The organism is Hymenobacter bucti, from assembly GCF_042681145.1.
Lineage (GTDB): Bacteria > Bacteroidota > Bacteroidia > Cytophagales > Hymenobacteraceae > Hymenobacter > Hymenobacter bucti.
In genome coordinates, this window is record NZ_JBHUFD010000005.1 from 340482 (window position 1) to 801854 (window position 461373).

Here is a 461373-nt window from a genome sequence, read left to right on the forward strand (position 1 = left end):
GGGCAAGGAAATCTTACCCAGGCTGAGCGCCGGATTACCGGCCAGCGTTTCGTTGGCCAGCACGGCGAAGAGAATGGCTTCCTTGGCATCGGGGGGCACGCTGGCTTTGGCAGTGCTGAGCAGGCGGGCGGTGGGCAGGTGCCGGGCCAGCGCCGCGAGCAGCGTGGCATTGTGCGCCCCGCCGCCGCTAATGAGGATTTCGGCCGCGGGCTGCGGCCCCAGGTAGTGTTGCGCGGCCTGGGCCACGGCGGCGGCCGTGAGCTCCACGAGCGTGGCCAGTAGGTCGGGTGCGGGTAGGCTGGTAGTGGATGTTTTGGCCTGGCTGGACTTTAGGTACGTGGGTGAAAACAGCTCGGGGCCGGTAGTTTTTGGGAAGCCTTGGGCAAAAAACGGGTGGCTGAGCAGCGCCGCCAGCAGGCCCGCGTGCACGTGGCCCTGGGCCGCTAAGTAGCCGCCCGCGTCGTAGCTTTTATCGGGGTAGTGCTGGCGCACCACGTGGTCGAGCAGCGTGTTAGCGGGGCCGGTATCGGTGGCCTGGGCGGGGCCACCATCGGCGGGCAAGAAGGTGAAATTGGCAATGCCGCCTAGGTTGAGCAGCAGCCGATTAATACCCGGCTGGCGAAACAGCAACTCGTCGGCAAACGGGGCCAGCGGGGCGCCTTCGCCCCCGTCGGCCACGTGCTTCTGCCGGAAATCGGAGAGCGTAACGATGCCCGTGAGGTGGGCCAGGTGGTCACCATCGCCGATTTGCAGGGTGGCGTGGTGCCCAAACTCAGCCCGCCGGTGCTGGTGGCGCGGCGCGTGCCAGATGGTTTGGCCGTGGCTGGCCAGCACGTCCACCTCGGCGGGCGCTACGCCCCACTGCGCCAGACAGGCCAGCACCGTGGCAGCATTGCGGCGGGCTACTTCGGCGTGCAGCAGCACCACCTCTTGCAGCTGCACGGTGGGCTGACTGATGGCCCGCAGCCGCTGCTGAAACTCGGCCTCGTAGGGCACGGTGGCAAAGTGCTCAAGCACCACATCGAGGGTGGCGCCGTGGCCCGTGCAGCGGCACAGCGCCACGTCGAGGCCATCGAGCGAGGTGCCCGACATCAGGCCGACGATGCGGCGGCTGGGCTGCTCGGCCAGCGCGAATAGCTTGCGAAGGGCAGGGTTCATTGGTCGGAGGCGGTGGGGCCGCCCGTTAGCTTGGGGTTGTCGCGGTGGCGGGTGGCGTCGCGCTGGGTTTTCTTGGCGAGGTTACGGGCCACGGCTTCGGTGAGGTTCACGCCGGTTTGATTGGCCAGGCAAATGACGACGAAGAGCACGTCGGCCAGTTCGTCGCCCAGCTCGCGGCCCTTGTCCGACTCCTTAAACGACTGCTCGCCGTACTGCCGGGCAATGAGGCGGGCTACCTCCCCCACTTCCTCAGTGAGGATGGCCATGTTGGTGAGCTCGCTAAAATAGCGCACGCCGGTGGTCGTAATCCACTCATCTACGGTGGCTTGGGCTTGGTCGAGGGTCATGAGGAAGCGGTTGGGGAATCTAGGATAATCGTGACGGGGCCTTCGTTGAGCAGGCGCACTTGCATATCGGCCCCAAAAATGCCGGTGGGCACGGGCTGGCCCAGCTCCTGCGCCACCAGCGACACGAAGCGTTGGTAGAGCGGCTCGGCCACGGCGGGCGGCGCGGCGCCCACGTAGCTGGGTCGGTTGCCCTTGCGGGCATCGGCCAGCAGCGTAAACTGGCTCACTACCAGCACTTGGCCGCCCACGTCGCGCACGCTACGGTTCATCTGGCCGTTTTCGTCATTGAAGATGCGTAGATTGAGCAGCTTGCGCACCATCCAGTTGAGCACTGCTTCGTCGTCGGTGGGCGCGCAGCCGGCCAGCACCAGCAAGCCGGGCCCGATTTGGCCGGTGATGGTGCCCTCGACGGTAACGGAGGCTTCGCGCACGCGTTGAATAACAAGACGCATTATTTCAATTAGCAATGAGCAATTAGCAATGAACAGCCTTGTTGTCCTTGCGAGGGAAAACGACGAAGCAATCGCACCTACGCGGCTCGTCCTGATGCGATTGCTTCGTCGTTCCTCCTCGCAAGGACAATATTATTAGGGCGATTCTCATTCCATCACTTGCTTATTTAAGCACTTTCAAACTATCCAGCCGGTGCTGGTAGCGGCGGGCGTTAAGCTTGTGCTGCGCGAAGGTTTCGGCGAAGTCGGAGTAGCCGCTGCCATCGGGGCGGGCGCAGAAAAACACGTACTTGTGCTGGGCGGGGCGCAATACGGCGTCGAGCGCCTGCGGGAAGGGCGTGGTGATGGGGCCGGGCGGCAAGCCCTTGTGGCGGTAGGTGTTGTAGGGCGAATCGACTTTCTTATCCACGTTGAGCACGCGCTTGCGGGTGCCCAGGCCGTGTAGGGGCCACAGCAGCGTGGGGTCGGCTTGCAAGGGCTGGCCCTGGCGCAGGCGGTTGAGGTACACCCCCGCAATCAGGGGTTTGTCGGTGGGCTGGGCCGTTTCGCGCTGCACGATGCTGGCCAGCACAGCCACTTGCACGGGACTCATTTTCAAGAAATTAGCCTGCCGCCGGCGAGCCACCGTCCAGAAGCGGCGGTGGCGGGCGGCTACCGAATCAAGGAACGCCGCCGCGGGCGTAGGCCAAAACAAGCGCAGCTTGCCCGGAATAAAGAGCGTGCGCACGGTGGCCGTGTCGAGGCCGTAGCGACCGACTAAGTAGGCATTATCAGCCAGTAACTTATGCAGCTGCGTAGTGTCGAGGTAGAGCTGGCGGCCGGCCTGGCGCGGCAGCTGCGGCAGGTAGTGAAAGGGCTTGAGCGTGAACGCGACCGTATCCTGGCGGCCGCTTTCGAGCAGGCGCAGCAGGTCGAGGTTGCCCAGGCCCGCGGGCAGCGTGTAGCGGCCGGGGTGCGTCGGATTGTCCTTGGCACCAAGGTCTCGCAGGTGGGCCAGCACCCCAAACTCGACCGGGCGCGCCAGCAGCCCCGGCTGGCGCAGCGAGTCGAACACCTCATCCAGGTCGGCCCCCGGCCGGATGTAGAGGTAGGCGGGCCCGTCCACGGCGGCCGTTATATTGGGCTGGTACAGGAGGCGGTAGACCGCAGTGCCGGCCAGCGCCAGCAGCGCCATCATCACCCAAAACGCCACCTGCCGCCAAAACGCCCAGCCCGATACCGGCTCGCGGGGCGGCTCAGGCGCGGCAGATGGCAGCAAAGGTTCGGTCATGAGGAATATGCAACCCAGCGTAGAGCACTGGGCGCAGTCAAAATTAACGCCTTAGGTGGGTTTGGCCCGGCGCTACTTCCCGAGGCGATACAGCAGGCCCACGCTCAGCCACCACCGGCCCAGCTGCCAGGGCGCCGCGGTGGCGGGCTGGCCGCCCACGGTCAGCTGCACTTCGCTGGCGGGCAGATTGAGGGCGCTTTCGTTATCGGAATGAAAAAAACCACCTTGCTCCGTAGCCAGCAGCTGCGTGCGGGTGCGCAGCGGCCACAGGTAGCCTAGGTCGGCCACGGCCTGCCACTGGCGGCTGAGCTCCACGCCCAGGCCGATTTTGGGTTGCAGGCCTTCCGTCACGCGTTGTAGGTTGAGGGCCAAGCGGTCGGTGGCCAGGCTGGTGCCGGCCAGGCGCAGGCTTTCATCGGGATTGTCGAAGGTACCTAGGGCGCGGCCCAGGCTTTGGCGCAGGTAGGCCAGCCCCAGGCGGCCCAGCACGGGACGGCCGCGGGGATTTAGGTTGTGCTCCCAGCCCAGGCCCGCTTCCCAGCCATAACCCGCCAACTGGCCCAGCCCCGACCGCGTGAGGCCGTAAATGGCCAAGTGACGCGGCAAGTCGACCTGCACGCCCAGCTGATAGCTGGCGGCCACGCGCCGCCGCCCCACCGCCGTAGCCGCCACCGCCCGAAACGTAGAGCCCGGCGGCGCCACCTCAGCGCCTAGGGTAGCGCCGGCCGCCGCCACGGGCAGCAGCCCCAGGCCGTAGCTGTAGCGCAGCCGGCCCTGCCACCAGCGCCGGGCGGACGCGGGCGAGGTCGTCGCTTCAACCGCGCTTTGCGCGGGTGGCGCGGGCGTGGCAAGCAATTGCTCGGCGCGCTGCTGACGCTCTTGGTCGAGCAAATCGAGGCGCAGCTGGCCGGCGGGCAGCAGGGTGGTGTAGTTTTTCCAGAAAGCCGAATCGTAGGGCGTGGGCGCTCGCAGAAAAATATCGTTGTACTGCGCCCGCGCGGGGTATGGGATGGGCGCGGCCCGCGCCGTGTCGATGGCCGTGGTCAGAAACTCGGCCAGGTGCCGACGCGGGTGCCCGGCCACGGGCGCCCCTAGGGTATTGTACCAGATGCTTTTGAGGTGCCAGCGCCCGGCGTAGCGCTGGTAGGCCACGCGGTAGGCGCGCTCGGTGGCCTCAAAGCTCAGCACGTGCTCGCGCCGGATGCCGCTGGGCGTGCGGTGCCACGCGGCCCCCAGGAAGGCGTAGCTCTGCTCATCAATGTACAGCTCGCCGGCAAAGTTGGCGCGGTCGGTGCCCGGCCGCGGGCCGAAGGCAATCACGTACACCGGCCGACCCTCAAACGTGGTTTGGGGCGTGAGGCGATACTGGTAGTTTTTGAACTGCGAGGGCCGGATAAACTCAGCCCGATTGTGCACAAAATCAAACCGATGCGGAACAAACGGGCCCGCTGACCACTCTATATTAAGTAAGCTTGGCGTAGCGTGCAGCGTGTCACGTAGGTCCACCTTGCGGGCTTCCAAAATCTGCACCTGCCCATCGTCGTTCGGGTACTGATACGAGGCTTTATCGACCAGCAACACGCCCTCACTCAAGTAGTAATAGTCGCGCCCCGCCCCATCATCGTCCGACTCGCGGAAGAAGCCCGTGAGGCGCGTGGCCCGCGCGGGGTAGTTGCGCGGAATGCGCACCACGGCCTCCCGAATGATACCCGTGACCGACGACGACACAGCCACCGTACCTAGGGCAGCCGGACTGCGCGCCAGCTCGATGCGCAGCTCAGGCGCGGGCAACGGCGGCAGGGGCCGGGTGTAGCGCCGGTAGCCCAGCAGCGCCACCTCCAGCTCGGTGGTGGTGTAGGCGGCCGGCACCCGCAGCGCGAAGCGGCCTTCCTGGTTGGTGCTGGTGCCCAGCTTATTACCCGCGATGCCGACCTGCGCAAAAGGCAGCGGCTGGTGCGTTTCAGCATCCAGCACTAGGCCGCGCAGCACCTGCGCCTCCTGCGCCAGGGCCGGGCTGGCTAGTAGCCACAGCAGCAGGTAGAGCAGCTTCATTGGGCCTAAGTTGGGCGAAAAAGTAGCTTGGACTCTGCGAGTCCGAGCGCGAGCGCGAGCGCAACTCGCATCTTGCGCCTAGGTACGCTAACATAGGCTGTACTGACGTGGATGCGAGCTGCGCTCGCGCTCGGACTCGCAGAGTCCAAGATATTACTAGCCCAGCGGCTCGTCGAGGTCAGCCATTGGCAGGCCGTGCTGGCTGGCGGTTTCGCCCAGCAGCTGGCGCTGCCAGGGGCGCAGGGCGGCCAAGCTACCCTGCTCCACCACGTCGCCGATGAGGCGGTTGCTGAGCACGGTGTTGGCCAGCACGGGGCTGTAGTCGGCGGCCAGATGGTTTTTGAGCGTTTGGAGCAGGGTTTCGCGAGCTTCTGCGCGGGCGGCCACGGGGCCGTTGAAGCGGCGGCGGAAGGGCTGCGGCCGGCGCTGGTCGGCGGGCAGCGGCCCGTCGGGAGCCAGGTCGGCGCTGGCCAGGGCCACCAGCTCATCGGCGTAGGGCGCGCGCTTGAGGTCGGGGTGCAGGCCGCCGGCCCCGCGGAGCGCGCCGTGCGAGGCAATGGGCAGGCGCGTGAGCTCGGCCAGGCGGTCGTTGCTGAGCACCATGTAGCTGGGGCGGTCGAGCTGGCGCGCCACGCGGTCGCGCAGGGCAAAGAGCTCCCGAAACAGCGGCAGCTCGCCGGGTGCAATGCGGTACTTGCCGGCCAGGCGCAGGTGGGGGCGCAGTTCGTCGCGGCCGTAGCGCACGGCTTCCAGGGCGTGGTTTTCTTCCTGGGCCCACTGGGCGCGGCCCTGCTCCTGCAGGCGCACGGCGAGGCGGTCGGTGAGCTCGAAGAGGTAGAGCACGTCGTTGGCGGCGTACTCTTTTTGGGCTTCGGTAAGCGGGCGCTTGAGCCAGTTCGACTTCTGCTCGCCCTTGTCCACCTCCAGGCCCAACTCGCTCTGAATGAGCCGACCTAGGGAAATATTATTATCCTCCAACGCCAGCAGCGTGAACTGCACGCTGGTGTCCACGATGTTGCGGCAATGCACGCCAAACAGCTCGTCGAGAAGCAGGATATCCGACTTGCAGGAGTGAAATACCTTGGCCACGGCGGGGTCGCGGCACACGGCAAACAGTGGTTCGAGGCCGGCGGCCATCTCGGGCTCCAGGGGCAGCGGGTCGATGAGGTACACCGTTTCGCCATCGAACACCTGAATCAGGGCCAGGTGGCGGCCGTAGCGATAGCGGTTGTCATCAAACTCGAGGTCGATGCCGATGCGCGGCAGCGTAGCTAGGTGGGAGGCTACGTCGGCCACCTGGGCGGCCGTAGTGAGGTACTGAATGGTAGGCTTCATGCGTGCGCGCAAAGGTAGGGCTTGGGCTGCTGCCAGCGTGCGCACCACTCAGCAGGTTTTGACGAGGAATAAACGGCGTGCATGTAAATGCATGCTTCTCGGTTGGCACTTATATTTTTAGCACTTAAAACCCGAAAATATAAAAAGTAAGCTGGCTCCTACCCTCACTATTTAGGTCAAAAATCACATTTATACTAATAATAGCCTTATTACCCCTTTTATTTGCAGCCTGTGCTTTTTGTTTAACGATAGCTACGCATTCTCTTAACACCTTTCCCCCATCTACTCTATGAGAAAGTTTATTACCCCTTTATTAGTCGTGGCTGCCCTGCCAGCGCTGGCCCAGAGCCAGGCGCTGAGCGGCCGCATCATGGGCACCGACGGCGGCCCGGTACCGGGCGTAACGGTAGTAGAGCGCGGCACTACCAACGGGGTCAGCAGCGATGCCGACGGCGTGTTTCGGCTGGCAGTGCAGCCCAACTCTACGCTGGTTATCAGCGCAGTAGGCTACACCACGCAGACCGTGGCGATCGGCGGCCGCAGCTCGCTGAGCGTGACGCTGGCCACTACTACAACTGACCTCAACGAGGCTGTAGTAGTAGGCTACGGCACCCAGACCAAGGCCGACCTTACGGGCTCGGTGACCCAGCTCACGAACAAGGACGTGGGCAACCAGCCGGTACAGTCGTTTGAGCAGTCGATTCAGGGCAAGGCGGCGGGCGTGTTTATCGAAACGGGCAGCGGCAAGCTGGGGCAGGGCATCCGGGTGCGGGTGCGCGGGGTGTCGAGCATCAGCGGGGGCACGCAGCCGCTGTACGTAGTGGATGGGGTGCCAGTAGTAGCCGATAACCTCTCCTCGACCACGGCCGCCACCAATCCCATCGCCGACATCAACCCGACCGATATTGAGAGTATTACCATTCTAAAAGATGCTTCCGCGTCGGCCATCTACGGCTCGCGGGCTACCAATGGCGTGGTGCTCATTACTACCAAGCGCGGCAAGGCCGGGGCTACGCGCTTCAATGTGGGCGTACAGGCCGGCTGGAGCGAGCCGACGCACAAGCGCGAGTTTTTGAACAGCCAGGAGTACGTGACGCTCATCACGGAAGCGCTGAAAAACAATCCGAACCCGCTCATTAACTCCGACGCGGCTATCGCTACGCGCCTTAGGGGCTACGCGGGCGGCGTAGACCCACTGACCTACGACACCAACTGGCAGGACCAAGTACTGCAAAAGGCGGGCTTTCAGCAGTATGACCTGAATGCCAGCGGCGGCAACGATAAAACGCGCTTCTACCTTTCGGGGCAGTACAGCAACCAGAAGGGCATCATTGTCAGCAACCAGTACGAGCGCATGGCGGCGCGCTTCAACCTCGACCACCAGGCTACCGAGCGGCTCTCGTTTGGCATCAACCTGACGGCCACGCGCTCGGTCAACGACCGGGTGCCGAACGACAACGCCTTCAGCACGCCCATGCAGATTGTGGCGCTGTCGCCCATTACCCCGCTCATCGACCCGCGCTCGAACCAGGTGAGTGGCGCCCTCGACCCCGCCACGGGCCTGCCCAATACGGGCTTTCCGTTTTACTACAACCCGCTACTCAGCATTCAGGGCGGCTCCTACGTGGCGACGGTGTACCGCCTACTGGGTAACGTGTACGCACAGTTGAACCTAGGGAAGGGCCTGCTGTTTCGCTCTGAGCTGGGCACCGACGTGCTCAACCAAAACGAGGAGCAGTACCTGAGCCGCGTCACGTCGCGCAACACGGGCAACACCAACGGCTTTGGCCAGAACACCAACCAGACCAACGCCAAGGTAGTCGTCAACAACTACTTGTCTTATAAGAATGTCTTCGCCGACAACCACTCGCTGGAGCTAACCCTAGGCACGAGCTACGAAAACGCCCGCATCAGCGGCAATAGCGTCACGGGCACGCAGTTCCCGTCCGATTCGTACCGCACACTCGACGCGTCGGCCCAAATCACGGCCGGCTCGTCGTTCACGACCAGCAATGCGCTCGTCTCGTATTTTGCTCGTGGGTCCTATGCTTTTGCCGGCAAGTACCTAGTGGGCGCCAGTGCCCGCCTCGATGGCTCGTCGCGCTTCGGCGCTGGGCGGCGCTACGGTATTTTTCCGGCCGGCTCGGTGGGATGGCTCCTTTCGGAGGAAGACTTCTTGAAAGGCAACAAGACCCTGAGCCTGCTAAAAATACGCGCCAGCGTGGGCAAAACGGGCAACCAGAACTTCGGCAACTTTGCCTCGCGCAGCCTCTTTGCGGGCACCGGCTACGTGGGCACGCCGGGCCAGCGCCCTTCGCAGCTCGGCAACGAGCAGCTCAGCTGGGAATCGACGGTGCAGTACGATGCGGGCCTGGAATACGGCTTGTTTGATAACCGCGTCAGCGGCGAAGTGGACATCTACCGCAAAAACACCACCGGCCTGCTGCTGTCGCAGCCGGTGCCGGGCCTCTCGGGCTTCTCCACGTACAATAACAACGTGGGCAGCCTGCGCAACCAGGGTATTGAGCTGACGCTGACCACGCGCAATTTCGTGGGCGATTTTACCTGGACGACCAGCGTGAACGCCTCGGTGAACCGCAACAAGATACTAGACCTGGCAGGCCCCGACATTCTGGGTAGCTACCTCAACCGGGCGCAGGCCGGCCAGCCGCTGGGCACGTTTATCGGTCCCGAGTATGCGGGCGTGGACCCTGCCAACGGCAACGCACTCTACTACCTGAACCGCACTAACACTGACGGCACCCTCGACCGCGGCACCACGACCAACATCAACCAGGCGACCAATGTGCCCATTGGCAACCCCAACCCCACCTGGACGGGCGGTATCACCAACACCTTTTCGTACAAAGGCTTTGACCTGAACGCCACCCTCGTAGGCGTGTTTGGCAACCAGATTTACGACGGCGGCGCGCCCTTCTTCTCCGTGGGCTTCAACAACGGCTTCGACAACCAGACCCGCGACCAGCTCAACCGCTGGCAGCGGCCCGGCGACATCACCAACGTGCCCAAAGCCATCTATAACGGGGGCAACGGCACGGGCGCCTCATCGCGCTTTGTGCAGAACGGTGACTACGGCCGCCTGCGCTCGGTAGTGTTGGGCTACAACCTACCCAGTAGCCTGGCCAAGCGCGGCCACCTACAGTCGGCCCGCATCTTTGTTCAGGGCTATAACCTGCTGACCTTCACTAAGTACACTGGCTGGGACCCCGAGGTAAGCACGGACTTTGTGACTGGCACTGCTAATGCTTCGGCCAACAACATCAGCCAGGGCATCAGCTTCTACACCGCGCCGCAGGCCCGCACTTATACCCTAGGTATCAACCTAGGCTTTTAAGCGCCGCCGGCCACCGCCCCTCACGTCTAGCCTTTTATTTTATGAAGAAAATAGTACTCGGGCTGCTCACGGCAGTCCTGCTCCTAGGTAGCCTGGAGAGCTGCAATAACAAGCTCAACGTCCAGCCCGTCAGCTCCATCGATGCAGCCACGGCCTTTGCCAATTCCAGCGACGTGCTCGCGGGCCTCGTGGGCTGCTACGCGGGCCTGCAAAGCACCAACCTCTACGGCGGCTACGTTCAGTTCCTGACCGATATATTGGCCGACAATGGCGACGAGAGCTTTGTGGGCACCTTCACCCAGCCCCAGGAGGCCCAGCGCAAAACCCTGCTCATCACCAACACCCAGGTGAGCGCCACCTGGCTGAGCGCCTACGACGTTATCAACCGCACCAACAACGTGCTGGCCAACCTGGGCAAGCTCGACACGCCGGCCCAGCAGGCCAGCGCCGAGGGCGAGGCCAAGTTCATTCGCTCGCTGGTGTATTTTGACCTAGTGCGCGCCCACGGCCGGGCCTGGAACGATGGCACGCCCGCCAGCAACCTAGGGGTGCCCCTGGTACTGACGCCTACCCTGACGGTGGCCGACGCCCAACCGGTGCCCCGCAATACCGTGGCCGAAGTCTACGCCCAGGTTATCACCGACCTCACCACGGCCGAAGCCCGATTGACCACCGGCGGCCCTCTTACCGCCTTTTCGGCTACGCGCTACGCTTGCGCCGGGCTACTGGCCCGCGTGTACTTGCAGCAAGGAAATTTTACGGCCGCCGCTGCGGCCGCCAACCGGGCACTCGGTTTGCCGGCTTCTGGCCTGAATGCGTTTTACGGGACAAACTTCGGCTACAGCACGGGCAACGTAGCTACCGCCACCATTCCGATAGCAACCAGCGCGAACACCATCGAGGATATTTTTACTATCCAAATCACGGCGCAAAGCGGTACCAACCAGCTGAATACATTTTACGCCCGCAACCGTCGGGCCGACGTTAACGTGCTGCCGCAGTTCACGGGGCTACTCGAAACCGGCGACTCGCGCGCGGCGCTCCTCACTACGCCCACCGCTACCGCGCCGGCGGTGTACACCCGCAAGTACGATGCGCAGTACGGCAACATCAAGCTCATGCGCGTGAGCGAAATGCTGCTGACCCGCGCCGAGGCCAATTTCCGGGCAGGCACTACCACGGGCGCCACTCCACTGGCCGATGTCAACGCCATCCGCACGCGGGCCGGGCTCCCGGCGCTCACCAGCGTCACGCTAGCCCAGATTCTGAAGGAGCGCCGCATCGAGTTGGCCTTCGAAGGCTTCCGCCTTGGCGACCTCAAGCGCAACCAAGAATCGACGGCGGACCCGCTCAGCGGCGCTGTCATTCCCTGGAATTCGCCCCGGCTGGTGCTCCCCATTCCTTTCCGCGAGCTCAACGTTAACCCGAACCTAGTGCAGAACGCCGGATATTAAGGCACTCCCTACTCACCACCAAAAAAGGGCCCGCAACCATTGTTGCGGGCCCTTTTTTGGTTATTTGCATTTGGCAACAAGCGCCGAGCGCCAGACCACCTAGGTCAATCTATTTCACTCCGTTAGCAGCAGCTCCATTTGAATATTACAGCGCTCGTAGGGCGAGGGCTGGCCGGCCACCGTTTTGCGAAAACCCAGCTTGTGGTACAGGCTAAGGGCGGGCTTGAGCTTGGTATTGCTTTCGAGGTAGAGGCGGCGCGCCCCCAGCGCCCGGGCCTGGGCAATGGCCGCCTGCCCCAGCTGAAAGCCAATACCCAGGCCCTGCGCCGTGGGCGACACAGCCATTTTGGCCAGTTCGTACGAAGCCTCGTCCATCTTTAGGAGCGCGCAGGCGCCCACCACCTGGCCCCGGTACTGAGCCAATAGAATATGGCCGCCGCGCTGCAAAATGTACTCGTCGGGATGGTCGAGGGCCTTTAGGTCGGCGGCTTCTACCCGGAAGTAGCGCTCTATCCACTCCACGTTAAGGCGCTTAAAATCTGACTGATAGGCCGGCGCGTAGTCGAGTAAATGCACCTCGTCGGTCACGCGCTCGTCGCGCAAGGCCTTCACCCGGCTCCCTAGGCTCTGGCGCGACAGCGCATATTCCATCTCGCCGATGGCCAGCCAGAGATTATGGCGGGTTTCGGCCAGCAGGGCTTCGGTGGCCTGCCGCACATCGGCGGTTTGCTGCTGCAAGGCCGGCCACAGGGCAGCCCCCTTCTCACTGAGGGTTAACACGCTGCGCCGCAGGTCGGCTTCGCCGCGCTGTACTACTACCAGGTCGTGCTTAGCTAGGTCCTTCACCACCTGGCTAACAGCGGCGTGCGTTTGACCAATACGCTCGGCAATGTCGCCGATGTGGCGGCCGGGCTCCAGCGCCACGGTGCAGAAAACCGGAAACCAGCGGGGCTCAAACGGCAGATGGTAGAGGTCGTACACCTCGGCCGCCTGGCTGGTCATGGTGTCGGTGAGGCGCCGCAAGCGGCTACCTAGGGCCGCGGGTCCTACTTCATCAAAGAAATCCATTCGGCAAATATAAACCACTTATGTAAGTACTTACAAATATGTGTCGGGCTACGGTCTATGCTCACTTGCCCATGTCTTATTCATTTTTCTTTCAATCTCAGCCAGCCTACTGGCTCGTAGTGTGGCGCTACAACAAGCCTATTTCGGCCGGCGCTGCGTACTTTGTTAACCTGGGCGACGGCTGAATCGTCGGCTGCATATTTAGCGCACGCTTTGCCTTTACCTCTATCTGTTTCTCCTCTTTTTTTGTCGCGCACTAGCAAGCTGATAGGTTGCTGGCTACTGGCCGCGCTGCCGCTACGGGCCCCGGCCCAGGTAGCGGCAGCCAAGCTGGCGCCCGGCGTAGCCGCCGCCGCTCGGCGCCCGGCATCTGCGGCGGCCGTGCGCGTGCAAGTGCGCGATGCGGCCGCTTTCCGCAGCTGGGCCGCGCAGCAAACGCCCGCCCTGCGCGTGCGGCCAGCTACCGCGGCCAGCCGAATACTTACCCTAGAGCACCTATCGGCGCCGCAGATAGTCGCCCTGGCTGCCTCGCCGCTGGTCGAGTTTATAGACGTGCCCGACCGCCGTGCCCACGACGAGCGCTTGCTCAATGGCGCCGACCTGACCGTGAACAGCCTCGTGGCCGCGCAGCAGCGCTACCCCACCCTAGGGGGCCAGGGCCTGACTGTTTCCATTAAGGAAAATACGCTCGACCCGACTGACCTCGACTTTCGGGGCCGGCTCCTGAACACACCGGCTGGCACCGTTATTCAGTCGGCCCACGCGAGTATTATGGCCACGCTCATTGCGGGCGGCGGCAACTCGGGGCCCGCGGGCCGCGGGGCCGCACCGCAGGCGCGGATAGCCTCATCCTCCTACGACAACCTGCTGCCCGATGCCAATATTGAGCTGACGAGGCTGGGCGTGAGCGTGCAAAACCACTCCTACGGCACGGGCATCGAGAATTACTACGGCCTCGAAGCCCTGGGCTACGACCAGCAGGCGCGGCAGCTGCCCACGCTGCTACACGTGTTTTCGGCCGGTAACTCGGGCACGGGCACTAGCCCCGATGGGCCTTACAAAGGCCTGGCGGGCGTGGCCAACCTCACCGGCCAGTTTAAAATGAGCAAGAACTCGCTGAGCGTGGGCGCCGCCGATGCCCTGGGGCAAGTGGCGCCGCTCAGCTCGCGCGGGCCCGCCTACGACGGCCGCGTGAAGCCCGAACTGGTGGCTTTTGGCGACGCTGGCTCGTCGGATGCGGCGGCGCTGGTGTCGGGTGCGGCGCTGCTGGTGCAGCAGGCCTACCGTGACCAGGGCGGCGCGGGCAGCCTGCCACCGTCGGCCCTGGTGCGAGCCGCCCTGCTCAACAGCGCCACCGATGTGGGCCGGCCCGAGGTTGATTTCGTGTCCGGTTTCGGCCAGCTCGATGCCCTAGGCGCGGTGCGCACCGTGCGCGAGGGCCACTACCAGCAAGGCAGCGTAGGGCCGGGCGGCGAGCAGATTTTTCAGCTCACGGTGCCGCCCGGCGCGCCTCGGCTGAAGGTAACCTTGGCCTGGACTGACCCCGAAGCTGCCGCCAACGCCGCCCAGGCGCTGGTCAACGACCTCGACCTAGCCGTGCTAGGGCCGGGCGGCGCCGGGCCGTGGCTGCCGTGGACGCTCAGCCCCCACCCCGACTCGCTAACCCAACCCGCCCGCCGCCGCGCCGACCACCTCAACTCCGTGGAGCAAGTGACGCTGGCGCTGCCCGCCGCCGGCACCTACCAGCTGCGGGTGCGCGGCTACCGCGTGCCGAGCGCCCCCCAGGCTTTCAGCTTGGCTTATGAAGTGGCGCCGCCGGGCCTGGAGTGGCTCACGCCCAGCACGGTGCGCAACGTGCGGCCCGCCCAAACCACGCTGCTGCGCTGGGCTTGGGCCGGGCCGGCCACCCTAGGGCGCCTCGAATATCGCCCGGTGGGCCGGGCGGCTTGGCGCACGGTGGCCGCGCAAGTAGACCTAAGCCAGCGCACCTACGCCTGGAACGCGCCCGATACCACCACCCTGGCCCAGCTGCGCTACGTGGTGGGCAGCCAGGCTTACACCTCCGACACTTTCGCGCTGGCCCGGCCGCTGGCCGTGCGCGTGGGCTACGTGTGCCCCGACGAAACCCTACTGAGCTGGCCCGCCGCGCCCGGCGCCACCCAGTACCAGGTGTATCGCCTCGGCGCCACGGCCCCAGAGCCCTTCCGACTCACGGCCGATACGCTGTTGCTGCTGGCAGCTAGCCAGCAGGCGGGGCCCTATTTTGCGGTAGCGCCGGTGCTACGCGGCCGCGAGGCCGAACGCGGCCCCACCATCAACCTAGCCGAGGCGGGCGTGGGCTGCTACATTCAGTCGTTTTTGCCGCAGCAGCCGGTGGCCGATACGGCGCGGCTGGTGCTGGCCCTGGGTAGCCTCTCCGGCCTGCGGGCCGTGCAGCTCCAGCGCCTGGGGCCAGGCGGGTTTGTTACGATTCAGACTATCAGCCCCGTCACGCAGGCGCGCCTCGTTTTTACCGACCTAGGGGCCGCACCGGGCCTCAACCAATACCGCGTGCTGGGCCAGGACGCGGCCGGCCGCACCTTCTACAGCGCCACGGAGGCCGTGCAAGTGGTGCGCCGCAACGAGCTATTGGTGTTTCCGGTGCCCGCCACCAGCGGCCAGGACCTGCAAGTGGCCGGCGAGCCCGGCGTGCCGCTGCGCCTGCGCCTTTACGATACCCTAGGGCGCTTGCTCCGCGAAACCGAGGCCAATGGCGCGCTTAATCTCTTCCCCACCAGTGGCTTGCGCCCCGGCGTGTACCTGCTGCGCGCCACCCCAGAAGCTGGCAGCGGCGCTATTCTCACCCGCCGCATCGTGCTGGCCGAGTAGCGCTGGCCCTAGGGCAGCGTGGGAAACAGGAGCGAGTTGGCGCTGGCCCCCGCCTCCGCGAGGCCGCCCAACAACGGGCGGGAGCATGCCCCTACCACAACGCTACGTACGTCACAGAACCGACAAGCGGGTGTTCCCACAGTTTATCAGAAGGTTATCCTAAGCCAAGCGCTGCGAAACCCGGCGCAAAAGAACCTCTAGCGCATTAGCCCCAAGCACACAAAAAACCCCCGGCCTAGATGCAGACCGGGGGTTTTTAGCTTCTAAGCCGTGCTAGCAGACCTAGTAGAGGTAGTTGAGGGCCGTTACGTCGTTGGTGTTGAATGGGCGGTTTACGCCGTTGCCCACGCAAGCCAGCATCCAGGAGTTGGGGTCGGCGGCCGATGGCGTGCCTGGAATCAGGACGGCGCCCACGGTGCTGGCGCCTTCGTTGGACGTGCTGCCGCCGCAGCTATACGCGCGGTTGTAGTAGTCGGTGTGGCGGAAGCCGATGCAGTGGCCCATCTCGTGGGCCATGATGGTGGCGATGTAGTTGGTATTCGAGCTGTTAATTACGTTGGGAACCAGCGTGAAGCCGGGCGCCGGGTTGCCGCCGCTGGGGAAGCCGCCCGACTGGCCCAGCACGCCCGAGCCCAGGTTAGAAGAATACTTCACGGGCAGGTCGGCGGTGCCCGACGTGATGCGGCGGAAGGTCAACCGCAGGCCAGCCGCGTTATAGCGGCGGATGGCCTCGTCGATGGCCGTGACGTAGGCGGCCGAAAACTGGCTGGAGATGCTAACGGTGAGCACGCGCGGCAGGCCGGTCACCAGGTTGGTGGTGCGGTACTGCTCCTCGGCACCCACGCGCAGCGTTGAGGGGCCGGTTTGGCTGGCCAGCAGCTCGGGCGTGAGCAAAATGTCGCCTTCTACCCGGTAGCCGCCTTCCACGGCCTGTATGTCTTGGGTACCGAAGCCTAGGGCTTTAACCTGCGCCTTCACATCGCTCGAAATAGCGGTGGGCTGCGCAACTTCTTCGGCGGTTTTCTGGCAGCCCGTTAGGGCCAGGGCTGCACTGGTGCCAAGCGCCAGCAAGAGGGAAAACTTAGACATACTAGAAATTGGTTTGGAAAAGGAAAAGAGTGAGGTTCAAGGAGTAACTACTGCCCGGTGGCCGCATCTGGCAGCCGGTAGCAGCTCTTTCTTATCCTCAAAGCACGGGCCTTTTCCAACCTGTCAAAAGGACAAACCACGCAATTTTGCGACATGCCGATTTACCTATCTTTGCCCACTTTACAAAACTTATTTCCTGGATAAGTGCAACATTTTCAACAACTCAGCCCATGACTTTCCTATGAGTTTTTGATTAACAATACGTTAATTAAAAGCCATCAATTACTCAACAGCACCGTTTTGAGACGATGAACTTCCTAAAGCTCGTCATTTAGCGACCCAAATCAGCCATCGAAAGCGCCCGTAGCGTACCACTGCCAACGAGCGATACCAGCCTTAGTCACTGACTATCCGACTACTATCGCCATTTTTGGGCAATACTGATGGCCGTTTCCAGCATGTAGGGCTCCCACTGCTCTACCTGCCAGGCCGAGTGGGCCAGCGCCGAGGCACCGAGCCGCTGCTGCGCCTCCGGGAGCGAAACCGCCGTTTCCAGAATGTGCGAGAGCTGCCGCTGCTGCTCGTGCAGCAGCTCATCTTGCGCGGCCGGCCCCAGCGGCAACAGCGGCGGCGGCAAAAACTGCTCGGCCGCCCGCCTAGGTGGGCCGCCGGGCTGCTGCACCAGCGCGGCCATCTGGGCAAAGTCGCGGCGAAACTGCGCGCGGCTGGGCTCCGTCTTGAGGCTGTTGCCGAGCTGCTCCAGCACCACATACTTTAGGTTGGGGCAGCGCGGCAGGGTGCGCGCCAGCAGCGCAAACACTTCGGCGGGCACGGCCTCGTCGTGGGTGTCGCGCCGGATTTTGCGGGTCGGCAGCAGCTGCGAGTCTTCCCAGCTGCCGCCCGAGAGGTGGATTTCGCGCACCCGGTCCAGGTCGTAGAGCTTCAGCAGGTCTTCGTAGTCAATGGCAAAGTTGTGGAGCTGGCAGTACAGGTTGTGCAGGTCCAGTATCAGGAAGCCGTTGACCGGCGCCAGCAGCTGGCTTAGAAACTCGCCCTGGCGCTTCACCTCGTCGAGCGAGTAAGCGAAGGCCAGGTTTTCCAGCCCCACCGGGCACCGGCCCGCTTCCGCCAGGCGGGCCAGCCGGTCGTGCCCGATGCGCAGCGCCACCGCCGAATACGGCACCGAGAGCGGCGCGCCCGCGTGAAAGTTCTGGCCCGTAAACGCGCCAAAGTGCTCGGTGATGTGCGCAAAGGAATACCGCTGCGCCAGCTCGCGCAGCTGGCGCAGCCACTGCTGCTGCTCGCTCGTCCAGCGGCCCGATAGCAGCGAGAAGTATACGCCGTGCCCCAGCAGCCGCTGCTGGCTGCCATAGCTGTGCAGCAGCTCGGTGAACCACTCGGGCACTTCGGTGGCCCAGTATAAGGTATCAAACGACCACTCTAGTGCCTCTACCTGCCCGGCTTCCAGCAGCGGGAGGGCCGCCCCTAGGATGTCGGCGTCTAGGTTGCAGGCGAGGGCGGCCAGTACGGCCGGGGGGGCGGGTGCGGCGGGCATTTGCATGGCTTAGCCCATGCCGCAGGCCGGGCAGTTGGCGAGCTCTTTCGGCGGGGTGGTTTGCGTTACGCCTTCTTTGGGGGCGGGCGCGTCTTTTTTGCCGCAGCTGGTGGTGGCTTGGGCGGCCACGCCGACCAGGATGGCGCTGAGTAAAGCTTTCGAGAGTTTCATAGTAGCCGGGCTGGTTTTGGGTTGGTATAAGTGGCAGAGCCTCCGGCGGCGCCAATGGTTGCACCTAGCGGCCACGCGCCCCTTATAAAAAGCTCTTACCCCGCCGTGGGCACCCGCCCCGCAGCAGCAAGCTACCGGGCCGCCTAGGTAGCAAAAGCACTGCTGCCTTACCGATAACCTCCATCGTAAGTCCTACTCGGCACTGAGCTAAGTCAGCAGAACGAGTTTTTACTCATTCTGCTACCGCTACCTAAATAAGGTTAGCACCAGTAAGATTTTCGTATCATTCTCAGCCATTATGCCCAATGCATTCACCTGGCAGCGGCAATTTTCATCTATTTTTTAGATGATGCTGCTTTTCTTTGTAATCGGCCCTTTACTTTTTTTTATCATTCCCCAGCAACTGGCCTTCTTCCAACTGTCTCATTTTTACTCCTCATTCTCTTCTTTATGAGAAACCTGTTCACCCCGCTGTTGGTGGTGGCTGCTCTGCCCGCGTTTGCCCAATCGTCGGCAATCAGCGGGCGCGTTGTAGGCTCGGATAGCGGCCCGCTACCGGGGGTTACGATTCTGGAGCAAGGCACTACCAACGGCACCGCTACCTCGGCCGATGGCACGTTTAACCTGAGCATAAATCCCAGCGCTACGCTGGTTATCAGCTCCATTGGCTACGCAACCCAAACGGTGGCCGTGGGCAACCGGACCACGCTCAACGTAACGCTGCAAGCCGCCGCCAGCACCCTCGATGAGGCCGTGGTAGTGGGCTACGGCACCCAAAGCAAGGCCGACCTCACGGGCGCCGTAACGCAGCTTTCGGGCAGCGTAATCGAAAACCAGCCGGTTACGAGCTTCGAGCAGGCCATTCAGGGCCGCACGCCGGGCGTGGTCATCAACCAGGGCAGCGGCAAGCTGGGCCAGGGCATCAACATTCAGGTGCGCGGCACATCGTCGGTCACGGCTTCCAACCGGCCGCTTTATGTCATTGATGGCGTGCCGATTACCTTCCAGGACCAGTCGCAGGCCGGCGACGAGCCCCTGAACCCGCTGGCTGACCTCAACCCCAACGACATTGAGAGCATCAGCATCCTGAAAGATGCCTCGGCGTCGGCCATCTACGGCTCGCGGGCCTCCAATGGCGTGGTGCTCATCAATACCAAGAAGGGCCGCCAGGGCCAGACGAAGGTCAGCGTAGGCTACTACTACGGCACCAGCGCGCCCACGCGCTTCCGGCAGTTCCTAAATGCCGAGCAGTACAAAACCCTGCTGTCGGAGTCGTTTGTTAATTCTGGCTTTATTGACCCCAACGACCCCACCGCCTACCCCGACCTAGCCGCGGGTTTTGATGGGGAAGGCGCGATTGACTACAATTCGGCGGCCGATACCAGGTGGGACCGGCTGGCCTTCCGCAACAATGGCAAGTACAAGCTCTTCGGAGGCGGTGCCAACCTGGCGCAGTACGACTTCAGCGCGGCCGGCGGCGACGCCAAGACGCGCTTTTACCTAAGCGGCACGTTCAACGACCAGAAGGGCATCATCATCGGCAACCGGTTTCGGCGGGGCAGTCTGCGCCTGAACCTCGACCACAGCATTTTCGAGAACCTGAAGGTGGGCCTGAACGTGTCGCTGGCGCGCACCGTCAACGACCGGGTATCGGGCGACAACGCCTTCTCGAACCCGCTGCAATTGAACGCCTTGTCGCCGATGCAGTACGCCTACGACCCCATTACGGGGGTGCTGAATGCGAACACGATTTACTACAACAACCTGATTGACCAGGCGCTGGGCTCGAATCGGGCGGGCACGTACCGCTCATTCAGCACGGCCTACCTCAACTGGACCATCGTGAAGGGCCTAGTGCTGCGCACCGAAATCGGAGGCGACTTCCTGAACCTAAACGAGGACCTGGTGCGCGGGGCGGGCACCCAGGACGGCGGCGCCACCGGCTACGCCTACAACGCGCAGACCCAAACCGTTAACTACACCAATACCAACACCCTAACCTACAACTTCAACCTCGGCGAAGACCACCACTTCGATGTGCTACTGGGCGAGTCGTACCAGCGGGCTGACCAAAAGGTAACGGCCGCCGAGGGCAGGGGCTTCCCCACGCCCGAGTTTACGCGGGTGGCCAGCGCAGCCGTTAAAACGGGCGGCAACACGTCGTTTGGCACGGGCTACGCCTTTCTATCCTACTTTGCCCGCGCCAACTACAATTTTCGCGGCAAGTACTTGCTGAGCGGTAGCGTGCGCCGCGATGGCTCGTCGCGCTTCGGCGCCAACAACCGCTACGGCACCTTCGGGGCGGGCTCGGTGGGCTATTTGCTCAGCGAGGAAAGCTTCTTGAAGGGCAACGAAGTGGTTAGCTTCCTGAAGGTGCGCGCCAGCTACGGCATCACCGGCAACGGCGAAATCGGCAACTTCAGCTCGCGCCGCTTGGTTTCGGCCCTACCCTACGCCGACCAGTCGGGCATTGCCCCCGATGCTGCCCTCGGCAACCCTAACCTGAGCTGGGAAACCACCAAGCAAGTGGACCTAGGGCTCGAATTCGGCTTCCTCGACAACCGCATTACCGGCGAGGTGGACCTGTACCAGAAGAACACGACCGGGCTGCTGCTCAACCGCCAGCTGCAGCTGGTGAGCGGCTACACCACCATCACCGAAAACGTGGGCGCGCTGCGCAACCGCGGCCTGGAGCTTTCGCTGAACGGGCGCATCCTCGACGGCGACTTCAAGTGGAGCGTGGGCGGCAACATGTCGTTCAACCGCAACCTGATTACCAACCTACCGACGCCCATCATCCCGACCGGCAACACCCTGAGCCGCGTGCAGCAGGGCGAGCCGCTGGGCGTGTTCTACGGCCGGCAGTACGCGGGCGTGGACCCGGCCAACGGCGACGCGCTGTACACGCAGGCCGACGGCACCTCGTCGAACAGCTACGCCTCCGCGCCCATCGTGAAGCTCGGCAACCCGAACCCCAAGTTTACGGGCGGCGTCACGACCAATGCCAGCTTCAAAGGCTTTGATTTGAGCGCCCTAGGTCAGTTTACCTACGGCAACGACATTTACAACGCGGCGGGCGTGTACCAGTCGGCCAACGCGGTGTACCTCGACAACCAAACCGTGGACCAGCTCAACCGCTGGCAGAAGCCGGGCGATATCACGGATGTGCCCCAGGCCCGCCTCTACGGCAACAACGGCGGCGGCGGCCAAACGGCTACCTCGCGCTGGATTCAGGACGGCTCGTTCTTCCGCATCAAAAACGTGACCCTGGGCTACAACCTGCCCGCCGACATAGTGAAGCGTGGCCACATCCAGACGGTGCGCGTGTATATCACGGGCCAAAACCTGGCCACGTTCACCAAGTACACCGGCTACGACCCCGAGGTGAACACCTACGGCCTGGGCACGGCCAGCTACTTGCTGGGCCACGACTTCTACACGCCGCCGCTGGCCAAGACGTATTTGCTGGGCGTGAACATTGGCTTTTAATTGATTAGCTCCTTCTTCTATATGAAAAATATACTTAGCTGGTCAGCCGTGGCTTTGGGCCTGAGCCTGGGCCTAGGTGGCTGCAAGGACGCGCTCAACATTGAGCCGCAGCAGAGCATCGACGCGAGTGCGTCGTACAACACATCGCAGAAAGTAGCCGCCGCCGTAGTGGGCGCCTACGCCCGCCTCGACGACGCGAGCCTGTACGGCACCGACCTGATACTGGTGCCCGAACTACTGGGCTCTAACAGCCCCCGCAATACGTACCTGAGCTGGAACGGCTCGTTTCAGAACTACGGCCAGCTGGTGAGCCACACCCAAACGGCGACGCTCACCAACGCCCAAAACATCTGGACGGCCGCCTACGCGGCTATCAACCAGTGCAACCTGGTGCTGGACAACCTGGCCGTCGTCACCGACGCGGGCCAGAGCGCGCAGTACGAAGGCGAAGTACGCTTCATTCGGGGCCTGATGTATTTTGAGCTGGTGCGGCTATATGCCCAGCAGTACCAGGCCGGCGGCGCCAACGCGCAGCCGGGGGTGCCGCTCAACCTCACGCCCGTGACCACCGCCGAGCAGGCCGACGTTAAGCTCAGCCGCGCCACCGTGGCTCAGGTGTATACGCAGGTAATCAGCGACCTGCAGGCCGCCGCCCAGAAGCTGCCGGCCCAGAACGTAGCCCGCGCCTCAAAGTACTCGGCCGAAGCTATGCTGGCCCGCGTGTACTTGCAGCAGGGCAACTACACGGCGGCGGCAGCCCAGGCCAACGACGTGATTCGCAACAGCGGCGCCGCCCTCACGGGCTCGGTAGGCGCCGTGTTTGGCAACCGCAACTCGGCCGAGAGCCTGTTTGAGATTCAGCAAAACGACCAGAACAACGCCGGCACCAGCAACGCGGGCCTAGCCACTTTCTACGCCGGCTACAGCCCCACCGGCGCGCAAGACGTGGTGTACGGCCGCGCCGACATTAGCATCGCGGCCACTTTCGTGGGCTTGTACGAAGCCAGCGACGTGCGCGGCACCGATGGCCAGCCGGCCATCAAAACCAAAACCCTCATCTACGTGGGCGATGGCAACGTGCGCCCCGACCGCTACCGCACCCTGAAGTGGCGCACCTACGGCCAGAATATTCCGGTAGCCCGCCTGGCCGAGATGTACCTCATCCGGGCCGAAGCCGCCGTGCGCGCCGGCCAAACAGCTGCCGCCACGGCCGACGTTAACCTACTGCGGGCCCGCTCGGGCGCCAGCACCAAGGCGGCCGTCACGCTCAGCGACGTGCTGCTGGAGCGCCGGCTGGAGCTCGCCTTCGAGGGCTTCCGGCTCTACGACCAGAAGCGGAATGGGGAAGTAATCCGGCCCTTCATCGCGGCCACCGCGACCTCGCCTGCTTACCCCATCATCAACGCCAACGACGCTAACACGATTCTGCCCATCCCGCAGCGCGAAATCAACAACAACTCGCTGCTCACACAGAACGCTGGCTACTAAGGCCCGCGCGTACCCTAGGTAGCAAAAAAGGGCCGCTCCGATACTCGGAGCGGCCCTTTTTTTAGGCCCTTCTGGTTCTACTCGTCTTCATTCCTCGCTTCAAAGTCCAGCTCGCGGGCCAAGTCTACGGCTTCGTCGTTCACCTGGGCCAGTAGGTCGGGCGCGTCGGCGTCGAGGGTACGGGCAAAGAGGTCGAGCAGCGCCTCGCCCTCGTCGTTGACGTAGAGGTTGGTATAAATCTGGTCGAAGAGCTTGCTTTCCTTGTGAATCTGCTTGTCGATGTCCTCGGGCGAGCGGGCGGTGCTCAGGGCGTGGTGCAGCACCTCGGCGGCGCGGCGGGCCTCCTCGTGGTCGCCTAGGTCGGCCAGCAGGCGCAGCAGGCTGGTAGCCACTCCTAGGCGCCACTGCTCAAAGCGGAAGCTTTGCTCACGCGGGGTGGCTTGCTCGAAGCCCGCGCGGGCGCCCAGCACGGCGGGCGTCAGGTATTTTTCTTGGTCGGCGGGCTCACGGAAAGCGAGGCGCAGCAGGATTTCGTAGGAAGTCATCGCAGATTTAACAGATTTAACGGATTGCGCGGATACGCCTGCCTGTGGCAGGCTGACTAGCTGGGCGCACTGGCGCGTACTGGCTCTAGATAGTGGGGCTCGGGCAGTGGGCTGAATTGCTGGCCCGAGCTAACTAAATACTTGCCAGACTAGTAGCGAGGCGGCGTAGGCCAGGCCGGTCATGTACACGAGCTGCCCTAGGGGCCAGCGCCAGCTTTTGGTTTCGCGGTACGTGACGGCCAGCGTGCTCATGCACTGCATGGCAAATACGTAGAACACCAGCAGCGAAAGCGCCCGCACCGGCGTGAAAAACGGCTGGCCGTTCAGGTCTTTCTCGTTGGCCAGCTTCTGCTGCACGGTACCTAGGTCGGCGTCCTGGCCCACGCTGTAGATAGTGCTCATGGTGCCCACAAATACCTCGCGCGCCGCAAACGATGTGAGCAGCGCAATGCCCACCTTCCAGTCGAAGCCCAGCGGCCGAATGACGGGCTCGATGACATGGCCGAAAGTGCCGGCGTAGGAAGTTTCGAGGCGGGCGGAGGCTACCTGGCGCTCGGTTTCGGCGGCAGGCCAGCGCTGGGCGGCGGCCTGCTGCTGCACTTGCTTCTCAGCCTCATCCTGGCGGTTGCCAGGCCCGTAGCTGGCCAGCACCCACAGCAGCACCGAGATGGCTACGATGACCTTACCAGCCTGGAAGATAAAGGCTTTGACCTTCTCTATAATGGTGAGGCCTACGTTTTTCCAGCGCGGCCAGCGGTACACCGGAAACTCCATAATGAAGTAGCTGCGCTCGCGGGCCTTCAGGATTTTCTTCAAGGCAAAGGCCGAAACCAACGCCGAAACCAGCCCTAGGAGGTACAAACCCATCAGTACCAGCCCACGCATGTTGAAGATGCCCAGCCACGCCTCGTCGGGCACCACCAGCGCCACCAGCACCGTGTACACCGGTATGCGCGCCGAGCACGACATGAGCGGGGTCACGAAAATGGTCAGCATTCGGTCCTTCCAGCTCTCGATGGTGCGCGCGCCCATGATGGCCGGCACGGCGCAGGCCAACCCCGAAATAAGCGGCACCACGCTCTTACCGCTCAGTCCGAAGGGCCGCATCAGCTTGTCCATGAGGAAGGTAACGCGGGCCATGTAGCCGGTTTCTTCCAGCACAGCCAGAAAGGCGAAGAGCAGCGCAATCTGGGGAATAAAAATCAGCACGCCCCCCAGGCCGGCTATCACGCCCTCGGTGAGCAGCCGCACCAGCGGCCCGCTGAAGTTGCGCTGCAACAGCTCGTTGAGGCTGGCAATGCCCTGGTCGATGAGGTCCATCGGGTACTGGGCCCAGGCGAAGATGGCCTGAAACAGCAAAAACAGGATACCTAGGAAAATTAGGTAGCCAAACACGCGGTGCGTCAGCACCTTATCAATTCTATTAGAGGCCGGCTCGCGCTGCTCGGTGCGCGTCACGGTCACTACTTCCAGCAGCAGCTCGTTGATGCGGGCGTAGCGGGCGATGGTTTCTTCAGCCTGCCGCGCCGTCGACTGAAAGCCCTGCTGCTCGGTTAGTTGCTGCAAGTAAGCGCGGTCGGCTTCACTTAGGAAGTGCAGCTGCCGAAACTGGTGCGCGTAGTGCAGCGCCAGGTAGTCACTGTGAAGGTCGAAGTGGGTCCGAATCGCGCGCACCAGCGTCAGCACCTCGCCCTGGGGCTCCCAGAAGCGCAGGGCGGGCGGCGCGGCCAAGCGCTCGGCCATCACGATGCGCAGCGCGGCCACGCCCACGCCCTTGCGGGCGTTCATGGGCACCACGGGCACGCCCAGCTCGCGCTCCAGGGCGGGCAGGTCGATTTGGATGCCGCGCTCGGCCGCCACGTCGGTCATGTTCAGGGCCAGGATGGCGGGCAGCCCTAGGTCGGCCAACTGGCTGAAGAGCAGCAGGCTGCGGCGCAGGTTGCTGGCGTCCACCGTCACCACCACGAAGTCGGGGTAGTCGGCCGAGTCGGGGTTGTAGAGCAGGTCGGCGATTACCTGCTCATCGAGGCTCTTGGGGTAGAGCGAGTAGGTGCCGGGCAGGTCAATAATCTCGGCCCGGCGCTGGCCGCCGAGCTGGGCAATGCCCGTTTTGCGGTCGACGGTGACGCCCGGAAAATTGCCCACCTTCTGGTTGAGGCCCGTGAGCTGGTTGAAGAGCGAGGTTTTGCCCGAGTTGGGGTTGCCGATGAGGGCTAGGCGGGGGAGGTGCGGGTCGGCAGCCGGCCGGTTGGAAGGCGGCAGCGTAGTCGGCCGGGGCGCAGTTGGAGTTTCCTGCATCGGCGGGTAAGGTCAGAAGAGAGTTAAGCTTTCAGTTGGATGGTCGTGGCTTCGCTCACGCGCAGCGACAGCGTGTATTCCTCATCGCCCAGCACCAGCATTAGCGGGTCGCCGAGGGGCGCGCGGCCAGCTAGGCGCACCTGCGTGCCGGGGATGCAGCCCATTTCGAGTAGCTTGAGGGCCATTTCGGGGTCTTTGAGGCAGCACACGGTGGCCGTTTCGCCCACGCGCAAGTCATTGGCAGTGCGGCGCGTCGAGGTAGAAACAGGCGCAACGGTACGGGGAGAGCGACGAAGAAAGGCCAAGGTGACTGCTGCTATTTAGACGGGATTTAAACAAAGATACGCTCGTTTGGCGCTCGAAGGTTCCGGCCCGGCCCAGAGAAACCGGGCCGCCCTAGGTTGGCCTCGCCTTGGTACTGGCCAATGGGTGCGCAACAGCTAGGCGCCGACTTTTCTTACCCGGCGACCAGTATTTTTTAGGTCCTTAGTGAAGGGCTAATCCACATTGGTTTATAGATTTGCACTACCGCAATCCAAAACCTATTATATATGTACAGAAGCCTACTTTATTTTGCATTATTCCTTTTTTGCCTGCCAAATCTAGCTCAGGCCCAAACCGCAGCACCCGTGCTGCTCGGGGGTAAGATTATTGATAAAGACACAAAAGAGCCGCTGCCCTTTACTTCGGTGAGCCTGCGCGACGAGCAAACCGGCGCCCTCAGCAACGAGTTTGGAATGTTTCAGCTGCCCGCGCCTTCCAAAAATGAGCAAGACTCGCTGATAGTAATGGCCCTCGGCTACAAGCATATGGCCGTACTCGTGAAGCGTGGCCAGGCGCAGGGCTCGATGGTGATTGAGGTGCCGCGCATGGCCATTGCCTTGGCCAACGTGGTGGTGAAGGGTGGCAAGGTCAAAAACCTGGGCCTGGGTGCTACCTCCAACCGGCCCGGCGAGGGCTTGCTGCAAGGCCAGCCCGGCAGCCAGTGCGCCTTTTTTATTAAGAATGAAAAAAATCATCGCTTAGGTAGCATTCGCTCGGTGTCGTTCTACATCGGCGAAAATGGCTTTCCGCGCGAGCCGTTTCGGGTGCGCATATATAAGGCCGATGGCAACTACAACGCGCCCAATACCGACATTCTGACCCAGAACGTGGTGGTGTCGTCGCCGGCCGGTGGCCAGTGGTACACCGTGGACCTGACGACCTACAACATCACGGCCCCGGAGGAAGGCTTTTTTGTGGCGATGGAGTGGATTGTGAGCGGCGATAAGTTCTTCAAAACCGACTTCATGGACGAGAACTACACGCCGTTTGGCCAGATTATGCGCCCCACGTTCGAGTTTAAGGAAAGCCGCACCTGGAACTACACCATCGCCCGCGGCTGGAACCAGCTCACGCTGGCCAACGGCCAGGGCCAGCGCTACAACGCCATGATTAAGGCCGAAGTAGATATGATTAAGTAAGAATGGGTAATTTGAGTAATGGGAGTAATGCTGTTCAGTATTACTCCCATTACCCATTACCCATTACTCAAATTACCCATTTACTTTGCCGGCTCATCTGCTGCTGGCGCTTTGTTTATTTCTACTACCTGGTACCGGCTGCTGGGCGTGCGCCCCGAAGAGGCGCGAACGGTCTGGCTGTTTTTTCTGCACAATTTCTTGCTCGGCATCGGCACCATTCTGGTGTACGTGGCGGCCAACGTGATTCTGCTCGAAAACAACCCCGAGCGCAACCTGCCCCTGGCCTACGGCACCGCCGCGCTCGCCATGATGGCGGCCGGCCGGGTGTACACGCACTTCGAGCACCACATGCTGCTGCAAAAGCTGGCCGGGCGCGTGCTGCTGGCGGTGGTGGCGCTGGCGGGCGTGCTGGGCGTGCTGGTGCTGGTGGGCCACTCGGTGGCGGCGGCCGTGGCCATCATGGCGGGCTACCGGGTTATCTACCTGCTTACTAATCTGGAGTTTTGGGGCGTGTCGGCGGTGGTGTTCGATGTGCGGCAGAGCAAGCGGCTGTTTGGCCTCATTAGCGCGGGCGACATGCCGGCCAAGGCCCTAGGGGCCGGCTTGGCCATCATCATTCACGCGCACACCGACCTGCTGTACTTGCTGCTCACCGCTTTTGCGGCCTACGGCGCGGCGCTGCTGGTGGTGCGAGCCACGCTGCGCTCGCACACGGTGGAGGCGCGGCCGGTGGGCCGGCGGCAGCGGGTGGCGGGCACCAGCGTGTGGCAGCGCTGGTTTGGCAACAACCAGCTGGTACTGAGTATCTGCCTGAGTATGACAGCCATTGCGGCCGTGACAACGGGCGTGGAGTACTCGTTTTTCGTCAACGTCAAGCACAAGTTCCACGACCAGGCCCTGGTGATGCAGTACGTGGGCGGCGTGCTGGCCCTCACGTACTTGCTGGCGATGCTCTTCAAGGTGGGGCTGGCGCAAGTGACCCTCGACCGCCTGGGCATCCGGCGGATGCTGCTGGCGCTGCCGGGCGTGGTACTGGTGGGGCTGCTACTATTTGGCGGGCTGAGCTGGGCGGGGGCGGGCGAATCAACGCTGCTCATCTATTTCTGCGGGCTGTACCTAGGGCTGGAAGTGCTGCGCCGGGCCGTGTTTGACCCCGTTTTTCTGGTGCTGTTTCAGCCCTTGGCCCCGCCCGAGCGCTTGCAGGCCCACACCCTGGCCAAGGGATATTACGAGCCCCTAGGGATGGGCTTGGCCGGCCTGCTGCTCTACGCGGCGGCCAGCCACGAGGCCATCGCCAACTGGCTGCCCTTCGTGTGGATGACTCTGTTTATGGCCGGCGCGCTGTTCTTTTTGGCGCGCACCTACGGGCACTACCTCGCCGAGCTACAGCACGCCCTGAGCCAGCGCTTTTCGCTGGCCGATGAGCTGCGCACCGAGCTCCCCACCGAGCCCACGGACGCCGCGCCAACGCCCGCCGCTGCGGCCACCGACCTGGCCGAAGCGCAGCAGCTCACGGCACTGCTCACCGACAAGAAGCAGCGCCCCGCGGCCACGGCTCGCCTTTTGAACCTAGGGCCCGCGGCGGTGCCCGCTCTGGCGGCGGCCCTGCGGCCGGGTACCAGTGAGGCGCTGGCCCGGCGCGCGGCCTCCGTAGCGGGGCAGCTGCGGCTGCCCGAAAGCCGCCGGGCCCTGGTGGCGCTGGCCCAGCAGCCGCACCCCGCCCGGCGCGAAGTAGCGTTGCGCGCGCTGCGCGGCTTTGCCCCGGTAGCGGCCGATGCCCCCGTTTTTCAGGGGTTGGTAGAAGAAGAGCTGCGGCTAGCCCAGCGGCTGGTCAACGGCTTGGTGCACCTCAGCGCGACCAGCGAGCTGGGCCGGGCCCTAGGGTATGAGCTGGCCCGCATCGAGCAGCGCATCTTTAGCTTGTTGCAGCAACTCTACCCGCCCCAGCTGATAGTGGATGCGCAGCGCGGCGTGGCCCACGCCGCCCGCGAGCGCCAGGCCAACGCCCTGGAGATTCTCGACAACCTCATTCCGCGCCCCTGGTACCAGGGCCTGCAAGCGCTGCTCGACCTCAGCCCGGCCGCCGACAAAGCCCAGGTATTTGGGCAGCTGTTCGGTCCGCCCGCCACTACGGTGGCGCTGCCCGCCTACATCATTCAGCAGGGCGAAACTACGTTTAACGACTGGACGGTGGCCGTGGCCCTGCGCCAGCACGTGCCCACCCTCGGGCAGCTGCCCGACTGGCTGCCGTATTTCAACAGCCCCAACGCGCTGCTGCAAGAGGGCGCCCTCACGGCCATCAACCACCTGGCTACCAGCCAACACATCATTTACGACGAGGCGCTGCGGCTGCTGCCGGCCCTCCCCCACTTGCTTATGAGCCACCACGCCGCCGCTGCCCACTTACCGGCTCAGGCCCGCGTGGGCCTGCTTCGCCACACCGCGCTGTTTGCCGAAACGCCCGAAAACGTGCTCAGCAGCATCGTGCCCATCATGCAGGAAGTGACCTTCCCGGCGGGGCACCAAATCTTTGCCAAAGGCGACCTAGGCGCCTCGCTCTACATCGTGTACGAGGGCGAGGTTGGCATCTTCAACGGCCCGCAGCTGCTGACCACCTTCCGGCAGGGCGACTTTTTTGGCGAGTTGGCCTTGCTCGATGCCGAGCCGCGCTCGGCCACGGCCGTGGCCCAGAGCGCCGTGCGCGCTTTCCGCCTGGACCAGGACGATTTCTACGACGTGATGGAGGAACGCGGCGAGGTGCTGCGCAACATCCTGCGCGTACTCTGCCAGCGCCTGCGGCGTCAGAATGAGAGTAATGGGAGTAATAAGTAATGGGTAATAAAAGGCTCGTCTCAGCAAATCAGACAAGTCTTTTATTACCCATTACCTATTACTCCCATTACCCATAACCTAGGCTAACACCTCATACGTCATCACGGGCTGCTCCTTGTTCTTAAGCTTCATCTCACCCACCGGCTGGCACTGAAATGACTCTTTTATGCGCTGGTAAGCGGCGGCGCTCACGATAATCTGGCCGGGCTTGGCGCTGCCTTGCAGGCGCTGGCTCACGTTCACGGTGTCGCCGATTACGGTGTAATCCAGGCGCTTGAGCGAGGCCGAGCCGATGTTGCCCGATACCATTTCGCCGGTGTTGATGCCGATGCTGACGGCGGGGCGGTACTCGGTGCCGGGGATAGTTTGGTCGGCCTCGGCCAGGAGGCGGGCGCGCACGGCCAGGGCTGCGTCCACGGCCCTATCGAGGTGATATTCACCCCGGAAAACAGCCATCACGGCGTCGCCCATAAACTTATCGACGTAGCCGCCCTGCGCGATTACCTCCTTCACCATCAAGTCGAAGTAGCGGTTGAGCAGGTTCACGACCGTGGCGGCGGGCAGCTTTTCGGAGAGCGACGTGAAGCCACAAATATCGATGAACACCACCGTGCCCTCGATGGTCTCGGAGGCCAGCAGCTGGCTCTCAAAATCGGGCCGCGACATAAAGTTGATGACCGTCTCATCGACGTACATCTTCAGAATGTTGTTTTCCTGCAGGGCGCGCAGCGTGTCGCGCAGCTGCTGCACCTGCACGATAGTTTTCTCGATGGTGACTTCTAGGTCGGTAAAATCGACCGGCTTGCACACGAAGTCAAAGGCGCCGCGGTTCATGGCGGCGCGCAGGTTGGCCATGTCGCCGTAGGCCGAGACGATGACGGTTTTAATAATCGGGTTCGTCTCGTGCAGCTCCGTGAGCAGCGTCAGGCCGTCCATCACGGGCATGTTGATGTCGGAGAGCACGATGGCCGTGTCGGGGTGCTCGGCCACGCGCACCAGGGCTTCCTGGCCGTTGGCGGCGAACACAAACTCGTACTCGCCTTCCCGGATTTTGCGGCGAAACTTCTGCTTCACAAGCAGTTCCAGGTCGGCTTCATCGTCTACAACCAGTATTTTTGTTTTCATGCGGAGGGTAGGGCAAGGAGCTTTTCTTTGAGGGCGGCGAAGTCGACGGGCTTGGTCAGGAAGTCGTCGGCGCCGAGGGCCAGGGCTTGGTTGCGGCTGGTTTCGTCGCCGTAGGCGGTTATCATCATCACGCGGGGCGGGGGCGGCGGGGCGGGCTCGGTGCGCACGCGGCGCAGCAGTTCCAGCCCGCTCATACCGGGCATGTTAATGTCGGAGAGGATGAGCACGACCTCCGAATGGTGGTCGTGCAGGTAGCCCAGCGCTTCCTCGCCCGAGTAGGCAAAGGAAAAAGCCAGCGCCCCGCTGCGAATCTCGCGCCGAAAGCGCTGCTCGAATAGCGTCCGCACATCGGGCTCGTCGTCAACAACCAGGATTTTCATCATAGTAAAGGTAGGAATAGTGCAGCGCCCTAGGTAGCATCAGACGGGCAAGCGCAGCGTAAACGTAGTGCCCGCGCCGGGTTGCGAAGCTACTTCCAGGGTGCCGCCGTGGCCCTTGGTCACGATGTCGTGGCTCAATGACAGCCCCAAACCGGTGCCCTCGCCCGCGGGCTTAGTGGTGAAAAAAGGCTGGAAAATCTGCTGCTGCACCTCGGCCGCGATGCCCGTGCCGTTATCCTGCACCTGCACCATTACCTCGTCGCCCGCGTGCTTGGTGCGCACGCGCACGGTGGGCGCGTAGCCCGGCTCGCCGGCTTGCTGGCGCTGGCGCACGGCGTAGAACGCATTGGTGAACAGGTTGAGCAGCACCCGCCCTAGGTCCTGGCTCACGGCCTCTACCAAGGGCAGCTCGGGGGCCAGGTCAGTGTTTAGCGTGGCGTTAAAAGTCTTGTCTTTGGCGCGCAGGCCGTGGTAGGCCAGGCGCAGGTACTCGTCGCAGAGCGCGTTGAGGTCGGTGAGTGTGCGCTCGCCCGTGCTCTGGCGGCTGTGCTCGAGCATGCCCCGCACGATGCTGGCCGCCCGCTGCCCGTGGTGCGTTATCTTCTGGATGTTCTGCTGCAAATCGGCCAGTAGTTCCGCTTCCAGCCCTAGGTCGCGGGTGGGGCGGGCGCGCTCCTCAGCCAGCTCTTCGAGCAGCTCGGTGCTGACCTCGGCAAAGTTGTTGACGAAGTTGAGCGGGTTTTGAATCTCGTGGGCCACGCCCGCCGTCAGCTCGCCCAGGCTCGCCATCTTCTCGGCCTGTATCAACTGGCTCTGCGTGGTTTGCAGCTCCTGCAAGGTGGTGCGCAACGCGTTAGTTTGCTGGGCCAGGGCAGCGGTGCGCTGGTTTACCTCGTATTCGAGGGTGTGGTTCTGGCTTTCAATGCGGCGCTGCTCTTGCTCGGCGGTGAGGCGGCGCTGGGCTTCGGCGGCCAGGGTTTTGTGTTGGCTGCGGGCCAGGAAAAATAAGCTGCCCGTCCAGAAAACCAGCACGCCTTCAAGGTTGCCGCCCCCGTCAAAATCGCGCACGGGATTGCTGCCCGTCAGCCGTAGCAGCACCCCCAGCAGCATGTAGGCGGCGTAGGGCGCCAGGGCCACACCTACCCAAAAGGCCGGCCGGTAGGCGCGCAGCTGCCAGCCCACGGCCGCCCCCACGGCCAGCACGGCCGCCATAAACAGGTCATCGAACCAGCCTACTACCGGCCCGCCCACCACGATGCCCAGCACGATGATAACGGCCGCGGGCTGCCACGCCCGCACCAGCCAGCGGTCCCAGGTGGGTAGCCGGGTGGGCAGGTCCAGGGCCTTGCGCCCCCAGTACACTAGTCCCAGGCCCAGCACCGTGTCCATAAATTCATTGCCGCTGGCCATTACGCTTGGTGCTTAGTTGGTAGTGCCTAGTGCTTAGTTATTAGCTGATAATAGTTAGCAGATTAAACTGAGCACTACCAACTAAGCACTGATAACTAATAATTAAATAAGGGTAGCCGCATCACAAATTCAGTGTGGTTGCCTTCCTGGCTTTCAACTTCCAGGGTGCCGTCGTGGCCCTGCACCACGATATCGTAGCTCAATGATAGGCCCAGGCCGGTGCCCTCGCCCGCGGGCTTGGTGGTGAAAAAAGGCTGGAAAATTTTCTGCTGCACCGCCTCCGCGATGCCCGTGCCATTGTCGCGCACGCACACCACTACTTCGTCACCCTCGCGCTTGGTGCACACACGCACGGTGGGCGCGTAGCCCGGCTCGCCGGCTTGCTGGCGCTGGCGCACGGCGTAGAACGCATTGGTGAACAAGTTCAGCAGCACCCGCCCTAGGTCTTGGCTCACGGCTTCCACCAAGGGCAGCACCGGCGCAAAATCGGTTTGCAGGGTAGCGTTGAAGGTCTTGTCTTTGGCGCGCAGGCCGTGGTAGGCCAGGCGCAGGTACTCGTCGCAGAGCGCGTTGAGGTCGGTGAGCGTGCGCTCGCCCGTGCTCTGGCGGCTGTGCTCGAGCATGCCCCGCACGATGCTGGCCGCCCGCTGCCCGTGGTGCGTTATCTTCTGGATGTTCTGCTGCAAATCGGCCAGCAGCTCCGCTTCCAGCCCTAGGTCAGGGGCCGGCTTCGTTTGCTCGCTGGCCAGCTCATCGAGCAGCTCAGTGCTGACCTCGGCGAAGTTGTTGACGAAGTTGAGCGGGTTCTGAATCTCGTGGGCCACGCCCGCCGTCAACTCGCCCAGGCTCGCCATCTTTTCGGCCTGTATCAGCTGGCTTTGCGTAGTCTGGAGGTCGTCCAGGGCCTTGCGCAGCTCTTCCGACTGCTGGGTGAGGGCGGCGGTGCGCTCGGCTACCAGGCGCTCTAGCTCGGCATTTTGGGCGGCCACGAGCGCCCGGGCCTGGGCTTCTTCCTCGCGCTGCTTTTGCTCTTTCAGCAGAGTCTTCTTCTGCGCGCGGGCGGTCACGAGCAGCCCTATTACCAGCAGGGTCGTGAGCTGGCTCCCCGTGTTATAATAGCTGGCGTAGGGTGGCAGCAGCCGGTAGCTGCCCAATAGCAGCCCCACTTTAATCACCCATTTCAGCCAGACTAGCGCCACCCCAACCAGCAGCGTGCGGGCCGGGCGGTAGCTACGCAGCCGCAGCAGCGTACCGAGTATTACCGTGAAAACGAACAGCATGTACGCCTCGCCCAGCGCGCTGTTGTGGCGCAGGTACACCACCGAGTAGGCAAAGGCCAGCAGGGCCGGTAGCCACAGCCACGACAGCCAGCGGTTCCAGCGGGGCAGGCGCTCGGGCAGGTCGAATAGCCGCCGCAGCACCAGCACCAGCAGCATGGCGGCCGGCCCCAATACCAGTAAATCGGTGTCGTACTTAAAATTCATGCGCGCCTAGCTTGTCGTCTGAATAGCCGGTAGCCACCGGGCCAAAGCGGGCCGCCGCCCCTCGGCGCTACCCCGCCCGGCCAGCGGCCGACAATAATAGCGCGGGCGCGGGCTTCTACCTCAGCAGTCTGGCCGGCCGGCACTCATTTGCGGCAAAATTATTTCTTGGCCTGGGTGGTCAGCCACTGCTTCAGCGCCTCCAGCAGCGCGGGCGCCACGATGGGCCGGGGCTCGCCATCGAGCACTATCCACTGGGTGGGCGGGGGCTGCAGCAGGTGGTTGACGCCCGCCAGCCGCTGGCTGGTGATGGCGCGGTTGCCGTTGGCGTGCAGCTCCTTTTCCAGGGCCGCCAGATGCTCGGCGGGCGGGGCTTGCTCGTCGGCCAGGCCGCTCAGCAACAACACGGGCACTTGCACTGCTTCCAGGCCGGCCAGCGGGTCGAAGGCTAAAAAGGCCCGGCGCCAGGGCGTGAGCTGCGCGGCGGCGCGCTGCTGCGCGGCTTCGGGCAGCAGGCCAGGCTCGTCCTGGCTGAGGAGGTTGGCCACCATGGCCTGCGTCTGGCCTAGGTTAGTAGAGTAGCGCACCAGCTCGGCCAGCGCCGCCTGGCGGCGCAGGCGGAGGTCGAGCTCGGCGGGCGGCAGCTTTTGGGCGCGCAGGGCCGCGGCCTGCTGCGCCAGCAGCGTGGCCAGCCCCGGCTGCCCGTAGCCCGCCAGGCTCACCACAAAGGCCGGGGGCAACGGCTGAGCCGCGGCCAGCAGCGCCACGTTGGCACCCTCGCCGTGCCCCACGAGACCTAGGTGCAGCAAATCGACTTCGGGCCGCGTGCGCAGGTAGTTGAGCGCCGCCTGGGCATCGCCCACGCGCTGCGCGGTAGTGGTGGCGGCCGTGCTGCCCTCCGACTGGTCCACGCCCCGGTCGTCGAAGCGCAGCACGGCAAGGCCGTGGCGGGTGAGGTAGTCGGCCAGTAAACTCAGCAGCGGGTAGGTGCTCGGGCGCGGCCCGGCGCCGGGCTGCTCGGCCGGACGGCCATCGCGGTCCTGGGCGCCTAGGTCCGACAGCAGCACCACCGCTGGGAAAGGCCCCGGGCCGGCCGGCACCGTGAGCGAGCCTCCCAGCCGCAGCCGTGCGGTGAAGTTAGAAAATGTCACTTTTTCTTCCCGGTACGGCCGGCTCAGCGACGCTACGGCGCTGGTGGCGGCGGGCAGCGGAGCGCGGCGCAGCACCAGCGGCGCGCGCAAGCCCGGCTGCGTCCAGGTGCCGCGCAGCAGCAGCCCGCCCGAGTCGGGCCGGGCCAGCAACCGGCTGCCCAGCTGCGGCAGCAGCAGCAGCACCGAATCGGTGCCGGGCACTAGCTGTAGCTCGGCCGGCACCCGGCTCAGCTTCTGCATGGGCACGTCGAGCGCCGCAAAGTACTGCCCACCGGTCAGGGCTATTATACTTACTGTCATCTCTATGCGGCCGCCTGGCAGCGCTAGTGGGCCGCGCCATAGCCCCTCGAGAGGAGCCGCGTTTTTTGCTGCCGGCAGGGCCGCAAGCGGCACCGGTGCGGCTGGTACTACGGCCGGGCTTTGGGCCTGGCTGCCGGGTACTATGCCGCACCACCATAAGAGGATGGTAAATAGACAGCTATTTTTCACTTAGCGTAGATATTCGACTCTTCTGCAATTCATCCGAAAGGTACTTGTTTTTTGCATATTAGCAGGCCGAACAAATGATTTTCGTCATTTTTGAATTTATCAATAGCATTATCCTGAGTTCAAAGATAAATAATTTTACTCACTTGGGCCCTTTACGGTTATTTTTATTCGAAGTCGAGGAACTTCACAATACCTGATGCTAAATTTGTGGACTAAGCCTTTTTTTTAGCTTTTACCAATATGCTAAAGCGACTACTATTTATACTATCCGTTATCGGGCTATCGCCATTTATCAGCCGCGCCCAGGAGGGCCGCATTACGGGCCGCGTGGTCGATGCCGCCACCCAAAGCCCCATTCCCTTTGCTTCGATTAACCTGCGCGAAGAGCAAACCGGCGCGCTCACCAACGAATATGGCTATTTCCAGATGGCCATGCCCACTAAGGTGACCGAAGATTCCATCATCGTGATGGCGCTGGGCTACAAGCGCACGGCGCTCTTTGTGAAGCGCGGCACCAACATGGAGGAGGTTATTTTGCAGATTCCGAAGCAGCCCATTCAGCTAGCCAACATCGTGGTGGAAGCCAGCAAGGTGCGGCCGCTGATGCTGGGGGCACACAACAGCTCGCCCGGCGCGGGCATGATACAGGGGATGCCCGGCAGCCAGTACGCCTTTTTGTGCAAGAATGAGAAGGCCAAAAAGCTGGGCTTTATCCGCTCGGTGGCCTTTTACATCGGCGAAAACGGCTTTCCGCGCGAGCCGTTTCGGGTGCGCCTCTACAAGGCTGATGGCAACTACAACGCGCCCAACTCGGACATGCTCGGCGAGAGCGTTATCGTGTCGGCAGCCCGCGGCGGCGAGTGGTTTACGGTCGACCTGACGAGCTACAACATCCCGGCGCCCGAGGAGGGCTTTTACGTGGCCATGGAGTGGATTGTGAGCGGTGACAAGTTCTACACCACCAACTTCATGGACAACTACACGCCCTACGGCCAGATTCTGCGCCCCACCTTCGAGTTTAAAGACAGCCGCACCTGGAGCTACGCCATCGGCCGCGGCTGGAACCTGGTGACGCTCGCCAACGGCGGCTCGCGCTTCAACGCCATGATGCGCGCGGAAGTAGACGAATATAAATAAATCGCAGATTCAACTAATTTAACGGATTGCGCAGATACGCCCGCCTGCGGCGGGCTGACGATGCGAACGCAGGAGTGGCTTCGCCAGCTCTTTTTACAAGCTAGCCGAAGGCTACTCTGCGTTCGCATCGTCAGCCCGCCGCAGGCGGGCGTATCTGCGCAATCCGTTAAATCAGTTGAATCTGCGATTTATTTGACCTTCACAGCGATTTCTACGCGGCGGTTTTCCTTGCGGCCAGCGGCGGTGGCGTTGCTGGCTGCGGGCTGCTCCTCACCAAAGGCTTCGGTGCTAACGCGGTCGGCGGGCATTTTATCGGTGGTTACCAAGAAGTTTTTCACGGCCTCGGCGCGCTGCTTGCTTAGGTCGCGGTTGTAGCTCTTGTCGCCGCGCGAGTCGGCAAAGCCCAGAACGCGCACGTCTTTACCCGCGTAGCGCTGATTGATGGAGGCCGTAATCTGCTTCAGCGCCTCAGCGGCGGTCGGCTTCACTGTCGCCTTATCGGTATCGAAAAGCACTTTCTCATCGACGCCGTACACCTGGTAATCGTCGTTGCCCCGCACGGTGATGCCCGTCAGGTTCACCTCCGGAAATTTAACATCGGCCAGCTTGGCCTTGGTAAGGTCAAACGCATTGCCGATGGCCGAGCCGGCCTTGCTGGCGGCGCTGTCCACAGCATCAGCAGCGTTAGTGGCTACGTCGGCGGCGGTCTGGCCGGTGCGAGCCACTACGGCCGTGTCCTGGGTGGCGTCAGAAAGCGTGCTTTTATCGTCGGTTTTCTTGAGGTCGTTGCAGCTGGTGGCCAAGGAGAGGGAGGCAGCAGCCAGCAGCGTAAGGGTGAGCTTATTCATTGAAATGTCAGTAAACTGTGAAAGAATGAGAAGATACTTACGCGCAGATGCGCCCCAGCGTTGGACACCAAGCCCCGGCCGGCCCTAGGTAGCTACTGGCCGAGGCAGCGTTAAGCACCAGCGTTCGCTACCCCTTACTCACTCACAAACACGCGCTTCACGCGCTCGCTCACGTTGGTGAGTATTTCGTAGGGAATTGTGCCGATACGCTCGGCCAGCTCATTGATAGTCAAGCCTTCGCCAAAAATAATAGCCACATCACCGGGCTGCGTTTCGGGAATGTCGGTGACATCGACCATTACCATGTCCATGCACACCGAGCCCACCACGGGCGCGCGGCGGCCGTGCAGCAGCACCAGCCCCGCCCCGGCGCTGAAACGTCGGTCGTAGCCGTCGGCGTAGCCAATGGCCAAGGTGGCCAGGCGGCGCTCGTGGGCCGTGGCCGCGCCGCGGCGGCCATAGCCCACGGTGGTGTCGGCGGGCAGGGTCTTGACCTGCGACACGGTGGTGCGCAGCGTGCTCACGGGCAGCAGGTTATGGCTACCCTCGTCACCCGCCTCCACGCCGTACAGCCCCACGCCGAGGCGCACCATATCAAACTGCGCCTCGGGAAAGCGCCGGATGCCGGCCGAGTTGAGCGCGTGCTTCAGCACCGGGCGCCCCAGCACGGCCTCAACGGCGGCGGCCATGCGCTGGAACGTGCTGAGCTGCTGCCGGGTAAAGTCGTCATGCGCGGGGTCGTCGGCGGCGGCGAGGTGCGTCATGAGGCTGGCCACGGGCAGCTGGGCGCGGTGCGCAGCTAGTAATTCGAGCAATGCCCCTAGGTCGTTTTCATCGAAGCCCAGGCGGCGCATGCCGGTATCGAGTTTGAGGTGCAGCGGTGGCAGCGGCGCGGTGCCGGTGGGGGCTTCCTGGGCGGCTTGCAGGTAGTCGTGTAGGCGCTCTAGGGAGTAGATTTCGGGCTCCAGGCGGTAGCGGCGCAGCTGCTCGAAGCTATCGGGCCCGGGGTTTAGCACCATGATGGGCAGGCTGATGCCGTTTTCGCGCAGCTGCTGGCCCTCGTCGGGGTAGGCCACGGCCAGGTAGTCGGCCCGCTGAAACTGGAGCAGGCTGGCCACTTCATACGAGCCGCTACCGTAGGCAAATGCCTTCACCATCACCATGAGCTTGGTGCCGGGGCGCAGCCGCTGGCGGTAGTACTGCAGGTTGTGGGTCAGCGCGTCGAGGTTGACTTCCAGCACCGTGCCGTGCTGCAGCTGCTGCAAGGCCGCCACCACGCGCTCAAACCCAAACCGCCGCGCACCCTTAATAAGGATGGTTTCGTTCTGAAAATCAGTGGGCCGTAAGTCGGCCAACAGCGCCTCGGTGGTGGGGTATGTTTGAGTTAAGAGTTGACTTTGCTGGTCTTTGGCAGTTTCACTGACTCCAATTCGTAACTCTTCACTCTTAACTCTCAACTCATAACTCAACTCTTCCCCCACCCCAATCAGCCGCGTGATGCCGTGGGCCCGCACCAGGGCCAGCACGCGGGCGTACAGGGCGGGGCCGCTGAGGCCCGACTCCAGCACGTCGCTGAGAATGAGGGTGCGACCGCCGGGCCGGGCCTGCCGGCTCAGGGCGTCGAGGGCCAGCGCGAGGCCAGCTAGGTCGTTGTTATAGGTATCGTCGAGCAGGTAGCAGCCGTGGCGGCCCTGCTTCCTTTCGAGGCGCATGGCCACGGGCTGCAGGCGCAGCAGCCGGCGCTGAATTTCGGCCGGCGCGAGGGCCGTGGCGGGGTCGAGCTGGCGCCACAACAGCACGGCCAGGCAGTGCAACGCGTTCTCCACGGAGGGCTCGTCGGCAAACGGCAGCGTGAAGCGCGTGGCCGCTAGCAGCGCCGGCTGGCCCGCGGGCAGCGACTGCGCCAGGCCGGCCTCACCCAGCCGCACGCGCACCGTGGTGCCCGCGCCGGTGGGCTTAAGGCGGAAGCGCAACGCCGCGCCGGGCACCGCGTGGCGCGTCCAGGCCAGGGCGGGCAGGGCGCGGGCCTGCACGGCGGCGTGCACAGCGGGCTGGTCGGCGCAGTACACCAGCAGCTCGAAGCCGGGCCGCTCAAACAGCGTCAGCTTTTCGGCCAGCTTCTCGCCTTCGGAGGCAAAACCGGCGTCGTGGGCCGTGCCTAGGGTCGTGAAAATGCCATGCGTGGGCGCAATGATGCGCGCCAATCGGGCCATCTCGCCCCGTTCCGAAATACCGGCTTCGAAGATGCCCAGGGTGTGCCGGCCGGGTGCTAACTCCCACACGCTCAGCGGTACGCCTATTTGCGAGTTGTAGCTCTTGGGCGAGCGGCAGATGTCTTCGTCGGGGGCCAGCAGCTGGGCCAGCCACTCCTTCACGATGGTCTTGCCATTGGAGCCCGTGATGGCCCACACCGGCCGCTGAAAAGTGCCTCGGTGCGCGGCGGCCAGCGTTTGCAGCGCCGCCAGCGCCGCGGGCACCAGCACAAAGCCCGCCCCGGCAAACGGCTCCAGGCTGGCCAGCGCGTGGCTCACCACAAACAGCCGCACGCCCTTGGCATACAGCGCGGCCAGGTGGTGGTGGCCATCGTGGTGGGGCCCGCGCAGGGCAAAGAACAAGGCGCCCTCGGTGAGGCCCACGCGGCGGCTATCGAGCAGCAGCGTGGCAATGGTAGCGTCAGTGGCGGGGGCTTGGAGCAGGGTACCGCCGAGCAACGCGGGCAGGTTAGAAAAGCGGATGGGCATAACGGCCGCAAAGGTCGGGCGCCCGCTTGGTACGGGCGTGGCACCTAGGGCCGACCTAGGGGCACTCGGGCAGGCTGGCTATAACTTGCCCCGGAATAGGGGGCCGCTTTTGCCGGCGACCCACCCCACAAAAACCATTTTATGCGTTTGATAATCTGCTTATTGCTAAGCTGCCTTGGTTTCGCCCAAGTAGCCGCTGGCAAGGCCCCAGTGCCGCTCCGCATTGCCACCTACAACCTGCGCTACAACAACCCCGGCGATGGGACCGACGCCTGGCCCAATCGTAAAGAAATGGTAAAGAACCTGGTTCGCTACCACGATTTTGACGTTTTCGGGACGCAGGAGGGCTTCCGCGAGCAGCTTAAAGGCGTGGCCGAACTGCCTGGCTACACTTTCGTGGGCCGCGGGCGCGACGATGGCAAGGAAGCCGGCGAGCACTCGGCCATTTTCTACAAGAAGGCTCGCTTGCAGCTCCTCCAAACCGGCGACTTCTGGCTGAGCCAGACGCCCGACCGCCCCGGCAAGGGCTGGGATGCCACCTGCTGCAACCGCATCTGCACCTGGGCGCAGTTCAAGGACGTGCAGACCGGGCAGGTATTCTACTTTTTTAGCGTGCACTTCGACCACGAGGGCGTGGAAGCGCGCCGCCAATCGGGCCACCTGATGGTGCAGAAAATCAAGGAAATCGCTAAAAACGCGCCCGTAATCTGCGTGGGCGACCTCAACTCGACACCCGACACCGAGCAGGTCAAAACCCTGCAAATGCTGCTCGGCGACGCTCACGAGCTCACGCAGCAGCCCGCCTACGGTCCCGTCGGCACCTTCCAAGGCTTTAAGCTCGACGCACCGCTGGCTGACCGCATCGACTACATCTTTGTGAGCCGCGGCAGCATCGTGCTCAGCTACGCAGTGCTCACGGATTCCATGCGCGGCCATTACCCTTCCGACCACTTCCCGGTGCTGGCCGAGGTGCTGCTGAAGTAGAGCTGAGCAATTACCAGTTCGCGCAGTGTTTCGCAGTGTCCTAATAAAAAGAGTACTGTGAAACCCTGCGCTTTAACACCCCGAAACACTGCGCGAACTATAAGAATCGATGCTAAAAATCTGTCGGCTCGCCTAGGTAGGCGAAGTCGTCGAGTTCCTTGAGGGTGTCTTGCAGCTTTTGGCGCACTAGCTGGTAGGCGAAGGCGCCGAGCAGCAGGTGCTGCGGCGGATTGGGCAGGCGCACCAGTTGGTACATGGCCTCGGCGGCCTTGGCGGGGTCGCCTTTTTGATTGCCATCGCGGCCCAGCGAAGCTTTGAGACCCTCGCCCACCGTGAGGGCGTAGTCGGCAATTTTTGCCTTGGTATAGGTAGCCGATTCGCCCGCCCACTTGGTACGGAACGGCCCCGGCTCCACGTTGGTGACGTGGATGCCGAGCGGCTTGAGTTGCGCGACCAGCGACTCGCCCAAGCCTTCCAGCGCGAACTTGGAGCCGTTGTAAATGCCCGCGTGCGCCATCCCTATCATGCCGCCCACCGAAGTAATATTGAGAATATTACCCGACTTGCGCTCGCGCAGGTGCGGCAGCGCCGCCCGCACCACGCGCAGCGGCCCAAACACGTTTACGTCGAACTGCCGCTGGGTTTCTTCCTCCGAGATTTCCTCGATGCTGCCCAGCGAGCCGTAGCCCGCGTTGTTCACCACCACATCGAGGTGGCCAAAGGTGCTGATGGCGTGCTGCACGGCACCTTGTATCTGCTCGGCATCAGTCACATCGACCAACACACCTAGGCTGTGACCGGGCTTTCTTTTCGTGAATTCTTCGACCTGCCCAGACTTGCGGAAGGTGGCGGCCACCTTCTCGCCTTTGTCAAGCAGCAGGGTAGCCAGGGCCTCGCCGAGGCCGGTGGAGGCGCCGGTGATAAACCAGTTTTTTGGGGTTTCAGGCATGAGACAGCTAGTAAAGGGGAGCTGCTAAGACGCCCAAAGAGGATACATTGTTCAGCTACAGGCTTCCTGCTGCTACGCGGGCGCCTCCCCCGCAAACTCTTGGTCGCGTTCTCACGTTTGCCTAGTACATTTGCTACACCACAAAATAAGGGGCCAAGCGCCCGGCCCAGCCCCTTATTCTAGTTACTCAAGCAGATGAGTAAGTAGCAAGAAGCCAATGGCTTTTGCCGCTCCGCTCACCAGGCCTAGCAAAATTGCTTTGCCGACTGCTTGTAGCAACTGTAGCGCACGTTCCCTTTTCATTGGTTAAGATGGGGGTGTTGCATCACCCACTTCTTGAACCCTCGGTTGTCTCACCAGCCGGGGGTTCGCCGTTTATAGGCGACCGTATTGGTGGGGTGTTTACCGTACGTTGGGCTGAAGGCAGATTAGTGATTGATAAGAAAGGAAGACAGCTAATATTACTAGTATGAGAGTCTCAGCAGCTTTATAGCTGACCAGCAATATCTTAAAATCAAAGCAAGTAAGTTGTCCACAGGTTTGGTAACCGCCGAATGTGGAAAACTTTTGATTTTAACCGATTTAGCATCATCGCACAAAATAGCTCTTCACTTTTACAACTTCGGCGGACCGCACCACCCCTTCCCCGCCCCGGCGCTACCTTCGGGCCTCATTTGCCCCATTGCTAAAAGCCGCCCGATGGCCGTTTCTCCTTCGTATTCTCCTACGCCTGCGCCGCTGTGGCAGCGGGCTTGGCCGCACGTGCTGGCCGTGTTATTCTTCGTGGTGCTGGCCGTGGCCTACTTCGCGCCCATCGTATTTAACCACCAAACGCTGGCGCAGCACGACATCACCCAGTTTCAGGGCGGGGCGCACGAGACGCAGCAGTGGGCTGCCGAGCACGGCCACGAGCCGCTGTGGACCAATTCCATGTTCAGCGGGATGCCGACGTACCTAATTTCGGTGCACTTCCCCGGCGACCTGTTCGTGTACGTGCAGAAGGCCGTGGCCCTGGGGCTGCCGGGGGTAGTCAGCAACCTATTTGTGGCTTTGCTGTGCGGCTACGTGCTGCTGGTGGCTCTGGGGGTACGCCCGCTGGTGGCGGTGGCCGGTGCGGTGGCGCTGGGCTTTTCGAGTTACAACCTCGCCATTCTGGCCGCCGGACACAATACCAAGTCGTGGGCGCTAGCCTACGCGCCGCTGGTGTTGGGCGGGCTGATGCTGGCCTTTCGGCAGAATAAGTGGCTGGGCGCGGCACTGTTCACGCTGGGCCTCACCCTGAATGTGCGCGCCAACCACCCGCAGATTACCTACTACCTCGGGCTGCTGGTCATCATTTACGGCATTATTGAGTTGGTGGCAGCCGTGCGGGCCGGGCGCCTGAGCGACTACCTAGGGCGCACCGTGCTGCTGGGCATCGGCGCTGCGCTGGCCATTGGCGTGAGCTTCGGCCGCCTCTACACCACCTACGAATACAGCAAATACAGCAACCGCTCGCCTTCCGAGCTCAAAGCCCTGCCGCCCGCACCCGGCCAGCCCGCCGCGCCCAGCGCCCGGCAGCAGGACCGCGACTACGCCTTTGCCTACAGCTACGGCATCGGCGAAACCATGACGCTGCTGGTGCCCAATTTCTACGGCGGCAGCAGCGCCATGCCCCTGGGCAACGACTCGAACATGGCCCGCGAGCTCAACACCATGGGCGCCGGCGCCGACGCCCTGGCCAGCATGCCCACCTACTGGGGCGACCAGAGCTACGTGGCCGGCCCCGTGTACGTGGGCGTGGTGGTGTGCTTTCTGTTTGTGCTGGGCTTGTTTGTGGTGGATAAGCGCACGCGCTATTGGCTGCTGGCGGGCACCCTAGTCTCGTTTGTGCTGGCCTGGGGCAAGAACTTCGAAACGATTAACAACTTGATATTCGACTACCTGCCGGGCTACCGCAGCTTCCGCGCCGTGAGCATGGGCCTGGTAATCGCGCAGCTGGCCATGCCACTGCTGGCCGCGCTGGCGCTCTCGCGCATCCTGCGCCCCCGCGAAGCCGCTGAGCCCCTAGGTGCCGCCCCCGCACCTACCGAGCCCCTGCACCCGGCCCTGGCCAAGGCCGCCCGCGCGGCGGCTGGCGCCCCCACGGTAGTGGTCGATTCAGCTGATAACCAGTACCGCACCCGACAGCTGCTCTACGCGGGCGCTATCACGGCGGGCTTCTTGCTGCTGACTTGGCTGGTGAGCTTCAGCTTCGATTTTGCCTCGCCGCAAGATGCCAACCTCACGCAGGCCGGCTTCACGCCGCAGCTGCTGAGCGCCTTGCGCGCCGACCGGGCCGACTTGCTGCGCGGCGACGTGTGGCGCGGGCTGCTCTTCGTGGGCCTCACCCTGGGTGCCCTTTATTTCTATTTGAAGGGTAAAATTCAGGCCGGCGTGGCCGCGGGCTTGGTAGTGGCGCTGGTGCTGCTCGACCTCTGGACGGTGGATAAACGCTACCTAGGCGAGAAAAACTACCAGACCGAAACTATCGTGGAGAGCTTCCAGCCCTCGCCTGCCGACCAGCAGATTCTCCAGGATAAAGACCTGAGCTACCGCGTACTCAACGTGGGCAACCCTTTCAACGAGGCCCGCACCTCATACTTCCACAAGAGCATCGGCGGCTACCACGGCGCCAAGCTGCGCCGCTACCAGGACCTGGTGGAGCGCCAGATTTCGACCAACAACACCGGCGTGCTCAACATGCTGAACACGCGCTACGTCATCGTGCCCGGCCAGCAGCAGGGCCAGCCCGAACAGGTGCAGCGCAACCCCAGCGCCAACGGCAACGCCTGGTTTGTGCGCGAGCTGCGCGCCGTCCAAAATCCCGACCAGGAGATGGCCGCCCTCACCAGCCTCGATACCAAGCACGTAGCCGTGGTAGACGTCTCGAAGTTTCCAAGCGTGAAGCCGACCACCTACGCCGATTCGTCGGGCACCATCGCCCTCACCAACTACGCCCCCGACGCCCTCACCTACCGCTACACGGCGGCCCAGCCCAGCACGGTCGTGTTCTCCGAAATCTACTACGCCGACGGCTGGCAGGCCTTTCTCGATGGCAAGGAGGTGCCGCACTTCCGCGCCGACTTCGTGCTGCGCGCCCTGCAAGTGCCGGCCGGCTCGCACGAAATCAAGTTCGTGTTTGAGCCCAAGGAATACAAAATTGGCAACACCGTATCGTTGGTTTCGAGCCTAGGCGTGTTGCTGGCCGTGGTAGCGGCCAGTGTATTCGGCACGCGCCGCCGCAAAGAGCCACTAGCCTAGCTTCTCTCCTACTATCTGTCATCCTGAGCTTGCGAAGGACTTTTTATACCTAGTTAAGCTCTAGGCATAAAAGGTCCTTCGCAAGCTCAGGATGACATTTTTAGTTTAAATGGTAATGCCTGACCAGCTTCTTCAACTCATCCCGCACCCCCTCGCCGCCAGCTACGGCGTGCGCCTGCTGCTCTGGCGCGACGACCTGCTGAACCCCGACCTGCCCGGCAACAAGGCCCGCAAGCTCAAATACAACCTACTGGCGGCGCGCACGCAAGGCCACACCCACCTACTCACCTTCGGCGGCGCCTATTCCAACCATCTGGCCGCCGTGGCTACGGCGGGCCGGCTCTATGGCTTCGATACCATTGGCCTAGTGCGGGGCGAAGAGCACACGCCGCTCAACCCGACCCTGGCCCGCTGCGTGACCGATGGCATGCAGCTGCACTACCTCGACCGCACTACTTACCGGCGGCGCACTGAGCCGGAGTTTCTGGCAGACTTACAAAAAACCTACGGTCCCGCCTACCTGCTACCAGAAGGCGGCACCAACGCCCTAGCCCTGCGCGGCGTGGCCGAACTCATCGGCGAGCTGCGCCAGCAAACCGATTTCGACGCCGTGGCCGTGGCTGCCGGCACGGGTGGCACGCTAGCAGGCCTGGCGCTGGGTCTGGCCGAAGCGCACTACCCTGCCCGCGTCCTAGGATTAGTGGCACTGAAAGGTGCTGGCTTCTTGCGAGATGAAGTAGACGCGCTGACCCAAGCCGCCACCGGCCAGCCGCTCACCAACTATGAGCTGCACCTCAACTATCACTTCGGTGGCTACGCCAAACTGCCGCCTGAGCTGCGCGCTTTCATTGAGCACTTCGAGGCCGATTTTGGCGTGCTGCTCGACCCGATTTATACTGGCAAGCTGTTATCTGGCGTGTTAGACCTCATCAGCCGCAGGCATTTTGCGCGGGGTAGCACGGTGGTGGCGGTGCACACGGGCGGCCTGCAGGCTTGGGCGGGGTTTGGCCAGTAGCGCAACTTACAAGTGCTAAGGCCGCGCTTACCCCAACGGCTAGCGCCGAGAGCCGTATTCAGGGGTCTATGCCGCTCACCCGTTTGCTTCGTCGCCTGCTTCCACTGGTTTTGCTCGTTGCCCTAGGGGTATTTTTGTGGCGCAAAATAGGCTCGACGCTCGCCAGCCTCAACCCGCTGGCCGCCCGCGAGCCGCAGGTGACGGTGACCCACAACACGGTGCTGACCCAAGTGGAGGCTCTAGGTCGGCTGGAGCTAGTGCGCTACCGCTTCAAGGACGTGGTGGAGTACAAGAAATCATCGAAATACCCTTTCCTGCCCGATGCCAAAGCCGCCCTCATCGTGGGTGGCGAGGCCGTGGGCTGCCTCGACCTGCGCAAAATCAAGCCGCAGGACGTTTCCTTCGAGGGCGACTCGGTGGTGCGCGTGCTGCTGCCTGCGCCCGAGCTGTGCTCCTTCCAAGTCAACCACGACCAAAGCCGCGTTTTCAGCACTGAGAATGGCTTTTTCCAGGATGCCGCGCTCGTTGATGAGGCCTACCGCTACGCCGAGGCGCAGGTGCGGCGCTCGGCCCTGCAATCGGGCATTCTGGCCGAAACCCAGCGCAACGCCGAGCAAATACTGGTGCCCATGCTACGCACGCTCACGGGACGGCGCGTCATCATTGGGCAGCGACTGGTAGTGCCCACGCCAGCCCGTAAAATGTAGCAACTCGTGCCAACAGAAAAGGCAGCCCCTAGGTAGGGGCTGCCTTTTCTGTTAATTATTCATTTTACTTACGCGGCGCGGAAGCCCGTGGCCTGGCGCACGCTGCGCTCATTGCCGCTGGCAGGGTCGGTATAGCTGTGGTCGCTTACTTCTACCGACAGGTGCTTGCCGATTAGCTCCTTGGTGTCGAGGTCTTTGCCATCGTGCGGCTTGATGCCCACGGCCGAGTACAGCGACAGGATAATGGGATGACCAGCCGGCGAGTTATAAAATCGCTGCGTCACGAAGCCATCTTCGCTTTCCATGCGAGCCGCAAAAAACGGCACGTTCTGGTGCTCGCTGGTGCCTTCCTCAATGCTAGTGATGGTGACGGTGTGGCGGCCATCGGGCAGGAAGCCTTTTTCCTCGCCCTTTTCAACGGAAATTTTCATAATCTCAGAAAGTTACTGCTAGTATAGTTAGTACTAACGTATTTGACAGCCCTAGGTTGCCCGCGCTGCCAAATTGCTTGTCGATTCTACGCAAGTACTCCGTTATTCTTCCGCCGCTAACTCGCCCAGCGCCTCCTGAATCAGGTCCGATTCGTAGCCCTTTTGAATGAGGTAGGCCGTGAGCTTGAGCTTGCGCTTCATGGGGTGGCTTTCCTTTTCGCGGGCGTCGCGCTGCTCCAGCAGCTGCTTGAGCTTGGCGTAGTATTCGTCGCCGTCAAGCTCCTTCAGGCCGCTCTTGATGCAGTACTCGCTCAGGCCTTTGGCCTTCATTTCCATTTTGATGCGGCGGCGGCCCCAGCCGTTGCTACGGTGCTTGCCGCGGGCGTAGGCCTGGGCATAGCGCTCCTCATCGAGTAGCTTTTCGCGGCTCAAGCGAATAATGATTTCGCCGGCTTCGTCTTCGTCGAGGCCGTAGCTTTTCAGCTTTTCGGCCACTTCTTTCTGAGTGCGCTCCTGGTAGGCGCAGAAGGCAGCTATTTTGGGTAGGGCCTCCAGGGGCGTGTAGCTTTTGGGGGCTTTGTCGGGGTTCTTAAACATAAGCAGGGAGAGGAGCGGCCACGAAGTACGGGAACGAAGCGGGGCCGGGGCCGTTGTAGGGGCAAGCCACAAGTTATTCTGCTTTAATAACGGCTGGCGGGGGCCAAATGTGCCACTGCGCGGGGAATCCTCCCGTCTTTGTGCCCTATGCGCGTTTCGCCCGGAATTTTTTACATGCTGGCCTCCACGGCGCTGCTGGCCTGCGTCAACGTGGCCGTGAAGAAGCTGCCGGATATCCCCACCGCCGAAATTATCTTCGCCCGCTGCCTTATCTCGCTCAGCCTCACGGTTTGGCAGTTGCGCCGCACCAACGTGTCGGTGTGGGGCCCGCCCGAAGCTCGGCGCAACCTGCTGGGGCGCGGCGTGTTTGGGGCGGGCTCACTCATCTTGGGCTTCTTGGCTCTCAAAGTGCTGCCCCTAGGTACCGCCGCCACCCTCAGCTACCTGGCGCCGGTGGTGACGGCGGTGGCCGCCATCTGGCTGATTGGTGAGCCGCTCAAACCCTGGCAATGGCTGTTTTACGCGCTGGCGGTGGCCGGCGTGTTGGTGGCCAAGGGCACGGTGGGGCTGCTGTCGGCGGGCGTGCTGCTGGGCGTGGGGGCGGCGGTGTCATCGGGCGTGAGCAGCGTATTCTTGCGCCGAGCGGGCGACAAAATCGCGCCGCTGGTACCGGTTTTTTATTTCAATATGGTGCCCCTGGCCATTGCCAGCGTGTGGATGCTTTTTGACCTGAAGCTGCCGCACGGCACAGATTGGGCGTGGCTGCTGCTGGCGGGCCTGTTTACGCACGTGGCGCTGTGGTGCGTCACGCACGCCTTCCAGAAGCAGCAGGCCAACTTCGTGGCGGCGCTCGACTACCTAGGGCTGCTCTACGCTATTGCGCTGGGCTACTTCGTGTTTGGCGATGAGGTTAAGTTCAGCGTGTACCCCGGCATTGCGCTGCTCCTGCTGGGGGTCGGGCTCAATGCCTGGTACACCTCGCGGCCAACTCAAAGGGCTGAGGAATAAGCTTTATTAGGCTTTACGGCCGCCTATTGGGCAGCCTCGCTGGGTATATATTTGTGAAACTCTTATTCACAATCTTACCATATACCAGGCTTTTATGGCTTTTCATTTACTGAGTAGCACTATTGAGGAAAATACTGTTAGTGGGCCTTCCCGGCGCTCTTTTCTTCGCTATACCGGCGCCAGTGCGGTAGCCGGCAGCTTGTGGCTCGCTAGCTGCACCAAGAAGGACGACCCTGCCGTAGTAACCCCGCCGCCTACCATCGCCAGCTTCACGCCCGCCAGTGGCATGCCGGGCGCTACCGTCACGGTCACGGGCACCAACCTAGGCGGCACTACTAGCCTCCTGCTGGGCACCGTTGCCACCACGTTCACGGTGGTCAATGCTACTACCGTCACGTTCACGGTACCCGCCGCGGCCCAAACGGGCGCGCTGGTGCTGACTGCGCCGGGCGGCACCGCCACGTCGGGCGGCTCGTTTACCGTACTGCCTGCGGCTTCTACGGCTCCGGCCATCACTGGCTTTTCGCCCACCAGCGCGCTGCCTGAGGCTTCGGTCACCCTCACCGGCACTAACCTGGCCAGCGTTACCTCCTTAACGGTGAATGGCATCGCCACTACAACCCTTATTAAGCTGACCGTTAACGGGGTTACTACCATCAGCTTCACGGTGCCGCCTGCGGCTACGGCCGGCGCGGCTACCGTCGTCGTAACCGGGCCGGGCGGCACGGGCACCAGCATGGGCCTCACGGTGCTGCCCAGCACGGTGAGCGTGGGCACCGGCGACGCCGGCGTGCTCAACTACGCCTACGCCCTGGAGCAGCTCGAAGCCGCTTTCTACACGCAGCTGCGCACCGGCTCATACTACACCGGCCTGGGCAGCAATAGCGCCGAGAAGCTGGCGCTCAATGACCTCTACTACCACGAGGTCATTCACCGCGACTTCCTCAAAGCCGCCATCGCGGCGGCGGGGGCGACTCCACTCAAAGACCTGACGGTAGATTTCACCAGTATCGATTTTTCGTCGCGGTCGTCGGTACTCGGCGCCGCCAGGGCGTTTGAGGACCTAGGCGTAGCCGCCTACGCCGGGGCGGGGCAGTTCATCAGCTCGCCGGCCTACCTACTCATCGCGGGCAAAATAGCGTCGGTAGAAGCCCGCCACGCCGCCCTCATCCGCGATATGCTGACTGAAAACAGCTTTGTGGGTAGCGACATCGTGGATAGCAACAGCCTCGAAATGGCCAAGGTGCCTTCGGTGGTAGTGGCCGTGGCCAACACCTTCCTGGCCATTGGCTCGAAACTCGATGTTTCGGGCTTGGTATAACGGGTTATCTTACTGATTCTTCACGTATTCAATTCGCTATATACATGGATTTTTTTACTATCCTTTCCCAGCTAGAAGAGGTTGACCCTGAGGTATACGGCCGCCTCGATTCGCGCCGCGCGGTGTTTAAGCACCTGGGCGGCCTGGGCCAAAAGCTAACGGCCGCGGCCCTACCGCTGGCCGTGGGCGCGGTATTCAACAAAGCCTACGCCCAAACGCCAGTCGGCGCTTCCGTGGCCGACGTGCTCAACTTTGCCCTCAAGCTGGAGTACCTGGAAATGTACTTTTACCAGCAGCGCACTTCGGTGGCGGCCACCGCCTACAACCAACTGAGTGCCACCAACCGCGCCGCCCTCGACCTGATTGCGACGGATGAAGCCAACCACGTCAGGTTTTTGCGCTCCACGATAGCCGCCTTGGGCGCTACGGCCATCCCTGACCCCACCGCTCTCACGTTCGATTTCAGTGCCGGCAAAGGCAGCGCGACTGGGCCGCTGGCCGATTACCGCACCAACCCCGCCACGTACCTGGCGCTGGCCCAGTCGTTTGAGGACCTAGGCGTGCGGGCCTACAAGGGCGCCGCGCCGCTCGTCGCCACCAACCGCGCGGTGCTCACGGCCGCGCTCAGCATCCACGCCGTGGAGGCCCGCCACTCCTCGCACCTGCGGGCCATGCGCCGGGCCTACGGCACCAATGCTACCCCCGCGCAGGGTATTCCGGTAGCCCCCTACTCGGCGGCACCCAAGAGCTGGGTTTCGGGCACCGATGGCGGCGGGCCTATCCCGGCCGGCGGGGCTGGCATCAGCACCCTACCCATTTACTCGGGCGGCAACAATAATAACGCCCCTAGCAACATCACCTTCCCCGCCGAAGACAACGTGACGCAGGGCGGCATTTCGCTCTCGACCTCCACCAGCCCCAATTTCAGCGGCTTCCCGGCTTCGGCATTTAGCGAGGCGTTCGACGAAGGGCTGGACGTAGGTACCGTATCGACCATTGCCCGGCTGTTTGTGATAACTAACAGCACGTTGTTTAGCTAGCCAGCCACGCGCTAGCTATTCCCAAAGGGCGGCCTGTTTTGGCCGCCCTTTTTGCTGTTTGTCAAGTAAGGCCGCCTCGGAGACAGTACCGGCTCTAACTTGCCAGCTGTTTAGGAGTCTATTTCAAGTATTATGGGTTTTTATAGAATGGGGCAATGGGTATGGCTGCTGCTGCTGGGCCTGCTAGCTGCTACCGAGGTCCAGGCGGGCGTCATCAAAGGCAAGGTGAGCGGGGCGGGCGGCGAGGGCTTGGCCTTTGCCAACGTGGCGGTGCGCGGCTCGGCCGCCAGCACCGGCTCCAACGACCAGGGCCAGTACCAGCTGCGGCTGGAGGCGGGCAGCTACCAGCTTGTCTTTCAATACGTAGGCTACCGCCCCCGCACCGAAACCGTGCGCGTGCCGGCCGGCGACTCCACGGTGGTGCTCAACGTGGCACTGGCCCCTGAGTCGTACAACCTGGCCGAGGTGGCGGTGCGCGGCTCCGACCGCGACCCCGCCTACGCCATCATTCAGCAGGCGCAGCAGTGGCGCGGCTACCACCAGCGCGAGGTGGCCACGTTTCAGGCGCGGCTCTATATCAAGAGCTTAATTCGACTCAGCGAGACGCCTAGCAAGGTGTTCGGCTTGTTTAAAATGGGGCCCGACATCAAGCCTGGCATTCTGTATCTATCAGAAAGCCTATCCGATATCCGCTTCACGCAGCCCAATACCATTAAGGAGCGCATGATTTCGAGCCGGGTGAGCGGCGATTCGCGCGGCATCAGCTTCAACCGAGCGCAGGGCGGGCTCAATTTTTATGACAACGTATTGAAGCCCAGCTTTTCGCAGCGCGGCTTCGTGTCGCCCATTGCCGGCAATTCGTTTCTGTTTTACCAGTACGAGCTGGTGGGCACCACGCAGCAGGGCGGCGAGCTGGTGCACAAGATTAAGCTCATTCCGCGCCGCCGCACCGACCCCGTTTTCACCGGCTTCATCTATATCGTGGATGGCTCGTGGCGCATTCATTCCGTCGATTTGCGGCTGACCAAAGACGCCCAGCTCGACTACGTCGATGACCTGCGCATCGAGCAGTTGTTTGCGCCCGCGCCGGGCGTGCCGCACGTGTGGGCGCTGCAATCACAGAAGTTAAGCGTCACGTTCTCGGCCTTTGGCTTCAAAGGCTCGGGCTATGCCACGGCCGTTTTCTCGAACTACAATCACGTAGTCGCCACCTACCCCGCCCCGCCCGAGGTCAAGAAAACGCCGGCTACGGCGGGTGCGCCCGCGGTGGCCGCCGCGCCGCCCGTAGTGGCGCCCGTCACGACCAAGGAGCTGACCCGCCAGCTCAAGCGCCAGAAGCCCGACCTCTCGGGCTTGGGTAAGCAGGTGCGCCGCCAGGTGAAGCAGGCGCAGCGCGACTCCATTCGTAACGACCCGTTTGCCCCCATGAAATCGGGCGAAGTGATGCTGGTAGAAAAGGGGGTGAACGAGCGCGACAGCTCGTACTGGAGCCAGCTGCGGCCGGTGCCGCTCACCGACGAGGAGAAGCTCGACTACCACAAAAAGGACAGTTCGGAAGTTATCCGCAACTCGCGGCCCTACCAGGATTCGCTTGACCGCAAGCGCAATGAGTTTACGCCGGCCAAGCTGCTGCTCAGCGGCTACACCTACCGCAATACGTTTGCCAAGCGCAGCATCGCGGTGCAGCCCATCTTTAACGAGCTGCAATACAACACGGTAGAGGGATACGTGCTGAACGCCGAGGCCACCTACACCCGCCGCACCGACGACCGCCGCTTCGTGACCCTGACGCCGACCCTGCGCTACGGCTTCAGCAACCACCAGCTGCAACCCAGCCTCACCATCAACTGGCAGCTCGACCCGGTGAAGCTGCGCCAGGTGGGCCTGATTGCGGGCCGCACCATCGAGAATTTTGACCGCAACTCGCAGCTTACGCCCTTCATCAACTCGGTGTATTCACTGCTCGCCAACCGCAACTACGCCAAGCTCTACCGCCGCGACGGCGCCGAGCTCAGCTACCTCTGGGAGCCCGTGAACGGCCTCACCGTGCGCGGCGCGGCCAGCTACTTCGACCGCCGCGAGCTCGAAAACACCAGCACCTACCTCTGGCACGATGTGGCAGGCCGCGCCTTTACCCCCAACCAGCCCGTGGCCGAGGAGGCGCCCGAAGGCACCGGCTTCGGCCGCAGTAAGGCGGCCACGCTCACCCTGAGCGTGAGCTACCGGCCGGGCACCACCTACATCACCCGGCCCGACGGCAAGTACAACCTAGGGTCGAAATATCCGCTCTTCAACGCCCAGCTGCGGCAGGGCGTGGGCGGCGTGCTCGGGGCCAACGTACGCTACACGCTGCTGCAAGGTTCAGTGCGCCAGACTATTGCGCTAGGACTGTTCGGCACCTCGGCCTACGAGGCCGTCATAGGTGGCTTCGTGGGCAGCCAGGCCAACCTGACGTTTGCCGATTTCCGCCACTTCTCAGGCAACCGCACGCTGCTAACGGGCAATTTCAGCCAGTTTCAGCTGCTCGATTACTACCAGTACAGCACGCGCAACAGCTATTTCGAAGGCCATTTCAACCACCATTTCAACGGGTTTATCTTCAATAAAATCCCGCTACTCAAAGCCTTGAAGTGGCAGGAAGTGCTTTCACTCAACTACCTGCAAACGTCGCAATCGGGCCCCTATCTGGAACTGGGCGCGGGCATTGAGCACATTTTCAAGCTGGGGCGCGTCGACTTCTTCACTTCGTTGCAACGAGGTCAGCACGTGGGTTCGGGTATTCGCCTGGGGCTCGGTATTTAAGTCCGCTGTTCGAGCTACCGAAAAGCGTTTGTCCTTGCGAGCGCAGTGAAGCAATCTTTCCTGCACGCATTGCTGACGTTTGCTTACGCAAAAGGAAAGATTGCTTCGCTGCGCTCGCAAGGACAAACGCTTTTTATGGCTTCTCAAGCCCCCTAGGTCAATACGTGAACACCTTACCGCCCACCATTACCTCCTGCGTTTTCTCATCAAACGTGGCCTTGAGGCCCGTGTGGGCGGCGGCCGTGGTCATGATATTGGCAATGGAGTGGCTGTAGCCGGCCTCCACGGGGGCGTGGGGCTGCTGGCGGCTGCGCACGCACTCCATCCAGTTTCGGACGTGGTTGGAGGTGAGTAGGTCGCCGCCGGTGTTGGCCGAGGCGGCCACGGCGGCCGTTTGGGCCAGGCTGAACTCGGGCAATAGGTTGGGCGGCAGGTGCATGGCGTCGGCCGACTGCTTGGTAAGGCCGCCGGTGGGCGATACCCGGTTGGTAATCAGGTTGAGCTCACCGCCGTTGGAGTAGTAGATTTCGGCGGGGCGCTCGTCGCCGTTGTGCATCCGCGAGGCAAACGTGACCTGAAAACCGGACCCCAGGTCGTTGGCGGGGCCGTAGTCGAAGGCCGCTGTGATGGTGTCCCAGTTGCGGCGGCCGTCCTTCCACATGTAGATGCCGCCGTTGGCCACCACGCTGCGCGGGTGCGCCAGGCCCGTAAACCAGTGCACGGTATCAATCTGGTGGCTCATCCACTGACCCGGCAGGCCTGAAGAATAGGGCCAGAACAAGCGGTATTCGAGGTACTTGCGCGGGTCGTAGGCTTCGGCGGGGCGGTTCATTAGGTAGCGTTTCCAGTCTACGTCGGCTTCGCGCAGCTGCGCCACCAGCTCGGGGCGGCGCCAGCGGCCAGGCTGGTTCACGTTCCAGCTTAGCTCCACCATCGTGATGGGGCCGAATTTACCGGACTTAATGAACTGCTCGGCGGCCATGTAATTGGCCCCGCTGCGGCGCTGCGAGCCAATCTGCACGATTTGCTTCGACGCTTTCACGGCCTTGAGGGCAGCCCGGTTGTCGGCCATCGTCTCGGCAAAGGGTTTCTCCACGTAAGCATCGCAGCCGGCCTGCACGGCCTCAATGGCGTGCAGCGCGTGCTGAAAATCAGCAGTGCCGATGAACACCGCATCCACGCTTTTGCTGGCGTACAGCTCGTCGTTGTTGCGGTAGGCGGCCACCGAGTGGCCTAGCTTCTCCTTCCACAAGGCCGCGCCTTCTTCCCGGCGCCGGCTCCAGATGTCGGATACGCCCACCACATCAAAGTTCAGCTCCTTATAATGATTTAAGAAACTCGGCATGTGCGAGTTGCGGTGGCGGTCCGAGAACCCAATCACGCCCACGCGCACCCGGTCATTGGCCCCAATGATACGCTTATAACTACTGGCCGACCACGTGACGCGGGGCAGCAGGGCCGCGGCGCCCCCTAGGGCCATTTGCTGAAGAAAAAGACGACGCGGCTGCGACATAACTGAGAGGGTTGGGGTGGGAAAAGGGTATAGCGCGGACTTTCAGTCCGCGTGTGAATTGCTTATTAGGCGGTTGGCTCGCGGACTGAAAGTCCGCGTTACTTCAGCTCTTTTAACTTGATGCTGCGGAACGATACGCGGTTACCGTGGTCTTGGAGCAGCAAATGGCCAATCGGCGCCTCGCCGAAATTGGGCCAGATGTGATACTTGCTCTGGGCCACCAGCTCGCGGAAAGCGGGCGAACCACGCTCATATTCCAGCACTTTGGCGCCGTTGAGATAGTGCTCGACGTGGTTGTTGGGGTACACGACCACGCGGCCCACGTTCCACTCGCCGATAGGGTGCACGAAGCGCACGGGCTTGTCAGCCGTTTTCAGGTCGTAGAGCGAGGCGAGCGTGCGGTTGCCGTCGCGGCCGAGCTTGGCGTCGGGGTGCAGGGCATCGTCGAGCACCTGGTACTCGAGGCCGATGGCCGACATATCCGTTTTTTCGGCCAGCGTTACGAAGTATTTCACGCCGCTGTTAGCGCCCGGCGTCAGCTTAAACTCAAACGATAGGTCGAAAGCGCGGTACTCGGCGTTAGTCACGATATCGCCCCCATTGGCCGCTTCCTTGCCTTCAGAGGGCAGCACGGTCATGGTGCCGTCGGTCACCTGCCAGCCTTGCGCCGGAAAGGCGGGCGCTTTGGCGCTGCGCCAGCCTTGGCTGGTTTTGCCATCGAAGAGCAGCTTCCAGCCATGCTGCTTCTCGTAAGCAGTCAGGTAGTTGGGCACAAAGTTGACCACGTAAATGTCCGCCGGAAAGGCGCTGGGCTTCAGGTCCGTCGTCTTGATGCGGATATTCTTGAAATACACTTTCTGGCCGGCCTGCGACGCTTCGGCCACGCTGTGCACCTGCAAGCCGATGAAGCCCCTAGGGTCCACGGGGTCCACCACGTAGGCCACGGGCACGTTGTTGACCCATGTCTTCATTTCGTTACCTAGGCACTCTACTTTGAGGTGATTGTACTCGCCTACTTTGAAGGCGGTTTTGGCCTGCGGGTGCAGGTCGAGGGGGTAAAGCCACTGGCGGCGGGCCTCGTCGTAGATGCCGCCCGACCAGCTCCGCGCCGAGGGGTCAATCTCGACCTGCCGGCCGAATACCTTGCCCGGCTGCTCGGCCGAGTCGAAGTGGCTGCGCGTTTGCACGCCCGAGTTGCTGAGCGGGCTATCAATCTTAATGTCCAGCTCCAGCACGTAGTCGCCGTATTCCTTTTCGGTGACCAGGAAGGTGTTGCCCGAATTTGGGACGCTCGTGCCCACGATGGCGCCGTTTTCGACCCGGTAGTCGGCGGTACCGGCGAGGCGCTTCCAGCCGGTGAGCGTTTTGCCGTCGAACAGATTTTGCCAGGCGTCGGCCCTAGGTGCCTGCGGGCGGGGGCGAGAAGACGTTGTGGTGAGCAGCGTGGCGGCCGCGCAGGCGGCCAGCACCAGCGTTTGGCGGAGGATAGTCATGGGTGGGGAAAGTAAGCAGCTCGCTAGTGAAGTCGGGGCTTTAAAAGTAGTAGCCAGGCAGCTAGCAAGAAAATAATTGCACCTTTGGGCCATCGCGGCAACCCGGCCAGAGGGGCCGCGGTCTCTTGTCACCTCACCCTTCCCACCCGCCCCGATGCCTAGGTTGCTACTCGCCGCTGTTGCGCTGCTCATGCTGTTAATTGGCCGCCTGGCCAACGCCCAAACCCCGCCTCCCCTGCGGGTGGGCGTGGCCGGCCTCACGCACACCCACGTGCACGGGCTGCTGGGCCGCTCCAAGCGCGGCGACCTCGTAATTGTGGGCATCGCGGAGCCCAACCGCGAGCTGGCGCGGCGCTACGTGCAGCAGTACGGCCTGAGCATGGACCTGGTGTATCCATCACTGGCTGAGATGCTTGCCAAGACCAAGCCGCAGGCGGTCACGGCGTTTGGCTCCATCTACGAGCACCTAGGGGTGGTGCAGGCCTGCGCGCCCAAGGGCATCCACGTGATGGTGGAAAAGCCGCTAGCCGTGAACATGGACCACGCCCGCCAAATGGCGGCCCTGGCCCAAAAGCACCACATCCACCTGCTCACCAACTACGAAACCACCTGGTACGGCTCGAACCGCCAGGCCTACCAACTGGTGCAAGACAAGGCCCTAGGTGACATTCGGCGTATGGTGGCCCACGACGGCCACCAGGGCCCCAAGGAAATCGGGGTGAACAAGGAGTTTCTGGACTGGCTCACCGACCCGGTGCAGAACGGCGGCGGGGCGCTGATTGACTTTGGCTGCTACGGCGCCGACCTCATGACGTGGCTCATGCACGGCGAGCGCCCGCTGTCGGTGACGGCCAGCGCCTTGCACATCAAGCCCGATGTGTATCCCAAAGTAGAGGACGACGTGACCATCCTGGTCAATTATGCCAAGGCGCAGGGCGTTATCCAGGCGTCGTGGAACTGGCCCTACGCCCGCAAAGACCTGGAAGTGTACGGCCAGACCGGCTCGGTCGTGGCCCTCGACCGCGACCATGTGCGCGTACGCCGCAGCGAAAAAGACGCGCCCCAGGACCAAACCGTGCCTGCCCCGCCCGCGCCCTACGATGAGCCCTTTGCCTACCTAGCAGCCGTGGTGCGCGGCACCGCCCCCGAAGACGTGCTCTCGTCGCTGGCCACTAATATGCTGGTGGTTGAAATACTGGACGCGGCCCGGCAGTCAATTAAGGAGAACAAAACGGTGTATTTGCCGCGGCAGTAGGCTGCGCTGCAGCCGGCTGCTTTTTGCGTCACGGCCAACCAAAGCGGCGTTTTAGGCTAGCCGTCGGCTCTATTTGCTTTTTCCAGACTACTGATTAACTGATTATTTAGTAGTGCGCTTTGTGGGTGGGGCAAACACCAACCGCAAAGCCTGGAGGGCGGCTGGATGGTAGATAGTGGCGTGCGTTTCCTGCGGCATGGCGTTGTAGTACCAGCGTAAGCTGGGCGGGGCCGCCGCCTTCAGTGCGGGCTCCAGGCGGCGCGACTCCGGAATTTTGAGGTCATCGCTGCTCGAAGCCACATACAGGGTTTTGGCCGGGCCGTTGTAGGCTCGCAGCCGCGTTGCGGCCTGGCCCACCAGCCCGCCGTTGTTCCACCACAGGCTGGGGTCAAAGGCCACGTAGGTATCGAACAGGTCGGGCTCTTGCAAGAAGGTTTCCAGCACAAATAGGCCGGCCAGCGACTCGCCCATGATGGCGGTTTCGGTGCTGGTATGGTAGCGCTGCCGCACGAGGGGCATGAGCTCGGTGCGCAGAAACTGGCGAAAGGCCGCCGAGCCGCCTACCTGCGGGGCAATTTTCTGGTCCGCCGCGCTGGTGGTGGGGCCAGTGAGGTCGCGGCGGCGCGCGGTGTTTTCGATGCCCACCAGGATAAACGGGCGCATGGTGCCATTGCTCGTGAGCACTTGTACGAGGCCCGCTACGTGTAGAAAATCCTCGCCTAGGCCGCCATCGGGCATGTACAGCACGGGCAGCCGTACCGCGGCCGAATCGACGTAGCCCGGCGGCACATACACGTTGATGCGGCGGGTTTCGCGCAGCGCCCCCGATGGCAGCGTGAACGTTTGCCCAATAGCCAGGGGCACCGGCGCGGTTTGGGCCAAGGCAGGCAAGTGGTATATAATACTGAAAATCAGAACTATATTGCTAAAAAATGAAGAAGTCGAAGCCAAATGCAGAAGTATAACAAGGCCGATTAAAGCTGGAGAAATGTGCGGCGAAGGTAGCCCGGCTCAGCTCCTAGGTGGCCCCCTGGCCGGAGCTGCTGGGGGGCCTGGGTAGCCTGCCACCACCAAGACCCGGCGGCGCGAATTACCGGAACGAGACTTTACGCACCACGCAACTTGCGGCATAAAGTTTGGTTCGGCTTAGCCCCCACCTTTTCTCACCAATATGAAAACTACCCTCGCCGCCCTCCTGCTTTCCGCCGCCGCGCTCAGTGCCAATGCCCAGAAGGTTGCCGTCAAAAAGGACCTCATCACCGTGGATGGGCAGCCCTACGCGCGCTTCGAAAAGGGCGAAACCGAGGAATACTACGTCAGCTCACCCCAGAACGAGCGGCTCTTTGTTGTGCGGCAGTTGGTACTGCAAGACCCTCCCGGTTGGGCATCCTACCTGCAATTCGTTTTTACTGATTCCCACAAAGTGGTGGAAATGCCGCGGCCGAACACGACGTTTGGCAACCTGCCACCTAGCAAGCTGGCCCTTTTGCTATACAGCGCACGGCTGCTCAAAAACGGGGCCCTCGACCCCAAGGCCGTGGCAGATTTTGAGATTAATTACGGCACGCCGTATTCGGCCCGCCGGCTGGCCCTCAACCAGCCCTTGGTGCAGCCCCCGCTGGTGGTACCAGTGGTGCAGCCGGCCGCCCACTAGACCCCACGGCTACTTCACTTCTTCGTAGTCCACGTATTCCCCGCCCCGAAATTCGTGCTTGCGCTCGGTGCCAGCGGCTTGGGGTGGCACGTAGTCTACGCGCACCTGGCCGGGCGTGGCGGCGGGCGGCGGGGCCTGAAACCCGCCGTTGGACGCGTAAAAACCTCCTTGCTGGGCCTTGTGCACCTGCTGCCGCACGAAGCCACCGAGCGCGGCCCGTAGTACCACGGGCAAGATGTAGCGTACAACCAGGAAAAATAGCAGGAGTGAAATCCAGAAGCTCATGGATGGGAAGCAAAGACAGAGCCGGGTGTACGGCCGATTAGGGTTCAAGTTTAACAACCGCGGGGCGCTTTTTGTGCTACTAAGCCTGCTCGGCAGCGCTGGGGCCGCAGCCCAGACGCCGGAGCAGCGCCCCGATTTTGCGCGCTTCTACCAGCCCAGCACCAGCCGGCTACTGGTCGAAACCCGCCGCGAGGGCGATAGCCTGCGGCTACTGCTCAACCGCCCCGCCGGCCCGGCTGGGCAGCCGTTGCCCACCCTGCGCCTCACGGTGTGGCCGAGCTACGATACTCAGCGGCCGCTGTGGCAGGCCACCCAACGCCTGCGCCTGTACCCCGGCGCCGACCCAGCCAGCGCAGTGCTGGTACTCACGGTGGCGCTGCCAGCGGCGCAGGCCCCGGCCGGGGCGGTGCTGCAAGTGCGCCTCGACCAGCCAGTACTGAATAATCAGCTCACCGGCTCCGACCAAAATCCGGCTACCGCCGCCTGGCTGCGCCTCACGCCCGAGCGCCTAGCCCGGCCCTTTGTGCTGCTCGACTCGATGGGCCTTGTGCTCACGCGGCCCTACGTGCGCAGCGGCGAGGCGGTGGCCATCGCGGGCTTTGGGCTGGGGCAGCCGGTGCGGTGGCGCCGCTACGCCACAAGCGCGGCGGCCCTGCCCCCCTTTGCCGACCCGCGCCGCCAGCCCGCCGCGCCGCGCACCCTAGGGGTGCTCGACTCGTCGGCCGCGGCGCTGCCAGCTGGCCAGTTGCTGCGCCTGCCGCAGCAGGGCTTGTACGCGCTGCGCGTAGGCGGCGCGGGCGGCGAGCCCGTGCGCACGGTGCCGCTACTGGTGGTGGAAACCAGCTTTCCGGGCCAAAGCACGGCGCCCGAGCTCATCGAGCCGCTGCTGTACCTGACCACTGCCGCCGAGCGCCAGCAGCTACGCCAAGCCGCCGACCCCAAGCGGGCGGTCGACCAGTTTTGGCTGGCCTCGGCAGGGGGCGACCAAGCGCGGGGCCGCGACTACATTCGGCGCTACTATGGCTTGGTAACGCTAGCTAACGAGCTGTTTACGGGCCACAAAGCCGGCTGGCTCACCGACCGGGGCCTGCTATACGTGGTGCTGGGTGCGCCAGCCAGCGTGCGGCGCCTAGGTACGGGTGAAGAACGCTGGACGTATGATGCCTTGGACCGCACCGGGCGCGCGACTATCTTCACCTTCCGGCCGCGCCCTAGTACCTTAGCACCTGATAACTACGAACTGGTGCGCCGCCCCGAGTACCAAACGCTCTGGTATGCCGCCGTAGAACGATGGAGAAAGACACTGACCGCCCGGTAAACGGCGGATTCGAAGACGATTATGTGCCGCGCCGCTTCCGCGAAGGCGCCGGCGACAGCCGGCCCGAGCGCCGCCCCGCCCGCGACGCGCCCCGCAACGACCGCCCCGGCGGCAGCGATGCGGGCGCCAATCGTGCGCGCCCCCAGCGCCCGTTTTACGACGAGCAGGGCCGCCAGGTGCAGCGTAGTAAGCCCGCCGATGCGCCCCATAAACAGCACAATACCCGCCCGGCGGCCGACCGCAGCATCGACATGCTGTTTGGCCTGCGCCCTATTCTGGAAGCGCTGAACGCGGGCCGCACGCTGGACAAGATTTTCCTGCTGCGCGGCACCAAAAACAGCATGACCCAGGACATTTCGGACCTAGCCCGCGCGGCCAACGTGCCGGTGTCGATGGTACCGCTGGAGAAACTGGAGGGCATGACCCGCAAAAATCACCAAGGCGCGGTGGCCTACGTGTCGCCCATCGACTTTGCCCCGCTCGATACGCTGCTGGCTGGCTTGTTTGAGAATGGCAAAGTGCCCTTTCTGCTGCTGCTCGACCGCGTAACCGACGTGCGCAACTTCGGCGCCATCGCCCGCACCGCCGAGTGCATGGGCGTGCAGGCGCTGGTAGTGCCCGCACGCGGCGCCGCCCAAATCAACGGCGACGCCGTGAAAACCTCGGCCGGCGCCCTCAACCTGCTGCCCGTGTGCCGCGAGCCCGACCTGCACCAGACCATCCAGTTCCTCAAAAACAGCGGCCTCACCGTGGTAGCCTGTACCGAGAAGGCTGATGCCGACCTAGGGCACACCGCGCCCGCCAGCCTCAGCGGCCCCATCGCCGTAGTCATGGGCTCGGAAGAGGACGGCATTTCGCCCGACCTACTGCGCCTCTGCGACCAGCGCCTGCGCATCCCGATGAGCGGCCAGATTCAAAGCTTGAACGTAGGCGTGGCGGCCGGTATTATGCTGTTTGAAGTAGCGAAAGCCAGAGAATAATGCTGCGTAAGTAGTAGAACTGGTTGTAAAACATCCTAAATTAAAAGGGGGCGCGACAAGTGTAGTTGTCACGCCCCCTTTTAATTTAGGCTTGGGCACCTGTTTAAAGTACTGTAAATAGCTTACTTATGTCTTTTCGCCCAGCTGACCGCTTAGCTTCGTTGCTAGCTGAAATTATCACCGTTTTAGACCGTCACACTATTCAACTTCAGCGGCTCAATACCATCATTAGTGAGTTGGTAATTAGTGAAACACAAAAGCTTATTCGCCTCAACGAGTTACACCAGCAATGCGCTAGATATGCTTCTACAAGCAGACGGGTAGCACAACCAGGAACTGAGTTGTTCGAACGACAACAGGCGCAGGATAAGATAAAACAGCGGCTTGAATTACTTCTGCGGCAGCTCTCATAACTGACGCAGAAGCAATTCTTCTAATGGAAGCCGTTGCCCTTTTTAGCTTTCACATCGGCTACGAACTCTTTCACGCGCTGCTCTTCCGTACGCTGGCAGATGAGTAGTACGTTGTCGTACTCGGCCACGATGTAGCCTTCAAGACCCTGCACTACCACCAAGCGCTCCGAAGGCGTCTTGATGATGCAGTCCTGGGTATCGTAGAGCATCACGTCGCCGTCGATAACGTTGTTTTGGGGGTCGCGCTGGCCCACGCGGTAGAGCGAATCCCAGGTGCCTAGGTCGCTCCAGCCAATGTCGGCGGGCAGGACGTACACGTTGTCCGCCTTTTCCATGATGCCGTAGTCGATGCTGATGTTGCGGCAGCGGGCGTAGGCCTCGTCGATAAAGGCAGCTTCATCGGGGGTACCTAGCTGGGCCGCGCCCTCGTCAAATACTTCCGAGATGTCGCTGAGCAGGTGGCGGAAGGCCTGCAGAATGGCGCTAGCCTGCCAGATGAAGAGGCCCGCATTCCAAAGAAAGTCGCCGCTCTCCAGGAAGGCCCGCGCCAGCTCGCCGTTGGGTTTCTCGGTGAAGGTCTTAACTTTGTGCAAGTCGTTACCTTCCAGGCGGTTCTCGGGGCCATCCATGTACTGAATGTAGCCGTAGCCGGTGTCGGGGCGCGAGGGCTGAATGCCAAGCGTGATGAGCACGTCGTGCTGGCGCGCCGCCGTTACGGCCTCGCGGATGAGGCGGCGAAACTCTTCTTCGCGCAGCACGGCATGGTCGGCGGGCGATACAATGATGGTCGCATTGGGGTCGCGCTGCGCAATGCGGTAGCTGGCGTAGGCAATGCAGGGCGCCGTGTTACGGCCGATGGGCTCGCCCAGAATCTGGTCGACTGGCAGGTCGGGCAAGTGGCTCTGCACCAAGCTTACATAGTCGCGGTTGGTTACGACAAATACGTTTTCGGGCGGGCAAATGCCGCGGAAGCGGTCCACGGTGAGTTGCAGCATCGAGCGGCCTACGCCGAGCACGTCGTGAAACTGCTTAGGGTGCTGGGTACGGCTAAAGGGCCAAAAACGGCTGCCAATGCCGCCCGCCATCACAACGAGATAGGTATTATTCATTCTAATATAAGCTAGTGTAATTACAAATGTAGGTACCTGGGCGGCTACTCTGGCATTACTATATAGATACGCCTGGTATAGCTGCCTGACTGGCAGCCAGCTGGCGGGTGCGGGCCAGGGCGGCGGCGTAGCAGCCGCGCCGGCTATACTGGCGCAGGGCCCACAGCTCCCGAAACCCGTGCAAGCCACTGAGCATGCCTACTTTACTACCCGCCGCATCGTTCCAGCGCACGGGTTGCTCGCGCAGGCGCAGGCCGGCCTGGTGGGCCAGAAAGAGCAGCTCTACGTCGAAGCCGAAGCGGTCGAGGAGCGCGCTCTCGACCAGCGGCGTGCACACGTCGAGCCGAAAGGCCTTGAAGCCGCACTGCGTGTCGGCGTAGGGCAGGTCGGTGGCCAGGCGCACCATACGGTTGAAAAACCGGCCGCTCTGCTCGCGCAGCCAGGGCTGGTGCTGCCCAATGAGCTGGTCATCAAGGGCCCGCGAGCCAAATATCACGTCGCACTCGCCCGCCAGGATGGGCTCCAGCAGGGCGGGCACCTCGGCGATGGGTGTTGAGAGGTCGGCGTCGGAGAAGAGGGCCACGGTGCCGCGGGCAGCCAGCAGGCCCTGCCGCACGGCGTAGCCCTTGCCCCGGTTGGGGGTATAGCCCAGCACGCGGGTAGCCACGCGCCCGGTGTGCGAGGCAAAGTACTCCTCGGCTACCGCCACGGTGTCGTCGGTCGAGCCATCGTCCACCACAATCAGCTCGCTGGCGTAGGGCTGGGCGTGCAGGTAGGCCAGCACCTGGCCCAGCGTAGCACCCAGCCGAGCTGCCTCATTATAGGCCGGAATCAAAAGCGAAAGAACCGGAGCGGACAAAGCAGCGAGCAGCGACGTAGGTAATTAGGGACGGGTGAAGTTAGCGGGTTTTATTTATACCAATCCTTCGCGCAGCACATCGTGCAGGTGAATAAAGCCCGCAAACCGCCCGTTATCCAGCACAATGAGCTGGGTAATATTGCGCTCTTGCATGCGGCGCAGCGCCTCGGCCGCAAAGTCCTCCTGCCCGATGGTGGCGGGCTGCGGCGTCAGAATATCCTGAGCCGTCAGCGACTCTAGGTCGGCCAGATGGCCGCGGCCCAGCATGCGGCGCAGGTCGCCGTCGGTGATAATGCCGGCCAGCTGGCCCGCCGCATCAAGCACGGCCGTGGCCCCAAGGCGCTTGCCCGATATCTCAAGCAGCACTTCGCGCAGCGAGGCGCCCAGGCCCACCTGCGGGCGCTGGTTTTGGCGGCTGAGGTCGCCCACGGTCAGGTATAATTTCTTACCTAGGGTGCCGCCGGGGTGCAGGCGGGCAAAATCCTGGGCCGAGAACTGCCTGCACTCAAGCAGGCACACGGCCAGGGCATCGCCCAGGGCCATGGCGGCGGTGGTGCTGGTGGTGGGGGCCAGGTCGTGGGGGCAGGCCTCGCGGCGCACGGGGGCGTGCAGCACGTAGGCGGCCTGCTGGGCCAGGTACGAGTCGGCGTTGCTGACCAGCGCGGCCAGCGGCACGCCCTTGCGGCGCAGCAGCGGCACCAGCACTTTTATTTCGGGTGTGTCGCCGCTCTTGCTGATGGCAATCACGAAGTCCTCCGCCTGAATCATGCCTAGGTCGCCGTGGATGGCATCGGCGGCGTGCATAAACAGGGCGGGCGTGCCGGTGCTGTTAAAGGTGGCCACCAGCTTGCCCGCAATGTGGGCGCTTTTGCCCACGCCCGTGACCACCACGCGGCCCCGCAGGGCGAGCAGCGCGGCCACGCAACGCGCAAAATCGGGAGTGGCGGCCACGGCCTGGGCCACGTCGCGCAGGGCGTCGGCTTCTTCCAGCAGCACTTGGCGGGCCACGGCCAGCACATCGACGGGGGCCGGCAACACGGGGAATTCGGAATTCGGATGCACGGCCAAAACTACGGCCGGGCGGCTAAGCACTGATTACTTCGCTACATTAGAAGAGCATAATGTATTGATATAAAAGCCACCAGCCCCGTTCGAAAAAAGTTGCGCTTAAACGCTAATAATTCGCAAAAAATTCACTTTGTGCTTATCTTCGTTTGGCACCTTCACACTTCTTTAACACCTCGCTACTACTCTATGCCTTTGCTTGCTACTGCGGAGCCACTCGCGCCGACCGCCCATTTAAAGACCAAACTCAAGGAAGTGTTCGGTTTTGGGCAATTCAGGGGAACGCAAGAGGCTGTTATTCAGAATATTCTAGCCGGTCATAATACCTTCGTTATCATGCCCACGGGCGCGGGCAAAAGCCTGTGCTACCAGCTGCCGGCGCTGGTGCTGCCGGGCACGGCCATTGTTATTTCGCCGCTCATCGCGCTCATGAAAAACCAGGTCGACCAGCTGTCGGCCTTCGGGGTGAACGCGCAGGTGTACAATTCGACGCTGACCAAGACGGAGATGAACCGCGTCAAAAAAGACGTAATAGCGGGCGAGGTGCGGCTTTTGTACGTGGCACCCGAGAGCCTGACCAAAGAGGACACTATTGCCTTTCTCCAAAAAGCCAACATTTCGTTTGTGGCCATCGACGAGGCCCACTGCATTTCGGAGTGGGGCCACGACTTCCGGCCCGAGTACCGCAAGATTCGCGGCATTATCGACAACCTAGGGGGCAAGATTCCGCTCATCGCACTCACGGCCACGGCCACGCCCAAGGTGCAGCTCGACATCCAGAAAAACCTGCACATGGACGATGCGAGTGTCTTCAAGACCTCGTTTAACCGCACTAATCTCTACTACGAGGTGCGCGCCAAGCGCAACACTAAGAAGCAGCTCATTCAGTACGTGCAGTCGCACAAGGGCAAGGCGGGCATTATTTACTGCCTGAGCCGCAAGAAAGTGGAGGAAGTGGCCGAGCTGCTGCGCGTGAACGACGTGCGCGCCCTACCCTACCACGCCGGGCTGGACCCGCACACGCGGATGAATAACCAGGATGCGTTTCTGAGCGAGGACTGCGACGTGATTGTGGCCACCATCGCCTTCGGCATGGGCATTGACAAGCCCGACGTGCGCTTCGTCATTCACTACGACGCGCCGAAGAGCATCGAAGGCTACTACCAGGAAACCGGCCGCGGCGGCCGCGATGGCCTGGAGGGTAACTGCCTGATGTTTTACAGCTACGACGACATTCTGAAGCTCGAAAAATTCAGCAAGGACAAGCCCGTAACCGAGCGCGACAACGCCCGGCAGCTCCTGCTGGAAATGACGAACTACTCGGAGTCATCGGTGTGCCGCCGCCGGCAGCTGCTACACTACTTCGGCGAGCACCTGGATACGGACTGCGGCTTTTGCGACAACTGCCGCCACCCCAAGGAGAAATTTGACGGTACCGAGCACGTAGGGCTAGCTCTGCGGGCGGTGGTGCAGACCGAGGCGCGCTTCGGCCTCGACCACATTGCGCAGGTGCTCCTAGGGCTGCGCAACCCGCACATCGACAGCTATGGCCACGACGGGCTGCCCGTGTACGGCCAGGGCAAGGCCCTGAGTGGCGACATGCAAGTGTGGCTGTCAGTGCTGCGCCAGTGCTTACTCAATGGCCTGCTGGAGAAGGACATCGACTCGATTGGCCTCATCCACATCACCGACAAGGGTATCGATTTTATCGAGAACCCGCAGCGCATGACGCTGACCAAGGACCACGACTTTGAGGCCGAAAAGCAGGAGGAAGAAGACGGCGAGAAGATTCAGCAGGCGGCCGGCCACGACGAGGCGCTGTTTACCCAGCTCAAGGAGCTGCGCAAGCAGGTAGCCAAGCAGAAAAACCTGCCGCCCTACGTGCTCTTCCAGGACCCCAGCCTGAAGGAGATGGCCACCACCTACCCCCAGACCCTGCACGAGCTAACGCACATCTCGGGCGTGGGCCAGGGCAAGGCCCAGAAATTCGGGGCGCCCTTCGTGGCGGCGATTAAGAAGCACGTGGAGGACAATGAGATTGAGACGGCGGCCGACGTGATTATCAAGTCGACGGTGAACCGCTCGAAGCTCAAAATCTACATCATCCAGCAGATTGACAAGAAGATGGACCTGGTCGGCATTGCCCGGAGCCAGGGCATCACGATGGCCGATTTGATTGAGGAAATCGAGCACATCTGCTTCTCGGGCACCAAGCTGAACCTGAACTACTACCTCCGCGACGCAGTGGACGAGGACAAGCAGGAGGAGATTTACGACTACTTCATGACGGCCGCCACCGACAACATCGACGTGGCCATGCAGGAGCTCGGCGTTGATGACTTCACGGAGGAGGAAGTGCGGCTGGTGCGCGTCAAGTTCCTGAGCGAAGTGGCCAACTAAGCATCGCCACGTTTTATTTAATTGCTAAAAGGCACCGCACGCTCGTGCGGGGCCTTTTTGTGCTATCCCGCGGCTGGTTGGGGCTGCCACCCCACTGCTCCGAATGCGCTTGGTACTTTGCGCGGGCCAAGCAGCGCGCTCCCAAAATGAGACTTAAAAAATAAATAACTAGCCTTTTCGAAGCCATTGATAATGTACTATATTCGTCCGATTATCCAAACCTCCTTTCCGTGAGAAGTTCCGCACCTGGCTCTTCTTCGCTCTTCGGCTATGAACCTACCCTTACGCGGACTATTGGCGGCTGCGCTGCTCCTAGGGAGCCTGCGCCCCGCCCTGGCTCAGTCGGCCCCCGATAGCCTGGCCCAGGCAGCCAGCTCTGACACCCTGCGCCTGGCCCAGCGGCTGACGGAAGACGAGGAGGAGCCCGCCACCGCCAGTACCCTGCCAGTCGCTCCCGCCCCCATGCCCGTGGCCGTCACGGAAGTAACGCTGCACGGCACCGTGCTGGACGTGGCCAGCGGCAAGCCCGTGCCCGCCAGCATCGAGGTGCTTGATAACGAAACGGGCGCGCTCGTTACTACCCTGCGCTGCACGCCGGAGGGCAGCTATTCCATCAACCTGCCGGCGGGCACCAACTACGGCTTGGTGCTGCACAGCGGCGCCTACCCCTTCCACTCCGAAAACGTGAACCTGGCCGCGCGGATGGGCTTTCCGGAAACGGTGCGCAACTTCCGGCTGCAAAAGCTGGAGCCCGGCACTAACATCTTGCTCAATAATGTATTCTTCGAGTCGGGCACGGCGAAGCTGAGCCCCGCCAGTACGGCCGAGCTCGAGCGCCTGGTAAAGCTGCTGGCCGACAAGCCCAAGCTGAAGCTCAAAATCAGCAGCCACACCGATGGCACCGACGATTACGAAGCCGGCGTGGTCCTGACCAAGCAACGGGCCCAGGTAATTGCCGCCTACCTCACCGAGCACAAAATAAAGACTGACCGGTTGACCATAATGGGCTACGGGGCCAGCATTCCGCTACGCGCCAGTGCCCTCAATGGCGACCTACAGCGCAACCAGCGCATCGAGTTTAGGGTGATGGCCAACTAGCTTTTGTTAGGCCCTGGTAAAAACCAGCCCCAAGTAGTAAGCACGAAAAAGGGCCGCCAAATTGGCGGCCCTTTTTACGTTGCAGTGCCCCGCGCCCACCTAGGGCACGGAGGCGTAGCCAACTAGCAGTACTCTTCAAAAGCGCCTTGCAGGTTGTTGACAATGCGCATCATGTCGGAGCCTTCGATGTGGTAGCGCTCAATCATGTGCACCAGCTCGCCGTCCTTGAACAGGCCGATGCAGGGCGAGGAGGGCGGGTAGGGCAGCATGTGCTCGCGCATCTTGGCCACAGCGTCGGTTTCCATGCCGGCAAAAACGGTCACCAGCTTGGTGGGCTTTTTATCGGCGCTGGCCAGGGCCAGTTTGAGGGCCGGGCGGGCCTTACCGGCCGCACAGCCGCACACCGAGTTCACGGCTACCAGCACGGTGCCTGCGGTGGGGGCCAGGGCCGCGTCTACTTCCTGCGGCGACATCAGTTGTTCGAAGCCCGCCTCCACCAGGTCCTGGCGGATGGGAGCGACCATGTATTCGGGATAAACAGCCATAATGAGGTAATTTAATGGGCTCGGCCGGCGGGTAAAGCGCCGGCGCCTTCGCAAAAGTACGGCGCGCGTTGCGCCGCCCTCCATAAGCAGGCAGACCCTCAAAAGGTTCGGCCGCAATAGGCTCATCTATTACCTACCGTTTTTCGTGTACATTGCTAGTAAATGCCTGCGGCACCGGCTAAGTCGCCTTATTCGACCTCCTCACTTACCTTTTTACCGTTTTGATTATCAAAAACTTTACGCACTCTAGGCGCCTGCTGCTGGGCCTGGTAGCCTGGGCTGGCCTAGGGTACCAGGCCAGCGCCCAATCGCGGCCGGGCACCATCCAACCCGGTCCCACCCGCCCTTCGGCCGAGCTGCTGCGCGCCCGCGCCCGGCCTACCCCGGCCGCCAGCCAGCGCACCTTTCTGGCCAACCCCAATCCGCACCTAGATGCTGACTTGCAGCGCCTTTACCAGGAGAGCGTAGCGCTGAAAAGCGGCGGCGCGGCCGCGCAGCAAAGCTTGCGCACCACCCACCCAGAGCTCACGTTTGGCAAGGGCGCGGCGCCCACGGTGCTGGTGCGCATTACGGCGCAGGATGTGAACGCGCTGCTACCCAGCTTGCAGCAGCGGGGCTTCGTGGTGTCGGCGTCGTATCCCAAGCTGCACTTCGTGGAGGGCCTGCTGCCCGTGAGCCAGCTCAGCGGCAATGGCCAGGGCGTGGAGGCCCTAGCTACCCAGGGGCTGCTGGGGGTAGTGAGCGCGTACCAGCCCGAGCACAACGCCGGCGCGGTCAACAGCCAGGCCGACTACGTGCTGGAGGCGGCCCGCACCCGCAACTCCCGCCCCCGAAACGTGGCTGGCAGCGGCGTCAAAATCGGGGTACTGAGCGATTCGTTTAACTTCCTAGGGGGCGCGGCCACCGACGTGGCCTCGGGCGACCTGCCCGCCGCGGGGGTGCAGGTGCTCAACGAAGGCAGCAGCACCGACGAAGGCCGGGCCATGTGCCAGCTCATCTATGACCTAGCCCCAGGCTCGGCCCTGGCTTTTAGCACGGCCAATGGCGGCGAGGGCGTTTTTGCGCAGCATATCAAGGACCTCGCCGACCCTACCAAAGGCAACTGCCAGGTGATAGTGGACGATGTGCGCTACCTGACCGAGCCCTTCTTCCAGGACGGGCCAGTAGCGCAGGCCGTCAACCAGGTAGTGGCGCAAAACGGCGTCAGCTACTTCTCCTCGGCCGGCAATTACGCCGATGCCAGCTACGAGAACAACGCGCCGCAGTTTGTGACGCCCACGGGCGGCACCAAGCGGCTGCTCAATTTTGACGGCTCTGCTGCCACTACCGACGTTACGCAGCGTGTTACTCTGACCGCCACGGGCTCTTTCCGGCCTTTTTTGCAGTGGTCGGACCCTTTTTATACCACGGCCGGGGTCAGAACCAACCTCGACATGTACCTGATTGCCGTGAGCAGCACCGGCGTGGCGGGCGATACCGTGGCGCGCGGCAGCAACAACAACATTGCCCTGCAATACCCGGTCGAAACCTTCAACTTTACGAATAGCGCCGCCACGGGCACCACCACCTTCGACCTGATAATAGTGGTGCGGGGTGGCGTGGCGCCGACCCGCGTAAAGTACATCGACTACGGCTCGGGCGCGACCCTCACTGAGTGGCGCACGGGCAGCAGCACCATCTCGGGGCACGCGGCGGCCGCTTCGGCCTTTGCCGTGGCGGCCGTGCCGTACTTCGACCAGCAAACGCCAGAAACCTTTACCTCGAAGGGGGGCGCGCTACCCTTCTTGTTTAGCCCCACGGGCACGGCCCTCACGGCGGTAGAAACCCGCCAGAAGCCCAACATCACTTCGGTAGATGGCACGGATAACACGTTCTTCGGGTCGGACCGCGAAGGCAACGGCTTGCCCAATTTCTCGGGCACTTCGGCCGCGGCGCCCCACGCAGCGGCGGTGGCGGCGCTGTTGCGCTCCTCCGAACCAACCCTGACGCCCACCCAGGTGTACGCTCGCCTCACGGCCTCGGCGCGGCTGCTGGGCACCACGGCCACCGACCCGCTCACGGGCCCCGGCCTACTCAATGCCTACACAGCCGTGTATGGGCCCGCGGTGGCCACCCCGACGCCCTACAGCGAGGACCTAGAGAAAACGGCTCTGCCTCTCAATTGGGTTCTGAATACCTACCGCGCCGGCCGCGCGCAGGTAGTGAATGGCTTCGACCCGGCCTCCGGCCGGTACCAGCTGCTGCTAGATGCGGCCGTGACCTTCAACGCCGCCACGGCCGTGCAGAGCACAAACGAAGCCATCTGCTACATCGCCCCGGCGGCGGGCGCCGACGTGCAGCTCTCATTCCGGCACCGCCGGAACACGGCCGAAACCAACGAGGTAATGCCGGTTTCGTACGTGGGCAACGGCACCAGCCGCACCGATGGCGTGGCGCTGAGCGTGGACGGCGGCACCACTTGGTACCGCATCTACGACCTGGCCACCAACTCTACCACCACCTACCAGACCAGCGTGGTCAACCTCACGCAGTTTGCGGCGGCCAACAGCCTGACCCTAGGTACCGATGTGCGCATCAAGTTTCAGCAGTACGGCGGCGGCGCGGGCACGGGCGCTACCGTGGCCACGCGGCGCGGGCGCTCGTTCGATGATATTGCCGTGACATCCAGCACCCCCAGCCTGGTAGCGCTCTTCAATTCCAACCAGCCCACCACCGGCTGCCCCGGCCTGCAGGTGCAGTACGCCGATACGTCGCTGTTTAAAACGGCGGCCACGGCCTACGCCTGGACGTTCCCGGGCGGCACGCCGGCCACCTCTACCCTGCGCAACCCGCTGGTGACCTACAGCACGCCGGGCCACTACGGCGTGACGCTGAGCGTGAGCAACGCCACCAGCACGGCCGCCCGCACCGACACGGGCTACGTCTTCATTTATGGCCGGGCCCCGCAGGTGCGGGCTACGGCTACGTCTACCAGCGTGTGCCGCGGCGGCACCGTCACGTTTAGCAGCACGGCGCAGTACTGCCCCACCGCCTACGCCTGGAGCTTTCCGGGCGGCACGCCGGCCACCTCTACCGACCCCAATCCGGGGGCCGTTACCTACGCCACCCCCGGCACCTACACAGCCACCCTCACCGTCACCAACCCCTACGGCACGGCCACCAGCAGCTTCGTGGTGGATGTGGATGGCCGCGCCCTCCCCTTCGCCGAAAACTTCGACAGTTCGCCGACCTTGCCGCGCGGCTGGACGCTGGTGCGACCCAGCACCTACGCCTGGGCCCTGGTCGATGGCATCATTGGGCGCTCGGGCGTGGCCAGTCGCGCCATCCGGGCCCCGTTTGCCGACGACCGGACCAAGGGTGAGCGACCGGCCGTGTACACGCCGGCCATTAACCTCACCGGCGTAGCCAGCCCCACACTACTGTTTGACTTGGCCTACGGGCCCTTCGCCGACCCAGCGGGCAGTACGCCCACCGACATCGACTCGCTGCGCATTCAGGTGGTCGATGCCTGCTCGGGCGCGGTGCTGGGCAACCCCTATAGCAAGGGCGCCCTCAACGGCCTCCCCACCAGCGCCAGCACCCCCAACTACTTTATCCCGGCCTCGGGCGCCGACTGGCGCCAGGAAACGGTAGACCTGACGCCCTACGCGGGCAAAGTCGTTATCATTCGCTTCATCGGGTACAACGACTTTGGCAATCACCTATACCTGGACAACATTCAGGTTGGCAACGCCTTGCTGAGCCTGACTTCGGCGGCCAGCGCCGTGGGGCTTGAGGTGTGGCCCGTGCCCACTCCGCGCGGCACCGGCCTCAACCTGCGCCTGCCCGCCCGCTCGGGCAGCGTCGACCTGCGCCTGGTCGATAACCTAGGGCGCGTGGTGTGGCAGCAGCAGCTTACCCAGAACGGCGCGGCCCTCGAGCGCACGCTCGCGCTGCCGTTTGCCCCGGGCCTGTACAATCTCTTGTACAGCCCGGCGGGCGGCACGCCCGCTGCCCGCCGCGTAGTGCTGGAATAAACCAGCACCACCTAGGTTCCTTCCTTTTAAAATGGCCAGGCAAGAAATTGTCTGGCCATTTTGCATTTTTTATGCTTTATCTTTAGGCTGACTATGAGCTACTACGTTATTTAAATCTTCTTATTATCCTAAAAATTAAAAAAGCAAACTTAGCTGCGTAAGCCTGAGCGGCGCCGCTACCAAGCGGCAGCAACCGCGAGAATCGGGCTCCGCTACCTGGTTTGCTTACTTTTTCCTGATGCATTCTATGGCTTGGCTAACTCGCTCTATCATCTTATCCTGTGGGCTTTTAGGATTTACTATCACGCTAGCGCAGGCGCAAAGCATTCTCTTTACCAAAGAGCAGTTTACCATTGACAAGGACGGGCTCAAACTGGCGCAGCACGAGCTAGAGCTCGGCGACCACGAATTTGGCGCCGACCCGGCGCGGTTTGGAGCGGCGCTGCCGCACTACCTGCGGGCGCAAAAATTCAATCCAAAGAACGCCCTACTCAATGCGAAAATAGGGGAGTGCTACTTGCACTCTGCCACGAAACAAGAAGCCCTAGGGTACTTGCAGCGGGCCCAGCAGCTCGATGCCAAGGCCGAGCCCCGCATGCACTACCTGCTGGCCCGCGCCTTGCACCTCAACGGGCAGTGGGAAGCCGCCATCAAGGAGTATGAGCAGGCCCGGCCGGTATCGGCCGAGGCCACCAGCGACGACGTGGCCGTGACCACCGACGACCTGGCGCGCTGCGTGCGCGAGTGCCACCGCGGCCTGCAAATGCAGGCCCACCCGGTGCGCGTGAAGCTGGAAAACGCCGGCCCCGCCGTCAATTCGGCTATGTCGGACTACGCCCCGCTCATCTCGGCCGATGAGTCGGTGCTGCTGCTGACCTCGCGCCGGGCGGGCTCGACGGGCGGCCAGCTCGATACTGAAGGCGACGGCATGCTGGAAGACATTTACCAAAGCGACTGGACGGGCTCGGCCTGGGGCCCCGCCCGCAACCTAGGGGCGCCCGTGAACACGGCTCGCCACGATGCCACCGTGGGCCTTTCGGCCGATGGCCAGCACCTGCTGGTGTACATGGAGGATAATGAGGGCGATATCTACGAATCGGACCTAGTGGGCAACGCCTGGAGCAAGCCCCGCAACCTGGGCGCCCGCCTCAACACCCGGTTTCACGAGTCGGCGGCCTGCTACTCGCCCGATGGCAAGTACCTCTACTTTGTGAGCGACCGGCCCGAGGGCAACCGCGGAGGCCGCGACATTTACCGCCTGGAGCTGGATGCCCGCACGCCAGCCGAAAACCTGGGCCCGGTCGTCAACTCGCCCTACGATGAGGAGGGCGTGTTCATGCACCCCGATGGCAAGACGCTCTATTTCTCGTCCAAGGGCCACGACTCGATGGGCGGCTACGACATCTTCAAGTCGACCCTGAGCGCGCAGGGCCAGTGGAGCGAACCTGAAAACCTGGGCTGGCCCATTAATACGCCCGACGACGACGTGTACTTTGTGCTCTCGGCCTCGGGCCAGCACGGCTATTACTCCTCCGACCAGCCGGGCGGCCTGGGCGGCAAGGACATCTACCGCGTCACGTTCCTAGGTCCCGAGCCGGCCTCGGTAGCGGCAGCCAGCAAGGCTAAGCCCACGGGCTCCGCCGCGGCTGCCAAAAGCGCTTCGCCCGCCGCCAAGCCCGCCGCAACGGCCGCCGCGCTGGCGCACGTCACCATTCTGAAAGGCAGCATCACGGACGCCGCGAGCAAGAAGCCTTTGGCGGCTACTATTGAAGTTATTGACAACCAGAAAGGTGAAGTAGTGGCCACCTACCAGTCGAATGCCGCCACGGGGCGCTACCTGCTCAGCCTGCCATCGGGCCGCAACTACGGGATAGCGGTGCGCCAGCCCGGCTATCTGCTGTATTCGCACAACGTAGACCTGCCGGCCGGCGCGCCCTACGCCGAGCAGCAGCAGGACGTGGCGCTGAGCCGGCCCGCCCCCGGCGCCATCGTGGAGCTGCGCAATATTTTCTTCGACCCGGCCCAGGCCGAGCTGCGCCCCGAAAGCGCCGCCGAGCTGGCTCGCCTTCAGCAACTCCTCACCGAGCAGCCCGCCCTGCGCCTGGAGCTCTGCGGCCAGAGCGATGCCGCCAGCGCCAGCCTGCGCCAGCAGCGGGCCGAAGTAATTCTGGCTTATCTCATCGGCCACGGCATTGCCAGCAGCCGCCTCAGCACGGCGGCCACCGAGCAGCCGGTTGCCTCGCTGGCGAGCACGCCCCAGCCCACCAGCGGCCCCACCACCTTCCGGGTAGTAGCCGCGGGCCACTAGCTCTCGGCGAGCTCTTTCCCCGCGAATAAGCCCGGCTGAGCGGGCAAACCAGCCCACGCGGCTGGCCCGCCCGTCCGCACCCAAACCCCTTGCTAACTTGCGGGCCAAATACACTATAACTGGTAATAAGCCAGCGCTTATTTCGTGCGCTCTTTATCTTTATTCACAGTATTTAGCATCCATCTTCGTTGGTTGGCAGCGGGGCTTTGCCTGCTCCTGGCTGGCGGGGCAGGGCGCGCCGCCCCCCTGCCAGCGCCGCGCGCCTTTGTGCGCCAGTTTGGGCCGGCCGATGGGCTGAGCCAGCCCTTTATTTATTGCCTGCTCCAAGACCAGCAGGGCTACCTGTGGCTAGGCACCGCCGAGGGCCTGGTGCGCTACGATGGCGCCCGCTTCGTCACGCTCACCACCCAGGATGGCCTGGCCGAAAACTTCGTAACCGGCCTGTGGGAAGAGCCCGGCACCGGCCGCCTATGGGTGGCCCACTACCAGGGCGGGCGCTCGGTGCGGCCCGCCCTAGGTACCGCTTTTCGGGCCGTGGCCGCCGTGCCCAAGGGCTGGCGGGCGCCCGCCCCCGGCCCCCCGGCCCCCGATACGGCTCGCCTGCGGGCCTACCTGCGGCACCACCCCCTACCCCTACCCGCCGATGTGGCGCCCAGCTGCCTGCTTGAAGACCGAGATGGCAATGCCTGGTTGGGCACCGCCGGCCAGGGCCTGTGGCAGCACAGCGACCGTTTTGCTACCCTGGTGCCCCTGCCCGCCCGCTACGCGGCCAACGGGGTTGCCCTAGGGGCCGCCCCGGCCGGGGCGGCTACGGCCATCTGGGGGGCGGCGGGCGCTCGTTCTTTTTGGGTTGACAACCTGGTGCACGCGCTGGCTAGCGCCGGCAGCAGTAGCACATTGGCGGCGCCAGCGCGCACGCTTTTGCCCCGGCCCGCGGCCCTGGGGGGCGGCACCTGGCAGGGCGGGCGCGGCGGCGTGTGGGTGGCAGCGGCCCCCGGCGCCCCGGCCACTCGCGTGCCGGGCTTGCCGCCGGGGCTCGATGTAGCCGCCCTGGCTTACTCGCCGGCATCGGGGCTGTGGGTGGGCACGGTGGCCGATGGCGTGTACCATCTGCCGCGGCCGGCGACTGGCACGGCCGCGCGGCCGGCCGTGCATTTCACTACGGCCAATGGCTTGCTGCACAATCAGATTTACAGCTTGCTGGCCGACCACACCGGCCGCATTTGGGTAGGCATGCACGGCACCGGGCTCTCGGCCTGGGAGCCGGCTGGCCGGCGTTTTCGCCACTATCGGGTGCACCCGAGCGGCCTGGCTACCAACGCGCTGGCCGAAGATGCGCAGGGCACCATCTGGGTGGGCACCGAGGGCCAGGGGCTGTATTACCTAGCAGCCGGCGCGCGCCAATACCAGCCCCTGGCGGCGGGGCCGGCCGGCTTGCCCGACGACTACACGCTGGCCCTGGTGCCCCTAGGTAAGCAGCTGCTGCTGGTGCACCCGCAGGCGCTTTCGCTGCTCGATACCCGGCGGCACGTAGCGCGGCCCATCCGCCTGCTGGCGCGCAATTTTTTGCCGGCCGCGGCGGCCCTAGGGGGCGCGCACCCCACCGCCTGGGTGGCCACGCAGGCCGGCCTGCTTCGCCTCGATATTTCCGCGCTCCTAACCTGGGCGGTGCGGGCCGCAGCCTCGCCCAGCCTGGCCCTAACGGGCGCCGAAGTAGACGGCGAAAGCCATTTGCCAGCGGCCATCGGAGAGCTTTCGGCGCAGCAGCACCGCGTCAGCTTCGCTTTTCAGGGCCTGAGCCTGGCGGCCGGCGATGCGCCGCTGCTCTACCAGTACCGGCTGCATGGCCTCTCCAAAGAATGGAGCCGGCCTAGCCCGGCGGGCGAGGCGCAGTTTGTGGGGCTGAGCGCGGGCCACTATACCCTCGATGTGCGGACTCGCTACGCGGGGTCGGCCGCGGCCACCTGGAGCCCAGTGGCGAGCACCCGTTTCAGCATTGCCGCGCCTTGGTGGCAGCGAGGCTGGGTGCTAGCCCTAGGTGCTCTAGCTTTGGTAAGCAGCATTGTACTGGTAGTGCGGGGCCGCGAGCGCCTGCTGCGTCACCAGCGCGCGCAGCTAGAGCGCACGGTGCGCCAGCGCACCAGCGAGCTGCGCCAGAAGAATACCCACATCGAGCAAATGAACGGGGAGCTGCTCGTGGCCCGCGATGCGGCAGAAGCCTCGCGCCGGGCCAAGGCGCAGTTTCTGGCCAACATGAGTCACGAAATTCGCACCCCGATGAACGCCGTCATCGGCCTCACCAACCTGCTCCAGCACACGCAGCCTACCCGCGAGCAGGCCGAGTACCTCACGGCCATCGGCTCGTCGTCGCAGAATTTGCTGGTCATCCTAAACGACATCCTGGACTCCTCCAAGATGGAGGCGGGCAAGCTGACGCTTGAGCAGATTCCCTTCCGCCTGCCCGATGCCGTGCGCCGGCTCAGCACCCTGTTCCGCTACGCCGCCGATAGCAAAGGCTTGCAGCTACGGGTGGAGGTAGCGCCGGCCGTGCCCGCCGCCGTGCTCGGCGACCCCACCCGCTTGCAGCAGGTGCTGGTGAACCTAGTGAGCAATGCGCTGAAATTTACGCGCCAGGGCAGCGTCACGGTCCGCGTGGACTTGGCCGCGCCGCCGGCCCCCGATGCCTTGCACGTGGCGCTGCGCTTCGCGGTGCAGGACACGGGCATCGGCATTGCCGCCAATAAGCTCAGTGCCATTTTCGAGGATTTTTCGCAGGCCAACGCCAGCACGACCCGGGAGTTTGGGGGCACCGGCCTGGGGCTGAGCATTGCCCGCAACCTGGTGCAGCTGCACGGCGGCCAGCTCGGCGTGCGCAGCGAAGAGGGGCTAGGCTCGGAGTTCTTTTTTGAGCTGACTTTTCCCGTGGCCGACCCTACCCTGGCGCAGCCCGAGGTGTACGCGGGGCCACTGCCCGCCTTCGAACCGGCCCTGCGGGTGCTGGTGGCCGAAGACAACGAGCTCAACCAGTTAGTAGCCCGCAAAACACTGGAGAACTGGAATGTACGCGTCGTCATTGCCGCCAATGGCCGCCTAGCCTTGGAGCAGGCTACCCAAGCCGCCGAGCCCTTCGACGCGGTGCTGATGGATGTGCAGATGCCCGAGCTGGACGGCTACGCCGCCACCCGGGCCCTGCGCGAGTTCTTCCCCGACGCGCGGCAGCTGCCCATCATCGGCCTCACGGCTTCGGTGCTGCCCGAAGACCGCGGCCTGGCCCTGGCGGCGGGCATGAACGATACCCTAGCCAAGCCCTTCGACCCCGCCCTACTTCACGCTCGCTTATCCTATTTCACTGGTCGTCAGCCGACTATCCCTACCACGGCCTCTGCGCTGCCAGCCACCCCAAGCGAACTCCCGGCGACGCCCGCCACTACCGTGCGCCCCGATTGGCAGCTCCTCGAAGGCCTCGCCTGCGGTAATGAGGCCTTCATCAAGCAGATTATCAACACCTTCTTGAGCGAAGCACCGGCGCTGGAAGAGGTACTAAGTGCCGCCTTCCCCCACGATGCCGACAAGCTGGCCCAAGTGGCGCACAAGCTTAAAGGTCAGGTAGCTTACTTTGGGGTGCCCGTGCTGCATACCCAGCTAGATGAGCTGGAGCGCAGCGCCCGCCGCCGCGACTGCCAGCACTGTGAGCCCTTGCTACTCGCCATCCGGCAGCAGCTGGGGCAGCTCTACCCCCACTTGGAAGCCCGCACTTAACAAAGCAGCTTCGCGCGGCAGCTTACCATACGTTCATTTTGTACATCAGAAAGCTCTTTTCCTTACCTGTAAGATTTCGCTACGTTGATTTATTTACGGCGAGCCGCATTAATTTTATACAATTTATCAAGCTTGGATAATAGCCCTTCTTCATTCTCTTTTTTCCCATGACTACTACCCTGCCAGACGCCGCTGCTACCCTCCCGCCCTTGCGCTGCTTAGTAGTAGACGATGACCCACTATCGGTACAGATAGTGCTGAATTGCATTGCCAACACGCCTTTTTTGCAGGCCGTTGGCTCGTGCGCCAGCGGGATGGAGGCCACTGAGGTCCTGCGCACCCAAACGCAGCCCTTGGATGTGCTGTTTCTGGACATAGAAATGCCCCTGATGTCGGGGCTCGATTTGCTGCGCCTGCAAGTAGAATTGCCCCAAGTAGTGCTCATTACGAGCAGCGAGCACTACGCCGTGCAGGCGTTTGAGTTCGCCGTTTCTGACTACCTACTCAAGCCATTATCCTATCCGCGCTTTTTGCAGGCGGCCCAAAAAGTGCTCGAGAACATTACGGCCGAGCGGGCAGCCGAGGTCGATGCCGTCGGCCCCGCGCCTGCCCTGGCCACGGAGCCGGACTTCACCTTCGTGAAGATGGATACCAAGTTGGTGCGGGTCGATTTTCGGGAAGTGCAGTACGTGGAAGCCCTTGGCGACTACGTGCACATCGTTACGAGCCACAGCAAGCTGATAGTGTACAGCACGATGCGCGCCATCGAAGAGAAGTTCCCGCCTTCGCAGTTCGTGCGGGTGCACCGCTCCTTCATTGCCAATATCAACTGCATTCAGGCCCTGGAAGACAACTCACTGCTAATCAAGGATAAATACATTCCGGTGGGCCAAACTTATCTGCGCAACGTGCTGCAGCGGCTCAATCGGCTGTAGCGGTGCTTGTTTCTATGGTTTTATTTCATTATCCGTCGGCCTAGGGGGCTGCCTGGCGGGCCAACTCTTTTTAATTTAGGTATGCAGTGGTTTCGTATTTTGGTAGGGGCGCTGGCTTTGGTGGGGGGCGCGTGGCATACTGCCCAGGCCCAGTCGGCGGCGGCCGACTGTGGCCCCCCGCTGCTGCCACAACTGTGCGTCGATTTTGACGCGCACCGCTCGGTCGATGCCGCCGCCGGCGACCTGGTGTACCGCTGGCGCATGGGCGACAGCACCACGCTCACGGGCCTCACCATCAGCCACTGCTATAAGCGCCGGGCCCGCTACCAGGTGGTGCTGGATGTGCTGGTACCCGCCACCGGAGAAATCCGCCAAGCCGAGAAAACCTTTGAGGTAGACCTGGTTACGCAGCCCGTTATCAACTTCAGCTTTCCTACTACTACAGTTCACGTGGGCCAGGCCGTGGCCTTCGATGCCCTAGACTCGGGCCTTCCAACGTGCCAGAATATTGCCTATATCTGGGATTTTCGCGATGGCACCACTCAGCAAGGGCACCGCATCGAGCACACGTTTCGCCGGGCCGGCCGCTACGCGGTGCGCCTGAGCCTGCGCGGCTACGGGCCAGGCGATTGCGCCGCCAGCCACTGCGCCACCCAGGAGGTAGTAGTAGTACCCTAGGGCTACTCGGGCGCGCCATTACGCAAAATATCCAGCACAAGCGTCCAGACCTGCTCATACGGAATTATTTCGATTTCGGCATCTGCTTCGCCCACCATGGGGGCCTGACTGAGTTGCGCCAACAGATTCTGGCCCCGTTTAGCCAGCGCCGTTGCATTAAACTCGCCTTCTGGCAGTAGCAGCAGCAAGCGTAGCAGCAGCCGGCTGCGCAATGTGGCGACATCGCGCAAGTGGCGCTGCTGGTACTTGCGGAGGCGCTCGAGACGCGACAGCACTGGTTCTAGCGACCGCTGCCGCAGGTAGTGCAGCAACTGAAAAACCAGAATAGCCACGTTGTAGCCCTGCTTGTCGCGCGTGTACTCGGGCACCGTTAGCGCGGCAAATATGGCCAGTTGGTTACGGCGGCGCAGGGGTATTCTATCGGCTGGCTGCACGAACTCTACGTAGGCTTGTAGCAAGCCCCACCGCTCCTGCGCAGCCGGCCGCTGCTTCGAGAGGGACGGATTTTTTTGCACCGTGTGAAACAAGAGCAACGCTTTGTCATATTCACCGGCGTGCAGGGCAAGCAGAATATAGTGTTCGTAGTAGTAGAACCAGTTGTTTGAGGTAGGATGCAGATTAGCAGCATATTCCTCGGCCAGCTTTAGCCCCGCCGCGTACTGGCGCCCACGCAAGTGCGCATAAACGCTCATAAACTGGTTGAAGCGCTGGTCGAAGCGGCGCTCATTCAGTTTGCCTTTGCGCAGCAGCTGCGTAGCAGCCGTAGTAGAGCGGATGATTTCCTTGTAGTCACCAACCAGGCCCGCTTGAATTAATTGTAGCCGGTAGAGCGCCAAAAAAGTGGTGAAAGTTTTAGCTTTTTGGTGCAATTGCTGCGCTCTTTCCAAATGAGCTGCCATTTTGGGCAGCAGCACCTGCCGCACGGCCACCGTCCGCCGCATTGTCAAGCTGACTTGCATGGCCAGTTCCTCCGACTCGTGCTCATAAGCCAAAATCTGACGCAGCTTATGAAGCTTCTTAGTGGCTTCTGAGTACTTGTGCTGCTGCCGCTGCCCAGCGTACAGCGTGCACAGGCGGTGGCAGGCCTGCTCGGCGTAGTTGGTAAATTCTCCTTTTTCGGCTGCCCGCAAGCAGCGCCTCAGCAGTCGCTCGCTGAGCACGTATTCGCCTTCTAGGTACAGAATCGTTACTTTATGCAGCAGGTCCAGGCATTCTAGCTCGTAGCGGCGCGCTACGAATAGGCGCGTATCGGAATGGTCAAGAAAGAAAAGATGGTTGAGCAGTTTATCTTGTACCCTGACGCGTAGTCGCAAAAAAGCGGTTTGGTTCGCGCTCGTGTGCTTGCCATACAGTTGCTTCACGACCCCTAGGGCCGTTACATTTACATCTGCCGCTAACAACGTGGCCAGTTGTACTTCTTTGCCTGGCTGCCGGTCATTCAAATCGAGCAAAGGCTCATTTTTGAGGCGGCGCAATGTCACAATTCGGGCCAGATTTGCGATTTCCTTCATCGGAAAAGCGTATTAGTAGGCTAAGAACGCCTTGTTGCGTGCTTGACAGCCTTAAAAGTAGCACGTAAAAAAAGAAGTAAAATGTCCTTGCCCTGCTTGGGCGTAAACAGGAATTTTGTAACATGGCATGGTCTTTTTTCTTTGACCAAGCGATGTCACAATTTTCGCTTTTTCTTGCAAAAAATCAATCTTATGGTAGCGCTTTTATAGCTGTGTAGCACATACATTTGTGGCACTTCCTATAATGAATTATAAAAAATCTTATTAAAAACATTGTCTTATTTTCAATAAGACTGTCCTTTAATAAGGCTTATGGGTAGCGGAACTTTGTCCCAGTTAATCATCAAAGCAAATCCAAAACCCTCTCAGCGCCTTTACCATGCTTGACCTCTTCATCATCGCCCTGCTTCAGTTCACCACTTTGACGGGTGACGCATCTGCTAACAAAATCGGTGCTGCCGGCTGGGAAAACGACTATGCTCCGACTACCAACAAAATCGGTGCTGCCGGCTGGGAAAACGACTATGCTCCGACTACCAACAAAATCGGTGCTGCCGGCTGGGAAAACGACTAAGCTAGCAACTGCTTGATAGTTGCCTAACTTGCTGGTGTTGCTATCTCACCTCGCAGTTGAATGAAATATTTTTGGTTTGGATGTTTGTTAGCCATCAGCGTAAGCGGATGCTCTCCACAGCCTGAGCAGCAAGCAAATACTATTGTACATATTCGCTGGAATCGCGACCCAGAGAGTTTGTCCCCGCTAGTACTGCCCAACCAATATGCAGTTGATGCAGCCACTCTGCTTCAGTGCAGTCTACTACAAATTGACTCTTCCACAGGAGCCTATTCCCCGGCTTTGGCCAGCTCGCTTCCGCAGACGCGGCTCCTGGGTGATTCGCTTATGCACCTGGGGTACCAGTTGCGCCGCGCCGCGGCTTGGGATAGTGGCCAACCGATACTAGCTACCGATGTTGCTTTCACGTTGAAGCTCATTTTTTGCCCGGGTTTGCCCAACGAGAAAGTACGGACATCGCTTCAGTTTATTCGGGATATCAAGCTCGATTCGGCTAATCCTCGCCGCTTCACCTTTGTGTGCCGTGGGCAAGCTCCTGAGTTTAGCTACGAGTCAGGAGACTTTCCGATACTATCGGAAGACGCGCTGGACCCAACGCATAGCTTGCGCCAGCTTTCATTAGTAAGCATAGCCAATGCTACCGACGCTACGTCTACTCCAGCATTAGCAGCCTTGGCAAAACGCTACCAGGAGGCTGACCTAGGGCAACACCCCGAGCGCCTGCCCGGCTGCGGCCCCTACCAGCTGGAAGAGTGGAAGACTAAACAGTCGCTGACTTTTAAACGCAAGGCGCACTGGTGGGCCGACAGCTTGCGGCCGGCACCGTTAGTGCTGCAGGCCAAGCCGCTTAAGCTTCGCTTTAGTATTATTCCGGATGATGCGGCGGCGGCCATGGCGCTGCGGCGCCATGAGATAGACGTGCTGCCCCAGGTGAGCGCGCGCACGTTCAAGCGCCTTCAAGAGTCTGCGGACGCGCAGAAAAACTTCGCGTTTTATTCTACCCTCTCCTATGAGGTAGTGACGGCGGGCTTTAATACGCGCCGTCCCATGCTGCACGATTCGCTGACGCGCCAGGCGCTGAGCAAATTATTTGACCCCGTCCGCCTACTACAGGCTACCCAATTGGGCCAGGGCGAGCGCACGGTGGGCCTAGTGCACCCGCACGACCGCCGCTACTACGACAGCAGCCTGCCGCTGCCCGCGTATGACTTGCCCCGGGCCCAAGCCCTCCTGCAACGAGCAGGCTGGCGCCGCCAAGCCACCGGCTGGGCGCGCCCAGCCGGTAGCCAGCCCCAGCGGCTAGCCCTGCTGCTACGCTACCGAAGTGAAGACCCCACTTTCAAACTGATTGCCCTCCAGTTTAAGGCCGCGGCGGCTTTGCTTAACATCCCCGTAGTGCTGCGGCCCACCGAAGGCTCGACGATGACAACTGCCCTCCATGAGGGTGACTTTGACATGTATATACGCACGCAGAAAGGCAATCCTTTTGCCTTTGACTACACGTCTATGCTGCACTCGCGCACGGTTAACGAAGGCAACTTCACCAAGTTTGGCACGCCGGCTTCCGACCGCCTCATTGAGGCCGTGGCTACGGCCAAGACACCCGAGCAGAAACGCCAGCTGCTCCACCGCTTTCAGGTAATGCTACAAAACCAGGCCCCGATGGTGCCGCTGTTCTTTTTATCTTATCGCCTGGCAACCGACCGGCGCATTCAGAACTTGTATCCGTCGGCCATCAAACCTGGCTACAGCGCTCCTACCATCACTTGGGCGAGCAACGCCTTGTTAGGGCTGGCGCAGCAATGACACCCCTAGGGCGCTGGCTGCTGGGCCAGGTAGGCCGCGCGGGCTTGGCAGCCTGGGCCATTGCTTCGCTGGTGTTCTTGTTTAGCCGGCTGGATGCGACGCGGGCCATCGACCTGTTGCTGGACGAGCCCGATAGCTTGCACAGCATCGCGCAGGCTACTGATGCAATGGCCGCGCCAGGCCGGGCTCGCCAAGCCATCGAGCAGCGCTTAGGGTTAGCGGAGCCCCTCTTTTACGTCACGCGCACCCGGCAAGACGGGGCGGTGAACTGGCAGTGGCACGGCCTGCACAATCAGTATCACCACTGGCTCGCGGGGCTACTAAGCGGTCAGCTAGGTCTTTCCTTTCGTGATGGCCAGCCCATTGGGCCGCGCTTGCGGGCCGCGCTGGCTTGCACGCTACCCCTAACGGCGCTGGCTACCCTGGGGGCGATTGTGGGGTCTCTACTTTTGGGCTTGGCGCTGGCGGGTGGGCCGCAGCCTACCTCACCTAGCGGCTGGCGGGCGGGCCTGCATCTGCTGCTGACGGGGCTGCAGGGCTTGCCATTGTTCGCCTTAGCCCTAGGGCTGCTTTTTGCTTTCGCCAACCCCGACGCGCTCAACATCTTACCGGCCTACGGCAATGCCAGCACTGCCGATGAGCCGTGGCCGCAACAAGCGCTACGCCTGGTATTGCCGGTGCTGGCGCTGGTGCTGGCCGTTTTGCCCGAGCTGGCGCTTTTGCTGGCGAATGCCCTCAGCTACGAGCTAGGGGCTGACTACGCTACCACCGCTCGCGCGAAAGGCCTGACCAACAGGCAGCTACTCATTCGGCACGCCTTACCTAACTCGCTTTTACCGCTGTTCACTGCTTTTGCGAGCTTGCTACCAACCCTGGTGGCGGGGGCGGTAGTAGTCGAAACTATTTTTACCCTCCCTGGTATGGGCCGCCTGCTGACCGAGGCCGTGACCATGCACGACTACCCCGTAGTAGTGGCCGGCGTGCTTCTCACCGCATTAGCCCGGCTGCTGGCCCTGGCAATAGCCGACGCACTCTACGCATGGGCCGACCCCCGCATTCGCCTAGTGTCATGAGCCAGCCTGCCCGCCGTACTGCCACTACTGGTCGCTGGCTCGGGGTGGGCTGGCTGCTGCTGATACTGAGTAGCGGCCTGCTGGCGCCGTGGTTACCGCTCCCATTTCCACCGGCGGTGCCCGACCTGGCCCACGTGGCCGAAGCCCCCGCGTGGGCGGCCAGCCCCGCGCACTGGCTGGGCACCGACCCCCAGGGCCGCGATGTATTGACGGAGCTCGTGTACGGTGCTCAGCAAATCATCAGCATAAGCTTGCCCGCCGCTGCCCTGGCCACGCTGGTGGGGGCGCTGGCCGGGGGGGCAGCAGGTTTTTGGGGTAATACCGGCTTGCGCCTCCCATGGGCAGGCTGGCTCGGGGGCGCGGCGGCCGCGTGGTGGGGGCTGGCCCTACCTGGCCGATGGGCCGTGTCGGCGAGCCTTGTAGGGCTGGCGGGGTTAGCCTGGTGGGTGGGCCGGCGCTCGCCGGGCGCCCGGCCGCGCGGGTGGGCCGTGCCGCTCGATAGTCTCTTTCAGAGTACCCTCACGCTGCTGGGCGCCGTGCCCCGGCTGGTGTTGGTTCTCTTTTTTGCGGCCGGCCCGGCGCTGGCGGCACCGCAGGTAGTGGCGCTGCTGGTGCTGGTGGCCTGGCCTGAGCCCGCCCGCCAAGTGCGGGCCCAGATGCTGCGCGTGCGCGAATTACCATTCGTGGATGCGGCGCGGGCGGCGGGCATTCCACCGGCGCGGGTGTGGTACCGGCACGCTCTGCCCCACGCCTGCCGGCCGCTGCTAGCTACCGCGCCCCTTAGCTTGGCGGGGCTTATCGGCTTAGAAAGCACGCTGGCTTTTCTGGGCGTTGGCCGCCCGCCCGATGTGCCTAGCTGGGGCAATTTGCTCGGCGCCCTGCAGCAGGAACCGGGTGCGTGGTGGATACTCGCCAGCGCCGGCGGCGCGCTGATGCTGACGCTAGTTGCCTTGCAGCAGCTGGCGCGGCAAGTAGCCAAACGCGATTAAGCCGTCTTTTTGTATGCCCTGGCAAGGACAAAAGACCTGCTAGCCGAGCTATCAGATGTCGTGTTTCGATACTTTTTTACGCAAAGCTACCTACCCTCAATTAGTGACAAAGCCTTTACAGCGTGCTACCAAATGGCTCATATACTTATCTTTATTTAAGCTGACTAATGCAACGGCTAACAATATTTTGGTCTTTTTTATAATTTTCACCCCCATAAATCAGGCATCTTCGATGTCGTAGAAAAAGCTAGTTTGTCCTTTAAGCAGCGTGCACAACGCTTTAAAATTGTAGTAGAATTTGAGTCCCTACCTACGGGCTACCTACAGCTACTACCTTATTTCTGCCACTGCCATGAGCACCTCTTTCTGTTTCAACCAAGCATTATCGCCGGCCGGCGGACTAGTAGAAGATTTTTCTTACCTATCGGCTGAGCGCGATTTCATGACGCCCGACGGCCGATTGGTACCCCGCGAACTTGGCGAGGCGGCCCTGCGCCAGCGCACGGCGCTGCTGGTAGGCGGCCTGCTCGTCGGCTTTTGGCCCTCACAAATCTAGATTATCAAGGCGCCGTTCTAGCTAGTATAGCGCGGTGCCCATTACAGTGGTGTATTCTTACGTCCAGTATAGCGTGTCCTTTTATTAAAAAGCGGAAGGTTTATAGCTGAAAAACCCGTTAGCGCTGCTAACGGGTTTTTTTCGTACCTAGGTAGGGTTAGCTACTTTGCTGGGCCAGCAGCGCAATGCCCTCCACAAAAGAGCGAGGCTGATACCCCAGCTCGCGTTGGGCCTTTTCGATGAGAAATCCCGTGCGGGGCGGGCGCTTGGCCGGCTGCGTAAACGTCGACGCATCGACTTGCTCCAGCAGGGTGGCGTCCAGCTCAAAAAACGCCGCCACTTGCTGCGCCATCTGGTAGGGCGTCAGCAGTTCGCGCCCGCTGAGGTGATAGATGCCCTGGGCACTGTGCTGGGCTATTAGCCAGCAACCTAGAGCGAGGTCTTCGGCCAGGGTAGGGGTGCGCCACTGGTCAGATACTACTTTGATTTGCTGACCTTTGCGCAGCGAATCGCGCACCCAAAGCACAATATTACTGCGCCCGCCGCCGTGCACGGTGCCGTAGACCAGCACCGTGCGCGCAATGGCCCAGCGCAGGCCGGGCGTGGCTTGCACTAGGCGCTCGGCCGCCAGCTTGCTCGCGCCGTAGTGGCTGATGGGGTCAGGTACGGCGTCCTCGGCCAGTGGCCCGGCCTGACCATTGAAAATAAAATCGGTACTCAGGTGGGTAAGGTGAATGCCTAGGTCGGCGCAAGTACCCGCCAGGTACTCCACGGCCGTCACGTTCTGGGTCCAGCAGGCGGCTTGGTTGAGCTCGCACTCGTCCACTTGGGTCATGGCGGCCGTGTGGATGAGGTGCGTGGGCTGCTCCGCGGCCAGTACCTGGCGCACTTGCGCAGCATCAGTCACGTCAAGGGGCACAAAGCGTAGGTCCGGGTAGAGGTCGGCCAGCCGGTTAGTACCGCGCGCCGTGGCTACTAGGGCCACTTCGGGCTGCTGGCGCAGCAGGGCCACCAGCTTTTGGCCCAGCAAGCCGTTGGAGCCGGTTAGGAGGATTTTCATATCGGAACGGCTGGTTTTGGGGCGCTAGTAGGCGTAGCCGTACAGCTGCGTGATTTTCTTTTTCCGGAGTCGCTCTATTTTCAGCGTCATTCTCAGGTCGGTGAGGGGGCGGTCGCGGCCATCTTTGGGCAGGGCCGCAATTTTATCGATAATCTCTTGCCCCTGAATAACCTGGCCGAACACCGTGTACTGGCCATCCAGAAAATGAGTACCCTGGTGGTTTTCAACCAAATAGAACTGGCTGCTGCTGCTGGCACGCTGCGGGTTCACGAAGTCGCCCTGGCGGGCGGCGGCCACGGCGCCGTAATCGTGCTTGTGGCCCGCCGCCAGCTCGGCCGGAATGGTGGGCTCGTTGGCCGGGCCCTGGCCGTCGTTGTTGGGGTCGTTGTCTTTCGAGTTGGGGTCGCCGCCCTGCACCATAAACTGCGGAATGACCCGGTGAAACGTGGTGCCGTTGTAAAAACCAGCTTTGGCTTTGCGCAGAAAATTGGCCCGGTGCAGAGGCGTATCGCTGAATAAAATCAGCCGGATAGCCCCTAGGCTGGTCGTAATGGTCACTACCTCGTCTCGCTTGCTTTTAGCCGCAGGCTTGGCGGCCCAGGTAGGCAGGCTGAGCAGCCAACAGACCGCGAGTACGAAACGGAACGAGTAGACATTCATAGTTGAACCGGATGAGCTTAACCTTTCATAAAGCTAACCCAGGGGTTTACAAATCGCCCCGCTGCTCGCGGATGCTGGCCAGGATGGCCGTGCCGCCGTGCCCCAGCACCCGCTCGGCCACGGCCATGCCGAGGCCCTCGGCCTGCGCGCTGGGCGCGGTCTGGATAAAGTCGATGTATTCTTCTCCGCTCAGGCTGATGAGGCCGCCGTGCAGGGTGATGTCGCCCGCCTCACTAAGCGTAGCCAAGGCGAAGGAAGGAATGCTACAGCCGCCCTCCATGGTGCGCAAAAAGGCGCGCTCGGCCAGCAAGCAGCGGTGCGTAGCGGTATGGTCGAGCGCTTGTCTTACTCTTTCTTTCAAGCTATTATCCAGGAAGCGGGAGCTTTCGACCGCGATGCTGCCCTGGCCCACGGGCGGCACAAACTGGTCGGTGGGCAGCACGTGCCGGATGAGGTCGTCGTAGCCCATGCGGTGCACCCCAGCGTAGGCGAGCACGAGGGCGTCATACTGACCTTCTTCAAGCTTGCGGAGGCGGGTTTGGAGGTTGCCGCGGGCTTCGGCGGTGCTGGCCAGCGGGTAGAAGCGGCGCAGCAGCGCCCGCCGTCGCGTGCTGCTGGTACCTAGGACGATGCCGGGCTTCGTAATATCAAATTTTTCTTGAAAGCTGACCACCACGTCGTTGACTTGCTCGCGCTCCAGAAAAGCCAGCAACTCCAGGTCGGGGGGAATGGTGCTTTGCACATCCTTGGCCGAGTGGATGGCCAGGTGCGTATCGCCGCGGCGCAGGCTTTCTTCCAGCTCTTCGGTGAAGACGCCCTTGGCCCCGATTTTAGCGAGCGAACGGTCGAGTACCTGGTCGCCGGTGGTTTGCATGGGCACGATTTCGGTGGCCAGGCCGGCTTGGTTGAGCAGGCTGGCCACGTGCTCGGTTTGCCAGAGGGCGAGGCGGGAAGCGCGGGTGGCGAGGCGGATGGGAGTTTCGGACATTATTCTTTAACGCAAAGTTTTGCAGAGTTAGCAGAGTTTAACAAGGTTTTCTCGCCTAAAGCTTTGCAAAACTCTGCGGAACTCTGCCAACCCTGCGCTCAGTCTTTAGGCAATAACAAGGAGTGAACGCGCAGCCCGTGCACCGGATTATATTCCAGCGACGGCGCGGGGATTTTGAAGAATTGGCCGGCGCTTACCAGTGGCTGGGCGCCGCTGCTGCGAATGCCCGGCAGCTGCGCCAGCGTGATATCGGGCGCGAGGTAAAACTGCCGGTAGCGCTTGAATTTCACCTCTTTGCCGGTCGCGTCGAAATAAGGCGGGTTGGCGTGGCCGCCGGTCATGCCGCTGGCGCTGTAGCCGAGGTCCAGGTTGAGCCAGCGCGGAAACGACGGCCCCACCGGCAGCACCGAAGCCACATTGAACGACAGCCAATACTGCTGGCCGTTGTAGTCTTTCAGCATCTGGTTGCCGGCGCTGTGGCCCAGCAGGTTGGGCCGGTAGGCGGGGTAGATGCTCTGGCGCCAGCCGTAGCGCAGGCTGGCTTTTTGCTCGCCAAAGCCATACTGCTGGCCCATGAAGAGCGCCACGCCGGTAAGGTTGGCCGCCATGTCGCCCTTCGAAAAGCCCCAACCTTCGGAGCGCCCGTCAAACACCTCAATAGTAGTCTGATAGAGCAGTGCGATAAGCCCGCCCGTGAGCACCGAGGCCCGCTCGTTGACCCCGCTCCAGCGAAACAGCTCGTACTCACCGCGGCTGATGGCGTAGGACGTAGTGGCGTGGCCCACCTTGTCCATTTGCAGCCACTCGCCATTGTCGTTGAAGCTGTGAAACGGCACGCGCTTAGTATACCACGTCTTACCTAAGAATATGGTAGTCAGGGCATAAACTATCGCGGTGCCCGCCACCACGCCAATAAAGCGGCCTTGGTGAATACCCGTATCGGTGGGCAACCTAGGGTCGGGCGGGCCAACTACCTGCGCCCGCACAGTGCCTAGGGTCAGGCTGGCGGCTAGCAGAAGGCAAAGGGGGAGGCGCATGGTGCAAAAGTACCGTGGACTCTGCGAGTCCGCACGTGGGTAGCTTAACCCGCTAGCCTCGACCTAGGCGTGTAAAAGAAGTTGTCCACGCGCAGACCCGCAGGGTCCACGGTACCGTTATGCCCGGCGCAGCTGCTGGCCCATGCGCAGCGAGGCATCCACGAACACCATGCGCGGGTTGGCATTGCGCTCGATGTGGTAGTGGGCCGTGTTCAGCTCCTCGGTGAGCTGGTCGGCGTTGCGCGGCGTCACAAACTTGCTGAAGCCTTGCACAAACTGCTGCTCGCCGCTGGCTAGGTGGGGCACCAGCTGCGGGTCGAGGCCAAAGAGCAGCACCCGGCGCAGCAGCCCCAGCGAGAAGCTAAGCTGCTCTTTCTGGTTTTCGCGGCCCATCTTTTGAAACTCATCGGCCAGGGCCATCACGTCCGTCATTTTCAGGCCGTAGCACTTGCGCATCCACTTGATGAAAAAGTCGGCGTAGTCGTGGTCGGCGCTTTTCTCGCGGCTCGCAATGGCGGCCCCTAGGTTGCCTTCGGCGAGCTGGGCCACCTGGCGGGCTTTCACCTCGGGCACGTGGTAGTGCGCGGCTACGTAGGCCGCGATATCATCTTCCGAAAACGGGCGCACTACCACCGGCTGCACCCGGCTCAGGATGGTGGGCAGCAGCCGCTCGGGCTCGTGGCTAACGAGCAGGAAGATGGTGGCGGGCGGCGGCTCTTCCAGCAGCTTGAGCACGGCGTTGGCCGCGGCGGGGTGCATCAGCTCGGGCAGCCAGATGATGACGATTTTAAACTTAGCCTCGAAGGCTTTGAGCGAGACTAGCTTGAGTAACGAGCCCGCCTCTTCCTTCGAAATGCTGCCCTGCTTGTTCTCAGCCCCGATGTGCTGCATCCAGTCGTTGAAGCCCTGAAAAGGGTTCTCGCCCAAAAAGGTGCGCCATTCGGCCGCGAACTTGGCACTCGTGGCATCCTTGGGTACTGACTTGGTAGTGGTGGTAGGCAGGATGAAGTTCAGGTCGGGGTGCGCGAGCTTGCCCATTTTCAGGCAGGCCGGGCAGTGGCCGCAGCTATCGACCGCGTCGGCGGCGCGGTCCTCACAGTTGAGGTACTGCGCGTAGGCCAAGGCCAGGGCCAGCGCCGCCGAGCCTTCGCTGCCGCGAAATAGCTGGGCGTGCGCCACGTGCCCGCGCTGCACCGACTGGCGCAGGACTTCCTTGAGGGCGAGCTGATTGGGGATATCGTGAAACTGCATCTTGTCTGAACCGCGGATTCGTCGGATTTTTCGGATTACCCGGATTTTGAGGCCGACTATTTTTTGTTTTTTGCCGGGTACGGCGGTTGGCTGAACAACTTATAGGGTAACTATGGGCCCTGAGTATTAGCAGCTTTGGCTACGCTGGTTTTACTCCTGAGAGCGCTGGCTTTTGATGAAGCGCTTGAAACGCAGACTACGCTCCCCAAAGTTTATCAGTAAGCCTACTTCCAGGTGATAGGCTTCTAGGTAATTAATGATTTGTGAGAAATGCGTCGGGGTAAGTTCATGCAATGCTTTTAATTCTACCAGCACCGCCTCCCCAACCAAAAAATCGACGCGGCGGGAGCCAACGTCTACTCCTTTATAGAACAGCGGCATCTCAATTTCGCGCCCGAAAACAAGCCCGGCCTTTTCCATTTCCACCGCCAAGCTACGCTGATAAATAACCTCTTGAAAACCGGACCCTAGCGTCCGGTGCACTTCCATTGCGCAGCCAATGATACTTCGCGTCAACGCACTGTGGCGATTATCTAATAGCATACATCTTCAAGCATAGAATAGGATAAAAAGCAATCGTCTTCAAAATCCGACCCATCCGAAAAATCCGACGAATCCGCGGTTCAGACTTTTCTGTCCCACACCCGGTCCACTTCCGTTTGCTTAAACACTTCCGTCATTACTGCCTCCTCCACCGCATCGTAGCCTAGGCCGCGGCGCGAAAGTACCCGCTCAGCTACCTCCCCAAACTTGGGCAGGCGGAAAGTTTCGAAGCCCGACGCGCCGCCCCAGCTAAAGGATGGAATGAACTGGCGCGGAAAGCCCGCCCCAAAAATATTAGCCCCCACGCCCACCACCGTGCCGGTGTTGAACATGGTGTTGATGCCGGCCTTGCTGTGGTCGCCCATCATCAGGCCGCAGAAGGTTTGGCCGGTGTCCACGAAGCGGTGGGCGGTGTGGCTCCACACCTTCACGGGGGCGTAGTTGTTTTTGAGGTTGCTGGTGTTAGTGTCGGCGCCTAGGTTGCACCACTCGCCGATGACCGAGTTGCCGAGGTAGCCTTCGTGGCCCTTGTTGCTGAAGCCCATCAGGATGCTGTTGCTGACTTCGCCGCCCACTTTGCAGAACGGGCCTATTGTGTTGTCGCCGCGCAGCTTAGCGCCCACGTTCACGTGGCTGCCTTCGCCCACGGCCAGCGGGCCCTTCAGGATGGCGCCTTCGTGTACCTGCGCGTTTTTGCCGAGGTATATCGGGCCGTTTTCGGCGTTGAGGATGGCCGCGCGAATCTTCACGCCTTCCTCGATGAAGATATTCTCGGGGGCGTATACGATGGTGTGCGCGTCGCCGACCGGCTGCGAGGTACGTCCTTGCGTGAGGAGCACAAAATCGCGCCGAATCTCGGCCCCGTTGCGCAGGAACAAATGCCAGGGCCGGCTGATAACCGTCACGGGCTCGGCTACTTGCTTGTGCTCGTGCAGGCCGTCCTGGATGAGCTCGGCTATCTGGCTGGCGTCGGCCAGGTGCGCGGCTACCAGCACTTCATCGCAATACAGGCCCTGGCCGGGACCTAGGGCCCGCACCTGCCGCACCAGCAAATCGTCGGGACACACGGCGCCGTTGATGACCAGCGCGGGACCGGCCACTTCGCCGGCCGGAAACTTGGCCTGTAAGTAGGGCTGGGTGAGATAGCCCACGGCCGGCACCCCTAGGCGCAGCTGCCACTTTTCGGCCAGCGTGAGGATGCCGCAGCGCAGCGCTGCCACGGGCCGCGTAAAAGTAAAGGGTAATAGATGCGGCCGAATGGCCGGGTCGTCGAATAACAGAACGTGCATATTTTTAAGCTATTAGCTTTTGGTTGCTAGCTAGTGGCTCTTTCGGAGGCGCGAAAGTACAACTCGGCCAGCGGGGTCAAATACCAAGGGCTCCTTTCAGCTAAACCGAAAGGAGCCCTTGGCAAAAACTAACAGCTACTAGCCAGCAGCTAACAGCCCGAGAATAAGCTATTCTTTGTTGGCGCTGCTCTGCGACTTGTTCGCGTAGCGGCTGCGGAATTTCTCCACGCGGCCGGCGGTGTCAATGAACATGTTCTTGCCGGTGTAGAAGGGGTGCGAAGCACTGCTCACTTCGATTTTAATCACCGGGTAGGTGTTGCCGTCTTCCCACTGAATCGTCTCGGCCGAGTTCATCGTGGAGCGGGTGATAAACTTGAAGTCCGACGAGGTGTCTTGGAAAACTACCTGGCGGTACTCGGGGTGCGTGTCCTTTTTCATATCGGGAAGGCCTATTTACCTGTTAAACCCTGCCGGTTTTGCGGAAGGGACTGCAAAAGTACGCATTAACCATCGAATAGCCAACGCTTCCCGCCGCTTTGGCCGTCTTTGGCCCAGGTGCCCGCGTAGCAACTGGCTACCAGTGCCCCGCGGGCGGCCAGCGGCCCCGCGGGCCGACTTATATTTGATTATCGGCCGTTCCAGCGGTTGGTCCTCCCTGTGCACTATTACTATGTACTTCGTAGGCTGGCGGGCTGGCGGTTTGGGCCCCGGCGCAAGGGGCCGCTCGCCCTAGGTAGCGCCGGGGTCCTGCTGACCACCTCGCTGCTCTGGAGCACGACTACCCTTAGTGGCCCGGCCCGGCACCTAGCCGGACATATCCCTACGGCTGACCACCCGGTTCCTAGGCATCCGGCAGTACTTAAGAAGGAAATCAGAGCCTCCGCCCGCTTTCATACCGATGCATCTAAGCCTGGCCTTATAACCAAGCATGCCACTTATGCTGAGCTATCTACTTCCTTAGCCAGCGGCTTAGCTCCTCAGCGTAAGCCCCCGCTAAGCCAAGGTGATTCAACTGCGTGGGGCGAATTAAAAAATGGCTTGGCTCGCTGTTGGCGCCTGGTTAAGCTCAGCTTTCGCTAACTGGCAGCTCGCCAAAACGGCCAGACTTTCTCTTGTTTCGTAGCACTTTTGTTTTGTGACCGCGCCAGGCTAGCGCGGTTTTTACTTTTGCGCCCCTCGCCTACTCTTTTACTTTATGCGCCTTTGCTTCGCGTCCAACAACTCCCACAAGCTCGATGAGATTCGCCTGCTGCTGCCCGCCTCGGTGCAGCTGCTGAGCCTGGCCGATATCGGCTGCCACGAAGAGCTGCCCGAAACCCAGCCCACCCTGGAGGGCAACGCGCGCCAAAAGGCGCAGTACGTATTTGATAACTACGGTGTGGCGTGCTTTGCCGACGACACGGGCCTCGAAGTAGCGGCCCTAGGTGGCGCGCCGGGCGTGTACTCGGCCCGCTACGCCGGCCCCGAGCGCGAGGCCGCCGCCAACGTGGCCAAGCTGCTGCGCGAGCTGGCCACCCAGCCCGACCGCCGGGCCTGCTTCCGCACGGTCATTGCGCTGGTGCAGGCCGACGGCCGCGTGCACGAGTTCAGCGGGGCCGTTGATGGGGTGATTGCGACCCTCCCGATGGGGCAAAGCGGCTTCGGCTACGACCCGGTTTTTGTACCCACGGAGGGCGATGGCCGCACCTTCGCCGAGGTGACGCTGGCCGAGAAAAACCTGCTCAGCCACCGGGCGCGGGCCACCGAGGGCCTGGTGCGCTTTCTGCAAGCAGCGGCTATCGAGTAACCTAGGCGTATTACTAAAAAAAAGCCCGGCGCATGCGCCGGGCTTTTTTGCGTTTTGCACTACCTAGGGGCTACTTCGACTGGTTGAGCAGCTGGCTGAGGGTGGTTTGCAGCTTCTCGCCGCGCAGGTTCACGGCCACGATTTTACCGCTCGGGTCGAGCAGGAAATTCTGCGGGATGGACTGCACGCCGTACTCCTTGGCCACGTCGTTTTGCCAGAACTTCAGGTCCGATACCTGGTGCCAAGCCAAGCCGTCTTTCTCGATGGCTTTGAGCCAGGCTTCGCGGCCGGTTTCGCGGTCGAGCGACACGCCGAGCACGGTAAAGCCCTTGTCCTTGTAGGCCGTGTAAGCCTTTACCACGTTGGGGTTTTCCTGGCGGCAGGGGCCGCACCAGCTCGCCCAAAAATCAATGAGCACATACTGCCCGCGCAGCGACGACAGCGTGAGCGGCTTGCCGTCGGGCGTGTTCTGCGTGAAATTGGGCGCCGTGGCCCCGACCGCCACGCGCTCCAACTGCTTGATTTTATCGGCAATGCGCTGGCCCTGCGGCGTAGCCCGCAGCCGGGGCGAGAGCGTGGCAAAGCGTGCGGCGTAGTTCTTCGCATCGGGCACGTAACCCACGGCCTGCGGCAGCAGGAACAAGCTGTACGGGTCGTCGGGGTGGGCGCCTAGGTAGGCGTATTTGATTTCGCGCTGCGCCTCCTCATTGGCATCGGCGCGGGCTTCTATCTTGTCCATCGCGGCCACGTCGAGCTTGGCATTGCGGCCGGCCATGTACTCGCGCATCAAGGCCTTGTATTCTTTATCCAGCGGCTTGAGCTGCGCTTGCAGCTGCGCAGCCGAGGTATTGAGGGCCGACCCTTTAATGGTGGCTTTGCTGGCCGAGTCGGGTGTCGTGAGCTTGAGCGTGCCCGGCTCCAGGTACAGGGGCGCCATGTCGCGCGACTTGTCCAGCGGCGCCCCGCCGTGGCTCAGCGTGAGGTAGGCGGCCACTGGCGTGGCCAGCGAGCCCTGAAACTGAAAGGCACCGCGCTTCACCACGGCCGAGTCGACCACCCGGCGCTCATCAAGGGTGTAGCGCAAATACGCCTTGGTCACCGTGGGGCTGGCCACTTTTCCTTGCAGCACAAATTTTCCGGCCGGGGCCTGCGCCTGCGCCAGCAGCGGCAGCACTGCTAAAGCCGTAAAGAGTAGGTTTTTCATGGAGAGGGGATTACTTACTATGCAAGTATAGAGATTAGCAGCTTAGCTACCGCTTGGGGCCAACTGGTTGCGCTATATGAACTCGGCATTACTCGGCGCCCGTACCTTTGGCTCCCGTTATGCAACATCCCTTCCTCGTCGGCATCACGGGCGGCAGCGCCTCCGGCAAAACTACGTTTCTACGGCGCCTGCTGGCCGCGTTTCCCGAGCGCGACATCTGCCTGATTTCGCAAGACAACTACTACCACCCGCGCGAGCAGCAGCTGCGCGATGCCCAGGGCATCGAAAATTTCGACCTGCCTGGCAGCATCGACTCGGCCGCCTACGCCGCCGACGTGCGCCAGCTGCGCAACGGCCAGGAGGTACGCCGCCAGGAATACACCTTCAACAACTCCAACGTGGTGCCCGCGGAGCTGGTGTTCCGGCCCGCGCCCATTGTGGTAGTCGAAGGCATTTTTGTGTTCTATTTCGAGGAAATCGCGAAGCTGCTCGACCTCAAGGTGTACATCGATGCCCAGGAACACGTGAAGCTGCACCGCCGCATCGTGCGCGACCGCGACGAGCGCGGCTACGGCCTCGACGACGTGCTGTACCGCTACACCCACCACGTGGCCCCGACCTACGAGAAGTACATCCAACCCTTTAAGGATGATGCCGATATCATCATTCCTAACAACCGGCATTTCGAGAATGGGCTGGCCGTACTCACGGGCTTTTTGAAGCATAAGGTGGCCGAGCAGGCCTAGGCAGCGGCGGCGGGCAGCCGTACCCTAACCGGTAACTTTAGCAGTTGATGACTATACCAGGAGCTGAGCGGCAAGCCGGTGCTGCCGGGCTTCCGCTTCGACTTGCGCCCCCTGCGGCGGGCGGCGTAATGGGCTGTAGCGCGCCGTAGCGCGAACTTTGCAGTGCGCGTTTTTACGCCGTTCGAATCAGTAAAAACGCGCATTACAAAGTTCGCGCTACTATTATATGTACAGCAAAGCTGAAACCGCCCAGCTCCGCCAGGCCTTCTGGACCACCTTTGGGCAGTACATGGCCCCGGTGCCCTCGGCCGATGGCTGGCCCACCAACTGGATTAACTACAAAACCGGCCTCAAGCACGTGTATTTTCGGATGCAGGCCGACAACCGCCGCGCCAGCATCGGCATCGAGCTTACGCACTCCGATGCCGGCGTGCGCGAGCTCTTCTTCGAGCAATTTCAGGAATTGAAAACCCTGCTGCACGAGACCCTCGGCGAGCCCTGGCGCTGGGAGCTGCACGCCACCGACGCCAACGACCTGCCCCTGAGCCGCATCTACACCGAGATGCAGCCCATTAACCTCTTCAATCGGGACGACTGGCCCGCGCTGATTTCGTTTTTTAAGCCGCGCCTGGTGGCACTCGATGAGTTTTGGAGCGGCGCGCAGTACGCGTTTGAAGGGCTGCGCGATAGCTAGGCGCCCCGCTGCTTGGCAAGTGCCACTTGAAATAAGTATATTTGTAGCCCCGTCCTGGCTATGTACAATTCAATTTATCCCTTCAAGCACATTCTGCGAGTAGCCCTGGTGGCACTGCCGCTACTGCTGCTGCTGGGCCTGAATGGCCGGACGGTGAGCCTGTTGCGCCCCGTGAACACCCCCGCGCAGTCGCGGCTGAGTGCCGCGCCCCGCGCTACGGTTATCCGGCAGAAAGTGGTGCTTGAAGCGGCCTCGCCGCTGGGCGCTTACATGGCGCCCGCCCTGGCCCTAGGGTGGCTGCCGGGCACGCTACCCACAACTTGGCTGCCGCGCCTGGTACGCCGGGCGGTAGCCGCCGCGCCACTTGCGGAGGCGGGGGCTTTCGTGGCTTTGCTATGCCGCCAGCGGCTACTGAGCGCGGCGTTGTCACCGCAGGCACCCTAGAAGAGAGTTATGAGTTATAAAGTAGAAGTTTTGAGTTGGCGGCTAGGTGTACTTTACTCATAGCCCAGCTCCTACTCCTGGCTTATAACTCGCTCGCCTCCAGTCAACTCATAATTTTTACTTCATAACTCATACTTCTACGCAATGCGTAATAAAGGAATAATTATCGCGCTCACCGTTGTAGTTTCGGTGCTCTGCGCGTACTTCCTGTTTTTCACCTACGTCTCGCGCGGGGTGCAGCAGAAAGCGGTGGCCTACGCCACGCAAGGCGGCCAGCTCAACGAAATCAAGCGCCAGCACTACCTCGACTCGGTGTGGCGCGCCCCGGTATTCAGCTTTCTGGGCGCCGATTACACCTACCGCGACGTGCGCCAAAACGAGCTGGGCCTGGGCCTCGACTTGAAAGGCGGCATGCACGTGACCCTGGAGGTTTCGCCCGTAGAGATTGTGCGCGCCATGGCGGCCAACTCGAAGGAGCCTGGCTTCAACAAAGCCCTGGCCCTGGCGCAGGAGCGCCAGAAAACTAACTCGGGCACGCCCTTCACCAGCCTGTTTTACCAGGCTTACCAAGAAGTAGCGCCCGGCAAGCAGTTGGCGCCGCTATTTGCCAACTCGGTAAACAAGGACCGCAAAATCGACCGCTCGACTTCCGATGCCAAGGTACTGGCCGCCATCAACAAGGAAGAGGAAGAAGCCATCGACCGCTCGTTCGACATTCTGCGCAAGCGCGTCGATAAGTTCGGCGTGAACCAGCCCAACATCCAGCGCGTGAAGGGCACCGGCCGCATTCAGGTAGAGCTGCCCGGCGTGGACAACCCCGACCGCGTGCGCAAGCTGCTGCAAGGCCAGGCCAAGCTGGAGTTCTACGAAGTATGGAGCCCGCAGGAATTCTTTCCGTACGTAGGCCAGCTCGATAAAATCCTTACTGATAAGGAGAAAGCAGCTGCAACTACTGCTACCACTACGCCGGCTACCGCGGCCACTGCCGCCGCGGGCGACTCTTCTTCGCTGGCCGCTCAGCTAGCCAAGAAGCCCGCCGTGGGCTCCAAAACCGACTCGGCCAAGGCTCCGCAGGGTGGTGCCCTCACCCGCCTACTGACCCAGCTGCCCGGTGGCGCGCTCGGCGTGAACCTGCGCGATACGGCCCGCCTCAACCAGCTGCTGCGCTCGGACGAGGCCCGCGCTACCCTGCCCCCCAACCTGGCGCTGCTCTACGACGCCAAGCCTAAGGACCTAGGTAACCAGTCCATCATTCAGCTGGTGGCCGTGAAGAAAGACCGCACCGGCGCCACCCCCGCGCCCCTCACCGGTGAGGTAGTGAGCGATGCCCGCATGGACTACGACCAGACCGGCCGCCCCGAAGTGAGCATGAGCATGAACCCCAGCGGCTCCAAGAAGTGGCAGCGCATGACGGCCGCCAACATCGGCAAGCAGGTGGCCGTGGTGCTCGACGACGTGGTGTACTCCGACCCCGTGGTGCAGAGCGAAATCTCGGGCGGCAACACCCAGATTTCGGGTAGCTTCACCATCGAAGAAGCCCAGGACCTAGCCCAGACGCTGAAGGCCGGCAAGCTGCCCGCCCCCACGCGCATCGTAGAAGAAGCCGTAGTTGGCCCATCGCTCGGCCAGGAAGCCATCAACCAGGGCCTGTACTCGTCGCTGGCTGGCTTGCTGATTATCATGGTCTTCATGACCGTGTACTACGGCCGCGCCGGCCTTGTGGCCGATGCCGCGCTGCTCTTCAACATGTTCCTGATTCTGGGTGTGCTGGCGCAGTTTGGCACCGCCCTCACGCTGCCCGGCATCGCCGGCCTGATTCTGGTAATCGCCTCGTCGGTGGATGCGAACGTGTTGATTTTCGAGCGGATTCGGGAAGAACTGGACCACGGCTTGTCGCTGCACGATGCCGTGAACGCGGGCTACAACCGGGCATTTTCGGCCATCTTCGACTCGAACGTGACCACGATGCTCATTGCCATCATCCTGGGCTTCTTCGGCACGGGCCCCGTGCAAAGCTTCGCCGTGACCCTAGGTATCGGCGTGCTCACCTCGTTCCTGTCGGCGGTGTACGTGTCGCGCCTCATCATTGAGGCCCTCATCAAGGGCAAGACCACGAGCAGCATCAGCTTCTCGACCTTCCTCTCGCGCAACCTGTTCCAGAATGTCAACTTTGACATCGTGGGTAAGCGCAAAATCGCCTACGCCGCTTCAACGGCTATTATCGTGGTGGGCTTCGTGCTGATGTACCTGCAAGGCGGCCCCAACCTAGGAGTGGACTTCAAAGGCGGCCGCGCCTACGTAGTCGATTTCAACAAGCCGATGGTTTCTTCGGAAGTGGCCGACCAGCTGCGCCCGGCTTTTAAAGGTGCTGGCCTGGAAGTAAAGCAATATGGTAACCCCAACCGCCTGCGCATCACCACCGGCTACCTGGCCGAAGATGAGAGCGCAACGGCTGACAAGCAGGTACGCCAGGCGCTCGATGCCGGCTTGCAGAAATTTGCCTCGGCCAACCCCAAGGTACCGTCGGCTTCCAAAGTGGGCGCCACTATCGCCGACGATATTAAGCGTACGTCGGTGCTGAGCCTGGCGCTCACGCTGCTCGGCATCTTCGTCTACGTGCTGTTCCGCTTTGAAAAGTGGCAGTATTCGATGGCCGCCGTTATCGCGCTTTTCCACGATGCGCTGCTGGTTATTGCTGCCTACCCCATCGCCCGCGCCTTCGGCCTGAACTACGAGATGGACCAGATTTTCGTGGCCGCCGTGCTCAGTATCATTGGCTTCTCGATGAACGACACGGTCGTTATCTACGACCGTATCCGCGAGTACCTGCGCAACGACCCCAAGCTGACCTTCGCTCAGGTGGTGAACCCGGCCCTGAACTCGACCTTCTCGCGCACCATGATTACGTTCACCACGGTATTCTTGGTGGTGCTGGTGCTCTACATCTTCGGTGGCGAAACGTTGCGCTCGTTCTCGTTTGCCATGATGATTGGTATCATCTTCGGCACGTACTCGTCGCTGTTCATTGCCACGCCCATCATCCTGGACACCTACGGCAAGAAAGAGGAGCGTGAGCGCCTCGCCGCCGGTGAAAACATCACGGCTGCCCCCGGCGATGCGCCCCGCCTGCGCCCGACTACGGTGTAATAGTCCAGAAGGTATTTTTAGAAAGCCCGGCCACTTGGCCGGGCTTTTTTTGTGGCCGGCCGACTCGGCCAAGCCTGCCCTAGGTAGGGCTACGGGCTATGGCTTACTGCCAGCCAGCTTTGCTGATGACCTCGCTCAGTGAGCTAGGCGCATCAGCAAAAAGCAGAAATTTTAGGTTGGACTAATCCTGATTCTGATGCGCTACGTAGCTTGGCGACTTCTTACAAACAAGCTGAACATTTGTTACCTAAAATACTATTTTACGCGTCGTAGCACGTTCTAATATAAATATGATGAATCAATAGTAAATTTAAGAAAAAATACACTTTTATTCGCTATTTTTGTGTTTTAAAGGTCTTTATAAATTCTCTAAAATTGTCTTATTAGACGAATTTCTTTTCTCTATAAATTATCTCTGTTATCTAACTTCTTGCTTTTGTGAAATTACTTACTATTTCCTGGCTCCGCCGGAGCGGGGCCGTTTTAGCGGCTGTGGCGCTCAGCAGTTGCTTCTCGGCTTGCTCCTACACCAACAGTGCCGATAACCCTACCCCCTGCAACTTGCCCACCACGGTAAGCTACCAGGTCGACGTGCTGCCCATTCTCAAGCAGCAGTGCTACCGCTGCCACAGCGCCGACAAGTACAAAGTACTGACCTCCAGCACGCTGAACATGGAGGATTTTGGGAGCTTGAAGTACTACGCCACGCCGGCCAACGGGCGCAACAACGTCAGCTACCTGGTCGGCAACATTCGCCATGATGAGGGCTTCATTCCGATGCCCTACGATGGCGGCAAGCTATCGGCCTGTGAGATTGCCACCATCAAAGCCTGGGTAGATGCAGGCGCGCTTAGCAACTAAGTGGCTCAGCACCCAGCCACTCGCTTTTCTCCCCTCTTTTCTGCTCCATGACTGGTTTTCTACGAAGCGCCGGCCGGCGGCAGCTGTGGCTGCTCGGGCTTTTGCTGTGGCTGGGGGGCCTGGCCGGGCCGCTGGCGGCGCGCGGCCAGACTAGGTACCTGACCAAAACGGGCGTAATCTCGTTTTTCTCGGCTTCCATTATGGAAGACATTGAGGCGCGTAACAACAAAGTGGCCGCCGTAGTCGACCTCACTACTGGCCAACTGGCTTTTGCGGTGCCCGTGCGGGAGTTTCAGTTCAAGCGCACCCTTATGCAGGAGCACTTCAACGAGAACTACATGGAATCGGAGAAGTACCCTAAAGCCACCTTCACGGGCCAGATAGTGAACGCCGCGCAGGTAGCCAAGCTGCTGCCCACGGCTGTGCAAAACGTGGAAGTAGAAGGCCAAATGACCATGCACGGCGTGTCACGCAAGGTAGCCGTGTCGGGCACGCTGCAGCAGCGCGATGGCCAGCTGGTGGTGTTCGCCTACTTCAATATCGCGCCGGCCGACTACGCCATCGACATTCCGCTGCTCGTGCGCGAGCACATCGCCAAGTCGGTGAGCGTGCGCGTGAACCTGACTTGCGACGCCGTGGCTCCCGCCGCCGTCGCTCAACCCTAGGCACTTTATTTTTTATTATCTATGAATCAATTAGCTACGTTTATCAGCCGGACCGCGGCCCTAGGTCTACTATTGGCGGGGTTGACCGCGCCCGCCGCCCACGCCCAGGCCGACCTCCTAGGTCAGCTGGAAACCGAAACCAAGAAGGACGCGCCGGCCACCGAGCTGGTCGATGCCACCTTCAAGAGCACGCGCCTCATCAACGGCCACACCGTGGAAACGCCCGGCGAGGGCACGCTGGTTTTTCTATTCTCGCACAACTTCGGCACCATCAACGAAGGCTTTTCTTCGCTCTTCGGGTTCGATAACGCCTCCGTGCGCATCGCGCTCGAGTACGGCCTGACCGACCGCCTGGAGGTGGGCCTAGGGCGCTCGTCGCTGGATAAAACGGTGGATGGCTTTCTGAAGTACCGGGCCCTACGCCAGAGCACCGGGCTGCACGCCATGCCGGTGTCGGTCACGTTGTTTACCTCAGCCGCCGTGGTTACGCAGTCTTATTTTGATAGTTTTGACCGCACGCTGGGTTTGCGCACGGCCTACACCTACCAGGCGCTGATAGCCCGCAAGTTCAGCCCCGAGCTATCGCTGCAACTCATGCCCACGTTGATTCATCGCAACCTGGTGCAGCGTGCCGGCGAGAACAACGACGTGTATGCCCTAGGGGCCGGGGGCCGCTACAAATTCACCAAGCGGTTTTCGGTCAATGCCGAATACCACTACCTGCTGAGCCGGTTCACGGCCGACCACCAGTCCAACTCGGCCGGGTTGGGGGTAGATATCGAGACCGGCGGCCACATTTTTCAGCTCCACGTCAGCAACTCGCCGGGCATGATAGAGAAGCAGTTTATTGCCGAAACCGACAAGACGTTCTTCAGCGGCAACCTGTACTACGGCTTCATCGTGAGCCGCAACTTCACGGTGAAGCAGCGGCACCGCAAGTAGTATTACGGGCACGCTCCAAGCCAAAGGGCCGGTTACTCAGAGGAGTAACCGGCCCTTTTCTTATAAGCTGTTGGGGTTAAATTAAAGCAGTGCAAGAACGGTTGTCATTGCAAGCGCGCACCCACACAGCACTAGTACGACGGCAATACTTGCTCCCTAGGTATGTCATCGCCCGCCTCAGGACCAGGCAGGGGCACGGGGGGCAGCGTGCGCTGCATCCACCAGGCAACGCTACCGAGCGTCGCGGCGGCCACCACCAGCAAGCCCACGTAGTAGCCTGGGCTGAAAAAATCGAGCATGTCTTGCGAGCCGGCGAGCTTAGGATGGCGCATACTACTGAAGGCAAGCAAATTATTGAGCATGTGCAGCCCGATGCACAGCCCCACCGAGCGCGTGCGGTAGTATAGCCAGCCCAATACGATACCCATCAGGGCAGTGGCGATGCTTTGCGCGGGGCTCATGTGCATCACACCAAAGAGCAGCGCCGACTGCCCAATGGCTACCGCCGGCCGGTAGTTGCGCAGCAGGCCTTTCAGGAGAATACCCCGAAAAAATAACTCCTCCAGCACCGGCGCGGCAAAGCAGCCAAACCCCAGCAGCAGGGCGGGGTATCGCGCGATTTCATGGTAAATTTTATCGTTGGGGCTTGGCAAGTGCAGCAGCGCCACCACCGATAGCAGGGTGGCCTGCGCCAGCACTATGGCGGGCAGCAGGGCGTATAGCTGCCACCGCTCCTGCGGCCCCCACAGGGCAAGACCCGACCAGCGCCGGGGCCCGGCCCGCCGCCGCACCCACCAGATAGTCACCACAATGCTAAGCTCGCTCGCCAGGGTTAACCCCGCTAATCGGCCTAGGCCATACGTACCAGTTCGCCAGCCGACCAGCGCCAGTGCTACTAAGCCGAGCAGCAGCGAAATGAGCAGCAGCCAGCCCAGGGCGCCCCAGCTTTCTTTCAGGGTGGGGTAAGCGACGGAGGCCGCCAAGGGCTTGGCGGGCAAAAGTATAGGTTCTTCCAAAGGAGGGGGAGGGCTTACTGGCCAGTAAATAAAGACCAAAAAAAGGCCGGGCAATGCCCGGCCTTCTTATCGCGTGGTGCACGCTGGCATTACACCAGAATGCCTTCGGCAACTACCTCTTTTACTTCGGGTACCATGCGCTTGAGCAGGTTTTCGATGCCCGATTTCAGCGTGACGGTGGCCGAGGGGCAACCCGAGCACGAACCCTGTAGGTTCACGGTCACGATGCCATCGTGGAAGCTTTTGAAGGTGATGTTGCCACCATCTTGCTCCACAGCGGGGCGCACGTAATTGTCGAGCAGGTCGATGATTTTCTGGCTCGTGAAGCCGTCTTGCTGCGTGGGGTCGCCGGCGCTGGCGGCCTGGGCAGCCTTTTGCTCAGCGGCGGGGTCCACGGTGAACAGCGTGCCGCCGGCCTCTACGTAGCTCTTAATGAACTGGCGCAGCTCGGGGATGATGCTCGTCCAGCCCAGCTCGGGCTGGGTTTTGGTGATGGTCACGAAGTTTTGGGCGATGAACACCCGGCCCACGTAGTCGAAGCCGAACAACTCCTGCGCGATGGGCGAGTTGGCTGCCGTCTCCAGCGTGGGGTAGTCCACGCTCACGCCATCGGGCAGCAAGGTGGAGTTGAGCACGAATTTCATGCTCTCGGGGTTGGGCGACGCCTCGGCGTATATGGAAATAGCAGACATGATTTCTAGGTATTTAAGGCTGAAAAAGGCGTCGGCGAGCTGGTAAAACCAGCTGCGCCCGCCTAGCGGTCAAGCAATTTAAACAGTAACAAGGACTAGCCGCGATAGGTTGCGCACAATCGGAATGGCCACCTAGGCGGCCTGCTTGCCTACAGCTGATTGGCCCGCGCGCGCAGCAGCAAGTCGGCCAGCACGAGCTGGGTCATGGCCTCCACGATGGGCACGGCGCGGGGCAGCACGCAGGCATCGTGGCGGCCACGGCCCACCAGCTCGATGCTTTCGCCCTGGTCATTAATGGTATTCTGGCGCTGCAAGAGCGTAGCCACCGGCTTGAACGCGACCCGGAAGTACACGTCCTGGCCGTTGCTGATGCCGCCCTGGCTGCCGCCGCTGTGGTTGGTGCGAGTGCGCACGCGGCCCGCCTCGTCGGTGTAAAACTCGTCGTTGTGCTCCGAGCCGGGCAGCTTGGTGCCCTCGAAGCCCGAGCCGAACTCGAAGCCCTTCACGGCATTAATGCTCAGCAACGCATGACCTAGGACGGCCGGCAGCTTGTCGAACACGGGCTCGCCCAGGCCGGGCGGCAGGCTGGTGGCCACGCCGGTTATCACGCCGCCCACGGTGTCGTGGGCGGCCTGCGCGGCCCGGATGCGCTCCTCCATAAGCGCGGCAGCGGTGGGCTCGGGGCAGCGCACGGCGTTGCTGTCGATGAGGCTGAGGTCGAGGTTCTCGTAGCTTTCGATGAGCTCGACCTCGCCCACGGCCGACACGTAGGCCTTGACCTCGACGCCAAAGTGCGCGAGCAGCCGGGCGGCCACGGCGCCGGCGGCCACGCGGGCGGCCGTTTCGCGGGCCGAGCTGCGGCCGCCGCCGCGGTAGTCGCGGCGGCCGTATTTCACGTCGTAGGTGTAGTCGGCGTGGCTGGGACGGTAGGCGTGCGCAATGTGCGAGTAGTCGTCCGAGCGCTGGTCGGCATTGGCAATAAACAGGCTGATGGGCGTGCCCGTGGTGTAGCCCTCAAACGTGCCCGACTGCACCAGCACGGTATCGGCCTCCTTGCGCGGGGTCGTCAAGTCCGACTGCCCCGGCCGGCGCCTATCCAGCGCGGCCTGAATCTCGGCCACGTCGAGGGGCACGCCCGCCGGGCAGCCATCAATGATTACCCCAATGCCCACCCCGTGCGACTCGCCGAAAGTGGTTATGCGAAAAAGCGTTCCGAAAGAATTCATTTTAAGTAATGAGCGATGAACAATGAGCAATGAACAGCTAGGGGCAATGAGCAGTTGACAATGAGCAATGAACAGGCTAGCTATTCGCTCTGCTCATTGCTCATTGTTAATTGCTCATTGACCTAGCTGCTGCGCCACCAGCCCACGGCGGCCACTACCAGCAGCGCGCCTACCAGCCAGCCGGCGTAGCGGCGCACATCCTGGTACACGTCCAGGGGTTGGAGGCGGCTGTCTGCGCGGGCCAGGGCAGGGCCATAAAACGGGTCTTCGGCGGGGTTGGCGGCCGCGATGGGGCGGGCCACGCCGCGCACCTCGGGCCGCAACTCGGGGCGCAAGGTATCGTAGCGGGCGGTAATGGGGTCGAAAAACGCCAGATGAAACAAGCTATCGAGGGGCAGCACGCCGGGCTGGTGGGGCACCAGCCGGTACCGGAAATTCTTGCGCGGCGTGCCGTCGGGCAGCTTCTCCTCCCGGATGTCGGGGCCGTACACCTCCAGCTGGTCGGTCGAGCGGGGCGTGGGCAGCACCAGGGCCGAGGCGTTGCCGGCGCCATCCACGGCGAAGGTGTACACGAAAGCCTCGCCCGTGCGAAACCGCAGGCCGCTCACGCCCTCGTGCAGCGCGTAGTGGCCCACGGGCACGGCCCCGGCCGGGGCACCGGGCCGGGCCGGCAGCGGGCGCACCGCCACCCGCACGGCCGGCGCGGTGTAGGTTTTGTAGATGGCCAGCTTTTCCTCATCGCCCGGCTGCGGCTTTTTCAGCAGCTTAAACTTGGTCATGATGAGCGCCAGCGGCGGAAAGCGCAGCTCCTGCGCCGTGAGCGGGTAGTAGGTGTTTTCGGCCAGCCGAAAGCGCAGGTACACGGCGCCGCCCCGGCGCACGGTATCGGGCACGATGGCGGCTTCGGCGGCGGGCACCTCCCAGGCGGTGGGCTGCCGCAGCTGCTGCACCAGCTCGGGCAGCTGCTCGGCAAAGTTGTAGAAGTTGAGTACCGCCTGGTCGGCGGGCTGCAAGTACAGGTAGAGCGCTACCCGCACGCCTTCGCCCACGAAAACCTTGGTCTGGTTGGCTTCCAGAGATAGGGAGGCGTGGTCGGGCGGCTCATAGAAATACTTGGGCTTAGGCTTACCTAGGAGCTGGTCGAGCGAGCCAATGGCCTGCCCGGTGCCCACGGTGGCATCGGTGAGCGGCGCCGTGGCGGGCGCGGCGGCCACCCGCACCCGGCCGCCGGGGCTATGCAGCACCTGGCCATTAACGGTAAGGTCAAAAGCCGGAATCTGGTACGTGCCCTCAGCGTAGGGCGCGTAGCGCTGGGTCAGCGTGAGCTCGGCCACGCTGCCGCGGCCCGCCACCAGCCGGGTAGCGGTGGTTTTGGTGAGGCCCGCCTTGCGAAACCCCTCGAGCTCCGGAAACTCGGAGTGGCTGCTGAGGGCCGTCCCGCGCACGCGCACCCCCAGCGAGTAGGTAGCCGTGAGAGGCACCACGGCGGGGCCCGGCACCAGCTCTACCTCGGGAACCGGGGCAGGCTGCTGGGCCCGCGCGGGCCGCCCGCTGCCGCACAGCAGCAGCAGGCTCAGTAGCCAGCCTAGGCCCCGCGGGCCAAAAAGAGCGCACCTAGTCAAGAGTTTCGAGCACCAAAATCGATGGGGAAGTGCAAAGTTCGACAGTTTGGGCGGCCGGTACCAGCCATGGCCGCTTTTGCGGCCGGTTTTTTCTGCCGGGCCCCTGGGTAATAGACTACTACGGGGCCGCTTCCGGGCGGGGTTTACGGATGGCCAAAGCCGCTGAAAATCTACGTAGTTAGCCCTAGCGAAATACTTATTTTTTACCTGCGCCCGGCCGGTGCCCGCCGGGCTTTCAAGGCTGCCTACCTCTTCCGTAGGTATTCCTAGGTTTCACGCCCTGAGTTTTTTGGTCTAACTAAAACATTCTTTTTATATATCCAACTCATTGTTTAACAAAGTATTGCTGAGGCATCCCACTTCCCAGGCCCCCGTAGAAACACCACTACGCTGCACACTACCTAGGGCTTTGCTCAGGGAGTTGCGCCCGGCTAGCCCTCACTCATTTTTTCCTTGTCCCATGTCCCACAACGTTTCCCCTGGCCCGCAGCCACCCGAACCTGGCCTCGACCGGCCGCTGTACTCGCCCATCAAGCGGCGCTCGTTCTTTATGTATGCCGGGGCCACGGCCGGGGCTACGGCGCTGGTGCTGGCCGGCTGCAAAGACGATGAAAATACTGACCCCTCCGTTATCGACGTAGGGTCGGGCGATGCGGGTATTCTCAACTACGCCTATGCCCTAGAGCAGCTCGAAGCGGCTTTCTACACGCAAGTCCGCTCGACCCCCAGTGGCTACTACACCACGGCCAACGCCGTGGAAAAGCAGATTTTTGACGACCTAGCGGGCCACGAAGCCATCCACCGCGACTTCCTGAAGACGGCCATCACAGCCAACGGGTTTACCCCGCTGCAAAACCTGACGCCCGACTTTTCGAGCATCACCTTCACCGACCGTAGCAGCGTGCTCGCCGCCGCCCAAACGTTTGAGGACACCGGCGTGGCCGCCTACAACGGCGCGGGCCGTTTTATCACCAATAATACCTTCCTGGGCCTGGCCGGCAAAATCGTGTCGGTGGAGGCACGCCACGCGGCCCTCATCCGCGACCTGGTAAAGTATAACAGCTTCGTGGACAATACGGTAGTTAATCTCTTTACCCAAACGGCAGGGGCCGCCCCCGGCACAGGCACCGCCAGCTCTACCCAAAACACGCAGGGCAACGGCAACCCCGGCCCCGGCCAGGAGCGCTCGAAGCGCCCGCCCCAAATTCTGCAGGCGGTCAATACGTTTCTGGCGGCCGGCTCCAAGCTGTCGGCCAACAGCTTTGCTTAGTCGGCCCGGTTGTTTTTCATCCTCTAGAGTTAGCATCGCATTATGGATTTCTTCCAACTTCTCTCCGAACTCGACAAAGCCGACCCGGAGTTTATGGACCGCCTTAACCCGCGCCGCCGGGTATTTCAGTACCTAGGTAGCACGGGCAAGAAACTAACCGCCGCGGCGGCCCCGGCCATCCTGGCCTCGTTTTTCAACCGCGCCTACGGCCAAACCACCACGCTGCCCCAGGCCGTGGTAGACGTGCTGAACCTGGCCCTGGGCCTAGAGTACCTCGAATATTACTTCTACGACACGGCCCTAGGTATCAGCGGCCTCGTGCCGGCAGCCGAAACGGCGGCCATCCAGGTCATTCGCAACGATGAGGCGGGGCACATCAACACGCTCCGGGCCGCCCTAGGTGCCTCGGCCATCGCTGACCCTACCCGGGCCGCGTTCGACTACTCGGGGGGCAGCGGCTCCATGGCGGGCCCCATGGCCGCCGCCCTCGTGCCCGGCGGCGTCAACGCCAACGGGGCCATATTCTTCGGGGCCGCCCAGGCCTTTTCCGATACCGGCCAGCGCGCCTACAAAGGCGGCGCGCCCGTGCTGAACACAGCAGCTACGAAAGACATTCTGGAAGCGGCGCTCAACATCCACTCGGTAGAGGCGCGCCACAACTCGCACTTTCGCACGGTGCGCCGCGCCATTGCGGCCAACGCCCTAGGCTCGGCCACGGCTGTGGCAGTTTCGCCCTTCGATGCGGCGCCCAAGAGCTGGATTTCGGGCATTGACAACAACGGCCCCACGGCGCCCAATGGCAGCAAGCCCGCCGCGGCCGTGTATGGCGTCGGCGCTGACCCCACCGCCTACCCCATCGAGAGCAACACCACGCAGGCGGGGGTAAACCTGCTCACCGGCATCGGCACCACGGTGTATACCGCGGCGCAGGCTTCGGAAGCGTTTGACGAGCCCCTCGACCCGGCTACCGTGAAGATCATCGCGCGCATGTTTGTCACGCCGGCCGCCATCACCAACGGCCTGTTTAGGTAGGCGCCCGGCGCTGGTTTGCACCTAGTATTTCGTTGCGCAGAGCCGCTTCCTTCCCGGGAAGCGGCTCTTTTTTTATGCCTTGTGGGGTGCGCAGCCCACTGCCTGCCAAGGCCAGCGGCGCAGCAAAAGCCCAAATCTGCCAGAATAATCCTATGCCCTAAAATCCGACTGGCTTCCAGGCTACGTAGGTCGCTCACAAGCCCGGCACTGTGGTGGCCCGCAAGCTTAGCCAGCCGCGCTGCTTTTGAATTAGTTTTTTCTACTCTAAGCCGCTGACCACTAAGCTCAACATCATTAATTACCGCGCTATTCTACCTGAAGTGTATCTGCCTTTAGTCACTTAGCGTACAAAGCGCTGCCTACGGTTCACACGTAATTCATAGAGTAGCTAACGCCCGTTTTCAGTTTCCTCTTCTTTACCTTTTTCTTTTTCCCATGTCTGATAAAATCCTTTCTGGTCCTCAAGCTCCCGAGGCCAACCTGGACCAGCCGCTGTACTCGCCCATCAAGCGGCGCTCGTTCTTCATGTATGCTGGCGCCACGGCTGGTGCCACGGCACTGGTGTTAGCCGGATGCAAAGACGACAACAACAACAGCCCCGGCATGGTGAATGTGGGCTCGGGAGACGCGGGCGTGCTGAACTACGCATATGCGCTGGAGCAGCTCGAAGCTGACTTCTACACGCAGGTGCGCACCGGCTCATACTACACCGGCTCGACCATTACGGCAGCCGAAAAATCTATCCTGGACGACCTATACTACCACGAGGTTATTCACCGCGACTTTCTGCGCGCCGCCATCACCGGGGCCAACGCTACGCCTATCAAGCCGCTGACCACCGTTTACCCAGCTGGCACTTTCAGCAGCCGGGCTTCGGTACTGGGCACGGCCAAGGCTTTTGAGGACCTAGGCGTAGCTGCTTACAACGGCGCTGGCCAGTACATCACCACGCCGCTGTACCTCTACATCGCTGGCAAAATTGTATCGGTTGAAGCCCGCCACGCCGCCATCATCCGCGACTTGGTTTCGGAAGGCACTTTCGTAGGTAACGACGTTATCACCCTCACCTCGGCAAACAAGGCTACCGGCGACACCAACTACGCCCCGGCCAATTCGAGCCTGGAGCGTTCGATGACGCCCTCGGAAGTAGTAGCCATCGCGAATACTTTCCTGGCCGACGGTTCCAAGCTTGACGTTTCGGGCCTTCGCTAATCTAGCCTATCTCGGCTTTTCCTAACTTCTTATTTGCCAGTATCATGAATTTCTTTCAAATTATCTCCGAGATAGAGAAGGTTGACCCCGAGGTGTATGACCGCCTCGATTCGCGTCGCTCTATCTTCAAAAATATGGCTGGCCTAGGCCAGAAGCTAACCGCCGCGGCCATTCCGCTGGCTGTCGGCGCCATCTTCAACAAAGCATACGCCCAAACGCCCGTTGGCGCTGGTGTAAACGACGTCCTGAACTTCGCCCTGAAGCTTGAGTACCTGGAGTCGTACTTCTACAACGCTCGCACGGCCGTAACCGGCCTGAGCGCAGCTAATAGGTCGGCCTTGGACCTGATTGCTACTGACGAAGCTAACCACGTTACCTTCCTGCGGGCGGTACTGGGTTCGGCCGCCATCGCGGCGCCCGCTACTACCGGCGTGTTTGACTTTACTGGCGGCGGCCGCTTCAATCCTACTGACCCAACTACCTATCTTGCTCTAGCCCAGTCGCTGGAAGATACAGGCGTGCGTGCTTACAAAGGCGCTGCTCCTTTGATAATGGCTAATAAAACGGTGCTCACGGCAGCCCTCAACATTCACTCGGTAGAAGCTCGCCACGCTTCGCAGTTGCGGGCTATGCGCCGGGCTGGTATCAACAGCAGCACACCTTCGCAGGGTGTCGCTGTGTCACCATATAGCGGCCTCACGGGCGCTCCCAAAAGCTGGATTTCGGGCACTGATGGCGGCGGCGTAATACCCACTGCGAATGCTATTCGGGGCTTCTCTACGGCCGCTATCTATGGTGCTGGCAACAATACAAACGCCCTCGCCACCATCACTTATGCAGCCGAAGATAACGTTAGCCAAGGTGGCGTAACATTGTCGGCTACCACGCTCACGGCCACGGCTGGCTTCCCCGCTACTGCTTACTCGGAAGCCTTCGACGAAGGTTTGGATGTGGGCACGGTAGCTGCCATCGCCAACAACTTCTCGGTTAGCGGCACCTACTTCAACTAGGTTCCCAGATGTAACTGCGCTAGCCCCGAAAGCTAGTGCTACTCAAAGGCCGGCTTCTAAGAAGCCGGCCTTTTTTGGCTTCGCTACGGTCGAGTTTACGAGGTGAGTTGCCTGAAAAATTATTTACCTCCTTTTTAGCAGATTACAAATCCCTTAAGAAGTAGGCTTTAACTAATTTTCTTCACTGCCACTCCCCGCCCTACGCGATAAAGCCATTCAATTTGAAGCAATTACTTAATGGAGCAAGTGGGTCAAACAAAAAATTTCTTGAATATATTTGAGTAGCAATTAGCCATTGTTAGCGGCCTAAATGTGCAAAAAAAGCGGCCTAGCTTGCTTTTTGCGCGTATAAAGTAGCCGCAGTTAGCATCCGCCATATTCTCTCTCATTCCTCTCTCCCACCCGCTATGTTAGACTACGTGAAAACAATCTTGCTCAAGGTTAGCTTCAGCAAAATCCTGTTTGAAAAAGAGCTGCGCAAAGCACTCCGCCACGTGTTACCCGCCGAGCTACCCGACTTTCGCACGTGGTGCTACGAGCAGTTTTCCCGCCTCTACTGGGCGGTCATGAATCGCATTTTTGCTCAGCACACTATCGCTGGCACTCCCTTAGTTTCCTAGGTCTGGCTGGCTTTGGCCAGTCACAAACTTGATATTTCGCTTCAGGCCCTCATAGCCCGTGCGCTTGAGGGCCGACTGCCGAAACAGCGCCTGAAATACTTCGTGGGTAATGTCCTGCCAGTCGCTGGCCGACAGGTTTTTCAGGTCCGGGTGCGGCGCAAATTGCGGCTCCTGTGTAGGCTTCGAAAAACGGTTCCAAGGACATACATCCTGGCAGATATCGCAGCCAAATACCCAGTTGCCGAACTGCCCGGCCACATCCTGCGGAATAAACTGGTCTTTGAGCTCAATGGTGAAGTAGCTGATGCATTTGCTGCCATCGACCACGTATGGCTCGGTAATAGCCTGCGTGGGGCACGCATCGACGCACTTGGTACAGGTGCCGCAGTAGTCCCGGATGGCCCCATCGTACTCCAGCTCCACATCCACAATCAGCTCGGCAATGAAGTAGAACGAGCCCGCGCCCGGCGTAATGAGGTTGGAATTCTTACCAACCCACCCTAGGCCGCCTTTTTTGGCCCACGCCTTATCCAGCACCGGCGCCGAGTCCACAAAGCAGCGCCCGCCTACCTCTCCAATATTAGCCTGCATGTCGGCCAGCAGGGTTTTAAGCTTGTCCTTGATGACAAAGTGGTAATCGCGCCCGTAGGCATACTTACTGATTTTCAGCGTGTCGTCGGGCTGCTGGTCTTCGGCGGGCGGGTAGTAGTTGAGCAGCAGCGAAATGACGGACTTGGCCCCATCCACGAGCAGGCGCGGGTCGAGGCGCTTGTCGAAGTGGTTTTCCATGTAGGCCATCTTGCCATTCATGCCGCGCTTGAGCCAGTTTTCGAGCCTAGGGGCCTCTTCTTCCAGAAACTCGGCCTTGGAAATACCGCAGGCCATAAACCCTAGCTCCGCCGCGCGGCGCTTGATGTAGGGCGTCCATTCGGCGTGCAGGAGCATTAGGTAGTAGTCAATTGAACCTCAAAGAAACGAAGAACGCGCCGCTGGGGGCGGCGCGTTCCGTTGGATGTACCGTGGACTCTGTGAGTCCGCGTGTGGGTGTGGTAACGCGCAGACTAAAAGTCCGCGCTACAGCCTACGACGTAATCTCGCCAAACAAGTCGCCGTTATTACCGCGCAAGTGGTTGGGCAGCAAGCGTCCTAGGTGCTGGTAAGCCGCCTCGGTGGCCTCGCGGCCGCGGGCCGTGCGCTTGATGTAGCCTTCCTGAATGAGAAAGGGCTCGTACACTTCCTCGATGGTTTCGCCTTCCTCACCGCAAGCCGTGGCGATGGTGCTGATACCCACCGGGCCACCTTTGAACTTGTCGATGATGGTGGTGAGAATGCGCTTGTCCATGTCGTCGAGGCCGCGGGCGTCTACGTCGAGCGCGTTTAGGGCAAACTGCGCGATTTCGACCGTGATGGTACCGTTGCCTTTGATTTGGGCAAAGTCGCGGGTGCGGCGCAGCAGGTTGTTAGCAATGCGGGGCGTGCCGCGCGAGCGGCGGGCAATCTCAAACGCCGCGTCTTCGTGGATGGGCGTTTGCAGAATCTCGGCCGAACGCAGCACGATAGTGGTCAGCAGCTTGGAGTCATAATACTCTAAGCGGGCCGCGATGCCGAAGCGGGCGCGCAGCGGCGCCGTGAGCATGCCCGAGCGCGTAGTAGCCCCGATGAGCGTGAAGGGCGAGAGCGAAATCTGCACCGAGCGGGCATTGGGGCCCGAGTCGAGCATGATGTCGATGCGGTAGTCCTCCATCGCCGAGTACAAGTACTCTTCCACTACCGGGTTGAGGCGGTGAATCTCGTCAATAAAAAGCACGTCGTGCGGCTCGAGGTTGGTGAGCAGGCCGGCGAGGTCGCTGGGCTTATCGAGCACCGGGCCGCTGGTCATCTTGATACCCGCGCCCAGCTCGTTGGCAATGATGTGCGAGAGCGTGGTTTTGCCCAGGCCGGGGGGGCCGTGCAGCAGCACGTGGTCGAGGGCATCGCCGCGCTGCTTAGCCGCCGCTACGAATACCTTCAGGTTTTCCAGGATTTTATCCTGGCCCGTGAAGTCATCGAAACTGAGCGGGCGCAGGGCCTTGTCGATGTCCTTGTCGGTGGCGTCGAAACTTTCGTTGCCGCCGGTGAGATAGGCTTCGCGCATGGTTGGTAGTGATTAGTTGCTCGTGGTAAATTGGCCGTTGGGAACGGACTATTGGCTAACCAAATTAGTTAGCAAAAAGCTCCCTAGGTAGCCGCAAAACCAATCTTATTCGCGCGGTAGCAACACTTCGATTTCGAGGTGCAGCCAGTCGTCTTCCCAGGCCTTGTGCGCTAGGCGAGCGGCCAGCGGATAGCCGGCATCGAGCAGGCGCGCCACCGTCTCGTTGCGGGTTTCGGGCAGGTAGCCGAGCCAATAGCTAGCCTTGTCGCCGGCCGCACCCGAGTGCACTTTCACGGCCCAGTCGTCGTACTTGCTATCGGCCTCGCGCTCGAGGCGCAGCGCCTGGCCTACTTTGAGCTTCTTTTCCTGCGCGGGTAGTTCGGGGCGGTGGGAAGTGCCCGCAACAAGGCATTCCAGCAAAACGAGGGGGGAAGAATCAGCCATAGCGTGAGAAAGAATAAGCGGCGCCGACCCTTTCGCAAACGGCCGGCAGCCCAGGCACGGGCTAAAAGTAAGGCTTTTTTACGCTAGTAGCCCATTTTATAAGCCGTTAGCCCTTGGCTGCTAGCCACTAGCCTCCCACCGAAGAGGGAGCTAACGGCTAACAGCCAAGGGCTAATGGCTCAGAAATAGGAAGTTAGTCTTTCAAATCGCCGCCATCCACGTTGTGCTGGTCGAGGCGGTCGGGGGCTTTGTTACTGTTTTGCTCGGTGTCGTGGCCGCGCTTGCTGGCGCCCTGGCCGCTGCTGCCGATGTGGGCCGCCACGCCATCGCTGGTCTGGTCATCGGCTGGCACGTTGGGGTCAAAGTTGCCATCGCCCGATCGGGTGCGCAAGCGGTGGGCTAGGTCAGGGTCGGGGCCACCCTGGCGCATGTCATCGGCTTGCTCCAGGTAAGCTTCTTTGTCGTGCTCGCGGCGCTCCTGGCGGCGGGTTTCGGCATTCTCGTGGGGCTGATATTCTTCTTTTTCAGTAGACATAAGGAACAGCAGGAATGAGCGTGTTTTTAATTATACGACGGGTAATCGCAAGGTGTTGACCGGGTGATTTTTAAAGAAAGCTGGGGTATCCACCCTACTCTGCTACGCGTGAGTACCTTTCCCATTCCATCTTCATTTTTATTTCATGAAAAAGATTTTGCTTCTCGTGGTGCTTGGGTTAACTGCGGCTGGCTCGTGGGCCTTCTACCCCAAGGCCGCCGCGCCCACCGGCTACCTCATGGTGGTGGGCAGCGGCCGGCCGGGCACTACCTCATCGGTCCCCGAAATCACGACCATCCAGCCCGATGGCACGCGCCAAGTGCAGCGGCTACCCGAAATCAAAATTGGTACGGAGCGCAACAGCACTGCCGCCGCCGTGGAGATGCACCGGGTAGAACTACTGAAAATCAATGCGCTAGTGGCGCAGGGCTGGCGCGTGGCGCACGTTACGCAGAGCACGGTGGGCGTGGGCGCCACCACCGAAACGGTGTACCTGCTGGAGCGACCCTAGGGATGCCGCCGGCCGTATATTAGCCTTATGCTACGCACCGACCTCATCACCATCGACCCGGAAATTACGGGCGGCACGCCGGTTTTTACGGGCACCCGGGTGCCTATCAGCCGCTTGTTTAGCTACCTGCGCGCTGGGCATCCGCTGGCGGAGTTTCTACTAGATTACCCAACAGTGGAGCAAGAGCAAGCCCAACGTGTACTCGATGCGGCAGTAGCGGCCCTGTTACCAGCGCACCTACGAGTCGAGCCGGCTCAAATTGATTTCTCCTATACGGAGCAGCCCCATGAAACTGCTGCTTGATGAAGACCTACCGAGCAAGCTCCGCTACCGCCTCCGGCCCGAGCACGATGCTGTATCGGTGCAGGATATGGGCTGGCACGGCAAGAAAAATGGCGAACTGCTGCGCCTGATGGAAACCGTCGGGATTCAGGCCCTACTTACCGGCGACAAGCAGATGCAGCAGCAGCAGAACTGGCGCAGTTATCCATTACCAGTGCTGGTATTTGATACTGTCGGCGACCAGTACGACGATTACAATGCGTTGATTCCGCAGGTGAAGGAGTTGTTAGCCCGGCCGGGGCTAGCGGGCGGCGTGCACGTGGTGCAAGCCTGAGCTTACTCACTTAGTCGATTCCCAAATCATACACAAAGCGACTGTCGGGCTTAATCTCGCTTACTTCTACCCCACTGGAGTCGCTTGTTATGCCAATAATGGCCTGCAACACCTCGTATTGATTTTGCCAGGGCTTGGTTAGCAAAAACTCATAATTACACGCTAGTGTCCAATCGATTAAGTCCGCAAAGTAGCAAGAATTTGGGTCCGGTGGCGTGATGGCCGTCGCCCACTTGAATAACTGATTAAGCCAGCCGCGCGCTCGTGGCGGCCGCAACCAGCCGATTTCTGGCAACTGCCAGCTTATCTGGTCAGCTAACCACTGAGCGTACCGCGCCCAAACTTTACCACTGGGCAGCAAGTCGGCCAACTTAGTGTTCGCAACTGGCGCATGTTCAGCGAACAGCGTTTGTAATTGTCGCTCAACAACCTCTCGGCTAGGTGAAATAGCCTCTACGGGAACGCTCAAATATTGACTTACCCAAGCGGCAACGTCAACTGGGGTAGACAATGTTTCTGCTACCGCATCGGGCACTTCTACTTCGAAATATTTTTCGAAGCGCACCAATAGTTCTACCGAATCGAGCCCCATAAATAAGCCAACCAACATAAAAACGGCCATTTCCGGAAAGAAACAGCCGTTTTTATGTTAGGATAAAACTCTACTTAAACGCCTGAATACCCGTGATATCAGCGCCCGTAATGAGCAAGTGAATATCGTGCGTGCCCTCGTAAGTCACCACCGATTCCAGGTTCATCATGTGGCGCATGATGGGGTACTCGCCCGTGATGCCCATGCCGCCGTGAATCTGGCGCGCCTCGCGGGCTACGTGCAAGGCCATTTCAACCGAGTTGCGCTTGGCCATCGAGATTTGGGCGCTCGTGGCTTTGCCCTCGTTTTTGAGCACACCTAGGCGCCAGGCCAGCAGCTGGGCCTTGGTGATTTCAGTAATCATTTCGGCTAGCTTCTTTTGCTGGAGCTGGAAGCTAGCGATGGGCTTGCCGAACTGCTCGCGCTGCAACGAGTATTTCAGGGCCGACTCGTAGCAGTCGATGGCCGCGCCGATGGCGCCCCAGGCGATGCCGAAGCGGGCCGAATCGAGGCAGCTCAGCGGGCCTTTTAGACCTTCCACGTTGGGCAGGATATTCTCCCTAGGTATGCGCACGTTGTCGAATACCAGCTCGCCGGTGATGCTGGCGCGCAGGCTCCATTTGTTGTGGATTTCGGGGGTAGTGAAGCCTTCCATGCCGCGCTCCACAATGACGCCCTTAATGCGGCCCTGCTCGTTTTTGGCCCACACCACGGCCACCTGGCACTCGGGCGAGTTCGATATCCAGAGCTTGGCACCGTTCAGGATAAAGTCATCGCCGTCGGCTTTGATGTTGGTGGTCATGCCGCCGGGGTTCGAGCCGTGGTCGGGCTCGGTGAGGCCAAAGCAGCCCAGCCACTCGCCGCTGGCTAGCTTAGGCAAGAACTTGCGGCGCTGCGCTTCCGAGCCGTATTGGTAGATGGGAAACATCACCAGCGAGCCCTGCACCGAGGCCGTGGAGCGCATGCCCGAGTCGCCGCGCTCAATCTCCTGCATGATAAGGCCGTAGCTGATGTAATCCATACCGCCGCCGCCGTACTCCTGCGGGATGGTGGGCCCAAAGGCGCCCACATTGCCAAACTTGCGCACGATTTCCGAAGGGAAGTGCGCCTGCTGCGCCCACTGCTCGATGCTGGGCGAAATCTCCTTTTTGACGAAGTCGCGGATACTCTGGCGCACCAGGATATTTTCCTCGGTAAGCAGGCCATCGAGGTCAAAATAATCGGTGAAGCCGTTGGAATTGGTGCTGCCTTTTTGGGCAGTGTGGGCTTTGGCTTCGGGCGAGAGTATGTCGGCGATGGAGGACATGGGCGGGGCGGGCTAAGGTTGAGGCAAATGTAGCGCGGCTAGATGTACCGTGGACCCTGCGGGTCCGCGTGCGAGTGGCTACTTGGTGGGCTACCTACTCGCGGACCCGCAGGGTCCACGGTACACCTAGCCGCGCTATTGGTAAACCACCGTCAGCGCAATTTCCTCCCCTACCCCGGCGGTGCCGCTTACTTCGACCTCGGCGCCGCCCGGCAATTGCACCCGCAGCCGCCCGACGGGCAGCACGGCCAGCACCCGGCCCACCACCGTAGCCGGCGCGGCCACGGCCGCGGGCGGCCCCACGCGCAGCACCTGGCCCAGGTCCAGCTCCACCACGCGAGTGGCGAGGCGGGCTATCTCGGCGGGGTCGTGGCTGATGAGCACAGTGGTGAGCCCAAACTGCCGGTGCACCTCGCCCAGGGCGGCTTGCAGGCGCAGGCGGGTGGGCAGGTCGAGGGCCGACAGCGGCTCGTCGAGCAGCAGCAGGCGCGGGCGGCGGGCCAGGGCGCGGGCCAGCGCCACGCGCTGCTGCTGGCCGCCCGAGAGCGCCGCCGGCCGGCGCGTGGCTAATTCCGTAAGCTCCAGCAGTTCCAACAGCTCGCTCACAATCTGCCTGGCAGCGGGCTGGCCACTGGCGGCAAAGGCCAGGTTTTCGCGCACCGTCATGTTGGGAAATAGGGCGTAGTCCTGAAACACGAACCCTAGGGGGCGGCGCTGCGGCGGCAGCCACTGGCGGCTGGCTTGATCGTACCACGGCTGGCCTTCGACGCGCAAAAAGCCGCCGTCGGGCCGGGTGAGGCCGGCCAGCATCCGCAGCAGCGTGGTTTTGCCGGCGCCCGAGGGGCCGCTGAGGGCCAGCAGCTCGCCGGGCGCCAGCGTGAGGGCCACGTCGAGGGTGCGCGGGCCGGCGGCGGTGTGCAGGGCTTTGGTGAGGTGAAACTCAATCACGGGGTAAGGTTCGCTTTCGTCTGGTTCGGCCGGCTGCCTGCTTACAAACGCGAACTACAACTGAAAGTCAGCGTAGCTAAAGTTCGCGCTACGGCACCGCCGACGCTAGGAGAGATGGGCGGCGTTTTTCTTAGAAAACCAGTACAGCGCCACCAAAATACTGAAGGCCACGGCCAGCAGCGTGCCCGCGTAGGCATTGGCCTGGTCGTATTGCAGGCTCTGCACCTCGTCGTAGATGGCAATGGACGCCACCCGCGTGCGGCCGGGCAGGTTGCCGCCTATCATCAGCACCACCCCAAACTCGCCCAGGGTGTGGGCGAAGGTGAGCACGGCGCCATTGAGCAGCGCGGGCTTCATATTGGGCAGCAGCACCCGCCAGAGCGTGGTAAGCCGCGACTTGCCCAGCGTGTACGCCGCCTCGGTGAGCGAGCGCGGCAGCTGCCGAAACCCCGCCTGCAACGGCTGCATCATAAACGGCAGGCTGTACACCAACGACCCCACCAGGATGCCGGGGAAGGTAAAATTCAGACTCAACCCCAGTTTCTCAATCAGGAAGCGCCCTAGGGCAGTGCTGTCGCTGAAGGCCAGCAGCAGGTAAAAGCCAATCACGGTGGGCGGCAGCACCAGCGGCAGGCTCACGACGGCCTCGGCCAGCGGGCGCAGGCGGCTGCGGCTGTGCGCCAGCGCATAGGCCAGCGGCAGGCACAGCACCAGCAGCAGCACGGCAGTGCACAGCGCCAGGGCCAAGGTTAGGCGCAGGGTTTGCCAGTAATCAGGAGGCATTAATTAGAAGTAGTTGTCATGCAGAGCGCAGCGAAGCATCTCGCGTGGTGCAGTAAATAATTGCGTTGAGATTACTGCGCCACGCGAGATGCTTCGCTGCGCTCTGCATGACGACTATTTTGCTATAGGTTGAACCCATACTTTTTCAGTGCCTGCCGGGCCGTCGGGCTGGCCATGAAGGCGGCGAAGGTGGTGGCCGTAGCGTTGCCGCTGGCGCGCTTCAGCACTACGTAGCTCTGCTGCAATGGCGTGTGGGCCGTGGCCGGAATGAGGTAGAACTTACCCGCCCGGCGCAGCGCGGGGCTGAGCGCCAGCGAGTAGGCCACCAGGCCCGCATCGGCCGCACCGGTGGCGGCGTACTGGGCGGTTTGGCCGATGTTTTCGCCCAGCACCAGCTTGGGTTTTACCTGGTCATAAAGCTTGTAGTAGCGCAACGTTTCCTCGGCCCGCTTGCCGTAGGGGGCGTGGGCGGGGTTGGCAATGGCCACGCGCTTCACCTGAGGGTCGAGCAGCGTATTTAGTCCCTTTGCATTGGGGTCCAGCTTCTTACTCCAGAGCACCAGGCGCCCCAGGGCGTAGGGCTGCGGCGCGCCAGCCGTGAGGCCCGCCTGCTGCAACCGCCGCGGGTAGTCGCTATCGGCCGAGAAAAATAAATCGAACGGGGCGCCGTGGCTGAGCTGCTCGTAGAACCGGCCCGACGAGCCGTAAACCACCGTGGCCCGCGCCTGCGGGTGCTGGCTATTATAAATCGTGACCAGCGAATCAAGCACGTACTTCAAATCGGCGGCGGCGGCAATGGTGATGGGCGCGGCCTTCGGCTGCGCCGCAGCGGGCCAGCCAACACCTAGGGCCACCAAAACCAGTAGAAACAAGCGGAACATAAGAGCGGGGAAGAGCCGCGGCGCCCTTGAGCCACCGCTATATACCCGAAGATACAGCCCTACCCCGCCCCAGGTTTCGGTTAGTGAAAAGCCCGGACGCCAAACCCCACCCCCGACCCCTCCCCTCCGGGAGAGGGGAGCCGACCGCAAGCTTACGCCATTCAGTCGTCAGGCTACCCTCTCCCGGAGGGGAGGGGCCGGGGGTGGGGTTTGGCGCCCAGAGACTTAAAACCGCAGATTCACCGAACCTAGGAAGTTGCGCGTAGCCTGCGGGAAGTACCAGTTGAATGTTTCCTGGTTGCCGCTGGCGCCCACGTAGCCGTAGGTGTAGCCGTTGGCCACGTACTCGCGGTTGAGCAGGTTATTGACGAGCAGCGCCAGCTCGATTTCCTTCATAAACGAGGGGTGCAGGGTGTAGCGCACCCGCAGGTCGAGCACCTGGTAGGCGGCGATGCTGCGGCCGTCGCTGGCCGAGTTATCGAGGTACTGGCGGCTCACCGTTTTGTAGAGCAATGCCAGGCGCAGGCCGGGCAGCGGCTGGCCCTCCAGGGTGTGGGCCGACACGGCCGCCGGCGAATACGAGATGGTAGTGGTGCGGCCCTCGGCCGAAATCACGGGGCTGAAATTCGCGTCGTACGTGATGTCGCGGTAGTCCTGAATGCGGTTCTGGCTGAGGGTGAGCGTACTGCTGAGGCTGATTTTGTCATTGGCCGACACGAAGCCCGTGAGCTCGACGCCGCGGCGGTAGCTGCGGGCCACGTTGGTGCGCAGCGCGGTGCCCACGTCGTTGAGCTGGCCGGTGTTCACGAGCTGGTTGCGGTAGTTCATGTAAAAGCCGTTGGCCTCGACGCGCGCGGCCGTGTTTGGGCCCAGGAAGCTGAGGTCGGCGCGAGTGAAGCGGTAGCCGCCTTCCCAGTCGTTCATGCGCTCGGCCTGAGCGGGCGCGTAGCCGGCCTGACGGTCGGTAAAGTCGGCGCGCACCGGCTCACGTTGCCCTACCGCGAAGCTGGCGTAGAGCTGCTGCCCGTGCCCTAGGTTGGCCGTGAGGCCGGCCTTGGGATTGAAGAAGGTGTAGTTGGCGCGGGTGGTCACGTCATTTTGCTCGTCCTCCACGCCATCAATTTTATAGACGATGCGGCGCACCTGCGCGTCGCCGTACACACCCAGCCAGGGCAGCGCCTGGTAGGTAGCGCGGGCGTAGGCGTTGAAGTCGGTTTTGCGGGCCGTGTTGTCGTAGTAGCGCTGGCCCGGAAAGCTAGTGCTAGCGTACTGCGCCCAGATTATCTCGCCGTAGTGGTCGTTGTCGAACTGGTTCCAGCCGCCGCCTAGGGTGGCTTGCAGCTTCTCGTTGTTCTTGGGCTGGTAATTCAGGGCGAAGGTGCCGCCGTAGAAGTAGTTATCGAGCCACTTGCGGTCGATGAGGTTGGTGCGCATGAGCGTGTCGCCGCCCAGCACCACGTTTTGCAGGCCGTAGTCGGTAAAGCGGCGGTTAGCGCGGTAGCTTTCGTAGTAGCCAAAGCCGCGCGTGAGGTGCAGCGCGGCGCCTAGGTTCCAGTCCGAGCCCAGGCCCTGCGAGAGGTGCAGCTGGTAGTGGTTTTGCTGGTAGTTGTCGGTCTGGTTATCGTAGGTATAGTAGCTGTAGCGGCGGCCCTCCTGGCGCACGCGGGCGGCGTCGGCGGGGCTTAGCTCGCCGTTGTCCACGTAGGTTTGGAGCAGCGCCTGGTTGCCAGTGAGGGCCGGCTCGGGCACGCCATTCCAAGCCTGATAAGTTTTTTCGCGGCCTGAAAAGGTGATGAATTTGAGCAGCGTATTCTTCCGCTGATAACCGGCCGCAAAGTAATACGACTTCAAATCCGACGCCGCCCGGTTCATGTAGCCGTCGCTCTTGATGCGCGACAAGCGCGCGTCAAACGTGAAGTACTTGCCCACCAGCCCAGTGCCAAACGACACGTTGTTCTTCCAGGTGTTGAAGGAGCCGTAGCTGTTCTGCGTCTCGGCGTAGGCCTCGCGGCGCACATCAAGGGTCGAGATATTAAGGCTGGCGCCGAAGGCCGCGCTGCCGTTTTGGCTCGTGCCCACGCCCCGCTGCACCTGAATGCTGTTGATGGACGACGCCAAATCGGGCAGATTCACCAGGAACGAGCCGTGGCTCTCGGGGTCGTTCAGCGGCACGCCATTCACGGTGGTGTTGATGCCCGTGCTGCTCGTGCCCCGGATGCGGATGTCGGTATAGCCCACGCCGCCCCCGGCGTCGGAGGTCACGACCACCGAGGGCGTTTGGTCGAGCAGGTAGGGCAAGTCTTGGCCGAAGTTGCGCTTGTTGAGGTCCTGCTTGCTCAGGTTGGTGTAGACCGTGGCGGTGCGGTCGCTGGCGCGCGAGGCCGTCACGAGCGCCTCGCCCGTGAGCACGCCGCCCGGCTGGAGCTGCGCGCTGAGCTGCTGCGCCTCGGCGCGGCCCTGCACCACCCGCACCAGCGGCTCGTACCCCAGGAACGTGATGCGCAACTCGTGCGCCCCAGCCGGCACCGCCGCCAGGCTAAAAGCTCCGGCTGGATTGGTGGTGCCGATGGCCGCGCCATCGAGCAAAATGGTGGCGCCGGGCAGCGCCTCGCCCGTGCGGGCATCGGTGATGGTGCCCGCCACGGGGCCTTGCGCCCAGGCTGGCGCCGAAGCCAACCCGAGGAGGGCGGCACCGGCCAGTAGTACAGTTTTTGGCAACTTAAACTAAGAAAAGCAACACGCACCCGCGCCCCAGGGGTCGGCGCACAGGCAGAAACGTTCGCGGATTGGTTGTTCCCGACGCCGGCATTACCCGGTTCCGGTTCAATGGGTGTAATCTCAGCCGACCGGGTTATTCCCGGCTAGCACCCCTAAACACAGCGCAAAGGTACGTCACCGCACCGCCCAAGCCCGAATTTTTTAGTCCTAGGTAGCCCGTTGGGGTGGCCTTTTGCTTTTCCGTTTGCTGAGCATCAGTTAATTTAGCTTGTAGCTAAGAGGCGGGGCAACGCGGGCCGGCGCGTTTACGTTGCCAAAGTCGGCTCCGCTCGTTCCTGGCCCCTCGTTTCTACCGCTTGTTGGTTCTTCTACCGTTCCGCTTTATGCATCAGCTACTCTTCGCCTTGGTTATGCTCGCGGTATTTACCCTGTTTATGGTACTACCGCGGCGGCGGCGGGTGCCGCCGCCCCCCCCGCCTTCCGACGGCGACGATGGCGGCGGCGAGCCCCACGAGCCCGGCCTGCCCGACCTCGACCTGCCGCCCGGCATCTCGCGCCCCATCAACGACTGGGAGCCTGACTACAACCGCCGGCGCCCGGTGGAGGTGTAGCAGGTGAAGAAGTAAATACGCTTGTCATTGCGAGGAGGAACGACGAAGCAATCGCACCTAGGCAGAACCCGAACGGCTCGTCCTGATGCGATTGCTTCGTCGTTCCTCCTCGCAATGACAAATTTCTTTTATATAGTTAGCTCAGCCAATCTCAATCGTGTAGCTGCAATCAAACATCTGGCTTGGCGCCAGGGTCATGATACCTTCTTTGTCGCTCAGTTCTTGCGGCGGGCCCACAGGGCTAGCCACACCCTGCCAGGGCTCGATGCACACGAAGTTGGCGCCGGGCCCCTTGGTCCACAGCCCTAGGTAGGGAAAGCCGTCGAACTGCATCCGCACGAAGGGGCCGGTTTTATTGGCTCTCTGCAGCGTGATGCGGGTAAAATCGAAGTGGTCGAACACCAGCGCATCGTCGGCAAACAGCTCGTAGCTGAGCGGCAGGGTAGCTTGTTGGTCGAGCACCGGGGCCATTTCACCGTTGCGCAGGCCGCTGCGTAGCAGGTGGCGTTGCAAGGTCACGGGGTGGTCGAAGTGAAAGGCGTAGTCGGCAAACTGGCCCGCCTCAGGCCCTAGGGGGCAATTGAACGCTGGGTGCGCCCCGATGCTGAACAGCAAGTCCTGCTCGGCCGCGGCGGGGTTGCGCACGTGCCAGCCCACCGTGAGCGCCGAGCCGCGCAGCGTGTAGCTCACCCGCAGCTCAAACTCAAACGGATACAACGCCTTGGTGGCCTCGCTGTGCATCAGCTGAAAGGTCAGGTTGCCCGCCTCTTCGTGGATGAGCTGAAACTCCTGGTCGCGGGCAAAGCCGTGCTGCGAGAGGTTATACGCTTGGCCATTATGCAGATACGTATCCTCGGGCAGCTTGCCCACGATGGGGAACAGTAGCGGCGAGTGGCGCGCCCACTGCGCGGGGTCGGCGGGCCACACGTAGTCGAGGCCGGTGGCCAGGTTCACGAAGCTGGTAAGCTCGGCGCCGTGCGCGGCTATGTGCACGCGGGCAGTGGCAGAGGAGAGAGTAGGCATCGGTGAAAAGCAAAAAGGGGTTAAAACAAACCGTCGATGGCCGCCCGGGCCAGCGCGATGCGCTGGGCGGGCGCGCCGCTGATTTCGGCAAAAGGCCACCCTCGGCTTACTAGCTCGGCGCGGTATAGGTTGTAAAAATGCCAGCGCTGGGCCGGGTCGGGGTGCTCGCGCAGCGGGTCGGGCGACCACGGTAAGTCGGGCGCCAGCAGCAGCGTAAGCGCGTAGCGCGGGTGCGCCAGCTCGGCCTCGACCCACGCCGGGCAGGTGCCAAAGGCATTCTCCGCCCAGATTTTAATAACCAATAAATCGGTGTCGCAGAAGAGCAGCTTAGTGGCTTGCTGCGCCGCCGCATCCTCGGCCGCGAGCTGACCGCGGGCAATGGCTTCGAGGTCGGCGGGCGCGTACCCAGGGCCGTGGGCTTCGAGGTAGGTGCGGGCGTATTCGGGCACGAACACCGTGCCGTAGTGCGCCGCCAGCTCGGCGGCCAGGGTGGACTTGCCCGCCGACTCGGGCCCGGTGATGGAGATGCGAATTGGAGGAGAACCCATTGCTTACACACTAACCTTACTTGTCCGTGCTTCGCGCAGCCATTGCCAGTAGCCGTAGGCGGCTAGGCCTAAGTACACGGCGTACAGCAGGCTAGTAAGAGCCAGCCCGCGGTGCCAATAGATGCCTACGTACACGACATCAACGCCTATCCAGAGCAGCCAGTTTTCGATTTTGCGGCGCGAGAGCTGGTACTGCGCCACGAGGCTGATGGCCGTAGTGGCGCTGTCGTAGTAGGGCAGCGCGGCGTCGGTGTGCGTGGCGAAGAGGTAGCCGGCCCCTAGGGCATACGCCGCCCCGGCGCTCAGCAGCAGCGCCCACAGTCCGGCCGCGGTGCGCGTGATGGGCAGCGCCACCGCCGTGGCCTCGGGGTGCGGGCCGGGCGGGCTGCCCTGGCGCTGCCGCCGCAGCCAGGCCCACCAGCCGTAAATCGCCAGCCCGATGAAGGCCAGTTGCAACCCAGCATCGGAGTACAGCCGGGCCCGCGTGAACACGAACAGATAAAACCCGCAGCTGACGATGGCCACCGGGAAGTTCCAGATGTGGCTGCGGGCCGCCAGCCACACGCAGACGATGCCGGTGACCACGCCGGCTACTTCGAGCGGGTCGGTGCCGCGCACGGCGGCCAGGATGTCGGCGGGTAGCGTAGTAAAGTCAACGAGCAGCATGGCGGGGCGGGCAGAAAAGCCGCGCAAGGTAGCCCGGCAGGGTACTTTTGCGCCATGCTACCCGACCTTACTCCCGCCGCCCTGCATGCCCGCCTGGCGGCCGGCGAAGACATTCAGCTCGTGGACGTGCGCGAGGAAATGGAATTCGACTACTGCCGCATCGCGGGCAGCGTGCTCATTCCGCTGGGCGAGGTGCCGCGCCGGGCCGCCGAAATCCGCCCCGATGGGCCGGTAGTGCTCATCTGCCACCACGGCGTGCGCTCGGCGCAGGCGCTGGGCTACTTGCAGCACCGCCTAGGTCGCCAAAACCTGCTTAACTTGAAGGGTGGCATCGACGCCTGGAGCCGCGACGTGGACCCAACGGTGGCGATGTATTAATAGTAAGGCAGTGTACTACTGGTAAACTGCTGCGTAGTAGAATCAGTTGTCAGTGCGAGGAGGAACGACGAAGCAACCTTTCCTTCCCGCTGGCTCCGTAAAGCGCTCGTAAAAGGAAAGGTTGCTTCGTCGTTCCTCCTCGCACTGACCACCGGCTCCTAGCTACTATGCCCCACTCGCCTCTCTCCCCCACCCTCCCCGACCGCCTGGCTCAGCGCGAGCGCCCCGCCAGCCGGCCCCTCATGTACCAGGAATGGGGCGATTTGCTATTCATGCACTGGCCGGTGCCGGCCGAAGTTATTCAGCCCCACCTACCGCCGCGCCTGCAGGTCGATACCCACGACGGCATGGCGTGGCTGGCCATCGTGCCGTTTCGGATGTGGGACGTGCGCAGCCGCGTGACGCCCCCCGTGCCCGGCGTGCGCGAGTTTCTGGAGCTGAACGTGCGCACCTACGTGCACCTCGACGGCGTGCCCGGCGTGTGGTTTTTCTCGCTCGATGCCACCAACGCGCTGGCTGTGTGGGCGGCGCGCACGTTCTTCCACCTGCCCTACTTTCGGGCACAGCTAGCCCTGGAGCGGCCGGCGCCGGAACAGCTGCGCTACACCGGCCACCGCGTGCACAATGGCGCACCGCACGCGCACTTCAGCGCTACCTGGCAGCTCGGCGACGCGCTGCCGCCCGCCGAGCCGGGCTCGCTAGCTTTTTTTCTCACCGAGCGCTACTGCCTCTACGCCGCCTGCGAGCAGGGCCAGCGGCTGTACCGCGGGCGCATCTCGCACGACCCGTGGCCGCTGCGCAGCGTCGAGCTGCTGAGCTTCGACTCTACTTTGATAGAAGGCCACGGCCTGCCGCCAGTGGCAGGCCCGCCCGTGTTGCACGCGGGCGGGCCGTTGCACGTCAGCCTCTGGGCTTTGCAGCGGGTGTAAGCTGCTGTTTTAAAATGTAATTGGAATTAAGGCAAAACGGTTGTCGTGCTTCGGCTTCGCTCAGCACGACAACCGTTTTAGATGCGCCGCCCTAGGTAGTGGCCGTGGGCGCGGGCACCGCAAAAGTGTTGAGCAACCCGCTGATGGTCATGTACTGGCCGGCCAGCACTATCAGGTCCACGACGCCCTTATCGCCGAAGGTCACCACGGCCTGCTCGTATAGCGAGGCATCTATTTGGTGCGTAGTGGTTAGGCGGTGCGTAAAGTCGTAGGCCACGGCTTCATCGGCCGAGAGCGTGGCGGGCTTTTGGCCGGCTACCAGCTGCTGAAGCGTAGTATCGTCGAAGCCCGCTTGGCGGCCCACGATGGTGTGAGCGTACAGCTCGTACGCGGCCTGCCAGGCGGCGCCCACGGTCAGGATAACGACCTGCCGCACTTTCTCATTGAGGGAAGTATGCTCGCCCTCGGCGGCCGTCACGCCCATCAGGGCTTTAGCGATGAGCGGGCTGCGCAGCATGGCGTTGAACGGGCCCACCAGGCGGTCGTCGAAGGTCGTGGCCTGGAAGCCCGACTTCTTGGCCCAGGGCACCATGGTGTCTTGCAGCTGGTTGTAGAGCTTTTTTTGGTCCGATTTCAGGTCGTCGGGGTTGAGCAGGGCCAGCCGCCCGCCTAGGTTGTCTTCAAAGGTTGCCATCGCTTGAGGGTGCGCGGAGCGCGGAAATAGTTGGGCTACGCATACGGGTAACGGCTCGCCGCGGCTACCTCGGGGCCCGGCGGCTGGCCCCGCCACGGGCGCCGGCACGGCCTCGGGCCAGCGCTTCGGCCGCTTACCGCAAGCGGCACTTCCCGCTAGGCTGGTACTTTCGCTGCTGCCTCTTACCTAGTTTAGTCCATTATGCTCGTTTCGCATCCTACCCGGTTAGCCAGTTTAGTGGCCGCTAGCCTACTAGCTAGCCTGCCCGCACTAGCTCAGCAGCCCGCCCAGCGCCTAGGTCTCATTCCGCTGCCCCGCGAGGTGAGCACCTCAGCCGGCACCTACGCGCTGCCCCAGAAAATCAGCATCTACGCCCCCGGCAAAGACGCCCAGAACGTGGCTGGCCTGCTCCAGGAAATGCTGGCCCCGCTGGGCAAAACGGTGACCATTACCAGCAGTGCGGCCACCGCCCAAATTAAGCTCCTCACGGCCAGTACTGTGCCCAGCGCCGAGGGCTACCGGCTGGTAGTCGATAAGGCGGGCGTGGTGCTCACGGCGGCCAGCGGGCCGGGGCTCTTTTACGCCAGCCAGACGCTGCTGCAACTGTTGCCGCCGCGGCCCAATGCTACCGCCAGCCTGCCCTACGTGCGCATCGCCGACGAGCCGGCTTTCCAATGGCGCGGCCTGCACCTCGACGTGAGCCGGCACTTCTTCTCGGTCGATTTTGTGAAGAAATATATCGACTTTCTGGCCAGCTACAAACTCAATACCTTTCACTGGCACCTCACCGATGACCAGGGCTGGCGCATCGAAATCAAGAAGTACCCCAAGCTGACCCAGGCCGGTGCCGTCCGCAAGGAAACGCTGATTGGCGCGCAGCAAACGTTTAAGAAACCGACTGACTTCAAGTACGACGGCCAGGCCTACGGCGGCTTCTATACTCAAGACCAGATTCGGGACGTAGTGGCCTACGCCCAGCGCCGCTACGTCACCATCGTGCCCGAAATCGAGATGCCGGGCCACTCGGTATCGGTACTGGCCGCCTACCCCGAGCTGGCCTGCCGGCCCGGCACCTACACCCCCTGGACGATGTGGGGCGTGAACGAGGACATCGTGTGCCCCACCGAGCCCACGTTTCGCTTCTTCGAAGACGTGCTGACCGAGGTTGCGGCTCTGTTTCCGGGCAAGTACGTGCACATTGGCGGCGACGAAGCGCCCAAAACCCGCTGGAAGGAAAGCGCCGCCGTGCAGGAAATCATGAAGCGCGAGGGCTTCACCGACGTCGAGCAGGTGCAGGGCTGGTTCAACCGCCGCATCGAGAAATTCTTGGCCACGAAGGGCAAAAAGCTCATCGGCTGGGACGAGATTTTGGAAGGTGGCATCGACGCCAGCGCCACCGTCATGAGCTGGCGCGGCGAAAAAGCGGGCATCGAAGCCGCCAAGCACGGCAACGACGTGGTAATGTCGCCGGCCGGCTACCTCTACATCGACGCCGGCCAAAACCCCGTGCCCCACAGCCCCAACGAGCCGCTGCATATTTCGGGCTACCTGCCGCTGGATAAGATTTACAACTACAACCCGCTGCCCGCCGAGCTCACGCCCGCGCAGCAAAAGCACATCCTGGGCCCGCAGGCCAACCTCTGGACCGAGTACGTCACGACCCCCAACAAGGTGGAGTACATGCTGTTCCCGCGCCTGCTAGCCGTATCGGAAGTGGCCTGGACGCCGGCGGCCCGCAAGAGCTACCCCGAGTTTGTGCCGCGCATGAGCCAGCACTTCGCCCGCCTCGACGCTAAGAAAATCAATTACCGCGTGCCCGAGCCCCTGGGCCTCGACAGCCTGAGCCTAGTGAAGCAAGGCGACAAAGCCGTATTCACGCTGCGCTCGCTGGTGCCCGGCGCCCAAATCCGCTACACTCTCGACGGCCTCATACCCGACGAAACCACCGCGCTCTACACCAAACCCTTGTCTGTACCACTGGGCCGGCAGCTGCTGGTGCGGGCCGTCACCATCGCGCCCAACGGCCGCAAAAGTCCGCCCGCCGAGCTGTTGGTGAAGTAGCAGTTCGTGCAGTGTACAACCTCTGCGTAAAAGCCTCCTGTCATGCTGAGCGAAGTCGAAGCATCTCTACCGCACCGTTGGACGGTGCGGTAGAGATGCTTCGACTTCGCTCAGCATGACAGTTTAAACAAGTAGTAAGGTCGTTAAAAACGCACTAATTCTTAATACCCCGCAGCATCCCGACCAGCGCCGGCGCCGAATACACCTTGCCTCGCGATACCACGGCGGCGATTTTGCGGGCGTTGGCTACGTTAGTCAATGGGTTAGCCGTCAGCAGCAATAAGTCGGCGTCCTTGCCCACGGCAATGGTGCCCGTGCGGTCGGCCACGCCCATAAACCGGGCGCCGTTGAGGGTGGCGGCCCGCAGGGCCTGGGCGGGCGTGAGGCCGGCCAGGACCAGCTCGCGCAGCTCGTCGTGCAGCGAGGCGCCGGGGTAGGTGTAGGAGTTGAACGCCCCGCTGTCGGAGCCCGCCAGGATGGTGACGTCCGCGGCCTGCATCTGCGGCACCAGGGTCATAAACTTGGCTTCCAGCTTCTGCGTGAAGGCGCGCGCGGTGGCCGACTGCTGCCGGGCGCCGGCCTGCCGGCGGGCGTAGGTACGCTGAATTTTGGGGTCGATATAGGCCAGCAGCGTATCGTGGGCGTGGTCGGTGGTGCCGAGCTCGGCCAGCGTTTTGCCGATGGCCAGCGTGGGCACGGCGGCCGTGTGGTGCGCGGCCATGAGCCGGAAAATGCGGGCCGCGGCGGCCGGGCTATACGTGTCGTACACGGCGGGCAGCATGGCAAACAGACCCAGGGGCTTGGGCGTGGCCATGCTGGCGCGCACCAGCGCGGTGAGGCTGTCCTCCTTGCCCGAGCAGGCTTTGAAGACGTAGTACAGGTGCTCGGTAGCGTCGAGGCCACGGTTCACGGCCTCGCCTAGGGTCACCGAATAGGGCATGTGGCCGGTGGTTTTCATACCCCGCGCCTCGGCCTGGGCGATGGTGCTGAGGTAGGCCTCGCCCGAAATCTTGCTGTCGTAAATTTTAACGTAATCGACCTTGAGCCGTTGCAGCGAGTCGAGCGCCCGGCCGACTTGGGCGGGCGTGGTCACCTCCAGCGAGCCGGGCCAGGTGGCGCCCGGCCCGTCAATCTTGGGGCCCGAGGTGAAGAGGCGCGGGCCGGCCAGGGTACCCGCCGCTTCTTCGCGCCGCCACTGGAAGATGCTGGGCGTGAGGTCGCCGCCCGCGTCGCGCACCGTCGTGATGCCGTGGGCCAGGTACAGCGTCAGGCTCTTTTTATTAGCGGCCACCAGGCTGTCGCCGCCCCGGAAATGCACGTGCATATCCCACAAGCCCGGCATGAGGTAGCGGCCGGTGCCATCGAGCTGCTGACGGGCGGCGTAGCTGGCCTTGCCAGCCGGCTCGACGCGCACGATTTTGCCCTGCGCCACGGCCACCAGTTGGTTGGGGCGCAGGCGGCCGGTTTCCACATCTACCACCGTTACATGGTTGATAACCAAGTCGTAGGCTTGGGGCGGCGCAGCGCGGCGCTTGGAGGCAGTAAGCAGCGCGGCAGTGCTCAAGCCCAGGAGTAAGTAAGACAGCTTCATAGGCAGCGAGCGAAAACCAAGTGCGGCAAATGTAGGCGGCATGATGGCGCCGAACTACGCCACCGATAGCCAGCTAGTCGAACAGGTACTGGTCGCGGCGCGCCAGGGTGGGCGGCAGGGGCTCGCCGGCCATTTCCAGCAAGGTCGATTCTATCATGTGGCTCATGGTGTTCAAGGCCAGGTCATTGGCACCTAGGCCAAAAGGCTCCTCGATGTCGCGCATGATGGCATCGAGCGCCATAAAGGTGTAGCCCACGAAGGCCACAATCAGCGGCGTAGCCCAGCCCGTGCTATCCACCAGCCCAAACGGCAGTAGGAAGCAATACATGTACACCGTGCGGTGCAGCACCACGCTGTAGGTAAACGGAATGGGCGTGCCCGCCAGCCGCTCGCAGCCGCCCACAATGTCGGCGAGCTGGTTGAGGTTGTGGTCGAAGGCCAGCTGCGCGCCCAGGCCGGCCGCCGAGCCACCGTGGCGCTGCTGCACCCAGCGGCCCAACTCGAGCAGCAGCAACATGGGCTTGAAGGTGGCTTGCTGCACGGTGTGGGCCAGCGGAGCGGGCAGCAGGCGACCTAGGTCGGGCGCGGCATCGGTGCGGCGCAACTGGTGCTTGAGGGCGTGCACAAAGGCGATGAGCAGCCGCACAAAATGCGCCGCTTCGGGTGTGCCGCCTGGGCTGGGCTCCAGGGTGAGCGCCTGCCGCGTGAGCGAGCGGGTGGTGTTCAGCAGGGCGCCCCACAGCTTGCGACCTTCCCAAAAACGGTCGTAGCTGGCATTGTTGTAAAAGCCCAGAAAAATGGCCAGCGTGACCCCAAACAAGGTAAACGGCGCCGCCGTGAGGGGAATTTTGTAGGCAAACAGCCGGCCGTGCGCCAGCACCACGGCCACCGATAGCGCCAGCAGCACCCCCAGCCGCGGCAGTATCTGCGGTAGCACCGAGCCGCGCCACACGAAGAGTAGCCGCAGCCAATTGTCTTTGGGCCGAATAATCATCGTTGCCTTCCCAACGACCGAAGCCCCCGGCGGGTTTTCGGAGCCAGCTGCTGACCGCGAAAATCCGCCGGGGGCTTCTCAAACTCTCGCCGCCGCTGCCAAGGCAGTGGCGGCGGCGGAAGCAGGAGCAGTCTGGCTTTGCAGAAGCCCTAGGTACCAGCACCTAGGGCCGCCGCTTAGCGGCTCCCTACTTGAGGTCGTCGTAGCCGCCGCCGTTCACCACGTGGCGGAAGCCTTGCTGATACATGATGTCGGCCGCCTTGCTACTGCGCTTGCCCGAGCGGCAGTACAGCACATAGCTTTTGCTGGTGTCGAGCTTGGCCACTTGCTGGGCGAAGTCGTCGTCCTTCACGTTCAGGTTGCGCGCCTGGGCTAGGTGGCCCGTCGTGAACTCGGCGGGCGTGCGCACATCAAGCACCTCGGTGGTGGGCTTAGTCAGCAGCTGCTTGGCCGCGGGCGTGTTGATGGCGGCCGTGGGGGCGGTAGCTGCCGGGGTGGTGGCTGCCGGGGCAGCCGCGGGGGCAGTGGTAGCGGTTGGTTGCGAGGGCTGCTGGTTGCAGGCGGCGGCCAGCCCGGCCAGTAGCAGCAAAGAAATACGTTTCATGAGTGTGGAAGGGGCAAGATGAGCTTACCAGGGTAAGAACACTGCGTAAAGCTACTCGGTGCGACCACGCCTTGGGATTATCCCGGTGGCCGCTAGTGGGCTACCCTAGGTCCCTATTTGCTAGGTAGCGCGGTCAGTACCGGTGTTCTTTTACTTTAAGACTTACGCAAAACCGCCTGTCACTGTGAACCTAGGCTCGCAGTGACAGGCGGTTTTAACAGTTGCTTCCAGGTGGCGCTTACCCTAGGTAGGCCATGTCCTCGGCGCTCAACTCAATGTCGGCGGCGGCCAGGTTTTCGCGCAGATGGGCTACCGACGTGGTGCCGGGGATGGGCAGCAGCAGCGGCGACTTGTGCAGCAGCCAGGCAATGTTGAGCTGGGCTTCGGTCACGCCTTTTTGCTTGGCCAGCTCGGCCAGCTTATTGCCAGCGTTGGACAGGCCGTGCACCAGCGAGAAGAAGGGCACCAGCGGAATACCGTGCTGCTCGCACAGCGGCAGTACTTCGCCGCCGCGGGTTTCGCCGTGGCCATCATTCATGGTGGTGCGCTGGGCGTAGCTGTACATGTTTTCCACGCTGGCTACCTGGCCCAGGGCCAGGGCGGCGGTTAGCTCCTCGGGGGTAACATTGCTCACGCCCACGTGCTGGATTTTGCCTTCGCGCTGCATATCGTACATGGCACCCATCGACTCCTCAAACGGCACCTCGGCGCCCGGCATCACCCGGAAGTGCACCAGTTGCACGGCCTCTTGCTTCAGGGTGCGCAGGTTGCGCTCGATGCTGGTGCGCAGCTGCTCGGGCCGGTTGAAGGGCGGCCAGCTTTTATCGGCGGGGTTGCGGGTGGCGCCCACCTTGGTGCAGATTACCAAGTCTTTGGCGTAGGGATAGAGCGCCTCGGCAATCAGCCGGTTGGTGATGTCGTCGCCGTAGTAGTCGGCAGTATCAATGAAGTTGACGCCGTTGGCCACGGCCGTTTTCAACACTTCGAGGGCCTGCGGCCGGTCGGCGGGCTCGCCCCAAATGCCGGGGCCGGTGAGGCGCATGGTGCCGTAGCCGATGCGGTTGACGGTGAGCGGCTGGGCCGAATTAGGAGCGATGATGAGAGTACTGGACATAAACGAAAATTTACTTTGGGGAAGGCCCCGCTGGTGGTAGCGGGTGGCGATGGCGTGGTAGCGCCTAGGCTACGCAAAGGTCCGCCACGCCATCGCCAGATAACTGGTGAATATTTCACTTTTTGCCGGCACGCCGCCGGCTGGCTACCAGGGGCTGATACCGGTTTCGGGCGCGTTATCGTCGCTGAAAAACTGGCTGGTGGGGCCGTCGGGGCCCAGCACGGCGGCTTTTACCACGCGGGCGGCGGCGTCTTGCACGGTGCCGGGGCCGCTGTGGTGGTTGAAGTCGGTGGCGGTGTAGCCGGGGTCTACGGCGTTTACTTTGAACGGCGTATCGCGCAGCTCGTAGGCTAGCATGATGGTGTAGGCGTTCAGGGCCGCTTTGGAGGGCTGGTAGGCGGCGCCTTTCACTGGGTAATACTTCCAGCTAGGGTCGTTGTGCAGCGTGAGCGAGCCCAGGCCCGAGGTGACGTTGACGATGCGCGGCGCGGGCGACTGCCGCAGCAGGTCGATAAAAGCCTGCGTGACTTCGATAACGCCGAACACGTTGGTGTCGAACACCTCCTTAATCATGCCGATGCTGCTGGTAAGCGCGGGCTGCGACATGCTGCCCAGGATGCCGGCGTTGTTGATGAGCACGTCGAGCACGTCGGTTTTCTGACCTAGGGCCGCGCGGGCGGCGGCGATGGAGGCGCTGTCCGTGACGTCGATAACGAGCGGCTCGACTTGGGTGAGGCCTTCGGCTTTTAGTTGGTCCACGGCCTGCTGGCCTTTGTGGGCGTCGCGGCTACCTAGGTACACGTAGTAGCCTTGCTGGAGGAGCTGGCGGGCAGCTTCGAAGCCAATGCTTTTGTTGGCACCGGTGATGAGGGCAGTTTTCATGGGGACTGTTAGTCAGTGGAATTAACAGCACAAAATTACCGGGCCTCATGGGTGCGCCTGGCACCCATTTCGCGGTACTACTGGTACATTTTACGGATGCTGGCGCGGTACTCGGCCGGGGTCACGCCGGTTTCGCGCTTGAAGAAGCGGTTGAAGTACGAAGCATCTGAAAATCCTAGGTCGAAGGCCATTTCTTTGAGCGACTGCGGGGTGTAGCAGAGCAGGCGCTTGGCTTCCAGCACCAGGCGCTCGTGCAGGTGCTTGATGGCCGAGCGGCCGCTCTGGGCTTTCACCACTTCGCTCAGGTGCCCCGCCGAAATGTGCAGCAGCTCGGCGTACGCGCCCACCTCGTGCCGCTCGCGGAAGTGCTCCTCGATGCTGGCCCGGTAGGTGCGCAGCAGGCGCTGGTCGGCCGAGGGCTCGCCACCCGGAAACTGCTCGGTATAGAGCCGGCTGAGGTAGGTGAGCAGCACCGTGAGGTAGGCGCTCAGCAGGGGGTGCTGCCACTCGCCGGGGCGGTGGTGCTCGGCCTCGAGCTGGGCCAGCAGGTCGTCTACCACGGCTTCGTCGGCCGGCGCGAGGGCCAGCTCGTGGCCGTTTTGCGGGTTTTGAATGAGCGGCAGGTGGCGCAACGCCGCGTTTTGCTGCAAGGCCAGAAACTCGTTGGTAAACATGATGCGGGCGCCCCAAAAGGGCGTAGGCTCCTCCTTCACCAGCAGCTGGCTGGGGCTCGAAAAGTAGAGTGCGTGGTTTTGGCGCACGTAGGGCACGGCATCGACCCAGTGGCGGCCGGTGGCCTGCTTCGTAAAAACCAGCATGTAGTACGCCTTGCGGTGCGGCAGCAGCACGTCGGGCTCGTAGGGCAGCTCGCCCGCCGAGCGCACGATGGAGAACGAGCTGCCCCCGGTCATTTCGTCTCGCTCTAATGGGTATATCGGTATCGGCGGCCGGGTGGTGAGCGTGTGCATATTCCAAATTTACGACCGGGGCGGGGCAGCTGCCTGCCCTACTAACACGGCCGCCGCTACCGGCACGGCGAATACCGGTCGCTACCGGCCTTGGCTAGCCAGCGTGGGCGCAACTACTGGCCCCCGGCGCAACGTACCTAGCCCGTGGCCGCCCGTGGCCCACAAATTTTTTGCTTTCATGGCTCTTCTTGCTACTGCGTTGCTGCGCCGGCCCCAGGTTATTTTCTTCGACGTCAACGAAACGCTGCTGGATATGACGCCGCTGAAGCTGGCGGTTAACACGGCTTTCGGCAACCAGGCCGCGTTCAGCCAGTGGTTTGGCTTGCTGCTGCAACACTCGCTCGTGGCTACCGTCACAGACCAGTACTTCGCCTTCGCCACCATCGCCGATGCGGCCCTCGACATGGCGGCCCACATGCTGCAAGCAAAACCGCTGTCTCACGCCGAAAAGCACGCGCTTACGGCCCTGCTCACCCAACTGCCACCCCACCCCGATGTGCCCGCTGGCCTACGCCAGCTGCGCGCCGCGGGCTACCGCCTCATGGCCTTCACCAACTCTGCAGTTCCCGCCCTAGCCGAGCAGTTGCGCTACGCCGAGCTCACCGACTACTTTGAGCAGCAATTGAGCGTTGACGCGGTGCAGCGCTACAAGCCTCACCTCGCCACCTACCGCTACGCTACTGAGCAAGCCGGCGTAGCGCCTGCCCACGCGCTGCTGGTGGCCGCCCACGGCTGGGACGTAGCCGGCGCCCTAGCCGCGGGCCTCGACGCGGCGTTCATCGCCCGCCCCGGCCAAACGCTGTACCCGCTCGCCCCGCCGCCCACCTACCAAGCCCCTACCCTTCTCGCCCTGGCCGAGCAGCTAGCGTAAGGGCGGTGGCCCCGCGCAACGGCCGCCTCACTACCTCCTAAAAAGCACTCCAGCCGCTACCTAGGCGGCTGGGGTGTTTGGTATCTCGGCCATCTTCACTACCTCACTGCCTGCGGTCAAAGCGGCCATCAGTTACCCTGACCGTTTTAGTAGGGTCCAGATTACTCACTGCGGTGAACTCGAATGTACCGGCGGCCACGGTCGGCCGGCTAACCCGGCTCATGGTTATGCGGCCAGTGTGCTTGGCATCAGTGCTGTATAGCTCGCCATTGCTAGTTTGAAAGCTCAGGGTTGCGTGGTCAAAAACCACACTATCCGCCGCTGTTGGCGGGAAGTTGACAGCACGATTAAGCACGAACTCTCCCACCGCCGGATTGCGCAAAAACAACGTGACCGTAACGTGCCGCTTTGCCTGCTCACTGTTGATGCGCAATTCATATTCGGGCTTTATTGGGTACCCAGGAATACTAAAGGCATAGCCTCCTCCTAGCGCACTAGTGGACCCCCACGTACTGAGAAAAGGGCCCGACCAACCGGTAGCTGGGTAAGCTACCCCATCAGCCAGGAAGCCCCCCGTATCTAACCCTTCCTGGCTGATACGAGGCAAACTGGCCTGTGGCGCGTCTTTTTTGCAAGCCCCCACGAGCAGGCAAACACTCAAAAGCACTAAATAAAAATTACGCATGGCGCCGGACCGAATAGTGGGTTTGCATTAGCACCAAACTTACCTGTTCATAGCACGAGCAGAAAATGAAATGTCTTGGCTTCGAGACTTCATTTATCCCAACGCACACGCATTATTGCAAACTATCTAGCTGATTTTTAGCTGCGTCCTGCGCACTTAATCAGACTTTACATCTTTGCCCTAGAAGCTATACCGAGGCCTTTTCCACTGGCACAGAGTAAAGCCCTGTGCCATCAGCTTTGCCAGCCCCTCAGCTATCCGATGTGCCCCGCCAACTCCAAAAACACGCCAGCAGCTACCTAGGCGGCAGCGGCTGGCGGCAATAAGTATGTCCCTAGGTAGTGTTAGCACACGGCCGTAGCTTCCACCTCCACTTTCAGGCCCTCGAAGGCCAAAAAATTCACTTCGACCATCGTGGCGGCGGCCTGGATGCCGTGCCGGGTTACCCAGTCGGTAAACACGTCGAAGCAGCCGCCTTCGCCGAATAGCGCGGCCGTGTCGGTGGTGTACAGGCGCAGGTGCACGATGTCGCGGCACTGGTAGCCGGCGGTGGTCACGACCTGCTCCACATTGCCGAGCACTTGCCCAAGCTGGGCGCGCATATCGGCGGTACTGGGGTTGCCGTCGGCGTCGATGGCGGCCTGCCCGGCGCAGTAGAGCGTGGCTGAGGGCTGGGTTACTTCTACGGCCTGCTGGTAGGCACTGGGCGCTTGCCACTGCCAGGGGTTGATTGCGCGCTTTTCCATTGCTAAGTTGGGTTGAGTGCGCCGGCCACCTAGGGCGGCGCGGGGTGAGGTTGCGGGGGCAAAGGTCCCGGCTGGCCCTGCCCGCCACCTGTGACCTAGCGCACTATTTTCGGGGGCCGCTCTTGGTCGGCGAGCCGGCTCAGGGTCTCGCGCGATACGCCTAGGTAGGCCGCCAGCAGCGTTTTAGACACCCGCTGCGGCAGCGTGGGATACTGGCGCAGCAGCTGCTCGTAGCGCTCGCGGGCGGGCAGGGCCAGCAGCGACAAGATGCGTTGCTGCGCAGCTACCCCGCCCCGCGCAAACTTGACCAGGAAGAAGCGCGCCATTGGGGGCAGGTGCTGGCAGAGGTACTCGTAGCCGGCCAGCGGCAGGCACCACACAGTGGTGTCTTCCAGGCATTGTAGCGAGAGCGTGGCCGGCGTCTGGGCCAGGTAGGCCGCGAAGTCGCCTTCCCACCAGTCTTCCATGGCCAGCGACACGATGTGGGCCTTGCCGGCCGCATCGGTGTGCACCAGCTTCAGCAGGCCCTGCACCACGAAGTACAGCTCGCGCACCCGCTCGCCTTCCCGAATCAAAAACTCGTGCTTGCGAACCTGCCGGCTCGTGAACTGCGCCAGCACCAGCGCAAACTCCTCGTTGGTCAGCGCCACTATGCGCTCTAGGTGCTCTCGTAACTGCTGCTGCATAGCCCCTACCTACGCAGCCGCTACTAGCCAGAGTTGTCGGGGTGCGCTAGTGCCCTAGGCGCACCCGCAGGTATTGCTGAAGCCAAATGGGATACAGGTTGTACCCCACATTGAGCAGCGCTAGACCAAGCGCCCATCCTAGCTGCCCCGCTGCCCCGACATAGAGGCTTATCGCCAGAAAGAACACCAACCCAGCCCAGTGGAATCGCTCTTGCTGGTAGGTAGTGCTCAGCAAGCGGGCCACGGCCCGCCGCCCCACCAGCGCCCGGTAGCCAGGGTAGCGCCGCCGCAACAGCTTGTTTACCAACGCACCTTGCTGCGTCACGTAGCCGACTCTAGGCACTCCGAGCCGTTGATACACCTGCACCCTGCGGGCCAACTGTAAGCGCCGCAGCCAAGCCGCCGGCCACGCATACGCTGATAAGCTCAGCGCCACCAACCCCCACTCTACGTAGCGGTAGCAGCACACCACCAGCGGCCCCAGCGCTAGCCCCGACCACAGCACGCTGGGCACTGCGTTGTAGCAGGCTACCACCGCCGCCGAAGGCACCCCGCGCTTGAAATTGGAAGCTGGCATCAAGCGTTAAAAATAAACGCTCGCCCGCTAGCCCCCAAAAACACGGCAGCCGCTACCGGGGGCGGCAGCGGCTGGGGCTAGTAGCTTACCTTAGCACTATGGAAGCGCTCCTGTCTCGCATCACCACCAACCCGCGCCAGTGCGGCGGCCGGCCCTGCATTCGGGGCATGCGTATCCGCGTGGCCGATGTGCTGCAACTCTTCGCCGCGGGGCTGTCGGCCGAACAGGTGCTAGCCGAAATGCCTGACCTAGAAGCGGCCGACCTGCAAGCCGCCCTACAGTACGCCGCCCGCCAAATCGACTACCCCCGGCTGGCCGCATGACCATCTGGCTCGATGCCCAATTATCGCCCTTACTAGCTGCTTGGCTCAATTGGAAGTTCGACGTGCAGGCTATCCCCGTCCGCGACCTAGGCCTGCGCGATGCCGATGACGAGGAAATCTTTCAGGCCGCCAAGCAGGCTGGCGTAGTAGTCCTGACCAAAGACGCCGACTTTCCGCGCCTGCTCGACCGCTTCGGCCCACCGCCGCAAGTGCTCTGGCTCACGTCGGGCAATACTACCAACGAGCGCCTGCAACAAGTGCTGCTGCCGGTGCTACCCGCCGCGCTAGAGCTACTGGCAGCCGGTGAGCCGCTGGTAGAAATCGGGAATACGCTGACCTAGGCGGCAGCCGCGTAGGCCTGGCAGGCGCGCAGGTCTTCGGCTTCCAGGTCTTCATAGTCGGCCAATATTTCGGCCTCTGTCATACCCGAGGCCAGGTATTCGAGCACATTTTGCACCGGGTAGCGCAGGCCGCGCACCGTAGGCTGCCCGTGGCAGATGTTGGGGTCAAGGGTGATGCGCGGGTGCGCCGCCGAAGCCGGAGTTTCCATGCGGCTAAGGTACAAAGTGCGCCCCGCCCGCTAGCCCCTAAAATACGTCAGCCGCTACCGGGGGCGGCAGCGGCTGGGGAAACAGTAGAAGTCACTTTTTACTTGATTACTAATATATCTTTTATGGAAGTCTCCCATCGCTCTATTACAACAGGATTACTTGCAGGATGACGCGTGAAGGAATATACTAGCTTATCAAATTCGTCTTTGCCAAGACATTTAGCTATGTAAGCCTCATGAACAAAATTTAGATAGCCAACTATAGCCTGCATACAGGCATGAAACTCAACAAAATCAATTTCGGCGTCAATAAACGTTTGAATATCCTGGTAATTGGCTTTCAATCTCATGCGGTATAGAAAATGAAATAGTGTTGTTGCCTCACTTGGCTTCATTACTTGAGCCCACTGGGCATCGGTAAATTTTTGACACGGCTTTCCACTTCTATTTAGAATGGCGTTTTTGCTACTCTGCCTCTCAATTTTAGCATGCTTTGCAACACCCTCGCGAGTTGATTTGAGGAGCATTCCTATTTGAGAATGAGCGTCTGCTAATGGATTCACCCTAGCCAATGGCTCCTTAGTACTCTTATGGGGTAAACCATACAAACTAAGAGAGCTATAATCACCTTCGCAATAGAAACTAATGCACTCGGGATATTTACGGGTTTTTATTCCTTCCGCAAACTTTTTGATAGCACCGTTGTGCGAGGTGGATACAGCCCCAATAGTTAAAAAGAACGCATGCATAGCTAGATAAGCGCTATAATATGCTTGAGGAATAGCCCAATGCATAGCAAACCCTAAAAAGTCGCTGCTATCTTGGTTCCCTGTCAACCGTAAAGCATACTCTGTACTCCATGCGTTAAACAATACCTTTCTCAACTCCTCTTCCCTACACTTTGCAGATTTAGGCTTCTGCTGTTGGAAATACAGGATACGATTTAGGTCTTTCGCCTCAGCATCATTTTCTATCTGAAAACGTAACGCAGAAACGTGGCGCAGAAAGACCTGTGCTGGTATAGAACGTTTACCCTTCTCTTCCGCCTCTGCAATTCTTGCAGATAAATCGGCGAACGACATCAATCCAGTTGGAAGTAATAGTGCCATGACGGTAAAAAGTAGTGGTAATAAAAAAGGGGGCTAATGCCCCCTTTTCTTTATTTTTAATTACGACCCGCAGGCCTCACAGGCGTCCGGGTTATCGAGCGAGCAACTCATGTCGCTTTGGTTCTGGGCGTACATGGGCTCTAGGGTTTCGGCGGCTTGCTTTTCCACCGTGAACTTGATGGCGTCGGCGGCGGCTTTGGTGCGCAGGTAGTACATGCCGGTTTTGAGGCCGCGCTTCCAGCTGTGGAAGTGCATGCTGGTGAGCTTGCCGAAGTTGGGGTTCTGCACGTGCAGGTTCAGGCTCTGGCTCTGGCAGATGTAGGCGCCCCGGTCGGCGGCCATGTCGATGATGGTGCGCTGCGAAATCTCCCACACCGTCTTGTACAGGTCCTTGATGTGCTGCGGCACGCGGGCAATGCCCTGCACCGAGCCATTGGCCGCGATGATGTCCTGCTTCATCTGCTCGTTCCAGAGGCCCAGCTTCACCAGGTCCTTCAGCAGGTGCTTGTTCACCACCATAAACTCGCCGCTGAGCACGCGCCGCACATAAATGTTGCTCGTGTAGGGCTCAAACGACTCGTTGTTGCCCAGAATCTGGGCGGTGCTGGCGGTGGGCATGGGGGCCACCAACAGCGAATTGCGCACGCCGTGCTCAATTACCTCGCCGCGCAGCGTGTCCCAATCCCAGCGGCCCGACTGCGGCGTCACGCCCCAGAGGTCAAACTGAAACTTGCCCTCGCTCAGGGGTGAGCCGGGGAAGGTTTCGTAGGCACCTTCCTTGATGGCGAGGTCCTTCGAAGCCGTCATGGCGGCGAAGTAAATCGTCTCGAAAATGTCGGTATTCAGGCCCTTGGCCTCGTCGCTCTCGAAAGGCATCCGCAGCGCGATAAACGTATCGGCTAGTCCCTGCACGCCCAACCCGATAGGGCGGTGGCGGAAGTTAGAACGCTCGGTTTCGGGCACCGGGTAGTAGTTCACGTCGATTACCTTGTTGAGGTTCAAGGTAGTCTGGTACGTCATGTCGTACAGCGTCTGATGGTCGAAGGTCAGGTTGCCCTGGGCGTCTTCCACGAGGTAGCGGGGCAGCGCCAGCGAGGCGAGGTTGCACACCGCAATCTCGTCCTTGTCGGTGTACTCCATAATCTCGGTGCAGAGGTTGCTGCTCTTGATGGTGCCGAGGTTCTGCTGGTTGCTCTTGCCGTTGGCGGCGTCCTTGAAGAGCATGTAGGGCGTGCCCGTCTCGGTCTGGCTTTCCAGGATGTGGAACCACAGCTCCTGCGCCTTGATGGTCTTGCGGCCGCGGCCCTCGCGCTCGTACTTGGTGTAGAGCTTCTCAAACTCGGGGCCCCAGGTAGTGTCGAGGCCGGGGCACTCGTGGGGGCACATCAGCGTCCAGTCGCCGTTGGCTTCCACGCGCTTCATAAACAAGTCGGGTGTCCAGAGGGCGTAAAACAAGTCGCGGGCGCGCATTTCTTCCTTGCCGTGGTTCTTCTTCAGGTCCAGGAATTCGAAAATATCGGCGTGCCAGGGCTCCAGGTAAATGGCGAACGCACCCTTGCGCTTGCCGCCGCCCTGGTCCACGTAGCGGGCCGTGTCGTTGAATACCTTCAGCATCGGCACCAAGCCGTTCGAGTTGCCGTTGGTGCCCTTGATGTAGGAGCCCGTGGCGCGCACGTTGTGCACGGCCAGCCCGATGCCGCCCGCGCTCTGCGAAATCAGCGCGCAGTCCTTCAGCGTCTCGTAAATACCCTCAATCGAGTCGTCCTTCACCGTCAGCAGGAAGCACGACGACATCTGCGGCTTGGGCGTGCCGGCGTTGAACAAGGTCGGCGTGGCGTGGGTCATCCAGCGCTCGCTCATCATGTTGTAGGTCTTGATGGCCGAGTCGATGTCCTCCTTGTGGATGCCCACCGACACGCGCATCAGCATGTGCTGGGGCCGCTCCACCACCTTGCCATCGAGGCGCAGCAAGTATGAGCGCTCCAGAGTCTTAAAGCCGAAGAAGTCGTAGTTGTAGTCGCGGTCATAAATAATGGCCGAGTCCAGGGTGTGCGCGTGCTTGTGAATCACCTCCCACACGTCCTTGGCGAGCAGCGAAGCATTATCGCCATTCTTGGGGTCCTCGTAGGTGTAGAGCCGCTTCATGGTGCTCGAAAACGACTTCGAGGTCACCTTATGCAGGTTGCTCACCGCGATGCGCGCCGCCAGAATAGCGTAGTCCGGGTGCCGCGTCGTGAGCGAGGCCGCCGTCTCGGCCGCCAGGTTGTCGAGTTCCACGGTGGTCACGCCATCGTAGATGCCATCGATGACCTTTTTGGCCACTTCGATAGGCGACACAAAATTTTGGTTAAGCCCGTAGCAAAGTTTTTCGATGCGGGCGGTGACTTTGTCAAATTTGACCGACTCACGGCGGCCATCACGTTTGATTACAAGCATGTTATAAGGAGAGCTAGGGTTAGCGGGGATACTAATCTGACTGGCTTCGCAAGTGAAGCCGCGGTGCTTTAAAGTCGGAAATTAGTTCCCTTGTTCGGGAGTGCCAAAGGAAATATTTAGAATCTATCCGCATAGCCTGAAAATGAGGCCGCAGGGCCTGTTTTTAGTAAAAACTCCCGGCGTGTTCCCTCGCTATATCACTTTTATTGCCTACATTCTTACGGCCGCTCCGGCTCCGGCCGCTTAGCTAGCCGCCGCGCGGGAGCTTGGCTATTGGAGCTCGTGGCTGGTGCGACAGCCTGCTCCGAAGGCTCCTGAGTAGACGGCAGGCAGTGAGCCACATAAAATATTTCGGTGTCTCTCTTTCAGCGCGTTAATTGTGTTTTGCCCAGCTGTGCAGCACTAGGTTAGGCTAAGCCGTGCCCGGTGCTATCTGCCTTATCTGCGGCAGTTATCGTAAAATAATAAGCTGGCCCTTAATATTTTATGTAATACTGTACTCTTATGCTAGCGCTTAGTTACCTAGCGCTGGGCTTAGTATGGTTTTTTCAGTATTTAATATGATTTTTTAAATTCAGACTTCGACCTTAGAGTGAGCATTTCGCTTTCCTCTCACTTCGCAGTCTGTGTATGCGCATCTTATTCATAGGTTACTGGGGCTTCGCCGACCCGCTGACGGTGGCCACCATCATGCCCAATTTAGAGCTGCTGCACCAGCTCGACCACGTCGAGCATATCACGCTGGCCACCATTGAGCGCGAGCCCACTGCGGATGATAGTAGCTGGGAAGCCACGTTTCCCGCGCCTAGGCTCAGCTTGCGGCCGCTGTACTCGCGGGAGGGCGCCTCGCTGCTGCTCACCAAAGCCGACGACTTCTGGCGCTTTCCGCGCGAGCTGGCGGCCATCATGGAGGCCGAGCAGCTCGATACCATTATCGGCCACGGCGCGCCGGGGGCGGCCCTGGCCTACCTCGTGTCGCGGCGCACGGGCCACCCCTTCTACGCCACCATGTACGAGCCCCACGCCAATTACATGCTCGATGCCAAAATCTGGCGGCGGTTCGACCCTCGCTACCTCGTGCAGCGCCTGCTCGAAACCCAGGTGAAGCGCTGGGCGGCCGGCATCATCCCGGCGGCCGATGCTTATAACGAACAGCTTACGCAGGAAGGCGTGCCGGCCGAGCGCCTGCGCACGGGACCGTGCATGGTCAGCCTGCGCACCTTTGGCTTCAATGCCGAGGCGCGGCGCCAGACCCGGCAGCGCCTGGGGTTTGGCGCCACGGCGCCCGTGGGCGTGTACCTAGGCAAGTTTGGGGGCCTGTACTACGATGAGGAGGCGTTTGACGTATTCAAAGAAGCCGCCGACCAGTTCGGCCCCGATTTCTGCCTCATCATCCTCACGCCGGGCGGCGTGGAGGAGGCGCAGGCCCGGCTGCTGGCCATCGGCATTCCGGCCGCGCGCAGCTACGTGGCCAAGGTAGCCCACCACGAGGTGCCCGCCTTTCTATCGGCCGCCGATTTCGCCTTTGCTACCGTCAAGTTTGCCCCCAGCAACCGCTACCGCTCGCTGGTGAAGGTTGCTGAGTACTGGGCAAGCGGCCTGCCGGTGCTGCTCACCGAAGGGGTGGGCGACGAAAGCGCCATCCTGGCGCACGAAGAAGGCGGCGCCACCTTCAACCTGGCCCGGCCGGCAAGCATCGGCCACGCCCTGCGGCGCATTCAGGCCCAGCTGCTGGTGCCCGGCTACCGGGGGCGCATCCGCCAGCTGGCCGAACATTACCGTTCGCCCGCGCGCAACTTACTGGCATTTGAGCAGTTGCTTTTCCCATCGGTGGCGGCCATCGCGTAGGCAAGCGCTGGGTTTTGGGCGGCTCGACCACCTAGGCGGCCCACCTCAGTGAGGCTCATATTATATCGGTAAGCAGGGGCCGCCAAACCTAGAGAAGCCGCTGGCTGTAGCTACGGCATTCCGCCACTGCTTTACCTGCCTTCGAATGCCCGACGCGCGCCCGCCCCTACCCCCGTTCACCTTTGAAACCGCCACCCAAAAGGCCCGTCTCGCCGAAGACGCCTGGAACTCGCGCGACCCCGCTCGCGTGGCCCTGGCCTACACCGAAGCCAGCCAGTGGCGCAACCGCAGCGAGTTCTTTAGCGGCCGCGCCGCCATCGCTGCCTTTCTCACCCGCAAGTGGGAGCACGAGCACGAGTACCGCCTCATAAAGGAGCTCTGGGGCTTCCACGAGAACCGCATCGCCGTGCGCTTCCAGTACGAATACCACGACGCCGCCGGCCAGTGGTACCGCGCCTACGGCAACGAGCAGTGGGAATTCGACGCCCTAGGTCTCATGCAGCGCCGCGAAGCCAGCATCAACGACGTAGCTATCGCCGAGGCGGAGCGCAAGTTTCACTGGCCGCTAGGGTCACGCCCGGCCGACCACCCGGGCCTGACGGAGTTGGGTATGTAGCCCGGCTAGCCTTACTTCATATCAGCAAAAAGCCCTGCCTTTCGTTTGAAAGGCAGGGCTTTTTTTAGGTTCAACAACCTAGCAATGCTTAGAAGTCCTCATCGAGCGAGAAAGCGTTGTCAGCGCGCTCGGTCATGACGCCGGCTTTCTGATACTCGGCCACGCGCTTCTCGAAGAAGTTTGTTTTGCCCTGCACCGAAATCATTTCCATGAAGTCGAAGGGGTTAGTCGAGTTGTAAATCTTGCCGCAGCCGAGCGACACCAGCAGGCGGTCGGCCACAAACTCGATGTACTGGCTCATGGTGCGCGAGTTCATACCAATGAGGCTCACCGGCAGCGCCTCGGTCACAAACTCTTGCTCGATAGTCACCGCGTCGCGGATGATGTCCTGCACGCGGCTTTCGGGCAGCTTGTTTTCGAGGTAGCTGTAAAGCAGGCACGCGAAGTCACAGTGCAGCCCTTCATCGCGCGAAATCAGCTCGTTCGAGAACGTCAGGCCGGGCATCAGACCGCGCTTTTTGAGCCAGAAAATTGAGCAGAACGAGCCCGAGAAGAAAATGCCTTCCACGGCGGCGAAGGCGATGAGGCGCTCAGCGAAGTTCTCCGAGTTAATCCACGTCAGGGCCCACTGGCCCTTGCGCTGCACGGCAGGCACCGTTTCGAGGGCGTTGAAGAGATAGTCTTTCTCCTTCACGTCCTTGATATAGGTATCAATCAGCAGCGAATACGTTTCGCTGTGAATGTTTTCCATCATAATCTGGAAGCCGTAGAAGCAGCGCGCCTCGGGCATCTGCACTTCCTGCATGAAGTTGATGGCCAGGTTCTCATTCACGATGCCATCGCTGGCCGCGAAGAAAGCCAGCACGTGCTTGATGAAGTGGCGCTCGTTGTCGTTCAGGCCATTCCAGTCTTTCTGGTCCTGCGAAAGGTCGATTTCTTCGGCCGTCCAGAAAGAAGCTTCCGCTTTCTTATAAAACTCCCACACCTCGGGGTTTTGGATAGGGAAAAGCACAAACCGGTTGGGGTTTTCGGCGAGTAAGGGCTCCATAGACTGAAAAATTAGTAGGATTCGCGAAGGCGAAATGAATGCGAAACTGGCCCGGCGATACCAGCAAGGGGGTTGCTGAAGCGCTCAGTATTTCAAAGATAGGCCAGCAATTCGGTAGCTAAGCAGCAATTTTCTCACTTGCTATTGTACCCAGGAAATAGCCAGTAGCCAGAGTATTGCGTGAAGTGAAGCCAGCAAAATGGCCGATTTTTAACGACTTATCCACAATTTATCTGTGGATAAAGTGAGTTTTCCACAAACCAGAATAGTAGTAAGCGAGCAATTAGTGCTCAGTAACTTAGCAAATAGGCAAAAAAAAGCGCGCAAAGACAGGCATTTGCCCAGCGACCAAATGATGATTAACCACTTAGGTTTGGTTTTACCGAAAAGCTGCCGTACTTTTGCGTTCCCTTTTGAGAAACCTCCAGCGGAAATAAAATGTACGCCATTGTTAACATCGCCGGCCAACAGACTAAGGTTGAGGCTAATAGATTTGTATACGCCCAACGTCTAGCCGGCAATGTCGGTGATTCGGTAGAACTGGGCAACGCCCTGATGACCGATGACAACGGCACCCTCAGCATCGGTACCCCCGAGCTGAACATCGCCGTAAAAGGCACCATTATCGCCCACGTTCAGGGTGATAAAGTATTGGTGTTCAAGAAAAAGCGTCGTAAAGGTTACAAGAAACTGAATGGCCACCGCCAGCAGTTTACCAAAGTAATGATTGACAGCATCGGTTAGTTAGTTGAGAGTTAAAAGGTGAGAGGTAAGAGTTGGCTTCGGTCATTCTTACTCCAGCTTTGCAACTCCTGAACTTATAACTTTTAACTCTTAACTTCAGAAATGGCACACAAAAAAGGCGTAGGCTCGTCAAACAACGGCCGTGAATCGCATTCGAAGCGCCTCGGCGTGAAAATCTTCGGTGGTCAGGCGCTTATCGCCGGCAACATCATCGTGCGTCAGCGCGGCACCAAGCACCACGCTGGTACCAACGTGGGCATGGGCAAAGACCACACGCTGTTTGCGTTGGTTGATGGCACCGTGCAGTTCCGCAAGGGCCGCGACGAGCGCTCGTTCGTGTCGGTAGTACCGGGCGAGGTAGTAGCCACCGCTTAGCTTTACCCCGGCTACTCAGCCTAGGTTATAAAAGGGCTGCTCTTTATAGAGCAGCCCTTTTGGCGTTTAAGCTCATTTAGCGCGCGTAGAAACCGTGGCTCCAGTACAGGCGCAAATTTACTTGCGCAGCTAGGTTGTAGTGAGCCGGGGCTATGCTTTCAAAGTTGTAGTAGGTGGGCGCTTGCAGCCCCAGGCCCGCGCTCACATCGTAGAGCAGCGCGCGGCGCAGCCGGTGCTGCGTGCCCCAATAGGCGTACAGGCCCGGGGTGAGGCCGGCGGCCGTTTGGCGGCGCGACTGGGTCACGAATCTACCCACCACGGCATTGCGCTCGAGGTTGCCTTCCAGCGCTAGGTAGCTGCCGTAGAGGTTGGCATTGCGCAGCGGCTCGCCGCGCCGGGGCTGGTTGTAGTAGTAGCGCAGCCCTACCCCTAGGGCGGCGCTGGGCACGGCCACCGCCTGCGGGCTACGCCGCCGGGCCGCCGTGGCCGTGCGGCTGGTTTGCAGGTCGGCTTCGAGCTGGCCGTAGAAGCCGAAGCGCGGCGCCAGCCGGTACTCGGCCCCAAGTGAGAGGGGCACGACGAGGCTCCAGGCCTGGCCACTGCCCGAGTAGCTGACGTGCGTGGCGCGCAGCCCCACTTTGAGCAGCACGGCGGGCGGCACGGGCCCGCGCACCGAGTCGGGGGCGGGGTAGGTGGATTGCGCCTGCGCCGTTAGCGCCGCGGCCAGCGCGAGCGCGGTACCTAGCAAGCCACGTTTGAGAGGGTAGAGATGAACCAAGGGCTAGTAGCAGTATAGGTGAAATTTGCTACTAATATACTGATTACTACCTAAAGTATAACTTTGAGAACTTTGATGCTCAAGTACTAGTTGGGCGGGCCAGCTCGCCCAGCAGGCGGCTCAACGTGGCAGCGTGGCTCACTATCATAAAGTGGCCGGCGCCGGGCAAGGCGTAGTCGATGGGGCTGCGGCCGGGCGGTAGCAGCCGGTCGTGGGTGCCGTGCAGGCGCACGGCACGGGGCACGCCGGTGCTGTCCCAGTGCAGCAGCTGGCGGGTGGCCCAGCGGGCAAATACCGGGTCAGTGTCGCGCAGGATGCGGGCAAGCAGCCGATACTCGCGACCATTGCGCGCGCCAAAAAACCACTGCGCCAACCTAGGTAGCCGCGGCAATAGCCCGAACGGCACTAAGCGGTAGAGCTGGGTGGCGCGGCCCATCTTTAGCAACGGGGGCAGTTGGTTGGCATCGGCCAAGCTGGAAATCAGTACCACGCGCGCCAGAGACCTCAGGCGGCCGACTTCCAGCGCCAGCAACCCGCCAAACGACACGCCCACGAGCCAGCAGGCCTGGTCTAGGGGCACTGCCTCGGCCAAGCGGGCAGCATATTGCCGCAGGGGCTCGGTGGGCGACTGGGGCGCTAGCCAGTGCAATACCACGGCTGGGCCTGGTAGGCTTAGGCCCCGAAACACGCGCTCATCGGCTCCCAGGCCCGGAATGAGGTACCAGGTAGCTAGCATGCGGCGTGCCCTAAGTAGTTAACCATGCACCGGCCAGAACGCCGCTTTCGACAGCCCGCGGGGCGAATACCTAGTCATTCAGCCGGGCGTAAATTCCTTCCAGGTAGAAAATATTGTGCGGCTGCGGGTCGTCGTCTTCCTGCTCCTCGTCGATGGGGAAGGTGACGGCGAGTTTGAGGGCCACGCCGGGCAGCGGGATAGGCGGCGCGTCATCCGAAGTGTACTCGAGCAGGCAGGGCCACTGCTCGGTGGTGGCCAGGGCATCGGCTACTTCTTCAGCCAGCGCTTCGGCGCGGTCGCCGGCCATGCGCAGCAGCGTGTCGAGGTCGTGAAAAGGCAAGCCTAAGTGAAAAAAGTGCGCCTCCTCGTACCGAAACGTTGTGGCCCAAACCGTTACGTCATCGGTATTGTCGAAGACGATGGCTGTGAGGTGGACTTGCTCCACAAAAAAATCGTCGTTATTGACCAGGGCATCACTCAGTAGCTTCACGGGCCGAAAGGGGGTAAAGTTTACCGCAAATTGGTAAAAACGGGAGGAATGAACGGGGGCGCCAGCCGGCACCCGGGCGCAAGCTACGCGCTAACCGCAGTTGGCCCGTCGGCAAATAGCTCCAGCGTAATGTGGTCGGCCAGCAGCTTGCCGGCATCGGTCAGGCGCAGGGTATCGTCGTCGAGCGTGGCCATGCCCTGCGCCAGCAGGCTACCTAGGTACGCGGCGCGGTCGGCTAAGAGATTGAGGCCAAGCGCGTCGCGCAGGTAGCGCAGGTCGCAGCCGCGGCTGGTGCGCAGGGTCGTGAGCAGGTACTCGTTGGCCTGGTCGAGCGGGCTGAGGTGCTCGGTAGTGGTGGGCACCTCGCCGCGCTCGAGCACGGCGGCCACGTACTGCGGGTTGTTGGCCACGGCGTATTGGCGGCTGCGCCCGTCGAAGGAATGGGCGCTCGGGCCCAGCCCTAGGTAGGGCACGCCGCGCCAATAGTTGGCGTTGTGGCGGCTCTCGCGGCCGGGCTGGCAGAAATTGCTGATTTCGTACTGCTCGTAGCCGTGGGCCCGCAGCTGCGCCAGCAATATCTCAAACTGCTGGGCCACAAACTCTTCGGGCGGCGCCACAAAGGTGCCTTTCTTCAGGCGCCGCCCGAAGGCCGTATCGGGCTCGATGGTGAGCGCGTAGGCTGACACGTGCGGCACGTGCAACTCAAACAGGCGGGCCAGGTCCTCTTCCCAAATAGCGTGGCCAGCGGCGGGCACCCCGTAGATTAAATCGACGGAGATATTTTCGAAGCCCGCCGCCTGGGCCCGGCGCACGGCCTCGCCCGACTCCTGGGCCGAGTGGGCACGGTTCATCATCCGCAAATGCGGCTCGTGGAAGCTTTGCAGCCCGATGCTGAGGCGGTTGACGGGCGAGGCGGCCAGCATCGCCAGCTTCTCGGCGGTGAGGTCGTCGGGGTTGGCTTCGAGGGTGATTTCGGCCCGGGGCGCTACTTGAAAATTGGCCCGAATGGCATCGAAAATCCGACTTAGCTCTTCTCCCGTCAGCAGCGAGGGCGTGCCGCCGCCGAAGTAAATGGTTTCGAGCGGCGCGGCGGGGTCGGGCAGGTAGGCCCGGCGCAAAGCCATTTCCTGCACCAGCGCCTCCACAAATTGCTCCTTCAGACCCATTGAGGTGCTGAAGTGAAAATCGCAGTAGTGGCAGGCTTGCTTGCAGAACGGAATATGGAGGTACAGACCAGGCATAACTGTAAATTACGGCAGCAAGTAGCGCGAACTTTGTAATCCGCGTTGGATTCGGATGCCCGCCGACAGACGCGAACGACAAAAGTCTCGCTACTTGCCGCGTCGGCTGGGCTCGACGGTTTAACTGTTCTGCCAGGGCAGAAGCCTAAAAAACAGCAGCGTCGAAATTAAAAATCCCCTTTTGCGTTTGCCACCCCGAATGTCCGTCCGTCTACTCGTCTTGTGGGGCTACTGGCTGGGGCTGCTAGGTGGCCTGGCCCGGCCGGCGAGCGCCCAGGTACCCGATGCCGGGCCGGGCGTGGCCGTGCCCACGGCGCCGGGGCTGGCCTCGCCGCCGCTGCCGCCCGCGGCGGCCCGCACCAGTCCCCAAGTAGCCACGGCCAAGCGCGTAGTGCATAGCCGGGTGCTGCTGGTAGAGGCCGACCCCGCGGGCCGGGCGCGGGTGCGCCGCTACCACCTGCCGGCCACGGTGGCCGACTCGCTCACGGCGCTGCGCACGGTGCGCGACCTGGTGCTGGCTTTGCAGGCCGATGCCTACTTGCTGGCCTCGGCCGACCGCCTGCGCTGGGGCCGCGACACGGTGCGGGCGCAGCTCTACGTGGGCGAGCAGTTTCACTGGGCCTACCTGCGCAATGGCAACCTAGGCGATGGCCTGCTGACGCGGGCCGGCTACCGCGAAAAGTTCTTCCGGCACGCCGCCTGGCGCCCGGCCGATTGGGCGGCCTTGCAGGAGCGCATTCTCACGGAGGCCGAAAACCAGGGCTACCCGTTCGCCACGGTGGGCCTCGACTCGGTGCGGCTCGCGGGCCAGGACATTGCGGGCCGGGTGGTGCTGAAGCGCGGCCCGGCCATCATCTTCGACTCCATCCAGATTATCGGCTCCAGCAAGACCAAAAAGCGCTTTCTGACCAAGTACTTACAGATTTTTCCGGGTACTCCCTACAATCAGCAGCGCGTCGATGCGGCGGCCGTGCTGCTGCGCCAGCTGCCCTACGTGCGCCTGCGGGCCGAGCCCGAGGTACGCTTTGCCCGGGGCCGGGCGCGGGTGTACCTGCTGCTCGACGAGCGCTCCTCCAACCAGTTCGACGCCATTGTGGGCCTGCTGCCCAACACGGGCACCACGGGCGGCTTGCAGTTTACGGGCGATGTCAACATCAACCTGCGCAACCTGCGCGGCGGCGGCAAGCAAATCGGCTTGCAGTGGCGTAAGGTTGATGCCCTAACGCAGTCGCTGGATGGCAACTACCTGCATCCCAACTTTTTCGGGTCGCCGCTGGAGGTGGGCGCCACTTTCAACCTCTACCGGCAAACGGGCGCTTTCCTCACCATCCGGCCCCGCGTGCAGGTCACCTACCCCATGGCGCGGGCGGGGCGGCTCACGTTTTTTGCCGAGCAGCGCAGTTCGCGGCTACTGCTCGATAGCATGGGCTACGTGGGCATAAAGGACCAGAACGCCCTGCCGCCCTACCTCGACTCGGAGGCCAACTCCTACGGGCTGGCCTACGCCCGCACCAACCTCGACGACTTGTACTTTCCGCACCGTGGCAGCTTCGTGACGGTGCAGGGCGGCGCCGGCACCAAAACCATCCGCCAGAACGCCAACATCGGGGAGGCGCTGTACGGCGGGGTGGCGCTGCGCACCACGCAGTACACGTTTAGTGCGCGCGCCGAGCGCTACTGGGCCCTCGGGCGCCAGAGCGTGGTACTGGCCCGGCTGCGCGGCGAGGGCTTGTTCAACCAGCAGCTTTTCCTGAATGACTTGTTTCGGCTGGGCGGGCTGAACTCGCTGCGGGGCTTCAGCGAAAACCAATTCTACACCAATGCCTACGGCGTGGGCACGGTTGAATTTCGGCAGTTTACGGGGTCCGAAGGGTACGTTTTTGTGTTTGCCGACCAGGCGGTGCTCCAAGCCTACCAGAGCAATCTGGCCCTAGGTCGCTCCCTGGACCAGCCTACCGGCCTGGGCGCGGGCATCAGCTTTCGCACGGCGGCGGGGCTGTTTCAGTTTGTGTATTCGGTGGGCCGGTCGTCGTTTGCCGGGCAGCAGTTGGGGCTAAGCTCGTCCAAGATTCACTTCGGTCTGACGAGCCGGTTTTAGGAATTACGAGTTAAAACCTGCCACATCGGCGGCTATTCCGCCAAGCTGTCATTTAGTCGGCATGCCGACTAAATGACAAAAGACATTTTGTCGCTTAATTAATTGAATGAGCGTTAGTTATAAATTGGTACGGGGTTTGATTTACAACATGCGAAGCCAGCTAAAACGGCTCTATATCATGAAATTTATTAGCCGCGAATTTATCCGTTCTATTGCTCCTCAGCTTGATTTGCTGAACACTATCGGCGGCGGCGTAGCGCAGCCCACCCTGCACGTAAACCAGCGCCCCCAGGGCGTGGTGCTGCACGTGGCCATGCCCAGCGTATCGGCCGACCACTTCCACGTAGTGCTCAATAACAACGACCTGACCGTGTACGGCGAGTATCGACACGAGCCCGATGCCCAGCTAGCCGCCCCGCTGTTCGTGCAGAAAATGAACCTGCCCGGCAACCTCGACCTGGCCAGCATCAATGCTAGCCACGAGAATGGCGAGCTGCGCGTAGCTATTCCGTTTAAAGACGCCGCTGACATCCTGCCTAACTAAGCGCTGGGCCCAGCAATACGGCCGGGACCGACCGGCCACCTAGTTACCTACGATATGGCCGGGACCGACCGGCCGCCTGGTTTCACCCTCTTGAAAGCCACCGTGATGAACGGTGGCTTTGTTATTTTCGGGCCCCTAGACTACGAAAAAAGCGGTATCAGCAGGATGAAGCTCATGAGCAGGCTGCAATAGAACCAGCCCATCAGCTGCCCGCGGTAGCGGCGCGGCAGGCGGTTGCTGAGCATGAGCACCGCCCCAATTACCAGCGCCAAATGCAGGACCAGGAAGGCCATCGTCTTGACCCAGTTGCTGACGATGGTGGTGTGGTCGGTTTGGAGCTGGTCGCTCTCGCCCAGGCCCGAGGTAAGGTAGCGCAGCACGTAGTACACCACCACCTCAAACGCCACAAACCCTGCGAAGCCGGCTAGCAAGGCTAATGGGCCCGATTTTTCACGAATATCTGCCATCGGCCAGCGTAGGTTAGGGCACGAATATAGGGCGCTGGGGCCACCTAGGGCCGGGGGCGGCCGAGGATTTCGGCCGTGCGCAGGCGCACGTACATGTCCTCGACTTTGGCCCGCGCCCAGGGCGTGCGGCGCAGAAAGGTGAGGCTGGATTTCACGCTCGGATTTACGGCAAAGCAATTGAGCTTCAGCCGTTCATCGAGGCCGGCAAAGCTGTAGTGCGCGACGAGGTACTCCAGGATACTGGCCAGCGTCACGCCGTGCAGCTCACGGATGAGGTGGCCAGATTCGTCGCGGGCATCGGTGGGCATGGTAGCGAATGGTAATGCGGGAGAAAGAACAAAATAACGACCTAGGCGCGTTGCCAGGTGCCGCGGCGGCATACACTACCGCCGCGGCGTGCGTTATTTTTGGCCGCCTCCCCCGCCTATGCCCCCCGTTATCGTGCCGCCGCCTTCGTCTGCCCCGCCGCCGCGCCCGCGGCGGCCGTGGCAGCGCTGGGTGCTGGCGGGGCTGCTGCTGGCGCTGCTGGGGGCAGGCACCACGTACTACCGCCACCAGCGCCAGCTCAACCGCTACGTGCGCCACACCTGGGCCACCCTCACCAGCCGCTACCTCACGGGCCGCGAAAAAACCCCACTGCTGGCCGGCTACTCGGTGCACGGCATCGATGTATCGGCCTACCAAGGCAGCATCGACTGGCGCGAGGTGGCGCGCCACCGGGTGCGCTTTGCCTTCATCAAGGCCAGCGAAGGCGCCACGCTGCGCGACGCCCGTTTTGCCCGCAACTGGCAGCAGGCCCGGGCCGCGGGCATCCTCAGCGGCGCCTACCACTACTTCCAGCCCAACCGCGACGGGGCCGTGCAGGCGGCCTTGTTTATCAAGCTGGTGCCGCTGGCCACCGGCGACTTGCCGCCCGTACTCGACGTGGAGGCTACCCGCTTTCACGACGTGGCCGAGCTACGCCGCGAGGTGCGGCAATGGCTCGAGTTGGTGCAGGCCCACTACGGCGTGCGCCCCATTCTGTATTCCAACTACGGATTTTACCGCCACTACCTGGCTGGCCACTTCGATGACTTTCCGCTGTGGCTGGCCCACTACGAGGTGGCCCGCCCCGCCCTGCCCGCCACCCGCTGGATAATCTGGCAGCACTCCGACGAATCGTACGTGCCGGGCATTAAGGGCACCGTCGATTTCAACGTTTTTCAGGGTAGCTACGAGGCTTTGCAGGCGCTGCGGGTGGGCCCGCGGCCCCGCGCGCCGCGCCCTACCCCTCAGCCCACGCCCGCGCCACGCCCCAAAAAAACCGCCCGGCCCGGCAGCTCACGCAAGCCATCGGTCCGGGCGGTTGAGATGGCTTAGGGACCAAAAGACTATGTTTTAAACTCCATCTTGTCGCGTGAGGTAAAGGCTTCGGCAGCTAGGTGCGCTTTTATTCTGTTAAGGCCCATGAAAACCAGTGAATAACCAACTTATGCATTTTAGCTTCACGCGTTTCAAGCTTAGCATCTTCGTAAGCAGCTTCTTAGCCCTAGGGCTTGCGGCTTGCGGCACCGGCAAGTCGGCTTTCACCCAAACCGGCCAAGGCTCCTACTACGCCGATAAGTTTCGGGGCCGGCCCACGGCCAGCGGCACGCCCTACCGCCCCAGCAAGCTCACGGCGGCGCACAACACGCTGCCCTTCGGCACCAAAATCCGGGTTACCAACACCCGCACCGGCCGCTCGGTCAAGGTCACCGTCAACGACCGCGGCCCGCACGTAAAAGGCCGCATCGTGGACCTCTCGAAGCGCGCCGCCCGCAAAATCGGCCTCGTCGATGCTGGCGTAGCGCCGGTGCAGCTCAAAGTGGTGCGCGCCGCGGGCCGCTGACAGCCTGCCCTCGCTTTTCACCCACCTTTTCTTTCTACTTAAGTAATGGCCAAGCAGTTAAATATCCGTAAAAAGCTCATTTGGTCGGCCCCGGCGGGCGGGCGCTTCGTGGCGCTAGACAGCTTCGTAAAAGCCGCCGAAGACCAGGACTGGAGCGACGACGAAATTCAGTTTGTGATGGACGAAGTAGTAGAGGCCGCCGACGATGCCGAGGGCCTCGCCATTTTGGCCGACTACACCGTCCGCTAACGAAAAAGCCCGCCATAAGCTACCCTAAGGCGGCTTACGGCGGGCTTCTCGCTGAAGAAGTGCAGCGGGGGCTACTTATTTTTTGGCGGCTTTGGCCTTGGCTTTCTCCTTTTCCTTGTCGGCCTTCTCCTTGGCCTTTTCGGCTTTTTCGCGGGCTTTTTCCATCTCCTTGCGCTTGCCGGGGTGCTTCAAGTCGTAGGCTTGCAGCTTCTGGATGCTGTCCTGCGCGGCCATTTCGGCCCGGGTTTCTACGCGGCCACTCAGCGACACGTAATCGCCTTCGCGCAGTTGGGTAGTGGTGCCGTCTTTGCCGGTTACCGCGCCGCTGGTGGTGATGGTGGTACCGTTGAGCAGCTTTTTATCGGCCGTAACGGGGTTGGTCATGCCCATTTCGGTGGCTACCAGTTTGCCATCCTTCATCATCACGCCGTCTTTTACCATGCCGGCGCCGGCTTTGGCGCGGGCTTTGGGAGCTACGGGGCGACGCGGCGCGGGCCGCGACTGGGCTTGCACGCCCTGCACCATCAGCAACATGCTAACAGACAGCAGGATACGAGTTATATTTTTCATCAGATAATAAACGAGTTAGGGTAGGGTAAAATAACTAAATAAAAAATCGTGCCAAGCAAATTATATCGATGGGGGTAATCTTGCCGCAGTGCAAATCTACTAATAAGCTCGGGAGTTGCCGCAGCCAACGTTTACCCACGCTTGTGCGTTCAATTAATTCTACGTTTTTCACCACCTTTTATTGTCTTTCTATGAGCACTGCCCACGCCTCCTCCGATATTCAGGCCGACTTTAAGCGCGACGTTAATATGACGGCTAGTGAGCTGGAACGCTGGCTAAAAACCGACGAATCGAAGTCAGTGGGCCAGGACAGTGGCAGCGGTGAGAGCATTGGCCACCAGTCGGGCAAACACATTATCCGCATCCTAGGCAAGAAAAAGGCCGATATCACCCCCGACGACGAGGCCCACATGCACAAGGTGCACGCCTATGTGAGCCGCCACTCGGCCCAGCGGCCCCACGGCGATGTGGAACATTCGCGCTGGCGCTACTCGCTCCTGAACTGGGGCCACGACCCACTGAAGTAATTATGGATTAAAGATTATGAATTAGGAATCACTCATTCTTGACCCTCCTTTTCAATTCCTAATTTCTAGCTCATAATTCCTAATTAACTGCCATGGACTACAAGGATTATTACAAAATACTCGGCATCGAGAAAACGGCCACTACCGAGCAAATCAAGAAGGCGTATCGCAAGCTGGCCCGGCAGTATCACCCCGATGTGAACCCGAATGATGCGACATCCGAGCAAAAATTTAAGGAGATAAACGAGGCCAACGAGGTGCTGTCGGACCCGGATAAGCGCCAGAAATACGACCAGTTTGGGGCCGACTACCAGCGCTACGAGCAGACGGGCGCCGGCGGCGCGGGCCGGGGCCCCGGCGGTTTCGACTGGAGCCAGTACGCCCAGGGGGGTGGGCAGGGCGGCTTTGGCGGGGGCGGCAGCCCGTTTGGGGGCGAAGGCAGCGACGACTTTTCAGACTTTTTCAGCTCTATGTTTGGCGGCATGGGCGGCGGTGCGGGCGGCCGCAGCACGCGCCCTGGCGCCGGCCAGGACTACCAGGCCGATCTAGAGCTGACGCTCGAGGAAGCCTACCACGGCGGCCCGCGCACCATTACGGTACAGGGCAAAAACCTGCGCCTCACCATTCAGCCGGGCGTGGCTGATGGCCAGACCATCCGGCTGCGCGACCAGGGTGGCCCCGGCCGCAACGGCGGCCCCAGTGGCTCGCTGCTCATCACGTTGCGCATTTTGCCCGATGCACGCTACGTACGCACGGGCGACGACCTCACCCAGGATGTGCCCGTGAGCCTCTACCGCGCGCTGCTCGGCGGCTCGCAAACTGTGGAAACCCTGAGCGGCAGCGTCAAAATCACCATCAAGCCCGAAAGCGTCAATGGCACCCGGCTGCGGCTACGCGGCAAGGGCTTCCCGGTGTACCGCCAGGAAGGCAAGTTTGGTGACCTCTACCTGCGCCTGAATGTGCAGCTGCCGCAGCACCTAACCGACCAGGAGAAAGACCTTATCAAGCAGCTGGCCCAGCTCCGGGGCGAAGAAATCTAATTCATAGTGTTTAGTGGGTAGCGCTTAGTGCTTAACGCTTTCTCATTAAGCTTTAAGCACTAACCGTTAACTGCTAAACACTAACAGCTAATCACTATTATCTATGGAAACTCACGTATTAGTGCTCACTTTCCAAGAGGTTGATACTCGCTACGGCCTGGGCCGGGCCGAGCTGCGCCAATTTCTCGAGCTCGGGCTGTTGCGGCCCGCGCCCACGCCCGATGCCATCGAGGTGGAAGAGCCCGACGAGCTGCTGCCGCGCCTGGCGCGCCTGCACCACGGCCTAGGGCTGGCCCCGGAGGCTGTTGACGTGGTGATGTTTATGCGGCAGCGTCTGCTGAGCTTGCAAGCCGCCCTGGCCCGCGAAACGGCCCGGTCGCGGCAGCTAGAGCGGTTTTTGCTAGGCGGCGGGCCGCTGCTCGACGAATAGCAAACCTCGCCCTTCGCGACTTGCCGGCCGCCCTAGCGCAGCAGCTAAGGCTGCGGTTTTTTTGATACGTACAGGACGCCGTTTTGCTCGCCGCAGAAGGCGAAATTCTCGCGTTTGCCGCACAGCGCAGCGGAGGCGGTCACGTAAAGCCGCGACTGTTTGTCGAAGGTAATACTCGTGATGGTGTGGTCGAGCGGTAACAGCAGGCGCGCACCCACCGCGTTCTTCACCCCGATTGTCTCCACATAGTTGGTGCTAGAGCCGGGCTGCGTGGGGGTCAGGCGAAACTCCATTTCGTAGCCAATGCCGGCTGGAGAAGCCGTTCGATTGAGCGCGGTTTTTGGCTCCTGATTATACCGCCCGCGCCAGGTATACTTCTGCCACGTTGCCCCTTGGTTGAGGCTGAAATAGGTAGGGCTGATAGCGTAAGCGATACTGGTAGGCGTTGCGGCGCCGGTTGTTGCTGTCATGGCCAGCAGTGTATCAGCGCGTTGCAAAAATCCTTCTACCCCGAGCCTGTCCTTGTAATCAGACGTCAGCCAGGTTCTGCCCCGGTCTTTGGTTTGATAAATAGCAAAGCGGGTCGAAATAACCAGCGTGCTGTCGATGTTGCCGGCAACCGCCTGAATGGCCCGGCCCTCCGGCGCCCGCAGCGCGTACCAGTCGGCATAGTCGGGTTGGCTTGGCTCTGCCTGGTCTTTGCGGCAGGCACCTAGGGAGAGCACTCCCATTCCGAACAGGAGGATAGACTTCGTAGCTGACGGGCGCATGGGGCCAAATGAAGAGGAAAAGATAGCCGAAGATAGAGACCGCGCCGCCACTTCAGCCGCAACCAGACCCACGCCTAGCTTCCCACCCCCAGCGCCAGCAGCAGCCCCCCTAGGGTGGCCCCCAGCTTGGGCCAGTTGAGGCGGTGCTCGGGGCTGGTTTCGAAGAGGATAGTCGTAGAAACGTGCAGAAACGTGCCAGCCACGAAGCCCAGCAGCGCCGCGTAGGCATCGGTGCTCAGCAGCTGTTGCAGCACCACGTAGTTGCTGAAGAGCAGCCCCGCCGGCGAGGCCAGCGCGAACAGCAGCAGCCACGGCCACACCCGCCCGAACGAGCCCAGCCGCAGGCGCAGCAGCGTAACCAGCGCCACGGCCGCAGGAATGTGGTGCAGCGCCACGCCCAGCACCACGGCGTAGAAGTTGCGGCCAACCTCGCTACTGCCGCCGCTTTTTACCAGGATGCTGCCCTCGAGCAGCGAGTGCACCAGCAGCGCACCTAGGAGCAGCAGCGGCACACGGCCCCGCTCCTGGGCGTCGGGCGCGTGCACGTGGCCGTGTTCAATGCCTTCGGAGAACACCTCCAGTAGCAGCTGCCCAAAGAACCCGGCCAGCACCCAGTAGCCCACCCGGTGCGGGTGCGCCGGCAGCAGCGCAAGCGCCTCGGGCAACAAATGCGTGATGGTAAGCGCAAACAAATAAGCCCCGCTAAAGGCCAACATTGGCTTGAGCCACTGCGTAGTACGAGCAGCGGGCACTACACCTACCAGTGCGCCCGCCCCCAGCACCGTAGCGGCCAAGAGTAATATAGCAACCCACATAACTAGCTGAACACACAGAAGTGCAACAATGTTGTGAATACTTTTTCAACATTGTTGCACTTCCAATAAAGGCTTTTCGGCCGTGGCCTACCGGCGTAGCCAGTGGATTGCCGATGGCTCGGGCTAGGCTACTCGCCGTGCTTAACGTTGCTCTCGGTCTGCGACGATGTGCCGCTCTTCACGCTCTTTTCGGCGTTTTCGGGCTTAGTGTCAGCGCTCATTACGGCGCCGGCGGTGGGAGCTGCGCGGCGCGTCAGATTGCCTTGCAGCACTTTGCTGGCGGGCTCGCCGATGGCGTCGTGCTTGTCGCCGGGTGCGGCGTCGTCAGTTTTGTCAAAATTTTCGCTGATGCGGGTGCCGGGGGGTACCGTGTCGAGCGATACCTTTTGCTCGGGGCGCCAGTCGGAGGGCTCGCTGCTGCAAGAAGCGAAGAAAAGCAAGGCGGCGGGGGCCAGCAGGAGAAGCGGCTTTTTCATAAAGCAGGAAGTAAACTTGAAAATCTAATCTAGGTCGGGAAATACACTACGCAGCCGGCGCGCCGTCGACCAACAGGCTTTTGCGGCGCAGCAGGGCATCGAACAGCTTGCGGTCGTTGTCGTTGTTGAACAAGCGCAGGGGCAAATGTAAAAACACGGGCACATCGAACGTGCGCGCCAGCCACTGCCGCCAGGGCGCCATGTCGGCGGGCGGCACGCCGGGCTTGAGGTACAGCAGGTAGGCATCGGGCTCGCGGCGCACCCGCGCTATCTGGTCCCAGGGCAGGGCCATGGCGCGCTGCTCGGTCTGGCGCATGATGAGCTGGCGCTGGTCCATCTCGTAGTTCATCCGCTCAAACAGGGGCTTGCTCTGCTCCATCTGCGTCACGCCCGTAATTTGGGCCGAGCGCAGCAGCACGTATGCTACCGTGAGCACCACGCTCAGGGCCAGCCACCACCACGAGTGCCAAATAATGGCCGGCAGCAGCCCCACGGCAAACGGAATGGTAGCGTACCACCACTCCTTGCGCCACACCTCGGCCATCGCGATGCGGGTGTAGGTGTTGGTGTCGAACTGGTATTTCTTGGTTTTGATGGTGCCGGGCGCCGATTGCTGCGCCTGCTGCTGGCGGTAGCCGCCGCCACCGCCGCGTTGGTTGGGTTGGTTCATTTTTTATAGTTATTAATTATCAGTTGTGAGTTGTTGGTCGAGCTGACAGTAAAAAGTGCGGTAACTGAGCACTAACAACTGATAACTAGCAACTAACAGCTACTTAATACGCTTTCAAACTTAAATCGAGGCTGCCGGCCGAGTGCGTGAGCGCCCCTACCGAAATAAAATCGACGCCCGTGGCGGCCACGTCGGCAATGGTTTGCTCGGTAATGCCGCCGCTGGCTTCGAGGGGCAGGCGGCCGGCCACCAGGGCCACGGCTTCGCGCAGCTGCTCGGGGCTCATATTATCAAGCATAATGCGGTCGATGCCGCCCGCGTCGAGGGCCTGCTGCACTTCAGCTAGGGTGCGGGTTTCGACTTCGATGGGCAGCTGGCGGCCCGTGGCTTTTAGATAATCGTGCGTGGCTTGCACGGCCTGGGCGATGCCGCCCGCGTAGTCGACGTGGTTATCCTTGAGGATAATCATGTCGAAAAGTCCGTAGCGGTGGTTGACGCCGCCGCCGATGAGCACGGCCCATTTTTCGCAGATGCGAAAGTTGGGCGTCGTTTTGCGGGTGTCGAGCAGGCGGGCTCTGGTGCCGGCCAGCAGGCCCGCGAGGTGGGCTGTGTAGGTGGCGATGCCGCTCATGCGCTGCATGCAGTTGAGCACCAAGCGCTCGGCCGTGAGAATGCTGCGGGCAGGGCCTTCTACAGTAAGGGCTACGTCGCCGTGGCGCACGCGGGCCCCGTCTTCGAGTAAGACACTGACTTGCAGAGCCGCGTCTACTTCATTGAAAATCAGCTGCGCCAGGGCTACGCCGGCCAGCACGCCTTCATCCTTCACGAGGAGGTGCGCCCGGTTGTGGGCAGTGGCCGGAATGGCAGCTAGGGCCGAATGGTCGCCATCGCCCACATCTTCGGCCAGCGCCGTGCGAATGAAGGTGGTGAGCGCCTCGGGCGTGAGATACGGAGCGGAAAAGAGCGTTTGCACGCCGCAAAGGTACGCCGGCCCTGGGGTGCAATACGCTACGCAGCCCGGCGTCTTTGAGCGGCGGCTAAAGCCCCCGGGCCAACGGGCGGCGACCTAGGGAATCCAGGCTATTCCTTCGTGAAATCTATCTTGTCGATAGTGGGGGTGCTCTTATTGGCCTTGAGGCCGATGAACACCCGGTAGGTGCCGTTGCGGCCCGCGAAGCGGCCTACGGCGTAGGGCGTGCCGTCGGGGCCGGCGCCCTGGTGCACAATATCAAACTTGCCGGGCGCGTTTTTGGCGAAGAAATTTTTCAGGACCAGCTCGGTCTGGGTGGTATTCATATTTTGGCTGTCGCCATCAAAACCCACCTCCACCGAAGGAGCCAGATACTGGGCTAGGTCGTGCGAAGAACCGCTGGCAATGGCCGAGCGCACGGCCGTAAGTTGGTCGCCGCCCTGCGCCTGGATAGTTGCCGTACTAGCTAGTAAAAGCCAGCCACACACCAATAATTTCGTAAAAGTTAATCTCATAGTAACAAGCTCTGCTAAGGGGGACAAACGCTTGCATCTTGGCTCAAAGCCAAAACTATGCCAGCAAGCGGGTTTCTGTAGCATTTCTGAATAGAGCTGGGGCCTCGTACGTAGCGTAGGGGCTTCGGGGTGCGCCGCGTACTTTTGCGCCATGAACAAGCAGGTCTTATTAGTTATTCTAGACGGGTGGGGCATCGCCCCGAATACCAAGGCTTCGGCCGTTGACCAGGCGCAGACTCCTTACTACCACGGGCTCCTACAGCGCTTTCCGCACAGCACCCTACAAGCCTCGGGCGAGGCCGTGGGGCTGCCCGAAGGCCAGATGGGCAACTCGGAGGTGGGCCACATGAACATCGGGGCCGGCCGGGTGGTGTACCAGGAGCTGGTGCGCATTGGCAAAACCATCCAGGAGCGCAAGCTGGGCCAGATTCCGGCCCTGAAAAATGCCCTGGACTACGCCCGCGAAAACAATAAGCCCTTCCACCTCATTGGCCTGCTCTCGGATGGCGGGGTGCACTCGCACATCGAGCACGTGAAGGCCCTGTGCACCATCGCCCACGAGGCGGGCGTGCACAAGACCTTCGTGCACGCCTTCACCGATGGCCGCGACACCGACCCCAAGGGCGGCGTACACTACGTGAATGAGCTGGAGCAGCACGCCGAGCGCACGGGCGCCAAAATTGCCTCCATCGTGGGCCGCTACTACGCCATGGACCGCGACCAGCGCTGGGAGCGCGTGAAAGTGGCCTATGACCTGCTGGTAAACGGCGTGGGCTCGCCCTCGCAAAACCTGATTCAAAGCATTCAGGAGCAGTATAAAGAAGGTGTTACTGACGAGTTTTTAAAGCCCATTGTGAAGACTGGGGCCGACGGCCTGCCGCTGGCTACCATCCAAGACGGCGACGTGGTGCTATGCTTCAACTTCCGCACCGACCGGGGCCGCGAAATCACAGAGGCGCTCACGCAGCAGGACTTTAATGCCTACCAGATGCACCGCCTCAACCTGCGCTACCTCACCATGACGACGTATGACGCGACGTTTCAGGGCGTAACGCCGATTTTTGAGAAAGACAACCTGGATAACACCCTAGGGCAGGTGCTGGCCGCGCACGGCAAGACGCAGATTCGGATGGCCGAAACCGAGAAGTATCCGCACGTCACGTTCTTCTTTTCGGGCGGGCGCGAGCTGGAGTTTGAGGGTGAAAAGCGCATCATGCGGGCCTCGCCCAAAGTGGCGACCTACGACCTCGCCCCCGAGATGAGCGCCTACGAGCTGCGCGACGCGCTGGTGCCAGAATTAAAAAATAATGCGGCCGATTTCGTGGTAGTCAACTTCGCTAACCCCGACATGGTAGGCCACACCGGCGTGTTTGAGGCGGTAATAAAGGCCGTGGAAACCACCGACGCTTGCGCCCGCGACGTGGTCGAGACGGGCCTGGCCGCCGGCTACGCCTGCATCGTTATTGCCGACCACGGCAATGCCGAATATATGCGCAATGAAGACGGCTCGCCCAATACGGCGCACACTACTAACCTGGTACCCTGCATCTTGGCTGCCGATGGCTACATCGGCACGCTGGCCAACGGCAAGCTCGGCGACATTGCCCCCACGGTATTGCAGCTGATGGGCGTGCCCCAGCCCGCCGACATGACCGGCCAGAGCCTACTGCGCCCTACCAACGCCTAGGCCGAACAAAAAGCCCCTTGTTTTTCTTTTCTCGTAGGGCCCCGCCGGGCAGCAGCGCAGTGGCCGACGACCGTCGGCCCGCGGCTCGCCCGGCGGGGCTCTTCTTTACTCATGAGCTGTAGTAGTTATTTTTTCCTAGGTGGAGCGCTGCTGGCGCTCGGCGGCTGCGACGGCGGCAGCCGGCCGGCCGACCCATCCGCGCCCGGCATCTCAGCCCCCACCGGCCCTTATTACGATGTACGCCGCTTTTTGGATGGTCAGGTTGGGTTGCTCAACGCGCGCCACATGGGGGCAACCAAGCAAACTAGCTTGCGCGATAATGCCTATGAGCAAGCGACTGTGCCCGAGATAAAATGGGCCGACGAATTACAAATTTTTTATCAGGCTGACATTAATAAAGCGGCCCTACGCGGAGCTTACATCCTTGATTCACTCGTAGTGCCCGGCCAGGGGCTGCGCCGCACTTATACCCTGCGCCCCGGCTTTCCACACGCTTCAGTGCTGCGCTTGGCCGTGAGCGGGCCCCTCGTCGGCTTCCCACAACGTATTGAGGCCCAGATACGCCAGAATAATACCCTGTTTTATTCAGCTAAAAGCTTGGACATGCACTTTGAGGGCGGGCAACTCCGGACCTACCAGGTGCGAGGCGTGCAAAAGCTGGTGCTGTTCGACTCGCTCCGATTTAACATGTCGGCGCGGGTGCTCTGAAAAGCGGCTGGCGCTCTTACGGGTTGACCAGCAACCCGCCTAGGTAGTTAAAAGCACTATTCCCCCATCAAAGTAGCCACCACCCAGCGGCGGCCGCCGTGGCGGCGGTGCTCGCCCAGGCACAGGCCCTGCCAGGTACCTAGGAGCAGGCGGCCGTTGGCAATGGGCACCGTCACGGAGTTGCCGAGCAGGGCCGCTTTGAGGTGGGCCGTCATGTCATCGGGGCCTTCCAGGGTATGCTGAAAGTAGGGCGCATTGTCGGGCGCCAGGCGGCGGAAATACTCCTGAAAATCGCGCCGCACGGTGGGGTCCGCGTTTTCGGTGATGAAGAGGCTGGCCGAAGTGTGCTGGATGAAGAAATTGGCCGTACCCGTGCGCAGGCTTTCCAGTTCGGGCAGTTCGGCCAGCAGCAGGTCAGTGATGAGGTGAAAGCCCTCGGTCACGGCGGGCAAACGCAGGCGTTTTTGGATGTAGCGCATGTTATTAATGGGTAATGGGGTAATTAGCGTAATGGGTAATGAGCTTAGCCAATGAAATACTAAGCTCATTACCCATTACGCTAATTACCCCATTACCCATTACTTAGTGGTGTGGTAGGCCCCCAGGGCCGGGCGGTTGGCGTCGCGGGGCAGGTTCAGCAAGTCGCGTAGCAGCAGCGGTGCTGCTTTCTGCGTGGCTCGGTCGAGGCCGGGCGAGTCCGCCTTCAAGCGGTAGTCGCTACTCGGGCCGGTACTGATGCTTTTGAATGATGGGTAGTTGTAGCTATACGTGCCAATGAGGTTATTGAGGCTCGGTTGCGCCAGGCCGGGCGTGCCGGGCGCGTTGGCCGTAGCGGCGTAGCGCTCGGTAGCGAGCATCGTGTTTTGGATGCTGACCCCGGCGCTGTAGTCGTCGTAATTATCAAGGAACAGTTCGTCGCGAATAGAACCCCAGACGATGGAGTTTTTCAGACTCAGCGTCAGCCCAGCGTTCTTGGTCTTGCCATCGGCGGCCACGTTGGTAAAGGTCAGCGAGGCCGTGCTGCGCACGCTGGTGGTGGCGGGGTAGTTGGCAATGGTGCAGTAATTGAGCGCGTACTCGCCGCCCCCGATACCCAGCACCGCGTACTCGTAGCAGTCGCTGAACAGCGTATTCTCCATCGTGGCTTTGCCGGCCACGCTCAGCACGCCGGCCCCTAGGTCAAGGGTACTCTTAGAACCGGCGAAGCTCACGGCATAGCCCGAGATGTAGCGGATAACTGCGTTTTGCAGCAGCACATCGGGCCGCGGACTCAGGTTATCGGGGTTATAAAGCAGCACGCCCACCGTGGCATTCTGAATCTGGGCGTAGCGAATAATATTGCCGCGGCTGCTCGCATGCAGCACGATACCCGTCCACTGCCCCGGCGCGGTGGCGTACTGCGCCTCGCCGCTGCGGTCGCCGCTAAAGCGCACGATGTCGGTGTTGGTCGCCTTCACCGTATCGGTGGCCGCCGTGCCGGGCGCGTAGTCGGCGGGGCTGTTTACCAACAAAGTACCCCGCACGATGAGCGCCGCCCCGGCGTGGGCGTACACGCGGGTACCGGGCTTAATCCGCAATGTGCAGCCCACCGGCACCACTACCGAGTTGTAGAGCACATGCGGCCGGTCATTGGTCCACACCGCGTTGCAGGCCAATGGCACGTCATCATGCAGGTAAATATTCTGCCCAAACGAGCGCAGCAGCACGTGCTGGTCCTGGCCATTGGTGCGGAAGTTTAGCTTTTCCTCCAGCACGTAGTCCTTGGGCGCGCCATTCTGGCCGTTGTCGGGTAGCTTGGCCCGCACCAGCACCAGCAGACTGTCCTCGCCCCGAATAAACAAGTTGGTCGCCGTCTGCTTCAGGTCGCCGTTGATGAGCAGCGTGTAGGCCGAGGTGGCGGGCCGGTCAAGGCCGATGAGGTCGACATTGACGCCCCTAGGGTTGCGGTTGTACACCCACAGTCGCTTCGTAACGGTGCGCAGGTTCGTGAAAACCGTGTCGAACTTCACCGTGTCGGCCGAAAACGCCAGCGCGCCGCTCGTTTGCAATTCCTCCTCCCGCGGCTTACAACCGGGCAGAAAGAGGCTGAAACCAGCGCTCAGCAGCAGAACAACGGGAAACAGTAACTTCCTAAACATAAAATAAGCTCAAACACAGCCCATCAAACGACCACTATTACCTACTAGTATGCCTATAAAAATGTCATGCTGGACTTACGAAGCGCCTTGCTCACCAGTTCTCTAAAGCAATGGTAACAAGGCGTTTCGCAAGCCCAGCATGACAATCATCACAAGGCAGTTCTCAGGACAGCCAGCCGCGCCAGCGGCGTATCCGCGCAATCAGTTAAATCCGTTAAATCTGCGGTCTATTCAGTGCCTACTTTCAGGCGGTCGGCGCTCTCAACCAAGCGCAGCTGCTCCACAAAGTCGTCGATGTTGCCATCCATCACGCTGGGCAGGTTGTACACGGTGTAGCCGATGCGGTGGTCGGTCACGCGGCCCTGCGGGTAGTTGTAAGTCCGGATTTTATCGGAGCGGTCGCCGCCGCCAATCATGCCCTTGCGGATGGCGCCTTCGGCCTCGTTCTTCTTGGCCAACTCAATCTCAAAAATGCGCGAGCGCAACACGCCCAGCGCCTTATCAAAGTTCTTGAGTTGCGACTTCTGGTCCTGGCACTGGGCCACGATGCCGGTCGGGATGTGGGTGAGACGCACGGCCGAGTAGGTCGTGTTTACCGACTGCCCGCCGGGGCCGGAGGACATAAACAAGTCCTTACGGATATCATTCATGTCCAGGTCGATATCAAACTCCTCCGCTTCGGGCATCACTACGATAGAAGCCACCGAGGTGTGGATGCGGCCCTGAGTTTCGGTGGCCGGCACGCGCTGCACGCGGTGTACGCCGCTCTCAAACTTGAGCTTGCCATACACGTCCTCGCCTTTCACAGAAACCACGATTTCTTTGTAGCCGCCGGCGGTGCCGTCCATAGCGTCCACGAGCTCCATTTTCCAGCCCTGCTTTTCGGCGAAACGCAGGTACATACGTTGCAAGTCACCAGCAAATAGCGAAGCTTCGTCGCCGCCCGCGCCGGCCCGAATTTCCATAATCACGTCCTTGGAGTCGTTCGGGTCTTTCGGAATTAATAATTCTTTGATGGCCACTTCCATGCGGTCGGCTTCGGGCACCAGCTCGTCGAGCTCGGCCTTGGCCATCTCGCGGAAGTCCTCGTCTTTTTCGGTCGAAACGACCTGGCGCGCGCCCTCTATATTACTGAGCACCTGCTGATAAGCGCGGTAGGCAGTTACGATTCTACCCAGCTCCTTAAATTCTTTATTCAGGCTCTTGAAGCGCTTCATGTCGCCCATCACCTCGGGCTGCATGAGCTCGTGGTTCACGTTGTCGTAGCGCTCGCGGATGGCTTCGAGTTTATCCAGCATTTTGTAGTCGGAAAAAATAGTCAGTAGTTTGCAAAGATACGGCTTGGTAACAACGTCCTTTGCGGTCGGCGTTCCGCGCCAATTGTTTACGCTGGTTTGGCCTCGTGCTGAGCCTCTAGTGCGCGACGGGCTACGGCCAATCGGGCGTTCGATTTTATGCAAGTTCTGAAGTTCGGCGGCACGTCGGTTGCCTCGGCCGAGAATATCGAAAAGGTAATCGCCATCGTGACGCGCGCGCTGGCCCAGGGGCCAGTAGCACTGGTCGTATCGGCCCTGGGGGGCACCACCGACGCGCTCATTAACGCGGGCCGCGCCGCCGCCAGCCACGACGAAAGCTTCCGCCAAGCCCTGCGCCAGCTCGAAGCGCGCCACTTCACCGCCGCCGAGCACCTGCTGCCCTCCTTCGAGGCGCAGGCCGAAATTCAACCCTGGCTCACGGCCCAGTTTACGGAGCTAGTGCTACTGGCCGACGGCATTTTTGCCCTAGGCGAGCTCTCGCCCCGCACCTTGGACCGGCTGATGAGCTACGGCGAACTGCTGTCATCGCGCTTAGTAGTGGCGGCGCTGCAAGCCCGCGGCGTGGCCGCCGCCTGGGCCGACAGCCGGCTGCTCATCCGCACCAACTCGCGCTTTGGCACGGCCCAGGTCGATGAGACCGCCACCGAGCAGCTAGTAGCTGATTTCCAAGCCAAAACCACCGAAAACCTGTGGGTGGCGCCCGGCTTCATTGCCGCCGATGCCGAGGGACATACGACTACCCTAGGGCGGGGCGGCTCCGACTACACGGCCGCCATCTTGGCGGCGGCCCTAGGTGCCGAAAAGCTTGAAATCTGGACTGATGTGAGCGGTATGCTCACCGCCGACCCGCGCCTGGTGCGCTCGGCGCGGCCCATCGCGCGCATCAGCTACGAGGAGGCCATGGAGCTTTCGCACTTTGGGGCCAAAGTGCTGTACGCGCCCACGGTGCAACCGGTGCGCCAGCGCGGCATCCCGATGTGGATTAAAAATACCTTCGCGCCCGCCGACTACGGCACGCTGGTAGAGGTGGCCCCGCCGCCGAGCATCGGCGTGGTGCGCGGCCTATCGAGCATCGGCAACTTGGCGTTGCTGAACCTAGAGGGCAGCGGCATGGTGGGCGTGCCGGGCTTCTCAGCGCGGCTATTCGCGGCGCTGGCGCGGGCTCGTATCAACGTGGTGCTTATCACCCAAAGCTCGTCGGAGCACTCCATTTGCGTGGGCGTGAACGAGGCCGATGTGCCCGCCGCCCAGTCGGTAGTAAACGAAGAATTTGCCGCTGAAATCGCGGCCGGCCGACTAGAGCCGCTGCGGCCCGAAACCGGCCTGGCCATCGTGGCGCTGGTGGGCGATATGATGCGCAACCACCCCGGCATCAGCGGGCGCCTGTTTAGCGCCCTAGGGCACAATGGCGTGAACATCCGGGCCATTGCGCAGGGCGCGAGCGAGCGCAACATCTCGACCGTCATTCGGGCCGCCGACGTGCGCAAGGCCATCAACGTACTGCACGAGGAGTTCTTCGAGGCCACGTATAAACAGGTCAACCTTTTCATCCTGGGTCCCGGCAACGTAGGCGGCAAGCTGCTGAGCCAGTTGGCCCAGCAGCAGGAGTACCTGCGCGACAAGCTGGCGCTCGACCTGCGCGTGGTGGCCATCGCCAACAGCCGCCACTGCCTAGTGAGCGACGAGGCGGGCCTCGACCTCGCCACCTGGCCCGAGGCGCTGGACAAAGCCCCGGCCCTGTCGCTGCCCGATTTTACGCAGCTCATCATCGATAAGAATCTGCGCAACAGCGTGTTCGTGGACGTGACGGCCAACCCGGCCTCCGCCGACCAGTACGCGCCGCTGCTGGCCAAGAGCATCGCCGTGGTGGCCTGTAATAAGGTAGCGGCCTCGGCGGCCTACGCCTCGTACCGGCAGCTCAAGCAGCTGGCCCTCGATTTCAACACCAAGTACCTGTTCGAAACCAACGTGGGCGCCGGGCTGCCGGTTATCGGCACGCTGGCCGACCTCACGCGCAGCGGCGACGTGGTGCGCCGCATGCAGGCGGTGCTCTCGGGCACGCTTAACTTCGTGTTTAATAACTACGACGGCTCGCGGCCCTTTGCCGAGGTGGTGGCCCAGGCCCAGGCCGAAGGCTATACCGAACCCGACCCGCGCCTCGACCTCAACGGCTCGGACGTGGCCCGCAAAATCCTCATTCTGGCCCGCGAAGCCGGCCAGCAGCTGGAAATGAGCGACGTAGCCAACGAAAGCTTCCTGCCCGCCTCCTGCCTCGACGGCGACGTAGCCGCCTTTTACAAAGAACTGGCCGTGCATGAGTCGCACTTCCGGGCGCTCTACGAGGCAGCCGCGACAGAGGGCAAGCGCCTCAAGTTCGTGGCCCAGTACGCCGATGGTCAGGCCTCGGTGGGCTTGCAGCAGATAGCGCCCGGCCACGACCTCTACGAGCTGCGCGGCAAAGACAACGTGGTGCTCTTTTACACCGACCGCTACCCCGAGCAGCCGCTGGTGGTGAAGGGCGCCGGCGCGGGCGCCGAGGTCACGGCCAGTGGCGTGTTTGCCGACATCATCCGGGCCGCTAGGTTGTAGTTTAATTATGAATTAAAAATTATGAATTATGAATGACTGAAGGTTGAGTTTAGGACGGTGCAAAACCGCTTTTCCTGCATTCATAATTCATAATTTTTAATTCATAATTCAATGACATGCCCCTCCCCTCTTCCGTCACGGTGCACGCGCCCGCTACGATTGCTAATGTCGGCTGCGGCTTCGACGTGCTCGGGCTGTGCCTGACCGCGCCATACGACACGGTGCGCCTCACGCGGCGCGACCAGCCGGGCCTCATCATCCGGCACCTCGACGATTACGACCTACCTACCGACCCCAACCGCAACGTGGCCGGCGCCGCTCTGCTGGCGCTGTTGCGCGAGGTAGACGAGCCCCTGGGGTTTGAGGTGGAGATTACGAAGGGCATTCGGCCGGGCAGCGGCATTGGCAGCAGCGCGGCCAGCGCAGCGGGCGCCGTGGTGGCGGCTAACGCGCTCCTAGGTAATCCGTTCGATAACAAAAAGCTGGTGGACCTGGCCATGTATGGCGAGGCCGTAGCCTCGGGCGTGCGCCACGCCGACAATATCGCGCCCGCTATTTGCGGCGGCTTCACGCTGGTACGGGCGGTGCTGCCGGTACTCGACGTGGTGGCCCTGCCCGCCCCGCCGCTGTGGGTGGCCGTGGTGCACCCGCAGTTTGAAGTGAAGACCCGCGAGGCCCGTGCTGTGCTACCGACCCAGGTGCCGCTAGCGCTGGCCGTGCGCCAGTGGGCCAACGTGGGCGGCCTGGTCGCCGGCTTCTTAACCCATGACAACGAGCTTATTAGCCGCGCCCTGGAAGACTACATTGTGGAGCCGGCGCGGGCGGCCCTCCTCCCCGGCCTGGGCGATGCGCGGAAGCGGGCGCTGGCGGCCGGTGCCCTAGGCGGCGGTATTTCGGGCTCGGGCCCATCGATTTTTATGCTGAACCACGACGAAGCAACGGCCCACGCCGCCGCCGAGGCCATGGGCAGCGTGTACCGCAAGATGGGCATTGCTTTTCACCTGCACGTGGGGCCGATTGCAAGCGAAGGCGCGCGAGTGGTAGCCACGGAATAACACGTATCAATGGTCGTCATGCAGAGCGCAGCAAAGCATCTCGCGTGGCGCAGTAATCAACGCAAAAAGGTTAGTCGTCCACGCGAGATGCTTCGCTGCGCTCTGCATGACGACCGTATTCAGCATCATACTATGCAGTACTACAGTCTCAATCGCCAGTCGCCGCCCGTTGATTTTCGGGCCGCCACCATTGCCGGGCAGGCGCCGGATGGCGGCTTGTACTTCCCCGCAAGCATCCCACAGTTCTCGGCTGATTTTCTGAAGAACCTGCCCAATCTCTCGCAGGCCGACATTGCTTACACCGTGATGCAGCCCTACGTGGGCGACACTATTCCGGAGGCCGACTTGCGCCGCATCTGCGCGGAGACGGTCGATTTCCCGTTTCCGCTGGTGCCGGTGACCGAGCACATCGGGTCGCTGGAGCTGTTTCACGGGCCCACGCTGGCGTTTAAGGACGTGGGCGCCCGGTTTATGAGCCGCTGCCTAGGGTACTTTTCGCGGGGCGAAACCGCCCCGGTGACGGTGCTGGTAGCGACCTCCGGCGATACCGGCGGGGCAGTGGCGCACGGCTTTTTGGGCGTACCAGGCGTGGAGGTCGTCATCCTCTACCCCACCGGCAAGGTGAGCCCGCTGCAAGAGTTGCAGCTCACGACCCTAGGGCAAAATATCACGGCGCTGGAGGTTGAAGGCAACTTTGACGACTGCCAGCGGCTGGTGAAGCAAGCATTTCTGGACGAAGGCCTAACCAGCCGCCGTACGCTCACCTCGGCCAACTCCATCAACGTAGCGCGCTGGCTACCGCAGCAGCTCTACTACCTGTTTGCCCTGCAACAATGGGCGCCGGCCGCGCCGCCGGTAGTGGCTGTGCCGAGCGGCAACTTCGGCAACCTGTGCGCCGGGCTGCTGGCCCACGTGTCGGGGCTGCCGGTGGGCCACTTCATCGCCGCCTGCAACGCCAATGACGCGGGCGCTGAGTACCTGCGCACGGCCATTTTCGCGCCCAAAACGGCCGTAGCTACCATTTCTAACGCCATGGACGTGGGCCACCCCAGCAACTTCGTCCGCATCCTGGAGCTGTTCAAGCACGAGCACACCACCATCAGCCAGCTGCTGAGCGGCTACACCGTGACCGACGCCGACACTGGCGCTACCATTCGGCGCGTGCAGGCCGAGCACGATTACCTGCTCGACCCGCACGGCGCGGTGGCGTTTTTTGCCCTCGAAGACTACCTGAAAAAGTACCCCGCCGCCGCGGGTTTCGTGCTGGCCACGGCCCACCCGGTGAAGTTTCCGGAGGTGGTCGAGCCGCTCATCGGCCGCAAAATTGAGCTGCCCGCCGCGCTGCATTACCTCCTGGCCAAGCCCAAGCATAGCGTGCCGCTGGCCCCGAGCTACGAGGCGCTGCGCGAGTGGCTGCTACAATAGGTGAAGTAGCTCGAACTCTGCGAATCTGAGCGCGAGCGCAGCTCGCATCTGCGTAAGCGAACGTTTACTAACCGCGGACGCGAGCTGCGCTCGCGCTCGGACTCACAGAGTCCAAGCTACATTCTATTACCTCGCAACCTTCGGGCGGCCTAAGCGGTTGGCAGCAGTATGATTTTAGCAAAAATCAAGTCTACGCATGCCCTAGGGCTGCTGCTGGCGCTGGCTGCTTGCCGGCCCGACCAAGTAAAGCACTTGCCTGGCACCAAACAGATAGCCGAAGAAACCGCCAACTGGGAAGTCAAGCGCATCATGCCTAATGACTTGCTGCACGCCACCCGCTGGGCCGGCGACTCGATTACGGCCTACGCCGACACGCTGCTGCGCCGCACCCTGGCCCGCGAGCTGGCGGCGGGCGGCGTGGCCCGGGCCGCGGCTTTTTGCCGGCCCCAGGCCTACCACGCCGTCGACTCGATGGCCCGCAAGTGGCACGCCCGCCCGCGCCGCGTGGAGTGGCAGCCCACCGCTGCCAATGCCACCCCGGCCGCCGTAGCGGCGGCGGGCTTGCTGCCCGATACCCTGCGCCTCATTGGCCGGCCGGCGGCCGATACGTTCTACTATCAGCGGCCCATTGTGCTGCGCAGCAACCTGTGCCTGCGCTGCCACGGCCAGCCGGGCCACGACCTCAGCGCCGCCGAGGCCAAGCTGCTCCAAACCCAACACCCCGGCCTGCGCGCCGTGGGCCGGCAGCGGGGCCAGGTGCTGGGCGCGTGGCAGCTCACGCTGGAGCGCGACGGCGTGGCCGAGTTCTACACCATGAAAACGCGCAAGAAGTGGAAGGAGCACAAGATGCCGAAGCTCTTCTAAGGTTAGCTCAGTTGCCCCCAGTAAGCGCCGGCGCCAGTTGCCCGCGGGCAAGGCGGCAAGCTGGCCGGGCTAGGTGCCGCACTTTGTGCCCTAGGCAAATAACCTGAGCTTTACCACAAGGCGTTTTGGCTTAATCATTCTTTCACCCCAACCAGCGCTTTTTGCGTAAGCGGGCCATCGGCACCCGCGGCCGGCCGCCAACCGGTGAAGGTAATTGTTGGCGAAGCTCCTTAAGGTAATGACTGAAGAATACCCTGTTATCATCATTGGCGCCGGAATGGCGGGCTTGGCCTGCGCCAACTGGCTGCACCGCGCCGGCCGCCCGGTGGTGGTGCTCGAAGCCGCCGATGCCGTGGGCGGACGCGTGCGCACCGACGTAACGCCGGACGGCTTTCGGCTCGACCGAGGCTTCCAGATTCTGCTGACTGACTACCCCGAGGCGCGGCGCATCTTCGACTACGGCGCGCTGGAGCTGAAAACCTACCAGTCGGGCGCAGTAGTGCGGCTGGCCAACGGCGAGGAAACGACCATCGAGAACCCTTTGCAAGTGCCACTGGCGGCTTTTGCCGCCCTGGCTTCACCCATTGGTACGTTTACCGACAAGCTGCTCATTGCCAAGTTTGTGGCCGAGCTGCAGGGCCGCTCGCCCGAGCAGCTGCTGGCCCGCCCCACCGAAACTACGCTGAGCTTTTTGCGGCGCTACGGCTGGAGCGAGCAGATTATCAACAATTTCTTCCGGCCCTTCTTCGGCGGGGTGTATCTCGACCGGGAGTTGGGCACGGCCAGCAATTTCTTCGCCTTTGTGTTCCAGCAGTTTGTGCGGGGCAATGCGGCCATGCCGGCCCTAGGTATGCAGCAGCTGCCCGAGCAGCTGGCCGCCCGCCTGCCGGCGGGCACCGTGCGCCTGCTCACGCCCGTGGCAGCGGTGCTGGATGCCGGTCGCACCGTGCGCTTGGCCAGCGGCGAAACCCTGCAAGCAGCCACCACCGTCCTAGCTACCGATGGGCCGGCCGCGGCGCGGCTACTCGCCACCGACCAGCCCGCGCTGGCCTTGCCCGCGGCGCGGCCCACCACCTGCACCTATTTCACCACGGCCGGCGCCACGCCGGGCTACGGCCGCTTGCTGCATCTCAACGCTGCCCCGCAGGCACTGGTACACAACGTGGCCTTCCCAACCGCGATTAGCACGGCCGTAGCGCCCAGCGGCCAAGGGTTGGTATCGGTAAGCACGCACGGCGAGCACGGCCTCAGCGACGAAGACCTGACCGCTCGGCTGCGCACCGAGCTGGCCGCGTGGTTTGGGCCCACCGCCGCGCTGTGGCAGCACTTGCGCACGTATCGTATTCCGCAGGCGCTGCCCGTGTATGGGCCGGGCCAACCGGTGCAGCAGCAGCTGCGCCTCACCGACACGCTGCTGCGCTGTGGCGACTGGGTTTCCTACCCCTCGCTCAATGCCGCGCTAGGCACGGGCCGGCAAGCCGCCGAAATGCTGTTAAATTAGGCATAGGTACACAGCCCAATTCCCGATGCTGGTGGACACCGGGAAGTAGGCTGCGTATTTGAGCCTGGGTTTAGGTTACCTAGGTTGGCACGGCTACTCCGCTTTTTTACGGGCTTTTTTGGCGGCGGCCGTGTTGGCTACCACGTGCTCGCCCACTTTGGTGCCGGCTTTTTTCTTGTCATTCGTTGCCTTTTTTTCCGCATCACTTAGTTCATCCCAGGCTTTTTTGGGTAGGTAGCGGGTGGTGGTGCCCGCGCGGCGGGCGGGCTTGCCGTCGGCCGTTTTCCATTCCTGCTTGGTCCACTCCTTCAGGTCTTTCTGCTTGGAATTGGGGTGGCGGTTTATGTAGCCGCCACCAGTTTTTTGGTAAGCCAAGGTAAGGAGCTGCGACTTGCGCGCGCTCCACGTGCCGGGCTCGCCGCCCTTGGCGGCGGCGCGGATTTCATCCTTCAAACGCTCGCGCAGGGCGGGGTCAGAATAGGTATTTTCGAGGGTACGCCGGCGGGCTGCGGGTCGAGTTTTGGTACGTTTGCGGGCCGGAGTGCTACTGGCGTCATCGGCAGGGGCTGGAGTCTTCATCAGGGAGGCCATTATAGTAGAACGTCTAAGGAACGCAGCTTTAGTTGAGGGGTTGCTTCAAAAAAATACTTTTAATTCAGTGTTGAACTCTCGCTGTCAATTTATTAAACAAATACTTGCTCTATCAACCACCAATGGTCGAGGCAGCCGGCAACGCCTCTCTGGGCGCTAGCTTCGGGCGCCAAAGACCCTAAACCATTTACTATTCAATATATGTTAAAATTAATACGCTTTATTACTTTAGTATTTATATTAATCCTGCACGGCGCGCCCCAGCTTCGGGCGCAGCGGGTGGGGCTGGTACTGAGCGGTGGCGGCGCTAAGGGGCTCGCGCACATCGGCGTGCTCAAGCAGCTCGAGGCGAACGGCATTCCCATCGACTACATCATCGGCACGAGCATGGGGGCGGTGGTGGGGGCCATGTATTCGGCCGGCTACTCGCCGCGCGAGATAGAGCAGATTGTGCTTTCGCCCGAGTTTCAGTACTGGGTATCGGGCAAGCAGCTTCAGGATAAAACCTTCAATTACCTCACCGCCGAGCCCGACCCGTCGGCCCTGCGCCTGGGCGTGGCGCTCGACTCGGCGCTGCGCGCCCGTGTGGTGCCCAATCTGGTCAATGACCTCAATCTTAACCTAGCCCTGGCCAAACTGCTGGCGCCGGCCGGAGCCACCAGCGGCTACGATTTCGACCGGCTCTTCGTGCCCTACCGCTGCCTGGCGGCCGAGATTTTTACCCGCACCCAGGTAGTGCAGAAGTCGGGCAACCTAGCCGATGCCGTGCGCAACTCGATGGCCGTGCCGCTGGCCTTCCGGCCCATCCGCAACCCCGACGGGCGCTACCTCTTCGACGGCGGCATCTACAACAACTTCCCCACCGACGTGATGCGGCGCGAGTTTCAGCCCGACATCATTATTGGGGTGAACGTGGGCGATGTCTCGTTTAAGAAATACCCCTTTCAGCAGGATGACAAGCTGCTGACCAATGCGTTGGTGTTCCTGGGGGCCAACGTGGCTGACACCACCAGCGTGGGCAAGAACGGCATTTTCATCCAGCCGGCGCTGGAGGACATTGGCTCCACTGAATTCGACCGCGTGCGCACCCTCATTGGGCGGGGCGACACGGCCACCCAGCGCAAGCTAGCCCTGATTCGCCAGCGCATCGGCCGCCGCGTCGATACGGTGGAGCTGCAGCGCCGCCGCCTGGCTTTTCAGCAGGCGGCGCCCGCGCCGCGCTTTGTGCAGGTGCGGGTGCAGGGCCTGCGGCCCGACCAGAACAGCTACGCCGAAAAGTTTTTTCGGCGCCAGGGCTCGCGGTATAGCCTCGATGACCTGGAAGAGGGCTACTACCGCCTGGCGGCCGACGACTACTTCCGCAACATTTATCCGCGCATTCGCTACGACCCGGCGCAGCAGGGCTACGTGTTTTCGGTCGATGCCCAGCAGAACAACAACGTGGCGGCCGAGGTGGGCTTTGCGCTCAGCACGCGGCCCATTGATAATCTATACTTTGGGATAGAATTTAAGTACCTGCGCAGCCTACTCTATTCGGTGGGCGCCAACGTGAGCCTAGGGCGCTTTTACAACGGGGCGCAGGGCAATTTCCGCGTCAACGTGCCGGGGCGGGTGCCCTTCTTCGTGCAGCCCCAAATTACCTACAATCAGTGGGATTACCAGAACACGGGCGGCCTGCTGGGGCGCGATGCGCTGAGCACCCCCGTGCGGCAGCAAGACACCAAAGTAGGTGGCCAAATCGGGATTTCGCCCCGCTACCGCGCCCGCGTGGTGCTCGACCTAGGGGCCTTCTACAACGTGGACAACTACTCGAACACCACCGATGTCAGCTCGACCGACGTACTGGCGCGCACCTCGCTCCGGGGCGGCACGGCGGCCATCCGCTTTGCCCGCAACTCGCTCAATCGCAAGCAGTACGCCGTGGCGGGCCGGCGCTACGTGGTGACCCTGCGCGGCGTCACGGGCACCGAGTCCTTCACGCCCGGCACTGCCTCACTGCTGCAAACCGAGGCCAGCCGCCGCCACGACTGGCTACAGCTGCGCGCCACCTACGAGCGCTACGTATCGCTGCGGGGTGAGAAGCAGGCCTGGGGCTACTTTGGCGAGCTGATGGCCAGCAGCCAGGGCCGTTTTCTCAACTACCGCTCGTCCTTGACCAACGCGCCGGTGTTTGCGCCGCTGGTCGATTCGCGCACGCTGTTTCTGGATAACTACCGCTCGGCGCACTACGCGGCCGCGGGTTTGCGCTACAACCAACCGGTGTTCGGCAGCCTCGAATGGCGCTCCGAGCTGTACGCCCACGTCAACTTTAACCAGCTAACGGAGGTAAACCAGTTGGCCGAGCTGCGCCGCGGCTTCAGCCGCCCCCACCTCACGGGCTCGACGGGCCTGCTCTTCACCACGCCCGTGGGCCCGCTGGCCGTGCACGCCGTGTACTACGACGACCCCAACCACCGCTTCGCCGTGTACGGGCACCTAGGGTACATTTTGTTCCGCAGCCGCTCGCTGGAGTAGTTCATGGGTAATTGGCGTAATGGGTAATGAGCGTAATAGCTGCTCATTATCCACTACGCCAATTACCCATTACTCAAATTACCCCTGCACAACAGGCCAGCCGTCTTCGGTGTAGTCAACTTTGCTCAGCAGCATAACGCGGCGCGAGTAGCCTTGCTCATCGTTGAGGGCGTCGAAGGTAGGCTGCTGGCGGTCGATGGCGTGGTAGAGCAGCCAGTCCTGGCCGTGGTCGTCGGTGATGAGCGAGTTGTGGCCAGGTGCCTGCCAGCGAGCGTTTTCAGTGAGGATGGTGCCGGCCGTGCCCGTGGCCTGGGTTTGGTAGGGGCCGGTGGCGTGGCGGGCGCGGGCCACCAGCACGGCGTAGCGAGCATCGGGGCCGCAGCAGTTGTCGCCCGAGTAAAAGAGGTAGTACCAGCCGGCGCGGTAGTGCACCCAACTGCCCTCGATGAGGTGGCCGTAGGGCGTGGGGTCGTCGGGGGCGCGGGTTTCGACTAACACCTCGGCCACCGAGCCTGCGGCAAAGCCTAGGCCATCGGCGGCCAGCTCACGCACCCGCAGTGGCCCAAAGCCCGAGCCCCAAAACAGCCACTGCCGCCCGTCAGCCGGGTCCACGAAGCGCATGGGGTCGATGTTCTCGAAGCCCGCGCCGCCCGCCAGCAGCGGCTGGCCGCTGTCGATAAAAGGGCCCTCGGGCCGCTCGGCCACGGCGATACCCAGGCAGTGGCCGGCGCTAGGGTCGTTGGGCTGCGCCGAATAATACATGAGGTAGCGGCCATCGGGGTGGCGGCTCACGTCGGGCGCCCAGAAGCGCTGGCTGGTGGCGGCCCAGGCGGGCTTGGTGGGCAGCGCCTCGCCTAGGTGCTCCCAGGTGGCGAGGTCGAGCGAGCGCGCCACCTGGAAGTTCAGCACCTGGCCAGCGCGCTTAGTTTGGGTGGCATAGGCATAGTAGTAGCCATCGGGCGCCCGCAGCACGCTGGGGTCGGGGAAGTCGGCGTCGAATACCGGATTTTGGTAGGTCATTGCGCAGCAAGCTTTTGCAACGCTTTCCACACATCCTCTGGTGCCTCTAGCGGCAGCAAGTGGCCAGCCTCCGGCACCACTACTAGCGGCGTGCCGACGGGCAGCAGCGGCAGCGTTTGCTGCTGCTGCGCGGCGAGCGGAATGGCGTGGTCCGCATCACCGACCAGCAAACTACACGGCACTTGAACAGCGGGCATCAGAGCCGAAATATCTTCCTTCGAGCCGTGCTCCAGCCAGGCATCCCAGGCGGCTTGGCTGGTGCGCAGGTTGTCAGCAATTACTTGCGCGCGCACTTCCTTAGCCACCGGACGAATAACGATTTTGGTCGCCGTCTTTTCGGCTTCCAGGTGCTGGCCGTAGGCCGCCAGGCTGGCCGCCCGGTCTTCGTCGCCGATGGGCTCGGGCGTGGGCGGCGAGGGCGACAGCAGGAGCAGGCCGCGCAGCCCCGCGGGCTGGCGGGCGGCCAAGGCCAGCGCAATTTTGCCGCCCATGCTGTGGCCGATTAGCACGTACTCCGCCAGCTTTTGCGCCGCCGCGTACTCCGCCACCCAATCGGCATAGGCCCCTACCGAGTAGTCGAAGCCCGCGGGCGCGGGCTGCGCGCCAAAGCCCGGTAAATCGGGCGCCAGCAAGGAAGTGCCCGCCGGCAGCAGGCCCCGCAAGTGGTTGTATTCGTGGCCGGCACCGGCCCAGTAATGAAGCGCGAGATAAGTAAGCACAGCTAGCTAGGCTCCTAGGGCCCCGCACTGCCGGGGCCGTGGGCCGCGGCGTATACGCGCGGCTCAGCGGCGTGGCCACTAAGCCAGACATTGGATGGTAGAATTAGCGGCCGAATGCTTATCTTGCACTAGCTCTGCCCGGCTACCTAGGTAATGTTTTAGCCTTACAGCTACCTTTTACCTGGCAAACTGGCGAGGCGTAGCCGCTCCTAGGTCGATTGAACTCCGGTTTTAACCGATGATTGGGGTAGCTTCGCCGCCACTGCGGGTTTTAGAAAGAATATTTTTTGCTTATCTGATAGCGTCCTTGCATTACTCGCAACGGGGCCGCTACATTTGGCCCGATTATCGCGGGCTTCATCTGCTGCTCACTCTTACCTTTTCTACTCTTAGCTGCACTCTATCGACTAAAGCACTACATTCTCCTAATTAGTAGTCCTTTATGGAACCCCTGCAGCCGAGCGATTCTGCGCTCATCGCCCTTTACCTGGCTGGCCACGAGTCGGCCTTTGCCCAGCTGCTCCAGCGCCACCAGGCGCGGGTCTTCACGACTATCCACCTCGTGGTGCGTGACCCCGATGTGGCCGACGACCTCACCCAGGATACCTTCATAAAGGCCATCCACACCCTTAAGAGCGGGCGCTACCAGGACGAAGGCAAATTTGCCTCGTGGCTGTGCCGCATTGCCCACAATTTGGCCATCGACGCGTTTCGGCGCGCAAAAAGAGCGCCCCAAACGAGCCTCGATGACAACATCGGGCTTGCTAACTCGTTACACCTTTCGGAAGAACCGACCGACGAAGTACTCGGCCGTGAAGAGAGCCACGCGCAACTGCGTCAGCTTATTCAGGAGCTGCCAGCGGCGCAAAAGGAAGTACTGCTCATGCGCCATTACGGCGATATGAGCTTTCAGGAAATTGCCGACGCAACCGGTGTCAGCATCAATACGGCCCTGGGCCGGATGCGCTATGCGCTTATCAATTTGCGGAAGAAAATGGCCGCGCACGCCCTTCTATATGATACAAACCTTACCCCATCCAACGCTGCTTCGCTACGTCTACAACGAATTGCCAGCTGATGAGCAGCATGAGGTCGAAGACGCCCTCCTGCACGACCCCGAACTAGCCGCCGCCTGTGCCGACCTGCTGCTCGCGCAGCGGGCGCTCAGCAGCCTGGCCAGCGAACCAAAATTATCTACCACCGCTAACATCCTACGCTATTCGCAAACATTTCTACGCTAGTTAACTTACGGGAAGTGCGCTGATTACGGCTTCGCAACGACGAGGGCCTACCTGCTTGGCAGCGTAGGTGCCGCACCTTTGCGTTTGCGTAGTTCGCGCACTTTTTGCATTGCCTAGGTTATGACCCGCCCCGAACGGTTTCGCCGGTTTCTCGATTACTTCACCACGCACTATCCCGAGCCGCGCACCGAGCTGGCCTACGGCAGCCCCTACGAGCTCATCGTGGCCGTGGTGCTGAGTGCGCAGTGCACTGACAAGCGCGTGAACCAGGTGATGCCCGCGCTGCTGGAGCAGTTTCCGACCGCCGCCGAGCTGGGCGCGGCCTCGGCCGAGGATATTTTCCCCTTTATCCGCAGCGTATCGTACCCCAACAACAAGGCCAAGCACCTGGCCGGCCTAGGTCGGCTGCTGATGGCGGAGTTTGGGGGCGAGGTGCCGAGCACCATTGAGGAGCTGCAGCGCCTGCCGGGCGTGGGCCGCAAAACGGCCAACGTGGTGGTATCGGTTATCTACAACCAGCCCGCGATGGCCGTGGACACGCACGTATTCCGAGTATCGCACCGGCTGGGGCTGGTGCCCAAAACGGCCACCACGCCGCTCGCTGTGGAGAAAGGTCTGGTGAAATACATTCCGCAGGAAGTGATTCCGAAGGCCCACCACTGGCTGATTTTGCACGGCCGCTACGTGTGCGTGGCGCGCACGCCCAAGTGCAGCGTGTGCCCGCTCACCGATTTTTGCGCTTATTATCAGAAGCTTGCCAAGGCGCAAGCCACGTAGCACGGCCCGATTAAAGCTAAAGCTTGCAACCCGGCACCCGATGATTATCAAGACAATCATCAACCAAATTTTTGCAAAGGCGCTCCTTGTGGGCTACCGTGGTTGGCGCGGGCACCTAGGGTCGACCGAAGGCTAGGCACTGGCTATAAGCTTTCTATAAATATATTGCGCAGTCAGTTTTAGGAGGCCGCCCCTAGTTAGGCAAAGCTAAAGCGTGGCAACCCCGCCTTTTTCGCTTTTGCATGATGCACCGATTACTGTACGCGGGCGCTTGCTGCCTGGCTTTGGCCATGCCTTACCGCGCGTGCGCGCAAGCCCCTGCAGCCGACTCGGTGGCCCTGGCCGCCGCCGTAGAGGCCGCTACCCAGCACTACACCAGGGTTACCCAGACCGAGTCGGTCTTGTTCAGCGGCCCCGAATACGTAGACCACACCCTGCCGGGCACCATTGGCCACCAGTTCCTTATGAGCGCGGAGCCGCAGCTGGGCACAGTCACGTATCGCAATGCCTACTTTCAGCAGGTGCCGCTGCGCTACGACCTAGCCCTCGACCGGGTGGTGCTGACTTACCCCAACCAGGTTGCCAATATTGTGCTGGTGCCGGAAGCGCTCACTGATTTTTCGCTGCAAAACCGCCACTTCATCCACGTGCTGGGCGACACCTCGGCCAGTGCCCAGCTCCCCGCGGGCTTCTACGAGCTGCTGCAAGCGGGGCCGGTGAGCCTGCTGGCCCGCCACAGCAAGTTTCTGCTGCAAACGACTGTGCACCAGAGTCTGGTGTTTAAGTTCAAGCAAGTTGACAAGCTCTTTGCCCGCTCGGGTAGCACCGTAGCAGAGGTCGGCCGCCTCAAAGACCTGTTGGCGCTGCTACCGGCCCACAAATCTGAGGTGCAGCGCTATGCCCGCCAGCAAAAGCTACGCTTTTCGCCAGCGCGGCGCGAAGCGTCTGCCACGAAAGCCCTGCGCTACTACTATACGCTGCCGCAGTAGCCGGCACCTGGCCCGCCTAGGTTTGGGCCACGGCCAGGTGCTGGCTACTGCGGCGTACTGTCCTTCCTAGCTATTTGCTATGCCCCGTTTCTACCTTATTATATTGCTGGCTGGGCTACTGGCTGGCGGCTACCCCACCTTCGCTCAGCAAGCTTCGCCACCCATCAGCGGCGATTTTCGCAACCTGCGCTTCGAGCAGTTTGCGCAGCGCGTGGAGGCCCAGACGCCCTATCGCTTTTACTTTGACCCGGCGGTGCTGGATAGCGTAACGGTGCAGGTGCAGCCCAACGGCTTGCCGCTGGTGGCCGTGCTGCGGCAGATTTTTGAGCACTCTTCGCTGCGCTTCGCCATCGACGAAGCTACCAACCGGGTGTTCATCACCCCCGATTACCCACTGCAAACGCGCTTGCCGGACGATTTTTTTCCGGCGGCCCCGGCCAGTGGCAGCCCGCCAGCCATTGCTAATACGGCGCCCGCCCCGGCGCGCACCAGCCGGCCCGCGGAGGTGGGCACCTCCGAGTTCAAAGTGTATGAGATTGGGCCGCGCCAGGCCGCGCCCCCCAGCGGGCGGGCGACGCTGACAGGTGTGGTGCGCACCAGCAAAGAGCCCGTGCCAGGCATAGCCGTGTTCGTGGATGCGCCCAATATCGGCACAGCTACCGACAAGCTGGGCGCGTATTCGCTCACGCTGCCGGTGGGCCGCTATAACCTCAATATTCGCGGCCTAGGCATTCGGCCCACGCGGCGGCAAATTTGGGTGCACGCCAACGGTCGCCTCGATTTGGAGGTGCTGTCCGATGCGACGTCGCTGCGCGAAGTGGTGGTGCGGGGCCAGAAAGAGGGCAACGTGCGCGGCATGCAAATGGGCGTGCAGAAGCTTGACATCAAGATTATCAGGCAGGTGCCCACGGTGTTTGGGGAGGCCGATATCCTGCGGGTAATAACGGCGCTGCCCGGCGTAAAAACCATTGGAGAAGGCAGCACGGGCTTTAGCGTGCGCGGCGGCGGCACCGACCAAAATCTGGTGCTCTTCAATGGCGCCACCATCTACAACCCGGCCCACTTGTTCGGCTTCTTTTCGGCCTTTAACCCCGACGCGGTGCAGTCGGCCGAGCTCTACAAAAGTGCCATTCCGGTGCGCTACGGCGGGCGGCTGGCCTCGGTGCTGGAGATTGAGGGGCGCGAGGGCAACCGCAAGAAGCTGGGCGGGGCGGGCGGCATCGGGCTGCTCACCAGCCGCCTGGAGCTGGAAGGCCCCATTGGCCCAGACAGCTTGGTGGGCACGGAGGCCAAAGGCTCTTTCCTGGTGAGTGGGCGCACCTCGTATTCCGACTGGCTGCTGCACCAGGTGCCCAGCCCTACCCTAAAAAATAGCGCGGCGTCGTTCTATGACCTAAGCGCCTACCTAACCTACGACCTGGACGACAAAAACACAGTTTCGGCCACTGGCTATTTCAGCCACGACCAGTTTCGGCTGGCCAGCGATACTATTTATGAGTACCGCAACACGGCGGCCGCGCTCAAGTGGAAGCACACCTTCAGCCCGCAACTGGCCGGCACGCTCACGGGCACCTACAGCCGCTACGGCTTCAACCTGAAGACGACGCGCAACGAATACGCGGCGTCTACCTTCGATTACAACATCAACCAGGCCGCGGTGCAGGCCGATGCCAGCTACCTGTGGCACGCCAAGCACACCCTGGACTTCGGGGCCAGCACGCTGCTCTACAACACGGCCCCTGGCAATCAGCAGCCGCTGGGCGAGCAGTCGCTGCTGCTGCCCACCGTCATTCAGCACGAGCGGGCCCTGGAAAGTGCCGTGTACGCCGCCGACCGCTTCGAGATTAGCCCCCGCTTTGCGGTGGTGCTGGGGCTGCGCTACTCGTTTTTTCAGGCCCTAGGTCCGCGCCAGGTGCGCGAATACGTGCCGGGCCTTTCGCGCGGCGAAAGCACCGTGACCGGCACCACCGACTACAGCGGCGGCCAGGTGCTGGCCAACTACGGCGGCCCCGAGTGGCGGTTCTCGGCCAAGTACGAGCTCACGGCCAACTCGTCGGTGAAGGCCAGCTACAACCGCACCCGCCAGTACATTCACCAGCTCACCAACACCACCGTGGTCTCGCCCACCGATAGCTGGAAGTTGAGCGACGGCTACATCCGGCCGCAGGTGGGCGACCAGGTGGCCCTAGGGTACTACCACAACTTCAAGCGCAACACCGTCGAGTTTTCGGTGGAGGGCTACTACAAGCACATCCAGGATTTTCTGGACTACAAGAGCGGCGCCGTGCTGCTGTTGAACCCCCACCTCGAAACCGACGTGGTGAACGCCAACGGCCGCGCCTACGGCGTGGAGGTGCTGCTGCGCAAAAACGTGGGCAAGATAAATGGCTGGCTTAGCTACACCTACGCCCGCTCTTTGGTGCAGGTGAGCACGCCAACCGACGTGGTGAACAACGGCAACTGGTACCCGAGCAACTACGACAAGCCGCACGATGTGACGCTGGTGGGCAATTACCGCTTTTCGCGGCGCTTCAACACCTCGCTCAATTTCAACTACAGCACGGGGCGGCCCATTACGCTACCGCTGGCCAAGTACTACATTGACAACGCCTACCGGGTGTACTACTCGGACCGCAACGCCTACCGGGTGCCCGACTACTACCGCGTCGATTTTGCCGTCAACTTCGAGGGCAACCACCGCATCAAGAAGCTGGCGCACAGCTCCTGGACCGTTTCCATCTACAACCTGACGGGCCGGCGCAACCCGTACTCGGTCTACTTCCAGTCCACGGGCGGCCAGATTAAGGGCTACCAGCTCTCCATTTTTGGGCAACCCATCCCCACGCTCACTTATAACTTCCGCTTCTGATGCGTACTGCGCCCACCCTCACGCCCCTCGCCTGCTGTGGCCTGCTCGCGCTAGCCCTAGGTGGCTGCGTCGATGCCTACACGCCCGATGTCATCAGCGCGCCCGCCAGCTACTTGGTGGTCGATGGCTTCATCAATGGCAACGGGGCCACCCGCATCAAGCTCTCGCGCACCCAGAATATTGCCTCGGCCGCCGCCCCCACGCCCGAAGCCCGGGCCACGGTCTACGTGCAGAGCGCGGCGGGCGCCCGCTACTCGCTGCGCGAGCGCAGCCCCGGCTTTTATCAGTCTGATAGCTTGATGCTTAGTCCGGGCCAGTATCAGGTGCGCATCAGCACGGCCGGCGCTAGCCCGGCCACCTACGAGTCGGCCCTGGTGCCCCTCAAGGCCACGCCGCCCATCGACAAGCTAGGCTGGCAGCGCGAGGGCAACGAGCTGCGGGTGGTGCTGAGCACGCACGACGCCACCCAGCAGACCCGCTACTACCGCTGGAAGGTGCTCGAAACCTGGGAGTTTAATGCCGCCTACCGGTCTTCGCTGGAATACTACCCCAACCTCAAACAAGTGGGGGGCCGCATCACGCCCATCTACACGTGCTGGCGCACCGAGCAGCTCACTACCATCAGGCAAGCCACCTCGGTGCAGCTTAGCCAGGATGCGCTGGTCAACCACATTTTGCTCAGCTTCTCGGACCGGGCCGAGCGCATTAAAATTCGCTACAGCGCGCTGGTTACGCAGTACGCCGAGACCGCCGAGGAATTTGCCTACTACGAGCAGCTGCGCAAGAACACCGAGGCCATCGGCACCGTCAACGACCCCTTACCGGTACAGCTCACCGGCAACGTGCACCGCACCGGCACCGCTACCACCGAGCCCGTGTTAGGATACGTGGGCGCCCACACCGTGCAGCAACAGCGGCTTTTTGTTAATCGGGCCGAACTGCCTTTGCCCAGCGACTGGGCGTTCGACTCGCCCTACTCCGGCTGCAAGCTCGAACCGGAAATTCTGAGCAATTACAGGCCGCCTCTTTCGTATCCGCAGACCTTGACTTTTGCTAGTCCCGACTACGTTCCTCTTTATCCTTATGCCAACCCAGACACGGGAAAGCTTGATGGGTACTACGGCTCTACGCGCGAGTGCGTAGACTGCCGCGCGCGCGGCAGCATCACGAAGCCGAGCTTTTGGTAATCACTCGCCTAGGCTGGCTGCTTCCTCCACCTTCTTTCCTTGCGAACTCGTGCGCTTTCCTTCTACCTCGCGATTATGCAGCGTGGGCAGCCTAGCCCTGGGGCTGCACCTGGCAGCTAGCACGCTCGGCCACGCCCAGCTCGCCGACCCGCTAACGACCCTAAGCCAGAGCCTCGAGCAGTACAGCCGGCAAACCCTGACCGAGCAGCTGTTTCTGCACCTCGACCGCCCCGCCTACGTGGCCGGCGAAACGCTGTGGTTTAAGGCCTACGCCGTGGATGGCACCTACCACCGGCCGCTGGCCCTGAGCAAGGTAGCCTACGTGGAAGTACTGGATGCCGCTCAGCGCCCCGTGCTGCAAGCCAAAATCGGGCTGGTGCGGGCCATGGGCCAGGGCGCGCTGGAGCTGCCGGCCGAGCTGGCCACGGGGCGCTACGTAGTGCGCGCCTACACCAGCTGGATGAAGAACGCCGGGCCCGACTTTTACTTTCAGTGCCCCATCACGGTCGTGAATACCCAGGAAGCACGGCCGGTGGCCGCACCCACGGCGGGCCCGGCCTACGACGTGCAGTTCTTCCCCGAGGGCGGGCAGCTGGTGCAGGACTTGCAGGGGCGGGTGGCGTTCAAAATCACCGACCGGCAGGGCCACAGCGTGGCGGCTACCGGCACCGTAGCCGCGGCCAACGGGGCCACGGCCGCCACTTTTCAAACGCTGCGCAACGGCCTAGGTAGCTTTTTGCTCACACCCACCGCCGCGGGCGGAGCCTACACGGCCACGGTGCGCCTGCCGGGCGGGGCCACCCTCACCAGCAAGCTGCCGGCCGTGGCCGAGCAGGGCTACGCGCTGCGCGTGACCGATGCAAGCCCCACCGAGCTGACCGTGGCGGTGCAGGCCCGGCTAGCGCGGCCCGCCGAGCCGCTGCGGCTGCTGGCCCACACGGGCCAGCAGGTAGTAACGGCCGCCGAAGCGACTTTGCTGAATGGCCGAACGAGCTTTAAAATCGACAAGCGGCTGCTGCGGCCGGGCATCACGCACCTCACGTTGTTCAGCGGGTCGCGGCCGGTAGCCGAGCGGCTGTATTTCCGGCGGCCCACGCCGGCCCAACTGCTGGCGGTGCGGGGCAGCGCCACCGCCCAGACCGTGGGCTTGCGCAGCCAGGTGCAGCTGCAAGTGGGCACCGCTCGGCCCGCCGCGCTCTCGCTGGCCGTTTACCGGCTCGATTCTCTAGCCACCAGCGCCCCCGCCGACATCAGCAGCTACCTGCTGCTGGCGGCTGACCTCAGAGGATATATCGAAGATGCCGGCTACTACCTGCGCGATTCGAGCGCCGTGGCCGCCCAAGCAGCCGATAATTTGATGCTTACGCAGGGCTGGCGGCGCTTTCGCTGGGACGATGTGCTGGCCGGCAAGCCCCCCACCCCAGCCTACCCGCCCGAGGTAAACGGGTACTTGCTGCAAGGGCGGGTGCGCCAGCGCACGGGTGCCCCTGCGCCGGGGGTGCTCGCTTACCTCTCGCTGCCCGGCCAGTCGTTTTGGTTTGGCAGCTCTACCAGCCACGCCGATGGGCTGGTGCAGTTCGAGGTACCCCAAACTTATGGGCTGCGCAAGCTGGTGCTGCAAACCAATACTACCCTCGACAGCATCGTTCGCGTCGAGCTGCTGAGCCCCTTCACCGCGGGCGGTGGCCCGGCCGCACCCGGCCTGCCGCCACTCGCGCGCCGCTGGGCCAGCACCTTCAGCGAGCGGCTTGTGCAGGCGCAAGTGCAGCAGGCTTTTCCGGCGCGGCCGCGCTACTCGGCCACTCCCCTGGATACCGTGGCCTTTTACGGCCGCGCCACCGAACACTACCGCCTCGACGACTACACTCGCTTTCCTACCCTTGAGGATGTCATGCGCGAGTACGTGCCGGGGGTGCTGGTGCGCAAGCGCAAAGACGGCTTCCACTTCCTTGTAACGGACCGCATGCGCCACGCCATCCTTCAGGAAAACCCGCTGACGCTGCTCGACGGCCTACCGGTTTTCGACCTCAACCAGCTACTGGCCTTTGACCCGCTAAAATTAAAAACCCTCGACGTAGTGGATAGCCGCTACCTCAGCGGGCAGCAGATGTACGAGGGCGTGGTTAGCTTCCAAACGTATAAAGGCGACCTGGCCGGCTACCCGCTCAACCCGCACGCGCTGCTCGAAGAGTATGAGCTGCTGCAAGTGCCCCGCGAATTTTACGCCCCGCGCTACGACAGCGAGGCGCAGCAGCGCAGCCGCCCACCCGATTTGCGCAACCTGCTCTACTGGAACCCCACCATCGACCTCGCGGCCAACAAGCCGCAAATGCTGAATTTCTTCACCTCCGACCAAGCCGGCCGCTACCTGGTGGTCGTGCAAGGCCTCACGCCCGATGGCCACCTAGGTAGCACCAGCTTCTCGTTCGAGGTAAAGCCCGCTTTATAGGCCGACTATTGACGCAGCAAAACGGCAGCCCCTAGGGTAGGCCTGAGTGTTTATTAGCCCTCAGGCCTACTCTAGGGGCCGCCGTTTTTGACTTTCTTCAAGCAGCCGCCAGCACCTCCGCATCATTGTGCGCGGGCGAGTTTACGCGCGTAGTGATGGCATATTCTTTCATCAGCGCCGTATCGTAGGGCATTAGTAGCTGCTGATGTTGCGCGGCACTCAGGTCGTCGGCCAGCCAGGCGCGCTCGGCGTCGGGGCCGGGTAAGATGACGGGCATCCGGTTGTGGAGCTTGGCCATCAGCTCGTTGGGCTCGGTCGTGATGATGGTAAACGTGGGGTGCACCTCGCCCGAGGCACGGTCAACCCACTCATCCCAGAGCCCGGCAAAGGCAAATGGCTCCTCGCTTTGCAGCAAAATGCGGTGCGGAATCTTGCCTCGCTCCGTAGCCTGCCACTCGTAAAAGGAATCGGCCAGCACCAGGCAGCGCCGCCGCGCCAGCAGCTGCCGGAAGCTGGGCTTCTCGCCTAGGGTCTCGGCGCGGGCATTGATGGGCTTAGGACCAGCGGCCGGGTCACGGCTCCACGAAGGCACTAGGCCCCAGCTCACGAGCTGAATTTGGCCGGGCGCGGCATTGGTGACAATGGGCAGCGCCTGCGAGGGCGCGGCGTTAAAGTTAGGCGCGGGAGCCGCGGCTTCCTTGGCATTGAAGCGCTTGGCAAGAGCCGGCGCAGGAGAAATCACAGTATATCGACCACACATATCGCAGATTTAACTGATTTAACGGATTGCGCAGATACGCCTGCTACCGCAGGCTGACTAAGCTAGTGCCAGCTTTTGAGATACTGTGCGAAAGCTGCTATACGAGAAAAAGCCGCCTGTAGGCGGCTTTTTCAAGACAGGATACCTAGGCACTAGCTTAGTCAGCCCGCCGCAGGCGGGCGTATCTGCGCAATCCGTTAAATCAGTTAAATCAGTTAAATCTGCGATTATTACTTGTACAGCTGCTCGTAATACTCTTTGGCCATGCGGCCGCTCTCGAACGCGGGCTCCACGTCCTTCATGGCCGCTTTGCGGATTTTGGTGAATTGCTCAGGCTTATCGTAGTATAGGCTCACGGCTTTTTCGAGCACGTGGTAAAGCGTATTGGCCTCGATGGTGTCCTTCTCGTGGTCGGGCAGTTTCTCGTCGGCGTGCTCGATGATAAAGCAGTTTTCGCCGTCCTTGGCAAATTCGGGAATCCAGCCGTCGGCGATGCTCACGCTCACGCAGGCGTTCATGGCGGCGGTCATGCCGCTGGTGCCGCTGGCCTCGCGGGGGTAGCGCGGGGTGTTCAGCCACAGGTCGGAGCCTTTTTTGAGCTCGGCGCTCAGCGCCAGTTCGTAGCCCACCAGCACGGCGCAGCGTTTGAGGTCCTTGGTGGCTTTGATGATGTTGTTGAACGTATCAATCGCACCAAAATCCTTGGGGTAGGGCTTGCCGGCCCAGATGATTTGCACGGGGCGCTGGTCGTTGGTCACGAGCCGCTCAAACTTCTCCCAATCGCGCAGGATGAGGTCAGCGCGCTTGTAGCTGGCGAAGCGGCGGGCCCACACGATGGTCAGCACCTCGGGGTCGAGCACGGTGCCGGTCTGGTCGGCCACGGTTTTGAACAGCTCCTTTTTCAGCTCCTTTTTGCGGGCCAGCAGGGCCGCGTCGTCCTTGCCTTTGGCGGCAGCGGCTAATTGCGGGTCGCGCCAGTAGGTGCCGTTTTGGGCGTTGGTGATGGAGATGATGGGGCAAATGCCTTCGTAGTGGCCCCACATTTCGCGGGCTACCCCGCCGTGCACCTTGCTCACGCCGTTGGCTTTTTTAGCAAAGCGCAGGGCGGTTAGGGTGTAGTTGAGCGAGTCGCCGGCCACGCGGGCGGCCTCGCGAACTTCCTGCTCGGGCACGCCACAGAAGAACGACATCTTCTGGAGCAGCGCCATCGGGTGCTCCTCGTTGCCGGCCAGCTCGGGCGTGTGGGTCGTGAAAACCAGTCGCTTCTGCACCTCGGCCAGGTTGCGGCCGTGCTTCTCGAAGAGGTAGAAGGCCAGCGGCAGGCCGTGGCCCTCGTTGAGGTGGTAGAGGTCGGTTTGGCGACCCAGCACGTCGAGCAGCTTGCCGCCACCGATGCCCAGCAGCATGCTTTGGGCTACGCGGGCAGCCGTGTCTGGGTCGTATAGGTGGTGCGAAATGGTGCGCGAAATGAAGTCATTCTCCTCAATATCCGTGGTGAGGAAGAACATGGGCGCGGTGCCAAACGTCTCGGGCGCCAGGTAAAAGGCCTTCACGTGCACCTCCGAATCGTGGATGATGATGGGGAACACGATGCCCGTGTCTTGCAGAAACGAGTAGTTCTTCTCGATGAAAGCCGGTTTCATGCTCTGGTCGGCGTCGCGCACTTGGTCGTAGTAGCCGTAGCTCCACAAAATGCCGATGCCGATGAGGTTTTGCTTGAGCTCGTAGGCCGAGCGCATGTGCGAGCCGGCCAAAAAGCCCAGGCCGCCCGAGTACGATTTGAGGGCCTGGTCGAGGGCAAACTCCATCGAGAAGTAGGCCACGGGGGTCTTGTATTTGGCGGCGGGGGTGGGTGCTTTGAATTGGAATGCCATGTGAAGAAAAAAGCCAAGTAGCTACTTGCCGCTAAGGTAGTTTGGAAGTGCAAAGGAAGAACCTAGGCCCCGCACCGAAAACGATTTCGGAACAGCGCTTCGTACCTTGCTACGCGGCTGGTTACCGGCCGGTTTTCTTCTCTCCTCTTCTATTCCCCACTCTTATGCGTTTTTCTTACGCACTGCGTGCCGCCACGGTAGCCGCCTGCCTGCTACCCGCTCTAGCCCAGGCTAGCGCGCCGCTCGGCGGCCCCCGCGCGGCGGCCCGGCCCGCCGCCAAAACCGCCCCCATCACCCGCATCGACCCCACCAATTGGTTTGTGGGCATGAAAAACCCCAAATTGCAGCTGCTGGTAAATGCGCCCGGCATCGCCGGTAGCCAGGTGAGTTTGGCCGCCTACCCCGGCGTCACGCTCGATGGGTTTCAGAAGCTCGAAAGCCCCAATTACCTGCTGGTGAACCTCACCATCAGCCCGCAGGCGCAGCCTGGGCAGCTCAAGCTTCAGTTTAAGGGTAACAAAAGCTTTACCTACAACTACGAGCTGCGCCCGCGCAACCAGGACCCGGCGCGTGTGCAGGGCCTCACACAAGCCGATTTTATCTACTTCCTGATGCCTGACCGTTTCTCGAACGGCGACCCCAAAAACGACGTGGTGAAGGGCACCCGCGCCCCGCGCATGAGCCGCGACTCGATGTACGCCCGCCACGGCGGCGACCTCAAGGGCATCGAAAACCACTTTGCGTATCTCAAGCAGCTAGGCGTCACGGCCATCTGGCCCACGCCCATCGTGGAAAACGATATGCCCAAGGCCAGCTACCACGGCTACGCCGTGACCGACTGCTACAAGGTGGACCCGCGCTATGGCACAAATGCCGAGTACGTGCAGTTTGTGAAAAACTCACATAAACAGGGCTTTAAGGTAATCCAGGACATCGTGCTCAATCACTGGGGCAGCTACCACCACTTGTTCCTGGACAAGCCGGCGGCCGACTGGTTCCACGCCTTCCCCACCTTCACGCGGAGCAACTACAACGCCTTCCCCCTCAACGACCCCTACGGCTCGCAGCGCGACCGGATGCTCGAAAACGACGGCTGGTTTGACACCTCCATGCCCGACGTAAACCAGAGTAACCCCGCGGTTTCGACGTACCTGATTCAGAATTTTTTGTGGTGGGTCGAGACGACCGGCCTCGATGGCTACCGCATCGACACCTACCCCTATTCGGAGCCTAAGTTCTTGATGGACTGGGGCAAGGCCATCGAAGACGAGTACCCCAAGCTGGCGCTTTTTGGCGAGGCCTGGGAGGGCACGGAGGCCGAACAGGCGTTTTTTGCCCAGAACATTTTCCCACCCGTCAACGGCTTCAAGTCGAACCTGCCGGGCGTGCTCGATTTCCAAATCTGCTTCGGCATCAGCGACGTGCTGAAGGGCGACGGCGGCGATTTGAATAAATTGTACCGCGCCTTGCAGGGCGACTGGATGTACACCGACGCCACGCGCAACGTGCCGTTTTTGGACAACCACGACATGAGCCGCTTCTACTCGGTCATCGGTGAGGACTTTGCTAAGTTCAAGATGGGCATTGCCTGGCTACTAACCCTGCGCGGCACGCCGCAGCTCTACTACGGTACCGAGGTGCTGATGAAGAACTTTTCGGACCCCGATGGTAAGGTGCGCGAGGACTTCCCCGGCGGGTTTGCGGGCGATAAAAAGAACTACTTCGTGTCGCGGCCGGGCCAGGCGGGCGAGGCGTTCGACTACGTAAGCAAGCTGGGCACTTACCGCAAATCGCACCCCGTGCTGAGTTCGGGCAAGCTCATGCAATTCATCCCGCAGGATGGCGTGTACACCTATTTCCGGTACAACGACGGCGAGTGCGTGATGGTAATTGCCAACAATACCAAGGACGAAAAAACCGTGGACGGCACGCGCTACGCGGAGCGGACCAACGGATTTTCGACTGGCACTGAGGTAGTGAGCGGGGCTGTTATTTCAGATTTGAAGACCTTGAAAGTGCCGGCGCACACGGCTTGGGTGGTAGAATTGCGTAAGTAGACCCTACTTATGAAACTTTTCACCCTAGCGGCCAGCCTCCTACTCGCCGCCCTAGCCTCTCCCCTCGTGGCCCAAACCCCCAACGACCCGAACACCACCGACGAAACCCCGGCAGATAACAAACTCATTATCTACCAAATGCTCCCGCGCCTGTTCGGCAACAAGGTAGCCCTGAACAAAACCTACGGCACCATCCAGGAAAACGGCTGCGGCAAGTTCAACGATATCAACGACTTGGCCCTGACCAAACTCAAGGACCTAGGCATCTCGCACGTGTGGTACACCGGCGTGCTTGAGCACGCCACCATGACGCCCTACCCCGGCCTGCCCGCCGACGATGCCGACGTAGTAAAAGGCCGCGCCGGCTCGCCCTACGCCATCCGCGATTACTACAACGTGGACCCCGACCTAGCCACCACGCCCCAAACCCGCCTCGCCGAGTTTGAGGCCCTCGTGAAGCGCACCCACGCCCACGGCCTGAAGGTCATTATCGACTTCATCCCCAACCACGTAGCGCGCTCCTACAAGTCCACTTCCAAGCCCGCCGGCGTGGTAGACCTAGGCGCCAAAGACGACCAAACCAAGGCTTTCGCGCCCAACAACAACTACTACTACGTACCCGGCAAGCGCTTCGTAGTACCGGCCGGCTACAACCCGCTCGGCCCGCTGCAAGGCCCCCGCGAGGACGACAAGTACAACGAGTTTCCGGCCAGAGCCACTGGCAACGACGTGTTTTCGGAAGCGCCCAGCGTCGATGACTGGTTCGAAACTATCAAGCTCAACTACGGCGTCGATTACCAGAATGGCCACAAAACCTACTTCGAGCCCACACCGGATACCTGGCTGAAGATGCGGGATATCCTGATTTTCTGGGCTAAGAAAAACGTCGATGGCTTCCGCTGCGACATGGCCGAGATGGTGCCCGTCGAGTTTTGGGCCTGGGTTATTCCGCAGATAAAGCAGGTGAAGCCCGGCATCGTTTTCATCGGCGAGGCCTACAACCCCAAGGAATACGGCACCTATTTCACCAAGGGCCACTTCGATTTCTTGTATGACAAAGTAGGCCTCTACGACGGCCTGCGCCGCCTGATGCGCCAGGAGGGTACCACCGACGACATCACCCACGTCTGGAAAACCGAGAGCCGCGGCTACGGCTCGCACATGCTGCGATTTCTGGAAAACCATGACGAGCAGCGCATTGCCTCCAAGGAATTTGCTACCGACCCGCGCCGCGCCATCCCGGCCATGACCGTGTCGGCCACCCTAGGCTCAGGCCCGGTCATGCTCTACATGGGCCAGGACGTGGCCGAGCCTGCCCACGGCGTGGCCGGCTTCAACACCGGCGACGGCCGCACCACGCTCTTCGACTACTGGAGCATGCCCGAGCACCAGAAATGGATGAACCAGGGCAAGTTCGACGGCGCCAAGCTCAGCCCCGCCCAAAAGCAGCTGCACGACTTCTACAAGCGCCTGCTCACGCTAACCGGCAGCAGCGAGGCCATCCGTAAAGGCCAGTTCTACGAGTTGCAGGATGCCAACAACCTCAGCAAAGAGTACGACCAGCACAAGCTCTATGCCTTTGTGCGCTACACAGCGGGCCAAAAAGTGCTGGTAGTCGTCAATTTCAGCGACACCCAGACCTACCACCCCACCCTGCTCCTACCCGACGAGGTGCAGAAGCGCATGGGCCTCGACCCACAACGCCCGCACACCTACCGCGACCTATTGAACGGCGGCGAGGCCAAAACTGACCTTAAGCTAACGCTGGCCCCGCTAGCAGCGCTGGTGCTGGAAATCAAGTAGTAGCGCGAAGCTTCTGCTTCACGCACAAGCACAGCGAGTATCCACGTTCGCTTTCGGCCAGACGTGATTTACCCGCTGCGCAAGTGCGCGAAACAGAGGCTTCGCATTACTTCCTGAATCGATTTCGGTGCTTACCTTTCTAGACTAAACATCCCACCCCACTCCCCCGTTTTCTTCCAATGGCAGGCTCCGGCATCACCATCGATAACCCCAATATGCGGGCCAAGCCGCGCCTCAGCTTCTGGCAAATCTGGAACATGAGCTTCGGCTTCCTAGGTATCCAGTTTGGCTTCGCGCTGCAAAACGGCAACATGAGCCGCATTTTCGAAACGATGGGTGCCCAAGAAGATAAGCTGGCGTTTCTCTGGATTGCGGCCCCCACCACCGGTCTGCTGGTGCAGCCCATCATTGGCTACCTTTCCGACCGCACCTGGAGCCCGCGCTGGGGCCGGCGCCGGCCATTTTTCCTGATTGGGGCCATTTTCGCCTCGCTGGCGCTCATGGCGATGCCCCACGTATCGGCCCTCTGGATGGCGGCCGGCATGCTCTGGATTATGGACTCCAGCATCAACATTTCGATGGAGCCTTTCCGGGCACTAGTGGGCGATTTATTACCTAGTAATCAGCGCACGGCGGGCTTTGGCTTCCAAACGTTTTTCATCGGTATCGGGGCCGTGGTGGGGTCGTTGCTACCCTACATCTACACCAATTATTTCCACTTCTCCAACGTAGCCCCGGCCGGCCAAATCGCGCCTTCGCTGAAGTATGCTTTTTACACGGGCGGCATCGTGTACTTCATCGCCGTGGCCTGGACGGTCTTTACCACTAAGGAATACCCGCCGGTAGACCTAGCCGAATTTGAAGCCGAAAAGCGCCGCACCTCCGGCTTCTGGAACGGCGTAAAAGAGTCGTTCGCGGGCATCGCCGACATGCCGCGCACCATGCGCCAACTCGCTTTGGTGCAGTTCTTCAGCTGGCTAGCGCTGTTCTCGATGTGGATTTATGCCACGCCCGCCATCACCAGCCACATCTACCACACTAGCGACACGACTTCAAAGCTTTATAACGAGGGCGCCGACTGGGTAAACGTTTGCTTCTCGGTCTACAATGGCGTATCGGCGCTAGCCGCTCTGGCGCTGCCCGTGGTGGCCCGCGCCACCAGCCGCCGCATCACGCACCTGCTTTGCCTCACGGCGGGCGGCCTGGGGTTGATTTCCATCTACTTCATCCAGAACCCGCAGCTGCTGCTCGTCTCGATGATTGGCGTAGGCATTGCCTGGGCGTCCATTCTCTCGATTCCCTACGCCATGCTGGCCGGCGCGTTGCCCTCCAACAAGATGGGCTACTACATGGGCGTATTCAACTTCTTCATCGTGCTGCCCCAAATGCTGGCTAGCGTGACCTTGGGCTTCTTTACCAAGCACGTTTTCGGCGGCGATTCAGCCCTCACGCTGGTGTTTGGTGGCTGCGCCATGATACTCTCGGGCCTGCTTACCCTGCGCGTGCACGACGCCGACGACATCCGCTTGCCCAACAATCTAACGCCCGCCGAGAACCTCGCCTACGAAGCTTCGCTAGCCGACGCCAACCCGAACGTGTAGTTGCAAAACGGAGTGGCACTCCGTTTTACAGCATAGCAAAACTGAAAGCGCCGGCCTACCAGCCGGTGCTTTTTTATTCATCATGCCCCGGTATAGCGACCGCTGGCGCAGCCGCCGCAGCTTTGCGCTCTTGGTCTATCGCCAGTTGCTCCGCCTCCGAGGGTTGCTGCTCCATCTCCGTCAGGTCGGGCTGGCCGGCATCGACCCAGCACGTGTACCAGAAGGCGCCGATGAGCCGCGCTGCGTAGCGCAACTGCCGCTCGACCTGGCCATTGAGCCGCTGATGATATGCCTGGCTGAACTCGCGCGAATAGGTGCGAATGGTCTGCCGGCCGCGCTGCTCGTAGCCGTACTTACGGTCTTCGGTAAGCTCGGCCGTGAGTTGGCGCTCGATAGTAAATACTGAATCGAGGGCGGCGTGGGCCCGCTCCACGGCCAGCCAGGCGGCTTCGGTGGGGTTGTCGAGGTAGGGCGCCTGGCCAGTCAGCAGGTCGTAGTTTATACCATTCAGCTCCGGCAACCGCGACTCCCAGAGTGCGTGGATGCCGCGCTGATTGGTGAGCTGGCCGTTGTAGTTGCGGGTGGTGTGCAGCGGCACGCAGGCATCGGCCACATAGTGCCCTAGGTCGGCCGCGAGGTGCAAAATCTGGTCAGTATCACGCTCCTTGAAGGCGGCCGTGAGCTGGCCTTTCATACGGGCTACCTGCCAGGGCACGATGCCGTGGCGCAGCAGCGAGTCTTCGCCACCCACCAGCGCCACCGCGTCGGCATAGGCGCGGGGCAGGCCCCGGCCGTGGCGCGTGAGGGCGCTGTCGCCGTAGGCATCCACGTCGAGGAAATGGCGCGGGGCCTCGGTGGGCACCACTGTGCGCCGCGAGTCGGGCCGCGTAGCGTTGGTGGTAAGGTAATCGATATTGGCCTTGAAAAACGGCAGCATCTCGGGCGGCAGCGTGTACACGGCCAGCCGATTCAGCAGCCGGTGGCCGTAGAAACCCCAGGCGCGGGCCGAGTTAATCGAGCCCAAAAGCAACGGCAGTAATAGCAGCCAACGGTAGCGGTTTTTCACATTGGCAAATTACGCGCAGCGCGCAGGCCCCCAAGCGTTTCCAAGATTTTATTCCCGGTAGCCTCGCAGGAGCTAAGGCTTGATAGGCCAATAGAACGCAAAAAAACTGGCATATCCCGTGGGATATGCCAGTTTTGCTGTCCTATCGATTTGCAAGCGCCTACCGCCGCCCGCTGGCCGGGAATTTCATACGGTAGTCGTGCTTCACGTCGCCCTTGCTGATGCGCGAAAGCTTACCCTTCAGCAACTGCTTTTTGAAGGCGGAGAGCTTGTCGGTGAATAAGATACCCTCCAGGTGGTCGTACTCGTGCTGGATAATACGGGCCGCCATGCCGCTGAATGCCTCCTCGTGCACCTGGCGGTTTTCGTCTTCGTAGCGCAGCACGATATTGGGGCAGCGCAGCACGTTTTCGCGGATGCCGGGGATGCTAAGGCAGCCTTCCTCGAAGCCCCACTGCTCACCGGTTTCGCTCAGCATTTGGGGGTTGATGAAGGCGCGCTTGATGGGCAGCTCGGCCGGGCCGGCCTGGGTGGCAGCGTCGAGCGGCTCGGTGGTTTCTTCGTCGTCTTCGTCGGGCTCCACCATGGGGCCCGAGTCCATCACGAACAGGCGGATGCCCTTGCCAATCTGGGGGGCGGCCAGGCCCACGCCGTGGGCCGAGTACATAGTTTCCAGCATGTCCTGCACCAGCTGGCTCAGCTCGGCGGCGGGCAGGTCGGGGGCAATTTCTTTGGCGCGACTCTTTAATACTTGGTCGCCAACGGCAACAATCGGATAAATCATTAGCTAAAAGGTGATTCTAAGAAGGACTGCAAAATAAGGGTGGCGCTTACCTTATCGACGGTGGCCTTGTCTTGGCGGGCTTTGCGCCCGAGGCCACCCGCCAGCATGGCCTGCTTGGCGATGCGCGAGGTAAAGCGCTCGTCGATTTCGTGCACTGGCACGTCGGGCAGTTCGCGGCGCAGGCGGCGCAGCAGGCCCACCACGGCACTGGTCGAGTCGGTGGGCTCGTTGAGCAGCGTGCGCGGCATGCCCACCACAATGGCCTTGAGCTGCTCGCGCTGGTGGTAGGCCAGCACAAACGCTACGAGGTCTTTGCTGTGAATGGTATCGAGCGGCGTGGCAATGATGCCGAGCGGGTCCGTGACGGCAAGGCCCACGCGCTTGTTACCGTAGTCGATGGCGAGGGTGCGGGCCATGCCGAAAGAGCAATAATGAAAAGTAATGGCTACTGCTAGCCTCCCACAAAGATACGGCCGCCGGCTGCCCTAGGTACCAGCCGGCGGCGGTATACTACCGCTAACGGGCACTGCTAATAGCTGCTCTACCTGGTAGAAAAACGGCGGCTTTATCGGCTCGCCACTGGCTTTCTGTTGTCAATTTCTTATAATTTAAATTATATCTCATTGACTACTAAAAGTCGTTTTTCACGCGAATAACAATTGAATTTTACTTAAAAATAACAACTTTAATTGCCATTAACTTAGAAAACCGTATCACTAATTTTATAAACATATCTACTAGCAAATACTCCTATAGCAGCGCCCCAAAAATTGCATTAGCTTTGATAGTAAGCTTGTTCCTTACCCTTGCGCTAACGCTACTTTTTTACCTTTTCTTATGGCTGCTTTGCCGCCAGTTTTGCCTTCTTCTCAGCACTCGGCGACCGCGCCACGCCCGCGCCCTTTTGGCGCGCGCTGGCGCTGGTCCTTGCTGCTGGTGCTGGCATTTGGCAGCGGCCTGCTGGTAGCCAGCAACCCGTTTCGGCCGTCGTCGGAGAACCCAGCGGGCACGGCCCGGGCTTACCTGCGCTTCAAGGAAATCCTGAGCTACGTGGACCGCGACTACGTGGACTCGACCGATACGGAGGGCCTGACGGACTACGCCGTGGCGCGCATGCTCGAAAAGCTCGACCCGCACTCGGTGTACCTGCCCGCCAACGAGCGGGAGAAGGCCGACGCTTTTTTACGCAGCAGCTTCGAGGGCGTGGGCCTGGACTTTTACTTTTTTCGGGATACGGCCACCGTTTCGGTGACGCTGCGCGGCGGCCCAGCCGAGGAGGCGGGCGTGCGCCTAGGTGACCAATTGTTGCGCGTGGGCCCCAAAGCGGTGGCGGGCGCGCACCTCACCAACAGCCAGCTTACGGCGCTGCTGCGCGGCGCCCGCAGCAGCGCCGTGGTGCTCACGGTGAGCCGCCCCGGCCAGCCCGAGCCGCTGAGCTTCACGGTAATGCGCCGCCGCCTGCCCAACCCTTCGGTGGAGCCGGGCGCCGTGCTGGCCGACCAGCAAACGGGCTACTTGAAAATCAACCGGTTTGCGAGCAGCACCTACGACGAGTTTAAGGCCGAGCTGGATGGGCTGCGCCGCCAGGGCATGACGCGCCTGGTACTGGACCTGCGCGGCAACCCCGGCGGCTACCTCGACCGGGCCACGCGCATGGCCGACGAGTTCGTTGCTGGCTCGCGCAAGCTGGTGTATACTGATGGCAAAGGCGAGCAGTATGACACCCAAACCTACGCCCACGTGCCCGGCGACTGGGAGCAGGGCCCGCTGGTAGTGCTGGTAGATGAAAACAGCGCCTCGGCCGCCGAGGTACTGGCCGGCGCGCTGCAAGACCACGACCGCGCCCTATTAGTGGGCCGCCGCACCTTCGGCAAGGGCCTGGTGCAGCAGCCCATTGCGCTGCAGGACGGTGGCGAGCTGCGCCTCACCATCGCCCGCTACTACACGCCGGCGGGCCGCTGCATCCAGAAGCCCTACGGTGCCGATGCCGCTTCGTACCAGCACGAACTGGCCGAGCGCCAGCGGCGCGGCGAGCTCTCGTCGGCCGATAGCATGCCGGTGGCCAAGGACCTGCGGTTTCTCACTGACCACGGCCGGGCGGTGTACGGCGGCGGCGGCATCGTGCCCGACGTGTTCGTGGCCCGCGACACGGTGCTGAACTCGTCTTACTTTACACACCTCTGCCGCCGCAGCGTACTGCGCGCCTACGCCCTAGCTTACTACCAGCACCACAAGGCCACCTTGGCCGCCCTGGCCCCCGAGCAGTATCAAGCCACGTTTCGGCTCTCCGACGCTGAGCTGGTAGCCGTGGGGCGCCTGGGGCAGCTGGCGGGCTTGCCGCCGGGCTCGACCGCCCTGCGCCGCTGCGCGCCGCTGGTGCAGCACTACATTAAGGTATATATCGCCCAGAGTGCCTACGGCCCGGAAGCCGCCCGCCTCGTGCTGCGCGAAGACGATGCCGAGTTGCAGCAAGCTATGCAAGCCGTGAAGGACAACACGGCGCTGGTCGCCTTGCTCCACCAGTCCTAGGGTTGTCGACTCAGGCCCGAAATGCGAACTACAAGGTTCGCGCTATTGCCTTCACAATTGTCCTAGGTCGCTTGTTACTCCTGCACCACCGCAATGCGGTTGTAGTAGTCGAGCAGCCGAGCCACGTCGTCTGTTTGCTCAAAATGCAGGTTGTAGAGCATGGCGTACGCCTGCACCTGCCGGGCGCGCTCGCCGCACAGGCGCAGCACGGCTACCTGGGTCAGCTCGAGCGGGCGGAGCGGCACGATTTGGTCGTAGCCGGGGCCGGCCAGCACCTGGGCCGGAGTAGTGGCCGTGGCGGGCAGTCGCGCCAGCACCAGCGGGCCGGCATCGGTGCAGGTCAGGCTTTCCACCGCCTCGCGGCTGGTGCTCCAGCGGCCGGTACGCACTAGGCGCGTGCGGAAGCGGCGTTTGCCCAGCGGGGCGGCGGGCCGGCGCAGCGTCAGGGCCAGGTCGGCGGGCAAGGCAGCCGTTTCGGGGTACAGCTCCCGGATTTCGACTATCGAAGCCGCCTTGGCACTATCCAGCTCTGCCAGGCGCTGCGTATCTATTGCGTCCTGGTCAGGTTGGTCACCCTGGTTTTGCACGGCTAGCTTGTAGTCTCCTACCAAGCGCAAGCTACCCATCTCCACTACGCGCAGCGTGATGGCTGCCTGCGGCTTGCTAGCCGGCGCTTTGGCCCGGCGAGCGGGCACTGCACCATTTTTCTTAGCACTACGGGCAGCCTTGGCTTGGGCCGGATGCTCACTGTGGGCTTCCGCCCGCAGGCCTACCCCTAGGGTCAGCAAACAAGCAAGTAGAAATCGAAACATCAGGCCAGTAAGGTGAAGCACAGCGTAGTAGGGTGCTTCAAAATTAGGCGCTTAATAGTAGTTTTTTACGATAATAAATAAAGATTACCATAGAATCATATCCCAGGCCAACTGCATCAAAGCCAGCACACCAGCTTAATACCTTGATTGACCAGCTATTGGCCCTAGGCAGCAAGAGAAGCCCGCCGCTATTTAATAGCAGATTAATACTATGTACTATTCTTTGCCGGCGCATAACGAATTGGCGCTGACTGAACCTCGCTACCCAAGCGGCCCTGGGTACCGGCCTAGCGGTTGCGCCCGTACTGCTCGTGGCTGCTCACCCAGTCGCTGCTCGAAATGGCGGACCCTAGGCTGAGCTCGCCGGCCAGCACCACGCCGGCCACTATTTCGGCGAACTTGTTTACCGTGCCCGGGCCCACGCAGCCCAGCATGCGCAGGCACTCGTTTTGGGTGGCCAGGCCCGTGCCGCCGCCGTAGGTGGCCACGATGAGCGACGGAATGGTGATGTTCAGGTACAGGTCGCCCTCCTGGGTCACTTCCGAATACAGCACCCCGGCCGACGACTCGCTGACGTTGGCCACGTCTTGGCCCGTGGCAATGAATAGCGCGGTGATGCCATTGGCCGAATGTGCCCCGTTGTTGTTAGCCCCTGACAGAAAGGCGCCTACGTTGCTCACCTGCCCGTGGTAAGCCAGCTGCTCGGGCGTCACGCGCAGGCGCTGCTGCAAGATGTCGCGCTTCACCACGGCCTCGGCCACCACGCGCTTGCCGCGGGTGCGCATCACGTTTATTTGCGAGGCTTTTTTATCGGTCGCGAAGTTCGATTCGAGGTAAAAGTGCCGGATGGGCGCGCCCTTGTAGTTTTCCAAAATCCAGGAGCAGGCGGCGAAGGTGGCGCGCCCCACCATGTTTTGGCCCGCCGCATCGCCGGTCGAGAAGTTGAAGCGCAGGTAAGCAAACTTGGTGCTCAGGTACGTATCTATATACTGTAGCTTGGCAATGCGCGACGTGCTTTCGGCCTCGGGCCGGATTTGCTCGAGGCTCTCGGCCACCCAGCGCCCAAAGTCACGCGCCCCGCGGGCATCGTCGAACACGAACACGGGCGCCCGCTGCATGGCATCGCCAATGACGGTGCACTTCACGCCGCCGCACAGGTTCAGGGTTTGGATGCCGCGGTTGTAGCTCGCCACCAGTGTGCCCTCGGTGGTGGCCAGCGGAATCAGGAACTCGCCCTGCGCGTGCTCGCCGTTTACCAGCAGCGGGCCGGCCAGGCCCACCGGCACCTGGGCCACGCCCACGAAGCTCTCGCAGTTGCCCCGCAGCTCGTGCGGGTCAAACGAATACTGCTTTAAGTGCTTGTATTCCTGCTTCGTAAAGTCCTCGGCAAACTGCTGCCGGGCCTGAATAGCGGCCACGGCGTAGTCGTCGTCTTCGGCCCGCGGAATGCGCACGCGGCCGTCGCGGCTCGCAATGGCGTCTTCTACTTCCACGCTCAGCTCACCCAGCGTATCGGTGCCGAACTGCACGCGCAGCCGGTGCATACCCGCCGCCAAGGGAGGCGTATCGAGCAAAAACGTGAACGCCTGCCCAACGGGCAGGTCGAGGCCACCGTCGGCCCCTAGGGTGGCGGCCGGGCGCACGTCGCCGCCGCCTAGGTCAAGCCGAATGCTGGTGGGGGGCACCACCACCTCGTCCAGCTGCACCTGCTGCACGCTCAGTAGGCGCACGGTATCGAGGCGATTTTTGATGCTGAAGGCCACGCCGGCCCCCTCGGGCTGGTTGTGCAGGCTGCCGCGGGTATACAGCAGCTTAAGGAGCATGGGGCTAGGCGTGAACAGCATGGGCACTGGAAAGCGAGTGAGACACCGCAAAGAAACGGGCGAAATACCCCCCTAGGGGCCGGACCTACCTAGCGGGGGTGGTCAACTACGCATTTTTGGGCCCTACAGACCAGGTAAAACTGGATAACCATTAAAAGAAAGCAGTTTTTACTCGAAATAAGGCCTCATTGACGTAACTCTGGGGGCACCTACCGGTTATAGGCATCTTATCATAGCACTTCACGGCATCTGCTTCACCAGCTACCCATCGCTCGGGCTGTATCTTTGCTTTTTCAATTGACTTTTTCGGCGGCGAATTACTCGCTGGCGGCTTGTCCCAATATGGCGTCCTTATCCGATTATCCCCGCTTTACCCTTGGTGCCGAATTAACGCAGGAGCAACGGGCTTTTTTTGCTAAACACGGGTTTTTACACTTTCGCCCGTTTGCTTCACCCGACCAGGTGCAGGCATATTTGAAAGCTACTCAAGAAGTACAGCACGACTGGCTGACTAACAAGGTAGAGAAGGTAAATGGCGTGCCCATCAAATACGGTAAAGACGTGGATGGCACCCCCATTGTGCAGCGCTTTGCCTTCGCCTCGCAGCACAGCCCTATACTGCACGACCTGCTGCAAGACAAGCGATTCGAAGCCCTGTTTCCGCTGCTCGAAACCCCCGGCGGCCGGGTGGGTGAAAATGAGCGCGACGGGCTGGTAGTCAACCACTACGTAAACGTCGAAGGCTCCGAGTTTTCGCAGATGGGCTGGCACACCGACTCGCTACGCGACGTGTTTTATGGCAAGCGCATTCAGCCCATGCTCAACGTGGGCCTGCACCTTGATGGCACCAAAGCCACCAACGGGGGCCTGCGCGTGATTCCGGGCACGCACCGCCAAGGCATCGGCAAGATGCTTTTCCGCAAGAAGTACTACAAGGACGTGTACTACGACCCCAACGAGGTGGCCGTGGAAACCGAGCCCGGCGACCTCACCGTGCACGATGGCCGCATGTGGCACCGCGTGGCCCAGTCACCGCTGGTTGGGGCCGAATCGCGCCGCCGCGTTATGTACGTGCCCATCATCGGGGGCAAGTACCAGCCCAAAAGCGAGGAAAGCCCCACGCCGTTCTACCTGCGTTTCCTGCACCTTGTTAAATAGGTAATTGGCGTAATAGGTAATGGGAGTAATGAGTTTACCGCTGTAGCGTGTTAGGCTTATTACTCCCATTACCTATTACACCAATTACCAATTACCCCCATTACCCTATGCCTACTGCCCTCATCACTGGCGCATCGCGTGGCATTGGCCGGGCGCTGGCCCTAGGCCTGGCCCAGCGCGGCTACGACTTATTAGTAGTAGCGCGCTCCGAAAGCCAGCTGCAAGCCCTCGCCCAGGAGGTGCAGGCCACCCACCAGCGGCAAGCCCACGTGCTGGCCCTCGACCTCACCCGGCCCGATGCTGCGAGCCAGGTAGCTACCTGGGTCGGCCAGCACGCGCCCGCCGGGCTAGCGGTGCTGGTAAATAATGCCGGCTACGGCCTGTGGGGCCGCTTCGAGCAGCTAGATTTGGGCGAGCAGCTCAACATGCTGCAACTCAACCTCACGCTGCCGGTGCAGCTTACCTACGCGCTGCTGCCGCAGCTGCGGCAGGCACCTAGGGCGTACGTCCTCAACGTGGCCAGCACGGCGGCCTACCAGTCGGTGCCGTCGCTCACGGTGTACGCGGCCAGCAAGGCGTTCGTGCTCAGCTTCAGCCGGGGCCTGCGCTACGAGCTGAAGGACACTAGTATTTCCGTAACGTGCCTCAGCCCGGGCGCCACCACTACTGATTTTACGAGCCGCGCCGGCATGGGCTCCGAGCTGCAAGCCGTGGCCAACAAAGTATCGATGACGCCGGCCGCCGTGGCCGCGGCCGGGCTGCAAGCCCTCTTCGCGGGTGAGGCCGAGCTGATTCCGGGCGTCCTCAACAAGGTATCAGCGGGCCTGACCAGCGTAGTGCCGAAAAGCATTGTGGAGAAGATAGCGGCGGGCATCTACGAAAAGTATTTGTAATCGTCCGGTCACTAATACCAAAGCCCGGCGTGCTATTTATAGAATAGCGCGCCGGGCTTTGGTGTAGCATTATCTTTCTTTTGGAATATGCCAAAATTTTATACGTGAAATTTATGCATTGATTTACAAGTGTTTATAATCAAAATTGATTAGTGAGTATCCACTTACTAAAAAATAGTAAGCTAACACTTACTCAGACTCGATTTTCTGTCGTAATATTGTCCCACTCAAACGGCACAGGTCTCCCACCCAGCTAGCCGTTACGTTCTCTGCACACTCTTCTGTACTGACTATCTGGTCGTTGCTCCCACCCCGCCCAGATGAACATCCTCTGCCTTGGCGCGCTCTATCGCGCAGCCGCCGCGGACACTGAAAGTTGCTCAACCGGCCGATTTGGTTTTTCCAAATCGGCCGGTTTCCGTTTAAGCCTAGGCCATTCGTTATGCTGCGTGCAGCCCATTTGGGCGCATCTACGTATTCTTGCCGAACTTGCACCCGAATTACTAAGCTTTGGGGGTTGCTGCTTTGCTAGCCCCTTTCTACCATCATCTCCATGATTACCCGCCGCCAACATATTGCCAACGTGGCGTTGCAACTATTTGGGGAGAAGGGTTTTGACAATACCTCGACCCAGGCCGTTGCAAAAGCAGCCGGCGTATCGGAAGCCCTGATTTTCAAACATTTCGGCTCCAAAGACCAGCTCCTCGACTTCATCATCAAAAGCGGCTACCAGCGCATTATCGAGCACAACCGGGGTGGAATGCTCGAAGCTGACCCGCTCGCGTTCATCCACAGCGTCATCGACCTGCCCTACAAAATGGTGCAGGAAGAACCCTACTTCTGGAAGCTTCAGTACCGCCTGGCCGACTACGAAACGGCCCGCCAGCAGCACGAGCGCTTCATGCGGCCCGTGCCGGCTCGCCTGCAGCAGGCCTTCGAGCAACTCGGCTACCCCGAGGCGGAAAACGAAACGCAACTGCTACTACTGCTGATTGAGGCCCTCTGGAAGATTGAAGCCAACAAAACGGACGAGCACGTGCGCGACATGCTGGAGTTTATCAAGCGCAAGTACCAGACCCAGGGCCCCGCTAACAAGTAGCCCCCGGGCTGCGACCCGCCTACCTAGGCGGACCGATTTTTTACCGACTGGCTGCTTATGGCCCATCTGCTCCTTATTCAGTGCCCCGACGAGCGCGGGCTGATATATAAGATTACGGGCGTGCTTTATACGCACGGGCTCAACATCCTGCGCAACAGCGAGTTTGTGGAGCGCGACGGTAACGTGTTCTTCATGCGCACCGAGTTTGAGCTGCCCGCCGAGGCGGCGGCCACAGCGCTGCTGACCGAGTTGCAAGCGGCGCTACCGGCCGCGGCCGACATCCGGCTGACTGACAACCGCCGCAAGAACATTGTGCTGCTCGTGACCAAGGAGCACCATTGCCTGAGCGAGCTGCTGGTGCGCCACGCCTTTGGCGAGCTCAACGCGAACATCCTAGGGGTCATTAGCAACCACGAGGTGCTGGGCGAGCTTACGCGCAAGTTTGATTTGCCCTTCCACTACCTGCCGCACGAAGGGCGCAGCCGTGAGGCGCACGAGGCCGAAGTGCTGGCCCTGCTGGCCAGCTACGCCCCCGACTACGTGGTGCTGGCCAAGTACATGCGCATCTTGTCGCCCGCGTTCGTGGCACCGTACGCCAACCGGCTCATCAATATTCATCACTCGTTTTTGCCGGCTTTTGTGGGGGCCAGCCCTTATGCGCAGGCCTACGCGCGGGGCGTTAAAATTATCGGGGCAACGGCGCATTTCGTGAATGAGCAGCTCGACCAGGGGCCCATTATTGCCCAGAGCGTGATACCGATTGACCACACGCAGAGCGCCCGCGAGCTAACCCAGGCGGGCCGCGACGTCGAAAAAATTGTGCTCGCCCGTGCGCTTAAGCTGGTGCTTGATGAGCAAGTGTTTGTGCACCGCAACAAGACGGTAATTTTTGACTAGCCGCCGGCGCAAATTGACTTTAACTTAGCTTTTTGGTGGATTATAGCGTAGACCATAGGATTCACCATCCTAGCTTGGCCTATGCCCCGCACGCTAATTGTCTCCAACCGCCTCCCCACCAAAGTTCAGCGCACCGATGACGGGCTCACGTTTCAGCCCAGCGAAGGCGGGCTGGCCACGGGCCTGGGCTCCATCTACCGCCAGGGCGACAACCTGTGGATAGGCTGGCCGGGACTCTTCGTGCACGACGAGCCCGAGGAGGAGCACATCCGCACTCAGTTGAAGGCCGACAACATGGCCCCGGTCTTCCTGACCGAAAACGAAATTCGGGACTACTACGAGGGCTTCAGCAACTCGACGCTGTGGCCTACCTTCCACTATTTCAGCGAGCTAGCCACCTACGAGCAGAGCCACTGGGAAGCCTACGTGGCCGTAAATGAGAAATTTTGCGCGGCCGTACTGGCCCAGGCCGGGCCCGAAGACACCATTTGGGTGCACGACTACCAGTTGCTGCTGCTGCCCGAAATGCTGCGCAAGGCGCGGCCCGAGGCGGCCATCGGCTTCTTTCTGCACATCCCGTTTCCATCGCAGGAATTGATACGGGTGCTGCCCTGGCGCAACGAGCTGCTGCGCGGCATGCTGGGGGCCGACCTTATTGGTTTTCATACCTTTGGCTACCTGCGGCACTTCCTCAGCGCGGTGTCGCACCTCCTAGGTTTATCGGCCCAGAACGGGCAGATTGATACGCCCACCCGCTCGGTGCGCGTCGATGCGTTCCCGATGGGTATCGACTACGAGCGCTACGCCCAGGCGGCGGCCTCAGCGGCGACCCGCGCGCACATGGACGAGTACAAAGAAGCGTTGCGCGACACGCGCATTATCCTGTCCATTGACCGGCTCGACTACACCAAGGGTATTGCGCAGCGGCTGCGGGCGTTTGATTCGCTATTGCAACGCTACCCCGAGTGGCGCGGTCAGGTGAGCCTCGTGATGCTGGTAGTGCCCTCGCGCGACCAGGTAGCGCAGTACGCCACGCTGAAAGAGGAAATCGACAACCTAGTGGGCCGCATCAATTCGCAGTACCGCACCATTGGCTGGAACCCGATTCTGTACTTCTACCGCTCCTTGCCGCTGGAAGAGCTGGCGGCCCTGTATCGGCTGGCCGAGGTGGCCCTGGTGACGCCCATGCGTGATGGCATGAACTTGGTAGCCAAGGAGTTTATTGCTAGCAAGCTCGACCAACGCGGGGTTCTCATCCTGAGTGAGCGGGCCGGCGCCGCCCGCGAGTTGTCGGATGCCCTCCTCATCAATCCTACCGACATCAACCAGTTGGTAGAGGCCATGCACGAGGCGTTGGTGATGCCGGAGGACGAGCAGATAGCCCGCATGACCGCTATGCAGGCCCTGGTGAAGCGCTACAACGTATTCTCCTGGACTAAGCTCTTTATGAACCAGTTGGCTTACACCAAGATAAAGCAACACACCCTCGCCACCGAAATGCTGACGCCCGACGCCACCACCCAATTGCTGGTCGATTTTAAGGCCGCCGAGGGCCAGCCGCGGCTGCTGCTGCTCGACTACGATGGCACGCTCGTGCCCTTCCACCCCAACCCGCAAATGGCTCGCCCCGGCGAGGAGCTACGCCTGCTGCTGCGCGCACTCAGCGAGCTACCCAACACGCGGGTGGTCATCATCAGCGGGCGTGACCGCACCACGCTGCAAAACTGGCTGGGCGACCTGCCGCTCGACTTTATCGCCGAGCACGGCGTGTGGCTGCGGGCGGCTGGCGAAGACTGGCAGCTCTTTCAGCCCCTGCGCAATGAATGGAAGCGCGAGATGCGCCCCATTCTGGAGCTGTACGTGGCTCGCACGGCCGGCTCGTTCGTGGAGGAAAAGGACTACTCGCTGGTCTGGCACTACCGCCGCGCCGACACCGACCTAGGCGAGGTGCGCGCCCGCGAAATGCTGAGCCACCTCTCCTTTATGACGGCCAATACCGACCTGCAAGTGCTGGAAGGCAATAAAGTAGTTGAAATCAAGAACGCCGGCCTCAACAAGGGCACGGCCGCCGCCCGCTGGCTCGAGCGCTACCAGCCCGCCTTCGCCCTAGCCCTCGGCGACGACCGCACCGACGAGGACACCTTCCGGGCCATGCCCGAATCGGCTTACACTATCCGCGTGGGCACCGGCGCCCGCTCGCTGGCCCGCTACAACCTGGCCTCGCCCATTGAGGTGCGGCAGCTGCTGCGCAAGCTGCTGGGGTAGCGACAACTAAAAGCGGAAGGTGCACGTTATATTTGCTCAACAAACAAGGGGCTGACCCTTCCGGACCAGCCCCTTGCCAACCTTACAAGTAGTGCACGGCCGCCGAAAGGGCGCCGCCACTAATTGCCAGCCCAACGAGCCACTTCAGTAGCTCATTGGACATTCGGAGCTTGAATATCAATTCAAATTCCGTTTTCGCACGTTCGTTTCTCATTTCGAGTCGAGATGTAGGTGCTTAATCACCTGCTTCTCTGAAACCCTGGCTGTTCCACGAGCCGGGGTTTCGTCTTTTTAGGGACAACCCGTGTGGTGAGGCGAAGTAACCGTGCGATGGGAGTAAAGATACAAGCGTGATTTTCACTGCAGAAGGCGCAGAAGGTTTCGCAGAAGAAACGCAGAAGTTGTTCCTCTGCGTTTCTTCTGCGCCTTCTGCGGTGAAAACACCGTTAGCTACGACACAAAGTTTGGCTTATCTAGCTTCTTAGCGATGCGGTAGGCGGCGTTTACGAGGCCCACGTGGCTGTAGGCCTGTGGGAAGTTGCCCCACTGCGAGCCGGTTTTGGCGTCCACATCTTCGCTCAGCAGTCCTAGGTGGTTGGTGTAGGTGATGAGCTGCTCAAACTCGGCGATGGCCTCGTCAAGGCGGCCGACGCAGGCCAGGGCCTCCACGTACCAGAAGGAGCAGATGAGGAAGGTGGTTTCGGGCGTGCCGAAGTCGTCTTCGTGGCGGTAGCGGTAGAAGAGGCCTTCGGGGGTTTTCAGCTCCTTTTCTAGCTCCACGAGGTGGTGCTTGGTGCGCTCGGAGTTGGGGTCGAGGTAGCCCATCGTGATGAGCTGAATGGTGCTCGCGTCCAGGTCCTTCGAGCCAATGGCGTTGGAATACGAGCCGCGCTCGGCGTCGAAACACTGCTCGATGTGGTCTTCCGACACCTTCAATAGACGCCGGGCCTTGGCTTCCAGCTCCTGGTTGCCTAGGGACTTGGCGACCTGGATGGCGGCGTGGCTGCCGGCCCAGTGAAACAGGTAGGTGTAGCAGTGGCGCTGGGCAATGTGCCGGAACTCCCACAGGCCCGCGTCGGGCTGGTCCATGGTCTGCTCTATCAGGCGCAGGCACTCCTCTACCAGCGTAAGCGGGGTGGCGCGCTTGTTGTCGCGGAAGCGGCTGTCGACGTAGAGCGGCAGCAGGGCCACCAGCACCTGGCCGTACACGTCGTTTTGGATGTGGGTGTAGGCGTCGTTGCCGATGCGCACGGGCTGGTTGCCGAGGTAGCCGGCCAGCGGCAGCTCAGTTTCGGTCAGGTCCGACTGCCCGCCGATGCCGTAGAGCGGCTGGAATTTCTCCTTCACCTTGCCCGAGATGTTGGCAATGAAGTTGAAATACTGCTCCAGCTCCTCGGAGTGGCCGATGTTATTGAAGGCCGTGAGGATGTAGTACGTGTCGCGCATCCAGCAGAAGCGGTAGTCCCAGTTGCGGGTGCTGCCGGGCGCCTCGGGCAGGCTGGTGGTGCTGGCCGCGATGATGGCGCCCGTGTCCTCGTACTGGTGGATTTTGAGGGCCAGCGCCGAGCGAATCACCTGCTCCTGGTAGAAGTTGCCGATGCTGGTGCTCTTCACCCACTGCCGCCAGTAGGCCACGGTGGCGGTGAGAAAGCGCTCGGCGGTGCTCTCTAGGGCCGCTTCCAGGGGCGCGCCGTATGTGAGCACGAGGTACTTGGTTTCGTTAAGCACGAAGTCCTCCTCATCGAGCACGTAGGTGAGCGGGATGTTGGTGGTGAGGCGAATTTCCTCTTCCAGGCCCAGAAACGCGATGTGGTTCGAGCTGCGGCGGCGCGTCAGGCTTTGCTCGCCGTACTGGCCCACCGGGCGGCAGGCCACCCGCACGCGGGGCGCGCCGCTCAGCACTTCCACCTTGCGGATGAACATCAGCGGCTTGTAGTACCGCTCGTACTGCATAAAGCGCGGCGCAAAGTCCGTGACGCGGTAGCTACCCTCGGGCGTGGTTATCTCGGTGCACAGCACGTTGGTGTTGGGCACGTAGTACTGGTGCGAGGTAAACTCGCCCGCCGGCCGGATGCTGTACTCGCCGCCCTTCTGCTCGTCGAGCAGGGGGCCGAATACGAAGCTGCTGTCGAAGCGCGGCCAGCAGAGCCAGCGCACGGCCGTATCGGTGCCGATGAGGGCCAGGAAGGCGCAGTTGCCGACCACGCCCATGTCATAAGTGTGCTTTATCATAAGAGAAGAACACCGGCCGGGGCCGGGTTGGTACTAGCAGGGTGTACCTTATTCGGGCGGCTGGGGTTATGCGCAGGGGGGCGGCACCTCGCCGGTGGTAGCCGCCGCCACCACCGGCGAAAGGCTGTGCCAGGCACTCAGCTGGTCGATGATGGGCAGCAGGGCCAGCCCGTAGTGGGTCAGCGAATACTCGACCCTAGGCGGCAGCTCGGCAAAGGCTTCGCGGCGCACGATACCGTCTTCCTCCAGCTCGCGCAGCTGCTCGGTGAGCACCTTGCGCGAAATGAGCGACAGGCGCTGCGCCAACTGCCCAAAGCGGCGCGGCTGGGTCAGATACGAGATAATGATGAGCTTCCACTTACCGCCCAGCACGCCCATCGTGCGGGTTACGGTGCAGGAGGAGGTGCAAAAAGCGGCGTCGCGCATGGGGAGGGGGATAGGAAGTTAGGAGAGGATAACGGTCAGGCAGCGCGGCACGTCCGTCATGCTTCGACATCGCTGCGCTGCGCTTAGCATGACGGACGTGGCGCGCTGCCTGACAATCTTGGCCGTTAGTTACGAGCAGGTAACCAGTTTGTGAAGCGAAATGATTGACATTAGTAACCTGAGGTGACTATTGATAGTTCCTTGCCGAAACCAACCCAATTCTCTTCAAGCAACATCATGGAAACCTCGCAAAAACTTGCCGGTAAAGTAGCCCTCATCACCGGCGGCAACTCGGGCATCGGCCTGGCCACGGCCCAGCGCTTCGTGGCTGAAGGCGCGTATGTATTCATCACCGGGCGGCGGCAGGCCGAGCTCGATGCCGCCTTGCAAACACTGGGCGGCCAGGCTTTCGCCATTCAGGGCGACGTGAGCAACCTAGGCGACCTCGACCGGGTCATCGCCACCATTAGGGAGCAAAAGGGCACGCTCGACGTGCTGTTTGCCAATGCCGGCATCGCCGAGTTTGCACCTCTAGAGGGCGTGACGGAGGCGCAGTACGACCGGCAGTTTGACATCAACGTGAAGGGCACCTTTTTCACGGTGCAAAAGGCGCTGCCGCTGCTGCCCGACGGCGCGGCCATCGTGCTGATGGCGTCCATTGTAGGCTCGAAGGGCTACGAGGCCAACAGCGTGTACAGCGCCACCAAGGCCGCCATTCGCTCGCTGGCCCGCACGTTCACCACCGACCTCAAGGCCCGCCGCATCCGGGTCAATACCATCAGCCCCGGCCCCATCGAAACGCCGGCCTTCAACGCCGTGCTCGACACGCCCGAGAAGATGGCGGCGTTCAAAGCCCAGATGGTGAGCGGGGTGCCCCTAGGGCGCATGGGCGACGCCGACGAGATTGCCAAAGCCGTGGTCTTCCTGGCCTCGGACGACAGTAGCTACGTCGCTGGCGTCGAGCTGTTCGTGGACGGCGGCACGGCCCAGGTGTAGCACCGCCGGCCCCACAACGCAAAAAGACGCCGCTCCGGGTTCGGGGCGGCGTCTTTTTGCGTAGCGAAGGCACCTAGTTCCTAGGTCAGACCTTCGGCCATGGTGCGCATTTGAATCTCGATGATGCGCGAGCCCGGCGACTGCGTGCAGGCCAGCAGCACGGCGCCGGCCACGTCTTCGGGCTCCAGCATGTCCGACTCGGCCACGCTAGCTTCGGTGCGGCCGCGGCCCAGGGCAAACTCCGTCTTGACGCCGCCGGGGCAAATGGCACCCACCTTGATGCCGTGCGGGCGCAGCTCCTTATCGAGGGCTTGGGCAAAGCCGACCTGGGCAAACTTGGTGGCGCAGTACACGGCCTCGCCCGCGAAGCCGTAGATGCCGGCCATGGACGAGAGCAGCAGGATGGTGCCCGAACCCTGCTTGATGAGCACCGGCACGGCGTGGCGGGTGAATAGAAACGTCGAGCGCATGTTGGTGTCCATCATGTCGTCGTAGTCTTCGGCGCTGGTGTCTACCAGGTTCTTGTAGTTGCCGGTGCCGGCGTTGTTGAGCAGGATGTCGAGGCGGCCGGGGCCATCTAGGGCGGCCTGCACGGCCTGCTGGGCAGTGGCTTCGTCGCGGGCGTCGCCCACCACGATGATAGGCCTAGGGGCGTGCGCGGCCAGCTCGTCGGCCAGGGCCTCGAGCCGCTCGGCGCGCCGGGCGGTAAGGATAAGCTGCGCGCCTTCGGCGGCCAGGGCGCGGGCGCACGCCTGGCCGATGCCGGCGCTGGCGCCGGTGATGAGGGCTACTTTGCCCGTGAGTTTGCCTGCCATAAAGAAGAGGGGGAGAGAAGAGCGAGCCAGGTCGCCTAGGTTTAGGTAGGGGTATACGTAAGGTAGCGCCACGTGCCTGCCTCCGGCCGCGGGCGGCGGGCTTTTAGGGGCGGCGGGCGGGGCCGACGGCCCCCCGCTTGTCCAGGCACCGGCGCTTTTTCGTAGGGGGAGCCGGGCGGGCCGCTGGGCCTGCCATTGGCTTACCATTGCTTATGCCCCCTACCCCCGCCGCCCGCCCCAACCTTACCCAAGGTCCCATCCTGCAATCCCTGCTCAAGCTGGCCTGGCCCATCGTGTTTGGCAACGTGTTGCAGACGGGCTACCAGCTGGTCGATGCCTTTTGGGTGGGGCGGCTGGGCGCGAAAGCCGTGGCGGCGGTGGCCGTGAGCTTCCCGGTAAACTTCCTGCTCATTGCCCTGGGCTCGGGGTTTTCGGTGGCGGGTTCGGTGCTGGTGGCCCAGAACTTTGGGGCGCGGCACCAGAAGATGGTCAACCACGTGGCCAGCCAGGCGCTGGTACTCGAAACCGTGCTGGCGCTGCTGCTCACGGTGGGCGCGCACTTCGCCTCGCCCTACATTCTGCACCTGATGGGCGCCGGGCCCGACATCTTCGAGCCGGCCAACCAGTTTCAGCGGGTGCTGTTCTGGGGGCTCACATTCAATTTCGGCTTCCTCATGTTTCAGGCCCTCATGCGGGGCGTGGGCGAGGTCAAAATTCCGCTGTACATCAACCTCGTGACCCTAGGGCTCAACTTCGTGCTCGACCCGCTCTTCATCTACGGGTGGGGGCCGGTGCCGGGGCTGGGCGTGGCGGGCTCGGCCATGGCCACCATCATCACGCAGGCGCTGAGCGTGGTGGCGGGACTGGCGGTACTGCTGCGGGGCCGGTCGGGCATTCAGCTCAGCTTCGCGGGCTTCCGGCCCGACTGGGCACTCATGGGGCGCGTGTTTCGGCTGGGGGCACCCTCGTCGGTCGATTTGTCGGCGCGGGCGCTGGGGCTGTCGGTACTCACGACGCTAGCGGCGGGCTTCGGCACGTCGGTGCTGGCTACCTATGGCATTGGGTCGCGCATCATTGCGCTGGCGATTATCCCGGCCCTGGGTATCTCGCTGGCCTGCTCTACGCTGGTGGCCCAGAATGTGGGCGCCCGCAACCTACCTAGGGCGTTGCAAACGGCCAACTACGCGCTGGGCGTGAGCTTTACCACGCTGCTGGTGCTGAGCGGTATTATCTGGCTGGCGGCCCGGCCGCTGGTGGGCTTCTTCCTCAAGGGCGACCCGCTGGTGAGCGAGCAGTCGGTGGAGTTTGTGCGCATTGCCTCGCTGAGTTTGTGCTTCACGGGAGTGCAGCAAACGGTGTCGGGCGCGTTTCGAGGGGTGGGCAATACGCTCTCGGCCATGGTGCTCACCATCACCGGCATCTGGGTGTTTCAGTTTCCGGTGGCCTGGTACTTGTCGCACCACACCGACCTGGGTTTCCGGGGCATCTGGTGGTCGTTTGTGGTGGCCAACGTGGGCATCTCGCTCATTGCGGGCCTCTGGTACTGGAAGGGCAACTGGCACGGCCAGCACCAGGCCGACCCCCTAGGGCCGCAGGTGGCCGCCGCCGCGCCCCAGGAGGAAAAAGCCGCCTAGCCGTTGCGCGGACCTGTGGCCCGCAAGTCGGACGCCCCGCCCGGCCCCTAGGTGTACCGTGGACCCTGTGGGTCCGCACGTAGGTAAGTAACCCCTTGTACAACCGTCTTCACACGCGGACCCGCAGGGTCCACGGTACATCTTGCACCTCTGAGTAGCTACACTTCTACCTGGCCCAACTCGCTCTCAGCCGTGGTGGACCAAATAAAGCCCGCCGCCCAGTACGCCAACCACGCAAACAGCGGCGCGGCCAGCACATCGTAGGTGTAGTGCACGCGCTGCACCAGCACCAGCACCCCAATGGCCGTGGCCGCCACGGCCAGCGTGCCCTGCCACCAGCGCCCGCGCACGGCCAGCGCCAGCAACGCCACCGTGGAGGTGTGCCCCGAAAAGAACAAGTCCTTGGTAATGGCCTGGCTGGCATCGGTGTGGAAGAGCAGCGCCAAAAATGGGTCGGGCATGTCCACAATGTCGAGCGGCGGCACCAGCGGCACCAGCCAGATGGCAGCCAGCCGCAGCGCCACCAGGATAAAGTAGCCCCACAGGCCCCGCAGAAAGAGGTGGGGCCAGCGCGTGAGCCAGCCCACCGCCGCCACCACGCTGCCATACATGAGCCCGAAGATGGGCCACGCCACCTCGTGGCGGGGCAACAGCTGCAGCAAGGGGTCGAAGGCCACCGCCCCCGGCCGCTGCTGAATGTAGTGGAAGTAGCCCGGCACCACCGGCACTAGCACCCCAAACAGCAAGGCCAGCAGCAGCGCCCAGCGCCAGCAAAACGCAGGCTGGGCCAGCGCCCGCGCCCAGGCTTCGGCCCCGGCGGCCGGGACAGCGGCCACAGGCCGCGCCAGCGAGCGGGAAGAAACGGGCGGAAGAACGCGCATGATGCCTTTGGACTAAAAAACCAACTTCTACGAGCCTGCAAAAGTAATGCCCGCCTAGGTCTCGGCGATAACCTAGGCGTAACAAACGGGCCGCCAGGCAACATTCCGGGCGGGTAGTGCCTGGGGAACGGCAGCGGGCGCCGCCACCTGGGCGCCCGCCGCCGGCACCGCTGGCGCGGGGCGGCCCTAGGCCGCCGGCCGTACCTTGGGGGCCATGAAACACGCGCTACCTACCTTACTGGCCGGCCTGGGGCTGACCCTAGGCGCCCCCGCCGCCCGCGCCCAGGCGCCGGCCGCCCTGCACGCCCGCATTGCGCAGCTCGCCACGGCCGGGCAAGCCAAAGTGGTGGCCTGCCGCCGCGACCTGCACGCCCACCCCGAGCTCGGCAACGAAGAAACCCGCACCGCCCAAATCATCGCCACTCAGCTAAAGGCCCTAGGTATCGAGGTGCAAACGGGCGTGGGCCGCACCGGCGTGGTGGGCATTCTGAAGGGCGGCAAGCCCGGCCCGGTGGTGGCCCTGCGCGCCGACATGGACGGCCTGCCCATCACCGAGAGCACCGACCTGCCCTTCGCCAGCACCGTGAAAAGCACCTACCTAGGCCAGCCCGTGGGCGTGATGCACGCCTGCGGCCACGACACCCACGTGGCTATGCTGCTGGGCGCCGCCGAGGTCTTGAGCAAGCTGCAGAAAGACCTGCCCGGCACGGTCAAGTTCATCTTCCAGCCCGCCGAAGAAGGCTCGCTGCCCGGCACCGTGGGCGGCGCCAAGCTGATGGTGCAGGAAGGCGTCTTGGAAAACCCTAAGGTGGACGCCATCTTCGGGCTGCACATCTGGGCGTCGGCGCCGGTGGGGCAGCTCCAGTATAGACCTAGGGGCGAGATGGCGAGCTCCGACCGCTTCACGGTAAAGGTCATTGGCAAGGGCAGCCACGGGGCCAAGCCCTGGAGCAGCATCGACCCGGTGGTGACGATGGCCGAGATTATTACCGCGTTGCAAACCATCGTGAGCCGGCAGGTGGACCTGACCCAGGACGCGGCCGTGGTAACCGTGGGCACCGTGCAGGCCGGCGTGCGCTACAACATCATTCCGCCCGATGCCACGCTCAGCGGCACCATCCGGGCCTTTAGCCCCGACACGCAAAAGCGCATCTGGGCCGCCATCAAGCGCACCGCCGAGGGTATCGCGGCCGCCAACGGCGCCACCGCTGAGGTCGGCATCGAGCCCTACGTGCCCGTTACCTTCAACGACCCCGCCCTCACCGCCCGCATGCTGCCCACCATGCAAGCCGTGGCCGGCCCCAAGAACGTGGTGGAGATAAAAGCCGTAACCGGCGCCGAGGACTTCGCCTGCTACCAGGAGAAGATTCCGGGCCTGTTCGTATTCCTAGGGGGCACCGCGCCCGGCACCGACCCCTCGACCGTAGCCGACCACCACACCGCCGGCTTCCAGGTCGACGAGAGCGCCTTCCCGCTAGGTGTGAAGACGTTGGCCACGCTGGCCGTGGACTATTTGAGTAAATGAGCAATTAACAATGAGCAATGAGCAGCCTGATTTACGCAGACTGCTCATTGCTCATTGTTAATTGCTCACTACTAATCGAAATGCACCAGCGGCTTGGCGCTCTTCTTGTAAAACGCGTACTCGATTTTGAGTGTCGCGGTCATGAAACTATCGTTCGATTTGGGGTTGCCGCGCTGGCTGATGCCGTCGAGCAAATCGGTGCTGGTGAAGTAGTACAGGCCCTCCAGGGTGAAGTAGAGCGAGCGGCTGGCGCGCAGCGTAACGCCAGCGCCCACGGGCAGCACCGCCGCCACGCCCGAGAAAGAGGCCGTGTTGTTGCCCTCGGCGGGCAGCAGCACATTGCCAAAAGGCGTGGCCTGGGCCACGGATGGGTTGTACACCATTCCTCCTACTCCGGCCTGCAAAAACGGCTGCCAGGTGGTAGGGCGGTTGTTGAGCCCAATGTACATACTCTTGTCGGCCAAGATATTGTAGCGCAGGTAAGTCGTCAGCACCGCATCGGTGCCCCCAAAGCGGTAGGCGCGGTCGGGAAACTGGTCCACGGCCCTCAGGCGCACAAAGCCTAGGTCGGCCCCGAAGGTGAGGTGCGGGCTAAGCGTGCGCACCAGCCCGAGGCTGAGCCCGAGGCGCAGAGTATTATCGCGCAGCCGGCCGGTGAGGTCGCCGTTGTAGCTGGCCAGGTTGAAGCCCAGCGCCAGGCGCGTGGGCAGGCGGCGGTAGGGCTGGTGACCGGGCGTGTAGAAGTGGCGGGGCGGGTGGTAGTCGGCGGGGGCGGCCAGCGTGGGGGCCGACAGGCCGGCGGCCAGGCTGCCGCTCAGCAGCGCGGTAAGTACAAAGCGCATTATGTCAAAAAATAAGAGAATAGACCTCGCAGCCAGCGACTACGTAGGCGACTTGCTGCCCCATACGGTGCGCCCGCTCTAGTAGTTGGGCCGCGGGCCGGGGCAGTATCTTGCGCTCCTTATCCTGGTTTGCCCTAATGACTGTTCATTTCTCTCTCCCCTACCGCACTGCCTACGGCCAGCGCCTGGTATTGTGCGGCTCGCTACCTACGCTGGGCCACTGGCAGTTGGCCGAGGCCCTGCCCCTGCACTACGACGAAGCCACTACCCGCTGGAGCGCCCAGGTAGAGGTGCCCGCCGCTGCGGCCGCGGCGCCCATTACGTATAAGTACGTGCTGCTATTTGAGGGCGGCGGCGCGGTGTGGGAGTGGGGCGACAACCGCACCCTGGCCCTGCCTCCCGCGGGCTACGAGCACCTGGAGGTGCGCGACTACTGGCGCGCCCCGGCCCAGGACGACAACGAGTTGTTTACGGCCGCGTTTACCGAGGCGCTGTTTCGGCGCCCCGCCCCGGCCGCTGCCCCCGCCGCCAAAGTGGCCACGGCCAAGGTAGCCAAGGGCAAAAAGAAAGCCGACGCCGCCCCGGCCGCCGACACCCCTGCCGCCCCGGCCCCTACCCTACGCCTGCGCCTGGCCGCCCCCCGCGTGGCCACCGGGCACCAAGTGTGCGTGCTAGGCTCCGACCCCGCCCTAGGGGCCTGGGACCAGGGTCCCGCCGTGGTGCTCTCCGATGCCGACTATCCCTACTGGCAGGCCGACATCACGCTGGCTAATCCCGAGGCCGAGCTGCACTACAAGTATGGCCTCTGGGACGCCGCCACCCACACCGTGGTGCAGCTCGAAACCGGCGACAACCGCGTGCTGCCCGGCGCCGCCCTAGGTACCCTGCGCGTGGCCGACGACGAGGGCTTCCGCTATGCGGCTGGGCCGTGGCGCGGGGCCGGCGTGGCGCTGCCCGTGTTCTCGCTGCGCAGCGAAAACGGCCTGGGCGTGGGCGAGTTCAACGACCTGAAGCTGCTCATGGACTGGGCCGCCAAAACCGGCTTGAGCGTGGTGCAGGTGCTGCCCATCAACGACACCACGGCCACCCACACCTGGGTCGACTCGTACCCCTACGCCGCCATTTCGGTGTTTGCGCTGCACCCGCAGTATCTCAACCTAGAGAGCATTGCCAAGCTCAAGGACAAAAAAGCGGCCGCTGAGCTGGCCAGCTTGCGCGAGGAGTTCAACGCCAAGGACTTTGTGGACTACGAGCCGGTAATGAACGCCAAGTGGAAGTTTTTGAAGCTGCTCTATCAGCAGGAGAAAGCCAAGTTTTTGGCCGACCCGGCCTTTCATCAGTTCAAAGCTGAGCAGGGCGCGTGGCTCATCCCCTACGCCGCCTTTTCGGCCCTGCGCGACCGGTTTGGCACCGCCGACTTCCACGAGTGGCCCAAGGAGTTTCGGGCGCCCCACGGGCTGGCCGAATTGGTAGACGAGCACGGCGCCGACTTCGACGAGTTTGGGCTGCACTTCTTCACCCAGTTTCACCTCGACAAGCAGCTGACCGCCGCCGTCAATTACGGCCGCGAGCGCCACGTGGTGCTCAAGGGCGACCTGCCCATTGGCATCTACCGCCACTCGGTGGACGCCTGGACCCAGCCCGAGCTCTACCACATGGACCAGCAGGCGGGCGCCCCGCCCGACGACTTCTCCACCACCGGCCAGAACTGGCGCTTCCCCACCTACAACTGGGAGCGCATGGCCGAGGACAACTACGCTTGGTGGAAGCAGCGCCTAGGTCACCTTTCGCGCTATTTCGACATGCTTCGCATCGACCACATCCTGGGTTTTTTCCGCATCTGGGAAATGCCCGGCAACTCGGTGGAGGGCTTGCTGGGGCACTTTTCGCCCGCGCTGCCCCTGCACCGCGACGAGATACAGCGCCGCCTAGGGTGGTTCAACTATGGCCGTTTGTGCGCGCCCTACATCCGCTGGCACCTGCTGGAGCGCACCTTCGGCGCCGATGCCCAGGCCGTGTTCGATGAGTTTATGGTGGCCGATGAGTACGGCGCCATTCAGCTGCGGCCGCCCGTGGCCAACCAGCGCCAGATTGAGGCCTACACCAACCAGGAAATCGAGCAGCACCCCGAGCGTGCCGAGTTCTTGTTGCGGGTGCGGCCGGGCCTCTACCACTTTGTGAGCGAGGTGCTATTCTTGCCCGCTGGCAACGACTTCTACCACCCCCGCATCACGCTCAACAAGTCGGACAGCTTTAAGGAACTAGATGGCGACGACACCAAGCGCCGCCTCTACGACGACATCTACGTTGATTATTTCTTCCGCCGCCACGAGGAGTTTTGGCGCGAGCAGGGGCTAGTGAAGCTGCCGCCCGTGCGCTACGCCACCAACATGCTCATCGCGGGCGAGGACCTCGGCATGGTGCCCGCCTCGGTGCCCGGCGTAATGAAGCAGCTCGGCATGCTGAGCCTGCACATTCAGCGCATGCCCAGCAACCCCGCCACCGAGTTTGGCAACCCCGCCACCGCGCCCTACCTCTCGGTGGTAAGCCCCGGCAGCCACGACATGAGCACGCTGCGCGGCTGGTGGGAGGAGGACCACGTGCGCACCCAGCGCTTCTTCGAAACGGCCCTCGGGCACTGGCGCCAGCTGGCACCCTACTACGCCGAGCCCTGGGTGATTCGCGAAATGATTTTGCAGCACCTGGCCTCGCCAGCCATGTGGGCCATCTTCCCGCTGCAAGATTTGCTAGCCATAGACACTCACTTGCGCCGCGCAAACCCCCACGACGAGCAAATCAACGTGCCCAGCAACCCGCAGAACTTCTGGAAATACCGCCTGCACGTGCCGCTCGAAGAGCTCAACGACGCCGCCGGCCTCAACGAGCCCCTGCGGGCGCTGGTGGCGGAGAGCGGCCGGGACCGCGTGTATTAGCCCGCCCAGTTACCCATTGCAAGTTCAGAAAGGCTACCCTAGCGGGTAGCCTTTTTTTTGGCCCTTTCGGCAGCCCGGCGCCCGGCGCCTGCTGGCACCTGGCTAGGCCCGGACCGACCAAGGCTGGCGACGAGTAGCAGCCTCCTCAACTTTTGGGCCCGAAACTACCCGCTTTGCGTTCGCAGCCGGCGTGGCAATTACCTAGGGCCGCTGCAAACTCAACCAGTGGCATTTTCACTTAAAAAGCAGCGAAAAGAATAGAGTTTTTTATTCTTAAAATACAATTTATGACTAGGCTAGCATTTCCTATAAATTTATATATTTAGACCACATTTTTCTTATTATTTATTTAACTATTCTAATAAAATAGCTTACGCCATAGAATGACACTCTAAAAAATAGACTCGAAAGTGTAATATTATTTGTTATCTGTTTTTCAGATATTTATGATTATTATATTCGTCTATTTTTTTGATGAATTTTGCATTCAGCTAATAAACGGCGCTCATTTCAGGACTCTTTTTTTGTGTTGTTTTGAGATACATCTTGTTAATTTTGTCGTACATAATTCGCTGTAACAGCTGAGTTTTCAGAAAGACATCAATTTATTTTATCCTTTTTTTCCTTCTCTAGTTTACTCTATGCGACCATCCTTACGACTAGGCATGCTGTTGCTAGGCTGGGCAGCCTTCCGGCCGCCCACGGTCCAAGCCCAAGTATGTGCTACTGCACCGGTCAATTTGGACTATCGGGTGTCCAACACTACTAACCCCTACGTGGCGGGCGACTGGCGGAACCGGGCGAGCGCACCCGCGCCCGATGCCAGTTCCTTCACGCAGGTGGGCACCACCTACACCTCGGCTGATGCGAACAGCACGCTGGCTACAGGGACGCTGAATGGCCAGACGCTGAGCTGGAGCGCTACCTATTCCTCGAAAACTAATGCGACTACCGGCTCGACGGTAACCTATACTTTTTCGCGGCCCGTGAGCAACCTCGCCGTGCGCGTACAGGACATCGACGCGATTTTTAATGCGGGGGGCTTACTCACAGCCAGCAGCGGCTTCACCGACGAGGTAACGTTCTCGGGGTCGCTTACTACAACGGGGCCAACCCCTACGACGAGCCCCGTAACGCCAACGTTAGCCAAGGCCAATGCGAGCACTCGCTACGTGACTATTGTGGGTACCACCGCCACGGGTGTTGTGGCTGATGGTAACAACGCCACCACCGACGATGCTACGGTAATTGCTACTTATCCCAGCGCGGTTACGTCCATCACGCTGCGGTATCGCAACTTAACGACGGCCACCACCGTCGCCAATCAGTCCGTTGGCATTGACAACATCAGCTGGTGCCGCATTGCGCCCACCGCCACCGCCGTTACTACGACTCCGGTGGCTAGCTCGGCTACGCAAGCTGGCATCCGGAGTCTGAGCGGCACGGCCGACGGTATTCTGAGCTACACGGTGACCTCGCTGCCCGGCAACGGCACGCTGCTCTACAACACTACGGGCACCACCTACGCCCCCGTGGCCCTGAACCAGAGCCTGACGGCGGCGCAGGCGGCTTCGCTGCGCTACACGCCCAACGCTGGCTTTACGGGCACCAGCACCACTTTCAACTACCGGGCTAAGGATGATAGCGGCCTGACCTCGGGCACGGTTGCGTACACCATTCCGCTGCAATACGTGGTGGCCTGCGGCACCACAACCACTACCCTAGACTTCGCCCCCCGCCCCGCGGGCGAAGACTGGAAAACCCACGCCGCGCTGGCCGTGCCCACCGGCGCTACCACCACCATCAGCTCGGGCAACTACACCACCAGCACCGCCACTACCTCGGTGCTGCAAATTGGTACGGCCAACTCTAACACGCTGCTCTGGAACAACGACTTTTCAGGCGCGGGCCGCACCTCGTCGGTGACCTTTACGTTCTCGCGCCCGGTGTCCAACTTCACCACCCAGGTGCAGGACATCGACGGAGCCGCGGGCAACTTCATCGATGTGGTAACCTTCGGTGGCGCCAACGCCGGCACCGCCGTGACGCCCTTTCTGACCGTGGCCAACCCCAACGCGGGCGTGGTGACCGTGAGCGGCGCCACCGCCACCGGCCAGACTGCTACCACCAGCCCCGTTGATGGCACTGTGACGGCTTACTTCCCGAGCCCCATCACGACGCTGACCATCACCTACGCCAACGGCGTACCCGTCGCCACCTTGGCAGACCCGGGTAATCAGCTTATCGGCATCGATAACATGAGCTGGTGCCGCCTGGCCCCGGTGGCCAACAACGTGACCACCGCCCCGCTGCCGAGCACCGCCACCCAGGCCAGTATCAGCAGCCTCAGCGGCTCGAACCCGGACGGCGGCACCATTGCCTCGTACCTCATCACGAGCCTGCCGGCCAACGGCACCGGCACGCTGCTCTATAGCACGGCGGGCGGCACCTACGCCCCCGTAGCCCTTAACCAGAGCCTGACGCCGGCCCAGGCTTCTTCGCTGCGCTACACGGCCAATCCAGCCTACGCAGGCGCCAACACCACTTTCACCTACCAGGTAGTTGACGAGGTAGGGGCTACGTCGACCAGCCCGGCCACGTACACCATTCCGCTGCAATACGTGGTGCCCTGCGGCACAGCCACCAACACGTTTGCCTTCGGCTCGCGCCCGGCCAACGAAGACTGGAAAGCCCGCCCCGCGCTGGCCGTGCCCGCCGGCTCCACCACCACCATTAGCTCGGGCGGCTACTCCGCCAGCCCAACTAACCCAGCCGCAACGCTCCGGATTGGTACGGTGAATACCGTTGCTAGCCTAGGGTGGACCAACGACTACTCGGGCGCGGGCCGCACCTCGTCCATCACCTTCACTTTCTCGCGCGCCATTTCCAACTTCACCACGCGCGTGGTGGATATTGACGGAGCCGCGGGCAGCTTCATCGACGTGGTGACCTTTGCCGGTGCCAACGCCGGCACCGCTGTTACGCCCCTGCTGACGGCGGCCAACCCCAACGCGGGCGTGGTAACCGTGAGCGGCGCCACGGCCACCGGCCAAATCGCCACCGACAGCCCCATCGACGGCACCGTGACGGCTTCGTTTCCGAGCCCCATTACGACGCTGACCATCACCTACGCCAACGGCGTGCCCGCCGCCACTTTAGCGGACCCGGCCACCCAGACTATCGGCATCGATAACATGAGCTGGTGCCGCCTGGCCCCGGTGGCCAACAACGTGACCACCGCCGACATCTCGAATGCCTCGGGCCAGGTGCCCATCAGCAGCCTGAGCGGCACGGCCCCCGACGGCACCGTGAAGTCGTACACCATCGCGGCGCTGCCCCCGTCCAGCCAGGGCGTACTATACCTGAACGGCATGGTGCTGAACAAGCTGACGCTGACGCCGGCGGAGGCAGCCCAGCTCGCGTTTGCCCCGAACAGCGGCTACGCTGGCCCCGTCGTCTTCAACTACTTGACTACTGACGATGCCAACGTGACGTCTAACACGGCTACGTACACCATTCCGGTGGTGGCTACTGCCCCTCCTCTGGCCTGCGTTAACCCCAGCAAAGACGGCTCGCCTACCACGCTATCGACCAACCCGAACACCTACTTCCCAGCCACGGCTTCGGCCGCCAAGGGGGCTACCAGCATCACAATAGGCATGGGCATCCAAGGTGGGACGGCGGCAGCCAACACCATCTCGCAGGGCGACCTGCTACTGGTTATCCAGATGCAGGGCGCGGACATCGACTACACAAACACAGCCAGCTACGGCGATGGCGTGAGCGGCGGCGGAGCCAACGGCAATTCGGCAGCCAACTTTCAGGCTGGCACCTATGAGTACGTGGTGGCGGCTAACACTACGCCCCTTGGCCTAGGGGGCGGCAGCCTAGCCATTTCGCCCCTGGCAAACAGCTACGTAAGTTCGGCAGCTTCGGCCACGGCCGGCCCACGCCGCTTTCAGGTAGTGCGCATTCCGCAATACGGCAACGTAACGCTAACCGGCACGCTCAAGGCAACCGCCTGGAATGGCAGCATCGGCGGCATTATAGCCCTCGATGTGGCCGGCCAAATTAACCTCAACGGCAACTCCATCGACGCTTCGGGCCGCGGCTTCCGCGGCGGCGGGGGCCGCACGCAGGCTACGGCGGCAGGCAACAACAACGACTATGTGAACCTAACGACCGCCAACGCCAACGCGCAGAAGGGCGAAGGCACCGCCGGCACCCCACGCTACGTAACCGTGCCAACCTCTGCTGATGATGTAACTACTAATGCCATCAGCGACACGGGCATCGACGGCTACGCGGGTGGCACTAGCGGCCGCGGCGCCCCCGGCAATGCCGGCGGTGGTGGTAACAACAACATCAATAACAGCGGCGGCGGCGGCGGCGCCAATGGTGGCACCGGCGGCCGCGGAGGCGATAACTTTGGCGACAAATTAGCCATCGGCGGCGAGCCGGGCGCTAGCTTCAGCGCGGTCACAAGCTCGCGCCTGGTACTGGGCGGCGGCGGCGGCGCCGGCACCACCAACAACTCGACCGGCACGCCCGGCAATGGCCTGGCTAGCAGCGGGGCAACGGGCGGCGGTATTGTGCTGCTGCGCACGGGCACCATCACGGGTGCGGGCGCCATCCTGGCCAATGGCGGCAACGCCAACAACAGCACGGTCGACGACGGCGCGGGCGGAGGCGGCGCCGGTGGGGCCATCCTCATCACGGCCCGCAGCACCAGCGCCCTAACACTAAATGCTAATGGCGGCACGGGCGGCAATACCAACCCGGCCACCAACTCGGGCCCCCACGGACCGGGCGGCGGCGGCGGCGGCGGTGTCGTTTTCACCACCAGCGGCGTAACAGCCACGATAAGCGCTGCCGGCGGAGTCAATGGCACCACGGTAGAAACGAACGGCAGCCGGGTGGCCTTTGGCGCGGCTACTGGCCTAGGCGGCGTAACTAACACGGGCATCAATAACAGCATTGCGGGCAGCACGGCGGGCGCCAACTGCGTGGCCGACGTAGCCACGACCATCACGGGCCCAGCGTCGATAAGCGCTGGCCAGCCCACCGACAACTTCACGGTTACGTTCTCCAACGTGGGCACGGGCACCGCCACGGCCGTGGCGCAGCAGGTAATGCTGCCCGCGGGGTCGGGCCTGACGCCGGCCCAGCGCGCCGCCATCGTGGCGGCGTACCCGGGCACCACGTTTACCCCCGCCGCCACCGGCACCAGCGCGCCCATCACCATCGACTTTGGCACGCTGGCCCAACTGCCGAGCGGCGCCTCGTTCTCCTACGCCTTTGCCTACACGGCGCCCACGGTCCTAGGTACGGTAGCCACGAAAAGCACCACCACCACGAGCACCCCAGAGCTGGGCCTGGTGGCCAACAACATGGCCTCCTTCAGCTCGACGGTGACCGCCGCCGCCGACGTAACCGTGGCCCTGAGCGGCCCCACCACGCTCAACGCGGGCCAGCCCACCGGCATCTTCACGGCCACCTTCACCAATGAAGGCCCCAGTGCCGCCGCTAACGTGAGCCGCATCGTGACGCTGCCCAGCGGCGCCACGGTTTCGATGCAGCAGCAGGACGCCATCCGGGCAATTTATCCAGATGCTTCGTTCGCCACCGCCGGCACCATCGACTTCGGCCCCGTTGCCTCCCTGGCCAGCGATGCCCGCAGCGTAGTGATGTTCAGCTTTACGGCGCCGCTTGCCACAGGCGCCTCTACGCTCACGGGTACTACCAGCACGACCTCGGCCGAGGGCAGCAACGCCGCCCCGAACACGAGCCCACTAGCCCTGAACACGGTAGCCACGGCCGATGTGGTAGTCACCATCACGGCGAGCGCAACGCCCACAACCGGCACCTTCACCGTGACGTTCGACAACAAAGGCCCGCAAACGGCCAATGGCGTGATGGGCAACGTGCAGCTGCCCGCCGGCCTCACGGGCTCGGCTACGCCCAGCACCAACCCCGATGGCAGCAGCGACAACGGCGTGACCGTAACCAACGGCTACTACAATGCCACGACCGGCCTGGTGACTTACAATAATATGTCGCCCGCGAGCCTTGCCCCCAACAGCCCGTTCACCTCGACCATCAGCTACAACCTCACCAGCAGCCAGACGCCCGTAGCGGCTACGGCCAGCATGAGCACCACGACCAACGAGGCCGGCCTGACGGCCAACAACACGGCGACGGCCGTAACGCCCGCCCAGTTTGACCTGGCCACGACCCTCACGGGCCCGGCCACGACCATTGCGGGCTCGCCCATGGTGCTGTACGTGACCACGACCAACAACGGCCCCAACGGTGCGCCGGTGGCTTCGCAGACGGTTATCATTCCGTCTGATTTGCCCCTGACCAACGTGTACATCACCAACGGCGGCATCTACGTGTACAACGCAAACATGAAAACGGGCACGGTTACCTTCCCGGCGCTGGCCAACCTGCCCAGCGGCGAAACGGTGACCAACAGCGTCAGCTTCAGTGCGCCCGCTACCGCCTTCGCCCCCTCGGCCGTGGTAGCCCCCACGAGCGGCGACACGAACGCGGCCAACAATACGGCTTACCTCAACGGCAGCCCGACCAGCACGCAAGTAGCCATCACGAACGCCACGCTGGCCAAAACCAACGAGGCCACGACCATCACGGCCGATGCCACGATAGTGAGCGCGGGCTCGGTGGTTACCTACACGGTGCAGTCGTTCAACAACGGCTTCCTGAACACCACCTCGGTCAACAACGTGGTCGAGCGCGTGCAACTGCTGCCGGGCCTCACGTCCTCCGCCATCAACCCGGGCAGCTCAACGCTGACCGTGGGCGGGGTGAGCGGCACCCAGACGGGGACCATCATCTCGTTCGTAACGGCGGCGGGCACCACTACCTATGATACGGTAACGGGCTTGCTCACCTACCCGACCCTCCTTTCGCAGGCCAGCGGCAGCTCGTTTACCTACGACAAGCTGGCGGTAACGGTGCCGGCCAACGTCGGCAACAACGGCCAGTTGCTGGCCACGGCCTCGGTCAGCACCGACAACAGCGACCCCGTACCGGCCGACAACACGTCGTCGGTAGCGGTGAAAGTGGTTACGCCCGTCGACTTAACGGCACGCCTCACCGGCCCCAGCGCGGCCGCGGCCGGCCAGACGGTGAGCTACACGGCCACCTTCACCAACCAGGGCACCGGCTCGGCTACCTCGGTGGTCGAAACGGCCCAGCTGCCCGCCGGCCTCGCCAGCGTGCTCGTGCAGGATGCCACTGGCAACGTTATCACCAACGCGTATAACCCCGCCACTGGCCTGGTTTCGTTCCCCGCCGTGGCCAACGCCCCGGCCGGTAGCAGCCAGGTGTACAGCCTCTCGTTTGCCGCCCCGGCCCAAAGCTTCGCGGCGAGCAGCTTCGTCAGCAGCGGCACTACCGATGTGGCCACGACCAACAACACGTCGGCCCTGCGCACCACGGTGAGCCCCGCCGCCGACGTAGCCGTGTACCTGAGTGGCCCGGCCACCGCCGTAGCCGGCAACGCCGTGACCTACGCCGTAACCACGGCCAACAACGGACCTAGCACCGCCAGCGCCGTGCAAGCCACGCTGCAATTGCCGGCCGGCCTCACCGGCACGAGCGCAGTAGTAACCAATGCCGATGGCAGCAGCAACAATGGCGTGACCCTCACCGGCGGCGGCACCTACAATGCCACCACGGGCCTGGTTACTTTCCCGAGCCTCACGCTGGCTACCGGCGACAGCCGCGTGGGCCTGGTCACCTTCACTATGCCCAGCAGCTCGGCCAATGGCCAGCTCAGCGGCACGGCCACGGTTTCGACTACCAGCACCGACCTAGTGGCCGGCAACAACACCTCCGGCATCACGACGGCGGTGGCCCCGGCTACCCCCGACGTGGCTGACCTGGTCACGAGCATCACGACGCCGCCCTCGCCCGCAGTAGCTGGCGTCACGGTTGAGTACACCCTGAACTTCCGCAACACCAGCGGCACCACGGCGGCCATCAAGGTGATGCCCACTGCCTACCTGCCCGCCGGGCTAACCAACGTGGTGGTGCGCGACGCTGGCGGCGTGGTAGTACCCAATGCTTACAACAGCGTTACCGGCCAAATCACGCTGCCTACCATCGACAGCCAGGGCCCTGGCAACCTGACTAGGTATACCGTCAGCCTCACGGCTCCCGCCAATGCGGTCGCCATCTCGGCTTCGTCGGTGTCGTCCAACACGTCGGACCCCAACCCGGCCAACAACGTAGCGGGCAGCCAGCTCAACATCACGCCGGCTTACGATGTGGTGACCAGCCTGGCCGGCCCGGCCTCGGCCCAGCCCGGCAGCGTGAACACCTACTCAGTAACCACGACCAACAACGGCCCCTCAACCTCGTCGGCCACCGCCAACAGCACCACCCAGATGGTGACCGTACCAGCCGGCTCGACCGTGGGCGGCCTGCCCACGGGAGCTTCCTACGATAGCGGCACGGGCTTGATTACCTTCCCGGCCATCAGTGGCCAGGCGGCCGGTGCCAGCGGCGCTGTCACCAACTCGTTCACCGTTGTCATGCCTGCTACGGGCAGCCTGCCCCTCACGGCCACGGTAACCGCTACCGGCGAGAGCAACCCCGATAACAACGGCGCTACCCTGACCACTGCCCAGGCCAACCAGGCCCCGGTGGCGCAGAACCTGTGGAACACGCTGCAAAACGCCCGTGGCAACACAGCCAACCAGCAAGCGCCCACTGGCCTGCTCATCTCGCCGCTCAACGCGACCGATGCCGACGGCACCGTCAGCAAGTACGCCCTGGTGAGCCTGCCCGACCCCACGCAGGGCATCCTGTACCTCAGCAACGGCACCCGGGCCTCCGTGGGCGACGTGCCAGCGGCGGGCCTGTACTTTGCGCCTACCCTCGGCTACGTGGGCAACGCCACCTTCACGTTCCAGGCCATCGACAATGGGCTGACCGTGAGCAACACGGCGCTGTACACCATTCCGGTGGCGCAGGACCAGAACTCGGCCTACACCACGTACAACTCGGGCAAGAGCATCTACGCGACCAACGAGGTACTGGCCCAGGCTGTTGACCCCAACGCGGCCATCTACAACAGCACCGGCACCATCTACAACCCCGATGGTGCGCTGCAAGGCGGCGCCAGCAATGGCCTGGCCAACGCCGTGCTTGCCTCGGGCACGCTGCCCACTGGCGTAAGCCTCGACCCAGCCACCGGCCGCATCTACGTGAGCGACGCCAGCCTGCTGCCCAAGCTGACGCAGACGACCAGCTACTCGCTGCAGGTAACCACGACCGACGCCAACGGCGGCACCAGCACCGTACCCGTTACGTTTGCCCTCGGGGCTACCCCACTGCCGGTGGTACTGGTTGAGTTCACGGCCCAGGCCGTGGCCAACCGCGACGCCCTGCTCAACTGGCGCACCGCCTCGGAGAAGAACAACGACTACTTCGAAGTCGAGCGCAGCTTCGACGGCACCAGCTTCACGGCCATTGCCAAAGTAGCCGGCCACGGCACCACCGCCGCCGCCTCGACCTACACGCTCACCGATGCCGGCGTAGCGGCCAAGGCCACCGGCCTCGTCTACTACCGCCTGCGCCAAGTGGACCGCGACGGCACCAGCTCCTACTCGCCCCAGCGCACCCTCAGCTTCCCCAAAGTGGCGGCCGTGAGCCTGGGCCTGTACCCTAACCCCGTGGCCACCACCACCAGCCTCGACCTGAGCCAGCTGCCCGCCGCCCGCACCTACCAGGTGCTGCTGCTCGACGCCACCGGCCGCCAGGTGCGCACCTGGACCCTGGCCGGCGGCCGGCCCCAGCCCCTGGAGCTGACCGGCCTGGCCAGCGGCTCCTACGTGCTCGTCGTGGCGGGCCAGCAGCCCGACGGCTCGCCCCTGCGCCAGGCCCTGCGCCTGACCAAGGAATAAGCCAACCGGCCCCCTAGGCACCAAAAAGGCCCTTCCCATTCGGGAAGGGCCTTTTTTTTGGCCCCCGCGCTGGCTCGGGCTGGCAAGCCCTAGGCCACCGCCAAAGTGGCACCGGTGCGCCCGGTTGATGGGCTGGCAAGCCGGGCGAAACCCAGGCCGCCGTGCCCCAGGAAGGGGACGAACAGACGAGTTAAATTTATTCTCGCTTTAATACCAATTTATAAAATGAATACAAAATAAATTATTGTAAGTTTTTATTCATAAAGTACAATATACAAAAACCTTCAATATGTCTAAAATATGATTTCAAAGAGAAAAAAGCTCATTTTACGCCATTTTTATAGCTATTCGAAGAAACTTCGTTTTTCGAACTACAATTCCAACGCTACATTTGCATAAGTGACAAGAGTTAGTTTCTATCTTTTTAATACAATTTTGCTTTATGCCAATAGCTTTACAAGGCCGACGCTGGGCACTCTGGCTACTAGCCACAGCATGGGGCACGCCCGCTACGGGGTGGGCTCAACAGTACATCGGGGGTAACCTGGTGACAAACGGAACTTTCAGCTCGCAGCCCGGTGGCACCAACATCGCGGCGGGCAACGACCTAGGGGGCTGGCGGAGCAACCACGTGTACGCGGGCTCGGGCGTGTACCCCACCGAAGGGCTACTGGCCGGCCAAACGGGCACGGAGACGCGAGCCGCCCAGAACATTTCGCAGGTTCCCTTTCCGGGCGACCCTAGCCAGGGCGTGGCGGGCAGCAACACGTGGCTGCACTACAACGGCCAGTCCACCAACCAGTTTTTGTGGATTCAGACTATCAACCTGGTCAACGGGGCCACTTACGCCTTCAGCACCTACGCGTCCAACGCCCTGGCCCCTACGGCTACCGCGGCCAACAAGCCGGTTTTGGGGTTTGCGGTGTCGTATAACAACGGCACTAGCTACGCCGGCATAGGGGCCACCAGCATGGTGGAAGAAGACGTGCTGGCAACCGGGCACAACGGGCAAGACCTGTGGGACCGGTACCAGCGCCCGCTTACGGTGCCGGGCACCTCGGGCACGACCAGTACGATACTCGTGCTCTACGATGGCAGCGGCAACAGCAATGCGCCGGGGGGCGAGCTCGCCCTCACGGCGATTGCGGTGCGCCGCATCAACCAGCTGCCCCGCGGCCAGCAAACGGCCCCCACGGTGTTTGGCCGCCAGGGCATTGTGGCGCTGCCTACCCTGCGCGCCGACGACCCCGACCCCGACGGCTCGGTGGTAGCCTACAAAATCAAGGTCTTGCCCCCGGCTTCGCAAGGGGTGCTGCTGCTGAATGGCTCGCCGGTGCGCGCCAACCAGGTGCTGACGACCACGGAGGCGGCCGCGCTGAGCTTCAACCCCAACCAGAATTTCTCGGGCAACGCGCTGTTTACGTACACCGCTACCGACAACGTGGGCGACGAGAGCCTCGACCTGAACTACGGCATTCCGATGGATGCCAACTCCTGCAACACGCAGTCGGTATTCAGCTTTGCCAGCCGCGCGCTAATCGAAGACTGGACCACGGCGCGCACCGCCACAATTGATGGCATCACCATCACCAGCGCTTACACGGCCCCGACCCTCACGACCTCCACGGCCTCGCTGCTCGTATCAGACGAAACCGGCAACGACCCGGGTACCGCCCAGCCCGGCAAAGGCTTGGTGTGGACGGCCGACTACGGCCTGGACGCAACCCAGGCGGCGGCCAACCGCCAATCGAGCATCCGGTTCAGCTTTACCGATGCGGCGAGCGGCGCAACGCGCTTGCTCAACAACTTTACGCTCGTGGTGGGCGACATTGACCGGGGCTCGGCACCCGGCGCCACGCCGACTAATTTCATCGACCGCGTGACCTTTACGGGCACTCAGGCTAACGGTACTACCGTGACCCTGACAGCGGCCGACGTGGCCCTGGCCCCCACCAACTCGTTTGCCAACAATGCCGTGACGGGTACCAGCCTCTCGGGCAGCCCGGCCGGCAACGTGGTGCTGGCCTTCCCGGTGCCGGTGCGCGACGTGACGGCCACCTACAGCTCGGCGCAAGCCGTGAATGACCCGGACGAGCAGAAGGTGACCATCCTGAACCTGTCGTGGTGCGGCGAGGCCGACCTGGCCACCACCATCAGCGGCCCGGCTACGGCCGCCGCCGGCCAAACGGTGTTTTACTACGCCACTACTACCAACACCGGCCCGCGCACGACCAGCAGCGCCAGCACCACCATTACGCTGCCCGGCAAGCCGGCCGCTAACACGGTGAACGTGCCCAACGGCACCTACGACGCCAGCACCGGCATCGTCACCTTCAACACCACGACCCTGGCCCCTGGCAACGCGTCGGTCAACTACGTGAGCTTCGTGATGCCCGCGGGCGCTACGTCCTTCACGGGCCAGGCCAAGAGCAGCGCCCTCGAAATCGACAACACGGCCGCCAACAACAACGGCACGGCCACGGCGGCCAACGTAACGACCACTGTGGGCGCCACCGGCGCGGCGGGCACGGTGCTCAGTTGCCCACCTACACCAGGCAAAGACGGCACGGTAGCCTCGCTCACGGCTGCCCCCAACACGTACTTCCTGCCCGCGGCCAATGCCGCCGCCGGCCAGCGCGCCATCAGCCTCAGCGCTACTGCCCTCAGCGGCACGGGCGCGGCCAATGCCGGCACGGCGCTGGCCCCCGGCGACCTCGTGCTCATCGTGCAGATGCAGGGCGCGGCCATCACCACGGCCAACGATGATACGTACGGCGACGGCGTGGCCGGCCCTTCGGCCAACGGTAACCTGACGACCAGCTTCACGGCGGGCCGCTACGAGTACGGCGTGGTAGCCACTACCAGCGCTACCATCACGCCCGGCGCGGCCGGCACGCTTACCCTGCGCGACAACCTGACCTACGCCTACACCCAGGCCAACGCCTCGGGTACCCAAGGGCAGCAGCGCTACCAGGTCATCCGCATTCCGCAGTACACGGCCCTCACCCTAGGTGGCACCATTGCGCCCCCGGCCTGGAACGGTCAGCTGGGCGGCGTGCTGGCCCTCGACGTGGCGGGTCCTCTCAACTTCAACGGCCAGCGCCTCGACGCCTCGGGCGCGGGCTTCCGGGGCGGCGCGGGCCGCACACTAGCCGGCACCGCTGGCTTTAACAACACTGATTACCGCACCGCCAACACCTCGAACGGGGGCAAGGGCGAAGGCACGGCTGGCACGCCTCAGTTTGTGGCCACCTACCCGGCCAGCGGCACGGCCGGCACGCTCGTGAACACGGGCAGCAGCTACCCGGCCGGCGACAACGGCCGCGGCGCACCCGGCACGGCCGGCGGCGGCGGCACCGATGCCGCCACCGACAACTCGCAGAACACCGGCGGTGGCGGCGGCGCCAACGGCGGCCGCGGCGGCCGCGGCGGCAACTCCTGGGCTACTAACCTGGCCGTGGGCGGCGAGCCCGGCGCGGCGTTTCCGCTGGCGAGCAGTTCGCGCCTGGTACTGGGCGGCGGCGGCGGCGCGGGCGTTACCAACAACGGCAGCGGCAACGACGGCACGGGCAACGCGTTTGCTGGCCTGGCCAGCAGCGGCGCCCCCGGCGGCGGCATCGTGCTGGTGCGCACCGGCTCGGTAACGGGCGCGGGCAGCATCGTAGCCAACGGCTACAACGCCGACAACAGCGTCGACAACGACGGCAGCGGCGGCGGCGGCGCGGGCGGCAGCATCTTGCTGACGGCCCAAAACCCGAACACCCTAGGTAGCATCGGCCTGGCCGCCACGGGCGGCACGGGCGGCACCAATACCGGCGGCGGCGTAGCCCACGGCCCCGGCGGCGGCGGCGGCGGCGGCTTCATCGTTAGCAATGGCCCCACGGCCAGCGCTAACGCCACGGCCGGCACCAGCGGCCTCACGGTAGGCGGCGTAGCCTTCGGCGCTGAGGCCGGCACGCTGGGCGTGGGCAACCCCGCCATCAGCAACAGCATCGCCGCCTCGGCGGCCAACGCTAGCTGCGTGGCCGATTTGGTTAGCGTAATCACTGGCCCCGCTGCCACTACAGCGGGCGGCACGGTTAACCTAGTGGTTAATTTCTCGAACTACGGTGCCCTTCCAGCTGCGGGCCTTTCGGCACGGGTATCGTTACCAGCCTCCCTGCTACTAGCCAATATCTCCGCGCCGGGCGCTACCATTACGGGTGGGGTCACGCAGCCCTACATTCTTACTTACTCCTCCGCGTCGTTCAGCTCGCTGGCGGCGGGCGCTAGTCAGTCGTTCAGCCTTTCGTACACGGCCCCCCTTACGGGCACGGCCAACGTGCGGGCTGATGCGGCCATCTCAACCACGACGGCTGAGCCTTACACCGTCAATAACCCATCTTTTATCATCACCAACATCGGTAACTATGCCGATGTGACAACAACCATCACGGGGCCGGCCTCGGTAAACCCTGGCCTGCCCACGGGCGACTTCACGGTGAACTTCACCAACAACGGCCCGGCCACGGCCCTAGGTATCACGCAGTCGGTAACGCTGCCCACGGGCGCCAGCATTTCGCCGGCCCAGCTGGCGGCGCTACAGGCTAAGTACCCTGCTTCGACCGTGACGATAGCTTACAACACGAACACGCGGGTGCTCTCGTTTACGCCCACCACGGGCAACAACACCCTGCCTTCGGGCATTAGCAACACGTACAGCTTCCCCATCACGGCCTCGGCTACGCCGGGCAGTGTGGTTCTCACGAGCAACATTGGTACTTCTTCAACAGAGAACGCCAGCGGCGGCGCCGGGACCGGAGTGCAGCCTAATACTGCTACCACCAACTTAACGGTGGCTCCGCTGGCCGACCTGGTGGCCAGCATCACGAACAACAATGTGGCGACGGTAGCCGCCGGCGGCACGGGCAACTTCGTGGCCACCTTCACCAACAACGGCCCGAGCGCCGCCGACAACGTGACCCCGACCGTGCAGCTGCCCACCGGCCTCACGAACGTGACGTTCCTCAACGGCCTCGTTGGCACCTACAACGCTACGACCGGCCTGGTAACCTTCCCGGCCACCGCTACCCTGGCCTCGGGCGGCAGCCTGAGCTCGACCATTCGCTTTACCATGCCAAGCAGCCAGGTAGTGGCCGCCGCTTCGGTGAACACTACTACCAACGAAGGCGCCAACACGGCCAACAACACGGCCATCGCCACGATTGCCAACTCGTCGAACTTCGACGTGACGACTACCATCACCGGGCCTCCTTTTGCCGCGCCCGGCACGTCGGTAACGCTGAGCGTGCTGACGCAGAACCTAGGGCCCGGCGTGGCGCCCAGCACCACCCAGACGGTGCTGATACCGGGCGTGTACACGAGCCTTTACGTGAGCAACGGCGGCACGTTCTCGAACAACGGCACCAACACGACCGTGACCTTCCCGGCCGTGCTGGGCCTGGCCAGCGGCGCCAACGTGAACAACACCATCACGCTGACCATGCCAGCCGTGCCTGTCAATGACATTACCGCGACCGTGGTGGCCGCAGGCGAAACCAACAACATCACGAACAGCAACGCGGCGAGCATCGGCTCGACGGCCGGCACGGCGGGCAACGTAAACCTGTACGCCACCATCTCGGCGGCTAACTACGAAACGCCTACCACGCCCCTGACCGGGCCAGTAGTGCCGGGCACCACGCTGCAACTCAACATCACGACCGGCAACTACGGCCCGACCGCGGCGGCCAACTCGGTGACGCGGGTAGACCTGCCCGCCGGCCTGAGCGGCGTAGTACTCAGCAACGATGGCACGTACAACGCCACTACGGGCGTTGCCACGTTCCCGGCCGTATCCAGCCGGGCGCAGGGCACTTCGCTGAACTACACCATCGTACTACCCGCGCCTACCACTGGCCCACTGGTGCCGGTCGTGAGCATCACGTCGGCCTCGGCCGAAACTGTGGTAGCCGACAACGTGGCTTCGACCAAGGTTGACATCCTGACTCTGACCGACGTGACGACTTCGCTCAGCGGCCCCACCGCCCCCACGGTGGGCCAGCCAGCCACCTACGCCGTAACGACCACCAACAACGGCCCGGCGCCAGCCGCCGGCGTGGTGCAAACGGTGCAGCTGCCCGCCGGCCTCGCCTCGGTAGCCCTGGCTAATGCCAACGGCACGGCCATCGCGCTGCCCGCCGGCGCCTACAATGCGGCTACCGGGCTGCTCACGCTGCCTACGGCCGCCGTGGCTGCTACTCAGGTGGCGGGGGCTTCGGTACTCAACTACGTGACCTTCACGGTGCCCGCCAGCACGGGCTACCCGGTAACGGCCGCCGTGGCCACTACCTCGCAGGAAACGAACGCGACCAATAACACGGCTACCCTCACCACTACCCCGGCCCCCACGGCCGACGTAAGCGTGACCCTGAGCGGCCCCGGCACCGTGGCGCAGGGCAGCCTAGTAACCTACATCGTAGCCACTACCAACGCCGGCCCTTCGGTGAACCCCAGCTCGGCCACGACCGTGCAGCTGCCCACCGGCCTGAACAACGTGCAGGTGAGCGGCGGCGGCTCGTACAACAGCAGCACGGGCCTAGTAACCTTCCCGGCGCTCAGCGACCAGGCGCCCGGCGCGGCGGGCGCGGTAGGCAACACCATCTCGTTTGTGGCGCCTACCACTACGCCCCTCACCGTGACGGCCCAGGTGGCCGTGACCCCGGCCGGCAACGACCCGAACCTGAACAACAACTCGGCCACCGTGAACACCACCGTGACCCCGTCGAACACCAACCTGCTGGATGAGTCGACGACTATCGCGGCCACCGTGGGCGGCGCGGCCGTGAGCACCACCAACCCCGTGGTAGCCGGTGGCTCGGTCACCTACAACCTGACGGCGACTAATACGAACCTACCAAACGCCAATCCAAGCGTTGCGGCCAGCAACGTAGTGCTGCGCCTGCAACTGCCCGCCGGCCTCAACGCAGCCGACGTAGTGCTCAGCAGCGGCAGCTACGACCCGGCCACCGGGGTGGCCACGTTCAGCACCCTAGGTACCCAAAACTCGGGCGTGAGCAACAACTTCTCGGCCACCATCAACAACGTGCCGGGTGGCACTACCTCGCTGCTGGCCACGGCCTACGTGAGCACTACCAACAGCGACTCGAACCCGAACAACAACGTGGCCCCGCTGACGCTGCCCCTGGCGCCGCGGGCCGATGTTACCACGACCATCAGCGGCCCCAGCACTATCGCGCCCAACTCGTCGGCCACGTACTTCGTGACCACCCGCAACGTGGGCCCCTCAGCCGCCTCGGCCGTGAACACCACCGTGCAGCTGCCCACCGGCCTAGGTGGCGTGGTAGTGAGCGGCGGCGGCAGCTACGATGCCAACTCCGGCCTCGTCACCTTCCCCACCGTGGCTACCCTGCCCGGCTACTCGGGCACCGCGGCGGCCAACACCGCCGCCCCGGCCCTGGAATACACCATCACGCTCACGGCCCCGAGCACCATCACGACCTCGGCGGGCTACACCCTCACGAGCACCGTGAGCACCACCACCACCGAGCTCGCTACCCAGGCCCCCAACACGGCCAGCCTCACTACCACGGCCGCCAACCAGCCGCCGGTGGCCAGCAACGTAGTGAACTCGCTGCAAGCGCCCCAGGGCAACACCGGCCAGCAGCTGCCCCTCTCGCCGCTACTGGCTACCGACCCCGATGGCAGCGTGAACAGCTATACGCTCAGCACGCTACCCACCACCGGCACGCTGTTTTACAACAACGGCGGCACCTACACGGCCATTACCAGCGCTAACCTGCTGGGCGCGGCCTCGCCGCTGAACCTGACGCCGACCCAGGCCCAAACGCTGCGCTACACGCCGGCCACGGGCTTTGCGGGCAATGCCTTCTTCAGCTACGTGGCTACCGACAACGCCAGCCCGGCCCTGACCAGTGCTTCGGCCCTCTACACCATTCCGGTGGGTGCCGACAACGCCTCGACGTATGCCAATACGCCGGTGAAGGCTTCGGCCGCCGCCTACGTTGCCAACGATGTCATCGCCTTCGTGACCGACAACAACGGCGCCGTGTACAACACCAGCGCGCTCGTGTACAATGCCACCAGCGGCACCCTGCAAAGCGGGGCCGCCAACGGGGTAGCCGTGGCTACTTCGACGGGCACTTTCACCAGCTCGCAGTATGGCAACGTCACCAACCTGTCGCAGCTGGGTCTGGTGCTCAACGCCGCCACCGGCCAGATTCAGGTGCAAACGCCCGGTAGCCTGCGCGCCGGCACGTACACGCTCAACATCACGACCACCGACCAGTACGGCGGCATCACCACGCAGCCGGTTACGTTCGTCATCGGCGGCACCCCGCTGCCAGTAGTGCTGGTTGAGTTCACGGCCCAGGCCGTGGCCAACCGCGACGCCCTACTCAACTGGGCCACCGCCTCGGAGAAGAACAACGACTACTTCGAGGTCGAGCGCAGCTTCGACGGCACTAGCTTCACGGCCATTGCCAAAGTAGCCGGCCACGGCACCACCGCCGCCGCCTCGGCCTACACGCTCACCGATGCCGGCGTAGCGGCCAAGGCCACCGGCCTCGTCTACTACCGCCTGCGCCAAGTGGACCGCGACGGCACCAGCTCCTACTCGCCCCAGCGCACTCTCAGCTTCCCCAAAGTGGCGGCCGTGAGCCTGGGCTTGTACCCTAACCCCGTGGCCACCACCACCAGCCTCGACCTGAGCCAGCTGCCCGCCGCCCGCACCTACCAGGTGCTGCTGCTCGACGCTACCGGCCGTCAGGTGCGCGCCTGGACCCTGGCCGGCGGCCAGCCCCAGCCCCTGGAGCTGACCGGCCTGGCCAGCGGCTCCTATGTGCTCGTGGTGGCGGGCCAGCAGCCCGACGGCTCGCCCCTGCGCCAGGCCCTGCGCCTGACCAAGGAATAAGCCAACCGGCCCCCTAGGTACCGAAAAGGCCCTTCCCATTCGGGAAGGGCCTTTTTTAATGGGCATTGCCGAAGCTCAGCGGCTGGCTACTCCGCCTCATCGAGGCGCTGCGCTACCATCTCCGAATTGCGGCGCTGGCGTTGCTTGCCTTTGGCCAGGTTGTCGGAGGCGGCGGGCAGCAGGGCCATGCTCTGCAAGTACGCCTGGGCCTGGGGCGTTTGCGCCAGCTTGCGGAAGTCGCGCAGCTGGGCCGGCGACAGCAGCTTCGCCAGCACCTGGTCGAGCTGCTGGGCTTCGGTGGCGGTCAGGCTGGGCGTATCGGCCGCGATACCGTTCACGGCCAATACGTTCAGGTAATTCACCTCCTGGTCGAGGTAGGTATGCAGCGACGTGGCTTGCTCGGGGGCGAGCTTCAGCTTGGCCTGGCACAGCTCCGCAAAATGGCCGGCGCTGGCTTGCGCGTTGGGGGCCGGCACCGCCCCCCGGCCAGCCTGCGCCAGGGCCGGGGTAGCCCACGCCGACGCACTTACTACCAAAGCCGCCAGCAACCGGCGGCACAGAACACTGCTCATATCTTTTAGGATTTTAGAGTGGGAATTAGGCTTGAACTAGCCGTGCGCGCAATAAGTTGCCCGCGCCCCACCCCTCCTCCAATAAGTACTACCGCAGCCCTTTCCACCGGGTAAAGCGGCCCGGCTACCGCTGGCGGGCCAGCACGCTGATACCGGGCTGCCAGCGGTTTTTTTAACCCACCCTGTAACCTCTGATTAGTGGTTTCCTGTTTAACGGGTCAACTACCTGTTTAGCCCGAATATTTATACCGCTCATTATGACTACCGAGTACGACGTGCTCATCATCGGCGCCGGCAGTGCCGGGCTGAGCGCGGCCCTTATCCTGGGGCGCTGCTGCCGCCGCGTGCTGCTGGCCGATGGCGGCCCCACCCGCAATGCCCCGTCGGGGGCCGTGCACAGTTTTTTCTCCCGCGATGGCATTCGGCCGGCCGCCCTGCTGCACCTAGGGCGCGAGCAGTTGGCCCCCTACCCCAGTGTGGAGGTGAAGGAGCTCAAGATAACGGCCCTTACCAAGCTAGCGCACGGCTTCCAGGCCACTGGCCAAACTGGCCAGGGCCACCCCGCCACCATCGTGGCGCGGCGGGTGCTGCTGGCCACGGGCGTCACCGACATCTTGCCGCCCTTGCCGGGCTTTCGCGAGCTGTGGGGTAGCAGCGTGCTGCACTGCCCCTACTGCCACGGCTACGAAGTGCGCGACCAGCCGCTGGCCGTGTACGGCCAGGGCAAGCCCGTGGTGGGCCTGGCCTTACTCATGAGCCGCTGGAGCGCCGACGTAGTCGTCGTTACCGATGGCCCCGGCCACCTCACCGATTACGCCCGGCAGCGGCTGCGCCGCCAGGGCATCGCGGTGCACGAAAACCCCATTGCGCGGCTGGTGGGCACGGTGCGCGGCGGCCTGCGCTGCGTCGAGTTTGCGGATGGCACCTACCTCGAGCGCAAGGCCCTGTTTCTGCACCCGCCGCAAGAGCAGCGCAGCTCCTTTGCCGCCGACCTAGGGGCGCACCTCACCAGCAAGGGCGCCGTGTGGGTCGATAAGCAGGGCCAAACCACGGTGCCCGGCCTCTACGCCGCCGGCGATATGGTGCCCGGTCAGCAGCAGGCGCTGCTGGCCGCAGCCAGCGGCAGCAAAGCCGCCATCTGCCTCAACGAAGCCTTAACCCGCACCGAAGTAACCTAGGCCGCGCGCCTAGTCGCGCACCAGCTTTTCGGTCATCACGAAGTTCTCGCCCTTCACCAGCACTAGGTACAGGCCTTTGGGCAGCTGGCTGATATCGAGGCGGCTAACCGACGTGTGCGCCGTAGTTTTCAGCGCCACGCGGCCACTCACGTCCTGGATGCACACGTCGTAGGTAGCGGCGTTGGCCTCAATCACCAGGTAGTTGGTAGCCGGGTTGGGGTAGAGCCGCACGGCGGGGCCGGCCTTGCCCGGCGTAGCGCTCAGCACGGTGCAGCGCTGGCTGAAAGCCCCGTCGAGGTAGGCGAGCCGCTTGGTGAGCCAGTTGCTCACGTAGGTCAGTTGCGTATTGTCGTAGCTGAAGCTGGGCCAAACGGCCTGCTCGCGCTGGTAGGCGCTGTTGGCTTGCAGGTACGCATTATTGGCCACGAACTTGGCCATGATGTGGTCGGGCGTGAGCAGGGTGGTCCGCAATTCGGCCCACCGACGCGCTAGCACGCCGCGAAAGCCCGCGGCCGAGCAGTCCTGGTTCAGGCGCTTATAAAAGCCGTTCGTCACGATGTCATCGGTCGTGTTGTCGTTCCGGCCCATCCAGTCGTTGCCAAATACGCCGTCCAAATCCCACGGCACGTAGAAGTACGGCTCACCCGCGTTGTACTTGGCAATGTACAAATTTTTACCATAATTATCAGTTGCCCGCAGCACATTCATAAAAATGTAGTAGTCAACGGCATTCTTCAAATTGAACTTGCTCGGGTACTGCTTCAAGAATTCAGCATCGGAGCTGGTTTCAACGAAGCTGACAAAGTCATATAAATTCGTCCAGTCCGTATATTCTTCCGGATGCTTGTATTCAAAACCGCCCCAAATCAGGCTCGTATTATCGATGGGTGGCAATGCCGTAAAAGTCACCGCCCCACCCCAATCGCTACCCTTATATAATTCTCCCTTAATTGAAGTAGTATACTTTTTTAATTTCAGTTGCTTTTTATCAATTCGTTCAGTCAAGGAATAAATTCCCTTGTATTCTTTATTCACGAACAGCTCTACATAAGACATGGCTATGCCATTCTTAGCATCCGGCTCCTTGTCTTTGTAGTACAGCTGGCTCATTTCCTGCCATAGCTCATTGGCTACTTTACTATTGGCCCGCAACGGCTCGTTATATAAAGCTTGCAGGTTCCACTTATTGTCATTGCGCATCCCTAGCAGCTTGACATCGCGGTTGCTGGCCCCGAGCGTATCGGCCCAGAAACTCAGTTCGTACGATTTCTTCGGGTAGTTCTGCGAATTGCCGCCCCGCACCTCGATACCTAGGTTAGCGGTAATAGTAGCCCCATTCGTTTCAGACATGGTGAACGTTGCATAAACGCTCGGGGCATCCACAATCGCGTGCTTCGTATTGATATGGATAATGGGTAGCTTCGAAAAATATACCGTATAAGTAGTATTCGCGTGCGCTACCGTACACGATTGCGCGGTACCTAGCGCCGGGCTACCCTCTACAAAGCTGTATTCTTTATCCAAGACAATTGCATTGGCATTTTTATCGCTGGCCGCCGCAATTTCCGCTACCGATTTATTGATTATTATTAAGTGATGCTGCTCATCTACGTGGTAGAAATTAGCAGCAATTACTAATGGGTTACCAGTATATGCATTGGCTAATTTTGCTACGGCATCAAGCTTGGGCCCGAGTAGAAAAAACAGGGAAACTATAGTACATTTGACAGTAAACAGGTGTTTCATATGTAGTAGTAGAAGTAATGAAGTACTGAGTATCGAAGGACTTTTATAAATTGGATAATTATTAAAACAAATGGCACTCTTAAACATTTAAAGAATACTGCAGTATCTTACACGACTTCAAAATTCGGTTCTAGGCAGGACTCTTACTAATGTATTTTACTGACATTGCTTAGTTTTCCGCATTTCATACACAAAGCGTAATGCATTATAGCTTTTATCCTATTTTAAGACAATTATTTTTAGCGCTTTGCCTAGTTGTATTGGCCGCGCCGAGCTACGGGCAGCGCTTCGCGGCCATTGGCGACTATGGCTTGGCGGGGCCGGCCGAGCGCGACGTGGCCGACCTGGTGAAGAGCTGGAACCCGGAGTTTATTATCACGCTGGGCGACAACAACTATGACTTTGGCGACTCGACCACCATCGACCGCAACATTGGCCAGTACTACCACGCCTACATCCACAAGTACCGGGGCCGCTACGGGCCAAGCGCCTCCACCAACCGCTTCTTTCCGTCGCTCGGCAACCACGACTACTACACGCGCAACGGCGAGGCCTACCGCGACTACTTTACGCTGCCCGGCAATGGGCGCTACTACGACTTTGTGCGGGGCGACGTGCACTTTTTTGCCCTCGACAGCGACCCCAACGAGCCCGATGGCATCAGCGCTGCATCAGTGCAGGCGAAGTGGCTGCGCACCGAGCTAGCCGCCTCCACCGCGCGCTGGAAAGTGGTGTATTTTCACCACGCGCCCTACTCGTCGGGGCCGCACGGCAGCACGGTGGCGTTGCAGTGGCCGTTCCGCGCCTGGGGCGCCTCGGTGGTGCTCACGGGCCACGACCACATCTACGAGCGTCTGCTGGTCGATGGCTTTCCGTACCTTATTAATGGCCTAGGGGGCCGCAGCATTCACCAGCGCAACCCCAAACTGCTGCCCGAAAGCCAGAAGCTGTTCAATGGCGACTACGGCGCCATGCTGCTCACGGCCACGGCCGATAGCCTGGCCATGCAGTTTTTTACCCGCAAGCAGGTGCTCGTCGATACCTACGTGCTGCACCGCACGCTCGACGCCGCGCCAAAGCTTTACCCCGCCAGCCCCAACCCGTTTCTGGACGTTACCACGCTGGAGTACTCGCTGCCCCGCCCCGCCGCGGTGCAGCTGCGGGTGCTCAATACCCTAGGGCAGGAAGTGGTGCGCTTGCAGCAGGGCCCCATGCCGGCGGGCTGGCACCGGCTGGCGTGGCAGCGCAATGGGCTGGCACCGGGCCTGTACTATGTGCAGCTGCTGGGGCCCGATTTTTCGCAGGTGACGCGGGTAGTAGCGTTGTAAAGCCCGACCGCCGCCACCCTAGGTAGCCAAAGGGCGCTAGCTGGCCAACCACTCGTAGGCGGCGGCCTCGTCCATAAAAGTGGCCAGCTGGCAATCGGCGTCGGCGGCCGAGACCATGGCCGCAACGGGCTGCTGCGCCCGCAGCGGCGACACCAAAAAGGCGAGGCGCGCCGCCCGCTCGTAGCGCCCGCGCAGCGCGGGCGCAAACTCGCGGCCGAACCAGGTATTCACCGCGGGCTCGATAACATCTTCGCGGCGGCGCAGGTCAAGCAGCCACTGGCCGCAGCGGGCCTCGTCGGCCGCGGCCCGGATGGCGAGGTAGCCGCTTTGCAGCTCGGCGGGCGTGACTTCGCGCTGCCAGCGGGCAATGACCAGCCCTAGGTCGGGGCGATACGCGAGGGTGAGGCCAGGAGCAAACATAGGCTGAACAATGGCGGGCAACGCGGCGCCTAGCTCGCAAGATAAGTCGCTGGCCGGCTTGGCAGGTCCTTACTTTTGCCTAGGTAGGCGGTTTATATTTTTTGCCTTCTGCTTTGTTGCCCATGAGCCCGACCACGCCGGACCCTACCCCGCACGACCCTTACGCGGCCCTGCGCATCCCCGATTTTCGCCGTTACATCACCGCCCGCGCCCTATTTTCGGTGGCCACCCAGATTCAGGGCGTCGTCGTGAGCTGGCAGATTTTTAAGCTCACCAACGACCCGTTGGCCCTCGGGCTCATTGGGTTAGCCGAAGCCATCCCGAGCATTACCGTCTCGCTCTACGCCGGGCACGTGGCCGACTCGGTGCGGCGCAAGCGCATAGTGGTGCCGGCGGTAATGGTGCTCTTTTTGTGCGCCGTCACGCTGTGGTGGCTCGCCCACCCGGCCCTGGCGGGTGTGCTGGCGGGCGGCCGCCTGCACCTCGATGCCCTGCACGCCACGGTGGTGTGGCCGCTGTACCTGGTCATTTTTGTGAGCGGCATTGCGCGGGGCTTCATGGGGCCGGCGCTGTTTTCGTTTATGCCGCAGCTGTTGCCCAACCGCGGCGTTTTGCCCAATGCCGTGACCTGGAGCTCGACCACCTGGCAGGCGTCGGCGGTGCTGGGGCCGGCCATCGGGGGGCTGCTGCTGCACCGCAGCGTCGAGTTTGCCTACGGCGTGGATATGGTAATGGAGGGCCTGGCGCTGCTGTTTTTTATCAGTATTGCCAGCCGCGAGCTGCCGCCCATCGAGGGCGAGCGCCTCACCCTGAGTGAGAGTATTCTGAGCGGTATCAAGTTCATTTTCAGCAATCAGCTGGTGCTAGCGGCGCTGTCGCTGGATATGTTTGCGGTGCTCTTTGGCGGCGCGGTGGCGCTGCTGCCCTTCTTCGCCGAGAACATCCTGCACGGCGGCCCCGACGCCTTTGGCTACCTGCGCGCCGCGCCGGCCGTGGGCTCGGTGCTGATGGCGGTGTTCCTCACCTTCTCGCCCCTCAAAAAAGGCGCGGGCCGCAAGATGCTGTGGGCCGTGGCGGGCTTCGGCGCCGCCACCGTGGCCTTCGCGCTCTCCACCAACTTTTACCTCTCGATGTTCCTGCTGTTCTTGACCGGCGTATTTGATTCCGTGTCCGTTATCGTGCGCCAAACGCTGGTGCACACCTACACGCCCGAGTACATGAAGGGCCGCGTGTCGGCCGTGAACAGCATCTTCATCGGCTCCAGCAACGAAATTGGGGCCTTCGAGAGCGGCACGGCGGCCAAGCTTATCGGCACGGTGCCGAGCGTCGTATTCGGCGGCCTCATGACCATGCTGGTCGTGGCCATCACGAGCTGGAAAGCCGACCAGCTACGCAAATTAGAAATGGGCGCGGGCAAGAAGTAGATTTTCAATGAGCAATTAACAAGTAGTAATGAGCAGCCCGAACAACTGGGCTGCTCATTACTACTTGTTAATTGCTCATTCTTTTCGACGACTCGCGCACCAGCAGCTTGGGCTTGAGCACCACGCTGCTGGCGGTGGCCGGGCGCCTAGGTTCGCGCTGAATCATTTGGAGCAGCAGGCGCACGGCGGTTTGGCCCATTTGGCCGCAGCACTGGTCCACGGTACTGAGTTGGGGCTCGGTGAGCTCGGTAAAAGCCTCGTTGCTAAAGCCCACCAGAGCCACGTCTTCGGGCACGCGGCGCTTGTGCTTTTTCAGCACTTGCAGGGCGCCCACCACGGCCAGGTCATTAGAGGAAAAAATGGCGTCGAAGGGCACGCCTAGCTTGAGGAGCTGGCGCGTGGCCTGGGTGCCGCCGCGCTGGTTCATATCGCAAAATACCGTCAGGGCCTCGTCGGGCACCAGGCCGTGTGCTTGCAGGGCGTCGAGGTAGCCCTGGTGGCGGTTCTTGTGGATGCCTAGGTGCTGCGGGCCGGCCAGGTGCGCGATGCGGCGGCAGCCCTGCGCCACGAGGTGCGTCACGGCCTGGTAGGCGCCCTGGTAGTCGTCGAGCACTACGGCCCGCACCTGCTCACCTTCGAAGCCCTCCACGGCCCGGTCGAAAAACACCAGCGGCACCTGCTGCGCCCGCACCTGCTCGAAGTGGCCAAAGTCTTGGGTAGTAGAGGCCACCGACACCAGCATACCTTCGACCTGCGCATTCATGAAGAGGTCGAGGTGCTGGCGCTCTTGGGCCACGTCTTCGTTCGACTGGCAGATGAGCACCTGGTAGCCCGCCTTGCTGGCCGCCACCGTGATGCCGTGCACCACCTCCGGAAAAAAATGCCCCTGGATGTGCGGCACCAGCACGCCCAGCATTTTGCTGCGGCCCCGGCGCAGCGCAGCGGCCAGCTGGTTGGGCTGGTAGTGCAGCTCGGCCGCCAGGGCGCGCACGCGCTCTTTGGTGGCTTCGCTTACGTCTTTATGGTTGGATAGTGCCCGCGAAATAGTAGATGGCGACAGCTGCAGCGTAGCCGCTAAGTCGGTGATAGATGCCCGGCGGTTAGCCATAAGATAGTAATAATAAGCAGAACAGCCACGTGCTCAGTCGATAATAAAGGGGGCGCCCGGGCCCGCCCGGGCCCGCCCGGGCCCGGCTGGCTAGCTATACGCAAGCTACTGGCAAGGATGGCAACTTGGCGCCCACGGCCGGCGCGCCAGCGTTTTTTTGGCGACCGGGTCAGTACCTTTCGAGTACTTTTTGGTTAAGAAAAGTAGTCTTCCTGGTATTTCCAAACCCCTCTGGTGGAACTAGCGCGCGATTTTGCTGAGTCAGACTATCTGCGCCGTCTCAAGCAAGACGACGAGCGGGCGTTTGACGCGCTTTTCCGGCACTACAGCGCCCTGGTTTACCGCTTTGCCTATAGCTACCTCAAGTCGCGCCCCGCGGCCGAAGAGATTGTGCAGGAGTGCTTTATCAAAATCTGGGAAAAGCGCGCTCAGCTCCGCGACGACGTGCCCTTGAAAGGCTACCTCTTCACCACCGCCCACCACGCCGTGCTGAATGAGCTGCGCCGCGACCAGCACCACCTGCGCCTGCATGGCCAAGTGGCCGCGGCCGCTGGCACGGCCAGCGTGGCCAACGAGGTCGAGTATCAGGAGATGGAGGCCCTCTACCAGGCCGCCCTCGAACATCTGCCGCCCAAGCAGCGCGAGGCCTTTTTACTGAGCCGGCAGCAGGGCCTCTCCTACCCCGAAATAGCCGAGCGCCAGGGCGTATCGGTCAAGACCGTGGAAGCCCACATGATGCAAGCGCTCAAAACGATGCGCTCGTATTTCCGGCTGCACGGCGGCGGTATCCTGGGCGTGCTGCTAACGCTCGCCGTGGGCAGCCGCTAGCATTCAGCGTAGCTTGGGCGCTGTGTGTCCGAGCTACTTTACCTGCCGAGCATTTTACTTCCTTATGACACGGAAACTTCTGCTGCTCCTTTCGCTAGCCCTAGGTGCCCAAACCGGCCGCGCCCAGACGCCAGCCCCAGCCACCACACTAGCGCCCAGTGACTTGAAGATAGTGTACTTCGGCTCGTCGGTGCCGTTTGGGCAGGGCGCCACCGGCAAGTATGGCTATACTGCCCGCTACAGCGCGCTGCTAACCCAGCGGGCCGCCGCGGGCCGCGGCGCGCCCTGGACCACGGCCAATATCAGCATTCCCGGCGACAACACGCTCAAAGTGCTGGAACGCTGGGAGCGCGACCTGCCGCCGCAGCAAGGCCGCTACGTGGTGTACGCCCTGGCCCTCGGCAACGAGGGCATCCACGGCGGCGGCCAGCCCAAGTTCGACCAGTTTAAGGCCAATATGCAGGTGCTTATCGAGAAAGCACGGGCGGCGGGGCTGGTGCCAGTGGTCACGAACAGCTACACCCGCAACGACTACACGGCCGAGGACTACGCCTTCATTCAGCAGATGAATCTGCTGCTGCACAGCTGGGCCGTGCCCACCGTAAACCTGCTCGGGGCCGTGGACGATGGCCACGGCCGCTGGGCCGCCGGCTACTTCGACGATGCGCTGCACCCCAACGACCGTGGCCACGCCGAACTCTTTCACGCCTGGGTGCCCTCACTCTTCGACGCCCTGCGGGCCGGCAAACCGCTACCACGGCATCAGGCCACGGCCGGCGTGCCGCTGCCGGGGGCCGCGCTGCGCTTCGTGCCCGAGGCGCTAGTGCACCCGTTCACGCAGGTCATCAGCTTCCGCGCCAAGGCCGCGGGCACCTTGCTGACCCTGCAAGACAGCACCAGCACGGGCCAGCTCAGCCTAGGTGCCCAGGGCCAACTCACCTACACCTCGGCCAAAACGGGACAGCTCACCAGCCCCGCCCGCGTGGCCGACAACCAGTGGCACCAGGCGACCCTAACCCACTACTTTGCCCGAGCCGAAACCCTGCTCTACCTCGATGGCAAGCTGGTGGGCAGCCTTCCCGAGCAGCTGCGCACGCGCCAACTCACCCTAGGGGGCCGCCAAGCCCCGGCCGGCGCGCAGTACCGCAACTGGCTCTTTTACCGCGCGGGCATGACCGCCGCCGAGGTGCGCGCCCTGGCCGCCGATTCGCTACTCAAGTCGAGCCTGGAGCTATACGCTCCCCTTGATGGCCGCCAAGTTGCCCCTAATATGTTTGCCAACCTGGCTCAGAGCACCAACGTGCTTTTGCGAATACCTAGCCCGGCCTTTGGCCCAGCACGCCGCACCGGGGCCCAGCGCTTGGCACCAGCCAAGGCTAGCAAATAGCGGAGACCGGGACTACGACGCAAATAAGACGAATTTTCAATTCGCTGTTGCTAAAACGATTAAGAAATTTTTAACTTTTTTCTGGGTTCCGACTAAGGGTGCGGGGCAGGTGGCAGTGTAGTACTGCAAACGATTGTGGTGCTAGGGCGCGGCCCTAGGTGAGCAAAAGGTCTGGCTGCATCGTGCAGCGCTACTTACTAGCTCACTCACTGCTTCATCGACCTGCCTATGAGCCCAGCTATTACCCAAGAGTTATTCACGGCCTATGTGCAGGGCACGGCTTCGGCCGCGGAGGCGGCTACCGTGCGCGCCTGGCTGGCCCAGCCCGCCAACCAGCTGCTGGCGCAGTACTGGATGGGCCTGCACTGGGAAGAGCTAGCGGCCCAGCCCGCCGCCCCTAGTGCCGACGCCCCCGACTACGAAGCCCTGCTAACCCGCCTGCACCGGCAGCTGGACCTAGGCCAGGCACCCCGCCTGCCTGTGGCCACGGCGGCCCCGACCTGGCGGCGCTGGGCCGCCGCCGCCGCGGTGGCCGGCACCGTGCTGGGCGGCGGTAGCTGGTGGCTATACAGCCAGCGCCCGGCTCCGGCCCAGCAAGTGGCCACGGCCTACGGCCAAACCCGCACCGTGCAGCTGCCCGACGGCTCCAGCGTGATGCTGAATGGCCACTCGACGCTACGCTACCCGGCGGCCTGGGCCACGGGCAAGCCCCGCGAGGTGTGGCTCGATGGCGAAGGCTATTTCTCGGTGCAGCACCAAGCCGACAACCAGCGCTTTGTAGTGCACACTACGGCGGGCTTCAACGTGGAAGTCCTGGGTACCAAATTCACCGTGTCGCGCCGCCGCGACCAGGGGCGGGTGGTGCTGCTCTCGGGCAAGGTGCGGGTAAGCTTTGACGACCGCCAGCACCCCGACGTGCTGCTGAAGCCCGGCGAGCTGGTCGAAACTCGCGAAATCAAGCCCGCCCAGCCCGTCGTGACGGCCTACCGCACGGTGCACACGGCCCCCTACGCCAGCTGGAAAGATGCCCAGCTGGTACTCGACGAAACGACCATCGCGGAGCTAGCCGCTCGCCTGCAAGACACCTACGGCCTCGAAGTAGTAGTGGCCACGCCCGAGCTGAACCGGCGCCGCGTGACGGGCACCGTGCCCGTGCGCGACCTCGCCGTGCTGCTGCAATCCTTAGAAGAAACCTTCCACCTGCAAGCGCTCAGGCAAGGCAACCGCCTGACCCTGACCGAGCAGCCTACTAAATAATTCTCTTTTACCCACCCTCTTATGAACAAACCCCTTACCTACCTGGGGTGGCCAGTGGCGCGCCCCGCGTGCCTGGCTGCTAGCGTAGCGGTGCTTCAGCTGCTGAACACCCCCGCCCACGCCCAATTTATGGCCGTGAACTCGGTGCGCCAGAGCGAGCCCAGCGCCCTACCCGCCGACGCGAAGTCGGTGCCCCTCAAGTCGCTGCTCAAGCAGTGGGAGAGCGAGTACAACGCCACTATTTTCTACGAAAGCAACGTAGTGGACAACAAGCGCGTGGTGCCGCAACCCAGCGCCGGCTCGCTAGCCGAGAAGCTGGCCGCCGTGCTGCCGCAGGTATCGCTCCAGTTTAAGGAGCTGCGCGACAACTACTTCGTGGTAACCAGCCGGCCCGAAACGGCCCCTAGGGCCGCCACCCAGGCCCCGCAAAACGTGCCCGTGTCGGGCCGCGTGACCGACCCCAAGGGCGAGCCCCTGCCCGGCGTGACGGTGCTGGTGAAAGGCACCACCAACGGCACCTCGACCGGCGCCGATGGCAGCTTCTCGCTGAGCGTGCCGGAGAACAGTACACTGACCTTTAGTTCGGTAGGTTTTAAAACCCAGGAATTGGCCGTAACGGGCGAAACGAGCACCATCGTTATCCGCCTCAGCGACGACCAGCAGGCGCTGAACGAGGTGGTGGTAGTGGGCTACGGCACCCAGACCCGTCAGGACCTGTCGACTTCGGTGGCCTCGGTGGGCAGCCAGGCGCTGGCGCGGCAGCCGGTGTCGGGCTTCGACCAGGCTTTGCAGGGCCAGGCGGCCGGCGTGCAGGTGACGCCGCCCTCGGGCGCGCCGGGCGCGGGCATCGAGATTCGGGTGCGCGGCGCGGCCACGCTTAGCCTCAACGCCTCGCCGCTGTACGTGGTGGACGGCGTGCCGATTATTCCGGAGTACCAGCAGGAGCTGACCAACAACAACCAGCGTCTCAACCCACTCAACTCTATCAACCCCAACGACATCGAGAGCATCGACGTGCTCAAGGACGGGGCCGCCGCCGCCATCTACGGCGTGCGCGCCGCCAACGGGGTGGTGGTGATTACGACCAAGCACGGTAAGGCGGGCCAGGCCCAAATTGGCCTCACTGCCTACGTGGGTCGCCAGTACTTGCGCAAGAAGCTCGACGTGCTCAACGCCAGCCAGTTTGCGCAGCAGTACAACGACGTGCTGGCGGGCGGGGGCCTAGCTCCGGCCTTCGGCGATGTTGCTAATCCTGTCAACGTTAACCCGAACTACCCCAACGACCGCGGCCCTTACAACACCGACTGGCAGGACGAGCTGTACCGCCCGGCCACCTTGCAGAACTATCAGCTCAATGCCAGCGGCGGCACCGATAAAACCCGCTACTACGTGGGCGGCGGCTACTTCAAGCAGGATGGCATCAGCCTGAACTCGGGCTTCGACCGCTACAACTTCAAGATTAACCTCGACCAAACCATCAGCCAGCGGCTGCGGGTGGGCCTGAACCTAAACCTGAGCCGCACCCACACCAACGGCAGCACGCGCTCAGAGTCGGGCATCGGCAACTCGGGCACGGTGCTGGGGGCGCTCACCCAGATTCCGACCATTCCGGTGCGCTTTGCCGATGGTTCGTACGGCACCAACCCGTTCCAGAACTATGACAACCCGATTGGTAACATCCTGGAAAGCACCAACCAAGCGGTAGTGTACCAGACGGTGGGCAACGTGTACGCCGAGTTTGATATTCTGAAAAACCTGAAGCTGCGCTCGTCCCTAGGTATCGATTTCCGCAGCCAGAACGAGAACCAGTTCACCAGCCGCAACTACCCCGGCACCGGCACTTCTGACCCCACTACGCGCGGCAGCGCCCGGTCGGCCAGCAACTTCCAGGTTATCTGGCTCAATGAAAACACGCTGACCTGGAACCCCACCCTCAGCGACAAGCACCACCTGACGGTGCTGGCCGGCGAGTCGCAGCAGGCCAGCAACCGCAATACCAACGGGGCCGAAGTGCGCGGCTTCCCGACCAACGCCGTGCCCTACCTGAGCGCGGGCACCTCGGTGGTCGGCATTCCGTTTAGCTACGCCGATTCGTGGGCGCTGATGAGCTTCTTTGGGCGGGCCAACTACGATTACGACGGCCGCTACCTGCTGCAAGTGAGCTTGCGGGCCGACGGCACCAGCCGCTTTATCGATAAGTATCAGTTTGGTTACTTCCCGGCCGTGAGCGCGGCGTGGCGCGTGTCGAAGGAAAGCTTCTTTCCGCAGACCGGCGTCATCTCGGACCTGAAAGTTCGTGCCAGCTTCGGCGCCAACGGCAACCAGGAGATTTACACCTACCAGCGCTTTTCGCAGTACGGCGTGGGCTCGAACTACCAGGGCACCGGCAACTCCATTTCGGGCGGCATCACGCAGACCCAGATTGGCAACAACGACCTGCGCTGGGAACGCACCTACCAGTACAACGGGGGCCTGGATTTGAGCTTGCTCAACAACCGCCTCAACTTCACGTTTGACATTTACAGCAAGCAAACCCGCGACCTGCTGTTGAGCGTGCCGCTGCCCACCAGCGCGGGCATCGACGCGCTGAACGTGACGCAAAACGTGGGCAGCATCGAGAACCGAGGCATTGAAATCGGCTTGACCACGACCAACGTGGTGGCCAAGGACAATGGCTTTGGCTGGTCGACGAACTTCAACATCTCGGGCAACCGCAACAAGATTCTGGACCTAGGCCAGCAAGTGGGCAACGGGGGTGAGAGCGAGTCGCGCTTTATCATCAACGGCAGCAGCATTTCGCAGGTGGGCTCGCCGCTGGGCGCGTTCTACGGCTGGGTGTATCAAGGCATTGTGCAGAGCGATGCCATTGGGGCCACCCTGCCCAAGCAAAACGGCCAAACCGTGCGGGGCGGCGATGTGCAGTTTGCGGATATCAGTGGCCCTAACGGGTTGCCCGATGGCGTTATCAACGACAACGACCGCCGGGTAATCGGCAACCCCAACCCCAAAGCCTTTGCGGGCGTGACCAACAACTTCTCGTACAAAGGCCTGGACCTGAGTGTGTTCTTCCAGGGCGTATTTGGCAACCAGATTTACAACGGCACCCGCCAGGCGCTGGAGTCGCAGTCGGACCCGCTGAACCAGAGCGTGAGCGTGCTCAACCACTGGACGCCCACCAACACTGACACCAACATCCCGCGCCCGGTGCGCTTCGACCCCACCGGCAACAACCGCTTCTCGGCCCGCTGGCTCGAAGATGGCTCCTACGTGCGCCTCAAAAACGTGACGCTGGCCTACAACTTCCCCACCACCCTGAGCAAGCGCGCTGCCATCCAAACCCTGCGCCTCTACGTGACGGCCCAGAACCTGATAACCTGGACCGACTACAAGGGCTACGACCCCGATGTGAGCGCCAACTTCAACTCGACCACTGGCCTCGGCAACGACTTTGGCGTGTATCCGCAAACCCGCACCTACACGGTCGGCATCAACGCTACTTTCTAGTAACCAGCTAGTTCTTGAATTCCCATGAAAAAGATACTTATCCCGGCGCTCGGTGCGCTGACGCTGCTGGCTGGTTGCAAAGACTTCCTGGACCGCCAGCCCCTAGGTACCATTGCGCCCGCCAACTTCTTCCAAAGCGCCGATGATGCCGAGGCCAGCCTCACTTCGTGCTACGACGCCCTACAGGGCAGCGGCGCCTACGGCCAGGACCTGATAACGATGGGCGAGATGCCCAGCGACAACTGCACCACGGCCAACGGCGACGTGAACGCGCTCGAAAAAATCATCTGGACGCCCAACACCAGCCAGGTCTACAACGTGTACCGCCAGGCCTACACCGGCGTAAACCGGGCCAACGTAGTGCTGAAATACGTGCCCACCATTACGATGGACACGGTCCGCCGCAGCCAGATTTTGGGTGAAGCCCGCTTCGTGCGTGCCCTCAACTATTTTAACCTAGTGCGGGCCTACGGCGGCGTGCCGCTGCGCCTGCAACCCAGCGAAAGCGGCGCCTCGGCCGACATCAACCTGGCCCGCGCCACGGCCGACCAGATATACGACCAAGTAATAGCCGACTTGCAGAGCGCGACCCAGCGGATGCCCGCCAGCAACACCAACCGGGCCGGCCGCAACGCCGCCTACGCCCTGCTGGCCCGCGTGCAGCTCACGCGCCGCAACTGGGCCGCGGCCCAAGCGGCCGCCCAAGCCGTGACGGGTGCCGCGCTGAGCGCTTCTTTCAAAGGGCTGTATCCGGCCGAGAATAAGGGTAGCGAGTCGCTGTTCGAGATTCAATTTGCCGGCAACCCCGACGGGGGCAACGGTATTCCGGACCTGATTTTGCCCTCGCCGCCGGCTTCCTATTCGTTTCCGAAGTACAACATTCCGACGGCCGAGCTTATCAGCTACGCCGACACCGTGAACGACCGACGCTGGGCCTACATCGGCCGCACCAACGCGGGCCGCGACCACGCTAGCTACGTCGATGGCGGCCGCGGCAACGGCAACGACCGCGGGCCGTTCGTGTACAAGTGGACCAGCAGCGGCAACTTCTTCAACTCGGTAGATAACACCTACGTGCTGCGCTACGCCGAGGTGCTGCTGACCCAGGCCGAAGCCATTAATGAGCAAACCGGCCCCAGCGCCACCGCCCTGGCCCCGCTGAACCTGGTGCGCCAGCGCGCCGGCCTAGCGGCCCTCACCCTAGCCTCGACCCAGGCCCTGACCAAGCAGGCCCTGCGCAACGAAATTGACCGCCAGCGCCGCCTAGAGTTGGCCTTCGAAGGCGAGCGCTGGTTTGACTTGCTGCGCTACGCCCGCCACACCCAGGCCGATGCCTCGGCTACGCACAGCGTGACGGCCCTGACCCTCATTCAGCAAATGACGGGGGCGGCCAATACCAACTACCTTATTTTCCCGATTCCGCAGGGCGAGCTTAACACCAACCCGCTGGCTACGCAAAACCCGGGTTACTAGGAATTAGCGGTTAACCGCTGCTGAAAAAAGCTATCGTTTCGGGGTCCGGGTTGGGGAAAAGTGGATAAAGAACTATCCGGCCCCGGAGCGACTTGCTTAGTAACTCAAAATCAATACGCTTGTCCTTGCGAGGAGGCACGACGAAGCAATCGCACCCGAACGGCGTACCTAGGGCTCGTCCTGATGCGATTACTTCCTCACCCTTTCTCGCACTGGCAAGCGTTCTTTTTACTCTCTCCTCTACTTCCACCCTACCTGTATGCTATCTGTTTCTGTTTGCCGCTGGGGCCTAGGGGCCGTACTCGCCCTCACGCTGGTGCCGGGCTACGGCCAGCGCGCCAAAACCAACGCCCAGGCGGGCGTGGCCGTCTGGCTCACCACCCCTGACCAAGCCCAGCGCTTGCAGCCGCAGGCCGCGCGCCTGGCTTTCGGCAAAGCCGCAGCTACGGGCGCGGTGATTGAAATTGATGATAGCCAGCGCTTTCAGACGATGGATGGCTTTGGCTACTGCCTCACCGGGGGCAGCGCCGAGCTGCTGCACGCCATGAGCGCCCCGGCGCGGGCCAAGCTGCTGCGCGAGTTGTTCGGCACCGCTGGTAATGAGATTGGCGTGAGCTACTTGCGCCTGAGCATCGGGGCCTCGGACCTCGATGCCCAGGTATTTAGCTACGACGACCGGCCGGCGGGCGAAACCGACCCCACGCTAGCACACTTCACCCTAGCGCCCGACGAGAAGTACCTCATTCCGGTGCTGAAGGAAATCCTCGCCATCAACCCTAGCATCAAACTCATGGGCTCGCCCTGGAGCCCACCGACCTGGATGAAAACCAACGGCGAGAGCAAAGGCGGCTCGCTCAAGCCGGAGTTTTATGGCGCCTATGCGCAGTATTTCGTGAAGTACCTCCTAGGTATGCAGAAGCACGGCATTCGCCTCGACGCCATTACGGTGCAAAACGAGCCGCTGCACCCCGGCAACAACCCCAGCCTGCTGATGACCGCCGAGCCACAGGCCGAGTTCATTGGCCAGCACCTAGGGCCGGCCTTTAAGGTGGCGGGGCTCAAGACCAAAATCATCTGCTACGACCACAACGCCGACCGCCCCGACTACCCCCTGACGGTGCTCGGCAATGCCACGGCCAACCCCTACGTCGATGGCTCGGCGTTTCACCTCTACGCCGGTCCCATTGAGGCGCTGAGCAAGGTGCACGATGCCTTTCCGACCAAAAACCTGTACTTCACCGAGCAGTGGACGGGCTCGAACACCACTTTCGAGAGCAACCTAGGGTGGCACGTGAAGAACCTCGAAATCGGGGCGCCGCGCAACTGGGCCCGCACTGTACTCGAGTGGAACCTAGCCGCCGACCCGCAGCAGAACCCGCACACGCCGGGCGGCTGCACCGAGTGCCTGGGCGCCATCACGCTCGCCCCCGGCGACGCCGTGACCCGCAACGTGGCCTATTACACCGTGGCCCACGCCAGCAAATTCGTGCGGCCCGGCTCGACGCGCATCGGCTCGACCACCGCGGCCGGGCTGCCCAACGTGGCCTACCGCACGCCCACCGGCGGCCACGTGCTGCTGGTGGTGAACGACCAGGCCACGGCCCAAACCTTTAGCCTGCGCTACCTAGGGCAGGCCGCGCAAGCCACGCTGCCCGCGGGCGCCGTGGCCACCTACGTGTGGTAACGATGTGAAACGGAGTAGCACTCCGTTTCCGCGTTCGCCCGTGCCCTGGCGCCAAACGGAATACCACTCCGTTCTACAAGCCGCGTTACGGCGCTTTCCTCCCCATTCTACTCATTCTCCATATGACTTTTCCCACCCATTTTCGTCAGTCGGCCGGCTTGCTGCTGGCGGCCACTTTGCTACTCGGCGGCTGCACCAAAGACGACTCGTCCAGCACGCCTACGCCGACACCTACCCCATTGCCTACTCCTGCTCCAACCTCCCCGGCGCAGGTGGCCGTGTGGCTGACCATGCCTGACAAATCAGCGCTATTCTACAACCAGCCCGCGGGACTGAATTTTAACGCAGCCGCCAACTCGAACGCAACCATCGCGGTCGATACGACCCAGACCTACCAGACGATGGATGGCTTCGGCTACACCCTCACCGGGGGCAGCGCCTACGTGCTGAGCCAGATGACGGCCGCCAACCGGGCCGCACTGCTCCAAGAGCTGTTTGCTACGGATGCGAACAATATCGGCGTCAGCTACCTGCGCGTGAGCATCGGGGCCTCGGACCTTGATGCCCAGGTATTCACTTACGACGACGGCAGCCCCGACCCCACGCTGGCCAATTTCAGCCTGGCGCCCGACCAGCGCTACCTGATTCCGGTGCTGAAGGAAATCGTGGCGATTAACCCCAGCATCAAAATCCTGGGCTCGCCCTGGACGGCCCCGACTTGGATGAAGAACGGCCCGACCTCGGCCACCAACCCCAACCCCAGCCCGGTGGGCGGCTCGCTCAAGCCCGAGTACTACGACGCCTACGCCCGCTACTTCGTGAAGTACATCCAGGGGATGCAGGCCCTAGGTGTCCCGATTGATGCGGTGACGCTGCAAAACGAGCCGCTGAACCCCGACAATAATCCGAGCATGAAAATGACGGGCGCCGAGCATGCTGCCTTTATCAAGAACAACGTGGGGCCGGCCTTTCGAGCGGCTAATCTCACAACCAAGATTATTGCCTACGACCACAACCCCGATGCCGAGGGGCTGGCCTTTGTAAATACCGTGCTCCGCGACGTGGGTGCCAGCGCCTACCTCGATGGCTCGGCCTTCCACCTCTACGCTGGGCAAATGAGCGCCTTGACTCAAATCCACGACGCCTACCCCGCTAAGAACGTGTACTTCACGGAACAGTGGACACAGGCGCCCGGCAACTTTACCGCTGACCTCACCTGGCACGCCAACAACTTGATGGTGGCCGCACCCCGCAACTGGAGCCGCAACGTGCTGGAGTGGAACCTCGCCAACGATGCCACCTACGGCCCGCACACGCCCGGCGGCTGCACCGAGTGCCTAGGTGCTCTCACCATCAGCGGCAACACTGTGACCCGCAACTCGGCCTACTACACGGTGGCCCACGCCGCCAAGTTCGTGCGGCCCGGCTCAGTGCGCGTGGCCACCAACGCCCCCGACGGCCTGGCCAACGTGGCCTATAAAACGCCCGCTGGCAAGCGCGTACTGATGGTCGTGAACACCGGCTCGACACTCAAAAGCTTTAATATTCAATACAAAGGCAAGCTAGCCAGCACCTCGCTCTACGGCGGCGCGGTGGCCACCTACGTGTGGTAGGCGCTTGTCATTGCGAGCACAGCAAAGCAATCTTTCCTTCACGCATGGCAGACGTCCGCTGATGTAAAGGAAAGATTGCTTCGTCGTGCCTTCTCGCAATGACAAGCTCGCTTTTCGTTTAGCTGTCATTCGCTTCCCCGCTTCTCCTCTTATTATGACCACTAGACTTCTTTCCCTGGCACTGCTGTCGGCGCTGGGCCTGGGCCGCGCTGCGGCCCAAACTACTTACTCGGCGGCGGGCAAAAAAGCCCAGGTATTTACTACCGCGCAGGGCACCAGCCAGCGCCTGGCGGCGGGCGCGGCGCTCAGCTTTCAGCCCGCCCCGCAGCCGGCCGAGACGCAGGTGTGCGTGTTTATCGACCCTAGCCATTCGTTTCAGACGCTGCTCGGCATCGGCGGGGCGCTCACCGATGCTTCGGCCGAAACGTTTGCCAAGCTGCCCAAAGCGCAGCAGCAAGAGTTTTTGCAGGCTTATTACAGCCCTACCCAGGGTATCGGCTACTCTCTAGCGCGCACACACATCGGCAGCTGCGACTTTTCAAGCGCGAGCTACACCTATGTTAAAGAGGGTGATAAAAGCCTGAAGAGCTTCAGCATCAAGCATGATGAGAAGTACCGCATTCCGTTTATCAAGCAGGCCACGGCGGCGGCGGGCGGTAAGCTCACGATGTTTGTGAGCCCCTGGACGCCGCCAGCGTTCATGAAAACCAACCACGACCTGCTGCACGGCGGCAAGCTGCTACCCGAGTTTCGGCAGCCCTGGGCTGACCACTACGTCAAGTTTATCGAGGCCTACGAAAAGCAGGGCATCCCGATTTGGGGCCTGACGGTGCAGAACGAGGAAATGGCCACCCAGAAGTGGGAATCGTGCCTGTACACGGCCGAGGAGGAGCGCGACTTCATCAAGGAGTACCTAGGGCCGACGCTGCAAAAAGGCGGTATGGGCGACAAAAAACTTATCGCCTGGGACCACAACCGCGACTTACTGTACCAGCGCGCCAGCACCGTACTCGACGACCCCGCGGCGGCCAAGTACATCTGGGGCATCGGCTACCACTGGTACGAAACCTGGACCACCAGCGGCCCGCTCTTCGACAACGAGCGCCGCGTGCACGAAACCTACCCGAACACGAATTTGATATTCACGGAAGGCTGCGTCGAGAACTTCAAGTTTGACCAGGTGAACGACTGGAAGCTCGGCGAGCGCTACGGCAACTCGATGATAAACGACCTCAATGCCGGCACCGTGGGCTGGACTGACTGGAACGTGCTGCTCGACGAAACCGGCGGCCCCAACCACGTCGGCAACTACTGCTTCGCGCCAATCATCGCCGACACCCGCACGGGTAAGCTCATTTACACCAACGCCTACTACTACATCGGGCACTTCTCGAAGTTCATCCGCCCCGGCGCCAAGCGCGTGGCCGCCACCACCAACCGCGACTGGCTGCAAGCCACGTCCTTCGTGAACACCGACGGCAAAGTAGCCGTGGTGGTGATGAACAGCGGCGACAAGCCCCAGGAGTTTCAGCTGTGGGTGAAGGGCCAGGCCGCGGCCACCACCAGCCCCGCGCACTCCATCGCCACGTATGTCATTGACTAGGGCGTTTCTTAATCCTGTGCTGTTCTGACTGCCTGACGCCGAGCCACATCCCCTCTCCTTCGGGAGAAGAGCTGGGGATGTGGTAATACGGGCAGCAAGTCTAAGAATATTCTCAAGCAGCAAGTTGCTTTAAGTAGCTTGCTGCTGCTTGGCAAGCGCCGATGCGAGCTACGTAGCTGCTGGTTGCTTTACTTTCCTCAATTACTATGTCTTTCGTGCACACCCTGAATGCGCTGGCGGTATCCGCCGCGCTGCTGATGCCCCTGGGCGGCTGGGCCCAAACCACTGATTGGGCCAACCTAGGGCGCTACGCCGAGGCCAACAAACAGCTACTGCCCCCCACGGCCAGCCGGCCGCGGGTAGTACTCATGGGCAACTCCATCACCGACAGCTGGCCCAAGACCGACACGGCGTTTTTCGCCGGCAAAACCTACGAGTACATCGGCCGGGGCATCAGCGGGCAGGTATCGGGGCAAATGCTGCTGCGTCTGTGGCCCGACGTGCTAGCCTTGCAGCCCAAGGTGGTCGCCATCCTGAGCGGGGCCAACGATATTGCCGAGAACGCCGGGCCCTACAACCCCGAAGCTACCTTCCACAACATCACCGCCATGGCCGACCTGGCCCAGGCTCACGGCGTGCGCGTAATCCTGTGCTCGGTACTGCCGGCCTACGATTTTCCCTGGCGCCCCGGCCTAGAACCAGCTCCTAAAGTGTTGGCCCTCAACCAGCGGCTCAAGGCCTACGCGGCCCAGCACCACCTCACCTACCTCGACTACCACACCGCCATGGCCGACAGCCGCCAGGGCCTGCCCACCGCCCTGGCCACCGATGGTATTCATCCTACCCTGGCCGGCTACCGCATTATGGGGCCGCTGCTACAACAAGCCGTAGCCCAGGCCCTGCGCCGCAAGTAGCCATTGGGGCAGCTTCTGTATTCGTAGATGAGCTTATAACGTGTATAATACTTTGTACAACCATCATAAGCTCAACTTTTAGAAGCAATGACGAGTGTGTAGTAATAGGCCCTAATAAGCTCACTAGTTATGCACTCGATTGTAGGTCGGGTTTTTTGGTGAATACTCCACCAAAATGCTATCCCCAATGTGTAAAGCCGGATTATGAGAATTACCCTCGTAGTTCTTTCCCTGTAAGGCGAACTGATAGGAGTAGGTGAATTGGTACGAAACAGGACTATTCCCTACGTAATTTTTCTTATCAATTACCACAGCTTTGGTTGTGAAGACTCCCTGCGATAAAGCCGCTGCCTCCTGGCGCCAACGAGTGCAGGCTCGGAGGAAGTAAGCTGACAAAAGCAACAGGATGATTATGCCCAGCCAAGCCTGGATATCAAAACTTGCCTTTCTTACCTGTTTGCTCTTTGCCAAAATTGCACTTACCTAAACTTTTGCGATTTCAAAACTAAAAGCAAATTAGAACTCGTCTTCTTGGTAAAGAATGACTGGCAGCCTAGCTCTCTAAACTCCCGCCGCCGCAGGGGCCGCCTAGGTAGCAGCGGCTAGGGCACTACCCGCTGGTTAACGAAAGCCGGGCTTCCAGAACCGGACTTAGGAGGCCAGTTGGAGCTTGAGTAGGTAGACATCGTTCTCCCGCAGTGGCAACGTCAGGCGCAGCCCGCCGTCGGCATTGACGCGAATTTTCCGCTGCTCCTGCGCCTTACCCGTCGCCTGCGCCTTGAGCGAGGTTACTTGCTGCTTGCTCAACTGGGCCGGCGAACCCATGCCGATGTACGCGGTATAGGCGTCGTTGCGCTTGTACCCTACCTGCGCGATGGTGGCGAGGTACACGCCCGGGCGCAAGCCCTTTACCTGAATAGTGGCGTTCCCTTTATCCTTGGCCGGCAGGTCCTTGATAAAGTATTGCTGGTTGTTGAGGCCGTCGGGAAGCGTTCGGGTGTAGTCCCAGAGGAGCAGCCGCAGATTGCCCTGGCCGTCGGTGGTTGCGAGCGACTGGCCGTCGTTGCTCTTTAGCTCCGTGGCGAACAACTCGTTGAGGTACTGGTAGGCGAAGTAGGCTGGTTTTTTGATTCCCTGGGTATTCATCAAGCCAAACCCACCGTGAAAGGCCTCGCTGCGGGGCCCCGCCTCCTCAAAAATATCCGAGAACACCCAGTACGACATCGATTGGGCAGTATTGCCGACTTGCTTTAGCTTCTGGAGAATGTAGGCCGCCTGGTGGTAGCTATCGTGGGTGGGGTCGGCCGGCGTGTAGGAAGAGCTCCATTCGGTGTAGTGCAAGGCCAGCGTTGGCCGGGCCGACTGCTGGATTTGCAAGCGGTTTTTCTGAACATCGCCGCTGACGGCTTGCTCGTCTTTGCTGAGCACGGTGCCAGTGGTGCCAAACTCATCGAGAAAGCCCTGCTCAACCCCGTAGGTGTGCGTGCTCACAAAGTCCAGCGGCACCTGGTTTTGAGTGCAGAAGGTAATCATTTCGGGAATCCACGCGGCCCCCGCCGTGGCCGGGCCGCCCACCTGGTAGCGGGCATCGACCCGCTTGATGGCGCTGGCCGCGTAGCGATAGAGCTGAAAGTAATCGGCCTGCGACCCAGTCCAGAAACCCGCCAGGTTCGGCTCGTTCCACACCTCAAAATACCAGCTGCTGACCTCCGCCGCCCCGTAGCGGGCCGTGAAATGCTGGGTCAAGGCCTCAATCAGCTTGCCCCACTGCTCGTAGCTGCGGGGCGGGGTTACATTGCCCCGCCACCAAAAAATAGTTTTGTCGCCGCTGGCCAGGGCCGAGGGCATGAAGCCCAACTCAACAAAAGGCTTGACGTGGATACTGAGCAAATAATCGTAGAGCACATCGATGTACTGAAAATTGTAGTGCTCCTTGCCCTGGGCGTCTACGCGGTACAGGCCCATGTCATCGGTCAACAGCCCGTGCATCCGGATGTAGCGAAAGCCGGCATCGTGCTTAATCTGGGCCAGCTGCTGCTGCCAGTCGGCCCGCAGGCCCTCGTTGGCGCGGCCCGCCCCAATGCACGCGTTGAAGGTCGGGCTAAGCTTGCCTTTGATGGCCTGCAGGTTAACCTCAATCGTGCGTTGCTGCGCCCAGCTCTGCGGAGGCCGCACGAGCAGGCTAGCTAGCAGGAGTATTACCATTGTTTTAGTACGCAGTACCGCAAAGAATTTCATAGCTGAAAGTAAGAAAACGAAGCGCTAGCGTGCTGGCTACGGCACGTGGGTGAGATATACGCCGGGTAAAGTACGCTTTTTGCTTTTGCTGCGGCCCTAGGTCCTCATTCGCAGCGCACGTAGGGCCGCAGCTTGGCAAAGCTTTCCTCCTTTAGAATCTTAATCTGGCGCAAATCCTCGGGTGTTTTATACGGACCGTGCTGCTTGCGGAAGGCCACAATGAGCCGGGCCAGCGGCTTGCCCACGTAGGGGTGCGGCCACAGCTCATCGAAGGTACCCGAGTTGATATTGACGGTCTGGGGCACGAAGCCAGCAGCCACGAATGTGTACTTGCGCAGGCTGTCCACGAGGTCGGGCGCATCGCGCAGCACAAATACATCGGCTAGCTGGGCCTCGTCTACGTAGCCACCCAGCTCGTTGCGGCGCAGTACTATCCACTTGGCCCGCCCCCGGCCGATTCCCTTGATTTGCTGGAGCTGCGTGGTATCGGCCAGGTTGAGGTCGAAGGGCTGCAAGTGCGCGGGCTTGCGCGGAAAGCGGCTCGGGGCCGCACTAGCAAAAGGTGCGTTGCCGCCGCGCGCCGCGTAGTCGGGGCGGCCCGGCAGTGCTTCAGGCAGCTGCATAAACGGCGCCAGCCGCTGGTACACTGAATCGGGCAGGCCGTAGATGCGCTGCACTTGCGCCTTAGCCCGGAAGCCGCCCGCTTTCTGGCCGTAGTTGACAATGCGCCCCGCCACGAAGTGCGGCACGCCGCGCGCCTCCCAGTCCAGGGCCGTGAGGGCGTTGGGGTCGAAGGGCGCGAGCTGCACCTGCACCACGTCTGGGTAGCGGCGGGCATTATCGGTGCCGTAGCTGCGCCGCCCGGCGTAGCGCTGCCGCTCCACCGAATCGGAAAAAGCCAGCCGCTTCGACAGGTTAGCCGCCCAGGTGTCGAGCTGCTGCTGGTCGGCGGCGGGCAGGTAGCTAGGGTCGGCTGGGCGTAGCAGCCCGGGCAGCACGGCCACGCCCAGCATCAGCAAAAGCAACACGACCAAGCCCCGCGTTTCGCCCCGCGAAAAGCTAAAATAACGTCGTAGCCAACGCGCAATAATGGCCGGCCCCTTAGGTGGGCGCGGGAGGGGTGGCGGGGGCGTAGCGGGCATAGCAGCAAGCAGTTGGGGCTCGCCAAACTATGGCACCGCTCAAAAGCCGGGAAATATAAGCTCGCCCGTAGGTATTGCCCACCAGGTGGACTCTGAACCCTGCGGGGCACTCGGTTGGCAACAACCCATCTACTCAATATAAAAAGACCCCAGCGGGGCGACCCCTTCGTTCGGAAAGGGTCGCCCCGCTGGGGCTTTACATTACCTAGTGACTAAGCGGACTACCGACGCGCGGACCCGCAGGGTCCACGGTACCCCGAGCTAGCTTACTGCGGCAGCGTGAGCAGGTAGCCAATCGTGAAGTTGGCGTCCCAGTCAAAGACAAACTGCTTGCAGCCAGTGGCTTCGGCTACCGAGCGGTAGATATTGAGGCCGGCTTTGCCCTTGGCATTGTCAAGCTGGTAGGCGCTGGCGGCGTCGAGCACGGTGTAGCGCTCCTTGCCCTGGCGGACTTTCTTGGCCATCTCAAACGGAATGCCACCAATGATGAAGCACGTCTGGCGCAGGCCGGCGGGCACTTGGTTGGCTTTGGCTTTCACGTCGGCGGCCACGGTGGCATCGTCGGTGTTCTGCCCAAAATACTTGGCGCCGTAGGTTTCTACCGACTTAGGCGCGCCGTTGACCAGCCACGAAATTTTGGTATTGCCCGAGCCAATGTCCACCACGAAGGCCTTGCTAGCGTAGCTCGGCGGCAGCACCGAGCGCAGACCCAGCACGCCTTCTTTCTCGGGCGTCACGGTGTTCACCACGTATTTCAATGCTGATAACTGCTTGATAATCTTTTGGGTACCCGCGGCTTTCTGCGCGCCCGAGCTCACCACAAAGTGAATGTCGCGGCCCGCCACGCCGTTGTCGAGCATCTTGCCGATGTACGATTTCAGCCCGCTGCGCACGTCGTCATCGGTGGCCATATTCTCCAGGACCAAGCTGTTGCCAAACTCGGCTTTTTCCAGCTTCCAGTTGTGCTGGGCGTCGGTGCGCACGATGAAGGAGTTGAAGCCGCTGGCCCCAAGTTCAACTACGCCGCGCAACCGCCCGCCGGTGGGCTCGGGCGCGGTATAGGTGAAAGGCACGCGCTCGCCGGCCGTGGCGGCCGGGGCGCCGGCCACCTCGGCGGTGTCGCTACTAGCAGCATTCGAGCTAGGTGCCTCAACGGCCGTAGGGGCTGTGGCGGGCGCGGGCACCCGGTCGCCCAGAAAGTAGCGGATGCCGAAGTAGATACCAATCAGCACGATAGCCGTAATCAGGAGACGGCCGGCGACGGTCAGGTTTTGCATGGGTCTAAGGTAGGTAAAAGGTGTCGGGGATTAAAAGAACGGGTAATGCACACCTAGGGCGCGCCGTTTATTCCAATAAGCTGCGGTAGCCGGCATCCTTGGCCGGGGCAGAGTCGTAGCCGGCCGGGCCGCCGGGGCGCGGCACGGGCGCCAGACTGTCGGCGCGGCCTTCGAGCTGCACCAGCTTGAATTCGCCTTTGTTGTAGGCTTCGAGCATCGCCTCGCCCTTGTCGGAGAGGATGCCGTTTTGCACGTCTACCGAGTTGATAAAGTCCATCGAGAGGTCCATGGCGCGCTTCATTTCGCCCAGCTTCTGGCTCATGTCGTCCTGGATGTATTCCATCGATTCGTCGAAGTAAAACTTCTTGTCGGGGTCGCCCTTGAAGATGCTCACCGCCGTGCGCAAGGCGCTTGAGCTTTCCTTCACAATCTTGTATTCGGCCTCCTTCAGGCGCACTTTTATCTCGGTTTCCTTGATGATGTAGTCGGCGCTCTGGTTGACTTTTTCCATGAAAGCCAGTACCATTTTAATGTTGCGCTGCAAGGGCAGCAGCTTCTCGTTCATCTCCTGTAAGCCCGCGCCCTCGATGGTGGCCAGCGAGGCGGTTTCCTTCATGCCGGGCCGGTCGAGCATGGTGCTGGCCTTGTTGGCTTCGGCAAATTTTTGCTTGATTTCGACGTTGTTATCGGCTATTTTCTTGTTGAGCTTCACCATTTGGCCGGCTAGGGTATCAATCTGGCCCTGCATTTTCTGGCGCTTATTTTTGAGGTCGCTGATGTAGATTTTAAGAATCGCAATCGGGTCGAGTTGAATGACGACGCCCGTGAGCTTGCGCATCAGCGTTTTAAACAAAAAGAAGAGACCCGTACGGATGTCGCGGCTCGTGACTAGGAACACCAGCACGCCCAGTGCCCCCAGCAAAAAGGCCAGATGCAAGGTATTGGTAGCCACCTCAATCAAGAATTTCACAATCTCGTTGAAGTAAAACAGGCCGGTGCCCGCCAGCCCGGCCAGCACCACCAGCCCCAGAATACCTTCGGGCCGCGACCAAAACGAGCGTTTTTCAGCGTCGGTGGTGCCGCCCAGTTGCGAAAAATCGGGAGTAGCCATGAGGAGAAAATGTTAAGAGAGCGAGTAAGCAACAACAAAATATCGGTCATTGCGAGCGCAGCGAAGCAATCGCAGCCGATTCATATATCGCCGTCTACGCGGCCCGCGTTACAGGCGTAACGCCCAAAGCTATATTCTCTATTTCAAATACTGCGCAATCCGGGCGAGGTCAGCGCGGATTTGGCTGGTGAAGTGGCCGTAGGTGGCCTCGTAGTTCTGGCGGTTTTGGTTGAGGCGGCCACTTTGCTCGGCCACCTCGCCGCCGATGGCGGCTAGCCGGGCCGTGTTGGCCGCCAGCTTCTGCTGAATCTCGGCCAACTGCCGCGTCAGGGCCTCCGAGTCGGCTTGCAGCTGCTGCTGCTCGCGCTGCAAGCCGCCCACGCGCTCAGCAATAGCCGCCTCCACGCTCTGGCCAAACGCTTCGCGGTCCTTGTCCAAGATGGCCAGGTACTGGTTAGCGGTACCCGCGAGGTGGGCCACGTCGGGGGCGCCCCCTAGGGCCTTAAAGCTGGCCCAGGCCGCCTGGTACTGCTGGTCTTCGCTGAGGCCCAGGCTGGCCAGGCTACGCAGCGTTTCGCGAAACTCGAAGTAGTCGGGGCCCGGCAGGTTGTTCTTGGCCAGCACGTTGGCAAAGTGCTCGGCGAATTTGGTATCGACGCTGCCGCTGGGTACGGGGCTGCTGCCTACTGGCGCCGGGCCAGCGCCAGCAGGTGCCGGGCTGGCCGGGGCCGGCTTGCCCGACAGGCTTTCCTCCTTGATGAAAAAGCTCAGGATTTTGTGGCCGAGATTATCAGAATCGGGCATGGCGGGCACGGGGTAAGGGTTAGGTACCGCAATACTAGCGCCCAATGCGCCTTACAGCTCCCTCCCCACTATTGCCCTACCTAGGGCCCGGGCTTACTTCAGCACCGGCTGGTAGAGCTTGATTAGCTGGGCCGCGGCATAATCTACCTCGGCCTCGGTGTTGAGCCGGCTCATCGAGAGGCGCACGGTGGGCCGGTTGGGGTCGGCGCCGAGGGCCTCCAGCACGTGCGAGCCGAGCTGTGCCCCGCTAGTGCAGGCCGAGCCGCCCGAGGCCGCTACCTTGCTGATATCGAGGCTAAAGAGCAGCATCTCACTGATGGGCGACGGCGGCAGGCTCACGCTCAGCACCGTGTAAAGGCTCTGGTCGGCCACGGCCGAAAGGCCATTGAACTGCACGTCGTCGATGCCGGCCCGCAGCTGCTCGATAAAGCGGTTTTTGAGGCCTTGCACGTGCTGCCGGTGGGCAGTCATGTCGCGGCAGGCTATTTCCAGGGCCTTGGCCAGGCCCACGATGCCGTACACGTTCTCGGTACCCGACCGGATGTTGCGCTCCTGCGAGCCGCCATGGATGAGCGGCGCTACCTCCACGCCCCCGCGTCGGTACAAGAAACCCACGCCCTTGGGGCCGTGAAACTTGTGCGCCGAGCCCACCAGAAAGTGGTTTTGGAGCTGCTGCACATCGTGGGCGTAGTGGCCCATCGTCTGCACCGTATCGGTGTGAAAAATAGCATCGTGGCGCGCGCAGATTTCGCCGATAGCCTTGATATCGTTGAGGTTGCCTAGCTCATTGTTGCCGTGCATGAGGCTTACGAAGCTGCGCGGTTTGGTGGCCAGCAGCTCCTCTAGGTGCCCTAGGTCGAGGCGGCCGTGCTCGTCGTGGCGCAGGTAGCTAAGCTCGGTTTCGCCGCTTTTAGCCAGCGCCTGCAAGGGGTGCAGCACGGCGTGGTGCTCCAGGGGCGAGGTGATAGCGTGGCGCAGCCCTAGGGTGCGCACACTGCCAAAAACAGCGTAGTTGTCGGCCTCGGTACCGCCCGAGGTAAACGTGATTTCGCTCGGCGCGGCATTCACCAGCTGGGCCACCAGCTTGCGCGCCTGCTCGATGGCCGACCGCACCTGCCGCCCCGGCCCGTGCAAAGAGCTGGGATTGCCGTAGTGCTGGCCTAGGTAGGGCAGCATGGCATCCAGCACTTCGGGGTCAAGAGGGGTAGTGGCGGCGTTGTCGAAGTAGGCGTGCATGGAAATCAATGAGCAATTAACAATGGGCAATGAGCAGAATCAATAAGCAACGAACAATCTAAAGTAAGCTGCTCATTATTCATTGCTACTTGCTCATTGATTAATGATTTCCTTGATATCGGCGATAATCTTCTTGGCCAGATGCTCGGCCGTAGCGTTCGAGTCTGACTCAGCGTAGATGCGGATAATGGGCTCGGTGTTAGACTTGCGCAGGTGCACCCACTCCTTGCCAAACTCAATTTTCACGCCATCAATCGTGTTAACCGGCTGCTTGGCGTAGCGCTTTTGCATCTGCACCAGCACTAGGTCGGTGTCGATATCCGGCGTGAGCTCAATTTTATTTTTGGAGATAAAATAGCTTGGGTACGAGTTGCGCAAGCGGCTCATTGTGAGGCCGGTCTTGGCCAGGTGTGTCAAGAATAGGGCGATGCCCACCAGCGCGTCGCGGCCGTAGTGCAGCTCGGGCAGGATGATGCCGCCGTTGCCCTCGCCGCCGATGATAGCGCCGGTTTCCTTCATTTTGGTCACCACGTTCACCTCGCCCACGGCGGCGGCGGTGTAGGTGCCGCCGTGCTTTTCGGTCACGTCGCGCAGGGCGCGGGTGCTGCTGAGGTTGCTCACGGTGTTGCCGCCGCCGTTCTCTTTCAGCACGTAATCGGCCACCGCCACCAGCGTGTATTCTTCGCCGAACATCTCGCCGTTTTCGCTCACCAGGGCTAGGCGGTCCACATCGGGGTCCACCACGATGCCGAGGTCAAAGCCGCCTTTTTCCAGAATTTTGGCAATGTCGCGCAGGTTTTCAGGCAGCGGCTCAGGGTTGTGGGCAAAGTCGCCGGTGGGCTCGCAGTGCAGCTTCTCCACCGTTTCGACCCCCAGGGCCGCCAGCAATTGCGGCACAGCCAAGCCACCCGATGAGTTAACGGCATCAACTACCACCCGAAAGTTCTTCGCCCGAATAGCTTCGACATCGACCAGCGGCAGCGCCAAAATGGCGTCGATATGGGCCGTTAGGGTCGTATCGTCAGTGGAATACTGACCTAGCTTGGTTACCGGCGCAAAGTCGAAGGCTTCGCTGTCGGCCAGCGCCAGCACCTGCTGCCCGTCGCTGTCCGAAATAAACTCGCCCTGCGCATTCAGCAGCTTGAGGGCATTCCACTGCTTGGGGTTGTGCGAGGCCGTGAGGATGATGCCACCCGCCGCCTTGCGGGCGGGCACCACCAGCTCTACGGTGGGCGTAGTCGAGAGCCCTAGGTCCAGCACGTCCAGGCCCAGGCCTTGCAGCGTGGCCGCCACCAGCCGGCTCACCATTTCGCCCGACAGGCGCGCATCGCGCCCTATCACTATCAGCTTGCTGCCAGTGCTTTGTTTAGCCGCCCAGGTGCCGTAGGCCGCGGCGTATTTTACTACGTCGAGCGGCGTCAAGCCTTGCCCAGCCGGCCCGCCAATGGTACCCCGGATACCGGAAATCGATTTTATGAGCGTCACGGTTTGTTTCTTTAGCCTGCAAAAGTAACCCTGCTCCCGTTTTTATGTACGCCAACTTGGGCTACAGCCCTGCTTGGCGTGGCCGATTTGGGCCCTACCCAGCAGGTTATTTCAATTTTAATCTATGACCGAAAATCCGCTCCTTGCCCCTGGCCGCCGGCCCAAGCAGCTCGCTGCCTTTGGCCGCCTGCTCGATGTGCTCGACCGCTTGCGCCGCGAATGCCCCTGGGATAAAAAACAGACCCTGGAAAGCCTGCGCCACCTCACCATCGAGGAAACATACGAGATAAGCGACGCCATCCTGCGCCAGGATTTACCCGACCTCAAGAAGGAGCTCGGTGATGTCATGCTGCACCTCATTTTCTACGCCCGCATCGCGGCTGAGCAGGGCGCCTTCGACATTGCCGACGCCCTCAATGCGCAGTGCGACAAGCTTATTTACCGCCACCCGCACATCTACGGCGATGTGCAGGCCGACGACGAAGACGCCGTGAAACGCAACTGGGAACAGCTCAAACTGAAGGAAAAAGGCAACACCGGCGGCGTCCTAGGGGGCGTGCCCACCTCGCTACCGGCTCTGGTAAAAGCCATGCGCATTCAGGAAAAAGCCCGCGGCGCGGGCTTCGATTGGGAAGACCCCGCCCAGGTGTGGCTAAAAGTGCAGGAAGAGCTGGCTGAGTTTGGGGCTGAGTACGGCCACGGCCAGCCGCCCGCCGACGCGGCCCAGGCCGCCCGCGCCGCCCAGGAGTTTGGCGACTTATTATTTTCGCTGGTCAATTTTGCCCGCTTCGCCGGCATCAACCCGGAGGAAGCCCTCGAGCGCACCAACCGCAAGTTTATCGGCCGTTTTCAGTACCTTGAGGCCGCCGCCGCCCGTGCCGGCCAGCCCCTGGCTGCGCTGACGCTGGCCCAAATGGACGTGTACTGGGAAGAGGCTAAAAAAAGCGTAGCCCTGCTACCCTAGGCCAACCTTCAGGCACTGCTTACCATTGGCAACTTCACGAAAAACATAGCTATGTAAAGGCCTAGCGTCAAGCTTAGTTTTAGCGAATTTGACCAATGGCACCGTGTGTCATTTTCAAAAAAAAAGTTGACTAAGCAATGATTTTCGTGGCTTAGGCGTAGATTCGGCCCCGAAAGTTGCTTTGGTCTGCCCAGTGCTAATTAATCTGACCTGGCAGCCAAGTTATTTCATCGCCTCATTTTATACCCCCTCACACCAACCCCCACCTCCTACACCTCCCGGACACATGGAACAGAAAAATGCTGTAAACCCGAGCGCTCGGCCCGCTGCCTCGGCCGCTCCCACTGCCGCTCCCGCCAAAAGCAGTGGGGGTGCCTCGCTATTCTCGGTTATTGTTATCATCCTCGCCTTCATCCTGAGCGAGATTATTTTCCACGTCGTGATGGGCGACGGCAGCCGCTTCAAGGGCGGTCTGAATGCCAACGACCCGCTGCCCGGTGACTACTTGGCCACTATGTACAAAGGCGGGGTTATCGTACCCTTCCTGATGACGATGTTCCTCTGCGTAATCACGTTCTGCATCGAGCGCGCCCTGACCATCTCGCGTGCCAAAGGCAGCAAGAGCATCGAGTCGTTCGTGCGTGGCGTACGTCAGAAGCTGAACACCAACGACATCAACGGTGCCATCGCCCTCTGCGACCAGCAGAAAGGCTCGGTAGCCAACGTAGTTCGCGCCGGCCTGAAGAAGTACCAGGAAATGGGCCGCGAGCACACCATGAACACCGACCAGCGCGTACTGGCCATCCAGAAAGAAATCGAAGAAAGCACCGCGCTGGAGCTGCCAATGCTGGAGAAAAACCTGGTTATCATTTCGACCATTGCTTCGGTAGCTACGCTGGTAGGTCTGCTCGGCACGGTATTCGGTATGATTAAGGCCTTCCAGGCCCTGGCCCAAGCTGGTAACCCTGACGCTACCGCCCTGGCTTCGGGTATCTCGGAAGCACTCATCAACACGGCCCTAGGTATCGGTACCTCGGCCCTAGCCATCATTGGCTATAACTACTTCACCAGCAAGATTGACGAGCTGACCTATAGCATCGATGAGGCTGGCTTCAGCATCATCCAGACGTTCGCAGCCCAGCACGGCGCGAAAGGTCAGGAGTCGTAGGCCATTGGCACAAAAAGGGGGTGGACGGTGTTAAATCGGCCGTCGCCCCACTTTTTTTTCTGGCTGCGTGTGCAATCGTGCTAGGCTTGGCATCTACCATCTGACAGCGGGCCCGACCGCCCCCTGCGATGGTTGTACCCCCTAAGCCTTTTTCGATGTCTCCAGTCAGTTTTCGCCACTTCTAACATTTCCTGGCAATGCCTAAAGTAAAACCGCACCGCACCTCACCATCGCTGGACATGACCCCGATGGTGGACCTAGCGTTTCTGCTGGTAACGTTCTTCATGCTCACCACGCAGTTTCGTCCCGACGAAGCTGTGGTGGTAGACACGCCTTCCTCGACCTCGGACATCGTGGCCCCGGAAAGCGACCTGCTCACGCTTACGATTGACAAGGACAAGCGTGTGTTCATTGGCATCGACAAGCAGCCCACCAAGGCTGCCGCCTTGCAAGCGATTGCTGCCCGCCGCGGCCTGAGCTTTACGCCGAAGCAGATTAAGGAGTTCTCTTTGCTCAACAGCTTTGGGGCGCCTATCGAGCAGCTCGGCAGCTACCTCAACAAAGACACCGAGGAGCGCAAAGCCCTCAACAAATCGCTGCCCGGCGTGCCCATCGACTCCTTGAACAATCAGATGATTGACTGGGTGCTGGAAGCGCGCAAAGCCAACATACAGAACTTCCAGAAGCCGCTGTACATGGTGATTAAGGGCGATGCAGGTGCTGACGTTGGCACCGTGCAAAAAGTGATTGCGCAGCTACAAGAGAAGAACATCAACCGCTTTAACCTCGTGACGAGCCTGGAAATGGCGCCGACCGAAGCCAAAGCTAAATAGCTCCTTACCTCTCATGGCCGAAATACAACAGAAAGACTCCGGTAAAGGGGGAGGCAAGAAGCGGGCGAAAAAGTCGTCGACCAAAATCGACATGACGCCCATGGTGGACCTTGCCTTCCTGTTGCTCACCTTCTTCATGCTCACTACCACCTTCGCTAAGCCCAACGTGTTGGCGCTGACGATGCCGGTGAAGGACAAGAACGATACGCATCCCACCGAAATCAAGGCTTCGGAAGCGTTCACCGTTATCCTGGGTCCTGAAGACAAGGTATACTACTACGCCGGCCTTAATAACCCGCTCGACAAGAGCGTGCCTAAGCCCGAACTAAAAGTAACGAACTACAGCCAGACTGGCATTCGCCAGGTATTGCTGGCCCGCAAACGCCAGCAGCCCGAGCCCGTTGTCCTCATCAAGCCTTACAACTATGATGGCAAAGAGGCTCGGTACAAGAACATGGTGGATATTCTCGATGAGATGAACATCACCAGTCAGAAGAAGTACGCTTTGGTGCCAATCGGCAAAGCGGACGTGGACCTTATTAAAGACTCAAAACTATGATGGATAACGCGCAGCTAGCTAAGGCTAGCCTCAACGACATCGTGTTTGAGGGCCGTAACAAGGCATATGGAGCGTTTGAGTTGCGCCGTATCTACGGCCGCAACGTATCGCGTGCCTTGATTATCGGAGCTGCATTCCTGGTTTTGCTCGTTGCTATTCCTGCCATTGCTAAGTACCTCGAGGAGCGTAAGCCCAAAGAAGTGCTGAACCTACAGGAAAACGTGCTGATGGATGCGCCGCCCCTCGATAACGCCGCACCCCCACCCCCACCGCCGCCCCCACCCGAGGCGCCGCCACCCCCGCCGCCCAAGCTGAACACCGTGAAGTTTACGCCTCCGGTAGTAAAGAAGGACAACGAGGTGCAGCGTACCGAGGAGGTACCCGACCAGGACGAATTGAAGGACAAGGCTGTATCGACGGTGACCGTAAAAGGTAACACCGATGCACCTCCGCCCGACTTGAGCGACCTGAGCGGCGAAGGCAAAGCTCCGGTAGCCGAAGTAGTAGAAGACAAAGTCTATACTTACGTAGAGCAAATGCCGCAGCTGCCTGGTGGTGGTGGCCAGCAAGCCATCGTAAACGCCATTCAGAAAGCGTTCCGTTACCCTGCAGTAGACTTGCGCAACCAGGTTGAAGGCCGGGTATTCGCTAAGTTCACGGTTGATGAAAACGGCAACTTGACTGATGTTGAAACGGTGAAAGGTCTGAGCTCGACGATTGATGCTGAAACCATCCGCGCCATTAAAACGCTGCCCAAGTTCATCCCGGGCAAGCAGAATGGCCGGGCAGTGAAAGTATCCTTTACTGTGCCGATTTCGCTGAAGATTCAATAAGCTGCGTTTCTAGCTGCTTTAGAAAGCCCCGATTGCTTGGCAGTCGGGGTTTTTTTTGATTATTTATCCCAACGCATCCGCAGCAAGCCTGGGTACTCAAGCGCTATCCTATTCTGGGTACGATGTACTAACTCATAATATGAGAATGCTCTGAATAAAAGGCGATAGCATGTGTGGAAAAGCTGGCGTTCCAGCATCAGAGGAGAGCTAGGTGGCCACCAGCCTTTTCTTCCCTTCTTATTCCACCGCTCATGTCATTGCTTTCCGAACTTTTTCCGGCTTCGTTCGACGACCTCGTATTTGAAGGACGTAACCAAGCGTATGGCGCCTACCAGTTGCGCCAAGCCTACAATGGCCACCTACGCACGGCCATGGCCCTGATGATAGGCCTCTGCGCCTTACTGTTATTGGGTGGGGCCGCCTGGCAGCACCTGCACCCGCTGCTGGTAGTGGCGCCGAGGTCGTCTACCATGCTTACCCCCATTACTCCGCCTACCTACGTAACGGAGCCTCCCAAACCCATTGCCCCGCCGGCCGCGCCCAGCCAGCCGCGCTTGGCGGCGGCACCTGCCACGCATATGGCGGCCTCCATTCCAACCAAAGTGGTTAAAGACGAGCTGGCTACTGTCCGCAAGCCCGACGCCACCGTGGTGGAGGTGCCTACCGAGACGCCCGGCGTAGTGGGCACTACCACTACAGAGACCACGAATACGAGCGCGAACACCGGCCCTGGCACCGCTATTACGGGCTCCGAGACGGGCTCTGATACTAGCCCGGCTGTGACCGGACCCTATACAGTGGTCGAGCAAATGCCGGAGTTCGCCGGTGGGATGGCAGCCCTGACGCGCTACCTCCGCAGCCACCTTCGCTACCCTGGCGCAGCCTTAGCGGCCCAGGCCGAGGGCCGGGTATTCGTCAGCTTTGTGGTACAGGCCGACGGCACGATAGCCGACATCACCGTGCCCAAAGGCTTGGGCTACGGCCTAGATGAGGAAGCCCAGCGAGTAGTGCGCCAAATGCCCGCCTGGACGCCCGGGCGGCAAAGCCACCACGCTGTGCCCGTGCGGTTTACTTTACCCATCACATTCCGCATTCAGTAAGTATCTTGCCCTCAGAGTAGGATTAAAAGCCGGCTAATTATGAAAAGCCGGCTTTTTTTACCTTTTTTGCATCTTCATTGGAAGCGCTTGGCTAGGTGGCCCGAACAATTTGGTCCTTAACTTTTGTTAATTAAAAGCAACTTCCTCACTCATTTCTCATGCGCGATAGCTCCACTGAAGAGCGGCTGGGCCCTTCCCAGCAACCAGTGCGTTTATTTGATTTAATCCGGGCGATAGGGTACCTGGCCCTCGGGGGCTGGCTGCTGTACACCGCCGACCGGCCAATGGCCGCTGGTGCCTTGCTGCCCCTAGGTCACAAAACGCGCCTAGTACTCGGCGGCCTCCTGCTGCTCTACGGCATTGTGCGCTTGGTACGGGCGCTTCCTTTTAAACCTCGCAAATCCCGGCCAGATGATTTTAACTAATTTTTTCCGCCCCCAGGGTCGGGTCTTCCTAAGCGCGCTGCTCGTAGTGACGGGCTGCCTGGTGGGCTGTAATAAGCAAGGCAGTGCCGATGACGGCTCTAACCCCACCGATACGCCCACTAGCGGCCACGTATCGATTAGTGTCGACCAAACCTTTGCGCCCATTCTGGAGTCGCAGGTCGATACGTTTCAGAAGCTTTACCCCGACGCGCACATTAAGGCTACTTATCAGCCCGAAGACAGCGTGATGCTGGACCTGCTCAACGATAAAGTAAAGCTGGCCATTCTTTCGCGTGACCTCAACGATAAAGAAAAAGCCGAGCTGACCAAGCAAACGATGGTACCTAGGATTACCAAAATCGGCACCGATGGCTTGGCTATTATTCTGCATCCGTCCAATCCGGACTCCCTGCTAACCCTGACGCAGCTGCGGGGTATTTTCAGTGGAAAGACTAATAGTTGGAAACAAATAGGCGCGCAAAATAAATTGGGCGATGTCAACGTTGTATTCGACGCCAACCGCAGCAGCACCCTGCGTTTTGTGCGCGACTCGCTACTGCGCGGGCAGCCGCTAACCAAACGGGTATTCGCTGCCAAGTCCAACCAGGAGGCGCTAGCTTATGTGGCTGCCCACCCGGCCGCCATTGGCGTGGTAGGCATCAACTGGGTGTCGGACCACGATGACCCGAAGGTGATGAGCTTTCTCAAAACGGTGCGGGTAGCGGCCATTACGGCTCGCCCCAACCCGACCAAGGATGACTTTATTCAGCCTTACCAAGCGTACCTAGCTGCTTATACCCCTGAGCAGCTGCGCGGCAATGCCGCACTGCAACGCTACCCGCTGCGGCGCGACATATATGTCATCAACCGAGAGGCTCGCACCGGACTTGGCTCAGGTTTTGCATCCTTCATAGCAGGCCAAAAGGGCCAGCTTATTTTTTACAAATCGGGCTTGATGCCCGCTAACATGCAAGCCCGCGTAGTCACTACGCAGAAGCTTTAATTGAACTCCTACGGTCCGCTTAACGTAGTTTAGGCTCCGTAATTTCTCACCCGATTACTCTTTTTTCTCTTTCGCTTATGAGTTTCAAGCCCTGGAAATCGCTGTTGCTAACCGCCGTTACCCTAGGGGCCGGTGCTACGGCTGCTACCGCCCAAGACATTGCTGCCGCGCAAAAAGCCATCGAGCTGGAGCGTTACAACGAAGCCCGCGGTCTGCTGCGTAACGCCAGTTCGCCCGAAGCTAACTACGAGCTGGGCCGCCTTTACCAGATGCGCGACCTAGATGATTCGGCAGCTGCCTACTTCAACAAAGCCGCCGGCCCCACGCCCTTCGGGCAAGTGGCCGCTGGCCGCGCCGCTCTTGTAAAAGGCCAGGCTGATGCCGCTGCTACCTCGTTTGACGCCGCTGCTAAAGCCACCAAGAACAAGGATACCAAAGTACTGACCATGATTGCGCAGGCCTATGGCGAGTCGGATGTGAAGAACATCGACAAAGCCCTGACCTACGTGAATGCAGCTCAGACGGCCTACAAGAAAGATAACCCGGACCTGATGGTAGCCCGCGGTGAAATCTACCTGAAGACCGACCAAGGCGGTGGCGAAGCCATGACCAGCTTCGACCGCGCCACGATGGCAAACCCGAATTTTGCGCAGGCTTACTACAAAAAAGGTGAGTTGAACGTGCGCAGCCGCAATGCGCAGGAAGCCGTAACTAACCTGGAGAAAGCTATTCAGCTAGAGCCCAAATACGCGCCGGCCTACAAGGAATTGGCCGAGATGTACTTCTACGCTGGGCAGTACCCTAAGGCGCTGAGCACCTTTGAGCAGTACCGCGGCGTAGCCGAGAAGTCGACCAACACCGACGCCGAATACGCTTCGTTCCTGTACCTGACTAAGAAGTACCCCGAAGCTCTCACCGAAATCAACAACGTGCTGGCTAAAGAGCCCGGCAACGTGACGATGAATCGCCTGAAGGCCTACACGCTGTTTGAAACCGGCGACTTCGCTGGTGCCTCGACCGCAATGGATACGTATTTGAAAACCGTTCCGGCCGAGAAAATCATCCCCGACGACTACGTATACCAGGGTAAAATCCTGAGCCGCGCTGGTAAGACGACTGAAGCCAAAGCGGCCCTTGATAAAGCCTTGGCCGTAGCTTCGCCGAGCCAGAAGAAAGAAGTGGAAGCCGAAATTGCCCGCGTGGCTATGAACAGCGGCGACTATGGCAGCGCCATCAAGACGCTAGCTGAGAAAGCCAAAACTGGTGACCTAGCTGACCAATACCGCCTGGCTGCCGCCTACAAAGGTGCTAAGCAGTACACCCAGGCCGACAGCGTGCTTAACATCATCAGCACGGCCAAGCCTGACTATGCTCCGGCTTACCTAGAGCGGGCTAACGTGAACTACTACCTCGACCAGGATTCAAAGAAAGGCTTGTCGAAGCCTTACTATGAGAAGTATATCGAGCTGTCGAAAGTGGCAGGTGCTGACCCGGCTAAATTCAAAGCCGGTTTGATTCCTTCCTACAACTACCTAGGTGTCTACACCTTGCAGAAAGGCGATAAGGCCGGTGCTAAAGCCTACTTCCAGCAGGCCCTGGCTCTCGACCCTTCAAACGAAACGGCCGTCAACGCTATGAAGGCCATTAATGGCGTGTCGGCTCCGGCCCGCAAGCCAACGGCAAAAGCAGCACCTAAGAAATAGGTATTCCTGCTAAGCAAAAAAGCCCCGGCGCATGTTGCGCCGGGGCTTTTTTTTGCGTTGTGGATTAGGCTACTGGCTTTCACTCCACGCCTGCCACTTGACCAGCGCGGCGCTAAAATCTTCGGGCAGTTCGGCTTCAAAGTATACTTTTTCGCCGGTGCGCGGGTGCACAAAGCCTAGTGAGCGGGCGTGCAGGGCCTGCCTAGGTAGTACGGCGAAGCAGTTTTCGACGAAAGCTTTGTAGGAGCCGTTGGCTTGGCCCGAGCGGATGCGGTCGCCGCCGTAGGTGGCATCCGAAAAGAGCGGGTGGCCGATGTACTGCATGTGCGCCCGAATCTGGTGGGTGCGCCCGGTTTCGAGGCGGCATTCGAGCAGCGTGACGGGACCGTAGCGCTGGCGCACGCGGTAGTGGGTCACGGCGGCCTTGCCCTGGTCGCCCTCGGGGTACACGGCCTGCACCTTGCGGTCGCGCAGGCTGCGGCCGATGTGACCCTGAATGGTGCCCTGGTCATCGGCAAACTTGCCCCAGGCCAGGGCCAGGTAGCTGCGCTCGATGGTATGATGGAAAAACTGCTGCGAAAGGTGCGTCATGGCCGTTTCTGTCTTGCCGATAACGAGCAGGCCCGACGTATCCTTGTCGATGCGGTGCACCAGGCCGGGCCGAATTTCACCGTTGCGGCCGGTGGGCAGGTTGGCTAGGTGGTAGGCCAGGCCGTTGACGAGCGTACCCTCCCAGTTGCCATAGGCGGGGTGCACCACCATGCCGGCGGGCTTATTCACGATGAGCAGGTCGGCGTCCTCGTAGCGGATGTCGAGGTCCATCTGCTCGGGCTCGACCTTGCCGGTGCGCGGCGGCTCGGGCAGCGTGATGGTGATGACATCGGCGGGCCGGATGCGGTAGCTAGCCTTAGTGGAGCGGCCGTTGACCTGCACCGTTTCGGCCTCGATGGCGGCCTGAATCTTGGTGCGCGAGGCGTTGGCCAGGCGGTTGAGCAAGAATTTATCGACGCGCAGCAACTCCTGTCCCCGGTCCACCACAATGCGGTGGTGCTCGTAGAGCTCGTCGCCTTCGCCGGCGTCCTCTTCGGGGTCTTGGGCAGTATCAGGCAGCATATTCTTATATGAATTACGGTTTCGCGCAGTGTTTCGGGGTGTCAAAGCGCAGTATTCCGCAGTGTTCTTTCTATTGAGACACTACGAAACACTGCGCTTTGACACCCCGAAACACTGCGCGAAATCTGTTAAAACTGAATTAACAACGACCCTTACCGAGGCTGCAAGAGCTTGGCGATAAGGCCCGTCCAGCCAGTTTGGTGGCTGGCGCCGAGGCCGTGGCCATCGTCGCCGTGGAAATACTCGTGAAACAGCAAGTAGTCGCGGAAGTGCGGGTCGGTTTGCAGCAGCTCGCTGTCGCCAAAGGCCGGGCGGCGCCCGTCGGCATCCTTGAGCAGCAGCTTGTTGAGGCGGCCGGCCAGGGCGTCGGCCACTTCCAGCAGCGTCATCAGTACCCCCGAGCCGGTTGGATACTCTACCTTGAAGGAATCGCCGTAGTAGCTGTAGAAGCGCTGCAACGACTCCACAATCAGAAAGTTAATGGGAAACCACACCGGGCCGCGCCAATTGCTGTTACCCCCAAACATGCCCGAGTCGGACTCGCCGGGCAGGTATTGAACCACGAAGTCGGTTTTGCCGGCGCGGTACACGTAGGGGTGCTCGTCGTGGTAGCGCGAGAGCGCCCGGATACCGTACTCCGACAAGAATTCGCTTTCGTCGAGCATCCGGCGCAGCAGGGCCTTGAGGCGGCTGCGGCGCATGAGGCTCAGCAGGTGGCGGGCGCCCTTGCCGGGCTCCTGCCAGCGCGACACGAGCTGCGCCAAGTGCGGCCGGTTGGTGACCAGCCACCACGCCCGGCGCGCAAACAGTGGCATGGCGTTCAGCAGCTCCTCATCGATAATCTCGACCGCAAACAGCGGAATCAACCCCACGATGGAACGCACTTTGAGCTTGGTGCGCGCATTATCGGGGGTGTGCAGCACGTCGTAGTAAAACTGGTCTTCGTCGTCCCAGAGATTAAACCGGCCGTCGCCCCCGCGGGTCATGGCGTCGGCGATGTAGAGGAAGTGCTCGAAGAACTTACCCGCCATCTCTTGGTACACCGGGTTTTGCTTGGCTAGCTCCAGGGCCATGCGCATGAGGTTGAGCGCGTACATGGCCATCCAGCTAGTGCCGTCGCTCTGCTCAATCTTGCCGCCGGTGGGCAGCGGCGCCGAGCGGTCAAACACCCCGATGTTATCGAGCCCCAGGAAGCCGCCCTCAAAAATATTGCGCTCGTCGCGGTCCTTGCGGTTCACCCACCACGTAAAATTCAGCACTAGCTTATGAAACAGGCGCTCCAGAAAGTCTAGGTCACCCTTGCCATTGCGGCGCTTCTTATCCATCTGGTACACGCGCCAGGTGGCCCAGGCGTGCACCGGCGGGTTCACGTCGCTCAGGTTCCACTCGTAGGCGGGCAGCTGGCCGCTGGGGTGCAGGTAGCGGTCCTTAATGAGCAGGCGCAGCTGGTTCTTGGCAAACTCCGAGTCTACCATCGCCAGCGGAATGCAGTGGAAGGCCAAATCCCAAGCCGCGTACCAGGGGTATTCCCACTTGTCGGGCATCGACACTATATCCTGATTGTGCAGGTGGCGCCAGTTGGCGTTGCGGTTGGCGCGGCGCTGGGGCGCGGGCGGCGGCATGGCGGGGTCGCCATCGAGCCACTGCGCCACGTCGTAGTAGTAAAACTGCTTGCTCCAGAGCATGCCGGCAAACGCCTGGCGCTGCACGTTGCGCGCGTCGGGGCTGGTGAGGCGCTCCTGCACGCAGTCATAGAACTCGTCCGTTTCCTGCTGGCGGGCGGCCAGCAGCTGGTCGAAGTCCTCGAAAGGCGCCGTCAGCTCACCTAGGCTCAGGCGCACGCGCACGGTCTGCGACTCCCCGCCTTTCACGGTCAGCTCGTACTGGGCGCCCACTTTGGTGCCCTGCTGCTTAGGATTGATGGCGTGCGTGCGGCCATCCACCACGTAGTCGTTGATACCGTCTTTGAAGTACAGCCCCTCGCCCGGCAGGCCGTAGAGGCGCGGACCGTTGCTGTCGTTTTCGCAGAAAAGTAGGTTCGGCTCACCGTCGCAGTAGAAGTGGTATTTCCCTAGGTCGCGGTGCTCGGCTTCTACTACGCCGGGCGCCACCTGCACCAGCGTGGGCCGGTAGCTGTCGTAGCCCCAGCCCCAAGTGTTGCGAAACCACAGTTGCGGCAGTACCTGCACGGTGCTCTTGTGCTTGCCGCGGTTGTACACCGTCACTTGCAGCAGCAAGTCATCGACCCCCGCCTTAGCGTACTCGATAAAGACGTCGAAGTAGCGGTTGTCCTTGAAAATACCCGTATCCAGTAGCTCGTATTCGGGCTCCAGGCGCGTGCGGCGGGCGTTGTGCTTGAGGAGCTTGCCGTAGGGAAACTTGCGCTGCGGATACTTGTACAGCATTTTCTGGTACGAGTGCGTGGGCGTGCAGTCAAGGTAGTAGTACAGCTCCTTCACGTCCTCGCCGTGGTTGCCCTGGCCATTGGTGAGGCCAAAGAGGCGCTCCTTCAGTTGGCCGTCCTTACCGTTCCAGAGGCCCACGTTAAGGCACAGCAGCTGCTGGTCGTCGCTGAAGCCCCCTAGGCCCTCTTCGCCCCAACGGTAGGCAAATGAGCGGGCCGCGTCGTGAAAAACGTGGTCCCAGGCGCTGCCGTCGGGGCTGTAGTCTTCGCGCACCGTGCCCCACTGCCGCTCCGTGAGGTAAGGCCCAAACTTCTTCCAGTTAACCGTTTGCGCGTCGGCCTCGGCCAAGCGTATTTGTTCTTGTATCATGCGTTACTAAAAACCCGCAGGGAGGGCGGCAACTGCCTTGCCCTGCGCAAATTTCCGCCAAGAAAGAGCTTCTGCTTGCCAAACGCCGGCAAACGACCGCTTTTTATTTTAGGGCGCGAGCCCTAACTACCTGTAGGTCACAAAAAAAGCCGAGGCCCGGTGGCCTCGGCTTTTCAAATAACTGTGCTAGGTGCTTATTTCTTGCCTTTCGACTTGGAAGGCGCAGCGGCGGGCGCTACGGGCGTTTTGGTAGCCGACGACTGCTGGGCCGGCTGGGCATTGGGGGCGGGCGCGGCGGCCGTGGGCGTAATGCCCATCTTCTTCAGAATCAGGTCCGAGATGTCGCCATCCTTGGGGCCGTGCAGCAAGATGGGGCTCGAGCCGGCGTCCGAGTTCAGCACGTAGGTGTAGCCGCTTTCAGCAGCTACTAGGTCAATGTTCTTCTGAATTTTGTCGAGCGCCGGGCTCAGCAGCTGCTGCTGCTTCTGCTGGAGCGACTGCTGGGCCGTGGAGGAGAACTCCTGCAAGCCCTGCTGCATCCCTTGCAGCTCTTTCTCAGTGTCGGCTTTTACTACGGCCGTCATAGCCGAGCCACCTTTCTGGTAGGCGTCCAGCTTGGTTTGGAAGGCGGTCTGCTTGCTCTTCATCTGAGCTTCCAGCTGGGTGCTGTAGGCTTTCAGGTCCGATTCAATCTGCTTGCGCTCGGGCATCTGGCTCAGCACATATTCTACGCTGGTGTAGCCAATTTTGAGCGGAGCCTGGGCGTGCGCGGCGGGGGCAAAGAACGAGCCGACAACGAGCAAAGCGGCGGCGAAGGTCAGGTGAATGGTTTTCACGCGGTTAACGAAGGAAATCAAGGTTCTGGAAAAAGTTAAATGCAAAGTTAAGAGAATTATGGCTTCGTGCCAGTTCTCGTTTTGGTGCCGGCCGGCACCTCGGGCGTCCCCGAATCCGACTCGAAGCGCGAGTCGGTCGTAGTCTTGGTGGCCGTGGCGGCCGCCGGTGCTTTGGGCGGATTCACCGTTTTTACCGGGCCTTTCGTACCGGGCTGGTTGCGGTCGGGCGAGGCCAGCCCTAGCTCCTCCAGCACGTACTCGGTGTAATCGAAGGTTGGGTCGGTGTAAATCATGGTCAGGTCGCTGGCCTTGTCGAACACCATATTCAGCTTTTTGGTCTTGGCTACCTTTTCAACCGCCTCGAATATCTTGTCCTGCACGGGCTTGTTCAACTCCTGGCGCTTCTTAAAGATTTGCCCCTCGTAGCCAAACTGCTTGGTGCGGTACGCCTTGAGTTCCTGCTCTTTCTTGAGCATTTCGTCCTGACGCTTCTTCTTCATGGGCTCGGTTAACACCACTTCTTCGGCCTGATAGGTGCGGTACATCTTGTCCAGGTCTTTTTGCTGGGCTTCGATTTCCTTCTGCCAGGTGTCCGAGAGCTTATTCAGCTCGGTTTGCGCCTGGGCATACTCGGGCATCTTGCTCATAATGAACTCAGTGTCGATGTAGCCCAGCCGCTGCGCCTGCGCTGGCCCGGCCAGCAGTAGCCCCAAGAAAGCGAATACGCAGAAAAATCGTTTCATACCGTGGATGCCCCACCAGCAGCTAAGTCTATGGGATGATGCTCTTAACGCCCGGCGCGCCACACTATTGCGGCGCCCCTTCACCAAGCCGCCCGTGCTCGCTAAACCTTCGGGAGCGAGCCAAACGTTCCCGCTCGGCTCGCCCACTGACCTAGCGAATCTGCTGCCCGATGATAAAGTGGAAGTGGTTGAAATCTTGCTTGTTGCTGGTACCCGGCGCCGGCACTACCGAGTCGAAGGCACGGCCGTAGTCGAAGCCTAGCAAACCGAATGCCGACATGAAAATGCGGGCGCCGAAACCAGCCGAGCGGTACAGCTTATAGGGGTTGTATTCCTGATAAGAGTTTACCGAGTTGCCGGCTTCGGCAAAGCTCAGCACGTACACCGTGGCCGCTGGGTTGAGGCTGACGGGGTAGCGCAGCTCCATTACGTACTTGTTGTAGGCCAAGCCACCGCTCTGGTTCTGCTGCGCCGTCGGAATGGCATAGGCCGCGTTGGGGTCGTCGTAGCCACGCAGGCCGATGTACTCGGTACCCACCAGGAACGAGCCGCCGCCGCCGTAGCCCAGGCCCGCGCCGCCCATCTTGAAGCGCTCGAACGGACCCACGTTACGCCCGCCGTACGAGCCAATGAAGCCGAAGTGGGCGCGGGTGTTCAGCACCAGCTTGCCCACAATGGGCGTGAAGAACGACGCATCGAACATCCACTTGTGCAGCTCTATCCACTGGGTTTCGTTGGGGTGCGCGCCGGGAAAAGCCGAGTAGGGTGGCGTGGCCGACACCGAGAGCGAAAGCGACGAGCCACGCCGCGTGTACGTCGGGTTGTCGATGCTATTCCGCGCCAGCGTGGTGTTTATCGTGAAGTTGTTAAATGTACCAGTTGCGGCCGCCGAGGCGAGCAGCGGGTAGTTCTGGGTCTGGTACTGGCTAAAGGAGAGCGAGTTGCTCAAGGTGAAGTAGTCATCCGGCACTCGCAGCTGGCGGCCTAGGCCCACCGTCACGGTGTTTACCTTGATGAACTGCCCGCTCGATGCATCAAATACGCCACCGTAGGCAATCCGCGAAATACTGCGGTTCAAACTCACGCTGAGTGAGTTGGGCTTGCGCCCACCCAGCCACGGCTCGGTGAAGCTGAGCGAATAGGCCTGATACTGCAAGCCGTTGGCCTGCACGTTGAGGGCCAGGCGCTGGCCGTCGCCGCCCGGTACGGGCGTCCAATTGTGCCAGTCGCCGGCCTTGCGCAGCGAGAAGTTGTTGAATACCAGGCCTACCGTACCGATAAAGCCGGCGTAGCCGCCCCAACCGCCCGAGAGCGTAATCTGGTCCGAAGGCTTCTCCACCACCGTGTAGTTGATGTCCACGGTGCCATCGTTCTGGTTGGGCACCGGGTTGATGCCGATTTTCTCGGGGTCGAAGTACCCTAGGGTCGCGATTTCGCGCTGCGAGCGGATGAGCAGCTCGCGGTTGAATTTGTCGCCGGGCAGCGTGCGCAGCGTGCGGCGCAGCACGTGGTCCGAGGTCTTGGTGTTGCCGGTGATATTAATCTCCTTCACCCGCGCCTGCACGCCTTCCGAGACGCGCATCTCGATGTCAATGGAGTCGCCCTGCACCTTGGTTTCCACCGGGTCAATCTGGAAGAACAGGTAGCCGTCGTTCATGTAGAGCGAGGTCACGTCCTGGCCGGTGGGGTTGTAGCTCAGGCGCTTATCCAGCGTCTCCTTGCTGTAGGGCGTGCCCGATTTGATACCTAGGACCGACGAGAGCGTCTTGCTGTCGTAGAGGTAGTTGCCCGTCCAGGTAATGTTGCGAAAGTAGTACTTCGGACCGGCATCGACCTTGATGCGCAGCGCCAGGCCCTTGCTGTCGCGTATCAGCGTATCCGATACGATGCTGGCGTCGCGGTAGCCCTCGTTGTTGTAAAAGTCAACGAGCTTCTTTTTATCCTCTTCAAACTCCGAGGCCTGGTACTTGCCCGGCGTCAGGAATTTGTAGGGCTTGCGCTCCTTAGTCTTCTTGAACTGCTTCTTCAGCTTACTGTCTTTGAAGGCTTTATTACCCTCAAATGCAATATCGTGGATGCGCACCTTGCTGCCCTTGTCCACGTCAATCTTCAGGGCCACACTGTTCGACAGGGCCGAGTCGGCCACCTGGCGAATGACCACCTTGGTATCCAGGAAGCCCTTATTGGTGTAGAACTTGCGCACCTGGGTGCGGGTGTTCGACAGCAAGGCGTCGGTCACGACCTTACCCCGGATAAGCTTAATTTTCTTTTCCAGGTCCTCGCCCTGCCCTTTGCTGATGCCTGTGAAGGTGAACTTCGACAGCCGGGGCCGCTCGCGCAGGTTAAAATCCAGGAATATCTTGTCGCCCTCGGTGCGCGCAATGCTCACCGACACATCGGCCACGAGACCCTGCGTCCAGATGCGGCGAATGGCCTTGCCGATTTCTTCGCCCGGAATGTTGATTGGGTCACCTATCCGCAAACCCGACAGCCCAATCAGCGTATTAGGGTCAAGGGAGCGCGCGCCGCTCACCGTGATGCCTCCCAGCGTGTATTTGCGGGGTTCATCGACGGTGGCCGCTACTTGCTGAGCATGAGCAGGAGCTGCTACTAAACCCGTAGCAAGCAGTAGCAGACCAAAGCAGGTGCTACGTAAGTAAGTGCGCATTAATAAGATAACTAAATCAGGATACGGAAAGCTGCTCACTGGTTTTCCCAAATCGCCGCTCGCGGCTTTGGTAAGCTACCAAGGCGGCTCGCAGGTGGCTGCGCCGAAAATCGGGCCACAGCACGGGGGTTATGTACAATTCGGTGTAGGCTAACTGCCAAAGCAGAAAGTTGCTGATGCGCTGCTCGCCGCTGGTGCGCACGAGTAGTTCGGGGTCGGGCATACCGGCCGTGGCCAGGTAGCTCGTCACCGTGGCTTCCGTCACGGCCTCGGGCTGCACACGACCAGAGGCTACGTCGGCGGCCAAGCGCCGCGTGGCCTGGGTAATGTCCCAGCGGCCGCTGTAGCTCAGGGCCAGCACCAGCGTCATGCGGGTGCCAGCTTTGGTCAGTTCTATCGATTCGGCCAGCTCGCGCTGGCAGCTTTTGGGCAGCGTGGTGATGTCGCCAATGGCTTGCATGCGCACGCTGTTTTTGAGGAGCGTCGGCGTTTCCTGCCGGATTGTGTGCACTAGCAGTTGCATCAACGCGCTCACTTCCAGCGCGGGGCGGTTCCAGTTCTCGGTCGAGAAAGCGTAGAGCGTGAGGTATTTCACCCCTAGCTCGGCAGCTTCCTCCACCGTATCGCGCACCGCCGTAATGGCGCTTTGGTGCCCGAAGACACGTAGGCCCCCCCGCTGCTTGGCCCAGCGCCCGTTACCATCCATGATAACGGCGATGTGGGCGGGAATATTGGAGAGGTCAATTTCGGACCGTTCGGCCATTGTTGCGGTTTGCGTATAAGAGGCCGCAAGTTACGCAAATGGTTGCAGATGCGCGGCCAAAACAAAAGGCGGACCGCTGTTGCGGTCCGCCTTTGCTACTTGAGTAAGCCCTTGTTTCGCTTATAAGGCGGCGGGCAGTTGATTTTGTAGAACGTGTACGATACGCTGATACCGTTGTAGTAATACCAGTCTTTGTCGTGCGGGTTCACCAGCAGCGGGTCTTGGTCGCCTAGGTGGTCGAGCTGGTCGCTAAAAGTTTTGCGCGCCCCGATTTCGGCCCCTAGGTTCCAGCGCGGCGACAACGCCACCTTAATGCCCGCCCCCGCCGGGATGGCCACGCTAAATTGCCCGCCCTTGCGATTAAAATCCGCCTGCAAGGCCTGGTTCTGGCTTTCGGTGGTGGTGTGGGCGTAGTAAGGCGCCAGCCCGATGAATAGGTAGGGCGACAGGTGCACCTTGTTTTGGTCGCGCCGGTCGTGGTAGTCCAGAAAGTTGTATTCCACAACCCCCGACAATTCAACCACGGTGCCGCGCATGCTCACCTGACGGTAGTTCTGCAGCGGTGGCACGCCACCGTTTACGCCTTCCACGTTAGTGTCGCGGGCCCGCAGGCCGCCCACCGTGAGGCCGCCGCGCAGGGTAATGGGCGCCGAAATATCGCGGCGGTAGAATACCGTCAGGGCCGGCCGGTTGTTCTGGAACTGATACTGCGGCGACACTTCGCCTTTGTAATTGGTACCGCCTAGGCCGATACCTAGCTCACTTGTACTTTGGGCCCACGCCGGGGCGGCCCCTAAAAACGAACTCCCCGCTAGCAGCAGGCCAGCGAGGAGTACGGATGAAAACCAGGTCTTGGGCATTCAGCAAAGATAATAGTCCGGCGGGCCGCAGTGGCCTAGCGGAACTTGGGGTTTTTGATGCGGGGCGTCAGGATGTAGTTGAGCGAGAAGCCCGACACGGTATACCAGTCGTCGTGGCCTTCGCCACGCTTAGCGCCGGGTACAAACCCACCGGCTACGCCCGTGCTCGTGTTCGTAATGCCTTTGCCAGTGGGGCCACCAGCGTAGCCGCCGAAATACTGCGACTCAGCGCCTTTGCCCGACAAATCGGCATAGCTAGTGCTCACGTCGTCTAGGTATCCGGTGAAGGTTTTACGCAGACCAATCTCGAACGAGGCGTCCAGGTTGCGGTTGATGCGGTAGCGCACGCCGGCGCCAAAGGGAATGGCCAAGCTCACTTTGCTGTAGCTTTTGCCCTCCGTCTGCAGTTGTTGCAGGTCTACGTAGTTGCCGTTTTGGTCTCTGCCTTTGGGGCTGTGGTAGAAGCCTGCCAAACCCGCAAACAAGTAGGGCACGAAGTCAGGGCGCTTGAGATAATTATTTCTGTTTTCGATGAGGTCGACAATCATTACAGCCGAGGCCTCCGCGATGTCGTTACGAAAATTCATATTTCTAGTATAACGATACCGGGCATTATTGTCGTCCCGGTTGGCGTTGTCGCCGTCCTCCGCCGTGATACGACCATAGGACAAACCGAAGCGACCCGACACCCGCGGAAAGAAGCGGTGGGTGACGGTGATACCCAGGTTAGGCCGCGTATCAGCGAACTTAAACGAGGCGAAGTTGGTGTTCGGGTTCAAGTCCCCGAAGTAGTTCATCGCATTCAGGTTCACCCCAATAGAGGTGTACTGCTTGCGCTTACTGAACTGTTGTGCGTCTGCCTGCTGCGTCGAGCCGAGCAGGGCGAGCCCCGCTAATAGGGCCGTTGAGTAGGTGAAAAACTTGGTCATAAGGCGCAGGTAGAAATAAACAATTCGAGAAAAATCAGTTTCGATAGCTGTTGGACAAGGGTAACAGTGAAGACAAAAGTACGCACTGACCGGAACTAAAAAAATTTATAATGCGTTTTTTGCGGGCATGCTCCTATTTGGTAGTCAGCGCCGAACCAGGATTACGCCGGTCCAGTCCCCAGTTGAGCTTATTGCGCAGAGTGCTCAAAAAGTTTACGTGATTAAGCTTTACTAAACGGGCATTAAAGGTCTCGCGGCGAACCGCCATTTGCACGGTGGCCTCCACGGGCACTGAGCGCGAATCGAGCGCCAGCAGGTAGCTGGTGCCCCGGCCTTCAATTTCGAAGGAAATCACGCTTTGGTCAGACACTACGAGCGGCCGCACATTTAAATTGTGGGGGCATACGGGGGCAATAATAAAATTGTTGGTTTGGGGCAGCATCACGGGGCCGCCGCAGCTGAGCGAGTAGCCCGTCGAGCCCGTGGGCGTCGACACGATGAGGCCATCGGCCCAGTAGGAGTTCAGATACTCGCCGTCGATGTAGGTGTGCACCGCAATCATGGACGAGGTATCGCGCTTGAGAATGCTGAACTCGTTGAGCCCAAAGTTCAGGCTCCCGAATACGTCAGGGTCCGTTTCTACGCGCAGCAGGCTGCGTTCTTCCAGCGTGAAGTGGCCCCGGTAAAGCGCATCAATGGCCTGCGGAATGTAGCTAGGAGGCGTGGGCGCCAAAAAGCCCAGGCGGCCGGTGTTGATACCCAGGATGGGCAGCTGCAAGGCCCCGATGTAGGTGACCGTATCGAGCAGCGTGCCATCGCCGCCGATACTGATGGCGTATTGCACGCCCCGCAGCGAGTCGCCGCGCCGAAAGGTGGTGCAGTCCTCGGGCAGCCGCGTGCCGCGCTGCTCCAGAAAGCCCCGGAACGACTCTAGCAGCAGCACCTGCGCCTGCCGCGCCGCTAGGTCATCAAATAGGGCCTGGATGAGGGGCGCGGCGGCATCATCGAAAGGCTTACCAAAGATTGCGAATTTCATAACAAAAAGGTAACAATCGGCCTCGGGTGTCGACGCTAGATAGGGAAGGTTGAGCGAATAAAAAAGCCGGTTTGGTGGTGAACAGTGCGAGCCACCTCAAAACAAAATACCCGGTCGTAGTACGTAACTACGTGCAGGCCCAGGCCCACCGACGCCAATAATTGTCCTGGCAACTGGTTGGTAGCGGGCTCGGGCCGCCCTAGGTTGCCGCTGGCCAAGCCCGCATCGGCAAAGATGTTGAGGTAGAGGGCAAGCGGCAGGGTATTCACCTTAGGATTGCCGACGAAGGGCAGCCGCAGGGGCGGCGGGGCCCAGGCCCGGAAGCTGAGGCCCTGCTGCACCAGCCCGTAAGAGCGACCATCAATGATGTAGGCATCGTAGCCGCGCACCAGCGCGTCGTACCCTAGGGCCCGCGAGTCGGCGTAAGCGTAGCGCGGGGCGAGCAGGCGGCTCTGGCCCCACAAACCTAGGGCGTAGTAAAGCTGGTGCCCCAGGCTGAAATACTGGACGTAGCGCAGCCGTACCGTAGCAAAGGCGGGCGCCGCGGCCGCGCCCCCCACAAACTGCCGAAAGCTGAGCCCAACCTGCATAAACCGTCCGGTGAGCGGGTAGGCGAAGGTATTGCGCTGGTTGTTCGTCGTCAGCAGGCTGAAGTCTACGTATTCGCGCTGGGTGCGACCCAGAAAGTAATTGGGGTTGAGGTGGTAGATGGAATCGCTGATGCTTTCGCGGTGAAAGGAGACGTCGAGCGCCGTGATGAACTGCACCGTGTGGCGCAGCCGCAGCCCGCCCGACACGTAGAAACGCTGAATGGGAAAGGCATCTTCCTCGGGCTGGGGCAGCGGCTTGGGCCGGTCGTAATCGGTGAGGTAGTCGAGGTTGCGGCTTTGGTAGTACGAAATGCCGAAGCCCATGCCCACGCGGCGGCGGCGGCCAAAACCCGGCACCTCGTAAAACAGCTCGTATTTGCGGTTGAAGCCGAGCTGAAGATTGGCCACCAGCTGCTCGGCCCGCCCCCGGAAGTTGGTGTGGGTGAGGTGCACGCCGTAGTCGAGCCGCTGCCAGCGCTCGGTGCCAGGCCGGTCAAGCCAGCGCCTGAAATTGGGGTCGGCAATGGAGAGGATGGGCGTCGGAATGACGTACCACCGCTCCTGCACGCTAAACAGCAGTGTGAGCTGGCCTGAGCCGCCGCAAGTGGCCTGCACCAGCACCGAATGAAAAATCTGCAGGTTATAGAGGCGCCGCCGGTTCGCCTCCAGGCGGGCGGGCAGGTCGACTAGGGCTAGGGTATCACCCTCCCGCAAATTGAGCTCGGCGCGCAGAATGCGCTCCTTGGTCTTGCTGTTGCCCACGAACAGAATGGCGAATACGCGGGCCCTAGGGCCGGCATTGGGGCACGCACCAATCTGGACCAGCGTGTCGGTGGGCACCACCACGGGCGGCAGCACCGGCGGGCGCGCCACCTCACTGCGCAAGCGTAGGCTGTCGAGCGGCGCCGGCGAGCGCGGCGTTTGCCCCAGGGCCGGCGCCACGCTACCTAGGAAGACACCAAGTACGGCCAGCCTAAACCAGTAAAAATTAAAACACGGCCGGGCCTGAGGGTTCACCCCGCAAAGTTAAACGTTGAGGTAGCGCAGCAGAGCGTCAAAGCGGTCCTGCTCATCTTCGCTCACGGCGGCGGTGCCGCTAAACTGCGCCGACACCAGGTAGCCAAAGCGCTCGAGCGTGGCCGTGATGCGCGCCAGGTTGTCGGTATTCAGCCGTAGCGTCAGGCGAATGCGATACGGGTCGTGCTCGTCGGTAACGACGTGGGCCGATAAAATCTTGGCATTATTCTCCTCCACGTAGCGGCTTATCTGCGACAGCGAGTAATCGCGCTCCTCCATCGTAAGCACCAGGATGCTGCCCTGACCGGCCGGGCCGGGCACCGGCCCGAAGGCCGCCAGCGCATCGCTCACCGTGACCACGCCAGCGTACTCGTTCTGCTCATCGAGCACCGGCACCAGCTGAATCCGGTTTTGAATGGCTATTTCCATCACCCGAAAAAAGTGCTGGTCGTGCTGCACGTGGGTGTCAGCGTAGCGCAAAGGCAGCTCGGCCAGCTGAGTATCGGGGTTTTCGTAGTCGGCTAGGTCGTTAATGGTAATGAGGCCCCGGTAGCTGCGGTCGGCCAGCACGGGCAGTTGGTTTACATGAAATTCCTCCAGCCACCGGGCGGCCTTGGCCGTGGTGTCGGTGCTTTTGAGCGGGGGAATCATTTGATTGAGTAAGTCTTCGGCAAGCAGAGCAGACATGATGGCGCAGACTAAAAGGCGGAAAGGAAACGTCCTAGGTAGAAAGGAAAGTCCTTCTCCGAGAATAGGACTGCATTACCTAGGGAAAGGTTGCCACTAAATGGCAAAAACCAGGCCGGTACTCGGTGAGCCAGCGCTTTGGCAGGCCTAAACCGCCGCGGCAGTTGCCCAAGCCGAAGGCGCTGATACTGAGCGGCCGAGAAACTGTCCCAGACATCGGTTGAACGCCAGGGGCCGCTCCATCATGGGAGCGTGGCCGCAGTGGTCGAGAAACCGGAGCGTGGCCTGCGGCAGCAGCCGGGCAAAGTCATGGGCCACGAGGGGCGGCGTGATGGTATCGTTCAGGCCCCAGACCAGCAGCACGGGCACCGCCACGCGGTGCAGCTCACGGGCCAAGTTGTGGCGCTGCGCCGAGCGCGCAATGCTAATCATGCGCAGGCACTTGGCGTTGGAGTTGGTGACAGCGAACACCTCATCAACCAGCTCGGCGGTGGCTACGGCGGGGTCATAAAAGGTGTAGCCCACCCGCTCGCGCACAAAATTGTAGTCGCCGCGCTTCGGAAACGAGCCGCCCATGCCATCCTCAAACAGGCCACTGCTGCCCGTGAGTATCAGCTGGCTCACGCGGCCGGGGTTGTGCAGGGTGTACACCAGCGCGATGTGGCCCCCTAGGGAATTGCCGAGCACGGTGAAGGTGGGCGGCAGCGCCATCTTTTCCACAAAGTTTTCCACATAGGCCTGCAAGCCCGGCACGGTGGCTTGCAGCAGCGGCATCTCGTACACGGGCAGCACCGGAATGATGACCCGGTAGCGCGGCGAGAACTCCTCCACCACCTCTTGCCAGTTGCTGAGCGCACCAAACAAGCCGTGCAGTAGCAGCAACACCGGCCCCTGGCCTTCGTCGACGTACTCGAACCCGTGCTGATGCTGGCGGCGTAGCTCCACGTGCTTACTGACTACTGAGTGATGAATGCTGGCTGGCCTCTTGGGGAGAAGCGCGCAACGCAATGTTACAACAGCGCGCCCAATTGCGCAGCCACGCCAAGCCATACGTGGTAAGCAGCGCCTCCGGGTGAAACTGCACCCCGTAGAGCGGCAACGTGACGTGGCGCAGGGCCATCAGCTCGCGGTCGGCATCGGCCGTCACGGCCAGCGGGCGCAGGCTCGGGGGCAAGGTACTGGCATCGAGAGCCAGGGAATGGTAGCGCGTAACGGGCTGCCGCCTAGGCAAGCCCGTCAGCCACGGGTCATCGCCGAGCAGCTCGATGTCGGAAACCTTGCCGTGCATAGGCCGCGCCGCCCGCCGCAGCCGAGCCCCGAAAAACTCGCCTAGGGCCTGCTGCCCCAGGCACACGCCCAGCATGGGCAGGCGCCGGTGGTACTCCGCAATGACGGCCAGCAGCGAGCCCGCCGCCGCCGGCGCGCCGGGCCCCGGCGACAGCACAATGCCCGCAAACTGCAGCTGCCGCAGCTCGGCCAGGGGCACGTCGTTGCGCCGCACCAGCACCTCGATGCCCAACTGATAGAGGTAGTCGGCCAGAGTGTAGGTGAAGGAATCGAAGTTATCGAGCAGCAGAATTTTCATTTAACATTTATCGATTAGCATTTAACCCTTTGCTAATCAAAAGTATAACCATCATAGCTGTTGAATGCTGATTGTTAACCAATTATCAATCTGCATCTCATCACTTAAAAAATTAACTGCCAAGCTGTTAGATACTAATTGATAAATGTTAAATGATTACATGGCCGCCTTGAGTCTTGCCAGCAGGTTGTGGGCAAAGGGTAGCGCGTAGCCCGTAAGCTGCAAGGCTAGTGGGGTGGCCTTTTGTACCCAGGGCAGCACCACCGAGCCCGCCGTAAGGCTAGGGGCCAGCAGGTGCACGCCCGCCAGCGCGGTGCCGTGCAGCAGCAGACTCAGGCCAAGCAGCCACTTGAGGCCACCGGCCGCGCCGCCCAGCAGGTTGTCGAGCACACCTAGGGGCGTGAGGTGCACCGCCGATTTCACGAGCCCACCCAGCAAGTGCACGCCCCACATAATACCCACCAGCACCAGCAAAAACGACACCAGCGGCAGCAGCCCAAACAGCTCACCCAGGTAAGAGCGCACCACCGGCACGGCCGCGCTCAGCAGGCTTAGCCCGCCCACCACGCCCAGCACAAAGGCCAGCAGCGACACGGCCTCCAGCACGAGCCCGCGCCGGAAGCCCTTCACGGTGCCCACGGCCAGGGGGAGCAGGAGCAGGAGGTCGAGCGGCGTCATTTTTATAAAGAGTGAAGGAGGGAGTTGGTGAATGAGTGAATGAAAATGTTATTCTCTTCTCATTTACTCATTCGCCAACTCCCTCCTTCACTCATTGCTAGAAGTCAGTGTTATTCAGCAGCATATTCACCACGTCCGAGATGCGCTTGCCGTCGGCTTTGCCGCTAAGCTCGCGGGCGGCCACGCCCATTACTTTGCCTAGGTCGGAAGGACCCTTGGCGCCCACGCGCTGAATGATGCCCACCAGCGTCGCGACCAGGTCACCTTCTGACATCTGCTGCGGCAAAAACTCTTCGATGATTTCCAGCTCGGCCAGCTCGGTTTCTTCGAGGTCGGAGCGGAACTGCTCCTTGTAGGTCGCGGCCGACTCGCGGCGCTGCTTGGCGGCTTTGTTGAGCAGCTTCATTTCCTGGTCAGCGCTGAGGCCGGTGGCGCTGGCGCCTTCGGCCGTTTCGGCCAGCAAAATCTGCGACTTAATGGAGCGTAGCGCCGTGAGGCGCACTTTGTCTTTGGCCAGCATGGCTTGTTTGATGCCGGCGTCGATGGTGTCTTTTAGAGCCATTTCAGGAGAGTGGGGAATGGAAATTAAGGTACGAAGGCGCCTAGGTGGCCCAACCTGATGGGGCCCGGCCCGGTTTCACAATAAACCAGCACCACGGCGGTACCTGCCGCCCAGCGGCCAGGCAAATGTACCTTGCGCCGCCTGCACCCCCACCGCCCACCCTAGCCAGCCCGCGCAGCGGGCGCATCTGCGAAATCCGTTAAATCCGTTAAATCTGTGGTCAAGCTAAGCGTTAACATCAACAAAATTGCCACCCTGCGCAATGCCCGCGGGCAGCACGCCCGCCCCGACTTGCTGCAAGCCGCCCGCGACATTGAGCGCTTTGGGGCCGAAGGCATCACGGTGCACCCGCGCCCCGACGAGCGCCACATTCGCTACCAGGACGTGCGCGACCTCAAAGCTGTCGTCACGACCGAGCTGAATGTGGAAGGCAACCCTACCCCCGATTTTCTGGCCCTGTGCCGCGAAGTGCGCCCCGAGCAGGTAACGCTGGTGCCCGACGCGCCCGACGCCATCACGTCCAACGCCGGCTGGGATGTTGTTAAGCAGCAGGATTTCCTGCGTGAGGTAGTGGCTGAGCTCAAAAGCCACGGCGCCCGCGTCAGCATCTTCCTCGACCCCGACCCGGCCCTTATAGCCGCCGCCGCCAGCACCGGCGCCGACCGCATCGAGCTCTACACCGAAGCTTATGCCCACCACTACCCCCATGACCGCGCCGCCGCCGTGCTCCCCTACCGCGCCACCGCTCAAGCGGCCGTAGCCGCCGGCCTGGGCCTGAACGCCGGCCACGACCTGGACCTGGAAAACCTGGCCTACCTGGCTCAGAAACTACCTGGCTTACAAGAGGTTAGCATCGGGCACGCTCTCGTAGCCGATGCGCTTTACCTAGGGCTGGAAAATACGGTGCAGCTGTATAAGCGCCAGCTTAAGCAAGGGTAGCGGCGGGGTCACCTAGGCGGTAAGGTTTGAGCCGCAGCCCCGCGGGTTCGGGTGGAGCTGCGGCACACGCCCTTGGCCGGCTTGCCGGGCCCACGGTACTGGCACTAAAGCCGCCCTGGCACCTAGTACACCGCCTAGGTCAGGAAAAGCTACGCGGGCCCGGCCAGCCCCGCCGGGCCCGCCAAGTCATAGCACAGCGGTTGGCCGCCTCACCTCTGTGAAGCTGAGCAACCTAGCTAATCCTAGCTCATCATGCGGCCCAAACAAAGCGGCGCATCAGTAGCATCCCGCTCACTAGTAGCTCTATATTTGCCCGTTCTTCCTCTCTACAGCAGCTTATTTACTCAGTGTTTTCTACCATTAAGCCACGTGCTACACTAGCTGCTTTGGCGCTAGTGGCCGCGCTGGCCGCCTGCAATACCCGCCCCGGTCAAAGCGAAACTGCGACCAGCCAATCGGCTACTGCCGCTACCGATTCTGCCCGGGCCCCCGCCACTCGCAACGACACCCTCCAGCTCCGGCGCCTCGCCTTGCAGCGCGACTCGCTCAAGGCGGATAGCATTGTTCGCAAAAGCGGGCAGTTGCCGGGCGCCCTGCTGCCAGGCCACCGCATTGTGGCGTTTTACGGCAACATCCGGTCGAAGGGCATGGGCATTCTGGGCCGCGAGCCCAAGGCGCAGATGATGCGCAAGTTTGACCAGGTGCTGAAGGAGTGGCAGGCCGCTGACCCGAGCCTGCCCGTGATGCCGGCGCTGCACAGCGTCACCATCACGGCCCAAAGCGCAGCCGGCGGCGATGGCAAATACCGCCTCATGAACTCGGCGGCCACCATCGCCGAAACCCGCGCCTGGGCCAAGGAAAAAAACGCCCTGCTGTTTATGGACGTGCAAGTGGGCCTCAGCGACCTGCCGCACGAGTTGCCCAAGCTCAAGGAGTACCTCAAGGACCCCACCATCCACCTAGGCATCGACCCCGAGTTTGCGATGGTGACCAAGAAGGTGCGCCCCGGCAAAAAAATCGGTACCTACGATGCCAAAGACATCAATTACGCCATCGGTTTTCTGGCCAACATTGTGAGCGAAAACCATTTGCCGCCCAAGATTTTGATGGTGCACCGCTTCACCAAAGGCATGGTCACTAATTACCAGGACATTAAACTCGACCCGCGGGTGCAAGTGATAATGGACATGGATGGCTGGGGCGACCCCGTACTGAAAAAGGACTCCTACAAAGCCTACATTCAGAAGCAGCCCGTGCAATACGCCGGCTTCAAGCTCTTCTACGAGTACGACATCAAGCGCAAGCCCTACCACCTGATGACCCCCAAAGAGGTGCTCACCGAACTGAATCCCGTGCCGCTCTACATCCAGTATCAGTAAACGGGCGCTGCGCTCACCACAAAAAAAGGCCTCCCTAAGCAGGGAGGCCTTTTTTGATAACCACTTGATAACTAATTTACAACTAAGCCAATAAATCGTTTTGCGCGCGCAGCACTTCGCGGGCAATTGCCAGGTTGGTATCGCGCGAGTTCACCACCAGGTAAATGAATTTCTTGCTATCGGCCACCAGCTTGATGAGGTGCAGTTGGTTGGTGAGCGAAATGAGAATATCGTCGATGGTTTCGCCCTGCAGCTTGAGGGCGGCCATGGCTTTCAGCTTCTGCTTCACTACTTCGGTGTTGTAGGCAGCTGCCGTTTCGGGGTTGATACCCGAATTGGAGTGCGAGGCCAGGCTCATGCCCGAGCTGATGTCCACGATGGCCACGGCCAGCAGGCCGGGCAGGTCGTTGATAATGTTTTGAACGGCTTGGCCGGCGGGAGTTGAGGCAGAATATGCCATAGGAATGGTAAGTAAAAAAATGAAAGGAAAGAATTGAAAACGTAAGCGATATATAATTATCAATCAAGGTATTTCAGATGTAGCCAGGCTCGCCGGGCGGCCCAGCCGGCCCCTAGGCTAAGCGGCTATGTTACGCAGCACCGTGCGGGCCAGGGCCGGGTTGATGTCCTGGGTGCGCACGGCCAGGTACAGCAGCCAGTTTTGGGCCGGCAGCACGCGCAGCAGGTGCAGCTGCCGCTGGAGGGTAATCAGGATGTCTTCCAGCAGCTCTTCGGGCCCCAGCTGCAGGGCTTCGATAGCTAGGCGGGTCTGCTGCACCATGGCGGCGTTGGCGGCAGCTACTTCCACTGCGCCGCCGCTGTGCCCGGCCCATTGCCCCGCCAGAATGCGCCCGCTGGCACCATCCACAATGGCCACCGTCATAAAATCGGGTAGCTCCTCCACCACGCGGCGCACCACGGCCTCGGCCTGCGCCCGCGTTTCGCTGCTGATAACCGGCTCGGCCGGGGCCACGACCACGGCTGGAACCGGGGCTTTGACCAAAGTTTCGGCCACGGGCTCGGCCGCCGCCTCACTGGTAGGGGCGGCAGGCGCTTCTGGCGCTGGCGCAGCCGGTGCAGCGCTGGCTTCGGCCTGGCTGCGCTTTAGAAAGGGTAGATTAGAAAAAAGCCCCATAGCATAGCTAGCGGCCACTGGCTACCCTAGGGTGCACCAGCAGCGTTTTATATAAATAGAAAAATTTCTTTTACAAACGACTCATTTTCAAGCTTATGCCTTGCAGCATGGCTTGCCTCTCGGGCGAGTCTTTATCGGTTGGCAGCTCGGTTGAAAGCATGCCTTGCGCCTGCAGGCGGGTGGCATCAACCCCCTGCTTCACTAGCTCATCAACGGCCACTGTGGCCCGCTGCAGCCCTAGGCGCATGGCCTGGGCTTCCTGGTTATTGGCGTGGCCCACTACCACTAGGTGCGCCTTCGGGAAGGTTTTAAGGATGCTGGCCACGCTGCCCAGCTGCTGCGCCCCTTCGGCGCCAAGGCGGGCCTGGCCCAGGTCAAACGCCAGGCGGTCGAGCACAATGTCAGTGGGCCGGGGCAAATTAGTTTTTGATAACCGCTTGTAAAGCAGACTTTCGGTAGAGTTGATGCCCACCGTCAAGGTTGCCCGGTTGATGAGCTTCACGATGAGGGGCTGGCCTTCGCCCTTGCTGTAGCGCCCTAGGGCCACGTTGAACTTCCCGCCTATCTGGCGGGCCAGCGCGGCGTTGCCCACGGTATCGCGCAGCACTGCCCCGAGCACCGCCGGGCGGGCGGCCACAGCGGCCGGCGCCGCTGCCGTGGGGGTCACGACCGGGGCGGGCACCGCCGGCATAGTCACGGTTTCGGAGGTGGGCGCGGGTTCGCTCGCGGATGCGGGTGCAGGTGCGGATTCGCTCGCGGGTGGGGTGGGCGCTGCCTCGGCGGCGGCTACCTCACCCGCGGCTATCCCCTGCTGCGTAGCGTTGGCAGGCGTGCCCAGCAGAAAGTAGCCGCCCGCTACCGCCACCAGCGCCAGCGTGCCTACTGCCGATAGCACCTTCATTTTTTTGCCGCCGCGGGCCGCGGGGGCCGCGGCTGGCGGCGAGTGGCGGGGCGCCGCGCCGCCAGTCTTAGGCGCCGGGGGCAGTTGGCTTTTTTCGGCGGCCATTAGCATGGCCTGCTCGCTCAGCCACCCACTGAGGGCAGCGGGCTCCAGGTCGGCTTCGTGGGCGTGCTCGCCCACGGCGGCCAGCGTCATGATGGTCAGGAAGCCGAGCAGCGTAACGGCCTGGGCGGGCTGGGCCGTCGATTCAGTGAGGGTTGCCACCTGCGTGGCTCCCAGCACCTTTTGGGCGAGGTAGCGGCGGCGGTCGGGCCACCCAATATCAGTGCGCAGCAGCTCCTCCTTATCGGTAAGCAAGCGGCTTAGAAACAGCTGGCGGCACATATCCCACCGCGCATCGGCCTCGCCGGCATCGATGGGCACGGCCAGCTGGCGCACCAGTGCCGGCAGCACCACCCGGCGGTAGGCCTCAGCCGCGGGCCGGGGCATGGCCGAGGCCTGCGCCAACTGCGCTAGCAAGTCATCGCTTAAATACTGATTAACAATGCTATCTAATCGCATATACCTCAAAAGGCTAGAACGTAACTTATGCTTGCTGTAATCGGCTACTGGGCGCTGCTTTAGTCCTTCTAACGCCGTAAGTGCGATGATGTACTTTATAGAACTCCTTCTTGGTACCAGGCCGCTATACCTGTGGCAGCGCTAACAATTTCTCGGCAGCGGTTGCTCTTTATTCTTATTCCCTGCCACCAACGCGTGTATCAGCAATTGCTTTGTAAATAGAGCCTTGCTATCTAAAGTACAAATTTATACGCTGCAATATAAAGAAGCTAGTGTTTTGCAGCAAACAAGGCCCAGGAAACGCTGAACCACCACAAAATGACGCTGACTGGCCCCAAAAGCTATTTATAAGTTTGAGCAAACAAAAATCCCTCAGGCTGCACCAGCGGCAGCCTGAGGGATTTAATATTATCTAATACTTTTAAAGTACCATTAGCGAAAAAGCTAACGGCGAACTATTAGTGCGCTGCGTTGAGGTCGATGGCTTCGCCGGGCTTGGCCCGCTTCACGAGCAAAATGAGGGGTAGGCAGGCCAGGAAGAATATGCCCAGCGAGGTGAACACCTGCGAATACGTGATGAGCGATACTTGCTTCATCAGCACGCCTTCGAGCGCAGCGTAGGCCTGCTGCGTGGCCTGGTTGAGGGGGTAGCCCTTGGCCAGGAAGCCCTGCGTGAAGGCTTGGATGCGCTGGGTCGTTTCGGGGTTATAGAGCGAGATGTTGGGCAGCAGCGCCACACGGTTGGCCTGGAGGCTACGCTCGAGGTACGTGCCCACAATGGCCACCCCAAATGAGCCGCCGAGCTGGCGAATCATGCCGGTGAGGCCAGCGGCCTGGCCGGCATCTTTGCCCGCCAAACCGGCCAGGCTCATGGTAGTGATGGGCAGGAAAATGAGACCTAGGCCCACGCCCCGCACCATAAGCGGCCAGAAAAAGTCGCTTTCGCCGGCGGTGGGCGAAATCTTGGCCGCCATCCAGAACGTGAAGGCGAAGAAGATGGTGAAACCCACCGGAATCATGTATTTCTGGGGTACGCCGGCTTGCAGCGCCTTGCCGATGATGGGCATCATGAAGCCTGAGGCCAGCGCGCCCGGCAGCAAGATGTAGCCCGTTTGGGCGGCCGTGAAGCCTAGGATGCGCTGGGTGAAAATGGGAAACACGAACACCGAGGAAAACAGCCCGAAGCCCAGCACGAACGACAGAAACGCGCCCACCGCCAGGTTGCGGCTCTTGCCCAGCACGCGCAAGTCCACGATAGGCTTTTCGGCCGCCAGCTCGCGCCAGATGAAGCCAATGACACCCACCGCTGCCAGCACCGTGAACGTGATGATATAGGCGCTGTCGAACCAATCTTCGGTTTCGCCCTGCTCCAGCACCAGCTGCAGCGAACCCACGCCCAAAATCAGCAAGAAAATGCCGAGCCAGTCGATTTCGCGCAGGGGACGGGGAATGGCGTTTTTGATGCGCTCAGGGTCGCGGATGAACAAGGCCGTGAACAAGGCGGCCAGGATGCCCACCGGCACGTTCACGTAAAAAATCCAGGGCCAGTCGTAGTTGTCCACAATGTAGCCGCCCAGCGTGGGGCCGATGGTGGGGCCGATAATGACGCCCATACCGAATAGCGCCTGCCCTAGGGGCAGCTGCTTGGGCGGAAACGTATCAATCAGGATAGCTTGCGAGGTCGCCATCAGGGCGCCGCCGCCCACGCCCTGGATGAAGCGGAAGGCCACCAGTTCCCACAGGTTGGTGCTTTGGCCGCAGGCCATGGAGGCCAGGGTAAAGAGCACCACCGAGAAGAAAAAGTAGTTTTTGCGCCCAAACTGCTCGGCTAGAAAGCCCGTCATCGGGATTACAATCACGTTGGCAATACCATAGCTCGCCACCACCCAGCTCACTTCCTGCTGCGTGGCCGAGAGGTTGCCCATCATCTGGGTCAGGGCCACGTTCACGATGCTGGTATCAATGAGCTCGAGCAACACGCAGAGAACCACCGTGACCACGATAATCCACTTTTTAAATCCGGTTTCCATTAGGTGAATGGGTGAATGAGTGAAGGAGTGAAGTAGCTTAGTGGCCTCTTACTCAGACCTCAGTATAATAATAATGGACAATAAAGAGGCTTTTGCGGAAGCTTTTCGGACGCGTACTAAAGTCGCCTCGCTACGCATCATCCGCTTATAGCAGCAATTACCTCGCACGGATGAGGCCATCATTATTGGCAAACAACTTCTGCGGTCGGCTACCTCTGTGGCATCCAATTACCGGGCGGCCTGCCGAGGCCGTTCGGGCGCAGAGTGGTATGCCAAAATGTGTATCTGCGTGGAGGAAGCTGATGAAACACAGTTCTGGCTGGAACTGCTGGGCGATGCTGAAATCTTCCCCAAGTCAAAACTCGCTAGCTTAGAGCAGGAATATTTGGAAATAGTATCCGTACTAGCCACCGCCCGAAAGTCCTACAAAGGTCAATGAGTGAATGAGTGAGTTGGTGAATGAGTGATTCTAATCAATTCAATTCACCAACTCACTCATTCACCAACTCACTCAATGAACAGCGATAACCGCGTTCACGCTCATGCCGGCGCGCAGGGGATGCTGGGCATCCTCCTTGTCGAGCACGATTTTGACGGGTACGCGCTGGGTCACTTTCACGAAGTTGCCACTGGCATTGTCGGGGGGCAGCAAGGCAAAGCGGGCGCCCGTGGCGGCCGACAGCGACTCGATGTGGCCCTCAAACTCCTCGTTGGGGTAGGCGTCTACTTCAAGCTTGGCTTTCTGGCCCACTTTCATGTCCTCGAGCTGTGTCTCTTTGAAGTTGGCAATTACCCAGGTTTGGCCGCTGCTCACGAGGCCAATGAGCTGCTGGCCGGGGCCTACTACCTGGCCGGGCTGCACGTTTTTCTTGCTCACCACGCCGTTGGCGGGCGCCACGAGCGCAGTGTAGCTGAGTTGGAGCTTGGCATTGTCTAGGTCCGATTGACGCTGCTTTACCACGGCCTGGGCCACGGCAATTTGCTGCTGAGCTTGGGCTACCTGCTGCTGAGCGGCCACCACCTGCTGGCGAGCTACGCTAACCTGGTCTTGGGCGGTGCTTTGCTGGGCGGTAGTCGATTTCAGGTTGGCGGCCACGGCATCGTACTCGCTCTGCGGAATGATGTCCTGGTTGCGCAGCTTGGTGCTGCGGGCCAGGTCCTGCTGTAAGCGGGTGCGGTTGGCGGCGCTCACGCCGATGGTAGTTTGAGCGGTGCGCACGTTGGCCTGAGCGGTGCCTACCCCGGCCTGGGCAGTGCTCACGCCAGCGCGGGCGGCCACTACCTGGGCCTGGGCGGCCACGAGGGCAGCCTCCATGGCATTTACGCGCTGCTGGTAGTCCGACTTGTCGATGGTCACGAGCGTATCGCCCTTCTTCACAACCTGGTTATCATTGACATAGACTTTGGTAACCGGGCCACCCACGCGGGGAATAATCGGGTACACGTCGCCTTCTACCGATGCATCATCGGTGCTTTCGTGGGCCTTGGCATACTGTAGGCGCGTCCAGCCGTAGTAGGCGCCAGCCAGCAGCACGATGGCCAAAATAATATATACCAGCGGGTTGCGCTTTTTGGGTTCTTCGAGCGGCTCGGCCACGGCAGTGGGCGGAACGTCTTGGATGGTGGATGGAGTAGCCATTGGTTATCGAGGTATTGCTGGTTGGTAATTGCAAAAAGGAACTGCTAGCGGGACCTAGGAAAAGCAGTCAACAAGTAATTTCTAAAAATTATTCTCGGACGAGCATGGTGGGGCACGGGGCGGTGCGCACCACCACTTCGGCCGTGTTGCCCATGAGGAAGCGGCTGAGGCCCGTTTGGCCGTGCGCGCCAATCACGATGAGGTCAGCGTGCTGGCGGCGGGCTTCGGCCACTATCTCGGGGGCGGCCTCGCCACGCAGCGTATTCGTGCTCACGCGGCTCGCGCCGGCCGCCTCGGCCGCCGCCCGGTGGGCGCTCAGCTCGGCCTCTACCCCAGCCGCGGCTGGGGTGGCGGGCTCCTGCACGTAGAGCAGCCGCAGCTCAGCCCCGGTGCCCACGGCTAGGGCGGCGGCATACGCCACCAGCGCCGTGGAGGCGGCCGAGAAGTCGAGCGGGCAGAGGATGGTGGTGAGGGTCATTATGGTGGTGAGATGGTGACCTAGTGAGATGGTGAGCTGAGTTATTTACTATGAAAACCAGTGAACAAAAACTCACTATTTCACCGCCTCACTATTTCACTACTGCATTATTGCCAAATCTGCTCGCCGGTGGCGCGGCGCAGCTGGTACTGCCCTAGGGTGTAGTTGTACATGGCTTGGGCGCGCGCCAGGCGGGCCTGGGCCAGCTGGGTTTCGGCGTCGAGCACGTCAAGGTTCTGGCCTACGCCGTAGCGGTAGCGGCCCTGGGCGCGGTTGAGGGCGTCGGTGGCCTGGTTCACTTGCTGAAGGGCGTTGTCGTAGCGGGCCTGGCTGAATTCCATGTTATTGGCGGCCTGGCGCACGTCGGCCCGAATCTGCTCCTGCGTGTCCTGAGTCTTGGACTGGGCGGCGCGGTAGTTGGCGGCGGCCTCCACGCGCTGCTTGCGGTTTTTGCCGCCGTCATAAATTGGCACCGACAACTGGGCCACGCCCACGGTGTTGAACCGGATGTCAGTAATGGCCACGTTGGGCAGGATGTAGCCGTTTTTACCACCGGCCTGCACGCCCACGCCCAGCACCGGCAGGTTGCTGCGGGCAATAAGCTTGGCTTGCAGCTCGGCAGTTTGCTCGGCGTCTTTCGATAGCTTCGCTTCAGGGCGGTTTTCGGCGGCTTTGGTCAGCTCCGCTTCCAGGTTCACCGGCTGCGGGTTGTATTCAAGGCGGCCCTTCACGGGCACGTCGGCCTGGGCAGGCTTGTGCAGCAGGCGAGCCAGCTGCACCTGCTGGTTGCGCAGCTGGTTTTGCAGGTCGAGCTTGGTGTTCTGGGCCTGCGTGATGCGCACGTCGGTGGTCGTCACGTCAAACTTGGTGCTCACGCCGGCGTCCACACGCTTCTGCATATCGTTGCGGTGCGCCACCAGCGAGGCTATCTGCTGGTCCTGCACCCGAATGCTTTCGCGCATAAACAGGATGTTAAAGTACACCTGCGCAGCGCTGAAGGCCAGGTCGCGGCGGGCCACGATGATGTTATCCTGCGCCGTTTGCACCTGCGAGCGCGACAAGTTGGTCGTGGCATCGCGCTTGCCAAAGTCCAGCAACTCATACTGCGCCGTGATGTGGGCATCGAAGTTGTTGTTGGGCACAAACGAAAGCACGTCATTGCCGAAGGCCACCTTCGACACGGGGTCGAGGCGGGTGTACACGGCCGAGCCCGTAATCTGAGGCAGGTAGCCAGCCTGCGTCTGGGTCAGGCGGCTGCCCGCCGCATTGGCCAACTCGGTGAGGTTGGTGATGCCGGGGTTGGAGTCGAGCACGGCCTGCACGGTGCCACCTAGGTTCAAAGAATCGCTAACCAGCCCAATGGACTGCGAAGCGGCTGGCAAGCCGGGCTGGTTCTGGGCCAGCGCGGGCTGCGTCAGCAGCGCGCCGGCCAGCGTCAGTCCCGCAAAGCCGGCCAATTTATATCGTGATAACATAAGCCCAATGGCGTAGTAGTGTACCAGCTGCTTACCGAATCTTATGCCAATTGGTTATCGTGCAGTTTACCTAATATAATCTGTTAAACAACAGCTTATTAAATCTTACTGAGCTTACTAAATTACCTCTTAAAACAATGCTTACAAAACAGGGTTTCCTTAAATAATAGGAATCACCCGGTATTTAACCCATTGCTGCGATGCCCACGCCCACTACCGACGACTTGTTGCTGCTGCACCTCAATGAGGCCATCGCCACCATCCGCGACAAGGAGGAATTATTCCAAATAATTGCGCGCAAGCTGCGCCTGATTTTCCCGTTTGAGATGATGGGCATCAGCATCTTCGACGAGCAGTTGCTCAATAAGCGGCTATTTTTCAAGGATTACACGACCATTAATCCGCCCGACCCGCCGCCGGCAAACATCACCATCTTTACGCCCATCGCGGGCTCACCGGTAGAACTGCTGCTCGAAAACCCGCGCATCCAGCACATCGAACTGCGCGAATCCGTGAAGCAGTACGCGGCGTTTGAGCCTTTTCAGCGGCTCATCCGCCTAGGGCTGCGCTATATGACCATGGTGCCCATGTGGCTGAACGGCCACCTCACAGGCTACCTCATCCTGGCCACGGTGCGGCCCCCCACCTACGCGGCCGCTGACGAGCAGCTGCTCGAGAAAATCACGTCGCTGATAGCCGTGGCTGTCCGCAACTCACTTGATTTTGAAGAAGTTGCCCGCCGCGAGCAGCAGCGCACGCTCCAGCTCAACATCACCAACGCCTTGCTCAGCATCAAGCAGCGCGAGCCGTTGTTCAGGGCCATTGCCGACGAGCTCGGGCGGGTAGTGCCCTTCGATTATTTCGGCATTCGGGTGCAGCGGGCGGGGCAGCGCGATGGCTTCGAGGGCTTCGCCGAGTTTGCCCGGCCCAACGACCAGCTAAGCGGCGAATTGGTGGCCCTCGACCCCAATCGCCACCAGGGCCAGCACAAAGAAGACATCGCCAACATGTACCGGCAAGTGGGCGGCCTGCTGCAGGGCCCAGGCCTGTACGCCGCCGACGATTTTCGGCAGCTGGCCGTGCGCTACCCGGCCATGCGCTACGCCTACGATGAGCACCACGTGCGGGCCATGCTGATTGTACCCATCTGGCAGCGCCCCGACGGGGCCGCCGTGCTGCTGCTGGCCTCGCCCAGCCCCACCGGCTTCACGCCCGACAGCCTGGCCACCGTGCAGGCGCTGGTGCCCCAGATAGCCCTGGCCCTCGAAAACCTGTTTGCCTTCGAGCAGATTGAGGAGCTCAAAGCGCAGGTGGAGCAGGAACGCACCTATTTGATAGACGAAATCAACACCGACCGGCCCACCGCCGATGGCCTCATCGGCACCAGCCCGGCCTTGCAGCAAGTGCGCCAGCGCATTACGCAGGTGGCGGGCACCGATGCCACGGTGCTCATCACGGGCGAAACCGGCACCGGCAAGGAAGTAGTGGCCCGCGCCCTGCACCACGCCTCGCCGCGCCACGGCCGGGCGCTGGTCAAAATCAACTGCGCTGCCCTACCAGCCCAGCTCATGGAGAGCGAGCTGTTTGGGCACGAAAAAGGCGCGTTTACCGGCGCCGTGGAGCGGCGCATCGGCAAGTTTGAGCTGGCCGACGGCGGTACCATCTTCCTCGACGAAGTGGGTGAGTTGCCCCTCGACCTGCAAGCCAAGCTGCTGCGCGTGCTGCAAGAACGAGAATTTGAGCGCCTAGGGGGCAACCGCGTGCTGCACACCGATGCCCGCGTGCTGGCCGCCACCAACCGCGTGCTCGAAGATGAGGTGCGCGCCGGGCGCTTCCGGGCCGATCTCTACTACCGGCTCAACGTGTTTCCGATTCAGCTGGCGCCCCTGCGCGAGCGGCCGCAGGACATTACGCCGCTGGTGCAGCACTACCTAGGTAGCCTCAGCAAGCGCTTGGCGCGGCCAGCCCGGCCCATTCGGCCCGCCGACATGGCCGCCCTGCTGGCCTACCCCTGGCCCGGCAACATCCGGGAGCTGGAGCACGTGCTGGAGCAGGCCATCATCGTGAGCCAGGGCGCCTGGCTGGAATTTGGGGGCTTCGCGGCGGCCGGGCGGCTCCTGGCGCTGCCCGCCGCTTCGGCCAGCGCCGAGGCGCCGGCGCCAGTGCCCCAGGCCGAAGCGGCGGCCAGCGGACCCATCAAAACGCTGCGCGAGCAGGAGCGCGACCACATTCTGGCAGCCCTGCGCCACACTGGCGGGCGCGTGAGCGGTACCCAGGGCGCGGCCATGCTGCTCGACATAAACCCCAAAACGCTGGAAGCCCGCATGAAAAAGCTCGGCATCCGGCGCACAGTAGTAGCAGCATAGGCGGATACTACCCATCCTTCAATAAATACAAATTAGTAAAAATCAAAAACTGCTGACAGCAAACTTAATTAGAGGTATATAAATGCTTCTAATTAGGTGAGTATGATTGACTAGCCACTTTGATAGCCGAAGTTAAAATATAACTTAACATCCATTATGCGACCCGTGAGTAGTATTTATATAAGATAAATAGTAGGTTTGTATTCTGTTTAGCCAGTGGTTAATTATCCCATGCGGCCAGTTAACCACTGGCTTAGAGGAGAGATACAGGTATCATTTATTTTATAAGTATGAAAAAAGTACTATTTTTTTCCTCGTTATTACTATCAGCTTGCACCGCTGTAAGTGCCCAGAGCATCGCGGGCACCGTCTTCGAGGACGTTAACTATGGCGGCGGCGCGGGCCGTAGCATGCAGACTGCTAATGCGGTGCTGGCAGGCTCGGCCGTAGCGTTGAGCGCACCCGCAACTGTAGAGCTGTATAATGGCAATAACTCTGCTTATCTAAGAAGCACTACTACCAATACCACTGGCAATTATAGCTTTACTGGCCTGGCGAATAACACGAATTACATCGTGCGGGTGGTAAACAACACGGTGCGCTCGACGCGCCCGGGCACGGTTGCCGGGCTGCTGCCCGTGCAAACTTTTGTGGTGAGCAACGGCGTCGGGGACGTGAACCGGGTGGGTGGTGAAGCGCCCGACCGAGCAGATGTGGGAACCAACACTACTGCCAAAATAAGCGCCATCATAGCCCAAAGCCAGGCCCGCGTAATGACTGCGGGTGCCGTGACGGGGGTAGACTTTGGCTTCAACTTCGACGTTATCACCAACGACAATGATAGTGGCCAGGGCTCGCTGCGGCAGTTCCTGCTGAATGCTAACGCCCTGACTGGCAATGCTGCCTTGCGGCAGGTAGGCCAGGCACCGCGCCGCGAAACATCGCTCTTCATGATTTCGGACGGGCTGGCTCACCCGGGGCTGCGGGTCGGCCTCGTTAAGCAGCTGACGGGCGCTACGAATAGTACCCTGGCCCTGCTGAACCTGTCGGCAGTGCTGGCCACCGTCACGGATGCGGCCACGGTGCTCGACGGCACCACCCAGACTGAGAACGTGGGCAACACGAATACGGCCCTGCTCGGCACGGGTGGCGCGGTGGGCACCAGCGACCTAGCCCTAGACAAAATAAACGGCCCCGAGGTAGAGCTGTCGATGCCCAGAAACACCGCCACAACCGCGGTAATGCTTACCCTCAGCGGCGACTCGTCGGCTGTTCGGGGCCTGGCAGCGCACGGCTCGTACACGAACGTGCAGCTTGGTGGCAAAGGGTTTCTTCTGGAGGGCAACACCCTAGGTATCAACGCCACTGCGGTAGCCATCCCTAGCACCACGGCTACGGGCAACACCATTTTAGTGCTGTCTGCACCGACCGGAACGGTGCGCAACAACCTGATTGGCTACGCTGGCAATTCGGGCCTGAACTACTCGGCCGGCGCGGGCACGACCGGGGTTGCTATCCTTGATAACGAGTTTTTGCAGAACGGCCAGTTGGTGGCGGGGGGCGACAACATTACGGTGGGCGACAACGGGGTGTCGGGGCCGCTTCTCATTGAAGGCAACTTGATTGCGCTGGGCAACAGCAGCGGTATTCAGCTCGAAATCGGCAGCGTGAGCGATAACATTATCCGCAACAACACGATTACGGCCAACGGCACCAGCGGCTTCGCCACCCGGCTCGAAGGCTCGGGCATTCACTACCTGGCGCGCACCAACTCGGTCAATAGCACCAACACCGACCTGATTACGCTCAACGTCATTGCCAAAAACCAGTCGTCGGGCGTGGTCATCAACTACGGGCAGAAAAAAGTGCGCGTTAGCCAAAACTCTATTTATGAGAATGGCAACGGTACCACCGGCGGCCAGGGCCTGCTGTCCATCGACTTTACGGGCCCTAATGGCTACGTTGGCGGTGATGTCAACTACGGCCAGGGCGACGGCGTGACGGCCAACGATGGCTTGCTCAACATCCTAGGCACCCTGCTAACTTCTATTCCGCCCTACCGGCAGGGCGACGGCGGCATCGACTACCCCATCATCACCAGCATCACCAAGCTACCCGGCACCAATACGATTCAGGTAAAAGGCTACGTGGGCACGCTATTGAGCCTCGGCAAATTTGCGGGCGCTACGGTCGAGATATACAGCGCCAACAATGCCGACACCAACCAGGATGGCCCTACCTTCCTGGGTGATGCCCTGACGGTAGCGCACGGCGAAGCCCAGTATTACATCGGCTCCGTAACGGTTGGGGCCACCGGCAATTTTGATGGCCTCATCACCAACCCGGCGCACGCCATCAGCGTGGGCGATAATATTACGGCCACCGCCTACCTGCCCGAGTTTGGCACCTCAGAATGCGGCATCAACAAGGTTAGCACCTTTGCCGTAGTCCCCCTGCCCGTGGTGCTCACCAGCTTTTCGGCCGTGGCCCGCGGGGCGGATGCCGCGCTCAGCTGGGCCACCGCATCGGAAGCCAACAACGCGTATTTCTCGGTAGAGCGCTCGTTCGATGGCCAGCAGTTTGCCAGCATCGGCCGGGTAGCGGGGCAGGGCAGCACCACCGCCACCCACACCTACTCCTTCCTTGATGCGCAGCCGCTGCCCGCCGGCGGCACCAGCTATTATCGCCTGCGCCAGGTAGATACAGATGGCACGGGCACCTACTCCCCGGTGCGCACTGTCGCGCTGGCCGGGCCAGCCGCCAGCCCAGCGCTCTACCCCTCGCCGGCCACCACGGCCACCGTCACCCTCGACCTGACTACCGTGCCGCTGGGCGACTACACCGTGACGCTCCACGACCTCGCGGGCCGGCAGCTGCGTAGCTTGGTAATGCCCGGCGGGCAAGCACACCCGCTGGTGCTCGACCAGCCGGCCGGCGTGTACCTGCTCACGGTGCGGGGCCTCGGCAAGACATTTACCCAGCGCGTGGTGAAGGAATAAACCTTTGGCTTTTTCCTAAAAAAAGGCTCGTTAAAAACCGTTGTACTTCACTGCGTGACCGCCAGATGAGCATGACGGTTTTTAACGAGCCTTTTAATTTAGGAACGAGTCTTTTATCTAAATGTCCTTCGTGCGTTCGTTACTACTATCCCTACTAACTGGCGGCGCACTGCTCGGGGGCGCTAGCCGAGCAGCGGCCCAAACCGCCGAGCCCCGCAACCTAGCCACCGATACCCTGCAGCCGGCCAATGCGGCCTACTACCGGCCAGTTAGCCGGTTGGGCACCGTAGGCGGCCAGCAGCTGCACGTGTTCATCACCAACGTGAGCGAGCGCGGCACGGGCATCGAATTTACCTGGCGCAATCCGCTGGCCATGCCCCGCCCCAAGCCGGTTTTCATTACCAGCGAGCAGTTGCAATGGGTCCGCCTCGATGGCCACTATTACGAGCCCGTGCGGGTGGCCAAGGCAGCCGCCCACGGCCTGGCCCTGCGCCTGGCCACCGGCCCCAGAGTCGAAGTATTCGACGTGGCCACGCCCAAGAAGGGCGTGCCCATTCCACTGCCGGTGCCCGGCGGGGGCGGCGGGCTGCTGTGGACGGGTGCCTTCAGCGCTAAATACAACCACGCCTGGTACTTGCGCCGCCCCGGCGAAAAGACGATGGCGCCGGTACCCGACGGCAAGCAGTTTGCCCCCTTTCTGGCTGATTACCTAGCCGATGCGCCCGACCTGGCGGCGGCCATTCGGGCGGGGGCCGCGGGCCACCGCTACGAAGATGTGCCAGCGCTGCTGAGCACCTATAACCAGCTGACGCCCGCGGGCACCCACTAGCCCTGGCGCAACCCTACCGGTTTAATAGCAGTTGAACGGCCAGCTAATCAACCCACTGCTATGTCCCTCCTACTCCGCCTGCTACCCGCGGCCCTGTTCACCATCGGCACGGCCGCCGCCCAAAACGTGCCGCCGCCCGCCACGCCCTTCCAAATGACGGGCAACATCTACCTACCCAACAAGCTGCCCGCTACCGACGCCCGCGTGGCCGCCCTCAAGGTGCCCGCCGGCTTCACCATCACCAAGTTTGCCGAAGGCCTCGACATGCCCCGCATGCTGGCCGTGATGCCCAACGGCGACCTCTACGTGAGCAACCGTGTGAAGGGCACCATCACGTTGGTGCGCGATGCCAACCACGACGGCAAGGCCGAAGTAATGCGCCAGGTAGCCCAAAAGCCGCACCTGCACGGCGTAGCCCTGCAAGGCAACAAGCTTTACATCAGCGCTATCCGGGAGGTGTACGTGGCCGAGGTGCAGCCCGACGGCAACCTAGGCGCGCTCAAGGAGCTGTACCACGACCTGCCCGACGCCGGCCAGCACGCTAACCGCACGCTGCGCTTCGGGCCCGACGGCAAGCTCTACCTCTCGGTGGGCAGCACCTGCAATGCCTGCGACGAGGACAATCCCGAGAATGCCACCCTCATCCAACTCAATACCGATGGCTCGGGCCGCCAGGTGGTGGCCCACGGCCTGCGCAATACCATCGGCTTCGACTGGCACCCCGCCACCAAAGAGCTGTTTGGCATGGACCACGGCATCGACTGGCTCGGCGACGAGACCCAGCAGGAGGAGCTCAACCAGATAAAGCCCGGCGCCGGCTACGGCTGGCCCTCCATCATCGCCGACGGCCAGCACTACCCCGCCAACAAGCCCAAAAGCGGCGAAAGCTACGAGGCCTTCGACGCCAAAAACCAGCGCCCACTGTTACTCTACAAAGCCCACTCGGCGCCCCTAGGGCTGGTATTTAACAAAGCCACGCAGTTCCCGAAGGAATACCAGAACGATGCCTTCGTGACCATGCACGGCTCCTGGAACCGGGCCCAGCCCAGCGGCTACAAGCTGGTGCGCGTGCATTTCAACGCTCAGGGCCAGCCCGAAAAGTTTGAGGACTTCATCACCGGCTTTTTGGTCGATAACGACAAGTCGGAATTTGGCCGCCCCTGCGGCCTGGTGCAGGCCCCCGACGGCTCGCTGCTGATGGGCGACGACGACAACGGCGTGATTTATCGCGTGGCCTACACGGGCGGCGGGAAGAAGAAAGGCTAGCACCTTCTGCTAGCTAGCTTTAGAAAGCAAAAATGAGTTAGGCTGACCCTAGGGCGGCATCTTGGCTACTGCGTGCTTTGCACAGGCATTTGCCCGGATACCGCCCTAGGGCCAGCCTAACTCATTTTTAGAGAACCAAGACGCTATTGCTTCAGCGCAACTTTTTCGCTGTTTTCAGCCTTATCCTTGCGAATAATTTTAGCAAAATGGCCAAAGCAAGAACCGTTTATTTCTGCCAGAGCTGCGGCGCGCAGTCGGCCAAGTGGATAGGGCGCTGCCCCTCGTGCGGCGAGTGGAACACCTACGTGGAAGAAGTAATCCAGAAGGAAACTGTCGCCACCACCACCGGCCAGTGGAAACCCGCCAGCACCGTGCCCGGCGGCAACACGACCAAAGCCGCCAAGTCGCGCCCCCTGGCCGACATCCGGCATGAGGAAGAACCCCGCATCATCACGCCCGACGCCGAGCTGAACCGGGTGCTCGGCGGCGGCCTCGTGCCGGGTTCCATCGTACTCATCGGCGGCGAGCCGGGCATTGGCAAAAGCACGCTCATGCTTCAGATTACGCTGATGATGAAGCAGCTGCGCATTCTGTACGTGAGTGGTGAGGAAAGCGAGGCCCAAATAAAAATGCGCGCCGAGCGCCTGGCCGACGGCCAGCACCCCGGCTGCTACATTCTGACGGAGACGAACACCCAGAACATTTTCCGGCAGATTGACCAGGTCGAGCCCAACCTACTCGTCATCGATTCCATCCAGACCATGCACTCGACGCTGGTGGAAAGCGGCGCGGGCTCTGTGAGCCAGGTGCGGGAGTGCACCGCCGAGTTTCTAAAATTTGCCAAGGAGACTGGTACGCCAGTGCTACTCATCGGCCACATCACGAAGGACGGCAGCATCGCGGGCCCCAAAATTCTGGAGCACATGGTCGATACCGTGCTCCAGTTTGAGGGCGACCGCCACCTGAGCTACCGCATCTTGCGCACCATCAAAAACCGCTTCGGCTCTACCTCAGAGCTAGGTATTTACGAGATGCAAGGCACCGGCTTGCGGCAGGTGAGTAACCCGTCCGAAATCCTGCTTTCGCAGCGGGCCGAAAGCCTGAGCGGCATGGCCATCGGGGCCACGCTGGAGGGCAACCGCCCGCTGCTGGTGGAGGTGCAGGCCCTCGTGACGCCCGCCACCTACGGCACGCCGCAGCGCTCGGCTACGGGCTTCGATGCCAAGCGCCTGCAAATGCTGCTGGCCGTGCTGGAGAAGCGCGCCGGCCTGCGCCTAGGGCAGCACGACGTGTTCCTGAACATTGCGGGCGGCCTGCGCCTTGACGACCCCGCCCTTGATGCGGCCGTGTGCGCCGCGGTGGTTTCTTCGCTCAATGATTTGCCAATTCCGGGCGATGTGTGCCTGGCTGCCGAGGTTGGTCTGAGCGGCGAGATGCGCGCTGTGCCCCGCCTTGACCAACGCCTCGCGGAAGCCGAAAAATTGGGTTTTAAGGAGATGTATGTGTCACAATTCAATGGCCGTAACCTAGGCGAACATTCCGGCACAAACATGCGTGTGCAGGCCGTGGGCCGTTTAGATGAAGTTTTGAATGGCCTTTTTGGGTAAGATAGCGGACTGGGTTGCGCTTTTTTTGCGCAACCCAGTCTAGTATTATTCGTAGCGCTTGTAGTTAAGTGGCCGCCATCCGCTATCTTCGAACCGGAAATTGACTTTTCCCGCGAAATCGGTTTGCTAACTACATTATTCTTTTAGGGGGTTGGTCAACTTTGACGCCGGCCTAATTAGCGCGCTATGAACCTAAAATTTATCTCTATTTTTACGTGGGCTACGGGGTTGGTTCTGGCCTGCGGCGCCACCTCGGCAGCCCAGGCCCCGGTCCCGGCTGGCAAAGCTATTATTATCGGACACATCAGCAATCCGGTACAGGATACCGTCGCGGTATCCATCCGCGACAACCCTTTTGACGCTAAAGAGCGCATCAGCTTCGCCCGCGTCGATGAAAAAGGAGATTTTAAGCTGATAGTATCCGTAACTACTTCTACTAAAGCAGATTTAGTGTACGGCGATGATGTTGCTGACCTGTACTTAGACCCCGGCACCGACCTCGATGTGCATTTTAAAGGGTCTGATATGGCGAGCACGGTGAAGTTTAAGCCCAACGATGTACCCACCGGCTTTGGCACCAAGCTCCGCAACGGCGGCAACCTAACCGATGAGCAGCGCCACCGCCAGCAGATGGCCAACGCCAATACCTACCTCGCCGAATTTGATGACCAGTTCGTGTCCAACGACGGTTTTCAGGTGCTCCCCGACAACGTTCAGCTTTACGAAGCGCCCTTTATTTCCTTTATCGAATACCGCCTCAAACACGAGCAAAACTTCCTGGAAGACCGCGCTGCCAAGCAGGGCTTTACCATTGAATTTTATAACTATGCCAAGGCGGAGATAACTTATTCGAATGCCAACGACCGCCTGACCTTTCAGGACCTGCGCGAGCAGGTGGTGAGCACCGAAGGGCGCCTGACCATGACGCCTACTTACTACGACTTCCTGCGCAATCCCCTGCTCTATAATGACCCCACGGCGGGCCAGAACGAGCAGTTTCAGGAGTTTCTCTTAAACTTTGTGCACCACACGGCCGCCCAGCAAAAGCACCTGCGCACCGACCCCGATTTTTATCCTTTCTGCTACGCGCTGGCCAGCAAGCGCTTTCAGGGCGTGCCCAAGCTGATTACCCTAGGGCGCATTTTGCAGGAGTCGTTTCGCTTTGGGCACATCCGGCAGTCGGAAGCCATGCTGGCTGACTTCCGCAACCTCGATACCAAGCACCGGTTTTTGTCCACGCTGGAAACCGACTTCAACAGCCACCGGGCCTTGGCCATTGGGGCGCCGGCCCCGGACTTCCGCCTCGTAACGGCCAAGGGCGACACCACCAGCCTGAGCAGTTTTCAGGGTAAGCTCGTGTACCTCAACTTTTGGAAAACAACTAACGGCCTGTGTCTACGCGACTTGGCCTATGCCCAGGACCTAGCCAAGCGCTTTGAGGGCAAGAACATCGTCTTCGTAAACGTGGCCCTCGACGATGCGGAGCTACCCTGGAAGCAGCTCGTGATGGTGAAGAAGCTGCCCGGCGTGCACATGCGGGCGGCGGGCGGCTACACCTCGGCCACGGCCCGGGCCTACAGCTTGCAGGAAGTGCCTACCTACCTGCTCATTGGCGAAGACGGCACCATCCTCAATCCCAAACCCAAGCGCATGAGCAGCCGGGCGGCCGTGGATGAAATCAATCAGTCGTTTGGCAAAGCCAGTACTTACAGCGCGGCCATTACGCAGTTGGGCAGCGCGGGGGGGCTCAAGTAAGCCTCCCGCCCACCTAGGGAAGCCGGAATGCAGCCGCTTGCATTCCGGCTTTTTTATGCGGCGCGGTGGCCTAGGGCCGCAAAACATTCGCGCCTTGCCGCGGCTTACCGACCTTTACGCTCGTGATGCGCTCCTCCTCCCTCCGCGATGCCCGCTCGTTTATGCGCAAGGCCACGCCCCGCCGCGTGGCCAACGGCCTGCAAGTGGTGGCCAGCTACGTGGTGAGCCGCCTCACGGGGCGCGCCCGCGCCTGGGGGCTGCCGGTGGCCATGTCGTTTGAGCCCACTACCAGCTGCAACCTGCGCTGCCCCGAGTGTCCGAGCGGCCTGCGCTCCTTTACGCGGCCCACGGGCATGCTGCCGGCCGAGCTGTTTCGGCAGACGATGGACGAGGTGGCGAGCCGGCTGTGGTACCTCATTTTTTATTTTCAGGGCGAGCCCTACCTGCACCCCGAGTTTCTGGACCTAGTGGAGTACGCCAGCCAGAAAGGCCTGTACACCGCCACCAGCACCAACGCGCATTTCCTCAACGACGACAACGCCCGCCGCACGGTGGAAAGCGGCCTGGACCGCCTCATCATCTCGCTCGACGGTACCACGCAGGAGGTGTACCAGCAGTACCGCGTGGGTGGCAAGCTGGAAAAAGTGCTCGCTGGCACCCGCAACGTAGTAAAGTGGCGCAAGCAGCTAAAGAGCAGCACACCGCGCATCATCTTCCAGTTCCTGGTGGTGCGCCCCAATGAGCATCAGATAGAGGACGCCAAAGCCCTGGCCGACGCCCTAGGTGTGGACGACGTGTGGTTTAAGACCGCCCAGATTTACGACTACCAGCAGGGTTCGCCGCTCATCCCAACTATCGACTACTACTCGCGCTACCAGAACAACGGCAACGGCACGTTCAGCCTGAAAAACAAGCTCGTGAACGGCTGCTGGAAAATGTGGCACTCCTGCGTAGTCACCTGGGACGGCAAAGTGGTGCCCTGCTGCTTTGACAAAGACGCCGAATACCGCCTAGGCGATAGCCAGCACGAGAGCTTTAGCGCTTTATGGCATGGGAAAAAATACCAGGGCTTCCGCCAAGCCTTACTAAAAGGCCGCGACCAAATCGAGATGTGCCGCAACTGCACCGAGGGCACCAAAGTGTGGGGCTAAAATCGCAGATTCAACTGATTTAACGGATTGCGCAGATACGCCCGCCTGCGGCGGGCTGACTATGCAACCGCTGCGAACGCAGGAGTGGCTTCGCCAGCTCTTTTGAGGGTAGGCTGAAAGCCACCTTGCGTTCGCTTAGTCAGCGCGCCGCAGGCGGGCGTATCTGCGCAATCCGTTAAATCAGTTGAATCTGCGATGTTTGGTCTAGGTGGAGGAAGGCGTCGTAGCGGTCGGGGATGATGCTGGGCACGTAGTTGCCGTGCTCGGCCTCGGGGCGGTAGACCACGCCGATGGCGCGGTGGCCGACGGGCTGGTCGAGGCCGGGCTGGCCGCGCAGCTCGCTCGATAGCAGCAGGCCGTTTTTGCCGCCTAGGTCGGTGTGGAGTCGGTTTTCCCAGGTGCCGGCGGGGGCTTCGGACACGGCCACGGGGCGGGGCGCATCGTTGCAGTGGCGGCCGGCCAGCACGCTGCCCTGGTGCGAGCCGAAGCCCACGGCAAACACATTCTCGCGGCCCAGCCGCTCGCGGGCCAGCTGGCCTAGGTTCACCTCGCCCTCGCGGCACAGGCTGGTGTAGCGCGCATCGCCGATGTGGGTATTGTGGGCCCACACAATGGCCTTGCTGCCGGGGCCGTACAGGTCGAGCAGGCGCTGCAGGGTTTCCATCATGTGGTGGTCGCGCACGTTCCAGGCGGCGGCGGCGCCTTGCAGCAGAGCGCGGTAGTAGCGCTCGGCGTTCACGGCCACCAGGCCGTTTTGCTCGGCGGCAAAGTCCGTTTCGCGCAGGGGCAGGCCAGCGGTGCGCGGGTGCTGGCTTACCCGTTGGCGCAGGTCGGCGAGCAGGCGGGTCACTTCCGCTTCGCAGTCTTTCGAGACAAAGGCGATGGCGCGGGCGTATGCCTGCGGGTCGTCGCTGTAGGGCTCGAAGCACTCGAAGGCGCGGTGCGCCGCGGCCACGGCCCCATCGCCCTGCTGCTCCACGTAGCGCAGCACCTCCTGCAGCGACTCCCAGAGGCTGTACACATCGAGACCATAGAAGCCAATTTTATCGGTTGGCATGCGGCACGCGTTGAGCAAGTGTAGCCACTCCACCAGGGCTGCGGTTTCTTGGTTGCGCCACATCCAGGCGGGCCAGCGGCTGAACGCCCCCAGCAGCCCGGCTGCCGAGCCCCCGGCCAGCGGCTGCCCCTGCTTGATGGCCGTGTTTACTTCGAAGCAGGCGGGCCAGTCGCCCTCCACGGCGATAAAATGGAAGCCTTTCTCCTGAATCAGGCGCTTGGAGAGCGCCGTGCGCCAGGTGTAATACTCGTGGGTGCCGTGCGAAGCTTCGCCCAGCAGCACCACGCGGGCTTCGCCGATGGCGGCCAGCAGCGGGTCGAGGTCGGCGGGGGTTTGCAGCGGGTGGTGAGGCAGCATAGCGGGGTGGGTAGAAAGGTGAGAAACAGCACCTTTAGCACGCACGCCCCGGCCGAAGGTTGCGCCGCCCGCCCCATAGCTCAACCACCTAGGTGGGCAAAGCCGTTGTTGCTAGCCACAAAAAAAACCTCCCCGCCCAAGGGCAAGGAGGTTAGTCGGTAGGCCTTAGCTCGACGCTATTTAGTGCCCTTCACCAGGTTTTTGCCCAGCGATTCTACTTTCAAAATGAACTGGTCCACGTCCTCATTAGCATACACGCCGTAGGCCGACGAAATGGTGCCTTTGGTACCATCGGCCGTTTCAATGGCGTAGAGAATGGCCATATCGTCGGGGTTGCTTTCGCCCTCAAAACGGAAATAGTCCACGATAGTGGTTTCCTCGGGGTTGAAGGTGCGGGCGCTATCGTTGTCCATGGTTGTCAGGCGGCCGTCCTGCACGTTAAAATCGTGGGTGTAGCCCTGGCTTTTGAGCTTCTTCTCGACGGTTGTGAGCGAAGTCATTTCTTCTTTGTCCTGCATGGCGATAGGTATTTTCTGGTGGTGTTGGGGAAAGGGCCGAAAGCAGGCCGCCCCGGCTATACGGAGCCAGGGCGGAAGTAGGTTATGGTCGAGGTTTAAGTTTTTAGCCGCCGCGCTAGCGCCCAGCCGTGCGCGCCTCGATGGTGCGCTGCAGAGCATCGACATCGAGCGCCGCGCCGCAGGCCCCGCCGCAGCCCTTGGCGCAGCCGGCCTCTTTGGTGGCAAAGGTCAGCCACACGCGCCGCCCTAGGTAGAAGGCGGCGGCGGCGCACAGGGCCATAATGATAAGCAATTGCATATTCATAACGAAAGCAAAACGGCGCGGGTAGGCGAAAAGTTTGCCTGAGCCCTGCGTGCTTACAAACTGCCTAGGGTCGCCAGCTTCTTCGTGATTTCGTCTACGTCATTGGTGCGCGCCACTAGCTTGCCCTGGGGGTCGAGTAGCAGGTAGGTAGGGTAAGCATTAATGTTGTACCCAGTGATAACGGGGCCCTCATCGGATTGTAGCTCCGATAGCTGCAGGCCCGGCACGGCGTACTTACGGATGGCCTTTTTCCATAGCGGAGCATCAGTGGCGCTTTCCATCGCAATTCCAATGATAGCCAACTTGTTGGCGTATTGCTGATGCAGCGCGTTTACCTTAGGCATGGCCCGGACGCAGGGGCTGCACCAGTGCCCCCAGAAATCGAGCAGCACGTACTTGCCGCGATAAGTGGCTAGCGAGTGCTGCGTGCCAGCCGTGTCAGCCAGGCTGAAGTTAGCCACTGGCTTGCCTAGCGTGGGCTGGTTGCGCAGAATGACGAGGCGCTTGGCCGCCAACTGCCCAAACCAGCTTTGGCGCACTGCAGGCTTGAGGCCCTGCAGCAGCTTTTCATACTCGGCCACCGGGTAGGCAGGCTGGCTCCGCGTTTGCTCATAGAGCTGAAATGCGCTAGTGCGGGCAGCCGGATGCGCCTTAATAAACTGGCGGGTATCCTGGGCTTGTTTGGCTTCTAAAGCTCGGTAATCAGCTTCGGACTTGAGCGGAGTGCCATAGTCTTTCCACTGCACAGTGCGATTGTACTCGCTTAGCACCTTATTTTCGGGCGTACCAGTAGCCTCCAGCTTGCGTAGCTGCTCTAAGGTGCCTTGTAGGTGCACTGTCCCTGGCTCGACCCAGAACCGTATAAATTCCAAGCTCCCCCCCGGCATGCGAAATAGTAGGGTACCCATGCCGTCATCGGTTGCTGAGATAGCCTGCGCAAAGTGGCCATTCACCAGCCGAAGGGTATCGGTGTAGTCTTTGCCTTGGCGCGTATAGCGATATTCGGCCGTGCGGGTACCCATACCGGCAATATCGCCGGTGAGCTGGGTCTGGGCGAAAGCAGGGCTAGCCAGCAGCGTGGCTAGCCCCAGGGTCAGCAGCATTTTCATAGGGCGCGGAATAAGTGCGCCCCAAGCTACAGCTGAAAACCTTCCTGCCAATGCTGCTTCATCACGGCCTGCATCTGGTCGTGTACCAGGCCATTCGTGGCCAGCGTTTCGCGGCTGAATACGGGGTCGCCGTCTTTGAGCCACTGCGTGACGCGGCCGCCGGCCTCGCGCACCAGCAGGATGCCGGCCGCCACGTCGTAGGCGTTGATGTTGAACTCAAAGTAGCTGTCGAAGCGCCCGCAGGCCACGTAGGCCAAGTCGGTGGCCGCCGAGCCCCAGCGCCGAATGCCGCGCGAGTGCTGCGCGTACTCGGTGAGGATGGCCATGTAGGCATCCATGTGGGTGAATTTGTAGAACGGCAACCCGGTGGCAATCAGCGTATCCTCGGTGCTGGCGGCGGCGCTCACCCGGATGGGCTTGTCGTTGAGGAACGCGCCCTGGCCCTCGGCCCCGCGGAAGCACTCGTCGCGGCTCACCTCATAAACGACACCTAGGACGGGCACCACGCCACGCGCCAGGGCCACGCTCACGGCGAAGCACGGCAGGCCGTGGATGAAGTTGGTGGTGCCGTCAAGCGGGTCGATTATCCAGCGGTATTCCACGCTCTCGTCGTCGTTGGCCACGGTACCTTCTTCGGTCACGAAGCCGGCTTCGGGGAAGAGCTTTTGCAGGCCCTCGACCAGCATTTTTTCCGACTCTTTATCGACGTAGGAAACGAGGTCGTGCAGGCCTTTAGTCACAATTTTTGACTGGTCGAACTGCGTTACTTGCTCGCGGATGAAGGCGCCGGCCTGGCGGCAAAGCGTGGCAACGGACTGCGAAAGTTGGAGGAGGTCGGGGGTCATGGCGTTTAAAAATGAATAGCGCGAAGTTTCGCAAAGTTGGGCGCGAAGTCTTGCAAAGCCGGTTCGGCGCGGCTTTGTTAAACTTCGCGCCCCGACTTTGCGAAACTTCGCGCTATTTTTTCCGCACTAGCGGCCCGGCTACTGCGCCCAGCACCAGCAGCCCGGCCAGCAGTTGCGCACCGCGCCCGATGAGCTCGCCGTAGCGCACGTAAAAGGTCTGCTCGTCATTGAGGTGCACCACACTGCGGGCGGCGGCGCCCACCCACCAGCCGGTGCGCTGCGTTATTTCGCCGTGCTGATTTACGAAGCCGGAGATGCCGGTATTGGCTGAGCGGGCTACGTCGCGGCGGGTTTCGATGGCGCGCAGGGCGCCATACACGAGGTGCTGCTCGTGACCGGGCGAGTCGCTCCACCAGCCATCATTGGTGATGATGCCGAGCAGCGTGGCGCCGTTGTGAGCGTATTGATTGATGAAATCGCCGTAAATACTTTCGTAGCAGATGATGGGTCCGACCCGGAGCGCGGGCGTGCCAGGCGAGGCAAACACGGTACGCTGCTCCTGCGAGCCGTAGGAGCCGGCCACCCCCCCTAGGTCAATATTATTGAGCAAGCCGGTGAGCACGGGCGGGATTTTTTCTACCCCCGGCACCAGCCGCGACTTGTGGTAAAACTGGGCCGGCGCGCTGGCATCGGGGAAGAAGGCGGCTGTGTTAAACACGTCGTAGTACCCTAGGTCGTCGCGGTGGCGGGCCGTGACGGTGGCGTGTTCCTTATCAGGGTAGCGCACGACACTCGTGATGCCCGTGAGCAAGCTCAGGCCGGGGTGGCGGGCCAGCAGCACCTGCCGAATGTGCTGCACCTTGGCCTCGCGGTCGAAGGTGGTTTCGAAGTACGTTTCGTCGAGCGTGGTTTCGGGCCAGAGCACGAGGCGCGTTTGGGGCGCAATGTTCTGCTCGGTGCGGTCGAGCAAGCGTTTGAGCTGCTCTTCGAAGGTAATGAAGCGGGCCGTACCGGGGAATTTCTCTTCGTAAGGGTCGATGTTGGGCTGAATGACGAGCACTTCGGCCTCGGGGCCCTTTTCCTGGTAGCTGCGGCCGAGGCCGAACGAGAATATCAGGGGTAAGCCGATGGCCAGCGCCGGCCAGCTATTAGTCCAGTAGGGTAGGCGCCGCCGGCCCGCCCACGCCCAGAATATCAGAATATTGACGCCCCACAGCCACACCGAGCCGCCCAAAAAGCCGGTGTACTCATACCACTGCACCCAGCTGGGCACGCTGGCAAAGCCGTTGCCAAGCGTGAGCCAGGGCCAGGTAAGGTCCCAGTGCAGGTGCAGCTGCTCGAAGGCTATCCAGTAGATGGGCAGCGAAAAGTAGCCCATTTTCGCCCCTAGGCGCTCTTTAGTGCGCCGAAACGCCATGAGCGGCAGGCACATGAGCGCCGCGTTGAGCACCACGGCCGCAATGCCGCCGCCTAGGGTGCTGTAGCTCACCCACCACGTGGTAAAGGCGTTCCAAAGCACCAAGAATAGGTACGACATGGCAAACACCCGCCCGCGCCGGGCGCCCTGCGCCGTCAGCACCTGCTCGAGGCGCAGGTAGGGCACGAAGCCCACGAACAGCAGCAGCGTGAACGGTGCGGGGTGCGTGGGCCAGCCTGCCCACAGCAGCGCCGCGCCCAGCAGCGCCAGCAGCGGTGGCGACTGCCAAAGCCGACCTAGGGCGCTAGTCGGCGTCGGCAGGGTCGAGGTCGTCGGGGGCATCGGCTGCGTCGTCGTCGTTGGAGTCATCGGTTGCGTCGTCAGCGTCATCGTATTTGTTGCGGCGTTCGGTTTTTTCCAGTTTTATGCCCTCCACCACCAGCACTATTTCGCCCTTAATGGTGGGGCGGGCGGCCAGCGTGGCGGCCAGCTCGCCGAGCGGCGCGGTGAGGGTTTCTTCAAAAAGCTTGGTCAGCTCGCGGCTGACGGAGGCCGGGCGCTCGGGGCCAAAAACCTCGGCCAGTTGCGTGAGGGTTTTCACGATGCGGTGCGGCGACTCGTAGAATATCAACGTGCGCGTCTCCCGCGCTAGTTCGCGCAGGCGGGTTTGGCGGCCTTTTTTGGCGGGCAAAAACCCTTCGAAGGAAAACCGCTCGGCCCCAAAGCCCGACTTGAGCAGGGCCGGTACAAAGGCCGTGGGGCCGGGCAGGCACTCCACGCGCAGGCCGGCGGCTAGGCACTCGCGCACCAGCAAAAAGCCGGGGTCGGAGATGCCCGGCGTGCCCGCGTCGCTGACAAGGGCCATGCGCTCGCCCTTGGCCAAGCGCTCGAGCAGGCGAGGCACTACCTGGTGCTCATTGTGCAGGTGGTAGGCTTGCAGCGGCTTTTTAATCTCCAAGTGCTGCAAGAGGCGGCCGCTAGTGCGGGTGTCTTCGCAGAGGATGAGGTCGGCCTCTTGCAGCGTGCGGATGGCCCGCAGCGTGATGTCTTCGAGGTTGCCGATGGGCGTGGGCACAAGGGTGAGGGCAGCGGCTTCGGGCATGGGGCAAAGGTAGGGCTGCTGTAGCGCGGACGCTGCGAGTCTGCAAGCGGGCAGGGAACCATAGGCTCGGCCAAGCCCTGTTAGCCAGTCTACTCACTCGCGGACCCGCAGGGTCCACGGTACAGGCCAACAACCCAAACGCCCAAACGCAAGTAAACTCCCCTACCAATTTGCTAAGCTCCCCGTTCTATGTCTGTCGATCCCAACAACCGCCCCATCCGCGTCATCAACGACGACACTACCGAAGAAGAATTTGCGGCTGGCCTGCGCATTCCGAATGCTGACCCACCCAAAAATGAAGCGGCCCGCGGGGGCTTTGGCAACCGCGATGGCAAGGAAGGCTTCGGCACTGATAGCAGCGAAGGCATCACGGCCGTGGCCATGAATGCCCGCACTGACTCGCCCAACGACCAGCAGCCCGGCGACAACATGCGCACTGCCGACGAAGGCGCCGACCAGCGCCGCAACCAAGACCTGCCCAGCCCCGACGACGAGCGCGACGAAAATGGCCAGCGCCCCCACCGCGGCCCCGTCGATGAGCTCGACGCCGACGATATGCGCCCCGGCCCCGACGAAATGGAGGACGCCGACTCGCACGTAGGCATGGGCCAAATGGCCCCCAAAGCACTCAAACCCATTACCGGCACCGATACTAACGCTGAGCTGACTGACCCCAACGCCCAGGATTCGGCCATCGACCAAGGCTTTTAAGCAGTTCTTAGTTAGTAGTGCTTAGTTGTTAGTGGATAGTTTATTCACCAACAACTAAGCACTACCAACTAAAAACTAATCACTACCAACTAACAATTAACCACTTCTCAATCATGGCAGACCACAAATCGAGCAAGCAGGGCGAATCGCACCAGGGTGGCCCCAACGTAGCTAAGCAAGCCGCCGGCACCGGCGAAGACAACGACGTAGAGCGCGACGAAAAAACCGACAAACGCCTGCGCGAAGAAGCCCAGGACGCGCCCCAAACGCACCCGAACCGCTAGCGTCGGCCGCTCGGCGCGTCGTTTTTACTTCTCTTACTTCCTTTTCCGATGGCTACCCACCACACTGAGCAAAATCAAGAGTCGCAGACCGACAAAAACCAGCCCGGTATGCCCGAGCAGCCTAAAGCTGATGCGCTGCCTGCCAGTGACCTAGACGAGGCCACCGAAGAGCGCCTCGCCGAAGAAGCCGAAGACGCGGGCGTTACGCACCCCAACCGCGGCCACAACAAGCCCGACAACGGCAAAGGCAGCTACGCCTAACCTAGGCGCTGTTAAGCCAAGAATACTGCCCCGTGCCACATGGCCGGGGCTTTTTTCTGGGCTGATTTTCTCTCAAAAATTGAAGCCTACGTAGTCGCGAGAGCCGGAGCCATTGGCCTCATATAGATGAGCGCTGTATCTGGTAGAGAACTGCGATGAGCCCTACCCCATTGCGTAGACATGCAACAGGCACCCGCGTGAGCATAGCCACTGCTGCCAAAGCTTGCCCGCTAAAAGCTTTTGCTAAACTGGCCGTCGGTAATACGCTTGGTATGCTGCTTATTAAACAGCTCGGCACCCACGAAAGAAAAGGTGCCCGCAACGGAGTTGCTCGTAAGAGCTGAAATGGTGATGGACCCACTAACGGCCTCATAAAGGTTGCTGCCTTGCCCAGGACTTACGTAATCGGAATAGCCGGCACTTATATTCGTGTTAGTGCTAGGCAGGCTGTAGGTGCCCACCCGGTTGGGCACCCGCAGGGTAAGCGCCACGGCCGAACCAGTAGAGGTAGCCGTGCTGATATCCTGCCAGATGCTTATCGTAATGGTATTCGCGTTGTAGGTGGGGGTACCAACTTCTACCGTTACTTTTTCTGATTGAAGCACCTGCCCGTCGACCTGCCAGCTGCTAGGGGGCGTTGGGACCGCATTGTCTTTGGAGCAGGCGGCCAGCAGCAGGGCACCTAGGGTAGTAAGCGTGCGGGCGCGTTGTAGAAGTGTAGGCATGGGGCAAGATGCTTTAAAATGACCTCAATCGCTGCGAATTACGCAAAACGTGGGTGACCACCCGGCTTGCGGGTGAAAGTAACTCAAACTACTTACTTGTCATTTCCCGCGTCCCCTCATCCGCGGTTGTACTTTTGGGGCCATGCAAGCCACTGCCCCAACCCTCGCCCCCGCCGCCTTGCGCGACACGACCGTTTTTGCCCTCATCGAGCAGGAGCGCCAGCGCCAAACCCACGGCCTGGAACTCATTGCTTCCGAAAACTACGTTTCCGACCAGGTGATGGCGGCGCAGGGCTCGGTCCTCACCAACAAGTACGCCGAAGGCCTGCCCGGCAAGCGCTACTACGGTGGCTGCGAAATAGTTGACCAGGTAGAGCAACTCGCCATCGACCGCGTGAAGGAGCTGTTTGGCGTGGCCTGGGCCAACGTGCAGCCCCACTCCGGCGCGCAGGCCAACGCGGCCGTGATGCTGGCCTGCCTCAACCCCGGCGACAAAATCCTGGGCTTCGACCTCAGCCACGGCGGCCACCTCACGCACGGCTCGCCAGTCAACTTTTCGGGTAAGATTTACCAGCCCTCTTTCTACGGTGTAGAAAAAGAAACCGGCCTCATCGACTGGGACAAAGTGGTGGACACCGCCCGCCGCGAACGCCCCAAAATGATTATCTGCGGGGCCTCGGCCTACTCGCGCGACTGGAACTACGCCGCCCTGCGCCGCGCCGCCGACGAAGTGGGCGCCCTGCTGCTGGCCGATATTTCGCACCCCAGCGGCCTCATCGCCAAGGGTTTGCTGAACAATCCGTTTGAGCATTGCCACATCGTAACCACGACCACGCACAAAACCCTGCGCGGCCCCCGCGGCGGCCTCATCATGCTGGGCCAGGACTTTGATAACCCTTTCGGCTTGAAAACGCCCAAGGGCGACATCCGCCCCATGTCGGCGCTGCTCGACTCGGGCGTGTTTCCCGGCACGCAGGGCGGCCCGCTCGAGCACGTTATTGCCGCCAAGGCCATCGCCTTTGGCGAAGCTTTGAGCGACGATTACACCCGCTACGCCCACCAGGTACAGAAAAACGCCCAGGCCCTAGCCAAGGAGTTTCTGAACCGCGGCTACGACATCATTTCGGGTGGCACCGACAACCATCTGATGCTGATTGACCTGCGCTCAAAGGGCCTGACTGGTAAGCTTGCCGAAAACACCCTGGTGCAGGCCGACATCACCATCAACAAGAACATGGTGCCGTTCGACGATAAGTCGCCGTTCGTGACCAGCGGCATCCGGATTGGCTCGGCCGCCGTAACTACCCGCGGCCTGGTCGAAACCGACATGGCACGCATTGTAGAGCTTATCGACGAGGCGCTCATGCACCACGCCGACCCGACCCGCCTCACCGGCGTGCGCCACCAGGTCAACGAGTGGCTGCAAGGCTACCCGCTGTTTCAATAGGGTGATTTGAGTAATGGGTAATGGGAGTAATGACCACTCCTACTGCTCGTTACCCATTACTCCCATTACCCATTACTCAAATTACTCCTTGGCCTCTCCCACTCAAAAATTTCAGCAGAACCGCGCGGCCGCCGAGGGCGAAGCGGAGATGTCTTTTATTGACCACCTAGAGGCGCTGCGCTGGCACATTATCCGGGCGGCTATTGCGGTGGTAGTATTCTCGCTGGTTGCGTTTTTCTCGAAGGAATTCCTGTTTCACACCCTGATTCTGGGGCCGTCGCGCGGCGATTTCTGGACCTACCGGATGCTCTGCAAGCTTGGCACGATGGTGGGTTCGACCAGCGCCTGCGACAGCCCGGTCAATTTTATCATCCAAAACCGGGAGATGAGCGGGCAGCTGGCCATGCACATCAGCACGTCGTTTACGGCCGGCATCTGCCTCACGTTCCCGTACTTGTTTTGGGAGCTGTGGCGCTTTATCAAGCCCGGCCTGTACCCGCACGAGCGCAAGAACTCGCAGGGCGCGGTGTTCTTCGTGTCCATCCTGTTTGTGCTGGGTTTACTGTTTGGCTATTACATCGCCGCGCCGCTGAGCATCAACTTCTTGCAGTCATACACGGTCGATGCCAGTATCGAAAACCAGATTGACTTGCAGAGCTACCTGAGCACGCTCACGACCATGACGCTCTCGTGCGCCTTCGTGTTTGAGCTACCGATGATAGTGTTCTTCCTGGCCAAGGCCGGCCTCGTGACGCCCGAGCTGATGATACTCTATCGCAAGCACGCCATTGTGGTCATCCTTATCATCGCGGCCGTTATTACGCCCCCCGATGTCACGGCCCAGATTATCGTGACCATCCCGATTCTCCTGCTCTACGAGCTCAGCATTTACATCGCCCGCGCCGTGCGCCGCGACCGCACCGCCGCCCTGAATGCCGAGCTAGCCCGCAACCAGGGCACCGGAGTATCCTAGGGTAATGGGTAAGGAGCGTAATATCAACTGAATATTACGCTCCTTACCCATTACTCTTATTACCCATTACCTCTATTACCCACTACCTAGGCCGCTGGTACACGCCCGGCAGGCCACTCACCGCCTCGTAGCGCCCAAATAACCCCGGCAGCAGATACCGCAGCGAAGGCATCAGCCCGCGCTGGTCGATGACATAGGCCGGCGGCTGCCCATCAAGGCTGGCCGCAATGCGCACCACGGCCGCGTACTCGTTGAGGTGGCCAAAGTCCTGCTCGGCCAGGGGCCAGTCGAGGTACGGGCGGGCGGCGGGATGCGTGAGGTAGGGCCGGCGGTCGGGGCCGAGCACCAGCACCGGCCCACTGGCCCCTAGGCGGCTGTAGGCGGGCGCGGGCTGGGGCGCCAGCCGGCTTTCGGCGGGCAGGTGCAGCAGGCCTTGCAGGCCGGGCACAAGCTCGCGGTAGCGGAGCGCCCACACGCTGCCCAACACCACCAGAAACAATAGCTCGGGGGCCCAGCCGGCCCGGCCGGGCAGCTTTTGCCACAAAAACAGGCCAAAATACGAGAGCGGCGGCAGCAGCAGCACCGGCGAGCCGGGCGCCAGCCCGCGGCCCACTACCAGCACCGCCAGGGCCACTAGCAGCCAAACCAGCATCAGCTGCCGAAACTTAGCCTGAAAAACCAGCCCTAGGGCCGTGCTGCCAGTGCGCACCAGGGCCAGTAGCAGTAGCACTGCCGGCCCCACCAGCAACGGCCACGCCACCGCCGGCGGCAGGCCATCAACGCTGGCCACGCTCAGGTTAAGGCCACGCTGCAAGTGCATGTGGGCAAAGTTGGGCAGCGCCCCTACGTACAAAAACACCGTGGCTACCAACGCATACGGCGACAAAAAACCGCAAACCAGCAGCAGGGCACTCCGAAACGAATTGGCCGCAAAAATGAGCACCGCAAACAGCCCCAGGACCACAAATAGCCCCAGCGGCAGGTAGCACAGCGCGGCCAACCCAATCAAGAAACCCGCCCGAAATAGCCGGCGGTTGTCGTAGCCATCCCGCGAAGTTGGCAGCAAAGCACTGAGCGCCAAAATAATAAACGTGTGGCCAATGAGCAGCGGCGACAGCTCATCGAGCTGCGTGGTGAGGCTACCAACCACCAAATAGGTGAGCGCCGCCAGGTAGCCGCGCTCGGGATGCACGTCGGTGCGATTGAGCACGTTGTTGAGACGCAGGGCCTGGAAGAGCAGGATGGCCAGCGCCCCAACCCGGTACAGCAGCACCGGGCGGTTCCAGGCAAACTCCAGGGCGCCCGCCGCCGCCGCGGCCAGCGGTGCGGTGCTGTCGTAGAGGTCGCGGTAGGGCCAGGCACCGGCGCGCATGCCTTCGCCCAGCAGCAGTAGGCGCAGCTCGGCGGCCGACACCGGCAGCCCCAAGAGCAGCGGCAGCCGCAGCGCCAGCACGAGCACCAGCAGCACCAGCAGCTGGGCCGGGAGGGAGCTTTTAAAAAAATGCAGCATCGAACGAGTAGTGCTTGGCGCTTGGTGCCTAGTGCATAGGCCGGCCAATGAGCTGCAAAGGTCGTTTTGGCAGCTTCAAATCCAGTAGCCTCCTCCGGCCGGCCGTGCTGCCCGGGTGCTACCTAGGCACCAGGCATCGCTTTCTGTCCGACTTGGTGAGCCTCGCCTACCAGCCTAGGCACCAAACCCCAAGTACCAAGCACTATCCAAGAGTACCTTTGCTACTTAGATATGGAAAGCAAACGACAACAAAAGATGGCCAGCCTGCTCCAGCAGGAATTGGCCCAGGTGCTGCAGCGCGACCTCCCGCACCTGTTTGGCGGCGGCCTGGTGCCCAGCATCAGCGCCGTAAACGTAACGCCCGACCTCGCCGTGGCCCGCGTGTACCTGAGCCTGCTACTCGGTAACGACGCCGCCGAGCGCGTAGCAATCATCCGCGAGCACACCAAGGAAATCCGCTTTGCCCTAGGTAAGCGCATTCGCAAACAGGCGCGCGTGGTGCCCGAGCTCAACTTCTTCCACGACGACAGCGCCGCCTACGCCGCCCACATGGACCAGGTGCTGAGCAAGCTCGACATTCCGCCCGCCCCGCCCGAAGACGAAGACGGCGAGGCGGACCAGCCGGAGCGCCCACGCCTTTTCAATTAGTGAATGGGTGAGGGAGTGAATGAGTGAATTTATAAACGCCTCATCCACTGCCTTATTCACCCGCTCACTCAGTCACTCATTCACTCCTTCACCCTTGTATTACGACCCGATTAAGCGCAGCCTCGGCAACGTGTTCAACCGCTCGCCGTGGCTGCGGCGCTTATTTTACCACCTGCTCGACCTGCTACTGCTCCGCACTTGGCACGTGCACCGCGAGCTGCGGCAGTGGGCCAAGGGCCGCACCCGCGGGCCGCTCGACATTCTGGACGCGGGCGCGGGCTACGGGCAATATTCATACTGGCTCAGCAGCCTGAGCTCGCTATGGCGCATCCTGGCCGTGGATGTGAAGGAAGAGCAGGTAGCCGATTCCAACAACTTTTTTCGCGCCATCGGCCGGCCGCAGGTGCAGTTTGCGGTGCAAGACCTCGTGCTGTACCAAGAGCCCAATTCGTTCGACCTAGCGCTGTCGGTCGATGTGATGGAGCACATTCTGGAAGACGTGGAGGTGTTTCGCAACATCCACGCCTCGCTCAAGGATGGCGGTATGCTGCTCATTTCTACGCCCAGCGACCAGGGCGGCTCCGACGTGCACGCCGACTCGGAAACCAGCTTTATCGAGGAGCACGTGCGCGACGGCTACAACATTCACGAGATTCAGCAGAAGCTGCGCACCGCGGGCTTCGAGCGCATTGAGGCCAGCTACAGCTACGGCGAGCCCGGCCAGATTTCGTGGCGCCTCAGCATGAAATATCCGATTTTGATGCTGGGCAAATCGCGCTTGTTCTTCGTGCTTCTCCCGTTTTACTACCTCCTCACCTTCCCGTTCTGCCTGTTCCTCAACTGGCTCGATGCCCGGGGCAAGCACGACTCGGGCACCGGCCTGATAGTAAAGGCATGGAAGTAGGACCACAGATTTAACGAACAGAACGGATATTTTACCGGTCCGCTCGCGCTGTATCAGGCCATAGAAATCGGTAGTCAACAGGAAGCCGGAATCACAGAAAATCCGTTCTATCCGTTAAATCAGTTAAATCTGCGGTCTCGTGAACGTTCCGTTGCTCATTGCTAAGCGCTACTTTCTGTCTAAGAAAAAGCGCAACATCATCACCATCATCTCCAACATTTCGATGGTGGGCGTGGCGGTGGGCACGATGGCGCTCATTGTGGTGCTGTCGGTATTCAACGGCCTGGAAGACCTCGTGCGCTCGCTCTACGGCAAGTCCGACCCCAACCTGGCCATCACCGCCGTGCACGGCAAGTCGTTTGAGATGACGCCCGCCCTGCTGGCCAAGGTGCAGAATATGCCCGGCGTGGCCGTGGTCACCGAAGTCATTGAGGATAACGCCCTGCTCCAGTACCACGACCGTCAGATGGTGGTGAAGATGAGGGGTTTATCCGAAAACTACTTCACCCAAAGCCCCATCGATTCCAGCATCAAGGCCGGCGACCACCGCCTCAGCCGCGGCGAGCTGGAGTATGCCCTGGTGGGCGAAGGCGTGCAGCACGAGCTCAGCATCACGCTCGACAACCGCCTGGCCCCGCTCAAGCTGCTGTATCCGCGCCAGGTGCCGGGCCGCAAAACGCTGTCCATCAATCCTGACCAGGCGTTTAACGAAGAAAATATTCTGGCGGGTGGCATTTTCCAAATAGAGCAGCACCTCGACGACAGCTACCTTTTTGTGCCCCTCAGCTTTGCGCAGCGGCTGCTCAACTACGGCAACCGCCGCACTGGGCTCTACGTGCGGGTGGGCAGCAGCTTTAAGCTCGAAGATGTGAAGGACGAGCTGCGCGAAAGCCTAGGTAGCGGCTTTGTGGTACAAGACTCTGATGAGCAGCACGTCAGCCTACTCAAAGCCATCAAGATTGAGAAGCTCTTCGTGTTTATCACGTTCGCCTTTATCCTGCTCATTGCCTCGCTCAACATCTTTTTTTCGCTCTCGATGCTGGTCATCGACAAGCGCAAAGACATTGCCGTGCTGCTGGCCATGGGCGCCAGCGAGCAGACGGTACGCAAGTCGTTTTTGCTCGTGGGGGCCATTGTGGCCCTAGTGGGCGCCTTTACGGGGCTGGTGCTGGGCGTGGCAATTTGCTGGGTGCAGCAGACCTTCCACGTGGTGAGCATGGGCATGGCCACCAGTATTGTCGATTCATATCCGGTGAAGATGCAGGCCTCCGATATTTTCTTTATCTGCCTGGCCATCATTGCCATTACGCTGGCAGTTTCCATTCGGCCGGCCCTGAATGCCGGGCGGATGGATATAAAGGAGAACCTGTAGACCTAGCAAATTGTGGGATTATCCCAACACTATGTTGCGTAATGGAGTAAGCTGAGCGAATGTGCACTTTTAGCTTTCGGGCCTAACTTGCACGTTCTCGTGTTCAGCTATGAATGTTTCTACCGCGCAACCTTTTCAACTCGTCTACTCGCTGTTCGCGCACGAGTACCTAGGGCACCTGTTTACGGCGCACGTAGTGCAGCTCGGGCCGCGCGGGCAACTAACGCTGCAACACCAGACGGTATCTTCTAAAAACGCGCCCGAGTTTGCCGCTGGCTTGGAGGACGACGACTACGAATTGATTAAACTTTGCGATGAATTGCAGCAGGAGGCAGTAATCAAGGAGTTTTGGCCGCGTAAAATCACGACGGCCGAGTTTTTTCTGAAGATTTACCATCCTGAAAAAGGCGATAAGCCGCTGCAAGAAGCCATTTCGCGCCACGTCCAAACGCGCCTAGGTCGTTTGCTGGCCGGCCTGCAAGACAAGCAAGTGTTCATCATGGGCCGCGATGGCGAACCCACCTGGCGCGAGCTGAAGCTGGCCCCTACTCCCGCTTCCATCCTATTTCACTTTCGGCGCAACGAGGAAGGCACGCATTACTTTCCCACGATTCAGTATCAGAATCAGCGGCTTGACTTTCAGTTCAAGAACGCCGTTCTGGTGTGCCAACAGCCGGCCTGGCTGATGGTCGATAACGTGCTCTACCACTTCCGCCACGACGTGGACGGCCGCAAATTGCTGCCGTTTCTGAGTAAGAAATTTATCGTGGTGCCGCGGGCGGTGGAGAAAAACTACTTCCAGAAGTTCGTGGCCCCGCTCATGGAGTCGTTTGACGTGCACGCGCGCGGCTTTGATATCCGCACCGAGCGCTACCTGGCGCGGCCGCAACTCACGTTTTCGGACGTGCCGCCCGTGCCGGCGGGTGGCGTGCCCACCGTGCCCGTGCGCCCGCCCGGCCCCCCTAGGCGCGGCCGGGTGCCGCTGCCCAAGCCCGTGGTAGTACCCGGCGCCGGCACCGACGAAGCGCCCCTCTTTTTTAACCTTACCTTCCGCTACGGCGCCTACGACCTGCCCCTAACGCCGCCGCGCCCCATGAGCGTGCAATTGGAGGAAGATGCGGACTCCTATATTTTTAGGCGCCTACTACGCTCGGCCAAGGAAGAAAACGACCGCGCCGAAGAACTGCGCCAGCGCGGCCTACTACTCGATGCCGACGGCCACACCTCGCTGCCCAAGGCCGAAGCCTTTCGCTGGCTGCACGACAATGCCCCGGCCCTAGGTGAGCTCGGCTTTCAGGTGCAGGGCGGCGCCTCAGCCAGCCAGGACTATTTCATTGGTCCCGTGCGGGTTGAGGTCGGCATTGAGGAACGCGGCGATTGGTTCGATGTGCGCGGCACGGTCTGGTTTGGCGAGTATGCGGTGCCGTTTATCCGGCTGCGGCCCTACATTTTGCAGCGCCGCCGCGAGTACCGCCTGCCTAACGGGCAGGTCGCCTTCATCCCCGACGAGTGGTTTACGGACTACCTAGAGCTGTTTGCTTTTGCCGAAGAAACCGAAGGGCAGCCGCTGGCGCTGCGGCGCCATCACTTGTCGCTGGTTACTGATTTAGAGAATGATAACCTCGCCACCGTCACGCTCACGCGGCGGCTGGAGAAGCTGCGCGACTTCGCGGCCGTGGAAGACCGGCCGCTGCCAGTGGGCTTCCAGGGCACGCTGCGGCCTTATCAGCAAGCGGGTTACAACTGGCTACGCTTTGTGCAGGACTACCACCTCGGCGGCTGCCTGGCCGACGACATGGGCCTGGGTAAGAGCGTGCAAACGCTGGTGATGCTGCTCGAGCGCCAGGAAAGCCGGGCCAGTCAGGGAGCAGCTACGCTACTGGTACTGCCTACCTCACTGGTTTACAACTGGATGAATGAGGCGCGCAAGTTTACGCCTAGCCTACGTTTGCTGGCCTACACGGGCACCTATCGCGACAAAAACGTGGCCCAGTTTGCTGATTACGACATCGTGCTGACCAGCTACGGCATCGTGCGGCTCGACACCGAGCTGCTAGCCAGCTACCAGTTCGACTACGTGATTCTGGACGAGTCGCAGGCCATCAAAAACCCTTCTTCGACCACGGCGCAGGCCGTGCGGCAGCTGCGGGCGCGGCACCGGCTCATCCTCACCGGCACGCCGGTCGAGAACAGCACGATGGACTTGTGGTCGCAAATGACCTTTATCAATCCGGGCTTGCTGGGCACGCAGGCGTTTTTCCGCAAGGAATTTGTGAAGCCCATCGAGAAAAACCAGGACGAGAGCCGCACTAAAAAGCTGCACGCGCTTATCAAGCCTTTCGTGCTGCGCCGCCACAAAGCGCAGGTAGCCAGCGAGCTGCCTGAGAAAACCGAGCACCTCAGCTACTGCCCGCTCACCGAGGAGCAGCAGCAGTTTTACGAAGAAACTAAGAGCTTTTACCGCAACAAAATCCTCGAAACGCTGGAGGGCCACGCCCCTACGCCGGCCGGCGGCACCCAGCTGCTGCTGCTGCAAGGCCTCACGCGCCTGCGCCAAATAGCCAACCACCCGCGCCTCGCCGACTCCACTTACGAGGGCGAATCGGGCAAGATGCGCGAGATTTTGCGCATGATTCGCAGCGTGGTAGCGGAAGGACACAAGGTACTCGTATTCAGCCAGTTCGTGCAGCACCTCACGCTGGTGCGCGCCGGCCTCGACGAGCGCCAGCTCGCCTACGCCTATCTCGATGGCCACACCCGCGACCGCCAGGCCGAGGTCGAGCGCTTCCAAAACGACCACGACCTCAAAATCTTCCTCATCAGCCTCAAAGCGGGCGGCGTGGGCCTCAACCTCACCGCCGCCGATTACGTCTTCATCCTCGACCCCTGGTGGAACCCGGCGGTGGAGGCCCAGGCCATCGACCGCGCCCACCGCATCGGCCAGCAGCGGCCGGTGTTCGTATACAAATTCATCAGCCAGGGCACAGTAGAAGAGAAAATCCTGGCCTTGCAGCGCCGCAAGCTACAACTGGTGAGCGACTTGATAACGACCGACGAGGCCGTGATAAAGTCACTGACGCGGGCCGATATCGAGGAGCTGCTGGGGTAGCCTGGGGAGGCTCGGGAATGGGAACGGTCTTTGCCCTGGGAAATCGGGAATGCCGAATACCAGCATCCGCTAAAAGGTCGTTACTTGCAACTAGAAGAGGAGAAAGCTTAGCCGCCCCACCCCCGTTTGCTTATGCCCAATCGATTGCCGGCCGCCGGCCTTTCCGCTAAAAATAAAGGCTATTTCGCCGCTATTGCCCTCACGCTACTGGCGGCGTGCACGCACGACAAAGAAGCCCGGCAGCGCCCGGACGCCACTGCGGCAGCGCCGGCCGCCGGCTCCACCAAGGTTAAGCTAAGCCAGCTCAACGTGTTCGTGGATATGTCGGGCGGGATGCAGGGCTTCGTGCACCCGGTGGCGGCCGGGGCCACGGGCAGCGGCTTTCAGCAAACGGTGACCGAGCTCTTGTCGGCCGTGAATGCCCAGAAAGCGACGCAGCCGGCCTACTATTTTTTCAAGGAAAGCACGCCCGCCGACGCCCGCCTGCTGGTGCCCAGCACCTACGCCGCCATGCGCAGCACGGTGAGCGGCGGCCTCAAAAACGCGGCGCGCGGCTCGGAGCTGCCCCAAATGCTGAGCGAAGCGCTGAAGCTGCAAGCCAAAAAACCGGGCACGGTGAGCTTGTTGATTTCCGATTTCATTTTCGCGCCCAAGGACAAAGGCCAAACTTGGGACGTGAAGACGTTTATCAAAGACGCGCTGAATGAGGTGGAGCCCGCCAAGCTGGCCGTGTCGGTATTCGCCAATACGTCGGACTACCGGGGCAATTTTTACCCCGGCAACCGCACCGGGCCGCAGAAGCTGAACGGCGAGCAGGTACCCTACTACATCTGGGTGCTCGGCGACCCGGCCCTGGTGGCCCAGGCCGATGCCGGGCTGCTGCGCAAGCTGGCCAGCCAGCCCCAAGCGCACTACAACGTAGACTTTGCGCCTGCCTACGCTGTGCTCGATTACCTCGACCCCACCGGCAGCTGGATGGTGCCTACCCCCGATGCGCCGGGCGAAGCACCCCGCGTAGTTTTCACGAAAAAGCCCACCGCCGGCCAGCCGGCCGAGGCCGTCATTGGCCTGAATCTAAGTACGCTACCGCCCAGCCAGGCTAGCCAAGCCAGCCTGAAAACGCTGCACCTAACCGCCCACGACGCCGCCCCAGCCACGTTGGCGCGGGTGTGGCCGCTCGCCCAGGAGCCCGCCGCCAAGGCCCAGCCGGCCCTCACCAAGTACACCCACTTTGCCCGGCTGCGCTTTGCGGGGGCCCCGGCCACCCGCGCCACGCTGCGCCTCGAAATGGTGCGGCCCGCGGCGGCTTGGATAGCCGGCTACTCCACCAACTCAGACAGCAACCTGAAAGCACAGGGGCCCAAAACGTTTCACCTGCGCGAGGTGCTGGCGGGGGTAGATGAATACTTTGCTAACGAGCCCAGCGCCCAGCGCCTTTTCAGCCTGCCGGTAGAGGTCGAAACCCGCCGCTAGGGCTGGCCACCTCACTTTTTTCACTCGTATATGCAGCCGCGCGGGGTCGCGGCTCCTCTTTTCCGTATGTTTCAACAGCTCTTTACGTCCCTCTACGAAGCCCTGCTGGGCCTACCCGAACCGGCTTTGCTCACGCAGGCCTTTGAAAACAGTATTTTCCCGGGCGTGGGCCTGGCCACGCTATTTGGTATCGCGCTGATAGGGGCTTTGTTTTTTTACCTGGTGCTGAATCGGGTGCTGACTACCCCCTTTTACCAGACCAAGCACTGGCTGGTGATGCTGCTAGTACTAGCCATCGCGGCCGGAGCCCTAGGCTGGTTTCAGGCGCGCTCGGTGGTGTACGAGGCGCTGGACGCCAAAGGCATCGTCATTCCGGCGGGCAGCGAGTCGGCCTACTCGCGCTACGTGCTGGGCTTCACCTTCGTGAATGCGCTGTTCGGGGCCTTGTTTTTCGTAGTATGGTCGTTCGTGGTGAAAGGCTTGTCGCCGAATGCGAAAGTGACGCCGGTGCGCTGGCCCAATTAACCAAGTCAAAAACGTCTGTCATGCTGAACGTAGTGAAGCATCTCTACTGCTTCATCCAAACCCGTTCAACGAAGCGATAGAGATGCTTCACTACGTTCAGCATGACGACCGTAATTTATTATTTTCTGACTCAGCAATAAGTCTGTTAGCTAACCGCTAAATAACAATGCCTAAGCTATATATTTTCGGTATCGGGGGCACCGGCTCCCGCGTTATCCGCTCGCTCACGATGCTGCTGGCGGCCGGGGCCACTGTCGAAAACTGCGACAAAGTGGTGCCCATCATCATCGACCCCGACGCGCAAAACGGCGACATGACCCGCACCGTGGAGCTGCTCAAAACCTACGAGCGCCTGCGCAAGCAGCTGCGCCCGGCCCCCGCGGCCGGCGAGTTTTTTGCCACCGAAGTGCAAACCCTGGCCGGCATGGCCGCCAGCGAAAACCAGCCCCGCGATGCCCGCGTGAAGGAAACCTTCGCCTACAACTTCGGCGGGATGGACGAGAGCTACCGCGACTTTTTGCACTACGACGATATGCCCGTCGAGAGCCGCTACCTCACCGACCTGCTCTTCACGCCCGCCAACCTGAGCAGCAAGCTCACCGTGGGCTTTAAGGGCAGCCCCAACGTGGGCAGCGTGGTGCTCAACCAATTGATGACCTCGCCCGAGCTGGAGTTTTTTGCCAACTCCTTTGCCGAGGGCGACCGGATATTCTTTATCTCGTCCATCTTTGGGGGCACGGGCGCGGCGGGCTTCCCGCTGCTGCTCAAGAACCTGCGCGACCCGCGCACCAAGCTGCCCCGCGCCGAGCTACTGAACACCGCTCCGATTGGGGCGCTCACGGTGCTGCCCTACTTCAACTTGCTGGCCGACGATGGCAGCGCCATCGACTCCAACGCCTTCATTACCAAGACGAAGGCTGCCATGTCGTACTACCAGCAGAATCTACAGAAGCTCAACTCGCTCTACTACCTCGGCGACCAAAGCACCGGCCAGATGGCCAACCACGAGGGCGGCATCCGGCAGCAAAACAATGCCCACTTCATCGAGCTGGTGGGCGCGCTGGCCGTGTTGGATTTCATGCGCCAGCCCGCTGATTACCTAACTAATAACCAGCCGCTGCACTACGAGTACGGCCTGGAGGAGGACACCCGCCAAGTCAATTTCAAGGCCCTGGACCCCGGCCAGACCTTCCGGCACGTGGCCCGGCCCCTCACCCAGCTGCAACTGCTGGCCCTGTGGTGCCGCCACCACCTGCCCCACACTCAGGAGGCACCCTACGCCAACCACTTGCAGTTGCCCCGCGCCTGGCGCGATGAGGACTTCTACCAGCAATTGCAGCGCCTGCTGCAAGACCCGCAGTTTGGCTTTGAGGCATGGCTGCGTGAGTTGCAAACCAACGAGCGGGCTTTCGTACCCTTCGAGGACCCCGCGCTCTCGACCGAGCACCTCAACCGCGTAGTAAACGGCCAGCCGACCCCTACCGGCTTCTTCAACAAGGGCTTGACGCGCGACTACCTGCGCGGCGAACTCAACAAAGCCCTACCCAAAGCCGTGGCCACGGCCGATGGCCCGGCGGCGTTCATCCACGCCTTCAGTGAAGTGCTGGGCAAGGCGGTAGCGGAGAAAATACCGGGGATGTAAGTGATTTTTGGCAAGGCCGAAATAGTAGCGCCATGCTGAGCAAAGGCGCAGCCGCAGCATGACATTCTAAAAATACATAAGCTATTATCTATGAGCAAGATATTACGTCTCCACAGCGGGGGCAACGAGCAATACCGGGGCTGGCAGGAGTCGAACCAAATCACCAAAACGGTGATTGACGAGAACATTTTGGACCCGGCGGGTGGCAACGCCCGCCGTACCACCACTGCTATTCCTACCCCTTTTGGGCAGCTACATTTGCTGAAGGCGGCCTTTGAGTTTGCGGCTAAGAACCCGGCCGGCAACTCCATGTACCACCGGCTAGTGAGCCAGTGCTGGGATTTGCTCGAATTCCTGTTCTACGCCAAAGACACCGACGCCTACCGCCTGCGCTTCGTGCCCTGGAAGCGCGCCGAGCAGCTCGAGCGGCTGCAAGCCAACCCGCGCACCGCGCTACTGGGCCGTACTCTAGACCTGTATATGGCCGACGACCGCCACTTTACGGGTGTGGAGACGCTGTTCTTGATTTTTGCCGAGCACAAGAATGGGCAAGACCGCCGCCTGTTGGGGGCTACCTCACCCTTCACGCTGGTGTTTGCGCACCCGGCGTTGCAGCCGCTGCCGGTGGCCCGCAAAAACGGCCAGGGCCAGTATTTCGACCAGACAGCGGTGCCGCTGACCGAACGGCCCGGCCCGTTTCAGGACTACGTCTACGGGCTGTTTACGGTGCGGCGCGAGCTGCGCGAGCCGTTTTTTGCGGGCAGCGTGTACGCCTACTTGCAGGCGCTGCCAAATGGCCAGCAGCGCGTAAATCAGCTCGACCAGCGGGGCCTTACGGCGGAGGCTTTTCAGGCCCCCTACGAGGAGTGGCACGATGACAACGGCAACCCTGTGGAAGTGCGCGGCATCCGACTGGGGCGCCTGAGCCAGGCCCAGCAGGCGGCCAGCAGCGACTGGTTTATCGTGCCCAACCCGGCGCTGCGGGCGGCCCACCCGCGCCCGCCGCTGGTACTGCGGCCGGGCCTCGATTTGCGAGGCTCCAATTACTTTGCCGGCACGCCCGGCAATGGCACCTCGGTGGTGGGCTACGCGGCCCCGGCCGGCCAGGAAAAGCTGGGTAGCCGCGAGCTGCCCGGCCTAGGCGAGCTGTATCCGTACTTGACGGTGAACGACTTACTCGAAGACGTGCTGGTGGAAGTGCCCTTCGCCGTGAACCGCGAGAAGTACTACTTTGGGGAAGTGCTGGCCGAGCCGGGCCAGACCTTGGAGCAGCGCCCCTTCCGCTACCTACTGCCCCTGAAGCGGGCGTATTTCGATTATTTCAAGCCCGAAGACCTGGACCGTCAGCTGCGGCTCACGGTGTTTTCCAACCACGTGCAGGCTCAGCTGACACTGCCGGTGTCGGGCGGGCGCACGGTGCTATACGAGCGCCGCTACGCCCTCCCCGGCCCCGGCCAGCCCGCCGAGCAAGCAGTGGCCCCGGCCCCCAGCCAAAGCGCCGACAAGCCCTACGGCGGTGGCCGCGTGAGCGCCCGCCTGCAAATCGGGGTGTTCCCGTTCTACAAGTTTGCGCCGCCGCTCGACGCCTACAACAACGCCTACTCGGTGATGCTGGCCGAGCAGAGCGAAACGGCCGCTGCGCCCGCGCAGTTGCGGTTTCTCACGTACTCGGCCACCGGCGGGCCGCAGGAGCTGGGCGCGGCCACCGGCGGCGCGCTGCGCGGCGTGGTATCGCGCTCGCGGCAGCTGCGCTCGCCGCTCAGCCCGGCCAGCACCTATTACGAAGTGCGCGGCACGCACTTCGACTTACTGGAAGTGAGCGTGGCCGGCGGCGGGGGCTTCGGTAGCCAACCCGCTACGGGCCTGCTGGCCCCGCGCTGGCGCACCGACGTGGGCGGCACCACCCAATTCACGTTTGCCGTGGACTTCGGCACCACTAATACCCACGTGGCCGTGGCCGCCGATGGCGCGGTGGCCGAGGCCCTTACCATCGGCAGCGAGCGCGAGCTGCAAACCGTGCTGCTGAGCCAGCCCGAGCCGGTGGGCGACTACGACCTGCCTTCGCGCTACCAAGTGCGGGCTTTCCCTAGGGCGTCGCTGCTGCAAAACCGCGAGTTCGTGCCTTCTTTTATTGGCATCCGGGGGGCTGAAACCAGCTTTCCCATCCGCACGGCCACCTGCGAAACGCCGCGCTTTGCGGCTGAGGGCGACCCGCTGCTCTTTGGCGATGCCAACGTGGGCTTCTACCTCAGCCGCGACAGTGAGCTGTACAACCAGCCCGAAGACGGCCGCTACGAAACTAATCTGAAGTGGAACACCGACGGCGGCACCAACGCGGAAGCCGCCAAAAACCGGGTGCGCCTCTACTTCCGCGAGGTGCTGCGGCTGCTCAAGCACAAAGCAGCCCTCAATGGCGGCGACCTCAACCAGGTGCGCCTTGTCTGGTCGTACCCGCTGAGCATGGACTTCGGCGTGCAGGCGTTTTTTGAGCAGGTGTGGCAGCAGGAATACGAGCGCGCCTTCGGGCGCTTCCCCACTGATAAGCAGCTGGATAAGATTCCGGAGTCGCTGGCCCCCTACCTCTACCTCAAGAAGGAAGGCAAAATAGTACCTACCCAGGGCGACAGCGTGGTGAATATCGACATTGGCGGCGGCACTACCGACGTGCTGCTGCTCAACGGCTTGCAGCCCGCCGCTACGTTCTCGTTCCGCTTTGCCGGCGACGTGCTCTGGGGCGACCCCGGCCTGACCGGCTCCGATGGCCAGCGCCAGCACAACGGCCTGCTCTACTACTACGTGAGCCGCACGGCGCACACACCCGTGAGCCCGCAAGCGGCCGAAGCGCGCAAGGTGTTTGTGGCAGCCCTCAAAAACCCGCGCACCGGCTCGGCCGACCTCGTAAGCTTACTCTTCAACTTCGATGAGCAGCTGAATTTCAGCCAGCACGTGCGCGAAGCCAAGCAGATGCGGGTGCTGCTGCTGCTGCACTACGCGGCCATTCTGTACCACGTGGGGCAGGTGTGCCGCGCCAGAGGCTTTACTGAGCTGCCGCGCCACGTCACGTTCAGCGGCAAGGGCAGCACGTACCTGCGCCTGCTCGACCTCAGCCCCAACCTAGGCACCATCAAACGCTTTGCTCAGCGGGTGCTGGAGTTTGCCAGCGGCCTGCAAGTACCCCACGATTTTGAGTTGGCGCTGGTGAAAGATGCTAAAGAAGCCACCGCCAACGGCAGCACCCTGCGCTGGGACGGCAACGGCGGCCTGGAGCTGGAGCGCCTCATGCAAGGCGCGCCCGGCAACCGGGGCGCCGAGCTAGGCGACATGCTGAGCAAGCTCGAATTTGTGCTGCCCGGCAACGAAGTGTTTGCCCCCCTTGACCCCGCCGCCGCGCCCGCACCCGATGCCGTAGCCACCATCCGGCGGCCGGTGCTGGTGAGCGAGGCCGGCGACCTGCGCGAGGGCGTGCTGGCCAACGCCCGCAACCTGCTCGATTTCCTGACCCAGGACCGCGACGACGGCGTGCAGGACCTGCTCGGCCGCCTCAACATCGAGCTGGATGCTGACTTCGTGCGCAGCTTCCTCACCAGCCGCTTCAAGGATAGCCTGAATGCGGGCTACAACGCGCTGATAACGGCCAGCAAAAAGCCGGGCGACAAACTCCCCGAGTCTCTGTTTTTCTTCGCCTTCCGCGACGCGCTGTTCAAGCTGTCGCAAGAGCTTTACCGGAAATACTATGCTGCGCAAACTGTATAAGCTGGCCTTGCTGCCGGCCCTGCTGGCACTGGCCGCCGGCCCCGAAGCGGTGCTGGCCCAGGGCCAGCCGGCTGGCACCCTAGGTACCACTGTGGGGGCTGCCGCGCCGGAAGCCGCCATTTGGGCAGCCACGGCGCGGTACGTGTACCAAGACGACCCAGAACTGAAAGCGCTGCTGCCGGACTTGCTAGCCACCGTAAAAGAGAACTCTATTGAGGGCTTTAAGCAGGGGCTGAACAAGGCCGTGAAACTGGAAAACAAGAAGCCGAAAGACAGCCACGTCTTCATGTTTCAAACCAAGGTTTTTGAGAAAGTGCGGCAGCAGAACCCGGCCAATGCGCCGGCGCTGGTGGCCGCCATTGGCAAAGAATTGGTAGCCAAACACCCTGAGCGCCAGAAGGAACCCGCTTTTCAGAATTTCCTGGCAGAAATAAACCGCTTAGCTAAGCCCGCTACTACGGTGGCGACCGCGGCCGCCGACACTACGCCCGCCGAAGCTGCTGACATTCCGATGAGCCAGATTGGTGCGGACTCGACGGCTGCTTCGGCGCCTTTGGTTGCTACAGCCTCCCTAGGGTCGGTAGCGACGCCGCCAGCTAGTCAGTGGCTTTGGCTCTCGCTGGCGCTGTCGGCGCTGAGCCTGGCGGGGGTGTTTCTACTTTGGAGCAAGCTGGGCAACACCCGGCGCGAGCTGGAGCGCATCAAGGGAAACTGGGAAAACAGCAGCGCCAAAAGCACAAATGGCAAAAGCATTCAGGCCGCTGACCTAGCCAAGGCCATCGAGCGGGAAGTAGGCCGACAGTTGTCGCCGCGCACCGGCGCTAAGCCGGTCACCCCGGCGCCCGCCGTAGCCGCCGCGCCGCAACCCGCACCCGTGCTTGCTACGCCACCCGCGCCCGCCGCGCCGCCAGTAGCCCCCGAGCCCGAACCCGAACCACTGGCCCTGGCGCCTACCCCGCCCCCCGCCCCCCGCATACGCACGCAGTACGTGGGCGAAGCGCCGTTCAACAACAGCTTTCCGGCGCGGGCCCTGAGCGACCAGCCGGGCACGTACAGCATGTTTGCCATCGAGAGCAGCGAGGAGCAGCCCGAGCAGGGCACCTTCGCCGTGACGGGCAACCTGGCCAGTCACGTGCGCGACCACCGCAGCGTGCTCGAGCCCGTGTGCGAGTACGTGGGCGGCTACCCGCTGGGCAGCGAAACCCGCGTCATCACGGAGCAACCCGGTATAGTGCACCGCCGGGGCGACGACTGGCAGGTAACTCAGCGCGCCAAAGTGCGCTTCGAGTAGGGGTATGGAGATTCTGGAATGGTTGGTCCTGATGCTCATCATCGGGTTTCAGGCGCGGGCTTTTTGGCAGGGGCGGCAGGCCAGCGCGCAGCTGGCGGCGCTGTTCCCACCTAGCGCGGCGCTGCACCTCACGCGCCACCTCGACGAGGCCACCGGCCAGCAGGTCGATGTACTCGAAGCGCCGGCCGGGGCCACCGCCGAGTTTGCCGACGTGGTGCAGGGCACCAACGCCTACCTGCTCAAAAACAAGGGCACCGCCGACTTCGACATCCTGCAAAGCATTGCCGAGCGCCGCGCCGTGGCCCTCGATGCCGAGGTGCAGAGCGGCACCTCGGCCCCACTCTTTATCGGGCTGATGGGCACCTTCCTAGGGGCTATTCTGGGGCTGGCCGGGCTGCTGGGCGGCAGCGGCAGCTTTGGCGAAACGGCCATCCAGGGCTTTTTGCGGGGCGTGACGGTAGCTATGATTGGCAGCCTCTGCGGGCTAGGCCTCACGCTGTGGGGCAACACACTGTACAAGGCCGCCCGGCGCCAGAGCGAGCAGCGCCGCAACGACTACTACACCTTTTTGCAGGTGCAGCTACTCCCCATTCTGCACTCCGATATGGCGGGCAGCCTCGGCACGCTCAAAGCCGTGCTGGACTCCTTTAACCAGGAATTTCTGAGCAAGATTTACGAGTTTGGTCCCATCGTGCGGGCCCTGAACGAGAACATCACGGTGCAGAAAAACTTTCTAGAGGAGCTTCAGAAAGTGGGCTACACCCAGATGGCTAATGCCAGCATTCGGGTGTTCGACAAGGTGGCCGAGAGCGCGCACCACTTCGAAAATTTCCTGGCCTACCAGCAGGAACTGAACCAGACGCTGCGCAACGGCCAGCAGGTGGCCACTAGTCTCACCAGCCTCCTAGGTCGCCTCAGCGGCCTCGAAAACGGCCTCAACCAAGTGCCGGCCCTGGTGCAGCAGCACGCGGGCACGGTAGAGGCGCAGCTGAAATTCTTCCGCCAGAACCAGGCCGAAATGGACCGCCTGGCTCGGCAGGGCGAGGCCTTTATGGACGAGAGCTACCACAAGCTAGCCACCGTGATGCGCCAGCGCATGGCCGTGCTCACCAAAGAATCTGATGAAGCCGCCGGCGTGCTCGAAGACCATTTTCGCACGCTCAACAAGGAGAACGTGTACGAGCGCATTGTGCAGTACCTGAGCCCGTTCAGCGAGCTACCGGCCCAGCAAAAGCTACTCAATCAGCTTCAGGAAAAACAAGCCGCCCAAACGGCCCGCGCCCTGCAAAGCCTGGAAGCTCGCATCGCGGCCGACAAGGATATGCAACTGGCTCTGATGCAGCAGGTAGCGCAGTCCAACGCCCTGCTCACCAAGCTCACCGAGCGCAACTGGCTCCAACGCATGGTGGGCTAACGCGATGCAAGACCGTAACAACTTCTTCTGGCCCAGCTACGTCGACCTGATGACGGCGCTGTTTTTGGTTATGCTCGTGCTGTTTGTGCTGAGCTATAAGCGGTTCCAGGACAAGAACGTCGGCCTGGAGCAAGCCAAGCACCGGCTCGAAATGCAGCTTCAGGAAAAGAAGAAGCTAGACGAAATCCGCGCTGCGCTCAAACGCCTTGAGGACCCGCGCTACTTTGCCTACAACCAGCGCTACAAGCGCTACGAGCTCAATTTTCCGGTTGAGTTTCAGGCCCAACGCTACGACCTGCCGGCCGAGGCGCGCCAGCCGCTCATTGAAGCCGGGCGCTTTTTGCTGCGCCAGATGCAGGCCCTCGACCGCGCCGACAACGTGCAGTACCTCGTGGTAGTAGAGGGCCGCGCCGCCAAAAACCCGACCCTGCCCGACACCGACCCACGCAACCTCGACGGCGCAGCCGTGCGCCAGCTCAGCTACAACCGCGCCATGGAGGTCATCCGCCTCTGGGAAAGCGCCGGCCTGCGCTTCCCCACCAACCTGGAGCTGGTGGCGGCCGGCAGCGGCTTCAAGGGCGTGGGCCGCTACACCGGCTTGCTCGAAGAAGCTAAAAACAAGCGCTTCATCATCCAGATTCAGCCCAAAATCGGCTCCCTAGGCAAGTAGCGCGGACTTTCAGTCCGCGAGTGCTAGCGGTAGAAACTCGCGGGCTAAAAGCCCACGCTACAGCTACTCAAACGTATTGGCCAGCAGCTTTTCCTGCCGCATATAGGCTATCTGATAATCTGCGTTGAACCGCACGCGCACCTTGGTACGCAACTGTTGGTTTTTGCGCAGCGATACCCGGTAGAGGCGCATGGTTTCGGTGAATGTGGCCGTGCGGCTGCCATCGGCGGCGGGCGTGCTCACGCGCAGGGTGCCGGGCTCAATCTGGGCCACGGCTTGCTGATTGTCCGGAAAAAAGCTGCGCGCCAGCTCGGCGTCGATGGCAGCGGGCGTCAGGTTCTGTTGAATGTAGAGCCGCTCGACCTGTGGCGCAAAGTGCTGGTCGGCGTGCAGCGGCGGCGCATACAAGTCGGCGTAGTAGGCGGCCAGCACCTCGCGCACCTTGGTGGTAGCCGCGTCGTCACTGGCTTCGGGCGCGGCCGGAATGGACCGGCTGGCGGCGGGCGCAGCGCTGGCTGGCGAAGTAGCAGCGGTGGCAGTAGCAGTGGCGGTAGTCGGCGGGCTGGTCGCCGTTTCCTCTTCGGGCGTTGCCTCAGCTTCGCTGGTTGCGGCGACGGGAGTTACCGCTTTGGTTTTACGCTTCTTTTTAGTGCTTTTTTTACTCTTTGCAGCTGGCTTAGGTGCGGCAGCTTCGGTAGGCGCCGGCTCGGCCGCCGGCAAAGTAGGGCTGGTCAGGCTTTCGTCGGGGTGGCTGGCCTGGGTGAAAAAGTAGGCCAGCGCCCCCGCCACGGCCAGGCCCAGCAGCAGCACCCAAAGCCAGCGCCCCGCCCCACCCGCGGTGGGTTCGGCTGGCGGTGCGCTGGCTTTGGGTGCTGCTGCTGGGCGGGCGGGCGGCGGACTAGCCGCTTCAACCAGCGGGTGGGGCGGGTAGAAGTTGGGCGTGGCCGGCTCCGAATAAAAGTTTGGCGGGGGCGCAGGCGTGGGTTTTGGCGGCGTGGGCTCGGCAGCGGGCTGCTGCCGCATTTGCGCCAGGTGCTCCTCGATGCGCTGGCGCGCCGCGGCATCGGCAGCCGAGGCGCGCGCCGGACTAGCGGGTGTAGGTGGCTCGGGTAGGGGCGCGGGTGGGCGGGCTGGACTAGCGGACGCAGGCGGCACGGGCGGTCGGGCCGGTACAGCAGGCGGCTGGTCGAACATAGCCAGCAACGACGGCAATTCTTCCTCGCTGCTGCTGGGCGCAGACGTGGTGGCCTGCTCAGGGGCAGCCGGCGCAACGGGAGCGACCGGCCCCGCGGCCCGCAGCTGCGCACTAAGCGTAGCAAATAGCTCGGGCGTGATGACGCCGGCCGCCAGGGCGGCTTCCAGCTGCTGCAGTTCGGTGGGGGTGCCGGGTGAAGGGCGGGGCGTGCGTTCGTCTGACATACAAGGGCTCCCGGCGGGCGCCGGCTTACTTTTCCTGCGCCAGCCCGTAAGTGAGCGGCGGGCGGGCCCACCAAATTACCGCCCCGGCTCCCATTGGGCCTGCCTACCCCTTCCTATGCACCTGCTTCTCCGTTTTTCCGTGGCCCAGCCGCCGGCCGTCGTCATGGCGGGCTTCACCCGCGAGCTTTTCGTGGCCCTGGCCCCGCCATTCCCTAGGTTCCATTTGATTCGCTACGACGGTAATAACACCGGCGACACGGTTATTATCGAGCTGCAAGTCGGCCCTAAGCGCTGGCGCTGGACCTCGCTCATTACCGACAACGGCGTGCTGCCCGATGGCACGCATTACTTTGTGGATGAGGGTCAAACGCTACCCGCACCGCTGCGGCAATGGCGACACCGCCACCTCATTGAGCCCGCGCCGGGCGGCGGCAGCGTTATTGTGGAGGATATCACGTTCAGCACCGGCCGCCGCTGGCTCGACTACATCATTTACCCCGCCATGTGGGCGCAGTTCAAGCTGCGCGGGCCGGTGTACCGGCGTTGGTTCAAGTAGCGCCAACAAGCAGTCGGGTCTGTGGCAGAAATCGGCATTGCTTCAGGCCTATCTGCTCAGAGTAATTTCCAGCTGGCCCGTCAGCACGAGCTTTAGGCACACCACGGGTTCGCGGCAGGGCGGCTCCCTGTGGCGGGAGGCAGCGTGCGTCTGTTCGCCCAGAACTTTCTAGTTCAACAAGTACCCTTTGGCTTACTCGGAAGGGGGTTGGCAAGGGGGTGGCAGCATGGCGCGCCTTACAGCGCGGTGGTAGCACTTCAGCTTTTGAAAGAAACCTGCTTTTCCAAAAGCTGAAGCGTATCTGCTATTCATACCCAGCGCACATGCGCTACTCGCCAGTAAGGGACTATGCTATTTATTGCATTATCACTAGCCCACAAGCTAGGTGATGCGCAAGCAATGCTGCAGAATTTTAAACAGTGTAAATAGCTAACTTATAGCAATTATACTACTAACTTGCACCGCCTATTGTCTAAATAGTAAAATATAGCAAGAAGCCCTAAATAAGTATAATAATTCCTTGCTAAAGCTATTATATGACTCTACGCTTACGCTTCCTTACTCACTCGCTGCTATTTGCCTTAACAACGTTTGCACTCCCTGCCGCGGCCCAGGTTACGTTTAGCACGCCCACTACATACGCGAGCGGCGGGCAAGGTACCAGCAATGTTCTTGCACGCGACCTGAATGGCGATGGCAAACCAGACCTCGTAGTAGTCAATCCAACTACCAATAACCTTGGGGTACTACTCAATTCAGGTACGGGAGTATTTCCAGCTACTGCCACTACCTATGCCAGCGGCGCGCGCGTGGGGGGCACGGCCGGCCTAGCGGTAGGCGATATAAACAACGACGGCTGGCCTGACCTGGTCACCGCGAACGGCTATGATAACACGGTAGGCGTACTGCTAAATTCGGGTACGGGCACGTTCGCGGCCCCCGCCACTACCTACCCAACGGGCGCTTCCAGCCGACCGGTCAACGTGGCCCTGGGGGATGTCAACAGCGATGGGCGGCTCGACATTGTGACCGCCAACTTGTTCAATTACACGGTTGGCGTGTTGCTGGGCCAAAGCACGGGGGGCTTTGCGGCGCCGGTTACCTACTCCAACCTAGGCTATGAGTCGGGCAGTGTGACGGTAGGCGATATCAACAGGGACGGGAAGCTGGACATTCTCATGGGGTCCTTGTATACCAACGTGATACTGGGCTACCACAATGACGGGAGGGGTGGGTTTGCGGCAGCACCCGTGTTTTACCTGCGGGGCCCGAGTGGCGGTGTCAACGACATCGACCTGGTCGATGTCAACAACGACGGCTTCTCCGACATTATTGGCGCCATCGGCGGCTTGCTTAATATCATTCAGGGTACGGCTACGGGAGTAGGAGTTGGTTATTCGTACGACTCGGGCCGGACTAGCATCGCCAAGGCGGCGGCGGAAGGTGACGTCAACCTGGATGGCCGGCTGGACGTGGTGGCGGCCAATGCCTCCAACAATACGGCCGCCGTGTTTCTCAACGCGGGCAACGCGGATATTCTGGCGGGCTCCTCGGCGCTCTTTTCAACGGGTGCCACCAGCGGCCCCACCGACGTGGCCATTGCCGATGTGAACGGCGATACGAAGCCGGATATAATTACGGCTAATGCCACGTCTGGCACGATTGGCATCCTCCTAAATATCAGCATACTGACTACAGCCACGCCGGTTGTTGCGGGCGTATCGCCCAGTAGCGGCGTGCCGGGCACCGTAGTTACCATCACGGGCACTAACCTGGCGGGTACTACCGGCGTCACCTTCAACGGCGTACCTACGACGAGCCTGACGGTGACTAGCAGCAACAGCGTGACGGCCTACGTGCCCGTGGGCGCTACCACCGGCGCGGTGCAGGTAGTGTCACCCACGAGTGCGGTCACTAGCCCCACTACATTCACTGTCACCTCCATTCGGCCGGACGTGGCCGTGAGCGCTACCCCGGCGGGGCCGCTGAGTGGGTGCAGCAGCCCTACGCTTACGGCAGCGGCCACCTTGAAGCCCTTCCTTCCCCCCGGAACCGGCCTCAACGGGACGGCCTTCGCTACGGTGGTACAGCCCGATGGCAAAATACTCGTGGCGGGCTATTTCGACCGCTTTAATGGCGTCACCCGCGGCGGTGTTTTGCGCCTAAACGCCGACGGCACTCTGGACGCCACCTTCGCCCCCACGGGCACGGGCCTGAACTACGACGTGCGCACTATGGCTCTGCAGGCCGATGGCAAAGTGCTCGTGGGCGGCTACTTCACCAATTATAACGGTACGGCCGTAGCCTACCTAGCCCGCCTCAATGCCGATGGCACGCTCGATACGACGTTCCGGCAGAGCGGCACGGGCTTCGACGGGTTTGTGCAGGAAATTACCGTGCAGCCCAATGGCAAAATCCTGGTGGGGGGCAATTTCACCAACTACAACAGCAACCTACGGGTAGCATTGGCTCGGCTCAATGCCGATGGCACCCTCGATACGGGCTTCGTTTTGCCCGGCTCGGGCATCGTGGGTACTGTAAGTGCCATCATTGTGCAGCCCGATAGCAAGCTGCTGATTGGCGGCTACCTGCAAACGGTGAACAACGTGGCGCGCGGGAGCATCATTCGCCTAAATGCGGATGGCTCGCTCGATGCGACTTTCACCTCTACCAATGGCGTGGTAAATAGTACCGTTTTGGCAATGGTGCGGCAGCCCGATGGCAAAATAGTGGCCGGGGGTGGCTTCACGAGCGCGAGCGGTGCCCCTATCACCCTAGGTCGGCTCGCTGCCAACGGCACGCTGGACAGAACGTTTGCCATGACGGGTTTTGGGTTTAGCAATTCCATTAACACCCTGGCTCTGCAGCCTGACGGCCGCGTCGTGGTGGGCGGCATCTTCACCAGCTACAACGGCATCGTGCGCAACCGCCTAGCCCGCATCAATGCCGACGGCACCCTAGATACTTCCTTTGCCCCTACGGGCGCTGGCCCCGGTACCGGGGCCGAGGAAGTGGCTTTGCAGCCCGACGGCAAAGTAGTCGTAGTAGGAAGCTGGACCAACTTTAACGGAGTCGCGCACCCGCGAATAGTGCGGGTGACCAGCGATGGCACTCTCGACGAGACGCCTACCCCGGCTGCGGGCGCTACCTACGTCTGGTCACCGGGCAGCAGCACCGGGGCCACCGTGGTGGCCGCCACCACGGGCGGCACCTATCAGGCCACGGCCACCGTAGCCGGCTATTCCTTCAGCTCGAATGCGGTTACGGTCACGGCGTGCACGACTGTGCCGCTGGCCATTACGGCCGTGTCGCCGGGGGCGAATACGCGGGGCGTGGGGCGCCTGAGCCCCGTGCAGATTACCTTCAACCAAACGCTGGCCAGCAGCTCGGCGGCGGCGCTGAAGGTGTACTCGGCCCAGCGCGGCGGACTACGCACCACGGCCAGCCCCGTGGTAGTGGCGGGCAGCACCCTAACGTACACGCCCGCCGCCACGCTGCCCTTCTGGCCCGGCGAAACGGTGCGCAGCACCATCACCACGGCGGCGGCCGGCACGGCCGGCAATACCCTGGCCCGGCCGCGGGTGCTGCAGTTTACTGCGGCCGTAGGCGGCACGGGTACGGGCAATTTTAGCAGCACGTATAATGTCACGGTGCAAACAGCCAGCGGCGGGGCTACCAACCCTACCCTAGGCGACGTAGACAATGACGGCGACCTCGACTTACTTACCACCAGCGGGCTCGGGACGGGCACGGTAAACGTGCGCCTCAACAACGGCTCGGGTACTTTCAGCGGCAGTCAAAACGTGGTGGTGGGCTCTTTCCCGACGGAAGTAGCGCTAGCCGACGTGGACGGTGACGGCAACCTCGACCTGCTCGCCGTGAACAGCATCACCCGCGTTGGCTCGGTGAGCGTGCGCCTCAACAACGGCAATGGCGTCTTCCGAGGCACTCAGGATGTGGCCGTCGGCAGCGGCCCGCACGGCTTCGCGGTGGGCGACCTCGACGGCGACGGCGATATCGACTTTGCCGTAGTCAATGAATTCAACAACTCGGTGAGCATTAGCCTCAATGATGGGGCGGGGACTTTCGGCCTGGCGTCGAGCCTGGCCACCATTGGCTCGCCCCAAACCATCATTACCGGTGACATCGACGGCGATGGCGACCTAGACCTGATTGTGAGCGGCATCGAAGGCACAACGCTGAATGTGCTGCTTAATGGGGGTAGCGCCACCTTCAGCAATGGCCCGAACATCGCGGTGGGTACCTACCCCTATCGGCTGGCGCTGGGCGACGTTGACAGTGATGGCGACCTCGACCTGCTGGCGGCCAACAACAATCTAGGCAAAGCAAGTACCGTGAGCGTGCGCCTCAACAATGGCACGGGCACCTTCAGCAGCGCTACCGATGTGGCCGTGGGCGTGGGTGCCCGCGACCTGAAGCTGGGCGACGTGGACGCGGATGGTGACCTCGACCTGGTGGTGGCCAACTACGGCGATGCGCTCGGCATCGCGGGCACTACCGTGAGCGTGCGGCTCAATAACGGCACGGGCAGATTCAGCGCGCCCGCTACCAACCCTGAACTGACGGTAAACTCGGGCCCTTTTAACGTGCAGCTGGGCGACGTGGACAATGACGGCGACCTGGATTTGCTGGCGTCCAATTCATCCGCCATCGTCAACGTGCGCCTGAACGGCATTACCCCGCCACCGGTACCCACTATTACCAGCTTCTCGCCGGCCAGCGGCATCGTGGGCACCCTCGTGACGGTGACTGGCACGGGGTTAACGGGCGCATCGGCCGTGACGCTCAACGGCGTGGCCGTACCCGCCTACTCGGTCGTGAATGCTACTACGCTCACGTTCAGCGTACCAGCAGGTAGTTCCTCGGGCGCAATTACGATTACGACGCCGGGCGGCACGGCCAGCAGTGCCACCCCGTTTGCGGTACTCAACCCGGTGCCGGTGCTGAGCAGCATCTCCCCCAACCGGGTGCTGGTCAACAGCGGTAGTTTTACCCTGACGGTGAACGGCACGGGGTTCGTACCGGGCTCGGTTATTAATTTTCTCCGGGGCCCAGTGGCCACCACTTTTGTATCGAGCACGCAGCTGACGGCTAGTATTCCAAGCACGGAACTGACCGGGCTGGCAGTTTTCAACGTGACGGTCACCAGCCCCACGCCGGGCGGGGGTGCTTCGGAGGGCCAGCGGTTTGAGATATACTTACCGGCCCCTACTATCGCGGACTTTACGCCCACCAGCGGGCCCGTGGGCACTACGGTCACGGTAACGGGCACCAATTTTCAGTTGGTGAACTACGTGGGGCTGGCGGCCCAGGCCAATGCTACGTTCACCATTATTGATGCGTCGACGCTGACGTTTGTGGTGCCAGCCGGCGCGGTCAGCGGGCCAGTGAGCGTGCGTACGGCCAGTGGCACGGCCACGAGCGCCGCTACTTTCACAGTCATCGTGCCCAATGCGGTGCCAGTAATTACGAGCCTTTCGCCGAGCCTGGTTGAGGCGGGCAGCGGCGGATTTAACCTAGTGATTGAGGGCTCGGGCTTCCTTAACAGCTCGGTGGTGCGCTTCAACGGGCTGGTGCTGGCCACTACCTATACCTCGGCCACCCAGCTTACGGCCCAAGTGCCGGCTAGCGCCGTGGCGAGCGCCGGCTCGTTTGGCGTGACGGTCACGAGCCCCGCACCGGGTGGGGGCACTTCAGCCGCGGCGACGTTTACGGTCACGACCCCCGTGCCCGCGCCACCTACGCCGACACCTATTCCCGTTCCGACACTGATGGCCCTCACGCCCGCCAGCGGACTGGTGGGCACCACCGTGACGGTGACGGGCACTAACCTCACGGGTGCGACGGCCGTGCTGCTTAATGGCGGGCCGGTGGGCAGCTTTACCGTAGTGGATGCGGCTACGCTCACTTTCGTGGTGCCGGTTGGGGCCACCAGCGGCCTGGTAGCCGTCACTACCCCCGGTGGCACGGCTACCAGCCCGGGCAGTTTCACGGTGGTGCTCCCAACTCCGACCATCACCAATCTGACTCCTAACGCAGTGGTGGCGGGCAGCAGCGACTTCAGCCTGGTAGTAAACGGCACTGGATTCCTGCCGAACTCGGTAGTCACTTTTAATGCCACAGCGCTGGCAACTACCTACGGCTCGGCCACCCAACTCACCGCGCAGGTACCGGCGGCAGCCGTTGCCACGGTGGGTACCTACGGTGTCACGGTAGCTAACCCCAGTGCAGCGCAAGGGGGGACTTCGGCGAGCGTTCCGTTCCAGGTCATTACGCCGGCCCCAGCGCTGGTGAGCTTTACTCCCAGCAGCGGCCTAGTGGGCACCACCGTAACCGTGATGGGTACCAACCTAGCAGCGGCTACAGCGGTAACGTTGAATGGTGCTAGCGTGAGCAATTTTACAGTGATAAATGCCACGACCCTCACGTTTGTGGTACCTGCCAGCGCCACCAGCGGCCTAGTGACCGTGACGACGCCAGGCGGTACGACCACCAGTGCTACTCCGTTCACGGTAGTGCAGCCCAACCCACTCCCCACGCTAGCGAGCTTGTCGCCTAGCTCCGTCGTGGCTGGCAGCCCGGCTTTTATCCTCACGGTGACGGGTACGGGCTTTAGCAGCGGCTCGGTAGCGACCCTCGACGGAGCTGCCCTAGCTACCACCTACCAGTCGGCTACGCAGCTCACGGCCGCGGTACCCGCCAGCGCCGTGGCAATGGCCGGCAGCTACGGCATCGCGGTTACTAGCCCTACCCCTGGTGGGGGCACCACCGCCGAATTAGCCTTGACAGTAACAATCCCGGCTCCCGTCATTACCAGCTTCACGCCGGCTAGTGGCCTGGTGGGCACGACCGTTACGATGCTGGGCGCCAATTTCAACGGAGCCACCGCGCTTGCGCTAAACGGGGTTGCCGTGCCCAGCTTCACGGTGGTCAGCGCGGCGGCCTTGTCGTTTGTGGTGCCGGCCGGGTCTAGCTCGGGCCTAATTAGCCTAACGACACCCGGCGGCACGGCTACCAGCAGCACCAGCTTTACGGTTATCGCGCCCAACCCCATTCCAAGCATTAGCAGCTTGACCCCGGCTTCGGCAGTAGCTGGCAGCAGAGCCATTACCTTAACTATCAATGGCCGTGATTTCCTTACGGACTCGGAAGTAAGTTTTGCGGGCACCCCCCTGGCCACAACGTATAGTTCACCTTTGCAGCTGACGGCCCTGCTGCCCGCAACGGCCTTAGTCAGGGCTGGCAGCTACGACGTGCTCGTGACTAACCCGCTACCCGGCGGCGGAACCTCGGCTCCGGTAGCATTCACCGTTACGACCCCTGCCCCGACGCTCGTAAGCTTCAGCCCGGCAAGCGGGCTAGTGGGTACCCTGGTAACAGTGACGGGTACTAACCTAGCCGATGTAACGACTGTGACACTCAACGGCCTGAGCGTCGGTAGCTTCACCGTAGTGGATGCTACCAGCCTCACGTTTGTGGTGCCTGCTGGCGCCACCTCAGGTCTACTCACTATTACGACCCCGGGGGGCACGGCCACGAGTAGCAGCAGCTTTACGGTGCTGTTGCCCAACCCGCTGCCCACGCTAGCGAGCTTGTCACCTAGCTCTGTCGTGGCTGGCAGTCCTGCCTTTACCCTGACGCTGACGGGCACCAACTTCGTAAGCAGCTCGGTAGTGCAGCTGGCAGGCGCAAACCTCCCTACTTATTATCAATCAGCGACGCAGCTCACGGCTGAGGTGCCAGCCAGCGCGGTAGCGGTGGCTGGTAGCTACGGCATCGCGGTGGCCAACCCCGGCCCCGGCGGGGGAGCCACCGCTGAGCTGCCCTTGGTAGTGACCGTACCAGTGCCCACGATTACCAGCTTTACGCCGGCTAGTGGCCTGGTGGGCACGACCGTTACAGTACTAGGCACCCATCTCAACGCAGCTACCGCGCTCATGCTGAATGGCTTGCTGGTAAGCGACGTTACCGTGGCCAGCGCCACAACTTTATCATTTGTAGTGCCGGCCGGAGCCAGCTCGGGTTTGATTAGTGTGGTTACGCCGGGCGGCATGGCTACCAGCGCTACCGCATTTACGGTTATTCTGCCCAATCCTACCCCAACAATTACCAGCTTGACGCCCGCCACGGCGGTAGCTGGTAGCGGCAGCCTAACCCTGACCCTAACGGGCAGCGGCTTCCTAGGGGGCTCGGTGGTAAGTTTTGCTGGCACCAGCTTGAGCACGGCCTACGTATCGGCCACGCAGCTAACGGCTACGTTGCCTGCAGGCGCCCTAGGCACGGCGGGCACCTATGAGGTGCTCGTGACTAATCCGGCCCCGGGCGGGGGAATTTCGGCTCCGGCCCCGTTCACGGTTACAACGCCCGCCCCAACGCTGGTGAGCTTCACTCCCGGCAGTGGGTTGGTTGGTACCAGTATCACCCTCACCGGCACCAATCTACTAGGCACTACAGCTGTCTCACTTAATGGCGTTAGCGTGGGAAGCTTTACGGTGGCAAATGCCACGACGCTCACGTTTACAGTGCCAGTTGGGGCTACGTCGGGGGCTATTACGGTCACTACGCCTGGGGGCACGGCTATCAGCGCCGCTGCTTTCACTGTTTTACTGCCTACGCCAACCATTGCGAACCTAACGCCGGGAAGCGTAGTGGCGGGTAGCGCGGCCTTTGCGCTCACGGTGACGGGCACTGGCTTTGTAAACGGCTCGGTGGTCAGCTTTGGGAACACTGTGCTCAGCACGACGTACGGCGCGCCTACCCAGCTTACGGCCCAGGTGCCCGCCAGCTTAGTAGCTACTGCTGGGCCGGTGAGCGTGGTGGTAGAGAACCCCTCACCCGCACAAGGTGGGGCATCTGCCGCGGTAACGTTTACGATTACGGCTCCGGCCCCGGCCATACCTGCGCCAACGCTACTGAGCTTCACCCCGGCCAGCGGCCTGGTAGGCACGGCGGTGACGGTGACGGGTACTAACCTGACCGGTACTAGCACCGTGACCTTGAACGGCAGCAGTGTAAGCAGCTTTACTGTAGTGGATGATGCTACGCTCACTTTCGTAGTACCGGCTACCGCTACCTCAGGGCTGCTCGGTGTAACGACCCTAGGGGGCACGGCCACCAGCGCCGGCAGCTTTACGGTGCTGCTACCAAACCCCGCTCCGCTCATTAGCAACCTAAGTCCCAGCTCGGCGGCAGCGGGTAGCGGGGCCGTGGCCCTCACGGTGACGGGCACAGGCTACGTGAGTAGTTCTGCTATCCAGTTCAATGGGGTGCCGCTGCCAACTACTTTCCTATCGGCTACACAGCTCACGGCCACCATTCCGGCCACTGCCTTGGCTACCGCCGGCACGTATGCCGTGACTGTGGCGAATCCGGTACCGGGTGGCGGTAGCTCGCCTAGCGCAGACTTCACCGTAACAACGCCCGCTCCGACGCTGGTGAGCTTCAGCCCAGCTAGCGGCCCCGTAGGCACGCTGGTAACGGTAACGGGCACCAACCTACTGGGTGCCACAACTGTCACTCTTAATGGTGCTTCCGTGGGTTCGTACAGCATTACGAACGCTACCAGCCTCACGCTTACTGTACCGGCGGGCGCTACCAGCGGACCGATTGCCATGACTACCCTCGGGGGCACTGCCACTAGTTTGGCCGTCTTCACAGTTATTGTACCGAACCCCGCTCCGGCCCTGAGTAGCCTCTCGCCCAGCACCATAGAGGCCGGCAGCAACGACTTTACGCTGGCCCTGACCGGCACAGGTTTTAGTACCGGCTCGGTAGTTCTGTTCAATGGGGCCGCCTTGGCTACCACCTACGTGTCAGCTACGCAGCTCACGGCCCAGGTGCTGGCCAGCGCCGTAGCAACAGCCGGCAGCTACGACGTAATCGTGCGTAACCCGGCGCCGGGGGGAGGCAGCTCGGCCGCGTTGCCTTTTGGCGTGACGGCACCTGTACCCACCCCCACCATCAGCAGCTTTACGCCCACTAGTGGCGGAACTGGGACGCTGGTGACGGTGACGGGCACCAACCTACTCGGCGCGACGCAGGTGCGCATTGGCAGTGTGCTAATCCCCACCTTTACCGTGGTGTCGGCCACCAGCCTAACGCTGGTGGTGCCCGCTAGCAGTGGAGTAGTCAGCGGCTACCTCACCATCACAACGCCGGGCGGCACGGCTACCAGCGCCACGGTTTTCAGTGTAGTGCTAGCCACCACTACCAGCCAAGCCCAAGCCCAAGCCCAACTGCAAGTGTATCCGAATCCTTTCCACAGCAACCTAACGATTGTTGTGCCAGGTACCGGGCCTATTAAAATAATGCTGCGCGATGTGACTGGCCGCGTAGTGCTGCCGCTCACACCCTTACCAACGAGCAAGCAGTTGGACCTACCTAGTGACCTGCCCGCAGGAGTATACCTGTTGGAAGTACGCAAAGGCGACGCTACTACGGTACGCCGCTTGGTAAAACAGTAACCTAGCAACTTGCTCGCTACTCTATTACAAAAACGTCTGTTCTTGCTTGGCTGCGCTCGCAAGGACAGACGTTTTTAGACTGTTCCGATTTAACTCAAAACAGGTTCTTAACCAGCCGCGAGGCCCGCGGCGCCGCGCAAGAACTGCTGCTGTTACTGCCCCCCGGCGGCACTGTCTGTCGGCCTGCCCGCCAATCCGCTAGTCGCAAATGTGGCTCAGGTCTACAAACGCCTAGCGGCAGACATCCGCCACAACGCCCAAACGACGCCTTCTTTTACGGATGCGGTGGTGCGGCATCAGTTGCGGAATACGATAGAGCAGCCAGCCCAACGTGCTACCTAATGGAAAAAGGAAGTGTCCAAGCTCACACTCTAGGTTACAGAATTCAGCTGCGAGCTTCTTACGGGGTTGCTACTGAACAAATTAACCCTACAAACCGGCGATAAGGTAACTTCTCCTAGGTCGTTATACCGGTTACGAGCGTTTGTCGAATGAACTAGGTAGCTCCGCGACTATGAGCCTCTACCGGGGTATCTAGTTCTGTATGTGGAGGTTTCACAGATGCAAATAGCGTATTTAATCTACCGGGCTCTGAATACTCATTCGGCAAATAGCCAAGCACTTGGGCGACGGCCAACTACTTCCTTGGCTAGGCTTAGCTAACTCCCGGCGCGCGTGCTTAAAGCGGAGCTTGGTTACCGAGGCGTAGTCCATTTGCAGCTGAAGAGCGTTGCGTAGTGGCATTTCCAGGCAGTGGCACACCAGCGCCCGAATGGTACCACCATGCGTGAAAACCAAAGTGGGTTGCTGCGCAGCTATGGCTGTTCTAAACCGGTAATCGTAGGCGCATGGCCAAGATGGCCAGCGCCGCCATGCAGGCCGCAAACCAATAAAAAGGGGCATTGAGCGCTATCAAAGACAAGCCGCCGTAGGCTAGCGTGGTAACCAGGCTGGCGAGCCCGGCCAGCGCCTGCGTAAGCCCAAACAGCTCGCCCCGACTTTTTTCATCAGAGAGCTGGGCCAGCAAACCATTCAGCAGGCCCGCAATGAGGGAGGCAGACAGCGCATCGGCCGCGGCCGCGATGTAGAGCAGGGGTAGCGAGCTGTGCACGTTGGCGTAAGTGAGGTGCAGGGCCACGCCTATCCAAGCGGCCCCAATCAGGACCCAGCGCTTGTTGAGCCGGTCAACCAGGTACTTGAAATACAGAAAGTTGCTGAGGGCGCACAAGCCGCCGAAAAAGGCGAAGAAATACGAAATCTGGGTGGCGTCGAGCTTGAGCTGCCCTAGGCCCACGTACGGAATGAAGTAGTTTAGATACCCCTGGTTGAGCGTGAGCAACAAGGTGAGCAGCGTGATGGGCGTGAGGCCGGGGCGGGCCCGGTCAAAATCCTGCAAGCGCTGCCACAGCTGGCGAATATTCAGGCTGCGCTTTAGCTCTTGGCGTAGCTGGCCAGTGTCGAAAGCCTTGGTTTCCTTGGCCGTCTCTTTAAAAAAGAACGACAGCCCGATATTGAGTACGGAGAGCCCCAGCACGGCCACGATTACCCACCGGGTCTGCTGCCCCTTGGGTGGCCCCAGCCACAGCACGGCACTCGCCACCAGCGGCCCCAGCACACCGCCCAGCGACTGGAACGTGCTTACTAAGCCCGTGGTCTTCACCACCTCCGAGGGCTCCGACACGTCGGCCACGGCCGAGCGCATGAGCGAGTACAGCCCGTTGGTGAAACCGTCGCTGAGGCGATTAACAAAGAACAAAACGGTGCGCACTGGCAGCAGAAACAGATTGGCTACCAGCGTGCCTACCGCCGACACCAGCACTACCGGCCGCCGGCCTACCTGGTCGGATAGGGTGCCCAGCAGCGGGGCCGCAACCAGTTGGATGCCTAGAAAAAGGGCGGTGCCCAACGTCAGCCAAAGCTGCGGCTGGCTCAGCCCCTGCACGAACTGCGGCAGCACTGGCCCCAGCGCCGAGCCCAGAATAACGTCGAGCAATACGATAGCATAGATTAGCAGCAGGCGGGGATTAGAGAACATATGGAGGATAATCGCTGAGAGAGGGGCATTCGGCCGCGCTTCCACCAGCCGCAGTTAGTTGAGTGGCTTCGTGGCCCGGCGCGCCGGGGGCTTTGCTAGAGTTGCTGCTGGTCGAGGTGCAGGGGCTGGAGTTATTCGCTCGCTTGCGTCCATCCTGGTAAATAAATCACTGGCGCAATACCTAGTAGATAGCTGGTGGTTAGGTACTCGGCGGAGGCATGGTCAAATGGAGGAAGGGCGTCCTACGGTTTTTAACTCGTGCTACTGTAATGGGCAAGCCAGTATGCCTCAGGCTAACAAGGCACTATGCACTATCTAATCATACTAGTTGAGATTAAGGAATTGATACCAGCATCATAAATGAAGCATTGTTAGCTTTATACAGAAAGTATTGCTAAAACACTTCGCTTGAAAAACTGTTCATAGGCAAGTAATACATCGCTTACCCACCCAGTCAGTTTTACCCCCTTTTATGTCAGAAAATTTTTCAACTACGGATTCTAATTCTACTGCGCTTAGCACAGAGTCACAGCAAACCACCCGTTTAGGTGTGGCCATTGTTGGGCTAGGTGGCGCGGTAGCCACCACCGCCGTGGCGGGCGTGGCCCTGCTGCGCGCCGGAGCCATGGACACCACCGGCCTGCCGCTGGCCAACCTGCCCGAGCAGCTCACCGACCAGCTGGTGCGCTACGAAAACCTGGTGTTCGGCGGCTGGGACCTCAGCCCCGACGACCTAGCCGCCGCCGCCCGCCACCACGGCGTGCTGGAGCGCCACCAAATGGCCGATGTAGAAGCTGAACTGAGCGCCATTCAGCCGTGGCCCGCCGTGGGCAACGTGCGCTTTTGCCGCAACGTAACCGGCCAGCACTTGCTCAAAGTAGCCTCGCACGCCGCCGCGGTAGAAGCTATGCGGGCGGACTTGCAGCGCTTTCGCCAGGAGCAAAACCTGGACCGGGTGGTCGTCATTAACCTAGCTTCGACCGAGGCCATGCCTGACTTGTCGCTGCCGCTGTTTGCCACGCCCGAGGCCTTCGAGGCCGCCGTGCAGGCTGATGATGAGCACATTCCGCCGGCCATGCTCTACGCCTACGCCGCCATTCTGGAAGGCGTGCCTTACGTGAACTTCACGCCTTCGTGCGCGGCCGATGCCCCGGCTTTGCTGCGTTTGGCTGAGGAGCGCGGCGTGCCCGTATCGGGCAAGGACGGCAAGACCGGCCAGACCTTTATCAAGACCGTAATAGCCCCGGCCCTGCACGCCCGCAATCTGCACATCGACGGCTGGTTCTCAACCAACATCCTGGGCAACCGCGACGGCCTGGCGCTGGACCACGCCGACTCGCTGGCCTCGAAAATCACGACCAAGGGCTCGGTGCTCGACCAGATAGTGGGCTACAAAGTGGACAACCACGTGGTGCACATCCACTACTACAAGCCCCGCGGCGACAACAAAGAAGCCTGGGACAACATCGACGTAGCCGGCTTTATGGGCCAGAAAATGCAGCTCAAGGTCAACTTCCTCTGCCGCGATTCCATTCTGGCCGCCCCGCTCGCGCTGGAGCTGGCCCGCCTCGCCGACCTGGCCAAGCGCCGCAACGAAGGCGGCGTAACGCCGGCCCTAGGGGTATTCTTCAAGTCGCCGATGGTGGCCCACCCCCACGAGGTACCCATCCACAGCTTCGAGCAGCAGCAGGCAGTGCTCCTCAACTGGCTGGCCGTTGGCGTGCAAGGCCCGCAGCCGCAGCCCGTGGTAGAAGTTGCCAAAGGCGTGTTGGCGCCCGTGTTTGTTTCGGACGTCTCGGATGATTTGGCGGTCTAGCTAGTGCTGGCTTCTGTAAATACCAGCGCCCCGGCTAGGCCCGAGGCGCTGGTTGAGCTGGCGACGGTGCTGCCGCTGCTGCGCGAGCTCAACGACCTGAAGCGCGTGCGGGTAGCCGGCCGCGCGGATTCGCTGGCCGAGCAGCTGTTTGGCCGCGCCTGGGCCGCGCTGGTAGCGGGCGAAGCGCCCGCCACGGTCGCGCTGCAGGAAACGGCCCACGCCCTAGTTGGCGTGCGCCTACCCGGCTACGATGTGGCGCTACTCGGCTCGCTGGGCCTAGCGGAAACTGAGGCTGCCCAGGTGCTGCAACAAGCGCTGCGCGATGCCGGGCGGCCGCTGGCTACCGATTTGGTAACGCAGCTAACCCAGGCCGCGAGCGCTTCGGCTGGCCCGGTCGCTGGCCAGCAGCCGGCGTTTGTGGCGCAGCTGGCGCAGCAGCCGCGGGCGGGGGCTACCCATCCCGGCCGGCCGCGCATCATGCTCTGGCCGCCCGAAAGCCACGCCGACCACTGCGCCATGGTGGCCGTTTATGCGGTGCTGCTCAGCCCGTATTTTGGGGCTGACCCGGGCGAAGCATTTCTAACCGGTCTGGCCCACCACCTGCACAATGCGGCGCTACCCGACCCCGGCTACGCGGGCGACGAGCTCCTAGGTAGTCATCTGCCGGGCCTGATGGCCCAGGCCACGCAGCAGGCCATGCAGCAGCTGCCGGCTGACTTACAGCCAGTGGTAGCGGCGGCCCTCGACCGCACCCGCGTGGTGGATACGCCGGCCGCCCGCGCCTTCCACGCCGCCGACGTACTCGACCGGGTATTAGAAATGGCCTGGCACAACCAGAGCGCCCGCTTCCGGCTGCACCAGGCGCTGGACGATTTAAACATCGTGCACGCGGGCTTCACCCAGCAGTTTCACCAGCAGGTGCTCACGGCGGCCGGGCTGCTTCCTATCGAGCGATAACTCTCTTTTTAGCATTTATGCCCGAAAATCAACCCGCTGTATCGTGGGGCATTGTTGGCTGCGGCTGGGTGGCGCGCGACTACGTGGCCCCGGCCATCGCAGCCTCCGGCAACGGCCGCCTGGTCGCGCTCTGCGACCTGAGTGAGGCCGCTTTGACCGCCGTGCAGCCCGCCGATGCTACCCTGCTGCGCACCACCAACCTGGCCGAGTTTCTGCAAACGCCCGGCTTGCAGGCCGTGTACGTGGCCACGCCCAACGCCCACCACGCCCGCATTGCGCAGGCGTTGGCCGCCGCCGGGCTGCCGGTGCTCTGCGAAAAGCCCCTGGCCCGCACCGCCACCGAGGCGGCCGGCATGGTGAGTGCGGCCGAAGCAGCTGGTGCGCTCCTAGCCACGGCCTTCGACCAGCGCTTTCACCCGGCACACGTGCGCTTGCGCGAATTAATTCGGGACGGCTCCCTAGGTCGCGTGACCTGCGTGCGTATTCACTACGCCTGCTGGACGCCCGCCGATTGGGCCCCCGACACCGACCAGGGCACGTACCAAAACTGGCGCATCTCGGCCGAAGAAGCGGGCGGCGGAGCCATGATTGACCTCGCCCCCCACGGCCTCGACCTAGTGCAAACCCTGCTCGATGAGCCACTCACGACCATAGCAGCCCTCACCCAGCAGCGCATTCACGACTACCCCGTCGATGACGGAGCGGTGCTCATTGGCCAAACGGCTAGTGGCGTACTGCTCTCGCAGGCCGTGGCCTACAACTGCCCCGACCAGTTCCCGCGCCGCTCCCTCGAAGTGATTGGCGACCTAGGCCGGGCGCTGGCCACGAACACGATGGGCCAGACGCCCGGCGGCTCGCTCACCCTGACCCGGCCCGACGGCTCGGTGGAGGACATTGCTTTTGATAAAGAGGCCTCGCCCTTTCAGCGCCAAGTGGAGGCCTTTGCCGAAGCTGTGCGTAGTGAGCAGCCATTTCCATTCCCGCCCGCCCGCGACCTGCACACCATGCGATTGCTTGACCAGGCGGCTCGTAGCGTGGACGCTACGTTTTAGACTCGTTCCTAAATTACAAAGACTTGTAAGAACGAGTCATGCTGAACACAGTGAAGCATCTCTACCGCTTCATCTGAGCCATTCAACGAAGCGGTAGAGATGCTTCACTGTGTCCAGCATGACTCGTTTTTATCTTTTCTTGATTTAGAACGAGTATTTCCCTAAACTCCCCTTAAATGCCTCACTACGTTTGCGAAAACTGCGGCTTCTGGCAGCAATACTTCGCGCCGGGCCCGCCCGACTGCCCGGTGTGCCGCGACTACCGCCACCCGCTACCGCCGGCCGGCTGGCAGTTTAGCACGCCGGCCGAGGTGGGCGCGCGGCTCACTACGCAGTGGGCCGAAGTGCTGCCCGGCATCTGGCAGTTTTGGAACGAGCCGCAGGTGGGTATCGGGCCGCGTGGCTACCTGATTGTAGACGCTGAGCACGGCAACGTGGCCTTCGAGGGTGCTGGCTACTACGATGCGGCGGCGCTAGATTTTATCCGCTCGCTGGGCGGTATTCGCTACTTGTCAGCTTCGCACTGCCACGTATTTGGGGCGCTATGGCAGCTAGTGGAGGCCTTCACGCCCGAGGTAGTGATGCAGCAGGATGAATTGCCTTTTTGCCAGGCGTTTCGGGTGAGCTGGCCCTACGAAGACCGCGCTGAATTGCACCCTAGGGCCGTGCTCTACCACACCGGCCGCCACACGCCGGGCCACGCTGTGCTGCATCTGTCCGCCCGCCGCCTGCTGTGCTGCGGCGATGCGCTCAAGTTCAAGCTCGACGCCCAAGGCCACGCTACCCACATCAGTACCCACCGCGCCTACGACGCCCACATTCCCCTCTCTCACGGCGACGTGCGCCACTACCAGGCCGTGCTGCTGCCGCTGGATTTTGACGGCGTGCTCACACCCTGGGAGCCCGTGGCCAGCGGTGGTAAAGCGGCTGCCCAGCAGCTATTTGCCGCGCAGCTAGCTGGCCGGCCGTTCGCCGATTTTTTGCCAATAACTTCTTCTATCATGTCCCAATCGCTACCCGACCCCGCCCCCGTAGCCCTCTATAAAAGTGCCCTGCCCACCGAGCCAGTGTACGAGATTCCGCTCACTAGCCTCGACTACCTAGGCGTGCCCGTGTGGAGCCTGGCCCAGTGGCTGCCCGGTGGCATGAGCACCGGCACCGGCTACGGCGCTACCGATGGGCTGGCGCGGGTTGGGGCCTATGGCGAAATCACGGAGGAAACCTTCGTGAATTTGTACCTCACCCAGATGCCGCGCCGCCGCGCTTCCTACCGGCAGCTGCAAGCTGAAGGGGTAGCCTGCCTCGACCCGCTGCGCGACCGGCTGCCGGCCGGCACGGCCTACACGCCCGATACCGAGCTGGTCTGGACGCAGGCGCACACCTACCCAGCCAACGAAACCATCTGGGTACCCATCGAAACGGCGGCCACCTGGCCCGGCGACTGGCACGGGCAAGAGCAGCACGACTGGCTCTACACGCCCATCACCAACGGCATGGGCGCGGGCGAGTCGCTGGAGCGCGCCCTCTCGCACGGCCTACTGGAACTGTTGCAACGCGATGGCAACGCCATCAGCTACCGCGCCCTCGACCAGGGCGTGCGCATCGAGCTGGACGACGTGCAGGACCCCGCCACCCGCGAGCTGCTGCGCCAGTACGACGAAGCCGGGCTGGAAATTCAGGTGAAGCTGGCTTCGACTGACTTCGGCATCACCAGCCTGTACGTAGTTGGCTACGAGCGTGATATCAATAAAGTGCCGCACGCACTGATGCTCACCGGCTGCGGCGAGGCGGCCCACCCCGACCGCGAAGTAGCCCTGGCCAAAGCCCTGCGCGAGTACGCCTCCAGCCGCGTGCGCAAACGCTTCGAGCACGGCGATATGGCGTGGCTCGAAACCGTGGCGCCCGGCTACCTAGCCAAAGTGCGGCACGACCCGCCCGTGCTGGCCCACCAGGAGCCCCGCGCCGCCGAGGCCATGCGCCAGTGGCTGGCGTTGAGCCCGGCCGAGCTGTTTGCGCGGCTTGAAAATTCCATCTTCAGCGTGCAGCACACGGTGAAGTTTTCGGAGCTACCCACCGTGCCGCTCAACTCCCTAGCTACCCCTGCCGACTTGCTGCGCGTGGTGCACGAGCGCCTGGCGGCGGCAGGCTTATCCATTTACTACGTGGAGTTTACCAACCCCGATAGCCCGGTGCGCACCCTCAAAGCCATCGTGCCCGAGCTGGAAGTAGAAACCATGACCTACGACCGCATCGGCCGCCGCAACCTCACCAAGCTACTGGCCCGGCAGAGCCCGCTGGTGGGCCTGGGCACGCCGCCGCCCGGTGCCCAGCGCGTGCCCCTGCCCGCTGCTGACGAAGCCACCCTAGGTGGGCCGGCCTGGTTTAACACGCAGCTGGCCCGCGAACAAGTAGGCGAGCTATACGCCCTCTACCGCGAGCCCGAGCGCCACGTGTATTATTTCAGCGACTCCGAAGCGGCCCCTACCCCCACCACCCATGTCTAATTCGCTGCCCGACGCATCCGTGGCTGCCCCCCGGCTGCGCTACGCATACAATACCAATGGTGCCAGCAACCACCGCCTTGATGATGCGCTGCTACTCATCGCCGAAGCGGGCTACGACGGCGTGGCCCTCACTATCGACCACCACCACCACGACCCGTTTGCCCCCGATTTTACGGGCCGCAACACGCGTTTGGCTAATCAGCTGCGCGAGCTGAACCTAGGGCTGGTTATCGAAACTGGTGCCCGCTACCTACTCGACCCACGCCAAAAGCATGAGCCGACGCTGCTCGCGCCCAGCGCCACTGGCCGGGCGCGGCGGGTAGAATTCCTCACCCGCTGCCTCGACGTGTGCGCCGCCTGCCAGGGCGAAACGGTGTCATTTTGGGCCGGCGTGCCGCAACCGGGCGTGGAAAAACCTCAGGCCTGGGACTGGTTGCTCGAAGGCGTGCACCAGGTAGAAGCTGCCGCCCGCGAGCGCGGCGTAATCGCCTCCTTGGAGCCCGAGCCGGGCATGCTTGTCGAAACCGTGGACGACTACCTACGTGTGCAAGCCGCGGTGCCCAGCCTGCGCCTGGCCCTCGATACCGGCCACCTACTCGTAACGGGCGAGCGCGAGCCGGCTGCGGCCGTGCGCGAGTTTGCTGCGCAAATCGGCACGGTAGCGCTAGAGGACATGCGCCGCGGCGTCCATGAGCACCTGCCTTTTGGTGAGGGTGATATGGACGTGCCGACCGTGCTACAAGCATTGCACGCTATCCGCTTTTCGGGGCTGGTTTGCGTCGAAATGTCGCGCGAGTCGCCCCGCGCCCACCTAATGATACCGCAATCCCTGGCCTACCTGCGCCAGGCCGAGCGCCAACTACTACCCGCATGAGAGTCTGCTTTATTTCCCGGCGCTACTTCCCGGCCATTTCAGGCATGAGCGTGTACGCGCAAAACCTACTGCGTGAGCTAGTTGCCCTAGGTCACGACGTCACGATGGTGTCGCAGTACCGGGGCGATGCCCTGGGGCGCGGCGTGTACGGCGGCGGCCCGCCGCCGCCGGTGCCGGGCGTGCGCGTAGTGGGCCTGGAAGCGCACGGCGAGCAAAACGGCGGCCGGTTTGAGGATGATATTCAAACCATTATCGAGACCGTGGAGCGCCTGCACGCCGAGCAGCCCTTCGACCTGCTGCACGCTCAGTACGGCTACCCGCCCGGCCTGGCCGCGCTGCGGCTGAGCCGCCGCCTAGGTATCCCCAACGTGGTCAGCATCCAAGGAGGCGACGGGCACTGGGTGGGGGTCGATTGCTGCGGCACGCACCAGCGCGCCATTCGCATGGTACTTGACCACGCGGGCGCCGTACTCATTGGCTGCCAAAGTTTTGCGCAGGAAGTTGTCGACCACCACGGCACCGACCCAGCGCGTTTCACCATCGTGCCCGGCGCCGTGGAGGTGAGCCGCTTTCAGCCCCGCGCTGGCTGGCAGCCGGGGCAGTGGGCCAACGCTGCCCACCCCACGCTGCTCTACCACGGCCGCGTAGACCGGCGCAAGGGCGTGCTCGATTTGCTCGATGCCTTTGCCCAACTCGCCCCCGCCCGTCCGGCGCTGCGCCTGCTCATCTCTGGCATCGGCCCCGACCTGGAGGAAGTGCGCCGCCGCGTGGCCGTAGCGCCCTGGCGCGCGCAAGTCGAGCTGGCCGGCTACGTCGAATACGACGACGTGCCGCAGGTATACCACCGGGCCGACATCTTCGTGTCGCCGACCTACGCCGAAGGTTTTTCTAATACCATCCTCGAAGCCATGGCCAGCGGCCTGCCCTGCGTGGCCGCCGAGGCCGTGGGCGTGGTCGATTGCCTGCGCCACGACGACAACGGCCTGCTGATGCCGCCCGGCGACGTGCCCGCCCTCACCACCGCCCTATGTCGCATCCTCGACGACGAGACACTGCGCGCCCGCCTCGCCGAAACCGCCCTGCGCGAGGTGCGCACTACCTACGCCTGGCCCATCATCGGCCGCCAGATTGATGGCATCTACCAGCAGCTGGCCGGCACCGCGCCGGACTTGGATTGGGCCGAGGACCTGGCCGCGCCGGAGCCCTGCCGTTACCGCGATGCGCCGCATTTGCTGTAGGCAACTCTCTTCTCGCGCCAAGCCCCTTGACTCGCTTAAAACCCTTATTTCATGCCCGTTGCCCTATTCGTTTCGCCGCACCTCGATGATGTGGCTTTTTCCTGCGGGGGCACGTTTGCCACGCTCGCGCAAGCTGGCTGGCAGTGCGTGCTGCTCACGGTATTCACGCGCTCGGTGCCCCACCCGACGGGCTTTGCCCTGGCCTGCCAGACTGACAAGGGCCTAGGGCCGGAAATTGATTACCTGGCCCTGCGCCGGGCCGAAGACACCGCCGCCGCCCAATACCTAGGCGCCGCCACCGTGCGCTGGCTCGACCTGCCCGAAGCCCCGCACCGCGGCTACCACAGCCCCGCCGCGCTGTTTGCCGATTTACTACCCGCCGACGATATCGGCCCGGCGCTAACAGCGTTGCTGGCCACCGCAGTAGCTGAAACCTCGCCGCAGCTAGTTTTTGCCCCGCAGGGCCTAGGCCTGCACGTCGACCACCGGCAGGTAATGCATGCGGTGCGGGCCGTAGTGCCGCCCACGGTACCGGTGCTTTGGTACCGCGATACGCCCTACATCATCCGGCAGCCCGCTGCGCTGCCTGCCCCAGAGCTACCCGCCGGCCTCGCCGAGGTGGCGCTCCCACTAAGCGAGGCGGCGCTGGCGGCCAAAGTAGCTGCTTCGCAAGCCTACCCCTCGCAAATTGGCTTTCAATTTGGTAGCGCTGAGCAAGTGCGCGTCAAGCTCACGCAGCTGGCCGGTACGGAGGCGCAAGCAGCAAACGCAGGAGCACCTGCGGCCGAGCGTTTTGCCGCACAAGCGGGGTATGTTTTCTCAATCTAATGCGTAAGTAATTGGCCCAGGAGCAGCCCAGCGAGGTATGGTGGCTGTTGCAGCGCTCGGTACGAGACTACCTAGTGGCTCAAATGCGCACTCAATGCATCAAAAGCAGCCGCCTACGATGGCAAGCCGCCTATCATAAGGCGCCTTTTCTCACCTAGGTGCACCGTCGCAACGTACCCAGCAGGTGCTCGCCACGCTCTTATAAAGAAGCCAGCTGTTGCAGCTGTTCCTGCGGCTCGTTCCAGGCGAGAAAATTGAGGGCCGGGTAGTTTTGTTTCAGGGCGTTGACCGTCCATTGGCTGTCGGCCAGCAGCACCGGGCGCTGGTCCCGGTCATAGGCGATGCTGTTGGTGCGCCGGGCCACAAAATCTCGTAGCTCGGTGGGGCTTTCGGCTTCCAGCCAGTAGGCTTTGTAGATGGACAGCGGCCGAAACGAGCAGCGCGCCCCGTACTCGTGCTCCAGGCGGAAGGCCAGCACGTCGAACTGTAGCTCGCCCACCGTGCCAATGATTTTGCGGTTACCCGGCTGCTGCGTAAACAGCTGGGCCACGCCTTCTTCCGTTAGCTCGCGGATGCCTTTATCGAGCTGCTTGGTTTTCATAGGGTCTAGGTTCACCACCTCGCGCAAAATCTCAGGCGCGAAGCGCGGAATGCCTTGGAACACCAGCGGCTCGCCCTCGGTGAGCGTGTCGCCGATGGCAAATTGGCCGCTGTCGTAGAGGCCCACAATGTCGCCGGGCCAGGCCTCGTCCACCACGCTCTTGTCGTTGGCCAAGAAGGTGGTGGGGTTGGCGAAACGCAGCTTGCGGCCCAGCCGCGTGTGCAGGTAAAACGCGTGGCGCTCGAAGCGCCCCGACACGATGCGCACGAAGGCAATCCGGTCGCGGTGGCGCGGGTCTAGGTTGGCGTGAATCTTAAACACGAAGCCCGTGAAAGCCGGCTCTTCGGCCCGCACGAAGCGCGACACCGCCGGCTGCCCGATGGGAGCCGGCGCTAAGGCCACGAACGTATCGAGCAGCTCCTGCACCCCAAAATTGTTGCTGGCGCTGCCAAAGAACACGGGCGCCAGCGCCCCGCGGCGGTAGGCGGCCTCGTCGAGCGGGTCGTAGATGCCCTCCACCAGCTCCACGTCGTCGCGCAGCTGGCGCACATCGGCGGCCGGCAGGTGCGCGTCTAGCTCGGGCGCGTGCAGGTCGCGCACGGCTACTACGTGCTCGGCCCGCGTGGTTTTGGTAGGCCGAAATAGATTCAACTCCTTGCTATACAAGTTATACACGCCCTGGAAGCTGCGGCCCTGGTTGATGGGCCACGTCAGGGGCCGCACCCGGATTTTCAGGGTTTCTTCCAACTCATCGAGCAAGTCGAAGGGCGGCTTACCGTCGCGGTCGAGCTTGTTGACGAATATCATCACCGGCGTGTTGCGCAGGCGGCACACCTCCATCAGGCGGCGGGTCTGGGCCTCCACGCCCTTCACGCTGTCCACCACCAGAATCACGCTGTCCACGGCCGAAAGCGTGCGGTAAGTGTCCTCGGCAAAGTCGCGGTGGCCGGGCGTGTCAAGGATGGTGACGCGGTAGTCCTGGTAATCAAAGCCCATGACCGAAGTAGCCACCGAAATGCCGCGCTGCCGCTCAATCTCCATAAAGTCGGAGGTGGCGGTCTTTTGGGCCTTGTTCGACTTCACGGCCCCGGCCGTTTGGATGGCCCCGCCAAAAAGCAGGAACTTCTCGGTCAGCGTGGTTTTGCCCGCGTCGGGGTGGGAAATGATGGCGAAGGTGCGGCGGCGGGCAATTTCAGCAGAAACAGGCATGGGGTAAGAGAAGGATTAGCGCAGAAAGTAAAGGAGAAACTACCCAGCCGGCGCGAGCCGGCCAGCCGTTAGAAACAGCGGTTTATACCGGGCGCTGCGTATAGCTTGCGCCTCACCTCTGCGAATCGCTACGGCAGGAAGAACTGCCTACCTAGGGCACTGTCCACTAAAGAGCTGCGCGGTAGTGAGCTCAGCGGCCAGCCGAAAAAAAGCAGCTGCCACAGGGCGAGCAGGAATGCTGGCGCAAGTGCGGTACGCCAAAAGTAAAGCACTCCCCGTTGAAAAAGGTTGCGTCCGTGGCGGAGGACCGGACGAGCCAGCGCATCCGTCATGGCAAGCGTAGCGAAACAATCGCACCTGAACGGACCCTAGGCTGGCTCGTTTTAATGCGATTACTTCGCTGTGCTCGCCATGACGGGCGACCTTTGTAGTTACGTACCCCAATAAGCGACTTCTGTATGCCCGCCACCATCGTCCTCAAAAACGGAAAAGACCACTCCCTGCGCCGCCGCCACCCCTGGGTATTTTCGGGTGCCATTGCCCGCATGCAGGGCGAGCCCACGGAAGGCGAGGCCGTGCGCGTCGAAACCCAGGCGGGCGAAGTGCTGGGCGTGGGCCATTACTCCGGCGGCGGTTCCATCGCGGTGCGGATGCTGGATTTTGGGCCGGCGGCCGAGCTCCCTACCCCCGATTTTTGGGTGAAGAAGCTGGCCAACGCCTACGCCCTGCGCCAACGCCTGGCCCTCACGGGCACGGCCGACACCAACGTTTTCCGCCTCGTGCACGCCGAGGGCGACGGCCTGCCGGGCCTCATCATCGACGTGTATGGCGACGTGGCCGTGGTGCAGGCGCACAGCGTGGGCATGTACCGCGCTCGCCCCGAAATAGCTAGCGCCCTGCAAGTTGTCTTTGGCGATAAGCTACGCTCCATCTACGACAAGAGCTCGGAAACCGTGCCCGGCAACGCCGTAGCCGACGCCAAAAACGGCTACCTCTTCGGCGAAAGCACCGGCGCCGAGCACATCGTACACGAAAACGGCCACCAGTTTGCCGTGGATTGGGAAACGGGTCAGAAAACCGGCTTTTTCATCGACCAACGCGACAATCGCGCCCTGCTGGCCCGCTACTCGCCCGGCCGCCGCGTGCTCAATACCTTCTGCTACACCGGCGGCTTTTCGGTCTACGCCCTCGAAGCGGGCGCCGAACTGGTACACTCTGTCGATAGCAGCAAAAAAGCCATCGCCCTCACCGAGCGCAACGCCGAGCTATCCAGCCACGCCGAGCGCCACGCCGCCTACCCCGAGGACGTGCTCAGCTTTCTCAAAAACCACTCGGCCGAGTACGACTTGCTCGTGCTCGACCCGCCCGCCTTTGCCAAGCACATGGGTGCCCGCCACGCCGCCCTCATGGGCTACAAGCGCCTTAATGCGTCGGGCATCGCGCATCTGGCGCCGGGTGGGCTGCTATTCACCTTCTCATGCTCGCAAGTCGTTAGCCCCGAATTGTTTGAAGGTGCAGTATTGGCCGCCGCCATTGAGGCTGGGCGGCCGGCGCGCATCCTGCACCGGCTAACGCAGCCCGCCGACCATCCGGTGAGCTTATTTCACCCGGAGGGCGCATATTTGAAGGGTTTGGTGCTGGCGGTGGAGTAGCAGCGTGGACCCTGCGAGTCCGCGAGCGAGCATACGGGGCCGAACGTATTTGCGCGCGAAGTTGCAAAGTCGGCGCACTTCTAAACTTCTACCTTAGCCAAGCTGGTTAGTAGCTTGATGTTTACTAAAAAACAAAAATCACCGCCTTCGCGCCAGCCCGTGGCCGTTATTGGCGCGGGCGTGGCGGGGCTGGCGGCGGCGGCGCGGCTGGCGGTGGCGGGGCATCCGGTCACGGTATTTGAGGTCAGCGGTTCGTTTGGGGGCAAGATGCACCAGTTTGACTTGCCCGGCGGCTACCGCTTCGACGCGGGGCCGTCGCTGTTTACGCTGCCGCAGCTGGTGGATGACGTTTTCCGGCTGGCCCACCGCGAACCGAGCGACTACTTCCGCTACGAGCGGCTCGACCCGATTACCAACTACTTTTTTGCCGATGGCACGCGGCTCGCGGCCTGGGCCGACAGCCAGCGGTTCGCCGCCGAAGTCGAGCAAAAGCTAGGCACTCCGGCGGCAGCGGTCACCCAGTTCCTAGGTCGTAGTGGCAAGGCTTACGACGCCACGGCGGGCACGTTTTTGCACAAGTCGCTGCACAAGGCCGGCACCTATTTCAGCCCCGAAACGCTGAAGGCGGTGGCCGCTCTGCCTTCCCTAGGTCTCACGGGCACCATGCACGCGCGCCACGAAAAGGCATTTGCCAACGACCCGCGCCTAGTGCAATTATTCGACCGCTACGCCACGTACAACGGCTCCGACCCGTATCAGGCGCCGGCCACGCTCTCGCTCATTCCGCACCTGGAGCACGGCATCGGGGCGTTTTACCCGGAGGGCGGCATCTACGCCATTGCCCAAAGCCTGCACCGGCTGGCCGAGGAATTTGGGGTGAAATTCCGCTTCAACGAGCCGGTGCGCGAGATTCTGACGGCCGGCAACCTCGTCACGGGCGTGCGCACCGACCAGGATATTTACGACTTTGGGCTGGTGGTGAGCAACATGGATGTGGTGCCCACCTACCGCCAGCTCTTGCCGCAGCAGCCCGCGCCCGAGCGCACCCTAGGGCAGCCGCGCTCGTCGTCGGCGCTCATTTTTTATTGGGGCGTGGCCCGCGAGTTTGCTGAGCTGGACTTGCACAACATCTTCTTCTCGGCCGACTACAAGCGCGAGTTCGACGCCATTTTTCAAGAGAAAACCGTGGCCGACGATGTGACGGTGTACGTCAACATCACGAGTAAAAAAACGCCCACCGACGCCCCCGCGGGCCACGAAAACTGGTTTGTGATGGTGAACGTGCCCCACGATGAAGGCCAGGACTGGGCCACCCTCGCCGCCAAAACCCGCCGCGTGGTGCTGGCTAAGCTCAGCCAAGCCCTGGGCGTTGACCTAGAGCTGCTCATTAAAGCCGAGAAAGTCTGGACGCCGCCCGGTATCGCGGCCGACACCTCGTCGTTTGGGGGCGCGCTCTACGGCAGTTCCAGCAACAATGCGCTGGCAGCTTTTTTACGGCACCCCAACTTCTCGGGCCGGCTGCCGGGGCTGTACTTTTGCGGCGGCTCGGTACACCCGGGTGGCGGCATCCCACTGTGTTTACTTTCGGCTAAGATAGTCGCCGAACTTATTGATAATTAAGTTTTGAGTGCTGCGCTTAGAATTTTGAGTTAGCCAAACAGCCACTCAAAAACTAAGCTTAGCACTCAAAACTCCGCATTTTATGGAGTTTTCGAATTCATCTGCGCCTTTGGCCGCGCCTACCTCGCGGCTGCGCGTGGCGCAAGGGCTGGTTTTGCTGTTCCACCTCACGGGCTTCGTGGGGCTGGCATTTAGTCAGGATAAATCCTTCTACCTCAAATACACGCCGCTCACGCTACTGCTCACGGCGGGGCTGCTGCTGGCCTTTCAGCCCGAGCGTAACTGGTCGTTCTGGCTGTTTGTGCTGCAAACGTTCCTGCTGGGGTTCACCGCCGAGTTTGTGGGCGTCCATACCGGGGCCATTTTTGGCAGCTACACCTACGGCGCCACCCTAGGGCCCAAGTACGTGGAGGTGCCGTGGCTGATTGGCCTCAACTGGGTCGTGGTTACGTACTGCGCGGGCATGCTCACCTCATACCTGCCACTGCCGCTGCTCTTTCGGGTGCTGGTAGGAGCAGCCCTTATGGTGGGTTTCGACCTGTGCCTAGAGCCGGTGGCCAGCCGCTACGACTTCTGGCACTGGACCGGCAACGTGATTCCGCTACGCAACTTTCGCGACTGGTTTCTGCTCTCGCTGGTGTTGCAGTTGCTTTTTCAGCGCAGCACCTTCCTCAAGCGCAACCCGCTAGTGCCGCTGGTGTACCTGGTGCAGCTGCTCTTTTTCTTCGTGCTGGGGCTGCTCAATTCCTAGAGAACACTCTTCTTGCTTACAAGACACCTAAGCCCCTGAGTAGCCAGCTACTTAGGGGCTTATACATTACCCGTCCGCAAGCGTCACAAGAAATTTTCCGTCGCGCTTTTTTGTAGTATATCCGGGGCCTGCGCACGCGGGCACTCCTGGCAGCAGAGCTATTGGGGCTAGCTATTTCTTTGGGCTTTGCGCTGCGGGCCTTTGGGGCTGGGCAGCGCGACTATTTATATAGATGAAAAATATTATTTTCTTTGGCGATAGCCTCACGGCGGGCTACGGCTTGTCGGCGGCCGACAGCTTTCCGGCACGCATCCAGGAAAAACTCGACGCGGCCGGCCTCGCCTACCGCGCCCTCAACTACGGCGTGAGCGGCGAAACCAGCGCCGGGGGCCGGCAGCGCCTGGCCAGCGTGCTGGCCAGGCAGGCGCCCGATATTTTTGTGCTGGCCCTGGGGGCCAATGATGGCCTGCGCGGCATTGCAGTGCGCGACACGGTGGCCAACCTGCGCTACATCTTGGCCGAGGTGCGGCGGCAATTTCCGCAGGCGCAGCTAATGCTGGCGGGTCTCGAGTTTCCGTTTGACCTAGGGCCGCTGGGCGTGCCGGGCCTGGCGCACTACGCCACGGAGTTTAGCAGCCTGTTTCGCACGCTGGCCGAGGCCGAAGGAGTGGCGTTTATCCCGTCGCTGCTGGCGGGCGTGCTTGGTCGCCCGCAGCTTAACCTAGCCGACCGCGTGCACCCCAACGCCGCCGGCCAGCGCCTGCTCGCCGCCAACGTGTGGGCCGTGCTGGAGCCGCTGCTGCAGGTGGCAGCGTAGCTGCCGTAGCTTTACGAGCCACGGCACGGTGGCTGTGGCCTAGAGTAGCCCTAGGCCACGCAGTGGCATGCTTTTTTAATCAAGGACGAAACCCAGCGTTTAGTCAGCTCGCAGTAGCGTCCCGTTTCTATGTCACCCTTACCTTCCGAGCCTGAGTACGACCTCTATCTCTTCGTGGCTGGCAGCAGTGCCACGTCGCTGGCGGCGCAACGCAACATCCAGGCTATCTGCAGCGAGCACCTGAGCGGGCGTTATTCCTTGCAGGTAGTAGACGCGCAGCAGCACCCCGCCCGGGCTGTGGCAGAGGAGCTCCTAGGCTTACCCTGCCTCATCAAGAAGCGGCCGGGCCTGGTCCGGCGGCTGGTGGGCGACCTCTCGGACCGGCCGCGCGTGCTCAAAGCACTCGGTCTGCTGGCCTAGCCTGCGTGGGCATCTAGGAGCAGTACCACGCTCGTTTTAGCCCCCGGCGGGCTACCTAGCCTAGCTGGTATTGCGGGTTATCGCTATCGAACTGACAGCTTTTCACGCCCAGCTACATCCCAGCCCCCAGATAACCCCGAGCCAAGTCCGCGTAGTGCGCTAGGCGGCAATCCAATAAAAAGCCTCGTTTCTGCTACAGAAACGAGGCTTTTTGTACCAGAGACGGGACTCGAACCCGTAAGCCCGTGAAAGCAAGTGAGTTTAAGTCACTCGTGTATACCATTCCACCACTCCGGCCTAGCGCTTTTGCTGGTTTTTGCCTCTATAATTCTTGGTTTGAGCGTGGCAATTTGGGCAAAGCAAGTGCAAGTTAGCAATTCTATGGTCATTATTAACACCATTGATGTGATGAAGCTCTAAGGGAATGGACTGCCCGCACCACTCGGCCAACCCACAATGCTCGCATCGGTGCTGCTTCCGGCCTTCTTTAAGCAAACGGCCCCGCAGCCCATGTGTGAAGGCGTAAGCTGAATTTTCAATCAGTATTTCCTCCAGCGTGGCCTTGCGACCAAATGCCTTGTATCGAGCCCCCACATTCCAAGCGGCCCCTGTGAAATGAATGGTATCGAGTCTCAGCAGCTTGATGCGGTTCTGCACCGTCTTGTAGTTGCCCCCGGCCGGCACCAGCCCGATGCACACTAGCACCTGCCGCACCGATAGGCTTTCGACCACTGCCTGCCGAAATTCTTCGTCCGTAGTCAGGCATTTGCGGGTAGCGGCCATAAGTGGTATAAACGCAAAAACGCCACCCTAGGGTGGCGTCTAATACTTTGGAGCGGGAGACGAGGTTCGAACTCGCGACCTCGACCTTGGCAAGGTCGCGCTCTACCAACTGAGCTACTCTCGCTTGAGGTGTTCGCTGCTGTTGCTGCGAATGGTGATACAAAGGTAGGCAAAAGGGCCAGCAATGCAAGTACAAGCCCTAAAAAAGATGCGGCATCGCACGTTTGCGCTTCATTTTCAAGCTGAAAAAATTTCTATCAGCTCGAATAGCCAGTCTCACGCCCGCATTACGCCCAGCCAAACTCCGTGCGGCCGGGCGTAGCTTTACTCGGCTTACCTAGCGGCTTACGGGTCGATTATTATCTTTTTCCTTTTATGGCTGCCCCCAATTCTTTTACTCTTACAGCGGCGGCGGAACCCCACCGCGTACGCACCCGCCAGATTATTCGCGCGCACCCCGAGGTAAAGCAACTCATGACGCGCACGCCGGCCACCTTCTGGATTGGGCTGGGCTGCGTGGTGGCCCAGGTGGGCCTCGCCGCCCTGCTGCGCCACCAGGCGTGGTACTGGTCGGTGCTGGTGGCCTACCTGGTAGGGGCTTTTTTCTCGCACACGCTGTTTGTGGTCATTCACGAGGCAGCGCACAACCTCGTTTTTCGCACCCTGCGGGCCAACGTGGTGACTGGTATTCTGGCCAACTTCCCGTCGGTGTTTCCAACGGCCATCAGCTTCAAGAATTTTCACATCAAGCACCACGTCTTCCAGGGCGTGCACGAGCTGGATGCTGACTTGCCCGACTGGTACGAGGCTAAGCTCATCAAAAACTATAGCCTAGGCAAGGCCGTGTGGCTGTTTTTCTTTCCGGTGTTCCAGCTCATTCGCACGCTGCGCTGCCGCGAGGTAGCCACCATCGACCGCTACGTGGTGGCCAACATCGTGGCCCAGCTGGCCTTCGATGCGGCCGTAGTCTACTTTCTGGGCTGGGCGGCCCTAGGGTACCTGTTTCTGAGCTTTTGGTTTTCGGTGGGGCTGCACCCGCTGGGCGCACGCTGGATTCAGGAGCACTACCTCACTCTGAGCCCCGAGCAGGAAACGTACTCCTACTATGGCCGCCTCAACGGTATCAACCTCAACGTGGGCTTTCACAACGAGCACCACGACATGCCCAGCATTCCGTGGAATAACCTGCCTAAGCTCAAGCAAGTGGCGCCCGAGTTCTACGAGCCGCTGCTGGCGCACCGCAGCTACACCAAGCTATTTTTCCAATTCCTGTTCGACCAGGAAATCAGCCTTTACTCCCGCATCACGCGCCGGGAGCGCGGCACGGCCACGCTGCGCGACCAGAGCGTGCCCGACCGCGAGCTGGTGAATCAGTAATTAAAAAAACTTTAGACTAGGAAAATCCAACCTTGGAAGCAGGACCGTAGGTGCCCCACACGCATTCCAACTTTTCTTTTTCCTAGTTTCATGAAACTCTCTTTTGCTTCGCTGGCCCTGGTGGCCCTGCTCGGTGCCGGCACCATCCAATCGGCCTCGGCCCAGAAGGCTAAAACGGTGATGGTGGGCGGCGCGCCCATGTACCCCACGAAGAACATCGTGGAGAACGCCGTTAACTCGAAAGACCACACCACGCTGGTAGCCGCCGTAAAAGCAGCCGGCCTGGTAGAGACCCTGCAAGGCCCGGGTCCGTTCACCGTATTTGCCCCTACTAATGAGGCTTTTAACGCATTGCCCACTGGCACCGTAGACACCCTGGTGAAGCCCGAAAACAAGGAAACGCTCACCAAAATCCTGACCTACCACGTAGTAGCCGGCCGCATGACCTCGGCTGACTTGAAGAAAGCCATCAAGGATGGGGGTGGTAAGGCTACCCTCAAAACCGTAAGCGGCGGCACGCTCACGGCCATGATGAAAGGCCCGAAAACCATTGAGCTAAAGGACGAAAAAGGGGGAATCTCGACCGTTACCATCGCCGATGTGATGCAGAGCAACGGGGTCATTCACGTAGTGAATAAAGTGCTGATGCCCTAGGTGTTATCTTAGTATTAAATGAAAAACCGCTGACCAGGAAATGGCCAGCGGTTTTTTTTATGGAAATTGACTAAAAACAAGACAACTTCATTCTAGTATGGGAGCTCCTTTTATATCTTAGCCGCCAAATAATCGAGATACAATTAATTAGTTTATGCCTAACTGCACTCTTATGATACGGAACTGTACTTTATTGATTTTTGGGCTATTACTAGGGTTATGCACCAGCCAATCGGCATTTGGCCAAGTCCCTCAGCTATCAAAGTACCAGAAGGGTACGATGGAGAAAGGCCAAAAGAAAGGCGTGTGGGAATACTTTGGTTATACCGCGACCGGGCAGCAGGTGGTGGTGCAGCGCTACGACCACGACAAGAACAAGCTAATTTTTTTTCGGGAGGTACCCTACGCCACTTACTTCACCGAGGTGAAGCCGGGCGAGTGGCGCTACATGCAGCCCGACCAGCCGCCCATGTTTGTGGGCGGGGCGGGGGTGCTGGGCTACCACATGGCGCAGCTCGTATATCCGCAGGAAGCGCAGGAGCGCGCCCTTCAGGGCAAGGTGACCGTAACCATCCAGCTTGACACCCTAGGGCACGTGGCAGGCTACCGCCTTACGCAGCGCGTGGGCCGCTCGTGCGATGAAGAGGCGATGCGCGTGGCCCGCGCCATTCCGCAAACCTGGGTGCCCGCCCGCATGGGCTCGCATGCGGTGGCCGTGGAGTACGAGCTGCCGTTCAACTTCAGCATGAAAAAGCGCTAGCCTTACTCGCCGCTGGGCATAGCACGGGGCAGCCGTGACGGACGGAATGCTCCTAAAATTTAGCGTGGGCGGGCACTGGGCTGTAAGTTGGGGGTATGAAAAACTATTTTAGTAGTGGCTGCGCCCTGCTTGTGGGGTTGGCCTCGCTCGGGCTGGCGGGCTGCGACTCGACCCCACGCGAGCGCCAAGCGGCTGTGCGCCAAGAGCTCACGAAGCTCGATACCGCCGCCCGGACGTCGGGGCGCACCCTGCGGCGGGTGGGCCGGCAGGTAGCCCGCTTCGACTCGGCCAACCACGCCCGGCGGGCCGTGCCCCTCGATGCTCGCCGCCAGCAGCGGGTAAACCAGGAGCTGCTCGGCAGCTACAACACCAAAGTCAGTAGCCTCACCCCGGCCACCATTGCGGGGGCCTACGGGCAGCTGCTGCGGGCCACGCGCGCGCACCGCGCTACCTGGCAGCTGCGCGATTGGGACTACGCGCAGGCGGCCTACCAGCGCCTCAACGCCCAGCTGGCCCGCGTGCGCCTCGACCTGCCCGCCCGCGAAGAGGTACGCATCCGGGCGTGGCAGGCCGAATTTACCGCGCTGCGCGCCGGGCGCACGGCGAAAGACCTGCGCACTGCCACCAAAAAGCCGTAAGTATTGTTTTTGAAGCACCTAGGTCCACTTGGCTAGCGGCAACGCTGGCCAAGTGGGCCGCCTCACCCCTTATTAGCTGGCCACAGCTATGCCCATGTCTACTGGCACTGGCTCCTCGCGGCAGGAGAATATCATCGTGCTCGACTCGTATTATGAGCCCTTGGCGGCACACATGGCGCGCACCAAGCTGGAGGCGGCGGGCATCCCGTGCTTTTTGACCAACGAAAACCTGGTGTCGCTCAACCGCATGTACAGCCCGGTGGCGGGCGGAGTGCGCCTGCACGTGTACCAGCGCGATGCCGCCCAGGCCACCGAAGTGCTGCGCGAGCTCCCGCTGATGCAGGCCGTGCCCGGCGGCCTGGCCGGGCCAGCTCAGCAGCCCCACTCGGCCACTACCTGCCCGCGCTGCGGCTCGGCCGACGTAACCACCGAAGCACCGGCCGAGCCCGTGAATGCCGCTTCGTGGCTGCCCACGCTGCTGGCGCGGCTGCGGCACTATTTTGCCCAGGGCCAAACGCACCACTGCTTCAACTGTGGGTTTGATTACTAAGTGCCTAGGTCGAGTTTCGGAGTTAGAGTTAGTATGAGGGCTGGGCAGTAGCGCATATTCTTGTAGCCCGCGCCTACGCACCGTGTGGAAACGCGAATTATAGAATCCGCGCTGGTAGCTCTTGACCAGTAAACCGCTCTAGGTGCCGCTTTGAACGCTGCTGGCCCCTAGATGACAACTTTCTGCCGAGCGAGCCGCTTTAGCTTGTCATGGAAAAACATTCGCAGCAAGTCGCCCTCATCACAGGGGCTAACAAGGGGTTGGGCCTGGAAATAGCCCGCCAACTAGGCCATCAGGGCGTGGCCGTGGTGCTCGGCGCCCGCCAGGGCAAGGCCGAAGCGCCCGCCGCCGAGCTACGGGCCCAGGGCCTCGACGCTCGCGCCGTGGAGCTCGACGTGACCAACGCCGCCGACGTTGCGGCGCTGCCGGGCTTCTTTCAAGATACCTTCGGCCGGCTCGACATCCTGGTGAATAACGCTGGGGTGCAGCTCGATACGGGCTTCGAGACCAGCCCCGACGCGCTGCGCCAGACCTACGAGGCCAACGTTATTGGGCCCTATGCCATTACGCAGGTTTTGCTGCCGCTGCTGCGCCAGGCGCCGGCGGGGCGCATCGTCAACCAAAGCAGCATCCTAGGGTCGCTGGCCACCATTAGTGCGGGGCAGGGCGGTAGCTGGGCCACGCCGGGCTACACTTCGTCGAAGGCCGCGTTGAACATGCTGACCGTGGTGCTGGCCCAGCACCTTGCCAACTCGCCTATCAAGGTCAACGCGGCCCATCCGGGCTGGGTCAAAACCGACCTAGGTGGCCCCGGCGCGCAACTCGGTGTGCAGGAAGGAGCCCGCACGGCCGTACGCCTGGCCCTGTTGCCGGCCGACGGCCCCACGGGCGGCTACTTCCACAATGAAGAGCAGCTGCCTTGGTAAGCCGCTAATCAACTTATTGCAACCAGCTATTCATCGCACCAACCACCACTTGATAAGCTACCTAGCGAAAAGCCTCCAGCAGCCCTAAGCAATTAGTGCTGCTGGAGGCTTTTCGCTAGGCTTTCGCGGTGCTGCGCTTGGTGCGGGCGCGGGCGGCGGGCTTGGGCACCGCAACTGGGCGTTGCACCGTAACCGGCAGAGGTACTTTGGCGAGCTTGGCCCGCTCGAGCAGCCATTGGTGCAGGTAGTCGAGGCCGGCGGGCGAGAAGGCCGCTTGGCGCTCGCCCGCCACGATGGGCCAGTCGGCCGGGTCGGGCTGAAACCAGTGGTTGACGCCCGGCAGGCGATGCGCCTCCACGGGCACGTGGGCCAGGTGCAAGCCTTTTTGCAGCACGGCCAGGTTGCGGCCCGCCGCCACCTGCAAGTCGGCGGTGCCGCTGAGCAGCAGCACCGGGCACTGCACCTGCGGCAGGCGCAGGGCGGGGTCGAAGTCGATAAAATACCGCGACCACGGCGAGGTCAGCTCCGCCGCACGGGCGCGGGCCATGCTCTCGCTCAGGGCGGTATTGCTGCTGCGCAGCAGCGTTACGACCTTGGCCCGAGCGGCCGTGTTATTAGGGGTTTGGCGCACAGCGTCAACCAGTTGGTCGTAAAGCGCCTGGGCGGCTTTTATCTGGGAGCCGTCGGTGCCGATGAGGCGCATAATCTCGCCTTGCTGCCGGCGCAGCACGTCGCGGCCGGGCTGCCCGTAGCCCGCCAGCGAGGCCACAAAGGCCGGGCCGTCCTGCGGGGCCACCGCGGCCAGCAGCGCTACGTTAGCGCCTTCGCCGTGCCCGAGCAAGCCCACTTGCTGGGGCGCAATGAGGGGCGTTTTGCGCAGGAAAGCCAGCGCGGCCTGCGCATCGGCCACGAGGTCGGCGGTGGTGGCGCGGCTGTAGTCGCCACCCGAGCGGCCCACGCCGCGGTCGTCGAAGCGCAGCACGGCAATGCCGTGGCGGGTGAGGTAGTCGGCCAGAATCCCAAACAAGTGGTAGCCCTGCAAATCGCAGTCGCGCTCCTGCGGCCCCGAGTCGGAGAGCAGCGCCACGGCCGCAAACGGGCCTTCGCCACTAGGGATAGTGAGCGTACCGCTGAGCTTAAACTTGCCCGTGGGGTTGAGGAATGTCACTTCCGATTCGCGGTAGGGCGGCGTCAGGCGCAGTTTTTTGGCGGCTTGGGCGGCGGCCGGGGCGGCGCTGCGCTCCAGCACCAGGTCGGTTTTGAGGCCCGGCTGCTGCCAGGTGCCGCTGAGCTGGGCGCCGCCAGCCAGCACTTTGCCCTCAAAGTGGCTGCCCGCCTGCTCGATGCGCAGCGTGAGGTCGTCGCCCTTGAGCTCAACCTCCACGGGCATGCGGCTGATGCGCTGCTGCGGCACGTCGAGGGCCGCGTAATACGTGCCGTTGCTGAGAGGCACTATCGTTATCATCAGCGTGAGCGAGCCGCCGGGCACCTTTAGCGGCCCCTGCCACTGGCCGCTCAGGCGGGGCGGCTCTTCGGCCCTAGGATTGGCCTCGGCAACTCGGGCGCACCACAGACTAAATACCAGCAGGACGAGTAATAATTTCTGCATAAAGTAGCACTCTATTAGGAAGTTAAAATAGGATAAGCGTAACACTCCGCAAGGTACTAAGTCGCCCTTGCTTTGGGGCTTGCCACCAGATTTATTTAGCTGGTCATAATCGCATCTAAAAACTGATAACTAGCAATTATATAACCTCCTAGTACTCCGCCAACCTTTTAAAAATTATACCACTAGCGGAGCAGTTTACGCCTTGCTGGCCCCGCGCATTTTTGGGCGGCGCCACTAGCCCTAGGTGCCGTTTTTGCGTAAGCAAGGCACACACTCCATTGCTCCTGTTTTTTATGTCTACCAAGAAATCAGATTCTGCCCCTACCCCGCCCAAACGCCCCACGGCTGCCGAGATGAAGGAGCACGCCCAAAAGCTGCCTTATCCTGCCAAGCAAGCCGACATGAAACTGCAGCCGCAGTCGAGCCTAGCCGCCTACCGCGCCGCCGGCAAGCTCGAAGGCAAAGTGGCCCTCATCACCGGGGCTGACTCGGGCATTGGCCGCGCCGTGGCGGTGGCTTTTGCCAAAGAAGGCGCCGACGTAGCCATCTTATTCAATGAAAACCAGGAAGATGCGGCCGAAACCAAACGCCTGGTCGAGCAGGAAAACCGCAAGTGCCAGGTGTTGCAGCTCGATGTGCGCGACCGCGAGCAGGCATTTCAGGCGGTGCGCCTGGTGCGCCTGGAGCTGGGCGGCCTGAACATTCTGGTCAATAATGCCGCCTTTCAGGCGTCGCAGGAGAAGTTTGAGGACATCACCGAGGCCCAGATTCGGCGCACGTTCGACACGAACATTCTGGGCTACATGTGGATGGCGCAGGCCGTGATTCCGCACCTGCAAAGCGGCGACTGCATCATCAATACTGGCAGCATCGTGGGCATCGTGGGCATTCCGATTCTGGTGGACTACGCCTGCACTAAGGCCAGTATCCACGCCCTCACCAAGTCGTTGGCGCTGTACCTAGGCGAGAAAAACATCCGGGTGAACGCCGTAATCCCCGGCCCGGTCTGGACGCCCAACATCGTGGGCACCATGCCAATGGACGAGATTGAGAAGTTTGGCCACGAGGTGGCGCTCAAGCGCCCCGGCCAGCCCGAGGAACTAGCCCCGGCCTACGTGCTACTGGCCTCGCAAGATGGCTCGTTTATGACCGGCGCGCTGGTGCACGTCACGGGCGGCAAGCTCAGCAGCGACGAGTAACAAACAGCGGAGTTTACACGTTCTTATAAGCCGGCGGGCTATTGGCTGCTTTCCAGGTCGGATTGGCAGCCAATAGTCCGCTTTCTTTTTTCAAGCAACGTATGACTTTTCAGGAGCTGCTGCCTACTTCCCACGTATCGGAGGCCACCCGCGCCGCGCTCACGCAGCGTTTGGCCGAAACCAACCAGGCGGCCAGCTACGAGCCGCAGTTTTTTGCCCCCGAAACCTATCAATTGCTAGTGGCCGTGGCGGCCCGGTTGTTTCCGCAGCCCGAGCGCCCGGTGCCCATTCCGCTGGCCCCAGCCGTGGACCAGCGCCTAGCCGTGGGCCGCTCGGACGGCTGGCGCTACGATGCCCTGCCCCCTGACCGTGAGGCGTATCGCCTAGGTCTGGGCGGCATCGAGCAAATTGCGCAGGCACTATTTAAAGCTGATTTTGAGCACCTTGAGGCCGCTCAGCAAGATAAAGTCATCGAGGCCCTAGCCAGCGGCAACCCACCCGGCGAGGCGTGGCAAACGCTGACCGCTGACCGCTTTTTTGAGGAAATGCTGGCCGAACTCAGCGCCACCTACTACGCCCACCCCTGGGCGCAGGACGAGATAGGCTACACCGGCTACGCCGACCTGCCCGGCTGGACCAAAATCGGTCTCAACGAAAAAGAAGCACGGGAACAGTAAGTGAATGAGCGAATGAGTAAATATGTGAATGTCAGACCGACATACTATTTCCCCATTCGCCAACTCACTCATTCACTCATTCACTAATTGCCAAAATGCCCGACGAAGAAATTGCTGAAGAAGGAGTAGCTACTCCCCTGGACACCACTGTGCAAGACCCCTTGCTACGCGAAATATTAGCTGATAACCAGACCGCCGACGCGCCCCAGGAAGAACAGCAGCCCACGCTAGCTGAGGCGGAAGCGGTTGATTGCGTAGTAATTGGCCTGGGCGCGGGCGGCGCGCCACTGCTAGCCCGCTTGGCGCAAGCTGGCCTAAAAGTGGTGGCCCTGGAGGCCGGCCCCTGGCACAAGCCCGAAACAGATTTTGCCACCGACGAACAAGCGCAGGATTTCCTATTCTGGAACGACGAGCGCCTGGCCGCCGGCGGCACGCCGCTGGCCATGGGCCGCAACAACTCGGGTACCGGCGTGGGTGGCTCGACGCTGCACTACACCGCCTACACCCCCCGCCCGCTGCCCGACGACCTAACGTTGAAAACCGACTTTGGCGTGGGCGAAGACTGGCCGTTGACCTACGATGACCTAGCGCCCTATTTTGAAGAGGTAGAGCAATTTATCGGTGTTTCGGGCCCTACCCCTTACCCTTGGGGCCCGTCGCGGCCCAAGGGCTACCCCATGGCCCCGCTACCCCTCAATAGCGCTGCGCAGTTGATGATGCGCGGGGCCGAGAAGATGGGCATCCGCACTTCGCCGGCCGCCAATGCGGCGCTGTCGGCACCCTTCTTCCAGGAGGGCGTGGGCTGGCGGCAGGCTTGCACCAACCGGGGTTTTTGCCAGGCCGGCTGCTCCAACGGGGCCAAGTCGAGCATGGACGTGACCTACATTCCGCTGGCGGTGAAGTACGGAGCTGATATTCGGCCCGATAGCTACGTGACCGAGATTGAGCGCAACGCCCAGGGCCTGGTTTCGGCGGTGGTGTATACCCAAAATGACCAGACGCACCGCATCGCGTGCAAGCACCTTTTCCTGTGCGCCGGGGCCGTGGAAACCCCGCGTCTGCTGCTGCTGAACGAGCTGGCCCTGACCAGCGGCCAAGTCGGCCGCAACCTGATGGCCCACACCGGCATCCAGGTTTGGGGCACTTTCCCCGAGGAAGTGCGGCCCACCAAGGGTATCCCTGGTGGCCTGATTTCGCAGGATACCCACCGGCCCGAGGGGGCTGACTTTGTGGGCGGCTACCTGCTGCAAAGCATTGGGGTAATGCCGGTTACGTTTGCCGGGCAAACGGCGCGTGGGCGCAAACTCTGGGGTAAGGCGCTGCGCGACTATATGCAACAGTTTAACCACATCGCGGGCATCAACATCCTGGGTGATTGCCTGCCGCACGCCGACAACTACCTAGAGCTGAGCGACGAGCTGGACGGCAAGCAGGTGCGCAAGCCGCGCATCCACTTCACGGCCCAGGAAAACGAAGTCCGCATGACAGCCCACGCCGAAAAAACCATGCGCGACATCTGGGCGGCGGCGGGCGCCACCGATATCTGGTCGTTTGACCGCTACGCCCACGTCATTGGTACGGCCCGCATGGGTCTGAGCGGCGACGATGCCGTGGTAGACCGCGACGGCCGCGCCTTCGACGTGCCCAACCTCTACATCTCCGATAACTCGACCTTCCCGAGTGCCCTGAGCGTGAACCCGGCCCTGACCATCATGGCCCTGAGCCTGCGCACGGCCGACAAGTTTTTGGCGAGCCTTAAGTAAACGGTTAGCTAATGGCTGCTAGCTGTTGGCTTTTTCTGGCTACAAAATTCTACTTAACAGTAGCTAATAGCTAGCAGCTAGTGGCTAACAGCTAAAAAATGAAATCCTTTCTCTCTGAGATAATCACCAAGTTTGGTGATGGCAACTACGAGGGCGACCAGTTTGGCGGCGCCCGCGGGCACAACGGCAAAGGGCTGCCCACCGGTTTGCCCAACAACTTCATGTTTGCCACCGGCATCGAGTGCAGCTACCCGACCATTGATAATGGTAAGACCCGGCGCGATATGCTGGCCGAGTGTGACCACTACAACCGCTATAAGGAGGACCTAGGGCTGGTGAAGGAAATGGGGCTGCGGGTGCTGCGCTACGGCCTGCCTTACTACTCCATCCAAAAAGCGCCCGGCAAGTACGACTGGGAGTTTGCGGACCTGGCCATGGCCGAGATGCAGCGCCTGGGCATCACGCCCATTCTGGACCTGATGCACTTCGGGGTACCCGACTGGATAGGCAATTTTCAGAATCCCGAGCTACCCATCCACTTTGCCGATTACTGTGAGCAGGTGGCCAAGCGCTACCCTTGGGTGCGCTACTACACGCCGGTAAACGAGATTTACATCACGGCCCGCTCCAGTGCCAAGGATGGCGTCTGGAATGAGCAGTTGAAGTCAGATAAGGCCTTTGTGACGGCGCTCAAGCACTGCGCGGCGGCCAGCATCATGGGCACGCAGCAGATTGCCAAGCACCGCCCCGACTGCGTGATTGTGCAGAGCGAATCGGCCGAGTTCATCCATGAGCTGCATGCCGAGCGCACGCCCGCCGTGCAGCTTGAGAACCTGCTGCGCTTTACTTCACTCGACCTGCTCTACGCGCACCAGCCGGAGGGCGAGGTGGTAAACTACTTGTACGACAACGGGATGACCCGCAAAGAGTATGACTGGTTTATGGCCGGTGAGCCCCCCGGATACCAGATAATGGGCAACGACTACTACGGCCGCAACGAAAAGATAATGCTGCCTAACGGTGAAATCTGCACCAGCATGGACGTGCTGGGCTGGGCTACCATCACCCACGACTACTACCAGCGCTACAAAAAGCCGGTAATGCACACCGAAACCAACGTGTTCGACGCCAAGCAGGCGCCAACTTGGCTTTGGAAGCAGTGGGTCAACGTGTTGCGCCTGCGCAAGGAAGGCGTACCCGTACTGGGCTTCACCTGGTATTCGCTCATCGACCAGATTGACTGGGAAACCGGCCTGGCTGAAAAGAAGGGCACCGTGAATGCCTGCGGCCTTTTTGACCTCGACCGCAAGCCCCGGCCCGTAGCCGAAGCCTACAAGATGCTACTGGAAGAATACGGTCAGATTACCATTGTGCCCCACGGCGAGCTGTTTGAAGTAACCGAGCGGCCCGCCACGCTAAAGGTCGAAGTATAGCCATTTTTCTTGTCACAACGAGCGCCCCTGCCGAAGAGTATATTCCCTTTGGCAGGGGCGCTTGCGTTGGATAAAGCCCGCGCACTACGGGCGCATTCTGGCTTTTGTCATATAGCCTAGCAAGCTGTTTTATAGATGCTTTATGACTTGAAAGGACGGACTTAAAGAAGAGCTGCTGGAACTACTTGTAGCTGGCTGGCGCTTGCGTAACTTGCGGGCGTAACTCGTTTGACTTTACCCCGCTGCTATTACATATTTCTATGAAATTAACCGTTCTGCTACTGCTGGTTGCCCTGCTGGTGGGGGTGCTGCCGGCGGCTGCCCAACGAATATTGGTAACGGGCCAGGTAGTGGAGGCGCAGTCGGGTGAGCCGGTGCCGTTTGCGTCCATTTTTGTACCCAAGACGACGGCGGGCATCACGGCTGACCTAGAAGGCAAATTCAAAATTTCGCTCACTAGTTCGCCCGATTCGCTCGCCGCGTCGGCCCTGGGGTTTACTACGCAGCGCAAGCGCCTGAGCAACCTGCCCGAGCAAACCATCTTGTTCCGCCTCAAAAAAGGCGGCGGAGTGGCCCTGGGCGAAGTGGTGATACGCCCCGGCGAAAACCCCGCCTTCCGCATTCTGCGCGAAGTGCAGCGGCATAAGAAAGCGAACGAGCGCAACGCCCTCACGGCCGCCGAGTTTGAGTCATACAACCGCATTGAGGTGAGCATGGCCGACATTCCGAAGGCCATGGCCAACCGCAAGGTGGTAAAGGACATCCGGGCGCTGGCCGTGCGCCGGGGGGCCGCCGCCGCCGCTGACCCTGATGCCCCACTGCCGCTCTTTGCCTCGGAGGTGGGTTCCAAAGTGTATCAGAAGTACGGCCCGCTGCGCCGCCGCGAAGACATTCTGCACAAGCAGATGCGCGGCGCCGGCCCCCGCGAGGGCTCGGTACTGAGCCAGATGCTGGGCTCCAACTTTCAGAACTTCGACTTTTATCCTAATTGGCAGAACATCCTAGGTAAGGATTTTATCTCGCCCATCGCCGAGGGCGGGCGCCTCACTTACGACTACGACCTGCAAGACTCGGTATTTGTGGGCAGAGACTGGTGCTACAAGCTGGCCGTGGCGCCCAAGCGCCCGCACGACCTGTCGTTTAAGGGCACCATCTGGATAACGGCCGAAGGATACGCCCTGCGTCGCCTCGACCTGGTAGCCAGCGAGCAGTCCAACATCAACTTTGTCAGTGACCTGCGCATTTACCAGGACTTGACGCCGCCCACCGACGGCCCCGGCCTGGCGGCCCGCACCCGCCTGGTAATGGGCATTCGGCCCTACGAAAAGCAGGCCGCCCTGCGCGTGCGCTTCACCACCGTCAATTCGGGCTTTGTGCGCAACCAGCCGCGTGATGCCGCTTTCTACGACCAGCCCATCGTCTCGACCATCATGGAGCCAGGCAAGGACGGCGAAGCCAGCGGGCTGCTAAGCGGCATGCTACCCACCGGGGCCACCGAGGGCTACTTCGATAAAAACCGGCCCGACACCCTAAGCCTGAGTGAGCGCCAAACCTTTTCGGTGCTCGACTCGGCCCGCAATCTGCCCTCCGTGCGCAGTACCCTCGACTGGATAGACTTGTTTATCAACGGCTATAAGCGTATAGGCAACGGCGAGAATAACAGCAAATTTGAACTCGGGCCCATCATCAACACCTACGCCCACAACGACTACGAAGGCAATCGCTTTCGCATTGGGCTGCGCACCACGCCGGGCTTCAGCCGCAATACCGTGTCGCAGGTGTACTTAGCCTACGGCACCCGCGACGGCCGCATTAAGTACGGCGTGCGGTCGAGCTACATTGCCGAGCGCCGCCACTGGACGGTGCTCACCGGCGAGTTTCGGCACGATGTGGAGCAGGCCGCGCTGCTCGACAACGACTTTTTACAAACCGACAACAACCTCTTTTTGGCCGCTACGCGCTGGGGGCGCTTCATTCAGGGCAAGCCCATTCTGCGCGACCTGATGACCCTGTCTATTCAGCGCGACTTATTTCACGGCTTCACCCAAACCATCACGGTACGCGAGCAGAACATCAAGCTGCTCAACGACTTTGTGTACCGGCGCAACGACCGGGTGGTGCCCGACATCACCTTGTCGGAGGTAGTGCTGGAATCGCGTTACGCGCCCGACGAAACGCAGGTACAGGCCGAAAACCGCCGCCGCCCCATCGGCCTCAAGCGCCTGCCGGTGTTTACGTTTCGCTACACCATCGGGGCGCGCGACTTGTTTACGAACAGCGACGCCCGCTACCAGAAGTACAACCTGCTCGTGAGCCACAGCTTGTCGCTGGGCCACCTAGGTCGCCTCAACTACCGCGCCGAGGGTGCCTACGCCCCCGACCGCCTGCCGGCGCTGTTTCTCAAGATTCCGCTCGGCAACCAAACGCCGTTTTACAACGCCAACGCCTTCAACCTCATGAACTATTACGAGTTCGTGACCGACCGCTCGGTGTCGCTCCGGCTCGACCATCATTTTGAGGGCATCGTTTTGAACTCCATACCCGGTGTACGTGCCCTCAACTGGCGCCTGGTAGCCACCGCCAACGCGCTCTACGGGGGCCTGAGCGCCAAGAATCAGCGCCAGCCGCTCGATATGCAGGGCCGCCCGCAAGCCCCGCTGGCTGCGCTGGGCAAGCTACCCTACGTGGAAGTAGGCTACGGCGTAGAGAACATTTTCAAGTTCATCCGGGTCGATTTTATTCATCGCCTCACCTACCGCAATGCCGCCCCCACTGGCATTGATGAGCCGGCCCCGCGCAACTTCGGCATCAAGGTAGGGGCGCAGTTCCGGCTGTAAGACGTACAGCTCACCCCAAATAAAATGGCTTCAAACCTAATAGGTTTGAAGCCATTTTATAATCAACAAAGCCGAAGCTTTATCATGCGTAACTATGTAGCCACGAGCAGATTCGAACTGCTATCAAGCGTTTAGGAAACGCCTATTCTATCCCTTGAACTACGCAGCCAGTGCGCAAAGGTACACCGTACCTAGGTAGGCCTGAAATGCCTACATCTTATACGCCAACACTATCGCAAAGGACAAGGCGGTGAGAATCAGGCCGACCATAAAAATGGAGTAGCTCACGCGCAGCAGTTTATACTTGCGGTCGAGCACCTCACCTAGGTAGTAGACGTCGGTGACCATATTGGTGTAAAGGTTGTCCTTTTGGCGCATCAGCTCGCGCATGCCTTCCTGGAAGTGCTGCAGGCTGAGCTTAGTGAACTGCCCGAAGAACAAGAGGTTGACGCGTCGATTGTTGGCGATTTCGGGGTTTTTCTTCAGCCATTTGAAGCTTGTGACATCGGGTTGGGCCGAGAGGATGGCCGTGGTAACCGAGCCCAGCGCCGTGATGAGCAGGATGGCCATCGGCACCGTTAGAATAGGATTACGCGTGAAGCTGGCGTTGCCCGTGGGCGCTAGTATCGACGACTTGGCCCCTAAGTAGGTGATGATGACCGAAAGAATAACGGCGTTGAGCTGTATCATCATGCCCGCTTTTTTGTCGGCCATGTCACTCAGCTTCATGTGGTTGGAATACATGGTGCGGAACATCGTTTCGATGCCCCGCTTGGGCTCGGCAAACGTATCGGTGGCTTTCTTTTCCTTCTTCTTGGCCTTCTTCTCGGTTTTTTTGAAGTACTCGCGCTGGTCCTCAATGTTGGCCTTGAGCGCTTTCTTGTAGCGCTCCTTGCCTACCTCCGACTGGTACTTATGCGCCAGCATAAAGTTGAGCTGCAACTCGGCCCACTCGGGGTTGCTGTACGATTTACCAAGCGCCAGCTCCCACTCGGTGCGGATGAGCTCGGCCCGCGAGCGGAAATCCTCGGCGGCGAGGTTGCTCATGTCGGCATCGCCCATCATCTTCTCGAGCTCGGTGGTAGCCTCCTCGTCACGGTGGGTGATGCGAATGAGGTTTTTTATCACCTCGATGCGGGCAGGGTCTACCTGCTTTTCGCGCAGCCAGGTTTCGGCCCGCGTCATGCTCTTGTATTCGTGGCCGTCGTAGGTGTCGAGGTAACCTAGGTCGTGAAACCAGGCGGCCACGAGCAGCAGCTCGGTGTCGGCGGGGTCCAGCTTGGCGGTATCGGCCAGGGCGTGGGCCTGCTTTACCACGTAGGCGGTGTGGGCCAGCGTGTGGTAGGTGAAGCGCGGGTCGATGTCGTTTTTGAGCAGCGGCTCCACGTGGGCCTGGGCCTGCTGCACCAGGGCCGAGGGTTCTGACTTGGGCGGCTTGGGCGGCTTGGCGGCCGCGGCCGGCAAGGCGGGCGCGTCGGCCGGCACCTCAGCTTCGGGAGCAGGAAAGGTAGTAGTAGCCATAAGGATGCGATAACTAGCAAGGAATGGCCCAAAGTTCGGGCCGCTCGCCGCTCTTTCAACGCGAAGCACGCCCTAGGGGTTGAGATAGACTCAACCGTGAGAGCGACCTTTGCGTAGGGACCGACCTACGCGGGTTAAATTTCACGTAGCTACCGCCCAGCCCACCCGGTAGCTACGCTGTAGTTGCCGGCGCCCTCGCCTCTTTTTTCTGCTTTAGTTATGCCCATACTTTTTCGCTTAGCGCTATTTTTCAGTTTACTAGCTACCCTACCCTTCGCGGCCCACGCCCAGCTGGAGGAGCTAGGCGAGGCCGGTGAGTCGGACTTCAACCCTGCCAACCCCAAGCCCAACTACCGCGACAAGGCCGTGGGCTGGCAAAAAAACGTGCCGCCCGACTCTGGCCGCATCCGCTACTCGGTGTTTTTGATTGGCGATGTGGGCAGCCCCATTCCGGCGGCCAAGGGCGGCGAGCCCTCGCTCAACTTCATGCGCCAGCAGATGCTGCACATGGGCGCCAACAGCTCGGTAGTGTTCCTAGGTGACAATATTTACAACCAGGGCATGCCGCCCGAGGGCGCTTACGACCGCAAGATTGCCGAGGGGCGCCTGAACACGCAGCTCGATATACTAAAGGGCTACAAGGGCGAGAAATACATGACGCCCGGTAACCACGACTGGATACAGGGCACCCAGGGCGGCCTGGCCCAGGTAAACCGCGAGCAGGCCTACGCCGAGCACTACCTGGCCCAGGACTCGACGGCGTTCTCTTACACCGGCGACTTCTTGGTGCCCCGCGATGGCTGCCCCGGCCCCTACGAAATACCGCTGCGCGACGACCTAGTGATGATTGCCATCAACTCGCAGTGGTTCATCACGCCCCAGGAGCTGCGGCCCTACGGCGACCTCTGCGGCGCCAACAATGCGGAAGAAGTCTACGCGCAGCTGGAGGAAGTTATCAAGCGCAATAAGAACAAGCACATTCTGATTGTGACCCACCACCCGCTGTTTTCAGATGGCATCCACGGGGGTTATTTTACGTTTGCCGACCACGTGTTTCCGCTCAGCATTGTGCAGAAATACGCTTTTCTGCCGCTGCCCGTCATTGGCTCGATATACCCGCTGGCGCGCAAATACGGCGGCATTTCGCAGGATATTCCGCACCCGGCCTACCAGGCGTACAAGAAGAACCTGCTCGACATTTTTGCCAAGTACCCGAACGTCATTTACGCCAACGGGCACGAGCACAACTTGCAGTACATCGACGTGGGCGCGGGGCACTACATCACGAGCGGCTCGGGCTGCAAGACCCAGCACGTGAAGCCCGGCGTGCAGGGCGACGCGCTATTTTCGGATAAGGAAAAGGGCTACGCCCGGCTCAATTACTACGACGATGGCCAGGTGTGGGTCGAGTTTATCGTACCCAATGACAGCGACCAGGGCAAAAGCGCCCACGTGGTGTACCGCCAGCAAGTGTACGCCGACCTAGGGCGCGGCGCGGCCACAGCCAGCACCAAAGGCCCCGGCGGCGCCGTGAATACGCTGAAGCCCGACGCCGGCGCAGTGCAGGGCACCAGCGCCCCGGCCGGCACCGGCCGCACCCGCAAGGGCAACCAAAGCAAAGACGACCTAGAAGCCGCCGCCGCCCAGGCCAGCGGCCGCCCCGATGGTGCGCCCGTGGTAACCTCCGACGCCAAGCGCCCCGACTACAAAGACAGCACCGTGACGGTGGCCGTGAACCCCATCTACGCCGAGCACGGCCGCTTTCACAACTGGCTGCTCGGTGACCATTACCGCGCCGAGTGGGCCACGCCAGTCAAGTTTCCGGTGCTCGACATCAAGACCGCCGAGGGCGGGTTGATTCCTTATAAGCTAGGCGGCGGCAAGCAAACCGCCTCGCTGAAAGTGCGTAACGAGGACGGCTACTACTTCACGGTGCGCGGCATCGATAAGGACCCCACCGCGGTGCTGCCCGAGGGCTTCCGCACCGGGCTGGCGCTGGCCGTGCTGCAAGACCAGATTTCGGCGCAGCACCCCTACGCCTCGTTTGTGCTGCCGCCGCTGGCCACGGCCGCCGGCATCCTGCACACCAACCCGCGCCTGGTATACATCCCCAGCGACCCGGCCCTAGGGCAGTACCAACAGACGTTTGCCAACAAGCCCGCCGCGCTGGAGGAAGACGCCAAGGGCAGCCAGGACAACGACGCTTCCTTAGGCTTCGCCAAGAAGCTGGTGAGCACCGACAAGATGCTCGAAGAGTTGCTGCAAGACAACGATAACAAGGTAGACCAGCCGGCCTTCGCCCGCTCGCGCCTGTTTGATATGTGGATAGGTGACTGGGACCGCCACGAGGACCAGTGGCGCTGGGCCCAGCGCAAGACCAAGGATGGTGACAAGATATTCACGGCCGTGCCTGAGGACCGCGACATCGCGTTCTTCAAGGGTGATGGCGTGCTGCCCTCACTCATTTCGCGGAAGTTTGCAGTGCGCAATTTCCAGAATTTCGGCTCGGACTACGGCGATTATAAGGGCCTCAACCAAACCGGCCTTAGTAATGACCGCCTGTACCTGAGCGGCGTAAGCCGCGAAGAGTGGGTGAAGCAGGCCAACATCATGAAGGCGCAGCTGACGGATGCGGTGATTGAAAAAGCCTTTGCCGAAAAGTGGCCTAAGGAGATTTACAAGCTGCACGGCGCCGAGATTGTGGCCAAGCTCAAGAGCCGCCGCGACCTGCTGCCCGACGTAGCCGCCAAGTATGCCGACCTAATGGCGGACATCGTGGAGGTGCGCGGCTCGCAGAAGAACGAGAAATTCACCGTAACGCGCCTGCCCGACCACAAAACGCACGTGGTGATGCAGAAAATCAGCAAGAAGGGCGAGCTGACCAAAGTGCTTTACGACCGCACCTTCGACCGCAAAACCGACGAAATCCGTCTCTACGGCATCAGCGGTAAAGACGTGTACGACCTGACCGGCGACGAGCGCCAGGGCCACAAAATCCGGGTGATTGGCGGCACGGGGCGCGACAGCATCATCGACAACTCGCGGGTGGCGGGCTTCCGGCACCGCACCCAGATTTACGACGCCGACACCGGCAACGTTATTCAGAACCGCCTGGGCGAGGCCCGCCTGCGCCTCGAGCCCGGCGTGGACGTGAGCCGCTACGACCACCCGCACCGCTTCGACCTCAAGGACTACCGCCTCAACTACACCGGGCCGGCCGTGTACCTGGGATATAACATCGACGATGGCGTGTTTCTTGGCGGCGGCGTCACGCACCGGCGCTACGCTTTCCGCCGCGAGCCATTCAGCTCGGAGCAGAGCCTGACGGCTAATTATGCCCCGGCCCGCGATGCGTTTAACCTACGCTACCTGGGGCAGTTCACGAGCGTGTTTGGTGGCAAAACCGACCTGCACATCGCGGCGCAGTACTACGGCCCGCAGTTGCTCTACAACTTCTTCGGCATCGGCAACAACACCCAGAACTACGCCGTGGAAAACGGCGACGAGGCTACCAACCGCTCCATCAACAGTGCGTACCGGGTGCGTTTTGACCGCCTCTACATCGCCCCTACGCTCGAGCGCAAGCTGTTTTCGTTTGGCAAGATTGGCTTTGGGCCGCAGTTCGAGCGCTTCCGGGTCGAGCAAGACCAAGTGGGCTCGGTTATCCGCGACAGCATCGGGACCGGTTATGAGAACCGCCGCTTCGGCATCCGGGCTTCCGATTTCCAGGCCAACACCTACCTAGGCGCCCTGGCCTACCTGGACTTCGGCGCACAGTCGAGCCCCAAGGACCCGCGCATCGGCATTCAGTGGCACAACGAGATGCAGTATAACTTCCAGCTCAACGGCACCGGCCTCACCTACGGCCGCTTCGCCACTGAATTGAAAGCTTACCTCACGCCCAACTTCCCCTTCCGCCTCACCTACGCCGGCCGCGTGGGCTGGCAGCACAACATCGGCGACTACCGCTTTTACCAGGCTAACACTCTGGGCGGCACCACCAACCTGCGCGGCTACCGCCGCACCCGTTTCGCGGGCCGCGATGCGCTCTACGGCAACTTTGAGGCGCGCCTGCACCTATTCAAGTTCAACGCTTACCTCTTCCCCGGCACCTTCGGCGTGATGGGCCTCGCCGACGCGGGCCGCGTGTACTCGCCCAACGACACACGCACGGGCATCAGCGCCTTCCACTCGGGCTTCGGCGGCGGCGTGTTTGTCAACGTGCTCGACCAGGCTGTTATTAACCTCACGTACTCAGTGGGCGAAGAGCGGCTGTTGTTTGTCGGGTTTGACTTCCTGTTTTAAGTCGTTAATCGGTCCCTAAAAAGTTAAAAGCCCTGGCTACTGATGTAGCCAGGGCTTTTAACTTTTTAGGGACCGATTAACGACTTAGTACTGTGCTTTTGAACCCAACCACCCACCCTAGGCCGCGTATAGCACTCAACTACTTTTCCTTTCCCCACCCCACACATGAGCCAGAACGAACACAGCCGCACCCAGGCCGACGCCGCCAACGACGGTACTGACACCGCCCGCCCCGAGAACGCCCAGGGCACCGCCAGCCAACAGCAAGGCAACGCGCCCCAGAATACCGACGACACGGCAGGAGCCAGCCAACGTCAACAAGGCAGCGCCTCGACCAGCAGCGCCAAAGGCAGCAGCCACCGCGACGAGGCCAACGCCGACTCGGAAAACACCGGCGGCGGCTCGGATAAAGAGCACAAAAACCAGCCGAAGAACACGACCGACGAAAAGACGGACTACGGCACCGGCAACGCCGCCCCCAGCGCAGCCAACGATGGCGGCAAAATCGGCGATGCCGACAACCCCGCTTAAAAGAATTTCAATCCGCCTAGGGTAGGCTCAACGTATACTATCGGTGGTGGGTCTTCCCGAGGCAGGGTCCTGCCCTGGGCACGCTGGCCCGTATACTTAATTCAGTCTTACGCATATGCCTAAATTTCTGCTGCTGCTATTTATGTTGCTGAGCTTGGTAGTGGAAAGCCCGGCGGCCCCGGCCGCCGACCACCGCCCGCGCTACACTGCTTACAAGCACCGCGGCGACGCGCGCAAGCGCTACCGGCGCATGGGCGTCATTGGCCGCTGGCGCTATCACCAGCGCTTCAAGCGCAAGCAGCAGTCGAAGGGCCGCAAGGGCGTTATTAAGGTGGGCAAGCCCCAGGGCACCATGCCCCGCCGCTAACCATTGAGCTAGCTCAAAAACACAGCAAAACAGCTCCGTAAGATGTCTCTTACGGAGCTGTTTTGCTGGGGCGCAGCCATAGTAGCTTCTGCAATATCCTTTGTGACTAGCTACTCATTCTGCGAGAGCATTATTCTGTAGTCTTTTATCCCTGCCTTATACTAGTTCCTGGCGCTAGGCAAAAGCCCATCTCCCGGCGCCAACACGCTTTTACTGATTGTTCCTACGTGCCGCTCGTGGCCTCAGTCTCCGTCAGGGACAAGCCAGCGGCTCTACCACCCTGTGCCACATGGATACGCTAGAGAGCCTCGCGGTGCCGAAGATTTTGGCTTTGCCAGCAACCAGAGAGCGCATAGTACCTTCTTGGTTGTGAGCGTACTGGGCGTGTTGCCGAGCTACTCTCGCGGCCCGCGGAAATGCCGCACACTACCTAGGGTTCCGCTTAGCTCAGCCTTTCACCCGATATTCACGTAAGCAGGCCGGTTCCCGCAAGTGGCGGGGCTTCGGCCTGCTTATGTCGTTCTACACTACCTCCCTCTGCACAAAGAAATACCTGTTGCCCGGCCTGCTTGCCCTGGCAGTGCAGGCCCACGCTCAAGACGTGCCGCGCATCTTCCCGGCGCCGGCGCCCACGGCAGTCGACTCGGCAACCAACTCGCCCGACCTGACTGATAAACAGCAGTTTGCTAACCCTTCGGTACTCGGCATGGGTCCTAGCAAGGGCATCATTCTGCACTACGAGCGCACCACGCCGTTTAGCGTGGCCGCGTCGAGCCAGGTGGCCGGCGTGAGCGATTACAACACCGACGCTAAGCGCAACGGCAAGCTCATTTTCAAAGGCTACATTCCGGCCTGGAACCGGCCCCACCTCAAGGTTATCGTGGGGTTGAACTATGACCGGGAAGAATTTAAATTTCAGCAGCAGCCCACCAGCTACGGCTTATTCGACAATATTGAGAACAAGGGCCTGAAGAGCACCGGGGTGCAGCTGGCCGTTATCCGGCCCGTCGATGCGGTGCACTGGTACCTGGCGCGGGTGAAGGGCGAGCTGTCGGGCGACTATACCTCGAGCACTGACATCGGCAATACCAACTACTTCCGGGGCTCGCTCGAAGCCTTTTACGGCTGGAAGCGCAGCCCGCGCTTTTCGTGGGGCGTGGGCTTTCAGTACGGCTACACCTTCGGGCGGCTGAGCTTGTACCCCGCCATTATCTACAACCGCACCTTCAACGACCACTGGGGGGTGGAGGCGCTGTTCCCGGCCCGCGTATCGGTGCGCTACAATGCCTCCGAACGCTCGCTGTTCTACGCCGGCTACTCGGTCGATGGCTTCAACTACATCGTGGCACTGCGCCAGGAGCTGCCCCTAGGTCCTGGCAAGCAGCCCTTGCGCAGCCTAGAGTTGCGCGAAACGGAAGTAAAGTTTCGGCTGCGCTGGGAGCGCGAGCTCTTGTCCTTTCTGTGGCTGGGGGCCGAGGGCGGCTACCGCTACAACTACGCCTTCGACGCCTTCGACCGCACCAATGCCGACCGCGACCGCATCATCCGCACCAAGCTGGGCGGGGCGCCCTACGTGAGCCTGGAGCTGTTTGCAGTGCCCCCGAGCAAGCTGCTGGAGAAAGCCGGCATCCGGCGGTAATGTACCGTGGACCCTGCGGGTCCACTAGTGAGTTAAGCCGGCTGGTTTCGCTCCACTCGCGGACCCGCAGGGTCCACGGTACTTCCTACTTCTTGGCCCGCTTGCGCCCGGCCAGCTTCTTCAAATACTGGTACTGCGCCTCCTGCGTGCGCACGGGGGGCTCGCCCTCGGCCGACAGCAGCAAGTGGTTATCAAAGTCACGGGCTTTTATGTTGTCGGCGCGCTCTAGGTCGAGCAGCTGGCGAATTTCGGCGCGCAGGGCCTCGTCGGGTATTGGGAAGGCTACTTCCACGCGGCGGTCGAGGTTGCGGGTCATCCAGTCGGCCGACGAGAGGTAAACTTTCTCGGTGCCGCCGTTGGCGAAGACGTAGATGCGGGCGTGCTCGAGGTTGCGGTCGAGCAGGCCACGCTGGCTGATGTTTTCGCTCAGCCCCGGCACGCCGGGCACCAGGCTACCGATACCCCGAATGAGTAGCTCGATGCGCACGCCGGCCTGGCTGGCCTCGTAGAGCGCGGCTATCATGCCGGGGTCTTCCAGCGAGTTCACTTTCAGCAAGATGTAGGCTTCCTTACCCTTGCGGGCGTTGGCCATTTCCGCCGCTATCAGCTTGAGCAGCTGTTTGCGCAGCGTGAAGGGCGCCACTAGCAGATGCTTGAGCTGGGTGGGCTCCTCCCCAGTCTGGAAGTAGCGGAACACCTGGTCGACCTCCGCCGCGATTTCGGCATTGGCCGTGAACAACGCGTGGTCGGCGTAGAGGCCGGCGGTGGCCTCGTTGAAGTTGCCCGAGCTGAGGTAGGCGTAGCGGCGCAGCGCATTGTCGGCGCCCTCGCGGCGGGCAATGAGCAGCAGCTTGGCGTGGCACTTGAGCTCGGGCGGCGTGAAGATGACGTGCGCGCCGGCCCGCTGCAATTTCTCGGCCCAGTGCATGTTGCTTTCCTCATCGAAGCGCGCCTTCAGCTCCACCACAGCCGTTACCTGCTTGCCGTTTTTCACGGCTTTGAGCAGGGCCTTGGCCACGGCGCTCTTGGGCGCCACGCGATAGAGCGTGATGCTGATGCTGCTGACGCTAGGGTCGGCGGCGGCCTCGCGCAGCAGGCGCGGCACAGCGTCGAACGACTGGTAGGGCACGTGCAGCAGGTGGTCGCGCTGCGCAATGGCGGGCAGCAGCAGGCCGGTGCGCGGCAGCGTGGGGTGCGGCAGCTCGGGCCACTCGGGGTTCAGCAAATCGGTGCGCCCGAAGTTGGGGAAGCCGAAGAAGTCGCGGAAATTGTGGTAGCGACTGCCTTCCACCAGCTCCTCATCCTCGATGCCGGTTTTCTGCTTGATGGCGCGCAGCACCTCCTTGGGCGTAGCGGGGTCGAAGAGCAGGCGGGCCGGGTAGCCGGTGGCGCGTTTGGCCAGGCTGCTGCGGATTTTGGCCAGCAAGTCGCCCGATACTTCTTCGGCAATGTCAATCTCGGCATCGCGGCTGAGCTTGATAGCGTTGACCTGCACCTCTCCGTAGGCCGGAAACATACTGGCCGCGCCCACGCGCACTACATCATCGAGAAACAGCACTTGGTACGGGTCGGCGGCGGTGCCCGCGCCGCCGGGCAGCGGCACAAAGCGGCTGCCGTGGCGCTTGGTGGGCAGCTCCATCAGCACCACGCGCTCGGCGTCGGCCTTTTTGCCCTTCGCCTGCGGCTTGGTCAGGAAGAAAGTGAGGTACACGGCTTGGTCCTTCAAAAAAAGCTGGTGCAGCGTCTCATCCAGCACCACCGGCGAGAGCAGGTCGCGCACGCTCTTCTCGAAGTATTGCTGTACCCAGGCGCGCTGCGGCTCGGTCAGGTCCTCGGCACTCAGCAGCCGGATGCCGGCCTCGCCTAGGGCCGGCAGCACCTGCTCGCGGAAAGTGCGCCCAAACTCTTCCTGCTGGCGGTGCACCTCTTCCAGAACTTCGGCCAGCACGCGCTTGGGTTTGGCTTGCAGCTGGCTACGGTTTTTTTTCTTGAGCTTGACCAAGCGCCGCAGCGTGGCCACCCGCACCTTAAAAAACTCGTCGAGGTTGCTCGAGAAGATGGCCAGGAACTTGAGGCGCTCGAGCAGCGGCACCTCAGCACACTGGGCTTCTTGCAGCACGCGGGCGTTAAAGCGCAGCCAGCTGAGGTCGCGGGGCAGGGTTTTCATATAATCAATTGGCAGCAAGCTACTTGCTAATAAGGCAAACGAAAAAGGGCATTGAGCAGCGCCCGCCCAATAACCAGGCCGAAACTGCTCAACGCCCTTCTACGCGGTAGCCCGGCCCGGCTGTTGAGTCAGGGCCCAAATAGTAACCGTGCGGTGACCTTAATTTTCGTTGCGCGGATGGTCGTAGAAGTAAAACTCGGCGTTGGCCGGCCCGGCTTCGGCCCAGCTATCGGCCCTAAAATGCAGGCACAGGATGGCCGCCGTGGGCATTTCGCTGGTGAGGCCCCCCTTGGGCAGCAGGTAGTTGGCCACGTCGGTCACGGTGGGGTTGTGGCCCGTCAGCAGCACCGATGCGGCCGCGTCGGGCAGGCCGCGGATGACGCCGAGCAGCTCATCAAGGTCGGCTTCGTAGATAGCGGGCTCCACCACTATTTTATCGTGCGGGTACTCGAGCTCGCGGGCCACGAGCACGGCCGTGCTCAGCGCGCGCACGGCCGGCGAGCTCACGAAGAGGGCGGGCACGATGTGGCGCTTGGCCAGGGCCTGGCCCATGCGGGGGGCATCGTCGCGGCCCCGGTCGTTGAGGGGGCGCTCGCGGTCGCTCAGCTCGTCAAAGCTCCAGCTTGACTTGGCATGGCGCATCAGATACAACGTTTTCATAAGGCGAAGCTAGGGCACTGGCGCACAAAAAAGGCCCGCCGTGAGACGAGCCTTTTGAAGGTGCAAAAAATTCTTCTTACCCTACTGCTTCACGAAGCGCTGGTGCGAGGTGGTGGCACCGTCGCTCACCGTGAGCAGGTACACGCCCTGGCTCAGGGTGCTCACGCGCAGCTGGTCGTTGGCGAGCGGTAGGTCGGCCACTTCGGCGCCGCGCAAGTCGTAGACGTGTACGCGCAGTGGCAAGCGGGCATCGGCCGAGGCGGGGCGCTCTATCGTCAGCACGTCGGTGGCGGGGTTAGGGTAGAGGGTGTAGCGGTCGGCGGTGGTACCGGCGAGGCGGGCAGTGGCACCGCCGGTCACGGTGAGGGTATAGTCTTCGGTTTCGCCGGCGCTGTAGGTGCCGCAGGGGGTAGTGGTGCTGGCGGCGCTCAGCACGAGGCGCAGGCGGGTGTTGCCAGCTTTGGCGGCGGCGGGCACCGTGAACGTGGCGCTACGCGTGGCGGCGCTTTTGCTGCCGGGGTCGGTTACCAGCGTCTCGCCCGCATCGGCGAAGTCGCCATCCTGGTTCCAGTCGGCATAGGCGTCGAAGTACACGGTGGCTGTCTTATTAGCAAAGCCCGCCGAGAAGCTCAGGGTCTGCCCCGAGCCGGCGGCCACGCTGACGCTCAGGGCTGTACCGTCGTAGTAGCCGCCATCGTTACCGCTGCTGCGGCTGAGGCTACCCAGCTTCACGTAGTCGATAAACTGCGCCGCAGCATTGCCCTGGCTGGCGCAATACGCCACGGTAGGCGTTGGCGTGGGGGTAGGCGTGGGCGTGGGGCTGGTGCCGGGTGCCACGCCGCCCTGCGAAGTGAGCAGCGCCGCGCGCGAGCCGCCGGTGGCAAACAAGGCATCCATGCGGTCGCCCTGACCGCTCGAAAACATCTGCATGCAGCCGTCGTCGGTGTAGTCCATGTAGTTCATGAACATGTCGCCGCTGGCGCCGTTCGAGCAGGTCACGTGCGGGAAGGCGGGGCAGCCGTAGTTACTGGTTTGCTGGGTGGGGGTGTCGCTCACCTGGTCGTTGCCGCAGCGGGCATCGCCCCAGATGTGGCGCAGGTTCAGCCAATGGCCTACTTCGTGGGTAGCGGTGCGGCCCAGGTCGTAGGGCGCCACGGCGGTGCCGCCGCTGCCGAAGGCCGAGTACAGAATAGCTACGCCATCGGTAGCTGGCGCGCCGCCCGGAAACTGCGCGTAGCCGAGCAAGCCGCCGCCTAGGTTGCAGCTCCAGAGGTTGAGGTACGAAGCCGCGGGCCAGGCATCGTCGCCGCCGCTGCTGCTGTACTTCATCTTATCGCTGCTGTCGAAGCTGGTGGCGGTGGTGCTCTTGTGCACGATGCCGGTAGTGGCATTGCCGCTGGGGTCGCGCTTGGCTAGCACAAACTGCACGCCCGCATCGCCGATGAGGCTAGTGAAGGCCGCCGGCACCTTGCTCAGGTCGCCATTCAGGCGGTGAAAGTCGGCGTTGAGCACGTCAAGCTGCGACTGCACCTGGGCATCGCTGATGTTCTGCGCGGCCGTGTTGTAAAGCACGTGCACTACTACCGGAATAGTGACGATGATATTCGACGTGGTCCGCTGCGCAGGGTTGGCGGCTTTTTTAGCCGCGTAGGCGGCAGCTTGCTGGTCCATGGCTTGCAGGCGGGCGCCGTAGCTAGGGTCGGCGGCCAGCTGGGCGGCTAGCACTTCCATGGTAGCGCACTGCCGGTGCGCCGGCATCTGCTGCGCCAACGCTGCTGGCCCCGCAAGGCCAAGTATGGTAAGTCCCGATAAGAGCGAGTAAACGATTTTTTTCATGTAGGGAATGGGAGTGGAAAAGGAAGAAGATACAAACCAAACCTATCGATAAAATTTGATTATACCACTATCCTAACTGCGTGGCTGCTCAGTCTTTCCACCCATAATCCTAGCTCATCTGGCCTAAACCTATTTTGTGTTTAGCAAAAAAATATCCTCTTCAGAATGTGCTCAGAAAATCTCTCAATACGCGAGGCGTTTTGACCGAAATTTTCCTGAAAAAGCCGGCTCTAATAGAGCCGGCTTCTAGGTTGTTTTAGGGCTACACAGCCAATTTCTACGCTACCAACTCTGGCCAGCGGGCCAGCTCGGCTACCACCTCCGCAAACAGCGGCCGGGCCGCGACTGTGGGCTGGGCGCAGCGATGCTGTAGCTGCTGCCAGGCTTGGTGCACGGCCGGCACCGTGGCGGCTTCGGGGCAGTGGGTCAGCAGGTCTTCGAGCAGGCAGGCGAAGGCACGCACCTCTAGCCGCTGCAAGGCTTCGGCACGACCTAGGTCGGCGGGGTCGAAGAAACAGGCAGCACCAAAGTCGCCCAGCAGCGCGTCGCCCGCCTCGGTATACAGAATGTTATGGGCGTATAAGTCGCCGTGCATGATGCCCTGCGCGTGCAGATGCGCGGCGGCAGCGGCGATACCTAGGGCCATCTTCAGTGCGGCAGGCAGGCTATACACGGTGCCGGGCGCGTACACATCGCGGGTGCAGCTGGCCAAGCTTGGCGGCCCTCCTAGGTTGTGAAAAGCGGGGTCGATAAGCTCAAGCACTAAGCCTTCGGAGCCGGCCGGGTGCTCAGCAATTTTGCCCTTCACGGCAATGAGATTGGGGTGCGCGCCGGCGCTGATGCAGGCGGCCATCTCGCTGTGCGGCAGGCCATCGCTGGTAACGGCGCCCTTGAAGAGCTTCACGGCCACCTCCGTGGGCACGGCCGCGCCGCGGTGCCACGCCGCCCGGTAAATGACACCTGAGGCGCCCTCACCCAGCTGCTGCTCGATACGCAGCTGCGCCCACGGGATGGCCTCGATAGGGTGCCGCGCCACCACCGCCGCCTCGGCCGCCGCGCCAAAGGGGTTGCCCGCGTAGGCCAGCCAGCTCAGCCGGGGCATGGCCAGCAGCCAGGCCGGCAGCTCGGCGAGCTGGTTGGCCGCGATGCGCAGCAGCCCTAGGTTGGTGCACTGCGCCAGCGTAGCGGGCAAGGCCGTGAGCTGGTTGCCGGCCAGCATCAGCTTTTCCAGGTACGGGCAGTTGCCGATTTCGGGCGGCAGCTCGGCCAGCTGGTTGTCGGTGAGGATGAGCCAGCGCAGCTGGGGCGGCAGGGCGGCCGCGGGCAGCGTACGTATCTGGTTGGCCTTGAAACCTATCATGCTCAGCAGCGGGCACTGGCCCAGCACCTCGGGCACGGCCGTAAACTGGTTATCGGAGCAAAACAGCACGCGCAGCTTGCGCAAACGGGGCAGGTCATCGGGCAGCGCCGAGAGGGCGTTGCCCGAGAGGTTGAGAATTTCGAGCGAATCGGCTAGGTCAAATATTTCGCGGGGGAACTCGGTGAGGCCGGCCGAGAGGTCGAGGCGCGTGGCGCCCGCGAGCTGCCCGGCGCGCAGCTGGTCTAGGGTGTGCATGGGGCAAAGGTCGAACCTAGGGGCACGAAAAAAGCGGCCGGGACAAATGTCCCGGCCGCTTTTTCTAGCTTCTGTCGGCTACTCCGCTACGGCGTCGTACTGGCCGTACTGGTTGTTGCTGTACGGGTAGCGTATCTGGTAGAGCTCAGCCACCTTGCGGCCCAGCAATTCGCGCAGCGCTTCGATGTTCTCCTTGTTTTGAGCCGAAATGAACACCACCGGGTCGTGCAGCCGGGCCATGTAGGATTCCTGTAACTGCTCGAGGGGCGGGCGCGCGGCGGGCTCCTCAAAGTCGGTTGGGAACTCCTGGTCGGGGTCGTCGTCGGCGAAGTTGGGCATCGGGTCGGCGTCGGCCTTGTACTGGTCTATTTTATTGAATACCAGCAGCGAAGGCTTATCCGAAGCGCCGATTTCACGCAGCGTTTCGTTTACCACTTCCATGTGCTCCTCGAAGGCCTGGTGCGAAATATCCACGACGTGGATGAGCAAATCGGCCTCCCGAATCTCATCAAGCGTGCTCTTAAAGCTCTCGATGAGCTTAGTAGGCAGCTTGCGGATAAACCCGACCGTGTCGCTCAGCAGGAACGGCACGTGGTTGTCGAGCACCACCTTGCGGGTCGTGGCATCGACGGTGGCGAAAAGCTTGTTTTCGGCAAAGACTTCGGCCTTGCCGAGCAGGTTCATTATCGTGGATTTGCCCACGTTCGTGTAGCCCACTAGCGCCACCCGAATGGTATTCTGGCGCGTCTTGCGCTGGGTGTGCGCCTGCTTGTCTAGGTCCTCCAGCTTCTCCTTGAGGAACGCGATGCGGTCGCGCACAATGCGTCGGTCGGTCTCAATTTCCGTTTCACCAGGGCCTTTCATGCCCACACCACCACGCTGCTTGTCCAAGTGAGTCCAGAGGCCGGTGAGGCGGGGCAACAGGTACTGGTACTGCGCCAGCTCGACCTGCGTGCGCGATGTAGCCGACTTGGCCCGCAGCGCAAAAATGTCGAGAATGAGCAGCGACCTATCCACGATTTTCACTTTCAGCTCGGCCTCTAGGTTGCGCAGCTGCGAGGGCGATAGGTCATCGTCAAACACGACCATACTGCTTTTTTCGTGCGTCACGTAGGCCTTCAATTCGGCTAGCTTGCCCTCGCCCACGTAGCTGCGGACGTCAGGCTTTTCGAGTTTTTGCACGAAGCGCTTGGTAGCCTGGGCACCGGCCGTTTCAATCAGAAAGGCCAGCTCATCAAGGTATTCGGTAGTTTGGGCGTCGGTTTGGCGGCGCGGGGGTACGCTCACGAGCACGGCAGTTTCGCGCTCTTTGGCCGTGGCGTGGGTTTTGGTGCTTTTGAGCAGGTGGCTGGGCAGCTTGGTGTCGCGCCGAGCGGGCGTGCTGTCGGTGGCACCCTGGTGGCGGGTGCTACCCTGGCCGTTGTTGTCTTTGGATTTGGACATTCAGAAAGTGCGCGGGTTGGGTGCGCTGGATAGATAACGCCAATTATAGCAAAATCGTTGAATAACGAAAGGATACTATGGGGGAATAGTATACGTGGTTTTGCACCTAGGGTGACAGCGTGCTAGCCCCGCTGGGTACTGGCTAGCTACCTAGCAAAAAGAGCTATCCCGCTAAGCAGGACAGCTCTTTAAGATGTTGGTGGAAGTAGCCATAACGCTACCACCACTACGGCGCGCTCGCCTTGGGCTTGGCGCTCCGGGCGAAATCGCCGGCTTTTACGATGGTTAGCTTGCTGTAGTCCAAGTACTTCTTAGCGGCGGCGCTCACTTGCTCGGAGGTGAGGGCCGCTATGCGGCGGTCGAGTTCGGCGTCGTAGGCGAAGGTGCGGCCCTCGGCTTTGGTGAGGTACTGCGCCCAGGTGCTGGCCAGGTTACGGTCTTGCGAGCGCTGCACCTGGAAGTTTTGCAGCGCGGCCGACTTGGCGGCCTTCAGCTCGTCGGCCGTGATGCCATCTTTGAGCAGGCGCTCTACCTCTTCCTTATAAGCCTGTTCGAGCCGAGTCGAGTTGTCGGGGTTGTAAATGGCGTAGGACGTGAAGCTGCCGACCTCGTCGTTGTCGTCGGCGTACATGAAGGAGCCCACGCCGTAGCTCACGCCCTCTTTTTGGCGAATGCGGGTGGCGAGGCGCGAGTTTAGAAAGCCGTCGCCTAGGATGTAGTTGGCCATGTACAGGGCCGCGTAGTCAGGCGAGTCGTCGCGCAGCGGGTACTTCATCATGGTCACGAACATGGCGTTGGCCTTATCGTTGGTTTGCAGGGCTTGGCTCTGGGCGGTGCTGGAAAAGATGTGCTGCGGAATGCGGGCGTAGGGGCTGCTGGCTTTCCAAGTGCCCAGCTGCTTGTCGAGGCGCTGGCGCAGGGCCGGCTCGTCGAAGCTGCCCACCACGGCTACCGTAGCGTTTTGGGCGCCGTAAAACTGCTTGTAGAAGGCGCGTACGTCTTCTACTTTCAGGGCCTTCACGGCGGCAATCTCCTGCTCGTAGGGCAAGGTGGCCAACGGGTGGCCTGGCGCATACGGCTCGCTCAGGCGGGTGGCCAGGTTGAAGGCCAGGGCCTGCGGCTCTTGCAGTTGCGCTTCGAGGTAAGCTAGGTACTCCTGGCGGAACTTCTCAAACTCCTCGGCCGGAAAAGTGGGGTTGCGCAAGCAGTCGAGCACTATGTCAAGCACGCCCGGCAAGTGGGTTTTATCAGTCTGGATGGATACGTTACAGGTTTGGCCACTGCCGTAGAAGCTCACCTGGGCCTTCGCTTTATCCAGGGCATCCTTAATCTGAGCATACGTGCGCGTCTTGGTACCCCGCTGCAGCAAAACGGCCGTGAAGCCCGCCAATTCGGGCTTATTGCTGAGGGTAGCTTCCGAGCCGTAACGGATTTTGAGCGTGGCATTCACGGCATTGCCCCGGTTTTGCTTTTGCAGCAGCGCGTACTTAAGGCCGTTCTTCTCCTGGCCGAGTTTGGTGCGGGTGTCGATGTTGGTGGGCGAGGCGTCGAAGGCTTCACCGGCCGCAATGGCGGGCTCGCCCTTGTAGTTCTTGACCAGCGCCGCCACGTCGGGCGCGGCGGGCACGGCGCTGCGGTCGGGCCGGTTGTCGGGCTCAAACAGGCCCACCGTACGGTTGCTGGGCTTGAGGTAGGCGGCGGCCACGCGCTGCACGTCGGCGGCCGTCACCTTGCGCAGGTTGTCGCGGTAGAGGTACACGAGGCGCCAGTCGCCGGTGGCGATGTACTCGCTCAGCGTCAGCCCTAGGTCGTCGCTTCTCTGGAATAGCAGCTCGATGTCTTTGAGCAATTTAGTCTTAGCGCGCTCCACTTCCTCGGCTGTGGGCGGCTGGGTGCGGCCCACAGCGTCGAGGGCGCTGAGCATGGCTACGCGGGCCGAATCGAGCGAGCGGCCCTGGCGCACGTCGGCGTAGAAATAGGCGTAGCCGGGGTCGTGCAGCATGGCCACGTAGCCCCAGGTGCTGGCCGCTTTCTTACCCTCAATCAGCGCCTTGTACAGGCGGCCCGAGGGGCGGTTGGTGAGCACTTCTACCAGCGCCTCGGTGGCGGCGTAGTCAGGGCTGCTGCCGGCGGGCACGTGGTAGGCGGCACCTAGGGCCTGGGTGTCGCCGGGACGGCGCAGGGTCACGCTGCGCTCGCCGTCCTGGGTGGGCTCGGTGGTGTAGGTGGCGGCCAGCACGCGGCTGGGTTTCGGGATGGGGCCAAAGTCCTGCTTGATGAGCGCCAGCGTTTTAGCAGGGTCAAACTTACCGGCCACCAGCAGCACGGCGTTGTCGGGCTGGTAGTACTTCTGGTAAAAGGCCTTGAGGTTATCAATCGGCACGCGCTCAATGTCTTCCTTCGAGCCAATGGTCGATTTGCCGTAGTTGTGCCAGAGGTAGGCGCTGCTCAGCACGCGCTCTTCGAGCACCCGGCTGGGCGAGTTTTCGCCGCTCTCAAACTCGTTGCGCACCACACTGAACTCGCTCTCCAGGTCCTTCTTGGCGATGAATGAATTGACCATGCGGTCAGATTCCAGGTCGAGCGCCCACTTCAAGTTCTCATTCGTTGAGGTGAAGGTTTCGAAGTAGTTGGTGCGGTCGAGCCAAGTGGTGCCGTTGGGGTTGGCACCGTGCTCGGTCAGTTCCTGCGGGATATTTGGATGCTTGGGCGAGCCCTTAAACACCATGTGCTCCAGCAAGTGGGCCATGCCGCTTTCGCCATAGCCCTCCAGCCGCGAGCCCACCAGGTAGGTGATATTCACCGTCGCCGTGGCCTTCGACTGGTCCGGAAACAGCAGCACCCGCAGCCCATTGGCCAGCCGGTATTCGGTGATGCCCTCCACGGAGGTCACTTGCGTGACGCCCGTGGGCAGAGCGGCGGCGGTTTGGGCCAGCAGCGGCCGGGCGGGCAGACCTAGGGCCAGCAATGCCCCGAGCAGGAAAGTTTGTTTCATGTAAGCAAGTATCTAGGAATAGCAGGATAATACGAAGTAATCAAATTTTATTGATACTCAGCATACTACTACTCCCCGATACCTACCGCCCAGCTACCGTTGCAAGGTGCAGGGCCTACTTCAGCGTCAGCGAATAGGCCACTACCTGCGCAATCTGGGCCGGCGTGAGGGTCTTGCTGAAACTCGGCATTTTACCCATACCACTTGTCACTAAGTAAGTACGCCCCATAGTGTTGAGGTTGCTTTTAGTGAGGTCGTGGGCACCGTTCAGGCCCAGGCGGCCATCTTTGCCGTGGCAGCGCTGGCAGTTTTTTTGAAAAATTAATTGGCCCGGCGCGGGCGGGGCGGCCTGAGCGCCAGCGCTTAGGGCCAGGCAGCCCAGCAAAAATCCGCCTTTTTGAAGAATAGACATACAAGCTGCACAACGCGAAAACTGCGCCGAAAGTAACCCGCCCGCCGCGCCGAGTAGCGCCCGCGCCGCTTTCGCACCCGACCTTTGCCCCATTATTCTATTCCTTTAAGTTAGCCTAGGCCCGTGCGCGTTGCTGTAGTTATTAATACCTCCTGGAACATCTGGAACTTCCGGCGGGGCTTGGTCAAAGCCCTGCAAGCGGCCGGCCACGAGGTGCTGGCCATCGCGCCACCCGATGCCTATTCGGCGCGCCTCGAAAGTGAATTGGGCTGCCGCTACGTGCCCATCCTGATGGAAAACAAGGGCACCAACCCCGTTAAGGATGCCCAGCTAACGCGCCGTTTTCTAACCATTTACAAGCGCGAGCGGCCCGACGTGGTGCTGCACTTCACCATCAAACCCAACATCTACGGCACGCTGGCGGCCAAGCTGGCGGGCGTGGCCAGCATCAACAATGTGAGCGGCCTAGGTACCGTTTTTCTCATCGAAAACCTGGTGAGCAAGGTCGCCCGCGGGCTCTACCGCTTTGCGTTTCGGTTTCCGCACAAGGTGTTTTTTCAGAATAACGACGACCGCGAGCTGTTCATCCGCTACGGCCTCATTCGGCCCGAGCGCACGGGCCTGGTGCCCGGCTCGGGCGTCGATTTGGCGCGTTTTCGGCCGCAGCCGAGCAGTGAGAAAGCTGCCGATGCGCCCTTCACTTTCCTCATGGTGGCGCGGGTGCTCTACGAAAAAGGCATTGTGGAATACTTCGAAGCGGCGCGGCAGGTGCGGGCCGCCCTAGGCGCCGATAAGGTGCGGGTGCAGCTACTGGGCGGCCTCGACGAGGCGGGCGGCGTGGGCGTGCCCCGGGCCACGTTTGAGCAGTGGCTCGCCGAGGGTACCGTCGAGCACCTAGGCACCTCCGACAACGTGGCCGAGCACCTGCACCGCGCCGACTGCGTGGTGCTGCCCAGCTACCGCGAGGGCACGCCCAAGACCCTGCTCGAAGCCGCCGCCTGCGGCAAACCGCTCATTACCACCAATGTGCCCGGCTGTCGCGAAACCGTGGAGCACGGCCGCAATGGCTACCTCTGCCAGGTGCGCTCGGCCGACGACCTGGCCGCCAAGCTGCTGCAAATGGCCCAGCTGCCGCCCCAGCGCCTGGCCGTAATGGGCGCCGCCAGCCGCGAGCTCGCCGAAGAAAAATTTGACGAGCAGCTCGTGCTGCGCGAGTACCTGGCCGCCGTGGCCGAAGCTGGTAAACGGGTAGGATGAAAAGATTAGGGAATCAGGAAGTGTAAAGAATTAATTTTCCTCACCTTTTGGCCTTCTCGCCTACTTACCACATAGCCTCACCATCTGCCTTCCTCGCTTCCTCACCTTCTAACATCTTCACTTACTCACCTAGTAATATGGAAGTTATCACCTATCCTATAGCTGGCCTACTAGAGTTTCGGCCCCGCATTTTTGGTGACCCGCGCGGCGCATTCTTCGAAAGCTTCAGCGCGGCCAAGATGGAAGGCCTGGGGCTGCCGCACCTCGACTGGGTGCAGGACAACCAGAGCAGCTCCAAGGCCGGCACCCTGCGCGGGCTGCACTTTCAGAAGCCGCCGCACGCCCAGGATAAGCTGGTGCGCGTGGCCCAGGGCCGCGCCCTCGATGTGGTAGTGGACCTGCGCCGCGACTCGCCCACCTACGGCCAGCACGCCAAGGTGCTGCTCACGGCCGAGCTCGGCAATGCCTTTTACGTGCCCGTCGGCTTCGCTCACGGCTTCGTGGCTTTGGAGGATAACACGCTTTTCCTCTACAAATGCTCGGGCTACTATGCGCCCAGCGCCGAGGGTGGCCTGCTCTGGAATGACCCCGCCCTAGGTATCGACTGGGGCTTTGAGGGTGAGGCACTGGTGTCGCCTAAAGACGCCATCTTGCCCACTCTGGCCGAGCTGGAAAGCCCGTTTTAGGTCAGTTAATAAGTAGCAAGTAGCAATTAACAGCCGCTCTGACGGGCCCGTTGGGTCGTGTCAGAACGGCTGTTAATTGCTACTTGTTAACTGACTAAAGTAGCGGCAGCAGCGACTCCAGGCCCATGCCGCGGCTGCCTTTCAGCAGCACCAGCTGGCCAGCAATGGTTTGGTGGGCCAGCCACTCGGCGGCGGCGGCCTTGTCGGCAAAGTAGTGGGCGGCGGGCTGGGCGGCGGCGGCGGCCTGCATCAGCGGGCCGATGAGCAGCACATTGTTCAGCCCTAGGTCGGCCAGCAGTTGGCCAAGGGCTCGGTGCTCGGCGGCGCTGGTTTCGCCTAGCTCAAACATGTCGCCGAGGATGGCCAGCCGGCCCTGGCTGGCACCTAGGGGCCGCTGCGCGAAGCTGCGCAGGGCGGCGGCCATGCTGCTGGGGTTGGCGTTGTAGGCGTCGAGTATCAGGTCGTTGCCGTGGTCGGTGCGCATTAGCTGCGAGCGGTTGTTCTGCGGATTGTAGGCGGCCAGGGCGGCGGCTATCGCCACGGCGGGCACGCCGAAAAAGGCACCCACGGCGGCTGCGGCCGCCAGGTTCGGGAAGTTGTAGTCGCCTGTGAGCTGGGCGCTTACTTCCGTATCATCGCCCAGACGCAGGCGTAGGGCTGGGTCGGCGGCCAGCAGCGTGGCGGGGTACGTATCATGGGGCTGAGGGTAGGTGGCGCGGTGCGGCACCGCCCCCGCCAGGCTGGGTAGCTTGGTATCAAGCGTATTGACAAAAGCTGTGCCTTGTTGGGCGGCCAGGTAGTCAAACAGCTCGCCCTTGCCTAGGGCAATGCCGGCCTCGCCGCCAAAGCCTTCGAGGTGGGCCTTGCCGATGTTGGTGATGAGGCCGTGCGTGGGCGCAGCCCACTGGCAGTAGTCCGCGATTTCGCCCCGGTGGTTGGCGCCCATCTCAATCACGGCGAAGTCGTGCTCCTGCGGCTTCAGGCGCAGCAGCGTGAGCGGCACGCCGATGTGGTTATTGAGATTACCAATGGTAGCCAGCACGTTGTATTTCTGCGCCAGCACCACCGTTAGCAGCTCCTTGGTGGTGGTCTTGCCGTTTGAGCCCGTCACGGCCAGCACCGGGCCCCGGAACTGGCGGCGGTGCTCCTGGGCCAGGGCTTGCAGGGCGGCCAGTGGGTCGGGGGCATAGGTGTAATGGGTTGGGTCCTGGGCCACCAGCGCTTCATCATCCACCACGGCGTGGCGAGCGCCCTTGGCCAGCGCGCTGGCGGCAAAGGCAGCCCCGCGGAAGCTGGGGCCATTGAGGGCAAAAAAGAGCGTGCCCGGCTGGGGCTGGCGCGAATCGGTGCTGACCTGGCCCTGGGCGGCGAGGTACTGGGCGTAGAGGGGCGTGGTCGTCATCATCACGGCCGCAAAGGTGGCGAAGAGGGAAGGAAGTGAGGAAGTGAAAAGGTGAGATTGGTATCACCTTACTCACCTTCTCACCTCGTCACCACTTCACCACCCGGTGTAGGCTGGCTTGGCCATCGAGCACTACGCGCAGCAGGTAAAGGCCGGGCGGCAGGGCGGCCAGGCCGGGCAAGGCTAGGTCCTGAGCCGGTGAGCCGGCCAGCTGCTGCTGGCGCAGCACGCGGCCATCGGGGGCCAGCAGCGCCAGACTCGTGCTAGCGGCGGCGGGCAGCCGCACGGTCAGGGCCTGGTCAAACACGCTCGGAAACACTGCCACGGCCGCCGCCCTGGTGCGCACAGCCACCACCGGCGAGTAGTGGCTGGTACTGTCCTGGTCCACCTGGCGCAGGCGGTAATACCCTAGGCAGGGCTGCGGCGGCTGGTAGCCAAAGGCGTAGCGCTGGGCCTGGGTAGTGGTGCCGGCCGCCGCCACCCGGCCCACCGGCGCATAGGTGCGGCCGTCGGCGCTGGCCTCTACCACGAAGGCGTCGGCATCGCGCTCGCTGGCGGTTTGCCAGGTCAGGTGCACGGCCGAGCCCTGGGCCACGCCCGCAAAGGCGGTGAGCGTCACGGGCAGGGGCGTCACGCTCAGGGCGTTCGCGTTGTAGGCCACAAACGCCTGGTCGCTGCTGCCGCTGAGCTTAATCTGGAAGCTCTTTATCCGGCTGTAGTCGCTGGCCGCGATGTTGAAGGCCGAAAAATCGGCCGCCCACAAGCGCAGCGGCCGCGGCGTTTTGGTGAAGCTGCCGAGCAAGCCCATGATGGTTTGCGAAGCCTCGTAGAAGTCGGCCGTCCAGTTGCCCACTACCGGCACGTCGGTAAAAATTATTGTGAGGGCCTTGCCCACGGTGGCGCCCGCGGCGTCCAGAAACTGGTATTGGTCGCCTAGGTTGTCGGGCGAGGCAATTTGGGTTACTAGCACGTCCGGGGTACCGTCGCCAATGGCCGTTTGTACCACCGAATTGATGGCAAACGTGAGCGTGCCGGCCGGCAGGTTGGCCACGCCCGTGCCCAGGTCGAGGCCCTGCGCCCCGTCGCTGAGGTACTGGGCAAAGTTGTTGGCGGGCGGTGGCGTGCTGGCGCCGTTGTCCACCTTGTCGTACAGCTGACCTAGGGCCACCTTGGTGTTGCCGGTGAAGGTGCTGCTGAGGCCGGCCACCGGTAGCGCCTGGTACCGGGTGGGCCGGTAGCTCAGGCCCTTATCGCTGAGCACCTGATTGTTGACGCCCGTAGCAAAGCGCTGGCCATTGACCATAAAGGCCAGCAGCAGCTGCGAGTTGTCGGGCAGGGTGGGGTTGAGCAGCGCGTTGAGGTCCAGGCCGGTGCCGCTGCGCCAGTAGCCGTTGTAGTCCGTCACAATTTCGGTGACGTAGGTGGTAGCCGTTTGGGCGCGCGTAACTCCTACTAGCAGTAGTATAAATCCAATAGTAAATGTTATTTTCATAATTATCAAGTAGTTATGTAAGTTACAAAACTACTAAGCGCCACTGCCACCACCAGAAGTTCTTCAGAAATAACTCAAGTATTAATCAGCTGCCCCCGTGAGGAGCAGTATTTTTAAGCTGCCGAAGCAGCCTTGGGGCGCAACTTCTCTCCCTAGGTTTGCTGTTGACTACCAACTAGTTTTACCGCTTTCTTTTTTTACGCTTATGGCCCGTCGCGTTAGCCTTCTGGTGTTCTTATTGTTGGCGTGGGTAGGCGGCGCGGCCCCGGCGCAGGCCCAGACGACGGGCGCCCGGTTTGGCTTCGAGTTTGGCAGCGTAGCCAAACTAGTGCAGGGCTCCGATACGCTGGCGCACGCCTGGGTGGGCGGCCTCAACGCGCCGCAGTTTAGCAACATCGACCTGAACGGCGACGGCCAAGCTGACCTCTACGCCTTCGACCGCGAAGCCTCGCGCAGCTACACGTTCCTGAACGTGCCTACGGCCGGCGGCGGCCGGCACTGGGAGTACGCGCCGGTGTACGAAAACGCGTTTCCGACCGACCTGGCCAGCTGGGTGGCCCTGCGCGACTACGACTGCGATGGCCGGGCCGACCTTTTTACCTACGTGGAGGGCGGCAACATCCGGGTGTTTCACAACGAAAGCCCGGCCAGCGGCGGGCTGCGGTTTGCGCTGGCCAAGGCGGAGCTGGATTTTGCCCTCACCAGCACGCTCAGCGTCAACCTAAACACGGGCTACTACAACATGCCCTCGGTGCAGGACGTGAATGGCGATGGCCGGCTCGACATCCTGACCTACGATTTTGTGGCCTCCACGGTGCTGGAGCTGTACCTGAACACCGGCACCGGCGCGTGCACCGACCTCAACTCGTTTCGGCAGGCCAGCAACTACTGGGGGCTGCTCTCGGCGTGCCCCGACTGCGCCTCGTACCAGCCCAACGGCGTGGCGCAGTGCCAGGCCCGGCGCGTGCTGGGCCCCGCGCCGGGCGCCACCACTGGCGCCAAAGTGCTGCACAGCGTGGGCCACAACGTGCTGCTGCTGGACCTCAATGGCGATGGCGTGCTCGACCTGCTCGATGGCCGCGACAACTGCCCGCAGCTGTCGCGGCTGCTCAACACGGGCACCAACACCGTGGCCAACTTCGCGCTGGCGGGCATCAGCAGTGCTTATCCGCTGGCGACGCCCCTGGCTACGGCCACCTTTCCGGCCGCTTATGTCTTTGATGCCGACCTAGATGGCGCCAACGACCTAGTGGTAGCCGCCAACCAGGTCGATAACTCGGCCGACCGCGTGAGCATGCGCCGCACCGTGCGGCAGTACCGCAGCACCGGCGGCGGGGCGGGCGCCCTGCCCACCTACACGCAGGTGACCGACGGCTTTTTGCAAAACGAGATGCTCGATGTGAGCGAGGGCGCCGCGCCCGCCTTTGGCGACCTCGACGGCGACGGACTGACCGATATGCTGGTGGGCTCGCAGGGCGACCTCGTGAACGGCTACTACCGCGCTAGCCTCTCCTACTACCGCAATGTGGGCACGGCGCGCCGCCCGGTGTTCCGGCTCGTCACCGACGACTACCTAGGGCTGGCGGCCACGGCCGCCCTCACGCCCAGCAGCAAGTTTGAGAGCCTGCGCCCGGCCCTGGTCGACCTCAACCGCGACGGTGCCCTCGACCTTGTGTACTCGGTGCTGGCGGGCAACAGCACCCGGCTGCACTTCCGCCTCAACCAGGCCGGCGCGCAGCAGGCGGCCGTTTTCACGGCCGCTACCGACGACTACTTCCGGCCGCAGGGGGCGGGCGGCACCGGCGCCCTGGCCACCTACGCGGGCGATACGCCGTGCTTTTTCGACGTTGATGGCGATGGTTATGTGGACCTGCTGCTCGGCACCAACGATACGAGCGAGCCCGGCGCCAGCCTGCGCTACTTCCGCAACCAGGGCGCCGGCGTGGCCACCAACAGCCTGTTTGCGCTGGCCAACAACGACTACGGCCAGCTGCGCACCACCGCCAGCAACCCTCGCCCTATCAACCTCAGCCCATCGGTAGCCGACTTCGACGGCGACGGCCGCCCCGACCTGCTCACGGTGGATGGCGCGGGCAGCGTGCGCTACTACAGCGACTTCCGTAGCCAGGGCCTGCAATTCGCGGAGCGCACCGATTTGATATTTAACAAATTAACCAGCAGCTACCAGGCCGCTCAGCTCGGCCGGGGCGCGCTGCTGCGCTATGCGCCCCTCGCCGCCGACCTCAACCAGGATGGCGCGCCCGAGCTGTACATCGGCACCGAAACGGGCGGCGTGGTGAGCTACCTGCCCGTGCAGCGCACCGTGCTGGCCACCCAGCCGGTGGTGCCGCCCACCGCCGTAACCGCCCTCAGCGTGTACCCCAACCCCGCCAGCCCCACCGACGCGGTCACCGTCGAAACGGCCCAGCCCACCAGCCTGCGCCTGTTTGACCTCACGGGCCGCCTCGTGCGCCAGGATGCCGCCGCCCGCCTCACCCGCACCCTCGACCTGCGCGGCCTGGCCCCTGCCCTCTACGTGGTGCGGGCCACTACCCTAGCAGGCACTACCACCACCCAGAAGCTGATGGTGAAGTAGTCGAATGAGTAAATTAGTGAATGAGTGAGGGAGTGAGTTGGTGAAGGAAAAACGATTATTCCTTCACCGACTTACTCCCTCACTCATTCACCTACTTCACCAGTTCAAACGCGTCGGCGTCGCTTAGCGCCGAGAGCTGCTCGCGCACCTCATACAGTGGGTGGCGCATGAGGCGGCGGGTGAGGATGGTGGGCATGGAGCCCGCCTGGGCGAGGTATTCGCCGCGCGGGTCGAGCAGCATAGAGTGGCCGCTGTACTCCACGCCTAGGCCGTCGGTGCCGATGCGGTTCACGCCCGCCACGTAAGCTAGGTTTTCGATGGCGCGGGCCTGCAGCAGCACTTTCCAGGCATTGATGCGGGCGTGCGGCCAGTTGGCCACGTACAGCAGCAGGTCGTAGGGCTCGATGGGTGGGTTGCGGCTCCACACCGGAAAGCGCAGGTCGTAGCAGACCAGCGGCTGAATACGCCACCCGCGCCACTCCTCCACCAGGCGTTCCGCGCCGGCCGTGTACACCTCGTGCTCGCCAGCCATCCGAAACAGGTGCCGCTTATCGTAAGCGCTGTAGCTGCCATCGGGGCGCACCCACAGCAGGCGGTTGTAGTAGCGGCCGGCTTCGGTAAGCATCACGCTGCCCGTCACCACGGCGTCGTAGCGGGCGGCTTGCTCGCGCAGCCAGGCCAGCGTAGGGCCCTCGCTCGGCTCGGCTTGGGCAACGGCCTCCATGCTGAAGCCAGTGGTAAACATCTCGGGCAACACAATCAGGTCGGTGAGGCCCGGCCCGGCCAGGGCCGCGGCCAGCTGCTCGGCCAGCGCGGCGCGGTTGGCCCCGGAGTCATGCCAGTGCAGGTCGGTTTGCACCAGAGACACGGTAAAATCAGGCATACAGGTACAGGAAATACTGGAAAAATATAGTAATAACTTCTGCAAATAGCGCAAACTCTCCTAATAATTAGCTATATTCTAAATAAAATTTGCTCAGCTTATCTTACCGGCGCAAGCGGGTGGTCGCGGCTTCCAGCGTAACTAGCTCTTTAGCAAAGCAAAAACGTATTAGCCCCGGGTCGTAGCCGTCGTGGTAAAAGGCCGAAACCGGCACCACCGCCACGCCCCAGTCACGGGCCAGCTCTGTGGCAAAGGCCACGTCGGTAGCCCGCGAATACTGCTGATAGCCAGCCAGCTGAAAGTAGCCGCCCGGCACGGCCAGCAGCTGCCAGCCCGCGCCCGCCAGCAGCGCCCGAAACGCATCGCGCTTGGCCTGGTAAAACGCGGCCAGCCCGCGGGCGTGCGCATCGAGGGGGTCGGCGGCCAGCACATCGGCCAGGGCGTGCTGGGTGGGCGTGCTCACGGCAAAGGTCACGAACTGGTGCACCCGCCGCACCTCGGTAGTGAGGGCGGGCGGGGCCAGGCAATAGCCTGCTTTCCAGCCCGTAGCGTGGTATGTTTTGCCAAACGACGACAGCACGAAGCTGCGCGCCCGCAGGGCCGGGTGCTGGCGGGCGCTGCGCGGCGGCACGCCATCAAACACGAGGTGCTCGTACACCTCATCGGAGAGCACCAGCACGTCGGTGCCGTCCACTAGGTTGGCCAGCGCGTCCCAGTCGGCAGCCGAGAACACAGCCCCGCTCGGGTTGTGCGGCGTATTCACCATGATGAGGCGCGTGCGCGGACCTAGGGCCGCCCGCACCGCGTCCCAGTCGGGCCGGAAGTCGGGCGCGGGCAGGCGCACGTAGCGCGGCACGCCGCCCTGCAGCCGCACGGCGGGGCCGTAGAGGTCGTAGGCCGGCTCTAGGATAATGACCTCATCGCCGGGCCGCACCACGGCGGCCAGCACCACGTACAGCGCCTCGGTGGCGCCGGCCGTGATGGTGATTTCGGTATCGGGGTCGGGCGCCGGCGCATCGGCCTGCAGGCGCCCTACCTGCGCCGCAATGGCCTGGCGCAGGCGCGGCAGGCCCGGCATGGGCGCGTACTGGTGGCTGCCCGGCGCCAGGGCGTGGTGGGCCAGCGCCTCGCGCAGGGCCAGCGGCGGGTCGTAGTCCGGAAAGCCCTGGGCCAGGTTGAGCGCCCCCGTTTCCTGGGCCAGCGCAGTCATTTGGGAAAAGATACTAACCCCGATATCGGGTAGCTTGGAAGCCAGCATAAGTGGGCGGTAACGCCCGACGGGCGGAACGTAAAATAAGAGACTCCTAAAGGTAAACGAGCCAGCCGCGCCTAGGCTACTTGCGGCGCCCTCGGCCGTGGCCTTATCTTTACGCAACAGGTTAAACTGCTATTTTTATCCGTAAAAAACGCTCTTTTTGGATTATATGCCTATTATTTATCGCACTTCCTATCTCTTACTGCATCACTATTCGGTGGGCGCTACCATCGAAACCGAATGGCTGGGGTTTGTCAACTCGGAGCAGCTGCGCACCTCGCTGCAGGAGGTGCTGCGCCTGGCCCGCCAGCACCGCATTAGGAGCTACGTGGCCAACAATGTGCTGCTGCGGGCCATCCGCCCCGCCGACCAAGATTGGATAAACGAAGTGTGGTTTCCGGACTTCGCTCGGCTGGGCGTGCAGCGCCTGGCCATCGTCGTCTCGCAGGACGGCCTCAACCGCATGGGCATCGACAACATTATGCAGCGCGCTACCACACACGTGCCGTACGATACCCAGTATTTTGCCGATGCTGCCACGGCCCGCAACTGGGCGGCCGTGGCCAGCGCTAGCGCCGAGCAAACGCTCCCGACGACCTAGGGCTCCATCTCCCATTATAAACCAAGAGCCCCACCGGGCGCATCCGGCGGGGCTCTTGGTTTAAGTTACTTGGGGGCGCCGCTTACAGCGCCTGCTTCAGCTCCTGCGGAAAAAGGGTGCGCACGTGCTCAACCTTACGGGCCGATACGGCTTCGATGTAGGGGTTTTCGGGGTGCAGGCGGTAGTAGCCCTGGTGGTAGTCCTCGGCATCCCAAAATTGCTTGAAGGGTACTACTTCGGTCACGATTTTAGCGTCGTACTGCTTGGAGGCGTTGACTTTAGCAATGGTTTGCTCAATTACTTTTTTCTCCTCCGGCGTGCGGTAAAACACCACCGAGCGGTACTCGGGGCCCGTGTCGTTGCCCTGGCGGTTAAGCTGCGTGGGGTCGTGGCTGGCGGTGAAGAAGATGCTGGCCAGCGTCTGGTAGCTGATGACTTTGGGGTCGTAGTAGATGTTCACCGTTTCGGTGTGGCCGGTTTGCTTGTCGGCCACCTGCTCGTAGCTGGGGTGCGGCACTGTGCCGCCCGCGTAGCCGCTCACTACCTGCTTCACGCCTTTTATTTCTTCAAAGGCCTCTTCCTGCGCCCAAAAGCAGCCGCCCGCAAAGGTGGCCTGGGCCAGGCCCGCAGTGTTTTTGGGCGCGAAGCCCGCCGTAGAGGCCGTCAGCACGGCGGCGGCCGGGGCGGGCGCCTGGGTTTGCGCCTGGGCGGGCTGCTGCGAGCCGCAGGCCGTGAGGGCCAGAATGCCGAGGCCAAGAACGGCCGATACTAGCTTAGTCATGAGTTGGGGCGAAGGAAAAGTCGGATAGCTGAAACGTACGCTAGACGCTGGACCAGCGGATTCTTTCAAACACGCGCGGCCCGCGTGGGGTTCACCGGGCCGCGCTCATTTTGATGGCGTTACCGGGCCAGGCCCGCGCAGCTTTGCGTGGCTGGTTTGCGTAGTACTGCGTTAGCCGCTCCCCGCCATTTCGCACCGCTTACCTGTATGAAGTATTACGCCTTTGCCATTGCCCTAGGGCTCGGCGCACTCGCCGCCCGCCCGGCCCTCGCCCAAAACCGGGTGGCCAACTACGGCTACGGCCAGCCCGGCACGGCCGGCTACGAACACCTCAGCTTCTGGATAAACAATAAGCGCCGCACCGACATCCACTACGCCCACGGCAAAGACCGCCAGGATACGCCGCTGCGCTACGCCGGCCTAGGTCAGGGCGGCTTTAAGACGCAGTTTCCCGACCGGCGCACGCTGTACGTGGTACCCAGCGGCAACACGCTGCTGGTCAGCACCGCCCAGGGCGCCGCCCCCAAAACCTTCACCTGGGAATACGAGGGTCCCGTGAACGGCGTGGGCACGGCGTGCAGCGTGTGCGTGGCCGATGCCGCCGCCGCCATGCGGCTGCTGCGGACGCATTATTTGCGGTAGGTTGTGGGGTCTCGCGGGCGGCGAGGTTCGCACCTACACCAAGCCCTTCAACTCCTGCAACTTCAGCAGCGCCTCAATCGGCGTTAGCGTATTGATATCTAGCGTCTGCAAAAGCTCGCGCAGCTGCTCTAGCTTGGGGTCGCCGGGCTCGAACATGCTGAGCTGGAGCGTGGGGCGCGTGGCCATGGCGCTGGTGGCGCGGGGTCGGGGCTGGGCCGACCTAGGCGCGTCGTCGAGGCCCGCCAGCACGTCGTCAAAGTCGGTGGGCGCGTTGGGGTCATCGGCGTCGGGCTGGCCAGTTTGGGTGCGCTCCTGCTCTAGGTGGTGCATGATTTCGTTGGCGCGCAGCACCACGGCGGGCGGCATGCCGGCCATGCGCGCCACGTGGATGCCGAACGAGTGCTCGGAGCCGCCGGGCCGCAGCTTGCGCAGGAACAGCACGCGGCCGTCGGCCTCTTGCACGGCCACGTTGTAGTTGCGCACCCTAGGGCAGTCGTCGGCGAGCTGGTTAAGCTCGTGGTAGTGGGTGGCAAACAGCGTTTTAGCGCGTGCCTTGGGTGTGTTGTGCAGGTGCTCCACGATGGCCCAGGCAATGCTGATGCCGTCGTAAGTGCTGGTGCCGCGCCCGATTTCGTCCATCAGCACCAGGCTGCGGTCGGAGAGGTTGTTGAGAATACTGGCCGTTTCGGTCATCTCCACCATGAAGGTACTTTCGCCCTTGCTCAGGTTGTCGGAAGCGCCCACGCGGGTAAAAATCTTGTCGATAATCCCGATGGTCGCCTCGTCGGCGGGCACGAACGAGCCAATCTGGGCCAGCAGCACGATGAGCGCCGTCTGGCGCAGCAAGGCCGACTTACCAGCCATGTTGGGGCCGGTTATCACCACGATTTGCTGCTCGTCCTGGTTGAGGCAGATGTCGTTGGGGATGTAGCTTTCGCCGGGCGGCAGGCCGCGCTCAATCACCGGGTGGCGGCCCGCCTTAATATCGAGCGTGGGCCCGTCGTTCACCACCGGCTGCACGTAGCGGTGCTGCCGCGCCGTGGCCGCAAACGACCCTAGGCAGTCGAGCACACCCACGGCGCGGGCGTTCTGCTGCACCTGGCTCACGAAGTCGAGCGCCGCCAGCACAACTTCCTGGTAGATACGGGCTTCAATGACGAACAGCTGCTCTTCGGCGTTGAGAATTTTCTCCTCGTAGGTCTTCAGCTCCTCGGTCACGTAGCGCTCGGCGTTCACCAGCGTTTGCTTGCGAATCCACTCGGGCGGCACCTTGCTTTTGTGGGCGTTGCTGACTTCGAGGTAGTAGCCAAACACCTTGTTATAAGCCACTTTCAAGGACGAAATGCCTGTGGCCGCCTGCTCGCGCTGCTGCATTTTGAGTAAGAAGTCCTTACCCGTAAATGCCAAGCCACGCAGCTCGTCCAGCTCGGCATCCACGCCGTCCATAATGACGTGGCCCTGGTTGGTGAGCAGCGGCGCATCGGGCCGGATTTTGGCCTGAATCTCGGCGCGCAGCGTGGTGCAGGGGTTGAGTTGGTCGGCGAGCTTTTCCAGGGCCCGCACGCCCGAGGCGGTCAGCTTTTCGCGCAGCGGCGCGATGCTTTCCAGCGCCCTAGCCAGCTGCAAGAGTTCGCGCGGGTTCACGCGGCGCACGGCCACCTTCGAGATGAGACGCTCCAAGTCGTTGATAGGGCGCAGCTGGATTTGCACCGCTTCGAGTAGCTCAGCATCGGCCACGAGGGCCGCCACGGTGTCGAGCCGCCGCTGAATCTGACTCACTTCTTTCAGCGGCAGCACCACCCACTTGCGCAGCAGGCGGGCGCCCATCGGCGTCAGGGTTTGGTCTAAGATATCGATGAGCGGGACGCCGCCGGGGTGCTGGGCCTGCACCAGCTCCAGGTTGCGCACCGTGAAGCGGTCGAGCCACACGTACTTATCCTCTTCCAGCCGCCCCAGGCTGGCTACGTGCTGAATATCAGTATGCTTGGTCTCGGCCAGGTAGTGCAAAATGCAGCCCGCCGCAATGACGCCCTCCTTAATGGTATCGACACCGAAGCCCTTGAGCGAAGTGGTGCGGAAGTGCCGCGTGAGGGTATCATGGGCATAGTCGTGGCCAAATACCCATTCGTCCAAGGCATACGTGCAGAAATCGGGGCCGAACTGCTCCTCGAAATCGCGGCGGCTTTTCTTGCAAAACAAGACTTCGGCGGGCCGGAAATTCTGCAGCAATTTCCCTAGGTAGTCGAGGGTGCCCTGCGCCACCAGAAACTCGCCGGTGCTGATGTCCAGAAACGAGATGCCAGCCTCGGTCTTGCCGAAGTGCACGGCGGCGAGGTAGTTGTTTTGGCGGCGTTCGAGGGTGTTGTCGTGCAGACTCACGCCGGGCGTCACGAGCTCGGTTATACCCCTTTTAACTAAGCCTTTGGCTAGCTTGGGGTCTTCGAGCTGGTCGCAGATGGCCACGCGCTGGCCGGCGCGCACCAGCTTGGGCAGGTAGGTGTCGAGGGCGTGGTGCGGGAAGCCCGCCAGCGCCACTTCGCTGGCCGTGCCGGCTCCGCGCTTGGTGAGCGTGATGTCCAGGATGCGGGCCGCCGTCACGGCATCTTCGCCGAAAGTCTCGTAAAAATCGCCCACCCGAAACAAGAGCACCGCGCCGGGGTGCTGCTGCTTGAGCTGGTAATACTGCCGCATGAGCGGCGTATCAATCACCGCGGCGGGCTTGATGTGGTCAGGCCCCAGCGACTTGATAGCGAACTTGGCGGACGGGGCGGCGGGGGCAGAAGTGGTAGACACAGAGCGGAGCGCGACCTTTGGGGTTCGCGTTGTTTGTAAAAGCTAACGAATCGAGCGGCATTCCGCGCCAGCAAGTGCTAGGCGAGGAATCCCAGAAATAAAAACCCTTATTGCGAACGACAAAGTTCGCGCTACTTCTATGCGCAAACTCACCATGCAGGAGCTCAATCGCCTGCCCGTGGACGATTTCAAAGCTACGCCCAAAAGCCCGGTCGTTTTGGTGCTCGATAATGTGCGCTCGCTGCACAACGTGGGCGCCGTTTTCCGCACCGCCGACGCCTTTGCCCTCGAGCGTCTGTACCTGTGCGGCGTCACGGGCCAGCCGCCCCACCGCGAAATTACCAAAACGGCCCTAGGTAGCACCGAATCGGTGGCCTGGACCCACGTGCCCACCACCCTGGAGGCCGCCCAGCAGCTGCAAGCCGCTGGCTACCAGCTCGTGGCCGTGGAGCAAACCACCGGCTCGGTGCAGCTGCCGCAGTTTCAGCCCACCCTAGGGCGGCCGCTGGCGCTGGTGCTGGGCAACGAGGTGTTTGGCGTCGATGACGAGGTGCTGGCCCTGTGCGAAGTGGCGGTGGAGATACCGCAGCTCGGCACCAAGCACTCACTCAACGTGAGCGTAGCGGCCGGCGTGGTGCTCTGGGACGTACTCAGCAAGCTGGCGGTATTTCAGTAGCAGCGCCGTAGCGCGGGCTTTCCGTGCGCGCTACGGCCACGCTTCCGGCGCAGCCGTATGCCCATGGGCTATGTCTACTCCCCTCCCCGCTACCCGCCCCGATGCCGCGCTGCTGGCCCTGCGCCCCCACGTGGAGGGCCAGCCGCCCGCCATCCCCACGCCCGCTACCGTGGCCGACTTCCAGCACCAGGTGTTGCGCCCGCTGCTCAAGCTACAGCACGCGGTGCTGCTGGCCACCGTGGCCGATTTTGCCCTCGACTACCGTCTGCCCCTAGGTAGCCCGGAAGCCACGCTGCGCCCCGCCCTCACCGAGCTGCTGGCCCGCAACGCCCGCCTGCGAGCCACGCTCATTGGCCTGGTCACAGGCTTGTTTACGCAGGCAGAGCTCGCCTTTTATCGCCCGCACCGCAGTGAGCTGAATCGCCGCCTGCTCGACCTGGCCGAGCAGCGCATCCTCAGCAGCCTCGCCGAGTTGCCCGCTGGCCCCGGCGCATAGCGCTGGGCACCGCTTCTAAGAATTTCTACGCACCCAGGACCACAAAAAACCCCGCTGGGCCAATCGGCTCAACGGGGTTTTCGCGTAATCGTGCCCCCTAGGACGACTAGTCGTATTGCGAGTCGCGCAGCGCCACGGGCGCGGCTTTCGGCTTCTTGCGCAGGCGCATGTTCAGCAGCTCGACTATCAGCGAGAAAGCCATGGCGAAGTAGAGGTAGCCTTTTTCAACCTCCTTGTGGGCTGCTTCCATCACCAGCATAAAGCCAATCATAATGAGGAACGACAAAGCCAACATCTTGATGGTCGGGTTCTTATTCACAAAAGTGGCCACTACGCCGCTGAAGGCCAGCATTACGCCCATGGCGCAGATAACGGCCGCTATCATCACCAGCACGTTGTCGACCAGGCCCACGGCCGTCAGGATGGAGTCGAAGCTGAAGACAATGTCGATGATAATGATTTGCACGATGATTTGGGGCAGCGTGGCTTTGCCTTTTCCGGCCGCGTTTTCATCTTCCTCCTCGCCTTGCAGCTTGGTGTGAATCTCAGTAGTGCTTTTGTACATCAAAAACAAGCCGCCCACCAGCAAGATAAGGTCGCGCCCGCTCACCGGGAAAGGCTCGTCGAGCCACGGCAGCGGCAGGGTAAACAGCGCCGAGCGCAGTCCTACAATCCAGGAAATGCTTAGCAGCAAGCCAATGCGAAACACCAGCGCCAGCAGCAGGCCAATGGTGCGGCCCCGCGCCTGCTGTTCTTCGGGCAGCCGGTTGACGGTGATGGAGATAAAGATGATGTTATCAATCCCCAACACGATTTCCATCAGCGTGAGGGTTAGCAGGCTAACCCAGGCGGCAGCATGGGTAAAAGCGGAGAAATCGTACATTATCGCAGATTTAACGGATTTAACGGATTGCGCAGATGCGCCCCGCTGCTCGGGGCTGACTATGCTGGCGCCGCGCTGAATGAAAAAACTAGAAAGAGGCTGTGCTGTAACGGAGAAGCAGGGAGAGCTGGCGAGCAACTACCCGTAGCTTACTCAAATACAGTTGCTTGCCTTAAAATAAACAAAATCAAAACGCACATACGAACTCACCAAACCGCGCCAGCATAGTCAGCCCCGCGCAGCGGGGCGTATCTGCGCAATCCGTTAAATCCGTTAAATCTGCGGTCTATTTCATGTTCACAAACTGCAGGGGCTGGCCGTTGTCGGCTTGGCGCAGTAGGGCGATGACGGCTTGCAGGTCGTCTATCTTCTTAGCGCTCACCCGAATCTGGTCGTCCTGCATTTGGGCTTCGACCTTGATTTTGCTGTCTTTGATAGTCTTGATGATTTTGCGGCCCGCTTCCTTGTCCACCCCGGCGCGCACCTTAATGGTCTTCTTCACCAGGTTGCCGCTGGGCTGCTCCTCAGCCGTGAAGTCGAATGCGGTGCCATCGATGCCCTGCTTCACCACGCGGGTCAACAAAATGTCTTCCAGCGCCTTAATGCGCATCGAATTTTCGGAGCTGAGCAGAATGGTGTTATCCTTTTTGTTGAGCTCCATGCCGCCCTTGGTGTCGCGCAGGTCGTAGCGGGTGGATAGTTCTTTCTTGGCCGTGTTCACGGCGTTTTCCAGCGTCTGGGGGTCTACTTTGCTGACGATGTCGAAGGAAGGCATAACAGTAACGGGAGGAAGCACGCAGCCACCTAGGCAGCTACATGAATTTTGGGTAAAGGTAAGTGGGTTTGGCTTGGTCAGACGCATCTTCGGGCGCCCAACTGGTGGGCCTTCTACGTTAGTTTGCGCCCCCGTGTCGATTCATCCCCTCCCCGAATGGCCCGCCCTGGTGGCTGGCTACAACCACATAAACGCCTATGGCCAAGCCAACGGCATGACGCTGAGCGTGCCCGCGCCCGGCCAGGCCGAGTACCGCATGGTCATTCGGCCCGAGCATCTTTCGTCGCCGGGGGTGGCGCACGGCGGTGTGCTGGCCGGCCTCATGGATGCCGTGCTTGGGGCCGCGGCCCTCACGCTGGCCTTCACCACCGGCGAGCTGGTCTCGACGGTCGAATTCAAGCTTAATTTTTTGCACCCCGTGCGCCTGGGCGACGAACTGCGAGCCACCGCCCAGGTCGACCACGCCGGCAAGTCGCTACTGGTGTGCAGCGGCACCATCTACCGCCAGATAGCCGGCGAGCCAGCCGAAGCCGCCGTAGCGCAGGGCCAGGGCACCTTCAACCGCTACCCCGCCCTCAAGCGCCTGGGCGAGCTCGGCACCCTGCTACCCTAGGGGCACAGCAGCGGCCACCGCTACGCCCAATTAAAAAAGCCCGAAGCTTGCGCCTCGGGCTTTTGAATTACAGCGAAAACGCTGCCTTAGAGCGTGGCGCTGAGCGCCTGGCCTACGGCAGCGGGCTCGTAGTCAACATCTTCGTCACCGGTGAGGTTGGGGGCGGCTACTTTGCGCACGTTGCGGGCGCAGTCTTCGTCGCGGTGGTTGCGGCCCACCGTAAACTCTACCCAGTCACCTTCGCGCAGGTCGTTGAAGTCCCCCTCCGACAAGTCGGCGTAGGAGAAGAACAGGTTATTCGGGGGCATTATCACAAAGCCGAAGCCGTTCTTCAGGTTCTTGATGGTGCTGATGCCCACCGTGCCCACGGGGCCGGCGGCCGTGGGGCCGCTAGTGCGCACCACGCGCGGCGCACCGGCCGCAGCAGCGGCGGCTGCCGGAGTAGCGGCGCCAGCCGCACCGGCGGCGGGCGGAGTTGAGGCGGTTGCCCCGGCGTAGTTGAAGCCGTTGGTAGAGGGCGCGAAAGCCGCGGGCTCGCTCTGCGTCACGAACATATTCTCAACTACCTCGTCCTGCTCCTGCAAGCCGCGGTCGATGACGGCGTGCATGGCTACCGGGTAGGTAGCCTGCTCCAGCAAGTGCTGCGAAGCGCGCGTTACGCGGGTTTCGCCCTTGAAGTCTTCGTATTTGAAATCCCAGTTCAGCAGCATCACGCGGGTACCCACGGTGTTGAGCTTGCGAATGAGCGGCACATAGTCGGAGTCGCCGGCGATGAGCACCACCACGTCGAGGGTTTTGTGCAGCGCCATTTCGAGGGCTTCGAGGCTCAGCCACACGTCGATACCTTTTTCCTGGAGGCGGCCGTCGCGGGTTTTGAGGGGCATGTAGTGCGTGCACACCCCTAGGTTCATCAGAATGTCGTCGAGCAGGCGGTCGTGAAACAACCGGTCTTTATCGCGGGCCTCGGTGGCCGAGAGGCGGCCCCGGAAGAAGTGAGCGGTAGTTACCTGCGCCAGACGCACATCAACATCTTCTTCTTCAGCTACTTGATGGCGAATAAACTCGTGCAGGCCTTCGAGGCTAATGCGGGCCTTGCGCTCGTGCTGAAAATAATAGTAGTCGCTAATTTTTAGAAAATAATTGCCGTCGTAAAAAACGCCGACCCGGATGAGGGGACTGTTCATCTGGTTCATAAAGATGGGGTATTAAGTGGGGGTAGAGTTTTAGTGCTGATAGAACGGATAACTTATTGATAACCTTGAAACGGCGCAAGCAACTAACTATAAATCAGATAATAAGGACTAGCCCACGGCCAAAAGTTGACCGTACTGTATAGTTCACGTTAGAATACTTTCGCCCCAGCCGGCCACTCGTTCCAACGCGAAACTAACAGTTTGCCCCGATAACCGCAACTCTTAGCGCTTAAAACCCTAGGTGACCGATTACTAAGCCCAGCACCAGGAGCCCGTAACCCAGGCAAATCGCGGCCTCCATGATGTTGCCCGATTTGGACCCGGTGCTCATCAACGGAATTTTAAAACTGTAGTCAGTAAGCGGCAGCAGCCACCGCACCCCCGACTTGGTAAGTGTATCAGCCAGTATATGAGATATATAGCCGCCACCCGCAAAATACGCCACGCCGTGCCAGCCCAGGTTGCGGTTGGCCAGGTCACCGATATAGGTCCAAAGCGCAGCCGCCCAAATGGTATGCGTCCAAGAACGGTGCGAGGTAAAGGGCGCCAGCGCGATAAACGTACCTAATAAACTAAGCCATAAAAATTGTGTATAAAGTCCAATGAGCACCGTGCCCAGCCCCGTGAACAGCAGCGCCAAGCGCCGGGCCGAGCCGCCCTGCAAGGCCACGCCGATGAGGCCAAATGCCAGCGCGGCGGTGTAGCTTAGGCGCTGGTCGGGGCCGGGCCGCAGCTGCCAGTAAGCATAGGCCGCCAGTGCCAGCGCCACGCCCCCAAAAGCCCAGCGCACGTAGCCCTGCGTGAAGCCCAGGCGCTTGCTGAGGCGGCTTTCGGGGTGGTCGAGGTCGGGGGCGAGGGCCGAAAAGCCAGCCAGCGCAATGCCGGGCAGCGAAAACGGGATGCCGGGCACGAGGCCCGCAATGGCCACGCCCGTAATGAGGCCGATGGCCAGGTGAGCAGAACCGCGCAACTACTTATGCTTGTGGATTTTCGAGGCGATTGAGACGCTGCTCATGGTTTTTCACCTGGCCGTCGTGTTCGAGCAAGCGCTTGAGAAAGGACTCCAATGACTTGACAACTGCCATGCCGATACGGTCGGGCATGGCCTGCATATCCTCACGCAAGCCGCGCAATTTGGCCTGCGCCTCATGCATCTCCATAATTAATTTAGCTACCACTTCGGGCAAGTCACGCGGATTCATAAAATATACTTGTAATAGTTGGCCAAGTTACGATAAAAGTGCTGGTGATGGCCGCGCGGCAAGCAAAAATTGCTAATCTGGCTAGCTAAAACCAACTCGTCGGAAACCTTCGCCCTGCCGATACTGTATGAAGGCAGCGCTTGGCCCGACCGGATTATCTCCCGGCCGGGCTAGGTGCTTTTACGCCGACCACGAATAATAGCCCTGTGCAAGTAGCTGATTTTCTTCGCTTATACCGCTTCGACGCCGAACTTCAAACCCTCAGCGCCCGCCTGTTAGCTGCCTACACCCCCACCGACGCGCGCCCGGCCGACGAGGCGGCGCGGGGCGGTGAGCTGCGCGTGCACCTGCGCGGCCTCGTGGGCTCGCAGGATGCGGTGGTAGTGGCCGCCGCGGCCCACCACGCGCACCCCAATGTATTCATCCTGCACGACAAGGAGGAGGCGACGCTCTTCATGGCCGACCTGCGCCACCTGCTGCCCGATGGGCCCGAGGCGCTGCTGTTTCCGAGCTCCTACAAGCGGCCGTACGAGTTTGACGAGACGGAAAACGCCAACGTGCTCATGCGCGCCGAGGTGCTTAACCAGCTCAATGCCAGCCGGCAGACTGGCGTGGCGGCCCTAGGGAAGGCCCCGCTCATCGTGACCTACCCCGAGGCGCTGAGCGAGAAGGTTATCAACCGCCAAAGCCTGGTGCAGAACACCTTTACGGCCAAGGTGGGCGACAAATTGGACGTAAATTTCCTGGGTGAGCTGCTAGGCCAGTACGACTTCGAGAAGTCAGATTTCGTGTATGAGGCGGGGCAGTACGCGATACGCGGTGGCATCGTGGACGTGTTTAGCTACGCCAATGAGCTGCCTTACCGGCTGGAATTGTTTGGCGACGAGATTGAGAGCATCCGGACGTTCAACCCTGAAACGCAATTATCGGTGGAGCCGCGCACGTCGGTAAGTATTATTCCGAACGTGCAAACCAAGCTGTTGCAGGAGCGGCGCGAGTCGTTTTTGGAGTTTCTGCCGCGTACCAGCTGCCTGTGGGTGAAGGACATGCGCCAGACGCTGGACATTGTGACCGAGCTGTTTGACAAGGCCGAGAGCAACTTCAAGCGTTTGTTGGAAGAAGCAGGCGGCATGCAGATTGTGTCAAAGCCCAGCGATTTGTTCGAGGCCGGCAAGAGCCTTAAAAAGTGCTTTGACGAGTTTGCCATCGTCGAGTTTGGCAAGCGGTTTTACTTTAAAAACGCCCAGGACTTTCAGTTTACGGCCAAGCCGCAGCCGAGCTTCAACAAAGATTTTGACCGGCTGATAAAGAATATTCGGGAGAATAAGGTCCGGGATTTCACGACTGTCATCGCCGCCGATTCGGTGCGGCAGGCCGACCGGCTGCGTACCATTTTTGACGAACTGGACCCGAATGTGCAGTTTCAGCACCTGCTGATTGCTCTGCGTGAAGGCTACGTAGATGAGCACCTAGGGCTGGCCGTGTATACTGACCACCAGCTATTTGAGCGCTACTACCGGGCGCAGGAAACCAAGAAGTTTTCGAAGAAAAAGGCGCTGACCTTGCGCGAGCTCAAAACCTTGCAGCCCGGCGACTACGTGACGCACCAGGACTACGGTATTGCGCGCTTCGCGGGGCTGACGCAGATTGAGATTGGCGGGCACATTCAGGAGGCCATCCGGTTGGTGTACCGCGACGACGACGTGCTGACGGTGAGCATTCACGCGCTGCACAAAATTGCTAAATACAGTGGCGCTGAGGGCTCGCCGCCCACCATGAGTAAGCTGGGCTCGCCGGAGTGGGAGAACAAGAAGAAGTCGGTTAAGAAGAAGGTCAAGGACATCGCGGCCGACCTTATTCGGCTGTATGCCAAGCGCAAGACGGCGCCGGGCTTCGCCTTTCCGAAGGACGACTTTATGCAGGCCGAGCTGGAGTCGAGCTTTATTTGGGAGGACACGCCCGACCAGGCCAAGGCTACCGAGGACGTGAAAAACGACATGCAGCAACCGCACCCCATGGACCGGCTGGTCTGCGGCGACGTGGGCTTTGGCAAGACCGAAGTAGCTATTCGGGCGGCGTTTAAGGCGGCGGTGGGCGGCAAGCAGGTGGCGGTGCTGGTGCCCACGACCATCCTGGCGATGCAGCACTACAAGACTTTCCGCGACCGGCTCGCCAACCTGCCGGTAACGGTGGAGTACATCAACCGTTTCAAAACAACTAAGCAGATAAAGGAAACGATGGAGCGCGTGTCGGCGGGCAAAACCGATATTCTCATCGGCACGCACGCACTCACCAATAAGAAGCTACAATTCAAGGACCTAGGGCTGCTGATTATTGACGAAGAGCAAAAATTCGGCGTCAAGACCAAGGACAAGCTCAAGGAAATAAAGGTGAACGTGGACACGCTCACGCTCTCGGCCACGCCAATACCGCGCACGCTGCACTTCTCTCTGATGGGCGCGCGCGACCTAAGCGTGATTGCCACGCCGCCGCCCAACCGCCAGCCGGTGCAAACGGAGCTGCAAGTATTCGACGAAATCATTATCCGTGACGCGATTGCGCGGGAGCTGAAGCGCGGCGGCCAGGCGTTTTTTGTGCACAACCGCATCAGCGACATCGTGGAAATGGCCGCCATGATATTGCGGCTGGTGCCCAACGCCCGCGTGACCGTGGCGCACGGCCAGATGGAGGGCGACGAGCTGGAAAAGCGCATGATGAAGTTTGTGGAGGGCGAGTACGACGTGCTGGTTTCGACTAACATTATCGAGAGCGGCTTGGATATTCCGAACGCTAACACCATCATTATCAACCGGGCGCACCTCACGGGCCTGAGCGACTTGCACCAGATGCGTGGCCGCGTGGGCCGCTCGAACCGCAAGGCGTATTGCTACCTACTGACGCCGCCCGTGGCCAACCTGCCGGCCGACGCCCGCAAGCGCCTGAACACGCTGGAGGAATTTTCGGACCTAGGGGCGGGCTTCAACGTGGCCATGCGCGACCTCGACATCCGGGGGGCGGGCAACTTGCTGGGCGGCGAGCAGTCGGGCTTTATCAACGACCTAGGGTACGAGGCCTACCACCAGGTGCTGGACGAGGCCGTGCAGGAGCTGAAGGAGACCGAGTTCCGGGACCTGTTCCTGGGCGAAGGCCTGGGCAGCACCAGCCAGCAGCGCCTGCAAATGGCGGCCGGCGCCCTCAACAGCGGCCCCAAGGAAACGCAGATTGAGACGGACCTGCCGGTGCTCATTCCGAACACCTACGTAGGCAACGTGTCGGAGCGCTTGCAGCTGTACGCGAAGCTCGACCGGGCGCAGAAGCCCGAGGAGCTTCAAAAACTGGTAGACAGCATCATCGACCGCTTTGGGCCGCTGCCCGAGCAGGTGCAGGTGCTGATAGACGTGGTGAAGTTGCGCTGGCTGGCCAGCCAGCTGGGCTTCGAGAAGGTGACGCTAAAACGCGAAACCCTGCGCGCCTACCTGCCCGCCGGGGCTGGCACCGAGGCGTACTTCCAGGGCGAGCAGTTCGGGCGCGTGCTCAACTTTATTCAGACGCACCCGCGCACGGCCCGCATGAAGGAGCAGAAGGACAAGCTACAAGTGACCTTTGACGGCATCCGCAGCGTGGGCATGGCCCAGCACCTGCTGGTGACCCTAGGGGCTGAGGAAGTGGTGGTTGCCTAACAAAAGCAGTTTTGGTAGCACGGCGCGGTAACGCAGCGCTGGAATCATCTTCTATATCCCTCACGCACATCTTCCCGATGCAAGACCATAGAGCAGAATTAGGCAATTTATTGCGCCAATTTGAGGCCGGATTAGCTCGCAGCCAAGCGGTCATTCTGCCATCAGCGGGAGAGTCAGAAAAGGTATTGCTTGAATTACAGGAGCTAATCCACGAAGCTGAGCAGGCAGTGGCCGCTCGCCGTAGTGACCAAACACTACTGGAAATCAAACAGCTACTTGCCGAATGGCAAGCTCAGCGGCGCTAGCAGTAGTTGACTAAAGTAGCATTGCTTTCCTTGTAAAGAGCCCGTTTAGCATGTCAACGACATGCTAAACGGGCTCTTTACAAGGAAAGCAATGCTACCGCTTGGGCGTCACGTAGATAGTACCAGTGCCGCGGCCGGGCTCGCCGGTGAGGGTGAGACCCTCGGCAGTGGCCTGGTAGTTGCCGCTGCCATCGGCGGTGTAGAAGGTGAATTCGGCCTCGCCCTTAGAGTCGGTTTGCAGGCTCGGGTTCCAGTAGATGGTGAGGCGGCGGGGGTCTGACTCGGGGGCGTTGAGCACGGGCGCGCCGTAGCGGGGGCGGTAGAACTCGCGGGTCTGGTAGTAGCCGGGCAGCTTCACCGTCACTAGGCTAGGGTTGGCGGTACCCGGCCCGGTAGGGGCCTTGTAGTTTTTGTTAGCGCGCTTGGTGTAGATGGCAATAACGCCGCCACTGGCGCCGAAGATGGCGGCCTCGGTACCTTTGAACACTTCCACAGCCTCGACATCGTTCGAGTTGATGGAATTTATCACGTCGGCCTCCACGCGCTGGCCATCCAGGATAATCTGGGGTGTGCCCGAGTTCCGAATCTGGATGCTCTGGTTGGGCGGGCTGCCGCTGATGGTGAGGCCCGCCACCCGCCCTTGCAACAGCGAGAAGATGGGAATGCCCGACTGCGCTCCCGGCATATCGGCAAAGTTGATGATGGTATTAGCCACCACGCCGGGGATGAGGCGCCGGGTATCGTTGGCCGGGATGATACTGCGCTCGCGCTGGCCGGTCACGGCAATGTCGGCCAGGCGCACGTTGCGCACATCATCGGCGGGCATGTTTTGGCGCTCGGTCACTCGCTGCTGGCGGCTGCGCTTGAGGTAGTCGGCCACGGCGGGCGTGGGAGTGGCGATATTGGGCAGGCCCGGCAGCGGGATACCCGCGGTGGGCGCCCCTAGGTCAGGCCGCACGGTCACGTTGGCGCCGCCGCCGGTGCGCCGCCCTTGCAGCGTCACCACGGCCGTGTCTTTGCCATCGAAGCCCACAAAGCTGAAGCGGCCCTGCGCATCGGTAGTGCCCGTGAGAAACTGCTTGACGGGCTTGCTTTCGATAAACGTGAGCTGGCTGTTGGGGATGGGCGCGTGGCCCATGCCCGTGACGACCCCGGTGAGGGCCAGCGCCTGCTCGATGTTGTACTGCGGCACGGGCGCGGGGCCAGCCAGCAGGTCTTTCCACACAAAGCGCCGCCAGCCCTGGGTCAGCAGCAAATCGTCGAGAGCGCGGGTAGTTTCGGGGGTGGGCGTGCCGAAGTAGTAGCCGGGCGCCTCCACGTAGCCCGCCAGGTCGGAGGTCAACAGTAGGTTAGAAGCAATGTTTTCGGCAGTAGCATCCAGCGTAGCGGCGCCCTGCTCGGCCACGGCCACCGAGAAGCGAGTAGTCACGGGCTGGCCGCTAGCGTCGGTCACCTGGGCCTTCATCAGCACGCGGTCGTGGACGCCGTAGGCCGCCTTGTCGGCCGTGAGCGTGATGCGCAGCGCCGCCGGGCCATTCTGCACGAAGGCCAGGCGCTCGGCCTGGGGCTGGCTTTGGGCATTAAAGAGCGTGAAATGGACGATGCCGTTGGGGTACTTGCTCTTGAGCACGTGCCAGCTCACGGGCTTGCCATCGGAGGTGAGCGGGCGCGGGGCCAGCCCGATGATGTAGCCGCGCACCTCCGTCAAGAGCAGCGCCGGGCCGGGCGGCGTGGCGCCCACGTAGCGCGCCTCCACCTCAAAGGCATCGCCGCTATCGACCACGTGCAGGGCGTAGCCGCTGGGCTGCACGGCGGGCAGCGGGTAGTCGGCGGCGGTGCCGTCGGCCAGGGTCACGCGGGCGTGGTAGCGCTGGCCGGCCGCGGGCGTAAAGCTGAGCCGGCCCATCCCTAGGTGCTGGCTTTTGAAGGCCGCGCCCACGGGCTTGTTTTGCGCATCGAGCACCTGCCCGTTCACGGTGGCGCCGCGCCCGGTGGCCGCCTGCGCCTTAAACCCCACCACCGCGGGCAGGCCCGCTACCAGCGCGCCGCCCTCGGGGAAGAATTGCACATCGACCTTGCCAGCCGTGGTTTTTAGAGCGGCGCCGGGCCGGCTGGCGGCGGGTGTCACGCCCGAGGCATCGACCTCCTTGGGCGCGGCGGGCCACACCTGTAGCTGGCGCTGGTAGAAGAAGTTGGGGCCTTGGTTGCGCATCCAGTTGGTGTAGGCGCGCAGCAGGTAGGTGCCGGCCCGCAGGCTGTCATCGAGCTCGATGTCACCGTTGGCAAGGCCACCGGGCGCCACGCGCAGCGTGCGGCGAGCCACCAACTGGCGCTGCGGCGAGAGCAGCTCCACGTACAAAACCTTGCTCAGCGAGTCGGGCCGGTGGCGCAGGGCGTCCACCAGGTAGGCGTTGAACCAGATGGTTTCGCCGGTGCCGTACACGGGGCGGTCGAGGTGCAGGTACACCTTTTCGGGCCGGGCGCTGTTGTAAAAGGCGGCCACGCGCTCGGCCAGCACCCGCACCGGGTTGTCGTCGGCGGCGGGCAGCCGGAAGGCCGCCAGGCCACCTAGGGCCAGCAGCGGCGCCAGCCAGCGCACGGCCCGGGTGGCACTTAGTTGTTTTGTCTTCTTCAAAAAACTCATATCCAAAAGCCAAAAAGCGCGGCCGACCAGCTAACGCTGCATCACCCTGAGCAAGCATACGCCCGCCCAAGTGGCGAAGCTATGAAGCGGCGCGGCAAGCCGGGCGGGCAGGCCACAAAAAGGCCCGGTGCGCGCCGCGCCGGGCCTTTGCTAACTAATTATTTTACAGCAGTTAGTCGCAGCCCTCGGGGCCGCAGGCGGGGCCGTCGGCTAGCATAGTGGGCCGGGCTTTAGGGTGCGCCTCGTCCCAAACCTTACCTAAGACTTCGGCAAATACTTCGCTGGGCTGGGCGCCCGACACGGCGTACTTGTCCTCAAACACGAAGAACGGCACGCCGCGCACGCCGATTTGCTGGGCCTCGTACTCGTCGCGGCGCACCTCGTTGGCGTAGGTGCCGGCCTCCAGGGCCTGGCGGGCCGCGTCGGGGTCGAGGCCTATTTCGGCGGCCAGGTTGAGGAGCGTGTCCAGCTCGTTCAGGTCGCGGCCTTCGAGGTAGTAGGCGGCGAACAGGCGCTCTTTCATCGTGGCCTGCTGGCCCTGGTGGGCGGCAAAGTGGATGAGCTGGTGCGCCAGAAACGTATTGGCCGGGATGGTATTGTCGAAGTTGTAGTGCAGGCCTACTTCTTTGGCAATTAGCGTCATCTGGTCGTTCATGCGGCGGCCTTCGGCCTCCGGCACGCCTTTTTTCTTGGCCAGCGAGGCGTGGATGCTCTCGCCGGGCACGGGCACAAAGTTGGGGGTGAGCTGGAAGCTCTTCCACTCGATTTGCACGTCCTCGCGGTGCGCAAACTCGCCTAGGGCCTTCTCAAACTTGCGCTTGCCGACGTAGCAGAATGGGCACACCACATCGGACCAAATTTCAACTTTCATGGGGAATTGAGGCTAGGGAAATAACCAAAAAACACGAAGCCGCGGGGGCAGCGAAATGTTTGCTTTTCACTGCCTTTGGTACGAATTCAGCGCCAGAAGCTAGTAGCGCGAACTTTGTAGTTCGCGTTTCTACGCCGTTCGTACGTTGCAAAAACGCGAACTACAAAGTTCGCGCCCCCCGCTACTGCCCAGCGCTCGGGCCAACTCAGGCGCAACCTTCAGCCCGGCCCGGCGGTAAACCTAAGTAGCATTTCCCCTTAAGATTTTACGTAACTCATGAAATATCAGAAATTAGGCTCGTCCGACGTCACTGTATCGCGCATCACCTTTGGCAGTTGGGCGGCCGGCGGCTGGATGTGGGGCGGCACCGAGCAAAACGACGCCGTGGGCGCCATCCACGCCGCCTACGACCTAGGCGTGACCAGCATCGATACGGCGCCCATCTACGGTATGGGCCTGAGCGAGCAGATTGTGGGCGAGGCCATCAAGAGCCTGCCCCGCGACAAAGTACAGGTGCTCACCAAATTCGGCATGCGTTGGGACGATAGCAGAGGCGACTTTGCGATGAAAACCAAGAACAACGACGGCCAGGACGTAGACGTGTATAAGTACGCCAGCCGCGACAGCATCATCAAGGAGTGCGAGGACAGCCTCAAGCGCCTAGGTACCGATTACATCGATCTCTACCAGCAGCATTGGCCCGACGTGACCACGCCGATTGACGAGACTATGGAGGCCGTACAGCGCCTCATCGAGCAGGGCAAGGTGCGCGCCGTGGGCGTCAGCAACTACTCGGTGGCCCAGATGGAGGAAGCCGAAAAAACCATCAAGCTGGCCTCGAACCAGGTGCCCTACAGCATGTTGCGCCGCGACATCGAGAAGGACGTGGTGCCCTACACCCAGCAGCACGACCTAGGCATTCTGGTCTACAGCCCGTTGCAGTTGGGCTTGCTGACTGGCAAGATGAAGCCCGGCCAGCACTTCGACGCTAGCGACTTGCGCAGCACCAATAAGCTGTTCAAGCCCGAAGCCGTGACGGCCGTCAACGACTTTTTGAACAAGCTACGCCCGATGGCCGAAACCAAAAACGCCACCCTAGGGCAGCTCGTGTTGCGCTGGACGCTGGCGCAGCCCGGCATCACGGTGGCCCTGGTGGGTGCCCGCAACCCCGAGCAAGCCACCCAAAACGCCAAGGCGATGGACGTGCAGCTGAGCTTTGAAGAGGTTGATTTTATCAACAAGCAGCTGGCAAACGTAAAGCTATAGCGCATAGGTGCCTTAGCAAAATAGCCCGAGCATAGAGCAGCGAAAACGCGCAGTTCTATGCTCGGGCTATTGCTTTGTCAGCTACGTCTAGAGCATCATGTGCATTTTCACACGAGCACATGCCGCGTTGTAAATAGTGGGCGTTACCTTTTGCCCCTTGATTTTCATGGGTAACAAGACTATCAATGGCGTAGTCGTTCGGATAGCCCGGAGGTAACCGCTGACACTATACCGACCGGTTGCACCTTGGATGATAGCAGTCGAAGGGTTAGCCGAATCGGGAAAGCCCGCCAACCGCAGCAACTTGCCAGCTGCTCTACCGATGGTACTATCTGAAAAGTAAAGCGGTACCCGCCTCATGTACACCACAGTATCAGCGGTGCGATTGGGCATATGCACCGCTACTGTAATGCGGGTTTGCTGCGGATATGCCTCATTTAGACGGCGGTTTTCACATTCAGCGGCCTTTAGCAGGCGCAGTCCCTGCTCGGGCGTAATCGAGAACGACTCGTCCTCTTTTTTCGAGCTGACCTGCCAGCACGACCAAGGCACGTCTAAAGTCAGCGCCTGCACCACATTGGAAGGCGAGGCTATTAGGTTTTCGGAGCTATCTAGGGCACTGCTATCGGGGTTGCACGCCCCAAGCGCTAGCAGGCAGCTCAGGAGCAGGGATGTTCTCAGCTTAGCCATTCCTTAAATATATGCTTTTTGCTGTAAATAGATTGCCGCGCCTGAGTAGCCGCCGCCAATAGGCTACGCGCGATTATGCTGCGGTGTAGCAAGACTGCCGGTTTTACTTTTGCCCTATGCCCCTGCCCTACCGCCGCCTCGTTGTCAAAATCGGTTCCAACGTCCTCACCCAAGCCAACGGCCTGCCCGACGAGGCGCGCATGAGCGAGCTGGTTGACCAGATAGTGGGCCTGAAAAATCAGGGCTGCGAGGTCATTCTAGTGTCGTCGGGGGCGGTGGCGGCGGGGCGCAGCCTCATCACGCTATCGCCCAAGGCCGATGCCGTGCGCAGCCGCCAGCTGCTGGCCGCCGTGGGCCAGGTAAAGCTGCTGAGCCTCTACGCCGCGCTGCTGGCGCCGCACGGGCTGCTGGGCGCGCAGGTGCTGGTGACCAAAGAAGATTTCCGCGACCGCCAGCACTACCAAAACATGCAGAACTGCTTCCAGGAGCTGCTCCAGCAAAACGTCATTCCCATTGTGAATGAGAATGATGTGATTTCGGTCACGGAGCTCATGTTCACCGACAACGACGAGTTGGCGGGCCTGGTAGCCAGCATGCTCAATGCCGACGCACTGCTGATTCTGAGCAACGTGGACGGCATTTTTGACGGCGACCCGGCGCGGCCGGGGGCCAAAGTTATTCGGCACATTGCGCCGGCCGATACGGGCTTTGCCGAGTTTGTGACGGCCACGCGCTCGCAGTTTGGGCGCGGCGGCATGCTCACCAAATGCTCCATTGCCCACAAAGTAGCGCGCCTAGGTATCAGCGTGCACATCGCCAATGGCAAGACGCCCGACATTCTGCCTGGCATCCTGGCCGAAACGGCCATTAGCACCTGGTTTCAGCCCAGCAAGCGCGCCTCAGGCACCAAAAAATGGCTGGCCCACGCCCAAACGGCCCAGGCCACGGTGCACGTGAACGCCGGCGCTCGCGCCGCGCTGCTGGCCGCCGGCCAGGCTACCAGCCTGCTACCGGTGGGCGTGGTGCGCATCGAGGGCGAGTTTCAGAAGGGAGACTTGGTGCGCCTAGTCGAGGAAAACGGGCACGCCCTAGGGTTCGGCCTGGCCGAGTATGGCGCCGACAAGGCCCGCGAGCGGCTAGGCCAGCACGGCCAGCGCCCGCTGGTGCACTACGACTACCTCTTTCTGACCCTGGATACCTAGCGACCCACCCCAGCTTTGGGCGATTGCAGAGGTAGGGCCACCACGGTTCGGGCGGCGCTGGCGCGGGTTCGGGCGGCGCTGGCGCGGGTTCGGGCGGCTTTGCTGCGTAGTGGGTACTGTTTTTTTTAGCGCAGGCCGCAGGAGCGAGCTAGGTTTGGGGCACCCATTCACCGCAGCTCACCGCGCCATGCCACCTGCCACCCGCCAACTAGCCTTCACGGCCATTTGCCTCTACCTCGCCGCCTACCTACTCACCATCGTGCTGCACGAAGTAGGCCACGCCGTGATGGCGCTGGCCGTGGGCGACCACCCCATCTTGTACAACACCTCGGTTTCTAACACCAATAAGCTGCTCTCCGGCACAGCGCACGGGCTCATTGCGGCGGCTGGGCCGGTGGTGAGCTTGCTACAGGGCGCGATACTATTGCTGCTGCTGCGCCGGAATGAGCGCGTGGGCCCGAGCGCGTTGTTTTGGCTCTACATGAGTGTCTTCGGCCTTATCAACTTCTTTGGCTACTGGATGATAGCACCCTTAGCGAAGGGCGCCGACACGGGTCAGATTGTGGCGCTATTACACGTGCCAACCGCCGTGCAGTGGGCCGTGGCGGCGGGTAGCCTATGGTGCTTGCTGCTGCTGATGGGCAGCACCGCTCCCTTATTTCTGCGCCAGCTGCCGGCTGCCGTACAGGCCGACCTAGGCGCCAAAACCAGCGGCATGCGCGCCCTCTTGCTGTGGCCCTGGCTGGTGGGCTCGGTGGTACTTGTGCTGCTAGCGCTGCCCGCTCCGCACCCAGCCATCATTGCCAATATGTTTGCGAGCCCCATGGTACTAAGCCGGGCTTACCGGCGGGCGCTAGCTAGCCCAGTGGTGCCTACCACGGCCATTGGGGCGTTAGGGTCACCTTGGGCACTGGCGCTGGCCGTGTTGGTGCTAGCCGTCGGATTTAAGCTGCTGGGCCGGGGAATCGCCTGGTAGGCCGATAGCTGGGAAGTGATTGGAGGCGCAGCGCCGTTCTTTGCAAGGCCGTTGTTTCGTTGCCTCATGACCGACTATTCCGCTTTTTTTAGTGCCACCCAGCAGGCCAGCCGCGCCCTGGCGGCCGTGCCCCCCGCCACTATCGACGCCCTGCTGCGCGACCTGGCCGACGCCACCGTGGCGCACACCGAGTTTTTACTGGCCGAAAACGCCCACGACCTGGCCCGGATGCTCGCCACCGACCCGCGCTACGACCGCCTGCGCCTCACGCCCGAGCGCCTGCAAGGCATAGCTCAGGACCTGCGCAACGTGGCCGACCTTCCCTCGCCCCTAGGGGCGGTGCTCAGCGAGCAAATACTACCCAACGGCTTGCAGCTAAGCAAGGTGCGCGTGCCCCTAGGGGTGGTGGGCATCATCTACGAAGCGCGACCGAATGTCACCTTCGACAGCTTGGCGCTGTGCCTCAAGACTGGCAACGCCTGCCTGCTGAAGGGCGGCTCCGACGCGGCGGCCTCCAACGCGGCGCTGCTGGCGGTGGCCGGCCCGGTGCTAGCGCAGCACGGCGTGCCGCTGGCCGCCGTGACGCTGCTGCCGCCCGAGCGCGCCGCCACCGAGGCGCTGCTCACGGCCGTAGGGTTCGTCGATGTGGTTATCCCCAGGGGTAGCCAGGGGCTGATTGACTTCGTGCGCAAGAATGCGCGCGTGCCCGTCATCGAAACCGGGGCGGGTGTGGTGCACACCTATTTCGACGAAACCGGCGACCTAGGCACGGGCAGCGCCATCGTGGCCAACGCCAAAACCCGCCGCGTGAGCGTCTGCAACTCGCTCGACTGCTTACTCCTAAACGAGCACCGCCTGGCCGACCTGCCGGCGCTGCTGGCCCCGCTGGCCGAGGCGCATGTGCAGGTTTTTGCCGATGCGCCGGCCTACGCCGCGCTCAGCGGCGCCTACCCCGCCGAGCTGCTGGCTGAGGCCACCGAGGCGCACTTCGGCACTGAGTTTCTGGATTATAAGCTGGCCGTGAAGACCGTACCCGACCTCGCGGCGGCGCTCGACCACATTGCCCGCCACGGCTCGCGCCACAGCGAGGCCATCATCAGCGAAGACGCAGCGCACATCGACCAGTTTTTGCGCCTGGTCGATGCCGCGGCGGTGTACGCCAACGCCTCCACGGCCTTCACCGACGGGGCGCAGTTTGGGCTGGGCGCCGAAATCGGCATCAGCACTCAGAAGCTGCACGCCCGCGGCCCCATGGGCCTGGCCGAGCTAACGAGCTACAAGTGGCTCGTGCGCGGCCAGGGCCAGGTGCGGCAGGGCTAGGAATTGCTTCAGAAGACGTTTGTCATTGCAAGCGTAGCGAAGCAATGACAAACGTCTTTTTATCAGCTCAAACCACCCTTAAGCAACCTAGGAACAAATTTCAGGCTCATTCATCCTATGAAATTGCTACTGTACTTGCTGCTGACGTTGGCGGCGCTGCCGGCCCTGGCCCAGCGCCCGCTTGACCGGCGCTTGCAGCACGAGCTCGACAGCATCCGGGGCCAGGACTTGCGCTACCGCAAGCTCATGGCCCGGTTTCGCAAGGGCAAGGCCGACTCGCTGGCCGCGGCCCTGGGCGTGCCCAAGGCCCAAGTATCGGCCTACGTGCTGGCCGCCATGCACCGCACCGACAGCACCAACCTGCGCCGCGTGGAGGAGATAATCTGGCGCTCCGGCTACCCCGGCCGCAGCTTGGTGGGCAGCCCCACCAACGAGGCCGCGTGGGCCGTGCTTCAGCACTCCGACAAGATTCCGCAGTACCTCATTTGGGTGCAGGGCGCCGCCGAAGCCGGCGAAATCCCCTACCCCCTCTACGCCCAGATGCTCGACCGCAAGCTCATGGACGATGGCCAGGAGCAGGTCTACGGTACCCAAACCACTGGCTACACCGTGCTCGACCACACTACCGGCCGGCAGCACACCATCGCCTTTGTGTGGCCCATCCAGGACCTGGCCCACGTGGACAAGCGCCGGCGCCAGGCGGGCTTTGCTACCACACTGGCCCAGAGCGCGGCGGCCAAGGGCTTCCCGGCCCAGCCCGCCACCCTGGCGTATGCGCTGTGGCTGCAACAGGAAGCCGCCCAGCTCGCCGCCCAATTACGCTGATTTACAACGCTATGAATCAGGCCCCTCCGCCCGTTGCCGCCTTCCGGGCCGTGCTCGAAGCCGGCGGCCCCAGCTTCATGCCTACCCAAATACTCGTGGTGCCCGAGGCGGCGTGGCAGGCCGTGGGTGGCAAAGCCACTAAGCGCGTGGTAGCCACGCTCAACGGCCACCCCGAGCGCCTGGGGCTGCTGCCGCTGGCGGGCGGCGGGCGCTACCTCATGCTGCGCAAAGACCTGTGCGAGCACCTAGGGCTCGCCATTGGGCAAGAAGTAGAAGTGCACTTAGTGCCCGACCCTGACCCCGACCACGTAGACCTGCCCGCCGAGCTGGCCGAAGCCCTAGGGGCCTGGCCCGAGGCCGAAGCGGCTTTTGCGCGGCAAAGCGGCGCCATGCGCCGGGCCATCGCCCGCAAAGTAGCCGACGCCAAGCGCCCCGAAACCCGCGCCCGCTACGCCGTGGAGCTAACCGAGCGCCTGGCCCGCGGCAGCCACCCGTTTCGGGCCTAGAAGTCGTTCCAGTCGCTGATGGTCACAACCTGGCCCGGCCCGGCCACCGTGAACTTGCACTCTTGAAAGGTCGGTGCGGCGAGGCGCGGCTTCACGTTGTTGGAGAACGCGAAGGGCTCGGTAGGGATACCCAGAAAATTCTTGTCGAGCTTGTCGTTGTTGTTCAGGTCCTGCGATGCGGCCACGGCCCACTCGCCGGGCGCCAGCGCCACTGGAATCGAGAGCGTGCTTTTGCCATCGGGCCGCACCAGCAGCTGCATTGCCATTTGCCCGCTTTTCAAGAACTTACTGGGGTCGTTGTAAAAATTCAGCTTCACCACTGAGTTGGTCGAGGCCAGGGCCGACACCACTACCGTTACCGTTTCGGTAGCGGGCGCGGCTGGCGGGGCCACCGGCATGGCCGACCCTAAGGCGAGGCTACCCAGGAGCAGCGAGACAAGCGGTAAGGCGTTCATGATGGGCAGCTTAGCAAAGCGAGTAGTTTCGCACTAACTTCCGACCATCGGCAATTCGTTCCGCCCGCCGGCCACTCATCCTTCCCCACCCACCCACGCCCCAGGTCTTATGCAAGCTTACTTTCGGCGCTTCCAGCAAATTGCGGAGGCCGGCACCTACCACGAGCTGAGCACGTTACCAATCCCCAAGCCTGAATTTTTCAACTGGTCGGCCGACATTCTGGAAGGCCTGCACGTGGCCGCTCAGCCCACCAAAACCGCCCTAGTACTGGCCGACGACGCGGGCCACCACGAGATAACCTACGCCGAGTTGGCCGCCCGCGCCAACCGCCTGCTCAATTTCTGGCGCAGCGCCAGCGTGCGCCCCACCGAGGCCGTATTGTTGATGATGCCCGTGTGCGCCGAACTCTGGGACACCTACGTGGCCGGTATCAAGGGCGGCCAACTGTTGATTCCGGCCGCCAGCATCCTCTCCATCAAGGATTTGGAATATCGCTTCGGCCGCCTGCTGCCCACCGTGGTGGTGGCCGACCTCGAGAATGCCGCCAAAATCGACGCCGCCGAGCAGGCTCTAGGGCAGACTATCCAACTCAAAATGCTAGTGGGCGGGCCCAGCGCGCAGCGGCCGGGCTGGGTCGGTTTTGAAGGCACGGCCGGGCTGCCCAGCCACGCCGCGGACCACCCCACCCGCGCCGACGACCCGCTGTTTTTATTCTTCACCTCGGGTACCACGGGCTTACCCAAAGTCGTGACGCACACGCACTTTTCCTACCCCGTGGGCCACCTAAGCACCGCCGCCTGGCTGGGGCTGCGGCCCGACGATAGGCACTGCAATATTTCGCAGTCGGGCTGGGCCAAGTTTGCCTGGAGCAGCTTTTTTGCGCCCCTCAGCGTGGGCGCCACGCTGGTGGCGTACCAGGGCAGCGGACGCTTTGCAGCCGGGCCGCTGCTGGCGGCGCTAGCCCGCGAGCAAGTCACCACGTTTTGCGCGCCGCCCACCGTGCTGCGCCTGCTGGTGCTGGAGGACCTAGGGGCGTACAACTTCCGCTTTCGCGAGTGCGTGAGCGCGGGCGAACCGCTCAACCCCGAAGTGATTGAGGCCTGGCAGCGGGGCACCGGCCAGCTCATCCGCGATGGCTACGGGCAGTCGGAAAGCACGGCCATGGTCTACAACCTGCCCGGCGCCGCCGTGCGCCTGGGCAGCATGGGCCAGCCGTCGTTCATGTACGACGTGGTGATAGCTGATGATGAGGGCCGCGTACTGCCCGACCTAGCCGAGGGCCACATCGCGGTGCGCACCGACACGGGCCGGCCCAACGGCTTGTTCACAGGCTACTTTGGCGAGCCCGAGCGGGCGGCCAGCGTGTTTCGGCACGGCCTCTACTACACCGGCGACAAAGCCTACCGCGACCCCGACGGCTATCTCTGGTTTGTGGGCCGCGACGACGACGTGATAAAGTCGAGCGATTACCGCATTGGGCCTTTCGAAGTCGAGAGCGTGCTCATCGAGCACCACGCCGTAGTAGAAGCCGCCGCAGTGGGCTCGCCGCACGCTATCAAAGGCCACGAAATCAAGGCTTTCGTGCTGCTGGCGCCCGGTACCGCACCGTCGGCCGCGCTGGCGCAGGAGCTATTCGCCTACAGCCGCGCGCACCTAGCGCCCTACAAAATGCCTCGCATTCTGGAGTTCGTGCCCGAGCTTCCTAAGACCATCAGCGGCAAAATCCGGCGCGTGGAGTTGCGGGCGCGGGCGGCCGAGCAGCGGCAGAGTGGGGCGGCGGGCGAAGGAGAGTTTTTCTACGAGAAGGGTCAGGAATAACAGCACCTCCTAAACCAAAACGCGCCGCCTGCTTCTCAGCAAACGGCGCGCGCGGCGGGACCTAGGTGAATGCCCAGTTAGCTTTTCTTTTCGGCCACCGGAAATTTATCCAGGATTTCCTTGGCGTTTTTGCTGAACTCGCTGCCCAGGCGGCCGGCGTCGTCGATGGGGTCGGCCACTGAGCCGCGCCACACGAGGTTGTTGGTGCGGGCATCGATAAAGTCAATCACCAGCGTACCCTCGCGGTACTGCTCGGTGCGGGGCCGGCTGTAGTACGAGGGGCCGTACCAGTAGCCGTAGTTAATGGGCAAAAACCGGCCCCGGTAGCCGACCGAATAAGGGTACGCATAACCAGCGGCCGGCTGGGTGTCATACACCGTGCGCTCGGCTTCCTCCACAAAGGTGTGGGTAGTTACCAGAAAGTCGGCATTGTTTTCCACTTGCCGCAGGCCGCGCTTGTTGAGTTCGCCCGCAATGGCCTGCTTAATGCGGTCCTGGGCGATGGGGCTGCGCAGCAGTGGGTTGGCATTGCCGCTGGTTTTTACTTCGGTGTCGGCAAAATCGTAGGTGCGGTAGCGGTTGAAGTTAACGTTAGCGCGCTGCTCCACGTTAACCTTGGGAGCGCAGGCCGATAGGCTCGTTAGCAAAGCCATGCTAGCGCCTAAAAGAATGTTTTTCATAATTGTCAATGGGAATTAGTAGTGGCTAGCTTACTCCATTAGTTCGCAATGGGTTGCTAGCGCCCAGGTTGAGTTATATGCCCAACTTTCACTTACTGTTTATCTACGGCCGAGCTACCGGCGCGCTACTCCTACGCACTTTTGTTTTATGGAAGGACTCACGAAGATTGAAGACCTGGGCATGCCCCGCGTGGTGATAGTGGGCGGGGGCTTTGGCGGCCTTGAGCTGGCTAAGTCGCTGGCCAAGGCCCCGGTGCAGGTAGTGCTCATCGACAAGCAGAATTACCACGGTTTTTGGCCGCTGCTGTACCAGGTGGCCACGGCGGGCCTCAACCCCGACAGCATCGTGTCGCCGTTTCGCAAAATCCTGGGCGAGCAGCAGAATTTTTACTTCCGGCTAGCCGAAGTCGAATCTATCGACGCCACGGCGCAGGTGGTCGAAACCTCCATTGGGCTGCTGCGCTACGACTACCTGGTGCTGGCTACCGGCACCACCAGCAATTTTTTTGGCGACCAGCAGATGGCCGCCAACGCCATTTCGCTCAAGAACGTGACCGACGCTATTGAGCTGCGCAACACGCTGCTATCCAACTTCGAACAGGCCCTCCAAATCGGGGACCAGGACCAGCTCAACAGCATGCTCGACTTCGTGATAGTGGGCGGCGGCCCCACCGGCGTGGA

At 61.8% G+C, this 461373-nt stretch carries 367 protein-coding genes and 3 tRNA genes (1 of these 370 cut by a window edge); 192 read left to right on the forward strand and 178 right to left on the reverse strand.

Annotation, left to right across the window (positions count from 1 at the left end; genetic code table 11):
• The 6 genes from ACFSDX_RS13550 to ACFSDX_RS13575 form a co-directional block, all read right to left on the reverse strand.
• Positions 1-1158 (reverse strand): anhydro-N-acetylmuramic acid kinase (locus ACFSDX_RS13550; RefSeq protein WP_382314378.1); only part of this gene is annotated, 1158 nt, incomplete at its 3' end.
• Positions 1155-1505, reverse strand: a complete 351-nt coding sequence (locus ACFSDX_RS13555) for a nucleotide pyrophosphohydrolase (protein ID WP_382314380.1) — start codon at positions 1503-1505, stop codon at positions 1155-1157. The genes ACFSDX_RS13550 and ACFSDX_RS13555, both read right to left, overlap by 4 nt.
• Positions 1502-1957: a D-aminoacyl-tRNA deacylase gene (dtd, locus tag ACFSDX_RS13560; protein WP_382314382.1), complete on the reverse strand. Its 456-nt coding sequence runs from the start codon at positions 1955-1957 to the stop codon at positions 1502-1504. The genes ACFSDX_RS13555 and dtd overlap by 4 nt, the downstream gene beginning before the upstream one ends.
• A 163-nt stretch (positions 1958-2120) precedes the next feature.
• Positions 2121-3227 carry an endolytic transglycosylase MltG gene (gene mltG, locus ACFSDX_RS13565; protein ID WP_382314384.1) on the reverse strand — a complete coding sequence of 369 codons (1107 nt, stop codon included), beginning with the start codon at positions 3225-3227 and terminating at the stop codon, positions 2121-2123.
• A gap of 72 nt (positions 3228-3299) precedes the next feature.
• A complete protein-coding gene (locus ACFSDX_RS13570) occupies positions 3300-5279 on the reverse strand; it encodes a carboxypeptidase-like regulatory domain-containing protein (protein ID WP_382314386.1) in 1980 nt (659 codons plus the stop codon).
• 156 nt (positions 5280-5435) lie between these two features.
• The gene (locus tag ACFSDX_RS13575; RefSeq protein ID WP_382314388.1) at positions 5436-6614 is read right to left on the reverse strand and encodes a ribonuclease D; all 1179 of its coding nucleotides are present in this window, start codon (positions 6612-6614) and stop codon (positions 5436-5438) included.
• Positions 6615-6903: 289 nt separating this feature from the next.
• Between ACFSDX_RS13575 and ACFSDX_RS13580 the strand changes: the two genes are divergently transcribed.
• Together ACFSDX_RS13580 and ACFSDX_RS13585 are read left to right on the forward strand one after the other, a co-directional pair.
• On the forward strand, positions 6904-9969 hold the full coding sequence (locus tag ACFSDX_RS13580; RefSeq protein ID WP_382314390.1) for a SusC/RagA family TonB-linked outer membrane protein: 3066 nt from the start codon (positions 6904-6906) through the stop codon (positions 9967-9969).
• 41 nt (positions 9970-10010) lie between these two features.
• On the forward strand, positions 10011-11423 hold the full coding sequence (locus ACFSDX_RS13585) for a RagB/SusD family nutrient uptake outer membrane protein (protein WP_382314392.1): 1413 nt from the start codon (positions 10011-10013) through the stop codon (positions 11421-11423).
• A 114-nt stretch (positions 11424-11537) separates the two neighbouring features.
• On the opposite strand, the gene ACFSDX_RS13590 is transcribed toward ACFSDX_RS13585, so the two are convergent.
• A complete protein-coding gene (locus tag ACFSDX_RS13590) occupies positions 11538-12491 on the reverse strand; it encodes a bifunctional helix-turn-helix transcriptional regulator/GNAT family N-acetyltransferase (protein ID WP_382314393.1) in 954 nt (317 codons plus the stop codon).
• 246 nt (positions 12492-12737) lie between these two features.
• Between ACFSDX_RS13590 and ACFSDX_RS13595 the strand changes: the two genes are divergently transcribed.
• Positions 12738-15359, forward strand: a complete 2622-nt coding sequence (locus ACFSDX_RS13595) for a S8 family serine peptidase (protein WP_382314395.1) — start codon at positions 12738-12740, stop codon at positions 15357-15359.
• Between the two features lie 282 nt (positions 15360-15641).
• On the opposite strand, the gene ACFSDX_RS13600 is transcribed toward ACFSDX_RS13595, so the two are convergent.
• The 3 genes from ACFSDX_RS13600 to ACFSDX_RS13610 all read right to left on the reverse strand — a co-directional run bounded on the left by ACFSDX_RS13600 (position 15642) and on the right by ACFSDX_RS13610 (position 18174).
• A complete protein-coding gene (locus tag ACFSDX_RS13600) occupies positions 15642-16448 on the reverse strand; it encodes a M57 family metalloprotease (RefSeq protein ID WP_382314397.1) in 807 nt (268 codons plus the stop codon).
• Positions 16449-16866: 418 nt separating this feature from the next.
• Positions 16867-18003: a multinuclear nonheme iron-dependent oxidase gene (locus ACFSDX_RS13605; RefSeq protein ID WP_382314399.1), complete on the reverse strand. Its 1137-nt coding sequence runs from the start codon at positions 18001-18003 to the stop codon at positions 16867-16869.
• Positions 18004-18012: 9 nt separating this feature from the next.
• Positions 18013-18174: a chryseobasin-related MNIO class RiPP peptide gene (locus ACFSDX_RS13610; protein WP_382314401.1), complete on the reverse strand. Its 162-nt coding sequence runs from the start codon at positions 18172-18174 to the stop codon at positions 18013-18015.
• A gap of 450 nt (positions 18175-18624) precedes the next feature.
• On the opposite strand from ACFSDX_RS13610, the gene ACFSDX_RS13615 reads away from it, so the two are divergent.
• Together ACFSDX_RS13615 and ACFSDX_RS13620 are read left to right on the forward strand one after the other, a co-directional pair.
• Positions 18625-21663: a SusC/RagA family TonB-linked outer membrane protein gene (locus tag ACFSDX_RS13615; RefSeq protein ID WP_382314403.1), complete on the forward strand. Its 3039-nt coding sequence runs from the start codon at positions 18625-18627 to the stop codon at positions 21661-21663.
• Positions 21664-21684: 21 nt separating this feature from the next.
• Positions 21685-23151 carry a RagB/SusD family nutrient uptake outer membrane protein gene (locus ACFSDX_RS13620; RefSeq protein WP_382314405.1) on the forward strand — a complete coding sequence of 489 codons (1467 nt, stop codon included), beginning with the start codon at positions 21685-21687 and terminating at the stop codon, positions 23149-23151.
• A gap of 77 nt (positions 23152-23228) precedes the next feature.
• Here ACFSDX_RS13620 and ACFSDX_RS13625 read toward each other — a convergent pair whose 3' ends face one another.
• The 3 genes from ACFSDX_RS13625 to ACFSDX_RS13635 all read right to left on the reverse strand — a co-directional run bounded on the left by ACFSDX_RS13625 (position 23229) and on the right by ACFSDX_RS13635 (position 26299).
• The gene (locus ACFSDX_RS13625; protein WP_382314406.1) at positions 23229-23696 is read right to left on the reverse strand and encodes a hypothetical protein; all 468 of its coding nucleotides are present in this window, start codon (positions 23694-23696) and stop codon (positions 23229-23231) included.
• Positions 23697-23825: 129 nt separating this feature from the next.
• Complete coding sequence (feoB, locus tag ACFSDX_RS13630; RefSeq protein ID WP_382314408.1) at positions 23826-25994, reverse strand: ferrous iron transport protein B; 2169 nt, start codon at positions 25992-25994, stop codon at positions 23826-23828.
• 23 nt (positions 25995-26017) lie between these two features.
• Positions 26018-26299, reverse strand: a complete 282-nt coding sequence (locus ACFSDX_RS13635; protein ID WP_382314410.1) for a FeoA family protein — start codon at positions 26297-26299, stop codon at positions 26018-26020.
• A 324-nt stretch (positions 26300-26623) separates the two neighbouring features.
• Here ACFSDX_RS13635 and ACFSDX_RS13640 point away from each other — a divergent pair, with 324 nt between their 5' ends.
• A complete protein-coding gene (locus ACFSDX_RS13640) occupies positions 26624-27457 on the forward strand; it encodes a carboxypeptidase-like regulatory domain-containing protein (protein WP_382314412.1) in 834 nt (277 codons plus the stop codon).
• A 111-nt stretch (positions 27458-27568) separates the two neighbouring features.
• A complete protein-coding gene (locus ACFSDX_RS13645) occupies positions 27569-30289 on the forward strand; it encodes a cyclic nucleotide-binding domain-containing protein (protein ID WP_382314414.1) in 2721 nt (906 codons plus the stop codon).
• 78 nt (positions 30290-30367) lie between these two features.
• On the opposite strand, the gene ACFSDX_RS13650 is transcribed toward ACFSDX_RS13645, so the two are convergent.
• From ACFSDX_RS13650 to ACFSDX_RS13670, 5 genes are all read right to left on the reverse strand, one after another.
• On the reverse strand, positions 30368-31414 hold the full coding sequence (locus ACFSDX_RS13650; protein ID WP_382314416.1) for an adenylate/guanylate cyclase domain-containing protein: 1047 nt from the start codon (positions 31412-31414) through the stop codon (positions 30368-30370).
• Positions 31411-31794, reverse strand: a complete 384-nt coding sequence (locus tag ACFSDX_RS13655) for a response regulator (protein WP_382315469.1) — start codon at positions 31792-31794, stop codon at positions 31411-31413. The genes ACFSDX_RS13650 and ACFSDX_RS13655 overlap by 4 nt, the downstream gene beginning before the upstream one ends.
• 39 nt (positions 31795-31833) lie before the next feature.
• Positions 31834-33204, reverse strand: coding sequence for a sensor histidine kinase (locus tag ACFSDX_RS13660; RefSeq protein ID WP_382314418.1), 1371 nt, complete (start codon positions 33202-33204; stop codon positions 31834-31836).
• Between the two features lie 95 nt (positions 33205-33299).
• The gene (locus ACFSDX_RS13665; protein WP_382314420.1) at positions 33300-34688 is read right to left on the reverse strand and encodes a sensor histidine kinase; all 1389 of its coding nucleotides are present in this window, start codon (positions 34686-34688) and stop codon (positions 33300-33302) included.
• Between the two features lie 158 nt (positions 34689-34846).
• Positions 34847-36136: an alpha/beta hydrolase family protein gene (locus tag ACFSDX_RS13670; protein WP_382314422.1), complete on the reverse strand. Its 1290-nt coding sequence runs from the start codon at positions 36134-36136 to the stop codon at positions 34847-34849.
• Positions 36137-36565: 429 nt separating this feature from the next.
• On the opposite strand from ACFSDX_RS13670, the gene ACFSDX_RS13675 reads away from it, so the two are divergent.
• Entirely contained in the window at positions 36566-37462 is an 897-nt protein-coding gene (locus tag ACFSDX_RS13675) for a carboxypeptidase-like regulatory domain-containing protein (protein ID WP_382314424.1), read from the forward strand.
• A gap of 188 nt (positions 37463-37650) precedes the next feature.
• Here ACFSDX_RS13675 and ACFSDX_RS13680 read toward each other — a convergent pair whose 3' ends face one another.
• Positions 37651-38310 carry an OmpA family protein gene (locus ACFSDX_RS13680; RefSeq protein ID WP_382314425.1) on the reverse strand — a complete coding sequence of 220 codons (660 nt, stop codon included), beginning with the start codon at positions 38308-38310 and terminating at the stop codon, positions 37651-37653.
• Positions 38311-38444: 134 nt separating this feature from the next.
• The gene (locus ACFSDX_RS13685; protein ID WP_382314427.1) at positions 38445-41051 is read right to left on the reverse strand and encodes a bifunctional UDP-N-acetylmuramoyl-tripeptide:D-alanyl-D-alanine ligase/alanine racemase; all 2607 of its coding nucleotides are present in this window, start codon (positions 41049-41051) and stop codon (positions 38445-38447) included.
• Positions 41052-41192: 141 nt separating this feature from the next.
• Between ACFSDX_RS13685 and ACFSDX_RS13690 the strand changes: the two genes are divergently transcribed.
• Complete coding sequence (locus tag ACFSDX_RS13690; RefSeq protein WP_382314429.1) at positions 41193-42035, forward strand: endonuclease/exonuclease/phosphatase family protein; 843 nt, start codon at positions 41193-41195, stop codon at positions 42033-42035.
• Between the two features lie 112 nt (positions 42036-42147).
• On the opposite strand, the gene ACFSDX_RS13695 is transcribed toward ACFSDX_RS13690, so the two are convergent.
• Complete coding sequence (locus tag ACFSDX_RS13695; protein ID WP_382314431.1) at positions 42148-42984, reverse strand: oxidoreductase; 837 nt, start codon at positions 42982-42984, stop codon at positions 42148-42150.
• A 699-nt stretch (positions 42985-43683) separates the two neighbouring features.
• Between ACFSDX_RS13695 and ACFSDX_RS13700 the strand changes: the two genes are divergently transcribed.
• From ACFSDX_RS13700 to ACFSDX_RS13710, 3 genes are all read left to right on the forward strand, one after another.
• Positions 43684-46266, forward strand: coding sequence for a YfhO family protein (locus ACFSDX_RS13700; RefSeq protein ID WP_382314433.1), 2583 nt, complete (start codon positions 43684-43686; stop codon positions 46264-46266).
• 115 nt (positions 46267-46381) lie between these two features.
• The gene (locus ACFSDX_RS13705; RefSeq protein ID WP_382314435.1) at positions 46382-47281 is read left to right on the forward strand and encodes a 1-aminocyclopropane-1-carboxylate deaminase/D-cysteine desulfhydrase; all 900 of its coding nucleotides are present in this window, start codon (positions 46382-46384) and stop codon (positions 47279-47281) included.
• Positions 47282-47349: 68 nt separating this feature from the next.
• The gene (locus ACFSDX_RS13710) at positions 47350-47988 is read left to right on the forward strand and encodes a DUF4230 domain-containing protein (RefSeq protein ID WP_382314437.1); all 639 of its coding nucleotides are present in this window, start codon (positions 47350-47352) and stop codon (positions 47986-47988) included.
• A gap of 68 nt (positions 47989-48056) precedes the next feature.
• Here ACFSDX_RS13710 and ACFSDX_RS13715 read toward each other — a convergent pair whose 3' ends face one another.
• Both ACFSDX_RS13715 and ACFSDX_RS13720 read right to left on the reverse strand, forming a co-directional pair.
• Positions 48057-48419 (reverse strand): hypothetical protein, encoded by a 363-nt coding sequence (locus ACFSDX_RS13715; protein WP_382314439.1) that lies wholly within the window; start codon positions 48417-48419, stop codon positions 48057-48059.
• 102 nt (positions 48420-48521) lie between these two features.
• Positions 48522-49016, reverse strand: a complete 495-nt coding sequence (locus ACFSDX_RS13720; RefSeq protein WP_382314441.1) for a regulatory protein RecX — start codon at positions 49014-49016, stop codon at positions 48522-48524.
• 147 nt (positions 49017-49163) lie between these two features.
• Here ACFSDX_RS13720 and ACFSDX_RS13725 point away from each other — a divergent pair, with 147 nt between their 5' ends.
• The 4 genes from ACFSDX_RS13725 to ACFSDX_RS13740 all read left to right on the forward strand — a co-directional run bounded on the left by ACFSDX_RS13725 (position 49164) and on the right by ACFSDX_RS13740 (position 55187).
• Positions 49164-50024, forward strand: a complete 861-nt coding sequence (locus ACFSDX_RS13725) for a DMT family transporter (RefSeq protein ID WP_382314443.1) — start codon at positions 49164-49166, stop codon at positions 50022-50024.
• Positions 50025-50118: 94 nt separating this feature from the next.
• Positions 50119-51345: a ferritin-like domain-containing protein gene (locus tag ACFSDX_RS13730; protein ID WP_382314445.1), complete on the forward strand. Its 1227-nt coding sequence runs from the start codon at positions 50119-50121 to the stop codon at positions 51343-51345.
• A 44-nt stretch (positions 51346-51389) separates the two neighbouring features.
• Positions 51390-52385: a ferritin-like domain-containing protein gene (locus tag ACFSDX_RS13735; protein WP_382314447.1), complete on the forward strand. Its 996-nt coding sequence runs from the start codon at positions 51390-51392 to the stop codon at positions 52383-52385.
• Between the two features lie 132 nt (positions 52386-52517).
• Positions 52518-55187, forward strand: coding sequence for a DUF5686 and carboxypeptidase regulatory-like domain-containing protein (locus tag ACFSDX_RS13740; RefSeq protein WP_382314449.1), 2670 nt, complete (start codon positions 52518-52520; stop codon positions 55185-55187).
• Positions 55188-55344: 157 nt separating this feature from the next.
• On the opposite strand, the gene ACFSDX_RS13745 is transcribed toward ACFSDX_RS13740, so the two are convergent.
• Both ACFSDX_RS13745 and ACFSDX_RS13750 read right to left on the reverse strand, forming a co-directional pair.
• Entirely contained in the window at positions 55345-56700 is a 1356-nt protein-coding gene (locus tag ACFSDX_RS13745; RefSeq protein WP_382314451.1) for a Gfo/Idh/MocA family protein, read from the reverse strand.
• A gap of 98 nt (positions 56701-56798) precedes the next feature.
• Positions 56799-58193, reverse strand: a complete 1395-nt coding sequence (locus tag ACFSDX_RS13750) for a 3-keto-disaccharide hydrolase (RefSeq protein ID WP_382314453.1) — start codon at positions 58191-58193, stop codon at positions 56799-56801.
• A gap of 190 nt (positions 58194-58383) precedes the next feature.
• On the opposite strand from ACFSDX_RS13750, the gene ACFSDX_RS13755 reads away from it, so the two are divergent.
• Complete coding sequence (locus ACFSDX_RS13755) at positions 58384-59448, forward strand: Gfo/Idh/MocA family protein (RefSeq protein WP_382314455.1); 1065 nt, start codon at positions 58384-58386, stop codon at positions 59446-59448.
• 102 nt (positions 59449-59550) lie between these two features.
• On the opposite strand, the gene ACFSDX_RS13760 is transcribed toward ACFSDX_RS13755, so the two are convergent.
• Positions 59551-60339: an alpha/beta hydrolase gene (locus ACFSDX_RS13760; RefSeq protein ID WP_382314457.1), complete on the reverse strand. Its 789-nt coding sequence runs from the start codon at positions 60337-60339 to the stop codon at positions 59551-59553.
• A 280-nt stretch (positions 60340-60619) separates the two neighbouring features.
• Between ACFSDX_RS13760 and ACFSDX_RS13765 the strand changes: the two genes are divergently transcribed.
• Positions 60620-61102 (forward strand): hypothetical protein, encoded by a 483-nt coding sequence (locus ACFSDX_RS13765; protein ID WP_382314459.1) that lies wholly within the window; start codon positions 60620-60622, stop codon positions 61100-61102.
• Between the two features lie 9 nt (positions 61103-61111).
• Here ACFSDX_RS13765 and ACFSDX_RS13770 read toward each other — a convergent pair whose 3' ends face one another.
• A complete protein-coding gene (locus ACFSDX_RS13770; RefSeq protein ID WP_382314461.1) occupies positions 61112-61387 on the reverse strand; it encodes a DUF4834 family protein in 276 nt (91 codons plus the stop codon).
• Positions 61388-61460: 73 nt separating this feature from the next.
• Between ACFSDX_RS13770 and ACFSDX_RS13775 the strand changes: the two genes are divergently transcribed.
• The 3 genes from ACFSDX_RS13775 (at position 61461) to ACFSDX_RS13785 (ending at position 64098) form a co-directional block, all read left to right on the forward strand.
• Positions 61461-62705 (forward strand): GWxTD domain-containing protein, encoded by a 1245-nt coding sequence (locus ACFSDX_RS13775; RefSeq protein WP_382314463.1) that lies wholly within the window; start codon positions 61461-61463, stop codon positions 62703-62705.
• The gene (gene rlmB, locus ACFSDX_RS13780; RefSeq protein WP_382314464.1) at positions 62678-63685 is read left to right on the forward strand and encodes a 23S rRNA (guanosine(2251)-2'-O)-methyltransferase RlmB; all 1008 of its coding nucleotides are present in this window, start codon (positions 62678-62680) and stop codon (positions 63683-63685) included. The genes ACFSDX_RS13775 and rlmB overlap by 28 nt, the downstream gene beginning before the upstream one ends.
• A gap of 128 nt (positions 63686-63813) precedes the next feature.
• Positions 63814-64098, forward strand: coding sequence for a hypothetical protein (locus tag ACFSDX_RS13785; RefSeq protein WP_382314466.1), 285 nt, complete (start codon positions 63814-63816; stop codon positions 64096-64098).
• Between the two features lie 20 nt (positions 64099-64118).
• On the opposite strand, the gene ACFSDX_RS13790 is transcribed toward ACFSDX_RS13785, so the two are convergent.
• From ACFSDX_RS13790 to ACFSDX_RS13800, 3 genes are read right to left on the reverse strand one after another with little or no spacing between them, the layout of a single operon-like run.
• Positions 64119-65207, reverse strand: a complete 1089-nt coding sequence (locus ACFSDX_RS13790) for a mannose-1-phosphate guanylyltransferase (protein ID WP_382314468.1) — start codon at positions 65205-65207, stop codon at positions 64119-64121.
• A 58-nt stretch (positions 65208-65265) separates the two neighbouring features.
• Complete coding sequence (locus ACFSDX_RS13795) at positions 65266-66066, reverse strand: dolichyl-phosphate beta-glucosyltransferase (RefSeq protein WP_382314470.1); 801 nt, start codon at positions 66064-66066, stop codon at positions 65266-65268.
• A 54-nt stretch (positions 66067-66120) separates the two neighbouring features.
• Positions 66121-67128, reverse strand: coding sequence for a KpsF/GutQ family sugar-phosphate isomerase (locus ACFSDX_RS13800; protein WP_382314472.1), 1008 nt, complete (start codon positions 67126-67128; stop codon positions 66121-66123).
• A 192-nt stretch (positions 67129-67320) separates the two neighbouring features.
• On the opposite strand from ACFSDX_RS13800, the gene recQ reads away from it, so the two are divergent.
• Together recQ and ACFSDX_RS13810 are read left to right on the forward strand one after the other, a co-directional pair.
• Positions 67321-69531 carry a DNA helicase RecQ gene (gene recQ / locus ACFSDX_RS13805; RefSeq protein ID WP_382314474.1) on the forward strand — a complete coding sequence of 737 codons (2211 nt, stop codon included), beginning with the start codon at positions 67321-67323 and terminating at the stop codon, positions 69529-69531.
• Between the two features lie 270 nt (positions 69532-69801).
• On the forward strand, positions 69802-70629 hold the full coding sequence (locus tag ACFSDX_RS13810) for an OmpA family protein (protein WP_382314476.1): 828 nt from the start codon (positions 69802-69804) through the stop codon (positions 70627-70629).
• Positions 70630-70751: 122 nt separating this feature from the next.
• Here the strand turns inward: ACFSDX_RS13810 and ACFSDX_RS13815 are convergent, their stop codons facing one another.
• Entirely contained in the window at positions 70752-71174 is a 423-nt protein-coding gene (locus ACFSDX_RS13815) for a BrxA/BrxB family bacilliredoxin (protein ID WP_382314478.1), read from the reverse strand.
• A 221-nt stretch (positions 71175-71395) separates the two neighbouring features.
• Between ACFSDX_RS13815 and ACFSDX_RS13820 the strand changes: the two genes are divergently transcribed.
• The 5 genes from ACFSDX_RS13820 (at position 71396) to ACFSDX_RS13840 (ending at position 82870) form a co-directional block, all read left to right on the forward strand.
• Positions 71396-75190, forward strand: a complete 3795-nt coding sequence (locus ACFSDX_RS13820) for a PKD domain-containing protein (protein WP_382314480.1) — start codon at positions 71396-71398, stop codon at positions 75188-75190.
• A 247-nt stretch (positions 75191-75437) separates the two neighbouring features.
• Complete coding sequence (locus tag ACFSDX_RS13825) at positions 75438-77498, forward strand: OmpA family protein (RefSeq protein WP_382314482.1); 2061 nt, start codon at positions 75438-75440, stop codon at positions 77496-77498.
• Positions 77499-77642: 144 nt separating this feature from the next.
• Entirely contained in the window at positions 77643-81257 is a 3615-nt protein-coding gene (locus ACFSDX_RS13830; RefSeq protein WP_382314484.1) for a hybrid sensor histidine kinase/response regulator, read from the forward strand.
• A gap of 167 nt (positions 81258-81424) precedes the next feature.
• The gene (locus ACFSDX_RS13835) at positions 81425-82192 is read left to right on the forward strand and encodes a LytR/AlgR family response regulator transcription factor (protein WP_382314486.1); all 768 of its coding nucleotides are present in this window, start codon (positions 81425-81427) and stop codon (positions 82190-82192) included.
• A gap of 81 nt (positions 82193-82273) precedes the next feature.
• Complete coding sequence (locus ACFSDX_RS13840) at positions 82274-82870, forward strand: PKD domain-containing protein (protein WP_382314488.1); 597 nt, start codon at positions 82274-82276, stop codon at positions 82868-82870.
• 2 nt (positions 82871-82872) lie between these two features.
• Here the strand turns inward: ACFSDX_RS13840 and ACFSDX_RS13845 are convergent, their stop codons facing one another.
• Positions 82873-84381: a hypothetical protein gene (locus tag ACFSDX_RS13845; protein WP_382314490.1), complete on the reverse strand. Its 1509-nt coding sequence runs from the start codon at positions 84379-84381 to the stop codon at positions 82873-82875.
• Positions 84382-84760: 379 nt separating this feature from the next.
• Between ACFSDX_RS13845 and ACFSDX_RS13850 the strand changes: the two genes are divergently transcribed.
• The 5 genes from ACFSDX_RS13850 to ACFSDX_RS13870 all read left to right on the forward strand — a co-directional run bounded on the left by ACFSDX_RS13850 (position 84761) and on the right by ACFSDX_RS13870 (position 89379).
• Positions 84761-84955, forward strand: coding sequence for a hypothetical protein (locus ACFSDX_RS13850; protein WP_382314492.1), 195 nt, complete (start codon positions 84761-84763; stop codon positions 84953-84955).
• 327 nt (positions 84956-85282) lie between these two features.
• The gene (locus ACFSDX_RS13855) at positions 85283-86761 is read left to right on the forward strand and encodes an ABC transporter substrate-binding protein (RefSeq protein ID WP_382315471.1); all 1479 of its coding nucleotides are present in this window, start codon (positions 85283-85285) and stop codon (positions 86759-86761) included.
• A complete protein-coding gene (locus ACFSDX_RS13860) occupies positions 86758-87834 on the forward strand; it encodes an ABC transporter permease subunit (protein ID WP_382314494.1) in 1077 nt (358 codons plus the stop codon). Before ACFSDX_RS13855 ends, ACFSDX_RS13860 begins: the two co-directional genes overlap by 4 nt.
• Positions 87831-88823, forward strand: coding sequence for an ABC transporter permease (locus ACFSDX_RS13865; RefSeq protein ID WP_382314496.1), 993 nt, complete (start codon positions 87831-87833; stop codon positions 88821-88823). The genes ACFSDX_RS13860 and ACFSDX_RS13865 overlap by 4 nt, the downstream gene beginning before the upstream one ends.
• Positions 88824-89175: 352 nt before the next feature.
• On the forward strand, positions 89176-89379 hold the full coding sequence (locus ACFSDX_RS13870) for a hypothetical protein (protein WP_382314497.1): 204 nt from the start codon (positions 89176-89178) through the stop codon (positions 89377-89379).
• A 157-nt stretch (positions 89380-89536) separates the two neighbouring features.
• Here the strand turns inward: ACFSDX_RS13870 and ACFSDX_RS13875 are convergent, their stop codons facing one another.
• The 8 genes from ACFSDX_RS13875 to ACFSDX_RS13910 form a co-directional block, all read right to left on the reverse strand.
• Entirely contained in the window at positions 89537-90439 is a 903-nt protein-coding gene (locus ACFSDX_RS13875; protein ID WP_382314499.1) for an SDR family oxidoreductase, read from the reverse strand.
• Positions 90440-90463: 24 nt separating this feature from the next.
• Positions 90464-91099, reverse strand: coding sequence for a peptidylprolyl isomerase (locus ACFSDX_RS13880; RefSeq protein WP_382314501.1), 636 nt, complete (start codon positions 91097-91099; stop codon positions 90464-90466).
• Positions 91100-91145: 46 nt separating this feature from the next.
• Positions 91146-92087 carry a hydroxymethylbilane synthase gene (gene hemC / locus ACFSDX_RS13885; protein ID WP_382314503.1) on the reverse strand — a complete coding sequence of 314 codons (942 nt, stop codon included), beginning with the start codon at positions 92085-92087 and terminating at the stop codon, positions 91146-91148.
• A gap of 98 nt (positions 92088-92185) precedes the next feature.
• Entirely contained in the window at positions 92186-93124 is a 939-nt protein-coding gene (locus ACFSDX_RS13890; RefSeq protein ID WP_382314505.1) for a DUF2279 domain-containing protein, read from the reverse strand.
• Between the two features lie 117 nt (positions 93125-93241).
• Positions 93242-94375: a DNA polymerase III subunit gene (locus ACFSDX_RS13895; protein ID WP_382314507.1), complete on the reverse strand. Its 1134-nt coding sequence runs from the start codon at positions 94373-94375 to the stop codon at positions 93242-93244.
• A gap of 150 nt (positions 94376-94525) precedes the next feature.
• Entirely contained in the window at positions 94526-94918 is a 393-nt protein-coding gene (locus ACFSDX_RS13900) for a GxxExxY protein (protein WP_382314508.1), read from the reverse strand.
• Between the two features lie 80 nt (positions 94919-94998).
• Positions 94999-96207, reverse strand: coding sequence for a GlmU family protein (locus ACFSDX_RS13905; RefSeq protein ID WP_382314510.1), 1209 nt, complete (start codon positions 96205-96207; stop codon positions 94999-95001).
• Between the two features lie 168 nt (positions 96208-96375).
• Positions 96376-96645, reverse strand: a complete 270-nt coding sequence (locus ACFSDX_RS13910) for a type B 50S ribosomal protein L31 (RefSeq protein ID WP_382314512.1) — start codon at positions 96643-96645, stop codon at positions 96376-96378.
• Positions 96646-97402: 757 nt separating this feature from the next.
• On the opposite strand from ACFSDX_RS13910, the gene rdgB reads away from it, so the two are divergent.
• On the forward strand, positions 97403-97993 hold the full coding sequence (gene rdgB / locus ACFSDX_RS13915; protein WP_382314514.1) for an RdgB/HAM1 family non-canonical purine NTP pyrophosphatase: 591 nt from the start codon (positions 97403-97405) through the stop codon (positions 97991-97993).
• Positions 97994-98063: 70 nt separating this feature from the next.
• Here rdgB and ACFSDX_RS13920 read toward each other — a convergent pair whose 3' ends face one another.
• The gene (locus ACFSDX_RS13920; RefSeq protein WP_382314516.1) at positions 98064-99197 is read right to left on the reverse strand and encodes a redoxin domain-containing protein; all 1134 of its coding nucleotides are present in this window, start codon (positions 99195-99197) and stop codon (positions 98064-98066) included.
• 119 nt (positions 99198-99316) lie between these two features.
• Here ACFSDX_RS13920 and ACFSDX_RS13925 point away from each other — a divergent pair, with 119 nt between their 5' ends.
• From ACFSDX_RS13925 to ACFSDX_RS13955, 7 genes are all read left to right on the forward strand, one after another.
• Positions 99317-99943, forward strand: a complete 627-nt coding sequence (locus ACFSDX_RS13925; protein ID WP_382314518.1) for a uridine kinase family protein — start codon at positions 99317-99319, stop codon at positions 99941-99943.
• A 226-nt stretch (positions 99944-100169) separates the two neighbouring features.
• Positions 100170-100637, forward strand: coding sequence for a DUF4268 domain-containing protein (locus ACFSDX_RS13930; RefSeq protein WP_382314519.1), 468 nt, complete (start codon positions 100170-100172; stop codon positions 100635-100637).
• A gap of 60 nt (positions 100638-100697) precedes the next feature.
• On the forward strand, positions 100698-101081 hold the full coding sequence (locus tag ACFSDX_RS13935) for a hypothetical protein (protein WP_382314521.1): 384 nt from the start codon (positions 100698-100700) through the stop codon (positions 101079-101081).
• Positions 101082-101225: 144 nt separating this feature from the next.
• Complete coding sequence (secDF, locus tag ACFSDX_RS13940; RefSeq protein WP_382314523.1) at positions 101226-104228, forward strand: protein translocase subunit SecDF; 3003 nt, start codon at positions 101226-101228, stop codon at positions 104226-104228.
• Between the two features lie 438 nt (positions 104229-104666).
• Positions 104667-105089: a hypothetical protein gene (locus ACFSDX_RS13945; RefSeq protein WP_382314525.1), complete on the forward strand. Its 423-nt coding sequence runs from the start codon at positions 104667-104669 to the stop codon at positions 105087-105089.
• 47 nt (positions 105090-105136) lie between these two features.
• Positions 105137-105754 (forward strand): YceI family protein, encoded by a 618-nt coding sequence (locus ACFSDX_RS13950; protein WP_382314526.1) that lies wholly within the window; start codon positions 105137-105139, stop codon positions 105752-105754.
• 21 nt (positions 105755-105775) lie between these two features.
• Positions 105776-106696 carry a DUF5777 family beta-barrel protein gene (locus tag ACFSDX_RS13955; RefSeq protein ID WP_382314527.1) on the forward strand — a complete coding sequence of 307 codons (921 nt, stop codon included), beginning with the start codon at positions 105776-105778 and terminating at the stop codon, positions 106694-106696.
• A 131-nt stretch (positions 106697-106827) separates the two neighbouring features.
• Here the strand turns inward: ACFSDX_RS13955 and ACFSDX_RS13960 are convergent, their stop codons facing one another.
• From ACFSDX_RS13960 to ACFSDX_RS13975, 4 genes are all read right to left on the reverse strand, one after another.
• A complete protein-coding gene (locus tag ACFSDX_RS13960) occupies positions 106828-107694 on the reverse strand; it encodes a CPBP family intramembrane glutamic endopeptidase (protein ID WP_382314528.1) in 867 nt (288 codons plus the stop codon).
• A gap of 107 nt (positions 107695-107801) precedes the next feature.
• Positions 107802-108404, reverse strand: a complete 603-nt coding sequence (locus ACFSDX_RS13965; RefSeq protein WP_382314529.1) for a NifU family protein — start codon at positions 108402-108404, stop codon at positions 107802-107804.
• A gap of 149 nt (positions 108405-108553) precedes the next feature.
• Positions 108554-109630 carry a chorismate synthase gene (gene aroC, locus ACFSDX_RS13970; protein WP_382314530.1) on the reverse strand — a complete coding sequence of 359 codons (1077 nt, stop codon included), beginning with the start codon at positions 109628-109630 and terminating at the stop codon, positions 108554-108556.
• Between the two features lie 122 nt (positions 109631-109752).
• Positions 109753-111252 carry a BatD family protein gene (locus ACFSDX_RS13975; protein ID WP_382314531.1) on the reverse strand — a complete coding sequence of 500 codons (1500 nt, stop codon included), beginning with the start codon at positions 111250-111252 and terminating at the stop codon, positions 109753-109755.
• A 460-nt stretch (positions 111253-111712) separates the two neighbouring features.
• On the opposite strand from ACFSDX_RS13975, the gene ACFSDX_RS13980 reads away from it, so the two are divergent.
• From ACFSDX_RS13980 to ACFSDX_RS14000, 5 genes are all read left to right on the forward strand, one after another.
• Entirely contained in the window at positions 111713-112522 is an 810-nt protein-coding gene (locus tag ACFSDX_RS13980; RefSeq protein ID WP_382314533.1) for a ferritin-like domain-containing protein, read from the forward strand.
• Positions 112523-112564: 42 nt separating this feature from the next.
• Positions 112565-113554, forward strand: a complete 990-nt coding sequence (locus ACFSDX_RS13985; RefSeq protein WP_382314535.1) for a ferritin-like domain-containing protein — start codon at positions 112565-112567, stop codon at positions 113552-113554.
• Positions 113555-113989: 435 nt separating this feature from the next.
• Positions 113990-114766, forward strand: coding sequence for a ferritin-like domain-containing protein (locus ACFSDX_RS13990; RefSeq protein WP_382314537.1), 777 nt, complete (start codon positions 113990-113992; stop codon positions 114764-114766).
• Positions 114767-114810: 44 nt separating this feature from the next.
• On the forward strand, positions 114811-115776 hold the full coding sequence (locus ACFSDX_RS13995) for a ferritin-like domain-containing protein (protein WP_382314538.1): 966 nt from the start codon (positions 114811-114813) through the stop codon (positions 115774-115776).
• A 419-nt stretch (positions 115777-116195) separates the two neighbouring features.
• Positions 116196-116396: a hypothetical protein gene (locus ACFSDX_RS14000; protein WP_382314540.1), complete on the forward strand. Its 201-nt coding sequence runs from the start codon at positions 116196-116198 to the stop codon at positions 116394-116396.
• On the opposite strand, the gene queG is transcribed toward ACFSDX_RS14000, so the two are convergent.
• The 4 genes from queG to ACFSDX_RS14020 form a co-directional block, all read right to left on the reverse strand.
• On the reverse strand, positions 116385-117341 hold the full coding sequence (gene queG / locus ACFSDX_RS14005; RefSeq protein WP_382314542.1) for a tRNA epoxyqueuosine(34) reductase QueG: 957 nt from the start codon (positions 117339-117341) through the stop codon (positions 116385-116387). The genes ACFSDX_RS14000 and queG overlap by 12 nt on opposite strands.
• A 136-nt stretch (positions 117342-117477) precedes the next feature.
• Complete coding sequence (gene ruvB, locus ACFSDX_RS14010; RefSeq protein WP_382314544.1) at positions 117478-118530, reverse strand: Holliday junction branch migration DNA helicase RuvB; 1053 nt, start codon at positions 118528-118530, stop codon at positions 117478-117480.
• A 105-nt stretch (positions 118531-118635) separates the two neighbouring features.
• The gene (locus ACFSDX_RS14015) at positions 118636-118974 is read right to left on the reverse strand and encodes an HIRAN domain-containing protein (RefSeq protein ID WP_382314546.1); all 339 of its coding nucleotides are present in this window, start codon (positions 118972-118974) and stop codon (positions 118636-118638) included.
• 193 nt (positions 118975-119167) lie between these two features.
• Positions 119168-119509 carry a hypothetical protein gene (locus ACFSDX_RS14020; RefSeq protein ID WP_382314548.1) on the reverse strand — a complete coding sequence of 114 codons (342 nt, stop codon included), beginning with the start codon at positions 119507-119509 and terminating at the stop codon, positions 119168-119170.
• Positions 119510-119654: 145 nt separating this feature from the next.
• On the opposite strand from ACFSDX_RS14020, the gene ACFSDX_RS14025 reads away from it, so the two are divergent.
• Genes ACFSDX_RS14025 through ACFSDX_RS14035 form a run of 3 tightly spaced genes read left to right on the forward strand, consistent with a single transcriptional unit; the run spans position 119655 to position 120636 of the window.
• Entirely contained in the window at positions 119655-120020 is a 366-nt protein-coding gene (locus ACFSDX_RS14025; protein ID WP_382314549.1) for a hypothetical protein, read from the forward strand.
• Between the two features lie 27 nt (positions 120021-120047).
• Positions 120048-120323: a DUF433 domain-containing protein gene (locus ACFSDX_RS14030; protein ID WP_382314551.1), complete on the forward strand. Its 276-nt coding sequence runs from the start codon at positions 120048-120050 to the stop codon at positions 120321-120323.
• Entirely contained in the window at positions 120307-120636 is a 330-nt protein-coding gene (locus ACFSDX_RS14035) for a DUF5615 family PIN-like protein (protein WP_382314553.1), read from the forward strand. Before ACFSDX_RS14030 ends, ACFSDX_RS14035 begins: the two co-directional genes overlap by 17 nt.
• Positions 120637-120646: 10 nt before the next feature.
• Here the strand turns inward: ACFSDX_RS14035 and ACFSDX_RS14040 are convergent, their stop codons facing one another.
• The 6 genes from ACFSDX_RS14040 to ACFSDX_RS14065 form a co-directional block, all read right to left on the reverse strand.
• Entirely contained in the window at positions 120647-121258 is a 612-nt protein-coding gene (locus tag ACFSDX_RS14040) for a hypothetical protein (protein WP_382314555.1), read from the reverse strand.
• 40 nt (positions 121259-121298) lie between these two features.
• Positions 121299-122534 (reverse strand): acyl-CoA dehydrogenase family protein, encoded by a 1236-nt coding sequence (locus ACFSDX_RS14045; RefSeq protein WP_382314557.1) that lies wholly within the window; start codon positions 122532-122534, stop codon positions 121299-121301.
• A gap of 135 nt (positions 122535-122669) precedes the next feature.
• The gene (locus ACFSDX_RS14050) at positions 122670-123482 is read right to left on the reverse strand and encodes an ATP-binding cassette domain-containing protein (RefSeq protein ID WP_382314559.1); all 813 of its coding nucleotides are present in this window, start codon (positions 123480-123482) and stop codon (positions 122670-122672) included.
• 105 nt (positions 123483-123587) lie between these two features.
• A complete protein-coding gene (gene modB / locus ACFSDX_RS14055; protein ID WP_382314561.1) occupies positions 123588-124265 on the reverse strand; it encodes a molybdate ABC transporter permease subunit in 678 nt (225 codons plus the stop codon).
• Positions 124266-124387: 122 nt separating this feature from the next.
• Entirely contained in the window at positions 124388-125146 is a 759-nt protein-coding gene (gene modA, locus ACFSDX_RS14060; RefSeq protein ID WP_382314563.1) for a molybdate ABC transporter substrate-binding protein, read from the reverse strand.
• 225 nt (positions 125147-125371) lie between these two features.
• On the reverse strand, positions 125372-127864 hold the full coding sequence (locus ACFSDX_RS14065; RefSeq protein ID WP_382314565.1) for a TonB-dependent receptor: 2493 nt from the start codon (positions 127862-127864) through the stop codon (positions 125372-125374).
• Positions 127865-128247: 383 nt separating this feature from the next.
• Between ACFSDX_RS14065 and ACFSDX_RS14070 the strand changes: the two genes are divergently transcribed.
• Positions 128248-128475, forward strand: a complete 228-nt coding sequence (locus tag ACFSDX_RS14070) for a hypothetical protein (protein ID WP_382314567.1) — start codon at positions 128248-128250, stop codon at positions 128473-128475.
• A gap of 141 nt (positions 128476-128616) precedes the next feature.
• Here the strand turns inward: ACFSDX_RS14070 and ACFSDX_RS14075 are convergent, their stop codons facing one another.
• The 3 genes from ACFSDX_RS14075 to pnuC are packed head-to-tail and all read right to left on the reverse strand — an operon-like array spanning position 128617 to position 130712.
• On the reverse strand, positions 128617-129498 hold the full coding sequence (locus ACFSDX_RS14075) for an aldose 1-epimerase family protein (RefSeq protein WP_382314568.1): 882 nt from the start codon (positions 129496-129498) through the stop codon (positions 128617-128619).
• A 20-nt stretch (positions 129499-129518) separates the two neighbouring features.
• Complete coding sequence (locus ACFSDX_RS14080; RefSeq protein WP_382314570.1) at positions 129519-130046, reverse strand: AAA family ATPase; 528 nt, start codon at positions 130044-130046, stop codon at positions 129519-129521.
• Positions 130047-130049: 3 nt separating this feature from the next.
• Positions 130050-130712 carry a nicotinamide riboside transporter PnuC gene (pnuC, locus tag ACFSDX_RS14085; protein WP_382314572.1) on the reverse strand — a complete coding sequence of 221 codons (663 nt, stop codon included), beginning with the start codon at positions 130710-130712 and terminating at the stop codon, positions 130050-130052.
• 54 nt (positions 130713-130766) lie between these two features.
• Here pnuC and ACFSDX_RS14090 point away from each other — a divergent pair, with 54 nt between their 5' ends.
• Both ACFSDX_RS14090 and ACFSDX_RS14095 read left to right on the forward strand, forming a co-directional pair.
• Complete coding sequence (locus ACFSDX_RS14090; RefSeq protein WP_382314574.1) at positions 130767-131090, forward strand: rhodanese-like domain-containing protein; 324 nt, start codon at positions 130767-130769, stop codon at positions 131088-131090.
• 167 nt (positions 131091-131257) lie between these two features.
• Positions 131258-132019 carry a YqjF family protein gene (locus tag ACFSDX_RS14095; RefSeq protein WP_382314576.1) on the forward strand — a complete coding sequence of 254 codons (762 nt, stop codon included), beginning with the start codon at positions 131258-131260 and terminating at the stop codon, positions 132017-132019.
• Between the two features lie 91 nt (positions 132020-132110).
• Here ACFSDX_RS14095 and ACFSDX_RS14100 read toward each other — a convergent pair whose 3' ends face one another.
• Entirely contained in the window at positions 132111-132713 is a 603-nt protein-coding gene (locus ACFSDX_RS14100) for a carboxymuconolactone decarboxylase family protein (protein WP_382314578.1), read from the reverse strand.
• Positions 132714-132914: 201 nt separating this feature from the next.
• On the opposite strand from ACFSDX_RS14100, the gene ACFSDX_RS14105 reads away from it, so the two are divergent.
• Positions 132915-134774, forward strand: a complete 1860-nt coding sequence (locus ACFSDX_RS14105; RefSeq protein ID WP_382314580.1) for a beta-N-acetylhexosaminidase — start codon at positions 132915-132917, stop codon at positions 134772-134774.
• Between the two features lie 154 nt (positions 134775-134928).
• Here ACFSDX_RS14105 and ACFSDX_RS14110 read toward each other — a convergent pair whose 3' ends face one another.
• The 6 genes from ACFSDX_RS14110 to ACFSDX_RS14135 all read right to left on the reverse strand — a co-directional run bounded on the left by ACFSDX_RS14110 (position 134929) and on the right by ACFSDX_RS14135 (position 140927).
• On the reverse strand, positions 134929-136365 hold the full coding sequence (locus tag ACFSDX_RS14110; protein WP_382314582.1) for an amidohydrolase family protein: 1437 nt from the start codon (positions 136363-136365) through the stop codon (positions 134929-134931).
• Between the two features lie 73 nt (positions 136366-136438).
• Positions 136439-137359, reverse strand: coding sequence for a bestrophin family protein (locus tag ACFSDX_RS14115; protein WP_382314584.1), 921 nt, complete (start codon positions 137357-137359; stop codon positions 136439-136441).
• Between the two features lie 187 nt (positions 137360-137546).
• A complete protein-coding gene (locus ACFSDX_RS14120) occupies positions 137547-137963 on the reverse strand; it encodes a rhodanese-like domain-containing protein (protein WP_382314585.1) in 417 nt (138 codons plus the stop codon).
• A gap of 238 nt (positions 137964-138201) precedes the next feature.
• Positions 138202-139077, reverse strand: a complete 876-nt coding sequence (locus ACFSDX_RS14125) for an aldo/keto reductase (RefSeq protein WP_382314586.1) — start codon at positions 139075-139077, stop codon at positions 138202-138204.
• Positions 139078-139221: 144 nt separating this feature from the next.
• Positions 139222-139959 carry an SDR family oxidoreductase gene (locus ACFSDX_RS14130; protein WP_382314588.1) on the reverse strand — a complete coding sequence of 246 codons (738 nt, stop codon included), beginning with the start codon at positions 139957-139959 and terminating at the stop codon, positions 139222-139224.
• A gap of 77 nt (positions 139960-140036) precedes the next feature.
• Complete coding sequence (locus ACFSDX_RS14135) at positions 140037-140927, reverse strand: helix-turn-helix domain-containing protein (protein WP_382314590.1); 891 nt, start codon at positions 140925-140927, stop codon at positions 140037-140039.
• Between the two features lie 178 nt (positions 140928-141105).
• Here ACFSDX_RS14135 and ACFSDX_RS14140 point away from each other — a divergent pair, with 178 nt between their 5' ends.
• Positions 141106-141798: a haloacid dehalogenase type II gene (locus ACFSDX_RS14140; protein ID WP_382314592.1), complete on the forward strand. Its 693-nt coding sequence runs from the start codon at positions 141106-141108 to the stop codon at positions 141796-141798.
• Positions 141799-141901: 103 nt separating this feature from the next.
• Here ACFSDX_RS14140 and ACFSDX_RS14145 read toward each other — a convergent pair whose 3' ends face one another.
• The 4 genes from ACFSDX_RS14145 to ACFSDX_RS14160 form a co-directional block, all read right to left on the reverse strand.
• Positions 141902-142483 carry a Riean_0653 family protein gene (locus ACFSDX_RS14145; protein ID WP_382314594.1) on the reverse strand — a complete coding sequence of 194 codons (582 nt, stop codon included), beginning with the start codon at positions 142481-142483 and terminating at the stop codon, positions 141902-141904.
• Between the two features lie 344 nt (positions 142484-142827).
• The gene (locus ACFSDX_RS14150; protein ID WP_382314596.1) at positions 142828-143229 is read right to left on the reverse strand and encodes a RidA family protein; all 402 of its coding nucleotides are present in this window, start codon (positions 143227-143229) and stop codon (positions 142828-142830) included.
• 95 nt (positions 143230-143324) lie between these two features.
• On the reverse strand, positions 143325-143915 hold the full coding sequence (locus ACFSDX_RS14155; protein WP_382314597.1) for a Crp/Fnr family transcriptional regulator: 591 nt from the start codon (positions 143913-143915) through the stop codon (positions 143325-143327).
• 46 nt (positions 143916-143961) lie between these two features.
• Positions 143962-144492, reverse strand: a complete 531-nt coding sequence (locus tag ACFSDX_RS14160; RefSeq protein ID WP_382314599.1) for a glycosyl-4,4'-diaponeurosporenoate acyltransferase CrtO family protein — start codon at positions 144490-144492, stop codon at positions 143962-143964.
• Between the two features lie 98 nt (positions 144493-144590).
• Here ACFSDX_RS14160 and ACFSDX_RS14165 point away from each other — a divergent pair, with 98 nt between their 5' ends.
• Both ACFSDX_RS14165 and ACFSDX_RS14170 read left to right on the forward strand, forming a co-directional pair.
• On the forward strand, positions 144591-144815 hold the full coding sequence (locus tag ACFSDX_RS14165; protein WP_382314601.1) for a DUF433 domain-containing protein: 225 nt from the start codon (positions 144591-144593) through the stop codon (positions 144813-144815).
• Entirely contained in the window at positions 144812-145156 is a 345-nt protein-coding gene (locus tag ACFSDX_RS14170) for a DUF5615 family PIN-like protein (protein ID WP_382314603.1), read from the forward strand. Before ACFSDX_RS14165 ends, ACFSDX_RS14170 begins: the two co-directional genes overlap by 4 nt.
• On the opposite strand, the gene ACFSDX_RS14175 is transcribed toward ACFSDX_RS14170, so the two are convergent.
• The 3 genes from ACFSDX_RS14175 to ACFSDX_RS14185 form a co-directional block, all read right to left on the reverse strand.
• On the reverse strand, positions 145153-145365 hold the full coding sequence (locus ACFSDX_RS14175; protein WP_382314605.1) for a DUF433 domain-containing protein: 213 nt from the start codon (positions 145363-145365) through the stop codon (positions 145153-145155). The two genes, ACFSDX_RS14170 and ACFSDX_RS14175, sit on opposite strands and share 4 nt — an antisense overlap.
• Before the next feature lie 98 nt (positions 145366-145463).
• On the reverse strand, positions 145464-146474 hold the full coding sequence (locus tag ACFSDX_RS14180) for a hypothetical protein (protein ID WP_382314607.1): 1011 nt from the start codon (positions 146472-146474) through the stop codon (positions 145464-145466).
• Between the two features lie 60 nt (positions 146475-146534).
• Complete coding sequence (locus ACFSDX_RS14185; protein WP_382314609.1) at positions 146535-148910, reverse strand: ribonucleoside-diphosphate reductase subunit alpha; 2376 nt, start codon at positions 148908-148910, stop codon at positions 146535-146537.
• 630 nt (positions 148911-149540) lie between these two features.
• Here ACFSDX_RS14185 and ACFSDX_RS14190 point away from each other — a divergent pair.
• Entirely contained in the window at positions 149541-150758 is a 1218-nt protein-coding gene (locus tag ACFSDX_RS14190; protein WP_382314611.1) for a glycosyltransferase, read from the forward strand.
• A gap of 145 nt (positions 150759-150903) precedes the next feature.
• Positions 150904-151374 (forward strand): nuclear transport factor 2 family protein, encoded by a 471-nt coding sequence (locus ACFSDX_RS14195; RefSeq protein ID WP_382314613.1) that lies wholly within the window; start codon positions 150904-150906, stop codon positions 151372-151374.
• Positions 151375-151462: 88 nt separating this feature from the next.
• Here ACFSDX_RS14195 and ACFSDX_RS14200 read toward each other — a convergent pair whose 3' ends face one another.
• On the reverse strand, positions 151463-152422 hold the full coding sequence (locus ACFSDX_RS14200; RefSeq protein WP_382314615.1) for a ribonucleoside-diphosphate reductase small subunit: 960 nt from the start codon (positions 152420-152422) through the stop codon (positions 151463-151465).
• Positions 152423-152860: 438 nt separating this feature from the next.
• Between ACFSDX_RS14200 and rplU the strand changes: the two genes are divergently transcribed.
• Both rplU and rpmA read left to right on the forward strand, forming a co-directional pair.
• Positions 152861-153166 (forward strand): 50S ribosomal protein L21, encoded by a 306-nt coding sequence (gene rplU / locus ACFSDX_RS14205; RefSeq protein WP_382314617.1) that lies wholly within the window; start codon positions 152861-152863, stop codon positions 153164-153166.
• A 102-nt stretch (positions 153167-153268) separates the two neighbouring features.
• Positions 153269-153541: a 50S ribosomal protein L27 gene (gene rpmA / locus ACFSDX_RS14210; RefSeq protein ID WP_382314619.1), complete on the forward strand. Its 273-nt coding sequence runs from the start codon at positions 153269-153271 to the stop codon at positions 153539-153541.
• A 76-nt stretch (positions 153542-153617) separates the two neighbouring features.
• Here the strand turns inward: rpmA and ACFSDX_RS14215 are convergent, their stop codons facing one another.
• The 4 genes from ACFSDX_RS14215 to hemW all read right to left on the reverse strand — a co-directional run bounded on the left by ACFSDX_RS14215 (position 153618) and on the right by hemW (position 156786).
• Complete coding sequence (locus ACFSDX_RS14215) at positions 153618-154289, reverse strand: hypothetical protein (protein WP_382314621.1); 672 nt, start codon at positions 154287-154289, stop codon at positions 153618-153620.
• A 109-nt stretch (positions 154290-154398) separates the two neighbouring features.
• Positions 154399-155055 (reverse strand): alpha/beta hydrolase, encoded by a 657-nt coding sequence (locus ACFSDX_RS14220; RefSeq protein WP_382314623.1) that lies wholly within the window; start codon positions 155053-155055, stop codon positions 154399-154401.
• Positions 155056-155125: 70 nt separating this feature from the next.
• Positions 155126-155545: a hypothetical protein gene (locus ACFSDX_RS14225; RefSeq protein ID WP_382314625.1), complete on the reverse strand. Its 420-nt coding sequence runs from the start codon at positions 155543-155545 to the stop codon at positions 155126-155128.
• Positions 155546-155628: 83 nt separating this feature from the next.
• Positions 155629-156786, reverse strand: a complete 1158-nt coding sequence (gene hemW, locus ACFSDX_RS14230) for a radical SAM family heme chaperone HemW (protein ID WP_382314627.1) — start codon at positions 156784-156786, stop codon at positions 155629-155631.
• Positions 156787-156985: 199 nt separating this feature from the next.
• Between hemW and ACFSDX_RS14235 the strand changes: the two genes are divergently transcribed.
• Both ACFSDX_RS14235 and ACFSDX_RS14240 read left to right on the forward strand, forming a co-directional pair.
• Positions 156986-158884 (forward strand): BamA/TamA family outer membrane protein, encoded by a 1899-nt coding sequence (locus tag ACFSDX_RS14235; RefSeq protein ID WP_382314629.1) that lies wholly within the window; start codon positions 156986-156988, stop codon positions 158882-158884.
• Positions 158885-159062: 178 nt separating this feature from the next.
• The gene (locus ACFSDX_RS14240) at positions 159063-159428 is read left to right on the forward strand and encodes an Hsp20/alpha crystallin family protein (protein WP_382314631.1); all 366 of its coding nucleotides are present in this window, start codon (positions 159063-159065) and stop codon (positions 159426-159428) included.
• A gap of 140 nt (positions 159429-159568) precedes the next feature.
• Here ACFSDX_RS14240 and ACFSDX_RS14245 read toward each other — a convergent pair whose 3' ends face one another.
• Positions 159569-159895, reverse strand: coding sequence for a hypothetical protein (locus tag ACFSDX_RS14245; protein ID WP_382314633.1), 327 nt, complete (start codon positions 159893-159895; stop codon positions 159569-159571).
• Between the two features lie 44 nt (positions 159896-159939).
• On the reverse strand, positions 159940-160203 hold the full coding sequence (locus tag ACFSDX_RS14250; protein ID WP_382314635.1) for a VF530 family protein: 264 nt from the start codon (positions 160201-160203) through the stop codon (positions 159940-159942).
• A gap of 118 nt (positions 160204-160321) precedes the next feature.
• Here ACFSDX_RS14250 and ACFSDX_RS14255 point away from each other — a divergent pair, with 118 nt between their 5' ends.
• The 3 genes from ACFSDX_RS14255 (at position 160322) to ACFSDX_RS14265 (ending at position 162011) form a co-directional block, all read left to right on the forward strand.
• Complete coding sequence (locus tag ACFSDX_RS14255) at positions 160322-161254, forward strand: glycoside hydrolase family 25 protein (RefSeq protein ID WP_382314637.1); 933 nt, start codon at positions 160322-160324, stop codon at positions 161252-161254.
• A gap of 112 nt (positions 161255-161366) precedes the next feature.
• Positions 161367-161762, forward strand: coding sequence for a septal ring lytic transglycosylase RlpA family protein (locus ACFSDX_RS14260; protein ID WP_382314639.1), 396 nt, complete (start codon positions 161367-161369; stop codon positions 161760-161762).
• Positions 161763-161807: 45 nt separating this feature from the next.
• Positions 161808-162011: a hypothetical protein gene (locus tag ACFSDX_RS14265; protein ID WP_382314641.1), complete on the forward strand. Its 204-nt coding sequence runs from the start codon at positions 161808-161810 to the stop codon at positions 162009-162011.
• 75 nt (positions 162012-162086) lie between these two features.
• Here the strand turns inward: ACFSDX_RS14265 and ACFSDX_RS14270 are convergent, their stop codons facing one another.
• Entirely contained in the window at positions 162087-162581 is a 495-nt protein-coding gene (locus ACFSDX_RS14270; RefSeq protein WP_382314643.1) for a DUF6799 domain-containing protein, read from the reverse strand.
• Between the two features lie 191 nt (positions 162582-162772).
• Here ACFSDX_RS14270 and ACFSDX_RS14275 point away from each other — a divergent pair, with 191 nt between their 5' ends.
• The 3 genes from ACFSDX_RS14275 (at position 162773) to ACFSDX_RS14285 (ending at position 164578) form a co-directional block, all read left to right on the forward strand.
• The gene (locus ACFSDX_RS14275; RefSeq protein WP_382314645.1) at positions 162773-163108 is read left to right on the forward strand and encodes a DUF3140 domain-containing protein; all 336 of its coding nucleotides are present in this window, start codon (positions 162773-162775) and stop codon (positions 163106-163108) included.
• A 92-nt stretch (positions 163109-163200) separates the two neighbouring features.
• Complete coding sequence (locus tag ACFSDX_RS14280) at positions 163201-164148, forward strand: DnaJ C-terminal domain-containing protein (protein ID WP_382314647.1); 948 nt, start codon at positions 163201-163203, stop codon at positions 164146-164148.
• A gap of 103 nt (positions 164149-164251) precedes the next feature.
• On the forward strand, positions 164252-164578 hold the full coding sequence (locus ACFSDX_RS14285) for a MerR family transcriptional regulator (protein ID WP_382314649.1): 327 nt from the start codon (positions 164252-164254) through the stop codon (positions 164576-164578).
• A gap of 44 nt (positions 164579-164622) precedes the next feature.
• Here ACFSDX_RS14285 and ACFSDX_RS14290 read toward each other — a convergent pair whose 3' ends face one another.
• The 6 genes from ACFSDX_RS14290 to ACFSDX_RS14315 form a co-directional block, all read right to left on the reverse strand.
• Entirely contained in the window at positions 164623-165348 is a 726-nt protein-coding gene (locus ACFSDX_RS14290; protein ID WP_382314651.1) for a hypothetical protein, read from the reverse strand.
• A gap of 74 nt (positions 165349-165422) precedes the next feature.
• Positions 165423-166163, reverse strand: coding sequence for a ZIP family metal transporter (locus tag ACFSDX_RS14295; protein ID WP_382314653.1), 741 nt, complete (start codon positions 166161-166163; stop codon positions 165423-165425).
• Between the two features lie 128 nt (positions 166164-166291).
• Positions 166292-166639: a hypothetical protein gene (locus ACFSDX_RS14300; protein ID WP_382314654.1), complete on the reverse strand. Its 348-nt coding sequence runs from the start codon at positions 166637-166639 to the stop codon at positions 166292-166294.
• 46 nt (positions 166640-166685) lie between these two features.
• Complete coding sequence (locus ACFSDX_RS14305) at positions 166686-167309, reverse strand: YcxB family protein (protein ID WP_382314656.1); 624 nt, start codon at positions 167307-167309, stop codon at positions 166686-166688.
• A 103-nt stretch (positions 167310-167412) separates the two neighbouring features.
• The gene (gene nadC, locus ACFSDX_RS14310) at positions 167413-168282 is read right to left on the reverse strand and encodes a carboxylating nicotinate-nucleotide diphosphorylase (protein WP_382314658.1); all 870 of its coding nucleotides are present in this window, start codon (positions 168280-168282) and stop codon (positions 167413-167415) included.
• A 107-nt stretch (positions 168283-168389) separates the two neighbouring features.
• On the reverse strand, positions 168390-168794 hold the full coding sequence (locus ACFSDX_RS14315) for a DUF4783 domain-containing protein (protein WP_382314660.1): 405 nt from the start codon (positions 168792-168794) through the stop codon (positions 168390-168392).
• Between the two features lie 151 nt (positions 168795-168945).
• On the opposite strand from ACFSDX_RS14315, the gene gpmI reads away from it, so the two are divergent.
• Entirely contained in the window at positions 168946-170481 is a 1536-nt protein-coding gene (gene gpmI, locus ACFSDX_RS14320) for a 2,3-bisphosphoglycerate-independent phosphoglycerate mutase (protein WP_382314662.1), read from the forward strand.
• Positions 170482-170592: 111 nt separating this feature from the next.
• Positions 170593-171189, forward strand: a complete 597-nt coding sequence (locus ACFSDX_RS14325; RefSeq protein ID WP_382314664.1) for a hypothetical protein — start codon at positions 170593-170595, stop codon at positions 171187-171189.
• A gap of 56 nt (positions 171190-171245) precedes the next feature.
• Here the strand turns inward: ACFSDX_RS14325 and ACFSDX_RS14330 are convergent, their stop codons facing one another.
• The 3 genes from ACFSDX_RS14330 to prfA form a co-directional block, all read right to left on the reverse strand.
• Positions 171246-171668, reverse strand: a complete 423-nt coding sequence (locus tag ACFSDX_RS14330) for a secondary thiamine-phosphate synthase enzyme YjbQ (RefSeq protein WP_382314666.1) — start codon at positions 171666-171668, stop codon at positions 171246-171248.
• Between the two features lie 99 nt (positions 171669-171767).
• Positions 171768-173327 (reverse strand): hypothetical protein, encoded by a 1560-nt coding sequence (locus ACFSDX_RS14335; protein ID WP_382314668.1) that lies wholly within the window; start codon positions 173325-173327, stop codon positions 171768-171770.
• A gap of 227 nt (positions 173328-173554) precedes the next feature.
• Positions 173555-174625: a peptide chain release factor 1 gene (prfA, locus tag ACFSDX_RS14340; protein ID WP_382314670.1), complete on the reverse strand. Its 1071-nt coding sequence runs from the start codon at positions 174623-174625 to the stop codon at positions 173555-173557.
• A 156-nt stretch (positions 174626-174781) separates the two neighbouring features.
• On the opposite strand from prfA, the gene thrA reads away from it, so the two are divergent.
• From thrA to ACFSDX_RS14365, 5 genes are all read left to right on the forward strand, one after another.
• A complete protein-coding gene (thrA, locus tag ACFSDX_RS14345) occupies positions 174782-177232 on the forward strand; it encodes a bifunctional aspartate kinase/homoserine dehydrogenase I (protein WP_382314672.1) in 2451 nt (816 codons plus the stop codon).
• Positions 177233-177348: 116 nt separating this feature from the next.
• Positions 177349-178287 carry a homoserine kinase gene (locus tag ACFSDX_RS14350; protein WP_382314674.1) on the forward strand — a complete coding sequence of 313 codons (939 nt, stop codon included), beginning with the start codon at positions 177349-177351 and terminating at the stop codon, positions 178285-178287.
• A gap of 132 nt (positions 178288-178419) precedes the next feature.
• Positions 178420-179712 carry a threonine synthase gene (gene thrC, locus ACFSDX_RS14355; protein ID WP_382314676.1) on the forward strand — a complete coding sequence of 431 codons (1293 nt, stop codon included), beginning with the start codon at positions 178420-178422 and terminating at the stop codon, positions 179710-179712.
• Between the two features lie 168 nt (positions 179713-179880).
• Complete coding sequence (locus tag ACFSDX_RS14360) at positions 179881-180576, forward strand: c-type heme family protein (protein ID WP_382314678.1); 696 nt, start codon at positions 179881-179883, stop codon at positions 180574-180576.
• Between the two features lie 238 nt (positions 180577-180814).
• Positions 180815-182077, forward strand: coding sequence for a protoporphyrinogen/coproporphyrinogen oxidase (locus tag ACFSDX_RS14365; RefSeq protein ID WP_382314680.1), 1263 nt, complete (start codon positions 180815-180817; stop codon positions 182075-182077).
• Between the two features lie 93 nt (positions 182078-182170).
• Here ACFSDX_RS14365 and ACFSDX_RS14370 read toward each other — a convergent pair whose 3' ends face one another.
• Complete coding sequence (locus ACFSDX_RS14370; protein WP_382314682.1) at positions 182171-182656, reverse strand: hypothetical protein; 486 nt, start codon at positions 182654-182656, stop codon at positions 182171-182173.
• A gap of 213 nt (positions 182657-182869) precedes the next feature.
• Here ACFSDX_RS14370 and ACFSDX_RS14375 point away from each other — a divergent pair, with 213 nt between their 5' ends.
• The gene (locus tag ACFSDX_RS14375) at positions 182870-185182 is read left to right on the forward strand and encodes a patatin-like phospholipase family protein (protein ID WP_382314684.1); all 2313 of its coding nucleotides are present in this window, start codon (positions 182870-182872) and stop codon (positions 185180-185182) included.
• Between the two features lie 78 nt (positions 185183-185260).
• Here ACFSDX_RS14375 and ACFSDX_RS14380 read toward each other — a convergent pair whose 3' ends face one another.
• Together ACFSDX_RS14380 and ACFSDX_RS14385 are read right to left on the reverse strand one after the other, a co-directional pair.
• The gene (locus ACFSDX_RS14380; RefSeq protein WP_382314686.1) at positions 185261-186202 is read right to left on the reverse strand and encodes a glycoside hydrolase family 43 protein; all 942 of its coding nucleotides are present in this window, start codon (positions 186200-186202) and stop codon (positions 185261-185263) included.
• Positions 186199-186921, reverse strand: coding sequence for an alpha/beta fold hydrolase (locus ACFSDX_RS14385; protein WP_382314688.1), 723 nt, complete (start codon positions 186919-186921; stop codon positions 186199-186201). The genes ACFSDX_RS14380 and ACFSDX_RS14385 overlap by 4 nt, the downstream gene beginning before the upstream one ends.
• Before the next feature lie 442 nt (positions 186922-187363).
• Between ACFSDX_RS14385 and ACFSDX_RS14390 the strand changes: the two genes are divergently transcribed.
• The 7 genes from ACFSDX_RS14390 (at position 187364) to ACFSDX_RS14420 (ending at position 196433) form a co-directional block, all read left to right on the forward strand.
• Positions 187364-187999 (forward strand): RNA polymerase sigma factor, encoded by a 636-nt coding sequence (locus tag ACFSDX_RS14390; protein WP_382314689.1) that lies wholly within the window; start codon positions 187364-187366, stop codon positions 187997-187999.
• Complete coding sequence (locus ACFSDX_RS14395) at positions 187938-188162, forward strand: hypothetical protein (RefSeq protein WP_382314690.1); 225 nt, start codon at positions 187938-187940, stop codon at positions 188160-188162. Before ACFSDX_RS14390 ends, ACFSDX_RS14395 begins: the two co-directional genes overlap by 62 nt.
• Before the next feature lie 120 nt (positions 188163-188282).
• Positions 188283-188939 (forward strand): endonuclease III, encoded by a 657-nt coding sequence (gene nth, locus ACFSDX_RS14400; RefSeq protein WP_382314691.1) that lies wholly within the window; start codon positions 188283-188285, stop codon positions 188937-188939.
• Between the two features lie 242 nt (positions 188940-189181).
• Positions 189182-189928, forward strand: coding sequence for a hypothetical protein (locus tag ACFSDX_RS14405; protein WP_382314692.1), 747 nt, complete (start codon positions 189182-189184; stop codon positions 189926-189928).
• 79 nt (positions 189929-190007) lie between these two features.
• Positions 190008-192797, forward strand: a complete 2790-nt coding sequence (locus tag ACFSDX_RS14410) for a TonB-dependent receptor (RefSeq protein ID WP_382314694.1) — start codon at positions 190008-190010, stop codon at positions 192795-192797.
• Positions 192797-193984 (forward strand): DUF4249 domain-containing protein, encoded by a 1188-nt coding sequence (locus ACFSDX_RS14415; RefSeq protein WP_382314696.1) that lies wholly within the window; start codon positions 192797-192799, stop codon positions 193982-193984. Before ACFSDX_RS14410 ends, ACFSDX_RS14415 begins: the two co-directional genes overlap by 1 nt.
• 49 nt (positions 193985-194033) lie before the next feature.
• On the forward strand, positions 194034-196433 hold the full coding sequence (locus ACFSDX_RS14420; protein ID WP_382314698.1) for a hypothetical protein: 2400 nt from the start codon (positions 194034-194036) through the stop codon (positions 196431-196433).
• Between the two features lie 97 nt (positions 196434-196530).
• On the opposite strand, the gene ACFSDX_RS14425 is transcribed toward ACFSDX_RS14420, so the two are convergent.
• Both ACFSDX_RS14425 and glgP read right to left on the reverse strand, forming a co-directional pair.
• Positions 196531-197193 (reverse strand): SOS response-associated peptidase, encoded by a 663-nt coding sequence (locus tag ACFSDX_RS14425; RefSeq protein WP_382314700.1) that lies wholly within the window; start codon positions 197191-197193, stop codon positions 196531-196533.
• 230 nt (positions 197194-197423) lie between these two features.
• A complete protein-coding gene (gene glgP / locus ACFSDX_RS14430) occupies positions 197424-199067 on the reverse strand; it encodes an alpha-glucan family phosphorylase (RefSeq protein ID WP_382314702.1) in 1644 nt (547 codons plus the stop codon).
• Positions 199068-199231: 164 nt separating this feature from the next.
• On the opposite strand from glgP, the gene ACFSDX_RS14435 reads away from it, so the two are divergent.
• From ACFSDX_RS14435 to ACFSDX_RS14445, 3 genes are all read left to right on the forward strand, one after another.
• Positions 199232-201124 (forward strand): alpha-amylase family glycosyl hydrolase, encoded by a 1893-nt coding sequence (locus ACFSDX_RS14435; protein ID WP_382314704.1) that lies wholly within the window; start codon positions 199232-199234, stop codon positions 201122-201124.
• 9 nt (positions 201125-201133) lie between these two features.
• Positions 201134-202927: an alpha-amylase family glycosyl hydrolase gene (locus ACFSDX_RS14440; RefSeq protein ID WP_382314706.1), complete on the forward strand. Its 1794-nt coding sequence runs from the start codon at positions 201134-201136 to the stop codon at positions 202925-202927.
• Between the two features lie 179 nt (positions 202928-203106).
• Positions 203107-204528: an MFS transporter gene (locus ACFSDX_RS14445; protein ID WP_382314708.1), complete on the forward strand. Its 1422-nt coding sequence runs from the start codon at positions 203107-203109 to the stop codon at positions 204526-204528.
• Between the two features lie 73 nt (positions 204529-204601).
• Here ACFSDX_RS14445 and ACFSDX_RS14450 read toward each other — a convergent pair whose 3' ends face one another.
• The 3 genes from ACFSDX_RS14450 to ruvX all read right to left on the reverse strand — a co-directional run bounded on the left by ACFSDX_RS14450 (position 204602) and on the right by ruvX (position 206794).
• Positions 204602-205594 (reverse strand): zinc dependent phospholipase C family protein, encoded by a 993-nt coding sequence (locus ACFSDX_RS14450; RefSeq protein WP_382314710.1) that lies wholly within the window; start codon positions 205592-205594, stop codon positions 204602-204604.
• 160 nt (positions 205595-205754) lie between these two features.
• Positions 205755-206378: a peptide deformylase gene (locus ACFSDX_RS14455; RefSeq protein ID WP_382314712.1), complete on the reverse strand. Its 624-nt coding sequence runs from the start codon at positions 206376-206378 to the stop codon at positions 205755-205757.
• Positions 206378-206794, reverse strand: coding sequence for a Holliday junction resolvase RuvX (gene ruvX, locus ACFSDX_RS14460; RefSeq protein ID WP_382314714.1), 417 nt, complete (start codon positions 206792-206794; stop codon positions 206378-206380). The genes ACFSDX_RS14455 and ruvX overlap by 1 nt, the downstream gene beginning before the upstream one ends.
• Before the next feature lie 421 nt (positions 206795-207215).
• Here ruvX and ACFSDX_RS14465 point away from each other — a divergent pair, with 421 nt between their 5' ends.
• Positions 207216-208907: a S41 family peptidase gene (locus ACFSDX_RS14465; RefSeq protein WP_382314716.1), complete on the forward strand. Its 1692-nt coding sequence runs from the start codon at positions 207216-207218 to the stop codon at positions 208905-208907.
• Between the two features lie 74 nt (positions 208908-208981).
• On the opposite strand, the gene ACFSDX_RS14470 is transcribed toward ACFSDX_RS14465, so the two are convergent.
• Positions 208982-209740 carry a hypothetical protein gene (locus ACFSDX_RS14470; protein WP_382314718.1) on the reverse strand — a complete coding sequence of 253 codons (759 nt, stop codon included), beginning with the start codon at positions 209738-209740 and terminating at the stop codon, positions 208982-208984.
• A 266-nt stretch (positions 209741-210006) separates the two neighbouring features.
• Positions 210007-211563 carry a hydroxymethylglutaryl-CoA reductase gene (locus ACFSDX_RS14475; RefSeq protein ID WP_382314720.1) on the reverse strand — a complete coding sequence of 519 codons (1557 nt, stop codon included), beginning with the start codon at positions 211561-211563 and terminating at the stop codon, positions 210007-210009.
• Between the two features lie 321 nt (positions 211564-211884).
• Between ACFSDX_RS14475 and ACFSDX_RS14480 the strand changes: the two genes are divergently transcribed.
• The 5 genes from ACFSDX_RS14480 (at position 211885) to ACFSDX_RS14500 (ending at position 217854) form a co-directional block, all read left to right on the forward strand.
• The gene (locus tag ACFSDX_RS14480; RefSeq protein WP_382314722.1) at positions 211885-212700 is read left to right on the forward strand and encodes a phytanoyl-CoA dioxygenase family protein; all 816 of its coding nucleotides are present in this window, start codon (positions 211885-211887) and stop codon (positions 212698-212700) included.
• 107 nt (positions 212701-212807) lie between these two features.
• On the forward strand, positions 212808-213593 hold the full coding sequence (locus ACFSDX_RS14485) for an SDR family NAD(P)-dependent oxidoreductase (protein WP_382314724.1): 786 nt from the start codon (positions 212808-212810) through the stop codon (positions 213591-213593).
• A gap of 553 nt (positions 213594-214146) precedes the next feature.
• Complete coding sequence (locus ACFSDX_RS14490) at positions 214147-214692, forward strand: TetR/AcrR family transcriptional regulator (protein ID WP_382314726.1); 546 nt, start codon at positions 214147-214149, stop codon at positions 214690-214692.
• Positions 214693-214749: 57 nt separating this feature from the next.
• Complete coding sequence (gene purU / locus ACFSDX_RS14495) at positions 214750-215589, forward strand: formyltetrahydrofolate deformylase (RefSeq protein WP_382314728.1); 840 nt, start codon at positions 214750-214752, stop codon at positions 215587-215589.
• A gap of 81 nt (positions 215590-215670) precedes the next feature.
• Positions 215671-217854 (forward strand): bifunctional alpha,alpha-trehalose-phosphate synthase (UDP-forming)/trehalose-phosphatase, encoded by a 2184-nt coding sequence (locus ACFSDX_RS14500; RefSeq protein ID WP_382314730.1) that lies wholly within the window; start codon positions 215671-215673, stop codon positions 217852-217854.
• Positions 217855-218304: 450 nt separating this feature from the next.
• Here the strand turns inward: ACFSDX_RS14500 and ACFSDX_RS14505 are convergent, their stop codons facing one another.
• Both ACFSDX_RS14505 and ACFSDX_RS14510 read right to left on the reverse strand, forming a co-directional pair.
• Positions 218305-220086: a glycoside hydrolase family 15 protein gene (locus ACFSDX_RS14505; RefSeq protein WP_382314732.1), complete on the reverse strand. Its 1782-nt coding sequence runs from the start codon at positions 220084-220086 to the stop codon at positions 218305-218307.
• A gap of 66 nt (positions 220087-220152) precedes the next feature.
• Positions 220153-220512 (reverse strand): winged helix-turn-helix transcriptional regulator, encoded by a 360-nt coding sequence (locus ACFSDX_RS14510; RefSeq protein ID WP_382314734.1) that lies wholly within the window; start codon positions 220510-220512, stop codon positions 220153-220155.
• Positions 220513-220749: 237 nt separating this feature from the next.
• Between ACFSDX_RS14510 and ACFSDX_RS14515 the strand changes: the two genes are divergently transcribed.
• Positions 220750-221508, forward strand: coding sequence for an SDR family oxidoreductase (locus ACFSDX_RS14515; RefSeq protein ID WP_382314736.1), 759 nt, complete (start codon positions 220750-220752; stop codon positions 221506-221508).
• An 80-nt stretch (positions 221509-221588) separates the two neighbouring features.
• Here the strand turns inward: ACFSDX_RS14515 and ACFSDX_RS14520 are convergent, their stop codons facing one another.
• Positions 221589-222323 carry an SDR family oxidoreductase gene (locus tag ACFSDX_RS14520; RefSeq protein ID WP_382314738.1) on the reverse strand — a complete coding sequence of 245 codons (735 nt, stop codon included), beginning with the start codon at positions 222321-222323 and terminating at the stop codon, positions 221589-221591.
• A gap of 212 nt (positions 222324-222535) precedes the next feature.
• Between ACFSDX_RS14520 and ACFSDX_RS14525 the strand changes: the two genes are divergently transcribed.
• Positions 222536-223957, forward strand: a complete 1422-nt coding sequence (locus tag ACFSDX_RS14525) for an MATE family efflux transporter (RefSeq protein ID WP_382314740.1) — start codon at positions 222536-222538, stop codon at positions 223955-223957.
• 158 nt (positions 223958-224115) lie between these two features.
• Here ACFSDX_RS14525 and ACFSDX_RS14530 read toward each other — a convergent pair whose 3' ends face one another.
• Positions 224116-224838 (reverse strand): phosphatase PAP2-related protein, encoded by a 723-nt coding sequence (locus ACFSDX_RS14530; RefSeq protein ID WP_382314742.1) that lies wholly within the window; start codon positions 224836-224838, stop codon positions 224116-224118.
• Positions 224839-225052: 214 nt separating this feature from the next.
• Here ACFSDX_RS14530 and ACFSDX_RS14535 point away from each other — a divergent pair, with 214 nt between their 5' ends.
• On the forward strand, positions 225053-226363 hold the full coding sequence (locus ACFSDX_RS14535) for an amidohydrolase (RefSeq protein WP_382314744.1): 1311 nt from the start codon (positions 225053-225055) through the stop codon (positions 226361-226363).
• Between the two features lie 71 nt (positions 226364-226434).
• Here ACFSDX_RS14535 and ACFSDX_RS14540 read toward each other — a convergent pair whose 3' ends face one another.
• Entirely contained in the window at positions 226435-227205 is a 771-nt protein-coding gene (locus tag ACFSDX_RS14540; RefSeq protein WP_382314746.1) for a hypothetical protein, read from the reverse strand.
• A gap of 137 nt (positions 227206-227342) precedes the next feature.
• Between ACFSDX_RS14540 and ACFSDX_RS14545 the strand changes: the two genes are divergently transcribed.
• From ACFSDX_RS14545 to ACFSDX_RS14555, 3 genes are all read left to right on the forward strand, one after another.
• Positions 227343-230138 (forward strand): 4-alpha-glucanotransferase, encoded by a 2796-nt coding sequence (locus tag ACFSDX_RS14545; RefSeq protein ID WP_382314748.1) that lies wholly within the window; start codon positions 227343-227345, stop codon positions 230136-230138.
• Between the two features lie 752 nt (positions 230139-230890).
• Positions 230891-240073 (forward strand): hypothetical protein, encoded by a 9183-nt coding sequence (locus ACFSDX_RS14550; protein WP_382314750.1) that lies wholly within the window; start codon positions 230891-230893, stop codon positions 240071-240073.
• A gap of 547 nt (positions 240074-240620) precedes the next feature.
• On the forward strand, positions 240621-249005 hold the full coding sequence (locus tag ACFSDX_RS14555) for a beta strand repeat-containing protein (protein ID WP_382314752.1): 8385 nt from the start codon (positions 240621-240623) through the stop codon (positions 249003-249005).
• Positions 249006-249091: 86 nt separating this feature from the next.
• On the opposite strand, the gene ACFSDX_RS14560 is transcribed toward ACFSDX_RS14555, so the two are convergent.
• A complete protein-coding gene (locus tag ACFSDX_RS14560; protein WP_382314754.1) occupies positions 249092-249577 on the reverse strand; it encodes a hypothetical protein in 486 nt (161 codons plus the stop codon).
• Positions 249578-249834: 257 nt separating this feature from the next.
• Here ACFSDX_RS14560 and ACFSDX_RS14565 point away from each other — a divergent pair, with 257 nt between their 5' ends.
• Positions 249835-250755 (forward strand): NAD(P)/FAD-dependent oxidoreductase, encoded by a 921-nt coding sequence (locus ACFSDX_RS14565; RefSeq protein ID WP_382314755.1) that lies wholly within the window; start codon positions 249835-249837, stop codon positions 250753-250755.
• A 9-nt stretch (positions 250756-250764) separates the two neighbouring features.
• Here ACFSDX_RS14565 and ACFSDX_RS14570 read toward each other — a convergent pair whose 3' ends face one another.
• Entirely contained in the window at positions 250765-252105 is a 1341-nt protein-coding gene (locus ACFSDX_RS14570; RefSeq protein WP_382314757.1) for a CotH family protein, read from the reverse strand.
• A gap of 656 nt (positions 252106-252761) precedes the next feature.
• On the opposite strand from ACFSDX_RS14570, the gene ACFSDX_RS14575 reads away from it, so the two are divergent.
• Positions 252762-253829, forward strand: a complete 1068-nt coding sequence (locus ACFSDX_RS14575; RefSeq protein WP_382314759.1) for a metallophosphoesterase — start codon at positions 252762-252764, stop codon at positions 253827-253829.
• Between the two features lie 36 nt (positions 253830-253865).
• On the opposite strand, the gene ACFSDX_RS14580 is transcribed toward ACFSDX_RS14575, so the two are convergent.
• The gene (locus ACFSDX_RS14580; RefSeq protein WP_382314761.1) at positions 253866-254249 is read right to left on the reverse strand and encodes a hypothetical protein; all 384 of its coding nucleotides are present in this window, start codon (positions 254247-254249) and stop codon (positions 253866-253868) included.
• 122 nt (positions 254250-254371) lie between these two features.
• Between ACFSDX_RS14580 and ACFSDX_RS14585 the strand changes: the two genes are divergently transcribed.
• Positions 254372-255673: an MFS transporter gene (locus ACFSDX_RS14585; RefSeq protein WP_382314763.1), complete on the forward strand. Its 1302-nt coding sequence runs from the start codon at positions 254372-254374 to the stop codon at positions 255671-255673.
• 67 nt (positions 255674-255740) lie between these two features.
• On the opposite strand, the gene ACFSDX_RS14590 is transcribed toward ACFSDX_RS14585, so the two are convergent.
• On the reverse strand, positions 255741-256781 hold the full coding sequence (locus ACFSDX_RS14590) for a LacI family DNA-binding transcriptional regulator (protein ID WP_382314765.1): 1041 nt from the start codon (positions 256779-256781) through the stop codon (positions 255741-255743).
• A 234-nt stretch (positions 256782-257015) separates the two neighbouring features.
• Here ACFSDX_RS14590 and ACFSDX_RS14595 point away from each other — a divergent pair, with 234 nt between their 5' ends.
• The 9 genes from ACFSDX_RS14595 to ACFSDX_RS14635 all read left to right on the forward strand — a co-directional run bounded on the left by ACFSDX_RS14595 (position 257016) and on the right by ACFSDX_RS14635 (position 271044).
• Complete coding sequence (locus tag ACFSDX_RS14595) at positions 257016-257609, forward strand: RNA polymerase sigma-70 factor (protein ID WP_382314767.1); 594 nt, start codon at positions 257016-257018, stop codon at positions 257607-257609.
• Positions 257610-257673: 64 nt separating this feature from the next.
• Positions 257674-258996 carry a GDSL-type esterase/lipase family protein gene (locus ACFSDX_RS14600; protein WP_382314769.1) on the forward strand — a complete coding sequence of 441 codons (1323 nt, stop codon included), beginning with the start codon at positions 257674-257676 and terminating at the stop codon, positions 258994-258996.
• Between the two features lie 228 nt (positions 258997-259224).
• Positions 259225-260253, forward strand: a complete 1029-nt coding sequence (locus tag ACFSDX_RS14605; protein WP_382314771.1) for a FecR domain-containing protein — start codon at positions 259225-259227, stop codon at positions 260251-260253.
• A 21-nt stretch (positions 260254-260274) separates the two neighbouring features.
• Positions 260275-263757 (forward strand): SusC/RagA family TonB-linked outer membrane protein, encoded by a 3483-nt coding sequence (locus ACFSDX_RS14610; protein ID WP_382314773.1) that lies wholly within the window; start codon positions 260275-260277, stop codon positions 263755-263757.
• Positions 263758-263781: 24 nt separating this feature from the next.
• Positions 263782-265230, forward strand: a complete 1449-nt coding sequence (locus tag ACFSDX_RS14615; RefSeq protein WP_382314775.1) for a RagB/SusD family nutrient uptake outer membrane protein — start codon at positions 263782-263784, stop codon at positions 265228-265230.
• A gap of 259 nt (positions 265231-265489) precedes the next feature.
• A complete protein-coding gene (locus ACFSDX_RS14620) occupies positions 265490-266914 on the forward strand; it encodes a glycoside hydrolase family 30 protein (RefSeq protein ID WP_382314777.1) in 1425 nt (474 codons plus the stop codon).
• 122 nt (positions 266915-267036) lie between these two features.
• Positions 267037-268527 carry a glycoside hydrolase family 30 protein gene (locus tag ACFSDX_RS14625; protein WP_382314779.1) on the forward strand — a complete coding sequence of 497 codons (1491 nt, stop codon included), beginning with the start codon at positions 267037-267039 and terminating at the stop codon, positions 268525-268527.
• 154 nt (positions 268528-268681) lie between these two features.
• A complete protein-coding gene (locus ACFSDX_RS14630; protein WP_382314781.1) occupies positions 268682-270130 on the forward strand; it encodes a glycoside hydrolase family 30 protein in 1449 nt (482 codons plus the stop codon).
• Positions 270131-270336: 206 nt separating this feature from the next.
• Positions 270337-271044 carry a GDSL-type esterase/lipase family protein gene (locus ACFSDX_RS14635; RefSeq protein ID WP_382314783.1) on the forward strand — a complete coding sequence of 236 codons (708 nt, stop codon included), beginning with the start codon at positions 270337-270339 and terminating at the stop codon, positions 271042-271044.
• Positions 271045-271695: 651 nt separating this feature from the next.
• Here ACFSDX_RS14635 and ACFSDX_RS14645 read toward each other — a convergent pair.
• From ACFSDX_RS14645 to glmM, 7 genes are all read right to left on the reverse strand, one after another.
• A complete protein-coding gene (locus ACFSDX_RS14645; RefSeq protein WP_382314787.1) occupies positions 271696-273282 on the reverse strand; it encodes a GH39 family glycosyl hydrolase in 1587 nt (528 codons plus the stop codon).
• A 104-nt stretch (positions 273283-273386) separates the two neighbouring features.
• On the reverse strand, positions 273387-274424 hold the full coding sequence (locus ACFSDX_RS14650; protein WP_382314789.1) for a ComEA family DNA-binding protein: 1038 nt from the start codon (positions 274422-274424) through the stop codon (positions 273387-273389).
• Positions 274425-274690: 266 nt separating this feature from the next.
• Positions 274691-275701, reverse strand: a complete 1011-nt coding sequence (locus ACFSDX_RS14655; RefSeq protein ID WP_382314791.1) for a hypothetical protein — start codon at positions 275699-275701, stop codon at positions 274691-274693.
• Positions 275702-275768: 67 nt separating this feature from the next.
• A complete protein-coding gene (locus ACFSDX_RS14660) occupies positions 275769-276812 on the reverse strand; it encodes a hypothetical protein (protein WP_382314792.1) in 1044 nt (347 codons plus the stop codon).
• Positions 276813-276950: 138 nt separating this feature from the next.
• Positions 276951-277616 carry a hypothetical protein gene (locus ACFSDX_RS14665; protein WP_382314794.1) on the reverse strand — a complete coding sequence of 222 codons (666 nt, stop codon included), beginning with the start codon at positions 277614-277616 and terminating at the stop codon, positions 276951-276953.
• Positions 277617-277709: 93 nt separating this feature from the next.
• Positions 277710-278852 (reverse strand): cysteine desulfurase family protein, encoded by a 1143-nt coding sequence (locus tag ACFSDX_RS14670; RefSeq protein WP_382314796.1) that lies wholly within the window; start codon positions 278850-278852, stop codon positions 277710-277712.
• Between the two features lie 93 nt (positions 278853-278945).
• Positions 278946-280337: a phosphoglucosamine mutase gene (gene glmM, locus ACFSDX_RS14675; RefSeq protein ID WP_382314798.1), complete on the reverse strand. Its 1392-nt coding sequence runs from the start codon at positions 280335-280337 to the stop codon at positions 278946-278948.
• Positions 280338-280461: 124 nt separating this feature from the next.
• Here glmM and mazG point away from each other — a divergent pair, with 124 nt between their 5' ends.
• From mazG to ACFSDX_RS14720, 9 genes are all read left to right on the forward strand, one after another.
• A complete protein-coding gene (gene mazG / locus ACFSDX_RS14680; protein WP_382314800.1) occupies positions 280462-281301 on the forward strand; it encodes a nucleoside triphosphate pyrophosphohydrolase in 840 nt (279 codons plus the stop codon).
• A 286-nt stretch (positions 281302-281587) separates the two neighbouring features.
• Positions 281588-282469, forward strand: coding sequence for a MotA/TolQ/ExbB proton channel family protein (locus ACFSDX_RS14685; protein WP_382314802.1), 882 nt, complete (start codon positions 281588-281590; stop codon positions 282467-282469).
• A 197-nt stretch (positions 282470-282666) separates the two neighbouring features.
• Positions 282667-283302, forward strand: a complete 636-nt coding sequence (locus tag ACFSDX_RS14690; protein WP_382314804.1) for an ExbD/TolR family protein — start codon at positions 282667-282669, stop codon at positions 283300-283302.
• Positions 283303-283315: 13 nt separating this feature from the next.
• Positions 283316-283861 (forward strand): ExbD/TolR family protein, encoded by a 546-nt coding sequence (locus tag ACFSDX_RS14695; protein ID WP_382314806.1) that lies wholly within the window; start codon positions 283316-283318, stop codon positions 283859-283861.
• Positions 283858-284694, forward strand: coding sequence for an energy transducer TonB (locus ACFSDX_RS14700; RefSeq protein ID WP_382314808.1), 837 nt, complete (start codon positions 283858-283860; stop codon positions 284692-284694). Before ACFSDX_RS14695 ends, ACFSDX_RS14700 begins: the two co-directional genes overlap by 4 nt.
• A gap of 251 nt (positions 284695-284945) precedes the next feature.
• Entirely contained in the window at positions 284946-285794 is an 849-nt protein-coding gene (locus tag ACFSDX_RS14705; RefSeq protein WP_382314810.1) for an energy transducer TonB, read from the forward strand.
• A 158-nt stretch (positions 285795-285952) separates the two neighbouring features.
• Entirely contained in the window at positions 285953-286219 is a 267-nt protein-coding gene (locus ACFSDX_RS14710; protein ID WP_382314812.1) for a hypothetical protein, read from the forward strand.
• Positions 286206-287222 carry a PstS family phosphate ABC transporter substrate-binding protein gene (locus ACFSDX_RS14715; RefSeq protein ID WP_382314814.1) on the forward strand — a complete coding sequence of 339 codons (1017 nt, stop codon included), beginning with the start codon at positions 286206-286208 and terminating at the stop codon, positions 287220-287222. The genes ACFSDX_RS14710 and ACFSDX_RS14715 overlap by 14 nt, the downstream gene beginning before the upstream one ends.
• A 77-nt stretch (positions 287223-287299) precedes the next feature.
• The gene (locus ACFSDX_RS14720) at positions 287300-288925 is read left to right on the forward strand and encodes a tetratricopeptide repeat protein (protein ID WP_382314816.1); all 1626 of its coding nucleotides are present in this window, start codon (positions 287300-287302) and stop codon (positions 288923-288925) included.
• A 69-nt stretch (positions 288926-288994) separates the two neighbouring features.
• On the opposite strand, the gene ACFSDX_RS14725 is transcribed toward ACFSDX_RS14720, so the two are convergent.
• The 15 genes from ACFSDX_RS14725 to ACFSDX_RS14795 all read right to left on the reverse strand — a co-directional run bounded on the left by ACFSDX_RS14725 (position 288995) and on the right by ACFSDX_RS14795 (position 305766).
• On the reverse strand, positions 288995-290038 hold the full coding sequence (locus ACFSDX_RS14725; RefSeq protein ID WP_382314818.1) for an RluA family pseudouridine synthase: 1044 nt from the start codon (positions 290036-290038) through the stop codon (positions 288995-288997).
• 152 nt (positions 290039-290190) lie between these two features.
• The gene (locus ACFSDX_RS14730) at positions 290191-292812 is read right to left on the reverse strand and encodes an MGH1-like glycoside hydrolase domain-containing protein (RefSeq protein WP_382314820.1); all 2622 of its coding nucleotides are present in this window, start codon (positions 292810-292812) and stop codon (positions 290191-290193) included.
• 194 nt (positions 292813-293006) lie between these two features.
• Positions 293007-293669 (reverse strand): OmpH/Skp family outer membrane protein, encoded by a 663-nt coding sequence (locus ACFSDX_RS14735; RefSeq protein ID WP_382314822.1) that lies wholly within the window; start codon positions 293667-293669, stop codon positions 293007-293009.
• Positions 293670-293704: 35 nt separating this feature from the next.
• Positions 293705-294391 carry an OmpH/Skp family outer membrane protein gene (locus ACFSDX_RS14740; protein WP_382314824.1) on the reverse strand — a complete coding sequence of 229 codons (687 nt, stop codon included), beginning with the start codon at positions 294389-294391 and terminating at the stop codon, positions 293705-293707.
• A 151-nt stretch (positions 294392-294542) separates the two neighbouring features.
• Positions 294543-297059 carry an outer membrane protein assembly factor BamA gene (bamA, locus tag ACFSDX_RS14745; RefSeq protein WP_382314826.1) on the reverse strand — a complete coding sequence of 839 codons (2517 nt, stop codon included), beginning with the start codon at positions 297057-297059 and terminating at the stop codon, positions 294543-294545.
• 16 nt (positions 297060-297075) lie between these two features.
• Positions 297076-297822 (reverse strand): isoprenyl transferase, encoded by a 747-nt coding sequence (locus ACFSDX_RS14750; RefSeq protein WP_382314828.1) that lies wholly within the window; start codon positions 297820-297822, stop codon positions 297076-297078.
• Positions 297823-297917: 95 nt separating this feature from the next.
• Positions 297918-298682, reverse strand: a complete 765-nt coding sequence (gene porG, locus ACFSDX_RS14755) for a type IX secretion system protein PorG (protein WP_382314830.1) — start codon at positions 298680-298682, stop codon at positions 297918-297920.
• A gap of 35 nt (positions 298683-298717) precedes the next feature.
• Entirely contained in the window at positions 298718-299611 is an 894-nt protein-coding gene (locus ACFSDX_RS14760) for a DUF6089 family protein (protein WP_382314832.1), read from the reverse strand.
• 133 nt (positions 299612-299744) lie between these two features.
• The gene (locus ACFSDX_RS14765) at positions 299745-300647 is read right to left on the reverse strand and encodes an NAD kinase (RefSeq protein WP_382314834.1); all 903 of its coding nucleotides are present in this window, start codon (positions 300645-300647) and stop codon (positions 299745-299747) included.
• 35 nt (positions 300648-300682) lie between these two features.
• Complete coding sequence (locus tag ACFSDX_RS14770; RefSeq protein WP_382314836.1) at positions 300683-302254, reverse strand: POTRA domain-containing protein; 1572 nt, start codon at positions 302252-302254, stop codon at positions 300683-300685.
• A gap of 9 nt (positions 302255-302263) precedes the next feature.
• The gene (locus ACFSDX_RS14775) at positions 302264-302941 is read right to left on the reverse strand and encodes a CBS domain-containing protein (RefSeq protein WP_382314838.1); all 678 of its coding nucleotides are present in this window, start codon (positions 302939-302941) and stop codon (positions 302264-302266) included.
• Between the two features lie 147 nt (positions 302942-303088).
• A complete protein-coding gene (locus tag ACFSDX_RS14780; RefSeq protein WP_382314840.1) occupies positions 303089-303886 on the reverse strand; it encodes an alpha/beta fold hydrolase in 798 nt (265 codons plus the stop codon).
• 4 nt (positions 303887-303890) lie between these two features.
• Positions 303891-304526, reverse strand: a complete 636-nt coding sequence (locus ACFSDX_RS14785; protein WP_382314842.1) for an anthranilate synthase component II — start codon at positions 304524-304526, stop codon at positions 303891-303893.
• A 156-nt stretch (positions 304527-304682) separates the two neighbouring features.
• Complete coding sequence (locus ACFSDX_RS14790; protein WP_382314844.1) at positions 304683-305204, reverse strand: CvpA family protein; 522 nt, start codon at positions 305202-305204, stop codon at positions 304683-304685.
• 97 nt (positions 305205-305301) lie between these two features.
• Positions 305302-305766: a GatB/YqeY domain-containing protein gene (locus tag ACFSDX_RS14795; RefSeq protein WP_382314846.1), complete on the reverse strand. Its 465-nt coding sequence runs from the start codon at positions 305764-305766 to the stop codon at positions 305302-305304.
• A 216-nt stretch (positions 305767-305982) separates the two neighbouring features.
• On the opposite strand from ACFSDX_RS14795, the gene ACFSDX_RS14800 reads away from it, so the two are divergent.
• Both ACFSDX_RS14800 and ACFSDX_RS14805 read left to right on the forward strand, forming a co-directional pair.
• Positions 305983-306705: a pyridoxine 5'-phosphate synthase gene (locus ACFSDX_RS14800; protein WP_382314848.1), complete on the forward strand. Its 723-nt coding sequence runs from the start codon at positions 305983-305985 to the stop codon at positions 306703-306705.
• Between the two features lie 347 nt (positions 306706-307052).
• The gene (locus ACFSDX_RS14805) at positions 307053-308084 is read left to right on the forward strand and encodes a hypothetical protein (RefSeq protein WP_382314850.1); all 1032 of its coding nucleotides are present in this window, start codon (positions 307053-307055) and stop codon (positions 308082-308084) included.
• Positions 308085-308166: 82 nt separating this feature from the next.
• Here ACFSDX_RS14805 and ACFSDX_RS14810 read toward each other — a convergent pair whose 3' ends face one another.
• The 4 genes from ACFSDX_RS14810 to ACFSDX_RS14825 all read right to left on the reverse strand — a co-directional run bounded on the left by ACFSDX_RS14810 (position 308167) and on the right by ACFSDX_RS14825 (position 312711).
• Positions 308167-308544, reverse strand: coding sequence for a hypothetical protein (locus ACFSDX_RS14810; RefSeq protein ID WP_382314852.1), 378 nt, complete (start codon positions 308542-308544; stop codon positions 308167-308169).
• 117 nt (positions 308545-308661) lie between these two features.
• Positions 308662-309219, reverse strand: a complete 558-nt coding sequence (locus ACFSDX_RS14815; protein ID WP_382314854.1) for a hypothetical protein — start codon at positions 309217-309219, stop codon at positions 308662-308664.
• A 70-nt stretch (positions 309220-309289) separates the two neighbouring features.
• Positions 309290-310681, reverse strand: coding sequence for an OmpA family protein (locus tag ACFSDX_RS14820; protein ID WP_382314856.1), 1392 nt, complete (start codon positions 310679-310681; stop codon positions 309290-309292).
• Between the two features lie 458 nt (positions 310682-311139).
• Positions 311140-312711, reverse strand: a complete 1572-nt coding sequence (locus ACFSDX_RS14825; protein ID WP_382314858.1) for a DHA2 family efflux MFS transporter permease subunit — start codon at positions 312709-312711, stop codon at positions 311140-311142.
• Positions 312712-312910: 199 nt separating this feature from the next.
• Here ACFSDX_RS14825 and ACFSDX_RS14830 point away from each other — a divergent pair, with 199 nt between their 5' ends.
• Positions 312911-313150 carry a four helix bundle protein gene (locus ACFSDX_RS14830; protein WP_382315473.1) on the forward strand — a complete coding sequence of 80 codons (240 nt, stop codon included), beginning with the start codon at positions 312911-312913 and terminating at the stop codon, positions 313148-313150.
• Between the two features lie 72 nt (positions 313151-313222).
• Here ACFSDX_RS14830 and ACFSDX_RS14835 read toward each other — a convergent pair whose 3' ends face one another.
• The 3 genes from ACFSDX_RS14835 to ACFSDX_RS14845 form a co-directional block, all read right to left on the reverse strand.
• Positions 313223-314350 carry an HlyD family secretion protein gene (locus tag ACFSDX_RS14835; RefSeq protein WP_382314860.1) on the reverse strand — a complete coding sequence of 376 codons (1128 nt, stop codon included), beginning with the start codon at positions 314348-314350 and terminating at the stop codon, positions 313223-313225.
• 88 nt (positions 314351-314438) lie between these two features.
• On the reverse strand, positions 314439-314828 hold the full coding sequence (locus ACFSDX_RS14840) for a universal stress protein (protein WP_382314862.1): 390 nt from the start codon (positions 314826-314828) through the stop codon (positions 314439-314441).
• Between the two features lie 107 nt (positions 314829-314935).
• Positions 314936-316303 (reverse strand): TolC family protein, encoded by a 1368-nt coding sequence (locus tag ACFSDX_RS14845; RefSeq protein ID WP_382314864.1) that lies wholly within the window; start codon positions 316301-316303, stop codon positions 314936-314938.
• A gap of 200 nt (positions 316304-316503) precedes the next feature.
• Here ACFSDX_RS14845 and ACFSDX_RS14850 point away from each other — a divergent pair, with 200 nt between their 5' ends.
• The 7 genes from ACFSDX_RS14850 (at position 316504) to ACFSDX_RS14880 (ending at position 328276) form a co-directional block, all read left to right on the forward strand.
• On the forward strand, positions 316504-318669 hold the full coding sequence (locus ACFSDX_RS14850; RefSeq protein ID WP_382314866.1) for a sigma 54-interacting transcriptional regulator: 2166 nt from the start codon (positions 316504-316506) through the stop codon (positions 318667-318669).
• A 290-nt stretch (positions 318670-318959) separates the two neighbouring features.
• Positions 318960-321668: a T9SS type A sorting domain-containing protein gene (locus ACFSDX_RS14855; RefSeq protein ID WP_382314868.1), complete on the forward strand. Its 2709-nt coding sequence runs from the start codon at positions 318960-318962 to the stop codon at positions 321666-321668.
• 121 nt (positions 321669-321789) lie between these two features.
• Positions 321790-322497, forward strand: a complete 708-nt coding sequence (locus tag ACFSDX_RS14860; protein WP_382314870.1) for a hypothetical protein — start codon at positions 321790-321792, stop codon at positions 322495-322497.
• 60 nt (positions 322498-322557) lie between these two features.
• Positions 322558-323763: a PQQ-dependent sugar dehydrogenase gene (locus ACFSDX_RS14865; protein ID WP_382314872.1), complete on the forward strand. Its 1206-nt coding sequence runs from the start codon at positions 322558-322560 to the stop codon at positions 323761-323763.
• Positions 323764-323969: 206 nt separating this feature from the next.
• Positions 323970-325370 carry a DNA repair protein RadA gene (gene radA, locus ACFSDX_RS14870; protein WP_382314874.1) on the forward strand — a complete coding sequence of 467 codons (1401 nt, stop codon included), beginning with the start codon at positions 323970-323972 and terminating at the stop codon, positions 325368-325370.
• Between the two features lie 186 nt (positions 325371-325556).
• Complete coding sequence (locus tag ACFSDX_RS14875; protein WP_382314876.1) at positions 325557-327125, forward strand: TlpA family protein disulfide reductase; 1569 nt, start codon at positions 325557-325559, stop codon at positions 327123-327125.
• A gap of 125 nt (positions 327126-327250) precedes the next feature.
• The gene (locus tag ACFSDX_RS14880) at positions 327251-328276 is read left to right on the forward strand and encodes an SPASM domain-containing protein (RefSeq protein WP_382314878.1); all 1026 of its coding nucleotides are present in this window, start codon (positions 327251-327253) and stop codon (positions 328274-328276) included.
• A gap of 175 nt (positions 328277-328451) precedes the next feature.
• On the opposite strand, the gene ACFSDX_RS14885 is transcribed toward ACFSDX_RS14880, so the two are convergent.
• From ACFSDX_RS14885 to rsmI, 7 genes are all read right to left on the reverse strand, one after another.
• Positions 328452-329690 (reverse strand): erythromycin esterase family protein, encoded by a 1239-nt coding sequence (locus ACFSDX_RS14885; RefSeq protein ID WP_382314880.1) that lies wholly within the window; start codon positions 329688-329690, stop codon positions 328452-328454.
• Between the two features lie 176 nt (positions 329691-329866).
• Positions 329867-330208, reverse strand: a complete 342-nt coding sequence (locus ACFSDX_RS14890) for a hypothetical protein (protein ID WP_382314882.1) — start codon at positions 330206-330208, stop codon at positions 329867-329869.
• A 115-nt stretch (positions 330209-330323) separates the two neighbouring features.
• Positions 330324-330506 carry a FeoB-associated Cys-rich membrane protein gene (locus tag ACFSDX_RS14895; RefSeq protein WP_382314884.1) on the reverse strand — a complete coding sequence of 61 codons (183 nt, stop codon included), beginning with the start codon at positions 330504-330506 and terminating at the stop codon, positions 330324-330326.
• A gap of 59 nt (positions 330507-330565) precedes the next feature.
• The gene (locus ACFSDX_RS14900) at positions 330566-331621 is read right to left on the reverse strand and encodes a redoxin domain-containing protein (RefSeq protein ID WP_382314886.1); all 1056 of its coding nucleotides are present in this window, start codon (positions 331619-331621) and stop codon (positions 330566-330568) included.
• A 26-nt stretch (positions 331622-331647) separates the two neighbouring features.
• A complete protein-coding gene (locus ACFSDX_RS14905; protein WP_382314888.1) occupies positions 331648-332466 on the reverse strand; it encodes an inositol monophosphatase family protein in 819 nt (272 codons plus the stop codon).
• A 112-nt stretch (positions 332467-332578) separates the two neighbouring features.
• Positions 332579-334252 (reverse strand): apolipoprotein N-acyltransferase, encoded by a 1674-nt coding sequence (gene lnt, locus ACFSDX_RS14910; RefSeq protein ID WP_382314890.1) that lies wholly within the window; start codon positions 334250-334252, stop codon positions 332579-332581.
• Positions 334188-334985 carry a 16S rRNA (cytidine(1402)-2'-O)-methyltransferase gene (gene rsmI / locus ACFSDX_RS14915; protein ID WP_382314892.1) on the reverse strand — a complete coding sequence of 266 codons (798 nt, stop codon included), beginning with the start codon at positions 334983-334985 and terminating at the stop codon, positions 334188-334190. Before rsmI ends, lnt begins: the two co-directional genes overlap by 65 nt.
• A 189-nt stretch (positions 334986-335174) precedes the next feature.
• On the opposite strand from rsmI, the gene ACFSDX_RS14920 reads away from it, so the two are divergent.
• The 3 genes from ACFSDX_RS14920 (at position 335175) to ACFSDX_RS14930 (ending at position 336241) form a co-directional block, all read left to right on the forward strand.
• Entirely contained in the window at positions 335175-335696 is a 522-nt protein-coding gene (locus ACFSDX_RS14920) for a hypothetical protein (RefSeq protein ID WP_382314894.1), read from the forward strand.
• Between the two features lie 113 nt (positions 335697-335809).
• Positions 335810-335980 (forward strand): hypothetical protein, encoded by a 171-nt coding sequence (locus ACFSDX_RS14925; protein ID WP_382314896.1) that lies wholly within the window; start codon positions 335810-335812, stop codon positions 335978-335980.
• 48 nt (positions 335981-336028) lie between these two features.
• Positions 336029-336241: a hypothetical protein gene (locus ACFSDX_RS14930; RefSeq protein WP_382314898.1), complete on the forward strand. Its 213-nt coding sequence runs from the start codon at positions 336029-336031 to the stop codon at positions 336239-336241.
• 230 nt (positions 336242-336471) lie between these two features.
• Here the strand turns inward: ACFSDX_RS14930 and ACFSDX_RS14935 are convergent, their stop codons facing one another.
• Positions 336472-336966 (reverse strand): hypothetical protein, encoded by a 495-nt coding sequence (locus tag ACFSDX_RS14935; protein WP_382314899.1) that lies wholly within the window; start codon positions 336964-336966, stop codon positions 336472-336474.
• Positions 336967-337108: 142 nt separating this feature from the next.
• Between ACFSDX_RS14935 and ACFSDX_RS14940 the strand changes: the two genes are divergently transcribed.
• Positions 337109-338413, forward strand: a complete 1305-nt coding sequence (locus ACFSDX_RS14940; protein WP_382314901.1) for a serine hydroxymethyltransferase — start codon at positions 337109-337111, stop codon at positions 338411-338413.
• Between the two features lie 88 nt (positions 338414-338501).
• On the forward strand, positions 338502-339386 hold the full coding sequence (gene tatC / locus ACFSDX_RS14945; protein WP_382314903.1) for a twin-arginine translocase subunit TatC: 885 nt from the start codon (positions 338502-338504) through the stop codon (positions 339384-339386).
• A gap of 82 nt (positions 339387-339468) precedes the next feature.
• Here tatC and ACFSDX_RS14950 read toward each other — a convergent pair whose 3' ends face one another.
• Entirely contained in the window at positions 339469-340896 is a 1428-nt protein-coding gene (locus tag ACFSDX_RS14950) for a hypothetical protein (RefSeq protein WP_382314905.1), read from the reverse strand.
• 231 nt (positions 340897-341127) lie between these two features.
• On the opposite strand from ACFSDX_RS14950, the gene ACFSDX_RS14955 reads away from it, so the two are divergent.
• The 11 genes from ACFSDX_RS14955 (at position 341128) to ACFSDX_RS15005 (ending at position 357697) form a co-directional block, all read left to right on the forward strand.
• Complete coding sequence (locus ACFSDX_RS14955) at positions 341128-341544, forward strand: ribosome-binding factor A (RefSeq protein WP_382314907.1); 417 nt, start codon at positions 341128-341130, stop codon at positions 341542-341544.
• Positions 341545-341638: 94 nt separating this feature from the next.
• Positions 341639-342448 (forward strand): class I SAM-dependent methyltransferase, encoded by an 810-nt coding sequence (locus ACFSDX_RS14960; protein WP_382314909.1) that lies wholly within the window; start codon positions 341639-341641, stop codon positions 342446-342448.
• Between the two features lie 139 nt (positions 342449-342587).
• Positions 342588-343820, forward strand: coding sequence for an ABC transporter permease (locus tag ACFSDX_RS14965; protein ID WP_382314911.1), 1233 nt, complete (start codon positions 342588-342590; stop codon positions 343818-343820).
• Between the two features lie 109 nt (positions 343821-343929).
• Positions 343930-346929, forward strand: a complete 3000-nt coding sequence (locus ACFSDX_RS14970; protein WP_382314912.1) for a DEAD/DEAH box helicase — start codon at positions 343930-343932, stop codon at positions 346927-346929.
• A 132-nt stretch (positions 346930-347061) separates the two neighbouring features.
• Positions 347062-348402: a hypothetical protein gene (locus ACFSDX_RS14975; RefSeq protein ID WP_382314913.1), complete on the forward strand. Its 1341-nt coding sequence runs from the start codon at positions 347062-347064 to the stop codon at positions 348400-348402.
• A gap of 66 nt (positions 348403-348468) precedes the next feature.
• The gene (locus tag ACFSDX_RS14980; protein WP_382314914.1) at positions 348469-348927 is read left to right on the forward strand and encodes a hypothetical protein; all 459 of its coding nucleotides are present in this window, start codon (positions 348469-348471) and stop codon (positions 348925-348927) included.
• 166 nt (positions 348928-349093) lie between these two features.
• Positions 349094-350569: a hypothetical protein gene (locus tag ACFSDX_RS14985; protein ID WP_382314916.1), complete on the forward strand. Its 1476-nt coding sequence runs from the start codon at positions 349094-349096 to the stop codon at positions 350567-350569.
• 90 nt (positions 350570-350659) lie between these two features.
• Positions 350660-354322 carry a hypothetical protein gene (locus ACFSDX_RS14990; RefSeq protein ID WP_382314918.1) on the forward strand — a complete coding sequence of 1221 codons (3663 nt, stop codon included), beginning with the start codon at positions 350660-350662 and terminating at the stop codon, positions 354320-354322.
• Positions 354303-355613: a hypothetical protein gene (locus ACFSDX_RS14995; RefSeq protein WP_382314920.1), complete on the forward strand. Its 1311-nt coding sequence runs from the start codon at positions 354303-354305 to the stop codon at positions 355611-355613. The genes ACFSDX_RS14990 and ACFSDX_RS14995 overlap by 20 nt, the downstream gene beginning before the upstream one ends.
• Before the next feature lie 4 nt (positions 355614-355617).
• Positions 355618-357027, forward strand: a complete 1410-nt coding sequence (locus ACFSDX_RS15000) for a hypothetical protein (RefSeq protein ID WP_382314922.1) — start codon at positions 355618-355620, stop codon at positions 357025-357027.
• Positions 357028-357031: 4 nt separating this feature from the next.
• Positions 357032-357697, forward strand: a complete 666-nt coding sequence (locus tag ACFSDX_RS15005) for a hypothetical protein (RefSeq protein WP_382314924.1) — start codon at positions 357032-357034, stop codon at positions 357695-357697.
• A gap of 63 nt (positions 357698-357760) precedes the next feature.
• Here the strand turns inward: ACFSDX_RS15005 and ACFSDX_RS15010 are convergent, their stop codons facing one another.
• Positions 357761-359116 carry a hypothetical protein gene (locus ACFSDX_RS15010; protein WP_382314926.1) on the reverse strand — a complete coding sequence of 452 codons (1356 nt, stop codon included), beginning with the start codon at positions 359114-359116 and terminating at the stop codon, positions 357761-357763.
• 115 nt (positions 359117-359231) lie between these two features.
• Between ACFSDX_RS15010 and ACFSDX_RS15015 the strand changes: the two genes are divergently transcribed.
• Both ACFSDX_RS15015 and ACFSDX_RS15020 read left to right on the forward strand, forming a co-directional pair.
• Positions 359232-359672: an SRPBCC family protein gene (locus ACFSDX_RS15015; protein ID WP_382314928.1), complete on the forward strand. Its 441-nt coding sequence runs from the start codon at positions 359232-359234 to the stop codon at positions 359670-359672.
• A gap of 536 nt (positions 359673-360208) precedes the next feature.
• Positions 360209-370156, forward strand: a complete 9948-nt coding sequence (locus ACFSDX_RS15020) for an IPT/TIG domain-containing protein (RefSeq protein WP_382314929.1) — start codon at positions 360209-360211, stop codon at positions 370154-370156.
• A gap of 576 nt (positions 370157-370732) precedes the next feature.
• Here the strand turns inward: ACFSDX_RS15020 and ACFSDX_RS15025 are convergent.
• Positions 370733-371059 carry a histidine phosphatase family protein gene (locus tag ACFSDX_RS15025; protein WP_382314931.1) on the reverse strand — a complete coding sequence of 109 codons (327 nt, stop codon included), beginning with the start codon at positions 371057-371059 and terminating at the stop codon, positions 370733-370735.
• Positions 370983-372191 carry an MFS transporter gene (locus ACFSDX_RS15030; protein ID WP_382314933.1) on the reverse strand — a complete coding sequence of 403 codons (1209 nt, stop codon included), beginning with the start codon at positions 372189-372191 and terminating at the stop codon, positions 370983-370985. Before ACFSDX_RS15030 ends, ACFSDX_RS15025 begins: the two co-directional genes overlap by 77 nt.
• A gap of 550 nt (positions 372192-372741) precedes the next feature.
• Between ACFSDX_RS15030 and ACFSDX_RS15035 the strand changes: the two genes are divergently transcribed.
• From ACFSDX_RS15035 to ACFSDX_RS15065, 7 genes are all read left to right on the forward strand, one after another.
• Positions 372742-374007 (forward strand): inositol-3-phosphate synthase, encoded by a 1266-nt coding sequence (locus tag ACFSDX_RS15035; RefSeq protein WP_382314935.1) that lies wholly within the window; start codon positions 372742-372744, stop codon positions 374005-374007.
• A gap of 3 nt (positions 374008-374010) precedes the next feature.
• Positions 374011-374964: an HD domain-containing protein gene (locus ACFSDX_RS15040; RefSeq protein ID WP_382314937.1), complete on the forward strand. Its 954-nt coding sequence runs from the start codon at positions 374011-374013 to the stop codon at positions 374962-374964.
• A 17-nt stretch (positions 374965-374981) separates the two neighbouring features.
• On the forward strand, positions 374982-376016 hold the full coding sequence (locus ACFSDX_RS15045) for a Gfo/Idh/MocA family protein (protein ID WP_382314939.1): 1035 nt from the start codon (positions 374982-374984) through the stop codon (positions 376014-376016).
• 176 nt (positions 376017-376192) lie between these two features.
• Positions 376193-378520, forward strand: a complete 2328-nt coding sequence (locus ACFSDX_RS15050) for a YcaO-like family protein (RefSeq protein ID WP_382314941.1) — start codon at positions 376193-376195, stop codon at positions 378518-378520.
• A complete protein-coding gene (locus tag ACFSDX_RS15055) occupies positions 378513-379394 on the forward strand; it encodes a sugar phosphate isomerase/epimerase family protein (RefSeq protein WP_382314943.1) in 882 nt (293 codons plus the stop codon). Before ACFSDX_RS15050 ends, ACFSDX_RS15055 begins: the two co-directional genes overlap by 8 nt.
• A complete protein-coding gene (locus ACFSDX_RS15060; RefSeq protein ID WP_382314945.1) occupies positions 379391-380632 on the forward strand; it encodes a glycosyltransferase family 4 protein in 1242 nt (413 codons plus the stop codon). Before ACFSDX_RS15055 ends, ACFSDX_RS15060 begins: the two co-directional genes overlap by 4 nt.
• Positions 380633-380683: 51 nt before the next feature.
• Positions 380684-381460: a PIG-L deacetylase family protein gene (locus ACFSDX_RS15065; RefSeq protein WP_382314946.1), complete on the forward strand. Its 777-nt coding sequence runs from the start codon at positions 380684-380686 to the stop codon at positions 381458-381460.
• A gap of 199 nt (positions 381461-381659) precedes the next feature.
• On the opposite strand, the gene ACFSDX_RS15070 is transcribed toward ACFSDX_RS15065, so the two are convergent.
• Positions 381660-383270, reverse strand: a complete 1611-nt coding sequence (locus tag ACFSDX_RS15070) for a peptide chain release factor 3 (RefSeq protein ID WP_382314948.1) — start codon at positions 383268-383270, stop codon at positions 381660-381662.
• Positions 383271-383728: 458 nt separating this feature from the next.
• On the opposite strand from ACFSDX_RS15070, the gene ACFSDX_RS15075 reads away from it, so the two are divergent.
• The 5 genes from ACFSDX_RS15075 to ACFSDX_RS15095 all read left to right on the forward strand — a co-directional run bounded on the left by ACFSDX_RS15075 (position 383729) and on the right by ACFSDX_RS15095 (position 388530).
• The gene (locus ACFSDX_RS15075) at positions 383729-384922 is read left to right on the forward strand and encodes a class I SAM-dependent rRNA methyltransferase (RefSeq protein ID WP_382314950.1); all 1194 of its coding nucleotides are present in this window, start codon (positions 383729-383731) and stop codon (positions 384920-384922) included.
• A gap of 117 nt (positions 384923-385039) precedes the next feature.
• Positions 385040-386542 carry a 1-hydroxycarotenoid 3,4-desaturase CrtD gene (gene crtD / locus ACFSDX_RS15080; protein ID WP_382314952.1) on the forward strand — a complete coding sequence of 501 codons (1503 nt, stop codon included), beginning with the start codon at positions 385040-385042 and terminating at the stop codon, positions 386540-386542.
• 82 nt (positions 386543-386624) lie between these two features.
• Positions 386625-387293 carry a carotenoid biosynthesis protein gene (locus ACFSDX_RS15085; RefSeq protein ID WP_382314954.1) on the forward strand — a complete coding sequence of 223 codons (669 nt, stop codon included), beginning with the start codon at positions 386625-386627 and terminating at the stop codon, positions 387291-387293.
• Between the two features lie 232 nt (positions 387294-387525).
• Positions 387526-388110, forward strand: a complete 585-nt coding sequence (locus tag ACFSDX_RS15090; RefSeq protein ID WP_382314956.1) for an arylesterase — start codon at positions 387526-387528, stop codon at positions 388108-388110.
• A 129-nt stretch (positions 388111-388239) separates the two neighbouring features.
• Complete coding sequence (locus tag ACFSDX_RS15095; RefSeq protein WP_382314958.1) at positions 388240-388530, forward strand: circadian clock KaiB family protein; 291 nt, start codon at positions 388240-388242, stop codon at positions 388528-388530.
• 214 nt (positions 388531-388744) lie between these two features.
• Here ACFSDX_RS15095 and ACFSDX_RS15100 read toward each other — a convergent pair.
• From ACFSDX_RS15100 to ACFSDX_RS15110, 3 genes are all read right to left on the reverse strand, one after another.
• Positions 388745-388827: transfer RNA gene (locus tag ACFSDX_RS15100), tRNA-Leu, on the reverse strand.
• The gene (locus ACFSDX_RS15105; RefSeq protein WP_382314960.1) at positions 388828-389313 is read right to left on the reverse strand and encodes an HNH endonuclease; all 486 of its coding nucleotides are present in this window, start codon (positions 389311-389313) and stop codon (positions 388828-388830) included.
• A gap of 48 nt (positions 389314-389361) precedes the next feature.
• Positions 389362-389437: transfer RNA gene (locus ACFSDX_RS15110), tRNA-Gly, on the reverse strand.
• Positions 389438-389688: 251 nt separating this feature from the next.
• On the opposite strand from ACFSDX_RS15110, the gene ACFSDX_RS15115 reads away from it, so the two are divergent.
• The 6 genes from ACFSDX_RS15115 (at position 389689) to ACFSDX_RS15140 (ending at position 394218) form a co-directional block, all read left to right on the forward strand.
• Positions 389689-390690 (forward strand): fatty acid desaturase, encoded by a 1002-nt coding sequence (locus ACFSDX_RS15115; RefSeq protein ID WP_382314962.1) that lies wholly within the window; start codon positions 389689-389691, stop codon positions 390688-390690.
• Between the two features lie 90 nt (positions 390691-390780).
• Positions 390781-391344: a fasciclin domain-containing protein gene (locus ACFSDX_RS15120; RefSeq protein ID WP_382314964.1), complete on the forward strand. Its 564-nt coding sequence runs from the start codon at positions 390781-390783 to the stop codon at positions 391342-391344.
• Between the two features lie 280 nt (positions 391345-391624).
• Positions 391625-392104 (forward strand): energy transducer TonB, encoded by a 480-nt coding sequence (locus ACFSDX_RS15125; protein ID WP_382314966.1) that lies wholly within the window; start codon positions 391625-391627, stop codon positions 392102-392104.
• Between the two features lie 95 nt (positions 392105-392199).
• Positions 392200-392742: a hypothetical protein gene (locus ACFSDX_RS15130; protein WP_382314968.1), complete on the forward strand. Its 543-nt coding sequence runs from the start codon at positions 392200-392202 to the stop codon at positions 392740-392742.
• A gap of 88 nt (positions 392743-392830) precedes the next feature.
• Complete coding sequence (locus ACFSDX_RS15135) at positions 392831-393292, forward strand: putative signal transducing protein (protein ID WP_382314970.1); 462 nt, start codon at positions 392831-392833, stop codon at positions 393290-393292.
• 209 nt (positions 393293-393501) lie between these two features.
• On the forward strand, positions 393502-394218 hold the full coding sequence (locus tag ACFSDX_RS15140) for an SDR family oxidoreductase (protein ID WP_382314971.1): 717 nt from the start codon (positions 393502-393504) through the stop codon (positions 394216-394218).
• Positions 394219-394333: 115 nt separating this feature from the next.
• On the opposite strand, the gene ACFSDX_RS15145 is transcribed toward ACFSDX_RS15140, so the two are convergent.
• Complete coding sequence (locus ACFSDX_RS15145; RefSeq protein WP_382314973.1) at positions 394334-395827, reverse strand: alpha/beta hydrolase family protein; 1494 nt, start codon at positions 395825-395827, stop codon at positions 394334-394336.
• Positions 395828-396120: 293 nt separating this feature from the next.
• Here ACFSDX_RS15145 and ACFSDX_RS15150 point away from each other — a divergent pair, with 293 nt between their 5' ends.
• The 5 genes from ACFSDX_RS15150 to ACFSDX_RS15170 all read left to right on the forward strand — a co-directional run bounded on the left by ACFSDX_RS15150 (position 396121) and on the right by ACFSDX_RS15170 (position 403736).
• Positions 396121-397026, forward strand: coding sequence for an SDR family oxidoreductase (locus tag ACFSDX_RS15150; RefSeq protein ID WP_382314975.1), 906 nt, complete (start codon positions 396121-396123; stop codon positions 397024-397026).
• A 101-nt stretch (positions 397027-397127) separates the two neighbouring features.
• Positions 397128-397703: a gluconate 2-dehydrogenase subunit 3 family protein gene (locus ACFSDX_RS15155; protein ID WP_382314977.1), complete on the forward strand. Its 576-nt coding sequence runs from the start codon at positions 397128-397130 to the stop codon at positions 397701-397703.
• 95 nt (positions 397704-397798) lie between these two features.
• Positions 397799-399466 (forward strand): GMC family oxidoreductase, encoded by a 1668-nt coding sequence (locus ACFSDX_RS15160; RefSeq protein ID WP_382314979.1) that lies wholly within the window; start codon positions 397799-397801, stop codon positions 399464-399466.
• A 98-nt stretch (positions 399467-399564) separates the two neighbouring features.
• Positions 399565-400899, forward strand: coding sequence for a family 1 glycosylhydrolase (locus tag ACFSDX_RS15165; protein WP_382314981.1), 1335 nt, complete (start codon positions 399565-399567; stop codon positions 400897-400899).
• Between the two features lie 260 nt (positions 400900-401159).
• Positions 401160-403736, forward strand: coding sequence for a DUF5686 and carboxypeptidase-like regulatory domain-containing protein (locus ACFSDX_RS15170; protein ID WP_382314983.1), 2577 nt, complete (start codon positions 401160-401162; stop codon positions 403734-403736).
• Between the two features lie 97 nt (positions 403737-403833).
• On the opposite strand, the gene ACFSDX_RS15175 is transcribed toward ACFSDX_RS15170, so the two are convergent.
• Positions 403834-403905, reverse strand: a tRNA-Arg gene (locus ACFSDX_RS15175).
• A 41-nt stretch (positions 403906-403946) separates the two neighbouring features.
• On the reverse strand, positions 403947-405257 hold the full coding sequence (locus ACFSDX_RS15180) for a Pycsar system effector family protein (protein WP_382314985.1): 1311 nt from the start codon (positions 405255-405257) through the stop codon (positions 403947-403949).
• 219 nt (positions 405258-405476) lie between these two features.
• Here ACFSDX_RS15180 and ACFSDX_RS15185 point away from each other — a divergent pair, with 219 nt between their 5' ends.
• The 4 genes from ACFSDX_RS15185 (at position 405477) to ACFSDX_RS15200 (ending at position 412099) form a co-directional block, all read left to right on the forward strand.
• Positions 405477-409562 carry a metallophosphoesterase gene (locus ACFSDX_RS15185; RefSeq protein WP_382314987.1) on the forward strand — a complete coding sequence of 1362 codons (4086 nt, stop codon included), beginning with the start codon at positions 405477-405479 and terminating at the stop codon, positions 409560-409562.
• 165 nt (positions 409563-409727) lie between these two features.
• The gene (locus ACFSDX_RS15190) at positions 409728-410093 is read left to right on the forward strand and encodes a hypothetical protein (protein WP_382314989.1); all 366 of its coding nucleotides are present in this window, start codon (positions 409728-409730) and stop codon (positions 410091-410093) included.
• Between the two features lie 115 nt (positions 410094-410208).
• Complete coding sequence (locus ACFSDX_RS15195; RefSeq protein ID WP_382314991.1) at positions 410209-410460, forward strand: hypothetical protein; 252 nt, start codon at positions 410209-410211, stop codon at positions 410458-410460.
• 514 nt (positions 410461-410974) lie between these two features.
• The gene (locus tag ACFSDX_RS15200) at positions 410975-412099 is read left to right on the forward strand and encodes a DUF6268 family outer membrane beta-barrel protein (protein WP_382314993.1); all 1125 of its coding nucleotides are present in this window, start codon (positions 410975-410977) and stop codon (positions 412097-412099) included.
• Between the two features lie 85 nt (positions 412100-412184).
• Here ACFSDX_RS15200 and ppk1 read toward each other — a convergent pair whose 3' ends face one another.
• The 7 genes from ppk1 to ACFSDX_RS15235 form a co-directional block, all read right to left on the reverse strand.
• Positions 412185-414266, reverse strand: a complete 2082-nt coding sequence (ppk1, locus tag ACFSDX_RS15205; RefSeq protein WP_382314995.1) for a polyphosphate kinase 1 — start codon at positions 414264-414266, stop codon at positions 412185-412187.
• 159 nt (positions 414267-414425) lie between these two features.
• Positions 414426-414926: a SixA phosphatase family protein gene (locus ACFSDX_RS15210; RefSeq protein ID WP_382314996.1), complete on the reverse strand. Its 501-nt coding sequence runs from the start codon at positions 414924-414926 to the stop codon at positions 414426-414428.
• 81 nt (positions 414927-415007) lie between these two features.
• Positions 415008-416762 carry a GEVED domain-containing protein gene (locus ACFSDX_RS15215; protein ID WP_382314998.1) on the reverse strand — a complete coding sequence of 585 codons (1755 nt, stop codon included), beginning with the start codon at positions 416760-416762 and terminating at the stop codon, positions 415008-415010.
• A gap of 277 nt (positions 416763-417039) precedes the next feature.
• Positions 417040-418377 (reverse strand): leucine-rich repeat-containing protein kinase family protein, encoded by a 1338-nt coding sequence (locus ACFSDX_RS15220; RefSeq protein ID WP_382315000.1) that lies wholly within the window; start codon positions 418375-418377, stop codon positions 417040-417042.
• 78 nt (positions 418378-418455) lie between these two features.
• Complete coding sequence (gene hflX, locus ACFSDX_RS15225) at positions 418456-419820, reverse strand: GTPase HflX (protein ID WP_382315002.1); 1365 nt, start codon at positions 419818-419820, stop codon at positions 418456-418458.
• Positions 419821-420046: 226 nt separating this feature from the next.
• Positions 420047-422815 carry a M16 family metallopeptidase gene (locus tag ACFSDX_RS15230; RefSeq protein WP_382315004.1) on the reverse strand — a complete coding sequence of 923 codons (2769 nt, stop codon included), beginning with the start codon at positions 422813-422815 and terminating at the stop codon, positions 420047-420049.
• A 115-nt stretch (positions 422816-422930) separates the two neighbouring features.
• Positions 422931-423227, reverse strand: a complete 297-nt coding sequence (locus ACFSDX_RS15235; protein WP_382315006.1) for a c-type cytochrome — start codon at positions 423225-423227, stop codon at positions 422931-422933.
• A 123-nt stretch (positions 423228-423350) separates the two neighbouring features.
• Here ACFSDX_RS15235 and ACFSDX_RS15240 point away from each other — a divergent pair, with 123 nt between their 5' ends.
• Positions 423351-424484, forward strand: a complete 1134-nt coding sequence (locus ACFSDX_RS15240; RefSeq protein ID WP_382315008.1) for a glycosyltransferase family 4 protein — start codon at positions 423351-423353, stop codon at positions 424482-424484.
• A gap of 137 nt (positions 424485-424621) precedes the next feature.
• A complete protein-coding gene (gene rfbC / locus ACFSDX_RS15245) occupies positions 424622-425170 on the forward strand; it encodes a dTDP-4-dehydrorhamnose 3,5-epimerase (RefSeq protein WP_382315010.1) in 549 nt (182 codons plus the stop codon).
• 94 nt (positions 425171-425264) lie between these two features.
• Here the strand turns inward: rfbC and ACFSDX_RS15250 are convergent, their stop codons facing one another.
• On the reverse strand, positions 425265-426575 hold the full coding sequence (locus tag ACFSDX_RS15250) for a UDP-N-acetylmuramoyl-tripeptide--D-alanyl-D-alanine ligase (protein WP_382315012.1): 1311 nt from the start codon (positions 426573-426575) through the stop codon (positions 425265-425267).
• A gap of 85 nt (positions 426576-426660) precedes the next feature.
• Positions 426661-428064, reverse strand: a complete 1404-nt coding sequence (locus tag ACFSDX_RS15255; protein WP_382315014.1) for a hypothetical protein — start codon at positions 428062-428064, stop codon at positions 426661-426663.
• 205 nt (positions 428065-428269) lie between these two features.
• On the opposite strand from ACFSDX_RS15255, the gene ACFSDX_RS15260 reads away from it, so the two are divergent.
• Positions 428270-430660, forward strand: coding sequence for an FG-GAP-like repeat-containing protein (locus ACFSDX_RS15260; RefSeq protein WP_382315016.1), 2391 nt, complete (start codon positions 428270-428272; stop codon positions 430658-430660).
• Between the two features lie 91 nt (positions 430661-430751).
• Here the strand turns inward: ACFSDX_RS15260 and ACFSDX_RS15265 are convergent, their stop codons facing one another.
• Positions 430752-431543 (reverse strand): amidohydrolase, encoded by a 792-nt coding sequence (locus ACFSDX_RS15265; protein WP_382315018.1) that lies wholly within the window; start codon positions 431541-431543, stop codon positions 430752-430754.
• A gap of 103 nt (positions 431544-431646) precedes the next feature.
• Positions 431647-432801 carry a methionine aminotransferase gene (locus tag ACFSDX_RS15270; protein WP_382315020.1) on the reverse strand — a complete coding sequence of 385 codons (1155 nt, stop codon included), beginning with the start codon at positions 432799-432801 and terminating at the stop codon, positions 431647-431649.
• Positions 432802-432967: 166 nt separating this feature from the next.
• Between ACFSDX_RS15270 and ACFSDX_RS15275 the strand changes: the two genes are divergently transcribed.
• Positions 432968-433399 (forward strand): hypothetical protein, encoded by a 432-nt coding sequence (locus tag ACFSDX_RS15275; protein ID WP_382315022.1) that lies wholly within the window; start codon positions 432968-432970, stop codon positions 433397-433399.
• Between the two features lie 82 nt (positions 433400-433481).
• Here ACFSDX_RS15275 and msrA read toward each other — a convergent pair whose 3' ends face one another.
• Positions 433482-434180: a peptide-methionine (S)-S-oxide reductase MsrA gene (gene msrA / locus ACFSDX_RS15280; protein WP_382315024.1), complete on the reverse strand. Its 699-nt coding sequence runs from the start codon at positions 434178-434180 to the stop codon at positions 433482-433484.
• A gap of 207 nt (positions 434181-434387) precedes the next feature.
• Between msrA and ACFSDX_RS15285 the strand changes: the two genes are divergently transcribed.
• A complete protein-coding gene (locus ACFSDX_RS15285) occupies positions 434388-434822 on the forward strand; it encodes a hypothetical protein (protein ID WP_382315026.1) in 435 nt (144 codons plus the stop codon).
• A gap of 33 nt (positions 434823-434855) precedes the next feature.
• Here ACFSDX_RS15285 and mutS read toward each other — a convergent pair whose 3' ends face one another.
• A complete protein-coding gene (mutS, locus tag ACFSDX_RS15290; protein ID WP_382315474.1) occupies positions 434856-437513 on the reverse strand; it encodes a DNA mismatch repair protein MutS in 2658 nt (885 codons plus the stop codon).
• A 241-nt stretch (positions 437514-437754) separates the two neighbouring features.
• Between mutS and ACFSDX_RS15295 the strand changes: the two genes are divergently transcribed.
• Together ACFSDX_RS15295 and ACFSDX_RS15300 are read left to right on the forward strand one after the other, a co-directional pair.
• Positions 437755-438291 (forward strand): RNA methyltransferase, encoded by a 537-nt coding sequence (locus tag ACFSDX_RS15295; RefSeq protein ID WP_382315028.1) that lies wholly within the window; start codon positions 437755-437757, stop codon positions 438289-438291.
• A 70-nt stretch (positions 438292-438361) separates the two neighbouring features.
• A complete protein-coding gene (locus ACFSDX_RS15300; RefSeq protein WP_382315030.1) occupies positions 438362-438787 on the forward strand; it encodes a hypothetical protein in 426 nt (141 codons plus the stop codon).
• Between the two features lie 106 nt (positions 438788-438893).
• Here ACFSDX_RS15300 and ACFSDX_RS15305 read toward each other — a convergent pair whose 3' ends face one another.
• Positions 438894-439670 carry a TerC family protein gene (locus ACFSDX_RS15305; protein ID WP_382315032.1) on the reverse strand — a complete coding sequence of 259 codons (777 nt, stop codon included), beginning with the start codon at positions 439668-439670 and terminating at the stop codon, positions 438894-438896.
• Positions 439671-439956: 286 nt separating this feature from the next.
• Positions 439957-440445 carry a YajQ family cyclic di-GMP-binding protein gene (locus ACFSDX_RS15310; RefSeq protein ID WP_382315034.1) on the reverse strand — a complete coding sequence of 163 codons (489 nt, stop codon included), beginning with the start codon at positions 440443-440445 and terminating at the stop codon, positions 439957-439959.
• Between the two features lie 133 nt (positions 440446-440578).
• Here ACFSDX_RS15310 and ACFSDX_RS15315 point away from each other — a divergent pair, with 133 nt between their 5' ends.
• Positions 440579-441058: a PaaI family thioesterase gene (locus ACFSDX_RS15315; protein ID WP_382315036.1), complete on the forward strand. Its 480-nt coding sequence runs from the start codon at positions 440579-440581 to the stop codon at positions 441056-441058.
• 86 nt (positions 441059-441144) lie between these two features.
• On the opposite strand, the gene ACFSDX_RS15320 is transcribed toward ACFSDX_RS15315, so the two are convergent.
• From ACFSDX_RS15320 to ACFSDX_RS15330, 3 genes are all read right to left on the reverse strand, one after another.
• Positions 441145-442251, reverse strand: coding sequence for an NYN domain-containing protein (locus ACFSDX_RS15320; RefSeq protein WP_382315038.1), 1107 nt, complete (start codon positions 442249-442251; stop codon positions 441145-441147).
• Positions 442252-442480: 229 nt separating this feature from the next.
• Positions 442481-443221: a metal-dependent hydrolase gene (locus tag ACFSDX_RS15325; protein ID WP_382315040.1), complete on the reverse strand. Its 741-nt coding sequence runs from the start codon at positions 443219-443221 to the stop codon at positions 442481-442483.
• A gap of 4 nt (positions 443222-443225) precedes the next feature.
• Positions 443226-443453: a hypothetical protein gene (locus tag ACFSDX_RS15330; protein WP_382315042.1), complete on the reverse strand. Its 228-nt coding sequence runs from the start codon at positions 443451-443453 to the stop codon at positions 443226-443228.
• 206 nt (positions 443454-443659) lie between these two features.
• Here ACFSDX_RS15330 and mfd point away from each other — a divergent pair, with 206 nt between their 5' ends.
• Together mfd and ACFSDX_RS15340 are read left to right on the forward strand one after the other, a co-directional pair.
• The gene (gene mfd / locus ACFSDX_RS15335; protein WP_382315044.1) at positions 443660-447133 is read left to right on the forward strand and encodes a transcription-repair coupling factor; all 3474 of its coding nucleotides are present in this window, start codon (positions 443660-443662) and stop codon (positions 447131-447133) included.
• Between the two features lie 77 nt (positions 447134-447210).
• Positions 447211-447438: a hypothetical protein gene (locus ACFSDX_RS15340; protein ID WP_382315046.1), complete on the forward strand. Its 228-nt coding sequence runs from the start codon at positions 447211-447213 to the stop codon at positions 447436-447438.
• Between the two features lie 94 nt (positions 447439-447532).
• On the opposite strand, the gene ACFSDX_RS15345 is transcribed toward ACFSDX_RS15340, so the two are convergent.
• Together ACFSDX_RS15345 and ACFSDX_RS15350 are read right to left on the reverse strand one after the other, a co-directional pair.
• Entirely contained in the window at positions 447533-450082 is a 2550-nt protein-coding gene (locus ACFSDX_RS15345) for a TonB-dependent receptor (RefSeq protein WP_382315047.1), read from the reverse strand.
• A gap of 172 nt (positions 450083-450254) precedes the next feature.
• Positions 450255-450953 carry a DsbA family oxidoreductase gene (locus ACFSDX_RS15350; RefSeq protein WP_382315049.1) on the reverse strand — a complete coding sequence of 233 codons (699 nt, stop codon included), beginning with the start codon at positions 450951-450953 and terminating at the stop codon, positions 450255-450257.
• A 276-nt stretch (positions 450954-451229) separates the two neighbouring features.
• Here ACFSDX_RS15350 and ACFSDX_RS15355 point away from each other — a divergent pair, with 276 nt between their 5' ends.
• From ACFSDX_RS15355 to ACFSDX_RS15380, 6 genes are all read left to right on the forward strand, one after another.
• Complete coding sequence (locus tag ACFSDX_RS15355; RefSeq protein WP_382315051.1) at positions 451230-452219, forward strand: aldo/keto reductase; 990 nt, start codon at positions 451230-451232, stop codon at positions 452217-452219.
• An 806-nt stretch (positions 452220-453025) separates the two neighbouring features.
• Positions 453026-454111 (forward strand): glutamate 5-kinase, encoded by a 1086-nt coding sequence (proB, locus tag ACFSDX_RS15360; protein WP_382315053.1) that lies wholly within the window; start codon positions 453026-453028, stop codon positions 454109-454111.
• A gap of 187 nt (positions 454112-454298) precedes the next feature.
• On the forward strand, positions 454299-455087 hold the full coding sequence (locus tag ACFSDX_RS15365) for a hypothetical protein (protein ID WP_382315055.1): 789 nt from the start codon (positions 454299-454301) through the stop codon (positions 455085-455087).
• Positions 455088-455153: 66 nt separating this feature from the next.
• The gene (locus tag ACFSDX_RS15370) at positions 455154-456407 is read left to right on the forward strand and encodes a glutamate-5-semialdehyde dehydrogenase (RefSeq protein ID WP_382315057.1); all 1254 of its coding nucleotides are present in this window, start codon (positions 455154-455156) and stop codon (positions 456405-456407) included.
• A gap of 117 nt (positions 456408-456524) precedes the next feature.
• A complete protein-coding gene (locus tag ACFSDX_RS15375) occupies positions 456525-457232 on the forward strand; it encodes a hypothetical protein (protein ID WP_382315059.1) in 708 nt (235 codons plus the stop codon).
• 11 nt (positions 457233-457243) lie between these two features.
• On the forward strand, positions 457244-457738 hold the full coding sequence (locus tag ACFSDX_RS15380) for a YdeI/OmpD-associated family protein (protein WP_382315061.1): 495 nt from the start codon (positions 457244-457246) through the stop codon (positions 457736-457738).
• On the opposite strand, the gene ACFSDX_RS15385 is transcribed toward ACFSDX_RS15380, so the two are convergent.
• A complete protein-coding gene (locus tag ACFSDX_RS15385) occupies positions 457735-458193 on the reverse strand; it encodes a DUF2141 domain-containing protein (protein ID WP_382315062.1) in 459 nt (152 codons plus the stop codon). The genes ACFSDX_RS15380 and ACFSDX_RS15385 overlap by 4 nt on opposite strands.
• Before the next feature lie 109 nt (positions 458194-458302).
• Between ACFSDX_RS15385 and ACFSDX_RS15390 the strand changes: the two genes are divergently transcribed.
• Entirely contained in the window at positions 458303-460012 is a 1710-nt protein-coding gene (locus ACFSDX_RS15390; protein ID WP_382315063.1) for an acyl-CoA synthetase, read from the forward strand.
• 77 nt (positions 460013-460089) lie between these two features.
• On the opposite strand, the gene ACFSDX_RS15395 is transcribed toward ACFSDX_RS15390, so the two are convergent.
• A complete protein-coding gene (locus ACFSDX_RS15395) occupies positions 460090-460692 on the reverse strand; it encodes a DUF4136 domain-containing protein (RefSeq protein WP_382315064.1) in 603 nt (200 codons plus the stop codon).
• 148 nt (positions 460693-460840) lie between these two features.
• Between ACFSDX_RS15395 and ACFSDX_RS15400 the strand changes: the two genes are divergently transcribed.
• Positions 460841-461373: the 5' end (the start) of an NAD(P)/FAD-dependent oxidoreductase gene (locus ACFSDX_RS15400; protein ID WP_382315066.1), read on the forward strand. It continues 796 nt past the right edge of the window; only the first 533 of its 1329 coding nucleotides appear in the window; its start codon is at positions 460841-460843; its stop codon lies beyond the right edge, outside the window.

Coding starts and splice junctions, on each gene's coding strand:
- ACFSDX_RS13555 (WP_382314380.1), bottom strand. CDS start 1,505: ATGACCCTCGACCAAGCCCAAGCCACCGTAGATGAGTGGATTACGACC.
- dtd (WP_382314382.1), bottom strand. CDS start 1,957: ATGCGTCTTGTTATTCAACGCGTGCGCGAAGCCTCCGTTACCGTCGAG.
- mltG (WP_382314384.1), bottom strand. CDS start 3,227: ATGACCGAACCTTTGCTGCCATCTGCCGCGCCTGAGCCGCCCCGCGAG.
- ACFSDX_RS13570 (WP_382314386.1), bottom strand. CDS start 5,279: ATGAAGCTGCTCTACCTGCTGCTGTGGCTACTAGCCAGCCCGGCCCTG.
- ACFSDX_RS13575 (WP_382314388.1), bottom strand. CDS start 6,614: ATGAAGCCTACCATTCAGTACCTCACTACGGCCGCCCAGGTGGCCGAC.
- ACFSDX_RS13580 (WP_382314390.1), top strand. CDS start 6,904: ATGAGAAAGTTTATTACCCCTTTATTAGTCGTGGCTGCCCTGCCAGCG.
- ACFSDX_RS13585 (WP_382314392.1), top strand. CDS start 10,011: ATGAAGAAAATAGTACTCGGGCTGCTCACGGCAGTCCTGCTCCTAGGT.
- ACFSDX_RS13590 (WP_382314393.1), bottom strand. CDS start 12,491: ATGGATTTCTTTGATGAAGTAGGACCCGCGGCCCTAGGTAGCCGCTTG.
- ACFSDX_RS13600 (WP_382314397.1), bottom strand. CDS start 16,448: ATGTCTAAGTTTTCCCTCTTGCTGGCGCTTGGCACCAGTGCAGCCCTG.
- ACFSDX_RS13605 (WP_382314399.1), bottom strand. CDS start 18,003: ATGCCCGCCGCACCCGCCCCCCCGGCCGTACTGGCCGCCCTCGCCTGC.
- ACFSDX_RS13610 (WP_382314401.1), bottom strand. CDS start 18,174: ATGAAACTCTCGAAAGCTTTACTCAGCGCCATCCTGGTCGGCGTGGCC.
- ACFSDX_RS13615 (WP_382314403.1), top strand. CDS start 18,625: ATGAGAAACCTGTTCACCCCGCTGTTGGTGGTGGCTGCTCTGCCCGCG.
- ACFSDX_RS13620 (WP_382314405.1), top strand. CDS start 21,685: ATGAAAAATATACTTAGCTGGTCAGCCGTGGCTTTGGGCCTGAGCCTG.
- ACFSDX_RS13625 (WP_382314406.1), bottom strand. CDS start 23,696: ATGACTTCCTACGAAATCCTGCTGCGCCTCGCTTTCCGTGAGCCCGCC.
- feoB (WP_382314408.1), bottom strand. CDS start 25,994: ATGCAGGAAACTCCAACTGCGCCCCGGCCGACTACGCTGCCGCCTTCC.
- ACFSDX_RS13650 (WP_382314416.1), bottom strand. CDS start 31,414: ATGAAAACAAAAATACTGGTTGTAGACGATGAAGCCGACCTGGAACTG.
- ACFSDX_RS13655 (WP_382315469.1), bottom strand. CDS start 31,794: ATGAAAATCCTGGTTGTTGACGACGAGCCCGATGTGCGGACGCTATTC.
- ACFSDX_RS13660 (WP_382314418.1), bottom strand. CDS start 33,204: ATGGCCAGCGGCAATGAATTTATGGACACGGTGCTGGGCCTGGGACTA.
- ACFSDX_RS13665 (WP_382314420.1), bottom strand. CDS start 34,688: ATGAATTTTAAGTACGACACCGATTTACTGGTATTGGGGCCGGCCGCC.
- ACFSDX_RS13670 (WP_382314422.1), bottom strand. CDS start 36,136: ATGACAGTAAGTATAATAGCCCTGACCGGTGGGCAGTACTTTGCGGCG.
- ACFSDX_RS13675 (WP_382314424.1), top strand. CDS start 36,566: ATGCTAAAGCGACTACTATTTATACTATCCGTTATCGGGCTATCGCCA.
- ACFSDX_RS13680 (WP_382314425.1), bottom strand. CDS start 38,310: ATGAATAAGCTCACCCTTACGCTGCTGGCTGCTGCCTCCCTCTCCTTG.
- ACFSDX_RS13685 (WP_382314427.1), bottom strand. CDS start 41,051: ATGCCCATCCGCTTTTCTAACCTGCCCGCGTTGCTCGGCGGTACCCTG.
- ACFSDX_RS13690 (WP_382314429.1), top strand. CDS start 41,193: ATGCGTTTGATAATCTGCTTATTGCTAAGCTGCCTTGGTTTCGCCCAA.
- ACFSDX_RS13695 (WP_382314431.1), bottom strand. CDS start 42,984: ATGCCTGAAACCCCAAAAAACTGGTTTATCACCGGCGCCTCCACCGGC.
- ACFSDX_RS13700 (WP_382314433.1), top strand. CDS start 43,684: ATGGCCGTTTCTCCTTCGTATTCTCCTACGCCTGCGCCGCTGTGGCAG.
- ACFSDX_RS13705 (WP_382314435.1), top strand. CDS start 46,382: ATGCCTGACCAGCTTCTTCAACTCATCCCGCACCCCCTCGCCGCCAGC.
- ACFSDX_RS13710 (WP_382314437.1), top strand. CDS start 47,350: ATGCCGCTCACCCGTTTGCTTCGTCGCCTGCTTCCACTGGTTTTGCTC.
- ACFSDX_RS13715 (WP_382314439.1), bottom strand. CDS start 48,419: ATGAAAATTTCCGTTGAAAAGGGCGAGGAAAAAGGCTTCCTGCCCGAT.
- ACFSDX_RS13720 (WP_382314441.1), bottom strand. CDS start 49,016: ATGTTTAAGAACCCCGACAAAGCCCCCAAAAGCTACACGCCCCTGGAG.
- ACFSDX_RS13725 (WP_382314443.1), top strand. CDS start 49,164: ATGCGCGTTTCGCCCGGAATTTTTTACATGCTGGCCTCCACGGCGCTG.
- ACFSDX_RS13730 (WP_382314445.1), top strand. CDS start 50,119: ATGGCTTTTCATTTACTGAGTAGCACTATTGAGGAAAATACTGTTAGT.
- ACFSDX_RS13735 (WP_382314447.1), top strand. CDS start 51,390: ATGGATTTTTTTACTATCCTTTCCCAGCTAGAAGAGGTTGACCCTGAG.
- ACFSDX_RS13740 (WP_382314449.1), top strand. CDS start 52,518: ATGGGTTTTTATAGAATGGGGCAATGGGTATGGCTGCTGCTGCTGGGC.
- ACFSDX_RS13745 (WP_382314451.1), bottom strand. CDS start 56,700: ATGTCGCAGCCGCGTCGTCTTTTTCTTCAGCAAATGGCCCTAGGGGGC.
- ACFSDX_RS13750 (WP_382314453.1), bottom strand. CDS start 58,193: ATGACTATCCTCCGCCAAACGCTGGTGCTGGCCGCCTGCGCGGCCGCC.
- ACFSDX_RS13755 (WP_382314455.1), top strand. CDS start 58,384: ATGCTGTTAATTGGCCGCCTGGCCAACGCCCAAACCCCGCCTCCCCTG.
- ACFSDX_RS13765 (WP_382314459.1), top strand. CDS start 60,620: ATGAAAACTACCCTCGCCGCCCTCCTGCTTTCCGCCGCCGCGCTCAGT.
- ACFSDX_RS13770 (WP_382314461.1), bottom strand. CDS start 61,387: ATGAGCTTCTGGATTTCACTCCTGCTATTTTTCCTGGTTGTACGCTAC.
- rlmB (WP_382314464.1), top strand. CDS start 62,678: ATGGAGAAAGACACTGACCGCCCGGTAAACGGCGGATTCGAAGACGAT.
- ACFSDX_RS13785 (WP_382314466.1), top strand. CDS start 63,814: ATGTCTTTTCGCCCAGCTGACCGCTTAGCTTCGTTGCTAGCTGAAATT.
- ACFSDX_RS13790 (WP_382314468.1), bottom strand. CDS start 65,207: ATGAATAATACCTATCTCGTTGTGATGGCGGGCGGCATTGGCAGCCGT.
- recQ (WP_382314474.1), top strand. CDS start 67,321: ATGCCTTTGCTTGCTACTGCGGAGCCACTCGCGCCGACCGCCCATTTA.
- ACFSDX_RS13810 (WP_382314476.1), top strand. CDS start 69,802: ATGAACCTACCCTTACGCGGACTATTGGCGGCTGCGCTGCTCCTAGGG.
- ACFSDX_RS13815 (WP_382314478.1), bottom strand. CDS start 71,174: ATGGCTGTTTATCCCGAATACATGGTCGCTCCCATCCGCCAGGACCTG.
- ACFSDX_RS13825 (WP_382314482.1), top strand. CDS start 75,438: ATGGCTTGGCTAACTCGCTCTATCATCTTATCCTGTGGGCTTTTAGGA.
- ACFSDX_RS13835 (WP_382314486.1), top strand. CDS start 81,425: ATGACTACTACCCTGCCAGACGCCGCTGCTACCCTCCCGCCCTTGCGC.
- ACFSDX_RS13840 (WP_382314488.1), top strand. CDS start 82,274: ATGCAGTGGTTTCGTATTTTGGTAGGGGCGCTGGCTTTGGTGGGGGGC.
- ACFSDX_RS13845 (WP_382314490.1), bottom strand. CDS start 84,381: ATGAAGGAAATCGCAAATCTGGCCCGAATTGTGACATTGCGCCGCCTC.
- ACFSDX_RS13850 (WP_382314492.1), top strand. CDS start 84,761: ATGCTTGACCTCTTCATCATCGCCCTGCTTCAGTTCACCACTTTGACG.
- ACFSDX_RS13855 (WP_382315471.1), top strand. CDS start 85,283: ATGCACCTGGGGTACCAGTTGCGCCGCGCCGCGGCTTGGGATAGTGGC.
- ACFSDX_RS13860 (WP_382314494.1), top strand. CDS start 86,758: ATGACACCCCTAGGGCGCTGGCTGCTGGGCCAGGTAGGCCGCGCGGGC.
- ACFSDX_RS13865 (WP_382314496.1), top strand. CDS start 87,831: ATGAGCCAGCCTGCCCGCCGTACTGCCACTACTGGTCGCTGGCTCGGG.
- ACFSDX_RS13870 (WP_382314497.1), top strand. CDS start 89,176: ATGAGCACCTCTTTCTGTTTCAACCAAGCATTATCGCCGGCCGGCGGA.
- ACFSDX_RS13875 (WP_382314499.1), bottom strand. CDS start 90,439: ATGAAAATCCTCCTAACCGGCTCCAACGGCTTGCTGGGCCAAAAGCTG.
- ACFSDX_RS13880 (WP_382314501.1), bottom strand. CDS start 91,099: ATGAATGTCTACTCGTTCCGTTTCGTACTCGCGGTCTGTTGGCTGCTC.
- hemC (WP_382314503.1), bottom strand. CDS start 92,087: ATGTCCGAAACTCCCATCCGCCTCGCCACCCGCGCTTCCCGCCTCGCC.
- ACFSDX_RS13890 (WP_382314505.1), bottom strand. CDS start 93,124: ATGCGCCTCCCCCTTTGCCTTCTGCTAGCCGCCAGCCTGACCCTAGGC.
- ACFSDX_RS13895 (WP_382314507.1), bottom strand. CDS start 94,375: ATGCAGTTTCACGATATCCCCAATCAGCTCGCCCTCAAGGAAGTCCTG.
- ACFSDX_RS13900 (WP_382314508.1), bottom strand. CDS start 94,918: ATGCTATTAGATAATCGCCACAGTGCGTTGACGCGAAGTATCATTGGC.
- ACFSDX_RS13905 (WP_382314510.1), bottom strand. CDS start 96,207: ATGCACGTTCTGTTATTCGACGACCCGGCCATTCGGCCGCATCTATTA.
- ACFSDX_RS13910 (WP_382314512.1), bottom strand. CDS start 96,645: ATGAAAAAGGACACGCACCCCGAGTACCGCCAGGTAGTTTTCCAAGAC.
- rdgB (WP_382314514.1), top strand. CDS start 97,403: ATGCGCCTTTGCTTCGCGTCCAACAACTCCCACAAGCTCGATGAGATT.
- ACFSDX_RS13920 (WP_382314516.1), bottom strand. CDS start 99,197: ATGAAAAACCTACTCTTTACGGCTTTAGCAGTGCTGCCGCTGCTGGCG.
- ACFSDX_RS13925 (WP_382314518.1), top strand. CDS start 99,317: ATGCAACATCCCTTCCTCGTCGGCATCACGGGCGGCAGCGCCTCCGGC.
- ACFSDX_RS13930 (WP_382314519.1), top strand. CDS start 100,170: ATGTACAGCAAAGCTGAAACCGCCCAGCTCCGCCAGGCCTTCTGGACC.
- ACFSDX_RS13935 (WP_382314521.1), top strand. CDS start 100,698: ATGTACAATTCAATTTATCCCTTCAAGCACATTCTGCGAGTAGCCCTG.
- secDF (WP_382314523.1), top strand. CDS start 101,226: ATGCGTAATAAAGGAATAATTATCGCGCTCACCGTTGTAGTTTCGGTG.
- ACFSDX_RS13950 (WP_382314526.1), top strand. CDS start 105,137: ATGACTGGTTTTCTACGAAGCGCCGGCCGGCGGCAGCTGTGGCTGCTC.
- ACFSDX_RS13955 (WP_382314527.1), top strand. CDS start 105,776: ATGAATCAATTAGCTACGTTTATCAGCCGGACCGCGGCCCTAGGTCTA.
- ACFSDX_RS13965 (WP_382314529.1), bottom strand. CDS start 108,404: ATGTCTGCTATTTCCATATACGCCGAGGCGTCGCCCAACCCCGAGAGC.
- aroC (WP_382314530.1), bottom strand. CDS start 109,630: ATGAATTCTTTCGGAACGCTTTTTCGCATAACCACTTTCGGCGAGTCG.
- ACFSDX_RS13980 (WP_382314533.1), top strand. CDS start 111,713: ATGTCCCACAACGTTTCCCCTGGCCCGCAGCCACCCGAACCTGGCCTC.
- ACFSDX_RS13985 (WP_382314535.1), top strand. CDS start 112,565: ATGGATTTCTTCCAACTTCTCTCCGAACTCGACAAAGCCGACCCGGAG.
- ACFSDX_RS13990 (WP_382314537.1), top strand. CDS start 113,990: ATGTCTGATAAAATCCTTTCTGGTCCTCAAGCTCCCGAGGCCAACCTG.
- ACFSDX_RS13995 (WP_382314538.1), top strand. CDS start 114,811: ATGAATTTCTTTCAAATTATCTCCGAGATAGAGAAGGTTGACCCCGAG.
- queG (WP_382314542.1), bottom strand. CDS start 117,341: ATGCTCCTGCACGCCGAATGGACGCCCTACATCAAGCGCCGCGCGGCG.
- ruvB (WP_382314544.1), bottom strand. CDS start 118,530: ATGCGCGAAGCCTATCTCACCGGCGGCAACGAAAGTTTCGACGCCACC.
- ACFSDX_RS14015 (WP_382314546.1), bottom strand. CDS start 118,974: ATGGCTGATTCTTCCCCCCTCGTTTTGCTGGAATGCCTTGTTGCGGGC.
- ACFSDX_RS14020 (WP_382314548.1), bottom strand. CDS start 119,509: ATGTCTACTGAAAAAGAAGAATATCAGCCCCACGAGAATGCCGAAACC.
- ACFSDX_RS14025 (WP_382314549.1), top strand. CDS start 119,655: ATGAAAAAGATTTTGCTTCTCGTGGTGCTTGGGTTAACTGCGGCTGGC.
- ACFSDX_RS14030 (WP_382314551.1), top strand. CDS start 120,048: ATGCTACGCACCGACCTCATCACCATCGACCCGGAAATTACGGGCGGC.
- ACFSDX_RS14035 (WP_382314553.1), top strand. CDS start 120,307: ATGAAACTGCTGCTTGATGAAGACCTACCGAGCAAGCTCCGCTACCGC.
- ACFSDX_RS14040 (WP_382314555.1), bottom strand. CDS start 121,258: ATGGCCGTTTTTATGTTGGTTGGCTTATTTATGGGGCTCGATTCGGTA.
- ACFSDX_RS14045 (WP_382314557.1), bottom strand. CDS start 122,534: ATGTCCTCCATCGCCGACATACTCTCGCCCGAAGCCAAAGCCCACACT.
- modB (WP_382314561.1), bottom strand. CDS start 124,265: ATGCCTCCTGATTACTGGCAAACCCTGCGCCTAACCTTGGCCCTGGCG.
- modA (WP_382314563.1), bottom strand. CDS start 125,146: ATGTTCCGCTTGTTTCTACTGGTTTTGGTGGCCCTAGGTGTTGGCTGG.
- ACFSDX_RS14070 (WP_382314567.1), top strand. CDS start 128,248: ATGCATCAGCTACTCTTCGCCTTGGTTATGCTCGCGGTATTTACCCTG.
- ACFSDX_RS14075 (WP_382314568.1), bottom strand. CDS start 129,498: ATGCCTACTCTCTCCTCTGCCACTGCCCGCGTGCACATAGCCGCGCAC.
- ACFSDX_RS14080 (WP_382314570.1), bottom strand. CDS start 130,046: ATGGGTTCTCCTCCAATTCGCATCTCCATCACCGGGCCCGAGTCGGCG.
- pnuC (WP_382314572.1), bottom strand. CDS start 130,712: ATGCTGCTCGTTGACTTTACTACGCTACCCGCCGACATCCTGGCCGCC.
- ACFSDX_RS14090 (WP_382314574.1), top strand. CDS start 130,767: ATGCTACCCGACCTTACTCCCGCCGCCCTGCATGCCCGCCTGGCGGCC.
- ACFSDX_RS14095 (WP_382314576.1), top strand. CDS start 131,258: ATGCCCCACTCGCCTCTCTCCCCCACCCTCCCCGACCGCCTGGCTCAG.
- ACFSDX_RS14100 (WP_382314578.1), bottom strand. CDS start 132,713: ATGGCAACCTTTGAAGACAACCTAGGCGGGCGGCTGGCCCTGCTCAAC.
- ACFSDX_RS14105 (WP_382314580.1), top strand. CDS start 132,915: ATGCTCGTTTCGCATCCTACCCGGTTAGCCAGTTTAGTGGCCGCTAGC.
- ACFSDX_RS14110 (WP_382314582.1), bottom strand. CDS start 136,365: ATGAAGCTGTCTTACTTACTCCTGGGCTTGAGCACTGCCGCGCTGCTT.
- ACFSDX_RS14115 (WP_382314584.1), bottom strand. CDS start 137,359: ATGATTATTCGGCCCAAAGACAATTGGCTGCGGCTACTCTTCGTGTGG.
- ACFSDX_RS14120 (WP_382314585.1), bottom strand. CDS start 137,963: ATGAAACGTATTTCTTTGCTGCTACTGGCCGGGCTGGCCGCCGCCTGC.
- ACFSDX_RS14125 (WP_382314586.1), bottom strand. CDS start 139,077: ATGTCCAGTACTCTCATCATCGCTCCTAATTCGGCCCAGCCGCTCACC.
- ACFSDX_RS14130 (WP_382314588.1), bottom strand. CDS start 139,959: ATGAAAACTGCCCTCATCACCGGTGCCAACAAAAGCATTGGCTTCGAA.
- ACFSDX_RS14135 (WP_382314590.1), bottom strand. CDS start 140,927: ATGCACACGCTCACCACCCGGCCGCCGATACCGATATACCCATTAGAG.
- ACFSDX_RS14140 (WP_382314592.1), top strand. CDS start 141,106: ATGGCTCTTCTTGCTACTGCGTTGCTGCGCCGGCCCCAGGTTATTTTC.
- ACFSDX_RS14145 (WP_382314594.1), bottom strand. CDS start 142,483: ATGCGTAATTTTTATTTAGTGCTTTTGAGTGTTTGCCTGCTCGTGGGG.
- ACFSDX_RS14150 (WP_382314596.1), bottom strand. CDS start 143,229: ATGGAAAAGCGCGCAATCAACCCCTGGCAGTGGCAAGCGCCCAGTGCC.
- ACFSDX_RS14155 (WP_382314597.1), bottom strand. CDS start 143,915: ATGCAGCAGCAGTTACGAGAGCACCTAGAGCGCATAGTGGCGCTGACC.
- ACFSDX_RS14160 (WP_382314599.1), bottom strand. CDS start 144,492: ATGCCAGCTTCCAATTTCAAGCGCGGGGTGCCTTCGGCGGCGGTGGTA.
- ACFSDX_RS14165 (WP_382314601.1), top strand. CDS start 144,591: ATGGAAGCGCTCCTGTCTCGCATCACCACCAACCCGCGCCAGTGCGGC.
- ACFSDX_RS14170 (WP_382314603.1), top strand. CDS start 144,812: ATGACCATCTGGCTCGATGCCCAATTATCGCCCTTACTAGCTGCTTGG.
- ACFSDX_RS14175 (WP_382314605.1), bottom strand. CDS start 145,365: ATGGAAACTCCGGCTTCGGCGGCGCACCCGCGCATCACCCTTGACCCC.
- ACFSDX_RS14180 (WP_382314607.1), bottom strand. CDS start 146,474: ATGGCACTATTACTTCCAACTGGATTGATGTCGTTCGCCGATTTATCT.
- ACFSDX_RS14185 (WP_382314609.1), bottom strand. CDS start 148,910: ATGCTTGTAATCAAACGTGATGGCCGCCGTGAGTCGGTCAAATTTGAC.
- ACFSDX_RS14190 (WP_382314611.1), top strand. CDS start 149,541: ATGCGCATCTTATTCATAGGTTACTGGGGCTTCGCCGACCCGCTGACG.
- ACFSDX_RS14195 (WP_382314613.1), top strand. CDS start 150,904: ATGCCCGACGCGCGCCCGCCCCTACCCCCGTTCACCTTTGAAACCGCC.
- ACFSDX_RS14200 (WP_382314615.1), bottom strand. CDS start 152,422: ATGGAGCCCTTACTCGCCGAAAACCCCAACCGGTTTGTGCTTTTCCCT.
- rplU (WP_382314617.1), top strand. CDS start 152,861: ATGTACGCCATTGTTAACATCGCCGGCCAACAGACTAAGGTTGAGGCT.
- rpmA (WP_382314619.1), top strand. CDS start 153,269: ATGGCACACAAAAAAGGCGTAGGCTCGTCAAACAACGGCCGTGAATCG.
- ACFSDX_RS14220 (WP_382314623.1), bottom strand. CDS start 155,055: ATGCTAGCTACCTGGTACCTCATTCCGGGCCTGGGAGCCGATGAGCGC.
- hemW (WP_382314627.1), bottom strand. CDS start 156,786: ATGCCTGGTCTGTACCTCCATATTCCGTTCTGCAAGCAAGCCTGCCAC.
- ACFSDX_RS14235 (WP_382314629.1), top strand. CDS start 156,986: ATGTCCGTCCGTCTACTCGTCTTGTGGGGCTACTGGCTGGGGCTGCTA.
- ACFSDX_RS14240 (WP_382314631.1), top strand. CDS start 159,063: ATGAAATTTATTAGCCGCGAATTTATCCGTTCTATTGCTCCTCAGCTT.
- ACFSDX_RS14245 (WP_382314633.1), bottom strand. CDS start 159,895: ATGGCAGATATTCGTGAAAAATCGGGCCCATTAGCCTTGCTAGCCGGC.
- ACFSDX_RS14250 (WP_382314635.1), bottom strand. CDS start 160,203: ATGCCCACCGATGCCCGCGACGAATCTGGCCACCTCATCCGTGAGCTG.
- ACFSDX_RS14255 (WP_382314637.1), top strand. CDS start 160,322: ATGCCCCCCGTTATCGTGCCGCCGCCTTCGTCTGCCCCGCCGCCGCGC.
- ACFSDX_RS14260 (WP_382314639.1), top strand. CDS start 161,367: ATGCATTTTAGCTTCACGCGTTTCAAGCTTAGCATCTTCGTAAGCAGC.
- ACFSDX_RS14265 (WP_382314641.1), top strand. CDS start 161,808: ATGGCCAAGCAGTTAAATATCCGTAAAAAGCTCATTTGGTCGGCCCCG.
- ACFSDX_RS14270 (WP_382314643.1), bottom strand. CDS start 162,581: ATGAAAAATATAACTCGTATCCTGCTGTCTGTTAGCATGTTGCTGATG.
- ACFSDX_RS14275 (WP_382314645.1), top strand. CDS start 162,773: ATGAGCACTGCCCACGCCTCCTCCGATATTCAGGCCGACTTTAAGCGC.
- ACFSDX_RS14280 (WP_382314647.1), top strand. CDS start 163,201: ATGGACTACAAGGATTATTACAAAATACTCGGCATCGAGAAAACGGCC.
- ACFSDX_RS14285 (WP_382314649.1), top strand. CDS start 164,252: ATGGAAACTCACGTATTAGTGCTCACTTTCCAAGAGGTTGATACTCGC.
- ACFSDX_RS14290 (WP_382314651.1), bottom strand. CDS start 165,348: ATGCGCCCGTCAGCTACGAAGTCTATCCTCCTGTTCGGAATGGGAGTG.
- ACFSDX_RS14295 (WP_382314653.1), bottom strand. CDS start 166,163: ATGTGGGTTGCTATATTACTCTTGGCCGCTACGGTGCTGGGGGCGGGC.
- ACFSDX_RS14300 (WP_382314654.1), bottom strand. CDS start 166,639: ATGAAAAAGCCGCTTCTCCTGCTGGCCCCCGCCGCCTTGCTTTTCTTC.
- ACFSDX_RS14305 (WP_382314656.1), bottom strand. CDS start 167,309: ATGAACCAACCCAACCAACGCGGCGGTGGCGGCGGCTACCGCCAGCAG.
- ACFSDX_RS14315 (WP_382314660.1), bottom strand. CDS start 168,794: ATGAGATTAACTTTTACGAAATTATTGGTGTGTGGCTGGCTTTTACTA.
- gpmI (WP_382314662.1), top strand. CDS start 168,946: ATGAACAAGCAGGTCTTATTAGTTATTCTAGACGGGTGGGGCATCGCC.
- ACFSDX_RS14325 (WP_382314664.1), top strand. CDS start 170,593: ATGAGCTGTAGTAGTTATTTTTTCCTAGGTGGAGCGCTGCTGGCGCTC.
- ACFSDX_RS14330 (WP_382314666.1), bottom strand. CDS start 171,668: ATGCGCTACATCCAAAAACGCCTGCGTTTGCCCGCCGTGACCGAGGGC.
- ACFSDX_RS14335 (WP_382314668.1), bottom strand. CDS start 173,327: ATGTTTAGGAAGTTACTGTTTCCCGTTGTTCTGCTGCTGAGCGCTGGT.
- prfA (WP_382314670.1), bottom strand. CDS start 174,625: ATGCTGGATAAACTCGAAGCCATCCGCGAGCGCTACGACAACGTGAAC.
- thrA (WP_382314672.1), top strand. CDS start 174,782: ATGCAAGTTCTGAAGTTCGGCGGCACGTCGGTTGCCTCGGCCGAGAAT.
- ACFSDX_RS14350 (WP_382314674.1), top strand. CDS start 177,349: ATGCCCCTCCCCTCTTCCGTCACGGTGCACGCGCCCGCTACGATTGCT.
- thrC (WP_382314676.1), top strand. CDS start 178,420: ATGCAGTACTACAGTCTCAATCGCCAGTCGCCGCCCGTTGATTTTCGG.
- ACFSDX_RS14360 (WP_382314678.1), top strand. CDS start 179,881: ATGATTTTAGCAAAAATCAAGTCTACGCATGCCCTAGGGCTGCTGCTG.
- ACFSDX_RS14365 (WP_382314680.1), top strand. CDS start 180,815: ATGACTGAAGAATACCCTGTTATCATCATTGGCGCCGGAATGGCGGGC.
- ACFSDX_RS14370 (WP_382314682.1), bottom strand. CDS start 182,656: ATGAAGACTCCAGCCCCTGCCGATGACGCCAGTAGCACTCCGGCCCGC.
- ACFSDX_RS14375 (WP_382314684.1), top strand. CDS start 182,870: ATGTTAAAATTAATACGCTTTATTACTTTAGTATTTATATTAATCCTG.
- ACFSDX_RS14380 (WP_382314686.1), bottom strand. CDS start 186,202: ATGACCTACCAAAATCCGGTATTCGACGCCGACTTCCCCGACCCCAGC.
- ACFSDX_RS14390 (WP_382314689.1), top strand. CDS start 187,364: ATGGAACCCCTGCAGCCGAGCGATTCTGCGCTCATCGCCCTTTACCTG.
- ACFSDX_RS14395 (WP_382314690.1), top strand. CDS start 187,938: ATGATACAAACCTTACCCCATCCAACGCTGCTTCGCTACGTCTACAAC.
- nth (WP_382314691.1), top strand. CDS start 188,283: ATGACCCGCCCCGAACGGTTTCGCCGGTTTCTCGATTACTTCACCACG.
- ACFSDX_RS14405 (WP_382314692.1), top strand. CDS start 189,182: ATGATGCACCGATTACTGTACGCGGGCGCTTGCTGCCTGGCTTTGGCC.
- ACFSDX_RS14410 (WP_382314694.1), top strand. CDS start 190,008: ATGCCCCGTTTCTACCTTATTATATTGCTGGCTGGGCTACTGGCTGGC.
- ACFSDX_RS14415 (WP_382314696.1), top strand. CDS start 192,797: ATGCGTACTGCGCCCACCCTCACGCCCCTCGCCTGCTGTGGCCTGCTC.
- ACFSDX_RS14425 (WP_382314700.1), bottom strand. CDS start 197,193: ATGTGTGGTCGATATACTGTGATTTCTCCTGCGCCGGCTCTTGCCAAG.
- glgP (WP_382314702.1), bottom strand. CDS start 199,067: ATGGCATTCCAATTCAAAGCACCCACCCCCGCCGCCAAATACAAGACC.
- ACFSDX_RS14435 (WP_382314704.1), top strand. CDS start 199,232: ATGCGTTTTTCTTACGCACTGCGTGCCGCCACGGTAGCCGCCTGCCTG.
- ACFSDX_RS14440 (WP_382314706.1), top strand. CDS start 201,134: ATGAAACTTTTCACCCTAGCGGCCAGCCTCCTACTCGCCGCCCTAGCC.
- ACFSDX_RS14445 (WP_382314708.1), top strand. CDS start 203,107: ATGGCAGGCTCCGGCATCACCATCGATAACCCCAATATGCGGGCCAAG.
- ACFSDX_RS14455 (WP_382314712.1), bottom strand. CDS start 206,378: ATGATTTATCCGATTGTTGCCGTTGGCGACCAAGTATTAAAGAGTCGC.
- ruvX (WP_382314714.1), bottom strand. CDS start 206,794: ATGGCCCGCACCCTCGCCATCGACTACGGTAACAAGCGCGTGGGCCTT.
- ACFSDX_RS14465 (WP_382314716.1), top strand. CDS start 207,216: ATGGCTGCTTTGCCGCCAGTTTTGCCTTCTTCTCAGCACTCGGCGACC.
- ACFSDX_RS14475 (WP_382314720.1), bottom strand. CDS start 211,563: ATGCTGTTCACGCCTAGCCCCATGCTCCTTAAGCTGCTGTATACCCGC.
- ACFSDX_RS14480 (WP_382314722.1), top strand. CDS start 211,885: ATGGCGTCCTTATCCGATTATCCCCGCTTTACCCTTGGTGCCGAATTA.
- ACFSDX_RS14485 (WP_382314724.1), top strand. CDS start 212,808: ATGCCTACTGCCCTCATCACTGGCGCATCGCGTGGCATTGGCCGGGCG.
- ACFSDX_RS14490 (WP_382314726.1), top strand. CDS start 214,147: ATGATTACCCGCCGCCAACATATTGCCAACGTGGCGTTGCAACTATTT.
- purU (WP_382314728.1), top strand. CDS start 214,750: ATGGCCCATCTGCTCCTTATTCAGTGCCCCGACGAGCGCGGGCTGATA.
- ACFSDX_RS14500 (WP_382314730.1), top strand. CDS start 215,671: ATGCCCCGCACGCTAATTGTCTCCAACCGCCTCCCCACCAAAGTTCAG.
- ACFSDX_RS14505 (WP_382314732.1), bottom strand. CDS start 220,086: ATGATAAAGCACACTTATGACATGGGCGTGGTCGGCAACTGCGCCTTC.
- ACFSDX_RS14510 (WP_382314734.1), bottom strand. CDS start 220,512: ATGCGCGACGCCGCTTTTTGCACCTCCTCCTGCACCGTAACCCGCACG.
- ACFSDX_RS14515 (WP_382314736.1), top strand. CDS start 220,750: ATGGAAACCTCGCAAAAACTTGCCGGTAAAGTAGCCCTCATCACCGGC.
- ACFSDX_RS14520 (WP_382314738.1), bottom strand. CDS start 222,323: ATGGCAGGCAAACTCACGGGCAAAGTAGCCCTCATCACCGGCGCCAGC.
- ACFSDX_RS14525 (WP_382314740.1), top strand. CDS start 222,536: ATGCCCCCTACCCCCGCCGCCCGCCCCAACCTTACCCAAGGTCCCATC.
- ACFSDX_RS14530 (WP_382314742.1), bottom strand. CDS start 224,838: ATGCGCGTTCTTCCGCCCGTTTCTTCCCGCTCGCTGGCGCGGCCTGTG.
- ACFSDX_RS14535 (WP_382314744.1), top strand. CDS start 225,053: ATGAAACACGCGCTACCTACCTTACTGGCCGGCCTGGGGCTGACCCTA.
- ACFSDX_RS14540 (WP_382314746.1), bottom strand. CDS start 227,205: ATGCGCTTTGTACTTACCGCGCTGCTGAGCGGCAGCCTGGCCGCCGGC.
- ACFSDX_RS14545 (WP_382314748.1), top strand. CDS start 227,343: ATGACTGTTCATTTCTCTCTCCCCTACCGCACTGCCTACGGCCAGCGC.
- ACFSDX_RS14560 (WP_382314754.1), bottom strand. CDS start 249,577: ATGAGCAGTGTTCTGTGCCGCCGGTTGCTGGCGGCTTTGGTAGTAAGT.
- ACFSDX_RS14565 (WP_382314755.1), top strand. CDS start 249,835: ATGACTACCGAGTACGACGTGCTCATCATCGGCGCCGGCAGTGCCGGG.
- ACFSDX_RS14570 (WP_382314757.1), bottom strand. CDS start 252,105: ATGTCTGAAACGAATGGGGCTACTATTACCGCTAACCTAGGTATCGAG.
- ACFSDX_RS14580 (WP_382314761.1), bottom strand. CDS start 254,249: ATGTTTGCTCCTGGCCTCACCCTCGCGTATCGCCCCGACCTAGGGCTG.
- ACFSDX_RS14585 (WP_382314763.1), top strand. CDS start 254,372: ATGAGCCCGACCACGCCGGACCCTACCCCGCACGACCCTTACGCGGCC.
- ACFSDX_RS14590 (WP_382314765.1), bottom strand. CDS start 256,781: ATGGCTAACCGCCGGGCATCTATCACCGACTTAGCGGCTACGCTGCAG.
- ACFSDX_RS14600 (WP_382314769.1), top strand. CDS start 257,674: ATGACACGGAAACTTCTGCTGCTCCTTTCGCTAGCCCTAGGTGCCCAA.
- ACFSDX_RS14605 (WP_382314771.1), top strand. CDS start 259,225: ATGAGCCCAGCTATTACCCAAGAGTTATTCACGGCCTATGTGCAGGGC.
- ACFSDX_RS14610 (WP_382314773.1), top strand. CDS start 260,275: ATGAACAAACCCCTTACCTACCTGGGGTGGCCAGTGGCGCGCCCCGCG.
- ACFSDX_RS14615 (WP_382314775.1), top strand. CDS start 263,782: ATGAAAAAGATACTTATCCCGGCGCTCGGTGCGCTGACGCTGCTGGCT.
- ACFSDX_RS14620 (WP_382314777.1), top strand. CDS start 265,490: ATGCTATCTGTTTCTGTTTGCCGCTGGGGCCTAGGGGCCGTACTCGCC.
- ACFSDX_RS14625 (WP_382314779.1), top strand. CDS start 267,037: ATGACTTTTCCCACCCATTTTCGTCAGTCGGCCGGCTTGCTGCTGGCG.
- ACFSDX_RS14630 (WP_382314781.1), top strand. CDS start 268,682: ATGACCACTAGACTTCTTTCCCTGGCACTGCTGTCGGCGCTGGGCCTG.
- ACFSDX_RS14635 (WP_382314783.1), top strand. CDS start 270,337: ATGTCTTTCGTGCACACCCTGAATGCGCTGGCGGTATCCGCCGCGCTG.
- ACFSDX_RS14645 (WP_382314787.1), bottom strand. CDS start 273,282: ATGAAATTCTTTGCGGTACTGCGTACTAAAACAATGGTAATACTCCTG.
- ACFSDX_RS14650 (WP_382314789.1), bottom strand. CDS start 274,424: ATGCCCGCTACGCCCCCGCCACCCCTCCCGCGCCCACCTAAGGGGCCG.
- ACFSDX_RS14655 (WP_382314791.1), bottom strand. CDS start 275,701: ATGCAAAACCTGACCGTCGCCGGCCGTCTCCTGATTACGGCTATCGTG.
- ACFSDX_RS14660 (WP_382314792.1), bottom strand. CDS start 276,812: ATGGCTACTCCCGATTTTTCGCAACTGGGCGGCACCACCGACGCTGAA.
- ACFSDX_RS14665 (WP_382314794.1), bottom strand. CDS start 277,616: ATGCCCGATTCTGATAATCTCGGCCACAAAATCCTGAGCTTTTTCATC.
- ACFSDX_RS14670 (WP_382314796.1), bottom strand. CDS start 278,852: ATGCACGCCTACTTCGACAACGCCGCCACTACCCCTCTTGACCCCGAA.
- mazG (WP_382314800.1), top strand. CDS start 280,462: ATGACCGAAAATCCGCTCCTTGCCCCTGGCCGCCGGCCCAAGCAGCTC.
- ACFSDX_RS14685 (WP_382314802.1), top strand. CDS start 281,588: ATGGAACAGAAAAATGCTGTAAACCCGAGCGCTCGGCCCGCTGCCTCG.
- ACFSDX_RS14690 (WP_382314804.1), top strand. CDS start 282,667: ATGCCTAAAGTAAAACCGCACCGCACCTCACCATCGCTGGACATGACC.
- ACFSDX_RS14695 (WP_382314806.1), top strand. CDS start 283,316: ATGGCCGAAATACAACAGAAAGACTCCGGTAAAGGGGGAGGCAAGAAG.
- ACFSDX_RS14700 (WP_382314808.1), top strand. CDS start 283,858: ATGATGGATAACGCGCAGCTAGCTAAGGCTAGCCTCAACGACATCGTG.
- ACFSDX_RS14705 (WP_382314810.1), top strand. CDS start 284,946: ATGTCATTGCTTTCCGAACTTTTTCCGGCTTCGTTCGACGACCTCGTA.
- ACFSDX_RS14710 (WP_382314812.1), top strand. CDS start 285,953: ATGCGCGATAGCTCCACTGAAGAGCGGCTGGGCCCTTCCCAGCAACCA.
- ACFSDX_RS14715 (WP_382314814.1), top strand. CDS start 286,206: ATGATTTTAACTAATTTTTTCCGCCCCCAGGGTCGGGTCTTCCTAAGC.
- ACFSDX_RS14720 (WP_382314816.1), top strand. CDS start 287,300: ATGAGTTTCAAGCCCTGGAAATCGCTGTTGCTAACCGCCGTTACCCTA.
- ACFSDX_RS14725 (WP_382314818.1), bottom strand. CDS start 290,038: ATGCTGCCTGATACTGCCCAAGACCCCGAAGAGGACGCCGGCGAAGGC.
- ACFSDX_RS14730 (WP_382314820.1), bottom strand. CDS start 292,812: ATGATACAAGAACAAATACGCTTGGCCGAGGCCGACGCGCAAACGGTT.
- ACFSDX_RS14740 (WP_382314824.1), bottom strand. CDS start 294,391: ATGAAACGATTTTTCTGCGTATTCGCTTTCTTGGGGCTACTGCTGGCC.
- bamA (WP_382314826.1), bottom strand. CDS start 297,059: ATGCGCACTTACTTACGTAGCACCTGCTTTGGTCTGCTACTGCTTGCT.
- ACFSDX_RS14750 (WP_382314828.1), bottom strand. CDS start 297,822: ATGGCCGAACGGTCCGAAATTGACCTCTCCAATATTCCCGCCCACATC.
- porG (WP_382314830.1), bottom strand. CDS start 298,682: ATGCCCAAGACCTGGTTTTCATCCGTACTCCTCGCTGGCCTGCTGCTA.
- ACFSDX_RS14760 (WP_382314832.1), bottom strand. CDS start 299,611: ATGACCAAGTTTTTCACCTACTCAACGGCCCTATTAGCGGGGCTCGCC.
- ACFSDX_RS14765 (WP_382314834.1), bottom strand. CDS start 300,647: ATGAAATTCGCAATCTTTGGTAAGCCTTTCGATGATGCCGCCGCGCCC.
- ACFSDX_RS14775 (WP_382314838.1), bottom strand. CDS start 302,941: ATGTCTGCTCTGCTTGCCGAAGACTTACTCAATCAAATGATTCCCCCG.
- ACFSDX_RS14785 (WP_382314842.1), bottom strand. CDS start 304,526: ATGAAAATTCTGCTGCTCGATAACTTCGATTCCTTCACCTACACTCTG.
- ACFSDX_RS14790 (WP_382314844.1), bottom strand. CDS start 305,204: ATGACGCCGCTCGACCTCCTGCTCCTGCTCCCCCTGGCCGTGGGCACC.
- ACFSDX_RS14795 (WP_382314846.1), bottom strand. CDS start 305,766: ATGGCTCTAAAAGACACCATCGACGCCGGCATCAAACAAGCCATGCTG.
- ACFSDX_RS14810 (WP_382314852.1), bottom strand. CDS start 308,544: ATGGCATATTCTGCCTCAACTCCCGCCGGCCAAGCCGTTCAAAACATT.
- ACFSDX_RS14815 (WP_382314854.1), bottom strand. CDS start 309,219: ATGGGGCTTTTTTCTAATCTACCCTTTCTAAAGCGCAGCCAGGCCGAA.
- ACFSDX_RS14820 (WP_382314856.1), bottom strand. CDS start 310,681: ATGCGATTAGATAGCATTGTTAATCAGTATTTAAGCGATGACTTGCTA.
- ACFSDX_RS14825 (WP_382314858.1), bottom strand. CDS start 312,711: ATGGAAACCGGATTTAAAAAGTGGATTATCGTGGTCACGGTGGTTCTC.
- ACFSDX_RS14835 (WP_382314860.1), bottom strand. CDS start 314,350: ATGGCTACTCCATCCACCATCCAAGACGTTCCGCCCACTGCCGTGGCC.
- ACFSDX_RS14840 (WP_382314862.1), bottom strand. CDS start 314,828: ATGACCCTCACCACCATCCTCTGCCCGCTCGACTTCTCGGCCGCCTCC.
- ACFSDX_RS14845 (WP_382314864.1), bottom strand. CDS start 316,303: ATGTTATCACGATATAAATTGGCCGGCTTTGCGGGACTGACGCTGGCC.
- ACFSDX_RS14850 (WP_382314866.1), top strand. CDS start 316,504: ATGCCCACGCCCACTACCGACGACTTGTTGCTGCTGCACCTCAATGAG.
- ACFSDX_RS14855 (WP_382314868.1), top strand. CDS start 318,960: ATGAAAAAAGTACTATTTTTTTCCTCGTTATTACTATCAGCTTGCACC.
- ACFSDX_RS14860 (WP_382314870.1), top strand. CDS start 321,790: ATGTCCTTCGTGCGTTCGTTACTACTATCCCTACTAACTGGCGGCGCA.
- ACFSDX_RS14865 (WP_382314872.1), top strand. CDS start 322,558: ATGTCCCTCCTACTCCGCCTGCTACCCGCGGCCCTGTTCACCATCGGC.
- radA (WP_382314874.1), top strand. CDS start 323,970: ATGGCCAAAGCAAGAACCGTTTATTTCTGCCAGAGCTGCGGCGCGCAG.
- ACFSDX_RS14875 (WP_382314876.1), top strand. CDS start 325,557: ATGAACCTAAAATTTATCTCTATTTTTACGTGGGCTACGGGGTTGGTT.
- ACFSDX_RS14880 (WP_382314878.1), top strand. CDS start 327,251: ATGCGCTCCTCCTCCCTCCGCGATGCCCGCTCGTTTATGCGCAAGGCC.
- ACFSDX_RS14885 (WP_382314880.1), bottom strand. CDS start 329,690: ATGCTGCCTCACCACCCGCTGCAAACCCCCGCCGACCTCGACCCGCTG.
- ACFSDX_RS14890 (WP_382314882.1), bottom strand. CDS start 330,208: ATGCAGGACAAAGAAGAAATGACTTCGCTCACAACCGTCGAGAAGAAG.
- ACFSDX_RS14895 (WP_382314884.1), bottom strand. CDS start 330,506: ATGCAATTGCTTATCATTATGGCCCTGTGCGCCGCCGCCGCCTTCTAC.
- ACFSDX_RS14900 (WP_382314886.1), bottom strand. CDS start 331,621: ATGAAAATGCTGCTGACCCTGGGGCTAGCCACGCTGCTGGCTAGCCCT.
- ACFSDX_RS14905 (WP_382314888.1), bottom strand. CDS start 332,466: ATGACCCCCGACCTCCTCCAACTTTCGCAGTCCGTTGCCACGCTTTGC.
- lnt (WP_382314890.1), bottom strand. CDS start 334,252: ATGACTCCAACGACGACGACGCAGCCGATGCCCCCGACGACCTCGACC.
- rsmI (WP_382314892.1), bottom strand. CDS start 334,985: ATGCCCGAAGCCGCTGCCCTCACCCTTGTGCCCACGCCCATCGGCAAC.
- ACFSDX_RS14920 (WP_382314894.1), top strand. CDS start 335,175: ATGTCTGTCGATCCCAACAACCGCCCCATCCGCGTCATCAACGACGAC.
- ACFSDX_RS14925 (WP_382314896.1), top strand. CDS start 335,810: ATGGCAGACCACAAATCGAGCAAGCAGGGCGAATCGCACCAGGGTGGC.
- ACFSDX_RS14930 (WP_382314898.1), top strand. CDS start 336,029: ATGGCTACCCACCACACTGAGCAAAATCAAGAGTCGCAGACCGACAAA.
- ACFSDX_RS14935 (WP_382314899.1), bottom strand. CDS start 336,966: ATGCCTACACTTCTACAACGCGCCCGCACGCTTACTACCCTAGGTGCC.
- ACFSDX_RS14940 (WP_382314901.1), top strand. CDS start 337,109: ATGCAAGCCACTGCCCCAACCCTCGCCCCCGCCGCCTTGCGCGACACG.
- ACFSDX_RS14950 (WP_382314905.1), bottom strand. CDS start 340,896: ATGCTGCATTTTTTTAAAAGCTCCCTCCCGGCCCAGCTGCTGGTGCTG.
- ACFSDX_RS14955 (WP_382314907.1), top strand. CDS start 341,128: ATGGAAAGCAAACGACAACAAAAGATGGCCAGCCTGCTCCAGCAGGAA.
- ACFSDX_RS14970 (WP_382314912.1), top strand. CDS start 343,930: ATGAATGTTTCTACCGCGCAACCTTTTCAACTCGTCTACTCGCTGTTC.
- ACFSDX_RS14975 (WP_382314913.1), top strand. CDS start 347,062: ATGCCCAATCGATTGCCGGCCGCCGGCCTTTCCGCTAAAAATAAAGGC.
- ACFSDX_RS14980 (WP_382314914.1), top strand. CDS start 348,469: ATGTTTCAACAGCTCTTTACGTCCCTCTACGAAGCCCTGCTGGGCCTA.
- ACFSDX_RS14985 (WP_382314916.1), top strand. CDS start 349,094: ATGCCTAAGCTATATATTTTCGGTATCGGGGGCACCGGCTCCCGCGTT.
- ACFSDX_RS14990 (WP_382314918.1), top strand. CDS start 350,660: ATGAGCAAGATATTACGTCTCCACAGCGGGGGCAACGAGCAATACCGG.
- ACFSDX_RS14995 (WP_382314920.1), top strand. CDS start 354,303: ATGCTGCGCAAACTGTATAAGCTGGCCTTGCTGCCGGCCCTGCTGGCA.
- ACFSDX_RS15000 (WP_382314922.1), top strand. CDS start 355,618: ATGGAGATTCTGGAATGGTTGGTCCTGATGCTCATCATCGGGTTTCAG.
- ACFSDX_RS15005 (WP_382314924.1), top strand. CDS start 357,032: ATGCAAGACCGTAACAACTTCTTCTGGCCCAGCTACGTCGACCTGATG.
- ACFSDX_RS15010 (WP_382314926.1), bottom strand. CDS start 359,116: ATGTCAGACGAACGCACGCCCCGCCCTTCACCCGGCACCCCCACCGAA.
- ACFSDX_RS15015 (WP_382314928.1), top strand. CDS start 359,232: ATGCACCTGCTTCTCCGTTTTTCCGTGGCCCAGCCGCCGGCCGTCGTC.
- ACFSDX_RS15020 (WP_382314929.1), top strand. CDS start 360,209: ATGACTCTACGCTTACGCTTCCTTACTCACTCGCTGCTATTTGCCTTA.
- ACFSDX_RS15025 (WP_382314931.1), bottom strand. CDS start 371,059: ATGCCCCTTTTTATTGGTTTGCGGCCTGCATGGCGGCGCTGGCCATCT.
- ACFSDX_RS15030 (WP_382314933.1), bottom strand. CDS start 372,191: ATGTTCTCTAATCCCCGCCTGCTGCTAATCTATGCTATCGTATTGCTC.
- ACFSDX_RS15045 (WP_382314939.1), top strand. CDS start 374,982: ATGCCCGAAAATCAACCCGCTGTATCGTGGGGCATTGTTGGCTGCGGC.
- ACFSDX_RS15050 (WP_382314941.1), top strand. CDS start 376,193: ATGCCTCACTACGTTTGCGAAAACTGCGGCTTCTGGCAGCAATACTTC.
- ACFSDX_RS15055 (WP_382314943.1), top strand. CDS start 378,513: ATGTCTAATTCGCTGCCCGACGCATCCGTGGCTGCCCCCCGGCTGCGC.
- ACFSDX_RS15060 (WP_382314945.1), top strand. CDS start 379,391: ATGAGAGTCTGCTTTATTTCCCGGCGCTACTTCCCGGCCATTTCAGGC.
- ACFSDX_RS15065 (WP_382314946.1), top strand. CDS start 380,684: ATGCCCGTTGCCCTATTCGTTTCGCCGCACCTCGATGATGTGGCTTTT.
- ACFSDX_RS15070 (WP_382314948.1), bottom strand. CDS start 383,270: ATGCCTGTTTCTGCTGAAATTGCCCGCCGCCGCACCTTCGCCATCATT.
- ACFSDX_RS15075 (WP_382314950.1), top strand. CDS start 383,729: ATGCCCGCCACCATCGTCCTCAAAAACGGAAAAGACCACTCCCTGCGC.
- crtD (WP_382314952.1), top strand. CDS start 385,040: ATGTTTACTAAAAAACAAAAATCACCGCCTTCGCGCCAGCCCGTGGCC.
- ACFSDX_RS15085 (WP_382314954.1), top strand. CDS start 386,625: ATGGAGTTTTCGAATTCATCTGCGCCTTTGGCCGCGCCTACCTCGCGG.
- ACFSDX_RS15090 (WP_382314956.1), top strand. CDS start 387,526: ATGAAAAATATTATTTTCTTTGGCGATAGCCTCACGGCGGGCTACGGC.
- ACFSDX_RS15095 (WP_382314958.1), top strand. CDS start 388,240: ATGTCACCCTTACCTTCCGAGCCTGAGTACGACCTCTATCTCTTCGTG.
- ACFSDX_RS15105 (WP_382314960.1), bottom strand. CDS start 389,313: ATGGCCGCTACCCGCAAATGCCTGACTACGGACGAAGAATTTCGGCAG.
- ACFSDX_RS15115 (WP_382314962.1), top strand. CDS start 389,689: ATGGCTGCCCCCAATTCTTTTACTCTTACAGCGGCGGCGGAACCCCAC.
- ACFSDX_RS15120 (WP_382314964.1), top strand. CDS start 390,781: ATGAAACTCTCTTTTGCTTCGCTGGCCCTGGTGGCCCTGCTCGGTGCC.
- ACFSDX_RS15125 (WP_382314966.1), top strand. CDS start 391,625: ATGGAGAAAGGCCAAAAGAAAGGCGTGTGGGAATACTTTGGTTATACC.
- ACFSDX_RS15130 (WP_382314968.1), top strand. CDS start 392,200: ATGAAAAACTATTTTAGTAGTGGCTGCGCCCTGCTTGTGGGGTTGGCC.
- ACFSDX_RS15135 (WP_382314970.1), top strand. CDS start 392,831: ATGCCCATGTCTACTGGCACTGGCTCCTCGCGGCAGGAGAATATCATC.
- ACFSDX_RS15140 (WP_382314971.1), top strand. CDS start 393,502: ATGGAAAAACATTCGCAGCAAGTCGCCCTCATCACAGGGGCTAACAAG.
- ACFSDX_RS15145 (WP_382314973.1), bottom strand. CDS start 395,827: ATGCAGAAATTATTACTCGTCCTGCTGGTATTTAGTCTGTGGTGCGCC.
- ACFSDX_RS15150 (WP_382314975.1), top strand. CDS start 396,121: ATGTCTACCAAGAAATCAGATTCTGCCCCTACCCCGCCCAAACGCCCC.
- ACFSDX_RS15155 (WP_382314977.1), top strand. CDS start 397,128: ATGACTTTTCAGGAGCTGCTGCCTACTTCCCACGTATCGGAGGCCACC.
- ACFSDX_RS15160 (WP_382314979.1), top strand. CDS start 397,799: ATGCCCGACGAAGAAATTGCTGAAGAAGGAGTAGCTACTCCCCTGGAC.
- ACFSDX_RS15165 (WP_382314981.1), top strand. CDS start 399,565: ATGAAATCCTTTCTCTCTGAGATAATCACCAAGTTTGGTGATGGCAAC.
- ACFSDX_RS15170 (WP_382314983.1), top strand. CDS start 401,160: ATGAAATTAACCGTTCTGCTACTGCTGGTTGCCCTGCTGGTGGGGGTG.
- ACFSDX_RS15180 (WP_382314985.1), bottom strand. CDS start 405,257: ATGGCTACTACTACCTTTCCTGCTCCCGAAGCTGAGGTGCCGGCCGAC.
- ACFSDX_RS15185 (WP_382314987.1), top strand. CDS start 405,477: ATGCCCATACTTTTTCGCTTAGCGCTATTTTTCAGTTTACTAGCTACC.
- ACFSDX_RS15190 (WP_382314989.1), top strand. CDS start 409,728: ATGAGCCAGAACGAACACAGCCGCACCCAGGCCGACGCCGCCAACGAC.
- ACFSDX_RS15195 (WP_382314991.1), top strand. CDS start 410,209: ATGCCTAAATTTCTGCTGCTGCTATTTATGTTGCTGAGCTTGGTAGTG.
- ACFSDX_RS15200 (WP_382314993.1), top strand. CDS start 410,975: ATGTCGTTCTACACTACCTCCCTCTGCACAAAGAAATACCTGTTGCCC.
- ppk1 (WP_382314995.1), bottom strand. CDS start 414,266: ATGAAAACCCTGCCCCGCGACCTCAGCTGGCTGCGCTTTAACGCCCGC.
- ACFSDX_RS15210 (WP_382314996.1), bottom strand. CDS start 414,926: ATGAAAACGTTGTATCTGATGCGCCATGCCAAGTCAAGCTGGAGCTTT.
- ACFSDX_RS15215 (WP_382314998.1), bottom strand. CDS start 416,762: ATGAAAAAAATCGTTTACTCGCTCTTATCGGGACTTACCATACTTGGC.
- ACFSDX_RS15220 (WP_382315000.1), bottom strand. CDS start 418,377: ATGCACACCCTAGACCAGCTGCGCGCCGGGCAGCTCGCGGGCGCCACG.
- hflX (WP_382315002.1), bottom strand. CDS start 419,820: ATGTCCAAATCCAAAGACAACAACGGCCAGGGTAGCACCCGCCACCAG.
- ACFSDX_RS15230 (WP_382315004.1), bottom strand. CDS start 422,815: ATGAAACAAACTTTCCTGCTCGGGGCATTGCTGGCCCTAGGTCTGCCC.
- ACFSDX_RS15235 (WP_382315006.1), bottom strand. CDS start 423,227: ATGTCTATTCTTCAAAAAGGCGGATTTTTGCTGGGCTGCCTGGCCCTA.
- rfbC (WP_382315010.1), top strand. CDS start 424,622: ATGGAAGTTATCACCTATCCTATAGCTGGCCTACTAGAGTTTCGGCCC.
- ACFSDX_RS15250 (WP_382315012.1), bottom strand. CDS start 426,575: ATGATGACGACCACGCCCCTCTACGCCCAGTACCTCGCCGCCCAGGGC.
- ACFSDX_RS15255 (WP_382315014.1), bottom strand. CDS start 428,064: ATGAAAATAACATTTACTATTGGATTTATACTACTGCTAGTAGGAGTT.
- ACFSDX_RS15260 (WP_382315016.1), top strand. CDS start 428,270: ATGGCCCGTCGCGTTAGCCTTCTGGTGTTCTTATTGTTGGCGTGGGTA.
- ACFSDX_RS15265 (WP_382315018.1), bottom strand. CDS start 431,543: ATGCCTGATTTTACCGTGTCTCTGGTGCAAACCGACCTGCACTGGCAT.
- ACFSDX_RS15270 (WP_382315020.1), bottom strand. CDS start 432,801: ATGCTGGCTTCCAAGCTACCCGATATCGGGGTTAGTATCTTTTCCCAA.
- ACFSDX_RS15275 (WP_382315022.1), top strand. CDS start 432,968: ATGCCTATTATTTATCGCACTTCCTATCTCTTACTGCATCACTATTCG.
- msrA (WP_382315024.1), bottom strand. CDS start 434,180: ATGACTAAGCTAGTATCGGCCGTTCTTGGCCTCGGCATTCTGGCCCTC.
- ACFSDX_RS15285 (WP_382315026.1), top strand. CDS start 434,388: ATGAAGTATTACGCCTTTGCCATTGCCCTAGGGCTCGGCGCACTCGCC.
- mutS (WP_382315474.1), bottom strand. CDS start 437,513: ATGCGGCAGTATTACCAGCTCAAGCAGCAGCACCCCGGCGCGGTGCTC.
- ACFSDX_RS15295 (WP_382315028.1), top strand. CDS start 437,755: ATGCGCAAACTCACCATGCAGGAGCTCAATCGCCTGCCCGTGGACGAT.
- ACFSDX_RS15300 (WP_382315030.1), top strand. CDS start 438,362: ATGTCTACTCCCCTCCCCGCTACCCGCCCCGATGCCGCGCTGCTGGCC.
- ACFSDX_RS15305 (WP_382315032.1), bottom strand. CDS start 439,670: ATGTACGATTTCTCCGCTTTTACCCATGCTGCCGCCTGGGTTAGCCTG.
- ACFSDX_RS15310 (WP_382315034.1), bottom strand. CDS start 440,445: ATGCCTTCCTTCGACATCGTCAGCAAAGTAGACCCCCAGACGCTGGAA.
- ACFSDX_RS15320 (WP_382315038.1), bottom strand. CDS start 442,251: ATGAACCAGATGAACAGTCCCCTCATCCGGGTCGGCGTTTTTTACGAC.
- ACFSDX_RS15330 (WP_382315042.1), bottom strand. CDS start 443,453: ATGAATCCGCGTGACTTGCCCGAAGTGGTAGCTAAATTAATTATGGAG.
- ACFSDX_RS15340 (WP_382315046.1), top strand. CDS start 447,211: ATGCAAGACCATAGAGCAGAATTAGGCAATTTATTGCGCCAATTTGAG.
- ACFSDX_RS15345 (WP_382315047.1), bottom strand. CDS start 450,082: ATGAGTTTTTTGAAGAAGACAAAACAACTAAGTGCCACCCGGGCCGTG.
- ACFSDX_RS15350 (WP_382315049.1), bottom strand. CDS start 450,953: ATGAAAGTTGAAATTTGGTCCGATGTGGTGTGCCCATTCTGCTACGTC.
- ACFSDX_RS15355 (WP_382315051.1), top strand. CDS start 451,230: ATGAAATATCAGAAATTAGGCTCGTCCGACGTCACTGTATCGCGCATC.
- proB (WP_382315053.1), top strand. CDS start 453,026: ATGCCCCTGCCCTACCGCCGCCTCGTTGTCAAAATCGGTTCCAACGTC.
- ACFSDX_RS15365 (WP_382315055.1), top strand. CDS start 454,299: ATGCCACCTGCCACCCGCCAACTAGCCTTCACGGCCATTTGCCTCTAC.
- ACFSDX_RS15370 (WP_382315057.1), top strand. CDS start 455,154: ATGACCGACTATTCCGCTTTTTTTAGTGCCACCCAGCAGGCCAGCCGC.
- ACFSDX_RS15375 (WP_382315059.1), top strand. CDS start 456,525: ATGAAATTGCTACTGTACTTGCTGCTGACGTTGGCGGCGCTGCCGGCC.
- ACFSDX_RS15380 (WP_382315061.1), top strand. CDS start 457,244: ATGAATCAGGCCCCTCCGCCCGTTGCCGCCTTCCGGGCCGTGCTCGAA.
- ACFSDX_RS15385 (WP_382315062.1), bottom strand. CDS start 458,193: ATGAACGCCTTACCGCTTGTCTCGCTGCTCCTGGGTAGCCTCGCCTTA.
- ACFSDX_RS15390 (WP_382315063.1), top strand. CDS start 458,303: ATGCAAGCTTACTTTCGGCGCTTCCAGCAAATTGCGGAGGCCGGCACC.
- ACFSDX_RS15395 (WP_382315064.1), bottom strand. CDS start 460,692: ATGAAAAACATTCTTTTAGGCGCTAGCATGGCTTTGCTAACGAGCCTA.